The sequence below is a fragment of the Algimonas ampicilliniresistens genome, from assembly GCF_030159955.1.
In the GTDB taxonomy this organism is placed as follows: Bacteria; Pseudomonadota; Alphaproteobacteria; order Caulobacterales; family Maricaulaceae; genus Litorimonas; species Litorimonas ampicilliniresistens.
This window is the reverse complement of the sequence record NZ_BSNK01000002.1, coordinates 346030-807402: the sequence shown is the minus strand read 5'-3', so window position 1 is coordinate 807402 and position 461373 is coordinate 346030. Positions and strand designations below refer to the sequence as shown.

Annotated in this window: 420 protein-coding genes, 5 tRNA genes, 3 rRNA genes, 1 pseudogene and 1 riboswitch (2 of these 430 cut by a window edge); of the genes and pseudogenes, 184 read left to right on the top strand and 245 right to left on the bottom strand. The window is 55.4% G+C overall.

What is annotated here, in order from left to right:
- The 5 genes from QQL54_RS11730 to QQL54_RS15480 form a co-directional block, all read right to left on the bottom strand.
- Nucleotides 1-89, bottom strand: the 5' portion of a protein-coding gene (locus QQL54_RS11730; protein WP_284390881.1) for a DUF998 domain-containing protein. Its footprint begins 493 nt before the window's first position; only the first 89 of its 582 coding nucleotides appear in the window; the start codon lies at nucleotides 87-89; the stop codon falls past the left edge of the window.
- 93 nt (nucleotides 90-182) lie between these two features.
- Nucleotides 183-605 carry a Fur family transcriptional regulator gene (locus QQL54_RS11725; RefSeq protein ID WP_284390879.1) on the bottom strand — a complete coding sequence of 141 codons (423 nt, stop codon included), beginning with the start codon at nucleotides 603-605 and terminating at the stop codon, nucleotides 183-185.
- Between the two features lie 9 nt (nucleotides 606-614).
- Nucleotides 615-1061: a GNAT family N-acetyltransferase gene (locus QQL54_RS11720; RefSeq protein WP_284390877.1), complete on the bottom strand. Its 447-nt coding sequence runs from the start codon at nucleotides 1059-1061 to the stop codon at nucleotides 615-617.
- Between the two features lie 35 nt (nucleotides 1062-1096).
- Nucleotides 1097-1687: a tRNA (adenosine(37)-N6)-threonylcarbamoyltransferase complex dimerization subunit type 1 TsaB gene (gene tsaB, locus QQL54_RS11715; RefSeq protein WP_284390875.1), complete on the bottom strand. Its 591-nt coding sequence runs from the start codon at nucleotides 1685-1687 to the stop codon at nucleotides 1097-1099.
- A gap of 19 nt (nucleotides 1688-1706) precedes the next feature.
- The gene (locus QQL54_RS15480; RefSeq protein ID WP_348520734.1) at nucleotides 1707-2285 is read right to left on the bottom strand and encodes a NifU family protein; all 579 of its coding nucleotides are present in this window, start codon (nucleotides 2283-2285) and stop codon (nucleotides 1707-1709) included.
- Nucleotides 2286-2435: 150 nt separating this feature from the next.
- Here QQL54_RS15480 and QQL54_RS11700 point away from each other — a divergent pair, with 150 nt between their 5' ends.
- Together QQL54_RS11700 and QQL54_RS11695 are read left to right on the top strand one after the other, a co-directional pair.
- Complete coding sequence (locus QQL54_RS11700) at nucleotides 2436-3434, top strand: M48 family metallopeptidase (protein ID WP_284390873.1); 999 nt, start codon at nucleotides 2436-2438, stop codon at nucleotides 3432-3434.
- Complete coding sequence (locus QQL54_RS11695) at nucleotides 3427-4338, top strand: M48 family metalloprotease (protein ID WP_284390870.1); 912 nt, start codon at nucleotides 3427-3429, stop codon at nucleotides 4336-4338. The genes QQL54_RS11700 and QQL54_RS11695 overlap by 8 nt, the downstream gene beginning before the upstream one ends.
- A gap of 28 nt (nucleotides 4339-4366) precedes the next feature.
- Here QQL54_RS11695 and QQL54_RS11690 read toward each other — a convergent pair whose 3' ends face one another.
- The 8 genes from QQL54_RS11690 to QQL54_RS11655 form a co-directional block, all read right to left on the bottom strand.
- Nucleotides 4367-4828 (bottom strand): copper chaperone PCu(A)C, encoded by a 462-nt coding sequence (locus QQL54_RS11690; protein ID WP_284390867.1) that lies wholly within the window; start codon nucleotides 4826-4828, stop codon nucleotides 4367-4369.
- On the bottom strand, nucleotides 4825-5883 hold the full coding sequence (gene trpS, locus QQL54_RS11685) for a tryptophan--tRNA ligase (protein ID WP_284390865.1): 1059 nt from the start codon (nucleotides 5881-5883) through the stop codon (nucleotides 4825-4827). The genes QQL54_RS11690 and trpS overlap by 4 nt, the downstream gene beginning before the upstream one ends.
- Nucleotides 5880-7445, bottom strand: coding sequence for a murein biosynthesis integral membrane protein MurJ (gene murJ, locus QQL54_RS11680; protein WP_284390863.1), 1566 nt, complete (start codon nucleotides 7443-7445; stop codon nucleotides 5880-5882). Before murJ ends, trpS begins: the two co-directional genes overlap by 4 nt.
- A 7-nt stretch (nucleotides 7446-7452) precedes the next feature.
- The gene (gene glnD, locus QQL54_RS11675; RefSeq protein WP_284390861.1) at nucleotides 7453-10260 is read right to left on the bottom strand and encodes a [protein-PII] uridylyltransferase; all 2808 of its coding nucleotides are present in this window, start codon (nucleotides 10258-10260) and stop codon (nucleotides 7453-7455) included.
- Nucleotides 10260-12944, bottom strand: a complete 2685-nt coding sequence (mutS, locus tag QQL54_RS11670; protein ID WP_284390859.1) for a DNA mismatch repair protein MutS — start codon at nucleotides 12942-12944, stop codon at nucleotides 10260-10262. Before mutS ends, glnD begins: the two co-directional genes overlap by 1 nt.
- A complete protein-coding gene (locus tag QQL54_RS11665) occupies nucleotides 12925-14265 on the bottom strand; it encodes an AmpG family muropeptide MFS transporter (RefSeq protein WP_284390857.1) in 1341 nt (446 codons plus the stop codon). The genes mutS and QQL54_RS11665 overlap by 20 nt, the downstream gene beginning before the upstream one ends.
- A gap of 67 nt (nucleotides 14266-14332) precedes the next feature.
- Nucleotides 14333-15532, bottom strand: coding sequence for a response regulator (locus QQL54_RS11660; protein WP_284390855.1), 1200 nt, complete (start codon nucleotides 15530-15532; stop codon nucleotides 14333-14335).
- Between the two features lie 162 nt (nucleotides 15533-15694).
- Nucleotides 15695-17251 carry a YifB family Mg chelatase-like AAA ATPase gene (locus QQL54_RS11655; protein ID WP_348520756.1) on the bottom strand — a complete coding sequence of 519 codons (1557 nt, stop codon included), beginning with the start codon at nucleotides 17249-17251 and terminating at the stop codon, nucleotides 15695-15697.
- A gap of 199 nt (nucleotides 17252-17450) precedes the next feature.
- On the opposite strand from QQL54_RS11655, the gene QQL54_RS11650 reads away from it, so the two are divergent.
- Nucleotides 17451-18986, top strand: coding sequence for an AMP-binding protein (locus tag QQL54_RS11650; protein WP_284390851.1), 1536 nt, complete (start codon nucleotides 17451-17453; stop codon nucleotides 18984-18986).
- Here the strand turns inward: QQL54_RS11650 and QQL54_RS11645 are convergent.
- From QQL54_RS11645 to QQL54_RS11625, 5 genes are all read right to left on the bottom strand, one after another.
- Entirely contained in the window at nucleotides 18983-19627 is a 645-nt protein-coding gene (locus QQL54_RS11645; protein ID WP_284390850.1) for a cysteine peptidase family C39 domain-containing protein, read from the bottom strand. The genes QQL54_RS11650 and QQL54_RS11645 overlap by 4 nt on opposite strands.
- 23 nt (nucleotides 19628-19650) lie before the next feature.
- Nucleotides 19651-21150: a hypothetical protein gene (locus tag QQL54_RS11640; RefSeq protein WP_284390848.1), complete on the bottom strand. Its 1500-nt coding sequence runs from the start codon at nucleotides 21148-21150 to the stop codon at nucleotides 19651-19653.
- Nucleotides 21151-21225: 75 nt separating this feature from the next.
- Complete coding sequence (locus QQL54_RS11635; RefSeq protein WP_284390845.1) at nucleotides 21226-21438, bottom strand: helix-turn-helix transcriptional regulator; 213 nt, start codon at nucleotides 21436-21438, stop codon at nucleotides 21226-21228.
- Nucleotides 21431-21835, bottom strand: a complete 405-nt coding sequence (locus QQL54_RS11630) for a hypothetical protein (protein ID WP_284390843.1) — start codon at nucleotides 21833-21835, stop codon at nucleotides 21431-21433. Before QQL54_RS11630 ends, QQL54_RS11635 begins: the two co-directional genes overlap by 8 nt.
- A gap of 55 nt (nucleotides 21836-21890) precedes the next feature.
- Nucleotides 21891-23246, bottom strand: coding sequence for a T6SS phospholipase effector Tle1-like catalytic domain-containing protein (locus tag QQL54_RS11625; protein ID WP_284390841.1), 1356 nt, complete (start codon nucleotides 23244-23246; stop codon nucleotides 21891-21893).
- A gap of 104 nt (nucleotides 23247-23350) precedes the next feature.
- Between QQL54_RS11625 and QQL54_RS11620 the strand changes: the two genes are divergently transcribed.
- The 3 genes from QQL54_RS11620 to QQL54_RS11610 all read left to right on the top strand — a co-directional run bounded on the left by QQL54_RS11620 (nucleotide 23351) and on the right by QQL54_RS11610 (nucleotide 26483).
- Complete coding sequence (locus tag QQL54_RS11620) at nucleotides 23351-24433, top strand: V-type ATP synthase subunit I domain-containing protein (protein ID WP_284390838.1); 1083 nt, start codon at nucleotides 23351-23353, stop codon at nucleotides 24431-24433.
- Between the two features lie 39 nt (nucleotides 24434-24472).
- Nucleotides 24473-25786 (top strand): ATP-dependent protease ATPase subunit HslU, encoded by a 1314-nt coding sequence (gene hslU / locus QQL54_RS11615; RefSeq protein WP_284390836.1) that lies wholly within the window; start codon nucleotides 24473-24475, stop codon nucleotides 25784-25786.
- Between the two features lie 160 nt (nucleotides 25787-25946).
- Nucleotides 25947-26483 carry a dihydrofolate reductase family protein gene (locus QQL54_RS11610; RefSeq protein ID WP_284390834.1) on the top strand — a complete coding sequence of 179 codons (537 nt, stop codon included), beginning with the start codon at nucleotides 25947-25949 and terminating at the stop codon, nucleotides 26481-26483.
- Nucleotides 26484-26497: 14 nt separating this feature from the next.
- Here QQL54_RS11610 and QQL54_RS11605 read toward each other — a convergent pair whose 3' ends face one another.
- From QQL54_RS11605 to QQL54_RS11590, 4 genes are read right to left on the bottom strand one after another with little or no spacing between them, the layout of a single operon-like run.
- Nucleotides 26498-28114 (bottom strand): amidase, encoded by a 1617-nt coding sequence (locus QQL54_RS11605; RefSeq protein ID WP_284390832.1) that lies wholly within the window; start codon nucleotides 28112-28114, stop codon nucleotides 26498-26500.
- A 31-nt stretch (nucleotides 28115-28145) separates the two neighbouring features.
- Nucleotides 28146-28649 carry a Smr/MutS family protein gene (locus tag QQL54_RS11600; RefSeq protein WP_284390830.1) on the bottom strand — a complete coding sequence of 168 codons (504 nt, stop codon included), beginning with the start codon at nucleotides 28647-28649 and terminating at the stop codon, nucleotides 28146-28148.
- Nucleotides 28646-29887 (bottom strand): MltA domain-containing protein, encoded by a 1242-nt coding sequence (locus QQL54_RS11595; protein WP_284390827.1) that lies wholly within the window; start codon nucleotides 29885-29887, stop codon nucleotides 28646-28648. Before QQL54_RS11595 ends, QQL54_RS11600 begins: the two co-directional genes overlap by 4 nt.
- Nucleotides 29888-29889: 2 nt before the next feature.
- Complete coding sequence (locus QQL54_RS11590; RefSeq protein WP_284390825.1) at nucleotides 29890-30624, bottom strand: Tim44/TimA family putative adaptor protein; 735 nt, start codon at nucleotides 30622-30624, stop codon at nucleotides 29890-29892.
- Nucleotides 30625-30744: 120 nt separating this feature from the next.
- On the opposite strand from QQL54_RS11590, the gene secB reads away from it, so the two are divergent.
- Complete coding sequence (secB, locus tag QQL54_RS11585) at nucleotides 30745-31350, top strand: protein-export chaperone SecB (protein ID WP_284390823.1); 606 nt, start codon at nucleotides 30745-30747, stop codon at nucleotides 31348-31350.
- A 67-nt stretch (nucleotides 31351-31417) separates the two neighbouring features.
- Here the strand turns inward: secB and QQL54_RS11580 are convergent, their stop codons facing one another.
- The gene (locus QQL54_RS11580) at nucleotides 31418-32608 is read right to left on the bottom strand and encodes an aspartate aminotransferase family protein (RefSeq protein WP_284390820.1); all 1191 of its coding nucleotides are present in this window, start codon (nucleotides 32606-32608) and stop codon (nucleotides 31418-31420) included.
- Nucleotides 32609-32629: 21 nt separating this feature from the next.
- Complete coding sequence (locus QQL54_RS11575; RefSeq protein WP_284390819.1) at nucleotides 32630-33427, bottom strand: ABC transporter permease; 798 nt, start codon at nucleotides 33425-33427, stop codon at nucleotides 32630-32632.
- A 229-nt stretch (nucleotides 33428-33656) separates the two neighbouring features.
- On the opposite strand from QQL54_RS11575, the gene QQL54_RS11570 reads away from it, so the two are divergent.
- Both QQL54_RS11570 and QQL54_RS11565 read left to right on the top strand, forming a co-directional pair.
- Nucleotides 33657-34199 carry a GcrA family cell cycle regulator gene (locus QQL54_RS11570; protein WP_284390816.1) on the top strand — a complete coding sequence of 181 codons (543 nt, stop codon included), beginning with the start codon at nucleotides 33657-33659 and terminating at the stop codon, nucleotides 34197-34199.
- A 72-nt stretch (nucleotides 34200-34271) separates the two neighbouring features.
- The gene (locus tag QQL54_RS11565; RefSeq protein WP_284390814.1) at nucleotides 34272-35684 is read left to right on the top strand and encodes a sensor histidine kinase; all 1413 of its coding nucleotides are present in this window, start codon (nucleotides 34272-34274) and stop codon (nucleotides 35682-35684) included.
- Here QQL54_RS11565 and ggt read toward each other — a convergent pair.
- From ggt to QQL54_RS11490, 15 genes are all read right to left on the bottom strand, one after another.
- Nucleotides 35675-37465: a gamma-glutamyltransferase gene (gene ggt, locus QQL54_RS11560; protein ID WP_284390812.1), complete on the bottom strand. Its 1791-nt coding sequence runs from the start codon at nucleotides 37463-37465 to the stop codon at nucleotides 35675-35677. The genes QQL54_RS11565 and ggt overlap by 10 nt on opposite strands.
- 52 nt (nucleotides 37466-37517) lie before the next feature.
- A complete protein-coding gene (locus QQL54_RS11555; protein WP_431355932.1) occupies nucleotides 37518-39098 on the bottom strand; it encodes a PKD domain-containing protein in 1581 nt (526 codons plus the stop codon).
- A gap of 130 nt (nucleotides 39099-39228) precedes the next feature.
- Nucleotides 39229-39909 carry an aquaporin gene (locus QQL54_RS11550; RefSeq protein ID WP_284390807.1) on the bottom strand — a complete coding sequence of 227 codons (681 nt, stop codon included), beginning with the start codon at nucleotides 39907-39909 and terminating at the stop codon, nucleotides 39229-39231.
- Between the two features lie 19 nt (nucleotides 39910-39928).
- Nucleotides 39929-40666 (bottom strand): endonuclease III domain-containing protein, encoded by a 738-nt coding sequence (locus QQL54_RS11545; protein WP_284390806.1) that lies wholly within the window; start codon nucleotides 40664-40666, stop codon nucleotides 39929-39931.
- Nucleotides 40667-40872: 206 nt separating this feature from the next.
- Nucleotides 40873-40949, bottom strand: a tRNA-Met gene (locus tag QQL54_RS11540).
- Nucleotides 40950-41082: 133 nt separating this feature from the next.
- A complete protein-coding gene (locus QQL54_RS11535) occupies nucleotides 41083-42339 on the bottom strand; it encodes a hypothetical protein (protein WP_284390804.1) in 1257 nt (418 codons plus the stop codon).
- A 178-nt stretch (nucleotides 42340-42517) separates the two neighbouring features.
- Nucleotides 42518-42632: ribosomal RNA gene (rrf, locus tag QQL54_RS11530) — 5S ribosomal RNA — on the bottom strand.
- 105 nt (nucleotides 42633-42737) lie between these two features.
- A 23S ribosomal RNA gene (locus tag QQL54_RS11525) occupies nucleotides 42738-45528 on the bottom strand.
- A gap of 280 nt (nucleotides 45529-45808) precedes the next feature.
- Nucleotides 45809-45884, bottom strand: a tRNA-Ala gene (locus QQL54_RS11520).
- 40 nt (nucleotides 45885-45924) lie between these two features.
- A tRNA-Ile gene (locus QQL54_RS11515) sits at nucleotides 45925-46001 on the bottom strand.
- A gap of 215 nt (nucleotides 46002-46216) precedes the next feature.
- A 16S ribosomal RNA gene (locus QQL54_RS11510) occupies nucleotides 46217-47697 on the bottom strand.
- Together the 16S, 23S and 5S rRNA genes with 2 tRNA genes alongside form the textbook arrangement of a ribosomal RNA operon.
- A 711-nt stretch (nucleotides 47698-48408) precedes the next feature.
- Complete coding sequence (locus QQL54_RS11505; protein ID WP_284390802.1) at nucleotides 48409-49491, bottom strand: NAD(P)/FAD-dependent oxidoreductase; 1083 nt, start codon at nucleotides 49489-49491, stop codon at nucleotides 48409-48411.
- 62 nt (nucleotides 49492-49553) lie between these two features.
- Nucleotides 49554-50531: an alpha/beta fold hydrolase gene (locus tag QQL54_RS11500; RefSeq protein WP_284390800.1), complete on the bottom strand. Its 978-nt coding sequence runs from the start codon at nucleotides 50529-50531 to the stop codon at nucleotides 49554-49556.
- A 43-nt stretch (nucleotides 50532-50574) separates the two neighbouring features.
- The gene (locus tag QQL54_RS11495; protein ID WP_284390799.1) at nucleotides 50575-50871 is read right to left on the bottom strand and encodes an SCP2 sterol-binding domain-containing protein; all 297 of its coding nucleotides are present in this window, start codon (nucleotides 50869-50871) and stop codon (nucleotides 50575-50577) included.
- Nucleotides 50872-50980: 109 nt separating this feature from the next.
- Nucleotides 50981-51853, bottom strand: coding sequence for a class I SAM-dependent methyltransferase (locus QQL54_RS11490; protein ID WP_284390797.1), 873 nt, complete (start codon nucleotides 51851-51853; stop codon nucleotides 50981-50983).
- A gap of 169 nt (nucleotides 51854-52022) precedes the next feature.
- Between QQL54_RS11490 and QQL54_RS11485 the strand changes: the two genes are divergently transcribed.
- Nucleotides 52023-52523, top strand: a complete 501-nt coding sequence (locus QQL54_RS11485; protein ID WP_284390795.1) for an Hsp20 family protein — start codon at nucleotides 52023-52025, stop codon at nucleotides 52521-52523.
- A gap of 134 nt (nucleotides 52524-52657) precedes the next feature.
- On the opposite strand, the gene QQL54_RS11480 is transcribed toward QQL54_RS11485, so the two are convergent.
- Genes QQL54_RS11480 through QQL54_RS11470 form a run of 3 tightly spaced genes read right to left on the bottom strand, consistent with a single transcriptional unit; the run spans nucleotide 52658 to nucleotide 54993 of the window.
- Entirely contained in the window at nucleotides 52658-53662 is a 1005-nt protein-coding gene (locus QQL54_RS11480; protein ID WP_284390792.1) for a 2-dehydropantoate 2-reductase, read from the bottom strand.
- Nucleotides 53663-53668: 6 nt separating this feature from the next.
- Entirely contained in the window at nucleotides 53669-54262 is a 594-nt protein-coding gene (locus QQL54_RS11475; RefSeq protein ID WP_284390790.1) for a 2-hydroxychromene-2-carboxylate isomerase, read from the bottom strand.
- A complete protein-coding gene (locus tag QQL54_RS11470) occupies nucleotides 54262-54993 on the bottom strand; it encodes an SDR family oxidoreductase (RefSeq protein WP_284390788.1) in 732 nt (243 codons plus the stop codon). Before QQL54_RS11470 ends, QQL54_RS11475 begins: the two co-directional genes overlap by 1 nt.
- Nucleotides 54994-55110: 117 nt before the next feature.
- Between QQL54_RS11470 and QQL54_RS11465 the strand changes: the two genes are divergently transcribed.
- Nucleotides 55111-55890, top strand: a complete 780-nt coding sequence (locus QQL54_RS11465; RefSeq protein WP_284390786.1) for an acyl-CoA thioesterase — start codon at nucleotides 55111-55113, stop codon at nucleotides 55888-55890.
- Here QQL54_RS11465 and QQL54_RS11460 read toward each other — a convergent pair.
- Nucleotides 55887-56918, bottom strand: a complete 1032-nt coding sequence (locus QQL54_RS11460) for a lysylphosphatidylglycerol synthase transmembrane domain-containing protein (RefSeq protein WP_284392490.1) — start codon at nucleotides 56916-56918, stop codon at nucleotides 55887-55889. The two genes, QQL54_RS11465 and QQL54_RS11460, sit on opposite strands and share 4 nt — an antisense overlap.
- A 183-nt stretch (nucleotides 56919-57101) precedes the next feature.
- Complete coding sequence (locus tag QQL54_RS11455) at nucleotides 57102-58781, bottom strand: amino acid kinase family protein (protein WP_284390783.1); 1680 nt, start codon at nucleotides 58779-58781, stop codon at nucleotides 57102-57104.
- Nucleotides 58782-58897: 116 nt separating this feature from the next.
- Here QQL54_RS11455 and QQL54_RS11450 point away from each other — a divergent pair, with 116 nt between their 5' ends.
- Nucleotides 58898-59860 (top strand): polysaccharide deacetylase family protein, encoded by a 963-nt coding sequence (locus QQL54_RS11450; RefSeq protein ID WP_284390780.1) that lies wholly within the window; start codon nucleotides 58898-58900, stop codon nucleotides 59858-59860.
- Here QQL54_RS11450 and QQL54_RS11445 read toward each other — a convergent pair.
- Together QQL54_RS11445 and ykgO are read right to left on the bottom strand one after the other, a co-directional pair.
- Nucleotides 59857-60639, bottom strand: coding sequence for a tetratricopeptide repeat protein (locus QQL54_RS11445; protein ID WP_284390778.1), 783 nt, complete (start codon nucleotides 60637-60639; stop codon nucleotides 59857-59859). The two genes, QQL54_RS11450 and QQL54_RS11445, sit on opposite strands and share 4 nt — an antisense overlap.
- Nucleotides 60640-60681: 42 nt before the next feature.
- Nucleotides 60682-60807: a type B 50S ribosomal protein L36 gene (ykgO, locus tag QQL54_RS11440; protein WP_284373277.1), complete on the bottom strand. Its 126-nt coding sequence runs from the start codon at nucleotides 60805-60807 to the stop codon at nucleotides 60682-60684.
- Nucleotides 60808-60989: 182 nt separating this feature from the next.
- Here ykgO and QQL54_RS11435 point away from each other — a divergent pair, with 182 nt between their 5' ends.
- The gene (locus tag QQL54_RS11435) at nucleotides 60990-62312 is read left to right on the top strand and encodes a lytic murein transglycosylase (RefSeq protein ID WP_284390776.1); all 1323 of its coding nucleotides are present in this window, start codon (nucleotides 60990-60992) and stop codon (nucleotides 62310-62312) included.
- Between the two features lie 38 nt (nucleotides 62313-62350).
- Nucleotides 62351-64033 carry a tRNA (5-methylaminomethyl-2-thiouridine)(34)-methyltransferase MnmC2 gene (gene mnmC2, locus QQL54_RS11430; protein WP_284390774.1) on the top strand — a complete coding sequence of 561 codons (1683 nt, stop codon included), beginning with the start codon at nucleotides 62351-62353 and terminating at the stop codon, nucleotides 64031-64033.
- Here mnmC2 and QQL54_RS11425 read toward each other — a convergent pair.
- From QQL54_RS11425 to QQL54_RS11395, 7 genes are all read right to left on the bottom strand, one after another.
- Nucleotides 64014-64907, bottom strand: coding sequence for a GIN domain-containing protein (locus QQL54_RS11425; protein WP_284390772.1), 894 nt, complete (start codon nucleotides 64905-64907; stop codon nucleotides 64014-64016). The genes mnmC2 and QQL54_RS11425 overlap by 20 nt on opposite strands.
- Entirely contained in the window at nucleotides 64907-65122 is a 216-nt protein-coding gene (locus QQL54_RS11420; protein ID WP_284390770.1) for a hypothetical protein, read from the bottom strand. Before QQL54_RS11420 ends, QQL54_RS11425 begins: the two co-directional genes overlap by 1 nt.
- A 65-nt stretch (nucleotides 65123-65187) precedes the next feature.
- Nucleotides 65188-65682: a PspC domain-containing protein gene (locus QQL54_RS11415; RefSeq protein ID WP_284390768.1), complete on the bottom strand. Its 495-nt coding sequence runs from the start codon at nucleotides 65680-65682 to the stop codon at nucleotides 65188-65190.
- Complete coding sequence (gene pspB / locus QQL54_RS11410; RefSeq protein ID WP_284390767.1) at nucleotides 65679-65927, bottom strand: envelope stress response membrane protein PspB; 249 nt, start codon at nucleotides 65925-65927, stop codon at nucleotides 65679-65681. The genes QQL54_RS11415 and pspB overlap by 4 nt, the downstream gene beginning before the upstream one ends.
- Before the next feature lie 130 nt (nucleotides 65928-66057).
- Complete coding sequence (gene pspA / locus QQL54_RS11405; RefSeq protein WP_284390765.1) at nucleotides 66058-66762, bottom strand: phage shock protein PspA; 705 nt, start codon at nucleotides 66760-66762, stop codon at nucleotides 66058-66060.
- Nucleotides 66763-66825: 63 nt separating this feature from the next.
- Nucleotides 66826-66960 (bottom strand): hypothetical protein, encoded by a 135-nt coding sequence (locus QQL54_RS11400; RefSeq protein ID WP_284390759.1) that lies wholly within the window; start codon nucleotides 66958-66960, stop codon nucleotides 66826-66828.
- Nucleotides 66960-67142, bottom strand: a complete 183-nt coding sequence (locus QQL54_RS11395) for a hypothetical protein (RefSeq protein ID WP_284390757.1) — start codon at nucleotides 67140-67142, stop codon at nucleotides 66960-66962. Before QQL54_RS11395 ends, QQL54_RS11400 begins: the two co-directional genes overlap by 1 nt.
- A 244-nt stretch (nucleotides 67143-67386) precedes the next feature.
- Between QQL54_RS11395 and QQL54_RS11390 the strand changes: the two genes are divergently transcribed.
- From QQL54_RS11390 to QQL54_RS11380, 3 genes are all read left to right on the top strand, one after another.
- Complete coding sequence (locus tag QQL54_RS11390) at nucleotides 67387-68424, top strand: sigma 54-interacting transcriptional regulator (protein WP_284390755.1); 1038 nt, start codon at nucleotides 67387-67389, stop codon at nucleotides 68422-68424.
- A gap of 294 nt (nucleotides 68425-68718) precedes the next feature.
- Nucleotides 68719-70899, top strand: a complete 2181-nt coding sequence (gene katG, locus QQL54_RS11385) for a catalase/peroxidase HPI (RefSeq protein WP_284390752.1) — start codon at nucleotides 68719-68721, stop codon at nucleotides 70897-70899.
- A gap of 205 nt (nucleotides 70900-71104) precedes the next feature.
- Nucleotides 71105-72667, top strand: coding sequence for a calcium-binding protein (locus QQL54_RS11380; protein ID WP_284390748.1), 1563 nt, complete (start codon nucleotides 71105-71107; stop codon nucleotides 72665-72667).
- Between the two features lie 6 nt (nucleotides 72668-72673).
- Here QQL54_RS11380 and QQL54_RS11375 read toward each other — a convergent pair whose 3' ends face one another.
- Both QQL54_RS11375 and QQL54_RS11370 read right to left on the bottom strand, forming a co-directional pair.
- Complete coding sequence (locus QQL54_RS11375) at nucleotides 72674-73807, bottom strand: MBL fold metallo-hydrolase (protein WP_284390746.1); 1134 nt, start codon at nucleotides 73805-73807, stop codon at nucleotides 72674-72676.
- A gap of 134 nt (nucleotides 73808-73941) precedes the next feature.
- A complete protein-coding gene (locus QQL54_RS11370; protein WP_284390744.1) occupies nucleotides 73942-74610 on the bottom strand; it encodes a DUF2959 domain-containing protein in 669 nt (222 codons plus the stop codon).
- Between the two features lie 184 nt (nucleotides 74611-74794).
- Here QQL54_RS11370 and QQL54_RS11365 point away from each other — a divergent pair, with 184 nt between their 5' ends.
- From QQL54_RS11365 to QQL54_RS11335, 7 genes are all read left to right on the top strand, one after another.
- Complete coding sequence (locus QQL54_RS11365) at nucleotides 74795-75289, top strand: nuclear transport factor 2 family protein (protein ID WP_284390741.1); 495 nt, start codon at nucleotides 74795-74797, stop codon at nucleotides 75287-75289.
- 146 nt (nucleotides 75290-75435) lie between these two features.
- Complete coding sequence (locus QQL54_RS11360) at nucleotides 75436-77028, top strand: carboxyl transferase domain-containing protein (protein ID WP_284390739.1); 1593 nt, start codon at nucleotides 75436-75438, stop codon at nucleotides 77026-77028.
- A 16-nt stretch (nucleotides 77029-77044) separates the two neighbouring features.
- On the top strand, nucleotides 77045-78868 hold the full coding sequence (locus tag QQL54_RS11355) for an acetyl/propionyl/methylcrotonyl-CoA carboxylase subunit alpha (RefSeq protein ID WP_284390737.1): 1824 nt from the start codon (nucleotides 77045-77047) through the stop codon (nucleotides 78866-78868).
- A gap of 2 nt (nucleotides 78869-78870) precedes the next feature.
- Entirely contained in the window at nucleotides 78871-80043 is a 1173-nt protein-coding gene (locus QQL54_RS11350) for an isovaleryl-CoA dehydrogenase (RefSeq protein WP_284390735.1), read from the top strand.
- A gap of 97 nt (nucleotides 80044-80140) precedes the next feature.
- Nucleotides 80141-81037, top strand: a complete 897-nt coding sequence (locus tag QQL54_RS11345; RefSeq protein ID WP_284390734.1) for a hypothetical protein — start codon at nucleotides 80141-80143, stop codon at nucleotides 81035-81037.
- A gap of 81 nt (nucleotides 81038-81118) precedes the next feature.
- Entirely contained in the window at nucleotides 81119-81679 is a 561-nt protein-coding gene (locus tag QQL54_RS11340; RefSeq protein ID WP_284390732.1) for an RNA polymerase sigma factor, read from the top strand.
- Between the two features lie 3 nt (nucleotides 81680-81682).
- Nucleotides 81683-82033: a DUF6768 family protein gene (locus QQL54_RS11335; protein ID WP_284390730.1), complete on the top strand. Its 351-nt coding sequence runs from the start codon at nucleotides 81683-81685 to the stop codon at nucleotides 82031-82033.
- A gap of 11 nt (nucleotides 82034-82044) precedes the next feature.
- Here QQL54_RS11335 and QQL54_RS11330 read toward each other — a convergent pair whose 3' ends face one another.
- Together QQL54_RS11330 and QQL54_RS11325 are read right to left on the bottom strand one after the other, a co-directional pair.
- Nucleotides 82045-82668, bottom strand: coding sequence for a CIA30 family protein (locus QQL54_RS11330; protein WP_284390727.1), 624 nt, complete (start codon nucleotides 82666-82668; stop codon nucleotides 82045-82047).
- Between the two features lie 259 nt (nucleotides 82669-82927).
- Entirely contained in the window at nucleotides 82928-83524 is a 597-nt protein-coding gene (locus QQL54_RS11325) for a nitroreductase family protein (RefSeq protein ID WP_284390725.1), read from the bottom strand.
- 71 nt (nucleotides 83525-83595) lie between these two features.
- Between QQL54_RS11325 and QQL54_RS11320 the strand changes: the two genes are divergently transcribed.
- The 3 genes from QQL54_RS11320 to QQL54_RS11310 all read left to right on the top strand — a co-directional run bounded on the left by QQL54_RS11320 (nucleotide 83596) and on the right by QQL54_RS11310 (nucleotide 87071).
- A complete protein-coding gene (locus tag QQL54_RS11320) occupies nucleotides 83596-84066 on the top strand; it encodes a RidA family protein (RefSeq protein ID WP_284390723.1) in 471 nt (156 codons plus the stop codon).
- A 262-nt stretch (nucleotides 84067-84328) separates the two neighbouring features.
- Entirely contained in the window at nucleotides 84329-86599 is a 2271-nt protein-coding gene (locus QQL54_RS11315) for a TonB-dependent receptor family protein (RefSeq protein WP_284390720.1), read from the top strand.
- A gap of 127 nt (nucleotides 86600-86726) precedes the next feature.
- A complete protein-coding gene (locus tag QQL54_RS11310) occupies nucleotides 86727-87071 on the top strand; it encodes a DUF6481 family protein (protein ID WP_284390719.1) in 345 nt (114 codons plus the stop codon).
- Between the two features lie 68 nt (nucleotides 87072-87139).
- Here the strand turns inward: QQL54_RS11310 and QQL54_RS11305 are convergent, their stop codons facing one another.
- From QQL54_RS11305 to ygfZ, 5 genes are read right to left on the bottom strand one after another with little or no spacing between them, the layout of a single operon-like run.
- A complete protein-coding gene (locus QQL54_RS11305; protein ID WP_284390718.1) occupies nucleotides 87140-88294 on the bottom strand; it encodes a beta-ketoacyl-ACP synthase III in 1155 nt (384 codons plus the stop codon).
- Between the two features lie 60 nt (nucleotides 88295-88354).
- Nucleotides 88355-88963: a DNA-3-methyladenine glycosylase I gene (locus QQL54_RS11300; protein WP_284390716.1), complete on the bottom strand. Its 609-nt coding sequence runs from the start codon at nucleotides 88961-88963 to the stop codon at nucleotides 88355-88357.
- Complete coding sequence (locus QQL54_RS11295) at nucleotides 88956-89312, bottom strand: avidin-fold protein (protein ID WP_284390714.1); 357 nt, start codon at nucleotides 89310-89312, stop codon at nucleotides 88956-88958. Before QQL54_RS11295 ends, QQL54_RS11300 begins: the two co-directional genes overlap by 8 nt.
- Nucleotides 89309-89776, bottom strand: coding sequence for a GNAT family N-acetyltransferase (locus tag QQL54_RS11290; RefSeq protein ID WP_284390712.1), 468 nt, complete (start codon nucleotides 89774-89776; stop codon nucleotides 89309-89311). Before QQL54_RS11290 ends, QQL54_RS11295 begins: the two co-directional genes overlap by 4 nt.
- 42 nt (nucleotides 89777-89818) lie before the next feature.
- On the bottom strand, nucleotides 89819-90601 hold the full coding sequence (gene ygfZ / locus QQL54_RS11285; RefSeq protein WP_284390711.1) for a CAF17-like 4Fe-4S cluster assembly/insertion protein YgfZ: 783 nt from the start codon (nucleotides 90599-90601) through the stop codon (nucleotides 89819-89821).
- A gap of 167 nt (nucleotides 90602-90768) precedes the next feature.
- Between ygfZ and QQL54_RS11280 the strand changes: the two genes are divergently transcribed.
- Genes QQL54_RS11280 through QQL54_RS11250 form a run of 7 tightly spaced genes read left to right on the top strand, consistent with a single transcriptional unit; the run spans nucleotide 90769 to nucleotide 98034 of the window.
- Nucleotides 90769-91851, top strand: coding sequence for a coiled-coil domain-containing protein (locus tag QQL54_RS11280; RefSeq protein ID WP_284390709.1), 1083 nt, complete (start codon nucleotides 90769-90771; stop codon nucleotides 91849-91851).
- A gap of 26 nt (nucleotides 91852-91877) precedes the next feature.
- Nucleotides 91878-93002 (top strand): hypothetical protein, encoded by a 1125-nt coding sequence (locus QQL54_RS11275; RefSeq protein ID WP_284390708.1) that lies wholly within the window; start codon nucleotides 91878-91880, stop codon nucleotides 93000-93002.
- Between the two features lie 6 nt (nucleotides 93003-93008).
- Complete coding sequence (locus QQL54_RS11270) at nucleotides 93009-94952, top strand: ATP-binding protein (protein ID WP_284390706.1); 1944 nt, start codon at nucleotides 93009-93011, stop codon at nucleotides 94950-94952.
- On the top strand, nucleotides 94952-95569 hold the full coding sequence (locus tag QQL54_RS11265) for a hypothetical protein (protein ID WP_284390704.1): 618 nt from the start codon (nucleotides 94952-94954) through the stop codon (nucleotides 95567-95569). Before QQL54_RS11270 ends, QQL54_RS11265 begins: the two co-directional genes overlap by 1 nt.
- A complete protein-coding gene (locus QQL54_RS11260; RefSeq protein WP_284390702.1) occupies nucleotides 95566-97059 on the top strand; it encodes a DUF6638 family protein in 1494 nt (497 codons plus the stop codon). Before QQL54_RS11265 ends, QQL54_RS11260 begins: the two co-directional genes overlap by 4 nt.
- Entirely contained in the window at nucleotides 97060-97338 is a 279-nt protein-coding gene (locus tag QQL54_RS11255; protein WP_284390700.1) for a hypothetical protein, read from the top strand. It abuts the gene before it with no gap.
- Between the two features lie 24 nt (nucleotides 97339-97362).
- On the top strand, nucleotides 97363-98034 hold the full coding sequence (locus QQL54_RS11250; protein WP_284390697.1) for a DUF1523 family protein: 672 nt from the start codon (nucleotides 97363-97365) through the stop codon (nucleotides 98032-98034).
- Nucleotides 98035-98038: 4 nt separating this feature from the next.
- On the opposite strand, the gene QQL54_RS11245 is transcribed toward QQL54_RS11250, so the two are convergent.
- Genes QQL54_RS11245 through QQL54_RS11205 form a run of 9 tightly spaced genes read right to left on the bottom strand, consistent with a single transcriptional unit; the run spans nucleotide 98039 to nucleotide 104535 of the window.
- Nucleotides 98039-98767, bottom strand: a complete 729-nt coding sequence (locus QQL54_RS11245) for a M50 family metallopeptidase (protein WP_284390695.1) — start codon at nucleotides 98765-98767, stop codon at nucleotides 98039-98041.
- 53 nt (nucleotides 98768-98820) lie between these two features.
- Nucleotides 98821-99168, bottom strand: a complete 348-nt coding sequence (locus QQL54_RS11240; protein WP_284390693.1) for a hypothetical protein — start codon at nucleotides 99166-99168, stop codon at nucleotides 98821-98823.
- Between the two features lie 33 nt (nucleotides 99169-99201).
- Nucleotides 99202-100275, bottom strand: a complete 1074-nt coding sequence (gene flhB, locus QQL54_RS11235; protein ID WP_284390691.1) for a flagellar type III secretion system protein FlhB — start codon at nucleotides 100273-100275, stop codon at nucleotides 99202-99204.
- 4 nt (nucleotides 100276-100279) lie between these two features.
- Nucleotides 100280-101062, bottom strand: a complete 783-nt coding sequence (locus QQL54_RS11230; RefSeq protein ID WP_284390689.1) for a flagellar biosynthetic protein FliR — start codon at nucleotides 101060-101062, stop codon at nucleotides 100280-100282.
- Nucleotides 101063-101065: 3 nt separating this feature from the next.
- Nucleotides 101066-103129 carry a flagellar biosynthesis protein FlhA gene (locus tag QQL54_RS11225; protein ID WP_284390687.1) on the bottom strand — a complete coding sequence of 688 codons (2064 nt, stop codon included), beginning with the start codon at nucleotides 103127-103129 and terminating at the stop codon, nucleotides 101066-101068.
- Between the two features lie 15 nt (nucleotides 103130-103144).
- Complete coding sequence (locus QQL54_RS11220; RefSeq protein ID WP_431355940.1) at nucleotides 103145-103414, bottom strand: flagellar biosynthetic protein FliQ; 270 nt, start codon at nucleotides 103412-103414, stop codon at nucleotides 103145-103147.
- Nucleotides 103411-103725 carry a flagellar hook-basal body complex protein FliE gene (gene fliE / locus QQL54_RS11215; RefSeq protein ID WP_284390683.1) on the bottom strand — a complete coding sequence of 105 codons (315 nt, stop codon included), beginning with the start codon at nucleotides 103723-103725 and terminating at the stop codon, nucleotides 103411-103413. Before fliE ends, QQL54_RS11220 begins: the two co-directional genes overlap by 4 nt.
- Before the next feature lie 2 nt (nucleotides 103726-103727).
- Complete coding sequence (locus QQL54_RS11210) at nucleotides 103728-104123, bottom strand: flagellar basal body protein (RefSeq protein ID WP_284390681.1); 396 nt, start codon at nucleotides 104121-104123, stop codon at nucleotides 103728-103730.
- A gap of 43 nt (nucleotides 104124-104166) precedes the next feature.
- Nucleotides 104167-104535, bottom strand: a complete 369-nt coding sequence (locus QQL54_RS11205; RefSeq protein WP_284390679.1) for a flagellar basal body protein — start codon at nucleotides 104533-104535, stop codon at nucleotides 104167-104169.
- Nucleotides 104536-104662: 127 nt separating this feature from the next.
- On the opposite strand from QQL54_RS11205, the gene QQL54_RS11200 reads away from it, so the two are divergent.
- Nucleotides 104663-105967, top strand: coding sequence for a FliI/YscN family ATPase (locus tag QQL54_RS11200; RefSeq protein ID WP_284390677.1), 1305 nt, complete (start codon nucleotides 104663-104665; stop codon nucleotides 105965-105967).
- On the opposite strand, the gene QQL54_RS11195 is transcribed toward QQL54_RS11200, so the two are convergent.
- The 6 genes from QQL54_RS11195 to QQL54_RS11170 form a co-directional block, all read right to left on the bottom strand.
- Nucleotides 105964-106806: a DUF1217 domain-containing protein gene (locus QQL54_RS11195; RefSeq protein ID WP_284390675.1), complete on the bottom strand. Its 843-nt coding sequence runs from the start codon at nucleotides 106804-106806 to the stop codon at nucleotides 105964-105966. The two genes, QQL54_RS11200 and QQL54_RS11195, sit on opposite strands and share 4 nt — an antisense overlap.
- Nucleotides 106807-106809: 3 nt before the next feature.
- Nucleotides 106810-107253, bottom strand: a complete 444-nt coding sequence (locus QQL54_RS11190; RefSeq protein WP_284390673.1) for a flagellar biosynthesis repressor FlbT — start codon at nucleotides 107251-107253, stop codon at nucleotides 106810-106812.
- A gap of 9 nt (nucleotides 107254-107262) precedes the next feature.
- On the bottom strand, nucleotides 107263-107673 hold the full coding sequence (locus QQL54_RS11185; protein WP_284390672.1) for a flagellar biosynthesis regulator FlaF: 411 nt from the start codon (nucleotides 107671-107673) through the stop codon (nucleotides 107263-107265).
- A 119-nt stretch (nucleotides 107674-107792) separates the two neighbouring features.
- Nucleotides 107793-108989 (bottom strand): flagellin N-terminal helical domain-containing protein, encoded by a 1197-nt coding sequence (locus QQL54_RS11180; RefSeq protein WP_284390670.1) that lies wholly within the window; start codon nucleotides 108987-108989, stop codon nucleotides 107793-107795.
- Nucleotides 108990-109162: 173 nt separating this feature from the next.
- Nucleotides 109163-109549 (bottom strand): hypothetical protein, encoded by a 387-nt coding sequence (locus QQL54_RS11175; protein ID WP_284390667.1) that lies wholly within the window; start codon nucleotides 109547-109549, stop codon nucleotides 109163-109165.
- Nucleotides 109549-109869 carry a rod-binding protein gene (locus tag QQL54_RS11170; protein WP_284390665.1) on the bottom strand — a complete coding sequence of 107 codons (321 nt, stop codon included), beginning with the start codon at nucleotides 109867-109869 and terminating at the stop codon, nucleotides 109549-109551. The genes QQL54_RS11175 and QQL54_RS11170 overlap by 1 nt, the downstream gene beginning before the upstream one ends.
- A 62-nt stretch (nucleotides 109870-109931) precedes the next feature.
- On the opposite strand from QQL54_RS11170, the gene QQL54_RS11165 reads away from it, so the two are divergent.
- The gene (locus QQL54_RS11165) at nucleotides 109932-111431 is read left to right on the top strand and encodes a flagellar hook-length control protein FliK (protein ID WP_284390663.1); all 1500 of its coding nucleotides are present in this window, start codon (nucleotides 109932-109934) and stop codon (nucleotides 111429-111431) included.
- A 9-nt stretch (nucleotides 111432-111440) separates the two neighbouring features.
- A complete protein-coding gene (locus QQL54_RS11160; RefSeq protein WP_284390661.1) occupies nucleotides 111441-111770 on the top strand; it encodes a flagellar hook capping FlgD N-terminal domain-containing protein in 330 nt (109 codons plus the stop codon).
- 6 nt (nucleotides 111771-111776) lie between these two features.
- Here QQL54_RS11160 and QQL54_RS11155 read toward each other — a convergent pair whose 3' ends face one another.
- The 8 genes from QQL54_RS11155 to QQL54_RS11120 all read right to left on the bottom strand — a co-directional run bounded on the left by QQL54_RS11155 (nucleotide 111777) and on the right by QQL54_RS11120 (nucleotide 118245).
- A complete protein-coding gene (locus QQL54_RS11155) occupies nucleotides 111777-112331 on the bottom strand; it encodes a flagellar basal body-associated FliL family protein (RefSeq protein WP_284390659.1) in 555 nt (184 codons plus the stop codon).
- A gap of 10 nt (nucleotides 112332-112341) precedes the next feature.
- Entirely contained in the window at nucleotides 112342-113064 is a 723-nt protein-coding gene (locus QQL54_RS11150; protein ID WP_284390657.1) for a flagellar basal body L-ring protein FlgH, read from the bottom strand.
- A gap of 26 nt (nucleotides 113065-113090) precedes the next feature.
- Nucleotides 113091-113519 (bottom strand): flagellar basal body P-ring formation chaperone FlgA, encoded by a 429-nt coding sequence (flgA, locus tag QQL54_RS11145; protein ID WP_284390655.1) that lies wholly within the window; start codon nucleotides 113517-113519, stop codon nucleotides 113091-113093.
- Nucleotides 113520-113521: 2 nt separating this feature from the next.
- The gene (gene flgG, locus QQL54_RS11140) at nucleotides 113522-114307 is read right to left on the bottom strand and encodes a flagellar basal-body rod protein FlgG (RefSeq protein ID WP_284390653.1); all 786 of its coding nucleotides are present in this window, start codon (nucleotides 114305-114307) and stop codon (nucleotides 113522-113524) included.
- A gap of 51 nt (nucleotides 114308-114358) precedes the next feature.
- The gene (locus QQL54_RS11135; protein WP_284390651.1) at nucleotides 114359-115093 is read right to left on the bottom strand and encodes a flagellar hook-basal body complex protein; all 735 of its coding nucleotides are present in this window, start codon (nucleotides 115091-115093) and stop codon (nucleotides 114359-114361) included.
- Nucleotides 115086-116390 carry a hypothetical protein gene (locus QQL54_RS11130; protein ID WP_284390649.1) on the bottom strand — a complete coding sequence of 435 codons (1305 nt, stop codon included), beginning with the start codon at nucleotides 116388-116390 and terminating at the stop codon, nucleotides 115086-115088. The genes QQL54_RS11135 and QQL54_RS11130 overlap by 8 nt, the downstream gene beginning before the upstream one ends.
- Nucleotides 116387-117253, bottom strand: a complete 867-nt coding sequence (gene motA / locus QQL54_RS11125; protein WP_284390647.1) for a flagellar motor stator protein MotA — start codon at nucleotides 117251-117253, stop codon at nucleotides 116387-116389. Before motA ends, QQL54_RS11130 begins: the two co-directional genes overlap by 4 nt.
- A 62-nt stretch (nucleotides 117254-117315) precedes the next feature.
- Nucleotides 117316-118245 carry a FliM/FliN family flagellar motor switch protein gene (locus QQL54_RS11120; RefSeq protein WP_284390646.1) on the bottom strand — a complete coding sequence of 310 codons (930 nt, stop codon included), beginning with the start codon at nucleotides 118243-118245 and terminating at the stop codon, nucleotides 117316-117318.
- Between the two features lie 188 nt (nucleotides 118246-118433).
- Between QQL54_RS11120 and QQL54_RS11115 the strand changes: the two genes are divergently transcribed.
- The 5 genes from QQL54_RS11115 (at nucleotide 118434) to QQL54_RS11095 (ending at nucleotide 124167) form a co-directional block, all read left to right on the top strand.
- Nucleotides 118434-119210, top strand: coding sequence for a flagellar motor protein MotB (locus tag QQL54_RS11115; RefSeq protein WP_284390645.1), 777 nt, complete (start codon nucleotides 118434-118436; stop codon nucleotides 119208-119210).
- Between the two features lie 151 nt (nucleotides 119211-119361).
- Nucleotides 119362-120633 (top strand): flagellar hook protein FlgE, encoded by a 1272-nt coding sequence (locus QQL54_RS11110; protein WP_284390644.1) that lies wholly within the window; start codon nucleotides 119362-119364, stop codon nucleotides 120631-120633.
- A 23-nt stretch (nucleotides 120634-120656) separates the two neighbouring features.
- A complete protein-coding gene (gene flgK, locus QQL54_RS11105; protein ID WP_284390642.1) occupies nucleotides 120657-122039 on the top strand; it encodes a flagellar hook-associated protein FlgK in 1383 nt (460 codons plus the stop codon).
- 2 nt (nucleotides 122040-122041) lie between these two features.
- Nucleotides 122042-123043 (top strand): flagellin, encoded by a 1002-nt coding sequence (locus QQL54_RS11100; RefSeq protein ID WP_284390640.1) that lies wholly within the window; start codon nucleotides 122042-122044, stop codon nucleotides 123041-123043.
- Entirely contained in the window at nucleotides 123043-124167 is a 1125-nt protein-coding gene (locus QQL54_RS11095) for a flagellar basal body P-ring protein FlgI (RefSeq protein ID WP_284390638.1), read from the top strand. Before QQL54_RS11100 ends, QQL54_RS11095 begins: the two co-directional genes overlap by 1 nt.
- A gap of 4 nt (nucleotides 124168-124171) precedes the next feature.
- Here the strand turns inward: QQL54_RS11095 and QQL54_RS11090 are convergent, their stop codons facing one another.
- Genes QQL54_RS11090 through fliF form a run of 5 tightly spaced genes read right to left on the bottom strand, consistent with a single transcriptional unit; the run spans nucleotide 124172 to nucleotide 128607 of the window.
- Nucleotides 124172-125188, bottom strand: coding sequence for a FliG C-terminal domain-containing protein (locus QQL54_RS11090; RefSeq protein WP_284390635.1), 1017 nt, complete (start codon nucleotides 125186-125188; stop codon nucleotides 124172-124174).
- Nucleotides 125185-125967: a flagellar type III secretion system pore protein FliP gene (fliP, locus tag QQL54_RS11085; protein ID WP_284390633.1), complete on the bottom strand. Its 783-nt coding sequence runs from the start codon at nucleotides 125965-125967 to the stop codon at nucleotides 125185-125187. Before fliP ends, QQL54_RS11090 begins: the two co-directional genes overlap by 4 nt.
- Nucleotides 125964-126398, bottom strand: a complete 435-nt coding sequence (locus QQL54_RS11080) for a FliM/FliN family flagellar motor switch protein (RefSeq protein WP_284390631.1) — start codon at nucleotides 126396-126398, stop codon at nucleotides 125964-125966. The genes fliP and QQL54_RS11080 overlap by 4 nt, the downstream gene beginning before the upstream one ends.
- Nucleotides 126395-126970, bottom strand: a complete 576-nt coding sequence (locus QQL54_RS11075; RefSeq protein WP_284390629.1) for a hypothetical protein — start codon at nucleotides 126968-126970, stop codon at nucleotides 126395-126397. The genes QQL54_RS11080 and QQL54_RS11075 overlap by 4 nt, the downstream gene beginning before the upstream one ends.
- The gene (gene fliF, locus QQL54_RS11070) at nucleotides 126967-128607 is read right to left on the bottom strand and encodes a flagellar basal-body MS-ring/collar protein FliF (protein WP_284390627.1); all 1641 of its coding nucleotides are present in this window, start codon (nucleotides 128605-128607) and stop codon (nucleotides 126967-126969) included. The genes QQL54_RS11075 and fliF overlap by 4 nt, the downstream gene beginning before the upstream one ends.
- Before the next feature lie 140 nt (nucleotides 128608-128747).
- On the opposite strand from fliF, the gene QQL54_RS11065 reads away from it, so the two are divergent.
- From QQL54_RS11065 to QQL54_RS11035, 7 genes are all read left to right on the top strand, one after another.
- Complete coding sequence (locus tag QQL54_RS11065; protein ID WP_284390626.1) at nucleotides 128748-129278, top strand: flagellar basal body-associated FliL family protein; 531 nt, start codon at nucleotides 128748-128750, stop codon at nucleotides 129276-129278.
- Nucleotides 129279-129288: 10 nt separating this feature from the next.
- A complete protein-coding gene (locus QQL54_RS11060) occupies nucleotides 129289-129768 on the top strand; it encodes a hypothetical protein (protein ID WP_284390625.1) in 480 nt (159 codons plus the stop codon).
- Entirely contained in the window at nucleotides 129765-130382 is a 618-nt protein-coding gene (locus tag QQL54_RS11055; RefSeq protein ID WP_284390624.1) for a MotE family protein, read from the top strand. Before QQL54_RS11060 ends, QQL54_RS11055 begins: the two co-directional genes overlap by 4 nt.
- Before the next feature lie 69 nt (nucleotides 130383-130451).
- Nucleotides 130452-130784: an ArsR/SmtB family transcription factor gene (locus QQL54_RS11050; RefSeq protein ID WP_284390623.1), complete on the top strand. Its 333-nt coding sequence runs from the start codon at nucleotides 130452-130454 to the stop codon at nucleotides 130782-130784.
- On the top strand, nucleotides 130771-131328 hold the full coding sequence (locus QQL54_RS11045) for an SRPBCC family protein (protein ID WP_284390622.1): 558 nt from the start codon (nucleotides 130771-130773) through the stop codon (nucleotides 131326-131328). The genes QQL54_RS11050 and QQL54_RS11045 overlap by 14 nt, the downstream gene beginning before the upstream one ends.
- A 53-nt stretch (nucleotides 131329-131381) precedes the next feature.
- Entirely contained in the window at nucleotides 131382-131837 is a 456-nt protein-coding gene (locus QQL54_RS11040; protein ID WP_284390621.1) for a DUF6265 family protein, read from the top strand.
- Nucleotides 131837-132289: a hypothetical protein gene (locus tag QQL54_RS11035; RefSeq protein WP_284390620.1), complete on the top strand. Its 453-nt coding sequence runs from the start codon at nucleotides 131837-131839 to the stop codon at nucleotides 132287-132289. The genes QQL54_RS11040 and QQL54_RS11035 overlap by 1 nt, the downstream gene beginning before the upstream one ends.
- A 16-nt stretch (nucleotides 132290-132305) precedes the next feature.
- Here QQL54_RS11035 and QQL54_RS11030 read toward each other — a convergent pair whose 3' ends face one another.
- From QQL54_RS11030 to QQL54_RS11020, 3 genes are all read right to left on the bottom strand, one after another.
- Complete coding sequence (locus QQL54_RS11030) at nucleotides 132306-132806, bottom strand: hypothetical protein (RefSeq protein WP_284390618.1); 501 nt, start codon at nucleotides 132804-132806, stop codon at nucleotides 132306-132308.
- A 169-nt stretch (nucleotides 132807-132975) separates the two neighbouring features.
- Complete coding sequence (gene glnA / locus QQL54_RS11025) at nucleotides 132976-134397, bottom strand: type I glutamate--ammonia ligase (RefSeq protein WP_284390616.1); 1422 nt, start codon at nucleotides 134395-134397, stop codon at nucleotides 132976-132978.
- Between the two features lie 75 nt (nucleotides 134398-134472).
- Nucleotides 134473-134811 carry a P-II family nitrogen regulator gene (locus tag QQL54_RS11020; protein ID WP_284390614.1) on the bottom strand — a complete coding sequence of 113 codons (339 nt, stop codon included), beginning with the start codon at nucleotides 134809-134811 and terminating at the stop codon, nucleotides 134473-134475.
- A 445-nt stretch (nucleotides 134812-135256) separates the two neighbouring features.
- Here QQL54_RS11020 and QQL54_RS11015 point away from each other — a divergent pair, with 445 nt between their 5' ends.
- Nucleotides 135257-137545 carry an NADP-dependent malic enzyme gene (locus tag QQL54_RS11015; protein ID WP_284390612.1) on the top strand — a complete coding sequence of 763 codons (2289 nt, stop codon included), beginning with the start codon at nucleotides 135257-135259 and terminating at the stop codon, nucleotides 137543-137545.
- A gap of 14 nt (nucleotides 137546-137559) precedes the next feature.
- Here the strand turns inward: QQL54_RS11015 and QQL54_RS11010 are convergent, their stop codons facing one another.
- From QQL54_RS11010 to QQL54_RS11000, 3 genes are read right to left on the bottom strand one after another with little or no spacing between them, the layout of a single operon-like run.
- The gene (locus QQL54_RS11010; RefSeq protein ID WP_284390610.1) at nucleotides 137560-138426 is read right to left on the bottom strand and encodes a metallophosphoesterase; all 867 of its coding nucleotides are present in this window, start codon (nucleotides 138424-138426) and stop codon (nucleotides 137560-137562) included.
- 6 nt (nucleotides 138427-138432) lie between these two features.
- Nucleotides 138433-139128 carry a CDGSH iron-sulfur domain-containing protein gene (locus tag QQL54_RS11005; protein WP_284390608.1) on the bottom strand — a complete coding sequence of 232 codons (696 nt, stop codon included), beginning with the start codon at nucleotides 139126-139128 and terminating at the stop codon, nucleotides 138433-138435.
- Complete coding sequence (locus QQL54_RS11000; RefSeq protein WP_284390606.1) at nucleotides 139128-140471, bottom strand: ferritin-like domain-containing protein; 1344 nt, start codon at nucleotides 140469-140471, stop codon at nucleotides 139128-139130. The genes QQL54_RS11005 and QQL54_RS11000 overlap by 1 nt, the downstream gene beginning before the upstream one ends.
- A 171-nt stretch (nucleotides 140472-140642) precedes the next feature.
- Between QQL54_RS11000 and QQL54_RS10995 the strand changes: the two genes are divergently transcribed.
- Nucleotides 140643-142052 carry an MATE family efflux transporter gene (locus QQL54_RS10995; protein ID WP_284390604.1) on the top strand — a complete coding sequence of 470 codons (1410 nt, stop codon included), beginning with the start codon at nucleotides 140643-140645 and terminating at the stop codon, nucleotides 142050-142052.
- Nucleotides 142053-142118: 66 nt separating this feature from the next.
- Nucleotides 142119-142203, top strand: a tRNA-Leu gene (locus QQL54_RS10990).
- A gap of 428 nt (nucleotides 142204-142631) precedes the next feature.
- Here QQL54_RS10990 and QQL54_RS10985 read toward each other — a convergent pair.
- Nucleotides 142632-143708 (bottom strand): TIGR03032 family protein, encoded by a 1077-nt coding sequence (locus QQL54_RS10985; protein WP_284390602.1) that lies wholly within the window; start codon nucleotides 143706-143708, stop codon nucleotides 142632-142634.
- A 39-nt stretch (nucleotides 143709-143747) separates the two neighbouring features.
- Nucleotides 143748-148562 (bottom strand): beta strand repeat-containing protein, encoded by a 4815-nt coding sequence (locus QQL54_RS10980; RefSeq protein WP_284390600.1) that lies wholly within the window; start codon nucleotides 148560-148562, stop codon nucleotides 143748-143750.
- Nucleotides 148563-149296: 734 nt separating this feature from the next.
- Between QQL54_RS10980 and QQL54_RS10975 the strand changes: the two genes are divergently transcribed.
- Nucleotides 149297-150319 (top strand): S66 peptidase family protein, encoded by a 1023-nt coding sequence (locus QQL54_RS10975; protein WP_431355939.1) that lies wholly within the window; start codon nucleotides 149297-149299, stop codon nucleotides 150317-150319.
- Nucleotides 150320-150428: 109 nt separating this feature from the next.
- Here the strand turns inward: QQL54_RS10975 and ppk2 are convergent, their stop codons facing one another.
- From ppk2 to glgC, 5 genes are all read right to left on the bottom strand, one after another.
- The gene (ppk2, locus tag QQL54_RS10970) at nucleotides 150429-151367 is read right to left on the bottom strand and encodes a polyphosphate kinase 2 (protein WP_284390596.1); all 939 of its coding nucleotides are present in this window, start codon (nucleotides 151365-151367) and stop codon (nucleotides 150429-150431) included.
- A gap of 117 nt (nucleotides 151368-151484) precedes the next feature.
- Complete coding sequence (locus QQL54_RS10965) at nucleotides 151485-153107, bottom strand: alpha-D-glucose phosphate-specific phosphoglucomutase (RefSeq protein WP_284390593.1); 1623 nt, start codon at nucleotides 153105-153107, stop codon at nucleotides 151485-151487.
- Nucleotides 153104-156880 (bottom strand): glycogen debranching protein GlgX, encoded by a 3777-nt coding sequence (gene glgX, locus QQL54_RS10960; RefSeq protein ID WP_284390591.1) that lies wholly within the window; start codon nucleotides 156878-156880, stop codon nucleotides 153104-153106. The genes QQL54_RS10965 and glgX overlap by 4 nt, the downstream gene beginning before the upstream one ends.
- Nucleotides 156877-158328: a glycogen synthase GlgA gene (gene glgA, locus QQL54_RS10955; RefSeq protein ID WP_284390589.1), complete on the bottom strand. Its 1452-nt coding sequence runs from the start codon at nucleotides 158326-158328 to the stop codon at nucleotides 156877-156879. Before glgA ends, glgX begins: the two co-directional genes overlap by 4 nt.
- Nucleotides 158329-158348: 20 nt before the next feature.
- Complete coding sequence (glgC, locus tag QQL54_RS10950) at nucleotides 158349-159620, bottom strand: glucose-1-phosphate adenylyltransferase (RefSeq protein WP_284390587.1); 1272 nt, start codon at nucleotides 159618-159620, stop codon at nucleotides 158349-158351.
- Nucleotides 159621-159830: 210 nt separating this feature from the next.
- Here glgC and QQL54_RS10945 point away from each other — a divergent pair, with 210 nt between their 5' ends.
- Nucleotides 159831-162287: a glycogen/starch/alpha-glucan phosphorylase gene (locus QQL54_RS10945; RefSeq protein ID WP_284390586.1), complete on the top strand. Its 2457-nt coding sequence runs from the start codon at nucleotides 159831-159833 to the stop codon at nucleotides 162285-162287.
- 3 nt (nucleotides 162288-162290) lie between these two features.
- Nucleotides 162291-164474 carry a 1,4-alpha-glucan branching protein GlgB gene (gene glgB / locus QQL54_RS10940; protein ID WP_284390584.1) on the top strand — a complete coding sequence of 728 codons (2184 nt, stop codon included), beginning with the start codon at nucleotides 162291-162293 and terminating at the stop codon, nucleotides 164472-164474.
- Nucleotides 164475-164509: 35 nt separating this feature from the next.
- On the opposite strand, the gene QQL54_RS10935 is transcribed toward glgB, so the two are convergent.
- From QQL54_RS10935 to argH, 3 genes are all read right to left on the bottom strand, one after another.
- Nucleotides 164510-165601 (bottom strand): PepSY-associated TM helix domain-containing protein, encoded by a 1092-nt coding sequence (locus QQL54_RS10935; protein WP_284390582.1) that lies wholly within the window; start codon nucleotides 165599-165601, stop codon nucleotides 164510-164512.
- Entirely contained in the window at nucleotides 165583-167718 is a 2136-nt protein-coding gene (locus QQL54_RS10930; protein WP_284390580.1) for a TonB-dependent receptor, read from the bottom strand. Before QQL54_RS10930 ends, QQL54_RS10935 begins: the two co-directional genes overlap by 19 nt.
- Nucleotides 167719-167818: 100 nt before the next feature.
- The gene (argH, locus tag QQL54_RS10925; RefSeq protein ID WP_284390578.1) at nucleotides 167819-169228 is read right to left on the bottom strand and encodes an argininosuccinate lyase; all 1410 of its coding nucleotides are present in this window, start codon (nucleotides 169226-169228) and stop codon (nucleotides 167819-167821) included.
- Between argH and QQL54_RS10920 the strand changes: the two genes are divergently transcribed.
- Entirely contained in the window at nucleotides 169227-169796 is a 570-nt protein-coding gene (locus QQL54_RS10920) for a TlpA family protein disulfide reductase (RefSeq protein ID WP_284390576.1), read from the top strand. The genes argH and QQL54_RS10920 overlap by 2 nt on opposite strands.
- A 16-nt stretch (nucleotides 169797-169812) precedes the next feature.
- Nucleotides 169813-170085 (top strand): HNH endonuclease, encoded by a 273-nt coding sequence (locus QQL54_RS10915; RefSeq protein ID WP_284390572.1) that lies wholly within the window; start codon nucleotides 169813-169815, stop codon nucleotides 170083-170085.
- Between the two features lie 4 nt (nucleotides 170086-170089).
- Here QQL54_RS10915 and QQL54_RS10910 read toward each other — a convergent pair whose 3' ends face one another.
- Nucleotides 170090-171313 carry a methionine gamma-lyase gene (locus QQL54_RS10910; RefSeq protein WP_284390570.1) on the bottom strand — a complete coding sequence of 408 codons (1224 nt, stop codon included), beginning with the start codon at nucleotides 171311-171313 and terminating at the stop codon, nucleotides 170090-170092.
- Between the two features lie 108 nt (nucleotides 171314-171421).
- Here QQL54_RS10910 and QQL54_RS10905 point away from each other — a divergent pair, with 108 nt between their 5' ends.
- A complete protein-coding gene (locus QQL54_RS10905) occupies nucleotides 171422-171907 on the top strand; it encodes an Lrp/AsnC family transcriptional regulator (RefSeq protein ID WP_284390568.1) in 486 nt (161 codons plus the stop codon).
- Here the strand turns inward: QQL54_RS10905 and QQL54_RS10900 are convergent.
- Both QQL54_RS10900 and QQL54_RS10895 read right to left on the bottom strand, forming a co-directional pair.
- A complete protein-coding gene (locus QQL54_RS10900) occupies nucleotides 171904-172845 on the bottom strand; it encodes an MBL fold metallo-hydrolase (protein ID WP_284390567.1) in 942 nt (313 codons plus the stop codon). The genes QQL54_RS10905 and QQL54_RS10900 overlap by 4 nt on opposite strands.
- 29 nt (nucleotides 172846-172874) lie before the next feature.
- Nucleotides 172875-173909 carry a 2-hydroxyacid dehydrogenase gene (locus QQL54_RS10895; RefSeq protein ID WP_348520753.1) on the bottom strand — a complete coding sequence of 345 codons (1035 nt, stop codon included), beginning with the start codon at nucleotides 173907-173909 and terminating at the stop codon, nucleotides 172875-172877.
- Nucleotides 173910-174033: 124 nt separating this feature from the next.
- On the opposite strand from QQL54_RS10895, the gene QQL54_RS10890 reads away from it, so the two are divergent.
- Nucleotides 174034-174654 carry an SH3 domain-containing protein gene (locus tag QQL54_RS10890; protein WP_284390565.1) on the top strand — a complete coding sequence of 207 codons (621 nt, stop codon included), beginning with the start codon at nucleotides 174034-174036 and terminating at the stop codon, nucleotides 174652-174654.
- 20 nt (nucleotides 174655-174674) lie between these two features.
- Here the strand turns inward: QQL54_RS10890 and QQL54_RS10885 are convergent, their stop codons facing one another.
- From QQL54_RS10885 to lptM, 3 genes are all read right to left on the bottom strand, one after another.
- On the bottom strand, nucleotides 174675-177365 hold the full coding sequence (locus QQL54_RS10885) for a DUF4175 domain-containing protein (RefSeq protein ID WP_284390564.1): 2691 nt from the start codon (nucleotides 177363-177365) through the stop codon (nucleotides 174675-174677).
- Nucleotides 177366-178061: 696 nt separating this feature from the next.
- Entirely contained in the window at nucleotides 178062-179324 is a 1263-nt protein-coding gene (lysA, locus tag QQL54_RS10880; RefSeq protein ID WP_284390562.1) for a diaminopimelate decarboxylase, read from the bottom strand.
- 9 nt (nucleotides 179325-179333) lie between these two features.
- On the bottom strand, nucleotides 179334-179540 hold the full coding sequence (gene lptM, locus QQL54_RS10875) for an LPS translocon maturation chaperone LptM (protein ID WP_284390560.1): 207 nt from the start codon (nucleotides 179538-179540) through the stop codon (nucleotides 179334-179336).
- 130 nt (nucleotides 179541-179670) lie between these two features.
- Here lptM and QQL54_RS10870 point away from each other — a divergent pair, with 130 nt between their 5' ends.
- Nucleotides 179671-180438, top strand: a complete 768-nt coding sequence (locus tag QQL54_RS10870; RefSeq protein WP_284390558.1) for a hypothetical protein — start codon at nucleotides 179671-179673, stop codon at nucleotides 180436-180438.
- 49 nt (nucleotides 180439-180487) lie between these two features.
- On the opposite strand, the gene QQL54_RS10865 is transcribed toward QQL54_RS10870, so the two are convergent.
- The 4 genes from QQL54_RS10865 to QQL54_RS10850 form a co-directional block, all read right to left on the bottom strand.
- Nucleotides 180488-181651: a hypothetical protein gene (locus QQL54_RS10865; protein WP_284390556.1), complete on the bottom strand. Its 1164-nt coding sequence runs from the start codon at nucleotides 181649-181651 to the stop codon at nucleotides 180488-180490.
- Nucleotides 181652-181729: 78 nt separating this feature from the next.
- Nucleotides 181730-182188 carry an NfeD family protein gene (locus QQL54_RS10860; protein ID WP_284390551.1) on the bottom strand — a complete coding sequence of 153 codons (459 nt, stop codon included), beginning with the start codon at nucleotides 182186-182188 and terminating at the stop codon, nucleotides 181730-181732.
- Nucleotides 182185-183117: an SPFH domain-containing protein gene (locus QQL54_RS10855; RefSeq protein WP_284390549.1), complete on the bottom strand. Its 933-nt coding sequence runs from the start codon at nucleotides 183115-183117 to the stop codon at nucleotides 182185-182187. The genes QQL54_RS10860 and QQL54_RS10855 overlap by 4 nt, the downstream gene beginning before the upstream one ends.
- Nucleotides 183118-183171: 54 nt before the next feature.
- Nucleotides 183172-183651 (bottom strand): peroxiredoxin, encoded by a 480-nt coding sequence (locus tag QQL54_RS10850; protein WP_284390545.1) that lies wholly within the window; start codon nucleotides 183649-183651, stop codon nucleotides 183172-183174.
- 101 nt (nucleotides 183652-183752) lie between these two features.
- Here QQL54_RS10850 and QQL54_RS10845 point away from each other — a divergent pair, with 101 nt between their 5' ends.
- Nucleotides 183753-184349 (top strand): YqgE/AlgH family protein, encoded by a 597-nt coding sequence (locus QQL54_RS10845; RefSeq protein WP_284390544.1) that lies wholly within the window; start codon nucleotides 183753-183755, stop codon nucleotides 184347-184349.
- Nucleotides 184350-184402: 53 nt separating this feature from the next.
- Here the strand turns inward: QQL54_RS10845 and QQL54_RS10840 are convergent, their stop codons facing one another.
- Nucleotides 184403-184555, bottom strand: coding sequence for a hypothetical protein (locus tag QQL54_RS10840; RefSeq protein ID WP_284390541.1), 153 nt, complete (start codon nucleotides 184553-184555; stop codon nucleotides 184403-184405).
- Here QQL54_RS10840 and QQL54_RS15545 point away from each other — a divergent pair.
- From QQL54_RS15545 to QQL54_RS10820, 5 genes are all read left to right on the top strand, one after another.
- On the top strand, nucleotides 184508-184846 hold the full coding sequence (locus tag QQL54_RS15545; protein WP_431355938.1) for a response regulator: 339 nt from the start codon (nucleotides 184508-184510) through the stop codon (nucleotides 184844-184846). The two genes, QQL54_RS10840 and QQL54_RS15545, sit on opposite strands and share 48 nt — an antisense overlap.
- A 155-nt stretch (nucleotides 184847-185001) precedes the next feature.
- Entirely contained in the window at nucleotides 185002-185451 is a 450-nt protein-coding gene (locus QQL54_RS10835; protein ID WP_284390539.1) for a DNA-binding transcriptional response regulator, read from the top strand.
- Nucleotides 185452-185623: 172 nt separating this feature from the next.
- Nucleotides 185624-186853: an exo-beta-N-acetylmuramidase NamZ family protein gene (locus QQL54_RS10830; RefSeq protein ID WP_284390537.1), complete on the top strand. Its 1230-nt coding sequence runs from the start codon at nucleotides 185624-185626 to the stop codon at nucleotides 186851-186853.
- A 48-nt stretch (nucleotides 186854-186901) separates the two neighbouring features.
- Nucleotides 186902-187777, top strand: coding sequence for an N-acetylmuramic acid 6-phosphate etherase (locus tag QQL54_RS10825; protein WP_284390535.1), 876 nt, complete (start codon nucleotides 186902-186904; stop codon nucleotides 187775-187777).
- Nucleotides 187778-188132: 355 nt separating this feature from the next.
- Nucleotides 188133-188867 carry a GntR family transcriptional regulator gene (locus QQL54_RS10820; protein ID WP_284390533.1) on the top strand — a complete coding sequence of 245 codons (735 nt, stop codon included), beginning with the start codon at nucleotides 188133-188135 and terminating at the stop codon, nucleotides 188865-188867.
- 32 nt (nucleotides 188868-188899) lie between these two features.
- Here QQL54_RS10820 and nagA read toward each other — a convergent pair whose 3' ends face one another.
- Both nagA and QQL54_RS10810 read right to left on the bottom strand, forming a co-directional pair.
- On the bottom strand, nucleotides 188900-190039 hold the full coding sequence (gene nagA / locus QQL54_RS10815; protein ID WP_284390530.1) for an N-acetylglucosamine-6-phosphate deacetylase: 1140 nt from the start codon (nucleotides 190037-190039) through the stop codon (nucleotides 188900-188902).
- Complete coding sequence (locus QQL54_RS10810) at nucleotides 190039-191079, bottom strand: SIS domain-containing protein (protein ID WP_284390528.1); 1041 nt, start codon at nucleotides 191077-191079, stop codon at nucleotides 190039-190041. Before QQL54_RS10810 ends, nagA begins: the two co-directional genes overlap by 1 nt.
- Nucleotides 191080-191252: 173 nt before the next feature.
- Between QQL54_RS10810 and QQL54_RS10805 the strand changes: the two genes are divergently transcribed.
- Nucleotides 191253-192119, top strand: coding sequence for a glucosamine kinase nucleotide-binding domain-containing protein (locus QQL54_RS10805; RefSeq protein ID WP_284390526.1), 867 nt, complete (start codon nucleotides 191253-191255; stop codon nucleotides 192117-192119).
- An 86-nt stretch (nucleotides 192120-192205) separates the two neighbouring features.
- Here QQL54_RS10805 and QQL54_RS10800 read toward each other — a convergent pair whose 3' ends face one another.
- A complete protein-coding gene (locus QQL54_RS10800; RefSeq protein WP_284390525.1) occupies nucleotides 192206-195208 on the bottom strand; it encodes a TonB-dependent receptor in 3003 nt (1000 codons plus the stop codon).
- Nucleotides 195209-195567: 359 nt separating this feature from the next.
- Here QQL54_RS10800 and QQL54_RS10795 point away from each other — a divergent pair, with 359 nt between their 5' ends.
- The 4 genes from QQL54_RS10795 (at nucleotide 195568) to QQL54_RS10780 (ending at nucleotide 200636) form a co-directional block, all read left to right on the top strand.
- Nucleotides 195568-196440, top strand: coding sequence for an N-acetylmuramoyl-L-alanine amidase (locus QQL54_RS10795; protein ID WP_284390523.1), 873 nt, complete (start codon nucleotides 195568-195570; stop codon nucleotides 196438-196440).
- A gap of 61 nt (nucleotides 196441-196501) precedes the next feature.
- On the top strand, nucleotides 196502-197665 hold the full coding sequence (locus tag QQL54_RS10790; protein ID WP_284390520.1) for a DUF819 family protein: 1164 nt from the start codon (nucleotides 196502-196504) through the stop codon (nucleotides 197663-197665).
- Between the two features lie 8 nt (nucleotides 197666-197673).
- Complete coding sequence (locus QQL54_RS10785; protein ID WP_284390518.1) at nucleotides 197674-199086, top strand: SH3 domain-containing protein; 1413 nt, start codon at nucleotides 197674-197676, stop codon at nucleotides 199084-199086.
- A complete protein-coding gene (locus tag QQL54_RS10780) occupies nucleotides 199086-200636 on the top strand; it encodes an N-acyl-D-amino-acid deacylase family protein (protein ID WP_284390516.1) in 1551 nt (516 codons plus the stop codon). The genes QQL54_RS10785 and QQL54_RS10780 overlap by 1 nt, the downstream gene beginning before the upstream one ends.
- Here the strand turns inward: QQL54_RS10780 and QQL54_RS10775 are convergent.
- Entirely contained in the window at nucleotides 200633-202264 is a 1632-nt protein-coding gene (locus QQL54_RS10775) for a serine hydrolase (protein ID WP_284390514.1), read from the bottom strand. The two genes, QQL54_RS10780 and QQL54_RS10775, sit on opposite strands and share 4 nt — an antisense overlap.
- Complete coding sequence (locus QQL54_RS10770; RefSeq protein WP_284390513.1) at nucleotides 202261-203826, bottom strand: sodium:solute symporter; 1566 nt, start codon at nucleotides 203824-203826, stop codon at nucleotides 202261-202263. The genes QQL54_RS10775 and QQL54_RS10770 overlap by 4 nt, the downstream gene beginning before the upstream one ends.
- Before the next feature lie 183 nt (nucleotides 203827-204009).
- Here QQL54_RS10770 and QQL54_RS10765 point away from each other — a divergent pair, with 183 nt between their 5' ends.
- Nucleotides 204010-205563 carry a tetratricopeptide repeat-containing sulfotransferase family protein gene (locus QQL54_RS10765; protein WP_284390511.1) on the top strand — a complete coding sequence of 518 codons (1554 nt, stop codon included), beginning with the start codon at nucleotides 204010-204012 and terminating at the stop codon, nucleotides 205561-205563.
- 1 nt (nucleotide 205564) lies between these two features.
- On the opposite strand, the gene QQL54_RS10760 is transcribed toward QQL54_RS10765, so the two are convergent.
- Together QQL54_RS10760 and QQL54_RS10755 are read right to left on the bottom strand one after the other, a co-directional pair.
- On the bottom strand, nucleotides 205565-206782 hold the full coding sequence (locus tag QQL54_RS10760; RefSeq protein ID WP_284390509.1) for a serine hydrolase domain-containing protein: 1218 nt from the start codon (nucleotides 206780-206782) through the stop codon (nucleotides 205565-205567).
- Nucleotides 206783-206913: 131 nt separating this feature from the next.
- Entirely contained in the window at nucleotides 206914-208809 is a 1896-nt protein-coding gene (locus tag QQL54_RS10755) for a S9 family peptidase (RefSeq protein WP_284390507.1), read from the bottom strand.
- Between the two features lie 294 nt (nucleotides 208810-209103).
- On the opposite strand from QQL54_RS10755, the gene QQL54_RS10750 reads away from it, so the two are divergent.
- A complete protein-coding gene (locus tag QQL54_RS10750) occupies nucleotides 209104-210246 on the top strand; it encodes a winged helix-turn-helix domain-containing protein (RefSeq protein WP_284390505.1) in 1143 nt (380 codons plus the stop codon).
- A gap of 746 nt (nucleotides 210247-210992) precedes the next feature.
- Here QQL54_RS10750 and QQL54_RS10745 read toward each other — a convergent pair.
- Nucleotides 210993-217832, bottom strand: coding sequence for an Ig-like domain-containing protein (locus QQL54_RS10745; RefSeq protein ID WP_284390503.1), 6840 nt, complete (start codon nucleotides 217830-217832; stop codon nucleotides 210993-210995).
- A 616-nt stretch (nucleotides 217833-218448) separates the two neighbouring features.
- On the opposite strand from QQL54_RS10745, the gene QQL54_RS10740 reads away from it, so the two are divergent.
- The gene (locus QQL54_RS10740) at nucleotides 218449-219105 is read left to right on the top strand and encodes a response regulator transcription factor (protein WP_284390501.1); all 657 of its coding nucleotides are present in this window, start codon (nucleotides 218449-218451) and stop codon (nucleotides 219103-219105) included.
- On the opposite strand, the gene QQL54_RS10735 is transcribed toward QQL54_RS10740, so the two are convergent.
- The 4 genes from QQL54_RS10735 to QQL54_RS10720 form a co-directional block, all read right to left on the bottom strand.
- Nucleotides 219102-220766 (bottom strand): hybrid sensor histidine kinase/response regulator, encoded by a 1665-nt coding sequence (locus QQL54_RS10735; protein ID WP_284390499.1) that lies wholly within the window; start codon nucleotides 220764-220766, stop codon nucleotides 219102-219104. The two genes, QQL54_RS10740 and QQL54_RS10735, sit on opposite strands and share 4 nt — an antisense overlap.
- Nucleotides 220763-222070, bottom strand: a complete 1308-nt coding sequence (locus QQL54_RS10730; protein ID WP_284390498.1) for an MFS transporter — start codon at nucleotides 222068-222070, stop codon at nucleotides 220763-220765. Before QQL54_RS10730 ends, QQL54_RS10735 begins: the two co-directional genes overlap by 4 nt.
- A 314-nt stretch (nucleotides 222071-222384) precedes the next feature.
- Nucleotides 222385-223548, bottom strand: a complete 1164-nt coding sequence (gene rffA / locus QQL54_RS10725) for a dTDP-4-amino-4,6-dideoxygalactose transaminase (RefSeq protein WP_284390497.1) — start codon at nucleotides 223546-223548, stop codon at nucleotides 222385-222387.
- Between the two features lie 185 nt (nucleotides 223549-223733).
- Entirely contained in the window at nucleotides 223734-224489 is a 756-nt protein-coding gene (locus tag QQL54_RS10720) for an aspartyl/asparaginyl beta-hydroxylase domain-containing protein (RefSeq protein ID WP_284390494.1), read from the bottom strand.
- A gap of 321 nt (nucleotides 224490-224810) precedes the next feature.
- Between QQL54_RS10720 and QQL54_RS10715 the strand changes: the two genes are divergently transcribed.
- A complete protein-coding gene (locus QQL54_RS10715) occupies nucleotides 224811-225611 on the top strand; it encodes a class I SAM-dependent methyltransferase (protein ID WP_284390492.1) in 801 nt (266 codons plus the stop codon).
- 27 nt (nucleotides 225612-225638) lie between these two features.
- On the opposite strand, the gene QQL54_RS10710 is transcribed toward QQL54_RS10715, so the two are convergent.
- From QQL54_RS10710 to QQL54_RS10700, 3 genes are all read right to left on the bottom strand, one after another.
- Nucleotides 225639-226589 (bottom strand): glycosyltransferase family 2 protein, encoded by a 951-nt coding sequence (locus QQL54_RS10710; RefSeq protein WP_284390490.1) that lies wholly within the window; start codon nucleotides 226587-226589, stop codon nucleotides 225639-225641.
- Entirely contained in the window at nucleotides 226586-227905 is a 1320-nt protein-coding gene (locus QQL54_RS10705) for a hypothetical protein (protein ID WP_284390488.1), read from the bottom strand. The genes QQL54_RS10710 and QQL54_RS10705 overlap by 4 nt, the downstream gene beginning before the upstream one ends.
- Nucleotides 227906-228062: 157 nt before the next feature.
- Nucleotides 228063-228761 (bottom strand): hypothetical protein, encoded by a 699-nt coding sequence (locus tag QQL54_RS10700; RefSeq protein ID WP_284390486.1) that lies wholly within the window; start codon nucleotides 228759-228761, stop codon nucleotides 228063-228065.
- A 140-nt stretch (nucleotides 228762-228901) separates the two neighbouring features.
- Here QQL54_RS10700 and QQL54_RS10695 point away from each other — a divergent pair, with 140 nt between their 5' ends.
- A complete protein-coding gene (locus QQL54_RS10695) occupies nucleotides 228902-229948 on the top strand; it encodes a cupin-like domain-containing protein (RefSeq protein ID WP_284390484.1) in 1047 nt (348 codons plus the stop codon).
- A 522-nt stretch (nucleotides 229949-230470) separates the two neighbouring features.
- Here the strand turns inward: QQL54_RS10695 and QQL54_RS10690 are convergent.
- From QQL54_RS10690 to QQL54_RS10670, 5 genes are read right to left on the bottom strand one after another with little or no spacing between them, the layout of a single operon-like run.
- A complete protein-coding gene (locus QQL54_RS10690; RefSeq protein ID WP_284390482.1) occupies nucleotides 230471-230872 on the bottom strand; it encodes a GFA family protein in 402 nt (133 codons plus the stop codon).
- A gap of 5 nt (nucleotides 230873-230877) precedes the next feature.
- Nucleotides 230878-231855: an NAD(P)H-dependent flavin oxidoreductase gene (locus tag QQL54_RS10685; RefSeq protein ID WP_284390480.1), complete on the bottom strand. Its 978-nt coding sequence runs from the start codon at nucleotides 231853-231855 to the stop codon at nucleotides 230878-230880.
- Nucleotides 231852-232067, bottom strand: coding sequence for a tautomerase family protein (locus QQL54_RS10680; RefSeq protein WP_284390478.1), 216 nt, complete (start codon nucleotides 232065-232067; stop codon nucleotides 231852-231854). Before QQL54_RS10680 ends, QQL54_RS10685 begins: the two co-directional genes overlap by 4 nt.
- Nucleotides 232068-232078: 11 nt before the next feature.
- Nucleotides 232079-232453 carry a nuclear transport factor 2 family protein gene (locus QQL54_RS10675; RefSeq protein ID WP_284390476.1) on the bottom strand — a complete coding sequence of 125 codons (375 nt, stop codon included), beginning with the start codon at nucleotides 232451-232453 and terminating at the stop codon, nucleotides 232079-232081.
- Nucleotides 232450-233073 carry a glutathione binding-like protein gene (locus tag QQL54_RS10670; RefSeq protein WP_348520732.1) on the bottom strand — a complete coding sequence of 208 codons (624 nt, stop codon included), beginning with the start codon at nucleotides 233071-233073 and terminating at the stop codon, nucleotides 232450-232452. Before QQL54_RS10670 ends, QQL54_RS10675 begins: the two co-directional genes overlap by 4 nt.
- Nucleotides 233074-233207: 134 nt before the next feature.
- Between QQL54_RS10670 and QQL54_RS10665 the strand changes: the two genes are divergently transcribed.
- A complete protein-coding gene (locus QQL54_RS10665; RefSeq protein ID WP_284390472.1) occupies nucleotides 233208-234080 on the top strand; it encodes a LysR family transcriptional regulator in 873 nt (290 codons plus the stop codon).
- Nucleotides 234081-234173: 93 nt separating this feature from the next.
- Here the strand turns inward: QQL54_RS10665 and gloA are convergent, their stop codons facing one another.
- The 3 genes from gloA to QQL54_RS10650 form a co-directional block, all read right to left on the bottom strand.
- Nucleotides 234174-234602: a lactoylglutathione lyase gene (gene gloA / locus QQL54_RS10660; RefSeq protein ID WP_284390471.1), complete on the bottom strand. Its 429-nt coding sequence runs from the start codon at nucleotides 234600-234602 to the stop codon at nucleotides 234174-234176.
- A 77-nt stretch (nucleotides 234603-234679) separates the two neighbouring features.
- On the bottom strand, nucleotides 234680-235168 hold the full coding sequence (locus QQL54_RS10655) for a hypothetical protein (RefSeq protein ID WP_284390469.1): 489 nt from the start codon (nucleotides 235166-235168) through the stop codon (nucleotides 234680-234682).
- A gap of 124 nt (nucleotides 235169-235292) precedes the next feature.
- Nucleotides 235293-235661 carry a hypothetical protein gene (locus tag QQL54_RS10650; protein ID WP_284390467.1) on the bottom strand — a complete coding sequence of 123 codons (369 nt, stop codon included), beginning with the start codon at nucleotides 235659-235661 and terminating at the stop codon, nucleotides 235293-235295.
- 340 nt (nucleotides 235662-236001) lie between these two features.
- Here QQL54_RS10650 and QQL54_RS10645 point away from each other — a divergent pair, with 340 nt between their 5' ends.
- The gene (locus QQL54_RS10645) at nucleotides 236002-236586 is read left to right on the top strand and encodes a TetR/AcrR family transcriptional regulator (protein ID WP_284390465.1); all 585 of its coding nucleotides are present in this window, start codon (nucleotides 236002-236004) and stop codon (nucleotides 236584-236586) included.
- Nucleotides 236587-236590: 4 nt separating this feature from the next.
- On the opposite strand, the pseudogene QQL54_RS10640 reads toward QQL54_RS10645, so the two are convergent.
- The 3 genes and pseudogenes from QQL54_RS10640 to QQL54_RS10630 all read right to left on the bottom strand — a co-directional run bounded on the left by QQL54_RS10640 (nucleotide 236591) and on the right by QQL54_RS10630 (nucleotide 240414).
- Nucleotides 236591-237314 (bottom strand): annotated as a pseudogene (locus QQL54_RS10640) (IS6 family transposase).
- 728 nt (nucleotides 237315-238042) lie between these two features.
- Nucleotides 238043-239287: an ATP-binding protein gene (locus tag QQL54_RS10635; RefSeq protein ID WP_284390463.1), complete on the bottom strand. Its 1245-nt coding sequence runs from the start codon at nucleotides 239285-239287 to the stop codon at nucleotides 238043-238045.
- Nucleotides 239284-240414, bottom strand: a complete 1131-nt coding sequence (locus QQL54_RS10630; protein ID WP_284390459.1) for a GNAT family N-acetyltransferase — start codon at nucleotides 240412-240414, stop codon at nucleotides 239284-239286. Before QQL54_RS10630 ends, QQL54_RS10635 begins: the two co-directional genes overlap by 4 nt.
- 139 nt (nucleotides 240415-240553) lie before the next feature.
- On the opposite strand from QQL54_RS10630, the gene QQL54_RS10625 reads away from it, so the two are divergent.
- Entirely contained in the window at nucleotides 240554-241276 is a 723-nt protein-coding gene (locus QQL54_RS10625) for a DUF8692 domain-containing protein (protein ID WP_284390457.1), read from the top strand.
- Nucleotides 241273-242715, top strand: a complete 1443-nt coding sequence (locus QQL54_RS10620; RefSeq protein ID WP_284390455.1) for a lipopolysaccharide biosynthesis protein — start codon at nucleotides 241273-241275, stop codon at nucleotides 242713-242715. The genes QQL54_RS10625 and QQL54_RS10620 overlap by 4 nt, the downstream gene beginning before the upstream one ends.
- A gap of 545 nt (nucleotides 242716-243260) precedes the next feature.
- Here the strand turns inward: QQL54_RS10620 and QQL54_RS10615 are convergent.
- The 4 genes from QQL54_RS10615 to QQL54_RS10600 form a co-directional block, all read right to left on the bottom strand.
- Nucleotides 243261-243965 carry an IS6 family transposase gene (locus QQL54_RS10615; RefSeq protein ID WP_284390452.1) on the bottom strand — a complete coding sequence of 235 codons (705 nt, stop codon included), beginning with the start codon at nucleotides 243963-243965 and terminating at the stop codon, nucleotides 243261-243263.
- Between the two features lie 121 nt (nucleotides 243966-244086).
- A complete protein-coding gene (locus QQL54_RS10610) occupies nucleotides 244087-245430 on the bottom strand; it encodes a DUF1302 family protein (protein WP_284390450.1) in 1344 nt (447 codons plus the stop codon).
- Between the two features lie 15 nt (nucleotides 245431-245445).
- Complete coding sequence (locus QQL54_RS10605; protein WP_284390448.1) at nucleotides 245446-246246, bottom strand: outer membrane lipoprotein-sorting protein; 801 nt, start codon at nucleotides 246244-246246, stop codon at nucleotides 245446-245448.
- Entirely contained in the window at nucleotides 246221-248590 is a 2370-nt protein-coding gene (locus QQL54_RS10600; RefSeq protein ID WP_284390446.1) for an efflux RND transporter permease subunit, read from the bottom strand. The genes QQL54_RS10605 and QQL54_RS10600 overlap by 26 nt, the downstream gene beginning before the upstream one ends.
- Before the next feature lie 173 nt (nucleotides 248591-248763).
- On the opposite strand from QQL54_RS10600, the gene QQL54_RS10595 reads away from it, so the two are divergent.
- Nucleotides 248764-249084 (top strand): MarR family winged helix-turn-helix transcriptional regulator, encoded by a 321-nt coding sequence (locus tag QQL54_RS10595; protein WP_284390445.1) that lies wholly within the window; start codon nucleotides 248764-248766, stop codon nucleotides 249082-249084.
- A gap of 211 nt (nucleotides 249085-249295) precedes the next feature.
- On the opposite strand, the gene QQL54_RS10590 is transcribed toward QQL54_RS10595, so the two are convergent.
- Both QQL54_RS10590 and QQL54_RS10585 read right to left on the bottom strand, forming a co-directional pair.
- A complete protein-coding gene (locus QQL54_RS10590; RefSeq protein WP_284390443.1) occupies nucleotides 249296-250543 on the bottom strand; it encodes a serine hydrolase domain-containing protein in 1248 nt (415 codons plus the stop codon).
- A gap of 134 nt (nucleotides 250544-250677) precedes the next feature.
- Nucleotides 250678-251094: a hypothetical protein gene (locus QQL54_RS10585; protein WP_284390441.1), complete on the bottom strand. Its 417-nt coding sequence runs from the start codon at nucleotides 251092-251094 to the stop codon at nucleotides 250678-250680.
- Nucleotides 251095-251234: 140 nt separating this feature from the next.
- Here QQL54_RS10585 and QQL54_RS10580 point away from each other — a divergent pair, with 140 nt between their 5' ends.
- Nucleotides 251235-251852 (top strand): TetR/AcrR family transcriptional regulator, encoded by a 618-nt coding sequence (locus tag QQL54_RS10580; RefSeq protein ID WP_284390439.1) that lies wholly within the window; start codon nucleotides 251235-251237, stop codon nucleotides 251850-251852.
- A gap of 517 nt (nucleotides 251853-252369) precedes the next feature.
- Here QQL54_RS10580 and QQL54_RS10575 read toward each other — a convergent pair.
- Nucleotides 252370-253272 carry a LysR family transcriptional regulator gene (locus QQL54_RS10575; protein ID WP_284390437.1) on the bottom strand — a complete coding sequence of 301 codons (903 nt, stop codon included), beginning with the start codon at nucleotides 253270-253272 and terminating at the stop codon, nucleotides 252370-252372.
- Between the two features lie 87 nt (nucleotides 253273-253359).
- Between QQL54_RS10575 and QQL54_RS10570 the strand changes: the two genes are divergently transcribed.
- The 3 genes from QQL54_RS10570 to QQL54_RS10560 all read left to right on the top strand — a co-directional run bounded on the left by QQL54_RS10570 (nucleotide 253360) and on the right by QQL54_RS10560 (nucleotide 255835).
- On the top strand, nucleotides 253360-254121 hold the full coding sequence (locus QQL54_RS10570; protein WP_284390434.1) for a class I SAM-dependent methyltransferase: 762 nt from the start codon (nucleotides 253360-253362) through the stop codon (nucleotides 254119-254121).
- A 1-nt stretch (nucleotide 254122) separates the two neighbouring features.
- Nucleotides 254123-254746 (top strand): class I SAM-dependent methyltransferase, encoded by a 624-nt coding sequence (locus tag QQL54_RS10565; RefSeq protein WP_284390432.1) that lies wholly within the window; start codon nucleotides 254123-254125, stop codon nucleotides 254744-254746.
- A 261-nt stretch (nucleotides 254747-255007) separates the two neighbouring features.
- Nucleotides 255008-255835, top strand: coding sequence for a class I SAM-dependent methyltransferase (locus tag QQL54_RS10560; protein WP_284390430.1), 828 nt, complete (start codon nucleotides 255008-255010; stop codon nucleotides 255833-255835).
- Nucleotides 255836-256168: 333 nt separating this feature from the next.
- Here the strand turns inward: QQL54_RS10560 and QQL54_RS15475 are convergent, their stop codons facing one another.
- A complete protein-coding gene (locus QQL54_RS15475) occupies nucleotides 256169-256345 on the bottom strand; it encodes a DUF6429 family protein (RefSeq protein ID WP_348520731.1) in 177 nt (58 codons plus the stop codon).
- Between the two features lie 168 nt (nucleotides 256346-256513).
- Between QQL54_RS15475 and QQL54_RS10555 the strand changes: the two genes are divergently transcribed.
- Nucleotides 256514-256987: a GNAT family N-acetyltransferase gene (locus QQL54_RS10555; protein WP_284390428.1), complete on the top strand. Its 474-nt coding sequence runs from the start codon at nucleotides 256514-256516 to the stop codon at nucleotides 256985-256987.
- Between the two features lie 162 nt (nucleotides 256988-257149).
- Here QQL54_RS10555 and QQL54_RS10550 read toward each other — a convergent pair whose 3' ends face one another.
- The 6 genes from QQL54_RS10550 to QQL54_RS10525 form a co-directional block, all read right to left on the bottom strand.
- Entirely contained in the window at nucleotides 257150-257503 is a 354-nt protein-coding gene (locus tag QQL54_RS10550; RefSeq protein WP_284390426.1) for a hypothetical protein, read from the bottom strand.
- Nucleotides 257504-258096: 593 nt separating this feature from the next.
- A complete protein-coding gene (locus QQL54_RS10545; RefSeq protein ID WP_284390424.1) occupies nucleotides 258097-261153 on the bottom strand; it encodes a DUF6493 family protein in 3057 nt (1018 codons plus the stop codon).
- Nucleotides 261150-262481 (bottom strand): SWIM zinc finger family protein, encoded by a 1332-nt coding sequence (locus QQL54_RS10540; RefSeq protein WP_284390422.1) that lies wholly within the window; start codon nucleotides 262479-262481, stop codon nucleotides 261150-261152. The genes QQL54_RS10545 and QQL54_RS10540 overlap by 4 nt, the downstream gene beginning before the upstream one ends.
- A gap of 454 nt (nucleotides 262482-262935) precedes the next feature.
- On the bottom strand, nucleotides 262936-264546 hold the full coding sequence (locus QQL54_RS10535; RefSeq protein ID WP_284392485.1) for a M48 family metalloprotease: 1611 nt from the start codon (nucleotides 264544-264546) through the stop codon (nucleotides 262936-262938).
- A 186-nt stretch (nucleotides 264547-264732) separates the two neighbouring features.
- The gene (locus tag QQL54_RS10530; RefSeq protein WP_284390420.1) at nucleotides 264733-265119 is read right to left on the bottom strand and encodes a hypothetical protein; all 387 of its coding nucleotides are present in this window, start codon (nucleotides 265117-265119) and stop codon (nucleotides 264733-264735) included.
- 22 nt (nucleotides 265120-265141) lie between these two features.
- Nucleotides 265142-266980 carry a CHASE2 domain-containing protein gene (locus QQL54_RS10525; protein WP_284390418.1) on the bottom strand — a complete coding sequence of 613 codons (1839 nt, stop codon included), beginning with the start codon at nucleotides 266978-266980 and terminating at the stop codon, nucleotides 265142-265144.
- A 674-nt stretch (nucleotides 266981-267654) separates the two neighbouring features.
- Between QQL54_RS10525 and QQL54_RS10520 the strand changes: the two genes are divergently transcribed.
- From QQL54_RS10520 to QQL54_RS10505, 4 genes are all read left to right on the top strand, one after another.
- Nucleotides 267655-267924: a DUF3489 domain-containing protein gene (locus QQL54_RS10520; RefSeq protein ID WP_284390415.1), complete on the top strand. Its 270-nt coding sequence runs from the start codon at nucleotides 267655-267657 to the stop codon at nucleotides 267922-267924.
- Nucleotides 267921-268430 carry a DUF2924 domain-containing protein gene (locus QQL54_RS10515; protein WP_284390414.1) on the top strand — a complete coding sequence of 170 codons (510 nt, stop codon included), beginning with the start codon at nucleotides 267921-267923 and terminating at the stop codon, nucleotides 268428-268430. The genes QQL54_RS10520 and QQL54_RS10515 overlap by 4 nt, the downstream gene beginning before the upstream one ends.
- Before the next feature lie 14 nt (nucleotides 268431-268444).
- Nucleotides 268445-269248 (top strand): recombinase family protein, encoded by an 804-nt coding sequence (locus tag QQL54_RS10510; protein ID WP_284390413.1) that lies wholly within the window; start codon nucleotides 268445-268447, stop codon nucleotides 269246-269248.
- 525 nt (nucleotides 269249-269773) lie between these two features.
- A complete protein-coding gene (locus tag QQL54_RS10505) occupies nucleotides 269774-270142 on the top strand; it encodes a hypothetical protein (RefSeq protein WP_284390411.1) in 369 nt (122 codons plus the stop codon).
- 198 nt (nucleotides 270143-270340) lie between these two features.
- Here the strand turns inward: QQL54_RS10505 and QQL54_RS10500 are convergent.
- Nucleotides 270341-270417: transfer RNA gene (locus QQL54_RS10500), tRNA-Ile, on the bottom strand.
- Nucleotides 270418-270434: 17 nt separating this feature from the next.
- On the bottom strand, nucleotides 270435-271931 hold the full coding sequence (gene glpK, locus QQL54_RS10495; protein ID WP_284390409.1) for a glycerol kinase GlpK: 1497 nt from the start codon (nucleotides 271929-271931) through the stop codon (nucleotides 270435-270437).
- A gap of 81 nt (nucleotides 271932-272012) precedes the next feature.
- Here glpK and QQL54_RS10490 point away from each other — a divergent pair, with 81 nt between their 5' ends.
- On the top strand, nucleotides 272013-272858 hold the full coding sequence (locus QQL54_RS10490; protein ID WP_284390408.1) for a sterol desaturase family protein: 846 nt from the start codon (nucleotides 272013-272015) through the stop codon (nucleotides 272856-272858).
- Here the strand turns inward: QQL54_RS10490 and QQL54_RS10485 are convergent.
- The 3 genes from QQL54_RS10485 to bmt form a co-directional block, all read right to left on the bottom strand.
- Nucleotides 272836-273705, bottom strand: coding sequence for a DUF1295 domain-containing protein (locus QQL54_RS10485; protein ID WP_284390406.1), 870 nt, complete (start codon nucleotides 273703-273705; stop codon nucleotides 272836-272838). The genes QQL54_RS10490 and QQL54_RS10485 overlap by 23 nt on opposite strands.
- Before the next feature lie 98 nt (nucleotides 273706-273803).
- Nucleotides 273804-275303 (bottom strand): RNA polymerase factor sigma-54, encoded by a 1500-nt coding sequence (gene rpoN / locus QQL54_RS10480; RefSeq protein ID WP_284390404.1) that lies wholly within the window; start codon nucleotides 275301-275303, stop codon nucleotides 273804-273806.
- A 209-nt stretch (nucleotides 275304-275512) separates the two neighbouring features.
- Complete coding sequence (gene bmt, locus QQL54_RS10475; RefSeq protein ID WP_284390403.1) at nucleotides 275513-276529, bottom strand: betaine--homocysteine S-methyltransferase; 1017 nt, start codon at nucleotides 276527-276529, stop codon at nucleotides 275513-275515.
- A gap of 51 nt (nucleotides 276530-276580) precedes the next feature.
- Nucleotides 276581-276789: riboswitch (cobalamin riboswitch) on the top strand.
- A 124-nt stretch (nucleotides 276790-276913) separates the two neighbouring features.
- Here bmt and QQL54_RS10470 point away from each other — a divergent pair.
- Nucleotides 276914-278788 carry a TonB-dependent receptor plug domain-containing protein gene (locus QQL54_RS10470; protein WP_284390401.1) on the top strand — a complete coding sequence of 625 codons (1875 nt, stop codon included), beginning with the start codon at nucleotides 276914-276916 and terminating at the stop codon, nucleotides 278786-278788.
- On the opposite strand, the gene QQL54_RS10465 is transcribed toward QQL54_RS10470, so the two are convergent.
- Nucleotides 278785-279771, bottom strand: a complete 987-nt coding sequence (locus QQL54_RS10465; protein WP_284390399.1) for a TraB/GumN family protein — start codon at nucleotides 279769-279771, stop codon at nucleotides 278785-278787. The two genes, QQL54_RS10470 and QQL54_RS10465, sit on opposite strands and share 4 nt — an antisense overlap.
- 130 nt (nucleotides 279772-279901) lie before the next feature.
- On the opposite strand from QQL54_RS10465, the gene QQL54_RS10460 reads away from it, so the two are divergent.
- Nucleotides 279902-281041 (top strand): acyltransferase family protein, encoded by a 1140-nt coding sequence (locus tag QQL54_RS10460; protein WP_284390397.1) that lies wholly within the window; start codon nucleotides 279902-279904, stop codon nucleotides 281039-281041.
- A gap of 29 nt (nucleotides 281042-281070) precedes the next feature.
- On the opposite strand, the gene QQL54_RS10455 is transcribed toward QQL54_RS10460, so the two are convergent.
- The 5 genes from QQL54_RS10455 to QQL54_RS10435 all read right to left on the bottom strand — a co-directional run bounded on the left by QQL54_RS10455 (nucleotide 281071) and on the right by QQL54_RS10435 (nucleotide 297222).
- Nucleotides 281071-284184 (bottom strand): calcium-binding protein, encoded by a 3114-nt coding sequence (locus QQL54_RS10455; RefSeq protein ID WP_284390395.1) that lies wholly within the window; start codon nucleotides 284182-284184, stop codon nucleotides 281071-281073.
- 104 nt (nucleotides 284185-284288) lie between these two features.
- Entirely contained in the window at nucleotides 284289-287474 is a 3186-nt protein-coding gene (locus tag QQL54_RS10450; RefSeq protein WP_284390393.1) for a calcium-binding protein, read from the bottom strand.
- Nucleotides 287475-287589: 115 nt separating this feature from the next.
- Nucleotides 287590-290790, bottom strand: a complete 3201-nt coding sequence (locus QQL54_RS10445) for a calcium-binding protein (protein ID WP_284390391.1) — start codon at nucleotides 290788-290790, stop codon at nucleotides 287590-287592.
- A gap of 115 nt (nucleotides 290791-290905) precedes the next feature.
- Nucleotides 290906-293617 carry a calcium-binding protein gene (locus tag QQL54_RS10440; RefSeq protein WP_284390389.1) on the bottom strand — a complete coding sequence of 904 codons (2712 nt, stop codon included), beginning with the start codon at nucleotides 293615-293617 and terminating at the stop codon, nucleotides 290906-290908.
- A gap of 86 nt (nucleotides 293618-293703) precedes the next feature.
- A complete protein-coding gene (locus tag QQL54_RS10435; protein ID WP_284390387.1) occupies nucleotides 293704-297222 on the bottom strand; it encodes a M10 family metallopeptidase C-terminal domain-containing protein in 3519 nt (1172 codons plus the stop codon).
- Nucleotides 297223-297493: 271 nt separating this feature from the next.
- On the opposite strand from QQL54_RS10435, the gene QQL54_RS10430 reads away from it, so the two are divergent.
- Genes QQL54_RS10430 through QQL54_RS10415 form a run of 4 tightly spaced genes read left to right on the top strand, consistent with a single transcriptional unit; the run spans nucleotide 297494 to nucleotide 300928 of the window.
- Nucleotides 297494-298228, top strand: a complete 735-nt coding sequence (locus QQL54_RS10430) for a substrate-binding domain-containing protein (RefSeq protein ID WP_284390385.1) — start codon at nucleotides 297494-297496, stop codon at nucleotides 298226-298228.
- Nucleotides 298229-298240: 12 nt separating this feature from the next.
- On the top strand, nucleotides 298241-299218 hold the full coding sequence (locus QQL54_RS10425; RefSeq protein ID WP_284390383.1) for a FecCD family ABC transporter permease: 978 nt from the start codon (nucleotides 298241-298243) through the stop codon (nucleotides 299216-299218).
- Nucleotides 299215-299952, top strand: a complete 738-nt coding sequence (locus QQL54_RS10420) for an ABC transporter ATP-binding protein (protein ID WP_284390382.1) — start codon at nucleotides 299215-299217, stop codon at nucleotides 299950-299952. Before QQL54_RS10425 ends, QQL54_RS10420 begins: the two co-directional genes overlap by 4 nt.
- Nucleotides 299953-299998: 46 nt before the next feature.
- A complete protein-coding gene (locus QQL54_RS10415) occupies nucleotides 299999-300928 on the top strand; it encodes a radical SAM protein (protein WP_284390380.1) in 930 nt (309 codons plus the stop codon).
- A gap of 6 nt (nucleotides 300929-300934) precedes the next feature.
- Here the strand turns inward: QQL54_RS10415 and QQL54_RS10410 are convergent, their stop codons facing one another.
- Nucleotides 300935-302908 carry an alpha/beta hydrolase family protein gene (locus QQL54_RS10410; protein WP_284390377.1) on the bottom strand — a complete coding sequence of 658 codons (1974 nt, stop codon included), beginning with the start codon at nucleotides 302906-302908 and terminating at the stop codon, nucleotides 300935-300937.
- A 98-nt stretch (nucleotides 302909-303006) separates the two neighbouring features.
- Nucleotides 303007-304041: a 2'-deoxycytidine 5'-triphosphate deaminase domain-containing protein gene (locus QQL54_RS10405; RefSeq protein WP_284390376.1), complete on the bottom strand. Its 1035-nt coding sequence runs from the start codon at nucleotides 304039-304041 to the stop codon at nucleotides 303007-303009.
- A gap of 254 nt (nucleotides 304042-304295) precedes the next feature.
- On the opposite strand from QQL54_RS10405, the gene apaG reads away from it, so the two are divergent.
- From apaG to fghA, 5 genes are all read left to right on the top strand, one after another.
- Entirely contained in the window at nucleotides 304296-304760 is a 465-nt protein-coding gene (gene apaG / locus QQL54_RS10400; protein WP_284390374.1) for a Co2+/Mg2+ efflux protein ApaG, read from the top strand.
- 154 nt (nucleotides 304761-304914) lie between these two features.
- Nucleotides 304915-306081 (top strand): dual-specificity RNA methyltransferase RlmN, encoded by a 1167-nt coding sequence (gene rlmN, locus QQL54_RS10395; RefSeq protein ID WP_284390372.1) that lies wholly within the window; start codon nucleotides 304915-304917, stop codon nucleotides 306079-306081.
- A 77-nt stretch (nucleotides 306082-306158) separates the two neighbouring features.
- Nucleotides 306159-307268 (top strand): S-(hydroxymethyl)glutathione dehydrogenase/class III alcohol dehydrogenase, encoded by a 1110-nt coding sequence (locus tag QQL54_RS10390; RefSeq protein WP_284390369.1) that lies wholly within the window; start codon nucleotides 306159-306161, stop codon nucleotides 307266-307268.
- Nucleotides 307269-307280: 12 nt separating this feature from the next.
- On the top strand, nucleotides 307281-307655 hold the full coding sequence (locus QQL54_RS10385; RefSeq protein WP_284390367.1) for a VOC family protein: 375 nt from the start codon (nucleotides 307281-307283) through the stop codon (nucleotides 307653-307655).
- 3 nt (nucleotides 307656-307658) lie between these two features.
- On the top strand, nucleotides 307659-308486 hold the full coding sequence (fghA, locus tag QQL54_RS10380; RefSeq protein ID WP_284390364.1) for an S-formylglutathione hydrolase: 828 nt from the start codon (nucleotides 307659-307661) through the stop codon (nucleotides 308484-308486).
- Nucleotides 308487-308491: 5 nt separating this feature from the next.
- Here the strand turns inward: fghA and QQL54_RS10375 are convergent, their stop codons facing one another.
- From QQL54_RS10375 to QQL54_RS10360, 4 genes are all read right to left on the bottom strand, one after another.
- Nucleotides 308492-308923: a hypothetical protein gene (locus QQL54_RS10375; protein WP_284390362.1), complete on the bottom strand. Its 432-nt coding sequence runs from the start codon at nucleotides 308921-308923 to the stop codon at nucleotides 308492-308494.
- Between the two features lie 35 nt (nucleotides 308924-308958).
- Nucleotides 308959-309714 (bottom strand): hypothetical protein, encoded by a 756-nt coding sequence (locus QQL54_RS10370; protein WP_284390361.1) that lies wholly within the window; start codon nucleotides 309712-309714, stop codon nucleotides 308959-308961.
- Nucleotides 309715-309770: 56 nt separating this feature from the next.
- Entirely contained in the window at nucleotides 309771-311384 is a 1614-nt protein-coding gene (locus QQL54_RS10365; protein WP_284390359.1) for a lysine--tRNA ligase, read from the bottom strand.
- Between the two features lie 69 nt (nucleotides 311385-311453).
- Nucleotides 311454-312494 (bottom strand): bifunctional transcriptional activator/DNA repair enzyme AdaA, encoded by a 1041-nt coding sequence (locus QQL54_RS10360; protein ID WP_284390358.1) that lies wholly within the window; start codon nucleotides 312492-312494, stop codon nucleotides 311454-311456.
- A gap of 96 nt (nucleotides 312495-312590) precedes the next feature.
- On the opposite strand from QQL54_RS10360, the gene QQL54_RS10355 reads away from it, so the two are divergent.
- Nucleotides 312591-313220 (top strand): ribonuclease D, encoded by a 630-nt coding sequence (locus QQL54_RS10355; protein ID WP_284390357.1) that lies wholly within the window; start codon nucleotides 312591-312593, stop codon nucleotides 313218-313220.
- A gap of 5 nt (nucleotides 313221-313225) precedes the next feature.
- Here QQL54_RS10355 and QQL54_RS10350 read toward each other — a convergent pair whose 3' ends face one another.
- Together QQL54_RS10350 and QQL54_RS10345 are read right to left on the bottom strand one after the other, a co-directional pair.
- Entirely contained in the window at nucleotides 313226-313495 is a 270-nt protein-coding gene (locus QQL54_RS10350) for a hypothetical protein (RefSeq protein WP_284390356.1), read from the bottom strand.
- On the bottom strand, nucleotides 313492-314772 hold the full coding sequence (locus QQL54_RS10345) for a Y-family DNA polymerase (protein WP_284390355.1): 1281 nt from the start codon (nucleotides 314770-314772) through the stop codon (nucleotides 313492-313494). The genes QQL54_RS10350 and QQL54_RS10345 overlap by 4 nt, the downstream gene beginning before the upstream one ends.
- A gap of 246 nt (nucleotides 314773-315018) precedes the next feature.
- On the opposite strand from QQL54_RS10345, the gene lptC reads away from it, so the two are divergent.
- Genes lptC through lptB form a run of 3 tightly spaced genes read left to right on the top strand, consistent with a single transcriptional unit; the run spans nucleotide 315019 to nucleotide 317605 of the window.
- Complete coding sequence (gene lptC, locus QQL54_RS10340) at nucleotides 315019-316227, top strand: LPS export ABC transporter periplasmic protein LptC (RefSeq protein ID WP_284390354.1); 1209 nt, start codon at nucleotides 315019-315021, stop codon at nucleotides 316225-316227.
- A 2-nt stretch (nucleotides 316228-316229) separates the two neighbouring features.
- The gene (locus tag QQL54_RS10335; protein ID WP_284390353.1) at nucleotides 316230-316781 is read left to right on the top strand and encodes an LptA/OstA family protein; all 552 of its coding nucleotides are present in this window, start codon (nucleotides 316230-316232) and stop codon (nucleotides 316779-316781) included.
- 2 nt (nucleotides 316782-316783) lie between these two features.
- Nucleotides 316784-317605 carry an LPS export ABC transporter ATP-binding protein gene (gene lptB, locus QQL54_RS10330; RefSeq protein ID WP_284390352.1) on the top strand — a complete coding sequence of 274 codons (822 nt, stop codon included), beginning with the start codon at nucleotides 316784-316786 and terminating at the stop codon, nucleotides 317603-317605.
- 91 nt (nucleotides 317606-317696) lie between these two features.
- On the opposite strand, the gene gspM is transcribed toward lptB, so the two are convergent.
- The 12 genes from gspM to QQL54_RS10270 form a co-directional block, all read right to left on the bottom strand.
- Entirely contained in the window at nucleotides 317697-318158 is a 462-nt protein-coding gene (gspM, locus tag QQL54_RS10325) for a type II secretion system protein GspM (protein ID WP_284390351.1), read from the bottom strand.
- Nucleotides 318155-319207, bottom strand: coding sequence for a type II secretion system protein GspL (gene gspL, locus QQL54_RS10320; protein WP_284390350.1), 1053 nt, complete (start codon nucleotides 319205-319207; stop codon nucleotides 318155-318157). The genes gspM and gspL overlap by 4 nt, the downstream gene beginning before the upstream one ends.
- Nucleotides 319204-320232: a type II secretion system minor pseudopilin GspK gene (gspK, locus tag QQL54_RS10315; protein ID WP_284390349.1), complete on the bottom strand. Its 1029-nt coding sequence runs from the start codon at nucleotides 320230-320232 to the stop codon at nucleotides 319204-319206. The genes gspL and gspK overlap by 4 nt, the downstream gene beginning before the upstream one ends.
- Complete coding sequence (gspJ, locus tag QQL54_RS10310; RefSeq protein ID WP_284390348.1) at nucleotides 320225-320857, bottom strand: type II secretion system minor pseudopilin GspJ; 633 nt, start codon at nucleotides 320855-320857, stop codon at nucleotides 320225-320227. Before gspJ ends, gspK begins: the two co-directional genes overlap by 8 nt.
- A complete protein-coding gene (locus QQL54_RS10305) occupies nucleotides 320854-321270 on the bottom strand; it encodes a type II secretion system protein (RefSeq protein WP_284390347.1) in 417 nt (138 codons plus the stop codon). Before QQL54_RS10305 ends, gspJ begins: the two co-directional genes overlap by 4 nt.
- On the bottom strand, nucleotides 321267-321752 hold the full coding sequence (locus QQL54_RS10300) for a prepilin-type N-terminal cleavage/methylation domain-containing protein (RefSeq protein WP_284390346.1): 486 nt from the start codon (nucleotides 321750-321752) through the stop codon (nucleotides 321267-321269). Before QQL54_RS10300 ends, QQL54_RS10305 begins: the two co-directional genes overlap by 4 nt.
- A complete protein-coding gene (gspG, locus tag QQL54_RS10295) occupies nucleotides 321727-322188 on the bottom strand; it encodes a type II secretion system major pseudopilin GspG (protein ID WP_284390345.1) in 462 nt (153 codons plus the stop codon). The genes QQL54_RS10300 and gspG overlap by 26 nt, the downstream gene beginning before the upstream one ends.
- Nucleotides 322189-322213: 25 nt before the next feature.
- Entirely contained in the window at nucleotides 322214-323428 is a 1215-nt protein-coding gene (gene gspF, locus QQL54_RS10290) for a type II secretion system inner membrane protein GspF (protein WP_284390344.1), read from the bottom strand.
- A 3-nt stretch (nucleotides 323429-323431) separates the two neighbouring features.
- Nucleotides 323432-324916 carry a type II secretion system ATPase GspE gene (gene gspE, locus QQL54_RS10285; protein ID WP_284390343.1) on the bottom strand — a complete coding sequence of 495 codons (1485 nt, stop codon included), beginning with the start codon at nucleotides 324914-324916 and terminating at the stop codon, nucleotides 323432-323434.
- An 81-nt stretch (nucleotides 324917-324997) separates the two neighbouring features.
- Nucleotides 324998-326419, bottom strand: coding sequence for a dihydrolipoyl dehydrogenase family protein (locus tag QQL54_RS10280; protein ID WP_284390342.1), 1422 nt, complete (start codon nucleotides 326417-326419; stop codon nucleotides 324998-325000).
- Nucleotide 326420: 1 nt separating this feature from the next.
- The gene (locus QQL54_RS10275; RefSeq protein ID WP_284390338.1) at nucleotides 326421-327185 is read right to left on the bottom strand and encodes a TVP38/TMEM64 family protein; all 765 of its coding nucleotides are present in this window, start codon (nucleotides 327183-327185) and stop codon (nucleotides 326421-326423) included.
- A gap of 75 nt (nucleotides 327186-327260) precedes the next feature.
- The gene (locus QQL54_RS10270; RefSeq protein WP_284390336.1) at nucleotides 327261-328010 is read right to left on the bottom strand and encodes a DUF547 domain-containing protein; all 750 of its coding nucleotides are present in this window, start codon (nucleotides 328008-328010) and stop codon (nucleotides 327261-327263) included.
- Nucleotides 328011-328263: 253 nt separating this feature from the next.
- Between QQL54_RS10270 and QQL54_RS10265 the strand changes: the two genes are divergently transcribed.
- From QQL54_RS10265 to QQL54_RS10230, 8 genes are all read left to right on the top strand, one after another.
- The gene (locus tag QQL54_RS10265) at nucleotides 328264-330333 is read left to right on the top strand and encodes a S9 family peptidase (protein ID WP_284390334.1); all 2070 of its coding nucleotides are present in this window, start codon (nucleotides 328264-328266) and stop codon (nucleotides 330331-330333) included.
- A 149-nt stretch (nucleotides 330334-330482) separates the two neighbouring features.
- The gene (rpmH, locus tag QQL54_RS10260; protein ID WP_284390329.1) at nucleotides 330483-330617 is read left to right on the top strand and encodes a 50S ribosomal protein L34; all 135 of its coding nucleotides are present in this window, start codon (nucleotides 330483-330485) and stop codon (nucleotides 330615-330617) included.
- Between the two features lie 23 nt (nucleotides 330618-330640).
- Entirely contained in the window at nucleotides 330641-331036 is a 396-nt protein-coding gene (rnpA, locus tag QQL54_RS10255; protein WP_284390327.1) for a ribonuclease P protein component, read from the top strand.
- 60 nt (nucleotides 331037-331096) lie between these two features.
- Nucleotides 331097-332878, top strand: a complete 1782-nt coding sequence (gene yidC, locus QQL54_RS10250; protein WP_284390325.1) for a membrane protein insertase YidC — start codon at nucleotides 331097-331099, stop codon at nucleotides 332876-332878.
- Nucleotides 332878-333555: a ribosome biogenesis GTP-binding protein YihA/YsxC gene (gene yihA, locus QQL54_RS10245; RefSeq protein ID WP_284390323.1), complete on the top strand. Its 678-nt coding sequence runs from the start codon at nucleotides 332878-332880 to the stop codon at nucleotides 333553-333555. Before yidC ends, yihA begins: the two co-directional genes overlap by 1 nt.
- A gap of 40 nt (nucleotides 333556-333595) precedes the next feature.
- On the top strand, nucleotides 333596-334459 hold the full coding sequence (argB, locus tag QQL54_RS10240; RefSeq protein ID WP_348520752.1) for an acetylglutamate kinase: 864 nt from the start codon (nucleotides 333596-333598) through the stop codon (nucleotides 334457-334459).
- Nucleotides 334452-335552: a DUF1036 domain-containing protein gene (locus QQL54_RS10235; RefSeq protein ID WP_284390316.1), complete on the top strand. Its 1101-nt coding sequence runs from the start codon at nucleotides 334452-334454 to the stop codon at nucleotides 335550-335552. The genes argB and QQL54_RS10235 overlap by 8 nt, the downstream gene beginning before the upstream one ends.
- 10 nt (nucleotides 335553-335562) lie before the next feature.
- Nucleotides 335563-336246, top strand: coding sequence for a pyrimidine 5'-nucleotidase (locus QQL54_RS10230; protein ID WP_284390314.1), 684 nt, complete (start codon nucleotides 335563-335565; stop codon nucleotides 336244-336246).
- 35 nt (nucleotides 336247-336281) lie between these two features.
- On the opposite strand, the gene QQL54_RS10225 is transcribed toward QQL54_RS10230, so the two are convergent.
- The 4 genes from QQL54_RS10225 to QQL54_RS10210 form a co-directional block, all read right to left on the bottom strand.
- Nucleotides 336282-336908: a S24 family peptidase gene (locus tag QQL54_RS10225; protein WP_284390312.1), complete on the bottom strand. Its 627-nt coding sequence runs from the start codon at nucleotides 336906-336908 to the stop codon at nucleotides 336282-336284.
- A 73-nt stretch (nucleotides 336909-336981) separates the two neighbouring features.
- Entirely contained in the window at nucleotides 336982-337761 is a 780-nt protein-coding gene (locus tag QQL54_RS10220; protein WP_284390310.1) for an SDR family oxidoreductase, read from the bottom strand.
- Nucleotides 337762-337867: 106 nt separating this feature from the next.
- Nucleotides 337868-339151 (bottom strand): ammonium transporter, encoded by a 1284-nt coding sequence (locus QQL54_RS10215; RefSeq protein ID WP_431355937.1) that lies wholly within the window; start codon nucleotides 339149-339151, stop codon nucleotides 337868-337870.
- Nucleotides 339152-339415: 264 nt separating this feature from the next.
- Entirely contained in the window at nucleotides 339416-340768 is a 1353-nt protein-coding gene (locus tag QQL54_RS10210) for an ammonium transporter family protein (protein WP_284390306.1), read from the bottom strand.
- 160 nt (nucleotides 340769-340928) lie between these two features.
- Here QQL54_RS10210 and QQL54_RS10205 point away from each other — a divergent pair, with 160 nt between their 5' ends.
- Together QQL54_RS10205 and QQL54_RS10200 are read left to right on the top strand one after the other, a co-directional pair.
- Nucleotides 340929-341297, top strand: coding sequence for a DUF952 domain-containing protein (locus QQL54_RS10205; RefSeq protein WP_284390304.1), 369 nt, complete (start codon nucleotides 340929-340931; stop codon nucleotides 341295-341297).
- A 24-nt stretch (nucleotides 341298-341321) separates the two neighbouring features.
- The gene (locus QQL54_RS10200) at nucleotides 341322-342380 is read left to right on the top strand and encodes a quinone-dependent dihydroorotate dehydrogenase (RefSeq protein WP_284390302.1); all 1059 of its coding nucleotides are present in this window, start codon (nucleotides 341322-341324) and stop codon (nucleotides 342378-342380) included.
- A 15-nt stretch (nucleotides 342381-342395) separates the two neighbouring features.
- Here QQL54_RS10200 and QQL54_RS10195 read toward each other — a convergent pair whose 3' ends face one another.
- Together QQL54_RS10195 and QQL54_RS10190 are read right to left on the bottom strand one after the other, a co-directional pair.
- The gene (locus tag QQL54_RS10195) at nucleotides 342396-342821 is read right to left on the bottom strand and encodes a PaaI family thioesterase (RefSeq protein ID WP_284390300.1); all 426 of its coding nucleotides are present in this window, start codon (nucleotides 342819-342821) and stop codon (nucleotides 342396-342398) included.
- Nucleotides 342822-342829: 8 nt separating this feature from the next.
- Nucleotides 342830-343453, bottom strand: coding sequence for a DUF1134 domain-containing protein (locus QQL54_RS10190; protein WP_284390298.1), 624 nt, complete (start codon nucleotides 343451-343453; stop codon nucleotides 342830-342832).
- 143 nt (nucleotides 343454-343596) lie between these two features.
- Between QQL54_RS10190 and QQL54_RS10185 the strand changes: the two genes are divergently transcribed.
- Nucleotides 343597-344502, top strand: a complete 906-nt coding sequence (locus QQL54_RS10185; protein WP_284390296.1) for a LysR substrate-binding domain-containing protein — start codon at nucleotides 343597-343599, stop codon at nucleotides 344500-344502.
- Here the strand turns inward: QQL54_RS10185 and QQL54_RS10180 are convergent.
- Nucleotides 344499-345680: a saccharopine dehydrogenase family protein gene (locus QQL54_RS10180; protein ID WP_284390294.1), complete on the bottom strand. Its 1182-nt coding sequence runs from the start codon at nucleotides 345678-345680 to the stop codon at nucleotides 344499-344501. The two genes, QQL54_RS10185 and QQL54_RS10180, sit on opposite strands and share 4 nt — an antisense overlap.
- Nucleotides 345681-345704: 24 nt before the next feature.
- Nucleotides 345705-346778 carry an SMP-30/gluconolactonase/LRE family protein gene (locus QQL54_RS10175; protein WP_284390292.1) on the bottom strand — a complete coding sequence of 358 codons (1074 nt, stop codon included), beginning with the start codon at nucleotides 346776-346778 and terminating at the stop codon, nucleotides 345705-345707.
- 133 nt (nucleotides 346779-346911) lie between these two features.
- Here QQL54_RS10175 and QQL54_RS10170 point away from each other — a divergent pair, with 133 nt between their 5' ends.
- The 4 genes from QQL54_RS10170 to QQL54_RS10155 all read left to right on the top strand — a co-directional run bounded on the left by QQL54_RS10170 (nucleotide 346912) and on the right by QQL54_RS10155 (nucleotide 350161).
- A complete protein-coding gene (locus tag QQL54_RS10170; RefSeq protein ID WP_284390290.1) occupies nucleotides 346912-347736 on the top strand; it encodes a lysophospholipid acyltransferase family protein in 825 nt (274 codons plus the stop codon).
- Complete coding sequence (locus QQL54_RS10165; protein ID WP_284390288.1) at nucleotides 347733-349058, top strand: MFS transporter; 1326 nt, start codon at nucleotides 347733-347735, stop codon at nucleotides 349056-349058. Before QQL54_RS10170 ends, QQL54_RS10165 begins: the two co-directional genes overlap by 4 nt.
- Complete coding sequence (locus QQL54_RS10160) at nucleotides 349058-349579, top strand: RNA methyltransferase (protein WP_284390286.1); 522 nt, start codon at nucleotides 349058-349060, stop codon at nucleotides 349577-349579. The genes QQL54_RS10165 and QQL54_RS10160 overlap by 1 nt, the downstream gene beginning before the upstream one ends.
- Before the next feature lie 66 nt (nucleotides 349580-349645).
- Nucleotides 349646-350161, top strand: coding sequence for an invasion associated locus B family protein (locus tag QQL54_RS10155; protein WP_284390284.1), 516 nt, complete (start codon nucleotides 349646-349648; stop codon nucleotides 350159-350161).
- A gap of 22 nt (nucleotides 350162-350183) precedes the next feature.
- On the opposite strand, the gene QQL54_RS10150 is transcribed toward QQL54_RS10155, so the two are convergent.
- A complete protein-coding gene (locus tag QQL54_RS10150; RefSeq protein WP_284390283.1) occupies nucleotides 350184-350681 on the bottom strand; it encodes an ABA4-like family protein in 498 nt (165 codons plus the stop codon).
- Nucleotides 350682-350786: 105 nt separating this feature from the next.
- Here QQL54_RS10150 and QQL54_RS10145 point away from each other — a divergent pair, with 105 nt between their 5' ends.
- The 3 genes from QQL54_RS10145 to QQL54_RS10135 all read left to right on the top strand — a co-directional run bounded on the left by QQL54_RS10145 (nucleotide 350787) and on the right by QQL54_RS10135 (nucleotide 352169).
- Nucleotides 350787-351155: a YMGG-like glycine zipper-containing protein gene (locus QQL54_RS10145; RefSeq protein ID WP_284390281.1), complete on the top strand. Its 369-nt coding sequence runs from the start codon at nucleotides 350787-350789 to the stop codon at nucleotides 351153-351155.
- A gap of 87 nt (nucleotides 351156-351242) precedes the next feature.
- Complete coding sequence (locus QQL54_RS10140) at nucleotides 351243-351614, top strand: lecithin retinol acyltransferase family protein (RefSeq protein WP_284390279.1); 372 nt, start codon at nucleotides 351243-351245, stop codon at nucleotides 351612-351614.
- A 99-nt stretch (nucleotides 351615-351713) separates the two neighbouring features.
- Nucleotides 351714-352169: a BLUF domain-containing protein gene (locus QQL54_RS10135; protein ID WP_284390277.1), complete on the top strand. Its 456-nt coding sequence runs from the start codon at nucleotides 351714-351716 to the stop codon at nucleotides 352167-352169.
- A 91-nt stretch (nucleotides 352170-352260) separates the two neighbouring features.
- Here QQL54_RS10135 and acnA read toward each other — a convergent pair whose 3' ends face one another.
- The 6 genes from acnA to QQL54_RS10105 all read right to left on the bottom strand — a co-directional run bounded on the left by acnA (nucleotide 352261) and on the right by QQL54_RS10105 (nucleotide 358886).
- Nucleotides 352261-354951, bottom strand: coding sequence for an aconitate hydratase AcnA (acnA, locus tag QQL54_RS10130; protein ID WP_284390275.1), 2691 nt, complete (start codon nucleotides 354949-354951; stop codon nucleotides 352261-352263).
- Between the two features lie 83 nt (nucleotides 354952-355034).
- Nucleotides 355035-355334 carry a hypothetical protein gene (locus QQL54_RS10125; protein ID WP_284390273.1) on the bottom strand — a complete coding sequence of 100 codons (300 nt, stop codon included), beginning with the start codon at nucleotides 355332-355334 and terminating at the stop codon, nucleotides 355035-355037.
- Between the two features lie 138 nt (nucleotides 355335-355472).
- Nucleotides 355473-356126 carry an inner membrane-spanning protein YciB gene (locus tag QQL54_RS10120; RefSeq protein ID WP_284390271.1) on the bottom strand — a complete coding sequence of 218 codons (654 nt, stop codon included), beginning with the start codon at nucleotides 356124-356126 and terminating at the stop codon, nucleotides 355473-355475.
- The gene (ubiE, locus tag QQL54_RS10115; protein WP_284390270.1) at nucleotides 356123-356914 is read right to left on the bottom strand and encodes a bifunctional demethylmenaquinone methyltransferase/2-methoxy-6-polyprenyl-1,4-benzoquinol methylase UbiE; all 792 of its coding nucleotides are present in this window, start codon (nucleotides 356912-356914) and stop codon (nucleotides 356123-356125) included. Before ubiE ends, QQL54_RS10120 begins: the two co-directional genes overlap by 4 nt.
- 78 nt (nucleotides 356915-356992) lie before the next feature.
- Nucleotides 356993-357802, bottom strand: a complete 810-nt coding sequence (locus tag QQL54_RS10110; protein WP_284390268.1) for a class I SAM-dependent methyltransferase — start codon at nucleotides 357800-357802, stop codon at nucleotides 356993-356995.
- 58 nt (nucleotides 357803-357860) lie between these two features.
- Nucleotides 357861-358886 (bottom strand): LysR family transcriptional regulator, encoded by a 1026-nt coding sequence (locus QQL54_RS10105; protein ID WP_284390266.1) that lies wholly within the window; start codon nucleotides 358884-358886, stop codon nucleotides 357861-357863.
- Between the two features lie 69 nt (nucleotides 358887-358955).
- Between QQL54_RS10105 and QQL54_RS10100 the strand changes: the two genes are divergently transcribed.
- Nucleotides 358956-359420: a YaiI/YqxD family protein gene (locus QQL54_RS10100; protein ID WP_284390264.1), complete on the top strand. Its 465-nt coding sequence runs from the start codon at nucleotides 358956-358958 to the stop codon at nucleotides 359418-359420.
- On the opposite strand, the gene QQL54_RS10095 is transcribed toward QQL54_RS10100, so the two are convergent.
- A complete protein-coding gene (locus QQL54_RS10095; RefSeq protein WP_284390262.1) occupies nucleotides 359417-362281 on the bottom strand; it encodes a CHAT domain-containing protein in 2865 nt (954 codons plus the stop codon). The two genes, QQL54_RS10100 and QQL54_RS10095, sit on opposite strands and share 4 nt — an antisense overlap.
- Before the next feature lie 133 nt (nucleotides 362282-362414).
- Between QQL54_RS10095 and dapD the strand changes: the two genes are divergently transcribed.
- Nucleotides 362415-363242: a 2,3,4,5-tetrahydropyridine-2,6-dicarboxylate N-succinyltransferase gene (gene dapD / locus QQL54_RS10090; RefSeq protein ID WP_284390260.1), complete on the top strand. Its 828-nt coding sequence runs from the start codon at nucleotides 362415-362417 to the stop codon at nucleotides 363240-363242.
- A 2-nt stretch (nucleotides 363243-363244) separates the two neighbouring features.
- Here dapD and QQL54_RS10085 read toward each other — a convergent pair whose 3' ends face one another.
- From QQL54_RS10085 to QQL54_RS10070, 4 genes are all read right to left on the bottom strand, one after another.
- The gene (locus tag QQL54_RS10085) at nucleotides 363245-364069 is read right to left on the bottom strand and encodes a sterol desaturase family protein (RefSeq protein ID WP_284390258.1); all 825 of its coding nucleotides are present in this window, start codon (nucleotides 364067-364069) and stop codon (nucleotides 363245-363247) included.
- A gap of 78 nt (nucleotides 364070-364147) precedes the next feature.
- Nucleotides 364148-364816, bottom strand: coding sequence for a DUF2461 domain-containing protein (locus QQL54_RS10080; RefSeq protein ID WP_284390256.1), 669 nt, complete (start codon nucleotides 364814-364816; stop codon nucleotides 364148-364150).
- Nucleotides 364817-364849: 33 nt separating this feature from the next.
- Nucleotides 364850-365359, bottom strand: coding sequence for an isoprenylcysteine carboxyl methyltransferase family protein (locus tag QQL54_RS10075; protein WP_284390254.1), 510 nt, complete (start codon nucleotides 365357-365359; stop codon nucleotides 364850-364852).
- A 3-nt stretch (nucleotides 365360-365362) separates the two neighbouring features.
- Nucleotides 365363-366415: a type III polyketide synthase gene (locus QQL54_RS10070; protein WP_284390252.1), complete on the bottom strand. Its 1053-nt coding sequence runs from the start codon at nucleotides 366413-366415 to the stop codon at nucleotides 365363-365365.
- An 86-nt stretch (nucleotides 366416-366501) separates the two neighbouring features.
- Between QQL54_RS10070 and QQL54_RS10065 the strand changes: the two genes are divergently transcribed.
- On the top strand, nucleotides 366502-367479 hold the full coding sequence (locus tag QQL54_RS10065; protein ID WP_284390250.1) for an NAD(P)H-dependent flavin oxidoreductase: 978 nt from the start codon (nucleotides 366502-366504) through the stop codon (nucleotides 367477-367479).
- Nucleotides 367480-367961: 482 nt separating this feature from the next.
- Here QQL54_RS10065 and QQL54_RS10060 read toward each other — a convergent pair whose 3' ends face one another.
- A complete protein-coding gene (locus QQL54_RS10060) occupies nucleotides 367962-368687 on the bottom strand; it encodes a Bax inhibitor-1/YccA family protein (RefSeq protein WP_284390248.1) in 726 nt (241 codons plus the stop codon).
- 250 nt (nucleotides 368688-368937) lie between these two features.
- Between QQL54_RS10060 and QQL54_RS10055 the strand changes: the two genes are divergently transcribed.
- Genes QQL54_RS10055 through QQL54_RS10045 form a run of 3 tightly spaced genes read left to right on the top strand, consistent with a single transcriptional unit; the run spans nucleotide 368938 to nucleotide 372801 of the window.
- Complete coding sequence (locus QQL54_RS10055) at nucleotides 368938-369987, top strand: aldo/keto reductase (RefSeq protein ID WP_284390246.1); 1050 nt, start codon at nucleotides 368938-368940, stop codon at nucleotides 369985-369987.
- 13 nt (nucleotides 369988-370000) lie between these two features.
- On the top strand, nucleotides 370001-370552 hold the full coding sequence (thpR, locus tag QQL54_RS10050; protein WP_284390244.1) for an RNA 2',3'-cyclic phosphodiesterase: 552 nt from the start codon (nucleotides 370001-370003) through the stop codon (nucleotides 370550-370552).
- Nucleotides 370553-370608: 56 nt separating this feature from the next.
- Nucleotides 370609-372801, top strand: coding sequence for a patatin-like phospholipase family protein (locus QQL54_RS10045; protein WP_284390242.1), 2193 nt, complete (start codon nucleotides 370609-370611; stop codon nucleotides 372799-372801).
- A 20-nt stretch (nucleotides 372802-372821) separates the two neighbouring features.
- Here the strand turns inward: QQL54_RS10045 and QQL54_RS10040 are convergent, their stop codons facing one another.
- Both QQL54_RS10040 and QQL54_RS10035 read right to left on the bottom strand, forming a co-directional pair.
- Nucleotides 372822-373991, bottom strand: coding sequence for a PQQ-dependent sugar dehydrogenase (locus QQL54_RS10040; RefSeq protein ID WP_284390239.1), 1170 nt, complete (start codon nucleotides 373989-373991; stop codon nucleotides 372822-372824).
- A gap of 83 nt (nucleotides 373992-374074) precedes the next feature.
- Nucleotides 374075-374527 carry an Lrp/AsnC family transcriptional regulator gene (locus QQL54_RS10035; RefSeq protein ID WP_284390237.1) on the bottom strand — a complete coding sequence of 151 codons (453 nt, stop codon included), beginning with the start codon at nucleotides 374525-374527 and terminating at the stop codon, nucleotides 374075-374077.
- Between the two features lie 96 nt (nucleotides 374528-374623).
- Here QQL54_RS10035 and QQL54_RS10030 point away from each other — a divergent pair, with 96 nt between their 5' ends.
- A complete protein-coding gene (locus tag QQL54_RS10030; RefSeq protein ID WP_284390235.1) occupies nucleotides 374624-375802 on the top strand; it encodes a PrnB family protein in 1179 nt (392 codons plus the stop codon).
- 259 nt (nucleotides 375803-376061) lie between these two features.
- Nucleotides 376062-378185, top strand: a complete 2124-nt coding sequence (locus tag QQL54_RS10025; protein WP_284390233.1) for a sodium-translocating pyrophosphatase — start codon at nucleotides 376062-376064, stop codon at nucleotides 378183-378185.
- Nucleotides 378186-378360: 175 nt separating this feature from the next.
- On the opposite strand, the gene QQL54_RS10020 is transcribed toward QQL54_RS10025, so the two are convergent.
- Both QQL54_RS10020 and QQL54_RS10015 read right to left on the bottom strand, forming a co-directional pair.
- The gene (locus tag QQL54_RS10020; protein WP_284390231.1) at nucleotides 378361-378750 is read right to left on the bottom strand and encodes a TraB/GumN family protein; all 390 of its coding nucleotides are present in this window, start codon (nucleotides 378748-378750) and stop codon (nucleotides 378361-378363) included.
- 103 nt (nucleotides 378751-378853) lie between these two features.
- Complete coding sequence (locus QQL54_RS10015) at nucleotides 378854-380281, bottom strand: gluzincin family metallopeptidase (protein WP_284390229.1); 1428 nt, start codon at nucleotides 380279-380281, stop codon at nucleotides 378854-378856.
- Between QQL54_RS10015 and QQL54_RS10010 the strand changes: the two genes are divergently transcribed.
- Nucleotides 380280-380726 carry a hypothetical protein gene (locus QQL54_RS10010; RefSeq protein ID WP_284390227.1) on the top strand — a complete coding sequence of 149 codons (447 nt, stop codon included), beginning with the start codon at nucleotides 380280-380282 and terminating at the stop codon, nucleotides 380724-380726. The two genes, QQL54_RS10015 and QQL54_RS10010, sit on opposite strands and share 2 nt — an antisense overlap.
- Nucleotides 380727-380866: 140 nt before the next feature.
- Nucleotides 380867-381508: a CC0125/CC1285 family lipoprotein gene (locus tag QQL54_RS10005; RefSeq protein WP_284390225.1), complete on the top strand. Its 642-nt coding sequence runs from the start codon at nucleotides 380867-380869 to the stop codon at nucleotides 381506-381508.
- Between the two features lie 77 nt (nucleotides 381509-381585).
- Here QQL54_RS10005 and dapF read toward each other — a convergent pair whose 3' ends face one another.
- Nucleotides 381586-382452, bottom strand: coding sequence for a diaminopimelate epimerase (gene dapF, locus QQL54_RS10000; RefSeq protein WP_284390223.1), 867 nt, complete (start codon nucleotides 382450-382452; stop codon nucleotides 381586-381588).
- A gap of 115 nt (nucleotides 382453-382567) precedes the next feature.
- On the opposite strand from dapF, the gene QQL54_RS09995 reads away from it, so the two are divergent.
- The 6 genes from QQL54_RS09995 (at nucleotide 382568) to QQL54_RS09970 (ending at nucleotide 391442) form a co-directional block, all read left to right on the top strand.
- Nucleotides 382568-383890, top strand: coding sequence for a mechanosensitive ion channel family protein (locus QQL54_RS09995; RefSeq protein ID WP_284390221.1), 1323 nt, complete (start codon nucleotides 382568-382570; stop codon nucleotides 383888-383890).
- Nucleotides 383891-383988: 98 nt separating this feature from the next.
- Nucleotides 383989-386196 (top strand): prolyl oligopeptidase family serine peptidase, encoded by a 2208-nt coding sequence (locus QQL54_RS09990; RefSeq protein WP_284390219.1) that lies wholly within the window; start codon nucleotides 383989-383991, stop codon nucleotides 386194-386196.
- Between the two features lie 160 nt (nucleotides 386197-386356).
- Nucleotides 386357-388936, top strand: coding sequence for a leucine--tRNA ligase (leuS, locus tag QQL54_RS09985; protein WP_284390217.1), 2580 nt, complete (start codon nucleotides 386357-386359; stop codon nucleotides 388934-388936).
- Nucleotides 388933-389457 carry an LPS assembly lipoprotein LptE gene (locus QQL54_RS09980; RefSeq protein WP_284390215.1) on the top strand — a complete coding sequence of 175 codons (525 nt, stop codon included), beginning with the start codon at nucleotides 388933-388935 and terminating at the stop codon, nucleotides 389455-389457. The genes leuS and QQL54_RS09980 overlap by 4 nt, the downstream gene beginning before the upstream one ends.
- A 49-nt stretch (nucleotides 389458-389506) precedes the next feature.
- A complete protein-coding gene (holA, locus tag QQL54_RS09975) occupies nucleotides 389507-390568 on the top strand; it encodes a DNA polymerase III subunit delta (protein ID WP_284390213.1) in 1062 nt (353 codons plus the stop codon).
- A gap of 22 nt (nucleotides 390569-390590) precedes the next feature.
- A complete protein-coding gene (locus tag QQL54_RS09970) occupies nucleotides 390591-391442 on the top strand; it encodes a mechanosensitive ion channel family protein (RefSeq protein ID WP_284390210.1) in 852 nt (283 codons plus the stop codon).
- On the opposite strand, the gene QQL54_RS09965 is transcribed toward QQL54_RS09970, so the two are convergent.
- Complete coding sequence (locus QQL54_RS09965; protein WP_284390208.1) at nucleotides 391439-392329, bottom strand: glycerophosphodiester phosphodiesterase family protein; 891 nt, start codon at nucleotides 392327-392329, stop codon at nucleotides 391439-391441. The two genes, QQL54_RS09970 and QQL54_RS09965, sit on opposite strands and share 4 nt — an antisense overlap.
- A 25-nt stretch (nucleotides 392330-392354) precedes the next feature.
- Here QQL54_RS09965 and mnmE point away from each other — a divergent pair, with 25 nt between their 5' ends.
- From mnmE to QQL54_RS09940, 5 genes are all read left to right on the top strand, one after another.
- Nucleotides 392355-393656: a tRNA uridine-5-carboxymethylaminomethyl(34) synthesis GTPase MnmE gene (gene mnmE, locus QQL54_RS09960; protein ID WP_284390206.1), complete on the top strand. Its 1302-nt coding sequence runs from the start codon at nucleotides 392355-392357 to the stop codon at nucleotides 393654-393656.
- A gap of 63 nt (nucleotides 393657-393719) precedes the next feature.
- Nucleotides 393720-395585 (top strand): tRNA uridine-5-carboxymethylaminomethyl(34) synthesis enzyme MnmG, encoded by a 1866-nt coding sequence (gene mnmG, locus QQL54_RS09955; protein ID WP_348520750.1) that lies wholly within the window; start codon nucleotides 393720-393722, stop codon nucleotides 395583-395585.
- Between the two features lie 4 nt (nucleotides 395586-395589).
- Nucleotides 395590-396210 (top strand): 16S rRNA (guanine(527)-N(7))-methyltransferase RsmG, encoded by a 621-nt coding sequence (gene rsmG, locus QQL54_RS09950; RefSeq protein ID WP_284390202.1) that lies wholly within the window; start codon nucleotides 395590-395592, stop codon nucleotides 396208-396210.
- Nucleotides 396211-396476: 266 nt separating this feature from the next.
- Nucleotides 396477-397241 (top strand): ParA family protein, encoded by a 765-nt coding sequence (locus QQL54_RS09945; protein ID WP_348520749.1) that lies wholly within the window; start codon nucleotides 396477-396479, stop codon nucleotides 397239-397241.
- 21 nt (nucleotides 397242-397262) lie between these two features.
- On the top strand, nucleotides 397263-398249 hold the full coding sequence (locus tag QQL54_RS09940) for a ParB/RepB/Spo0J family partition protein (RefSeq protein ID WP_284390197.1): 987 nt from the start codon (nucleotides 397263-397265) through the stop codon (nucleotides 398247-398249).
- Nucleotides 398250-398262: 13 nt separating this feature from the next.
- On the opposite strand, the gene dnaQ is transcribed toward QQL54_RS09940, so the two are convergent.
- The 5 genes from dnaQ to QQL54_RS09915 form a co-directional block, all read right to left on the bottom strand.
- A complete protein-coding gene (gene dnaQ, locus QQL54_RS09935; protein WP_284390195.1) occupies nucleotides 398263-398976 on the bottom strand; it encodes a DNA polymerase III subunit epsilon in 714 nt (237 codons plus the stop codon).
- Nucleotides 398977-399039: 63 nt separating this feature from the next.
- Entirely contained in the window at nucleotides 399040-399633 is a 594-nt protein-coding gene (gene coaE, locus QQL54_RS09930) for a dephospho-CoA kinase (RefSeq protein WP_284390190.1), read from the bottom strand.
- A complete protein-coding gene (aroE, locus tag QQL54_RS09925; protein ID WP_284390188.1) occupies nucleotides 399633-400499 on the bottom strand; it encodes a shikimate dehydrogenase in 867 nt (288 codons plus the stop codon). The genes coaE and aroE overlap by 1 nt, the downstream gene beginning before the upstream one ends.
- Nucleotides 400496-401107 (bottom strand): Maf family protein, encoded by a 612-nt coding sequence (locus QQL54_RS09920; RefSeq protein ID WP_284390186.1) that lies wholly within the window; start codon nucleotides 401105-401107, stop codon nucleotides 400496-400498. Before QQL54_RS09920 ends, aroE begins: the two co-directional genes overlap by 4 nt.
- On the bottom strand, nucleotides 401104-401979 hold the full coding sequence (locus QQL54_RS09915; protein WP_284390185.1) for a pyruvate, water dikinase regulatory protein: 876 nt from the start codon (nucleotides 401977-401979) through the stop codon (nucleotides 401104-401106). The genes QQL54_RS09920 and QQL54_RS09915 overlap by 4 nt, the downstream gene beginning before the upstream one ends.
- Before the next feature lie 508 nt (nucleotides 401980-402487).
- On the opposite strand from QQL54_RS09915, the gene hemE reads away from it, so the two are divergent.
- Nucleotides 402488-403531, top strand: coding sequence for a uroporphyrinogen decarboxylase (gene hemE, locus QQL54_RS09910; RefSeq protein WP_284390183.1), 1044 nt, complete (start codon nucleotides 402488-402490; stop codon nucleotides 403529-403531).
- A complete protein-coding gene (hemJ, locus tag QQL54_RS09905; protein ID WP_284390180.1) occupies nucleotides 403524-403955 on the top strand; it encodes a protoporphyrinogen oxidase HemJ in 432 nt (143 codons plus the stop codon). Before hemE ends, hemJ begins: the two co-directional genes overlap by 8 nt.
- 35 nt (nucleotides 403956-403990) lie before the next feature.
- Here the strand turns inward: hemJ and QQL54_RS09900 are convergent, their stop codons facing one another.
- Nucleotides 403991-404452, bottom strand: a complete 462-nt coding sequence (locus tag QQL54_RS09900; RefSeq protein ID WP_284390178.1) for a DUF3576 domain-containing protein — start codon at nucleotides 404450-404452, stop codon at nucleotides 403991-403993.
- A 324-nt stretch (nucleotides 404453-404776) separates the two neighbouring features.
- Between QQL54_RS09900 and QQL54_RS09895 the strand changes: the two genes are divergently transcribed.
- Nucleotides 404777-407158: a porin gene (locus QQL54_RS09895; RefSeq protein WP_284390176.1), complete on the top strand. Its 2382-nt coding sequence runs from the start codon at nucleotides 404777-404779 to the stop codon at nucleotides 407156-407158.
- A 25-nt stretch (nucleotides 407159-407183) separates the two neighbouring features.
- On the opposite strand, the gene QQL54_RS09890 is transcribed toward QQL54_RS09895, so the two are convergent.
- Complete coding sequence (locus QQL54_RS09890) at nucleotides 407184-408146, bottom strand: N-acetyltransferase (RefSeq protein WP_284390174.1); 963 nt, start codon at nucleotides 408144-408146, stop codon at nucleotides 407184-407186.
- Between QQL54_RS09890 and QQL54_RS09885 the strand changes: the two genes are divergently transcribed.
- A complete protein-coding gene (locus tag QQL54_RS09885; RefSeq protein ID WP_284390172.1) occupies nucleotides 408145-408837 on the top strand; it encodes a YggS family pyridoxal phosphate-dependent enzyme in 693 nt (230 codons plus the stop codon). The two genes, QQL54_RS09890 and QQL54_RS09885, sit on opposite strands and share 2 nt — an antisense overlap.
- On the opposite strand, the gene QQL54_RS09880 is transcribed toward QQL54_RS09885, so the two are convergent.
- Nucleotides 408834-409343: a L,D-transpeptidase family protein gene (locus tag QQL54_RS09880; RefSeq protein WP_284390170.1), complete on the bottom strand. Its 510-nt coding sequence runs from the start codon at nucleotides 409341-409343 to the stop codon at nucleotides 408834-408836. The two genes, QQL54_RS09885 and QQL54_RS09880, sit on opposite strands and share 4 nt — an antisense overlap.
- Before the next feature lie 78 nt (nucleotides 409344-409421).
- On the opposite strand from QQL54_RS09880, the gene QQL54_RS09875 reads away from it, so the two are divergent.
- Nucleotides 409422-410129 (top strand): response regulator transcription factor, encoded by a 708-nt coding sequence (locus QQL54_RS09875; protein WP_284390168.1) that lies wholly within the window; start codon nucleotides 409422-409424, stop codon nucleotides 410127-410129.
- A 3-nt stretch (nucleotides 410130-410132) separates the two neighbouring features.
- Here the strand turns inward: QQL54_RS09875 and QQL54_RS09870 are convergent, their stop codons facing one another.
- Nucleotides 410133-411038 carry an ATP-grasp domain-containing protein gene (locus QQL54_RS09870; RefSeq protein ID WP_284390167.1) on the bottom strand — a complete coding sequence of 302 codons (906 nt, stop codon included), beginning with the start codon at nucleotides 411036-411038 and terminating at the stop codon, nucleotides 410133-410135.
- A gap of 139 nt (nucleotides 411039-411177) precedes the next feature.
- Here QQL54_RS09870 and QQL54_RS09865 point away from each other — a divergent pair, with 139 nt between their 5' ends.
- A complete protein-coding gene (locus QQL54_RS09865) occupies nucleotides 411178-412173 on the top strand; it encodes an adenosine kinase (RefSeq protein WP_284390165.1) in 996 nt (331 codons plus the stop codon).
- A gap of 146 nt (nucleotides 412174-412319) precedes the next feature.
- Nucleotides 412320-413561: a dicarboxylate/amino acid:cation symporter gene (locus QQL54_RS09860; protein ID WP_284390163.1), complete on the top strand. Its 1242-nt coding sequence runs from the start codon at nucleotides 412320-412322 to the stop codon at nucleotides 413559-413561.
- Between the two features lie 3 nt (nucleotides 413562-413564).
- On the opposite strand, the gene QQL54_RS09855 is transcribed toward QQL54_RS09860, so the two are convergent.
- Nucleotides 413565-414410 (bottom strand): exodeoxyribonuclease III, encoded by an 846-nt coding sequence (locus tag QQL54_RS09855; protein ID WP_284390161.1) that lies wholly within the window; start codon nucleotides 414408-414410, stop codon nucleotides 413565-413567.
- A 94-nt stretch (nucleotides 414411-414504) separates the two neighbouring features.
- Complete coding sequence (locus QQL54_RS09850) at nucleotides 414505-415191, bottom strand: LolA family protein (protein ID WP_284390159.1); 687 nt, start codon at nucleotides 415189-415191, stop codon at nucleotides 414505-414507.
- Between the two features lie 88 nt (nucleotides 415192-415279).
- Between QQL54_RS09850 and dapB the strand changes: the two genes are divergently transcribed.
- Nucleotides 415280-415993 carry a 4-hydroxy-tetrahydrodipicolinate reductase gene (dapB, locus tag QQL54_RS09845; protein ID WP_284390157.1) on the top strand — a complete coding sequence of 238 codons (714 nt, stop codon included), beginning with the start codon at nucleotides 415280-415282 and terminating at the stop codon, nucleotides 415991-415993.
- Here dapB and QQL54_RS09840 read toward each other — a convergent pair.
- Nucleotides 415968-416447: a hypothetical protein gene (locus QQL54_RS09840; RefSeq protein ID WP_284390154.1), complete on the bottom strand. Its 480-nt coding sequence runs from the start codon at nucleotides 416445-416447 to the stop codon at nucleotides 415968-415970. The two genes, dapB and QQL54_RS09840, sit on opposite strands and share 26 nt — an antisense overlap.
- Nucleotides 416448-416522: 75 nt before the next feature.
- On the opposite strand from QQL54_RS09840, the gene QQL54_RS09835 reads away from it, so the two are divergent.
- The 5 genes from QQL54_RS09835 to QQL54_RS09815 all read left to right on the top strand — a co-directional run bounded on the left by QQL54_RS09835 (nucleotide 416523) and on the right by QQL54_RS09815 (nucleotide 420305).
- Nucleotides 416523-417077, top strand: coding sequence for an NADPH-dependent FMN reductase (locus QQL54_RS09835; protein ID WP_284390152.1), 555 nt, complete (start codon nucleotides 416523-416525; stop codon nucleotides 417075-417077).
- An 8-nt stretch (nucleotides 417078-417085) separates the two neighbouring features.
- The gene (nth, locus tag QQL54_RS09830; protein ID WP_284390150.1) at nucleotides 417086-417766 is read left to right on the top strand and encodes an endonuclease III; all 681 of its coding nucleotides are present in this window, start codon (nucleotides 417086-417088) and stop codon (nucleotides 417764-417766) included.
- 41 nt (nucleotides 417767-417807) lie between these two features.
- Nucleotides 417808-418347, top strand: a complete 540-nt coding sequence (locus tag QQL54_RS09825) for a DsrE family protein (RefSeq protein ID WP_284390148.1) — start codon at nucleotides 417808-417810, stop codon at nucleotides 418345-418347.
- A 222-nt stretch (nucleotides 418348-418569) separates the two neighbouring features.
- The gene (miaB, locus tag QQL54_RS09820; RefSeq protein WP_348520748.1) at nucleotides 418570-419928 is read left to right on the top strand and encodes a tRNA (N6-isopentenyl adenosine(37)-C2)-methylthiotransferase MiaB; all 1359 of its coding nucleotides are present in this window, start codon (nucleotides 418570-418572) and stop codon (nucleotides 419926-419928) included.
- 131 nt (nucleotides 419929-420059) lie between these two features.
- Nucleotides 420060-420305, top strand: coding sequence for a GlsB/YeaQ/YmgE family stress response membrane protein (locus QQL54_RS09815; RefSeq protein WP_284390144.1), 246 nt, complete (start codon nucleotides 420060-420062; stop codon nucleotides 420303-420305).
- Nucleotides 420306-420587: 282 nt separating this feature from the next.
- On the opposite strand, the gene QQL54_RS09810 is transcribed toward QQL54_RS09815, so the two are convergent.
- The 3 genes from QQL54_RS09810 to QQL54_RS09800 form a co-directional block, all read right to left on the bottom strand.
- Nucleotides 420588-421505: an SMP-30/gluconolactonase/LRE family protein gene (locus tag QQL54_RS09810; RefSeq protein ID WP_284390142.1), complete on the bottom strand. Its 918-nt coding sequence runs from the start codon at nucleotides 421503-421505 to the stop codon at nucleotides 420588-420590.
- Nucleotides 421506-421595: 90 nt separating this feature from the next.
- On the bottom strand, nucleotides 421596-422216 hold the full coding sequence (locus QQL54_RS09805; RefSeq protein ID WP_284390140.1) for a GNAT family N-acetyltransferase: 621 nt from the start codon (nucleotides 422214-422216) through the stop codon (nucleotides 421596-421598).
- Nucleotides 422217-423809, bottom strand: coding sequence for an AbgT family transporter (locus QQL54_RS09800; RefSeq protein ID WP_284390138.1), 1593 nt, complete (start codon nucleotides 423807-423809; stop codon nucleotides 422217-422219).
- Nucleotides 423810-423926: 117 nt separating this feature from the next.
- On the opposite strand from QQL54_RS09800, the gene QQL54_RS09795 reads away from it, so the two are divergent.
- From QQL54_RS09795 to QQL54_RS09775, 5 genes are all read left to right on the top strand, one after another.
- Complete coding sequence (locus QQL54_RS09795; protein WP_284390136.1) at nucleotides 423927-424850, top strand: DUF3034 family protein; 924 nt, start codon at nucleotides 423927-423929, stop codon at nucleotides 424848-424850.
- A gap of 1 nt (nucleotide 424851) precedes the next feature.
- Nucleotides 424852-425400, top strand: a complete 549-nt coding sequence (locus QQL54_RS09790) for a group I truncated hemoglobin (RefSeq protein ID WP_284390132.1) — start codon at nucleotides 424852-424854, stop codon at nucleotides 425398-425400.
- Nucleotides 425397-427277: an ATP-binding protein gene (locus tag QQL54_RS09785; RefSeq protein WP_284390130.1), complete on the top strand. Its 1881-nt coding sequence runs from the start codon at nucleotides 425397-425399 to the stop codon at nucleotides 427275-427277. Before QQL54_RS09790 ends, QQL54_RS09785 begins: the two co-directional genes overlap by 4 nt.
- Nucleotides 427274-427648 carry a cupredoxin domain-containing protein gene (locus QQL54_RS09780; RefSeq protein ID WP_284390127.1) on the top strand — a complete coding sequence of 125 codons (375 nt, stop codon included), beginning with the start codon at nucleotides 427274-427276 and terminating at the stop codon, nucleotides 427646-427648. Before QQL54_RS09785 ends, QQL54_RS09780 begins: the two co-directional genes overlap by 4 nt.
- A 100-nt stretch (nucleotides 427649-427748) precedes the next feature.
- Nucleotides 427749-428777 (top strand): alpha/beta hydrolase, encoded by a 1029-nt coding sequence (locus tag QQL54_RS09775; RefSeq protein WP_284390125.1) that lies wholly within the window; start codon nucleotides 427749-427751, stop codon nucleotides 428775-428777.
- 28 nt (nucleotides 428778-428805) lie between these two features.
- Here the strand turns inward: QQL54_RS09775 and QQL54_RS09770 are convergent, their stop codons facing one another.
- Nucleotides 428806-429783, bottom strand: a complete 978-nt coding sequence (locus QQL54_RS09770) for an agmatine deiminase family protein (protein WP_284390122.1) — start codon at nucleotides 429781-429783, stop codon at nucleotides 428806-428808.
- Between the two features lie 290 nt (nucleotides 429784-430073).
- Here QQL54_RS09770 and QQL54_RS09765 point away from each other — a divergent pair, with 290 nt between their 5' ends.
- From QQL54_RS09765 to QQL54_RS09755, 3 genes are all read left to right on the top strand, one after another.
- Nucleotides 430074-431075 (top strand): PhoH family protein, encoded by a 1002-nt coding sequence (locus tag QQL54_RS09765; RefSeq protein ID WP_284390120.1) that lies wholly within the window; start codon nucleotides 430074-430076, stop codon nucleotides 431073-431075.
- An 8-nt stretch (nucleotides 431076-431083) separates the two neighbouring features.
- Nucleotides 431084-431893: a TIGR00282 family metallophosphoesterase gene (locus tag QQL54_RS09760; protein WP_284390117.1), complete on the top strand. Its 810-nt coding sequence runs from the start codon at nucleotides 431084-431086 to the stop codon at nucleotides 431891-431893.
- Between the two features lie 74 nt (nucleotides 431894-431967).
- Nucleotides 431968-432774 (top strand): hypothetical protein, encoded by an 807-nt coding sequence (locus QQL54_RS09755; RefSeq protein ID WP_284390115.1) that lies wholly within the window; start codon nucleotides 431968-431970, stop codon nucleotides 432772-432774.
- On the opposite strand, the gene QQL54_RS09750 is transcribed toward QQL54_RS09755, so the two are convergent.
- From QQL54_RS09750 to QQL54_RS09740, 3 genes are read right to left on the bottom strand one after another with little or no spacing between them, the layout of a single operon-like run.
- Nucleotides 432752-433237, bottom strand: a complete 486-nt coding sequence (locus tag QQL54_RS09750) for a hypothetical protein (protein WP_284390113.1) — start codon at nucleotides 433235-433237, stop codon at nucleotides 432752-432754. The genes QQL54_RS09755 and QQL54_RS09750 overlap by 23 nt on opposite strands.
- 3 nt (nucleotides 433238-433240) lie before the next feature.
- Complete coding sequence (locus QQL54_RS09745; RefSeq protein WP_284390111.1) at nucleotides 433241-433873, bottom strand: TetR/AcrR family transcriptional regulator; 633 nt, start codon at nucleotides 433871-433873, stop codon at nucleotides 433241-433243.
- Nucleotides 433870-434373 carry a DM13 domain-containing protein gene (locus QQL54_RS09740; protein ID WP_284390109.1) on the bottom strand — a complete coding sequence of 168 codons (504 nt, stop codon included), beginning with the start codon at nucleotides 434371-434373 and terminating at the stop codon, nucleotides 433870-433872. The genes QQL54_RS09745 and QQL54_RS09740 overlap by 4 nt, the downstream gene beginning before the upstream one ends.
- A gap of 425 nt (nucleotides 434374-434798) precedes the next feature.
- On the opposite strand from QQL54_RS09740, the gene QQL54_RS09735 reads away from it, so the two are divergent.
- Together QQL54_RS09735 and QQL54_RS09730 are read left to right on the top strand one after the other, a co-directional pair.
- Nucleotides 434799-435575 (top strand): YebC/PmpR family DNA-binding transcriptional regulator, encoded by a 777-nt coding sequence (locus QQL54_RS09735; RefSeq protein ID WP_284390107.1) that lies wholly within the window; start codon nucleotides 434799-434801, stop codon nucleotides 435573-435575.
- 37 nt (nucleotides 435576-435612) lie between these two features.
- Complete coding sequence (locus QQL54_RS09730) at nucleotides 435613-436968, top strand: MATE family efflux transporter (RefSeq protein ID WP_284390105.1); 1356 nt, start codon at nucleotides 435613-435615, stop codon at nucleotides 436966-436968.
- Nucleotides 436969-436975: 7 nt separating this feature from the next.
- On the opposite strand, the gene QQL54_RS09725 is transcribed toward QQL54_RS09730, so the two are convergent.
- Both QQL54_RS09725 and ppa read right to left on the bottom strand, forming a co-directional pair.
- Nucleotides 436976-437917: a chromophore lyase CpcT/CpeT gene (locus QQL54_RS09725; protein WP_284390103.1), complete on the bottom strand. Its 942-nt coding sequence runs from the start codon at nucleotides 437915-437917 to the stop codon at nucleotides 436976-436978.
- 58 nt (nucleotides 437918-437975) lie between these two features.
- Nucleotides 437976-438497 (bottom strand): inorganic diphosphatase, encoded by a 522-nt coding sequence (gene ppa, locus QQL54_RS09720; RefSeq protein WP_284390101.1) that lies wholly within the window; start codon nucleotides 438495-438497, stop codon nucleotides 437976-437978.
- Nucleotides 438498-438764: 267 nt separating this feature from the next.
- Between ppa and QQL54_RS09715 the strand changes: the two genes are divergently transcribed.
- Both QQL54_RS09715 and QQL54_RS09710 read left to right on the top strand, forming a co-directional pair.
- Nucleotides 438765-439328 carry a peroxiredoxin gene (locus QQL54_RS09715; RefSeq protein WP_284390099.1) on the top strand — a complete coding sequence of 188 codons (564 nt, stop codon included), beginning with the start codon at nucleotides 438765-438767 and terminating at the stop codon, nucleotides 439326-439328.
- Nucleotides 439329-439330: 2 nt separating this feature from the next.
- Nucleotides 439331-439861 (top strand): carboxymuconolactone decarboxylase family protein, encoded by a 531-nt coding sequence (locus tag QQL54_RS09710; RefSeq protein ID WP_284390095.1) that lies wholly within the window; start codon nucleotides 439331-439333, stop codon nucleotides 439859-439861.
- A 66-nt stretch (nucleotides 439862-439927) separates the two neighbouring features.
- On the opposite strand, the gene QQL54_RS09705 is transcribed toward QQL54_RS09710, so the two are convergent.
- The gene (locus QQL54_RS09705) at nucleotides 439928-440539 is read right to left on the bottom strand and encodes a LysE family translocator (protein ID WP_284390093.1); all 612 of its coding nucleotides are present in this window, start codon (nucleotides 440537-440539) and stop codon (nucleotides 439928-439930) included.
- 78 nt (nucleotides 440540-440617) lie between these two features.
- Between QQL54_RS09705 and QQL54_RS09700 the strand changes: the two genes are divergently transcribed.
- The 3 genes from QQL54_RS09700 (at nucleotide 440618) to QQL54_RS09690 (ending at nucleotide 443085) form a co-directional block, all read left to right on the top strand.
- The gene (locus tag QQL54_RS09700) at nucleotides 440618-441250 is read left to right on the top strand and encodes an exopolysaccharide biosynthesis protein (protein WP_284390090.1); all 633 of its coding nucleotides are present in this window, start codon (nucleotides 440618-440620) and stop codon (nucleotides 441248-441250) included.
- 37 nt (nucleotides 441251-441287) lie between these two features.
- Complete coding sequence (locus QQL54_RS09695) at nucleotides 441288-441752, top strand: DUF302 domain-containing protein (protein ID WP_284390088.1); 465 nt, start codon at nucleotides 441288-441290, stop codon at nucleotides 441750-441752.
- Nucleotides 441753-441819: 67 nt separating this feature from the next.
- Nucleotides 441820-443085 (top strand): hypothetical protein, encoded by a 1266-nt coding sequence (locus tag QQL54_RS09690; RefSeq protein WP_284390087.1) that lies wholly within the window; start codon nucleotides 441820-441822, stop codon nucleotides 443083-443085.
- 28 nt (nucleotides 443086-443113) lie between these two features.
- Here QQL54_RS09690 and cobS read toward each other — a convergent pair whose 3' ends face one another.
- Nucleotides 443114-444100: a cobaltochelatase subunit CobS gene (gene cobS / locus QQL54_RS09685; RefSeq protein ID WP_284390085.1), complete on the bottom strand. Its 987-nt coding sequence runs from the start codon at nucleotides 444098-444100 to the stop codon at nucleotides 443114-443116.
- Between the two features lie 182 nt (nucleotides 444101-444282).
- On the opposite strand from cobS, the gene QQL54_RS09680 reads away from it, so the two are divergent.
- On the top strand, nucleotides 444283-444624 hold the full coding sequence (locus QQL54_RS09680; RefSeq protein ID WP_284390083.1) for an ArsR/SmtB family transcription factor: 342 nt from the start codon (nucleotides 444283-444285) through the stop codon (nucleotides 444622-444624).
- A complete protein-coding gene (locus tag QQL54_RS09675) occupies nucleotides 444614-445096 on the top strand; it encodes an SRPBCC family protein (RefSeq protein ID WP_284390081.1) in 483 nt (160 codons plus the stop codon). The genes QQL54_RS09680 and QQL54_RS09675 overlap by 11 nt, the downstream gene beginning before the upstream one ends.
- A 57-nt stretch (nucleotides 445097-445153) precedes the next feature.
- Here the strand turns inward: QQL54_RS09675 and QQL54_RS09670 are convergent, their stop codons facing one another.
- A complete protein-coding gene (locus tag QQL54_RS09670; RefSeq protein WP_284390078.1) occupies nucleotides 445154-445768 on the bottom strand; it encodes a J domain-containing protein in 615 nt (204 codons plus the stop codon).
- 186 nt (nucleotides 445769-445954) lie between these two features.
- Here QQL54_RS09670 and QQL54_RS09665 point away from each other — a divergent pair, with 186 nt between their 5' ends.
- Nucleotides 445955-446230: a BolA family protein gene (locus QQL54_RS09665; protein WP_284390076.1), complete on the top strand. Its 276-nt coding sequence runs from the start codon at nucleotides 445955-445957 to the stop codon at nucleotides 446228-446230.
- 138 nt (nucleotides 446231-446368) lie between these two features.
- Nucleotides 446369-446827, top strand: a complete 459-nt coding sequence (locus tag QQL54_RS09660; protein ID WP_284390074.1) for a helix-turn-helix domain-containing protein — start codon at nucleotides 446369-446371, stop codon at nucleotides 446825-446827.
- On the opposite strand, the gene QQL54_RS09655 is transcribed toward QQL54_RS09660, so the two are convergent.
- From QQL54_RS09655 to QQL54_RS09640, 4 genes are read right to left on the bottom strand one after another with little or no spacing between them, the layout of a single operon-like run.
- Complete coding sequence (locus QQL54_RS09655) at nucleotides 446824-448515, bottom strand: amidohydrolase (protein WP_284390072.1); 1692 nt, start codon at nucleotides 448513-448515, stop codon at nucleotides 446824-446826. The genes QQL54_RS09660 and QQL54_RS09655 overlap by 4 nt on opposite strands.
- The gene (locus QQL54_RS09650; protein ID WP_284390069.1) at nucleotides 448512-449810 is read right to left on the bottom strand and encodes an HlyC/CorC family transporter; all 1299 of its coding nucleotides are present in this window, start codon (nucleotides 449808-449810) and stop codon (nucleotides 448512-448514) included. Before QQL54_RS09650 ends, QQL54_RS09655 begins: the two co-directional genes overlap by 4 nt.
- Nucleotides 449807-450940 (bottom strand): 3-dehydroquinate synthase, encoded by a 1134-nt coding sequence (gene aroB, locus QQL54_RS09645; protein WP_284390067.1) that lies wholly within the window; start codon nucleotides 450938-450940, stop codon nucleotides 449807-449809. The genes QQL54_RS09650 and aroB overlap by 4 nt, the downstream gene beginning before the upstream one ends.
- Nucleotides 450933-451520: a shikimate kinase gene (locus QQL54_RS09640; RefSeq protein WP_284390065.1), complete on the bottom strand. Its 588-nt coding sequence runs from the start codon at nucleotides 451518-451520 to the stop codon at nucleotides 450933-450935. Before QQL54_RS09640 ends, aroB begins: the two co-directional genes overlap by 8 nt.
- Before the next feature lie 93 nt (nucleotides 451521-451613).
- Here QQL54_RS09640 and QQL54_RS09635 point away from each other — a divergent pair, with 93 nt between their 5' ends.
- From QQL54_RS09635 to QQL54_RS09615, 5 genes are read left to right on the top strand one after another with little or no spacing between them, the layout of a single operon-like run.
- Entirely contained in the window at nucleotides 451614-451754 is a 141-nt protein-coding gene (locus QQL54_RS09635) for a hypothetical protein (RefSeq protein ID WP_284390063.1), read from the top strand.
- Nucleotides 451744-453351 (top strand): hypothetical protein, encoded by a 1608-nt coding sequence (locus tag QQL54_RS09630; RefSeq protein ID WP_284390060.1) that lies wholly within the window; start codon nucleotides 451744-451746, stop codon nucleotides 453349-453351. The genes QQL54_RS09635 and QQL54_RS09630 overlap by 11 nt, the downstream gene beginning before the upstream one ends.
- A 3-nt stretch (nucleotides 453352-453354) precedes the next feature.
- Entirely contained in the window at nucleotides 453355-454284 is a 930-nt protein-coding gene (locus QQL54_RS09625) for a site-specific tyrosine recombinase XerD (RefSeq protein WP_284390058.1), read from the top strand.
- Entirely contained in the window at nucleotides 454281-454553 is a 273-nt protein-coding gene (locus QQL54_RS09620; protein ID WP_284390056.1) for a hypothetical protein, read from the top strand. The genes QQL54_RS09625 and QQL54_RS09620 overlap by 4 nt, the downstream gene beginning before the upstream one ends.
- Before the next feature lie 60 nt (nucleotides 454554-454613).
- Entirely contained in the window at nucleotides 454614-455549 is a 936-nt protein-coding gene (locus QQL54_RS09615; protein WP_284390054.1) for an acetyl-CoA carboxylase carboxyltransferase subunit alpha, read from the top strand.
- Between the two features lie 107 nt (nucleotides 455550-455656).
- Here the strand turns inward: QQL54_RS09615 and QQL54_RS09610 are convergent, their stop codons facing one another.
- Together QQL54_RS09610 and secA are read right to left on the bottom strand one after the other, a co-directional pair.
- Entirely contained in the window at nucleotides 455657-456451 is a 795-nt protein-coding gene (locus QQL54_RS09610; protein WP_284390052.1) for a TorF family putative porin, read from the bottom strand.
- Between the two features lie 201 nt (nucleotides 456452-456652).
- Nucleotides 456653-459364: a preprotein translocase subunit SecA gene (secA, locus tag QQL54_RS09605; protein ID WP_284390050.1), complete on the bottom strand. Its 2712-nt coding sequence runs from the start codon at nucleotides 459362-459364 to the stop codon at nucleotides 456653-456655.
- Between the two features lie 208 nt (nucleotides 459365-459572).
- Here secA and QQL54_RS09600 point away from each other — a divergent pair, with 208 nt between their 5' ends.
- Both QQL54_RS09600 and argJ read left to right on the top strand, forming a co-directional pair.
- The gene (locus QQL54_RS09600) at nucleotides 459573-460442 is read left to right on the top strand and encodes a peptidylprolyl isomerase (RefSeq protein WP_284390048.1); all 870 of its coding nucleotides are present in this window, start codon (nucleotides 459573-459575) and stop codon (nucleotides 460440-460442) included.
- Nucleotides 460439-461373: the 5' portion of a bifunctional glutamate N-acetyltransferase/amino-acid acetyltransferase ArgJ gene (gene argJ, locus QQL54_RS09595; protein ID WP_284390047.1), read on the top strand. 304 nt of this gene lie beyond the right edge of the window; only the first 935 of its 1239 coding nucleotides appear in the window; the start codon lies at nucleotides 460439-460441; its stop codon lies beyond the right edge, outside the window. Before QQL54_RS09600 ends, argJ begins: the two co-directional genes overlap by 4 nt.

Sequence of the window (461373 nt, the reverse complement as noted above, 5' to 3'; positions counted from 1 at the left end):
GCTAGAAAACCAGCCACAGTCGTAATGCCAAGCCAAGCAGGCAAGGCCACAAAGCCCGCTTTCAGAAGATTGTTTGTTGTGTTTGTCACATGACCTCTCAAGGGGAAACTAATCACGCGGATAGCTTACTTGGCCAAATGGCAGTTGTCGTGAGGGAGGGAATAAAGCTTAGAGCGCCAGCCTTATGGGCTCTTCTTTTTACGTCCGTAGAGCTCTAGGCGGTGGTCGACCAGCTCATAACCGAGCTTCTCGGCGATCCGGTGTTGAAGCGCTTCGATCTCATCATCGACAAATTCGATGACGTCACCGGTCTGCACATCAATCAGATGGTCGTGATGTTCTGCGTCCGCCGTTTCATAGCGCGCCCGACCATCTCGAAAGTCATGCGTTTCAATGATGCCGGAATCTGAAAACAGCCGAACGGTACGATAGACTGTCGCCAGGCTAATATTGGGATCGATCCGGGACGCGCGGGCATAAAGCTCTTCCGCGTCGGGGTGATCCTCCGCGCGTGACAGCACTTTCGCGATCACGCGACGTTGCTCGGTCAAACGCAATCCGCGCTCAACGCATTTCTTTTCGATCCAAGTTTCTGTGTGCGGCATAGCTCTGCCTTAGCGGGCTGTCGTGGCCTCGTCCAGCGAAGCCGGAGGATGAGTTGAACGATTGCCGGAAAGATCGAGCGCGTAAGTTACCGCCGCGACGCGCCCGTCGGGGCGTGCATAATAGGCCGGACGACGACCGATAGGCTGATAGCCCAAACGTTCATAGAGCGCCCGCGCCGCCTCATTATCTTCGGCCACCTCTAGGAAGATGTGACGCAAGCTGTCGCGCTTTAACTGTTCGCGAGCAGCTTCCAATAAGGCCCCGGCGTGTCCCCGTCGACGGCAGGCCGGATCGGTCGCAACCGTGAGGATTTCTGCATCAATGTCGGACCGTCTGAGAATCGCAAAACCACTCAGTGGATCGCCCGTCCCAAGACATAGGTCGCGGGACACATGCACAGCCATATCGAGTGGAGACCACCCTTTATCAAAACTGGTCGCATGAATTCGCGCCATCGCATCGGCGTCACGCGCGTTTAACGCTCTGACAATCAAAGGGTCACACCGCCCGGTAATTTGGCATCTGGGCCGCGCGAATAGAGCGGTTCCGCCACATAACCCTCAGGGTTTGCGTCCATCGCCATACGCGCCATCACGCGAACATCAGCTGTTTCTGCGGGGTGGAGTGGATCACTCGACAATGCCTGAGCTTGGTCCAACGTCATTGCCTGCGGCAACGCAATTGGAACGCCGTCTTTGAAACGCGCGGCAAAGACTTCGCCGCGTTTCACATCGCGAAAAACGGTCACGTCAGCGCCACGCCCCTCTGCTATTAATTGATGGGCCATAATGTGCAGCGCATCAAATCCCAGCACAGGGGTTCGACGCGGCAAGGCGAAGCCTTTGGCAAAAGACAGCGCCACGCGAAGCCCGGTAAAACTGCCGGGCCCCGTGCAAACCGCGACGCGATCAATATCGGAAGGCGTAACACCCGCCTCGGCAAGAACATCCGCTACCATCGGCGCCAAACGTTCCGCGTGACCTCGTCCGATACGCTCAGTTTTGTAGGCTAGACTGTCTTCGCCTCTGATCAGACAGGCAGAACAGTCCGGCCCGGTCGTATCCAAGCCCAAAATGATCATGCCGGAGCGCTCATGAAACCTAAGCAGCAGCCTGTTCGACGCGGTTCACTTCCGGAACATAATGTTTCAGCAGATTTTCGATCCCGTGCTTCAGCGTCATGGTTGAAGATGGGCAGCCGGCGCACGCGCCGCGCATTTCCAGATAGACCGCGCCGTCACTCTCGTCGAAATGACGAAATACGATATCGCCGCCATCTTGTGCGACGGCAGGACGGACTCTCAGCTCGATCAATTCTTTGATCTGTTCGACGATCTCAGCCGTTTCACCTTCATAGACGCGCTCATCGACCTCGCCCGCCTGTAACTGCTCGTTCAGCGGCACGCCGCCAGCGACGAAAAAGTCCATGATCGCGCCCAATACAGCGGGGCGGAGATGTTTCCATTGCGCGTCTTCCGACTTGGTCACGGAGATAAAGTCGCTGCCAAACATGAGGCGCGATACATCCGGGATCATGAACAACATCTCGGCCAACGGCGCACCGGATATATCGGCGCCGCGCGTAAATTCGACGGGGGTAGAGCCAGGGCCTGTCACATCCCGGCCAGGCAGGAATTTCAGGGTCGCCGGATTCGGCGTGTCTTCGGTCTGGATAAACATAGGCTCTATGTGGCGCGCACGCCCTCTTGTCGCAAGGGGGTCAGCCAGGGCCTCACAGAGAGTTCATCCCCTCTGGCATTTTTTTTGCCTACCCTTTTCCGCCTGCCTTCAACGCATTGACCCGCCCGCACCATTCGGCATGGTGGTTTGATGGAAATACGTCATCCCATTCTAACGACCTTAGCTGCAGCGATGATGTTGGGCGGGTGTGCGAGCACGGCCACGCGTCTGCCAACAATCAGTGAGCCTGCTCTCCGCGCCGAATCAATTCTGCAAGAAAACAAAGCCTTGGCCACACAAGCGGCCCATTCCGAACGCTTGCTGCGCATCGGTCGCCGCGTGATGCTGGCCAATGCGACGCTCTGTCCAAAGTCACGCCGCGATCTCGGAGTGCTGATCCACTCCGAAGAGACTTATCCAAAGGAGCTACGGATCGCGGCGCGGCGCCAGTTGGGCGCGGGCGAAAAGCCCAGCATCTTTCGTGTCGCTCCGGATAGTCCGGCTGCGCGCGCCGGGCTTGAGCGTGGTGATGTGATCTTAATTGATGGGCTCCCCGTTGCCCCCGGCAGCAAAGCCCTGCGAGAGGCCATGGAAGCGGATCAGCTTGAGCTGACCGTAACCCGAAACGCCCAACAATTGACGGTGACAGTCGAGCCAGAGACGGTCTGCCACTCACGTCTGCGCTTACGGCCCAGCGCGGCCATCAATGCGTTTGCAAATGGCCGCAACATCACTGTCACGACCGGCATGATGGAGTTCACTGAGTCTGATGATGAGCTCGCCATGATTATCGGCCATGAACTGGCCCACAATACGATGGGCCATATTCGCAAAGTGGTTGGTAATCTGATCCTGTCGGGTTTCGCGACTCGGTATACCCGCCCGTTTGAATTGGAATCTGATTATGTCGGGCTCTATTACATGGTGCGCGCAGGCTTTGATCCTGACGGGGTAGAAGCCTTCTGGCGTCGACTAGCTGATGTTGATCCACGCTCAGTCAACCGCGCCAAGACGCACCCAACCTTCCCGGACCGGTATTTACGGATTGCCGCAGCGCGAGACGAGATTAACGACAAAATGGCGAACGGTGCGGCGCTCATCCCGAATTTTAAGGATCCAAACTTCAGGGATAAAGAGACCGATGGCTAGGCCGCTATTATTCACCCTCGCCGCCTTCGCACTTCTGGGCTGTTCGGATGCGATTGCCGAAACAGCGGTCAATGAAGACGAGCTGCCGCACGCCACGATAAACGTTGCCGCCCCAGCCCCTGAAATGGACAATTACACCGAGTTCGCCGCCATAGTAGCGCGTCATCAAGCGATGTCGGAAAGGGTGGCCCGGATCAGTCGGCGATTGCGGGTCGCTAACGCGCCACTCTGCGATGTCACGCGGCTGGACGCCGGTCTGTCTACACACCGGCTTGATGACTACCCGCCGGATATTCGTCCGCTCGCGCTGCATTTCATGACGCTAGGCGAGGATGGCCGGTTTATTCGCGCCATCGTGCCCGGATCGCCCGCTGATCAAGCCGACATACGGCCGGGTGAGGAGATCATCTCTGGCTGGCCGATCCAGCCCGACAGGCCTCTGGTCATTGATGATGGCTTCGGATCCGCCCCGATTGCGATTACGCCAGAACCAGCTTGTGTTGCCCCGGCCTTTGTCATCAACGCACCTCGCCCGAACGCCTCAACAGACGGACGCGAGATCGAATTATCGACCGCTTTGGTAGAACAGGTCGGAGACGACGCAGCTTTAGCGCTGATCATTGCGCATGAAATGAGCCATGTATTGCGCGGCCATCGTCAGGACGGTCCGCGCTGGGTCGCCGAATTGCAAGCAGACACCGATGCACTGACCCTGATGCGCAACGCCGGTTACGACATTGACGCGACAGTTGCCGGTTGGGAGGTCGGCATCGAAATCCACCGGGATAGTCAGTCTTTGAGCGCGACCCATCCGCCGGTTGAAATCCGGCTACACAATCTGGAACAGGCGCTGGCACGCCTGAACGCAGGGCCCGACGGCTTCGTCAGATTAGCCGTTCAGTGAAGGGCGTTTCGGCCCTGGCGTCTGACGCCTAACCGCGCCCCTCAATCGGCACGCTCAATGTCATTTCTTCGCCGCTCTCATAGGTCAGAGTTAGCGGCGCTTCTGTAACGTCGTCAGCCAGCTCGACGCCGAACATCATAAGGTGATAGCTGCCCGGCCTAAATTCGACGGCCACGCCATTTGGCAAATCAACACCGTCGACTTGACGCATCGCCATGACCCCATCAACCTCAGAATGAGTGTGTATCTCCACCGAATTCGCAATCGGACTTGCGGCAGACACTAGACGATCATCGGTCCCATTATTTGTCACCGTGAAGAACCCAGCCGCCACGTCGCGACCTTTGAAGGGCGGCGCGATATAGGCGTTAGTGATATCAAGACCACTTGCCACCGTTTCTGTGGCGTCGATCGTCTCGGCATCGCCGTCAGCACAGGCTGTCAGAGCAAAAGACACCGCCGTCAGGGCGGAGATCAGAACGTGTTTCATAATTGGCTCCCGTGAAATCCAATGATTTGGCGAACATCCGTCAGGATGGGTTCAGAAATCGTCCGAGCGGCGTCGGCTGAGCGCGCTAGAATACGGTCCAGCTCATCAGGATCCGCCAGATAACGGCGCATCAAATCTGAGACAGGGCGGAGCGCTTCAACCGCCACATCGGCGAGCGCACTTTTGAACGGTCCAAATTGCGAGCCGTCATGTTGCGCCAGAACGTCAGCATCGGAAATATCGGCTAAGGCCGCATAGATACCGACGAGATTGGCAATATCCGGGCGTCCGTCCAACTCTTCGACTGTGCCCGGCACATGACCTGTATCTGTCTTGGCCTTGCGGATTTTCTTAGCAATGACCGTCGCATCATCGGTCAGATTGATACGCGACGCGTCCGATGGATCAGACTTGGACATTTTCTTCGTGCCGTCGCGTAAGCTCATGACCCGCGCACCTGGTCCGTCGATCAAAGGCTCCGGCAGGGGGAAGAAATTAGGCTGCCCTTGCGGCGCGCCGAAGTCATGATTGAACTTAGCCGCTATATCGCGCGACAGTTCCAGATGTTGTTTCTGATCTTCGCCAACAGGCACATGGGTTGCCTTAAAGGCCAAAATATCAGCGGCTTGCAAGACAGGGTAGGTGAACAGGCCGACGCTCGCAGCTTCGGCATTTTTGCCGGATTTATCTTTGAATTGCGTCATGCGCTGAACCCAGCCCATACGGGCGACGCAGTTGAAATACCAAGCCAGCTCTGTGTGGGCCGGAACGGCGGACTGCGCATAAACTAGCGCCTTGTCCGGCTCGACACCCGCCGCCAAGAACGCCGCTGCGATGTGCCGCGTCTGATCGGCTAACTTGGACGGGTCTTGCGGCAGGGTAATCGCATGCAGGTCAACGATGCAGTACACGCATTCATGGTCGTGTTGGAGCCGCGCGAACTTTTTCAGCGCGCCCAAATAATTGCCCAGATGCAGCGAGCCTGTCGGCTGCACGCCTGAGAAAACCCGTTCGGGGCCTTTATAGTCTGAATTGGATGTATCGTTTGTGCTCATGACCGCTGGAATGCCTCTTTCACGTCGGCGAGGCCATAAGCGCGAAGAATTGCGGCGGCAAGAACGAAGACAGCGCCGCCCATTCCCGTAAGAGCAGCGAGCGCTAGCATATCTGTGATCAAGCCCGTCTCGCCAAGGTCTGGGACATAGCGGACGCCCCAGGCCAGTGCGCCGCCCATGATGGCCGCTGCCAAAGCAATCCTTGGCATGCGGATGATCAAGCGGCGATCCATAACGAGGTGACGGCTACGGGTCAGCAAGGTGGATAGCCCGGCCACATTGACCCAAGCCGCCATCGATGTAGCGAGCGCGAGGCCTTCAAAGCCGATCGTCCGGAACAATGTGTAGCCCACGCCGATATTGATAATAGCGGAGATTCCCGCCCACACCATCGGCGTCCGTGTGTCTTCACGCGCAAAGAAGGCCGGCGTCAGAACTTTGAGCAAAACGAAAGCCGGCAAGCCCAGCGCGAAAAATTTGAGCGCCTTGGCCACCTGCATCGTTGTGGTCGAGGTGAATTCACCGCGTTCAAACAAGCCGGCAATCAGCACATCCGGCACAACGAACAAAGCGACAGCGGCGGGCAAAGTGAAGAGCATAGACAGTTCGATCGCGCGATTCATCGAACTCATTGCCGATGCTTCGTCCCCGGCCCGCAAACTGCGAGATAAGGACGGCAGAAGCGCCACCCCCATGGCAATCCCGATCATGCCAAGCGGTAGTTGATAGAGACGATCCGCATAGGTAAGCCAGCTGGCCGCACTGCTTTGAAAGGTCGCGATCAGATGGCTGACCAACAAATTGATCTGGGTAATCCCGGCGCTGATGATGCCCGGAATACCAAGGATGACCAGTCGTTTTACCCCCGGCGTCAGACGGGGCCGCTTGAAATGCAGTGTCATGCCAGATCGTTTTGCGCCCCAGACTACTGCCCCAGCTTGAGCAATACCGGACAATGTAATCGCCACGGTCAAGGCGATCCCGGTCTCTCTCTGCCCCCATCCCAGCCGAGGCGTCAGCAGCAGAGCTGTGATCATAAACAGATTGAGCAAGATCGGTACGCCCGCCGCCAAGGCAAACTTATTGCGCGTATTCAACACACCCGAAAACAGTGCCGTCACGCACATAAAAAGCAGATAGGGCATGGTGACTGAGGCGTAGAGAACCGCCAAATAGTAAGGTGATATACCGTTCTCATTGACCGCGCGGTCGAGCCCAAAGCCGATTATGTTGAGCGAGATTGGCATCGTCAGCTCGAAAATAATGACGATCAAGGCCACCATCGCAACCAGCGCAGCCGCCGCCTCAGACGCAAAGGCATCCGCAGCAGGCTCTCCCTCTTGCTCGATCCGTTTAGCGTAAAGCGGCACGAAGGCCGCGTTGAAGGCACCTTCGGCAAACATACGACGAAAGACATTAGGCAGCTTGAACGCGGTGAAGAATGCGTCCGAAACGGCTCCAGCGCCGAGATATTTCGCGATTAGGACGTCACGAATCAAACCGAGAACCCGGCTCACCAAGGTGAGCGAGGCAATCACCGCGGTGGAGCGAAGTAAGCGCATGCCCGGGCTACGCCGCCATCTCAGTGGGATCAGATAAGGCCTCGACCAAATCAGCCCGAACTCGGCGTCTCAGACGCTCTGGCAAACGGGCATCTTCTCCCTGACGACGGACATAAAAGGCATCAATAGCCTTCTCCCCTAAGCCTTCAATATGCGCGGACAGAACCTCAAGATCATGATCCCGCAGCACAGCAGCGAGAGCAGATAGCAGGCCTGGTCTGTCGCGGCCTTCGACTTCAATAATCGTCGTCTCACCATAGGCTGAATCGGAGAATCGAACGCGCGGCGTAACCGGAATGGCTTCTGCGCGGCGTGACCCTAAGGCAGCCGGGATAGATAAGGTGTCTGTATCGCCTTCAATCGCGGCTTGAGCGCGAACCATGAGCGTCTTGCGGGCATTTTCATTCCTGGACCCAAACGCTTTGCAGTCTGCGTTTTGGAGATAAAAAACGTTGAGAACCTGAGCCTTACCATCATCGCCGACAGGGCCAGTATGAAGGCGCGCGCCCGCTACCGATGCGCCGCATGACCCGATCACGCGGGCAAGATCAGCAAATAAACCTTTGCGGTCAGCACACATCACCCAGAGTTCAGTCGCATCATGCGGGCGGTCGACGCGCGTATGAACGCCCTCAACGAGACCTCGCTCTGACATCTTCAGCTTATCGATAAACCGCGCATGGCGGGTCAAGTCAGCCATATCAAAGGAGAGCCAGTAATTCGGACCCAATCGATCCACAGTCGGCGCAATTTTGTTGGCAATATCGAGTGACAACCGCTCTAATAATTGTTCGCGCAAGGAGGCAGCCCGCGACGGACGATCAAGATCGGCCCGACCTTCAAGATAGTCGCGCGTTGTCAGATAGAGCGACTTCAGCAAAGTCCCCTTCCAGTCATTCCAGACACCCGGCCCGACCGCGCGAATATCGCAGACGGTGAGCACATAGAGCAGACGCAACCGCGATTGATTGCCGACGAGGGAGGCAAATTCGGCGATGGTTTCGGGGTCCGAAATATCGCGCCGTTGCGCGGTTTCACTCATATCCAAATGCGAGTGGACAATCCAAGCGACTGTGTCCGTGACCTCACGCGGCTGACCGAGGCGTCGGCAGGCCCGGCGAGCAAGCTGTGCGCCTTCGACACATTGGTCGCCTTGCCCTTTGCCTGTGTCGTGCAGCAGACAGGCGAGCATCAAAATCCGGCGCTCTTGCTTTGTCAGCGCCATGGCGACTTCGCTCGGCGTGGGTGTTTTTTCACTCATGCGCCCCGCTATGAGATTATCCGCTTCATCGACCAGTCGTAATGTATGCTCATCCACCGTGTAGGCGTGATGCATATTGAACTGGGTGCGCGCAACGATTCCGCCAAATTCCGGCAGATAACGACCCAGAACCCCGGCCTCATTCATGATGCGTAGGGTCGCAGCCGGAGCCTTAGCCGAGCCCAGCAAACGCAGGAACAAAGCCGCATTATCCGGATCCCGACGAAAATCGGAATCGATCAAATTGAGCCTAAAATTGATCGCGGACAACGCATCAGGGTGAATGTCGAGATTGCGCCGCCCAGCCGTTTCAAACAGTTGCAGAATGACGCTGGGATCCGTTTTGATTTCGAGCGGGTTCTTAAAGTTAAGCCGGCCCGTCGTGATCGTCAGATTGGGGTTTTTCAAATCACGCCGCGACCCCGGCAGTAGATTGTAAAGGCTAGGGATTTTAATCGCCCGGCGTTCTTCCAGCTTGGAACACGCGATCCGGGTCAACGCACCAACGTCCTTGGCGTTAGTAAAATATTCCCGCATGAAGCGTTCAACTGCGACTTCGACCGGGCCCGAGGCATGTCCCATCAGGCGACACATTTCGACTTGGCGGTCAAAGGACAAAACTTCCGACGCGCGGCCGCTCATCCAATGTAGATTATGCCGCGCCCGCCACAGAACATCCGCCGCGCGACGAAACCGGGTTGCCGCTTGCTCATCAAACAGCCCCATGCCGACATAGTCTTCGGCCCGCTGCGGATCGACGAGTTGACCTTCTTGGTCGAGGAAGCGCGCAATCCAATACAAGACATGCAGGTCGCGCAGCCCACCTTTGCCTTCTTTGATATTGGGCTCAATCACATAGCGCGAATTGCCCTCGCGTTCATGCCGATCATCGCGTTCGGCGAGCTTGCCGGCAATATAGGCGCGACCCGACCCTTTGGTGACTTCGCGTCGAAACCGGGTGTAAAGCTCAGCCGACAAGGCCTCATCGCCGCGCAAGAAACGCAGATCAAGAAGTGCCGTCAGAATGGTCAAATCATCTTTGGCCAGCTTGATTGATTGATCAACGGTGCGCACCGAATGCCCAACTTTCAGCCCCAAATCCCAAAGCATATAGAGCACGAATTCCGTCAGCCGTTCGACATAGGACGAGGTTTTCTTGTCGTTGGTCAGAAAGAGAAGATCGAGATCCGAAAACGGCGCCATCTCAGCGCGGCCATAACCGCCAACAGCGCAGAGCGCGACGCGCTCACTCTCGGTCGGATTGGACGCCCGAACTTCATGCTGGGTCGCATAATCCCAAATCGCCATCACGATCTCGTCGTGGATCGCTGAAATGAGACGCGCCGTTTCGAGCCCGTCCAATCGACCATGATTAAATCGTTTCTGGGCATGGGTCATCGCCAGCGCCAGCGCGGCTCCAAGAATAGAGAGCGCCTGCGTCCGGCCCCCACCCGTCTCTGCAGCTTCCGTGAGCTTTTCACGCAGAGCCTCAGAATCGATCCCCGTATGCGGGGCACTCACGCGGTCTGGGATAACAAGACTTTTACGGGGCATCAGGACATCGCCTGTAATTTTCGTTTTAACGCATAGAGTAAGTCCAGCGCGTCCCGTGGGGATAGCGTATCGGGATCAATGGCAGCAAGAGCATCCTCCACAGCACTCGGCTTGGGTTGGGACACGGGAGGCGCAGCATTAAATAAAGGCAGGTCGGCAATCCCAAGGTCGGTGCCTTCTGCTTCCAACCGGTCGAGCACGGCGCGGGCGCGGGCGACAGCGACAGGCGGCAGGCCCGCCAGCTTTGCTACTTGGATTCCATATGATCGATCCGCTGCGCCTTCCTTGACGTCATGCAAGAAAATCAGCTCACCCTCATGTTCGCGAGCGCGTAATGATAGGTTTTGCGCGCCATCAAGCGACGCCACTAATTCAGTCAGTTCATGATAATGTGTCGCGAATAAAGCGCGACAGCGATTGACGGCATGGAGATGTTCAACCGCCGCCCAAGCAATGGACAGACCGTCAAACGTCGCGGTGCCACGCCCGATTTCATCCAAGATGACAAAGCTGCGCTCTGTCGCTTGGTTGAGGATGGCCGCGGTTTCGATCATTTCAACCATGAATGTTGAGCGCCCCCGCGACAGATCATCCGATGCGCCGACGCGCGAAAATAATCGATCGACGAGACCGAGCTTCGCACGTTTCGCCGGCACGAAGGATCCCGCCTGTGCCAACAGAACAATCAAAGCGGTCTGGCGTAAATAGGTTGATTTACCGGCCATATTGGGGCCCGTAATCAGGGCTAACCGAGGCGCGTCATCGGCAGCGCCGTCAAGTCGTGTATCGTTCGGCGTGAACCGTGTGGCGGACTGGCGCGCCAGTGCCGCTTCTACCACGGGATGCCGCCCCGCATCAATATCGAGCGTGAGACCGTCATCAATGATCGGCTTGGTGGCCCCACTCTCCAAAGCCCAAAGCGCGAGCCCGGCATGAACATCCAGAGCAGCAAGTGCGTTCGACACGTCGCGGATCGGTTGAGCCAAATCGGCCACACGGGTCCGAAACTGTTCAAATGCATCCAGCTCCAACGCTTTTGCCTTATCGGCCGCCCCTGCGATCTCACGATCAAGCGCGGACAGATCTGTCGTCGTAAACCGCACGCCTGAAACTAGCGTCTGGCGGTGGATGAAATCGTCGCGGCCTAACATTGTGTCAGCATGTTTCGGGCTGACCTCGATATGATAGCCGAGGACATTATTATGTTTAACCTTAAGCGCGGTGATGCCGGTAGCCACGGCATATTTGCCCTGCAAGGCGGCGACAGAGCGACGCGTTTCGTCTCGAAGGGAGCGAAGCCGGTCAATTTCAGCGGACCAACCCGTCGCAATCAACCCGCCATCGCGGGCCTGCATCGGCGGATCTTCGACAATTGCCTTGGCCAAATCGCGGGCCAATTGCGCGAGTTGCGGTTTATCCGACAGAGACAGAGCTGATAGCTGCGCTTCCAACTCAGCGACCGGGCTCAGCGTAGGACGTTTCACCAATCCAGCATTAATCGCTTCACCTGCAGCGATGGCCGCGCCAATCGTGAGAAGATCACGCGGTCCGCCGCGACCCAGCTGCAACCTCGAACAGCCGCGCGCCGCATCGCCTGTCGTTTTTAACACTGCGAGCAAGTCTCCGCGCCACTCAGCCTCATCATGCAGTTGCGAGACAGCGTCGAGACGCGCCCGGATGCTTGTCGCGTCCATCAACGGGCGGGATAGCCGTGCAGCCAAGAGCCGGGCACCGGGGCCCGTCACCGTCCTGTCGATGACAGACAGCAGGCTACCTTTGCGCTTACCCTGCAAGGTCCGGTCGATTTCTAAAGAGGCGCGAGTCGCTGAATCAATCGACAACCAACCTGACCGAACCGTGCGCCGTGGGGGAGCCAGCGCAGCCCGGTCACCCGCTTGGGTTAGTTCAACATAATCAATCAACGCCCCAGCCGCGCGAATTTCTTCGGGTGAAAAGTCGCCAAATCCGTCTAGCGAAGCGACATCAAAGCGCTCACCGAGCAACCGTTCCGCCGCGCGTCTGTCGAACTTAGTCAGGGCCAGCGGTGTCAGGGTCAAACCTTGATCAGCCCAATCGGCGTAAAGCGTTTCTGGTATTAATAATTCGGACGGTCGTAAGGCGGTTACTTCAGCCAGAAGATCATCCGGTGATAGGGCGCATGTGTGGAAGCTACCATCGGAAACGTCCGCCCAAACCAAGGCCGCGTCACCCGAAAGTCCCGTTACGACGGCGGCCAGAATATTAGCATCGCGCGCATCGAGCAGCGTATCTTCTGACAGAGTGCCGGGTGTGACCAAGCGCACGACTTCGCGGCGAACGACGGATTTAGACCCGCGTTTCTTCGCCTCTGCCGGGTCTTCAGTCTGCTCGCAGACGGCAACGCGGAACCCCGCCTTGATCAGTCGAGCCAAATAGGCCTCGGCGGCATGGACAGGCACGCCACACATGGGAATGGGCTGCCCCGCATGTTTGCCCCGTTTTGTCAGCGCAATGTCGAGCGTCGCAGCGGCGCGCACGGCATCGTCAAAGAACATCTCGTAGAAATCGCCCATCCTGTAAAACAGCAGGGCTTCGGCCCCGACCTCATCCTTGATGGCCAAATATTGCACCATCATGGGTGTGGGTTTGTCGGTCGTTTTGGCGCTCACGATCAGGGTTGTGGCGCTAATCGGTGGACGGCTCAAGGGGCGGGTCGTTCCGAATTCCCTTTGCGCCATCCGGGCCGAAAAATAAGAGGATCAAAGCCAATATAATAGCCGGTACGCCCAACAGGGCAGAGAATATGAAAAACCCTTCAAAACCCATTTTTTCTGCAATCATGCCAGTGAAGCCCGACATGGTTTTCCCGATCAAGTTAAACATCGCGGACAGAAAGGCATATTGTGTTGCTGCGAACTTCAAATCGCAGAGCGACGATAGGTAGGCGATGAAGACCGTCGCCGCGAATCCAGCCGCAAGATTATCGGCCCCGACCGTCACAAACAAATAGATGGTCTTCGGCTCGCTGACTGTCGATAGCCAAGCAAAAGCGCCGTTGGTCACGACCATCAATGCAGATCCGATCAGCAAGCAGCGCATCAAACCCAGTTTAAGGCTGACGGCTCCGGCGACAAAGCCACCGATAATAACGGGCCAAGGACCAAACATTGACGAGACAAGCCCGACTTGGATCTCCGTATAGCCAACAGCTTGGTACATGGGTTTTGCCATCGGCCCCATTGTCTTGTCAGATATCAGATAGGTCGCGACCAGTAGGAAGACGACAGGCGTCCAGACACCGAGCCGTTCTACAAATCCGAAAAAGGGCCGGATAATATTTTCGACCAAGGCCTCTTTGGCATTCGCCGCACGCTTACGAAGCTCGCGCGACGGTTCCTGAATGAAGAAGACCACACAACCATTCAGGGCCATCACTGCGGCCATGAAGACATAGGCAATGTTCCAATTGAATAGCCCCGCGACAATATAGGATAGGCCAGAGCCCCAAATCGCCAGCCGGTAGCCAAGCACATAGCTGGCCGCCATATTGGTCTGTTCGTCAGTTGGAGCCGCCTCAATCCGCCAAGCATCAATGGAGATATCCAGTGTTGCGCCAGAGGTCGCCAAGATCACGGCGCCGATGACGAGTCGCATGACCGAGGTTGAGGGATCGGCCGACGCAATGACCAACATGCCGATTACCGTACCAGTGATGGCAAGCAACATCCACGAACGGCGATGTCCCATCCGGGCGGTCAACCATGGGATTTCCAGTCGGTCCACGACCGGTGCCCAGAGGACCTTCAATGTGTAGGCCATGCCGATCCACGCGAAGAAGCCGATGACCGATAGGTCGACACCCTCTTTCTTCATCCAGAAGGCCAGCTCTGAATAGATGAGCATGTAGGGTAGGCCCGATGCGAAGCCGAGCGACAACATGCCGAGCATGCGGGGACGCAGATAATTTCGGAAAATGTCTACCCAGCGATGCTTGGCAGTCGTCGCGAGAGTCGGAGTATCGCTCATTCAGCTCGCTTGCCTCGGCACGACGGCGCGAGCAAGCGCCCAGTCGGTTAATCGCAGTGCGAAAAACCTAGCTAGCCATTCGTTGCTCTTCTTCAGCGCCTGTCCAACGCACAACCATTTCGGATAGTTCTTCGGCGCTGACGGGTTTTGTCATGAAATCATTCATGCCGGAATCAAAGCAAGCGTTTCGGTCATCATCAAAAGCATTGGCCGTCAGTGCAACGATCGGAAGGTCCTTGGACACATTGGGCAGGCCACGGATTTTCCGGGTTGCCTCCAGCCCATCCATATTCGGCATGCGCATATCCATGAAGATCATGTCGTAATTCTGTGTCTTCATGGCTTCGACGGCCAGCAATCCATCTTCGACTGTTTCGACAGTATGCCCATCAGCTTCAAGCAGCGTGCGGGTCAGCAAAGCATTGATCGCGTTGTCTTCGGCCAGCAAAATGCGAATCGCCCCCGGTTTCTGCGCGTGAGAGGCCTTACCGCCCCGTTGCAGAGTCGGCGCATCAGCCTCTTCGCCGCCGCCAATGGCTTTTGCGATAACGGCATCACGCCAATTATTACCAAGGACAGCTTCATCATTTTCAATCGGAAGGGCGCGACGTTCAAAGTCGCGAACCGGCTCTTCAATTGACGCGTGCGGTGCAGGAGCTTGAGCTGCGGCAGGGGCAGCTTGAGGCGTAACGGTCTCGAGGGATGCATGGGGTGCAGCCAGAGGCGGAGCCGGCACGATTTCCACAGGGGCAGCTTGAGGGGCAACCTGAGGGGCTGGTTCGGGCGCGGCTGCGGCGAAACTAGTCGGGTCAAGCATTTCAGCCGGTGGCGGCGCGACGACTGGCGTGGGGTCAGGCGCCGCAGCGGCCATTGCAACAGGTTGGGCTGCCGCTTGGGTCGCATCATAGACCGGTGCGGCATCAATGGGTTGAGGTGTAACGGGCTGTGTTTCAGCAAAGGCCGTCACATTGCGGGCTAGCGCAAACGCGGTTCCGTCAGCTCCACAGGATTCGAGCCAATCATAGATTTGTTCGGGATAACCGTCGGCAGCGGGTGTTCGAATTTCAAAGCGTGACGGAGCGGGACCGGGTTGCGGGGCCGACCAACCTTGTACGACCTGTCCGCGCCATGCGTCGACGCTACCGCCGAATAAATGTAGGAAGGCGGCGTTGACGAACAAGACACGACCATGCGCATCCCGCTTGAGCGCGGGATCAGGCCAAGCCCAGAATTGGGCAGCGAAGATATCGTCCGGCGATCGGTTCATCTCAGTCCTCATTCAGACCGAGCACGTAAAAGCGTACGATCTGGAGTTGGAAACTGGCGATACAACCTTAATTTCATCTTACCCAAACGCGGAAAAACGCAGCCAAGGTTAAGAGAGTCGTTTGAGGCAACCTCCTCTCAGAGGGTGGTTTGCCCTTACGATTTATCGATAGAGTGGGTTCCGCGCGCCGCGATGGCTAGGCGCGGATTGAGGCATTGTTGGACGGCGGTCCCGACGGTGCGACAGAGCTTCGGCAATATGCAGGCGGTGGACCCGGTCTGACCCGGCGAGATCAGCCAGCGTACGCGCCACACGTAAAGTTCGGTGATAGCCGCGCGCGGTCAGCCCCAGAGTCTCCGCCGCCTGAATGAGCAACCGCCGCCCTTCCGCATCCGGTTCAGCCACCTGATCAAGCTGAGCTTGCGGTAATTCCGTATTGGTAAGCCCGTCATTGCGGTCCATCTGAACGGCGCGCGCCTTTGCTACACGAGCGGCGACCAGTTCCGTGCCCTCTGCGGATGGCGGTAAAGCTAGGTCTGCAGGCGTGACAGCAGGCACATCAATCTGGATATCGATCCTATCCATGAACGGTCCGGACACGCGCGCTTGATAATCCGCCGCACAACGCGCGCCACGTCGACACGCAATCCCGTCCGCCCCCGCCGTCCCGCAGCGGCACGGATTCATCGCCGCAACCAATTGAAAACGCGCCGGGTAGGTAATGTGAGCATTGGCCCGGGCGACAGCGATCTTGCCGGTTTCTAATGGCTGGCGCAGACTATCGAGGACTTGCGGCGCAAATTCCGGTAATTCGTCCAAAAACAACACACCACGATGCGCCAGTGACGCTTCGCCCGGTCGCGCTTTGGCGCCGCCACCAACTAGTGCCGCCATGGACGCTGAATGATGCGGGGCGCGAAATGGGCGAGCCCGGGTCAATTGACCCCGCTCCAACAGTCCGGCGACGGAGTGAACCATCGACACATCCAGCAATTCGCGCGCATCGAGCGGCGGTAGCAAGCCGGGGAGTCGTTCAGCCAACATGGATTTACCGGAACCGGGCGGGCCGACCATCAGCAAATTATGGCCGCCTGCTGCGCAGACTTCCAGCGCTCGCTTGGCAGATTCTTGTCCGCGCACATCACGTAGATTCGGAATATCGTCTCGACTATCGAGCAATTGGCCCGCCTCTGGACGGGCTAGAACTTGCGTGCCTTTGAAATGGTTGATCAACCCGATGAGCGTCTGCGGCGCGAGCAGAGGGAGGTCCCCTGCCCACGCCGCCTCTGCCCCATTGGGCTCAGGGCAGATCAGTCCGAGGCCATGACTATTCGCCATAACCGCCGCTGGCAGGGCGCCTGGCACCGCTGCCAAAGTTCCGTCGAGCGCCAGTTCGCCAATGGCGGCGTAATCACTGATTTCGTCCACCGGGACGACACCAAGAGCCCCCATCAAACCAAGCGCGATCGGTAAATCATAATGTGCGCCTTCTTTCGGCAGATTGGCAGGTGCCAAATTCACCGTCACGCGTTTGCCGTGAAGGGACAGACCCAGCGACGCGAACGCCGACACCACCCGTTCGCGGCTTTCCGCCACCGCCTTGTCGGCCAAACCGACAATGGCGAAATGCGGTCGTGAAGCCGTGCCGACCTGCACTTGTACATCGACCCGGCGCGCTTCCGCGCCTTCAAATGCAACCGTGCTGATCCGAGCGACCATAGACTGTTCCCGTGTACCGAGCGCGCTATCCACAACGCAGCTCTAAGCAAACAGAGTTGTGAGAACAAATCAAGAACTTTATGATAAGTATCAGCAATTCTTGTCCATATCTCTGATCAGGAGGCGTCGGTCTTGCGCGACTGTCTCGCTTCATCCCACACAGTGTCAAAGGGCCACACAGCCCTAAAGGGAGAGTGCTATGCATCCAAGACAGTTCGCGCGGACCACACCGGACGCCCCCGCCATATCACTGTTGGACGAAACCGCACACATAACGGCGAGCCTGACCTATGCTGAGCTAGAGGCGCGCGCCAATCGCTATGCCCACGCGCTGCGGTCATTAGGGCTTAACCGGGGGGATCGATTTGCGATCTGGAAGCGGAACAGCCTGTCCTTCCTGCCACTATATTGGGCGGCGCAACGCGCGGGACTGCTGATTTGTCCCGTCGCGACGCATCTGTCTTACGCCGAAACCGACTACATCATCCGTGATTCCGGTTCAAAGCTACTGATCACCGACGGTGCCGTTGGACAGGCGGCAGAAGTGGTCAGTCGGTTAAAAGATGAAGCTATGCTCGACGGCCGCATCTATTGGACAGATTACCCGCTTGATGGCGCCCCGGACTTTGACGCGCTGACAGCCGATTATCCAGATACACCGATCCACGACGAAAGCGCCGGGTCACAAATGCTCTACAGTTCCGGCACGACCGGCCGCCCCAAGGGGGTAAAGGTCGCCTTGCCGGATGAGGCCGTAGAGGCCCCGGCTCCTTTCGTCGCTTTGGTTGGCGCCTTATTTAAAGTCACGCCGCAAACCCGTTACCTCTCACCGGCGCCGCTCTACCATGCAGCGCCGCTCGCTTACTGCATCAGCGTGCAACGTCTCGGCGGGCATATTTTTGTCATGGATAAATTTCGCGAGGAAACGTGCCTCGCCGCAATTGAGCGTCACGCCATCACCTTCGTACAGATGGTCCCGACTATGTTTGTGCGCTTACTCAAACAGCCCGAAACGCTTCGAACGCGCTATAGTCTCAGCTCACTCGACTGCGTCGTCCACGCGGCTGCGCCCTGCCCCGTTCATACCAAGCACGCGATGATCGATTGGCTAGGCCCCATCGTGCAAGAATATTATGCGGGTAGTGAAGGAAACGGGCTGACCTTCATCAGTGCGCAGGAATGGCTACGGAAACCCGGATCCGTCGGCAAAGCCGTGTTTGGCACCGTGCATATTTGCGATCCTGAAACCGGCGAAGACTTACCGCCGGGTGAGACCGGAACGGTTTATTTCGAGGGCCAGAGCAATTTTGAATATCACGGCGATGCCAGCAAAACACAGCGCGCCTATCATGCCCACCACGCTAATCGCTCCACCTTGGGCGATGTCGGCCATATTGACGATGACGGCTATCTGTTCCTGACCGACCGCAAAGCCAATATGATTATCTCAGGTGGGGTGAACATCTATCCGCAAGAGACAGAGAATGTTCTGCTGGAGCACCCATCCGTGCTCGACGCCGCCGTACTGGGCGTGCCGTGCGAAGAGATGGGAGAACGCGTGAAAGCCTTTGTTCAACTCATGCCGGGGGCTAAATCAGACGGGCTGGATGGCGAGTTGATCGCGTTTACACGCGACCGGATCAGCCATGTGAAAGCCCCGCGCGAAGTCCAAATCGTAGCGAGCCTGCCGCGTACAGAAAGCGGAAAACTGCTAAAACGCGTCTTGCTGGACTAGCCATGACCAATACAGCGAAGCGATTTGAAGGCTGAGGAATCACGCGGGAAAATCAGAGGTTTGCGTGACACCCGCAGCGGGTCACGCATCATATAACCCTTATCTGTCCGTCCCAAAATCATCGCCCAATGCGCCCGTCCATTCGGCAGGAAAAAGCGTACCATCGGATAATCGCCTTTGGCGAGACAGGACTGAATCAAGGGTTCGCTGACCGTGTCGTAAAATTGCGCGCGGACCTTGCCACCACTGACTTCAGACACGCCGTTCCAGATTAGCCAACCGCGGGGCGTATAATTTCCCGTTTCCATAAGACGACGGTTAAGCTCGCCCGGGTCGATCTCGTAACCGAGATTGGTCATCGCCATGGCAACCGACGTCACCACACACCCCTCTTTGGCGAGACTGCCGTTGCTCGGACCCAGCTTGTCCTGACCCCAGCGTGGGTCTTTTTGGGAATAGATGGCCCTGTCGGTCAAAAACGGCGAACCCGAACTTTGTCGCGGTATTGGGGTCGATTGTCGAGTAATCGACGGACTGCTGATCGCCGGGCCGCCAATCGTTTGCGGTGGGGGGCCATAATAGGCCCCACCACAGGCTGACAAGATGATAGCAGAGAACAGAATGAAGCCAGATCGAAACATGACGGGGTCGTATCGGAAGCGGGTTAAATCCCGGTTAGCAAATTCTGGCCGCCCTTCGTTTCTGTCGCAAAGCGCTCACCCATTGGATCACCCTCTATGAAACGGCCCGTCAGTTCGGTCCCGCCACGCGCATAAAAGCGCGCGCCAGTATCCGTTTTGCCGATCAGAAGCACACCTGTCGGTTCTCCACGTCGATGTTCTACCGTGTAAGCGGCGATCGTGCCGGATGGGTTTTCGCCCTCTTCAACCGCAACACTCGGCTCTGGATCAGGGCTTTTGCGCAGCGTGACCTGTGAGGGAGGTTTGCCAGAATAGAAGCCGGCCGCATGTTTGGTCGACAAGCCGCCATTGGCATAGACAACAGCCGTTTTCTCGGTTCCACGAACACGTCGATGAGCTTCGGCGATCCCGTGCAGGGAGTAATTATTCCCCGGCCCGCCAAAGAAGGGCAACCCGCCTGTCAGAGTGCGTGGTTCGTCCGTGAGGCCCAGAATGCGACTTGCTTCGAGCGGGACGACCGGAAAACAGGAATAGAGGTCATACATGTCCGCACCACGCGCCGTGCTGTCCAGAACACGCCTTTGGGCCTCAGCCCGGTCGAGTCTTGCGCGTTGTAACAGGGGCGGTTCAGAACATTGGTCATGCGCGTGCAAAAAGGTCAGTTGATCTGTCGACACACCCATCCGCTTGGCCGCACCATAAGTCGATAAAATAACAGCCGCGCCAAGATTGACGCCATCACGAGCAACCATCGCCTTTGTGTAGGGAGAGGTGATCATCGGGTTAGCCGGGCTAGGCATAACAATCTCCGGACCCTGCACCGCTTGCCGGACGAAACTAAACGGATTGGCGATCGCCACGGCAGAGAATTCTTGCCAGATCGACGACATACGTTCGCGGTAGACAGCTTCACTCTCCCCCATCGCCCGACGGCGAGCGCTTTCCATCAACGCATAATAATAGATCGGTGCTGGGATACGGTGAGTTATAGCCTGCACGTGGACCATAAACCCACCAAAGCCTGATCGTCCATCATTGGTGAGTGGAACAGGACCGCGATCATCAAGCGGTTCATTCTGCACTTCGATCCAGGTCGGCTTAGCGCCAGATCGTCCTGCGGCCCGTATATTGGCAGCAGCTTCCGCCCCGACAATAGCCACGGTCTCGGCCTCACCTTCTATCAAAAGTTTTGCCGCTTCTGCCACCAATGTCTGTGGAGACTGACCGCCGACATGGTCATAGATATAACGGTTCGCGCTCGCACCGCTGCGCGTACAAACGCTGGCCGGAAAGTTGGACGATCCCCCAAACGGATTGGGGAAGACAGGGCCGCTATCACCAAACAGACGGACGCCGAAACAGACGTCGAGCGGTTGCGGCGCAATGCCCGCATCCTCGAAGGCCCTCGATAAAGCCTGTCCCGCCAGATCGACCGGGCCAAAGGCCTGATCCAGATCTTCAGGGACCGGACGGCTGTCTTGTCCCGCGCCGATGATAACCGGAAGTTGGTCGAGTATGCTCATGTGCGCGCCGTTAGATCGACGCGCACATGTGGTAAAGCCTTAGCCTTACTCAGCAGGAACGGGATAAAAACGAGACTATTCCGCGGCCTGACTTATTTCACCATCGTCAAAGATCGCTTCGATCGGTTCACCGAACAATCGGGCAATACGGAAGGCCAATGGCAGAGACGGGTCATAGCGTCCCGTCTCAATCGCGTTGACGCTTTGCCGGGAAATATCCAACTGATCGCCCAGCGCAGCTTGCGACCACCCGTGTTGAGCGCGCAGTTCCTTGAGCCGATTATGCACAGCCCATCTTCCGCGCTGGGCCAAAAGCCGTGAATACGCCGAACATCCCGATGATGATCGGGAAGACAAAGAAAACAGGTAGCTTCGGCAAGGCGTCGAGGAATAATTCTGCCAACCCCCATACGCCTGAGATAGACAGCGCCACGAATAACGCGCTCATCATGGCCTTGACCATAAAATGTCGTGCCGCCTCATCAACATCACGAAAATAAACCCACATGGAATAGACCATCAGCAGGATGAACAGTCCGGGCACAAGCGCCAAACCAACATTGATTGCGGTGAGCGGATCGCCATCATCGAGCTGTGTGGATACGCCGAAAACAGCGCCAATATATCCCGCCCCCGCGCCCAGACAGGTTCGCAGATAGCGTTTTCGAATGAGGGCTTGCGACATGATGAACTCCTAGAATTGTCAAGTTACCTTGACTTAGACAAGCACCCTTTACATGTCAAGCGCCCTTTCCAGTCTCAATATTGGATGGCCGATAGTCTGGGCGTTGTTTTATCCGTTCATAGACACTCTCATGCAGCGTAGCTTCGGGCGGTAGTTTACGACGAGACCCTAATCCGAGACGCAGCCAACGAGAGTGATTCCCTATCCGGATCACTTTCGGCCAGACAGTCGGCACAAGTTCAAAAAGATACCAGAACACCCCTTTCCACCCCGAGAAAGACGGGTGGAGCTTCGCCGCTGAGTCCGCCTCGGGATAGAGATATTCCGTGTGGGCATTATAGGGCTCTTCGCCAGTGACATAACGGAGCATCCGTCCGTTCAATTTCAGCTCTGCGACTATGTCGTTTTTCAATTCGGTCGGCTCTATCGCCGCTTTCATCATCCAATTGAGAGGAATTTGCGACAGACCGCTATCGTCTCGGATATTGCCGCCACCGACATCCCCATGCGCGCCAGAAAACCAGACCTCTTCCAGATCTTGTTCAGAGGCCTTTTCGTCTGGGACATACCGACTGGTTCGGTGTTTCTGATCAGCGGGCCACAGGCTGACGGGGAAGAATTGACGCCGTTCATCAATCGAGATCGCGTGACGTACCCGTCTCACCGACTCGTTCAGAAAAGTGTGAGGATAGGGATTGAGCGTGAGAGGAAAGGGAGACCCCAACCTGAAACCCGGTGCCATCACGGATGCCACCGTATCGAATAGTCCCAGAAAATGGACCGGAACGGTGTAGGCTTGGGTCACACGCCGAAAAGTGACCGCCTTAGCTGACTGGGTCTCCTCGGCAGGGGCAGCTTTGCCCTCGCTCTCCTCTTCCTCGCCGTCATCCTTATCGAGTAAATCCGGAACGTTTTCGCCAGAGTATGTGGGCCGTCGTCTTTTGGGTTTGGCCAGATAGGCCGCGTAGGCCGCACCGACGAGATTATCCTGATTGGGTTTCAGAACGCCAACCGCATGGATCATCCCAGCCAGTATTCGCGCCATATAGGCACCGCGACTATAGCCGAAAATGAAGATATGATCGCCGGGTTCATAATGACGGACGATAAATCGGTAGGCTTCTTGGACCCGACGATCCAAACCATAGCCGAACAGATTACCGAGCAGTTTGTCGCGAAACCAATCCAACATCCGCGACCAAGGACGAACTTCGACTAAGGTTCCGACCCCTTGCGAGTAATAGACAGGTTGCCCGCCAATGCTCCGGAGGGTCAGATAGATTTTCAGGACATTCGAGATGTTCTCTTCAATCTCATTACCCGTCCCATCGAGACAGATAATAATATTCTTAGGCCCAGGAGTGTCTTTTACCATGGTGGCACTTTTTGATTTGGCACTGTCTTTCGGCATGGTGGCTCCTCCGGCCCAATAGGCGAGAAGACGATAGCCTAATTTTAGTGCCACACCGAATCCGGGTATTTGCAGAACGGCGCCGTCTACGTCACAGTCCAACAATGAACCAAGCGACACGCATGAGCCGGGAGCAGATCGATCAGGCAGAAGACGCCGGGATACTGACACCCAAACAAGCCCGTGCCATGCGGGCGGAGTTGGCCGTCACCGAACCCCATGCACCGCCTGTGACCGCAACAGACGCGGTAATTGGGGACGAGGATGATCTACGGTTCCTGCGCAGCTTCGGCGATGTCTTTATCGGTGTCGGTCTGATCCTACTCGCGCTCGGCGTCAGCGCTATCATGGCCCTCGTCGGGGGCGGTCCGGTCTTTCTTCTCGCCGCAGTCGGTGCGTTCGTCATGGCCGAATATTTCGGGCGGCGAAAACGCGCCCATTTTCCAACCTTGATTACGGCCCTCGCTTTTCTCCTATTCGTGCAAACCGGGTTGGAGGGGCTCGCCAGCTTAAGCGGGATCGTGGCAGCGCTGATTACGGTTGCGGCGATGGCGTTATTCTATGCCCGTATCCGCCTGCCCTTTTGCATTGCGCTGATCGCCGTCTCGCTCATCTATTTATTATTCGCCGTTCTGGCCCAGATCGCGCCAGACTTGCTGCGTGACCGGATCGGTGTCGTGTTGATCCTGTCTGGGCTAGCCGTGTTTGCGGCGGCGCTCGCCTATGACACGCAAGACACCCATCGACGCACGCGCTTTGCCGACAATGCTTTCTGGCTACATTTCCTCGCCGCGCCGTTGCTTATCCACGGACTAGTCGGACAAGCCGTTATGTCGAAATCAGAGTTGCTGTTCGATCTCATTCCGGTCCTGGCCTTCACGGAACGCGATGCGATCATCATCCTGATCGGGATGGCTGTGATCACCGTGATTGGGCTTGCCATTAACCGCCGCGCACTGATCGTGTCTGCACTCGGCTATGCAGGCGTGGCCGTGGGTTTCCTTGTCAGTCAGACCAGTCTCAGCCTCGGCACAGCCCTATCCGTCACCTTAATCCTGCTTGGCGCGGCCATCGTGCTGCTGGGCGTGGCTTGGCATCCGGTGCGCAACCAACTGATCCGAGTGCTGCCGAACTGGCGTATCTTCCCGCCGCCTTATGAACCGCCTCAAACCGCAGTTGCGAGTTGATAGACTTGATAGATTGGGGGCAGACCCCACATCCGCAGCATGACTGACTACGCTTCTGCTTTTACACCCCGCGAAATTGTTTCTGAGCTCGACCGCCATATCGTCGCGCAAAGCGACGCAAAACGCGCCGTCGCCATTGCACTGCGTAACCGTTGGCGGCGGAAGCAGCTCGATCCGGGCTTACGCGCAGAGGTCACACCCAAGAATATTTTGATGATCGGCCCGACCGGCGTGGGTAAAACCGAGATCAGCCGTCGCCTTGCCAAATTGGCCAAAGCGCCCTTCCTCAAAGTCGAAGCGACCAAATTTACCGAAGTCGGCTATGTTGGCCGCGACGTCGAACAAATCATCCGGGATCTCGTCGAAGCGGCGATCACGCTCTTAAGAGATGAAAAACGCGGGCTCGTCACGGCTCAATCAGAAGCCGCCGCAGAAAATCGCATCATCGACGCCCTGGCGGGTGATAATGCACGCGAAGGCACGCGCGAATCCTTCCGTCGCAAACTGCGGGCAGGTGAACTCGACGCGACAGAGGTTGAGTTGGAACTGTCCGACACATCCTCCCCGTTCCAGTCGATGGATATTCCGGGGCAGCCTGGCGGTGGTATGGGGATGATCGATCTGTCCGCCATGTTCGGCAAGATGGGTAAGACCAAGACCGTGACGCTGAAAGTCAGCGACGCCTACACGCCGCTCCTCAGTGAGGAAGCCGACAAGCTGATCGATGAAGACGCGATCAAGCGCGAGGCGGTGGAACTGACACAAGAAGACGGCATCGTCTTTCTCGATGAAATTGACAAAATCACGGCCCGGTCTGACGCGCGCGGAGGAGATGTTTCCCGCGAAGGGGTGCAACGTGACTTGCTTCCCTTGATCGAAGGCACAACCGTCTCGACTAAATATGGTCCGGTCAAAACTGACCATATTCTGTTTATCAGCAGCGGGGCTTTCCACGTCGCCAAACCGTCCGACCTGCTCCCCGAACTCCAGGGTCGTCTCCCCATCCGCGTCGAGCTGCGCGCCCTAACAGAAGCCGACTTCGTGCGCATCCTCACCGAGCCCGAAGCCAGCCTGATCAAACAATATACCGCCCTGATGGCGACCGAAGGTGTGACCCTCAACTTTACCGAAGACGCCATCGCCGAGATCGCCAAAATTAGTGCGCAGGTAAATGGCAGTATCGAAAACATCGGTGCGCGACGCCTGCACACGGTGATGGAACGCCTGCTCGATGAGATCAGCTTCACCGCCACAGACCGCGACGGCGAAACCATCAAGATCGACGCGAACTATGTCAAAGAGACAGTCGGCAAGCTCGCCAAGGATCAGGATTTGAGCAAGTTTATTTTGTGAGCGCACTAGCGCCCCTCACCTCGTGACCCTATCTTCAAGCCCTTTTAAAGGAGTGCCCTGACAGTGATCCACTAACGGAAAGCCATACCGATACGGCCGCGTGAGCGTGGAGCCGTGCGCCTTTCCACTTGACCCCATGACCGCATGGGCAGGATTTTTCATGTCTAAACTTATTTACGATGTCTCCGTCTCTATCGACGGTTATATTTCTGGGCCAGACGGCGACGTCTCCCAATATCCGCATTCCAGTCCGATGGTGGACGATTACTTCGAGCGACTGTCTGGTTACACGATCGCAGTAATGGGTCGCGCGACCTATGAATTCGGCTATGCGTTCGGGTTAAAGGCCGGTGCAAACCCCTACCCGAACATGCGCTCTATCGTGCTGTCCCGGTCGATTACATTACCTGACGATACCGCCGTTGAGATTATCCGCACGGAGGCCTGTGAGTTTGTGCGCGACCTAAAAAAGAACGAGACAGGATCGATCTATCTTTGTGGTGGCGGGGCATTAGCGGGCAGTCTGGCGCGAGCTGGATTGATCAACGAGCTGCGCCTGAAGCGCCCGCATATTTTGCTGGGCGGCGGCACGCGATTGTTTGGCGAGGACGGCGCGTCGCTGCGGCTGTCCCAGATCGACCAAACGGATTATGGCGATGGCTCTCTCTATCAGGCCTTCACCGTCACCCGGTCATAGCCTGGACGGCTGCGTTAGCGCCCAGGCTCTAACGCAGCCTTTAATTCCGGCACATCATAAGCGTCGCGCAGATAGGTCGGCTCAACCCTCGCCTGCGTCGCCTGCTCAAGCGCATAACCATAGCTCAGGATCGCTTTGTCCTGACCCGCACTGCCCATGATGGAGAAGCCGAGCGGGACGCTGTGAACAGCCCCCATCGGCACCGTGACATGCGGATAACCTGCGACGGCAGCAAGATAGCCTGCGCCCGCCCAGGACGGCCATGTATCGCCATTAACGGGATCGACCCGCGAGGATAACGGGCCGGATGGGCTGACCAGCATGTCGACATTGTATTCAGCCATCATGGCGTCAATGCCGCGCTCACCAGTTGCGCGCAGAATATTGGCTTTGGCCGCTAGATAATCCGGGTCATCAAGACCCGATCGGTCATTGGAACTGTCCATGATGCTTTGGTCAAACACGGCCATCTCCCGCGGGTCGGCAAGGTTGAACGCAATCACGTCTTCGAGCGATCGCACCGGAATGTCAGCTGGGCTGTCGGCAAGATACTCATCGAGCGTCGCTTTGAATTCCCACTGCAGGACGCCAAACGAGTCCCGGCCATAATTCTCGCCCTCACGCTCAAACTCCTCAATCTCAACCAGCTCTGCGCCCGCAGCCTCCATCGCGGCTAGACCTGCATTGAAGCGGGACTGTATATCAGCACTGCCTTGCGAGAAGCGTAGCACGCCGACCCGTTTGCCTTGCAGGCTGCCCGCGTCCAGACTGGCGGCGTAGCCTGAGCTACCATCCGTCGCCATTGCATCCAACATCATAGCCGCACCGCGAACCGTACGAGTCATCGGCCCCGCCGTGTCTTGGGTCGAGCTGATCGGCACAATATATTGCTGGCTGACAACGCCGACGGTCGGCTTGAAACCCACGATGCCATTTACGTTTGACGGGCAGATAATTGAGCCATTCGTCTCTGTGCCAACCGCGCCAGCCGCCAAACCTGCTGCCATAGCAACCCCGGACCCGGACGAACTGCCACAAGGACTGCGGTCTAGCATATGCGGGTTGCGGACCTGTCCGCCCACAGCCGACCAACCGGAAACGGAATCGTTAGAGCGGAAATTAGCCCATTGCGACAGGTTGGTCTTGCCGAGAATGACGGCACCTTGCGCGCGCAGACCCGCGACCAACGGACTATCGCGTCCCGTGATGTTACCCTGCAGCGCAAATGCGCCCGCTGTCGTCGCGACAGGATCCAATGTTTCGATATTGTCTTTAAGCAAGATCGGTAGACCATCGAGCGGGCCGAGCGTTTCGCCCGCAGCGCGGCGCGCATCTGAGCTTTCCGCCTGTGCCATCGCGTCTGGGTTCAGCGCGAGCACAGACTGCAAGCGCGGACCATTCCGGTCGATCGCATCGATCCGGTCGAGATAGGCTTGTGTTAGCTCAGTGGCCGTCGCCTCACCCGTATCCAGCATAATCGCCAATTCTGGCAAACTTTGAGCCATGAGCCCGGTAGCCGCATAGTCGGCGGATGTCTGAACCACGGGCTGAGGGGATGGGTCCACTGTCGCAGTGGGGGAACAGGCCACAAGTGAGAGAGCGGCGGCGGAAGCGAAGTAAAGATTTTTCATACCCTATCCCTGCCGGGAACTGGGGACGGCATCAAGAGCGAAGGAAGACGTACCATGCGCCCGCGCCGCCATGTCGCGCATGGGCGGGCGCATAAGTCGCGATCATCGGGCGCAATTCGGCGCCGCTCAGCCAAGCCGGTAACTGGGTGCGCAGCACGCCCTCCAACCGGGGACCTTTGCCTGTGATGACAAGCAGGCAGCGCTCTCCACGTTTCGCCGCGCGAAAGATGGATGTCGATAGGACCTTATAAGCTTGAACTTGCGTCATGCCGTGGAGATCAAGCCTTGAGTCGATCTCGACCTTACCCCGACGCACGCCCCGATCTGTTGCAGATGGGACAGGGCCTGAGGGGGGTGTTGAGCGTTGTGGCTTGAGCAGCGGCAGACGCATCATGGCACTAAAGTCGTCTCGCGTCGGACCGGGAGCGAGCGTGGGACGCGCGGCGCCCTTACCATGCGGGCGGCGGCGTGGGCTGACCGTCCGTGCGACCCGGTTCCAGACCAGACGCTCAGACGGGTCGAGCGACCGGGTCAAGAGATCGAGTCAGGTTTCAAAGACGGTGTCGGGATGAGCGACTTGGGTACGAGTATGGTCCAGCGCACAGGATGTTTCATTACGCCAGCCAATGCGCCTGCATCAGCGCCCGCACCGAAGAATAAATCCCCGCGTAGCGCGCCCGTAATGGCACTGCCCGTATCCTGCGCCACGACCAGTAGCCCGGTCTGCTCCCCAATATAATCACGCGGGGCCTGCGGCAGTCGTGTCTCTAGCCAAGCCAGCGTCCCATAGGGATGAGAGCGGGAGTCAACAGCGATGGATCCCATTGCCGTCAAAGGCACTTGCATACCCCCACGTGGGCCCTCGCCCGGCGCGATGGCCTGTTCAGAGAAGAAGATATAGCGCGGATTTTCGTTCATCAGGTCTCGCGTTTTTTCTGGCCCGACATCGGCCATCCAAGCTTCGATATTGCGTTTCGCTGATTGGTCACGGCTCAAATCTCCACGTTGGATCAGAACTCGACCAATGGACCGGTAAGGCCGCCCATTGTTTCCTGCATAGGCTGCGCGCAAGACGCGACCATCAGCATAACGCAGACGACCTGAACCTTGGATTTGCAGAAAGAAGACATCAATCGGGCGACCATAGGCAATCACTCGCGAACTTTTCGGACCGAGTTTAGCGCGGGGCAGACGCTGCACTTTTTTGGACTTGGGCACCGCCAATATGGGTTCGGAGAAAATCGCGTCTGGTTCGATCTGTACGTCGACTTCTGGTTCATAATAGCCGGTCAGTAGGCCCTCATCCGACTCCTCTGTCGACAAAACCACGGGTGTGAATAGAGATTCGAAAAAAGGCCGCGCATTGGTCGCGTGCGGAACCGCCTCACAGGCTTCGGCCCAGTCACCATAGGATCCATAATGCGGCAGGTTCGCATTGAGCGGCGCGTCCGGATCCGCTTGCAACATGGACTCACAGCTGCGCTCAAAGGCGGCTAATGCGGGCTCGAGATCCGCCTCTGCCCATCCCGATAAGGATGAGAATGCATCTGGAGTCTCGACAATTGGCGCCTCAACGATGGGCTCTGGCGGCGGCTCGCTCGGCGCAGGTGGTGGGGCAGGAATTGGCGGTGCAGGCGGGGCAATCGGAACGGGCTCGGCAATCACGATCCCATCAGGATCAAGCTCAATCGGGCCCTTCGTCGTCGCACAGGCTGATAAGGTTAGCGCGACACATAGGCTTAACGCGGCGCGAGCACTCCGAAAGCGAAACATGCTTATGTCTCGGCGTCAGGTGTGGACGTATCGGGCGTCGGGTCAGCGGGCAGAGCATCCCCCTCTGACGGCTCGACATCCGAGAGTCGCCAAGCCGGATCGCTTGAGCCAATTACGCGCTCAAATGTCCAATATTCAGAAATCGAGGCGAGCGTGTCCGGATCCCCTTCGACCAACTCACCCTCAGCGTCACGCAGAGCGGATGCGATGTCGGCTTCATATAGAACTCGAATATAGGCCGTACCGTCTTCGATCCGTGCGCTTTTGATCTGACCCGTCCGCAACCGACCGAGGTCCGTCACCTGAGTCAAGGATTGCGCATCGCGATCTGTGATAGCGGCGTCATAGACGTCGTAAACATCGTCACTTAACAAGTCTCGCAGCGTATCGCGATCACCGGAAGCAAAAGCTTCCAAAATCATCGCATAGGCTGTCTTTGCGCCATCAATAAACCGGGCTGGTGAGAAATCGGGTTCGGCCCGCGCAATGGCGCCTAGGCCGATTTCATCCTCGATAGCCTCATCGGCAACCAAGCCAAGTTCGCCGTCTCGGACGGTCGGGGCGTCCGGCTTTCCAAAGGCTTCATCCGGTTTAAACGCATCGTCTGGGCCCCGGCCCACCGACTTACCCAGCACCGAATAGAAGGCCACACAGATCACAGCGGCGATTGCGGCGTAGAGAACGACTTCAAACATAAGCGGTATATAGGGACGCAGCGACCATTTGTAAGCCGACATTTCCATGCAATCATGCGCTCATTAAGCGCATCTTGGCGTTGCGCCGCACTTCCACGCCGTGATAGCGGGCGCGCGACAATTCGTTTCACCCGTCAACTTGATAGAAGCTGCGAGACCATCATGGCGAAAACGCCCAAAAAAACCAAAACCGACAAGTCCAAAGCCGAAGAGGCCAAGGCCGTTGACGAGAGCAGCCTAAACATCGCCCTTGAAGACGGTGCGCCCGCTCCGACTGAAGCGCCTACAGACGGCGCTGCAGGGGCCAAGCCGACACCCGACACTGTCGGTGAGCCGATGGTGAATGTGCTGGCTCAATACGTCAAAGATATGAGCTTCGAGAATCCAAACGCGCCGGACTCATTGCGCTCAAGCCATCCTCAGCCCGAAGTCTCCATCGATTTACGCATCGGCCGGCAAGTCAGCGAAAACAATACGCTTGAAGTCAGCATCCTGATCAAGGCCCACGCTACGCGCGGTGAGACAACTGTCTTTATCGCTGAACTAGATTATGCAGGTCTGTTCCAGATCCAGAATGTCGACATGGAGCAAATCCAGCCACTGATGATGATCGAATGCCCGCGCATTCTCTTCCCATTCGCGCGCAAGATCCTGGCCGACATGACTCAAGACGGTGGCCATATGCCGATCATGCTCGATATCCCTGACTTCGCCGGCATGTTCCGCGAAGAAATGATGCGCCGTGCCCAAGAGCAAGGCCTGAACTAAATCAGTTTGGTCCCAATAAAAAAGCCCGCCAATTTGGCGGGCTTTTTCTTTTCTATCGTAGGAAATCTTATTCGCTCATTTCTCGTAAAACGACCCTGAGAGTTTCCATCGCTTCGCGAACTTCGACCTCGCCGATCACAAGGGGCGGTGCCATGCGCAGCACATTATTGCCGGCTGTTCCCACCATGAGCTTGTGGTTCAGGGCAATGGTCTTGGCTTTCAAATTATCGCCGTCCACCCGCATCTTAAGACCAATGAGCAGGCCCTTACCGCGCACATCTTCGATCAGATCAGGAAACTCATCTTTCAGACCCGCAAGCGCCTGACGGAATTTGTTCGATATATCGCGGACATGTTCGAGAAACTCTGGCTGACTGATCCGGTCAAACACGGCCATACCGGCCGCCATAGCGAGCGGATTGCCGCCATAGGTCGTGCCGTGCGTGCCTGGCACCATATGTTTGGCCGCCTCTTCCGATGCGATCACAGCGCCGAGCGGGAAACCGCCGCCGACACCTTTGGCCACAGCCATGATGTCGGGTTCTCCACCCTCGACCCATTGATGCGCAAAAAGCTGCCCGGTTCGAGATGCGCCGCATTGGACTTCATCATAGATCAGCAAGGCATCGTTTTCGTCGCAAAGCTCTCGCAGACCGCGCAGACATTCCGGCGGCAGCGCACGAACGCCACCTTCGCCCTGAACAGGTTCGACAAGAATAGCCGCCGTGGTCGGGCCAACGGCCTCTTTCAGCGCATCATGATCACCAAACGGCAGGTTGATAAAGCCCGGCAAGCGCGGTCCAAACCCTTCGAGATATTTCGGATTACCGGCTGCATTGATCGCCGCAAAAGAGCGGCCATGAAACGCGCCACCAAAGCCGATAATATCAACGCGTTCAGGACGGCCTTCGCCATATTGATAACGCCGCGCCGTCTTCATCGCGAGCTCTAGGCTTTCTGTGCCTGAGTTCTGGAAGAAAACTTTGTCAGCCCACGGCAGCGCATCGCAATAACGTTTGGACAGCTCTATCTGACCTGGAACTTTGAACATGTTGGACAAATGCCAGACCCTGCCCATTTGTTCTGTGACCGCGTCAGTGACGTCCTTTGGCGCATGGCCGAGTGAATTGACCGCAATACCTGCGATGAAGTCGAGATAGCGCTCGCCCTTATCCGTATAGAGATAGGCCCCCTCGCCGCGCTCAAAAGTGATGTCGGGGGGATTGTAACAATCGAAAAGGTGGTTACCTTTGGCCATGATCATTGGCCTCCTGCTTAGTCAGGATTTGATCCGCCAGCCTGCGCGAAGCACCAACAAGACGGTAAGAAACAGAGCGATATTCAAGGCAGCGATAAAGACAACCCCTATGAGAAGATTTCCGTCCGCTTCGCCCGTAAATCCGTAGCGAAATCCATCGATCAGATAGAAGAGCGGGTTGCCTTTGATGAGGTCTTGGAAAATACCCGGCAAGACGTCAATCTTGTAAAACGTACCAGACAGGAAGGAGAGTGGCAGAATAATGAATTGATTGACGACGGCGAGCTGGTCGAATTTTTCTGCCCAAATACCCGATAGGACTCCAACCATTGCCATCATGACCGCCGCTGACAGACCGAAATAAAACACAGCCCAGACATGGGTAGGGATAAGCGGCGTAAATATAGAGAGCGCCAATGCGGTCGCGACTGCTACGAGTACGCCGCGTGTGGCCGCGCCGCCTATCCAACCCAAGGCCAGCTCAGTCGGGGAGAGCGGCGGCATCAACACATCGGTGATCGACCCCATCATCTTGCCCGTCATGATCGAGCTACTGGAATTGGCGGCCGCATTATTAAGAATGCCGAGCATCACAAGACCCGGCGCGAGAAAGGCCATAAAACTTTGTGGATCAGGCCGCAGCGCCGAGAAGGCGAGCACAAAGACCGTCATGTAAAGCAGATTGGAAATAATCGGCGCAAGCAGTGTTTGCGGCCCAACCCGCATAAAGCGCCTGACTTCCTTCATATATAAAGTCCTCAAACCCATCCAATTGATCGGGCCGAGATGACGAGCTGTTGGAGGCAATTGTTCGAGCATGGAACGCGCTTTAAACGGGGGGCGCCCCCCTGTCCAACCAACAGCCTAGTCGGAATTCGGTGCCATCAGCGGGTAAGCTGTGGATGAACCTGCCACAACATCTTGTTTCTTGTGGATAGGAGGCCGCTATATTTTGTGGTTCTGAAACGACTTGCTACAAGATTTACGAATTAGACAACTAGATATGGTGTGCGGGATAAACCCGCCCGCCGACCGAAGGAGATCGTCCATGGCTTGGACCGAAGACCGCGTCGCAACGTTAAGTAAACTCTGGGCCGATGGCCTTTCTGCGTCACAGATCGCTAAGCAATTAGGCGGCGTGACCCGCAATGCCGTAATCGGCAAGGTTCACCGTCTCGGCTTGTCAGGTCGAGCGAAACCGAGCCGGCCAAAGCCTGCCAAAGTTCAGTCCGCGCCACGGCCTACGCCGAAACCGAAGCCTGCGCGAACGACGGCCAAGTCATCCGCATCAACCAAAACAAAACCGGCCTCTACTTCGCTTCCGGCCTCGACCGAGCCGCCGTTGAAAGCCAAACCGCTAAAGGATGGCAGTTACGCGACGATCCTCACCCTGACGGATCATATGTGCAAATTTCCAATCGGCGATCCTACAGCCGATGAGTTTCGGTTCTGTGGTCGCGTTACGGATCCAGACGAACCTTATTGCACAGCCCATTCCATGGTCGCTTACCAACCCTCGCGTCGGCGCAATTCATCGGGCAAGATGATCAGCATTGGACCCGCTCCAACATCACGCAAACGCATCCGTTAGGGCGCGCCCTACAGACATCACGTTTTACAGGCGCGCCTTGCCGGGCGCGCCTTTTTCTTTACTGATTTTTTTGTGCGCCGCTTTTTCTCACGCTCTCTCTCAGCTCGACTGCTGTTGCTGACCTTCGGCTTTGTGCTGATGGCGGAAACGCTGCTGTTCGTTCCATCAATCGCCTTCTTTCGTCAGGAAGGGTTGGAGATGCGCGCCCGATCCGCCGGGTTGATCGCCGAAGCTTTGATGAACCAGACATCCGAAGACCCCTCCCGCGAAGCGTCAGAAATGCTGGCACAGCAATTCATGATGCAGACGGACGCTGATTTCCTCGCGGCATTTCAAGATGGTCAGACCCTCTTGATCTTGGGTGACCCTCCACAGGCCCGGATAATCGCGACGGCCGATTTGAGAAATCAGGGTCGGCTGCCCAATTTCTTTGCCACAGCCATGGACTTCTTTGCACGCGGTGATGGGTATCTACGTCTGATCGTCGCCTCCCCCATCGCCGGACAGGACCGGCTGGAAATGCTGGTGCCTTGTGCCGCCATCGGAGCAGACCTGCGCGCCTATGCGGGACGCATACTTCTGCTCAGTCTTTTGATCGCAGCCTTTGTCGGGGCCCTTATCTATCTATCGATGTTGCGCTTGATTGTGCGGCCCGTGCAACGTCTTGCCGACGATATGACAGCTTTTCGTGAAGCCCCGGAGCGCCGCCGCCGCGCTGGGCCGCCGTCAGACCGGGGCGACGAAATCGGTCAGTTGCAACGTGAGTTTCACGAGGTGAAACAATCGTTGCGATCGGCTTTTCGACAAAGAGAGCGTCTGGCCTCGCTCGGTCTATCCGTCACTAAGATCAATCACGATCTGCGCAACGTGCTCTCTACAGCGCTGCTTATGGCGGATCGACTGTCGATGCATGAAGATCCAAAACTCGCTGAGATGGGCGAACGGTTGACCCGGACTGTGGAGCGTGGCGTCGGTCTCACTGAAGAGGTTTTGGAGTATTCGTCAGCTCGAGAACCAGAACCGGTTCTTGAACCCGTTCAGCTGGGCCGCATCGTTGCTGAGGTTCAAGTCGATTTGCGCGTGGCCTTCCCGCGCGTCTGGATTGGCAACCGCATTGGTCGCGATGTCTGGATTTCCGCTGACCCCGAGCAGTTACATCGGATCTTATCCAATCTCACCCGCAATGCGGCTCAGGCGATGACGGGTCAGTCAAATGGCCGGGTAGAATTCTCTACCGAAATTATGGCCGATACCGTTATCACTAGAATCCAAGATAATGGTCCGGGCCTGCCGGACAGTGTTGAAGACCGGTTGTTCCTGCCGTTCACGCGCGGTCACAGCGAAGGCAGCACCGGCCTTGGCTTATCTATATCCAAAGAACTGGCGGAAAGAATGGGAGGGTCTTTAGAGTTACTAGAGACTGGCCCGGATGGGACCACCTTTATTCTCGGTCTCCCCCTAACGGAAGACCCGACTCAGTCTTGAGTGACTGCGACGGCCGTGCCTTCACGGCGCGGGTCGGCTGCGCCTTCCAAAGTTCCGTCTGGCAATACGCGAATGATGTGAAGACCGCTAATTTCACCGCGCGACCGCACCACATCATGGCCCATCGCTTCTAGCCCCTCAATCAGGTCCGAAGGCAGGCCGAATTCTTTGGCCGGGCCCGCGCGTTGAATTTCGTCCGTGTCCTCTTCGGGCAGATCTTTCGCTTCCAACCTGACCGTTCCGTTTCGCGCGATGACGTTCGGCAATTCTATGGCTTCTTGTGCCGACAGATCCCAGTCAATCAGACCGACAATTGTTTTGGCCGTATAGGCGAGGATAGAATTGCCACCGGGTGAACCCGTTGTGAAAGCGAGGGACCCGTCAGGCGCGAAGACAATATGCGGGGCCATGGAAGAACGCGGCCGTTTGCCAGGTTGCACCCGATTGGCGACGGGGCGACCTTCATCATCGGTTGGGCGGAAAGAAAAGTCCGTCAATTCATTATTGAGCATGAAGCCGCCGACCATGCGTTGCGAGCCAAATGGAGATTCAACCGTCGTCGTCATTGAGACGATAAGGCCGTCACGATCAACGATAGTGAAATGAGATGTGCCGGGCACTTCCGCCGTGGCGTCTTCTCCGGCTGGGCCGAGGTTGCCCGCTAGGTAAGTTGCGAGCGCTGCATTCGGTTTGATCAACCCTGACCGACCCGCGAGGTAACCTCGATCCAGCATGTCATCCACCGGAACGGTGACAAAATCAGGATCAGCGACATACCGATCTCGGTCCGCATAGGCGAGCTGGCTCGCTTCGATAAAATAGTGCCAACCCTCAACAGTTGGACCGACGCCCGCCATATCAAAGGGCTCCAGCAGGCCTAGAATAGCCTGAACCCCAACACCGCCGGATGAAGGCGGCGGGGCAGAGCAAAGACGATAATCGCGATAGGCTGAACACAGCGCGGGTTTCTTATTGGGCTGATAATTGGCCATATCCGCCAAGCTGAGTGTTCCGGGCAGTGGATTTTCACGGGTTTTATCGATGATACTTTGGGCGATCGGACCTTCGAGCAAGGCGCGAGGATTATCCTGAATAGCGCGAAGCGTCGCGGCATAGGCAGGATTATTCCGGGTAAACCCTTCGGGAATAGGCTTCGACGGATCACCATCAACAAAGAAATAGGCGCGAGCATTATCATCGCGCGGCAGGACATATTGCCCCATGCGAGCGACAAGGTTCGCCATACGCGGACTGACAACAAACCCGTCTTCAGCAAGCGTAATCGCAGAGTCCAACGTGTCGGCCCAAGCCAGCGTACCGTAATCCTCATGCGCCCGACCCAGCATGGCGACAACGCCAGGCACACCCGTTGAGCGACCCGATGCAATGCCGTCAAAATAGCGCAAAGGCTGACCGTCATCCCCAAGGAATAAGGCCGATGTAGCAGCCGACGGTGCCGTCTCGCGTCCGTCATAGGTCCAAGTCTCATTTGTCTTTGGATCGTGCACCACCATGAACGCGCCGCCGCCCAGTCCAGAACTTTGAGGTTCAACGAGACCAAGCACAGCCTGCACGGCAATCGCCGCATCAACGGCAGAACCGCCCGCGCGCAAAACCTCCGCCCCCGCATTTGTCGCATACGGGTTGGCAGCAGCAACCATGCCGCCGCCGAAATCGACCGATTTTAACTGATGGGCATCGGGTTTAACTTCTGGAGCAATACCCCCCTGACAGGCAGACAAGACAAGAGCGGTCGAGAACAGAAGAACACGAAGTATCATGTGAGCGCTTTGCCGTGCGGATCAAATTCGCGCAAGGGACTCGTAACGGTGGTCAGCGGGTGAAGGCTTGAACCGTATCATCATCTGGATTGGATACCATAATAGCCGAATTCAGCGCGGCAATATCAGCGACATCGAAGCCGACTTCGATATAGCTGCGGGTCGCTTCATCACAAACACCCCCATTACAATCGATATGTTCGATGTAGGGAACCGTATCAGAGATGATCGACACGCCAGTGGTTGTTAGCTCGACAGCTTTCGGAATTCCGCCAGACAACGCAATATCGGTAGTTATTGTGAAGCCCTGATAATCATCCGGTGTGATAAATGATCCGGCAATGTCGTTTTCGTAAATCAACAGACGGTGCACACCACGATGCTGGCCGTCCGATAAGATAACCGCCGCATAGACATTGCTTCGGATGCCCCGAAAAGAAAGTGGACTATAGAAATCAACAGCGACAATATTTGACGACGTCCCACTAGCATCAGGGAGTGTTATGCGCTCGATTTCTGTAAATTGGGTCAGCGTTTGTGTTTCCTGGCTCTGATACATGACAAGCTCTTTAGACGCCTTATCAACCGCAAAGAGATTCGTTCTAGCCACCGTTCCCGAACTGTAGCTTTGCCGACCCTCGGTCCAAAATTGGCAGAAGCCACCTGATGCCACGAGTGTTGTTGCCGCACCCAGTGTCAAAACACCGTTTGCATCGACAGTGACAGGGCGCGATTCGATACCACCTGCGGTTTTTGCCGTGAGATAGTGCAGAAATTGTCCATTTCTATCGTAAACACCACGCGCAGCGCACACATCGGTTTGATCATCAATCTTCTGATCGAGACCCTGCTGAAAAACGGTATCATCGTCCGGAAAGTGGATCGTAGCTACGCCGTTTTCTTGCGTAAATGTTGACCCTGCACCTCCAAGTGGATCCACGCACGATGTTATCACCGGGTAAGTTAGGCTAGTCAGAAAACCTGCGGTCGAGACAGGAGCTCCAGCAATTGAGGACACACTCAAAGCCGAGCTAGATCCATTCCACTCTCCAATAGCTCTTTGACCAGACCCATTCTGCCCAAGAATATCTATTCTGTAGACTGGTCGAAAACCCCCATCACAAAAGGACCCAGCTAGTATGTTATATCGGCGTACATTGAGATTGGTCGGCATTGTGACAGCTGATGCATCGTCAAGCATCACCGGCTGAAAGTCAGTATTCAATGGCGCCAGCACGATGTTGGCCAGAGTGATATCGACAGTTGTCGTGTCGGACAGGCTGCCGTCAGAGACTTGCAAAGTGAATTGCAACCTATCGTCTGCCTGTGTTTCAGGCATGGTCAGCGACAAATCTGCCTGCGTTGGGTTAGCGATCACGACCGCCGCGCCCGCCGTTTGGCTCCATTGATAGGTGATCGCGTCGCCGTCGGGGTCGGTTGAACCACTCGCCGTCAATGTGAAGGTTTGGCGTTCTTCTACCAATACAGCGCTTGCAGAAATATTTGCGGATGGAGCCTGATTAACCGGTGGTTCGGGCGTAAAATTTTGTGACGAAGAATCGGACGAGTTCCCGAAGCAACTCACCAAACCAAAAGATGCGAACGATGCCAGAAGGGCACGATTTGAAATCATGAACATCAGACCTTTCTACCTTTAATAGAAAATAGTTCTACCCCACATCACTGCAAATTAGCTTTGACCTTATGGATGCAGACTCAATTCTAAGGGATGAGGATGAGTTTTCATCGACTCAAATTATGGCCTAACTCTGTGGATCAGACTTAAAAAGAATTACGCCCGCCCCTGTCGCCAGCGCCGCACCGAGACATTGTCCAATGACAAACCCCGGAAGATCGGCAGGCTGAACGCCAGCAAACGTGTCTGACAATGATCGCGCAATAGAAATGGCCGGATTGGCGAAACTGGTCGACGCCGTCCACCAATAGCCCGCGACAATCGTCAGAGCGACAGCCGCTGGAACCGCGCGCGGCGCATGTCGAATAGCGCCAAATATTGCGAAGACGAGCGCGAAGGTCGCGACGCCTTCCGCCAGAATTTTGGCCAGTCCAGACCGGTCCGTCTGAGCAATTTGGATCACGGGCAGTTCAAACATCAAATGGGCCAGCCACGCGCCGAGAACACATCCGAAAACTTGCACCAGAACATAAAGTCCGGCCAGTCCCGGCGTGATCTCTTTTCGGAGCCAGAAAGCCAGAGTCACGGCTGGATTAAAATGCGCGCCCGAGATCGGCGCGAGCGTGGCAACGAGCACCCACAAAATGGCGCCCGTCGCCGCCGTATTGCCAATTAACGCGATCCCGTCATTGGACCCCGACACGGCGACGCCTAGAATACCGGACCCGACCACCACGCCCGCGAGCAAGAGGCTGCCCAGCCATTCAGCAAAGAGTTTCTGTGCCTTAGTATAGTTCGGGGTCGCCATAGAAAGACGCGCTAGCAAGTCAGTGTGACGTTATCATTGCAAGCGTTGCTTTGCCCTCGTCAGATTTATCGGGATAGGGGCAGAGTTGATTGAGCGGACAATCCTCACAATGGGCGATATGAACGCGGCAGATAACTTGCCCTAGTTTTTTGAACAGCATGTGATGCACGTCCATTATGTGAGCAGACCAATCACTTGGTAGTAACGGCATGACTTGGCTGTAGGCCTGCGCGATGCTCGTATTTGGCCTGACAATCTGCAACCGTTCAAGAATTCTAAGGTGATGCGTATCGATCACCAGGCTCCGCTTTTGCAAATAGCTCGTATTCAACACAGCGGCTGCTGTCTTAGGCCCCACACCGGGAAGTCGTTCTAGCCAGTCATGCGCAGCCTCAACAGACATTGCCGCCAAATGGTCGAGACTAGGATGTCCGCTCTCATCCGATATGAGCGCTAGCGCCCGCACCAGCCTGGATGCCTTGACCTCTGCATAGGTCACGTTTCGGATAATGTATTCGATGTCCCTAACAGGGGCAGCGCGCACATCGGACCAATTGCGATAATTCCTGACAAGATCGGCATGAGCCGCCTTGGAAACATGACTATAAGTATGCCCTCCCAACATACTCATGACCAGCTGACTGACCGGATCAAGGATGACGTAACGCGGCGGGAAGCCGACAAAATGATCCCTTAAACGCTTATGGATCATTCGAAGCGCTTCTGTTCGCCCATCCATATCCAGAAAAAACTGCATAACCTTAAACAAGCAGAATTAACGAACAAAACAAGAACATATTCCTATTTTATGCAGATCACAGGCTAACTTTCATCACAGCGAACGTTCTGATGAGGAATAACGAACGACCGGCCGCCCCAATGGGAGCGCGGTCGCATTTCGAAAGACGCCGAAATTGAGGGTCCTGAAACGACAAATCCCGCCTTGCGGCGGGATCATCGACTTGGTTGCGGGGGTAGGATTTGAACCTACGACCTTCAGGTTATGAGCCTGACGAGCTACCGGGCTGCTCCACCCCGCGCCAAGAGAACAGGCATATATGGAAGCGAAATCGGAGGTGCAAGAGGTAAGTACATTCGTAATGCGCCCAGCTTCTGTGATTTCGGAAATGTCTAATTTTCATGAACTTAAAATCTTCTAATTGGTAGAGCAGCTTACTCAGCAACCTTAAAAGTGTTTCCGTAACTCGCAGTTCCAGATGCAGGAATCGAATGATAGGCACCGGAAGTCAGACCAGAGGTAATCTGAATAACCTGTCTATCCCCGTAGTCTTCTAAAACCTTATTATATTGCAGACCGAGTATGCCTATTCCGCGATTTTCGATAAGTGCGAGTCGCTCCTTATTCTTCTCTGGAAGTGTCGGTAGAACCATTGGGGGTATAGTTGGGTCAATAAAATCCGCGACAATCATTTTCGCAATGAAGTCTTGGCCCTCGCTGAGGGCGGTTTCGAGCGGTGAACTCTGTTCACCCTTCCGCCATTGACCGATGATTAGGACAGCTTTTTCAGTCTTAGAAAGTTTGTCATCCTCAGCAGATTTGAGGCCTTTTTCATGATTTTTCTTTGCTAGTGACAGTTCTTTCTGGGATCCCTTTTTAACGCGAGCCAGCTTTCGATCAGACAAACCATCTTTCAACGCCTGCTTGTAATCATCCTTTATGTCGCGAATGCGAGCCTCTCGCTCTTCGCCCAAAGCAAAGACCAAAGCTTCCCGAACCTCATCTGTTAATTCTGGAGCTTCGAACTTATCAGAATGATATGTGAAGGTATTCCGGTAGTGCGGGCCTTTCATTTCCGAACGCGGTGGTTTCGATTCAAAAACGTAACGCGTTGAATACGGGACCGCAGAGTCATAATACTCAACAGTCGCTTGGACTTGAACGGCACTTGCATCCTCGGCCAATGCATAGCGTGTTTTTATTGAGAGTTGACCATCAATCGGATCGGCCCGCCGTTTAGTCTCAACGACATCAATAGATGAAAAATTAATCTCCGAAGCCGCAGCTGCGTTTATTAATCTCTCTGTCAAAGCTGCATCCAACGCAGCTTTGTCGATATCGGCGTTCAGAACCTCAACGGATCGACGCGCACGCGCAGATGGAACTGCATCCATAATAGCGACAGCAATAGACTGGCCGATGGCGCCACCAACTCCCGCAGCCAATGGACCGCTTCCCGCTGGTATCGCATAAGTCGGAACCGACGCATAAGATCCGTCTGGTGCGTAGGCCGCAGATGTCCAAGCCGCTACGACGCCATCATTCTTTGTAATCGCGACTGGTATATCGCTAATTGAGACTCTCATGTCATTATCAAGCTTGCGGGTAAGCGGCACAGGAGCAATGACTGTTGCACATCCGGACAGAACCATCGAAACCGCCAAGGCGATGGCGGCAAAATTTCTTTTCATCGGATCCCCTTGTACGTCCGTGGTCGGTTTATGTTCGGAAAATAGGTCTTATTCGCCTCATTTAAAATCTGTCACAAATATAGACCGTAAACAAACAAAAAAAAGCCGCCTCGATTGCTCGAAGCGGCTTTGATGTCGTTTGTAATTGGAGGATACACGCTCATCGTGGCCTGGATAAACCGGGCGGTGACCTACTCTCCCGTGCCTTAAGACAAAGTACCATCGGCGCTGAGAAGCTTAACGACCGAGTTCGGAATGGGATCGGGTGGGGACCTCTCGCAATAACCACCCGGTTAATGCAGGCCACGTCAAGCGTGTGTTGAATAGTAAAGATATCGTCTGACCGTGCTCCACACACGTAGCTGGCAAGCCACGCGCATGAGCGCCAACGAGATCGAGTAATCAAGCCAATCGAGTTATTAGTACTGGTAAGCTTCACATGTTGCCATGCTTCCACACCCAGCCTATCAACGTCCTAGTCTTGAACGACTCTCAAGGGAGCTCTCGTATTGAGGTTGGTTTCCCGCTTAGATGCTTTCAGCGGTTATCCGTTCCATTCATAGCTACACTGCAATGCCGCTGGCGCGACAACAGTTCCACCAGAGGAATGTCCACCCCGGTCCTCTCGTACTAAGGGCAGATCCTCTCAAAACTCCTACTCCCACGGTAGATAGGGACCGAACTGTCTCACGACGTTCTAAACCCAGCTCACGTACCGCTTTAAATGGCGAACAGCCATACCCTTGGGACCTTCTCCAGCCCCAGGATGCGATGAGCCGACATCGAGGTGCCAAACAACGCCGTCGATATGGACTCTTGGGCGTCATCAGCCTGTTATCCCCAGAGTACCTTTTATCCGTTGAGCGATGGCCCTTCCACGCGGGACCACCGGATCACTATGACCGACTTTCGTCTCTGCTCGAGTTGTCACTCTCGCAGTCAGGCTGGCTTATGCCATTGCACTCAACGACCGATTTCCGACCGGTCTGAGCCAACCATCGCGCGCCTCCGTTACTCTTTAGGAGGCGACCGCCCCAGTCAAACTACCCACCAGACAATGTTCCGGACCCGGATAACGGGCCGCGGTTAGACATTCATAAAAACAAGGGCGGTATTTCAAGGACAACTCCACGTGTGCTGGCGCCCACGCTTCAAAGTCTCCCGCCTATCCTACACAAATTGTTACAAATGTCACTGTCAAGCTGTAGTAAAGGTTCATGGGGTCTTTCCGTCTAGCCGCGGGTACCTCGCATCTTCACGAGGAATTCAATTTCACTGAGTCTATGCTGGAGACAGTGGGGAAGTCGTTACGCCATTCGTGCAGGTCGGAACTTACCCGACAAGGAATTTCGCTACCTTAGGACCGTTATAGTTACGGCCGCCGTTTACTGGGGCTTCAATTCGGAGCTTGCACCCCTCCTTTTAACCTTCCAGCACCGGGCAGGCGTCAGACCCTATACGTCGTTTTGCAACTTCGCAGAGCCCTATGTTTTTAATAAACAGTCGCCACCCCCTGGTCTGTGCCCCTCACCAATGGTTGCCCACTGGTGAGGCCTCCTTCTCCCGAAGTTACGGAGGTAATTTGCCGAGTTCCTTCAGCATAGTTCTCTCAAGCGCCTTGGTATTCTCTACCTGATCACCTGTGTCGGTTTGGGGTACGGTCATATATGGGGGCTATTTCCAGGAACTGCTTCACTGCCCATCCAATCCAATAAGGATGAACAATACACGCAATCCGTCACCACCCAATGGCCCAGGAATATTTACCTGGTTCCCATCGACTACGCATTTCTGCCTCGTCTTAGGGGCCGGCTAACCCTGCGCTGATTAGCATTGCGCAGGAAACCTTGATCTTTCGGCGAAGGGGTCTCTCACCCCTTTTATCGTTACTCATGTCAGCATTCTCACTTCCGATACCTCCAGCCGACCTCGCAGTCGACCTTCACAGGCTTACGGAACGCTCCGCTACCACGCACATAAATGTGCGTCCGTGTCTTCGGTAAATCACTTTAGCCCCGGTACATTTTCGACGCAGGAGCGCTTGACCAGTGAGCTGTTACGCTATCTTTAAATGATGGCTGCTTCTAAGCCAACATCCTGGTTGTCTAAGCACTCTCACATTCTTTACCACTTAGTGATTATTTAGGGACCTTAGACGACGGTCAGGGCTGTTTCCCTTTCCACTACGGACCTTAGCACCCGCAGTGTGTCTGCCTGATATTACTCCTAGGTATTCGGAGTTTGGTTAGGTTTGGTAAGACGGTGAGTCCCCCTAGCCCATCCAGTGCTCTACCCCCTAGGGTATTCATCAGACGCTCTACCTAAATAGATTTCGCGGAGAACCAGCTATCTCCAGGTTTGATTGGCCTTTCACCCCTAGCCACATGTCATCCCGTCATTTTTCAACATAAGTGGGTTCGGTCCTCCAGTGAGTGTTACCTCACCTTCAACCTGCACATGGCTAGATCACCTGGTTTCGGGTCTGATCCCACAAACTCATTCGCGCTATTAACACTCGCTTTCGCTACGCCTACACCTAACGGCTTAAGCTTGCTTGTGAGACCAAGTCGCTGACCCATTATACAAAAGGTACGCCGTCGCCCCGCAAGGAGGCTTCGACAGCTTGTAGATTTCCAGTTTCAGGGACTGTTTCACACCCCTCGTCGGGGTACTTTTCACCTTTCCCTCACGGTACTTGTTCACTATCGGTCGCACAGGAGTACTTAGGCTTGGAGGGTGGTCCCCCCACGTTCAGACAGGATTTCACGTGTCCCGCCCTACTCAAGGACCATCTGCAGCAATACACCTACGGGACTGTCACCCACTTTGGTCGCGCTTCCCAACGCATTCGGTTTAGATACAAATAGCCACTGGCCTGATCCGCGTTCGCTCGCCACTACTAACGGAGTCTCGGTTGATGTCCTTTCCTCCGGGTACTGAGATGTTTCAGTTCCCCGGGTTTGCTTCTTTAGTCCTATGTATTCAGACTAAGATAACTCTCTCAAATTCCGATACGATCCCGAACCTAAGCTCGGAAGAATATCAGAATCTGTAGAGTTGGGTTTCCCCATTCAGAGATCCTGGGGTCGAAGGTTGTTCGCACCTCGCCCAGGCTTTTCGCAGCGTACCACGTCTTTCATCGCCTCTGTGCGCCAAGGCATCCACTAGAAACCCTTGTAACGCTTGATTCTTCGATCTCGAGAGGGCCGCATCGCCAGAAGATGATGCGGCCTCAATGTTTGGCGCTCATGCGCGAGGATTGCCCAGTCGATGTAACTGAAACGCTCGCGTCTGAGCATATGCCAGACGATATCTTTACTATTCAAAGCCCATCCTAAGAGAATTGAGCCAGACAAATGTTGATGTCCGGTTCTCTGGGCGGATGAGCCCTCCATTTACGATGTCAAAAACCTACCAGCCTACAATGTAGGTGGTAATTCGTTTCCGTGTTGAGATGGTTTTAAGGTCCTGGTGGAGCCTATCGGATTCGAACCGATGACCCTCTGCTTGCAAAGCAGATGCTCTACCAACTGAGCTAAGGCCCCTCACAGACATAATGCTAAAGGGAACCAGGAACGCCGCAGTTGGTAGGCCGAAGAAGACTTGAACTTCCGACCTCACGCTTATCAGGCGTGCGCTCTAACCAGCTGAGCTACCGGCCTCCAGTTGCAACCGTCTCAACAGTTACCGTCTATTGTGAACCAAATTGTTCACGGGCGACAATAACCAAATGGGAAGAGAAACGAAGACGGCGTCTGACCGCTAATGATCCGATCCTCACTAAAGAGGTTGGGCGTGAGCCCTCGGACCTAAGTATATTCTAGGTTTTCGAAAGGATGCGTGGCCGAAGCCGAAGATCCTCAAGAAAAATCCTTAGAAAGGAGGTGATCCAGCCGCAGGTTCCCCTACGGCTACCTTGTTACGACTTCACCCCAGTCGCTGACCCTACCGTGGTCGCCTGCCTCCAGTAAACTGGTTAGCGCAGCGCCTTCGGGTAGAACCAACTCCCATGGTGTGACGGGCGGTGTGTACAAGGCCCGGGAACGTATTCACCGTGGCATGCTGATCCACGATTACTAGCGATTCCAACTTCATGTCTTCGAGTTGCAGAAGACAATCCGAACTGAGACGCCTTTTAGGGATTAACCCTCTGTCAGCGCCATTGTAGCACGTGTGTAGCCCTACCCGTAAGGGCCATGAGGACTTGACGTCATCCCCACCTTCCTCCGGCTTAGCACCGGCAGTTCTTCTAGAGTGCCCAACTAAATGCTGGCAACTAAAAGTGAGGGTTGCGCTCGTTGCGGGACTTAACCCAACATCTCACGACACGAGCTGACGACAGCCATGCAGCACCTGTGCACGGTCCAACCGAATTGACGAAATCCATCTCTGGAAATCTCGACCGGCATGTCAAGGGTAGGTAAGGTTCTGCGCGTTGCTTCGAATTAAACCACATGCTCCACCGCTTGTGCGGGCCCCCGTCAATTTCTTTGAGTTTTAATCTTGCGACCGTACTCCCCAGGCGGAGAGCTTAATGCGTTAGCTGCGTCACCTACAAGCATGCTTGCAGACAACTAGCTCTCATCGTTTACGGTGTGGACTACCAGGGTATCTAATCCTGTTTGCTCCCCACACTTTCGTGCCTCAGCGTCAGTATCTGTCCAGTAAGCCGCCTTCGCCTCTGGTGTTCCTCCTAATATCTACGAATTTCACCTCTACACTAGGAATTCCACTTACCTCTCCAGAACTCAAGACCAGAAGTTTATGAGGCAGTTCCAGGGTTGAGCCCTGGGATTTCACCCCATACTTTCTGATCCGCCTACGCACGCTTTACGCCCAGTAATTCCGAACAACGCTTGCCCCCTCCGTATTACCGCGGCTGCTGGCACGGAGTTAGCCGGGGCTTCTTTACTAGGTACAGTCATTATCTTCCCTAGCGAAAGAATTTTACAACCCTAAGGCCTTCATCATTCACGCGGCATGGCTGGATCAGGCTTTCGCCCATTGTCCAATATTCCCTACTGCTGCCTCCCGTAGGAGTCTGGGCCGTGTCTCAGTCCCAGTGTGGCGGATCATCCTCTCAGACCCGCTATAGATCGTCGCCATGGTAGGCCATTACCCCACCATCTAGCTAATCTAACGCGGCCCCATCCATCGGCGATGAATCTTTCTCCCGGAGGACGTATGGGGTATTAGCAGTCGTTTCCAACTGTTGTCCCCCACCGAAGGGTAGGTTGCCACGCGTTACTCACCCGTCTGCCACTGTCACCTGGAGCAAGCTCCAGGGTCTCGTTCGACTTGCATGTATTAAGCCTGCCGCCAGCGTTCGTTCTGAGCCAGAATCAAACTCTCAGGTTGAGAGTGTCTGACCGTCACATTCATTCACTGACGTCGTAGAGCCGAAGCTCTACAGCGTTTGTGCGTTTCAAAGAAATCACGAGTGCTCAAGTCGATCAAAAGACCGACCAAGCGATCGTAACTTCATGAAAAGAAACGTCATGTGACGTTTGACAATGTGTGCAGTCTGTTACCAGATCTGCGCGCCGCCAAACGCCGCCTGCGTCTCTCTTCCCAATATTCACGATGTCAAACAGCTCGGATAAAGAACGAGTTCTCTACCCAAAACAAAAGGCCTCTCGAAGGAGACCCCCTCACTTTGGCTTTCGCCGTGAAGAGTGTCTCTCTTCAGCGAGGCGCGCTACTTAGGAAAATGAATTTTCCTTTGCAACACTTTTTTTCGCCAATCTGCAGTTTTTGTCGCTTTCGCGTCAGTCCCTACAAATACCAGAGAAAAACAAACCGTTGCTTCACGGGGAAGCGCCTATGCCAGTTTTTCAAGGGCCCGGTCAACGCGTTTCCGCAGAAGAGTTCAGCGCGCCGAAGCGGCATCCGTCTAGAAGACTAGTGGTTGGCCACTCGGCGTTGCCAAGTGACGAGCGCTAAGTAGGGCCATCCGCTGTGAACGCAAGCGCTGTCTGCACTAAACTACATGTAGGACCCGCAAGAGGGTGTGGATAGAGTTGTGAGTAACGACCTTAAAGCCAATAATCATTAGGCTTTCGGATGATTTCAGTGCGCTGAATTTTGATGTGCGAAGCGGGTTTCCACGCGGCCTTCTAGGATCATTTCCGCCATTAAATCGCCAGATCCTGCACATAAGGTCCAACCCATATGGCCATGACCGGCATTGATCCATAAATTTGGAATCTGAGTCGGGCCAATAAAAGGTCGCCCTTCAGCAGAAACAGGGCGTTCGCCCGACCAAATCTGACGCACCTCTGTGCAGATCGACATCACATCAGGCATTATTTCTGACCAACGACTCAGCAAAAGGCCTTCAGATTCCTCTCCCCATGTTCCGGATAGGCGAAACCAATCCTCAAATGGGGTCAGCGCAGACCGTGTTGCTGCATCCATGACAGGTTGAATCGGCAGCTTGACCGATTCGGGCTTGTCAAAATCAACCGCCCAACCGCGAATCGATTGGATAGGCACATCCAATCCGACAGGTTTGAGTGCCTCCGCAGTCTGAGACCCGCAGGCCACGACCACGTGATCGGCCTCTATAGGCCTACCTTCGACCGCGACGGTGATCACACCATCTACGTCGCGCCCAAGAATCGGACGACTAACCCCGGTCCGAATCACACCGCCCTGACCTTCAATCACTCTCGCCAAGGCTTGCCCGTAGGCTAGAGCGTCACCGGATCGATCCTCTGGGAAGAATAGGCTCGGACGATTGAAGGTGTTTGACTCCGGCCCGCGACGCTCCGTCATTATGCCCCGTGCGATCAAGCGAGACTGAGCATGATCCGCCAAATCCTCAGTCTCAAAAATTTGAAAACAACCCGCTGGGCGCGATCGCATTGATTTGAGGCCCAGATCGCCCATTCGGCCGATCAGCAAGCCCCGTGATCGTATGGCCAACTCATGCACGGCAGCGTCGACCTCTGGATCATTCATTGCGCCGACCCAACGACAGGCTTGGGAGGGGTGGATCATGCCAGAATTCGCGAAGCTGGCCCCATGCAAGGGCCTTGCCTGTGTTTCCAGGACGGTGACCCGCGCACCGCCCCTTATAAGCGCATCAGCGCACGACAGGCCGATCAGGCCAGCACCGAGGATGACAATATGAGGGGCGCGGGTGGTCATTAAATTTTCAAGGGCTGGGTGAATTTTGCAAGGGTTGAGTCCTCGCCTAGCCTAAGTGGCGCTCAGAGCGCCTGCTCTTCAAGGAAGCGGTCGATAACACCTAGAAACTCGTTCCGCATCACGTCTCTCTCTAGGAACAGCTCATGTTTCGCGCCCGGGACAACGTGGAAGTCACAGCCCGACTTCATCGCGAACTGTTCAATCGACGCAGGGTCGACAATCTGGTCCCCGCCCGCAGCGACCATCAACCCCGGAATACCGAGTTGCGGCGCATTGCGATTGATAAAGGCCATCGAATTCAGCGCCGCCGCAATCCAGCCAAAGGTCGGCTCCCCGACCCGAAGACGCGGCGTGTCTTGGAAAAAAGACGCCCAGCGGCGGTAACGGTCTCGGTCAGAGGTCAGTTTGTTATCCGCAAAAGCGACGGGTAGACCGCCACGTTGCTTTTGAAATGGGAGATTGCTCTTAGACAAACCCAGAGCCGACAGAGCGCGAATTCCGCTCCGCATCAAACCGTTATCGACATCCACCAACCCCAACATGGGGGCCGAACAGATCACGGCTGACGGACTGAGCGTGGCTGATAGCACGGCGTGAAGAACAATGGTTCCACCCATGGAATGCCCCATCGCGATAAAGGGCTTCGGACAATGCGGGGCGAGCGTATCGCAAATCCAGCCAAGATCATCGGCATAGTCTTGGAAAGTCTCGACATAGGATCTGAGGCGGTCTTCGAGAATTCGCCCTGAGAGCCCTTGGCCACGCGGGTCCATTATAACGACCCAGAATCCACGCTGGGTCAGCGAGTCGACGGTTTCGAGATATTTCTCAATGAATTCGGTGCGACCCGGTGAAAAGAAGATCGTCCCACGGGGCTCGCCGTCTGTTCCATTTGTGGCCAGCATAACGCGCAGTCTCTGCGCCGGGCCGTGATCCCCGGCCGGTCGGTCGAGGAAATAGAGCGATAGTCGCGGGCCCAAACCATCCGGCACGGAATGACCGCCCGGCTGGACCAAATCCGCCCTGTCAAAATCTAGCATGGGAAACACCGCAGCTCCGAAACAACGAAGCCGCGATAGAGGCCTACATGTTCGAGAAGATGTTCTGCAGACCCATAGCAACGCTCATGTCGCCCGCAACTTTAAGCTTGCCAGACATGAAGGCCATCATGGGATCGAGGTTACCTTCGGCCAGCGCGATAAAGTCAGACTTGTCGACGCTGATCGTGCAATCGGCTTCTTTGTCTGAATCGACTTCAGCCGTCGTGCCGTGGGCAAAGACAGAGCCTTCACCACCAAAATCAAACTTAACAGATTTATCAAGGCCACCGGCCTTTGCCAGCGCCTCTGTCATGCGGGTGGCGATTGCGTCATTGTCCATGGGAAACTCCAGCAGGTTTGCGTGTTTGGGTTATATGGGGAAGGGCTGCGGGCACGCCAAGTCTTAAATTAGCGCGCTCGCCATTCACAAACGGATTAAATCCGACTCTCTATTCAGGTTTACGGAATTTGAGCGTTGCTCGATCAGACTCGCCGATGTTGCGATATAGCTCTGCATCAAAGGTCGCCGCCTCCTCTGATCCCTCTTTAGGCTGGGCTGAACGCGGCGGCAAAGTCCAGACACCCATTGGGTGATCGGCTGTGTCCAATGGGTTGGCGTTGACCTCAGAGCTTTCGACAAATTCAAACCCGGCGTCAGACGCCAGCGCTTTCATGTAGCTCTCTTGCACGTAACCCGTCCCGCCTTTCGGGTCCTGCAACTGAGTTTCCGGCAATCGGTGCTCGACAACACCAAGCATGCCGCCCGGCTTCAATGCCCGATAGAACTCGGCAAACGCTGTCTCAGCATAATCGCCGCCCATCCAGTTATGGACGTTACGGAACGTTAGAATAGTATCGACGGAATTATCGGCGATTGAGAGGCCCGTATCGCCACTGAAGCTATCAAATTGGATCGCACCATAGGTTTCCGTGTCGGCGTACCGGTCTTTGAATGCGGTGTTTCGGCTATCGAGCCGTTCGGACACACCATCAGGATACAGAACCGCGACATAAGTCCCGTCATTGTCTGCCATATAAGGCGCCAGAATCGGCGTGTACCAGCCCGGCCAAATCTCTGCGACGCTTTGACCTGGCCCAACTTCGAAGAAATCCAATGTCTCTTGCGGATTGCGGAACATATCACGAGCCGCGTCTTCCGCCCGGCGTGGATGCGCAATGGCGTCCGCAAGCGTCAAACGCGTTTCAACAGCTTGCACGTCTGCGACAGGCGCAACCTGCGCATCAGCCGTTGCTGCGGGTTCAGATGAACCACCCGAACAAGCCGTGATTAAGACGGCAGCACCGATCAGCAATCGTTTCATCAAGAGTATCTCCAATTTTTGTTCCGGTTTCCATAGCCGGGACGGGCTGGATTACAAGCCTCTCGCGACCTCTTGAACTCGCAGGAAGATATTCCCACCTACCCTGTCGCACAATGCCTAACGGGTTGTGCATTAACGTGAAACCGCATTGCTTGAAGAGGATGCACCCATGAGAACTACGACCACCGGGGCCTACGATCTATCGCCCCTTTATCGCTCTTTCGTTGGCTTGGACCGTATGGCCGGCCTTATCGACGCTGCCACGGCACAAGCGGGGAGCAACACCAGCTATCCGCCCTATAATGTTGTGCGACTATCAGACGACGCCTACCGTATCGAACTGGCTGTCGCAGGATTTTCTGACGCCGATCTATCGATCGAGAGTGAGCAAAACCGCCTGACCGTCACAGGCAACATTGACGATAAGAGCGCCAATGACGAGCTCGATTATCTGCATCGCGGCATTGCCGAACGCGGCTTTGAACGGCGCTTCCAATTGGCTGACCATGTGTTCGTCAAAGACGCGCAACTTGCCAATGGATTATTGACGATTTCCTTGGAACGTGAGCTGCCGGAAGCCCTTAAGCCGAGACGCATCGAAATTGGCTCAGCTGCACGTGGCGAAAAATTAATCACCTCGAAAACTGGCGGCAAGCGAAAGGCTGCCTAAATAGAGACTAGCGAACCGGCCCCCTTCCTCCCCCTTAGGTGTGCCGACCGCAAAAAGCGGCGCCGTGTGCTTACTCCCCTCCCAGTCACATGGCGCCGCACATTTTTCGCCTCGCGAACTCGGTTGAGACGACATCATCGCAGAAATAGCTCAACCATTTGCGCCCCGCTTAGGCGGGGCGATTTCTTTTGAGCGAAGGCCTGCTCCACAGCGGCCATAACCGCGCGGTTGACGGGTGCATCAACACCCATCCGATCCGAACGCCGGACGATCTCTCCTTGCAGATGATCCAATTCCGATGAACGGCCCAGTTCCAGATCATCGAGCATGGAGGACCGCGCTGTGCGGTCGATCTTCACGATGCGGTCCATGATAATCCGGTAAATCCAGTCCGGTCTCGACATGATCTTAAGGAGCGCCTGTGGGGCGCGCCCATTGAACGTCGCGACGGCAACGCCCTCGGCTTTAGCCACGGCCAGACCTTCTTCGATCATCGCAATCAGCACTCGCCGATAATCGCGTTGGATCAGCCCATCGCGCAATGGTCCGCCGGATAACGCATTCAAGGCATTATTGAGATTGACCAGAAGCTTAGCCCAAAGATGTCCATCAATATCATCCACGATTTGAACCCCGACGCCGGCCTGTCGCAGTGATCCGGTCAAAGCCTCTGGGGCCTCCGGCCCAATGATCAGATCACCCGCCGTGCCTTGATGGAACTGTCCAGACGTGGGGGAGGTGACGTTGAACGGAACCACCGCCCCACTAATCTTATTGTTGGGAAGCTCGTCGCAAAGCGCGGGCAAGTTGGACAGGCCGTTCTGAAACGACACAATCCAAGCCTTGGGCGCATAGTCGCGGATCATGCGCGCCGCGTCGCGTGTATCTCCGCTTTTGACGCATAGTGCGACGATCTCTGCGCCTTTCAATCCAGTAGGGTCCGTCTGGAAATCAATATCTGTTAAGCGCACAATTGGGTCGTCATAACGAGTCAGTGACAGCCCATTTTCGGCAATCGCCTGGGCGTAACGGTCCCGACCGATGAAACGCACCCGCCCGCCGCCTTGCAGGATCCGTCCGCCGAGATAGCAGCCGATCGATCCGGCCCCGAAAATAATGATGCGAGATTGCGCCATCATAAGCGCTTAGCGATTTGTCGGCTGAGCGCCGAACATCCAGCAATTATCCTTGCCGAAATACATATCGGCCTGATCAAACCAAGTCGGTAAACCGAACAGCCCACGATCAATGGCGGCTTGCGTGGCATCCATCAGCGCTTGCTTAATCTCCGGTCCCTGCGTGCGGGCCACCATATCGGTCCCTGGCAAACCCGCATCATTTAGGACGCCAGCCAACACATCCATTTGGGAGACGTCTTGTCCCGTTTCCCACATGGCGATCTGCACCGCCGGAAAAAAGCGATCCTCGACCCCGTCCGCATGCGCCACCATAGCGGTGCGCATCGCAAGCAACGTGTTGACCGGAAAATGTGGGTTCATCTTAAAGTCCGACAAACCGTACATCGTCGCAAAGCGCCGGATCTCAGCCATCATATAGTGCATTTTAGCCGGAACTCCGGCAAAGGCCTGCCATGGGGGTTGATTATTAGTCCCTTTAAAGATGCCGCCGATCAGCGCGGGTTTCAAATCCAGCGTCAGCCCGTCAACTTGCGATAGGGCCTTCCACGCCAGATAGACATTTGGACTGCCAAAATCGTAGTAGAACTCTATCGTTTTCATCACCAACTCTCTCCATAAGGCCTCAAGTCTAACTCGAAGGTCCAAGCATCGCGCGGCTGGCGGTGCAGATGGACATAATTGCACGCAATATGGTCAGGGTTCAGAATCCGGTCTTCGTCCCGCAGGGCATCGACGCCAGGAACATTGTCTCGGATGAAGGTCGAATCGATCATGCCGTCAATCAGGGTATGGGCGACATGGACGCCTTGCGGGCCATATTCGCGTGCCGCCGATTGCGCGAGGTTTCGCAGGCCCGCCTTGGCCGACGCGAAGGCTCCAAATCCAGAAGCCCCTCGGACGCTGGCCGTAGCTCCGGTGAAGATCATCGTCCCGCGTCCCCGCTCCGCCATGCGCGGCAGGACGTTATGCGCCGTCAGGAAGCCCGCAAAACACGCCATTTCCCAAACTTTTCGAAACACACGCGGCGTGGTTTCACCAATGCCAAAACGGACATTTGCACCAATGTTGAAAACACAGACCTCAATAGGCCCGACCTCCGCTTCAATGCGTGCCACCAATGCCGCCATTTCAGTCTCATTACGGGCATCAACGCCGAACGGTGTCGCCGTGCCCCCGGCGTCACGAATCGTATCGGCGAGTAAACCCAGTTGATTGAGGTTGCGAGGACGACGGGTCAGACAGGCATGATAGCCGTCTGCGGCGAAGGCCCGAGCAATAGCGCCGCCCGTATCGGCCCCGGCTCCAATAATGAGTGCTACGCCTTGGTTCATGAGCGGACTGTGCGGGCAAAGCCTAGGCGATACAAGTCGGAGCAGGCTTCACGCGTGAAGCTCTGCCAAACCGTGATGAGGGTAGAACGCAAATTGCTCAGTCGCTAAGCGCCCAGAATGAGCATGACATTTGCCGAACTGGCCCAGCAGGCTGAGACACAAGCCCCAGAGATTTCAGAGAATTGGAAACAAGGCCGAACCGCTTATGGCGGACTAAGCGCTGCCCTGCTTCTGGCCCACGCGCAATCGACCGGATCTGACTTGCCGCCTCTGAGGTCAGCCCTCGTCAACTTCACCGGACCCGTCACAGGGTCGCCTGATCTATCGAGCGACATCTTACGCCAAGGCCGGAACGTGACGACAATCGCGTCGCGTGCTGACAATGATGGCCAAGCCGTCTGCACGGCCACGTTTTCATTTGGTGCGGCCCGTGACAGCCATCTTCATGTTGACTGTCCCGCCCCCGACGCCCCTTCGCCGGACGCATGTGAGCCGTTCATTGATCAGGAATCGTCCTTTATCCCAGCCTTCACGCGCAATTTTGACACGCGCCTGATTGAGGGGACACGCCCCATGACGGGCGGAACGCGCGGCTATCTTCGCTGTTGGTCGCGACATAAAGATGAGGCGTCTCGCGAGGGAGAGGCCGCACTTCTATGTCTCGCCGATATTTTGCCACCCTCAACCCTGCCCATTATGCAGCAATTCGGGCCGGTCAGCTCCATGACATGGATATGTAATTTTCTGCGCGCGCCAGAAACAGACGAAGGTTGGTATCAGGTTGAAGCCGACCTCACGGCCGCTATGGACGGTTACTGTTCACAAGTGATGCGGGTCTGGAATTCGCGCGGTGAGATGGTCGTCGAAGGGATGCAATCCATCGCCGTGTTCGTCTAGCGCGCGACCTTTGGCGAAAACAATCGATAGGCCAGCGTCGCGACTATCAGTCCCAGACCAGCCCCCACCATCATGACTGCTCGGAACAGCAGCGCCCCAATCGTGGCAGGCGCGACCGCGACCCCCAGTCCGGCTAGAACACCGACAATGCCGCCTTCCCGCAGACCGACATTCCCTGCAGGGCTTGGGATCGAACTCGCGAGATTGCCCACCGCCAACGCAACCAATGCAGCGAAATAACTAACGTCCAAATCCAGAGCCAACAGACAGAACCAGACGATCACGGCGCGCACAGCATAAAGCGCCATCGTAAAGCCGAGCACGCCGACAATTTGCTTTCGGGTCAGGGCTGCGGCTTCGCGAAATACATGTCTTAACAGACGCGCTGCAACGGACAGAAATCTTCCGAACGCGCCGCGCCGCGTGTCATCCGCACGCTCAACCAAGCGCCCAAGAAAGCGGGGCGGGTTTTTGGACATTGCTAGAAGAAGCAGGATCAGCCCGCCAAGGATGGGACCGATGATTGGAAAGATACTACCCAGCACGAACATCCCGCCAATACCCGATATGGCCAATGTCGCCGCGAAGCCGATCAGTCGCATCAGAAACGTTGCGGCTGCGGCATCTTCTGCCGATGATCCGCACTCTTCCAAGCGCATGACACGGTAGACATCGCCGCCGACCGTTCCGACTGGAAGCTGAGCAACGCAGGACATGCCGTAAACGATCTTTGTGTGAAGGAGGCGCTGTGGTTTCACGCAGGGGATCAGCTGCTCCATCCGCAAAACTTTGAGGCCTTCGTGCGGGAGGACCAATAGGACAGCCGATAGCAACCAAGACGGCTCAGCCTGAGCGAAAGCCTCGCGCCATTCCGAATAGGGCGCGACAAGATGGAGGGCGACAAGCAGCCCGATGACCATCACGCCGATCAACCACGGGCTTTTCAATCCGTTCTGAACTTTTTTGAGTATCTGTCTTTGTTGGGCACGCGCCGCATCGCGAGTCTCTACCGCCAGTCCCTCCGGCACCTTCGTCAAGACCTAGCTCTCGGATTTCGCGCCGGCCATCTCGGACATGACGCGCAGAAAAACGTACGGTCATAGGTATTTCCGTACTGATCGCACTTAGTCATGACGTCTCTTCCGGTAGCAGCTCCGGTTAGTTGACGCTTAGGGTAAGGTTACGGTTCCGCGCGAGGCGAAAAAACCCAGTCAGTTAGATGCGTTTTCATTCGAATTTGACAGATCATATAGATCAGCCATCACGCTTTCTGTCGTCGGCCAGCGACCAGCGCCCTTGCCCCGGATCACGTAACGATCGCCATCTGTGAAATCGAACACGGCGTGCGCATCTTCGCCCTCAGCCTTAGCCAAGAAGTTATTCGGAGACAAAGCCCGGAGACGGAGATCCGCGACTAATTCGCCTGTATCCCCGGACACGCGGGCAACCCGTTTAAGAACCGTGCCGGGTTCGGGTTTATTGCCAACTTGCGCGAGCGTATCGCGAGCAATCTGCTCGGGCGTTAGCTCCTCGCCAAAACCGAGCAGGCTGACGAGGCGGATCTTGGCAGCCGCATCGTGACCATCCACATCCGATGTCGGATCAGCTTCAGCATAGCCCCGGTCTTGCGCCAATTTGAGTGCATTTTCATAAGACATGCCGCGATCCATCTCGCCCAGCATGAAGTTGGTCGTCCCGTTGAGTAACGCTTCGACGCGGGCGATCCGCCCCCTCTCGCGAATGCACATTTCCAAAACAGGCATGCCGCCCCCAGCGGCCGAGGAGAAGAGAAGCTGCGCGCCAGGCGATGCCTGATCGAGTAGAGATTGCCCGCCCGTCGCAATCGCTTGTTTATTGGCCGAAACGACATGAACGCCCTTTGCCAACATATCGCGAGTTAGCTGAAGCGCGGGGTCAATTGGACCAGAGACGTCGATAAAAATGTCCGGCTTTGCCGCAAATAGATCGGAAGAGTCCGTAGTCAGAACATCTTCCGGATAACCCTGATCGATATACTTGTCGGGACTGCGGACCATAACGCGAACAATTTCGAACCGATCAGGATGTTCGGCGACCCGTCGCCACACCCCACCACCAACGATTCCGAGTCCCATCATGACGATCCGCATTTTACGCGGCGTTTGGGCGTCTATGGGGCGCTCGGATACGTCGCCAACCTGAGTTGATCCGGCAACGCCGGGCGCACCGATGCGAAACCGCTGACCGACGCTTTCTGCATAATCGAGCGCCCGTGACGCGATCAGCGGTGCAGCCTTGCGGCGCACATCGGCGTAGGAGACGCGCGGATAACGCCGCGCGGGCGTATCTGAGCCCTGTTTTGGATCGCGATCATAAACGCCGTCGACATCCTTGAGCAGCAAAGCCGGAGCCCCGAGCTGATCCGCAACATAAAGAGCCGTCAGATCAGCGCCGCCCTGCCCGAGCAACACAGCCCGGTCTTTTTCGCCAATCGCGACGAAGCCTGGCATGACGACAATGTCGTGATCCTTGAGGTCTTGCATGAGCTGACCTGTATTCAGGCCCGTCAAAACAGCGTTCATTGGATCGCCAGTCGCTGTCAAACCCAGATCCCGGGCTTGCCGTACAAAAGCGGGCGCGCCGATCCGCTCTAGGGCCAAAGCCAGCAAAGCGGCTGAGCGGCGTTCGCCAAGCTGCAGAAGTTCCGGCAGATTTCTAGTGCCGCCCTCCGGACCGATCCGGCGGGCTTCCGCCATCAGCATGTCAGTCTGATCGCCTTGAGCCGAGGTGACAGCCACAATATTGTAGCCGCGGCGGTAATGACGATAAATCTCTGACGCGGCTTCCGTGTAATCGGACAGCGAACTCAAAACCGAATGGCCGAAATTTAGGACAAGAGTAGGGACGGGCATGGGGCGGGCGTGTAGCGGCGTATCTGTGTGGCGCAACCATATTAGCGCATGATTATGCCTTTCGGCCTTATTTTTCTGCATTGCTCAGCACGCTTTGCCCGGATTAGGGAGAGTTCATGATGCGACTTGTCCCAATTTTCTTCTGTCTGCTGATCTTAACGGGCTGCACAGCGTCCGCCGACCCAACATCCGTCATGCCCGGAAAACGCATTGCGTTGACCTATGACGATGCCCCGCGCGGCGATGGACTTATGTTCGATGGCATAGAGCGAACCCAGACCATGATTGAGGCTTGGGAAACAGCCAAGACAGGACCTGTCGCCATATTCGCAACAACCCAAGGCATGACTGACGATCAAGGGCGCGCGCGCATTCAATCCTACGCAGATGCTGGACATATGATTGCCAATCATAGCCACTCCCATAACTGGGCTAGCCGGACTGACACAGAGGCATACATTGCCGATATAGAGCAAGCCGAAGCCATTCTAGACGGGCTGCCCAATCGACGCTCTTGGTATCGTTTTCCCTATCTCGATGAGGGCGGATATGGAGATGAGGAGATCGCGCTGGCCAAACGCAACCGGTTGAGAGAGGCCTTGTCCGATCGAAATCTGATGAGCGGGTATGTTACCGTCGACACTTATGACTGGCATCTAGACAGTCTGTGGCAAAGGGCCGTGCGTGACGGAATGACGGTGGACAGGGCAGCGCTCGCCCAACTCTATGTCGACATGGTTGTCGATGCAGCGAACCATTATGACCGGATGGGTCAAGCCGTGCTGGGCCGCCGCCCGGCGCACGTGCTCTTGCTCCATGAGAATGATCTAGCCGCTTCGTTTACAGTCGAGATGGTCACGGCTCTGAGAGCCGATGGTTGGACGATCATTGATCCAGACGAAGCCTTTGCTGATCCGATTGCGAATCAGCTACCTGAAACACGCTTCTCGGGTGCAGGCCGAATTGCCGCGTTGGCGCGAGATGCCGGGCTGAGCGGCCCCGAAGCCTTCGATCATTGGTCAACTAGCGAAGCGGGTATAGAGGCGCGGTTGAGTGCCAACGGCGTGTTTACAAATTAAAGAACGCCGCCGCCGAGCTGGAGCTCTAGCGCTGCGACCCTGTCAGCGACAGTTTCCAGCGTCGGATGCAGACGGTTAGCCTCATTATAGGCATCGAGGGCTTCGTCAGGACGTCCGAGGCGTTCCAAAACATTGCCGAGTGTCCAAAGCGCGTAAAAATGGCGCGGCTCTATTGTCAGAGTGCGAACAGCTTCGCCGACTGCGCGCGCAAAATCACGTTCTTCTAAGGCCAGTCTTGAAGACCGCGCCCAGCCTTCTGCATAATTGGGTTGTAGCCGCGTGACATGGTCATACATGACGCGAGCCATTGCGTTGTCATTGCGCGCCTGAGCTTCTGCGCCGCGACGCAGCACCAGATTGACTGACCCGCTACCGCTGTCGAGCCAGACCGCCCAAATTTCTTCGGCAATCAAATCACCGGACTCTTCGGTTTCGGCCAAAGCGAGGCGTTCAAACATATCTTCTAGCCGAGCCTCACGTTCTTCATTTGAAGACAGACGTGAATAGTCGGGCGCGTCAATATCAGGGATCGGCGCTTCGGGTATGGATTCGTCAGGAGCAGGCAGATCGTCCGGGTCAGGAGTCGGCAAGGCTGGCGGCTCGAGTTGCAACTCTGGAATTATGATAAGCGGGGACTGACGGTCCGGGTCTGCTTCCTCGACCTGCGCCATAGCTGGCGACGCGACCCATAGAGCCAATGAAGCCAAAAGAAATATGAATGGACGTGTCACCCACGCAAAATGAAGCCCCTCGCCCGGTAAGGCAAGAGGCCGATACATTATTGAATTTTCAGGCTGGCGCGAAATACGCGCCAAACACACTTAGCCTTGGCGGGCCTTAAAGCGTGGGTCTGTTTTGTTAATCACGTAAAGACGGCCCTTGCGGCGAACGACTTGGCAGTCGCGGTGGCGGTTCTTCAGCGATTTTAGCGAGCTGCGGACTTTCATGGCTCAACGTCCTCTAAATCAAATTCTGGCGCATTTTCAGCGGAAGCGGGCCTATATGGACGGCGCGATACGAAGTCAATCCGGTGCCGCAGCCTAGATCGGTCTTAATCGATCATAAAGTCTGGCTGAACCGTCATAAACCGACCCTATCGGAATGGGTCAACCACTGGTAGTCTAGGATTATGCGTTATTATCTCCTCCCCCTCGCCATTCTATTAAGCGCTTGCGCAACCCCGCAAGTCGATATTCAGACATCAGAATCAGCGGTAAACTTGTCTGATGCGGCTCTGCTGACGGCGGAAGCTGTCACACCGCCCACAGCTGTCTTGAATACAGCCGCGACCGGCCAAGGCGATTCTGCGATGGCCCAAGCGCAACGGTTTGCTCATTGGAAAGATGATTTTACACGCCGCGCTATTGCGAAGGGATATTCGCCGCAATTACTGGCCATCACGGTTGGACGCGCGACGATGAACGAGCGGGCGCTAGAGCGCGATAGCTCACAACCTGAATTTACCCGGCCCGTCTGGTCCTACATCAAGTCAGCCGCCAGCCCAGAGCGGATCGAGCGCGGTCAGGCCGAACTGGCTGATCACACCGCCATCTTCGATGAATTGGAACAAACCTATGGCGTGCCGCGACAAATCTTGGCAGCGATCTGGGGTCTGGAATCCTCTTATGGGCGCATTCTTGGCAATCATGACATCATCAATAGTCTGGCCACCTTCGCCTTTGAGGGACGGCGCACCAAATTTGGGGAAGCGCAACTCTTTGCATCGCTTGATCTGATCCAGTCCGGTGCCGTACGGGTGGAACAGCTGACAGGATCTTGGGCCGGGGCGATGGGCATGACCCAGTTTATTCCCACGACCTTCCGTGACTATGCGGTCGATTTTGATCGCAATGGTAACACTGATCTTTGGACCTCAGAAGCGGATGCCCTCGCCAGCGCCGCAAACTATCTAACCCGGTCTGGATGGCGACCGAATGAGCCCGTTATGGCGGAGGTCGTCGTGCCCGTCGATTTTGACTACTCACAATCTGAGAGCACGAAAAAGACTGTCGCAGCTTGGACCGCGCTTGGCGCGCGTCCCGCGAACGGTCTGCAATTCAGTCCTGCGGCCAACCAGCTAGAAGCCAAATTACTGGCCCCAGCCGGGCAGCGTGGACCAAAGCTGCTCGTCTTCAAGAATTTCGACGTCATCAAAAAGTATAATAATTCGACCAGCTATGTGATGGGCATTGCGAGCCTTGGCGAGGCATTGGGCGGTCAAACCTCCATCCGTAACCCTTGGCCCGAAGACGACCAGCCGCTAACCTTTAAGGACAAAGAAAATATGCAAAAGGCCCTCACAGCCAAGGGCTTTGATACGGGCGGTGTTGACGGCCAAGTCGGCCCCGCCACACGCCGCGCCATCCGGGCTTGGCAAAGCGCAAATGGTCTTCCGGCCGATGGCTATGTCGAACAGCGCTTGCTGGCGCGGATCATGGCGCCGGGTCGATAGACGCAGTGCGCAAGATGATTGAGCGATAGGATACTCTGATGCCGCCCCCGGTGCCGCTCACCCGCACCCCTGCCCCATCGCTCGATTTTTCTCAGCCCGGCACGCCGGCGGCTGAAGATTTTGGCGATATCTATTTTTCTATCGATGGCGGTCTGGCAGAAAGCCGAGCCGTTTTCCTAGAAGGGTGTGGCTTACCGAACAATTGGATGGGCCGAGAGGTCTTCACCATTGCCGAGCTAGGCTTTGGGTCTGGCCTGAATTTCTTAGCCGCTTGGCAGGCTTGGCGCGACAGTGGAGCGACGGGCCGCTTGCATTTCATCTCAGTCGAGGCCTTCCCGTTCGAGCATCGCGACCTGAGCCGCGCTTTAGCTCATTTTCCAGAATTGGCAGAGCTGGCGACACCTCTGATCGAGAGCTGGCCTGGCCCTGTACGCGGTGTGCATCGACGCCATTTTGGCTCTATCACGCTGACCTTGATACATGACGCCGTTGCGCCTGCTCTCGCAGATCAGTCCTTTCAGGCCGACGCTTGGTTTCTCGATGGGTTTTCGCCCGCCAAAAACCCGGACATGTGGAGCCCCGCAATTATCTCGGACGTTGCCCGGCTGTCCGCCCCCGGCGCGCGAGTGGCCACCTTTACAGTCGCTGGCGCCGTTCGCCGCGCATTAAGCGATGCTGGCTTCGAGGTTGAGAAAAAGGAAGGATTCGGACGCAAACGCCAGAGACTGGAAGCGCGACTTCCGGAGCAAGCCACCGCGCCTACGAGACCTCAGGCTCCGACGATCATCGGGGCGGGCATCGCCGGAGCATCGATAGCGGCAGCTTTTCTGCGTCGTGGCATTAACCCCACCGTCCTGTTCGATCCGGATCACATTGCTGCGTCCGAGAATGGCGCAGCGCTGATTAAGCCCCGCCTTGATCTGCAGGATCGACCGGAGTCGCGTTTTTTCCTGTCGAGTTTCCTCTATGCACGCGAGATCTATCGCGGTGCCACACGCTATGAAGGGCTGGTCCACTGCCCGAAAACGGACTCGGAAGCCGTTCGCTTAGCTCGGATCGCCGCGCAAATGCCTTTGGGGGCTAACCATCTGCGTTGGACGGATGAAACGTTGGAGATGGACAGTTCTCTGGTGATCGACACAGAAGCGGCACGCACATCCCTATTGGCAGGGGCAGACGTGCAAGCGCGACGCGTGGATAGTCTGGACTCCCTGAAAGGACCGATTATTTTTGCCGGAGGGTATGGCGTTCGCACCCTACTGCCAGACGCCGCCTTTCGATTTTCACGCGGGCAGTTGAGCTGGGGCAGTGGCGGGATAGAGCGACCCGTGACCTATGGCGGCTATGCGATTCCTATCAGAGGTCAGATTCTATTGGGCGCAACCCATGACCGCATTGAGAATCATGACACAGCATTTGAACTGCGAGCAGAAGACGATGCCGCCAATCTGGCACAAGCCATAAGCCAAGGTTTAGATTTGGACCCTGACGTACAATCCTTTCGCGCCAGTGTCCGTGTCACGACAGCCGACACTCTGCCGCGATTGGTCCGGACCCAAACGACAAAGGCCGAGCAGGATTTGTGGATCCTGTCCGGCCTCGGGTCACGGGGGTTTGTCTTTGCGCCCCTTCTAGGCGAAGCGCTGGTCAGCGCCTATCTCGGAGAGCCATCGCCTTTAGCAGACTCGCTCTCGGATAAACTCAGTCGTCGCCCCGATTAAAATCGGCAGATCCTGAGACGGATGAGTCGACGGAACCCGAAATCGATTTAACATAGATGTCGCTAGATCCTGACGCCCTGATATAGGCATCGCCAACAGCGGCATGGACCTGGACATCGCCTGAACCCGAAATATGGACGGATAGCTCTGGAATTGTTCCACCGTCCACTTCGACATCACCGGAACCAGACTTATCGATTCTGAGTATCCCATCGATATATCCGATCTCAATATCACCAGAGCCCGACTTCTCAATTTCGACCGGTCCATCGACACGATCGATTTCCACTTCGCCTGAACCGGATTGATCCAGACTAAATCGATCCGCTTTTTCAATCTCCAGATCACCAGCCCCCGATTTTTCAATCTTCAGGGACCCAACGGTGCCAATGGTAATTTCGCCGGAACCGGACTTTTCCAGAATGATCTCGTCGGCATCGGCTAGGTTTGCATCAAAGCAACCGCTTAGATGAAGGTCTGCAACTCCCAGAGCAAGCTGACTATCCAGTCGCACAAAACTGTCTCGGATCGTCAAGTCCGATCCGCGCGGCACGCTGATCCGGATTTCTGGATAGTCTTGCAGCTTGGTGTTGCCTTTAGACTCGCGCCCATTGAAATCGAGGTCCCATGAGAGGCCCCCACCCTTGCAGGCTTTATCCCGCTGTTTGCGCGACAAACCACCATCAATGATGATTGTGTCACCATTTTCGCGATAGTCGGCCGACTGCTTACCATTTCGCACAACCTCAACACCGTCATTCCCATCGATGATCGTAATTTTTCCAACAAAATCTTCCACCGTAATATCGGTGGCAAAAGCTGGGGTCATCAGCGTGGCTGAAAGCAGCGCGCCAGTCAGGATCGAATATTTCATTAGAGTCTCACTCGGATAGGTGAGCCAGATTTCAGACGAAGTTCGATTTCGAAATCCGTTGTCTCGGCTGCGTGCGTTTCCATTCCGTCTTCGGATAGCTCCAAGGCAATCCCGGCGGCGCAGATGGATAAACCATCAATCGGGTTGGAGGGCAATGAGGGTAATGGCATGGCGGCAAAGGTGCCGGCGATGAATGCGGTGGCAATGATATTCATTTTCGTCTCTCCCTTTTGTGTGAACCGGAGGCGTTGGTCTCCGGCAGATTTAAGTTAGGTCCGGCCTAGCTCTCTAGGTCGCGGAAATCGCGGCGCAGTTTCCATTCGCGCGAGGTGACGGAGCGTTCTAGGTCTTGCATGCGCTCTTCGACTGAGCGGAATTTTGACCGGACGTCCGAATAGTTGACCGTATCGATCGGTGCAGCTTCACTGTAGCCGTGATGGCGGTCGCGACGACGCGCTTTGCGCTGGGCTCTATTCCGTTCGGTCCGTTCACGAACATAAGGCGCTCGCTTGTCTGACGGGATAAACAGCCACATCAGGAAATAGACCAAGATCGGTAAGCCGGTGAAGATAACCGCCAGCACGAAGAAGATACGCATCGGGCCGTGGTCAATACCGAGCCAGTCACCGAGGCCGGCGCAGACGCCGCCTAGGATACCGTCAATCTTGTTGCGACGGAGCTTTGGACGGCGACCGTGATCATATCCAGTCTCTACCGTTTCTTCCCAGGTGCCGTATTCATCTTCCCAGCGTTCTGTACGTTTCCGGCGGGTCATGATTTGTCTCTCCAGTTCGGGATTTCATCGTCAAGGATGCGTTCCAGCACTTTCACGCGCTGGTCGAGAATGTCAGCGATTCGCGACATCTGCTCGAGTTCGGCGCGGTGGGTTCCGTTTTCCGGTGTCCCGCCGCCGCCCATGCGTTCCTTGTGCTCATAGTGTGTCTTCAGCATCGAGGAGGCCACGCCCATGACGATGGCTACGATGGGAATCATGAAGACCAGAATTTCGGGCCTGAGCATTATAGGTCTCTCTTTTTGTTACGTTGATCGGTTTGAGTGCGCCCGGGAGGTGTGGCGAACGGAGAAGGGTATATCCGGTCAACCGGGGAGGTCTCCCCCGGGCGCGTTCTTTAGCCTTTCGGCAGTTAGATCAACTCGCCTTTTTGGCAGGCTTGTCAGATTTGTTCGCTGCTTTCGGCTTGCTCATGCGAGCTTTCAGTGCAGCAAGTTCGTCTTCGAGTTCTTCATCGGACTCTAAGGCGGCAAACTGGCTTTCTAGGCTCTCGCCTTCACCAAGGTCGAAAGCTTCGACATGGGCTTCCAATTCATCGACTTTGCGTTCCATGCGCTCATATCTAGACAGCGCGTCATCGACACGTGTGTCAACAAGCTTGGTCCGCATCTTGACTTGGCTCTTGGCGACCGTGCTGCGCATTGTCAGCGACTTATGCTTGGCCTTAGCTTCGTCGAGCTTGGTCTGCAATTTTGACAAATCCATATCGGCTTTCCCGATGGCTTCGTCCAGAACCGCGATTTCCTTACCGACAACGTCGGCCATGTCTTCAGCTTGGCGTTTAGCGGTTAGGGCGCCGCGGGCCAGGTCTTCACGATCTTTCGTGATTGCCAGCTCAGCTTTTGCAGCCCAATCGTCGGCCCGTTTGCGATAATCTTCTTCGCGACGCACCATCTCTTTGCGCTCAGCAATATGACGGGCAGCGTCAGTGCGGACATCGACCAGCGTATCTTCCATTTCCTGGATGATTAGCCGGGCGATCTTTTCCGGATCTTCGGCGGCCTCAATCATAGCATTTAGGTTGGAATTGATGATGTCGCCCATGCGGGAAAAAATACCCATGTTTCTCGTCTCCTTTGACAATGGTGTGGCCTCTTGGCTGAGGCCGGCGATTAAATCTGACCGCTAGGTCAGGATAGCTGCGATTAGAAAGCCTGCGGCGAAGAAGCCCCAGCATTCCTTGTCACGCGTGGTGAGGTATTGAACAAAGCGGGCGCCTTTAGTGCGCCAGCTATCTTCGTTGCGGTCGAAGTGATCCATTATAGAATCTCTTCGTAGGTATTCACAGAACCATGCATTGGCATGAAGCCGTAAGTATTGCCTGTGCGGACGCTCATCGCAGCGAAACCGCGGCGGCGGCGGGCCCGACGAACAGAGCGCGACGGAGCAGAATTTCCGTTCACAGCGTTCAAGTCATTATCGATGGTGCGATATGTCATCATCGTCTCCTTTCATCTCTCTCTAGTCTCGGCCCGGATATCGGGCTGTTTGGGGCGAAGCTTTGTGCTCCGCTTCTGTGAGATCAAATTGGCTGAAAGGGGGTCTCCTGTCACGGAAAACTAAACCATTGATTTTATTGATGTTTATGATTTTCATATCGTTGATCGGTAAATTGAGTGGCGAATTACACGATAATTTTGGCTAGATTTACTAAATTGAATTGGCTATAAACGCTAAATCATGCCCATGCGTACTCAACCCGTTGGCTCAGGCGAATCCTTCATGGGTCTTATGGACCGCGTGTCCGATGTGGCATCGACAGAACGCCCCGTTCTGATCGTGGGGGAACGCGGAACTGGCAAAGAACTGATCGCCTCGCGCTTGCATTTCCTCTCGCCGCGCTGGGAAAAGGTCAATGTCCGGGTCAATTGCGCAGCTTTTGATGATGTGGCTTTGGACCGCGAACTGTTTGGGCAAACCTTCATGGATGGGCGTTCAGACACAAATGGTCGGGTCTTCGGGGCCAATGAGGGCACATTATTCTTGGATAGTATTGAAGAGATGCCACTGCATTTGCAGGAAAAGCTCATGCATACGATCGAGCATGGTCAAGTTCAGGCTACGGGCGAGCTATATGAGGAAGATGTTGATGTTCGCGTCGTTGCCGCCACGTCCGTAGATCTACCGTCCGCCGTCGCGCGGGGTGCGTTTCGCGGTGACCTACTCGATCGTATCGCCTTTCACGTCATTACTTTGCCGCCACTGCGCGAGCGAGTTGAAGACATTCCAGCTCTTGTCGATCATTTCGGCCGACAAGTGGCGCGCTCACTTGAGGCTGAACAGTTTCCTGGCTTCACCGCAGAAGCCCAGGAGGCGATGCGCGCCCATCCTTTCCCCGGCAATGTAAGAGAACTGAAACTGATCGTCGAACGCAGCGCGGTGCAGGCCTTCCTCCAAGATGAAAGTCTATCTCAGCCGATCGACACGCTTGATATTGATCCGTTCGACAGTCCCTATCGAGTGCAGGACCGAATCATCGCGCCCATGACGCAAAACACCAATGCTATGCCCAGCTCAGCACAGGTTCAGCCACAAGCGCCGCAATCTATAGAGAGCGGTCCAATACCGGAGAGCTTTTCTGACCGCGTGATAGCTTTCGAACGTCGCCTCATCGACGAGGCGCTTCGGGCGACGAATGATCATCAGGGCAAGGCTGCTGAGCGACTGGACCTATCCTATCATCAATTCAGAGGGCTGCTGAGAAAGCACGGCCTTAAGAAGTAGAAAACCCGGCTTCCCGTAAAAACGGAAAGCCGGGTTCGGCAGATTATAACCGCCGCACCAATCACCCCCATGACCAGCACGATGACCGGGCAAGCCCACATGCGTCACCCAAACTGCCTGAGTTCGACTGACGAGCTTTGCGTGAATGCAAGGTGAACACATCACTTTTTCCATAGGCACTGCCGATGGTAGGCTTTGGAATGAACGATTGGACGAATGAAAAGCCACGCCATAGGGTAAGACTAAGCGCCAAAAGAGCGACTCACAAACAGACTTAGACAAAAGAGGACAGCCATGAACGAGATGTCAGTGAATTCCAAAGGCAAGTGCCCCGTCATGCACGGCAGCGCGACACGCTTTTCCGGACGCAGCAACAAGGATTGGTGGCCGGAAGCCCTGAATGTAGGAATCCTGCACCAACACGATGCCCGTTCAAACCCGATGGATCCTGACTTTGACTACCGCGAAGCCGTCAAGGCGCTGGACTTCGACGCGTTGAAAGCAGATCTCAACGCCCTGCTGACCGAAAGTCAGCCCTGGTGGCCAGCCGACTGGGGTCATTATGGTGGATTATTCATTCGCATGTCTTGGCACGCGGCCGGCACCTACCGCACCTCAGACGGTCGCGGGGGCGGATCGACAGGCAATCTGCGTTTTGCGCCGCTCAATAGCTGGCCGGACAATGGCAATCTTGACAAGGCGCGACGCCTGCTTTGGCCGATCAAGAAAAAGTATGGGAATTCGATCAGCTGGGCCGACCTTATGTTGCTCGCAGGCACGGTCGCTTACGAAAATATGGGTTTGAAGACATTCGGATTCGGCTTTGGTCGCGAAGATATTTGGGCGCCGGAGATCGACGTGAACTGGGGCGAGGAGAAGGAATGGCTTGCCCCGAGTGAGCAACGTTACGGAAACCTCGAGGAACCGGATACGCTTGGCCCTAATCTGGCGGCCGTCCATATGGGACTGATTTACGTCAACCCTGAAGGCGTAAACGGCAACCCAGACCCAGCCCGCACAGCGGAACATATCCGCGTCACCTTTGCCCGTATGGCGATGAATGACGAAGAGACTGCCGCTCTGACCGCCGGTGGCCATACTGTGGGTAAGGCCCACGGCAATGGCGATGCGGGCGCTTTAGGCGCAGAGCCCGAAGGCGGCGAACTCCACGATCAGGGCTTTGGCTGGATGAACCCGAATGCGGACGGCAAAGCCAGTAGTCACGTCACGTCCGGCGTCGAAGGCGCCTGGACGACGGAGCCGACCAAATTCGACATGGGCTATTTTGACATGCTCTTCGGTCACGAGTGGGAGCTGACAACCTCTCCTGCGGGCGCAAAGCAGTGGAAGCCTGTCAATATCGAAGACATCGACATGCCGATTGACCCGGATGACGGCAAAACGCGGACCATGCCGGTTATGACCGATGCCGATATGGCGATGAAGGTCGATCCGAAATATCGCGCGATTTGCGAAAAGTTCATGGCTGATGAGGCCTATTTCCGCGACACGTTCGCCCGGGCTTGGTTCAAGCTGACTCACCGCGACATGGGGCCGAAGGTCAACTATATCGGCCCGGACGTGCCCGATGAAGATTTGATTTGGCAGGACCCGATCCCGGCAGGCTCGGCATCATATGACGTGGACGCCCTCAAGGCGAAGATTGCTGCGACCGACCTGACACCAGTTGAAATGATTGCGACCGCTTGGGACAGCGCCCGCACTTTCCGCGGCTCAGACAAACGGGGCGGCGCGAATGGCGCGCGTATCCGCTTCGCCCCGCAGCGCAGCTGGGAGGCCAACGAGCCTGAACAGCTGAACCGCGTCCTGTCAGTGCTGGAACCCATCGCCAATGCGGCGGGTGCCTCCATTGCCGACGTCATTGTTCTGGCCGGCAATGTTGGCATTGAAGCCGTTGCTAAGGCTGGCGGTCTTAATGTGGATGTTCCGTTCGCGCCGGGCCGCGGCGATGCATCGGCCGAGATGACCGACGCTGAGAGTTTCGAACCGCTCGAACCGCTCGCCGACGGGTTCCGCAATTTTGCCAAGGCGCAATTTGCCGGATCAGCGGACGAGATGTTCTTGGACCGCGCACAGCTTATGGGTCTGACGGCATCAGAACTTGTTGTGCTGCTAGGCGGCCTACGTGTGATTGGTGCCAATCATGGCGGCAATAAGCACGGTGTATTCACGGACCGCGAGGGCACGCTTTCGACGGATTATTTTGTCAATCTGACCGATATGGGCAATACATGGCATCCAGTCGGCAACGATATGTATGAAATCCGCGACCGCGCTTCCGGTGACGTGAAATGGACGGCGACCCGTGCCGACCTCGTCTTCGGCTCTAACTCGATCCTGCGTGCCTACGCCGAAGTCTATGCGCAAGACGACAATAAGCAGAAGTTCGCAAACGACTTCGTCCAGGCCTGGGACAAAGTCATGATGGCCGACCGGTTTGATCTGGTAGGTTAGACAATAAACCCCCAGCCCGCTGTCCCCGGCGGGTCAAGACGCCGCGTCACCCCTCCCTTGGTGGCGCGGCTTTTTTGGTTGGAGCCGGAAGCCATGAAGAGCGAAAAACTCAAAGGCAAATCGGTTAGTATTGCGGGGTGAAATCGGGACGGTTATATGATATGTAATACACAAACATACAACCATAAGATTTAAAGAGATCCCTATGTCTTGCGTCAACGATATGATCATCGTCGTTCTAACCAGCCTTGGAGATTACCATCATGTTGATTGCGGCCCAGGGATAAATACGCTCGTAATCGAAGCCCCCGCACTCACAGCTGATCTGACCACATCGGGCAACTCAACTTACGAAATGACGCATTCGGATCCGCCCGTAGTTCTGGTCAAAGGTGAGGGTTTCACGAAATTCAAGATTCTCGGTGGGTCTGGAAATGACACATTGACCGGATACACATCTGATGACGAGTTAGATGGTGGCCTTGGAGACGATGAACTTGATGGCGATTCTGGCGAAGACACGCTCCTAGGTGGACCTGGGGATGACAGGCTCTTTGTCGGAGGTTTCGCTGGAGATACTGGACCGGACACAATCGATGGGGGTGATGGATTTGACCATCTGCTCAAGCTGCCGCGCTCTGGCCTGTCAGACGTGCAGGACATCACCCTGAATTTCCTTTTGGCAAATGGGGCAAACTTTACTCTGACGGATGGCACTGTTGTATCCAATATTGAACGGATCAGTAATCTTCAGCTTGGGGACGGTGATGATAAGGTCAAATTTGTTCCTAAATCGATCGATGACAGACATCAGACGCATGGCGGAAATGGCACAGATCATCTTAATGTGACCCTGAACCACATTACCGACGACCTTAAGACCGCTGTCGGGACGCAACTTTTTATTGTTTATCCAGACGGCCAATCTCCTTTTGCCGCCGCTATTGTCGCGGCAAACCTTTTTGAAACCTTCAGAATCATTTCTGGCTCCGGCGACGACTCCATTCGAGGGGCTGATGGGATCGACCGTTTGGAAGGAAATGCGGGGAACGATAAACTGACGGGTGCTGGCGGCAATGATACGCTGCTCGGCGGAGCTGGAGACGACATTCTCGATGGCGGAGACGGGAATGACCGCATGTTTGGTGGGCCAGGATCGGATACATTCTACGGAATGGCTGGCATTGACACCGTCAACTATTTCCACTCTTTCGCGGGCGTCACGATAGATATTAGCGCACAGACACCTGTCGCATCAGGCGGTGATGCGGATTTCGATACTTTGATATCCATCGAATCCATCGACGGATCGCTCTTTGACGATCAAATCTACGGATCCAGCGGCAATAATCTTCTACGTGGACAAGCCGGCGCGGATACAATTGTTGGCCGAGACGGCAATGACGCCCTGGGCGGCGGAGACGGCGCCGACAATCTTCAGGGCGACGCAGGCGCGGATCGTCTCTACGGCGATGCTGGCGCAGACACGCTCCATGGCGGGATTGATAATGACAAGATGTGGGGCGGCGCGGGGGACGACCTATTCGAAATGCGTCCAGGTGACGGCATCGACAAAATCATGGACTTTGAAGTCGCCTCATCTGACAAAGTTGATCTATCGACTTTTCAAATCGCAAGCTTCAGTGTCTTGCAGAGTCTGATGGCTCAAGACGCTGCACATGTTAGGATTACGCTTCCGGGAAATGACATTCTGATCATTGAAAATACCCTAGTCTCAGACCTGAAAGCTTATCATTTCCATCTTTAAAACGAGCTAAGCCACCCTAGGCACGCGAGATTTATAGGTAAACTGCCCGGCGTCATTCAGACGTCGCGACACCAGCCCACGCCCCTTCAAACAGTTCAAATGCGCGACGGCTTCACCCACCGCCATGATCCGGTTTCCGTCATCAATTGGACGGCGGAAGAGAACGGAATAAACTTCGGTCGCCATTTTCGGCTCGCGACAAAATTCATAGAGACGGTCGAGCGCCTTTTCGTGATGTTCGATCAGCTTGTTCAGGCGGCGATGCGCACCGCGAAACGGGATGCCATGCGCGGGACCAATCAACGTATCTTCAGGCAGCTCAGCGATCAGCTTATGGCAGGATGAGATCCAGTCATCGAGCGGGTTGCCTTCCGGTTCCGTGGGCCAGACGGAAACGTTAGAGCTGATATTCGGCAACAACTGATCCCCCGTCAAACACAGGCCCAATTCCTCACAATAGAGACACGCATGTTCCGGACTGTGACCGGAACCAATAATAATGCGCCAGGTCCGCCCGCCAATTTTGCCCCACTCTCCATCGGTCAACCGATCATAGGCATGAGGCAGTTCGCTGACAGCCTTGCCAAAGCCGCCAAAGCGTTTCTTGTAGAGCTCGATCTGATCCGTCGTGAAACCGACCTTGCGATAGAAATTAATGCCCGCTTGCGGGGCGGGATGGCCCGTGTCGGCAACCAGCAGACGACAGAGAAAATACTCGCCGCGCGTCATTAACAGCGGCGCGCCAAATTTTCGGCAGATCCACCCCGCCAGACCCGTATGATCAGGATGAAGGTGAGTGCAAATCACGCGATTGACGGGCCGGCCGCCCATCAGCTTACGGAAATGGCCCTCCCACTGCCGCTTGCTCTCCGCCATGGCGATGCCCGTATCGACTACCACCCAGCCATCCCCGTCGCGGATCGCATAGAGATTGATGTGATTGAGTCCTGTCATGGGCAGGGAAAAGCGTAGCCAGAACACGCCGTCCGCGATTTCGCGCACTTCACCCGGTTGTGGTTTTTCGTCCGTGATAAATTCCAGCATCTTCGAGCTTCGGTCTCGCCCCTGGCCTTCGGGGAGCAGCGAGGCGTCATGCGGAGTGGAGGGCCGTTTGGACTTTAAGATGGCGGGTTTTTTCATGCGGCTTGCATAGCGGCACGGTGCGGAGCCGTCCACGGCACTCCACGCTTATCGACCATGCAATGTATTCTACATCAGATGCGACCAGCACAGGGCGCGGCGTCAGCCATAGATGAGCCTGGGCTCAGAAGTTTTTAGCCCCGCATGGTCTGGATGAAGGCATCAGCGGCAGAGATGGATTGCTCCATTTCAGCGATCAGGCGCGCAACATCCCCTTCAAGGTCAGCCGCTTCCGCACTCAGCGCCGCAATCGACCGCGCATTGAGATTATGTTTGAGATAGAGAACGCGGTCGCTGAAGACGGACAATACCGGATCCATAGACGCAGTCGCGGCATCCATCTTGTCAGCTAGGACATCGTATCGCTGCCGCGTCTCACGCAGTTGGCGTTCGGACGTCCGGCGTAGCCCCGCATCCGAATATTGCGACAGTTCACCTTCCCATTCCTTGAATAGATCGCGCGAAACTCGTTTCACAGAGGCGACGCGTGACCGCGTTTCATCCGCTTGATTGTCAGCGCGTTCATAGGCCCGGTTCAACCTGTCATAGGTCGCTTCAAGCTCACCACCGTTTACATCGACAACCGCACGAAACGCTTCTAGTGCGTTCTCAAATTCCTCTTTGGCCTCACCTTGGGACTTTGCGACATCTTCAACACGGTCGACAAGAATATCGCGCTTCTCGATCCCGAACCGTTCCTGGATTTCATACGCAGCGGTCGCGCAGCCGGACAATATTGTCGGTGCAACCAAGGCCGCCATAATCCCGATTAGTGGCCGTCCCGCGCGCATCATTCCGTTCATTTTTGTCATCCTAATTGTCCCGTAACCTTATCACTAACCCTGAAGTCTTAGGTTGGTTCCTTTCAATGTCCATGGAGGGCGCATCGATCCTCTATCTAGTCCCTTGCGATTCCTAGGCCCTGCCTCCATTCGGTTGAGACGTGCGTCATCATTTGACGTCAAAAAGACCAACCGGAGCGCAACCATGAAAACCCTTCTGTCAATCCTGATGATCTCTACCTGCGGGTCTGCGGTAGTCGCATGCACACATACACCAACCGAAACGATCACCATGACGGCGAAACCCGCAACAAAAACGCTTATTCAGACGATCTATGATGGCTTTGCTGAGGGCGACATGGCCAAGGTCACGAGCGTCATGGCGGATGACATTGTTTGGAACGAAGCCCAAGGCAATCCCTACGCCGATCTGAATCCGTATATCGGCCCCGACAAAATTCTCAGCGGATTATTCTCTCGCCTCGGCGGGGAGTGGGACTATTTCCACGCGACCCCCGAAGAGTTCATTGTCGACGGAGAGCGTGTTGTCGCACTTGGACACTATAAGGCTCAGCACAAAACGACAGGCAAAGAGATGGATGCTCCGTTTGTCCACGTCTGGACCGTTCAGAACGGGAAACTCACAACGTTTCAGCAATATACCGACACCGCGGCGCATGTCGATGCGATGGGTGAATAGGCTCCCGACGAGACGTCTGGAGTATGCGCTTCAGCCATAGCTTTAGGCGACTTGCGTACTCTGCAGCGTGATTCCGGCTATTTCGGATCAAGACCATACGGATTCACGCATTGCCTTGCCCTTAAGTGCGCCGTAACCACGCGCTTATGCCTATCCTGCCCACAAAAATCGATACGACCTCGACGGAGTTTGCCGAAAACCGCGCCGCAATGGCTGCGCTGACGGAAGACTTGCAAAAATTGGTCACTCACTATGCGCAAGGCGGATCAAAGCGCGCAAAGGATAAACATGTCGCCCGCGGTAAGCTTCTGCCGCGTGAACGGGTTGAGCGCTTGCTGGATCCCGGCTCACCCTTTCTGGAATTGTCCCAGCTTGCGGGACACAATATGTATGAGTTCGAAGTGCCGGGCGCGGGTATCATCACCGGCATTGGTCGCGTGTCAGGCCGCGAATGCATTATCATCTGCAACGACCCGACAGTGAAGGGCGGCACCTATTTTTCGATGACCGGGAAAAAGCAGCAGCGCGCGCAAGACATCGCGCTGGAGAACCATCTACCGGTTATTTATCTCGTCGATAGTGGCGGCGGCTACCTACCACGTCAGGCCGAAATGTTTGCCGACAAGACCCATTTCGGGCGGAGCTTTTTCAATCAGGCGCAAATGTCGCGACTCGGCATCGCTCAGATCGCCTGCGTTATGGGCAGCTGCACAGCGGGCGGTGCCTATGTGCCCGCCATGGCCGACGAAGCCGTTATCGTCGCCAATCAAGGTACGATTTTCCTCGGCGGTCCGCCTTTAGTGAAGGCCGCGACGGGCGAAGATGTTGACGCGGAAACGCTGGGCGGCGGCATGCTGCATGCAAGCCAGTCCGGCGTGGTCGATCATCTGGCCGCCAATGACGATCATGCTTTGTCGATTGTGCGCGACATCGTTTCAACTTTGGAACCGAAGGACCCGCACTTTCTGCCAACGGGCACAGGCGATGATCCGCTCTATCCGGCGCACGAATTGGGCGGCGTCGTGCCTGCTGATATTCGCAAGCCCTATGACTGCCGGGAAATCATCGCGCGTATTGTGGATGGATCACGGTTCACCGAATTCAAGTCGCTTTACAGCCCGACCTTGGTCACAGGCTTTGCTGAAATCCACGGCTATCCCGTCGGCATCCTCGGCAATAATGGTGTGCTGTTCTCTGAGAGCGCCATGAAGGGCGCGCATTTCATTGAGCTATGCTGCCAGCGCAAAATTCCGCTACTCTTCCTACAGAATATCACAGGCTTCATGGTTGGCTCCAAAGCCGAAGCGGGCGGCATCGCTAAACATGGCGCGAAAATGGTCCATGCTGTCGCCAACGCCCAAGTGCCGAAATTCACGGTTGTCGTCGGCGGCTCTTACGGCGCCGGGAATTATGGCATGTGCGGTCGCGCCTATGAGCCGCGCTTAATGTTCATGTGGCCCAATTCGCGCATCTCCGTCATGGGCGGAGAGCAAGCAGCCAATGTGCTCGCCGATGTGGCCCGCGACAGTGACAGTTGGAGCGCAGAGCAGCGCGAAGCCTTCATGAAGCCGATCCGCGACAAATATGAAGAAGAAGGTCACCCTTATTACGCCTCAGCCCGTATCTGGGACGATGGCATCATCGCACCCGAAGACACACGCATGGTCCTCGGTCTTGGGCTTGCCATGAGCGCGAACGCAGAGATTCCAGAGATGGATTTCGGCGTTTTCCGGATGTGATCGAGAGAGTTTTTCAATGACCAAGATTACAAAAATCCTGATTGCCAATCGCGGCGAAATCGCCTGTCGCGTGATGCGAACAGCAAACGCGATGGGCATCAATACGGTAGCGGTCTATTCCGACGCCGACCGCGATGCGCTGCATGTGCGTATGGCTGATGAGGCTGTTCATATCGGCCCGGCTCCGGCTGGGGAAAGCTATCTGGTGATCGACAAAATCATTGCCGCAGCAAAAGAAACCGGCGCTGACGCCGTCCATCCGGGCTATGGCTTCCTCTCTGAAAACCCCGCTTTTGTTCGCGCCTGTCAGGCCGCGAATATTATCTTCATTGGCCCGTCGGCGGAGGCGATGGAAGCGATGGGTCTGAAGGATGCCGCCAAAGATCTGATGACGAAAGCCGGCGTGCCGGTCACACCCGGCTATCAAGGCGACAATCAGGATACGGATCATCTGGCGCAACAAGCGCAAGAGATCGGTTATCCGGTTCTGATCAAGGCCGTCGCTGGGGGCGGCGGAAAAGGGATGCGTAAGGTCGAAGCGCCCGCCGAATTTAAAGCCGCCCTAGCCTCCGCCCAGCGCGAAGCGGCGAGCAGTTTTGGTAATGATGTCGTTCTGATCGAGAAATTTATCCAGTCGCCGCGCCACATCGAAGTCCAAGTCTTCGGCGACGCGCTTGGTAATGTGGTCCATATGTTCGAACGCGACTGCTCGCTGCAACGCCGCCACCAGAAAGTCATCGAAGAAGCCCCGGCCCCCGGCATGACCGACGCGGTCCGAGACGCGATGACTGGCGCTGCCGTCCGCGCCGCGCAAGCCGTGAATTATCAAGGCGCAGGCACGGTCGAGTTCATTGTCGATGGGTCTGGCGCGCTGCGCACAGATGGGTTCTGGTTCATGGAAATGAACACGCGACTACAAGTCGAACATCCAGTAACGGAAGAGATCACGGGTCTGGATCTAGTCGAATGGCAGATTCGCGTCGCGCAAGGTGAAGCTCTGCCCGACCAGAATGATATTACGATGAGCGGCCATGCGATTGAAGGTCGCCTTTACGCCGAAGACCCGGACGCCGATTTCACACCAAGCGTGGGGCGCTTGCACCTGTTCAGCCTTCCAACATCAGCGCGGGTTGATACAGGGTTTGAGCGCGGGGACCTTGTCTCTCGCCATTACGACCCGATGATCGCCAAACTCATCATTCATGCAAAGAATCGAAAGTCCGCGATTAGGGCCCTCTCTACGGCCTGCGCTCAGACGGCGACGCTGCCCGTCAAGACCAACGCGGCGTTCCTGCAAGCCTGTCTAGATCATCAAGACTTCCGCGTCGGCAAGATTGATACGTCCTTTATTGCGACCCATGATCTCACCGTCCTATCCGACCGTGTCGACACTCTGGCGAAGTCTCTTGGGCCTAAGCCCGGTATCGGGCCTTTCGGTCAGATAGATGGTTGGCGGCTTAACTTACCGCCGCGAACCGTGCATCATGCCTATGTTGATGGTGAGGTGGTGGAACTGCCCTTGCGCCGGGGTCATGGAGTCAACCGCGGCCATCTACGCACTGGAAATCGGGGAGCCATTGTCGGCGCGCCGGCTGATTTACTTGCGGCGGCGCTCGGCGCGGACACAGTCATTGCGCCCATGCCGGGCAAGGTGATTTCCCTTCTTGTGAAAGTGGGCGACACGGTCACAGCCGACCAACCGCTGATCATTCTCGAAGCGATGAAAATGGAAATGACGCTAAAATCTCCTCGCAACGGTGTAGTGGCAGAGGTCAATGCAACGACCGGCGAACTGGTCACGGACGGCGATGCGCTCGTCAGTCTTGAGGAAGATAAATAACTATGTCCACCACCCCCTACCCGACACTGCAATTCGGTCATTCTGAAACGACAGAGGCCATTCGCGAGACGGTCTATCAATTCGCGCAGGACAAGATCGCGCCCATCGCGGCAGAGATCGATACAACCAACGTCTTTCCGCGCCATCTCTGGCCCGAAATGGGTGAGTTGGGCCTGCACGGGATTACCGTCTCAGAAGAACAGGGCGGACTTGGGCTCGGCTATCTAGAACATATGATCGCTATCGAAGAAGTGAGCCGCGCCTCAGCCTCAATCGGTCTGTCTTATGGGGCGCATTCCAACCTTTGCATTAATCAGATCGAGCGCTGGGGCAACGCCGAGCAGAAAGCGAAATATTTGCCCAAGCTGGTCACTGGCGAACATCTCGGCAGCCTTGCCATGAGTGAGCCCGGCGCGGGTTCAGACGTGATGAGCATGAAGCTCAAGGCAGAGAGTGCGCAGGGCGGCTATCTGCTTAATGGCAATAAAATGTGGATCACCAATGCGCCGACGGCTGACACATTGCTGGTCTACGCCAAGACCGACCCTAGCGCGGGCAGCAAATCCGTCTCCGCCTTTCTGATCGAGCCGGGCTTCGATGGCTTTTCCACGGCGCAGAAACTCGACAAACTTGGTATGCGTGGCTCAGACACATGCGAGCTGGTTTTCGAAGACTGTTTCGTACCGGAAGAGAATGTTGTCGGCGAACTGGGCCAAGGCGCAGCAATCCTGATGAGCGGCCTCGACTATGAACGCGTTGTGCTGTCTGCCGTGTCGATCGGCATCATGCAGGCCTGTCTCGATGTGGTCCTGCCCTATATTCACGAGCGCAAACAGTTCGGAAAATCCATCGGCGAGTTTCAGCTCATCCAAGGCAAGCTGGCGGATATGTATGTCAGTCTCTCGACAGCTCGCGCCTATAGCTATGCCGTCGCGGCAGCCTGTGATCGCGGCGAGACGACCCGCAAGGACTCCGCCGGCTGCATCCTCTACGCCGCCGAGAAAGCCACGCAAATGGCGCTCGATGCGATCCAACTTTTGGGCGGGAATGGTTATATCAATGACTATCCCACGGGCCGCCTGTTACGCGACGCTAAGTTGATGGAAATCGGCGCAGGCACGAGTGAAATTCGCCGCTGGCTGATCGGAAGAGAATTGTTTGCCGAAACGGCGTAAATCACTCTTTGTGAAATCCGCTCACTCTGTCGGTGCCACCGTCCTGGCGGTGTGTCTGCTGAGTTGCGCGACAAGTAACAAATCCTCATTAATTCCGATGCAGGACAGCACGGGCGAGTTGCGCGCCGCGCTAGACAAGCGGCTGGAGGATGTTCGGGACAAGGTCCTGTTCATCGGGGATGACAGTTTACGCTTCTCCCTCGACGCCGCCGAACACCGGGTCGCGGAAGCGGTGGTCCAGCTTATCCCCTATGACATCGAAAACCGACTCTCATACGGCAAGGGGGTCGGCCTTGCCCTGCTAAGTGAAGATGGCACGACCTATATTTTGACGGCAGCTCACACTTTGTACCGACCCCCATCAGGCCGGTTAAGAGCCCCTGACTTGATCGTATTTGGCACGGACCCCAACGCAAAACCTTTGGCCCTGTCTGGTAAAAATCTTGAGCGTAGGTTCGGTAACGGCCTCCCTTTCGTTACACATATCGATGACATCATTCTTATCCCTATCACGGTTGATCCGGGCGTTCGGCCGCTTCCCATCTCTGCGTTGAGGCCGCTTGATCTCGATGCTGAAGCGCTCACCGATAGCCAGTCTACACTTGCGGCAGTAAGTTGTGATTTTCTGTCCGAAGCCCATCCAATGACGTGTTTCGCACAATCCTTCACGCAACTCGAGGCGCGCTGGTTGGGACTTGTCTCAGCGGTCACGTCCGATCTCGACGCCTATCCCGGCCTGTCAGGCAGTCCGGTGATTACCGTCGATGGCGCGCAAATATCTGTTGTCGGAGTCATTGTTTCCGGCTCAACGGAAAAGGACTGTGTCGCCTATGCCCCCCCACAATGTTACACGGTGGTCGGTCCGGTGAGCAACGATGCGATGAGATCCGCCCGGCAGCGACGGCCTCTCATGCCCCACCCTGACGTCAATACAGATAGAGATGTAGGCCAATTTCAACCTGGACGCTCTCCCGCCTGGTGGCGCGATAACTGATCCGCCCATCATCCCGATATGCGACATAAGAATTTGGGACGATAGATTGAACCTTTCTCTCGCCCCTAACGACTAACGATCATGAAGCAGGCGAAAAGAACAGCACTGGAACGACAAACGGCCTATCTGGCCGTGATCGCATCCGACAAGACTAGTCCGGAAGCCCGCGACGCTTTTGCCCGGCTGATACGGCTCTGGCATCCCCGCATGATGCGGTTCGCACAGTCTCGCGTACCTGATATAGCAGAAGATGTGGTCCAAGACGCTGTCCTGACCATGGCCCGCAATATTGGGCGGTTGCGGACTCCGGAACGTTTCGGGTCTTGGGCCTTCACGATAGTCGCCCGCCGTGCAGCTGATGGCCAGCGCGCCGCAATTCGACGACGAAATCTGCAAGATCAGATCAAAGTCGACGATAGCAACTCGGCACCAAGCGAGACCATCATCGATTTGAAACAAGCGCTCTATGCACTGTCAGAGGCAGATCGGCGCTTGCTGACCCTGTTTCATGTTCAAGGACTGTCGCTGGTGGATCTCTCCGCCATGCTTGACGTGCCAACTGGCACCATAAAGTCGCGACTACACACGGCGCGGGCACGCCTGCGAGACCAACTCGACCCACCCACACATCTGAAGGAGTAGACCATGACCGATATAGACACACAGATAGACCAAGCCTTCCGTCAATTGGACGGTGATCCGATCGACCAGACTGGGTATTACAAAGAAGCGTTCGAGAGTTTCAAAGGACCGGGCAGCGTCTTGCGTATTGGCGCGATCATTGGCGCTATCTTTTTTTCGGCAGGGCTTATCATCTGCTTGTTCAAAATGTTTGGCACAAATGATTTGGCCGAATTGATCCGGCTAGGCGTCTTTGCCCTACTCTTCGGACAGGCGCAGATCGCCTTGAAACTCTGGTTCAACATGCAGTTAAATCGCCGAGCGATCACATCCGAAGTGCGCCGCTTGGGACTGTTGATGGACACGTCTCGGTAAGGGTCGTGCGGCTACGTTTCTTTGGTCGCGCACCCCAAGCTTCGGATCTCCAATCGGAACGGGCCGTCGCGGCCGTCGGCGAGGATGATACCCAGTTCACGCACGTCGGATTTGTCGAACGGGTCGACTCTTACGCGGCGTCCAAAGACGGTTGTGTCGAGTGCATCAAACGGCACGAGGACATGGGCCCACTCACCCGCAGGCGTGATTGGGATGGCAGCCTGGTAAGAGACAGAACGCCCCCGCCAGCGTTCTGATGTGCGGAATGTCATTTTATAGTCACGGCCGTCTGACCGGATCCGCAACCGGATCCCCTCTGCGTCGCTCAACTGTCCGGGCCGCATCGCTGTTCGGATTGACGAAAAACCACCGCCGTTTGTGTTGATAATACCGCGAAAAACCATGTAATTCTCTTCGGCGAACCTTGCGCCTTGGGACAGGCCGCCCATGACCCCATCATTGACGACTTGCCAAGCGTTGAGCGTGTCGGAGTCGGAGAGATCCATTTTCATGATACAGTCTTTCTGGGTGATGCGATCCCCTGACGTCCCCTGTGCAGACGCCGCGCATCCCACCACGCCTAAGGCCAGAAAGGTCAGGAGTGGCAGCAAGACTGTGATGGATCGATAGAGCATGCGATAAGGTATTTCTAAAACAGGAATGAACAATTGATACGCCCCGCAGGGACGATCCGTTTCATGTCGCAATGTCGCAGAGAGGCGTACTGGGCCAGAAGGTCCCCGGTCTCACGGGGCGCAATGGAGACCAGGGACGATAGGCCGGGCACAAGGCCCTTCCATGAAATCTAGATAATATCGCAGTCAGTCTCTGTCACCTCATATTGGTGTGATTGACTGTGAATGACCGGAGTTGAGCACACTCATATAACCTATGTTAAGCGAACCGCACGACGTCGCTGAGGTCCGGACGCATTCTTGGCGTTGCCGGCTGTGTTGGCGTTCCAATATAAATAAACCCGGCTACTTGTTCTCCCTCACTCATACCAAGTGCGGCGTTGATTCTCGCATCAAAGGCGTACCATTCCGTCAACCATTGCGCGCCAAACCCAGACGCTTGCGCAGCGAGACAAAGATTGAAACTAACAGCACCTGCCGACAGTTGCTGTTCCCAAGTTGGCGTCCCGCGCGGGCAGAGTTTCGGCGCACTAATAACAGCGATAATGATTGGAGCCCGCAAGAAACGGTCAGCTTCAAATTGATGCCGATCCTCTGGATAGTTCGGGTAATCGTCCCGGTGGACCGCTTTAAGCACCTCCCCGAAGGCTGCGCGGGCCTCGCCCTGAAAGACAACCAATCGCCACGGCGTTAGCTTGCGGTGATCTGGAACCCGAGTCCCGATTTCGAGAATCGTCTCAAGAGTCTCTGCATCCGGCCCTGGCTCACTCATCGACTTTGCCAGATTGCTTCGTCGGCTAGCAAGAAAATCCAGAACCCCCTCATTCCAAGCAGGAAGGGGAAAAGAATCAGGCATGAAAAACTCCTCGGGCTGGACGGCGGGTCGCGAACTTCATACGCAAATCGCACAGAAATGGAGCCGTAAAAATGTCAATTGAGTCCAAACTGACTGAGATGGGCCTGAGCTTGCCTGAGCCGATGGCTCCAGTGGCCAATTATGTGCCCTATGTGATCAGCGGCAATCAGGTATTTATCTCCGGTCAAATTAGTAAGATTGGCGAGATCATGATCCAAGGCCGACTGGGGAAAGACCTAAAAGTTGAAGACGGTCAGCACGCGGCGCGCTTATGTGGCCTCAACATTGTCGCTCAACTGAAAGCCGCTTGCGGAGGCGACCTGTCCCGGGTCCGGCGCATCGTAAAGCTAGGTGGGTTTGTTCAGGCCACTCCGGAGGCCACTGGCGCCGCCATTCCTCAAATTATCAATGGTTGCTCCGACCTCATGGTCGCCCTGTTCGGCGACGCTGGTCGACATGCTCGTTTCGCCGTCTCCGCACCCAGCCTGCCGCTGGATGTCGCTGTCGAAATCGACTGCATTGCCGAGATCGATCCGGCTTAGTTGAGCCTGAAAAGAGTCATTAAGAGACAGTTTCAAAATTAACTGCATTTTGCGAATGATTTGCAGTTGCCAAAATTATATGCGCCTCCTATAGCCGCCATAGAACTTGCGAATGGTTCGCAGGTGCAGGAGAGCGCGGGAATGATCCTGCAATTGCCCGGACCCCATCTTGCCCGGCTGCTGGCCCAAGCAGCGGACGCACATATGATGAGGCACGCGCCATTGCAGGATGACCGTGCAGACACAGAAATACGTCTAAGTCATGACCCCATCCCTATTCCTCGGCCATCAAGCCGCACGCAGACCTGTTCTTGCCGCGACACTGCTAATCGGTTCAAGCCTTCTCGCCGCCCCTAGTTTTGCTCAGCAGACCAATCCTGATCTGAACAATCTCGACATCATCACTGTCGTCGGCACGGTTGGAAACGCCAATGATATTCCGGGCGCGGTCACCTTCATTGGCGCTGATGCCCTCGCTGAGCAAACTTACGCCGACATCAACCGCGTGCTGCGTCGGGTACCCGGCGTCAATCTTCAAGAAGAAGATGGGTACGGCCTTCGTCCCAACATCGGATTACGTGGATCCGGGGCGGATCGATCATCCAAAATTGTCATCTTGGAAGATGGTGTTTTGGCTGCACCGGCCGCTTATTCTGCGCCCGCCGCCTATTATTTCCCGGTCACGGGCCGGATGAACGCGGTCGAGATTTCTAAGGGCCCTGCGACAATTAAATATGGCCCCAACACGACGGCTGGTGCGATCCAATTTTTCTCAACCCCCATTCCGCAAGAACCATCAGGACATATCGATCTACTCTTATCCGATCATAATCGCCTTATTACCCATGCCTGGGTTGGCGGCCGCAAAGCCTTCAACGGGTTTGACCTAGGCGCCTTGGTCGAAACCTTTCAAGACCGCACCGATGGATTCAAGGAGTTAGATACGGGCGACACTGGGTTTGTGCTGCAGGATTATGTCGTCAAACTTGGTGCCTATCTTCCCAATCAATCCTTCGAGTTGAAGCTGCAAAGCAAGGATGAGGACGGCGACGAGACTTATCTTGGTCTCAGCCAAGCTGACTTCGATGCCAACCCCCTGCGCCGCTACAATGCGTCCGCGCTGGACCGAATGGATAATGACCGCCAGACTTACCAACTGACCCACACCATTGGTCTCGGCAATGACTGGGACATGACGACCATTGCCTACCGGACCGATTTTTCGCGCAATTGGGTCAAGCTCGACCGGTTCGACAATTCACAACTCTCCGGCAACGGCGCCTGCAACAGCCTTGATGAAATCCTGCGCGATCCATTGACCTGTTCGCAAGAATTCCAAGTGCTAGAAGGCGCACCCGGCTATGTCTCTCCGGATGACGCCCTACAGCTACGGGCCAACAACCGTACCTATTACACGCAAGGCATCCAGTCCGCGGTTGCAGGGACCGTCCAGACAGGAACCCTGACACATAATCTGACCGCGTCACTGCGCTATCACGAGGATGAGGTCGACCGCTTTCAAGATCAGGACGGATACCGGATCGATAATACTGCACTAATTCTAACCACCGACAACGCGCCCGGCACACAGGCCAACCGTTTGTCATCCTCCAAAGCCCTATCCGCCTATCTAGAGAACCGAACCGAAATCGGGGCCTTATCGGTCACAGCCGGCCTGCGCGTGGAAGATGTCAGCACCGAGCAACGTCGCTGGAACACGCCAGATCGCAGCCTCACGCCAGATTCTGAGCGCGACAATGACTATACGGAGTGGCTACCGGCTCTGTCAGCGATTTATGATTTCGACCACGGCCTGTCGGTTCTGGGCGGCGTACACCGCGGCTTCTCCGCCCCGTCCGTCTCTTCGCGTCAAAGCACGGACGCCGAACAAAGCACGGTATGGGAAGCCGGTTTCCGATATGCGCCGCAGGGGAATTCGCGGCCCGGGAATTTACGGTTGGAAGCGATCGGCTTCTTTAATGATTATTCCAACTTGCTCGGCGAGTGCACGAATAGTGCGGGCGGCTCGGAATGTGAGATCGGCGATGCCTTCAATGCCGGCGAAGTCGATGTTTACGGACTGGAAGCCACGCTCGATTACGCTTTTACAGCGGGTCACATACGGATCCCCGTATCCGCCACCTACACATGGACTGAAACCGAGATCAAAAGTACATTCGCGGATAGTTTCTTCGGCAACGTTTCAGCAGGCGACAGCCTACCTTACGTTCCAACCCATCAATTTACCCTGACCGTTGGCCTGGAAGGCGACAGCTGGGGGTTGGACGCGCTGCTGAATACTGTTTCAGAAACCCGCAATATTGCGGGTCAGGGATCCGTTGCAGCAGATGAGCGGATCGACGCGCGCACGATCGTGGACCTGTCAGCCTATTATCAGCTGAGTGAGACTGTCCGGCTGCGGGTGAAAGCGGAGAACTTGTTTGACGAGACCTACATTGCGGCCCGTCGACCTTATGGTCTGCGCCCCGGAAAACCGCGCGAACTCTTCGCCGGGGTCAGTGTCGATTTCTAGGATGCGTATGAGGGTCGCCTCCTAAGTCGGCCTTTCACGGTAAATACAGCGCCTTTGGCTTGATTTATGGTGGAAGTGTCGCGATATAGCGCGCTTCTCACGAACAAGTCTAAGAGCACCCTAATTTATGAGCATACCCGGTCAGACATTTAACGACCGCCTTCAGGCGCAAAAAGAGGCCAAATTGGCCATGTTGAAACGTGCGCAGGAAAAGCAACTCGATCCAGCCGAAAAAGAACGGCTGATGGAAGAACGCGCGGCCCGAAACGCCGCCCGTGAAGAACGCGAAAAACAGCGTGCCGCAGAGAAGGCCGCTAATATCGAAAACGAGAAAGCCGAAAAAGCTGAACGCGAACGTAAGAAGAAGCTGGCCGAAGTCGCTAAAAAGAAAGCGAAAGAAGAAATGGTCCGCGCGCAGAAAGCTCGTCGTGACGCTAAATATGCGGCGCGTAAGGCCCGGACGAAACGCTAGTCTCGAATAAAAAACGAATTTAAAAACCCGGCTCAAGCCGGGTTTTTTATGGGCTAAGATCGTCCGCTCTACCCAACTTTGCGGACAAAGACTGCACCCGCTGAATAGCCCGCCCCAAATGAGCAGATCAGCCCTGTGTCTCCATCTTGAAAATCATCGCTATGTTTATGGAAGGCGATGATTGAGCCCGCGCTCGACGTATTAGCATATTCGTCCAGCACGACGGGCGCTTTCTCAATGTTCACGTCTTTGCCGAGCACCTTCTTCGCAATTAAAACATTCATGCTGAGGTTAGCCTGATGCAGCCACAGACGCTTGAGGTCATTGGGGTCGATGCCTAGGCCTTCGGCTTCATCCGTGATCAAGCGCGCGACCAAGGGCACGACCTCTTTAAAGACGCTGCGACCATTTTGAACAAACAGCTTATCTGTCAGCCCCTTGCGACCACGGTCGCCTTGCATCCCGTTATCCTCGGGCGCGGTGTGATTGAGGAAGCCGAAATTGTTGCGAATGTTATTGGAGAATTGGGTCACCAGTTTTGCACCAATGATTTCCCAATGGCTTGCCGGGGCCACATCCTCACGCTCCACTAAGATTGCGGTTGCCACATCACCAAAGATGAAGTGACTGTCCCGATCTTTAAAGTTCAGATGGGCCGTGCAAATTTCCGGATTGAGGACGAGTACGCTTTTCGCTTGGCCGCCATAAATGAGGCCGCGCGCGGCTTCGAGACCGAAGGTCGCGGAACTACAGGCCACGTTCATATCAAAGCCAAAGCCTTGAACACCGAGCAAGTCCTGCACTTCCACCGCGATAGCGGGGTAGCCGCGTTGAAGATTGGAACAGGCGACAATCACGGCGTCCACGTCAGCCGCCGTTTTACCCGCGCGTTCCAGCGCATTCTCGGCGGCCTTGACTGCCATTTCTGCCAGCACGGACGGTTCGTCATTTGGACGCGCTGGAATACGCGGCGCCATCGTGTCAGGATCTAAAATCGGATCTTTGCTGAGCACAAAACGGCTCTTAATTCCGGAGGCTTTCTCGATGAACTCAGCCGAGGAATGGGCCAGCGCATCACGCTCTCCTGCCGCTATTGCGTCAGCATTCTCACGATTCCACTTGTCGACATAAGCATTGAAGCTTTCGACCAGTTCCTCATTGGAAATCGACTGGTCCGGAGTCCACAAGCCAGTGGAGGAGATAACGGCTTTCACGAGTAACATCCTGCGCAGCTAAGCGGCCCGTTTAGCGATGCTGACACGCGCGTCAAAGGACAAAGCGTTTCATATCGCCCGGGTCTCCTTACAGGCTAAGCGCGCATGGCAGTCTAGGCTGTGATCATTCACCATTCCAACCGCCTGCATGAAAGCATAGGCAATGACAGGGCCGACAAACTTGAAGCCGCGTTTTTTGAGATCCTTGCTCATCGCTTCAGACTCAGAGGTTTTCACAGGCGCGTCAGAAAACTGCGCCCATTCATTGACGATAGGTTTCCCCCCTACGAAATCCCAGAGATAATCAGAGAAATCGATCCCGTCATCGCGCATGTCGAGATAGACTTTGGCATTGCCAATAGTGGCGTCAATCTTAGACTTTGAGCGGATAATGCCGGGGTCACTAAGAAGACGGGCGCGATCCGCATCCGTATAGTGCGCGACAACATCCGGATCGAACCCGTCATAGGCGGCCAATAGATTGTCGCGCTTGCGCAGGATTGTAATCCAAGCCAATCCGGCTTGCTGCCCGTCCTGGATAAGTTTTGAAAACAAGGCCTTCGGATCACGGATCGGACGCCCCCACTCCGCATCATGATAGTGGCAATAAAGTGCATCGGTCGGCGACACCCAACCGCAACGCGGCAGATCCGGGTCGTGATTAGGAAACTCACTCATTCACGATCTCTTGATATTGGGATGTGCCGAACGCCTTAGAGCCATTGAGCCAACGCCAGTCCATATCGATCAGGATTGATCCGTTTTTCACTTCTGAGAAGACCGCCGTGGCCTCTCCGGCTTCAAGCGAGCCATCTTCGGCCCGAGAATGATAGATCAGGACGGCCTGATCAGTACCCGTCATCTGGCCGATCAGATGTCCGTCAGTAAAGCCTGCACCTGAATATGTAGCGCTGAACGCCTCGCCCAATTGTGAAAATGTGAATAGGGCGTCGCTGGCAACCCGACCGCTTTTCGAATTAGACACGGGCCGGAACCGTTTCCCGTTCAGAACAAAGTCGTGGCTCACAGCCGCTTCTCCATTCCGATATTGCATCGCGCATAAATCGGATGTGTGCCCTCATGATTCACCGTCCAACCATTGCGTTCATAGAGCCGCAAAGCCGCTTCATTCTTTGTATTCGACAGCAAGAATATCGAGTCCAACTTTAAAATATCCCGCGCATAATCTTGCACAGCATCCATCAGTTTTTGACCAATGCCGTGACCGCGAAAGCGCTGATCGACGGCCATCTTTGTCAACTCCCACCGCCCGTCCGGGTGGGGTTTCAGCGCAACCGCGCCGGCAACTTCGCCGTCTATGTGAGCGGAAAAAACCTGACCGCCATTGTCGAGATAGATCTCCGGTGTGGCCACCATCGCCTTGTCGGACTCTTCCAACACATGCAGGTCTTCGATCCATTCCGCGTTTAGCGCAGCAAAGCGCGGCAGAGCGGAACGGTCATTGCGGTGGATTTCGACAGGACGGGTCATAAGTCGATAATGTCCTCCGGTTAGAAGTCGGTCAACGACTACCTAATCATCCGTGCCTAATACGCTATCCATCACAGCGACACGTTCACCGCGAACCTCTGGCGAGACGCTGGCTTCGCGTAGTCGGTCCAGGCGGACTAGCGCCATCGCTTGCGTACCGCTTACATGGAGCACCTGTCCCACACTGCGTTCACCAGCTTTGATCTTGTCGCCAGCCTCCGCAGGCCCGTTCAAAACAAGGCCGCGCATCCGTTTGCGCACGGTTGTCATCCGCCGCATGCGCGAGACCACTTCCTGACCGACGAAACAGCCGCCGTGGAAGTCCACGCCGTTCAGCTGATCCATACAGGCATCGGCCGGAAATGTGCTGGCCGTGCCGAAATCCCATTCACTGTCAGGCACACCGAGGGACAGGCGGTGCGCGTCCCAATCGCCCGTGCTGGCCTTTTTGTTGTTCGAGATTAACCGACGCCCAAGGGCAGGCAAGCGCGGGTCCGTATCACCGACCTCGCAGTCATCATCGCAATTCCAGAGGCAGTGGACATTGAAAGTGTCCGACACATCCTCAATCTCAATTAGAGCGCGAAGTCGGTACATCTTCAATCGCTTATGCAGCGCCTCACCCATGGTCTGAGGAGCATCAAGCAGCAAGTAATCGCCGCGATCCGTGATAAACATATCTGCGATAATCTTGCCCTGCGGTGTCAGCAGAGCCGCGAAGGTCACGGGCGCACTAAGCGAGTTGGTCACCAGACCGGACAGCCAGTCCCGCACGCCTTCACCTGACAGTTTTAGAACGGTCCGGTCGCGGCGTTGGATCAGCATAGCGAGGACATAGGCGGGCAGACAGCTTCAAACAAGACGCAGACCGCCTCAAACCAGACTCTGTCGATTTTCCGATAATCTGGAACGATTTTTATTGAATAACAATAAGAGCGTTCCTACCTCATTAGTATAGGACACTGACGTAGACATTGAGGAGAGGGACGTAGATGCCAACTTTTGAAGCCCAGATTGAGCAATCCAAAAAAGAAGTCGCCGAGGCACAGAGCAAGATTTCTGAGCTGTCGTCGCAGATCGACACGGCCCGGTCCAAGATGAGTGAAGGCACGGATATCAGCCTTGATATTGAGACGGCCTCGCTCGACGATGTCCACGCTCACACCGACCTGATGAACGCCAATATTGCCGAACTCATTATGGGTCTGGACGACGTCACGGCTGGATTTTCCAAAGATTTTGATGCCATGCGGTCCAAGACCGGGTGGGAAAAGTTTGTGGGCGTCTTTTCCAAACAGCGCTCGGAAAGCCTGCGGCAAGAGCGCATTCGCGCCGCCACGATCGAGGATAAGCTGCAAGACCTGATTGCCAAGTCCAATACGATCCAAGCGATGTTGCAGGAACAGCTCAATGAGCTGGGTCGCCATAAGGGCCAGGTCGAAGCCAATTTGCAGGTCACGCTGGCTGACCGCGAAGCGGCGGTCACGACACTTGAACAAATCAAAAGCGAAATTAAGGCGCTCGATCCGCAGATTATCGAGCTGGAGAACAAACTCTCTGTCTCCACAGAACCTAAAGAACGCGCGCAGTTGGAGTCCGAACTCGCGACCGTCAATTCACGTCATAATGAGTTGGCGCAGCTCGAGCAGGTCAAACTGTCCGAAAGCCAGACGTTGGAACGCTACATCGAGAAGGGTAAGACCTGGATGGACAGCCTTCAGAACCAGATCGCAACCCAGATGGTTCTGCTCAACAAGCTGACAACCGACACCAAACAACGGGTCGTGCTTTATGATGCGCTATCGAAATCACTGAAGACCGCGCAGCAGCAGGATGTCGCACATAAGATCAACGAAATCGGCGTGGCGACGGATAAGGAAGCGCAGGTCGCGATGGCTGCAATCGGGGCCGCCACAAACAATAAAATGGCCGAAATGATGGAAAGCCACGAAGAGCATATCGTCTTTGCGCGCAAAGTTCTGGAAGAAAAGGCCAAAGCAGACGAACGGTTCGCCCGACGGTTTGAGAAGATCGTCGAGAAGCATGATGCCAATGCTTATGGCGAAAGCTCTTAGGGACTGTCTCAGATTTGAGCACCTCCATGGATCTCGACCTCACCTATACGCACCGCGTGCTCGACAATGCGCGCGCGGCACGGCGTTATTTCGCCAAATTCGAGCGCATCATCGGCCATCTGCGCTCGGTCGCACAACTCTCCGTGGAAGAACGACAGCTCAGTAAGGGAGAAGGCGATATTCTTGGTCAGTATTTGGTCGATTTGAACAACAGCTTCACCGCTCTATCCTACAAATATCTGATGACTAACCGGGCCAAAAATTCCGGCAAAATCAGCATCGATAAAACGGAGTCTGGATTCCCGATATTTTCGGAAATTATCCAACTGGCATCTGACGCCACACAGGCCAAAAAACACCTAAAATCCCTGCCTGATCAGGAGCGTATGAAGAAGGATATGGTCAGCCATATCTTGACCGAACAGTCCGCGCCGACAGCGCTGCAATATGCGCTGGCTCAACGTATTTATTACGAAACGTTAGACAGCCAACCGCTCTTTTTGTCCCAGAACCATCCGCAAGCCGTCTGGGTCGGCAAGGATCTGAAAAAGCGCAAACGTCGCTATATCGTCCATTGGGCGGTCTATGATTCAAAGACTAATATTCCGGTCGTCTACCTGATGGAGCTGGATGATACAGGATCGCGTGCCCTACCCAATGATGAGCGCCGCTGGCCGCGTTTACAAGACGCGCTGATGGCGCAAGCTGTGTCGGAGCTGAAACTCCTCACTATTGCCAAAGGCTTCGATGAAGACTTTTCCAACATTCATCCCAAATCGCTACGCCGCTTCCATCTCGGCCCGATGCATAGCCACGCCTTCACCGAACAACACGGCCCAATCCGCGACGTATTGGCAGAGGCAAGCGGACAACCGGGGCTAGATTGGGCTTTGGCTTGGACTGTGGAAACACTGCTATCTGAAGGTCAGAAATGGGTCAAAACTGGCGTGTTCAACGCGGCCTGGCGACAGGTCTATAAGCTCGATGCTTACGGCCTCGACGGCAAGACCGATGGCTATACCGACATCAACCGCTCGCTCATCCTGCCGCACCGCGCCTATCAGGTGATGGAAGAAAAACATTCGGGCAGTTTCGACGGCATCCGCAAATATGTCGTCGGTCATAACGACAACATCCTCAGCTATACGTAAGGCCTCATGTCCAACCCATCTGACCTCATGGAAATCAAAGAGAGCGCGATCCGCGAAAAGATCGCGAGCGCACAATCCATGCTAGATGGGTTCGACCATACGCCGCGTCTGGCCAAAGCGCGCGACGTTGCGCCCTCATCCGGGCGATCGCCGGGTATTCCGGGGCGTCGCCGTTTCCGTTCCACGACGCCCGGCCTCGTCACCCAAAGCACGGCCCGCGCCGAAGGCGTCAACCTGATCGCACGCGTCGAAGCGACCAGCGACGATGATGATTTGATGAGCCCGGTTCAGGCGGGCGTGCTGCACGGCTTACGCCGCGCGCTAGCCACGGCCCTCACCGTTGTCGATCAATATGCCGATGCGACGGGCTTGTCCGCGTTGATGAAAGATAATCTAGAAGGCAAGTTGGCGAGCAGCCAATCGACCGCCTTCTCTGAAGGCCTTGCCGCCGCCTCCGTCATCGCCCTGCATGTCTTCGCCAATATGGCGAGCTTCCGGCTCTCAACCCTGCATGAAGCGGGCGAACTGTCCGTTGATGTTGGTGATGTCGAGGAAGTGCTGACTGATAATCCGCAGCTCGCCCTGACCGGGGCGCTGTGGGAACTCGACCAGACGTTAGCTCTGTTCGCCGATGATGACACCAAGCTGATCCCGACCGTCACGGCGTTTCTTGAGCAGCTGATGGACAAGGCCGCAACGCGCGCCGCCAACCTCCCCCGGCTCGACGCGTTCACGTCTGTCGCCTACCGCGTCGAGGAAGATGATTTTGAGATCCGGGGTTTTGAGGCGGCATCGCGCGCCCGCTCCACCACCCTGACCATGACGTTCAAAAAACCGAACGAGGTCGTTGGTAATCACATCGCCAAATATCAGTCTATGAAACTGTCCAAAATGCTGATGGCCTATGATTTTGAGCGCAAGCTCAATCCGTTTGCAGATTTGGGCGGGTTCATCTTCACCTTTATGGGCGACGGCCTGCCGGGCACGGGTAAGACGATCCTGATCCAGATGATGGCGGGTCTCATCAATGATTACTGCCAAAATGCGGGCTATCCGTTCCGCTACGCCAATCTGTCCACGGAAAGCATCGATAGCTATCAGGGCAAGTCGGCGCAGAATGCCAAGGCCTTCATTCGTGAGATTATTGATCCGAACGTGATCGGCTTCGGGACGATCGATGATATCGACCAGCTGGCCGGTATACGTGGAGACCGGCAAAGTTCTGCCGGGCAGTTAGAGATCACGGCGGTCCTCATGGAAAGTTTCGCCGGGGCCAATACGGTCGTGCGCGGCAATTGCACCTTCGGGATGTTTTCCAACTATCCAGAAAAAGTGGACGACGCGCTGCGCCAACGGGCGTCCGCTCGTTTCCTCGTCGATGGGCCACAAACGCGCGACGACTATATTGATATTCTGCACCTACTGATGGGTAAGAACCACGACATCCCTGTGGGCGACCATGATCTGTTCGAAGCGCAGGCCATTAAGAAGGCGGTCAAAGCCAGCTATGAGTCCTATGCTCGGCCCAAGGAAGAAGCGCTCGAAGCCGTCTTTGATGCCGTCAAAAAGAGCACAGGCAAGCTCGACACCATCGCCAAGCTCGGCACTTATCTGAAAGCCATTCAGGCCGCCGATCCGCGCTTCACCGGACGCGCGGTCAAGAATATCACCGATGCCGTCAAAGTCCGCGCCATGGACTTCGAACTCCCAGATGAATGGATGGAAGACACATCCCTGTTCCTCGACAAAGACTATGACACCAAACGCGCCATGATCGCCGACCTCGCCACCGAAATCACAGTCGATATGGTGATCCAAGAAATCAATCGCTACGCCGATAGCGAGTTCCGCTACGCCGATAAGAGCGATGAAGTCGCGATTGACAATATGGTCCGCGATTTCGGACGGCAGGAAGAGGCGAAGCGGCGTTATTTGGAGGGGAAGGGATAGTGGAGGATATATTTTTTAAAATATCCGCTAAAGATTGGGCCGAAATAATCCGGAATTACGTTCTTTCTGGAGCAGCGGTTTTTACATCGTGGGTTGCTTGGCAAGGTCTAACGTCTTGGAAACATCAGAAGGTTTGGGAAGAAAATACGAAACTTGCAAAAGAGCTTCTTCTTAAATTTGCCGAGCTAGACTCTGCAGTTGTAGACGTGATTGTTTGGAATCCGTTTTTTGAGAATGAGGGCACCAGCGACCTTAAGCATAAACACCCTATGCTTGCAGAGACATGGGCCCGTTTTCAAAACTTGAGAAAAGTAGATACTGTGCTCGATGAAATATCTGCTTTAAGCATTCATGCGGAGATACTTTGGGGTCGTGACTTACTTAATCGCGTTCGATCCGTTGAACGCATTATAAGCGAAATCAAAACCGTCTTGTATGAAAACCAAGATCAGATTGAAGACCATCTACACAGCAACCGAGACCCATTATTTACTGATGAGTATAAAAAGTCCTTCCAAGGTAACTACTTTGAGAACGGTGGTTTATTTCAAGTATATAAAGAGAAAAAGTCTAGCGCAGAAAAATATCTCCAAGAGAAGTTAGGCCGTTCCTCATGATGCGCCTCGTCAAAGCCGGGCTCATGTTTGGGAACCTTTATGAGGTGTCCTCGCCCGCTATGGTCGAGCGGTATAATCGGGCGCTGGATTATTTGATTGGTAAAAAATCTGAGCTGACCGAATTTCATATCGACATTGCTGGGTATTCGCCAGAAATCGCGCATGAGTTTGATGACGAGCTTTATCTGAACCCGCACGGGGCGAACCAAATGTTCATTCTGCTCTCGACGGACCAGAAGACAGCGCCGTTGCTCGGCTCACAATTTTCGACCTCACGGTCTATCCTGCGCCGCTATATTGATGAGAACGAAGATCAGCTGTTTGCCCTGACCGCGCGCGAAGCGGTGGCGGGCGAGCTGCTTGATTCCGTGTTTAAGATCAGTGAACCGGCTGACCTACTCGACATCAACCAGATCGAAGTCACGGCAGACACCGCCCAAGCCCATGTCAAAGAGGCCGAAACGCTCGGCAAGCAAATCGACCGCTTCATGACGGAAGAGGATGCGTGGTGGGACGATGTATTGATTGCGGAAATGATTGAGCTGGCCAAACGCACGGGCAATATTCAGCGCAACCCGGTCAAGCTCGACGGCAAGGTCTTCCAACAAGGCAATTATTACACCTCCCATTTCGGGGGCGTCTATGTGTTCCGCGATGCGGATACGCCCACCGTGATTGCGCGAACCAAAATTCCCGGATTGGACTCGCTGGATATTCCGCAAACCCTGACCCTTGATGATCGCGAAGCGATTTCCGATTGGCTCTACCAAGAAGGGCTGACCGAATTGATTGTGCAGCGCCCAAATCAAGATAGCGCGCTCGTGATCCGCCAGAAAATGGACTTCATCGTCGCCTCAACCGCAGGCGATAAGGGCCACGATCTATCCGATATGTCGCGCCAGAACATGCGTCAGCTTGAACGCCACTATGCCAATGATTTACCCCCTGAATTTACTGGGCTGATGGACGTCTGGCGCTGGGCATCGATGGGCGGTCGTGTGCCAAAAGTTGGCCCCAAGCATCCGGCCTTTTTCTACGCCCTGCGGGGGTCGCAACATCGCGACCGCGATCTGGTCAATATGTTGCTATCCGACCTGTCGCGGCTGGATTTCCGCCAGCTCTTTATCTGCCACAAATCCCTATTCTACGACGCCTATCGCGACTGGTCAGATACCAAAAAAGACTTTGTCGTCCGCTTCCTCGAAGAAGAATATGCGATCGACAAGGCGGGCGCACGCGAAACTCTGTTTGGCAAAGAACCGAGCATGAGGGAGCCGATCTCGCGCGGGAAACCCAAGCGACGATCTTCAAAACGCAATCCGTGGGACCCAGATAAATCATCAAACCGCCGAGACCAAGATGACGACGATGATATAGATTATGATGACGACTGGCGTCACCGCTCCGCCGAACGCCGCGCCTATGATAAACGCAAGCGGGAAGCTGAAAAATCCAAGAGCCAGACCAAAGGCAGGAAACGGAGGAAATAGATGTTCGGCCTTATCCGCAATATCGTGATTATTTTTCTACTGCTCAGTGTCGTTTATGCTGTGTTGAGTTTCACCGCGCGGTTCAAACATCGAAGGCTTCTTGAAGCTGAATATGAAACGCTATCAGACTTCGACAAAATGGCGGAAAGTGAAGATGATTTCGTCGCGCGCGGCATGAAAGCCTATACGCGCTCTTACCGCCCCAAACTTTTGCTCGGCGTTTTCATCATCCCATCCCTGATCGGCTTTGGCCTGATCTGGCTCGCCCAATATGGTTAGACCCGACCGCTAAGAGGACACGTCATGAAATATCTGCGACATATTCCAGCCTTCATCCTGTTCGTTGTTGGCGCTGTTCTGCTCAATTATTATTTGCCTGACCGCGATGTCGTTCAGATCGTCGGGACAGAAGTCAAACGGATCGACGTTGAAACGGGCGCACCCTTTTGGGACCGCGCCGATATCGGAACGGTCGAAGGCGCGACACGCGACGTTCGCTTCATCAATGCGCAAGACAAAAATGGCCGAACGCGGGTCTATCGCAATGAGGATACAGGCTGGGGGTTTCCGCCCTATTTCAAATTTGACAGTGGTGACGTCACAGCGCTGGCCCAAAGCCTCGCCAAAGGTGATGGTGATTGGGTTGCGGTGCGCCACTATGGCTGGCGGATCAAACTCTTCTCAATCTTCCCCAATGCAACCTCGATCAAGCGCGTGTCAGGACCTGACGCCCTGCTGATCCCTTGGTTCAATATCGTCTTCATCGGCCTTCTGCTCGGTCTGTGGTTCTGGATCTGGCGCACTATTCGGCGCTTCAAGGCCGCGCGGATCGATCCGACACTGGACAAGGTCGGCGATAGTGTCGGTGACGCCGCGCGCGAAGTCGGCGAAACAGTCGGCGAAGGGCGCACACAAGTCCAAGGGTTCTGGCGGAAACTGTTTGGGTCCCCGGCGCCAAAACCACCAAAAAAGTAACGCGCTATTGAGTTGAGCGCCCTCGCGCCCAGCGGTCTGATAGAAAGACACCAGCGAACAGGATGATGATAGAGAGCAGGGTCAGTAATCCGCCCCACAACCAGTGGGGGCCACCCCAAATATCGGCCAATATACCGGTATCGGACCGGTAATAATCGCCTGCCACTTCGGCATTGCCGATAAAGAAATAACTAAATCCGCTTAGCGCCGTCAGGCACATGGCGATCGCCACAATATAGGCGATATATTGGAGGGCGCGGCGCGGCAGCTTCCAACCGATTAATCCCATAATGACCGCGCCCGCGCCTAACGTCGTCATCGTAAATCCGTCTGCGGCCCAGATCAGCGACAAAGCGAGTAATCCGGCAAGGACTAGAATTGCAGATCGGTAAAAGCTGAAGGCCCGTGTCATCACGATCATCAAAACACCGAACAGGCTGGGGCCGAGTAGGCCGAACACTACGACCATAGCGCGCGAAAAACCGCTACTTGTTGCCGTTAGAGCGACGCCGGAAAAGTCTGGGAAAACGGTCAGTTCGATAAACTCTCCGCCCGTAATAATCGCGCCGAGCCCATGCCCGAATTCATGCGCCCAGGTCGATAGAAACAGCACGGGAAGACGCACCAGCGGAAACTGCATCACCATATAAACAATGAAGCATAGACCCCAAAACTGCATCGCCGGAAGACGCGGCGGAACGGATGGTGAGGGTGTAGGAGGCGAACCGGACATAGAGCTTGATAGGCCGCCGGCACTGATGCGCAAGCGTGGTTGATTGAGATCTATTAGACTTTGTCTTCGGCGCGGCTAGCCGTCAGTCGAGCCTCGGCGGTCTCTGCCGTTTCCAGACGCGTATCGGCAATATCGAGCGAGAGGCGTTCCCGCGCCAATAACTGCCTTTGTTCGCGCAACCCATCGCGTTCACGTTCGAGGTGAAGGCTGATAGATCGGGTAGTGGTCCCAGCGATGGCCGCAACCTGAAACCGTCCAATCTCCGAATCAGCCTCAAGCCCATCGCCCTGCGCGTGCAGCGCATCGATTCGGTGCGTCAGTTTGGTTTCCCGCATGCCAACCGCGTCGATGCGCGACTGGATAGCCGCCCGTTTGAGGGCCAGTATTTTACGAACCGACATGGTCTAACCTCCTGATCCTTGTCGTCTTTGCCATTAATAGACGCCCTTGCGTGAGAGTGTCTCGGCCAGATGAATTGCCGAAGCGACGGCGGCATAATGTTCGGGCCGAATTTGATCACCGACCGGCACCGTCGCATGGAGCGCCCGCGCGCAAGGCGGATCGGAATGGATCAGAATGTTATGCTTTTTGGCCTGTTCGCGAATGGCGAAGGCGAGACCATCGACACCCTTTGCAACACAAATCGGCGCACCGCCCGCCGCCCGGTCCCACTGCAGCGCGACAGAATAGTGGGTCGGGTTGACGATGATAACATTGGCTTTTGCAACATCGGCTAACATGGTCGAGTTCGCAATTTCACGCGCGCGCGCGCGGCGCTGACCCTTCATGAACGGGTCGCCTTCATTCTTCTTATTCTCGTCCTTTACCTCTTCAAAGGTCATGCGAAGTTTCAGAAGATGAGACCATTTAGCGAAGGGTAGATCGATTGCCGCAATCAAGCAGGTCGCAGCGATCATCCAGCCCAGCAGCAAAAGGCTTTCTTGCGCCATCTTGGCGAAGAGATAGCCTTCGGGGCGGCCGATCTCATGACTGACTTCACTGACGAGGCGGTAAAGATAGGCGCCGGACGCAATACAAACGATGATCAGCTTAGCGGCCCGTTTCGCGAATTCCGCCATTCCGTCCCGACCATATTTCTGCTTCGCATTGGAAATGAGACTGATTTTGGAGAGTTTGGGTTGTATTTTTTCAGGTGCGAAGATGATGCTGCGCTGCACGACCAGAGCGGCAAGCACCGCCGCCATCATCACAAGCAAAAGGGGTACAAACGCAAACACGACCGTTCCGAGTAGATCCGTTGCCGCGCCGCCCTTCAGAACTAGTTCGCCAGCCCGTTCCGGATATTCGAGCAACCCTGAGAGCTGGGACAGCATATTCATGCCGAGCGTCCCGCCCAGCGTCATGATTGCGATCGCGACCCCGATATAGAGCGCGACAGACGCCACTTCGGAGGATTTGGCAATATCGCCCTTCTTACGGGCATCGTCGATCTTGCCCTGGGTCGCCTCAAAACTCTTTTCTTGGCCTGTATCGTTACCCTCTGACATCGCGCTATCCCGCCTCCACCATCAGGGCCATGAAGGAGTCGACCCACGCCGTCATCATCGCGCCCGCGCAGATCACGAGCAGAAGCAGGCCCGCCATTGTCATGCCCGGAAGACCAACAAAAGAGACGAGTAGTTGCGGCATGGCACGGTTCAAAAAACCGAGAATGAGATTGTAGGTAAAGTTCAGAATGACGAAGGGTAGCGCCAGCGACAGGCACAGCCGCAACAATCCGACCATAATTTGCGTCACCCAATTGGCTGAGGCCTCAAGGTCCAGCATCGTTCCCACCGGCATATCGTTGAAACTGTCGGCCAACACACCGATTAGGGCAATATGGATGTTCATGGAGACAAGCAGCGTCACGCCTGCGAGCATAAGCAGGGTGCTGATCGTCGTGTTTGGTTCAGTTGCGATCCCCTCACCCAGGACCTGCGACAGAGACAAGGACTGGGACACAATCATGCCGAGAATTTGCAGCGCGTGGATCGCCATCCGTAAGGCAAACCCCAGCACGAACCCGGTCATGGCTTCGGAGACCAGAAGGGTGACGACGCCAGCGTCGCGCAGGGCCGCCAGATCGTCCTGCAAAACCGGATAAAGAAGAAAGGCCGTCATCGCGGCAATGCCAAGACGAAACCGGGCCGGAACTGCGCGTTCTCCGAATACAGGCACCAGCATGAAAAAGAGCGACAGACGCGCGAACAGACCGAAAATTGGCCAGATCATTTCAACTAACGGACCGAAAGCCTCCGCCAGTCCTGCCAGCAATTCTGCTGACCCGCCCACGGGCTAAGCCGTGCCAAGGATAAGCGGTTTTTCGTTCGCGGCAATCTCTGCATAGGAGAGGACTGGATTTTTTACGCCTTTTGTCTTGAGAACAGATCGAACAAACCGTCGCCAGTGACCGGGCGCAGCAATCACAGCATAGCTACCGCTCCGCGCTGCCGTATCAAGCTGGGCGCGGACATCGTGGGCGAACTGATTAAACTCATCCGGTGACAAAGCGATGTCAGACCGCCCGGCCTCGTCTCGCGTTTCGCGTTCGCCAATTTTAGTCGTCCACGTATCCCCGATCCGGATGATCGGTAATTGCCCGGTTTCGTTCCTATATTGACCGACAAACTGGCGCGACAAGCGCTGGCGCGCCACATCAGTAATCGCTTCAGCATTGAGGTTCGCCGATTTTCCGTCAGCGACCGTTTCCAGCAGCAAAGGCAGATTACGAACAGAAATCCGCTCTTCCAGCAGCAGGCGCATTACGGAGTGCAGTAATTCAATCGGCGCTTTGTCTGGGAAGAATTCGTCCATCAGCCGTTTATTACCATCGGCGCGATCAGACGCGGTAACCCCTTTAAACGCGTCCAGCGTTTCGCGCAGGGAACGGCGCGTTAGCAAAGCGGGCAAATTATCTTGAATGACTTCAAGCAGATGTGTTGCCAGCACTTCAACCGGCGCAACTGTGGTGACACCCAATAGAGTGAGTTCATTCTCGCTCTCTGGATCGACCCATCGCGCAGGCGCTTTGAAGACCGGTTCTTGCGTCGTGTCGCCTGGAATGTGGGCGTGTTCAGTCGCCTCAATCAGGGCCAGACGGCGGTCAGCCATTAAAGTCTGCGTTGCCATATCCGCACCGTGCAAGCGGATGCGGTAGCTATGACGCGGCAAGGAGGCGTCATCCGACAGGCGGATCGGCGGTAGGATGAACCCATATTGCGTCGCAATATATTTGCGAATCTTCTGCACCCTTTTATCGACGCCAAACTCCGTGCCCATAACCGTGCCAACAAGATCGCGCGATAATTCGACGGACAGTTCATCCAGGTCGAGCATGTCGCCAATCGTCGGTTCAGGCACAGCTTCCGGCACGGCGGCATCTTCTTCGACTTGCTTGGCCTCAGTGGATTGCTTCTGCCAGCTGACGAAGGCCATCGTACCCAGACCGGCCGCACCGATCAGAAACGGAATCATTGGCAGGCCGGGGAAGGCCGCGAAGACAATCATGATGCCGGCAACGGCGGCCAAGGCGGCCGGATGGCGACCGAACTGATCCAGCAGGGCCAAGTCGACCGCGCCGTCACCGCGTCCGCGTGACAATAACAGACCCGCAGCAATGGAAATGATCACAGCAGGGATCTGACTGACCAAGCCATCGCCGACAGTCAGGATCGCATAGTTGGACACCGCTTGGCCAAATGACAATCCGTGAACGCCCACACCAATTGCCATGCCGGCAAAGAGATTGAGCAAGGTGATCAGAATACCGGCGATCGCGTCGCCCTTCATAAATTTCGACACGCCGTCGAGTGAGCCGAGGAAGGCCGTTTCTTCCTGCTCACGTTCGCGGCGACGGCTAGCTTCTTCGTGACTGATCGCCCCGGCGGCGAGATCGGAATCGATCGCCATCTGTTTGCCCGGCATCGCATCAAGGGCGAAGCGGGCGCCAACTTCGGCCATCCGGCCTGCCCCTTTGGTGATGACCATGAAGTTCACGATAACGAGTACCGCGAAGACGATCAGACCAATCGCAATATTGCCGCCCATGACAAACATGGCAAAGCCTTCAATGATCGACCCGGCGGCGTCTGTGCCCGTATGGCCTTCGCCAATGATCAATTTGGTCGATGAGACGTTGAGCGACAGGCGTAGCAGGAGTGAGGCCAGCAGAACCGAGGCAAAGGCCGAGAAGTCGAGAGGCTTCTCGACAAACAGCGTCATGGTGAAAATCAGGATGGCAAAGGCAAAGGAAATCGCCACGCCCATATCCAGCACCCACGCTGGCATAGGCAAGATCATCATGACGATGACCGCCATAAGGCCGACGGCAAGCCCGACAGTGGCGCGGCGTGAACTCATTCCCCGATCCGGCCCCTATGCGCCGACAATGGCAGGCAGAACCTGATTATCGAATAGAGACAGGCAAATATTCGTCATAAAGCCCAAGGTCAGAAACATCACAACCAGCATGGCCGCGAGTTTCGGCACAAAGGTCAATGTCATTTCTTGGATCGAGGTCAACGCCTGAACTAGGCCCACGACCAGACCCACGACAAGCGCTGAGATCAGGAGTGGCATCGCCATCAAAGCGGTCGCCCAAAGGGCTTCACGCAACAGGTTGAGAACCTCGACTTGATCCATCAGATCGGCATCCGCAGTAGCTCTTGATAGGCTTCAACCACACGGTTTCGGACGGTCACGGCTGTTTCCAAGGCCATTTCTGCATTGGCGAGTGCCTCGACAACAGATTGGGCGTCCGTCGTGCCTGCCGCATATTGTGTAGCCGTGGTCTCGACAGATTGCATGACTTCAGAAAAGCTCTCCACCCCTTTGGCGAGCATCCCGCCATCATTGGGCTTCGGCGCATCGAGAGCCGTCGGGGCGGTGACGCGCTTGGCCGTTCCGTAATGGCGAGCCGCACCTGAAAGCGCGGCGGAACTTGAGGAAATATCCATAATCAGCGGCTCAGCAGACCGAGCAGGCCACGATACATTTCGCCCGCTTGTCGGAAGGTTGTTAGATTGGCTTCAAAACTACGGCCGGCCTCACGGGCATCCGCCATTTCAATAATCATGTCGACATTAGAGAGTTCAACAAAGCCCTCTGCATTTGCCAACGGGTGGTTGGGGTCATGCATCAGTTCTCCCTGAGACTGATCGAGCGAGGGCCGCGAAGCGCTCACGGTCGACGCGCCAGTTTCAAGGTCAACGCGCTGAGCAAAGCTCATCATCTTGCGTTTATATCCATGCGTATCGGCATTGGAGAGGTTTTCGGACGCCACGGAAAGACGCTGGGACTGAGCGCGCATGCCGGAAGAGGCGGCGCTCATTGTTTGGGAGAGTGGGTCGATCATCAGCGAGAAATCCTTTCTACGCAGGCGGTGATATTAGGGGGGATCAGAGGTTCTTTCCGACCGCCGTTTTCATGAGGCCAAGAGTGGAGCGGTACATGGAGATCGCCAATTGATGATCTTGTTTGGCGGCAGCGCCACGCATCAGCTCTTCCTCTAGACTGACGGAATTGCCATTTGGCGAGCCGACAGTCGGACGTTCAATGACGGCCATTGGATCCAAGCTCGCTTCGCCTTGACCCATCGCTTGCGCTTTCAGCACAGCGGAAAAGTCGGCAATATCCTTGGCTTTATAGCCCGGCGTGTCCGCATTCGCGATATTTTGAGAGATAAGAGCGTGTCGTGTGGCCGCATGTCGGGCCATAGAGGACGACAAGGCCAACATCGAAACAGGCTGTGAAACCGGGGGCGCCATGATCTGCAATCCTTGCAAGAGACGTTAATGCTGTGTTGAGATTTAGGACAGATGGTTAAACCAATGGTTAACAAGCCTGTAACGATTTAAAGCCCCAAATACTCCTGAGCCCTGGAAGGGCGCTTACATGTCCACCTTCTCACAACTCACAGCCGCTTTTGATGACCCGCTGCCCAGCCTGGTCACCTATTCAGGTCGAGTTTTGTCCTGCGCGGGACAGACTGTTCAAGTTGAAGGGCTGTGCGGGAAGGCTGGTATCGGCACGAGCGTTCTGATCAATGGTCGACAGCGCGGTGATGTTATCGCGGATGACGGACAAAGCATTACGGTGGCTCTTTACGGCTCAACTCAGGGCCTCACCTCTGGGATGCATGCGAAGCTTGTCCCTGAAAAACCGTTGAGCCCCGGTCCGGATTGGCTTGGCAAAGTCCTCGACTTTGATGGTCGCGATGCATCTGGTAACCGTCCGCGCCCCGGCAACATTCCCGCCAATATAAACGCATCCCCGCCGCCTGCTGGCCATCGCCGTACGCTCGGCCAACGCCTTTGCACGGGTTACTCAGCCATCGACACGTTCTTGCCGATTTGTCGCGGTCAGCGTGTCGGCCTGTTCGCTGGGTCCGGGGTCGGCAAAACTTCGCTCCTTGGTGGGCTAGCAAAGGGCAGTAATGCCGACATTACGGTCATTGCCTTGATCGGTGAACGCGGCCGCGAAGTCCGCGCCTTTGTCGATGAAATCGTCGGCTCAGAAGCGATGCGAAACACCGTCGTTTTTGCGGCTACATCCGATCAACCCCCGGCCGCCAAACTCCGGGCGGCGCGATTGGCCATGGCGACGGCAGAAAGCTTTCGTGATCAGGGAAAACACGTCCTGTTTCTGTTCGACTCCCTCACTCGCTTTGCTCAAGCCCACCGTGAAGTGGCCTTATCGGTCGGTGAAACCCCAGCCCTGCGCGCCTTTCCACCCTCAACCTTCCCTGCGTTGGCCCAGCTTTGCGAACGGGCGGGACCGGGTACAGAAGGCACACACGGCGATATTACCGCTGTCTTCTCTGTTCTGGTTCAAGGCTCAGATATGGAAGAGCCCATCTCAGATACGGTGCGCGGTATCCTCGACGGTCATGTTATTCTTGACCGGGCGATTGCGGAAGGCGGGCGTTATCCCGCCATCGATATTGGTCGGAGTATTTCGCGGTCTCTGCCGGCTGCTGCTAGTGATGAGCAGAATGCGGTTCTATCACGCGCGCGAAGTTTAATCCGTCGCTATGAGGATGGTCGATTGATGGTACAGTCGGGGCTCTATGCGGCGGGAACAGATCCATTGCTGGATCAAGCCGTCATGTGTCAGCCTAAACTGGATACATTTCTGCAGACACGATCAGAGGCAACAATTGAGGAGAGCTTTGACGCTCTAAAAGCCGTGGTCGCCTAAGTGGCGTTCGAGATTAGCAAGCTGAACAGGCCCGCAGACCCTAATCCACTATTCCCACTCAATAGGGTCAAAGCACTCGCCCCTGGGGTCAATGCATCAGGCCCGTTCTCAAGTTGCCGCTGCAAAATAAAATCACGGATCGTCGACTGAATACCATCGTCAGTGGCCAGGGCTGCGCGGGGGTTAGATCCCAATCGCTGCTCGCCACGTTTCTGAAGATAGTCAGCCTGCTTATCGACATCCAAATTGGAGAAACCGTCTGGCAGAATGAAGGCCGCACTAAACACTTCCATCAGAGGCGCGCTGCCGATGACCTTAAACCAGAAAGAGCGATCCGATGCGCTATCACGAGCGAGCGCGCCAATATCCTGCTCAAAATTAAGAGCCAAACGCAGATCGGGCTCTTGTTCACCCACGGCAACTTGGAACGCTTCATCCTGATAATTTTGGACAAGCTCATCGACTTTACTGCTGGTGAGGCGGATCAGGCCGTCACTGTCAGCTTCGAAAACACGAGCCAATTCAATAAAATCTGTATTGTTTAGACGGCGGGCGAACCCGCTTGGATCGTCTGGACCATCGGAGATGATACGACGAACAAAGGCGCCCTTATCGATCTCCCCTTCAAGGCCGAAGCTCTGCAAGACCGGCCGCAAGAGCTGCCGATCGCCCATGAGGTCATCTAGGGAAAAGGGCTCAGAGAGTTTTTCGCGCATGCCGGCGACATTTCGCTGAATGTCGCTTGAGGTTTCAAACGTCGCTTGTTGGCTCTCTTGCGTCGATTGCAAGAAGGCCCAACCCGGCAGGGAACCCCCGATAAGACTGGGCGCAATCGGCATGGTTTAACTCGCGACGGCCATGTCAGCCTGCACATTACTGTCTGATACGGAGGTCAGGCCCAGCAATTCGGCTTCAATCGGAACCAGCGGTTTTAGACGGCACAGCGACGAATAGGTGCGGCCATCCACCCAAGCTTTGTAGGATTTCAACAACATGTCCGAGAGCGGTGTGTTCTCAAAGACACTAGTCAAGGTTCGGAATTGTTGTTCGACCAAATCGCAAGCTTCATCACCCGCCGCGTCCCCGGACAGCAAAGTTTGGACGGCATAGTAAAGCCGGGTGACAGGCGTGCGAACATCATCCGGATGGATCACATCAGATAAGCGAAGTACATTGATGCCTTCGCCTTCAACGCAAATCTGGCCGCGTTTAGGGCCATTAGATAGAAGCGCACCATTGACGAGAAATTTCTCGTTCGGTTTTAGACTGATAAGCAGACCGGCCATGAAACGTCCCTATGCGGCTTCAGAATTGTCGACAGTCTCGCTCGGACGCCCAAGCAGTCCTTGAAGAATGGCGGTGTTGATTTCGACGAGAACGTCCACTGTGCCTGTCCCGCTATATAAACCATGTGTGTGGAAGCGAACGAAGCGACCCAGGCTGAGCAATTGCGCGGCCAATGCATCATCAAGCTGATTGTCGGCATGAACCAAATCAACGATCAGCATATCCCATAGTTTTAGATTTTCGGACAGGACGGTGGCGGCGTCGGGCGTGAGTTTGAAGTCGAGGCCGGTAAAAGGGCGAAGGCTGGCTATGGATTTCTGAAAAACCTGAACTTCGACTTCGCGATCTGATCCAGTTGCGCGGCCCGTTTTGTGGTATGCGCTGTGCGCATTGAAGGCGTGAGCGGTCATCAGAGCCATAGCGAAATCCTGTGCTACCGAGGCTATCGGTCCGGCATCGCCTTGGATGGTTTACCGGGAATTTAAAGGTCCCCCGGCCCGGAAGGCCGAGGGGAAATCTTATAGGCTTAGAGCTGGTCCTATCGGAACAGACCCAACAGAGCCTGTGGCGCTTGGTTGGCGATCGAGAGAGCCTGAACACCAAGCTGCTGCTGAACCTGCAGAGCCTGCAGACGCGCGGATGCTTCTTCGAGGTTGGCATCCGTCAGTGTTGAGACACCTGCTTTCAGGCTATCACCGAGCGAGGACACGAAATCGATCTGGTTGTCGATGCGTCCCTGCTTGGAACCGAACTGAGCGGCGGCGTCGATAGCGCTGTCGAGGATCGTGTTGATTGCGGTCAGAGCGCCAGCAGCGTCTGTCGTAACATCAATCGTATCCAGACCCGCCAAGGCACCAACAGCCTGCGTTTCAGTCGATGTGACACCTGTCCCGGTCAATGAATAGTCCGCGGTGCCTGAAGCTGCACTAAACTGTACGGCCCCACCAGCGGTCGCGGTTGCTGTTAGACCAGCCGTGATGTCGCCTGCTGTCACAGCAGCATTGATAACACCTGCAATACCCGTTGCGATCGCTTGAGCATCCTGACCTGCGGAAGTCTCGTAAGTCAGAGCTTCACCGTCGATTGTAAAGGCGTAGGTCTGATTGCCACCAGCGGCATCAACTTGGATCGCCGTACTGTTCGTCAATGCAGAACCACCCGAAGCATCCTGTGCCGCTGTAAACGTTGCGGCGCCAGTCACTGCACCGCCAGCAGTCACGCCAGTTGCGTTGGTTGTGAGGTTAGCACCCGTGACCGAAATCTGACCCGTTGTGACAGATCCGTCGCTGGCCCGGTTCAAAGAAGACAAGATGTTAATGGAACCGCCGTTATCAAGCAGGTTCAAGCCATTGAATTGTGCAGCAGCGACAGTGGACGTGATTTGCGCAATAGACTCGTTGATGTCGGTCTGGATCTTGGCCTGATCGACGTTGCTTTCCTGAGCGGCGATAATATTGTCGCGAATGCTTTGCAGCTCGCCAACCACCGCTTCTGATGAAACGCGGGCCACACCAACAGTTGCAGAACCGAGGTTCAGCGAGTTGCTGATCTGCTCGAAACCGGCAACATCAGTTTCCATGACAGTTGCGATCGACCAGATCGCAGCATTATCTTTAGCTGAGTTGATCGACTTACCTGTCGAGATTTCATTTTGAACCTGACCGAGGTTCTTGTTGATACCCTTAAGGGTGTCTAGAGCGACCATCGCTCCGATGTTTGTATTAATACTGGACATTGGATTTCACCTAATGAGCGGGCTTACTTGCCGCGTTGAAATGACTTCGGCCCGATCCATTCAGATCTGCGGGCGAAGGTGACCAAGTCGTCCTGACAATGTGGCCGGAATTCCGACCGCGCTCTCCTGAGCTATGATTTTTATAATCAAGAAGTTTCTAACAAGTGGTGAACTTAAATCGTTTTATTATAGGGCGAAGCCAGAGACTTCATCACAAGCTGTCCCCCCTGCCGGTCATAGGCCCCCACTTGGCCATCTGAGCGGCCCAAACCCTCAAGCCTGACCCGCGCGTCCCGCGCGCCATTCAATGCGGCAGCAACGAGTCCACGCGCCTGTTCTGCGCGTCGGTTAATAATCGTCATCGCCGTTTCGACTTTTGTCCGATCGACACCTGGCAGACGGATAGCGTTTCCAAGCGTGTCCAAACCTTTCATCGCATTCGCGGTTTCAATTTGGAGATCGCGGAGATCCTGAAAGCGACCGTCCTGCAACACTTCGACCTCGGCTAACAAAGCCCGATCAATCCGCGCCAGCATGTCTAAAATGCGAGTATCGTTCATCACGTCTCTCCCTGCTCGTAGCGGCTCAGCTGTTTATATATAGAGTCTGCCATACCGATCCCGCCCATTTCCGACATTTGCTCCGCCAACTGTTCGACGAAGAAACTGCCAAAGGCTGAGGCCATCTTTCCTTCACCCGATGTCAACGCATCCGCCAAACCAGAATGGGTCAGCATTTGCGCGATAAAAGCCGCTTCAAAATCGGCAGCGACCGCTTTCAGCGCGTCTTGGTTTTGAGGTTCGGTGGCGGACGACGCTGTCTGTGCGACGGGTCGTTGTGGTGAAACCAGAGACTGGGTTGGCGAAATAGGGACCATCATAAAGTCTCGATGACGCATGGCCGTAAACTATAGGTAAACCATATTCGCTTTAGTGAGAGGGTATGCCTGCCCTACCTCATGCGCTTGCGCCTCAGTCTTCGCCGCTTACGGCTCTAGCCCCTGCGAGTGGATCTGTAGAATCCCGTGACGCGCCTCGCAATGCGTCTGGCGATGCGCCGACTCAGAGTTTTGAAGACGCCGTGCAGCAGCAATCTGAACCGGAACAAGACAGACCGCAATCCGACGACGTTACGATTGATGCGAAAGGCGAAAAATCTGAACTTATCCCGATTGCAGAGACCGATGATATCGGATCGCAACGCCCGCCGACTGACGTCGACCCTGAGGTCTTTCCTATTTCGCAACACCGTCTGCATGTCGATGTTGCGCCTGACATGAGCGCAGCTGAACAGCTCGATGTCGAAATGAATACCCCCGAAGCCGAGGCCGTTCTGACACTTACCAATTCGGATTTCCGGCAAGCCACAGTCCCAACGGCCGGACTTGGCTCGGCTCCAGCCACGATAACGCCAGATTTACAGACAATTCAATATGGCTCTGGAACAAACCAGACCGCCGCCCCAATTGCCATAGCTATTCCAATTGAACCCGCCGCGGCGCTGGTGACAACTGATGCAGTCGCCACAGCGAACATTACGGCCCCTTCAGTAGTGACAGCAGATGCCCCTCTACCCACGGCGATACCTTTAATTGGCGATTCGGGCACAGCCAGTGGCGCGCCAGCCAGCACTCTAGCTGTAGCAGCGAATATTTCAGCGGCGGCAGCAGCACCCGATGACGTTCCCGTCGCCCCTCTCGTGAGTCGGCAGGCTCCGACAATTGATCCCGACCAACCTGTTCCAACACGCATAGCCGAACAGGCCGTAGACGCCTCTGATCGGGCTGCGCTCGTTAAAACGCCAATCGTTGGCAGCGATCCGTTCCGTACGGCCGACCTTGCGGCACTCCCAACCGCCACTACGATGGCTGGCGACAGCACAACCCCGCTAAAGAGCCTTCCCGCCATTCCTATCACACCCGCAGTCACACCACTTGCGGGAATGAGTGACCGATTGGCCGCCACCATTCTGCACTCAACGCAGATGAATGTGCCCGTTACATTGGACAAGATTCCGCAGGCTGTCGTTACGGTAGCTTTGACCGCACGCAGTGCGACCTTGCAGATCGATCCGCCGGAGCTTGGTCGAATCCAACTCGATTATCAGTTCGACGTTCAAGGCCGCACGGTGGTGACCTTGACCCCCGAGACTGATGCCGCGCGGGCCGCGCTTGCGGAACGCATGTCGTCCATCACGGCCAGCTTGCAAGCACAAGCAGGCGGCGAAATTGACGTCAAACTCGGATCATCACAGGATTTCGGGGCTGAACGCGGCGATGCTGCAAACTCCGATATGGGTGAAGGCGGGCAACAGTCTGCCGACACATCCGGAGGGGTGACCGAAGGCCATCAATCCACAAACGATCGCGCCCTTGTTGAGCTGCAACGTTTCGCACAGGCGGCTGCCAATGGCGACAGCACTCGCCTTCACATCCTTGTCTAGGACAGACTTATGGACCTTTCGATATTGACTCAGTCATCGAACGTAAATGCGGCCAAAGCCACAAATACGCTCCGGAATGAAGGCACGGAAACAACCGAGTCTGACACAACGACCAGCACAGAATCAGATACGTCGGAGCAGTTTGATACATTTCTGAACCTGCTGACGGCACAGATCCGTAATCAGGACCCGCTAGCCCCGCTGGATTCGACGCAATTTGTGGAACAGCTCGCCACCTTCTCCAATCTGGAGCTACAAGCGAAGAACAATCAGATTCTGGAGAGCATTGCATCCATGCTGGCGCAACAATTGGCGACGCCAACGACGCCTGACGTATAAGATCAATCAGCGATCTTGACGGGATAGATCGAGGATCAAGACGTCGCTGATCCCATCGTCACTAATTTCACGGGCAGCCCGGGCCAGCGTTTCACGCAACACTTCATAAGTGTCAGGCGACGTTAATTCTGAATCGAAGTAACCCGCATCTGAGAGCTGAAGCAGTTCGCGAATAAAGGCATCGCGAAAGCGCGGTTCTAGGCGGAACATGTCGTCGCGTTTGTCGCCCGGTACTTCCAGACCGATATTTAGCAAAATTAAGGCTTGAACGTTGTCATTGGCGAGCACCGGCACAACGAATTGACGTTTGAATTTGATGAATCCGATCTCGTCTCCATCACTTTCATAGCCCTTATCGTTATGGCCTTTGGAAGCTTTCGCCTTCTTACCTTTGTCGCTATGACCGCCCTTTTCATCGGCTGCGCCCTTCGCGTCGCCGTCGGCAGCATGGGAACCCGCTTCGGCAGAAGTAGGGGCCACCGTCCCGCGTACAAAATCAGCCGCGAGCACACCGCCTGCGGCGCTCACGGCCAAAATAACCGGAAAGAGAACGGCTTTCATCGCACTACTCCTAAAACGGAATCACAGTATCAAGCACACGTGTACCCACACGATCATTGATCGAGCGCGCAACTGCACCGCTGCCATCATACCCGACTTGGGCGTTAGCAATTTTATCGAGCGTGATCACATTCCGGCGACTAATATCTTCGCGCCGGACAATGCCGGATACAAACAGGGTCCGGGCTTCGCCTTCGACTTGGACATTCTGACGCCCGATAATCACAAGGTCGCCATTAGGCGTCACTTCGGCGACTTGGGCCGCAAGCGTAAGTGACAATGTTTCGCCTCGACGGAGTTGACCACTACCATCGACATTGGTTTGGCGTTGAATATCGACAGCCGGATCGAGCGTCGATCCGTTTGGAAGAATATCTTCAATCAAACTTGTCAGCCCAAAAAAGTTCGACAGAGACAGGTTTTGACCTGAAGACCGATCCGTCGCGACCGACCCCCGCATCTCAGCCTGATCATCAATCTCGATCTGCACGGTCAAAATGTCGCCTGGACCGCGCGCACGGCGGTCACCGAACAGCGAATTGGGACTGTGGCTCCAGAGCGACGCGGATTGATGGGTCGCCTGTATGACGGGCGCGGGTTGAGCGTAGGCCAATGGAGCCGTCTGTATCGGCGCAGCGCGTTTCGGTGCACCGCTTGTTGCACAGGCGCACAGGGCTGACCCTGCCAGCAGAACGATCGCGAAGCGGACAAAGCGACTCGCTTCTGGTTTCATTTTATTTGTCGTCGCTTGCATCCGGCTCACGGCGTGACCTCCACTTGTCCCGGGCCGACAATCCGGCCCATAACGCGCTTGCGCGACGTCGAATTCATAACCGAAATCCGGTCTCCAGTTGAGCCCTCACCCAGCGCGCGGCCCGTCGTTTCCATGGTCAAAGATCCGCGCCGAAAGATCAGTGAAACTGTCTCATTGCGTTTAACCTGTAGGGGCGTGCGCACATGGCGCGGCGTCATGACGGCGCCTGCGCGAACTGGGCGCGTGAGTTCTTGGCCGAGATAGTCTTCCATCGCGAATGGCCCGGTCAGATCGCCTTCGCGAATGACGGCACCGCGTTGCAAAGCGCGTGTTGCCGTCACTTGATCGGTTTGCGTCACGGTGGCGGCCATAGCCATAGTCGGGGCGGACACCATTGCGAGTAAGAGGCTGATAATAAAGAAAAACCGGCTCATCACTATCTGATCCGTGTCGTCGCTGCGAGCATCTCGTCAGCGGCTGTAATGATCTTGGAGTTCAACTCGTAACCCCGCTGAGCCTCAATCAGTTCAGAAATTTCCTCAACAACATCGACACCGCTATCTTCGAGATAGCCTTGGCGCATCGTCCCAATACCTTCGGTGCCTGCCGTTCCATTGATGGGCGCGCCCGACGCTTCAGTTTCACGGTAGAGATTACCGCCCATCGCTTCCAAACCTTTAGTGTTTGCGAATACGGTCAAGGTAATGCTGCCGATCGTTTGTCCGTTTGGCTGATTGTTGAAGTAAGCGACTACTTCACCGTCTGGCGAGATCGTGACGCGACGTGCATCATTGGGAATAGTGATCTGATCGGCCAGCGCATAACCATCTGAGTTGACCATCAGCCCATCTGCGTCGCGATAGAATTTGCCGTCCCTTGTGAACGCTGAATCACCGCTCGGTTGGATGATTTCGAAAAAGCCGCGGCCTTCGATAGCGAGGTCAAAATCGCCGCCCGTTTCGCTCAAGCCGCCTTGGACAATCTCCATGGAAACGGTTGTCGGGCGGACGCCCATGCCGATCTGAATACCTGCAGGAACAGTCGCGCCCGTCTGAGAGCTCAACGTACCGGGAGTCTGGTATTGTTGATACATGAGGTCTGCGAATTCGGCGACGCGCGGCTGATACGCCGTCGTGCTCATATTCGCGATATTGTTCGAAATAACGTCGACCCGCATTTGTTGTGCGGCCATGCCGGTTGCGGCGATTTTCAAGGCGTTCATCCTGAAGCCTCCTTTTCCCTGGTGAATCTTTCTGGGGTGAAATTTTCGTGGTTAACCCATTTGTTGGACAGCTTTTGCGACACTGCGGATACGTTCGTCTTCGAGATCCATCAGCGATTGGCCGGCATCATAATGACGTTGGACTTCAATCATCCGCGCCATTTCCAAGACCGGATTGACATTACTTTGTTCCAAAAACCCGGATGCAATCATTGGGTTTTCGAGCGGTTGCGCCCCGGGGGCGAGCCACAAGTTATTGCCTTCGCGAGACATGTTTCCGATCGGTGCGGTAAACACACCGATACGACCATATTCGATACCGTCCGAAGAGATTGTGCCGTCACGCGCGACCTGAATATTCGAAGCTTCCAGAGGAATGGCGATCTCGCCGCCGCCCACACCCAGAACAGAATTCCCCATTGGGTCAACCAAGATCCGTTCGGCATTGAGCATAAAGTGGCCCGCGCGAGTGAGCCGTTCGCCTGCAGCTGTTTGAACTTGAAAGAACCCTTCACCGTTAATCGCCATATCAAGTGCGCCGCCTGTCGCGCGCAAACTACCATCTGACAGATCAGTCGCATGCGCACCGAGGCGACCCATCGACAGGCTTGTCGCGTGGTCCGGTGCACCAGCACCGCCTTCAAGTTGACTGATATATTCTGAGAACACGCCGTGTTCAGCTTTGAAGCCAGTCGTGCCCATATTGGCGACATTGTTCGCCACTGTAGAAAATTCACGCATCAACCCGGATTGGCGGGTGATCATAGTGTAGATTGCATTATCCACGGCCTAGGACCTCCTGAAAGGTTTCAAGATCGGACGACAACTCGCCAAGATAGTCAGTGAGAGCGGGTCCGCTCATATGTTCAGGAGCGGTTGTTTTCGCCAGTGTGGACGCGAAGTCGGTCGCGCGCACAGGTATCGTTCCCACAGCCAAAGCCTTCAAGCGCTCTGCGGCTTTCGACTTCAACTCAGAGTCAAAAACAACGCCATTGGCATCCAAACGTTCGATCACATCAAGCGCCTGAACGACTTTTAGAGGGTCGTTAGACCCGACCGCCTCTTCCAGCCGTGTTGTTAGGCGAGCGAGACTGTCAGCGTCGTCAGTGAGATTATTTCTTGTGGTCACAAGTTCGGCGACCAATTCAATATCCGAGTCTTCTATGGCTCGGGCCAAGAGGCGTTGTTGTGCACTCAACCGTAACACCGGATCCGGGCTATTGGACAAGCGCGTCAATGCTGTCTTCGCAGCCGGGGCTGCATCTAACTTACTCATAAGGTCAATGGCGTATAATTGCTCCGGCCCATCCCGTTCGGCGACCCAAGCCAGTCGGGCGCGGGCACCGATAGGATCGCGCGCCGTTTTGAGAATGGCATCAAGGAGGACATGTTCAACGTCGTAATCGTGGCGGCTTTGTCCATGCAGTCCTGAATCAGACAGCGAGTCGGCGATCCGGCGCGCTAATCGAATATTGCCAGCCATGCCGGCTCGAATAGCAATCTGAACACCAAGCTGACGACGCAGCGGCGGACTCATTCTGCCCAGCCAGACCGCCAATGTCGCTTCATCCGCAGGCCCTAAGGCTCGGCCGGGATCCGCCAAAGCCTGCCAGGGTAAAAAGGATGGACCGCATTCAGCGGCATTTCGAAGATCGACCGGCAAACGCTGTCCAGAGTAAGAGAGATCGATCAAGTCAGCGAGCGCGCTAGCCAGCGCGGCTCTATCCGTTCCATCAGTCGCCAACTCAGTGAACAGCCCCAAGGCGAAATCACCTTGGCCGCCCCCAAACAAGGGCGTGAGCGTCTGACAATCAGCCGGATCAGCGGTCCATTCGGGAACGGAGGCAGGTTCAGTTGCGTCTGCAGCTGTTACTTCATTCTCACCCGGACGACCGCGCATATTAACGAGGCCGTTACGGCCCGCGACCTCGAACAGGTTTCGGAGGTTTTTGGCTTGCCCAGAAATTTCAGCGGGGTCTTCAGCCGCAAAAGCGGCATCGCCAAAGCTCCCGTCATCAAACGACGAAAGCCCGAGCGTGAAAACGCTCAGGCAGGTCGTGAGTATGAGGGCTCGCCTTATCATGCGGCCTGTTTGAGCGCCTTAAGGGCGTCCTCGACTTCAGAAAAACTCGGCCTAAATCCGTGGGGGGCGCTTCGACGACCCACCTCAATGCAAAGCGTGGTTTCGTTCTTATGTAGGCTACTCACAAGAACCTCGCGCATTAGCGAGTAGAAATAGGCTTCTTGATCGCGAATTTGTTTAATCCGGTTGGCCAGTGGGCCGACAAATGAATAGGCGAGAAAAACACCGAGGAAGGTCCCGACCAAAGCCCCCCCGATCATCTCGCCCAAGACTTCCGGCGGCTTATCGATAGAGGCCATCGTCTTGATGACGCCGAGAACGGCGGCAACGATGCCCAGGGCAGGCAATGCATCAGCGATGTTACTCAGCGCGTGACTACCGTGCAGACGCTCTTCTTTCATCGTTTCCAATTGTTTATCGAGCAGCTCTTCAACCTGATAAACATTGTCGAAATTCATCAGCATTGACCGCATCGTGTCGCAAATCAGCTCGACGAAATCTTTTGAAGACAGAATGCGCGGATATTTCTGAAACAGAGCGGAGTTTTCTGGATCTTCGATATGCGCTTCAAGCTCGACGGGGCTTTGCTCGGCCAAACGAACCAATTCATGCATCAAGCAAAGGAGATCAGAATAATCCTGACGTTTCCATTTTGGTCCTTTGAATGCGGAGATGACGTCTGAAAGCGTCGATTTGACCGTATGCATATCGTTGGCGCACAGAAACGCGCCAATCGCAGCGCCGCCAATGATCATCATCTCATAGGGCAGGGAATGTAGAATGATTTCGAGCTTACCGCCCGCCATCATATATCCGCCAAAGACGCAGAACACTGTGAGAACGATGCCGATAATGGAATTCATAACTTTGCGTTACACCGACAGGAGTTAATTCAACGCTAAACGTATCGCGGGAACAGGCCGCATCAGTTTGGCACGGGCGTAGATTGTGGCACGGCCGCCATATCGGACGGCGGAATTCGGAAGGATGGGTCTAGGCCTCGGTTGAGCCGAACCGCTTTCTGCCCCTTATCGGCGCCGAGCGCGGCATCCACGAATGGGACTTGGCCTTCACCCATCTCAATCGTCAATTCGAGCTGGTCAAAACGGAGCCCAGGCAAGGCGACGACATGCCCGATCTCTAACCGAGAGCAATCGGCCACACTCATACGGACCCGATCCGCAACTGCTCTGACATCAATCTGACAAGGTCCGAGCCGTGGTGACAGGCGTCGATCATTAGCGGCATCTAGATCATTGACCTTATCACCCTCCGGCCCTGCGGCGTTTAATAGATTCGGGGTTAGAAGGAAAACGGCCCGATGATCGTCTTGACCGTCTTCGCTGCAATCAATTTCTATCCGGAGAACTTCCGTTTCGCCAAACTGATCCGCCAGATTGTTGGCTGGCTCAAACGTCCACGATGTCTCCGTATCACTAAAACAAGCAAGGCTAGGTGTCCCGCCAAGCTGACGCCCGAGATCCAGCATGTTCTGTTCGACAAACGGCTTTAAGGATTCACGGCTCGCCGCATCACTCTGCTGATCTATCCCTAAAAGCCTGCAACTGGCGAGCGCTGCAAGGGGGCCAGAGAGCGCAACAGCCATCCGACTATCTTTTGCTGACCCTTTGGCTGTCATTATAATGTCAGGAAGTTTCGACGCATCAATTCGCGCCCAAACGACTGACACGTCGTGTCTGATCAGGTCGTCGACTGAGAGCCACTTTGCGAGCGTGTTGCCGATATCGACCAGCATAGGCTGAGCGACAGCTTCCGGTTCTGGACGAGACGGGCCTGAATTTACAGCGAATGCGATTTTTCTGGCAATGACGGTCAAGACGACTCTTTCGTTCACGATCCATCCTGGATCTTGCGCGTTTCGTCACTGCTCTCATCAAAAGGTTGCGCAAAGGTTGACCGATCAAAGAACCGTCTGATCGAAATTCATCATCTATCAACCATGTCCCGAACGATTTTGAGAACCCTTCTCGTTTATAGCTGGTTCAAATCAGTCCACCGAGACGTTAGCGAATTCAAAAAATCATGAGCGCAGAACAACCCATAATCATCATCAAGCGGCCGAAAATCGTAAAGGCCGACGGCCATCATGGTGGGGCCTGGAAAGTGGCTTATGCCGATTTCGTCACAGCGATGATGGCGTTCTTTCTTTTGATGTGGCTGCTCAACGCGACGACAGAAGATCAACGGCGCGGTCTGGCCGACTATTTTAGTCCCGCAATTCCGATCGCAGCGGTGTCCGGCGGCGGCGCTGACGCTCTGAATGGCGAATCCATGAAGGACGCCCCCGCTTTGTCCGTTCTAAGCCGGACCGAACAGACATCCGACCGTGAAGCGGGTCGTCCCCAAGATGATATGAGCAAAGCCCTGGAAGCGGCGCTCGTCGGTGAAGCTGCGGAACTGAGCGATCATATTAGCATCCGCATGAGCCCTGAAGGTTTGGTCATCGAATTGACCGATCGCGACAGCCGTCCGCTATTCGCCTCTGGCAGCGCGGACCCGTCACCTGTTCTGGGACGTTTGGCGATCGCCGTGGCTCAGGCTTTGGACGATGTCGAAAACTCCGTGAAGATTGTCGGGCATACGGATAGTAGCCGTTACTCCACCCCGCGCGGGTACAGTAATTGGGAGCTATCCAGTGACCGTGCCAATGTCGCGCGCCGCCTTATAAAGGATGCTGGACTACCAGAGGTCCGTATTACTGAAGTGTCTGGCCGCGCAGCCACCATGCCGCTGGTTGATAATCCTCTGGATGCGCGCAATCGACGGATATCCATCACTTTGTTGCGTTCAGATGGCTAGATCAGTCCCCTAAATAGGCTCGCGCCTACCGCTTTGGTAAGGCCTGATTCATCCTATACACTTTCTTAAGGCTGCGCGTTTAGCGTCATCATCGGTTCCAGAGAACCCCGAACTCGGCACGTGGCCGGGGTCGGTTTCAAGGATTGAAACGATGACAATTACTTCCTCGCTCAATGCGGGCGTTATGGGCCTGAACGTCAACGCGACTCGGCTCGCCGCAATTTCCAACAACATTGCGAATTCCGCGACATATGGCTATAAACGCGCCGATGTGAACTTCACATCGCTGGTCGTAAATCAGAGCGCCAGCGTCTATTCCGCTGGTGGCGTCCAAGCACAAGCCATCCGAAACGTGTCTGATGCAGGCAGTCTCATCTCAACGGGCCGCGCCACCGACATCGCCGTCAACGGCGGGGGAATGATACCCGTAACCAATGTGTCTGGACTGACACAACCTGGCGCCGAACGCGACTTTATGATGGTTCCAACGGGTGCCTTCAAACCCGATGCTGAAGGTTACTTACGAACTGAAAGCGGACTTTACCTATTAGGTTGGGAAATGGATGCTAACGGTGATCCCGTCACGGGTAGTCGCAGCAGCACCACTGGCCTGGTTCCTGTCAACACAACGGCCGGTCAATTCGCTGCGGAAGTCACCAACCGGATCAATCTCAGCCTCAACTTACCCGGAGATTTATCCCTAGCACCCGTCGGGGAAACGTTCGATCTCCCAATTGAATATTTTGATCAACTCGGTTTGCCGCAAACACTCAATGCCAACTTCACGCGTAATGCAGGGGACTGGTCAGTTGTCATTAATGATCGGTCGACAGGTGCGCCCGTTCAAGTCGCAGCATTCGACGTTCAATTTAATGCGAACGGAACACTCGACACGATTACGCCCGGCGCAGGCGCTGCCTACAATACGACCAGCGGCAATGTGTCTCTGACATTACCAAGCGGGCCTATTGAGATGTTTGTTGGGACGTCGGGCACGTCCGGTGGACTCAGCCAGATCGGGTCTGGGTTCCAGACTCAAAACGTCTCGGCTAACGGATCACCTGCAGGTGAACTTCAAAGCGTGGAATTCGCTCCTGATGGTTCGCTCGAGGCCATCTATAACACGGGCGCGCGCCGCGTAATCTTCCAAATCCCTGTTGCCGCTGTCAGTAATGCCGACGGTCTGACAGCAAGGGGAAATCAGGCTTACAGCGTGTCACGTGAAAGTGGCGATGTGTACTTATGGGACGCAGGCGATGGTCCGTCCGGCGAACTAGTCGGATACTCGCTAATGGAAAGTAATACTGACATCGCTGCGGAACTCACGAGTCTGATTGAAACCCAGCGGGCTTACTCCTCCAACGCCAAGATTGTGCAGACAGTCGATGAGATGTTGCAGGAAACGACCAACCTGAAACGATAAGTTAGCGGCGGGACCCACGCGCCATGTCACTCTTTGGTAGTCTCTCTGTTGCTCGGGCTGGAATGTCCGCAACGGGTGCGCGGGCTCAGACTGCGTCCTCCAATATCGCGAACGTCTCGACGCCGGGCTATGTCCGGCGCGAAACTGTGTTGTCCCAGAGCGGGGCAACCGGTGTTACCGTCACCGATGTATCTCGCTCACAAGATCGTATTTTGGTGCAATCGCGCCGCGATGCCCAATCCCAGAGTGCTCGGTCAGAAGTTATCAATTCAGTTCTATCGCGTGCGCTGTCCGCCTTTGGCGAACCCGGTAGCGAAGGCGGCGTATTTGGGGCCTTCACCCAGTTAGAAAGCGATCTACAGGCACTGCGAAGCACGCCAGAATCGGACGCCGCACAATTGATCACAGTGGACTCGCTCAAAGATCTAACGAGAGCACTGACGGACGCGTCCCAAGACCTTCAACTCGAACGCACCAATGCGGATGCCCGGCTGGCAACCGATATTTCCCAAGCGAACGATCTTGCGAGTGACATTTTCGAGCTGAATAGCGATATTCGCACGGCGGACGCCAATGCGCGCGACACCACGGCTTTGCTCGATCAACGCGACCAACTACTCGATCAACTTGCCGAAAAACTGCCCTTTGATGTAATCTACGAAAATACGGGCGCCGTTCAGGTTCGGACGGGATCCGGACTTATCCTTGTCGGAGCTACAGTCAATCAGATCGAGTTTACGCCCGCCAACAAGGTTGGGCCGCTTGATACAACAACAGATTTGGGTGGCCGTTTGTCGATCCCGACCATTGATGGTCAACCGATCGCGCCAGGATCTGGCGCACATGCCGTCACCGAAGGCCGGATTGCGGCCTATCTCGAACTGCGGGACACAACCCTTCCGAAACAATCAGAAGCGCTTGACGCCTATGCGCTTGAGCTGGCTTCGGCCTTCGACGCGTTGGGCGAGCCGTTGTTGCTCGACAATGGGGCCCCCGTTGATCCTCTTAATGTGCTCGGTCTGTCGCAACGATTGACCGTCAACCCGCTGGTCGATCCTAGCCGAGGTGGCGTTCCGTCGCGTCTACGTGATGGGCTTGCGGCCGCCATTCCGGGCGCACCGGGCAATGATACGCTCTTAACGCAGTTGGCCGACACGCTCGCGCCATTCTCTGATAAGCTCAGCATTGTCATCAGCGACGTCTCAACAACATCTTTGCGGGCTGAACGCATCCATTCAGGAAACTTGGCGCGGGAAATCACGCTCAGCGAAGCGGAAGCTGAACTTAGTGCGGTTGATTTAGATTATGAACTCCAGAGCCTGCTGGCAATTGAGCAAGCTTATAATGCCAATGCCCGGGTTATCCAAACTATCAGCGATATGCTCGATACATTGGCGAGGATCTGATCATGCGCTTTTCGCTCACGCCCGATACACTCTTCCAGACCCGCCAGGCCCGCCTGAACGCCGACCTACGCGCCCGTTTGCAGACCGTCGGCCAAGAAGCCATCACCGGACGACGCAGCGATCAAGTTCAAGCCACAAGTGGGCGGCTCGGAGATGCGTTTCTGCTCGAGAAAGCGGCGCTCGATATTACACGCCAGCGCGATACCGCAAACCTGGCCAGCGCACGCCTTGACGGTGCCGCGAGTTCTGTCAGCACGATCCGTACAATTTTGACTAGTTTCGCCCCGGAAAGCCGGAACACATTGGCACAAGGTCAACCGTCGGACATTGCCTTACTGGGCGAAAAAGCGTCCGATACCTTACAACAGGTCATGGGGGCGCTAAGCCGACGTCAAGGTACACGACATCTTTTCTCTGGCACTCACACGGTTGGCGGCCCCCTTGCCGTCCCGGCGGATTTGATGACGGCCGTGAATGCGCAGATTGCTGCGGCTCCAAATGCGACAGACGCTATCACAGCGGTTAACGACTATTTCAATATAGCTGGCGGTGGGTTCGAAACTGACATTTATCAGGGTAGTGTTGAAGAGGGGCCACGCCTTCATGTCACCGACACACGAAGTTATGACCCTTTACCTAAAGGCGATGACCCCATCTTTCGGGATATAATGCGCGGCTTTGCCATGATTGCCGGGGCAGAGAATGCCGTAACAACGACTGATCGGGACGCGTTGATGGAAGAAGGTCTGGCCGTACTCGACACAGCGTTGAGCGGTGTGTTGGCCATGGAAAGCAGATTGGGTTCAGCGCAAGAGAGTATAGAGCGCATTGACACTTCGCTCCAAACTGAGGCGGCTCTCGTCAGTTCTGCACTGGATAAAATGCTTGGCCGAGACGTGTTCGACGCCGCAGCTGAATTACAAGCCCTCGAGGGACAGCTCGAAGCGAGCTACACCGTCACGGGACGCCTTGGCTCCCTTTCACTTGCAAACTTTCTGAGGTAATGATGCCCCGTTCCTTCTTATCTCGCACCTTCTCTGCTCTCGTGCTCAGCCTTCTTGCTTTGGCTCCAGTCACGACCCTAGCCGCAGAGGTACGGATCAAAGATATCGCCGACGTCCAAGGCGTGCGCGGTAACGATTTGGTCGGCTACGGCTTGGTCATCGGTTTGAACGGTACCGGCGATACCATTCGCAACTCACCTTATACAGAAGAGGCGCTGACCAATATTCTCGAACGACTCGGCGTGAATGTTCAGGATAGCAATTTCCGGCCCGACAATATTGCCGCCGTACTCATTACAGCCACTTTGCCACCCTTCGCGCGAGAAGGCTCGCGCATTGACGTCAATGTCGCTTCAATCGGCGACGCGTCCAGCCTCGCCGGAGGCACACTCGTCATGACGCCCCTCTCCGCGCCGAACGGCGACATTTACGCCATCGCGCAGGGTAATCTTCTAATCAGCGGGTTCGAGGCCGAAGGCGATGGCGCGAGCGTAACACAAGGCGTTCCCACGGCAGGCGCAATCCCGAATGGTGCCCGTGTCGAGCGCGAAATCCCGTATGATTTCCGGGCGCAGACAACTGTTCGTCTTGCCTTGCGTATGCCAGACTTCACGACCGCTGGACGTGTCGAAGAAAGCATCAATAAAGCTGTCGGTCGCCCTGTCGCAACGCTGCTCGACTCCGGCACGATCGAAGTCGATCTGCGCGGCATGCCCGGCAACCCGGCCCACGCCATGGGTCGTCTTGAAAACCTGACACTCCGCTCTGCCGAAATTGCGCGTGTCGTTATTGATCAACGCTCTGGCACGATTGTCCTTGGCGAAGCTGTGAAGGTTTCATCGGTCGCAGTCGCTCAAGGTAACCTCACAATAAAAATTGCGGAAACCCCGGTCGCGTCGCAACCCAACCCGTTCGGCTTTGGCGATACGGTCGTTCTGCCGCGCACACAGGTTCAAGTGACAGACGGCGAACCGGGTCAGGTTGCGATTGTCGATGAGGCGGTGACTTTGCCGGATCTGGTCGCAGGGCTAAATGCGCTGGGCGTATCACCGCGCGAAATGATCGACATTCTAAAAGCGATTAAAAGCGCGGGCGCGCTCCACGCTGAACTGGTTTTGCAATAAACGTTTAAGCGTCTTCGGCCGTCACGGTCGACAGCGTTAAGCTGCCCCGACGAGAGAGACCCAGAATTTCGCGAACCAAAGCGCCGATGGCTCGGTCCTTGGCGGCGGTTTCCATCTCTGGCAGCGCTGCAATCTCCTCGCGAAATCCATCGGCCATGCGCTGTGCGATATTGCCCAACAAGAACTCTGAGACTTCCGGTGTCGTATCGGCAACCGCAGCCAAGCCCTTGATAAGAATATCGCGTTCCATTTCGCGAAATACAGTTTGTACCGAGCGGGTTGGGAGCCGAGCTGGAATATCTTCGATCCGCAACAATGTTGCACGGATGGCGGCCGCCCGGACTTCGTCTTCTTGCTCCAAACGCGCTAGCGCCGCTTCGCGTAGATCACGCGGCAAAGTGCCAAGCGTCTCCCCGATCATGATAATCTTCGGGTCATTCATCGGATCGGTCATTGAGCCGAGGAGGTTTTCCTCGATCATTCGTTCGGCCACTGCCAGCGCGGCCGGCGACGGGTCATTAGGTCGCGAGAGCAGACCAATCGCTTCAACAGCGCTGTCCTTTGGCATCAAGCCAAGTACTTCGGGAATTCGATCAGACGGAAGGCGGTGCAACATCAGCGCGGCCACAGCCCCATGTTGTTCACCGACGAAATCGGCGATCGCGTCTGAGGCCAAGCCGCCAAATTCGGCCCAGATATCGGACGGCGGTTCAACATAGACGACAGGGCCTTTGATTTGCTCCACAAGGGCATCGCCAAGGGCTTTTGTTAGTAGCTCGATCGCCTCGCGATCACCGCCTCGAATACCATTGCTCCAAGCGGTCAGCTGAGTGATAAATTCGGCAAAAGCCCCGAGCATCTCTTCTTGAGACACGTAAGGCAGATCAGACAAGGCGGCTTGGACGCGGCGCATGGCGGGTACGCCCAGTTGTTCAGCCAGGGGCTTCGCATGGTCTGGGCCAAGCGAGACCAGCACAACGGCGGCGCGTTGTTCAGGCGTCAATCTTGAGACGGCAGTCATAGGGCATACCCCTGTAGCAACGCTTCGGTAATTTTGAGCCATCCATCCGCTAGGACGAAAAAGCCGAGCTTAAAGGGCAACGAGACCACGGCAGGCGGAACCATCATCATACCCATAGCCATCAGCACAGAGGCAACAGCAAGATCGATCGCGAGGAAAGGAAGAAAGATAGCGAAACCAATCTGAAACGCGGTCTTAATCTCGGACAGCATGAAGGCGCTGGTTAGGAGGCCGAGGGACGGCTCCTCACCGGGCGTCCATTCCCGACCTGGCAGTGAATCTGCCAAACGCTGAATGGTCTCCGCATCGACTCGGCCCGTCATGAAAGCGCGGAAGGGCTCAATAGCGAGGTCGAACGCCATCGCCTCATCGAGAACACCGTCCATATAGGGCTGAACGCCCTGCGCCCAACTCTCAGCAAAGACGGGTTCCATAATGAAAAAAGTCAGGATCAAGGCCAAGCCCATGATCATCGAATTAGGGGGTGTCTGTTGCAGGCCAAGCGCTTGACGTAGAAATGACAGCACGATCACGATCAGTGGCAGACACGTCACCATCATGGCGATGCCCGGCGCAAGGCTGAGTACCGTGACTAAAAGAAATAGCTGAACAATGGAGACATCGAGTGCGACCGGCGCGTCCGCAGCGTCCCGCACGCCATTGGTTAGCGCATCGGAGACGGAGTCCGCGTCCGGAGCGACCTGAGCCAGAACATCCGGGGCAAACCAGAGCGCCAGCATGCCGAGAAGAACGGCATATGTCAGCCGCGATAGATTCACGCCAAAGCGTCTTCCGCAACATCAACCACCTGAGTGATGCGAACGCCAATGCCGCTGCCATCTTCCATTTCAACCAATTCACCGCGCGCAATCACGCGACCATCGACACAAAGGTCGACGGGATCCTCAATCCCGCGGTCAAGCGCGAGAAGGCTGCCTTCGTCCAGACCGAGCAATTCGGTTACTGTTGGTCGTGCGGATCCGACAACCACATCCACTGTTACGGGTAGCGCATAGATAGATCGTTTAAATTTGGCGCCGCCTGCCTCATCGCGCCGCTCAAGTATAGGGGCGTCTGGGGCCGCGGACGCGCCATCAGGGCCTTTTCCTGCCCCTGCTGAGGCGTTCGGATCTGGCAATCCTGCGTTGGGACTCGCGTCCATATCGGCTGAAGCCGCTTTGGGTTCAGTGTTCTGTGGGTCGGTCGTCATGAGCGAGTCTCCGGAGCGGGTTGGCCGAGGCGAGCCAAGCAAGCGGTGATCAAGCGATCGGGGTCAATTTGAGTCACTCCCTCGCCATCACGCAATTGTATTTGATGCAGCGCTAGCGATGCATCGTCCTCAATCTCCAACCTAGTGTCGTCCGCCAATGGACCAAGATCGAGCTCGGGATGTTTGCGTAAGCGGAGCGGTTCGGTCCGTAGAGGTTCGGCGGCGTCAGACAGTTCATCCGTCAGCGCACTTCTGAGTGCAGCGTCAGCCAGATGCGGCAGAACACCGTTCAAAACGAATGCGATCAGTTCAGCCTGTTGCGCCTCGATGCGGGCAATATGATGGGACAAGGCATCCTCAACCAATTGCGACACCCGCAGACCCAGGTCAGACGATAGCTTCATGGCCGTTTCAACTTCGGCGGCCTGTTTCGCAACACAAACAGGACAAGGCTGACATTGCGCTTCGCAATGCACTGTCTCGGCTTGGATCAGGGGGCGACGAAGCGCGGCCAGTGAAGTTGGCGCAGCAGGCTCAAACGGCGGAACGTGAAGGCGGACGACCGTACTCATGCGGCGAGTCCTGATGCCGTCGAACCAGATTGAGAGTTCCCTTTCGGGGCTGCTGGATCAACATCCAACCAAGTTGCTAGCAAGGCGGCTGCATCGTTGAGATTTTCGCCAACGACATCATTCAATTCGGCGCGTGGATCCGGGGCTGGCAGACCGATCGCCTGGCCGCCAGACGCGTTAAGCGCGGCCATTTCAAGTCCTTGCGCCGTCTCAGCGCCGGCCATCGGGCCATCCAAGCTCATCGGAGATAGAGCCCCGCCAGCGATGGCGGGCGGTGCACCGACCCCGCCGCGTGAGGCTCGCATCAGCGGACGCACAACAAAGAAACCGAGGCCAATCGCGAGCAGGCTGAGAATGGATAATTGCGCCAAACGGCCACCATTTTGATCAATAAATCGTTCGCCCACGCCAGGACCCTCGATCATCTCGCCAATATCCGGCCGGTTAAAGGCCAAAGTGTCGACCTGCAGCACGTCCCCGCGTTCTGTATTAAGACCCGCTGCAGCGCTAGCGAGCTCTGCTAACGCCGTCAGTTCATCCTCAGTGCGCGGCACATAGGTCACTGTGCCGTCTTCAGCGGTCTCAGGCTTATGATCGAGCAACACCGCGACGCTCATCCGCGTCACTTTGCCGGGCAGGCTTTCCGTCGTCGTTAGAATTTCCGAAATCTCATATCGAGTCGTTTCGCTTGTTTCTGTCCGTTCGCTACTTGAATTCCCGCCGCCCGCTGCACCTTCAGGCAGGTTGGATGCCACCGTCACATTTCCGGTCGTGCCGTCGCTTTGATCGCTCCGGTCGCTGACCGTGTTGGATCGCATCACCCGACTTTCCGGGTCGAAACGGCGTTCGGTCGTGTTGACTTTTTCAGTCTCGACATCGAGCGCAACATTAACGCGGACATTGCCGGGTCCGACCCGGGCCTCGAGCAGGCTCAGTAATTCAGATTTGATCGCAGCCGCCCGGCCCAGTTCGCCCGATGCGTCAACGGTGTTTGCATCTTCGAGGCCTGGACCCACGATAAGACCGGCCCGCGTGTCGATGACTGCCACGTCTTCAGGTTTGAGGTTCGGCACAGCCGACGCGACCAGATATTGAACCGCTTGCGCACGGCGCGCGTCGATAGAGGGATTTGACGTCAAGGTAACAGACGCTGTCGCGGGTTGGCGCCGCGCGGTCAGACCGCGCCCAGCGCCTTGGCCCACATGGACGCGGGCTGCGCGAACGTTTGGCATAGACAGAATGGTGCGGGCCAGCTCGCCTTCCTTGGCGCGCCAATAGGCCGTGTCGAACATATCGGACGACATGGCAAAACTGTTCATTCCGTCGAATAATTCATAACCCACGACGTCTTGGCGCGGCAGGTTTTCGCGGGCGAGTTCAAGTCGGAGCGAATCGCGACGCGAGGCATCCGCATAAATTGCTCCGCCCTCAACTCGGTAATTGACTCCCAATGTATCCAGACGCGCAATGACCTCGCCCGCAGTTTGCGGCTCTAGATCAGCATAGAGAAGAGACAGGGTCGGCTGAGACACTTGTCGCGCAATCATGGCCAACACTAAGAGTGTCGCAACGACAGCCCCTAGAGAAATGACCTTCTGTCGCATCGACATAGATCGTAGAACGGCAATCGGGTTCATCCTGAGCTCGCTAAACGTGCATCCTGCACACCACCTGCTGCTGGTCTAAAGCCCAATTCGTTAATCTAGTGTTTACCGTAACGCAGCAAGGCAGTTTCGAGTCCGTATAATTTCCACTTGAAGAAAGCTGCTCGCCCTGAATGGCCCTGCTGAAGAACAAAAAGAAAGGTTCACCCGCAACACCCGCACCTGCGGAGGGTGTCCCTGCGCCTAAAGGCGGCGGAAAGTTATTGGGTCTTTTGGCCCCTGTTCTCGTTTTCGGTGCAGCTTTTGGCGCAAGCTGGGTTGCCGGGGTCGGCGCGCCCGTCATTGTAGAAGCGCCTGAAGATCAGGAGGCTCACAAGACCGTGGCTGCGTTTTCAGCTGACTGGTCTCCACAGCGTGCAGCATCGACCGTTGCACTTGATCCGCTGACCATCACAGCAGGATCGCAAGGTCAGATTTTAAAGATTGGATTAGCCATCGAAGTTTGGGACGATCACGCTGAGATTGATATTCCCCGCTTAAAGGATGCCTTCACGACCTATTTGCGCGCCTTAGACCCGGCTCAACTTTCTGATCCGAGTTTTCATGTGCGCCTCAAACGCGCGCTGTTGCATCGCGCACGGGTCGTCATTGGGCAGGACCTAATTGCTGATGTCCTCATCACTGACTTTCTGTTGACGAGTTAGGACGGCCGCCATGGAAATCGAATTCATCAAAGACGTCTTGTTGATTGCACTTTGCGGTGCGTCTGCCTTTTACTGTTGGATGCTGTCCCATCGTCTGAAGAAGCTCAACGACCTCAAAAGCGGTGTCGGCGCGTCTATTGTGACCTTGACCGAAGCCATTGAGCGCACGCACGCCGCCGCGACAACTGCCCGTGGTGAGTTGTTCGAGTCGATCGATGAAATCAAAGGATTACTCTCCGACGCTGAAGCCAAGGCCTCACGTCTTGAGGCGGCTATGACAGACGCCGAAGCCAAAATTGTCGAAACTGAACGCGCAAATGCCGCGCTACAAAAAATTATTGAAACCGACGTTCCTAAAGCGCGACAAAAAGCGCTGAAAACGACCGAGAGTCTTTTGCGCGTGGTGGCCGACCTAAAGCGCCTGAATACGTCTTTACCCGCCAAATCTGCCGATACGCCGGACGCGGCTAATAATCAGGATGCCGCATGAAATCGTCGCTCCTCATAATTCTCGCGGTCGGATTTGCTGGTTTTGGCGCCCTCGAAGTCGCCGCACTAAACCCAGACGCCAAAAGCGGGAATGCAGCTGACACTCAGGCTATTGCGGATAAGGTAGCTGTTGCGAACAAACCCGAAAGTGCCGCAGGATTAAAACTCGCGGCCAATCGCGCCCACCTTGCGACTGACAAAACCTGTCTAACGCCTGCCCTTGCAGCCGCATTTGAACCCCGCCAGCTTCAACTTGATCAACGCAGCGCAAAACTTGATCTCCGCCAGGCCGAGCTTCAAGATCTTGAAACAACGATCCAAGCGCGCCTGGCCGACATGGAAGCCACGCGCGCGAGCTTGCAGGCCATGACCGAACGACTTGATGTTGTCGCCGACAAAGACATTGCGCATTTGGTTGAGATGTATTCGACCATGAAGCCAAAGAATGCGGCGGCTATTTTTGATCGGATGGATCCGGCCTTTGCCGCCGGGTTCCTGCGTGAAATCGATAGTGCTCGAGCGGGCGTTATCATGGCCGAGATGGGTGAGGAACAGTCCTACCGTGTCAGCCTTCTCATCGCTAATCGCCACGCAGAATGGCGAAACAAACGGTAGATTGACGTTTTCGATTCAGAAATTCAACTATTTGGTTGAATATTTCTTTGTGATCTGATACTCAACCTTATGGTTGAACAACAGTCCAGTCTTGATCCCATATTTAAAGCGCTGGCAGATCCCGCCCGGCGCACCATTCTTGCCCAATTATCTGATGGTCCCGCCAGCATTGGCGATCTCGCCGCCCCACTCGATATGAGTTTTGCGGGAACATCGAAACATGTCGGCATCCTCGTCAGCGCACAGCTCGTTCAAAAGGAGAAGGTCGGGCGTCGACAGGTCTGTTCACTCAATCCGAAACCCCTTGCCGAGATCCGTGATTGGCTTGATCGCTACGCCGTCTTCTGGACTGCTCGGCTGGATGAATTGGAGGCGGCGGTGAGCCGATATGATGATGAATAGTGAAACTCTATCTGAAGCCAAAGGGCGGTTGGTTTTTCGTCGCCACCTACCTAGCCCCCCTAAAACCGTCTGGCGCTTCCTAGTCGAAGACAAAAAGCGCGGCGAATGGCTTTGCCGGGGTTTGGTCGAACCGCACGCAGGCGGACGTATCGAGTTCAAGTTCGACCCGGAAGAGTTTGGGCAATTCCGCCCCCCGGATAAATCACCGACCGCATACACTGCAGAGTTTGAAGGACAGGTCGTCACCTACGATCCAGATCATAAACTCGCTTTTACATGGCCCAGTGCTGGCGATCTCGAAGACAGTCTCATTACAATAACACTCACTCCCAATGGCGACGGCACTAACCTTGAACTGATCCATGAACGCGTCGTTCGTGAGAGCGACTTGATTGGCTCTGCCGCCGGTTGGCACACTCATCTAGAACTGCTCGAATGTCGCCTGTCCCGGCAAATGGCGCCGAATTTCTTTACCCGGCATGATGAGCTTGAGGCGGAGTATGAAGCCCGCCTGAAAGCACTCCGGTCAGAAAGAGAAACATGATTGTTTCCGACCTGAATCTCTCCTCATCAAGAGCAACCAGATCAGCGGTCTACATGTCGGTCCTTCTCCTCACGGCTTGCACGACCACGACTTTACGGCCTGATGTGAAACCCGCACCTATTTCCGCCCCTGTTCCATGGATGGTTGGGTGTTGGGAAACGCAGGATGGAGGCGTTACTGAAACGTGGCAGTCTGCCGGGAAACAATTGATGTTCGGCCACAGCGTGACGACAAAAGACGGCAGGGCCGTTTTCTTTGAACAGCTCAGGATCGAAGCGCAAGATGATAGTATGGCCTTCTATGCCTACCCATTGGGTCGCGGACCGACCCAATTTAAACTGACATCGGAAGGCACAGGACGCGTAACTTTTGAAGCGCCAAACCATGATTATCCGCAGCGCGTCATCTATGAAACCTCCTCCAGCGGTCTGAATGCCATTGCCTCCCAGGTTGATGGTAGCCGCGAGAGCCGCTGGGCTTATCGCCCCTGCAGCCATGGAGCCGGATAATGAGCGACAACTGGAAGCCTGGACGAGGCAAGATGGGGTTCATGACCCCCCTAATCGGGCAATGGATCGCCATCGACCCTGACACGCCAATGGGCCGGGTCGAATGTGTTCGAATTTATGAAAAAATCCTCGACGGCAAGTTCATTCGCTTACAGGCGGATTGGGACATTGGCGGCGGGAAAAAGACCTATCGGGAAATCGCCCATTACGGTTTGAATGCCGACAAGGTGCCTGCCTTCTGGTCGTTTACCAGCGATGGCGGGCAATCCTATGGCGAACTCGCTGATGTGTCCGACATGGCAGACGGCGCGAAAGGATTTCACGCTGACATGCCGTCCGGTCTGGCTCGGTTCGGGTTCTGGCCGTCTGATGATGGCCTCATCTGGGCGGCAGAGGCACAGACCAAACAAGGTTGGAAGTCCATGATCCGGCATGATTGCCGAAAGGTGTAAGAAAGCTAGGCTTTTATCAGCGTATCAATCCCGATAGCGGCTTCGCATTGCCAATATTCGGCCCCGCAGATCCAGCAATGCCGACCGGCTCAGTGGAGTGACGCTTGCCCCGGCGGGGCCAATGACGACCATAAGGGAAAACCGGAACATAAAACTGATCACGGTAGCCCGTATCAGTCGGACCATAGACCGTGCGTAAACGGCGCAAGGATTGGCGAGCATTCAGAAATTCGCGCACATCGCCATCATCCGCCCCCTTGTTCCGTACTGTCGCCAAATCCAGCCGCGCCCGGGCCAAGCTCACTCGCGCCTCAGCATTTCGTATGTCGCGCAGCTGCGCCTGTTCTGCCGCATAAGTGTGACTGGCCTGATCCGCCGCAATCATGCCGAGTGTTGCACCCGGCGTAGCCGCTAAATCGCTGACCCTTTCATTGGGAAGAGACGCCTCAGACATCGGGATCGACGCGCAGCCGCTCATCAGCAAGGCCGAAAGACAGGACAGGATAACATAGCGCATGAGCAAACTCCTTCATCGCGGTTCTGCCCGAACACACGCCCAATAATCAAATCAACTCTCTGAAAGCGAAAAAAAAGCCGCCCCGGTTTCCCGGAACGGCGTCTAGACTTGATCTCAATTCGGAGGATCGAGCAACCGTGTCGCTGTCGACCCTACCGGGTGCACGATCCTAGCACTTATAGTACATATCGAATTCCACCGGGTGCGGATGCATCGCGAGACGGTGAACTTCTTCCATCTTCATTTCGATATAGGCATCGATCTGATCATCATCGAACACGCCGCCAGCTTTCAGGAAGTCACGGTTTCCATCGAGAGATTCGAGCGCTTCGCGCAAGCTGCCACAGACTTGTGGGATGTCCTTCGCTTCTTCAGCCGACAATTCATACAGATCCATATCCATTGGATCGCCCGGATGAATTTTGTTTTTGATCCCGTCCAGACCTGCCATCAGCAGAGCCGTATAGGTCAGGTAAGGATTACCTGCTGGATCTGGGAAACGCGCTTCTAGGCGCTTACCATTGCGCGAAGCCGTCCACGGAATACGGATCGAAGCCGAGCGGTTACGTGAGGAATAAGCCAGCATGACCGGCGCTTCAAACCCTGGAACCAGACGCTTATAGCTATTGGTTGAGGCATTGGCGAAGGCGTTGATGGCCTTGGCGTGTTTGATAACGCCGCCAATGTAATAGAGGCAAGCATCTGAGAGGCCCGCATAGCCATCACCCGCGAAGAGCGGTTGCTTATCCTTCCAGATCGACATGTGAACATGCATGCCTGTGCCATTATCGTTGTGAACGGGCTTGGGCATAAATGTCGCGCTCTTGCCATAGGCGTGAGCAACTTGATGCACGACATATTTATAGAGCTGCATGTTATCGCCCATCTTTAGGAGCGTATCAAACTGCATCCCCAACTCGTGTTGCGACGGGGCAACTTCGTGGTGATGCTTTTCAGGACGCAGGCCAAGCTCACCCATGATGGAGAGCATTTCCGAGCGCATATCCTGCTCATTGTCAATCGGCGGGACTGGGAAATAACCCCCCTTCGGGCCAGGACGGTGCCCCATATTGCCGCCCGCATATTCAGTGCCAGTATTGTACGGCCCTTCCGTGCTGTCGAACTGGTAGCCCGTTTTGTTCTGAGCCGTATCCCAACGGACATCGTCAAACACGAAAAATTCCGCTTCAGGGCCGAAATAGACGTCATCGCCAACATTGGCCGACCGCATATAAGCTTCAGCCGCCTTCGCCGTACCGCGTGGGTCACGATTATAAGCCGAGCCATCATCAGGTTCGAGAATGTCGCAGAAGATCGCCATTGTATCTTGTTGATAGAATGGGTCCATCTTGGCGGTGCTAGCGTCAGGCATCAGCACCATGTCGGACTCGTTAATATCCTTCCAGCCCGCGATAGACGAACCATCAAACATGGTGCCATCAGCGAATAAATCCTCATCCACCAAATCGGAATGGAACGTGACGTGCTGCATCTTCCCTTTCGGGTCGGTGAAGCGGAGGTCAACAAAGCTGATCTCCTCATCTTTAATTTTCTTGAGAACGTCTTTTGCGCTCGTTTCCTTATCGCCCATTGTGGTCGTCCTTTTCCCGAAAGGTTCTAGTTATTGAAAAATTGATTGCCGTGTCGTTGACGCACGACAAGTGCGTTAAAGCGCTGCGTCGCCTGTTTCACCGGTCCGGATACGGATCGCTTGCGCAACATCAGAAACGAAGATTTTACCGTCGCCGATCTTGCCGGTTTTGGCAGCCGTCTGGATCGCTTCTAGCGCGGGCTCGACTTGATCATCAGCCACAACCAGTTCGAGCTTCAATTTGGGCAGAAAATCCACGACATATTCTGCGCCACGATACAGCTCCGTGTGACCTTTCTGGCGTCCGAAACCCTTGGCTTCGAGCACAGTCATGCCTTGGAGGCCGATCGCCTGCAGGGCTTCCTTCACCTCGTCCAATTTGAACGGTTTGATGATGGCTTCGATCTTTTTCATGAGGGTCCCTTCCAGTCGATATGCATCCGATCACCTGACAGGCTAGGCGGAGCAGAAGTCAGACCTGACATGCGACCTGCATCAGCCTGAGTCGAGCCAGTCCCGATGTCTATAGGACAACCGCGGCGAAAAGGCTGAAAATCGCACATATTTTCAACATTACTAAAAGCACGTGATGAATTGTTAGGCGAAATTTTGAGCATTTCCGGCTGTGACCCATAAAGCACCAGGCCGATTTGGGGATTGCGCGGGGCTTTCAGTGGAGTAAAGCTCGACCATCGAGGCCGGGTCGGCGCACAGCACACGGATGTTCGCGACTGCAGTTCATCCGTGGCGCCAAACGGCCAAAATCTTGACCTGAAAGGTCACTCTCTCGTGCGAAAAAACACGCACATCTATCACAAACCGGCTGTTCGCGACTGCAGTTCACCCGGTGGAGATCATCATGAAAAAGCTGACACCCCGCCCGCCTAAAAAGCCCTACATCACAGATGAACAGGCGCTTCGTTTCCACTCTCATCCAACACCCGGCAAAATATCCATGCTGCCGACCAAACCCATGGCGACACAACGCGATTTGTCATTGGCGTATAGCCCGGGCGTTGCCGTACCAGTTGAAGCCATCGCCGCCGATGTTGATCTCGCTTACGATTATACCTCCAAAGGCAATACGGTCGCGGTGATCTCTAACGGCACGGCCATTCTTGGCCTCGGCAATCTGGGCGCAGCGGCATCCAAACCCGTCATGGAAGGCAAGAGCGTCCTATTCAAACGCTTCGCCGATATCGACAGTTTCGATATTGAGGTTGAGGAAGAAGACGCTCAAGCCTTCATCGAATGCGTCAAGCGCATCGGTAATAGTTTCGGCGGTATCAACCTCGAAGATATTGGCTCCCCTGAATGTTTCATCATTGAGCAAGAGTTGCGCGATCTCGTCGACATTCCAGTCTTTCATGATGACCAGCACGGCACCGCCATTATCGCCACAGCCGGCCTGATCAACGCGGCCGATCTGACAGGGCGCAAATTTGAAGACATGAAGGTCGTACTCTCCGGCGCGGGCGCAGCAGGCCTGTCTGTCCTTAACTTGATCAAATCACTCGGTGTGCGGGACGAGAACTGTCTCGTCTTGGATAGTAAAGGCGTCATCTATCAGGGCCGAACAGAATATATGGACCAATGGAAAGCGCCGCATGCGGTCGATACGGATAAGCGTACACTGGCAGAGGCCATGGTCGGCGCAGACGTTTTACTCGGCCTATCAGTTGCTGGCATTGTGACCAAAGACATGGTCGCCTCAATGGCGCCTAAGCCGATCATTTTCGCGATGGCCAATCCGGACCCAGAAATTACGCCAGAAGAGATTAAGGCTGTCCGTGATGACGCCATTATCGCGACAGGTCGCTCAGACTATCCAAATCAGGTCAATAATGTCCTCGGTTTTCCCTATATTTTCCGCGGCGCGTTGGATGTGCGGGCGCATAACGTCAATGAAGAGATGAAACTGGCCTGCGCCCATGCGCTGGCCGATTTGGCCCGTCAGGATGTGCCGGAAGAAGTCGCCGCCGCCTATCATGGCAATCGCCCCAAATATGGCCCAGATTATATTATTCCGGCCCCATTTGACCCGCGCTTAATCAGTGAAATCCCACCCTATGTGGCGCAAGCCGCCATGGATACAGGCGTTGCCCGACGCCCGATCGACGATATGGACGCCTACAAGCGCAGTCTTGCGCGGCGTCAGGATCCAACCGCCGCTATCCTTCAAGGCATCTCGGCCTCGGTCGTCGATGAGCCAAAGACCATCGTCTTTGCCGAAGGCGAAGAGCCTGCTGTCATTCGCGCCGCACAAGCTTTCCAACAACGCGGGCTCGGCAAAGCGATCCTGATCGGTCGCGAGAAGCCGATCTACGATAATATGAAACTGCTTGGCATCGAGAAACCGGACAGTCTGACTGTGCTCAATGCCCGCCTCTTTGATCGGAATGCGGAGTTTACGGAATATCTCTATTCGCGCTTGCAACGACGCGGTTTTCTGCGCCGGGATGCGCAGCGGCTCGTGAATAATGACCGGAACGTCTTCTCGGCTCTGCTAATGCATCACGGTCTGGCTGAGGGCATGGTTTCGGGCGTAACGCGGAGCTACGATGTTGTCCTACGCGATGTCCGGTTGGTGCTGAGCCACCGGAAAAGAGAGCGGACAATGGGCGTATCCGTCGTCGTCAATAAAGCGCGCACACTATTTATTTCGGACACGAACATTACCGAACTGCCGACCGCTGAAGACTTGGCGGATATCGCCGAAACTACAGCCCATTTCGCCCAGACCTTCGGGTTCGAACCTCGGGTCGCCATGTTGTCCTATTCAACGTTTGGCAATCCGGTTGGTGAGCGCATGCTAAAAGTACGCGAAGCGGTTTCCATTCTAGATCAACGCCAAGTCGACTTCGAATATGAAGGCGATCTGGCCGCCGACGTCGCGCTCGACCCGCTGCATACGTTGACCTACCCATTCTCACGCCTGACGGGTGCGGCGAATGTGCTGATCATGCCAGCCATCCATTCTGCTTCGATCTCGACCAAATTACTCGACGCAGTTGGCGGAGCGACGGTCCTTGGGCCGTTCCTGACAGGATTGGAAAAGCCGGTTCAAATCTGCTCGCTCGGCGCTGCAGCGTCTGAAATCCTGCAAATGGCGACCCTTGCGGCCTACGCACCCACACATGATGACTAGGTGAGCAGGCTTCTCTAACGCACCTGAATAAATGTCCCGTCGGTCCGCCACGCTGTGAGCGGGCCGCCTGCGCGACGGGTATGATCGACACAAATCACGTTCGGCGCACGCAACGCTTGGTCATCATCAAAACCATAATGCCCGAACACGACGGGCGGAGTATCCGCTGGGTATAAGCCATCGGGCATATGGGTCGGCGGATGGTCGAAGAATTGCATCCGGTGCGCTGTTGGACCGGCAATTTGATCAGATAATCGCGACCCGATACGCCCGTTCCACCAAGACAAACGAACAGAGCTGCGGTCTTGGCCAGACTTATCGAGCACTGTCTGCCCATCGGGGATCGGATGCTCCGCCCCATTCAGCAACGTGAACAGCGCGTCCCGAAACGCGGAGTCAAACTGCCAACGATCCGTCCAATTGCTAGGCAGCCCACCGCATTCATCCCCGGCTTGGCGGATACGGTCAATTGCGGCGGCGTCCCATTGAGCGTGGACGACGCGCAAATCAGGTCGGTCGATAAAAACTGGCAAGCTCGCGAACCACTCTATCACATCATAGGTTGCTAGATCACCGATGGGATAATCGCGCAGGAAGGCTTCATGTCGTGCGACACGCTTTTCTGTACGGTCCCGTAAAGGGACACCATCGGCATTTAGGGTGTGAAACAAGACAGCGTTCAGTTCGTGATTGCCCATCAGACAGATCGCACGTCCAGACTCGACCAAGGGCCGAACCGTTTCGATCACGCCGCGATTATCGTGACCCCGATCAATTAAATCGCCCACGAAGATTAATGCATCCGACGAATCGATACGGGACAAGAGATCGCGCAGCAGATCGGCTTCGCCGTGAATATCACCGATGACCGTTGTGGCCATGCGCGTCTAATCCGCTCGGAAGCCAATCCTGGCGTGGCTGCCATCGCAAAAGGGTTTCTTGTTCGACGCCCCACAGCGGCATAATCGGCAAGTCTGCGTCCGTTCAATACCGCGGCCCGTTCCGGCCATAATTTCAACGGGACCGGACACCATCAAAGGGCCATCCATCTGCGGATCGATCCGAAGCACCCCACCGCGTTCATCCATCATCGTCATGTCGCGCGTCTCTGGTTCACCAGAGGCTATGAAGGGATCGACGCCCTCTTCCTCACCCTTGTGACTGCCGTCGCAATAGGGTTTGGATGAGGACAGGCCGCAGCGGCACAGTACGCGCCGAGTACCGTCTGGCTTACCGTTTAGAATAATTTCGGCATGAACCGCATATGGGCCGTTTTCATAGACCCGGGCCGTATTGACTTGGGGCGGCGTCTCTTCAGGACCACCGTCTTTACGGTCGATCTGGATCGCGCCGGAAGGGCATTGTCTGGCAACGTGAAGCAGATGCGCTGTCTCAGTTTTATTCGGGTAGAGCCAGTCGCCTTCGACATTGGCCACGAACGTATCCGGTGCACCCGTCACACAGTAGCGCGCATGGATACAGCGCTTGCCATCAAAATAGAGCGTCACGTCGTCCCCTTCGACACGCTCCGTACCCTCACTCACAATATCTTGGATGGCTGGCATCTGATCATTCTTGCTCATCAATCACACTCGCTTTCAGGGTCAGAACAGATGCGCTCGACATGGCGTGCGAAAGTGGCCGCCACGCCAGCCAGCATATCCAATGAACGATCAACCTTATTATGTAGGCCGCGCAGGCGCGCCCCTTCTTCGACCAACTCGTTGAAGCGGCAGTTTAGAACCTGCCATTCCGTACCAATCGGGAGCGGGCTCATCCCACGCACCATGGCGAAGGTCATGCCCGCATTACAGGCCGATCCCGCGCCCATATCGTCCTGCGCAGGATAGGTGGTCAGCGCTTCGGCCGCGGGAGTCATAGCATACATAAGATCGGTCGCTGCATTGACCAAAACCTGCTTTTCATAGGCCTCACCCGGTCGACCGAAGGCTTGGCTGAGCAGGCGCAATTGCTGGACGTAAAGCGCATTCACATAATCAAGAACACGCACGCCGTCCGAATGGGTGATCCAGACTTTTCCATCGGGTGTCGGTGGGCGACGCATGACGGGATTGTCCGCAACCGGGCGTGCCGGGACGAAATCCGGATCGTCCGCTAACAACTCTTTCCATTCGTCGCGGATGGCCCGGAAGCGCGCAAAATGGCCCTGCCCATCACAGGCTGCTGCGCCTTCGCCTTGCTCGACAATTACATTAATCGCGCGGCGCGCATCTTGAACTGAGTCGATTGTCATCAGGCCCGGAAGGGGGGTGATCTCCGATCCGATCTGCCGCGATCGATCGCCAACGAAAAGGTGGCTGGCGCCATAACGCTCACAGAGCGTCTCCATGCTTTTATAGATGCTCTCATAGAGATCACCGACCGTTTCATAATCATATGTGGTTGGCATCAGCCGAGATTGTTCGAGCGGTCCACGCTCATAGTTCCGTGTCGAGATGAACATGTCCCCATCTGGTTCATCAGACTCGCGCGGACGCTCCAAAAAAATAAAGTGCTGCAACGTATCCATTGTAAATGGAGCCAAACGAACGCTCATATTGGCTGGCAGCGGTCCCGGTTCGATGGGGAAGTTCAAGCGATTAAAATGGGCTGGTCCGCCAATGGCGACAGATAAATTAGCAACAATGGCCAAATGGCCCATTTCTTCGACAGCAACGCGAATGATGGATGCGCGCCAACGACTGACTGCTTCGCGCTGCGGCTTAGTCAGTCCATCACTCTCTTCAGTTTTCAAACTGAAGGCGGCATAAAGATAAGTGCACATCAGCGTGTGCTCGACTTCGGCGGCTTCGCCCAACATTCCGATGAGTTGTTCGCGGGACGTAATATGGTCCGCACCCATTAGGGGCGTGCTGTCGATCACGTCAGCTGCTGAGTTCGGGCGCGTACCGCTGGCGTCGTCCATCCTGTCTACCTTTCGCCCCCCTCAACTCTACACCTACCAAAGCGAAGCGCTTAAGACCATTGCTCACGGAAATTTGTCACAGTTTGGGTGTCAACGGGCTAATATTCAGTGTTTCGGGCTTTCACCTGCGCCGCATTCGGGGCAATGCGAAGCGTGAGCTCTCCCTCAGAAATGGATACCCCCGACTGTACGCCCGAAGCTGAGCGATCAGGTGCGAAGGTTGATCTGACCGAAGGGTCTATCCAGCGTCATGTCTTTCGTATGCTCGGCCCGTTCGCCGTCGCCGTTATTGCGCTGATCAGCACGGGCTTGGTCGACACCTTTTATCTCGGCAATCTTGGCGGCAAGGAAAACCCCGAGGCCGGCACACTCGCTTTGGCTGCTCTAGGTTTCGCCTTTCCGCTAACCTTCCTCGGCAATTCCGCGAATATTGGCCTTGGTGCTGGCACGATGAGCGCCGTGTCCCGAGCTATTGGCCAACGCGATATGGACCGCGCTCACCGTCACGGCGCGGCCGCGATCCTGTTCGCACTCTTAGTCATGACCGTCCTCGTCCTGATTATGTACGCCCTCATGCCGTTCGCCATATCTTTGATGGGCGCAACGGGGGAGGCTCGAACTGAAGCTCTGTCTTTCCTCGCCATTTCATTGCCGGGGCTGGTCATCACGTCCGTGGCGATGATGTGCAACAATATCCTACGCGCCAATGGGGAAGCGCTGTTGCCCAGTTCGATTATGATTTTGGGCGCGATCCTCAACATCATCATCGACCCATTCTTGATTTTCGGCATTGGCCCCTTCCCGCGCATGGAGGTGGCCGGGGCGGCCTTGGCCACCGTATTAGGTAACTCGATTGCCGCCATCTACGGGCTCATCGTTGTCCGCTATATCCGCAATGCCGTCGATTTCCGACACATGACGGTATCCTCAATTCGCAGCGCATGGGCAACCGTAGCTGCCGTCGGCGTCCCCGCCATGTTGACCAATTGCGTCGTGCCGCTCGGCACCATTCTCGCCGTGACCGCCATTGCCTACACGACCAGCGAAGTCGGTGTCGCCGCCTTCACCTTAGCCAGTCGGGCCGAGCTCATCAGCGTTGGCCTGCTCTATGCGCTATCGGCCTGTATTGGGGCGATCACAGGACAAAATGGTGGGGCGGGGCGAACAGATCGAGTCGCGGAAGCCTTCCGCGTCTGTTACCGGATCTGTTTTGTCTGGGGCACAGGTATGGCCATCGTTCTGGCCCTCTTCGCACGACCCATTGTCAATGTGTTCTCAAACGATCCCGCGCTGATCGAAATGGCCGTGCCCTATTTCTATATCGTTCCCATCACCATCTTTGCCTATGGTTTCGTCTTTGTATCAGCCGCCGGGTTCAATGCGTTGGGTCGTCCGATCTATGGGCTGATTTTCACATTGCTGCGCAGCCTCGCCCTCTATGCGCCTCTGGTCGCGATTGGGGCTTGGCTTGGCGGCTTGACCGGCTCTTTCATCGGCGTTGCCGCTGCCAATATCATATCGGGCCTTGTCGCGCGCTACTGGTCGCTGAACAAAGCCCCGATGAGCGCCAAAAAAAGCTAATAAAAACTGAGCCCGCACATTGACCTATAGGGTCAACTTCGCCAAAGCCCGCGCTGCCTAAGCTGTGCGGCTGTGGCGAAATTGGTAGACGCGCCAGATTTAGGTTCTGGTTCCGAGAGGAGTGGAAGTTCGAGTCTTCTCAGCCGCACCACTAACCCTTGTCACCACTGACCATATGCTGTCAGAGGTGGATTTTTCTCAATGATACCAGTGATTTGACCGCGTTTAGCGGACAAGAGGTGTCAAGGCATGACAGGCGATAACATCGCTAAAGTATGACCATTTGTAGGCCCGAAAGTAGGCCTGCCAGTAGGCCCGGGAATTGGGCTAATCGCCCATCAGTCGCGAGCTCGGCGGGGACCACGTCATCATCCCCTCTTCACAGTGATCTCTCTGCGGACCTTATGCTCGCCTCATTTCTACGTTTCTGCTTCTGGTTCTCTCATGAGCCGCACTTTGAACAAGCTGACCGCAACCCGGGTCGAGGCTCCGCGCAATCTAGGATGACACAGTAGCGGCGGTGAGCTTTCCCTACGGATCCGTCCGTCATGCGCGTAGTGAGATAGTTCCTCGCAACGGTTAATCTAAACTGGGCACGGACAGTGTCCGCTTTAATTCGGTCGACGTTGGACCCAAAAGGGCTGGCTTCTTAATGCTTCTGAGCGCGACGATGTCGTACAGTTCCGTCACGACTCCGGAGATTTCCATTGAATGGATGATAGCGCCGGTCGTCAGGTCAACGAAATATAGGCCGCATTTCGGTAAGATGCCTTTATCCGCAAGGGCGGCGTCCAGGGCGAGACCCAAGAATGTTTTATTGTCGCGCGGCAAAGATAGGCCAACGACCGCTGTGTTGTCGTCGATGAAATCGAGGCCGCGAAGGTAGCCTGGACAAAAGGCAACGGGAACAAATACACCTGTTTCCATATTAACATATCCGAACTCACCCCGGCCACTATTGTGAAGCCAGAGACGACCCTGATGCCAACGCGGCGAGTGCGGCATGGAAAGGCCTGAGCAGATAATCTCGCCGCTTTTCGTATCCAGAACAATACCCCCGTCCTGACGGTGATCCCGCCATCCATCAAAGACATCGCTGCGGCTGACGGCCGTTGCGTATCGAAGGTGACCGTCGCGTTTCGCAATACCATTTAGGTGACATCGATCCTCAGCGACGAGTTTGGAGATAAAAGGCGGCATCCATTCGGCCTCAAAACTATGAGATCGGCTGGGCCGTGACACACAATTGAAGAGGGTATTGGCAAAGATCGGTTCTCCGTCCGCCTGGATAACCACATCATGCGCATCCAGATCACCCGTAAAATAGCTAAACCGGGGAGCATAGAGAGCGTCGACGTTATCGGGGCCTAGCTGGCCCGTCTGTAAAAGCGTCTCAAATCTGATCAATTGCGTATCGCTAGTGACCCAAAACCCAGTTTCATCAGCAGCCAAACCCATACAACGGCCAATGGTCCGGTTATAAGTCCACAACCCGCCATCTTCTTTGACGCCAAACAAGATCAATTTGCCGACCTGATAGGTCGTCAGGGCTAAACTCACATTCTTACTCGTGAGCCACTCTGTAAAGCCTCGAGACAGATCAACGCCAAAAACGACGTCAGACTTCGTAGGCTTTGCGGCGGTGGTATCTGCCATTATTTCTCTCCCAACCTGTACCCGACAGGCTGAATGGTCTTAAAGAAAGGCTCCGTCATCCACACCAAGTGTCAAGTCAACCTGAGCGGCACTGAAATCAGAGCCCGTAGATTCGGTCGAATAGGCAGAGTCAGGTTCTTGCCCTTCGCTAACGTAATCAACTGAAAGAAACTTGAATTCATCGAGACCATAGAGACTCTGATCAACGTCATTGAACGAAAGATCATTGATCATGTCATCTGCCTGGCCGGACACTTTTCTGAGATGGCCATCGCGGCCGACACTCAGTGATGTGAAGACATTTCCCCAAGACTGATGATCATCGAATAATAGGACGCTATCGACTGAGACATCATCCGCCCCATTGGTTTCCGCAATCACCAGAACGTCAACTTTATTCAACGCGATATCCTCGGCAATCGAAAGTCGAGTTACCTCTTCCATGCTTGTGTTCTCGGCAACCGGTGTCAGCGTCGCTTTCGCGTCGATAGCCTCAATAAAGAACTCCGGTTCTGAGACTGGGTCCGACGAAGCTTTGGTACCCGTCGTAAGCGCCTCAAAGTTAGCTTGCCCCAGCGCGTCCAACGTTAGAAAATCAGACCAGTCTGGGATTTCGTCAAACGCATAGGTCAACGTACTGCTATCAGGATCAGCAATTTGCTCAACCGATACAGTTCGTGTGCCCGTGGTAGGGTTCGCAGCAAGGACTTCGGTGTCCGCATTGTTCAACGGCTCGGCTGCAATCCCCACAGTCGTCACGGCCACACCATCCTGCACCCGTATCGTCGCATTACCATCTGCGTAGGTGTTGTAGGTTACACCATCTTCAATAACCTGTGCCCCAGCCGTAAAGCCTAGGATCGTCACTTGGTCACCCGCATTGCCCAGCACATCGAGGGTCGCCGTTCCGTCGGACCGTTCTTCGGTCAAATCGAACACTGCTTGTGCGTTCAGAGTCAGCGTATTGTCACCAGACCCCGTGATATCGAACACTTCGATCGAGCCGAGCGAGGCGTTGCCCGCTGTTGTCGCATCAAGGTTAAGTCCGGATGCGTTCAAAACCAACGTGTCGACGCCAGTCCCACCGCGAATGTCGGCAAAGTCGAGCGACGTGACTGTGATGCGATCATCCCCCGCGCCACCACGAACGACATCGCCCGTGGAAATAGCTGTGAATGTGTCATCTCCCGCATTTCCGGTGAAATTATCCACTGACACTGAACCAGCGGAAGTAACAGCAACCGTGCTTTCTGTGCCCGTCGCGCCGCCAAAGATAATGTAACTGGAGCCCGAAGTGTCGCGACTATTATTATCAGCGCCTCTTGCCCCAACGATCAGATCATCAAAGCCATCACCATTGACGTCGCCAGCCGAAGAAACGGAGAAGCCCGCATAGTCCCGCGCCGCCGCGCCATCAATCCGAAACCCGGTCAGGCCGAGATCCGCTGACAGATCGACATCCGCCTGGTGCGTGCCCGCACTGCCGAAGATGACATAGCTAGAACCTGATCGGACTCCATTGGGCTCAGCGGTACGCGCTGCGATGAGCAGGTCATCGAAACCATCACCATTGACATCTCCAGCCGAAGTGACGGAGCTACCTAAGCGGTCAAGTGCCCCTGCCGCATCAATACGAAAGCCGGCTGAACCCAGATTAACAGACAAATCAATATCCGCCTGTGCCGTCCCCTCACTGCCAAAGATAATATAGCTGGAACCTGACTGGACACCATTCGTGCCGGCACCGGTAGCTCCGACAATCAGATCATCGAACCCATCGCCATTAACATCGCCGGCAGAAGAGACAGAGACGCCCGATCGATCAAATGCCTCTGCCCCATCAATACGGAACCCGGCCATGCCAATGTCCGTTGACAGATCAATGTCAGCCTGTGCGGTCCCCACACTGCCAAAGATGACATAACTAGAACCTGAAGAAACGCCATTAGGAGCAGCATTCTCTGCCCCGATGATCAAATCATCGAAACCGTCGCCATTGACATCGCCTGCCAAAGAAACGGAGAAGCCAAACAAGTCACCCGCCGCTGCACCATCAATACGAAAGCCGGCTCCACCGAGATTGGACAAATCAAAAGCAACCTCTTCGATCCCCGCATCGCCAAAAAGAACATAGCTGGAGCCTGATGACAGTCCATTGGGGTCAGCGCCCCGCGCCCCAATGATCAAATCATCGAAACCATCCCCATTGACGTCGCCCGCCGCGGAAACGGAATAACCAAACACGTCATCCACTGCTGCCCCATCGATGCGAAAGCCGGCTGTACCGAGATTGGACAGATCAATATCCGCCTGAGCCGTTCCCGCACTACCAAAGATGACATAGGTGGAACCTGATTTGCTGCGACCATTATTATCGGCATAAGCCCCGCCGACGATCAGATCATCAAAACCGTCTCCATTGACATCACCAGCAGAAGAGACGGAGATACCAACAAGGTCAACTGCAACCGCCCCATCGATGCGGAAGCCGGTTGTGCCGAGATTAGACAAATCAATATCCGTTTGTGCGGTCCCCGCGCTGCCAAAGATGACATAGCTAGAACCTGAAAGGTTGCGGCTATTATTATCGGCATATGGTGCCCCAATGATGAAATCATCAAAGCCGTCGCCATTGATATCACCCGCAGAGGATACTGAGTAACCCAAAGTGTCGCGTGCCACCGCCCCGTCAATGCGGAAGCCGGATGATCCCAAAGCGCCGAGATTGATCGGGGCAATGGTCTCCGCCACATCCTCTACAGTTATGGCTACGGCTTGGTCGGTTTGGTTGACGCCATCATCGGCCGTCACGACAATATCATAGACATTGTCTGCACCTGCGTCGGCTGGTATCTCGAAGTCCGGAGCGGCGTTAAAAGTGACAACGCCTGTACTAACGTCAATGCTGAATAGCGCCGCGTCAGGGCCTGAAAGGCTATAGAAGATCTGATTGCCGTCCGCGTCGGACGCAGTGGCTGTATAAGCCGCCGTCTGGTTTTCCAGAACGGAGACAGCTGCGCCTGATGAGAAGACAGGTGCATTATCATTTTGGTTGGTCACCGTGATCGTAACTGCTTGATCGGTAGAGTTGAGTGTATCGTTAGCCGTAACAATCACGTCATACACATTATCGCCGTCCGCATCGCCTGGGGCATCAAAGTCTGGTGCGCGCTTGAACGTCACTGCGCCCGTCGCAGCGTCGATATTGAACAAAGCCGCATCCGTGCCGGACAGGCTGTAAGTCAGCATATCTTCATCGGCGTCACGGGCCTGCGCTATGAGGGCCTCTGTCTGACCTTCCGTTACAAACACCGTTTGATTGAAGGTGAATACTGGCGCGAGATCATTCTCATTAGTTACGGTGATTGCAACGCATTCACTCGTCCTGTTCGTGCCGTCACTCGCTGTAATAATGACGTCGTAAACATTATCTGCGTCCGCATCACCGGGCGCCTCAAAGTCAGGGGCGGATTTGAAGGTTACGACACCTGTAGCAGCCTCAATATCGAACAAGGCGGCATCCGCGCCAGACAGGCTGTAAGCCAACGTCGCACCTTCCGCGTCCGTCGCGCTCGCCGTGAAGGCTGTCGTCTGGTTCTCAACGACGGTCACAGTGGGGCCAGATGTGACCACAGGCGCGTCGTTCACATAGACAAAGTCACTGACCGATAGATTAGCAGCTAAAAGGTTGGAGAGAACAAAGAACCCACTTTCGCCATTGGAAATAATCACAGTCTGATTGCCATTGGCATCAATATTATCCTGCGCACCCGCAAGCAGGGCCGCTATGTCTGAGACAGATTTTGATATTTCGAGTTTATCAATGCCGAGTTGAAAATCCTGAATCCTGTCAATGCCCGTGCCCGCCTGATAAAAGACATCCGCGCCCGTGCCACCGAGAACAATATTGTCGCCCTCTCCGCCCGTGACTCGGTCATTGCCCGCTTGGCCGTGAACCACGTCATTGCCAGTACCGCCGTCTAGATCATCCTGACCGTCTTCACCGGACAGCAAGTCATCCCCTGCCCCGCCGAACAGTGTGTCATTGCCATCGCCGCCAAAGATTGTGTCCGTATCGGCTCCGCCGTCAATGAAGTCGTCGCCGGCCCCACTGTAGAGCGTATCATTCCCGTCGCCGCCAAAGAGACTGTCGTCGCCAGATTGACCGACCAACAAATCAAGCCCGGCTCCGCCAATCAGCGTGTCATTGCCCATGCCGCCATAGACTGTGTCATTGCCCCCGCCGCCATCAACCTGATCATCGCCCACCTGGCCATACACAACATCATCGCCCGACCCGGCCAGAACCATGTCATTCCCATCGCCAGCGATAATCACATCGATCCCAGCGCCGCCGTCAACCCGGTCAGCCCCTGCGCCACCAAAGATCGTATCACTGCCTGCGCCGCCAAAGATTAGGTCATCGCCGTCCTGACCATAAGCAGTATCATTCCCATCGCCGAGGACCAGTGTATCAGCCCCCGCTCCGCCAATAAGCACATCAGAGCTTGCTCCGCCGTCCAGAACATCATTCCCGTCGCCGCCGATCAGGCGGTCGATTCCGTCCTCACCGAAGATTTGATCATCGCCGCCTTGACCGTAAATCTCATCATTGCCGTCATCGCCAAAAACGATGTCGTCCGCGCCGCCCAGAACAACGCCATCATTACCGCTAGTCAGGGTGATTCCAACCCCGCCAGTGGGAGCTGTGGGGGCGGGTGGAAGCGTAATCGTGGGCTGCGTAGCAGGCGCAGAGAATAGCAACGAAGGAGTCTCACCGTGAACAGGGCTAAACTTAAGTTTAGCGAAATCTTCAGAGACTGGATCAGATCCGAAAATATCATCAAACATCATTGGAACCCTAAGTAATTTTACATCTCCCAGCCTTCCGGGCGCTGCATTTGCTTCTTTTTCGGGAAGTTCCAGCGCAAATTCGCTGGGAGAACAACATAGGGGCGCGTTGGACGCTTTCCCAAGAAAACACAATCGATTAAACAATAATCACGCCAATGGGGGGAACCCGCAACAAGCCGACAATGATGGCGACCCGTCACTAAGGCAAATTGAACTCGTCTTTCATAGCGATTCAAAAGTTGCCCGAGCTCCAACTGAATGTCTCTCGAACGTCATAGAGAATTCATGCAGCAGAGGGCGAACCATCTGGCAAATGAAACGCCTAAAGCGCTCATCGGCCCAACCTCAACTCGACCCAAGCTTCGAGTGAGGGATAACTCACCATCCCAATTCCATCGAACCCTTGTCCGAAAGTCTCAAATAGGCATATTGGTAAGGACTGAGAGATAACGCCATTGATTAAATGATACTATTCAGTAACTTACAAGTAGATTCGTAGTCGTCTCAACCGCACCATCGGCTTTCCCGATAGCGTTATCGGGGTCCATTGCCTTACAAACATCCTGAATAACTTGGAAGAAGTAGGGCCGTCCCGAAGTTTGATCTAACGTGTCGTGATAGACGTTTAAGGGCCGCCCAAAGGGCAGTTGATTTTTCACTTTACACCTCCGCGATCTCTGGCATTCATTTTGTCAAAGGGAGTGCGGAACATGGACATCGGCCGAAGACATTTAATGGCGTTATCCGGATCACTAGCTCTTGCAGGCCTGGTGGGAACCGCAACGCCAGCCTTTTCGCAATCAAGCAGCACAACCAAGATAAAACCGCCGCGTTTGAAAAAGGGCGACACGGTCGGCTTAGTCTCTCCAGCTAGCAAAAGCTTGGAGCGGTTTGAGTATCAAATTTCCGAAGAGGTCGTGACGGCGCTCGGCCTCGTGCCAAAACGGGGTCAATATGTCGGTAAGGATTTTGGCTATTTAGCAGCACAGGACAAAGAGCGCGCCGCCGATGTCAATGCGATGTTTGCCGATAAGTCCGTGAAGGCTATTATGGCTGTGCGCGGGGGCTGGGGCTGTGCGCGGATCCTGCCTTATCTTGATTATGATATGATCCGCGCTAACCCTAAGCCGCTGATCGGCTATAGCGATATCACCGCCCTTCATTTGGCGCTACAGGCCAAAACGGGCCTTGTTAGCTTTCACGGACCAAATGCAGCGAGCGCCTGGGGTGAAAGAACACTGGAATATTTTAAGCCCTTATTATTTGATGGCGCGCAGCCCACTTTCAAGAATCCCGTTTTGAAAGATGGCCGGCTTGTACAGCGCAAATGGCGCACACAAACGATTACAGGCGGCAAAGCAAGGGGTCATCTAATCGGTGGGAATCTGACCGTCATGACGGCTCTTGTGGGTACGCCCTATATGCCAAACACAGATGGCGGCATTTTGTTTTTGGAAGACATAGACGAGGCTGAATATCGTATTGACCGCATGCTGACGCAGTTGGGTCTAGCTGGCCTTTTAAGTGGCCTCAAAGGCGTTGTGTTCGGTCAATGTACGAGTTGTAAGAGCTCGGGCGGTAGCGGGTTTGAGTTGGCTGACGTTCTGGAACAGCACTTTAAGCCTTTGGGCGTCCCGGCCTTTCATGGTGCATTTTTCGGACATATGTCTGATCAGTTCACCATACCCGTTGGTATTGAAGCTGAGATCGACTCCGACACAGGAACCGTGCGCCTACTGGAAGCTGCGGTTATCTAGTCCGCCTGTTTTTATTACTGAGGCGTGAGTGGAACCGAATTATCGGAGCGCTGTAATGCGTTTTGGTAGGGGCGGGACACGACAGCCTTAGATTGCTCCTACTCTCACCTCACTTGCGGCGATGGTCGGGATGCATTGCCTTATCGATAAGCTGTTCATTGCCGTGAATGACGTGAGCGCTTTTGCCGACGATGAGAGGGTCCGGCTGACGGACAACCTCAAAATTCTTGTCCGGATAATCGAGGTTATGCAGGAAATGCATCATACAGTTTAGCCGGGCGCGTTTTTTGTCGTCCGACTTAATGATGGTCCAAGGCGCGTCGGCTGTGTCCGTGTAATAGAACATCGCCTCTTTCGCCTCAGTATAATCCTCCCACTTATCCAAGCTGGCTTTGTCTATCGGCGAAAGTTTCCAATGTTTGAGTGGGTCTTCATTGCGAGCCGTGAAACGTTTGCGTTGTTCCTCTTGCGTGACAGAGAACCAATATTTGAACATGTAGATTCCGGACCGGGTCAGCATCCGCTCTAACTTCGGCGTCTGGCGCATGAATTCTAGATATTCGGTCGGTGTGCAGAAATTCATCGCCCGCTCAACACCCGCCCGATTATACCAGGATCGGTCGAACAGAACGATTTCACCGCTCGTTGGTAAGTGCTGGATGTAACGTTGAAAATACCATTGCCCGCGCTCGGCTTCTGACGGTTTTTCCAAGGCCACCACGCGCGCGCCACGGGGGTTTAGATGTTCGGTAAAGCGCTTAATCGCGCCGCCTTTACCTGCCGCGTCACGACCTTCGAAGATTAAGACGAAACGCCGACCGGTTTCTTTCGCCCAACGCTGCACTTTGAGCAGCTCTGTCTGAAGCTCGACCTTTTTGGCCTCATAGACTTTTCGCGTCACTTTAGTGTCGTATGGGTACTCACCACTTTCAAAGGCATGGCGAATGGCGTCTTCGTCATAGTGGAGTTCAGGGAAGATATTAGGCTTACCGTCGATGGACCGACCTTCAATTGCAGCATCAGACAATGTGGGGTCAGTTGGTTTCATTTTTTACTCCAAATATCCCGACACCCTATTCATCTGATCGCCGCAAGGCGAGCTTCCATAGCCCAAGGCGTGCTGCAGATCACAAAATCTACATTTTTCACCCACAACGAGCAGGGTTTAAGAAACCAATGACGGCCCATCCCTCATCACAATCTGCTTCAGGTTCGTGATCTCATCAGCGATCGCCGCAATCGGCGCGAGACGCTCTGCCAAATCAGCATCATGCACCCCATCTTTTGGCTCATAAGCCTCTAGATACAGCCGCAATGTCGCGCCCGCCGTTCCAGTGCCCGACAAACGCATGACGAAACGCGATCCACTTTCAAACATGACGCGCAAACCTTGGTTTTCTGCGACCGAACCGTCAATCGGATCGTGATAGGTGAAACTATCAGCATCACTGATGACCTCTGATCCGAATTGACGGCCCGGTAGGTCCGCGAGCTGATCGCGCAACGTCGCCATGACGGCTTCCGCTTTGTCTTTGGCGACCTCTTCATAATCGTGACGACTATAATAATGGCGACCATATATCCCCCAGTGATCCCGCAGAATATCCATGACACTCTGCCGCCGCACGGTCAGAATATTGAGCCACATAAGCACGGCCCAAAGCCCGTCTTTTTCGCGCACGTGATCGGATGAAGTCCCTGCGCTTTCTTCACCGCAGATCGTAATTCGGCCTGCGTCCAACAGATTCCCGAAATATTTCCAGCCCGTTGGGGTCTCAAAACAGTCCACGTCCATGGCTTTGGCGACAACATCTGTGGCGCGACTGGTCGGCATAGACCGGGCAACACCGGAAATGCCGTTTTTATAAGCGGGAGCGAGATGGGCGTTCGCCGTGATCACTGCGAGGCTATCTGACGGGCTGACATAGATGCCTCGACCGAGCACGATATAACGGTCCCCATCCCCGTCCGAGGCCGCGCCAAAGTCCGGGGCATCGTCAGCGAACATACGGGCAAACAAGGTTTTGGCATAAACGGGGTTGGGATCAGGATGACCACCGCCAAAATCAGGCAAGGGTTGCACGTTCATCATGCCGTCCGGATCCACGCCAAGGCGATTGACAAAAACCTCTGTCGCATAAGGTCCGGTCACAGCATGCATGGCGTCGAAACATAGGCTCAGATCACTGGCGATCATCTCTCGGATTGCGTCGAAATCGAATAGACGCTCCATCAGATCAGCATGATCCGCGACAGGATCAAAGACTGTGACCTGCATATCGCCGATAGCGGAGTCGCCAATCACGTCTAGGTCAACCGATCCCTCTGCGGTCCGGTAGTGGTCGATCATTTTTGTGCGCTCGAAGATCGCATCAGTGACAGCCGTGGACGCTGGGCCGCCATTGGCGACATTAAATTTAATGCCGAAATCACCATCAGGCCCGGCCGGATTGTGGCTAGCCGAGAGGACAATACCGCCGACGGCTTCATACTGCCGGATCATGTTAGACGCGGCTGGAGTCGACAGAATACCGCCATGCCCGACCATCACACGCGCCACGCCATTGGCGGCTGCAATGCGCAGGATAGTCTGGATCGCAACATCATTATGGTAACGTCCATCACCGCCCAAAATAAGCAAGCCACCGTTCAAGTCCGGCACCGTGTCAAAAATCGCTTGAACGAAATTCTCCAGATAGTTTGCGGTCTGGAAAATACCGACTTTCTTGCGTAAGCCAGAGGTGCCTGGTTTTTGATCATCAAACGGCGTCGTCTTTATTTCGGTCATTCGGCTTTCTTTCCCCTAGGTCGGGCTGCGTCAATGGCATCAAGAATGATCAGAACGTCCGGATCACTGACAAGAGCCTCAATCGAGAGCCCCGCGCGCCGACGCCAATTGGGTTGCTCCGACGTCGTGCCGGGCACATTGGGTTGGTTTTCAGACAAGAGCAGGTCGTCCAGTTGAACGGCGTAGGCGAGTGATGGTCCCGCCGCTAAATAGGCTTGCAGTCGGGCCATATCGTTGACGCTGAGTGTGTTCGGCGCACCATTGAGCTCAGCGAGATTGGCCATCGCGTCCCGATCACGCGCCCGCTGCTCACGTTCCCAGTCCAAGTTTTCTATGCCGATACTTAAGGCCTCACGCCACTCCAGATCGCGTTCGGTCCAGAAGCCTGCCACTGTCGGAAAGTCATGATTAGACCATGCATTCATCGCGAGATGCCGAGATGTTTCACGTGGCAGTAGCTCACTGTGCTGACCCCGTTCGATCATCTGGACAGAACAGCCCATCAACTGATGCTCTTTCATGCGATCGCGAAAGCCGTCAGGCACCGTGCCAAGATCTTCGCCAAAAACAATACACTGCGCGGCGCCGGATTCCTCAGCAATGACCCGCATCAGCCGGTCGAACGGGTAAGTTACATAGCCGCCTGGCGCGTTGTCTGGGATCCAGAAACTGCGCGATAAGCCCAACACATGATCAATACGCACTGCTCCGGCGAGTTGCATCACAGCCTTCAACGCCGCGCGAAATAGCATTTCCGCCGCCTCGCCGTCTGCGAACCGATCCGGGCGGAGCGGTAGTAAATTCCAACGCTGTCCGGCTGGATTGGCCGCGTCCCCCGGTGCGCCAAGGCTTATGCCGTGGGCGAACGCCTCACGATTCCGCCAGACATCGGCTCCGCCTTCGGTCACACCCACAGCCAGATCGAGATAGAGCCCCACTGACATGCCAGCCGAACGCGCACGGGCCTGCGCGTCCTCTAGCTGGAGCGCCGCGTTCCATTGCAAATAAGTGTAGTAGTCGATCCGGTCTTCATAATCGTGGGCGAAGGCGCACAACGCGGGGTCATCGGGATCGCGAAATTCGGGCGCGAAATTTTTCCAGCCTTGATAAGTTTGACGCTCTCTCGGTAGCTGTTCGAACAAAACGTCATAGACCGCGTGCTGTCGCAAGGCATTACTGCCCTCTCGTTTGAACGTCGCAAAGGCCTCTCGACGGGGGTGATCATGAGGCAAGTTTTGAAAGGCTGAGAAAGCCGTCTCGAACGCGTCTGTCTTTGCCCTGTAAACAGCCTCGTAATCGACGAACTCGCTTAACTTGAAATCCGGGCGTTTTCCCGTCCATTCAGGCAGCCTGTGCGGCGCGATATGCATCACGTTCAAAAACTGGCGCGAGGAAACCGAATAGGGTGCAAACAGATGCGGCGCGCTGGGGAACAGCGCATGGACGGGATTGATACCGATAAAGTCGCACCCGGTCGGAGCGAGATGTTCTGCCAAGCGGGCCAGATCGTCGAAATCGCCGATGCCCCAGCTATCTTCGCTATGCAGCGCATAGAGCGCGGTCGTCACGCCCCACACACCATTTTGCTGTTCAAGCTGGTCCGCCCCGAAAACGGGTTTGATTGGAATTTTAACGGGTTCAGACGCACGGGCTGGAGCCGTAAGGTCCACGCCGAGCGCCCCTAGAATAGCGGCTCGAGTCTCGTCCGTTATGCCGTGCCAATGACCTGACACATCGCGAAACCCTGATAGCAATCCGTTCGCTTCAGACTGCACGTCTAATTGTTCCGCATACCGCCATTCGGGCAATTGCCCAGCGGGTAACTCGAAAACGACGACGCTATCACCCTGCAAAGACCGGCTTCCTAAGACAGGTTGCCATCCGTCCGATAAGCGGATGTCTGTCTTAGCCCCACGGTTCAAGAAAACGGCCAAGGTCGGTTCGCCCACCATAGCAAGCACGAGACCCAGGCAAGATTGGTCAGATCGCTCCCAATCTCCGACCGTCATCAATTCACCGTCAGGCGTAATCCATTGCACATTCGGGAGGACAGAGCCTTCAACCGACTGGCCATGTAGAAAATTGGACTGACGGAAATGAGGGTAGGTGCGACGCAAGGCTGTCAGCGCGCGAACCTGTTCCGTTAGAACCGTGTCTGCGGTCGACCAATCAAGCCAGCTCGTTTCATTGTCCTGACAATAGGCATTATTGTTCCCGCCCTGAGTCTGTCCAAACTCATCGCCTGCCAGCAACATCGGGGTGCCTTGTGAAAGCAATAAGGTGGCGAGCATGGCGACCTTGCGGTTACGTCGCGCCGCATCGATCAGCGGGTTGTCTGTCGCGCCCTCAACCCCAAGATTATCAGAGAGATTATGACCATGACCGTCGCGGTTCTGCTCACCGTTGGCTTCATTATGCTTGTCGTTGAAGCTGACCGTATCGTGCAGGGTGAAGCCATCATGCGCCGCGATGAGATTGACAGAACTCCATGTCTCACGATCCTCATGATCAAACCGCTCTGCTGAGCCGAGTAGCTTACCGGCGAGTGACTTTTGCGCATAATCATCGCCGCGCCAGTAACTCCGCACCGCATCACGATATTCATCGTTCCATTCCGCCCAACCCGATGGAAAGTTGCCGAGCTGATAGCCGTGCGGACCAATATCCCAAGGTTCGGCGATTACCTTAACCTCTGAGAGAAGCGGATCGCTAGCGATGGCCTCGAGCATCGGCGCAGAGGCGTCGAACCCCTGACCCATGCGGCCCAAGGTCGGCGCGAGATCGAAGCGAAAACCGTCAATGCCATATTCGCTGACCCAATGGCGTAGGCTGGTGAGGGTTAAATTTCGAACGGCGTCGCAGCGCATATCCAGCATGTTCCCCGTGCCCGTATGATTCACATAGAAACGACGATCTTCTTGCAGGGCATAATAGGACGCATTGTCGATGCCTTTGTAGGACAGGGTCGGGCCGAAATGCCAACTCTCAGCCGTGTGATTATAGACGACATCGAGAATAACTTCGATCCCTTCGGCGTGGAGCGCCCCGACACTGCGGCGCAGCCCCTCACTACCTTTCGGCCCAAGGTAAGCCGCGTGAGGGACGAAATAATTAATAGGATTATAGCCCCAATAATTGTTCAACCCCATCTCGGTAAGGCGCGGCTCAGAATGGAATTGCTGCATTGGCAGCAGTTCCAACGCGGTGACACCGAGCGCGGTCAAATGTTCAATCACAATTGGATCTGCGAGGGCGTCGACTGTGCCGCGCAAGTCCGGCTTCACGTCCGGGTGGCGGTTTGTCAGGCCTTTGACGTGGGCCTCATAAATGACTGTGTCCGACCAAGCTGTGGCGGGGCGTGACCATCGGGTGCGTTGTCCCGGCCCGGTTACGACACCTTTAGGCACATAGGGGGCGCTGTCTTGTTTATTAAAAGATAGATCGTCGTCCCCCACATGACCGTATAGCGACGGATGTTCGATAATTTCTCCTGATAGCGCTTTGGCATAGGGATCCATCAGTAGTTTATTGTTATTAAAACGGTGGCCCTCCTCGGGCGCATAGGGACCGTCGACGCGGTAGCCATAGAGCTGTCCGGCATAGACCTCGGGAACATGGACAGACCAAATATCGCCCTGTCGCGTCAATGCGATCCGGTCTGTCTCTGTCTCACCTTCAAACAGGCAAAGCGTGACGGCGGTCGCATTCGCTGAGAAGAGAGAAAACTGCGCACCGCTTTCAGTCAGGGTTGCCCCGAAAGACCAATCGTTCATGTTTGGTAGAGTTCCAAATAGTCGCGCGCTGGGGCAGTCCAGCCGAAATCCTGCGCAATGGCTGTAGCCACCATTTGTGACCATTCAAACTTGTTCGCGTATAGAGCGATTGACTTGTCGATGGCCGCCCAAAGCATGTGCGGATTGACCGGGTGGAAGGTCACGCCTGTCGCTGCGCCGACAGCTTGCGTCGCGGGCGTCGCACCGATCACCGTATCCATTAGCCCTCCCACGCGAGACGTGACCGGGATCGTTCCGTACCGCATGGCGCAAAGCTGGGTCAGGCCGCAGGGCTCAAACCGGGACGGAATCAGAATGACGTCTGCCCCTGCTTGCAGTCTGTGAGCGAAGGGTTCGTCATAACCAATTTTCACCGCGACGTGATCCGGGTGTCGCTTTTGCGCTGCCAGAAAGGCTTGCTCGATCACGCCGTCCCCGGACCCGAGCAGCGCCATCTGTCCACCGCGCGCCACAATACCGTCCAGCATATCAGGAACGAGATCGAGACCCTTCTGCCCAGTCAGGCGTGAAATCACGCAGAAGAGCGGCCCTTCGGCGGCGCGAGATAGGCCCAGCTCATCCTGCAAAGCGGCTTTATTCTTAGCTTTTCCAGACAAATCAGACGCAGAAAACGGCGCAAAAATTGTTGGGTCGGTCGCGGGATCCCAGACGGTTTGATCAACCCCATTCAAAATACCCCGAAGTCGATCAGACCGACTGCGCAGCAGACCGCCAAACCCCATTCCGTCCTCATCCATCTGGATTTCTAGCGCATAGGTCGGGCTGACCGTCGTCACCCAATCGCTATAGGTAACGCCGGATTTTAGGAAACTTAACTTACCCCAATATTCGAGCCCCTCTTCAGTGAAGACAGAATTGGGCAAACCTGTGCTGGCCAGTAATTCTTTCGGGAAGAGACCCTGAAAGGCGAGGTTATGGATCGTAAAAAGAGTTGTGACATCCGCGCCCTCTGTCTTCAAATAGGCCGCCGCCAAGCCCGCCTGCCAATCATGCGCATGCAGCACATCAAATCCGCGCTTTCGGTTGATACCCGTCGCAATCTGCGCCGCTAGTTTGGAGAAACTCGCAAAGGCGATGCCATTGCCCGGGCGATCCGAACCGTCCGCTAATTGATAAGGATTGCCGTCATAGCCAAACAGAGTGTCGCAATCCGCCGCGATCACCGACAAGCCTGTTTGTGTTGTTCCGCTGACTAACCGCACGGGCGATCCGTCGAGGGCCGTCAATTTAGCGTATGTTTTGATCCCGGTCAGTCCAGCCAATACAGCCGGAAACCCCGGTAGAAAGACCGTGCTTTCAACCGCGCCGGTCTCATCCAGCGCGATAGGCAGCGCGCCGACCACATCAGCCAGTCCGCCCGTTTTAATCAGCGGGTAGCATTCGGACGCGACATGCAGGACGCGACGCTTATGGGATGGGCGCGGCATGGGAACCTATCGTCGACGCTTTACAGCTTATCGATCATGGCTTGGGTGATCAGACAAACGCCATTTTCGGTGCGGAAGAAACGCTTCGCATCAAGCTTAGGGTTATTGCCGACTGCCAGGCCCTTCGGGATTTTAACCCCGCGATCAATCACAACATTGGTCAGCTGGGTCACCTCACCAATATCAACGCCGGGCAGGACAATGGCGCGTTTCAGCGTGGAATAGCTATGCACATAGACATTGGTGAAAAGCAGGGATTGATCCACGCGGGCGCCTGACACGATACATCCCGCCGAGACGACAGAATTAACCGCATGACCGCGGCGCCCAACCTCATCATGAATAAATTTAGCCGATGGGGCCAATTCTGAATAGGTCCAGATTGGCCAATCCCGATCATACATATTCAAAGCGGGTTCAAACGAGCACAGATCAAGGTTGGCTTCCATGTAAGCATCAACCGTCCCGACATCGCGCCAATAGGCTTCTTCCTCACCCTCAGATCGGACACAGGACTTTGTGAATCGATGAGCTTGGGCTTTCCCATTTTCAACAATGTAGGGGATCAGGTTCTTACCGAAATCTCGATCCGTATTAGGATCCGCCGCGTCGCGCTTAAGCTGATCAAACAAGAACTCCTTGTTGAAAACGTAAATACCCATTGAGGCCAAACACGTGTCTGTCGAACCGGGAATCGTCGGCGGATCTGCAGGTTTCTCAAGGAAATCCGTGATCACGTCATTATCGTCGACATGCATGACCCCAAAGGCCCGCGCCTCTTTCTTGCTGACTTCCAAACAGCCGACTGTCACGTCTGCACCTGAGTTCACATGCTCCTCGAGCATGATCTCATAGTCCATTTTGTAGATATGATCTCCGGCCAGAACGACGATATATTCGACATTCTCATAGGCTTCGATGATTGGGATATTTTGGAAAACAGCATCTGCCGTGCCTTCATACCAACGATCGTCAGACATGGTCTGAGACGCAGGCATGATGTCAAAACTCTCATTGCGTTCGGCGCGGTAAAAGTTCCACCCCCGTTGCAAATGCCGGATCAGGCTATGCTGTTTATATTGGGTTGCGACCGCGATCCGCTTGATGCCGGAGTTCATCGCGTTGGATAGGGCAAAGTCGATAATCCGGAATTTTCCGCCGAAATAGACGGCCGGCTTGGCGCGAATTTCAGTTAGGTCTTTAAGGCGTGAGCCGCGCCCGCCCGCCAATACCATGGCCAGCGTCTTAGCTGATAATCTTCGATGTCCCCCGAAAGCCTTTGTCTGAACCACACACCCTCACTTTCCCCAATATACGCTATTTAAGCATGGTCGCGGTTCATGATCCAAAGTTTTTTGGCTATCTGACCGATGACCAGACAATCGCCACCACGCACACTTTATCGACATTCTTATATTATCCTTGTGAAGATCATTGACAGCGCTGTCAATTTCTCTCTCTCTCTGCTACCAATCCCAAGAATTTATTCGTATGGAGCGGTCATGAACGCCATGCCTCACAAGATCGATGACACGAGAGAGCTGCATGAGGACTCGCTCGGCGAATCCGTGTTGCGCCATCTCATCTATTCTGTCGGTAAGGACAAAGCCCACGCTGATGCGCGCGACTGGAACGTCGCTCTGTCACTGGCGGTGCGGGACCGTATGGTCGAAGGCTGGATCGACACAACCCGGCGTATCTATAAGAACAAGCAAAAGCGCGTCTATTATCTATCCATGGAGTTTATGATCGGGCGAATGCTCGAAGATAATTTGACCAATCTTGGACTTTTGAGTGAAGCGAAAACCTTCCTGAAATCGCAAAACTTGGACGTCACTACCGTCATCAACGCCGAACAGGATGCGGCTCTCGGCAATGGCGGACTGGGGCGACTAGCCGCCTGTTTTATGGATTCGATGGCCACAACAGGCGTCGCCGGGATGGGCTATGGCATCCGTTACCAACACGGCATTTTCCGCCAAGCGGTCGAAGATGGCTGGCAGGTTGAAGAGCCTGAAGACTGGTTGTTTGCGGGCAATAGCTGGGAATTCCGCCGCCCTGAAGTTGTCTATGAAATCGGCTTTGGTGGCCATGTTACTCATGATGAGGACGGTAAGGCGACGTGGCACCCGTCCGAATCCGTTCAGGCGGTCGCCTTCGATATGCCAATTGCGGGCTGGGAAGGGGATCACGTCAACACGCTCCGCCTATGGAGCGCCCGCCAATCCGGAATGATGAACCTCGACACGTTCAATGATGGGGACTTCATGGCCGCCGCGCGGCAACAAGTTCTGGCTGAAACGATTTCCAAAGTTCTCTATCCGGGGGATCACACGCCGCAAGGGCGGGAGTTACGGCTCAAACAGGAAGTCTTCTTTACGTCGGCGTCCCTGCACGACCTGCTGCGTCGCTTCTTCGCCAATTACGACAATCTCGACACGCTCGGTGATCATGTCGCGGTTCAGCTCAACGACACACACCCCGCCATCGCTGTGCCGGAACTGATCCGGATCCTGATGGATGATCATGGTTATGACTTCGATCACGCGCTGAAGATCACGCGTGAGACGCTGCATTATACCAACCATACGCTTCTACCCGAAGCGCTTGAGAAGTGGCCGCGCGATCTCTTCGAGCAAATCCTGCCGCGTCACCTGCAGATCATCAATATGATCGATGGGGCCTTCTATCGTGAAGCCATTGAGAAGGGGCTCGACCATCATATCATCGCTGGCATTCAGGCAATCCACCCGCACCAGCAAGACTGGGTCCGCATGGGCAATCTGGCCTTCATCGGGTCTCGCAAAGTCAATGGAGTTTCGGCGCTACACACAGAGCTGATGAAGCAGACCGTGTTCCATGATCTCCACACCATGTATCCAGACAAGATTATCAATCAAACCAATGGCGTCACACCGCGGCGCTGGCTGCTGGAATGTAATCCGGGTCTCTCGGATTTGGTGACAGAGCAGATTGGTGACGGCTGGATTGATGATCTGGAACAACTCAAAGAAATTGAACCGCTTGCGACCGATGCCGACTTCCAACAGCGCTATATGGCGGTGAAGGCGGCCAACAAGCAGCGTCTGGCTGACATGGTCAAGACCCGTACGGGCGTCATCCTCAATTCAGACGCGATCTTCGACGTGCAGATCAAGCGCATCCACGAATATAAGCGTCAGCACATGAATATTCTGGAGACGATCGCGCTCTACAATGCGATCAAGGCCAACCCGGATGGCGACTGGCAGCCCCGCGTGAAGATTTTCGCCGGCAAAGCAGCGCCGAGTTATTTCTTCGCCAAGCTGATCATCAAACTGATTAATGATGTCGCGAAGGTCGTGAATAATGACCCCGATATTGGCGATAAGCTCAAGGTCGTGTTCCTACCGAACTATAACGTCTCCATGGCAGAAATTCTGATCCCCGGCGCGGACCTGTCAGAGCAGATTTCGACTGCAGGATTTGAAGCCTCCGGCACAGGCAATATGAAGTTTGCGCTCAACGGCGCACTGACGATCGGCACGCTTGACGGAGCCAATGTCGAAATGTTGGAGCATGTCGACGCAGAGAATATTTTCATCTTCGGCATGAATGCAGACGAGGTAGCCGAGCGCCAACATCGCCGCGCCCGGCCGAGCGAAATCATCAAGACCTCACCCGCCTTACAACAGGTCATGACCCAAATCGGAGATGGCACCTTCTCAGACGGCGATACGGATCGCTATCGGGACTTCCTATCCAACGTCACTGAGCATGACTATTTTCAGGTTGTGCCGGACTTCCAATCCTATTGGGACATGCAACGTCATCTTGATGCGCTTTACGGCCAATCCGAAAAATGGGCAGAGAAAACGATCCTGAACACAGCGCGCATGGGCTGGTTTAGTTCGGACCGAACAATCCGGAGCTATGCGGATCAGATCTGGCGCGCGCCGCACAAAACGTCAGGCCCTTAAAGCATGGACAGGACGCTTATCCATCAGCTCAACGCTGGAACTTTAAGCGACCCTTTTGCCTTGCTCGGCCGTCATGTGGACGGGGCGGAGACAATCATTCGCACGTTCAAACCCGGTGCAGACCGTGTCGAGCTGATTAGAGCCCGCGGAAAAAAAACGATCTTGGAGTTGACCCGTCTGAGCGATGACGGCCTGTTTGAAGGGCGGATCAAGACATCCAAACTCGGTCAGCAAAACGACTATATCGCCCATTACGGAACGCTGCGGCATCGTAGCGGGGACCCCTATGCCTATTCCCCGGACATTGGTGATCTCGATCTACATTTATTGACTGAAGGACGGCATCAACACCTCTACCGCGTGCTCGGCGCGCATGTGATGGAACGGGGCGGCGTCAGCGGGACGCGGTTCGCCGTTTGGGCGCCTAATGCCAGCGGCGTCGCGGTCGTCGCTGACTTCAATGCTTGGCACGGCACACAACATCCGATGCAGTCGCGCGGCGGTTCCGGCATATGGGAACTCTTCGTTCCTGGTGCAGGCGAAGGCACGACCTATAAATACGCCATTCGGGACGCAGCCGGTCATCAATTGCCTTACAAATCTGACCCAGTCGGCTTTGGTGCAGAACTCCGGCCGCATTCTGCCTCCGTCGTGCGCGACCTGTCCGGTCATCACTGGTCGGATAAAAAATGGATGGAGTCCCGGGCACCGAAACAACGCCGCGACGCGCCAATTTCAGTTTACGAAGTCCATCTCGGCAGTTGGCAGCGTGATGAACCACATCATTATCTTAGCTACGCTGAGATCGCCAAGCGGTTGATCCCCTACGTCAAAGAACATGGCTTCACTCACATCGAACTGATGCCCATCACGGAGCACCCGTTTGATGGCAGTTGGGGCTATCAGCCCATTGGTTTATTCGCGCCGACATCGCGCTTTGGGACGCCGTCTGAATTTCGGGCGTTCGTTGAGGCGTTTCATAAAGCCGATATCGGTGTGTTGCTCGACTGGGTTCCGGCCCACTTCCCGTCTGACGAGCACGGGCTGGGTCAATTTGACGGCACGTACATGTATGAGCATGCCGACCCAAAGCAGGGTTTCCATCCCGATTGGAACACACTGATTTTCAATTTCGGCCGCCAAGAAGTCGTCAATTATTTGATCAGTAATGCCCGCTTCTGGCTCGAAGAATATCATCTGGACGGGCTACGCGTTGATGCGGTCGCGAGCATGCTCTATCTCGATTATTCGCGTGAAGAGGGCGAGTGGATCCCCAACGCCGACGGCGGCAATCAGAATTGGGACGCCGTCCGTTTCTTACAGGCGATGAACCGGGACGCTTACCTGACGCTCGACGGCGTGATGACCGTGGCAGAGGAAAGCACGGCGTGGCCCGGTGTATCCCAACCAACCGATAATGACGGACTCGGCTTCGGCTATAAATGGAACATGGGGTGGATGAACGACACGCTGGAATATATGCATGAGGACCCGATCAATCGACGCTATCATCACCATAAAATGACCTTCGGGATCGATTACGCCTTTAGCGAAAATTACCTCTTGCCGCTCAGCCATGACGAGGTCGTGCATGGCAAGGGCAGTCTAATTTCTAAAATGCCGGGCGATGATTGGCAGAAATTCGCTAATTTGCGCGCCTATTATGGGTTCATGTGGGCCCATCCCGGTAAGAAATTGCTCTTTATGGGCTGTGAGTTTGCGCAATGGGGTGAGTGGAAAGCCGATGACCAGCTCAGCTGGGATCAAGCCCAATCTGAGCCGCATGAGCAGGTCTCAAAATTGGTCTCAGATATCAACCATCGCTACCGCGACATCGCCGCTCTGCACGAACTCGATTTTGATCCATCAGGCTTTGAGTGGGTTGAAGGCGGCGCACAAGCGGACAATGTGATGGCCTTCCTGCGCTGGGATGCAGCTCGGTCAAAACCGTTGCTGTGTGTCTGCAACTTCTCACCTGTGCCGCGCATGGATTACCGCATCGGTGTGCCCAATGCGGGTCGATGGGTTGAGGTTCTAAATACAGATGCCAACCACTATGGCGGCTCCGGCGTTGGCAATCTTGGCGCGCGAGACACGATGGCTGAGGATTGGCACGGCCACCCACAGCATTTGCAGATCAATCTGCCGCCGCTTTCGACCGTCTGGTTTACGCCCAAAGCAAGCTGACAAACGGCCTACGAGACCTGCCTCAAATAAATGGGCTAGTGGCGTATAAATCGTCGGGAGAAGGCAAGGAGGCCAAACAGCCCCAACACCATTAGCGCCAGACCTGTCAGAAATACAATCGTATCATAAATCCGTCCGCCAATATGGGCGGCATGGATTGGATAGACCGCGTTGTACGCTTCGCGGCCGACCCCGTTTTTAAGCGCATCATTGCGACCGAGCAGCGCGCCTGTGCCCGGATCGATTACCACGAGCGTGCGACCATTCGGGTGCCATTCTTGAGCCTGTTTCAAACGGATCGATGATGGCCGATCATTCCGACCCCACAATGCCATGCGGGGCGTCGCGTCGGGGAAGGCCGTTTCGGCCTGAGACAAAGCGTTTAGCCAATCTGTCTTTCCAGCCGTGAAGGTCGGGGCATCGACAGGCTCAGGGCTACCAAACTGATCAAACACAGCGCGAGTCTGATTAGGAAATGTCATCATCACGCCTGTCGCGATACTCACCATTAGCGGGGCTGCCACAAAGGTGCCGAGATTACGGTGAACCGACAGAAGCTGACCGCGCGAGATCGAGCGGATCTTCAAGCCCCGACGCCAGCCGCGGCGCATCGGCCAGACCGCAATCAGCCCCGTTACGATCAAAACAAGTCCGGCTATTCCGGCGAACCCAGCAACATACAAACCGACCGTTCCCGTCAGTAGACGGTGGTGCAAATCGAAGAGCCAATCTTCAAGCCGACCGTTCTGTTCCCATTCCGCGATGACAGTGCCGTCGGACGAAAGATAGGCCGCGTGGTGTTCTGTCAGATAGGCTTTGTGCAGACCGAAATCCTGCGTCCCATAGACGAGCGCTCGAAGCTGATCTGGCCCGAAGGTCTTTTCAGCAATCTCTGTCACCTGCGCCAGCGCTGAGAGAGATAAATCCACTGATTGCCGCGCCTCTGGCACCGTCATGCGAATATAATCGTCTTTGAAAACCAGCAGGCTGCCCGTGATTGCAATGACGACCAGGATCAGAGAAACGCCCGCACCCGCCCAGCCATGCAGGTTGCGCAAGGTTGCCTGACCCCGGCGCACACGGCGCGCTGCCGTGTGGTGCGTCTCTCTTAGTAGATTGTCGACCATCGTAATGTCAGCGTCCGGCCTCGGCCTTGGAAGAAGCGGTTGTCCCGATTGACGGCTGCCGGGGAGGATTGGCTGTAATAGGTGGTGTAATCCTCGTTCAAGGCGTTCTGCACACCTAAATCAAATCGACCGACCGGTGTGGTGTATCCGGCATTCAGATCAATCAATGTATAGCCGTCAAAGTCGGTGTTCGTCGCGGCGTCATTGAAGCTGCGGTCGAAATTATGTGAGAGCTGAGCGCGGACTGAAAGCTGAGGCATTGGGGACGCCGCCACAAACAAGGTCAGTCGGTCCGGACTGATATTTTCCGCGCTGAGATCTTCATCCACGGACCCATCACCGTCTTGATCCGACTGACCTTCCAGATTGGCATAGCCTGCGCCGATCGTAACAGCGTCGCTAAAATCATATTCGCCTGAGAGCTCGAAGCCTGAGATTTCCGTCGGCTCACGACGGACTTCAAAAATACCCTGTGCATTAGAGAACAGCCTTTGACCAAAGGCGGATTCGGATTCGAAATAGCTCGCATTGGCCCGGAAACCACCCCGTTCAAAGGCAACGCCCAGCTCTATATTATCGGCAATGATCGGTTCGACATTGAGGAGTGTCTCGACCGTCTGTCCCGACGCATTGACAGCCCGCAGCACGCGCCCAACATCTGGCATGGTGAAGCCTTCGGAATAGGCAACGTAAGGCGTCAGGCCTTCTGTGATTTCGAAACTACCGCCAATATTGACTAAAGTCTTCGTAAAGTCCGGTTCACCGCCACCGACAGCTGTCGATCCAGACGAGAAAATAGTGACATAGTCGTCCACTTTAAGGGTCGCATTTTCCTGACGAATGCCGCCAGAGATTAACAGGCGATCATCCAAGAACATCTGGTCGAGCTGCACGAATGGCGCGACTGACGTGAACTCGACTTGGGGCACCCAAAACCGTCCCGTCTGCACTAGGATTTGGGAACTATCATCTTTCAAGATGTCCAACCCACCCGTGACCGTCAGCCCATCAATACCCAGATCGCTATGACTATAAGTGAGCTTCGCGCCGGATTTATCGGAAATGTTGGAGGACTGATCGAACGTCTCAACACCTGCGGGCTCTGTGCCCGTATTGAAGAAACCGTTAAATGTTCCGCCGCCAAATACGGACTCAAACTCGCGATAAAAGCCCTGCAGTTCTAATTGCCCCCCTAGGAGGTCGTCATACGTAAGGCTGGCAGACAGCGTGTTGACCGTGTTGGTCGGTATCTGCCCCTCGGACTGCCCACGTACCGACGTTGCCGGCATGCCTGTTGCGCGGTCACCTGCAATTTGGACATAATCGCCATCACCTTCCAGCTCGAACAGATTGGCCATGACTTCCAGACGTATGTCCGGCTTGAGCTCGAAACCCACCTTAGCAAAGAGATTGAGCGATTGGCTGTCTTGAATTTCGCCCTGAGTTCCGTCCACGCCAATGCGACGGCCATCGCCGTCATAAAAAGCGCCACGAGTCTCAAACGCCGCACTGGCGACCAAATCGATGGCGCCGAGATCTTTCAATCCCGTCAGCACGCCGCGATAGCCAAAGCCATCGCCGTTAAAGTCTGTATCGGCCGTCACTGCGGCTTCGGCGCGAATTTCCCCAAGGCCGTTGGCAGCGGGCGAGAGCGTGACATAGTTCACAATCCCGCCTGTCGCGCCCACGCCTTGAATAGCGTTTGCGCCATAGAGAATTTCAACCCGCTCTACGACTGCGGCATCAATGGTGAAACCGTCGCGTGAGCCATTTCGCAACGGGTTTGATTGCGGCACGCCGTCAATTAGATAGAGCGGCTCGCGGCCACGGAAGCTCTCACCAGCGCCTGAGAGCTTCTGGCGGCTGGGCGAGAAACTCGGCACGCGCGACCCGATAACATCGACGAGGCTCGTCGAAATCAGAAGCTGGTCGCGGATGGCCTGCTCATCGATTAACCGGACCGTATTGGGCAACGCTTCGACTGGAATCGCCCGGCGTGCAGCTTGGACGATAATTTCGTCTTCTTGGGCAAATTGATAATCCGACGATTGGCTCTGCGCCACGGCGAAGCTTGGCACCGCGACAATTGTCGCGACGCAGACTGATTTGAAAAACACAAGAAACCCCTTCAAACTTGAGAACGACTCGCAATAGCATTCTCTAAAGGAATGTAAATGCGAATTATTCGCAAACTTGAGATCGCGGGCTTCCCTTAACTTATGTGAGTTGAGATCGCCACCTCTTCACCTGCTCGCGCACACGATCTGGCGCGGTTCCGCCATAACTCATCCGGCTGGTGGCGGAGGCAAGCGGGCTGAGCACGGAGAAAATTTCGTCCGTAATGCCCGGCTCCACCGCTTGCATGTCAGATAGCGCCAAACCGTCTAAGGTCAGGCCCTTTTCCTCCGCCAGTGCCACAATACGGCCGGTGACATGGTGGGCATCGCGAAACGGCTTATTCAAATGCATAACCAACCAGTCAGCAATATCGGTCGCAGTCGAGAACCCTGCGCCTGCGGCCTCTGCCAGCCTCGCTTCGTTAGGGGCCATATCTCGGACCATACCCGCCATGGCGCGCAGCGCCAGTTCGAGCGATTCGAACGCCTCAAAAACGGGCTCTTTGTCTTCCTGCATGTCTTTGGAATAAGCGAGTGGGAGGCCCTTCATCACAATCATCAGCGCAGTCAGACTGCCCATGATCCGACCGACTTTAGCCCGGACTAATTCGGCCGCATCTGGATTGCGCTTCTGCGGCATGATGGAGGAGCCAGTGGTAAACGCATCCGACAAAGCGATGAAACGGAATTGTGCGCTGGTCCAGATCACGATCTCTTCCGCCAAACGGGACAAATGGGTCGCGCAGATTGACGCGGCGGCGAGCGCTTCCAAGGCAAAGTCCCGCGCGCTCACCGCGTCGAGTGAATTGGCCATCGGTCGATCAAACCCCAGCGCCTCAGCCGTCATATCACGGTCGATTGGGTAAGGCGTGCCCGCCAAGGCTGCCGCGCCGAGCGGACTTTCGTTCATGCGAACGCGGCAATCGCGCATCCGGCTGCGATCCCGTGCAAACATTTCCAGATAGGCCAACATGTGATGGCCAAAGGTCACGGGCTGTGCGCTTTGCAAATGCGTGAAGCCCGGCATGATGGTGTCCGCATGAGCCTCAGCCTGATCGAGCAGGGCCGTCATGAGGTCCGTCAGAAGATGATCGAACAAGTCTAGTGATTTTCGCGTCCATAGGCGAAAGTCTGTCGCAACCTGATCATTGCGCGATCGACCGGTGTGCAGGCGACCCCCCGCTTCGCCAATGCGATCCTTGAGCCGCGCTTCGACATTCAGATGAATGTCTTCCAACTCTTCGGAGAATGGAAATTCGCCTGCTTCGATCTCAGCTAGAATAGCGTCCAATCCAGACAGGATCGCGTCGCGATCCGCGTCTGAGAGGATGCCCTGTTTCGCCAGCATTGTGGCATGCGCCTTGGATCCGGCAATGTCTTCCGCCGCAAGTTTTTGGTCAAACCCGATGGACGCATTGATGGCCTGCATGATGTCAGACGGTCGTGCGCTGAAACGCCCCCCCCACATGCTCTGGCCTTTACCGCTCGCGCGCTCTATTTCGCTGGCCATGTTTAGTCTTTCCAATGCAATCAAACTGATGATCTTTGGCGGCCTCCTAGCGCTTGGCATGGTCGTCGTGAAGGCCTGCCAAGCGCCAGAAGGCGCGCTTGATCGATTTGCGGTCGGATCGCTCTCAAAATTGACGTCGCTGGACGCCCCACCATTACAACCCACACTCAGCATGACCACGCCGGACGGCACGGTCACCTTGGCCGATTATCGAGGCAAGGTTATACTCGTGAATGCCTGGGCGACCTGGTGCGCGCCCTGTGTCGTCGAAATGCCAAGTCTAGATGAATTGGAGCGGCTGCGCGGCGGTGATGATTTTGCGGTCGTCCCGGTCAGCCTTGACCGAAGTCTGGAGGAAGCCGCAGCTTTCTACGACCGCACCGAGCTATCCAATCTGCCGCTGATCCACGACGGCACCTTCGCCATTAATGCGAACCTAGAATTGCCGGGCCTACCGACATCGATCTTCTATGACAGAAATGGTCGAGAACTCGCCCGATTACCGGGCGAAGCGGATTGGGCCAGTGAAGAAGCGCTAGCATTAGTCGACTATCTGCTGAGCCAGTGAGCCCATTTGCAGAACCATGAGCCAAGGCGCACTTTCGGATATTTGCCCTGTTTGCGATCGTCCTCTCGGACGAAAACGCGAACGTCATCACATCATCCCAAAATCCAAAGGTGGGCGTGAAGTGGTCGAGGTCCACCCGATCTGCCACCGCAAGATCCACCGCGTCTTTACGAACGCTGAACTGGCCGCGCTCGGCTCTATCGACATGCTGAAGGCCTATCCGGATATGGCCGCTTTCATCCGCTGGCTGGCGAACAAACCGCCAGACTTCCACGCGCCAACACGGTAAAGTCTTATTCCGCCGCGTCGAGCAGCTGGCCCCCCGAAAGGCGATCCAGCGAGGTGACGAGATCGGCGATGATATCGTCTGGCGCCTCGAGCCCCACTGACAATCGAACCAGCCCGTCGGAGATGCCGTGCCGGGCGCGTTCTTCTGGCGTATAGGGGCTGTGAGTCATGCTGGCTGGATGCTGGATCAGTGTTTCGGCATCGCCCAGTGACACCGCGCAATGAATCATGGACAGGCCGTCAATCAGAGCTTTCCCGGCATCCATGCCGCCGTGAAGCTCTAATGCGATCATGCCGCCCGGGGCGGCCATCTGGCGCTCGGCCAACGCCCGTTGCGTGAAGTTCGGCAGGCCGGGATACAGTACAGTAGCCACGGCTGGATGCGTATTGAGCACTTCAGCCACACGGGCCGCACTGGCGCAATGACGTTCCATCCGCAGCTCTAATGTCTTCAGCCCACGAAGAATCAACATCGCTGTCATTGGCGCCATTACGGCTCCGGTCATATCTTTCAGCCCATACAGGCGAATTCGGTCGACCAACTCTCGGTGGCCCACGACAATTCCGCCGACCAAGTCTCCGTGCCCACCCAGATATTTTGTCGCCGAATGCACAACCAGATCCGCACCATACTCCATCGGTCGGGTCAGAACGGGCGTCGCATACGTGTTGTCGACCATGACTAGCGCGCTTGTCATCTTTGCAATCTCAGACACGGCAGCAATATCCACCAGCCGCATATTGGGGTTCGCTGGCGTCTCAAAATAGACGACCTTTGTCCGCTCACTGATCGCAGCTTTAAGCGCGTCTGGATTCGTCAAATCGCAATGAGTCACGGTGACCCCGAATCGCTCCAGACCATGATGGAGAAAAGAGAAAGTGCAGCCATAAAGGGTCGTGTCGACGATGACCTCATCGCCGGGTGCAACCAAGGTCCAGAGCGTCGCCGTGATCGCGCCAATACCAGACCCCGTCGCAAGTCCGGCTTCCGCGCCCTCCAGGCTCGCCATGCGCTGCTCCAACAAATCCAACGTCGGATTTGAAATGCGCGAATAGACGTGGCCCGCCGCCTCACCTGCAAAAATCGCACCGCCAGTTTCCGCCGTTTCGAACACGAATGTCGACGTCATATGGACAGGCGGCACCAAAGACCCGCCGTGATCGAGTGGGTTATAGCCATGATGGATCGCCCGTGTGGCGAAGCCTGTTAGTGTGTTTGAATGACGCACAGATCTCTCTCCCGACCCATTTTCGTAAAATCAAACTATGCTATTTCGGTTAGAATTATCGTGTTATTGATCACATGAATCGCTCTCACTTAGCATTATGTGTCAAATATGGACCCAATTGATCGAAAAATAGTCAGAACTCTGCAACGTGATGGACGGCTAAGCAATCGTGAGCTGGCCGACCATGTCGGCCTATCCCCCTCACCCTGCCTGCGGCGGCTTAAGGCGCTGGAACAGTCCGGCGTCATTCGTGGCTATCATGCAGAGGTGGACCCTGATCTTTACGGTTTGCCAGTCACCGTTTTTATTCGGATCCGGCTAGAGCGCCATGGCGAGGAGACGGTCAACGCGTTCGAGGCCAAAGTTCAGGCGAATGATAGCATTGTCGAATGCCATGTCATGACAGGCCAATGGGACTATCTGTTGCGGGTCATGGTCGCAGATTTGCGCGACTATGAGCGCTTCGTTCGGAACGAGTTGCAGCGCATTGGCGGCATTGGCTCAATCGACACGAGCTTCGCCTATGGCATGGTCAAGAGCCGTGCGGCCTTTCCTATCGTCGAGGAAAGGCCCGAAGCAGCCAAACTTCGTTAGTCGATGTCACCGCCGAGTGAGCGCCAAACTGCCGTGATAATTCCGTCTTTCTGGATAAAATTGGCCATTTCAGACATGTCTGCCAGAGGATCTTCCTCAATAATCACCTGCAAACTTTTCCCAGCCTCTTTAAGTTCGCTTACGCGGTCGAGAATGATCTGTAAGTTGTCGCGCGTCTCTTGGAGACCGGCCTTATCCGTTATTGAGCCATGACCCGGGATGATGACGGTCTCATCATCGGCCAGCTCTAACGCAACATCATGCGCCGCAATCATGCCCTGCATTGAGCCACCAGAATCCACGTCCACAAAAGGGAACATGTCGAGGAAGAGATTGTCGCCCATATGAATGGCATTGGGTTCTTCAAAAACCACAATGGAATCGCCGTCCGTATGCGCCGATGGTGTGTGAACCGCACGCGCCGTGATACCATTGAAATGCAAGCTGGCTTGATCAGAGAAGGTCACAACTGGCCAGAAGGCTTCGTCTTTCGCCTCATTCATGCGCCCAAACGCTTTGTTCATATAGCTTGTGCCCATGCGAGCGCGTACATTATCATGCGCCATAACCAGCGCGCCAGCCTGTTTCATTTCCGGGTTAGAGCCCGTGTGGTCGCCGTGCAAATGGGTGTTGATGACAAAGAGTAGTTCGTCATTCTCACCAGCGATCTCGGAAACATGGTAGAGAATCTCCTCGGCATTGCGGGAGAACTTATCATCGATCAGGACCACACCGTCTGGACCGGAGCTGACACCGATATTGCCGCCAGGGCCAAACAGAACATGCAGATTGTCGGTGATCGTCTCAACGGTCAGTTTGGGATCGCTCGGTGCGGTGCGCTCAGTTTTGTGGGCGATCTGATCATGCGCATTCGCAGGGACATGCGCGAAACCAGACATCAGCAGGGCGGCACTCAGCAATAGGGTCGTCTTGGTCATGTCAGTCTTCCTGTAATATATCCGCCCCCTTATGAGGCCAGAGAAAGCCTCGTTCCGGGTGGCAAAACACGGTCGGGGCAAGCATGGTTATCCATATGCGCGCGGATATTGATCAGGACTTTCTCACCCATTTCCCGCCGGCTCTCATGTGTAGCCGATCCAATGTGTGGAGCGAGAATCACATTTTCGAGACCCAGCAGCGCAGAATGCGGCTTGGGCTCATTCTCGTAAACATCCAGCCCGGCCCCCGCGAGACGTCCATGCGCGAGTGCGTCAGCCAAGGCGACCTCATCAACGATTTCACCGCGCGACGTGTTCACCAGATAACTGTCCGGCTTCATCAACGCCAAGGTCCGTCCATCGATCAAATGGCGGGTCGACGGCGTTAGCGGAGCGTTGATTGACAGAATATCAATGTCAGTGAGCATATCTTCAAGCGTATCGTGCCAACGTGCATCTAGCGCCCGTTCCATCGTATCCGGAACGCGCTGTCGATTATGGTAATGAACGGATAGTCCAAACGCATGGGCGCGGCGGGCGACGGCGCTGCCAATCCGCCCCATCCCCAGAATACCAAGCCGTTTTCCGCGCACTCTGTGGCCTAGCATATGGGTTGGGCTCCATCCGGTAAATTCTCCGGCGCGCAAACGACGATCACCCTCAACCAGCCGACGCGGCACAGCGAGGATTAACCCCATCGCCAAGTCAGCCGTGTCTTCTGTCAATACGCCAGGCGTATTGGTGACCGTCATCCCGCGCGCATGGGCCGCCGCCACGTCGATATGATCGGTCCCGGCACCAAAATTGGCGATCAGTCGTAAACGTTGGGGAGCGGCAGCGATAATGTCAGCATCTATGATGTCCGTCACAGTCGGCACGAAGACGTCACAGTCCGCAATCGCTGCCTTAAGGTCCGTATGGCTCATCGGGGCATCGTCCGTCCGTAACACCACATCAAACAGTTCTGTCATGCGGGCTTCGACCTGATCTGGCAGCCTGCGCGTCACGACAACGCGTGGGCGGGTGGACTCTGTCTGTCCGGGATCGGTCTGGCTCTTCGGCATGGTCTCTTGTGGCGCGATCACAGGGTCTAACGCAAGGGTTCGCCTTGCCGAAAGAGCCTAGAAATTCGAGCAAATTCACCTCACTTAACGACGACTTAACGCTACCGGGCAATTGACTGTCCTTATGCCGCACAGTTTTACATCGACTTTGCCTCTTCGGTCCCGCCTCAGCGCTATGCTGGGCATGGGCCTGATTGTTAGCGGGTTTTCGCTCACAGCACCGACCGTTTACGCGAACGAGCCAACAGCCCCATCAGCGCAGATCGCCCAAACTGAGACCACGGGGACGGTCACGGCCCTACGAGATATTTACCGTGTCAGTGGCAACCAGACACCCTCTGGGTTCGACGTGCCCCGTTTCGTCAGCCTGAAATTCGGCAAGGTCAATGCCCGGACTGGCCCTTCGCGCAATCATCCAGTCGCTTATCAGTACCAACGCCGGGGCTTGCCACTGATCGTGGTAGCGGAGACCGAAATGTGGCGCAAAGTCCGCGACATTTACGGGGATGAAGCCTGGGTCCGCAAGCCCGCTCTGTCGGGCGATCGTTACGCGGTTTTGAGCACCGACAGTCGCCTTTACAGCAAAGCCGATAGCAATAGCCGCACCGTGGCACGCGTTGAGCGCGGCGCACTTGTGCATTTGGAAGACTGCCCATCCGAGGCATTCTGCCGTGTGCGCACGCAGAGCGGGGTGAAGGGGTTTGCTATGAAAACTGTGCTATGGGGCGCGCAGACATTCGACTAACACGATGCCTGTGTTGAGCGCTAGAAGCGCTTGAGCAACCGATCCAGATAATCTTGTTCCTGCTGTTCCCGTTCAGCTTCAGACGCGCGGCGACGCAGCTCTTCGAGAATTTCGCGTGAACGCTCCGCATTATCTCTCGGATCGATGTCGGTTTCAGCATTGTCGGACGCAAAACCGTCCTCACCACGTCCGAGCGGGTCCGCGTCACCATTTTGTTCAGCACCATCCCCAGCCCGCTCTGCGGCCAGCGCATCGCCAGCGTCTCGCAAAGCTTGGATCGCCTCTGACTGGGCCTGCCTTGATCGGCCAAGTTCACCCTGACCGAGAGCGGCTTGAGACTCCCGCATCGCATCACGCGCGCGGCTAAAGGCCTCACCCGACGTGCCGCCCCTAGCTTGACCGTCGCCGTCTCTGCTTTGGTTCAACAAGTCCTGAATACTATCAATACCGCCGCTACCATTCCCGCCCCCAGAGCGATCGCCGTCAGCCTGACCTTGGCCCTCGCCTGTGTCGCCAGCTTCACCGCCTCCAGACTCTTCGCCCTCGCCTTCACCCTCGCCGGGCATCACTTCCGTGCCCTGTTCGGATAATCGCCTTTGCAAGCCCTCGATGAGTTGCTCGATCTCTGCTTGGCGTTCTGACAGCTCTTGCGGAGATAGGCTCTCACCGCTGCCCTCTTCACCAAATTCACGCCGGATCGCGTCACGTTCCGCCTGTCGAGTCTGGTCGTCGAGTTCGCGTTGCTCACCCAACGATTCAGCCAGGTCCTCCAGCGATTCGCGCATCTCCTCACTCATCTCATCTTCGCCGGATGTATCACCGCCCCCGCCGCCCTGCGTGAGCTGCATTTGCATATTTTCGAGTAGCTCTGCGAGCTGAGCCAGTGCGCGCCGCGCGCCTTCCGTATCGCCAACCCGGTTCGCTTCCTCAATCGCGTCGAGCAAAGCTTGAATTTCATCAGCAGAGCCCATTGCCTGCATTCCGCCTTCGCCATTGCCTTCAACGATGGTCGCGTTTTTGCGCAACTCTTCCATATAGGCGTCTACCGCCTGATTATACCGCGCGAACAGCGTATCGATCTCGCGCTGCGGCGCGCGCCGCGCAATGCCTTCGCGGAGCGCTTCCTGCGCTTCTTGCATTTCTTGCAACGCGGTTCCCAACACGCCAAATTCTGCGCGGATTGCCAGCTTCCACATATGCTCTGGCAGGCCAATAATGGCGTCTGCCGATCGCGCATAACGCAAGGTCTTTCCGACATGGCGCAGACCCACATATACGACCGGGTCGTTAAACAAGCCCGGATCGGGATAATCTGTGACGGCTTCGATCAACTCTGTCGCCCGCTGCACCGGCGCAGGCGCGCGACCTAAGCGCCAAGCCGTCTGATAGGTATCGAACGTGCCATCCGATGCATCCATATCGGGGTGAGTTTTCGGGGGATCTGCGTAATCGCCATCGCCCGCTAAGAGCAGAGCGCGCTGTTCAACAATCGCTTTGGCCAGAGGTTCAACGAAAATCTTGTCCGGAACTGTGATGTAGAACGGCTCGGTCGTGCCGCGCTGCTCTGCCCCATCCACGGCGACAAGTCGCGCCACGACTTTCTTCCCGGCGAGCGGATGACGCGTCAAATCGAGCTTTAGCGAGCGCCGCTCAGCCTCAACAAATCCACCGCTCTCCGTATCAAACTCGGCCACATTGGCATCGAAGGCCGTCGCATCATTTAGACCGTCAGATAGCTCGACCATTTCCAGTAGGATCTGCTCGACGCCGTAATCATCGCTAGCGTCGAACACTAAAACGAGCCGATCGCGCTTATCAATCTCAGACGGCTCTTTGGTCGTGATAACGGGTTTTTGGTCGGGAGTGGCGTCGACAAAAAATTGCTGACGCCGCGGACCAATGCGCCAATCAAGTTGGCCGGAACTCTCAATGCGCGTGCGAACTTCGACACTATTTCGGCCTAATGTGGTAGGGTCCAGAAAACGCGATCCCCGCTCGCTAATATAGCGCGGTCGCGGCAGGTTTGACGCGCCCGATGCGCGCACGACGAGGGTCGAGCCTTCCGGCGCGCGAATGACCGCATCGCCTTGGGCATAGATAGGCGGGCGACCCGTATAGTCCGGCGGATCAACCCAAGCCTCAAACGTCACAGCATAAGGGTTGGTCGGGGCGAGCCAAGTCGGGCTCAACGACTGACGCATCCGCTCTAATGACACGCCAAACGCCATGAAGATCGCCAGACCCAGAGCAATCGGCATCAGGATGCGTAAGCCATATCGGTCGATTAGGGAGAGCGCTGGCCTACGCCCAACCCGGTGGATTGTGTTGGCTTGGGTCCGTGCTTCTGAGACATGAGCCGGCCACAGATCGGGCGCGAGCACGGCATGATCCTGCAGTGTGTCGAGCGGGCGATGCGCCAACCCAGCGGTTGTTTCCAACCGACGTAGCGCGTCTGATCGGGTCGGCATCCGCAAGCGTCTGGCAGCGAGTCCGCCCCGCACAATCACGCCGACTGTGGCAATCAGCGCGAGCAGACGTAGCGGATCGCCCACCACTTCCCACAACCCCAACACCGTCAAAATGAAATAGATGGCGAGCACAAGCGCGGGCAGCGCCAGCACAGGCGCATAGATTTCCCAGAACAAACGCAGACGCGCCAGCGTCGCAAGACGCGTCAGACGTGTGGGCAAAGCTGTCGTGGCAGTCGGCACGTTATCCGCCTAGCGCAGCCATGCGATATTTGTCGCTTAAAATATCAGTCACTCTTGGCCGGACCGCATCTCTAGAGGGGTTTTAAGGATTTCCTCCTTGCAGCCACACGCCCGCGTCCCACCGCCCATCACGGGGTCGGCCAATGTCTGCAAATCCCGTGAAGTGACACGAGCGCGGACGCCACCCATCGACGGATGACAAATGAAATACCGTTTTACGACAGACGAACGTCCGCGCGCTCGGTCGGCGCACCCGATCAAAAGCGTCGTGTCTACCGACGGCCCACCATGAGCACACGCCGGGAGGGGGTTAGACGAGGGTTGCGCTTTCGACGCACACCCGCCTGCCCCCTGCTTCGGAAGGGGCGCATCGGGCGGGTCTTACCGCTGCCGACTCGTTCGCGCTCCCGAACCATCATCAATCGCTTCGCCAGATGGAGCCATGCACGCCGCATAAGATCGCACACCGCCCAGCCCACCGAACCCCGCCAAACTCCCAAGGGAGTCTGTTCTTCCCGAAAGCTATGCACTCTCTCGTGTCCGGAGCGGGTGAGGATAAGAAACCATGGAAATGATAAGCGGGGATGGATTGGGGTGAGTTTCTTTGAACTCACCTGTATTATCCTGGACAAGGACGTGGGCCATCAGGGACAACCGTGCTTCGCTAAAGCTCAGAGCGGTGGATTCAATGATCCATCACCAATCCGGCAAGCGCTCAGTTTTCAATATGTCAGCGATGGTCGGGCGCTCCCGGATCACGCGGTAAGCTTCGCCGCGAACCATCACTTCAGGGACGAGTGGTCGCGTATTATATTGGCTGCTTTGCACCGCGCCATACGCACCCGTCGAATGGATAGCGAGCAGATCGCCCGAAGCGACGGTCGGCATCTCCCGACCCTTGGCAAATGTATCCCCTGTTTCACAAATCGGACCGACAATATCGTAAGTCGTGGATTGGAAATCCGGACCCGGCGCACGGACGGGTTCAATATCGTGAAACGCGTCATAGAGCGCCGGACGCAGCAAATCATTCATAGCCGCATCGATGATGAGAAACGCCCGGTCCTCGCCCTCTTTGACATAGAGAACTTCGGTTAGCAGCACGCCGGAATTCCCGGCGATCACCCGCCCAGGCTCAAAGATCATTTGCACATCGAGATCGCTAGTGAGCCGTTTGACGAGCGCACCATATTCAGACGGCGGCGGCGGCGTTCGGCTATTATCGCCATAAGGAATGCCAAGACCGCCGCCAATATCGAAGGCGTGAATCTTATGGCCTGCCGCCCGCAAGCGACCGATCAGCGACGCGACTTTGCGAATCGCCGCTTCAAACGGTGCGAGATCATCAATCTGAGAGCCAATATGCACATCTACGCCCACGACGCGAATGCCAGGCAGGCGCGCCGCTTCGGCATAGGCATCTTCGGCGCTGCTCCAGGCGATGCCGAACTTGTTTTCTTTCGCGCCGGTACTGATTTTTTCGTGCCCACCGGCCGTCACGTCCGGATTAACCCGGAAGGAAATCGGGGCTATCAAGCCTTTTTCCAGCGCCACTTCATTCAGAGCGCGAAGTTCTGGCAGGCTTTCCACATTGAAGACCTTGATGCCCGCATCGAGCGCGTCGGCCATTTCGGCCCGGGTCTTACCGACACCGGAAAAGACGATGCGGTCCCCCGGAATTCCAGCGATCAGAGCGCGGGCTAACTCACCGCCGGATACAACGTCAGCGCCCGCACCGAGTTTAGCGAGTGTCGCTAAAACAGCGATGTTCGAATTGGCTTTGACCGAATAGGCGACCAGCGCGTCAATGCCGGAGAAACTCTCAGCAAACACGCGGTAATGATGCTCGAACGTGGCGCTTGAATAGACATAGACGGGGGTGCCAACCTCTGCGACGATCCGTGAAAGGGCCACATCTTCGGCGTGCAGCTCACCGTTTTTAAAATCGAAATGACGCATTGTGGGGGTCTAAGGCTGGTCCGCGACATCGACGCCATAGCCGACACCTTCGTTTTCATCTTCATCCTCATCCCGCGCTTGCGCATCGGCAGGTGTGTCAGTGCTCACCTCTTCACCCCAGAGCGGCGGCGGCGTGTCGAGCCCACCCTTAATGCCGCAGCCTGACAGAGGCGCCGCGAAAGCGAGTAAAAGCACGATCAGCATAAGACGAGTCATGCCCTCGCATAGTCTGCACACACGCAGGCGTCGAGTCAGAATGGAGAGTGGATCAACCCGTCCTGTAACCTTTGTCCATGTGACACCTATTTCACTTTTCGTCAGGCGTCCGTCGCGTCAATAGTCGCGCATGAAACACACGCTCCTGCCCCTATCCGTCCTGATCTTGACCGCCGCGCCCACCGCAATGGCTGAAGACGCCCCGCAGCCGATTGGTGACGAGTTTTGTTTTTCAATCGATGGCATCGGTGAAACGCTGGGTAAGTTTGATAGTCTGAAACCTGAAAAGCGCGATGTCGTCGGGGCGGAGATTGCTATGCAGTTCGAGCTCGAAGACGGCGAGTTGATGCCGGAACGGGTTGAACTGCGCGAAGGCGACCAAGCACGCATGGTTATGTTTGACGACCAAGGCCGCAGCGTCGGACTAAGTGACCAATTACGGTCCATGGCGGCACCGGATAGCGTTTGCGTTATGGATCCTCCGCGCGCTGAGCGTTTTGGCAAAGACATTGGTTACAGTGTCGATTTCGGTGTCGGCGTCCGCTTCAAAGAAACCCCCGGCACGCATTCACTCACTGAGATTGAAGAAGGTCTGAAAGATGGCCGCTCACATTATAAAAAGATGGTGGGGGCCATGGGGTTCATGGTGCCTAAGTTCACTCATATCGCCGTGTCAGGCGAGGATGAAACCACCCCTCCCAAAGTCTTTGCGACGGCCAACGGTCAGGATATCGGCGAACCGGATTTCGAGCTTTATGACGGCGCGCGGATGATTGCCGTCGATACTTTAGAGGATATGGGCGCGGACGGCGTTCGGATCGAAGGCGACACATATCGGATGAGCCCAAGCCCCGACGCGAAAACCGTCGCTAAATTTGCTAGCGAGGATGACGACTGATCGGCCATCCACGCCCTGATCGCGGAGCGGACTAGATTCTAGCGAACGATCAAAGGCGACTAATATATTCCAACCAATCTAGGTCTAGCGCATCCATATTTTTCGGCAGACCGACTGTGTTGCTCGACAGCCAAGTCGTGAAACTCTTGCCCTCTGCCAAAGGCGCAGCAATTTGCGATAGAATTTTGTCGGTCCCTGAACGATCTTCCAGATAATCTGAAAAAACCAAGGCTTGCGCATAAAAATTGGGGGCGCGATCCCCGCCCGATTGCGCAATAAAGTCCTCGGCTTCTTGCCCACTCAGACGGATGACCCGACTCGTAGTCTTGCTGACTTCTGTGCGAGGTGATTGGGTCCGTTCAGTCGCATCAGGGAGCTCTGCAACATCACGGCGAATGAGCTTTCGCTTTGTCTCGCTGCCTTCAGTTTGCGGTAACTGGATCATTCTAAGGCGCTCAGCAAGATCGCGACCAGCTTGGGCCGCTGGGTGAACCATTGTGAGGAATTCAGCGAGCGGAATTCGTTTCTCGGGCTCTATTTCGCTGAATTTTACACGCCGTCGCTGCTTCCCGTCTTCTGACTCCATCGCGATAGCAGCCGATTCGTCCAACCAGTCGGGAGCCCAGCCACCATAAGCATGCTCGGTTTGCTCTGTGTCTTCGCTTGGATACCGGTCCACAAACCACTTGTGACCAAGCTCATGCGACAGAGCACTGAGGTCGGTGAAATCTTCTTTGGTGGCTGGTATTTTGGCGGCTGTTTGGGATTGAAGTTGCGCAAGCGCAGACGCAATCGCTGCATCTTTAACGACTTGGGGACGATCCCCTAACTGCTCTTCAACCTTCCTAATGACATCCCGATTTCGAAGCTCGACGCGTTCCGCAGGAGAAATCCAAGGCATGATCGTCATATACCCATTGGCCGTCAGACGTGACTGGACATCGGCATTAATGGTTCCAGTAGGCACGATAATCGTTGGAGACGGCATGGCACCGAACTTCATCTGAAAATCACGGGCCGCCGACTCCGTCACTTCGTGCAGTAGTTTAGATTCAAGTTCAGTTGCATTTTCAGATAGGACAGAAAATCGTTCAGTTGCGGCACAGGGAAGTTCGGCATGGACGCAAGCTGTATTGGGTGACGCTGAAACCGACTGACACACTGACAACAGAACAGCAGCTGGGAGAATGTAAAAAGGTCGAAGACAGATCATGCGTCATTCGATAATGACGACCACAATTGTAGTCAACAGAAAAACTACAACTGTAGTCGAAGCGCTTGGAAACTTCGGCTAGCGCTCAACAATCAGCGTGGCGCCCATCACAGACTCGACTCTGAGTAAGTCACCCGCGCGAACCGTCGACACAGCCGTCCCCACTTCCAGCCGCGCGGACCATTGCGTATCGCCCAGTTCAACCCGGCCCTCTGTGCCCGTGAAGTCCGCTACCGCTTTGACCTGACGCCCGATCAGCGCTTGGCCCGGATCGTTGAGATCAGACGGCTCGCCACCTTTTACGAGGCGCTGCAAATGGGTGCGACCCAACACTAAAGTTGTGATGGACAGCAGGAAGAACAGCATCATCTGCAACTCCCATCCCATTGGCGCGATGAAGAGCAGCACACCCACGATTAGCGCGGAGACGGCCGGCCAAAGAATATAGGTTGAACCCAAGACGAGCTCCAGACCCAGCAAGACGACCCCAAGAATGAGCCAATGCCAAGCGGTAAGTTGCGACAGAATTTCGATCATTTGCCGCCCTTCCCACTCGGTGTTGTTCCGCCTTCGATCAACGTCTTGATCCCTGCCAACGTCCCGGCCAGTGAGGACAATTCAGCGGGCACGATCAAGGTTTTCTGATTAGGCGATGTGGCGAGTTTTTCGAATGCCTTCACGTAATCTTGCGCCACAAAATAATTGATCGCGTTGACGTCGCCCTTGGCAATCGCCTGGGACACCATAGTGGTTGCCTTGGCTTCGGCTTCGGCTTCACGTTCGCGCGCTTCAGCGTCGAGGAAGGCAGCCTCTCGGCGACCTTCGGCTTCACGCACAGCGGATTGTTTCTCACCCTCCGCCTTGAGAATTTGAGACTGTTTATGTCCTTCGGCCATCAGAATGTCGGCGCGTTTTTCGCGTTCGGCTTTCATCTGCTTATTCATGGCCTGAGTGATGTCGGCAGGCGGTGACAGATCCTTGATCTCGATCCGCGTCACTTTAGTGCCCCATGAGTCGGTTGCCCGGTCAATCACGGTCAAAAGCCGCGCATTGATCTCATCACGACGGGACAGAACCTCATCCAAATCCATCGAGCCAACAACGGTCCGGACATTGGTCAGGCAGAGATTTTGGATCGCATGATCAAGATTATTGACCTCGTAAGCCGCTTTGCGCGGATCGATCACCTGAATGAAAACCACGGCATCCGCGGTCACCATGGCATTATCCTTAGTGATCACTTCTTGGCTCGGCACATCGATAACGCGCTCGCGCATGTTCACCTTGTGACCGATACGCTCATAAAAGGGGATCAGAAAAGTCAGGCCGGGCTTGAGGGTACGCGTATACCGACCAAAACTCTCAACCGTATATTCCCAACCTTGCCGCACGATTCTGACAGCTCGGAAAACGAAAAACAGAACTAGCGCGACCGCCAGCAAAACCAAAATTTGTCCAAACCCCATCTATCGTCTCCTTTTATATGTATTCAGCGGTCATATTCTTCAGCGTGTTTTCGCCTATAGATTGTCGAGCACATGCTCAGCCGAGCTGACTTTGAATTCGCCCGGACCTTCAACGAAGAGCTGCTCGACTGTGCCGTCATTCACGACCATAGCGTAACGCTGGCTACGCATGCCCATGCCGAAACCAGATGCATCCATTTCAAGCTCGACCGCTTTAGCAAACGCGCCATTGCCGTCAGCCAGCATGACAACATCGTCTGCGTCCTGCGATTTTCCCCACGCGTCCATAACGAACACATCATTGACTGATGTGCAGGCAATTGTGTCGACGCCTTTAGCTTTTAATGCAGCGGAATGTTCCTTGAAGCCAGGCAGATGCTTGGCTGAACAGGTCGGTGTGTAAGCACCAGGCACAGCGAACAGGACAACGCGCTTGCCAGCGAACAGATCAGATGCGCTCATCGGCGCCGGTCCGTCTTGTCCCATAGTCATGAAAGTCGCGTCTGGAACGCTTGCGCCGGGTTGGATAGTCATAGGGTCTCTCGTCAAAAAAGTTATCGTTGGTCGATAAGATGCCCGCGATAACCGCATTTGGCAATTCTTGAAATTCGCCGAATAATCCCCATGTGACCGGGATGCCGAGTGTTAAAATTGAAATTCAAGATGATGGCCCATACCAAACTTATGCGGGTCAATATTTGATCGCGACGCCCGCTATGGGCGATCCGCGTTTCCGCCAAACCGTGATCTTTCTCTGTTCGCATGATGCCTCCGGCGCGATGGGGATTGTCGTCAATCGGCCTAAACATGATCTCGTTATTTCCGATCTTCTCGATCATGTTGGTGTCGATGGAGACGTGCGCGTTGCCGACGCCCCTGTTCTCGAAGGCGGCCCTGTCGATATAGATCGAGGCTTTGTTCTGCATTCCGCCGATTGGTTCCGCGAAGAAAGCTCGCTCAAAGTGTCGGAGACGCTGGGGCTGACATCGACCAAGGACGCGTTAGAAGCCTTGGTCACGGAAACCGCGCCGGAACGCGCCGTGCTCGCGGTCGGCTATGCCGGCTGGGGAGCAGGACAACTTGAGGACGAAATTGCCGATAATGCATGGCTTATCGTCGGCGGCGACGATGCGCTTGTCTTTAGTGAGGATCTGGACGCAAAATGGTCACAAGCCTTGGCACGCATGGGCATTAGCCCCGAACAGCTCTCCGCATTTGGTGGCAGTGCCTAGAGTCTGCTTTTAATAAGCGATCACTCAACTTTAATCTTTTTTAAGAAAGCTATTTAGGGTAGTGAACCCTTATGGCCCCTAGCGACCCAAAACTCACCATTCTGCTCATCGATGACGATGACACCGAGAAGGTGACGGTCACGCGCATTCTGCGAGCGTTGACGAACACTACCTTCCATCTCGATCATGTAGAGCGGTGCAGCCAAGCTCTCGCCCTGCTAAAAAAGAAAACCTACGATCTCGTTCTGCTCGACAATCGGTTGTCAAAGCGAATTTCAGCCAAATTCTCAGTGCCTATTATAAAATCCGCCATAAAAAGTGCGCCCCTTACAATCATCTCGCATGATATCTCCCCTACCTACCTACAAAACCCAACCGAACTCGGCGTGGACTTCATCGTCGACAAGAAGGACATGATCGATTTCCTCAGATCACAGATAAATACGCTTTTGGGGAGGGGTGATGGGCGGTCACCTATAAGCTCAAAACCCGTTTGAGAGGGATAAACCCTAACCTCTGTACGGTTTCAAACCGGCCTCACACCAATTCGGCCGATTAGGGTCGAAGACCCCCTGCCCATTCTTGCTCCATGTTATGTAGTTGGGCTGCGTCAAAGGGTCGCCTTCATGACGTTCGGCGTTATCTGCTCTGAATGGACAACACCCCCTCAATCTTCAGCATACTCCTCATCGACGAGGATACGTCCGAAACGCAGACGATTCGGACTATTCTGAAAAGCTTGACGGATGCGCCCTTTTCCATCGATCACGTTTTAAAGTGTAGTCAGGCGCTCGGCTTACTCAGAGAGAGGCGTTACGAACTTGTCCTGCTTGAAAAGCAGCTGTCGCAGCGCATATCGGCTAGATTTTCAGTACCCATGATTAAGGCGGCCATCCAACTGGCTCCGATTGCGATCATGTCGAAATACGATACGTCATTCAGCCATGCCGACCCCGTCGAACATGGGGTCGATTATGTCATCGATAAAGCCAACATGGCCGACTTTCTGAGATCGCAATTGAACTACCTGTTGGGCATTGAGGCGCGTCCTTATACAGCGTCTCGTCCGATTAACGTGGGCGGAGCCCTGACCTCTAAATGATCCGAAGGCCCGGTTTCTAGCATCGCTTGAAGCGAAGTTTTCGCGTTGCTTCGCGAACTTCGGCCTACGTCATCTGATTTCACTTGATGGCGTCCTGATTAGGGCAACGCACCCCCATAAAACCTATAAGAAAATTGGACAGTTAGAGCGGTTTTGAGCATAGCTTAACGGCATGTATTTTTCGAAAATCATACCACTCTTCATACTCAGCTTTTGTCTTCTCGGCTGTCAGTCAGACATCAGACAGAACGCGCCATCAGCGACACCCGAAAGCGTCGGGGTTAATCTGACAACACAGAAAATTCTGGTCGGCGCTGAGCGGTCAGACATCTATCTGCCCTTACTATCTGGCCAATCCATTGCGGTTGTCGCCAATGCAACCTCCGTTGCGGGCGACCAACATTTAGTTGATGCGCTGCTAGAGGACGATGTCGTCATTCGCAAAATCTTCGTGCCTGAACATGGGTTTCGCGGGCTAAAAGATGCGGGTGAAACCATCGATAATGAAATCGATACCAAGACCGGCCTGCCGATCATCTCACTCTATGGCACCAACAAAAAACCGACGCCTGAGCTCTTAAGCGATGTGGACGTCATGGTCTTTGACCTCCAAGATGTTGGCGTGCGGTTTTATACCTATTTGAGCACGCTCCATTATGTGATGGAATCTTGCGCCGAGACTGACACGCCCCTGATCGTGTTCGACCGACCCAACCCTAATGCTCATTATGTCGACGGACCCGTTTTAAAGCCTGAATATTCGTCATTTATCGGGCTTCATCCAGTCCCATTAGTTTATGGCATGACGATTGGCGAGTATGCTCAGATGATCAATGGCGAAGGGTGGTTAGATAAAGGCGTCCAGTGCGATCTCACTATTATTGAACTCGAAAACTATTCGCACGACACGCCCTATAGTTTACCGATCAAACCTTCGCCCAACTTGCCCAACATGGACGCGGTCTATTTATACCCATCCTTGGCGCTGTTTGAGGGCACGACCGTTAGTATTGGCCGCGGTACAGACGTACCGTTTCAAATTGTCGGTCACCCTGATTATCCGAATGCAGAATTCTCTTTCACGCCCCGCCCCGTATCCGGTGCGATGTCGCCAAAACTGAACGGTCAGCTCTGCTATGGCCTCGATTTACGCAAGCATGATTCATCCAGCGCCCCGCTTGATGCGCAGCTCTCATTGGACTGGATCATTGATTTTTATGCCCAACTTCCAGACAAAGAGACTTTTTTTCTGGCCAATAATTTCTTTCATAAGCTCGCTGGCAATGATGTGTTGATGACACAGATTAAGGCCGGCCTGAGCGCCGATGATATTAAACTAAGCTGGCAAGCTGACCTCACGCAATTTCAGACCGTGAGAGAAAAATACCTCATCTATAAATAATAGCGCGTTTGATGCAGACGGCCTCATATCTAACGGGATAAGACCAACATGACAGAAGAGATCAACGAGAAATACTCGGGTCTGGATGTGTGGCCCGTTCGAGACGCGGTCGCGGCTATGTATGAAGGTCAAGTCGACGCCCTTAAAGCTGTTCAGCCCGCCGTAGATGATATTGCCAAAGCGGCCGAAATCGCAGCGCAACGGCTTGGTGAAACAGGGCGTCTTATTTATGTCGGCGCTGGGACATCCGGGCGTTTATCCGTGCTTGATGGGTCCGAGTTAGGACCCACCTATAGCTGGCCGTTTGAGCGGATCGTATTCTGTATGGCGGGCGGGATCGATGCCTTAATACAAAGCCAAGAGGGCGCAGAAGACGTTGCGCAAGATGGTCAGCGTTGGGTGCAAGAGGTAAATACCGGCCACCATGACGTTGTCATCTGTGTGGCCGCAAGTGGGCGCACGCCGTTCACACTCGGCGCTCTGAAAGCGGCTAAATCTCGGGGCGCGATGACCATCGGCATCGCTAATAATCCAAACACGCCATTACTCACCGAAGCAGAATTCCCAATATTGGCGGAAACGGGCAGTGAAATTATTGCCGGATCAACCCGAATGAAGGCTGGGACCGCGCAGAAAATCATCCTCAATATGCTCTCGACAGCCATTATGATCCGCTTGGGCCGCGTCTATGATGGGTTTATGGTCGATATGGTGGTGTCAAACGACAAGCTGGAATCGCGCGCCATCAAGATGGTGAGCGAGATCGCCAATTGCTCATCAGACGTCGCTAGGGCCGCCCTCCACGAGACCCAAAACAACATAAAGAAAGCTATCCTTGTCTGCTCTGGCGCCACCGTTGCCGATAGCGCATCCCTGTTGGATCAAGTTGGCGGAAATCTACGTCAGGCCTTGGCGAAACTGTAGATCTCTCACCATAGTCAGTCTTGAAGCTGCGTAAGATCATTACCGGAGTCAAAACCATGTCTGTTTGTCGGCCTTGATGTCGACCTATTTATCTTCTTAGCTTCACCTAGACTGGACACATGGCCATGATGTTTTCGTGTGTGGCTTTTGAGAGGGATTTTGTTTTCTAAGGCAATGGAATATCCGGAGCTTTATTCGAGAATTACAGGTCTGCCGCGGCAATATTAATCGACTTATGATCTTTGCAGCTGACTTTCCACACCGCCATATAAGTGATAGCGTTCACTGTCTTTAGAACCAATACGTTTGCTCTAAATACCGTATCGAACAACAAGGTAAGGCTAACAGACCAAACGTGATCAATATTAGCCCTGATAAATCTGTTGCGACTCCGCATTACCTGCAAATCGCAAAGAAAATTCGGGCCTTAATCACAAATGGCGATACGGAAGCCGGCGAGGCCCTCCCGTCTGAGCGAGAGCTGTGCCAGATTACCGGCGTGTCCCGCGTCACGATCCGTAAAGCGCTCGATGTTTTAGTCGCCAATAGGGTTGTTGAACGCAGACACGGATCTGGGACCTATGTTCTGCCACGCATTGAACATCTCGGATCGAGTCTCAATGGATTTACAAGCAACGCTCAGACCAAGGGGCATAACCCGCAAGCGATCTGGATCGTTAAAGCCTACGGGACGCCCACCACGGAAGAGGCAGCTATCTTACAAATAGCGGAAGATGATAAAGTCGTTCGGCTTGGCCGGGTTCGCCAAGTTGAGAACCAACCGGTCGCCATTGAACATGCGGTCGTTCCAGCCCGACTCTTACCTGACATCGACGACATTAAAGAGTCTCTCTATCAAGCGCTGGAAATGAAGGGCAACCGTCCCGTTAAAGGCACTCAGAAAGTCAGGGCGTCTCTGGCGAACCCGACAGAAGCAGGTTTGCTGGCCGTCGAAGAATTTAGCGAAGTCCTTCGCATTGAACGCCGGTCCTTTTTACAAGACGGAACCCCTGTTGAGCTAACACGGTCCGCTTATCATGGCGATAAATATGATATTGTCATGGACCTAGGCAATAAGCAGCTCAACTAAACCGCCCTCTCGTTCAAAATAGCTCAACCGTGTTAGGCTGAGACGCCGTTTATCCAAGTCTCTTCAACATCAAGATTTTTATTAATCAGGACAAGGTTCGCCTGCTGGCCAACTTTGATATCCCCCATCTGATCGCCAAGCCCCATAAACTTTGCCGGAATTCGGCTCGCCATACCCACGGCCCGCTCCAAGGATATATTTAGAAAGTTTTGCGCGTTACGAACCGCGCTAAGCATGTCTAAATCGGACCCGGCTAATGTCCCGGATGTCGTGACACATTTCCCGTCCACCACCTCGACGTTAAGATCGCCCAGTGAGAACTGTTTATCCTTGGAACCAACGCTCGGCATGGCATCTGTCACGAGAAAAATTTGTTCGCCAATCTTGGCTCTGAGCGCCAATCTTAACATAGCCGGATGCACATGATGTCCATCCGCAATAATCCCGCACCAAGCGCGATTATCTTCGAGCGCAGCGGCAATAATTCCCGGGTCTCGACTTTGCATCGGCTTCATGGCGTTGAATAAATGTGTAAACCCCGTCAACCCAGCGTCCAAAGCTTCTCGGGTTTGATCATAGCTGGCTTGTGTGTGGCCCGCTGCAACGATGACACCACGATCGGTCAGGGACTTGATGGCGTCTGGAGTCGTTTTTTCAGGGGCAAGAGTCACAAGCGTTTTGCCGCGCTTCAAGCTCGACATTAGATGGATATCACGCTCGCCAATCGATCCGAATTTTGACGAATCATGCACGCCTCGCCGCTCGGCGTTCAAAAAGGGACCCTCTAAATGAAGGCCAACCACGCCGGGAACGCCTTCGGCGATAGCGGCATCAACGGCACCAATAGCCGCCGCCATGACCGCATGATCATCACTGATAAGCGTTGGAAGGAAAGCCGTTGTACCAAAGGCGCGGTGCGCTTTGCCGATGGCGCGAATGCCCTCAACGGTTGGACTGTCGTTAAATAGGACGCCCCCACCGCCATTCACTTGTAAGTCAAGAAACCCAGGGAGCAGCATGTTGCCGCCCATATCTTGCGTTGTGTCGGCCCCCGTCGGACATGTTTCATCATCATAGATACCGACGATTTTCCCGGCATTGATCAATACGCTCTGTCGGTCTTTGAAACCGTCTGTCGTCAAGACATTGGCGTTGATCAGAGCGGTCTTCACTACAGAGTCTCTGTGATTTTTTTTAGATGGTCCGGCGCATCCGGGTTCAGACCACGGCTCAGGGACAGGGCGTTGATGAAACGGTAAAAGGATTGGATCGCCAGAATGGGCCTAAGCTCTGGAACTTCACTTGAAACCGTGGAAAGCAAGCGCGCACCTTTGTCGGCCCTCCCCGTTACAAAGATCTTCGTCGAGCGAGATGTGACGGATTGTGTGACAGCATCAATGCTCGCTTGTGTTTCATCCCCCGTCGAAAATATAATCACCGGAAAGTTGTCTTTGACCAGGGCGATCGGCCCATGCCGAACTTCGGCCGCGCTAAAAGCTTCAGCGTGCAGGCAGCAGGTTTCTTTAAATTTAAGAGCGGCTTCTTTGGCAATGCACAGACCTAGGCCCCGGCTGATCGTGAATAGGGACTGCGTTTCTTTTAGAGCTTCAACCGCCTCGTCCCATGTCATGTCAAACGCCCCCTCTAACTGGCCGGGTAAACTATGAAGACCCGTAGTGAGACTGTCGAGTTGCGCCCATTCAGCGACCATCTGCGCGATAGCAGACAGAGTACAAATGAAGGTTTTTGTGGCGGCCACACTGGTTTCCAGTTCAGCATGAAGCGGGACAACCATCTCCGCTAATTGGGCGAGGGGCGAATGTTCATCATTGACGATGGCGACAACAAAAGCACCGCCATTTTTTGCGGCCTGTGCGGCCGAAAGAATGTCCGGGCTTTGGCCAGATTGAGATATGGCTAAAAACAAGACGCCGTCTAAATCTTGCTTCACGGCAAAGATTGAACTCAGGGACGGCGCCACTGGCAGAACAGGAATTCCGAGTCGCGTTTCAATCATATAGCGCGCGTAAATGCCGGCATGGGACGAACTGCCTCTGGCACAGATCATTACAAATTTTGGGCAATTCTGGCGCAGTCTTTGGCCGAGACGGTGCAGGCTATTTTGATTGAGGTCGAGCTGAGTTTCAACTCTCGCTGGGGCGCTCCCAGCTTCCTTAAACATAGCGGTTTGGTCTTCAATTAAGTGAATCATATCACCTACCAGCATACCTCTTGAACACATCAATGCCAATGTAATACCACTCTTGGCAAGTCATTATGTTTCAGCCATTTATGCGTCTCTACAGTCGAGCATAACAATACCATTGTCGGCAAATGTCGTTTGCGTGATAAATGGTATATCTCGATAACCGTAAGGTCGTGTGAATGTACTTCTTAGGAATTGACGCTGGCGGCACGAAAACGAAAGCGCGGCTTACGGATAGAACAGGCGCGACCATTGGCGAGGGCGTTTCGGGTCCGGGCAATATTCGCATGGGAACCCCCAAGGTTTTTGCCTCAATCTCAGACGCTTACGCGCAAGCCATTGAAAGCGCTGGTCTGTCATCCGATCAAGTCGCGACCATTCGGGCCGGATTGGGCGTCGCCGGCCTAGGGCGTCCGGGTGGGTTGGAGAAATTAGAGGCTCAACCCTTCCCGTTCCAGAACACCATAATCGTCAATGATGCCCGGATCGCCAATATTGGTGCGCATGCCGGCGGCGATGGGGGGATCGTCATCATCGGCACCGGCAGCATTGGCATCGCTCGTGTGAAGGAAAAAGATATTCGCGTTGGCGGATATGGCTTCCCAATTTCAGATGAAGGAAGCGGGGCTTATATCGGCCTTCAGGCGATCCGCATTACACTGCGTGCATCGGACGGACGGTTAGAGCACTCGGACCTCACGCGTTCGGTCTTTGAGAAGTTCGATCGCGATACCCAAGCCATCGTCAATTGGATGGATAGCGCCACAGCGACTGAATATGCGACGATGGCACCCGAGGTCGTTAACGCGGCCGAGGCGGGTGATTATCATGGGCGACTGATTACGTCCCATGCCGCCTGGCATATTGAAATTATGGTCCGTGCCTTATTCGGGTTTGACGTGCCGCGCGTTACGCTCGTCGGAGGACTGGCCCAACGTGTCGAACCTTGGATGTCCCCGGATATTCGTTTGAAACTTAGTCCGGCAAAGGGGGATGCGTTGGACGGAGCCTTATGGGTAGCGCGTAACGTCACCAGCCACGGCTAACATCCGCGCCGATTTTAAGTCCAATTGCCGTATAAAAAAAGCCCGCCTCGGAAAGGCGGGCTTATAATATTCGCTAGCTTAGCCTCTTAGAATGAGGCTGTCGCTGAGAGCTGTAAACGGCGTGGATTGAAGTAACTACGCGGGTCACCGAATGTGCTGCTGCTCTCAAACGGGTTAATATTATACCCGGTTTGAGTGTTGAACACATTGAACAAATCCGCCCGAAGTTCGATATTCTTACCGTTCAGAATTTCAAAGTTCTGAGTGTAGCTGAGATCAAACTGGAAGTGGCTATCCGAACGATTGGACCCTGCAGGTTCCGAATAACGGATCGTACTGCTGCCGCCAAAGTAATAGCCGGGAGACCCTGGCAAGAGAGCAACACCGCCGCCTGCTGGTGGACGATAGGCCAAATTGCTCCAAGCTTCCCATGGTTGGCCTGACTGCCATGCCGTGTAGAAACCGGCGCGACCATTCCAAGGCAGGTCATAATAGCCGTAAACTTTCAACTGGTGCGGACGATCGCCGCGAAGCTTACCTTCTTTATTGTTCCATGGCTGGCGGCCAACGCCATCAGCAATACTGGATGAACCGATAAAGCGGTTGGCGTCATTCACACTGGACGTGTTGTCCTGGTCAAAGTTACCGCGATAGCTCGACCACACGTAAGAACCCTGCAAATACCAATTATCGGCACTGTACTGAGCCTCTAGGCCTGCTTCCCAATATTTGGTGTAGGCTGTGTCCAGTTGCGCAATGACATAGCTGGACCCACCGATTTCGGCGCGAACGTCGGCCAAGTTCGGAATATACAAGCCTAGCTGTTGAATTTCAGAAGGCGCAAATGGGCTCAGACGCGCATTGTTAGGCGTGTCTTCCCAGAAGTTGGATGAGTAACGGTGACGCGCGTGAAGGCGCATCGTCAGATCTTCATTGACCTGCTTGTCCCACCCAACCAAATATTCGTTGGTGTAACGAGGCTTAAGATCATCTTGGAAGAACTTACCGGATGATGACCGAACTGGGTCAATTTCGATGAAGTTACCATTCTGGTCATAGTTGATACGAATATCGCGGTTTAAGTTCCGGTCCCAAGACGCGGCCCGAGCGAGTGATGATGCTGGTGCATTATACTTAGCAAAGTTTGCATAGACCGTATCTCGGTCTGTCCAATCGTAACGGATGCCAAGGCGAGGTTGGATCATGTCTTCCCAATCCACCGTGTACATTTTGTACTCGTTACCGGGTGCCAATTCAAAGCCGGAGAGATTGCCAGATACTTCGCGTAAGCCTTGACCGTACAAAATATCTTTACTGATCATAACACCAACGTCGAACGTCCATTTATCATACTCGATCGTATCATTGATCTCGATGCTCTGAAGAATAGAACGGGAATCGATGGATGGCGGGGCCAATGTACCGCCGCCCCCTTGAATACTCGTTTGGCTAAGCCGTGCTTGGTAGAAGACGGGCGTCACGCCGTCCGATGCAAATGAGTCGCCCCCCAGCACCGAAATAGCCCCGTAACCATTAGAGGTACGCGCTAGGATCTCTTCAACTTCTTGATGTTGGTAGCCAATATGGATGTCATGAAACAATCCGCCAATTTCAAAAGTGCGGTCGTATGCAATTTCAAAATTCGTCCGGTAAAAGTCCTGACTGTTAATGGTTGTCGCACCACCGACGGCCCCGCCGCCCGTTGTTGGATCATAGCTAAACTGATTAACGATGGGCGTGATGAAGGTGTTAAAGGCAATATCTTCTGGCGTTAAGGTCCCCGTCCTGAAGCTCGGAACATTCAGACGTCCAATAGCGCCAAGGTTCCCAACAGGCAGTGGATCATTCGCACCAATTGTGAGATCAAATAGGGTATCAGGCCCACCTGCAGTTTCGAAGCTGAAATCTGTGAACTTGAAGCTCAAACTACTCTTATCATCGATGATCCATGAGCCTTCAGCAATGATGATGTCTTGGCTAGCGTCGCTACCTTCACCAAGCGTAGCGGCTTCAAACTCACCAATACCTTCATTTTCACCATTCCGTTCAGACGTCCGGTAACTGACATCAAATAGAAGGTTATCAGTGGGCGCCGCAGTCAGCTTGCCGAAGAACTCATCGCGCACACTTTTGAAATCACCAACAGGGCCATAAGCGTTACTTGAGTTCTCGCCTGTGACTGTCGGGCGGTAATAGGACCCGTAAAAGAATAATTTGTCTTTCAAGATAGGACCGCCGACATTCGCCGTAATCCATTCTCTATCAAGATCGACCTGAGCGCCCTGCTTCCTGTCAGCGGTCATGCCTGAGCTTTGAATTTGATACCCGACTTCGCCTTTGAACTCATTTGTACCCCGTTTAGACGAGGTATTGATCAAGAAACCAGCCGTCCGGTTAAAGCCAATCGCTTTGGCACCACCGCGAACGACAGACACTTGCTCAATATCATGCGTTGAAGGTTCAGCCGACAGTGTCCCGAACAATGGCAATGACACATCCACACCATCAAATTGGTAGCCATTGTCTTGACCACTTGCGCCAGCACTTGGACCGCGAATAGTCTCTTCCGAATATTGAACGCCGGGGATTAGCTTTTGTAGGTCACGATATTCTTGACCAACTGGGACGCTGTTAATGGCTTGAACGCCAATCGTATTCTTCAATGACCCAGAGCCTGTGTCGACGAGCAACTTCTGTCCGAGGACAATGATTTCGTCACCACTACTGAACTCGACATCAAAATTGATACGTTGCTGCAGCAAAACCATAACGGAGCGCGTTGTTACTGTGCCGTCTGGGTCGGTAAATGTAAGCTCATACTCTCCGGGTGGCAGAAGCGGTAATTGGTAGCGACCATTTTCATCGGTCGTCGCCGTGCGTACACCAGGAAGCACTGGGCTTCGGGCCTCAATCGTAACGCCGGGCGCCACCACACCGCTAGCTTCCGTGACCGTACCGATGACAGCCCCGGCCTGCTGGGCCAATGCCGTCGAACTCATTCCGCCTAATGTCGCCAGCAGAACAAACCCGGTAACGAGCCCCTTATACTTCAAATTGGACTTAATAGATGTAGACGAACGCTGAGCCATAATGCTTTTCCCCATTGGTTTCCGGTTATGCCGAAACATAACAAAGCCGTAACAAGGGTATGGGCAAATTTTAGCCCTTGTCAAATACCAATTTTGCGAAACTTATCGATAATAGGCGATAATTTGACGAAAACACGACGGTCGGGTAACACCACTTTAATATCACTTTGCGTTTTCTGGTTAGGTTTTCATTGCCTCAAACCATCCGGGAGCCTATCGCCAATTGTGTTTTAGAGACGTCTTGGTCCGTTTTTGCCCCATTAGGATGAAGTTTTATGCAACCGCAGCGCCGAAGAGACTATTTTAAGGCTTGTAAAAGCGCCGCTCAAACAGCTCTTGTTTGCCTCGCGCTCCCCTTGATGGCAGCGTGTAGTACGACAGCCGGAACGACGCAGACCATTCCTTCCGAGAATTATAATGGCCGCGTCAGCGTCCTTGTGATTCATCACACATCGGCAAACTTTGAAGACTCGGTCAACATCCTGACCAAGCCCTCATCTAACTCTGTCAGCTCCCATTACTTGGTCCCTGACCCGAGTGACACATCCTACAAGAAGGATACGCTGGAAGTTTATGAATTGGTTCCCGAGTCAGAGCGGGCTTGGCATGCCGGGCGCAGCTATTGGAACGGGAAGAGCGCTCTCAATGATGACTCCATTGGCATTGAAGTCGTCAACCAAACTTATTGCGTCAAAGCAGACGCACCAAGCGCCGAGAGCAGCTCAGCCCTGAACGTCCGGTCCGCCAAACGGTTTTGTTTTTACCCCGACTTTCCGGAGTCACAAATTGAGATATTGGTTCCCCTCATTGACGGGATTTTGAAGCGCCATCCACGCATTACGCCGACACAGATTGTTGGCCATTCGGACATCGCCCCGGATCGTAAAATCGATCCCGGTCCGCGCTTCCCATGGCACCGTCTTTATAAGCTCGGCTATGGTGCTTGGTTCGATGATGATGTGGCGATTAAATATTGGAATCGATTCTTGGCCGATCCCGTTCCTATTACAAACGTTCAAATGGCGCTGAGTGCGTATGGATACAAAATCGAAAAAACAGGCGTTTTAGACACGCAAACCCGCAATGTGATCCAAGCGTTTCAGCTTCACTTCCGACCCTCGGAAATCACGGGCGAGCCGTCGACGGAAACTGTAGCGATCCTCTATGCGTTGATCGAGAAATATCGCGCGAATGAACTGGACGACCTGCTTTCCTATGAGCAAGCGCCATAAACATGATCTGGGGCCGCAATTTACGTCGCGTTCTGGACACCGCTGAGAGCCACACAAGCCCATGATCACAACCGGCTTTAGCTACATTGCTATCTTGTTTCTGATCAGCGGCACGATTGCGGCTTTGGAGGGCCGTGAAAAATACCGGGTTTTCAAAATCATTCCGGGTATTGTGATCCTGTATTTTGCGATCATGCTGCTCTCTACCTTTGGTCTCTGGACGAAGACGGATAGCATCAATTCGACCTACAGCGCGGTGAAGGGCAATCTGCTCCCCTCAATGATTTTCCTGCTCTTGCTAAAGGGTGACATTCGCCAAATCGCCGCGCTTGGCCCTAAGATGATCCTGGCTTTTGTGACGGCCAGCGTCAGCATCGGCATTGGCTTCGTTGTGACTTTTTTGATTATGAAATCCTGGCTCCCAGACACGGCCTGGATGACCTTTGCCGCGCTAAGCGGTAGTTGGATGGGCGGCACAGGCAATATGGTTGCCGTGCAAGGGGCGCTCAGCATTCCCGACTCCAGTATGGGTTACACCCTATTGATGGACTCCATCGATTACGCCATCTGGGTGATGTTGCTGCTCGCCTTTGTGCCGCTCGCGCCGAAATTTAATGCGTGGACGAAGAGCAACACCGCGCTGATCGATGAAGTCAGCGCCAAGATCGAAGCCAATGCGAAAAACCCAGACGCCAAAATCGATACGGCCTCACTGACTTTCCTTATCGGTGCTGGCCTCGCTGCCGCCGCCTTGGCGCAATATCTGGCTGGATTCCTGCCTGTCTCAGACTTCTTCTCCGCAACGACGTGGACGGTTTTGATTGTGACAGTCATGGGCGTCATCGGCGCGATGACGCGCCTCGGCGGCGTGGCGGGATCGAGCGAGCTCGGCAACGTTCTGCTTTACGGCATCGTTGCGTTAATCGCATCGCGGGCCAATTTTGCCGAACTCACCCAAGCCCCTTTGTTCATCGCTGCCGGCTTTATCATTCTTGGTATTCACGGCCTGATCATGGTGATTGCGGCCAAACTCTTCCGCTTAGATTTGTTCTCATGCGGCGTCGCCTCGCTCGCCAATATTGGCGGTGTCGCCTCTGCGCCTATTTTGGCGGCCGCTTACTCTCGCGCGCTCATTCCGATTGGGGTTCTCATGGCCATGCTCGGTTATATTATCGGCACGGGCGGCGGTCTTTTGGTTGGTAAAATTCTGTCCTCCTTACTGTGAGCCCCTCAATGAAAACCTCACTCGGCCTCATTTATACTGTCGCAGCTCTGAGCTGCATTAGCTGCACCACCACCCCTTCAGCACCCGCAGAGAACGGGTTTAGTTTTGAGGATAGTTTTGTGTCGGACGTTATCGACGTGAAAGAAAAACATCTGTCACCCGCCTATTGGATCAAGCCGGACGCCGACCAAATTATCCTGACGGCGGCTCAGATTGAGACCTTCAACGCGCAGAACATTGCAGCCGATGATACGCTCAATGACGTTCGGGCGATGTCCGACACGCTCAACCGGGAAGACCTCCTCAGCCACATACGATCGATCAGCAAAATACCGGGCTACCCCCGCATCTACACAGACGGCACAACAGTCACAGAGTCCGATTTCGCTCGCTATGAGGCGTCGCTCAATTTGGACGGGATTACGGCCGACAACCCTGTGCGCTTTGCCTTAGCCGTCAAGCGCACATCCATTCGCACATACCCGACCGATGATCTTCTGTTTAGCCACGACGCAACAGACAGAGATATTGAGCGGTTTCAGGAATCCACGCTTTTCCCTGGCGATGCTGTCGCCGTTTTGCATGAGAGTGCGGACGGGAAATGGGCCCTAATTCAATCTTATAATTACACCGCTTGGGCACCCTTATCGGATCTCGCCATCGGCCCGCGTGAGAGTGTCTTTGACTATGTCGACGCTGACAACTTCCTGTTGATCACCGGGGACAAAGTGTCGACGGTTTTTAATCCCGAAGTCCCGGCGGTCTCAGAACTGTCTTTAGATATGGGGGTTCGCGTGCCGCTCTCTCGCCCGGACGCACTCAGCACCAATCTCTACGGCCAGAACCCATATCTGAACCACATGGTCCTATTGCCGGTTCGGGACGCCGCCGGAGCGCTCGATTTTAAACATGCGCTGATCCAGCGGAAGGCCGACGTCCACGTCGGATATTTGCCCTACACGCAGAGCAACATCATCAAGCAAGCCTTTAAGTTCCTCGGCGAACGTTATGGTTGGGGACACCGCTATCATGGTCGGGACTGCACGGGGTTTGTGTCTGAAGTCTACCGCACCTTTGGCATCGTCATGCCGAGAAATTCTGGCGACCAACGCGACGGAGATATCGGCATCAATGACCGCTATAAAAAGAATGAAGACCAAGCGGCCAAAATCGAACGGCTAAAACAAGCGTCGCCCGGTGATCTCGTCTATATTCCGGGGCATGTCTTAATGGTGCTGGGCCAGTCAGATGGACAGCCGTTTGCGATCCATGACGTCCACGGCATGCGCTATAAACTGCCTGATGGCACACTCTATTCCGGTACGCTGAACGGTGTCTCCATCACGCCGATCTTGCCGTTAGAATTCAATTCGACCGAATCTTACGTCGACCGTATTCTGTCGATCAAGACGGTCCGATAATGGCAATCCGTCATTCTGTGGCGGCAGGGTTTGCGACCTTACTCTGTGCCTGCTCGCAACAGAGTGCTGCACCTGAAGGACTGCCAATTTACGACCTCTATATTCACGGCGGAACAATTGTGGATGGTAGCGGCGAAGCGAGTTTTGTAGCGGACGTTTTGGTCGCGGGAGACACGATCGCTTACATCGGCGACACGGATCCGGACAGCATAGACGCCCGCCAAACTATCGACGCGTCTGGTAAAATCGTAACGCCCGGCTTCATTGATGCCCATGCGCACGGCAACCCATTGGCGGACAATAATGACGCACTGAAAAGCTTTCTTCGACAAGGCGTGACGACAGTCATTTTAGGGCAGGACGGCGTTAGTCCCGGAAACGGTCAAACAATCCAAGATTGGTTGGACGCGGTTGAGGCCAAAGGCTCTGGCCCCAATGTCGCAGCCCTCATCGGCCACGGGACCTTACGCGCGCAATCCGGTGGCGGGGAAAAAGACACGCTGACACCTGGCGAACAGGAGGCGATGGAAACGCTTTTATTGCAAGGTCTGCAACAGGGCGCATACGGCCTCAGCACCGGACTTGAATATTTGCCAGGACGATATGCAGACACAGCTGAGCTGAACGGTCTGGCGAAAATCGTCGGCGCTCAGGACGGTCTGATCTCGAGTCATATTCGCAATGAAGACGATGATAAGATCGAGCAATCCGTCGCTGAAGTCATTCAGCAAGGCCAATATGCGCGAGTCAACATCACGCATATCAAAGTGGTTTACGGCAAAACGCGCGCGCAGGGCGATGCGGTACTGGCACAAATCCAAGCCGCCCGCGATGATGGCATGACGGTGACCGCCGATGTTTATCCCTACCTGGCCAGCTATGGCAGCCTGATTTACCTCTACCCTGAATGGGCCAAGCGAAAAACTGAGTTTGATGACGCCGTCGTAAACCGCCGCAATGAACTGGAAGCGTTCTTGCAAGCCAAGATCGAACGCCGGAACGGCCCGGATGCCATCTTGATTTCAAAAGGCGAATATGCCGGAAAAACATTGGGAGAGATCGCCGCGATCAACGATGTAACCCCTGAACAGCAGATTATTAATTTTGGCCATAGCGGACCGTCGACGGCCCACTTCATCATGACCAAAGACACTCAAGACGCCTTTGTCACCGATCCCAACGTCTCCATTTCATCGGACGGCAGCCCGACCATGCGCCATCCGCGCTCCTTCGGATCTTTCCCCAAAATCATCGAAGACTATGTGGTTCGGGATGAGAGCTTATCGATTGAGCAAGCCATCCATAAAATGTCGGGCCTGACGGCGCAGACCTTTTCAATACAAACGCGCGGGCTCTTAAAGCCTGGCCTCGCCGCCGATATTCTCGTTTTTGATCCCACCAATATCAAAGCGAATACGGGATGGTCCGACATCATGGCGCAGCCCACAGGCTTTGACGCTGTCATCGTCAATGGCCAGCCGACCGATATTATGGCTGTGTCCGGCGCGCCTGTCTTTGGGAAAACTTTGCGGAAAACCGACGGCGACTAATTGTCGACGCGGATAAAGGCCAGATCCTGAAAATTGAAACTCCAATCGCCGTCTGGCTCGACATGGGCCACAGTCGCCCCTGATATTTCGCCGTCAAAACCCATGTCGAACCGCATATAGGCGTCCGCTCTGAACTCTGGGTCATCCCATTCGATGACGAAAGTGTTGAGATCAAACGGGGTCAGCGTCCCGACCATTTTGACCATCTTGTGCGACTGAAAACGAAGCATGTCGCCAACCTTCGCAATATCGACTTTGCCGAACCATGGGTCTTCATAAAGGCCCGCATAGTCTGCAATCGGCAGCGTCACTGTGCCTGAGCCTTGGTAATTATCATTACTCGCTTCGGGCGCATCATCCTGTCGCGCGGCCCATTCTGCCTGCGCATCCGCATAATACTGCACCCAATCCATGTCGGGCTGACCCATATGCGACTTCAGAACCGTCTGCATGATGGATGATCGAGCCCCAGAATTGGAGCCATTATTGAGGATCACGACCCCTAGGTCCAATTCAGGAACAAGACCGACAAAAGCCTGATAGCCGGACAACGTCCCGGTATGCGACACGACCTCATAGCCGTGCATGTCTTCCTTGCGCCACCCCAGCGCGTAGGTCTTGAAATGCGTGCCATCCATTTCCCGCTCGGATTGCCCGACGCGCAGGATGGTTTGGGACTTCCACATTTCATCGCGTTGTTTTTCACTGAAAACCTGCACGCCGTTCGGCCCCAAACCGCCGGAAAGCTGGGTCAGCATCCACTTGGTCATGCCGTCAGCATTGCAAACTAATCCCCCTGCCGCCGCAGATACATTGGATGCGTTCTCAATCCGGTTACGCGTAATTTCCGCGATCTCTTCGTCAATCAGCCCATAAGGAACGGCTGTTTGGTTTTGCTTAGATGCTGGAACCTCGCCTGCGTGACACTCCATATTCAGAGGGTCGAGAATGCGAGTTTGGACAAGGTTTTCCCAAGACGTTTCTGCCGCCGCAGCCGCGACTTCGCCGGCCACAATATAGAGCAAATTATCGTAAGCGTAGCGGCTGCGAAAACTGCTGACGGGTTTCAAATATCGTAAATTATGAATCAGTTCTTCGCGTGAAAATCCTGACGGTTCGGGCCATAGCATCAGATCCCCGGCCCCAAGCCCCAAGCCGCTGCGATGGGTTAGCAGATCACGGATGGTGAACTCCCGCGTCACCCAAGGGTCGGACATACGAAAATCTGGCAGATAATCGATGACCTTATCATCCCAATGCAGCACGCCGTCATCGACCAACACGGCGAGCGCCGCCGAGGTGAAAGCCTTCGTCGTCGAGGCAATCCGGAATAGCGTATCTTTCGTGACGGGTGCTTCCGTATCGATGTTACTATGTCCAAACCCGCCCGCAAATGTGACGTCGCCCTTATGTACGATGCCGATCGCCATGCCCGGCGTATCGAACTGATCTAAGGCTTTCGTCGCGAGCGCTTGAATGTCTGCTGATGTCAGTTGGGTTTCCGAGCCAGTCTCAATAGCGGCTGGAGCGACATCAGACTGGGTTTGCGCAGTCGCAGTCGCTAACATCCCGACAGACAGAACCGCCGACATCACGCCGCCAGTCATCAAATTGCGTATGGTCATCATGCCAGCGCCCTTTCGGCTAATGTGTTTTTATTGCCCGACACACAGACGAGGAAAGCGACCGCCGTCCCGATGCAAAGCTTCCATGTAAAGGCAAGCCCTTTCCAGGCTTCCGGCAAGCCAAGGCTGTCCACGATATAGGGCTGTTGCAACAGGGTAATCAGGAATCCCGCCGCCAGCGCCAAAATAACGGAGAGCGTGGAGCCGCGCCGAGTAAACAGCACGGTAAAGTAAACACCCAACAGACCCGAATAAGAAAACACCATCACAGAGAGCGCGAAATCCAAAAGCGGCATGTCTGAATATTGCTGCCAATAGAAACATAACACCGCCATCAAAAACAAAGCGATCCCGACCACACCCATAAAGACCTGCCCGGCCCGGACAAACTGCTTGTCCGTCGTTGCCCCTTTGGATTCTTTCCACGGTCGGTAGAAATCCTCGACAATCACGGAGGACATTGAGTTGAGGCCCGAATTGATCGTCGAGATCGCGGCGGCGACAACCCCTACAGTCACTAGACCGCGCATACCCGCCGGCAGTTCGTTCAAAATGTAATGCATGAAGATAGTGATCTTCTCACCGCTAAATTCCCGGTTTTCTGCCGACAGCACATCCGCGCCCATTAAGTCTGGGCGTTCATAAAAAACGTGCAGAAGTTGGCCGATGGAAATGAAGACCCAGATGACCGGAATGGCGACGACCGCCGAAATCAACAAGGCGCGCCCACCATCCTTTGCTGACTTACAGGTCAGGACCCGCTGGGTCATATCTTGATCCATCCCGAAGCTAGCAATGCCAAGCAAGGTCAGTCCTGTGACCACTGAAATCATGGCAAAGGGTCGAGAAAAATCGAAACTAAAGTCAAACAGGACCAGCTTATTTTGACCGTCCGGCGCATTTTTCAAACCTTCTAATATTTGCCCCATATCGGCCGGGATCGCGCTCCGCAAAATATAGAGCACGGCCACAGCGGCGGCTGTGTAGATCAGGAATTGGATCAGGTCGCTCCAAATGACCGAGTTGATCCCACCGAGGAAGGTGATGAGAAAACCCAACGCCATCATCAAAAATGCCGAGATGATGATGTTGTTCGCATCAATGTTGGAAAACAGGATCATCGACACGGCGATCGCCGCCAAGAACAAGCGCGACCCGCTCGCAAATATCCGACCGATTAGATACATGCCGCCCGCCGCGCGCATGGCTTGCGGGCTAAACCGGATCGCGAGCAGTTCATAAACGGTCGTGACTTTGTTTTCGTAGAATTTCGGGATCAAGATCCGGGCAACAAATAGCGCCGCAATGATCGTTCCGATATTCGTCGACAAATAGGTGAAGTCCCCGCGATACCCTTGGTCCGGACCGCCGAGAAATGTGGCGGCCGATTGAGACGTCGCCAAAACGGACACGGCCACGACCCAGAACGGCATCGTGTTCCCACCTAAGAAATAGTCGCGGGAGTTTGCGGATTTGCGGCGAGACAGGACCCACCCCATCGCACCTAAAAGGACGACATAGGCTGCGATGACAACCCAATCAAACAACATGAAACTCTCAGCCATAGACGGCCTCCCCTTGCGATTCGTTACGGTAATTCCAGAGGCTTGTGAATGGCTGTTTTACGACTGCGGATCGTTCCAAATCGGTCGAGTTCTCACGCGGCCACCTTTAGGCTTTACACGCTCGCCAGTCTGACCATGTTACAGACAATTCGGTCCGCAACCCTCTTATAGGCAAGCCCCACTATGGCTTTATTGACTTTCGAAACGGCGATGCGGCTCTTGACGCAGAAAAAGCATCAAGCCGTCTATGATCTTGCGATTGAGGCGTTGAGAAAAAATGAAAAAGACCCGCTGGCTTTTTTCTTCATAGGGATCATCGCCTCTGATCACGGACAGTTTGAAAAAGCGCTAGAGTTCCACGCCAAAGCGTCTGAGCACGCCCCAAAAAATGCACGCTATCAGGCCTTTCACGCTAAAGCGCTGATGGCACTCGGGCGAACATCCGAGGCAAAGCTGCGCGCTGACACAGCGGCAGCCTTCAAAACTGACGATGGCTTTGTCGCGGATATGATCGGGTCCGTTTACAGCCGCACTGGACATCACGCGCTGGCCTTGCCTCTGTTTAGGCGCGCCGTGCGTCTCAATCCCAAATGGTCGGTCTTCCACTTCAATCACGCAGCGTGCGCCCAGTTTACAGGCGATGTTAAAACGGCGAAGTCGGCCTATAAGAAAGCCGTCTCGCTAGAGCCTAATTTCTATCGGGCTTGGTTTTCACTGGCCTCACTCGAAACGCAAACCTCTGATAATAATTATCTGACTAAGCTGGAGTCTCTATTCGCAAAGGTCGGACAAGATCCGGACGGTCGGTTATTTCTCGGTCATGCGATCGCCAAGACACTCGAAGATTTAGGGCGCTTCCCTGAGAGCCTTGACTGGCTTGAAAAAGCGAAAGCGGCTCGCAAAAAACGAATTAATTATAATCGGCACAATATGACAGAAATGTTCGCCGCAGCCACTCACGCCGCCCAATCGCGACAGCGATCACAAGCACATGACGTGACGCCCATTTTCATTGTTGGCCTGCCGCGGACCGGAACCACGCTGGTGGACCGAATAGTGTCGTCTCATGCCAAGGTCGCTTCGGCGGGCGAACTGGATCTCTTCACTCAACTTGTTGAACGTGAAACCCAGATCAGCCGCTTAAACGCTGAGCCGTTCTTCTCATCAGCACAATCGACCGACCTTCAAGAGCTGGGTGATATTTATGCCCAGCAGATCGCGGGGCTAGCAGAAGACGCGACCTATCTTATCGACAAGACGCCGATGAATTTTCTCTATACGGGACTGATCCATCAAGCTTTGCCGAATGCCCGCATTATCGCTCTTCGCCGGAACGCGATGGATGCCTGTCTGTCAAATTATCGCCAATTATTTGCGCTTGAAGACCGCCGCTTTGATTACGCCTTCGACCTGGAGGACACCGCCGCCTATTACCGCGCATTTGATGGCTTGATGTCACATTGGCGGCAGACCCTTCCGGACGACCGGTTCATGGAAGTCGGCTATGAAGACATCATCCACGATCAGGAGGTGCAAACCCGACGCTTATTAGATTTTTGTGAGCTTGATTGGGATCCTGCCTGCTTGAACTTCCACGAAAATGCCGCCGCCGTTGACACGGCGAGTTCCGTGCAAGTTAGACAACCCCTCTATTCTGGCTCCATCGGACGTTGGCAGAAATATGACGGCAAGCTGGACGGTTTGAAGGCGGCGCTGGGCGCGCTCGCCGATCAATAATCTACGACAAGTTCAGCGCCGCCATCGCCATATCCAGTAATTCGCGACTTTCCGCCGCGATGGATGGAGGGCCCGCGTGATAGGGTTTGGGCGGCTCCGGCGTAGCGGTGACCACATGAACAATCTGCGCATTCATCTGTGGCAAGTGCCACATCCCGCCATACAGGCCATAAGCGGATCCGTGATGTCCGATCATTAACTGCCCCGGAATGGGGGACAACTCCGGCGGGTAGACATAGAGTCCCGGTCCGAAACTCACAAAGTGACTGTCTTCCGCCGCGCCGTTTTGCCCGTCAAAAATCCAGTCTGCTTCGTGCAAATCCGGATTATCTCCAAGCGCCTTAGCCAAAATAAGAAGGTCGTCGAGACTGGCCCGCAACCCGCCTTGTGGTGACAGCAATGTCCCATTCTTGCCGGGCTCATAGGTCTTAATATCAAAATCCGCATTATCCCCGTAAAAAACAGGGTTTGTCCCTTCGAGCATATCCGGGCCGTCAGTCTGGATTTTCATGTCGCCGTCCACTTGGCGATAAAGCGTCGCGCCGCTTCGGCGTTTGGCGTCGCTAACACCCGCCCAATTAAACCCAGCATCAAGCCCGAGTGGACCTAACACATAATTTTGGGTCAGCTGGTCAAGGCGTTCTCCAGACAAGGATTCCATGACGGTGGCAGCGATCCCATAATTGACATTGGCATATTCAAACCAGTCGCCCGGTCGTCCGCCCTTGAACATATCCGTCGATAAAAGCGCCCGGATATCGCCGTCCGGCATCGTCCAGTAAACGGCTGGGTCAGAAATACCTGAGCGGTGAGATAGAATATGTCGCAGCGTCACCGGGACATTTGGATAGTCGGGATGGCGCAAGCTCATGCCCATTGGCCCACTAATATCGACATCCATGTCAAGCTGGCCCGCCTTGGCCATGGCGCGCGCTGTCATCACCACGACGACCTTCGACATAGAGGCAGCCCGGAATGGCGTGCTCGACAAGAAAGGACGCTTGGCGCGATTTTCGGTCGCATCGAGACCGCTGGCAAAACCGCTCACATGGTCCAAAACTCTCTGCCCATCCTGAACAACGATAACCCCCAAACCACCCAGAGGCGCGGGTTTGTCCAGAACGATCTTTGAGTCGGCAGTCGAGGCGCAAGCCGACACTGCCACAGCCCCCATCGCAGCGGCTAAGAGGGATATGTTTTCACGTCGGGTCAGGGTCATAGGTTTAACTAAGCCCTGCCAGCAAAATTCGCAAATAATCGCTTAAAGCCAAAGTGCCTTCGCGTGACAAACCTTTCCAGTAGAGACCCTAAAGGATGATGGAAGCGAAGGCCGCGCCGAAGCCTGCCTCATCACTCTGATATCACGCCTGAGATTAAGTTTGCGCCTTCTTCGATTTGCGCGCTCGAACGTTCGAGAATGTCGCCCAAGGGTTCGGCTCGCCCCCCTAGACATACCGACAAAAATTGCTCGGTCAGGGCGTAGAAGCTTTCGAAGTTGGCGGGACGGCCGAAACCATGTCCCTCGTCCGGATAGACGATATAGGTCACTGGGGTCCCGATCCGCTTCAAGGTGGCGACAAAATTATCCGACTGGTTTTTGAGAACCCGCGGATCCGTCGCGCCTTGGAAGACAATGATAGGAATATTGACGGACGCCGCATGCGTAATGGGCGAACGCGACAACATGTGTGCTCGGTCAGCCTCAACCCTCGGGTCGCCGATATAGGCATACCATGTGTCCTCCAGGTACGCGCCCCAATAGGATGGAAAACTCTCAACCAAATCGATCAGATTGGTCGGTCCGACGAGGTCCACGGCACAGGCAAACCGATCGGGGGTCATCGAGGCTCCGACAAGGGCGGCGTAACCTCCATAAGACGCCCCCATTATCGCGACTGTGTCCGGGTCGGTGACGCCTTCAGATATGGCCCAATCGACAGCATCCAACAGGTCATCGTGCATCTTTCCGCCAAATTCGCCGACTGCGGCACGGCGGAAGCTTTTCCCCAGCCCTGTCGAGCCCCGGAAGTTGACTGTCAGCACACCATATCCGCGATTGGCCAGGTGCTGTACTGTACTGTTATAGCCGTAGCTATCCCGCTCCCACGGGCCGCCATGAACGAGTAAAACGAGCGGAACAGTTTCGTCCGGCACCCCATCGCGATTACTGTCAGAACCGACGGGAAGCGTCAGGTACGACACAAGCTCTAGCCCATCTCTGGACTCTATAACCCTAGGGTGCATGATCGCCAGATCATAGTCGGCAAGTGCTGGACGGGTCTTGAACAATTCGGTCAGTGTTAGCGCATCACGATCGAAGAGAAAGTATGTGCCGGGCTGATCAGATCGGTCGGAATATACAACCGCCTGCTGCCTGTCTTCGGTCCAATTCATGAGTTCAGCCGTCGACCCAAGTCGCTCCGACAACCATGCCAATTCATCCACCAAATCGTCGCCAGTAGATCGCCATTCCGGTTTTAAATAATCCGTCTTAACGATTAAGACCTCACCTGTATCTGGCGCGCGCTCTACGTCGATAATATCGACGCGAGGATTTTCTGCTATGACAGTGAGTACTTTCGTATCAAGATCGATGGCCGTGACAGCCGTGGTCTCGCGGTTCCGACTGTCCAGCATGAAGAAGGTCTGGCCGTCATTCGAAAATCCGATGCCATAGGTCGACAGGGAATCCTCGGCAGGGGCCGTCGTAATGATATCGCCGTTCATCGTCACGATCTCCGTACCGCCTTCATCAGCCGCACGCTGTCCCGCACGCGGGACTAAATCCTCATCCATAATCCAAGATTGGTACCCCGGGTTTTCAATGATCTCGACCGTTTCTCCCGTGACGGTATTGATCCTCACAAGGTCGAAATATTGGGGATCTCGGTCGTTGACACCGATGAGCAATTCATCAGGACGCCGGGACGTTACACCCTGAGGAATGGCGCGCGCATTACTTGCAACATCGTAGAGCGATCGTGTTTCGCCTGAATCAACACTGGCAGCATAGGGGCTGAATGCTTCATTGCCGTTTTCATCAGAAAAGAAATAGATGTCACGTTCGTTTGGTGCCCAGAAATAGCTCGTTATGTCCCGAACCGTTGATGTTGTTATGACTCTCGAGGACAAGAGGTCGTCAACAGGCGCAATATGTATGTTCATAATCGTGTCGACGGGCGCAAGCCAGCTGACATACTTGCCAGTCGGACTCACCCTCACCATTGATACTGCCGGGTTCCCCACCAGTATCTCCCTCGGTATCAAGTCGGGAAACTCTAAACTGCTTACTTCGTCTGCGGGACTGTAGGCACACGCGCTCATGAGACCGCAAAGGGTCACGGCGATTGCGGAACGGAAAATCATGGAATGCCTCGCATTTTTTTGAATAGGTCCGCACTTTTGCGATGCATGCTGCCTACAGACCATGCCTAAGCGCTCCAGAAATCCTCCAGAAATCCTCTCGCTCGCTAATCACATGCCTATGCGCCCGCTGAACTCATCCGTTGTCTCAGAATAGCAAGGTCGTTACCTCAACATATGATGACTGAGATTCCGCAATCACTCGGGAAACACGCGGCGTGCCTGACCCTAGGTGGGCTGACGGTCGATATGATCACCGGAGACGTCACGGGCCCAGAACACAATCATCGACTGGAACCTAAAGTTATCGAGCTGCTTGCGTTGCTATCTCGCAATTCTGATGTCGTTCTCAGCCGGGACGAGATCGAAACTCATATCTGGGATGGAAATGTCGTTGCCGAGGATTCCGTTGCACGATTGGTTTCCAAGCTCCGTAAGGGGTTAGGAGACCAGACAACGGCTCCGACTTTCATCGAAACGTTGCCGAAACGCGGATATAGACTGATTGCTGATGTCAACTTTCCGGTCGAGCGAGATATCCCTTCGGAACGAACATTTTCGATGCGCTATCTTGCGGTATTCATCGGCTTGGCGGCAGCAATCGCGACACTTGTCTGGTACGGGTCGTCAGACGATCCTGAACCGTCAGTACAGACAATAGACCTTGCGAATTTCTACTATGATCGTCTGACGCCTGACGACATTCAGCAATCCGTAGCCCTGTTCCGTCGGGCCGTCGACGAGTCTCCACAAAGCGCCGAGGCACACACCGGACTTGCCAATGCGCTGGCGCAGAGCGTCCTTAGAATAAAAGGACGGGAATCCTCAGGGATGCTGGCTAGCGTGGCCGAAACGAGACAGGAGGAACCTCAGAACATTTCCTTGCTAAATGAAGCGATTTATCACGCTGACGAAGCTCTGCGTATCGCCCCCGACAAGGCCGAAGCTTGGAAAGCCAAGGGGCTGGTACTGTCCACGAAGGGACAACTTGATGAAGCCGCAAATGCTTACGTTACCGCGCTTGAGTTAGATCCGGACTACTGGGCCGTCATGCTTAATCTCGCGGAAATTCGTATCGCGCAGGAACGCTATGGTGAATGGGAAAATCTGTTCGAACGTGCCTACGCAACCATACAAAGAACGAGCGGTGAAGACCTCGAGACACTGACGCGCTACGCTGTGCCGATTGCAAATTCACTAGGCTATCATAATGTTAAACGGAATGAGCTCCATTCTGCCCGCCTGTGGTTTCGTAGCGCGCTCAAATATAGCCCTCTTGACTCTGCAGCACGCGAAGGGATGAAGTTGGCGGGCGGGTAGTTTAGGCATATGTAAGCCGGGTTTTAAATCTAGCGTTTCTATCGCCTAAGATCGTTAGCGCCATTGTGACTGGAGATCATCCAACTGAGATGACAGTCCAATTCCTCACAATTCGACCCGGAACCTTCCTGCCGATTGGCAAGCTCAAGCGTATCTCTGGGGCATCTCCACTTAAGCCACGACCCTCCAAGTATCTCCCGCGAAACAGCCAAAATTTTGGCTATATTTGCGTCTCTCTAAGAGTCTCTCCAGAGCGGTCACTCGACTAACCTTCTGTCACCAGACGGCTTTCTTATAATCCATGAGTTGAGCGTCAAAGGCACTGAGTGCGTGGTAGTGGACGCAGTCTGGCGATAGCTAGCCTCACGTCCGAATCCCCTATTTTACAAGGAATTTACAGGGAAAACTGCTCGGAACTATCGTTCCTCCAGCGTTTTGACTTCCTCTAGGATCTCACAGAAGCCTGACTTTGTATGTACGAGCCAAGCACAATCGTTCAAATTTTCATCGTTAATGGTGAAGACCGCAAGGAGAGGTCAGCCTCTAACAAAACGTTCTCATTTAGGAGTGCGTCAATCGACGCCGCCATATAGCCCGCTTCAAACATCGAGCTCAGGCGTGCTTTTTCCGCCTCACCCAATACAAGCTGACCTTCCATCGTCTGAAGGAAAGTCTCCAGCGCACTGTCACACTTGCGCTTGAGTATCTTGTTCTGTCTTCCTTTTGAAAACACTGCTTTGTGCCTTTTATCTAGCAGTCATCATTGCGATGTTTGTATCGAGCAGGTTGGCCCTAGGTTCAGTACGGCAGGCTGCTGGGACAGCTCTGTTCATACTTTGAAGAAACCCATCTGTTTCGCAGGCGCGGTGGAAACCAGCCTGTTGCAGCGGGTTGGCCGCGAGCGTTGAAGTGTCGCCCCCTTTTCCCCCGAATGGGAAGACAAATTCTAAACGACCTGACCGGGCGGAGAAGTCTCCTTTGCCAATTCCGTCAAAACCTGCCGTCGCGCGAAGGCTAATGCCATTGGCCAAACGCGTTCCGATACTCACTTCGCCATCCGCTCTAACCGGATCACTGCCGCTAGAAATAAAGCCGGACTGATCCATCAGGCCCGCGCCATTATAGTTCCAGACCGCACGGACTGAGCCGCCAATCTCGAGCTGTGAGCCCTTCTCAGTCTTATGCGTCCAGACGACTTCCGGACCCGCCCGCAGACGCCCAATCGTCACAACCTGATCGGGAATGATAATACCAAGGCTATCGACATAGTCCGCTTGCTTGTCCTGGTAATGAGACAGGCTGACTTGGGGACGCAGACGCCAGGGTCCGGAAGCAAACTCGCCCGTCACATTGGCGCGGACCAAGAAACGATCTGTCTCGAACTGATCTGAATAATAACCAAGCGGATTGACAGTGTTTTCAGAGCTGCCCCAGAGACCCATCACATCAATGGTGAGCTGTTCTTTTGCCTGCCAGACAACATAAGGCCCAGCCATGAGGCCTTCACCCTCTACATCGGCACCGACGGATGTGCCCAGACCTGCGGCGGGTTCCTTGTCGAGTTCACTCATCCAGTCATATTGGACCATCGCACCGACGATCAGATTTTCCTTGAGAAGATAGTCAACCCCGAATTGGGCGGCAAAGAACTTACCGTCAATACCGCTATCAGCGCGCTCATCCTCATAGCGTGTATACTCTGCGCTCATCCAGAGATCCCACTTGTTCGCTTTCGGGTCTCGCAGATCATTCCATGCCCCGTCGTCTTTTTCAGATGCCTTGTTGCGGAGGCCCGACAAAGACGTTTCGAAATCCATATTGGTTCTGAACTCAGAACCCGATGCCATAAACTGACCCCCTTCCGTGCGGCGACGATTGGCAAACCGCTTGGACAAATCAGGCGTTGCTTCGAGGACGCGGTCACCACGGCGAGCCATGAAATTACGGATCGCACGCTGGGTCGCGATGCGGATGGCATCTTCATCTCGCGCATTTTCGAAGATACAGGAGATGGACTCAGATGCATCAAGATCCAGATCAACCTTAGCCGCCTCAATGTCGACAACCGTGCCGCCATCTCTATCGCCTGAGCAGGTGATGGTCTTCAAGAAATAACCATCGGGGACCGATTGCTGGAGCGTATAGGCGCCTTGCAATAGGTTAGCCAAAGAGGTTTGGCGCTGCCCTTCATTCGCCGCGACAGACAAGCCATTCAAGGCTGTTATGTCTGACGTGTACTGGAAGGAAGCACCGGCCGTGGGACCTGTGGGTGTCAGAACGATGAGTTCGAAGTTACCGAACCGTTCTTCGACTTCGACCGTAATCGGAACTTCCGCCAGAATGTTTCGGGTGATGGCATTCGAATTGGCAGACACACCGCCTGCAGAAGCAGTGGGGCCATCCACAATCTCAACTATGACTGTGGCGACATAGGTTCCAGGCGCCAAATCATCGATGAGATCATTGAGCTGGATATCGAATTCGATGTTCGAGAGAGAGTCAATCTTCCCTGATCCCGGGGTGACATCGACCCAGGGCTGATCTGATGAAGCTGAGAAGAAGATTGGCTGCGTGCCGGGGTTTGAGAGCGTGAACTCTGTACCAACGGTTGAGGCGTCCAGAACTGCCGTTGTCACTTCAAGTTCAACGACAGCATTTCCGCCGCCTGCGGTCACGCTCAACGTATCCCCGGTGGAAGCGTTTCCAGCCAGGTCACTCGCGGCACCATCTGCTATGGTCATGACGATCTCTCCAATCGTCACGGGCGTGACTGTCGCCGTGAAGACCGCGTCCGAGCCTGAGAAGTCAGACAGGCTGCCGTTCTCGATCACAATATCATCCGCTGTGAATCCTGTCACAGCTTCTAAGAATGTCGCTGTGACGGTAAACGGGCCTGTCACATCAGATGTCGCTGTCGACAGGACGAGCGACGGCGCGATGACATCGAAACTAACTTCGATCACGGCGTTAAACGCTTCATTGCCATTACCCGCCAGATCGAAGGCGACATTCGCGGGAAGATTGACAGACACATCGCCATTCCCGTCCGGCGTGATCGTCACTGTGAATTCACGCGGCCCGCCTGTGAGCGTGACCGTGCCGTTCTCGACGTTAAAGTCAGACGCGGTGAGCCCTGTCATGTCTTCCGTGAAGGTGAATATCAGATCAAACGGACCATTTGCTGACGGTGGAGGCGTTGAGACGCTCACGGTCGGAGGCGTACTATCAAACTCAACCTGGAAGGTCGCGTTGAACGCCTCATTACCGTTCCCGGCTGGATCCGTCGCCACATTGGCCGGCAGGCTAACAGAGACATCCCCATTCCCATCGGGCGTAATCGTGACTGTGAAGACACGAGGCCCGCCAGACAAGGTCACTGTGCCGTTGGTGACGTCGAAATCATCCGCCGTCAGGCCGCTCATGTCTTCAGTAAAGCTGAAAACAATATCAAACGGACCGTTCACCGAAGAAGGCGGTGTCGAGGCCGTGACCGTCGGCGCCGATGTGTCATTGGTGATCGAGAACCGTGTCGCCGCTATGTTGGTATTACCCGCACTATCCTGCGCCACGCCCGCCGCGACGTCGATGGTCACAGGGCCATCTGCACTCGGCGTGATTGTGGCCGTGTAGACAGTTGAGCTTATGGCCGCGAAATTGCTCGCCGCACCATTACCGACTGAAACATCACCAATCGTAAAACCCGTCACATCTTCGCTAAAGGTGAAAATCGCCGAGAACGCACCACTTACAGGATCAGAAACTCCAGATGTGATCGTCACAGACGGGGCGACTGTGTCGTTCGCCATGACAAATGTATTATCATTTGCCCCGGACGGCATGACAATACTCAGCGCATTCCCAGCCGTGTCTGCAATCGTTTGACCGCCCGCGAAATTCAGTGTCACAGTCCCGTTGACCGATGCAATATCACCCCCCGCCAATGAGATTTCATACTCGTCCGCACCCACTTGGCTGATCGTTACGGAAGAGGTTGTTCCGGTAACGGCAAAGTCGTTCGCCACAGGGCGTGCGATGTCTTCTGAGAACTTTACGAACCAAGAGACAATGTCCGCATCTGTTGTCGCGGGAATTTGACCTCCGCTTACAAGGAACCCTCTCGTGATGCTCACGACGGTCGGCGCAGCATTATCGAGTGTGTAGGTCAGCTCACCAACCCCGCTTGGCGTCTTATTCGTGAATGGATTACCAAACTCATCAGTCGGTGTTGTCGCGGAAAAACTGAGCGAGACATCGCCGTTTAGATTAGCCAAATCACCACCTGACGCGCGGACTATGAAGCCAATACTATAGCGGGAGATAGACGTGACTGTTGCGGATGTGCCGCTCAATGAAAAATCTGCCGGAGATAGCGAAAACTCGCCCGTAATACTGCTAAACTGAACGTTCCATGCGAGATTATCTGCATTTGTCAGTTGTGTAGCGGGGGCTTGCGTGCCGGAATCAACGCGTGTGATGGAGGCGATCGTCAAGGCCCCATTATTGACGATGTAACTTTCTGTCGCGCCCGTAGCGGGTAAACTCGTTAAAGCGTTTCCTGATGTATCTTGTATGTTTTGGCCCGCAACCAAAGCCAAAGATACGGTCGGCGGGGCGAATCCAGACCCCAGTCCAGCCAGATCGCCGCCAGACGCTGTGACATCATAGACTGCTCCGCTGCCTATGACGCCGACTGTCGCTGTGGTTCCTGACAGGCTAAAATCGGCCGCATCTAGATTCTGAACATCTTCGCTAAATGTCACAGTCCACGTCAGGCTATCAGCGTTCGTCTTTTCACCAAGAGGAGTTTTACGAACAATCGACGTCAATGTGGGCAGCGTGTTATCATTGGTCAATTGATAGGTTTGATTCAACCCCGTCGGCACCGTGTTCGTAAAGGCATTAAATCCGCTTTGATCAGCAATATTCTGGCCAGCGGCAAACGCGAGTCCGACCTGACCGTTATAAGTGGCGAGGTCACCCCCGCTGGCCGTCACTTGATAAACCGTAGGGCTTTGCATCGTGACGCTAGCGTTTGCTGTCGTGCCGGTGAACTCAAAATCTGAACTATCGACCGAAGACACGCTTTCATCGAAAGTCACGGTCCAGGTGAGTGTATTCGCGTCTGTATTCTCTGTCGCCGGCGTCGTTCTCACGACGGATGTGACGGTCGGGGCGGTCAAATCGAGGGCTGGACTTACGAAATTGACGCAATTGGACGGCGCGGATTCACCGAAATCATTGGTCGCGGTCAAATGCATACTACCCGTAGTGCCCTCGGGAAAATCACTTCGATTTAAAAGCGGCCCGATACTCGTCATCCCGAAATCGAAACCTGATGCGCTATACTGTGGGCTCGAGCAGGTTCCATTGCGAAATTGTTTCAATGAATAGGGCGCAAAAACCGTGCCCGCAGACCCATTCAGCGCGTTTTCGGTCCAGCGGACCCCGACTTCGACAAGAGTAGCCGCAGTTGGACCTGGAGAAAATGCTCGAGACGGACTCAAAACTTCTGTAATTTGAAGATTGGTCGGCGTTTCAGGAACGCGGCCAATCGTGACCGAACTCGAGTCTGTTACGGACGTGACAGTTGTTCCAGCGTTTCCGGATGCATCCTGAAAAGATGAAATATTGATAGCGGATACACCTAAGGCGGTCGATGGTAAAACCGTCACTGTTGCTGTCCAGCTCGTCCCACTTCCGCTCACCGTTGCGGCCTGCCCAGCGATTGTCACTGTCGGCGCGGCCGCAAGCGCTTCACCCGCTGTGATAGAAAGCGTTATGACATCGCCTGATTTCGCAAGATCAGAATTGCTATTGTTTGAAGCAATCGAAACATTGGTCAACGACGGCGCCGTATTGTCCGCCACAGGAATGGTTGTCGACACACAATTGGACGAGGCCGATGATCCAACCGAATTCACAGCCTGAATCGTAAAGCTGGGTTGTGCGCCAACCGAAAACGCGGTCAGACTCAGTCCAACATCCGCGGACGTAACAGCCGGAAGCCCGATAGCGCCCGTGAATACGTCTGTGGCACAAAACGGATCAGCATAAATGGTTAGGTCCTGCCGGGTGATCGCATCACCTCCGTCATCTGCCGAAACAGACCAACTCAGGCTCAAGAGACTCTCGGCCGCGTTCCCAGGATTTGGATTGATAATGCGTGTGACCATCAAGCCGGACGGGGCGGCAGGCACGGTATTATTCACCATAGTGAAGGAATTATCATTCGCCCCGGATGGCGTGACATTGGTCAGCGCATTGCCCGCTGTATCTGTGATGGTTTGACCGCCGGCGAAGTTCAGCGTCACTGCGCCATTGACCGTTGCAATATCCCCATCAGCGAGAGAGATTTCATATTGATCCGGACCCACTTCGCTAATCGTCACAGACGAGGTTGTCCCCGTCACAGAGAAGTCCGCCGCGACAGGCCGGGCGATGTTTTCTGAGAACAGAATAAACCAAGAGACAATGTCTGCATCTGTTGTCTCTGGAATTTGGGGGCCTCCCCCAAGAAACCCACGCGTGATGCTTGTGACAGTTGGCGCTGAATTATCGATCGTGATCGGCAAAGCCGGGGAATCTGATGACTCATATCCGCCGATGCTGACGGTTCTTGCCGTAATGTTTTGTAAACCACCGCTCAACGTCGAGGCCGTAATATCGACGGACGCGCCCGAGACTAAGGCTGTGCCAATTTCAGTGGACCCGGAAAAAAGTTTGACGCTCGAAACGCCGCTGACCCCGGAGACCGTAAAGGCCGGCGTCGTATCCTGCGTTATGTCATCTGTATCACTGGGACCAGTATCAGACCCAGCTTGCAAGTCGACCGATGAGGGTTCGGTCGGGAAAGCCGATTCGACCGTCACGACGGTCCCAGGCGAATCGGCGGCAACATTGCCCGCCCGGTCTGATACGCGAATTGCATAGGTCGCGACGCCCAACATGGGAGTATTCTGCGTAATGGAATATGCGCCCGTCGAAGCGTTTGCGTTTTTAGACTCGATCTGGACTCCATTCCGCAAAAGCGCGACAATAGTTCCTGCCTCTACAGTCCCCGTAAATGTGGGAGTTGCGTCAGTCGTGATATTATCCGTATCACTAACGCCGGTATCCGATGAAGCCGCGAGGTCAGGCGCACCCGCAGCGGCAGGCGTGCTTGTATCGATTACTGTGAGCCAAGGGCCCGAGGGAGCTGACACATTGCCCGCCGCATCCGTTGCGTTCAGTTGCGAGGAATATGAGCCGTCGCTCTGGGCAGGCAGTGCAATTGTATATTCGCCCGCCCCATTGGCCATAACGGGACCTATGGTTGCGCCCCCAAAAAATAATCTCACTGCCGCATTGGGTTCGACCGTGCCGGTAAAGGTCGGGGTTGTATCGGTTGTATTATAATCCGTGGCACTAAATCCCGTATCATCCGTCATTGTCGGGCGATCCGGGGCGGGCGGAGGCGTGCTGTCCGCGTTGAAGACGCCGCCGCTGATTATGTGAGGCAAGATCGTGGCCCCCCCGCCGCCATAAGCCGGGGCCGTGAACGATCCACTGACGGTATCCCCGTTCGCATCCGGAAAAGAATAACTCACATTACAGGGCTGAGTTGTTGAATCACAATTGATTGTTCCTCCGCTAGGAGCAGCAAAACACCCGCCCCCTGTACAGGTCGCTGTGACCGGCGCCGCAGCGCCCGTATTGGGTATGATCTGAGCATTAAACGAGAGTCCAATATTGTTCGCGATTTGCACGGATGGCGCGTCAGAGCTGGCGGTCGCGGAGCATGTCATGGAGGTTGCATTGGCCGTGACACTAGTCGAGATTAACGGACAGCTGACCTGCGCTTGGGCGACGTCTGTCGTAAAGACCAGACCCAAGATAATTAGCCCCAGCGATAGGAGGCTATGCCGCCCCTGCAGAGAGGTATGCTTCAGTTTCTGACTCAGATAATCGAAAACAATCACAGCGCACCCCGTCCATTCCTGCGCCGATCATGCGCAGAACTACGGGAAGTGACAGAAAGCCCAACCACCGACAATCACCCGAACGGGTGATTTTAGGCGCGATCCGGCTGTTTTTATTCGGAAAAATGGTTAAGGAAGGCAGAGAAACCAGGATACAGCCCGGTGGACTTCAATCAAAGAAACCGGGCGTAGATCTGTTTCGTAAGCAAGAGGTCCAAACACGTTAAATGAGAGTCCCATTTTCATGACTTCCCCGTCCCGCCCACGCAGAATTGGTCTGATTGATGACCACACTCTGATTTTGGACGGGCTAGAGAAGACGCTGGCCAGTATGTCCAGCACGTTTGAAGTCATTAGCGCGACTTCCCCCACCCACATTCTGGATCAAATAAACGCGGGCGAGACCTTTGATCTCATCCTATGTGATCTTATTATGGACGGCATGAACGGTTTGGCCTTTCTAGGGGCATTGCAATCTCGCCGTGACCCGACGCCCGTCCTTCTTATGTCCGGCATCGCCATGGATCCGCCCATTGCGCAGATGATATCGTTGGGCGCGAAAGGATTCCTGCATAAATCGGCAAACCCTGCGACTTTTGAAGGCATCATCAATACAATAATCGCAGGCGGAGACCATTTCCCTGACGAAGATGAAATTCTGACGGAAGTGGCAGAACAGCCCTATGATCAAGGCGAATTGGAGGCCATCAATAATCTGACCGGACGCCAGCTCGAAGTCTTACGCGCCTTAGCTAATGGGGCGTCTAATCAAGAAATATCAGATCGACTGTCCATTTCACCCAATACAGTAAAGACGCATATCAAGCATATCTATGAGGCGATGGGTGTTTCCCGTCGCACGGCCTGCGTTCAGAAAGCTCAGCTTTACGGCATTCTCTAGCGTTCGAAATATTGTCTGAAATCACGGGCATCGACGGGTTTGGGCAGAATGCTCACACCCTTCAAACTAGACAGCTTCGCCGGGGCGTAAACATCGCCACTAACCACAACCGCTGGCAGATCTTGCCGCGTTGCAGCACGAATAGTCGCAATTGCTTTTGGGGCATCCATGTCGTTGGCCAAACGATTATCGACAATCAAAAGGTCAATCGGCATTTGAGTGCTCGTTAATATCGACAGCCCATCCTCGACGCTATTGGCGCTTAACGTCAGCACACCCCATTGGGTGAACATCACCGTGATAGCGTCCAGAATATTATGATCATCATCGATGACTAGGACAGAGGACGCAGATAAGTCTTTCAGTTCAGTTCCGCCCGCCTCATGATCCAGCGGAACGATCAATGAAAAGATCGAGCCAGCCCCATCTGTTCTATTCGACAGGGACGGTTGGGCCGCAATCAATTTCGACATGTTTTCGATACTCGTCAGCCCAACGCCGTCCCGGCGAAGCTCGATCGGAGCTGTGAGCACATTCCCTTCGACATGGAAGCCCGGCCCGCGGTCTTTCACCGCGATGTAAACATTATCGCCCGCTCTTTCTAAATGTAATTCGATTTCGTGGCCGCCAGCCGCATGATTAATTGCATTGGTCATTGCGTTCGAAACGATCCGTCTCAGGAATATTGGATCAGAACACATCATCAATGACGCGGGTAAATATGAAATTATTTCGACGTCTTTGCGTTTTGCTTCCAGAGCAATCTGGTTCGCGAGCTCTTGCAATATAACGGCTATGTCGAAAGTCGAAAATCGAGGCTGGATCATTCCGCCATCTAGTCGCAACATGTCGACGAGATCACCGAGCATTTCTTTCTGGGCCCGCCAGGTCAGCGCAATTTTTTCAATCAGTTCATTCTGCTCGGGCGACTTCGCTGTTTGCCGCAAGGCTTCAATATAATGGCCTTGAGCGTGAAGGGGCTGAGACAGATCATGACTGGCCGTTGTCAGAAACCGTGTTTTTGAGTCAAAAACCTCTTTGACTTCAGCATTGTAGGCAACAACCGAGTCGGCCAGTTTCTGTTGTGTCTTAGAGATAATCCAATCCCGTGTGGCCAATTCTGCTTTCGCACTACTGAGCAAGGCAAACGCAAAATAGAGTAGCAAGCCCATCCCGAAATAGCGGATCGGAAGTGGTGCCGTGATAGTGATATAAGCTGCAAGAAGTAGGATTGTAGGGATTGCCAGCGCGATATAGGCTGGGCGATATGAATTGCCCGGAAACATCCCGCCGACCGTGATCGAGGTCGCAATCGTAACCGCAATAAAGATACTATAGAGCGACTCATAATCGGCCACGAGAAGTGAATTTATTCCCCACACGACGCCCGTGCAGAATGTGATGACCGTATGCCACTTTAGATAAGCTTGATAATTATTTGATGTGACCCCTTCCGGGGCTGCAAAGCGTGCATAAAGCAAGGTGACCACGATCATGCTCATCGCTGACACAATCCAAAGAGCCATCAATTCATATCTTTGCCCCGCCAGTAAAAGTACCGAGACATATAGGATGATCCCGCTAACCGTCAGCGCGGACTGACGGGCATCTCCTTTGAGATATTTTGCCTGCTCCAGACGGATTGCGGAAAGATCGATCACGATAGCCGATCAGACCGCTTTGCCGATGAAGCGGATTGCAGGGCCCACCATGCTGCTATTCTCAACAAGGCAGGAACAAAGCCATAAAGCATCAGTATAGCAATTGTCTGAACCTGGTTTAGCGTCTCGGCTTCTTCAACACCGAGTGCGCCGAGAATGGGAAAGGCAAAAAGCATGGGTATAACGAAGCCAAGTTTTGACACGGCATTCTTAAAACCAAGCATCGCCCCGGCCTGATTATGAACCCTCTCATCTGGTTTATCGGAGACGATGTCTGCCAGCATAGTCGTCGGGAGGATGACATCACCCGCGATCACAAATCCGTAAAGCGCGCAGAATGCGCCAAATAGAAAGATATTTCCTCCAACGAACAAAAATGACATCAACATCAAGCCGGAGCCAATCATGAGGCCCAACTTCCAGCTTTCTGCTTTCCCGATCCGCTTGGAAAGATAGGTCCAAAAAGGCAAAGCCAGCGCCGTGAAAATGAGAAGAATTCCAATGAAAGCGCCGGTTAGCTCAGGCGCCTCAATTTGTTTCAAGACGAGTAAAGCCGTTAGCCCAACTGACATTGCTGAGCCCGCCTGCGCCAGACCGAAGGCCAATAGCAACCGTTTATAATCTGTATTCCTGCCGATTTTCCTCAGCGACACTATAGGTGAAAAGCCGCTTGACAGTTTTAGAGTGAAACTAGCTTCCTGCTGATTTTTATAGGGCGTCAACCTCCAGAAACAGATCAATCCCACGGCGACGAAAATAATGACGATGATGGCCGTCATCTCAAGTGCAAGCGCCTGATCGCTAGCAAAAAATAAAATTAGCATTGAAGCCGTGAGTGCCCCGATGATTTGGAAAGCCGCCTTGACAGAAGCCAGCATTGTGCGCTCGTGGATGAACGGAGATATCTCAAGACCGACAGCGGAATAAGGCAAATCAATGAGGGTCAAGCCGGTGAAGAATATAGCTACGAGCGCGGCAAGCGCTATTAGAGACGGGTCTCCCGCTGGGACCATCACACAATATAGCGTTGGGCACAGAATAATGGCGCCAATTATCATCCATGGCAATCGCTTGCCTACTGGCGACCGCGTTTCATCACTCAAGTGACCAATGAGGGGATCGGTAACAACATCAATGACCCGACCGGCCGCGAATATTAGCCCTGTAGCTGTCAAGCCGATCCCTAAATCTATCGCATAGTAAGTCGGCGCAAAGGTGAGAACTGAGACGACTCCCAGCGAGATTGGGAAAGACAGAACCCCAAACCAAAGCTGTTGGAGAGGCGTCAATCGGCGATAAATCAAAACACATTACTCCCATGCATGCGCGCACTTTATCTATCCTTGCGAGGAATCCCACCGTTCAGTTTATAGATCTATGTATAGCCTGGGGTTGTCAGCTGAATTGCTTACAGCCTGATTTCGAACCGAGTATGGTTTCAGACGGCGACGAGTTGGCGCCACTTCATGAGTGATGCATCACGAATGGCTTTGAAACGAGCTCGGCTTTCGAAGTGCCTTTGATTGTTGAAATGATTGTAAATTGAGGCGTGAGTTGGTCTTGGCCTAAATTCGAGGGTCTCGTGAAGCCACAGACGCAGTTTATAATTCGGTGTTGGCTAATAACTTTCAACGATATTCGTCAGAGTTTCGGAAATATATTCAATTTGCTGGAGCGAGAGATCATGATGCATGGGCAGGCGGATGATGCGTGCTGCGACATCTGTGGTCACATTCATTCGGCTTCGCGTCTGCCCCACCTGTTTCCCGAACGGCGAGGTGTGGAGCGGAACGAAATGAAACGAGGCCTCAATGCCCTTCGCATTGAGCGCGGATAGAACTTGGTCCCGTTTGTGTGTGAGGTCGATCAGAACATGGTAGATGTGGCCATTGTGCACGCACTGGGGCGGGACGACGGGCCGCCTGATCCGACCTGTCTCGGAAAGCGCTTTTAGGGACTGATGATAATACTTCCATTTGGCAATTCTGTCGGTCGTCAGTGCGGCGGCGCGCTGGAGTTGCACCTTAAGACAGGCCGCTGCCAGCTCGCCCAGCAGAAAGGACGAGCCGGTGTTGCACCATGTATAATGATCGATCGAACCCCGTTCGAAATCGCGCTGGTTCGTTCCCTTTTCCAAAACCATTTGTGCCCTTTCGATATAGTCAGGGTCGTTCATCAGCAGGGCTCCGCCTTGACCACAGGATATGTTCTTAGTGGCATGGAAGCTGATCGTCCCGAACTGCCCCATTGTACCGAGCGGTCGTCCTTTATAGGTCGCGAGATAGCCCTGCGCGCTGTCTTCTATGACGATCAGATCGTGACGGTCTGCGATCGCCAAGATCGTATCCATTTCGCAGGAAACCCCTGCATAGTGAACGACGCAGATAGCGCGGGTCCGCGCCGTGATCAGGGCTTCGATCTTCGTTTCGTCGATGTTCAGCGTGTCAACTCGGATGTCGCAGAATACAGGCGTCGCACCCCGCAAGGCGACCGAATTGGCCGTCGATACGAAAGTATAGGACGGCATGATGACTTCATCGCCTGCACCGAGGTCAAGTAGGATGCCGACCATCTCCAATGCGCCGGAACAGGAATGCGTCAGCAAAGCCCGGGCGGTACCCATCCGATCCTGCAGCCAGCTCTCGCACACCTGTGTGTTGGGTCCCGACCCTGAAATGCGCCCGGATTCGATCGCCGACTGGATCGACGCCAGCTCCTCATGTCCGACCGAGGGACGGTTGAACGGTATCGGCGCATTCGGAATACGGGGGTGGTGTGACATGAATACTGATGAATCCTGCGCTATGCGATGCGATCATCGTCACCTTTGCAGGGTCGACTCTACGCCTGATTATCCCGGCGCACCTTTCGTATGTAAAGACGATTTATCGGGGTCTCTTGCCAGGTGGTTGGCACTGAAGAGGGACCTGTCCTAGCCTGAACCGAACATCTTTTTTTGAGGGTTTGTCAAAACACCCTGTCAAAGCCGCGTTTAACCCCGATGGCGGCTCGAATGCCGACGGATAGCAGGCGGTGGGTCGTCAACACGACCGGGTCCGGACAGTTTTTGAGCCAAGGCGCTTTCTGGGCGGCGTATTTCGTCAGCAAGGAGGCAAAAGTACGACTGGCCACCTGGGCGTCCGTGTCGGCGATATTGTTTCTGACAGTGTCGAAGATCACGACAATCCTGACCTCTTTCGTTCTGTTCCAGACGCAATGGCGATGGATGGCGTTGAAGGCGACCAGCTCCCCTTCCGTCCAGGAAAACCTGTCCCATCCAACCTTCATGCCCAGATCGTCCGAACCGGACGGGACTTTGATGGCAAAATGATGCCGGATGACACCGTCTGTATCGCCGTAATGTCCGGGAATGTCGCTATCGGGTTCCAGAACTGAAATCGTCGCCAAAACCAGGCGCGGTATCTTTTTCAGCACGGCGTACAGCACGGGGAAGTCGGCGATGTTCTTCCGGTTGTTCAGTCGAAACAGCACGAGCGTACGAGATTTCCATCCCGTAAACCCCTTCACGTCGTTACCATAGGCAAGGGTGAAGCTCTCATATTGGCTTGCATACTCGCGCAGGATTTCCTCGCGGATCGCGCCGAAATTGTCCTTGAGCAGCGCCTCAGTCCGAGAGCCCTTCATGTCGTAGAGCGTGGGTTCGGAACCCGCATATCGGCGGGGTGTCAGGTAGTAACTAACATTGTCACCCACTCGGTTCACAGCGGTTCTTTCTTCGTTGCAGGATCGCCCGCGTCTCAGAGCAGGCCAAGCCAGGTCGAATCAAGGCGGAAAACAGGTAAGCCCTTTCCGGCACGCTAGCATCCTTGCCCGACGAGTTGATTGCAATCGAGGGCTGAATTTATTAAGTTGAGCTACGAAGTTTCGCCTGGCCCGCAATGTTCTGGACTGACGCGCGCGACGCGGTAATCGAAAGGCCGTTATGTTCGCCCGTTCGTTGATGTCGTCACCCTGAGGTACACCATAGGCTCCGCTTTTCCTTCCGTCCTTTGTGACAGTCTTCCGGGTGCATTGCGTGACACATTGGATGCGTTGACGCGTACCGAAGCGGTCTCGACTTCCGTTCTCGATGTTCTAGAAGCCGAAGCGCGCTTCGGTTGGGACGAGGTTAGCCCGTATGTAAAGCCCAATGATCGCTGTCTGGAAATCGGGGCAGGGTCGTGCCTTTTGTCCGCCATGGCCGCGAGCAGGGTCGCGTCCATCACGGCTCTCGAACCCCTGTCCCAGACCTTTTCCCTCAGCGAACCCATTCTAGACGCTGTCGGCCGTCAGGGCCTTTCGAACATGTCGATCGAGCGCACGACCCTCTATGACTTCGAGCCGGAAGAGGGGTTCGATTTTATCTGGTCGCTGAATACATTCGAACATCTGGACGATTGGAGGTCGGGGGTGCTGAAGACGCTCTCACTGCTGAAGACGGGGGGCAGGGCCATCATTCTATGTCCGAATTACAACATCCCCTACGAATCCCATTTCGGCATTCCGATCTTGGGATCGACCACTGCAACCCGGCGGCTGTTCGGGCGGAGCATAGCTCGATACGAGGCGGAGCATCGGTGCGACGGTCTGTGGGACTCGCTGAACTTCATCAAGGCGTCCGAGGTCGGACGGTTCGCCCGCGTACAAGGGATCGACCTGACGTTCGACAGGAGCGCGACGATCCGCATGTTCGACCGTTTCGCAACCGACCGGCACTTGGCCGATCGACACGCTATCCTAGGTCCGCTTGTCGGGTTTGTTCAGGCCAAGGGACTGCACAGGATCTGGAGGGCACTTCCGGATCGGTTCCATCCCTACATGGCGATCCACATAGATAGACGGTGAAGGTCAGCCCGACTTCGCTTGTGCTCACTAGTCAGAATTCTTGCGGTACACAGACCGGATGATGGTATTGGGACGCGCCTTGATTTCGTCAAAGATACGTGACGTATAGAGCCCGACCAAGCCGATAGTGCTCGTCAGCAAACCCCCGATGGCCCAGATCGACAGAAGGATTGCCATGGACAGTGTGGGCAATTGTCTCTCCACCACGGCTGTGACCAACACGACCAGAGCGGCAATCAGGACGGCGAGCGACAGCAACAGCCCGATAGCAAGAACGAAATGCAGAGGTCGGCTAGAAAACGAGGTCAGCGCCTTCACAGCCAATGAGGTTCGGCGAAACAGTGTGTACGAGGTGGTGGCGCTATCGGGTTTCACAATTGGGACTGTGACCTGCGTAAAACCCGTATAGCTGAATAGGCCGGGCAGAAAGGCCGATCGTTCTTCCATCGTCAAAAAAGCATCGAGGAAGGGACGTGTCATGAGGCGAGCTGCCGTCATGTTTGGTTCCACCGGATGGGCGGACAGGAAATTGAACAGCTTGTAGAAGGCCGTGGACGGGATCTTCCGCAGGGCGGCCGTCCCGCTCATGTCGCGAACGCCGTATGCCAGATCGGCGTTATTCTGGGTTATGGCCGTGTGCAGGTCTTGAAAGCAATCCGGGTCTTCCTCGAGGTCGGAATCCAGAACGAACACCAGCTCGCCCGATGCATGTTCCAGACCCGTTCGAACGGCTTGATGTTGCCCGAAATTTCGTGACAGCACGATCAGAGTGATAGAATCGTGGATCTGAATATAGGACTTTACGATGTCGGCGGACCGATCCGGACTGCCGTCATCGACGAGAATGATCTCGAATGCTTCGCCAAAGGCTTTGCCCAGGCGCAGACATCGGTCCAGAAATTCCTGCAGTCCATGTTCCGATTTATATAGTGTCGAGACGATCGAGAGCCGGCAGAGGCGGGGCGCCGCGCGCGTCATGGATTGGGCTCTTGAGCCGGGCCTGACGCAGGTTCTTGCACAGGTTCTGGAGCCGGGTCTCCAAGCCACCAAAACGGATCACTGACGCTGCCCAATCCGACCGCTTCCAGTCCGGCACGCTCTACGGCGGGACGTGTGAACGCCGCCAAAACAACGAAGCACGGCAGAACTATGATGAAGGCCTTGCGGATGAATTCGGATTTGGCCCAGGCTGGCGCTGTGTAGAAAAGCCAAGCTATGAGAATAAGGAAACCGCTCGACGATATGATCGCTTTGTAGCCCAACATCGCCGTCAGATGCATGGGGCGCATCTTTATCGGAATATAAGTCACGAAGCCGGCAAGAACTATGATGACGAATACCAACGGGATGAGCGCATTCGCGGACCGCGACGAAAAAGCGGAGATCAGAATCCTATAGCTTAACATCAGAAATCCGACACAATAGGCGCCAGCCAGAAACCGCCACGATGTCAGGTGGCTGAAAATGACGAGATCGGTTTTTAGGCTGTGATACCCATTCTGACCCGCCAGGATCGTCTCCGGTCCGATATAGGTGTAGCTGGGAGAGAAGGACAGAAAACCAGGAAGGATCGATGTGATCACCATGTGAAGATAGGTCAGATAATTGATAAACATATCCTCCACCGCCAGGAGCAGATGATCATAGCTAAAGACCATTTCGTTTTCATGTCCATGCATGACATGCTGCCCGGCAAATTGGAGCCGCGCCGCGATATAGACAAGCAACACGCCAAACACGCTAAGCGCCACGATGGCCGACCGTTTTCTGAGGTCGGCATGATCCGTCCTGCGGGCCCAGACATGGATCAGGATTGCCGACAGAATGGTCGGGATTGCCAGATTGACCCAAAATTCGAAACACAAAGCCAGAAAGATCCAGCTGAGCACAAGCCCGGCAACCCATTTATAGGAGGTCGAGGCGTGTGTAAGATACCGGATCGAAACGAATGCCGTGATCGCTGCAAAAGCTAAAAACAAGTGGATGGTCGAGGCCATGCCGTAGACCATACCGTAATTCAGACTGGTCGACAGGCTGACCATGAAGCCCAGCACAGCTGTGAAAAGCAATGATCGAGTAAAAGTGTAGGCCACAGTCGCAAAGCTCGCAACATGCAGGCTTGTGAAGATGAAATAAACCGTCGCCGGAGAGAAGGTGTTCCATAGGAAGGTGGCTGTAATGATCATGATTGGCGACCAGCTATAGCGGTTTCCGCCCATATCGATCGGCAGAAAAAGTCGCCAGAAGTTGGTGTCCCAATAGGAGGAAATAGTGTCGACTGTTTCCGGATTCATGACAAATGAAAGGGGGCCCCACTCGTATTCCGGTGGCATTGCTAACCAACGATAGCCAATATTTGTCACGACGAGGATCGTGACTAAGGCGATGAATGTTCTCCATTCAAATTTCGTCCGCCACCGTCCTGCATCGTAAAATCCAAAGGGCCTCATTTCACCGGACTTTCTCAGGGTACGCCTCAAATTTAGCCGCACGAGTCTGTGGTCGGTCTAAGGGCCGCAACCAGATATGATAGCAGTAACGTTCCGACCTTAGCGTCCAGTTGAGCGACTCGTAGATAGCGCGCGCCACGTGATTGCGGCTTTGAGTCACCACCTGTCCATACGTGACGTCTCTTTCCAGAAACCAGTCACACGACGCCTTGCAGAATTGTTGTGTGAAGTTCCGGCCTCTCCATTCAGGGACAACGGAAAGCAACGCCGGATTGCCGACCGTTCTGCCATCTATATGAAGAACCCGCGAGATCAGCATTGCGACAATCCCATCCAGCGGGTCGCTCGCGACGTGAATCGTCTGATCCGGATTATTCAGCGCGCGATCCACCCACGTAACAAAGAGTCGGTCCGCGTCAGCCTTGGGAAATAGCGTGTCGAAATAATAACGCGAATGTTCCCCCGCCATCATGGCTAGCCTGTCCAGTTTCGCGCGGCTATCAAAGCCAGCATAGGCCCGGACAGGGCTGTCTATGTGACGTTTCCAGAAATGATTCTTTCGGTAATCGATTTCATAGGTGACGGGCTTGTCGGCTAGGAGCATGGAATAGGGCAGTTTTTCGCGGATCGCTTCGTCGGCATGGACGACCAGCAGGGACACATCATCACGCAGAGCAGACTGCAAGGCGTCATCCAGCAATCTTGCCGACCCTTTGGAAAGGTCGGCTTGCCCTACGCGGAATCCAAAAAAAACACTATCCCAATCTAGAAATTGGTAACATGCATTTACGACTCGCAAGTTTTATGCTCCGATCTTGGACAGTCTAAATCACTTAACTGGTGGGCTTGAATACAGTGGCGCAACAGGCCTTCATCAGATTTCCATTATCGCTCAGATTTATCTATCTTTGTCGTCATCTGGCTAACACGCAAAACCTATTTCTCAAGTGGGAAAAACGATGCCTTGATCGCCTCCACGCGAATGCGCGAGACTTGCCCAAAGGGCGGGTCTTACCCGTACGAGAATTCACACCCGACACATTCGATGCCGCGATCATCAAGTCGATGTCGAGGCGCGAAACCTTTCCGATCGTCATTCGCGGCTTCGCCGATCCTGACCTTTTGACACTCGAAAATTTAAGCTCGAACTACGGCAACGCCATGGTTCCTGTACACCCCAATGCCAATCTGAAGTCGGGGGCTATCTACCGTTCCCTGACACACCGACCGCTTGCGGACGTCATCGAAGATATTGAGTCGGGGAAAAGCATCTACACGGTAGCTGCAACGGAAATTTTCGGGGCCTATCCTGAGTTATCGGAACACACTCAGACCTCCCGAATCGAAAAGATCGCGCAGGTCGACATCATTAAGGATGAATTTTTTATCGGCGCGGCCAAGACTGGATCAAACTTCCACGCTGCCCCGGCGGACAATTATTTTCTCATGGTCCAGGGTCGAAAGCTCTGGCGTCTGATCGACCCACGCAACAGTCTTGCTATGTATCCGACATTTGGTCGTCAAAGAGAGTCGGCAGCCGTCATTTCGCCCATCACATCTAAGGATTACGACCCCGGTCAATACCCCTTGTTCGAAAAGATCGATATGTACGAAGTCGAACTTCAGCCCGGCGACCTCCTCTACAATCCGACCATGTGGTGGCATGAGGTGGAAAATCTCGACGCTACGATTGGGGCGCCGCACCGCGTCGTCCCGCGTTCGCGTTATGACTTTACAGGCCTGATTATCCTTTTGAGGATGGCCACATTCAAATATTACACAGCCGCATTCAGAGATTTGATAAGAGGCAAAAATTCAAAAGTCGCTGAACTTTCCGACACTCAGGTCATGACGACCTATGGTGGTCAGCCAAAGAAGACCCTATAAATGTCTGACGTCAGCGCCGTTGATCTTCACGAAGGGCATTGTCGGGCGGTGTCAGGGGAAAGTGTGTTCCTCCCACGTATCGATCGACAACCACTCAGCATCTACGTTCAAACGAGTTGATCTCAAATTTAGGGATGTGAGATGCCTCTCCAAAACAGCCTAGTATCGGGCTGCTTTTGATCTCTCTGAGCGTCTCTTCAGCCGCGATCTCAGGCCACCCCCCGTTACTACGAACTATTCTCACCGCCAGCGATCTAGTCACGAATCTGTTGTTCTTCGCCCCACAAACCGCTGAATTCATCGTGTTCTCATATAGTTTCCCTGATCCTCTTTATCAGGGAAATTGTGTTTCGACAGCAGGGAAGGAGAGCAAGTGGGCAGGCATTTTTGTTTACATGAACAGGCTACCAGTCTGAGCTGGCAATGCCATTCTCGGTCATCGACCGAGCCTGGAATATTGCTTCAAACGCACTTTTCCCTAACAATGCCCAAAGAGGCGTTCATGTGCTTTGCGTTCTCGGTTCACGGGAACCTAAGATGGGAAGAAACAAGCTCCAGCTCAGACGCCCATGCAGGTTGCTCCGACGCAAATATTCTGAGCCGTTCGGCCACATTTACTGATGCGCTTAGCGATCCGGCCGGGACGACAATCTTCGTGCCGTCTCCGTTCACCCAAGGGACACCGGATCCACATGTCTGGCAGAACGACTTGGAAATATCGCGCCCCGGAACCTGATAGCTGATAATATTGTCCGCGCCTTCTAGCCACTCGAACGCTTCAATTGCCACAAACAGGTTAGATGCAAACGCCGATCCCGTGATTTGGCGGCACTGGTCGCAGCTACACAGAAACAATTTCTCGAAAGCATTGACCACTTCGAATGATACGGCGCCGCATAGGCAGAACCCCTTGATCTTCTTCATCACCGCTATCCTTTGCTATCCCGCTCAACAAACCTGTTGATGCGCCGTAAATGATCTTCAGCCTGCGAAACTATTCTGTGAAGCGTGTCATGCGCTGGTTCGATAGCCTGAATGAGATCAGTAGCCTCGCCGACAATCACAGGAACAATATCTGTGTCATCCTCAGCTCCGGCGGCTTCAAAACGAGCTTGTTCCTCGGTAAGGTTTTGTCTGAGGCCCTGAATGTCTTCGCTCCATCGCTGGGTAAAGTTATTGCGCATAGCACGGATGTTCCAGTTGGTTGGCCAATCGAGACCACGCACTAGGTCGAATACGCAGCTGCGCTCGGTATCGTCACCGGTGCCACGTAGAGCGGCCTGCTTAGCATTCTCGCTAGCCAGTGATTCTTTGCTGGTGAAAAAGCCGGTTCCGCATAATGCGCCCGAGGCTCCGAGAGCCAGAACTGCAGCCAAACCACGCCCATCGGCGATCCCGCCTGCCGCTATGACTGGTATGCCCTTAGCGATATCGACGACCGCTGGAACAAAAGGCAATGTAGCTCTGCTACCCCCGTGTCCGCCCGCCTCGGTGCCCTGTGCCACAATGGCATCGACGCCAGCGTCCAAAGCTTCTCGTGCTTGGTCTAGCGTCTGCACTTGAAGTATAAGTTTCGTCGGTGTGTTCCTAAGTTTTGGGAGAAACGGTTGGACATCACCAAATGAGAGCATCAGGACGGCGGGCGCACGGTCGAGAACCAGATCCAGCAACTCCGGCTTGCGCGACAGAGACCAAGTTATAAAGCCCACTCCGATCCGTGCATCGCCCGCTTCGTCGAACTCACGAGCGAGCCAATCAGCGTCGCCATACCCTCCACCGATCAACCCCAGACCACCAGATCGACTCACTGCGGCGGCAAGAGCGCCGCCGCTAACGCCCGCCATGGGTGCAAGAAAAACAGGATGCTCGATGCCGAACAGGTCGCAGAGAGGCGTACGAAGGGTCATTTTTCTCGCTGCGCTACTTCGCGTCTGAACTGTGTGACCGGAAGTCCACCAACCCCCCAATCCTCAAGGTCCACTTCGTCGATGACGACGAAAGTCGTTGCCGGAGACTTGTCGAGAACCCTGACTAATAGGTCGGTAGCGCCGCTAATCAATGCAGCTTTCTGATCATTGGTGACACCCTCGCGGGTTACCTTGATATTTACATAGGGCATATCGGTTTCTTTCAGGTCTTGCGTTCAGTGATTTGGAAAATCTTGGCCATGATCGACCATGCGCCATCGGTTCGAACAAGGGTCAGCAAGTCGACAAAGTCTTTCGAGCCGATGGAACAGCGCACACGGGCAAAGGCAGTATTCTCGCCTGCGAACTCTATAGACTCGATAAGGTCGCGCCGCGTTTCATCACGTGAAGCCGGGGAAACGCGTTTCGCCACCACCGGAAAATACTCTTCCATTGTACGGTATAGCATCGGCGTTTCATCCGCCGTTGCATAGATGGCTTTTGGGTGAAACGCGTGTGCCAGCCTGTCAATGTCGGCATGGTAGAGACCATCGAAATAGATCTCTAACACACCGGCTACTGCAGCAAATGCAGTCATGTTGACTGCTCCATTAGGCCCTCTGCCACCATCGCCTTGATCGAGGCAGGACGTGCCGCGATATTCGCCATATAAGCCTGAATTTTGGGATATGCGGCAAGACTTATACCGACAAAACCTGCCCAGTTAAGCACTACAAAAGCATATGCGTCCACAACAGTGAATGTGTCCCCGAGGAGATAAGCGCGACCATCGTCAAGGCGCTGTTCGATATGCGCGGCGCGGCGGTTGACGCCAGCCTCGGCCTTCTGCCTTGCTTCGCCGTCAAGCTCCTTACCCGAAAAAAACGGACCAAAGGACGTATGGAGCTCAGACGATACAAAATTGAGGGCTTCCTGAAGACGAGTGCGCTCCATCGTACCGTTCGGCGGTGCAAGCCCGGCATGTGGTGACTGATCAGCCAGATACTGCAGCACGGCAGGATTTTCCGTGATAATCTCACCATCGTCGGTGATCAGAGCCGGAACATAGCCGTTCGGGCTGATTTTGCGGAAATCCTCGCCCGCTTCAGTCGTGCCCGCATCGGTGTCTGTTTTGTCGAGTTCGAACGAGCCGCCGAGTTCGTTCAGGATGATATGGGATGCCATTGAGCATGCTCCGGGTTTGTAATGAAGTTTCATATGCGGTTCCCTTTCAGAGACTCGTCGTGCGAATTCGGGAACGGTAACGATCAATATAAATCATAAATAGCATTGATTATTCACTATAACGATCTACAAAACTAATCATATTGAGCGACGGATCGACTTTTGTGATGACATATGAACAACTGGTCGTGCTGCACGCCATCGTTACGGAAGGGACCTTTCGTGGCGCGGCCGAGCGTCTCAACAAATCTCAATCAGCCATTAGTCATATGCTCAAGAAACTTGAGACCGAGATCGGTATCACTCTGCTATCGCGTGAAGAATACCGACCAAGCCTAACCCCATCAGGCGAAGTGTTTTACCGCCAATCGACGCGTGTCATGCAGCAGATGAAAGAACTGAGTATCGTTGCAGGAAATCTGAACGCTAGGCAGGAGCCAGAGGTATTTTTGGCCGTGACCGCCACGTTTCCATTGAAGCCGATTCTCGAAATCATAGGCGCCATCAAGGAAGAATACCCCGCCACTCATATACGTTTGTCACGGGAAAGCATGGGGGGGCCGATCGAACAGCTTCTACGAAATGACGCTGACATCATTATTGCGACGATGGACGGGGTTCCCGTTGAACAGGTGGAGGCATTGTCCTTTGCACAGGTGACAATCGCACCTGTGGCCCATCCAGACTTCGAACCCGCCCGAAGTTCACACATGAAAACTATAAATGAGATGCAAAGCTATACCCAAGTGGTCGTTGCGGACAGCGGTAGTGGCGAGTTTACACAAAGCAGAGATTTGCTGCCCGGTGGCTTTCGATGGACCGTTTCGGACTTCGCTGCCAAAAAAGAGATATTACAGGCCAAGCTGGGCTGGGGCGGAATTCCTACGCATATGATCGAGGGTGAGCTGGCTCGGGGCGAATTAGTAATTCTCAATGTTGAAGGTTATCAAAGACGCCAATCGCAGCTGTTTCAAATGCGCAAGCGCGACAAAGATGTTGGTATTGTGGCGCAAGCAATCTGGAAACAACTCCGCGGATAACGTAGAATATGACCTATCGCGTCGCAAATAGAGCGGCCAAATTATTAAGGCGGCATCAGGCGCGTCGAGATTTTGACATGCGATTTTCGCATACTACTTTACCGCTTCGATTAACTCGATGCTATATCCGTCGGGATCGTTCAAAAACGCGATAACTTCTTTCTCCCCGGTCTCAATGGGCGCAAATTTCATTGGGCCTGCTGGCCTTGTCACCTTAACGCCCATTTTTGTCAGACGCTCGCAGGCTGCGTATATATCCGATACTTCAAGCGCGATATGGCCATAACCGTTACCGTGCTGATAGCTCGTTTCGTCCCAATTCCATGTCAACTCAACCGTGGGAGCCAATGGGTCGTCGCCATATCCCATAAATACTAGAGTGAAGCGGCCTTCGGGGAAGGTCTCGCGCCGAATCTCGCGCATACCCAGAGCGTCCTGATAAAAAGCTATAGAGCGATCAAGATCGCCCACGCGTACCATCGTGTAAAGAATGCTTGTCGGAAGGTTGGTTTGTTCGATCATTCAAATTCTCTTTGCGAGAGGTAAAGTGCCGACAAGTCACGACGTGTGACTTGTCGGCTAAAGAAAGTAACTTTGGCTTATTTAGTACAAACTTCACCGCTGTAGCGGACCAAGCCCTCCATGTTAGTAGGGTCCCGCAAGTCGACCAGGCCATAGCTGTTGAAAGAGCCGTTGGCGCCTTCCATTGTTCCGCGTCCGGTACCCTCTTGGATGTCATAAGTGATCTCAATCATGAAACGTCCCGGTTTGCCGGACACAGACGTCAGAACTCCGAGGTCTTTGGTCTGGAACGCGCCGCCATCGGCACGACCAAAATAATGCTCCATATCCATTTCCAGACCTGTAGCTGTTTCGCGCTGACCTGTAATTTTTCCCGCTGCGTTTTGCACACTGCCCGTCAAGGTGGCGGAGATAATGATGGGATTACCTTCACCTTCGCCGAAGAAGTTCGGGATTGCGACTCCACCAATGGGGGAGCAGATACCGGTTCCGGCCGAAGCGTTTGTTGCGCCCGCAAGGGAGATCACGGAAGCAAGCGCCAGTGCAACTAGAGAGAGTTTAGACATAATTTTTCCTTTGAATGAATTGTGGTAAATCGTAGTAATTGTAGGCGGATGATCTCCGCCTGAGCTGGCCCCAGTTTTAAGGCCAACTGCTTGTTTTGGCGGCGAAGCTATTGTTTCTTGTGGCTCAGGCGGCCTTGATATCCATCGCCTGTTGAATGTCACCGAGACGGAAAACCTGCCCGGCCCCGGCCCAGCCACCGTCGTTGACTTCATAGAGCATGGCCCAGTGATTGAGCCTGTCCTCGTAAGGACCAACAACATCATCGACGATACGACCAATTTCAGCGACAAGGCTCGTTCTGGTTTCGTCGTTTAATGCGCCCTGCGGCGTTGTGACAGCGATCCGAAACGGGGGTTTCTCAAGCGGTGTTCCACCAACGTAAAACGCTCCCTCTGGCTTTTCATTGAAGTGAGCCCAAACCAGCGACTGTGCGCCTGCGCTGTCTAATGGGGCCCTTTCAGCCTTCAATACGGCATTCGAAAGCTGAGACATCAAAGCATCTTGTTGCGATTTATCCAGATCACCCCTTGGGGCGTCTACTTGAATGAGTGGCACAATAATTTCCGATCTTTGTTTGGGTTAAATGTAATAGCGTCAGTTGAGGGCGCGATTAGTGGTAGTCACCGCTGCGACCGTTCTAAATTTGCGGCGGCTGATCCGTGTTTCGTTTGACGACCTTGTCGGGTGCTTCATCTGGTTTCTCTTGTGACGATATCGCCCGTGTGAACGGTTGCGATTTGGCGGAACCTTCTATATAACGATCACTATATAACGATCACTATGTCGTCAACCTAAAAATAACGATCGCTATAAAATATCGAAAGGACATCCGATGACCCAGTCACCCACGAAGAAAGAACAGACACGCGCGCGCATTCTGGACGCTGCAAGCCAGAGCTTCAGAGGCAAGGGTTATTCAGGAACTGGAGTTGATGGGATTGCTAAGGCGGCCGGAGTCACATCAGGGGCGTTTTACGCTCACTTCGGTTCAAAAGACGGCGCGTTTGAAGCTGCTCTCGCAGTCGGAATGAACGAAGTGATGGAGAGCATTCCGACTTTTCAAAGAAAATTTGGATCTGATTGGATAGGTGCTTTTGTCGATTATTATCTAGGCGAGGCACATCGGAATGATCTTGCCTGCGGGTGTGCGATGACAACCCTGTCGCCCGAAGTGGCGCGGGCCGATCCCGAACTGCACATGGCGTATGAAGCGAAGATGAAAAAAATTGTATGTTTGATCGCTGATGGTTTGGACGGCGGCTCGGATGAGGACCGCCAAGACAGGGCATGGGCGATGTTGAGCACACTGATCGGTGGATTGACACTTTCACGCGCTGTCGCAAACTCAGAGGTCGCAAATAGGATTGCCTCGGCAGCTCGCACCACGGCATTGTCAGCGCAAACGACTGTGGCCTGACTTCCTACAAATCCGCTCGCCTCAATGCGACGATCAGCTTCCGCCACTCTGCGAGTGAGGCGTCACGCATGGATTTAAAGGAAGTCCTACTTTCGAGATGTCTCTGATGGTTGAAGTGGTTGTAGACTGAGGCGTGAGTGGAAACGAACTTTTGTAAGGTAGAGGTTCGCCTGAACCGGGTCATGCCTCGCTCTCGTCCCCGGATTGGTCGATGTGAGTTTCCCGCTCGGTTGTTCGCATATTGCTCTGTGTTCTGGCGGCTCTGATTGCCAATAGCGCGCATGGCAGCGCCGTAAGATCTGAGCTTATCCGTGACGACAATTCGCGGTGGACCATAGCGTTTCATCGCTTTCTTCAAAAACTGTAACGCTGCGATTTTGTCCAGATTTTTGGTCGCAAAACACTCTAGAACCTCGCCCTTATGGTCGACAGCTCGCCATAGATAATGCTGGACGCCGTTGATCCTGACAAAGACTTCGTCGAGATGCCATTTCTATTGCGTATGTTCACGCAGAAAGACTGATCGTTTCGACCGGGTTTGCTTTGCGAAAATTGGTCCGAACCGATCGACCCAAAATTCGGATACTCTCGTGGCATATGTCGACACCGCGCTCATGAAGCAGATCTTCTACGTTCCTAAGCGACAGAGGAAAACGCACATACATCATAACGGCCAGTTGGATGATCTCGCGGGATGTCTTGAAGTATCGGAAAGAGTTCTGCGTCATACGGTAGCCCTAGCAGATTACTGCAATCGCGCTTTCCCCTGACAACGCCCTTTTTTCATCTAACGATCCGCTCTTGGGCCATGGTTGATTGGAAAAACCAACGCGCATTCCTTGGGATGCAAAACTAACCAACCCCAACTTCCCCGCTGCAAACCGCATCTGCTCAGAAATATCTTGGAGCGGAATTCCTCGATCTGAGACGGGTCTTAAAATAGCCGGAAAGTTAGATCCTTTTGGGTCTTACGTAGAGTTTCTTGAGGGCCCTTTCCCGGCTAAGTCCCCGTTAGTAGGGGAAATTCTCACACGAGATATCTTGGAGGCCTTGAGCATGAGGTCGAGGAGCAGTTTCGCCAATTTTATATCGACGAGCTGGAGCAGTGCCGGAAGATCATCCCGATGCTGGAAGTGCTCAGCGGGGAAACAACAAAGCCTCAGTCCATGTTCCAAGCCCACAAAAGGGAGAAACGGCTGGAATGATATGCTTGCCTGCCGCGATTGACATGCAGCGCCTGAACATAATGGCTTAGGCCAGAGCCTAAACCGCCCAAAATAGGACGCTCGAACTGACGTCTTTTGGTTATTCAAAGCCTGTCTTCGACTGGCCATGTATAGAAGGTTCTCGGCCAGCACTATTCCAACCGAGATAGCCACACCGTGCGAGAGAGGACGAGGCTAGCCACACGACCATGGCTGATATCATTCGCGGCGCATATCTTTGTTAGGTTTGCTTACTCATAGCTAACAACGCCCTCCACGGGCATAAATCCTGATTGCTGACGATGGCGGTCAACCCAGGGGCGAATGAAACGGTTCGCATAGACACCGATTGCCGGGAGCGGGTCGGTTGGGTCGAAGATAGCGTGATGACACCGCAATGCATCCCACCCTGCCCTGACTAAACGACGCGTTAAACCGCGGGATCCTATCGCTCCATTCTTTCGCAGCGTAGCGATGAGACCCAACTCCCCCTTCGTCCATACATATTCGACGCCGGTTGGAAAACTCCATGGATCGTTACGACCTGCGACGGGGCGTCCGTGCGCCAGTTCCAGCCCCCACAGGCTGTGGAGCAGTCCTGCTGCTTCAGCCAACCTCGCAAGGCTAACGCGCGGATTGAGCTCCATGAAAGTGACGCGCCCGCTGTCAGGATCCACAATATATTGCAGGCATCCCGTGTAGCTATAATTGAGTTGGGCGACGAAGCGCTCTACATTCTCCTTGATGGTCGGGTTTGGCGAGACGGTCACGCCATATGTCGTATATCCCGTTCCATCATCCTCATGGGTCCGTCCCGCCTTGATCTCAAGGGCGCCTAGCAAACGACCGCGATCGGCAGAATAAATGACGCTATGTCGGGGGCCACTCACATAGGCCTGCATCAACAACTCAGGATGGCGCTTTGGCCAATAGGGGAATTGTCTGTGATAGTCCTCGCGATCACGGAGGATCAGAGCCTTTCTGTCGAACACATACGCATCAACTTTTGACGGCTTCAGGATGAATGGAAACCCGATCCTGTCGATCTGAGCATCGATGTCGGACAGGGACTTGACTGCACTGTAGGGGGCGACGGGTCCGTCGATTTCCTGGCACAGATCGAACATCGCTGTTTTGTCGAACGACAGGGCAATCGTCTGGCGATCTGGCAAGATCAGCGTTGCCCGGGATTCAAAAAAATCACGATGTCGAGTCACGAAACGGATTGAGGCTTCGTTGACCGGTTGAATTGTGTCGATTTGGGGATTTGCATTGAGCCAATCACGAATGACAGGCCAGGGTGCGTCCGTACCGGGTTCAAGGGGGTCATGCCAGAATGACCCTGTGAGATAGCGGGACCATTCCATATAGTTGCTGTAGACAGAGACGCCCGCAAAGACGGAATGCCCCGCCCGCGATATCGCCTTCATGACTGGAAAGGCCATGCGCGCATCGCCCAATAGCAGGATGTTATGATGCGGGCTGTTGGTCATCATATCTCCGTATTCAACGCCTGATAGAAACCCCGCATGCGCGACGGAAAATCGATTTCCGCAGCGAGGATCATGTTTGTGCGTCGTCGCCCACGCGACATAATTTGTGCGATTTTTTTAGGCGCATGGGCCTCGGCCATACTCCAAGTGCTTCTCACGGCTTGGCGAACGTCCAGCCGTTTTTGCGCTGCATGGATGGTGCCTTTCCATAAACGATCATGATGGTTGGTGACATATTTTTTGTAGTCGTCGCCACCAACGCCGCTGTCGTAGACGGACATGCCATGACTTGGCATCTCGCGAAGAATTCTCTCGGTCAGAAGGTGGCCGGGGGAATATCTTCCGAAGGCAGGGTTATAGGCCACAATCCACCCGTGTAATGTCTGACGATCTTCGAGATTGAGCTCTCCGGCTATGAGCACTCCATCCGCCCAGAGCGTGGATAGTCGGAGCTTCAAATTACTATGTTCCCTATGCCTTAAAATACTGATCAGTGACTGCACCCAGCTGGGTGCAAGAACGTCATGACGCCCCGTGGCCTCATACTGGGAGCGCTTCAGAGCAATGAGCTGTTCAAAAGATGTGTCTCGGTCATCCTGAAAGTAAAATTCAACCGATGCATCTCGTAGGAGCTTCCGGTTTAACCGACGCAGGCGTTTAAAGTGAGATGGGTAGGCCCTGATTTGCTGTTCGAAGAATGTATCAGCGCATGAGCCAATTTGCGTCACATTGGCTTTGACGTCGGTTAGTTTACCTTGGTTGTCGGGCGCCGGGGGCACATTGAGGCCGGATGTCAAGTAATGATGAATGCCAGCCTCTTGTAAAACCTTTTGAAAGTCTATCGTGACATCTTCGCGCAGAATAGGTCCATTGCGATCTGAAAAAGCCGCGCCGACTCCGCGACCGGACTTGAAGCGTGACACATGTAAGGGCCAAAACCCCGCGAGGCCGGACTGGTCCTGCAGCACAATCAACTTCACGTCAGGTCGTGAGGATGAGACAGCGCACGCAAAGTCAGGGTTAAAAAATGGGGTCGAATAGTCAGATTGCCCATCCCGAAGGTCATGCATGGCTTTCATGAGATCGACTGGGACCTCCTCGTTCCGCAGCGATATGATGTCGGTCCGCATAGCCCGTCATCATAGCAATGGACCCTCAAGATTCTCTTAAACCAAGGTTTTTCGGCTTTCTTACCTATTAAGACTTCTGAGCTAAGTCATTGCTGACCGGACTAGGGAGGCCCTTCTTATTTCAGACCCTTCATTGCAGATGACCCGAAAGGGTAACTTGTCTCTGTTTGATGAGATTTTCGCACTTGTGAAAACTGGCGCTTTACGTCTTCGCTCATGGACGCTTCGTTTGGCGCTGTTCACGTGTGTGCTCATCTTACCGGCTTCAATATTGCTCATTGTGATCGGGCAGCCCTGGGTCGCGCCCAAATGGATGTTTTTCGACAGTTTGACGGCGGCGGAATTTTCAGATGATTGTTGCCATATTTATTATGGCTTCGTCTCAAACCTCGGAATTTTCCTTTGGATCGGAACGGCGGCGATCGCACTTTTTAGCGCTGTACTCTTTGCAATGATTCCCCAATTGCGCCGATATTTCGGCTTTGCGCTTTCTGCGGGGATACTGTCGGGATGGCTAGGTCTAGATGACGCATTTCTGCTGCATGAAGTTGCGTTTCCAGAACTGGGCGTGCCGCAAATTGCGGTCTTGGGGTCTTATCTCATCCTCGCGTTGATCTACGGCTTAGTCTCTTGGCGCACTCTTTTGTCGAGCGAGTTCTGGCTTCTGGGCCTCGCCGCATTCGGTGTTGGGACAAGCTTGGCCGTTGATGTCATTCTGCACAGCATCGACGACACAGTCATTATTATTGAGGATAGCGCCAAATTCATGGGACTCTTCTCGTGGTTTGCGTTTCATGCGCTCACCTACCTTTTGATTCTGACCTCCTCCTGGACCACCCCGCGAACACCCAAAAGTTCGTGACTGTTTTACGTCATCTGGGGGGATATGCACCCGTCAAACTGACAGCAGCACTGACATCCTTTGGCGGCATCTTCGTCTTTACGCGCTTACTCTCGCCAAGCGAGTATGGGCGTTATGCTCTGATGTTTTCGGTCATGGCCCTGCTGCACCTTCTTACTCTGACATGGGTCGAGGCTGCGGCCTTTCGCTTCGGTGGAAAAATCAGGACTGAAGAGGACCGCCGCAACCATTTCCGAACGGCCATGACACTACTTGGCCTGTCCAGCCTGATGGCTCTAGTCCTAGCTGCGGCGCTTACGGTGATCGTCTGGGACCAACCGCAATACCGGGCCTTCCTGCCCTGGATCGCAGTCTTAATGCCAGCCAATACCCTGGTGAAGATCGCTATGGAGGCGCACCGCGCCGAACAACGAGTTAGGCGCTACGCATTTTCGGCGATCATCAAACTCCTTATGGGGTTTTTCGCCGGCATACTCCTAGCTTGGCTGAGCGGATTGGGCGCGGTGGCACCGATCGCCGGTCTGGTGTGCGGGGCAGTCGTGGGGCTTGCTCTTGAGGGTCGGTCCGTCATTACGAAAGGCCGCAAAGGCCGAACGGATAGGGAGACATTGCGTTGCTGGATGATCTTTGGAATTCCGGCTTCCTTCGCTTTTGGACTAGACCTCATCCTGTCTTCCGCCGACCGCTTCCTGATTGCCGTCTATCTGGATGAAGCGTCCGTTGGGGCCTATGCTGCGGGGTATGGCGTGGCTGACAAGACCGTCATGCTCGTCATGGGATGGGCCGCTCTGGCGATGACGCCACTTCTAATGAGGGCTTACGAGTCAGGTGATAATTCCGAGTTGCGACGTCGCTTGAGAGACTTCGCAAAAGTGCTTCTTGTCGTGGGATTGCCCGTGGCTACCGGAATTGCATTGGTTTCGGGACCCCTCTCTGAAGCGATGATTGGCGAACCGCTTCGCGATGCCGCCCGACAGATCATACCATGGATCGCGTTCAGCGGCCTTCTGAACGGGTTTGCAGCAATCTATTTTGCCGAAAGCTTCCAACTTACTCGCCGAACCTCGCTGCGGGCAGGATTGATGCTGTTTCCGATCGTCGTCAATATCGGGCTCAACATACTGCTTATTCCAACCTTCGGCCTAATGGGGGCTGTCTGGGCAACAGCCCTCTCATATGCGATCGCCTGTCTGCTGCTTGGAAGTGTCGCCCGATCAATCTTGCCCATGCCTGTTCCGATAAAGGACGTCATGCAGACTGTTTTGGCTTGTACGGCGATGCTCCCAATACTTTATGTCGATCTCGGTATGGGTGCCTGGGTGGATCTATTTTTCATGAGTGCCCTCGGAGCCATGATGTATAGCCTGGCTCAGGTGCTGATGAATTTCGAACTCGCACGACAATGGCTGAGTAAGAGGCCAAGTTCTGACAATTTCTAAGAATTATAGGGAAACGGACTTTCGGGCGATGAGCTAGGCTATCTCGGTGGGATGCAACCCGCTTGATGCTTGGAAACCTGTCGTGAGATTTTCCAGCTTGCTGTCATGATGCACGTCTACTGTCTGCCTGTTGGAAGAATTCAAATGGTCCACTAATAGACCATGTCCAATTCCTTCGCGGCAGGCGGGCCTTAGTACAGCGGCTTAAACTCGCCTCATTGCGGCCACTGAGGCAGTTTCCGCCCAAAATAAGCCGCTCGCTTATTTCCGAGTAAAGTTATGCAGGCGGAACGGCTCCGTATTTTCCTGCGATGACTAAGATGCCAATGATTTGCGTAATTATACTGATGCTGACATTAATGCCCACAATGATGAGCGCCAAGAGGGCCGCTCTCCATGTTTTCGAAAACCCTGTTACGTTACAAAAACCTCCGCGATAACCCGCTTGAAAGTCGATAGTAAAAGTAATGAGGGCTAGAAAAACCCCGTATAGGGCACTGTCAGCTTAAACGTCTCAATATTTAGACTAGACGAGTAGCGACAGCTTACGCCGCGATCAACTGCCGCCACTCGCCGAGTGATGCATCACGTATTGCTTTGAAACCAGATCTGCTTTCGAGATTTCTCTGATGGTTGAAGTGGTTGTATATTGAGGCGTGGGTTGAAACGAAATTCTGGAGCGTCGAAGTGTGCCTGAAGCGAGTCATGGCGCGCTCTCTGCGTCGGAACGGCCGATGGGAATTCTCAGCTCGATTATTGGCATACTGCGTGGTGTTCTGTCGGTTCTGATTGCCGATATCGCGCATAGCAGCGCTGTAGGATCGTAGCTGGTCGGTGACGACGGCACGAGGTGGGCCGTACCGTTTCATCGCTTTCCTCAGGAACCTTAAGGCGGCCAGTTTATCGCGTTTTTTGGTCACAAAACACTCTAGCACTTCGCCTTCATGATCCACGGCCCGCCATGGATAATGCTGAACCCCGTTGATCTTCACGAACACCTCGTCGAGGTGCCATTGCCATTGGGTGTGCTGGCGCAGATAAGATGAGCGTCGCGATCGGATGATCTTTGCGAAGACTGGGCCAAACCGGTCAACCCAGAGGCGGATGCTCTCGTGGCAGACGTCGAGGCCGCGTTCATGCAGTGGGTCTTTCACATTCCGGAGCGAGAGCGGGAAACGCACATACATCATCACGGCCAACTGGATCACTTCACGGGATGTTTTGAAATAGCGGAACGGGTTCTGGGTCATGGAGCGCTCCCAGCACATTACCTCAACAGAACTTTCCCCTGACAATGCCGGCCTAGGCTTATTTGTTAGAAATCTGACAATCGCCGTTTAAGCTGACGTTGCCCGTCATGTTACTATCACATCAAAAATTATAGGATAGGACAGCGCTGATACGGTCGGAGCTAGAGAACTGGCCGAACGTGGCGTCGAGCGTGCCGTAGAAGAGATCGACTCCTAGGCCGATCGACGTCGTGTCTGACAGTTCGTAGGAAGCATCAATCTGTACCAAGCCATCCCCTCGATTGAGGCCTTGAAGGATCAAGGCTTCAACCTCCACTGTGTCGTTTCGAAACTGACGTCTGTACAATCCGCTGAGTGTGGCCTCGGTTCGATCGCGCACAAGACCTGCAGGGGCCTCACCGATATGTCTGACAAAAAGCTGGGCGCTGAGAAACGTGTCTGCGTTCATTTGGTAGTCAAGACCGACAACGCCACTGATCTCGTCGGTATTGACCACGCCGCCCAAGTCCAGACGATTTTCGAGAAGAGAGAACACGTCGCTCTGCCAACCCAACTCAGCCCTCAAGGTCGCCTTGCCAAAAGTGTTGGACGCGGATCCACCGAATAGCCAGCTACGCTCGTAGGTTGGTGTTACGTCGATCCGGTCAGCCTCCTCCGTCTGCCGGAAGACCTGACCATCGCCATAGGCGTAAAGCGCGTTTAACGACCAATCCCATCCGGATGTGAAGCCTGTCAGGCGCACCCCGAAGTCGTCGTCTCGAACGAAACGGTCCGGTCGGTTGGCTTCACCTAAAAACACCTCCCCGTTGAATGTATCCGGAACCTGCGGAACGAAAAGGGGCGACATGACGGCAAAGGTGCCGAGGCGCGGAACTTCGTCATATGTGTGATCAAACATCCAGAGAAATTGTAGGGTTACATCGCCGACAGGGCGTTCCGCATTGACCATCCAAGTCGGGATGCGAAGATCCTCAAAATCACCGAGAATGAACTCCCGAAACGAAAGAGGGTTGATCCGGTCGAGAACATGAAGGCCGTCTGCTTGTCCCCAAACGACCTGTTGTTTTCCAGCGCGGATAAACCAGTTTCCTTTGACAATATCCGCGTAGGCTTCACGCAACTCTAGGTCCGTGTCGTCGCCTAGAAAAAGCCGACGGTTCATTGCACCTCGAAACGCACTTTGGCCTTCCTGCTCGCCAGGCTCCAATGTATCGGCAATATCCAGCCGCACGCGGCCGATAACCGTCCAGGCAATTTCACCAATCAGCCCCGAAGCCTCGGGTTCGACCAATAGTTCGCCAAGCTGGAGGTCCGCAGAGTCCAGTTCGACGGCCATTCTGACTATCGCCGTTCCGCGCAGGTCAACGGATTGGGAAAAGGCCTCGCCGGATACGCAAAGCACCGTGGCGAAGCTAGTCAGCCCTGCCAGCAGCAATGACTGGCGGGCGCGAGAAACAGAGGCCATCGCCGCGCCGCGGGATCAAAGGCCCCGGCGTAGCCGGGCCTGACTGAAGATTCTATCCGAGACATCTGTCTCATAATCCGAGTCGTCGAAGGTAAAGACGGAGCTATGGCCGGTCTTGTGGTTTTCTGCTCGAAGTTTCGTGGCGGTCAGGTAGCCGTCGATAGTATCGTAGCCCTCCAAGGTAATCGTGCGCGCAAGATTACCGTTCCGGTCGTAATATTCCGTTTTCCGGGTCATCCAGATTTCGGGATCGATCCGCCACACGACGTACGACACACCCAGCTCTCTGGCAGTGTCATCATTGGCGGGTATGCCTTTGACGATATAGACTTCCGAGCCGTCCAACATCCCTGTACCGACACTTTCGAAAACATAGTCTGTGTCTTGGACCTTCTGTTCCTTCTTGATTTCTTCGTAAGTGAAATCGGTACCAAGGAAATAATCACCACGGTCCGATGCCGATATGCGCCGAACCTTGCGTAAGGCCGGAAGATATAACCATTGATCGTCATCGGCCTTTGGGTCGGCGTAATCAAAGGTTAGAAAGCCTGTACCGCGTACGCGTGTTGGTTCCGTATAGAAGATGACAGTCCGCTTTTCGTCCCCGAAGTATCGGCGAAAGGCCACCATCTCCTCGGTCCGGGTCTTCCCTGAGCGGTTTGTTAGCTCAACCTTGAACTTGCGGGTTAGCTGCTGTCCGTCATCACGAGTGTTCACCGCTGCAATAATGGCTTCGGCATCCATCTCAGGCAGTTCGGCAGCATAGGCTGGAGAAGAAATGAAGAGAACGCTAAGCAGAGTGAGGATCGGTCGCATAAGAAGTCTCCGTAATAGGGCACGCCTGTAAGGCGCGGGGTTTGAGCCAAACTGCCAAGGTCGGCAAAAGAGTGATCGAAATAAGGAAAGCGACCGTCACGGCGACGGCAACAAGACTCCCAAACTTTACTAGTGGGGGGACGCTGGACGTGGCTAGTACGCCAAACCCGCCCGCCACGGCGATGAAATTGAAAAACAGTGCCCGACCCGTCTCAGGGTAGAAGGCCTGCAAGGTGTCTACCGTGAGCCCGAACATCCGACCAATCTCGCGCAGCCTATCCATAGTGTGTACAGCGAAGTCGACCGACAGGCCGATAGCAATGGCGGCGAACATGGACGTGCCCACGCCCAGAGGAATGCCCATGAAACCCATTATTGCGTAGACGAGCAGGACTGCGAAAAACACGGGAAGTGCGGCCAGACTGCCAACAACAGCCGAGCGGAAGATCAGCATCGCAACAAGTGTCACGGCAGCCAGTGACAATAGGACCGAGGCGAGGTTCGACCGCTCGATCCCATCGATCCAGTAGTAGTTGACACTTACCCGACCCGTCGCCGTACCGTATGCTGCATCGCTGTCGAATTTGTCCTGAAGGTAGGCTTCCAATGCAGGCACGATGACTTTGTTGTTGGTATGTCGCCCGTTGTCGACAGAAGCGCGAACTAGGGCGCGTTGGTAGTCATAATCGACCTCTTCCTCGAAGTCCGTCGGATCGGCGCTAGCCCCATAAAGGAAGAACAACTGCGCGATGAGGTCGGGGTCGTCAGGGATGGTGTAGAAGGCTGGGTCGCCCTCGTTCACGGCCCGATGGAGCTGCTTGACATAATCCACAACGGAACTCGTGCCGTTCACGCCTGGCAGCGTCTCCATATAGGACTGCAAAGCCTCTATGCGTCTTAGAAGCTCCGGTTGGTATAGCGCTTCGGCCTCTGCACCCTCGACCAGTACGTCCAATGCGTAAATGCCATCCATTTCCGCATTGATTGCCTTGTCAGCAACATAAACGGGCTCGGATCGCTGAAAATTATTGATCCTGTCCTCATCCACGACAAGCTGCGACGCGCCGATGACGCTGACAACGAAAACGAAAAGTGTTGTGCCGACCACAACGCACGGCGCGGATAGGATGCGGCGACCCACGCCTTGCATAATACGCTGGAACGTGTCGGCTTTTCTACTGGACCGAAATATGGCTGGAACGCGTTGGCTCGGCCAGACTGAAAGCAAAGCTGGCAAGAGCGTCATGGAGTATATCCACGCCAAGAATACTCCGATTGCACCGAACAAACCAAAGGCGCTGACGGGGGGCATGACCGAACTTACGGACAAGGCGAGGAAGCCGGCGATGGTGGTGCCAGACGTTAGCGTGATGGGTCGCCACATGCGCCGCATCGCCTCTGCTACGGCGTCGCGTTGCGGCATGTAGGGTGCGGTCCGGCGAACTGCGTAGAATGCGGATAACACGTGAATGGAGTCGGCAACGGCGATGCCGATCAGGTTCACGAGAAGGCCGTTTGTGATAACGAAAAAAGAAGTGCCGGAGAGGCCCATTAAGCCAAAACTTCCTAGCACGGTCGCCAGCACGATCAGGTTCGACACAATGGCAGCACGCATGCTTCGAAACGCAAGTATCAGGATCAATGTAATGATAGTGGCGGCAAGCGGATTCAGGCGAGACGCATCAGCATCGATGTAGGTCGAAAGATACCCGGCGACCGCACCTTCACCAGCCACGTGCAATTCAACGCCGTTAGGCAAGGCTGTCGCTTCGACCAAGGCCATAACGGCGTCGTAGGTTTCCTGCGCGCGGTCCTCATCGAGGATTTCGGCAACGATGAGTGAAGCAGATCCATTCTCCGCGACTAATGAACCGGAATATAGCGGGAAATCTGCAATAGCATTCCGTATTTCCTCCCCTCGAGCCATGGTGCCCACAGGAGAACGAAAGCCTTGCGTGTTAGCTTCCAGAAAGCCTTCCACGATCAGTCCATCATTGGTTCCGACAATATTATTCTCCGTTGCGAGACTGACCACTAGATCCGGATCAACATACGGAAGAGCGCCTACCTCATCCGTCAGCTTCCGAATGATTTTCAATGAGATCGGGTCGAAGACGCCGTTTGCATCGCGGTTGATCAGCGCAATCACGATCGGGTCGGTTATCCCGAACGCTTCCTCGACCTTGGCTTTGTAGACGAGTGCGGGACTGTCGGGGTCGATAAAGGCGTCTGCGGTCGTGTCTTTAGTGAGCCTCGGAAGGCCAATAACTGTCGCGCCTATGACGATAAAGGCCAGCCCGATCACCGGCCATCGCAAATGGATCAGTTTGTGGAAGAAGGACATGAAGAACCTTTAGTGCATATACACGTAGTGTAGATACACATTGAGGTTTTCTGTCAAGCATGTATATACACATGGTGACGGTAGAAGATTCCGCTATAAATGTTTCATCCCGCTGCTTGGGCTTTAAAACTTTGAGTGCTGCCCGGTCGATCGCGCGTCGTTATGACGACGCTATGCGACCATTCGGTCTGACGGGAGCGCAGTTCACTTTGTTGAACGCCGTGGCCGTCGCCAAGGGAGCGAGTGTGTCCAAACTCGCCGAGAGTCTTTCAATGGAACGTACGACTCTTTCACGAAACCTAAAACTATTGGGACAGCGGGGCTTTGTCGCGCGGTCCGAAGGTCGGTCTCAATACGAACTGACTTCCGAAGGGCGGAAGGCTTTGAAGTCTGCATTCCCAGCATGGAGTTCTGTTCAAGATAGCATCGAGGCATCTCTTGAAATCAATTTGGAAACTGTCGATCAAGTGTTGAAAGGTTTACGTTCAGCATAGACTTGGCTCATCGATCAGAATTTCTCTAACTGTCCGTTCTCGTATGAAATGAGATAAGTTTGAGCGTGAGCTAATCGAGGGTTAGCTCACCTTTGGTATTGTTACTTAGGCGACGGCTTTGTGATATTGCCCCGGGGGATTTTCTTCGCGGTACAACCGTCAATGCTCGATAGTTTTCTGTTGAACCCTTGCCAAAATAGGGGGCTAGCGCTTATCCTAAATCATCCTTGCGAATTACGTCATGTGCAATAGCCTGAACCAATTCGAAAAGCTCACCGACACCTTCCATTTGACGGTTAACGGTAATGGCGATCGACAAGTTGTGTTCAGGGTACATAATCAAAAATGCAGTGCCGCCCATGGCCACGCCACCATGATGTGAAATCATCACTTTACGGTCTTCGCTAAATGTCTCGCTCGATAAATGGCTACGCCAACCAAATGCATAGCTCTGCTCATTGACCTCACCACTCTCAAGTTTTTGCGGTTTGAAGAACAACATGTCGCGAGTTGCTGGATGAACGTAATCGTTGGATAAAATCGCCTGCGTCATTAGCACAAGGTCGGTTGGCGTGGAAACAAAACCGCCACCTGCTGTCTTGTTGGAATTGTCGACGGGAAATGCCTTCTTATACTGCCCATCTTTTATGGCGTATGGGACAGCAAAGTCCTGAGATGATAAACCTTCCCGAACTGTATTCTTCATGCCTAGCGGCATGGTCAATTTAGTTTCAACGAGGTGGTCGAAAGATTGACCGCTTGCGCCCTCCATGGCGGCAGAGGCTAAAACGAAGCCATATGAACTATAGGAAAATTCTGTTCCTGGCTCAAACAGAAGGGGTGATTTTGAGAAAACCCCCACGCTACTTTCCACAGTCTTATGATGTTTTTTGTTACTGTACTCATCAAAGGGGAAACAAAGGCAGGGGCCATAGTGGCGAATACCTGCCGTATGGCTCATTAATTGCCGCGTTGTGATATCGAAATCTTTCTGCGGATAGTAAGGCACAAGATCTTTGATTGGCGCGTCTATGTCTAATACACCTTCATCATATAGCTTAGCTGCCGTGGTCGCACTCACAGCCTTCGACACGCTGCCAATTCGAAATTTTGTATCAAGCATAGCTGGTACTTTATTGTCGATGTCACGATACCCCGCGGCTCGGGCCCAAACGAGCTCACCATCTTTACCAAGGGCTATAGAAACAGCTGGGAAGTTATTAGCGGTGATGGCTTGATCTAGCTTTTCATTGGCCATGGCAATGATAGCGGTATAATCCTCAGGGATAACGGTTTGTTCACCCGTACTCCGATCTAGATTTGATAGAGTTTGCCAGCCGCTATTCCAGACAAAAACTGGTTCAAATAACTTGAAGACGAAATACGCTAGACTGACCATTGCTGATAATATGGTGAGGAGGATTTTTATTCCTCGCCCATGATTGGTGGTATTTTTCATTAAATTTTCCATTTTTAGCGTTAAGGTTTTTAAAAAGAAGTTTCGTCGGCGCCATAATCAAAAGCACGGCCACTAATCTCGTTCAGCATTAGATTGAATGGTGAAGTCAGGCGGCCATGAATAGTTAGTCCATATTAGGTTGTTCCATGGGCTGCTTCTGGGCGCCCATGCCGCAAGCTAAACAGAAGAATCGTTATGACGACGATAACAATCAATACGGCCACATTTATGCCACCAACAGCCATTTGCGTGCCATCCGTATGTAACATCGAGCCACCATAACTCCTTGCCAAAACAAAGGCAGAGAGGAATGAAACATTTATGATGAGGGAAAGCACTATTGCGATCTTTGGCGCCTTACTCGTTGCGACTAGATATAGGGCAAATACGGAAATCGCGCCATTGGTGATAAGTTGCCACGCTTCATGGAGCCGCGCATGGGGCGGCCATCCGGGATTTAGAAGGTGGGTCGGATTAATTTCTAGCATTGGAATTAGGAGACCAAACACCAAGGACGAGAGCAGCACAGATATGACGGGAAGCTTTCTCATGGCGTGGCGATCTTACAGTTATTGACGCTGTCAATATCCGGTAACAAATTGACACTGTCAATAGGTCATGTCGATGTTCCACTTTTGCTCTCCCTACAGGCTAGCGTTGACACTGAGGCTCACAGCACGAGTATGATTTCATGACGAAGAACAAACAGTTTCATCATGGCGACCTAAAAACTGCCTTACTCAGGGCTGCGCGTGATCTTCTTGATGAAGGCGGTGAAACTGGCGTCGGAGTTCGCGCCGTGGCTCGCAAAGTCGGCGTGTCTCATGCTGCGCCTGTCAATCACTTCAAAGATCGACGCACTCTTCTCACAGCTTTAACTGCTGAACTGATCGATGATGTTCGCGCGGATATCGATTTGCGTTTGAAGGTTGCACCCAAAGACCCTTTTGTCAGGATTGAAGCGATTGCAACCGCCTTCATTGACTATGGTGTCCGTCACCCAAATCGCTACGCACTACTTTGGCGTTATGATGTGGTCGATCATGAAAGCGAAATGATGCGGTCCAGATCCGATGTAATTTATGAGCTCATCTGCAACGAAATCGACATCTTAGCCTCTGGACGAAACATTGACCGAGACACAATCGCCATTGGGCTGTGGTCAATGGTGCATGGCTATATTGATTTGAAAACCGTTGGTATGTTTGAAGACCGGAACGACAGCGTTACAGGCGATGAACGCCCGAAAGCTCTGATAAAAATGTTTCGCACAGTGTTGGACAATTACGGTTTAAACCTCTCCAAATAAGCTGTTCACCAAATGGCCCGAAGTCGGGTAGGTGTGGGAACGTTTAGGCTTTGCTGCTTGGTGCCTTTCAGGCGTAGGCGGCGGCTACAGCAGTGGTGCGAGCTGCCGAGGCAATCCTGTTCGCGACCTCTGAATTTGCGACAGCGCGTGAAAGTGTCAACCCACCATCAGCGTGCTCAATACCGCCCAAGCTCTAACTTAGCGGGTGGAGCACCTCACGGGGTCAGGCCAGCGCTTACGATCTTAGGCAATAAAAACGCTAGATTTAGGACTCGGCTAACATCCACCTTATCAAGACTATACTCAGCCGCAATCTGTAGCTGGGATGAATAACGACCGTCCTTTAATCGCCTTAAGTAAGACACTGAGCTAAGGTCCGGTTTGGGGGCTTAGCGGACGTTAATGAGTGTCTTAAAACGCCCAAAGAAGGACACTCAAGAAAAGTGTATTAGTCTCCACAACGGGTTTCAGGAGAGCTATTTTAGACGCTAATTAAAAATGGATTATGTGTTGAAAGCTAACCGTTTTTCAATAATGCTTTCAACTCTACAGATAGATGATCATAAACCAGACGGATGCGGCGGCTGGTATGGAGTTCGCGGTGGGTGACGAGCCAGATCGGGATAGGTATGGACGGAAAGTCCGGTAATAGTTTCTCCATACCCTTGACCTGTCCCAGCTCATTTTTAAACATCATGATTATGCCGAGCCCCTGTTCTGCGAGGGCGATAACCACCGTACCACTGGCTGAATAAATTTTGAAATTATCCCGGATCACATTTATGCCCATTTGTTTGTAATGGGGGATGAGCATGGTCGCGGTTTCAAATCCAATAAAGTCGTGGGTGCTGAGGTCCGCTGGCGAATCCGGTCTGCCCATCCGGTCGAGATATTCTGTCGATGCATAAAAATTGGCGCTGGTTTCCCCGATCAGCTTGGCGATCAAATCCGGCTGTTCCGGACGCCCGTGCCGGATCGCAATATCCGCCTCCCGCTTTTTCAGATCGTGCACATCATTGGATGTCACCAACTCGATTTCAATTTCCGGCGCTATTCCGCGCAACCGTTTCAGGATAGGTGGTAAATTAAAGGTTGCCATATTGTTGGTGCTGGTGATCTTTACATGGCCTTTGATGGTTTGTGACTGTCCGGACGCGGTCAGAGATATATCGGTGGCGGCGCTGAACATAGTACGGACATGATCGACCAGTTCCAACCCGGCAGCGGTAAGCTCTGACGAACGGTGGCCCCGTTCAAACAAGGTTACGCCTAGGCTTGCTTCCAAGGCCGAGATCTGCCGGCTCAATGTGGGCTGGGTCACGCCCAATACTCGTGCTCCTCCCGATAGAGAGCCTTCTTCCACGGTGGCGAGAAATCCGCGCACGTGATTCCAGTCAAAAAGTACAGAATTCCAGTTCATGGATTTTCGTATAGCTGATCTCAGTTTTTAGGCAATTCACTTATTGTTTTCGTATGGCATTTTAGCCCTCGAATTAGGGAAACTGACGTGACTGCACACACACAAACGCTTGGGAGGACCGACGAACCCGAATCAATTCCAGTTGTTGAGGGATGGGTTGGCAATTGGCGCATTTCCTTGCGCCGCCGCAATTATAGCAATGATGAGTTATGCGATTTATATGAGGTCCAAGCCAGAGATTGGGACGATGGTTTGTCCTCAATGCGAGTGCCAGAAGCCTATCACCGTATCCATACCGCGTTGGACACACAGGGCGAGCAATCACTCGATACTCCTAAACGGGTTTTGGATTGCGGAATCGGCACAGGAGCATTCTCGACTGCACTTATAAAATCGACGCCTTACCCGATTGAATTACACGGGGTGGATATCTCACCGGAAATGATCAGTTGTGCTCGAAAGCAGCTTGAACGCTATGGCGTGACGCCGCACCTATCCGTCGCCGATGCTCGCAGCCTACCCTATGGGGACAATCAATTTGATCTAGTTATGGCCGCCCATATGCTCGAGCATCTAGCAGAGCCACAGGCCACTCTTGCAGAAATGACACGAGTTTTAAAACCGGGTGGACGACTGCTGTTGTGCATCACGCGCAACTCGCTGCTTGGACGGCATATCCAACTTAAATGGCGTACCCATGCCATTAATCGCCAAACGGCCCGGCGTTGGTTGCAGGCAATAGGGCTATCGGACATCCAATTTCCCAAACCCCATCGCCAACCCGCATTTAACAATAGAACCCTGGTTTGTTCGGCCCGCAAACGCCCGTATAATCAACAGAAAGACTGACATGGCCAATATTGCGAAGTTCTGGGACAAAATGGCGGAAAAGTATTCTAAGAGCCCCGTCCCCAATGAAGAAGTCTATCAAATTAAAAAGGATCTTACTCGCGAATATTTCACTTCGGAAAGCACAATTTTTGAATTCGGATGCGGAACTGGCACGACAGCCATTGCCCACGCGCCCTATGTGAAACAGGTAACCGCCACGGACATATCGACCGAGATGCTTCGGATCGCTAAAGATAAGGCCGCAGCCGCAAAGGTAAACAATGTCACTTTTGAGCCATGGGATGTGTCCACGGGCCCGCTTCCCGGTACCGATTATGATGTCGTATTGGCGCTAAGTATTTTACATCTGGTCGACGATCTACCGGGGGCATTAGATAAATGCAGTGGCTTACTTAAAGACGGTGGAGTTTTGGTTTCAAGCACCGTTTGTCTATCAGACAAAAAGGCATTTCTTCGCCCCATACTTGGATTTCTCAAACCGCTTGGATTGGTTCCCTTTGTTGCCTTCTTAAAGAATGAGGAACTCGAAGAACAAATGCAGAGTGCAGGTTTCCAAACCGTTCACCGCTGGCATCCCATCGATAGCGATGCCGTATTTATAATTTCAAGAAAAGCCCAATGACCTATCTTATGGATAAATTTTTTATAGCAATTGGGTTGGATGAAACCGAAATTCGAGAAAGCGCTTATAGAGGGTGGCTTTATGTCGGGATGGTTTATCTTTTAGGCATAGGGTCAGCCTTCGGAGTCATGACATTAATTGGATGACCAAAAATAGGGGTAGTCGTATTTTATACGCGTAGGATACAAATTCCAACCGCTACAGGCGTTCAACCCCCCACGGTTGTGAGTCGCACGAGCAAAAAAAATAGGGAGTGTAAAAGTGAATAATCAGGAACAGTCAGACTTTTGGAATGGAGAGGTCGGTCAGCGTTGGGTTGCATTTGCAGATCAGTTAGACGCGATGCTTTTGCCTTTTGCTGAACTAGTTTTATCCGCAGCAGAGATATCTACAAATGATGATGTTCTCGATATTGGTTGCGGGGCAGGTGAACTTTCCCTGATGGCGGCCCCTCTGGGAAATTCTGTACTCGGCGTCGATATTTCCAAACCTTTGACGGATATAGCCTCGGAACGAGCCGCTTTAGAAGATAAAGTGCAATTCGCTCGGGCAGATGCGTCAGAAATTTCCTTAGAGAAAAAGAGGAGTGTCGTTATCTCTCGTTTTGGCGTCATGTTCTTTTCGGATCCGGTTGGAGCATTTGAGAATGTCCGGCGGCAGGTAAGACCTGACGGTCGTGTAGTGTTTGTTTGCTGGCAGTCTCCTTTGAACAATATATGGGCAAAAGCGCCATTAGAGGCTGCCATGTCTCTTTTCAAAGAAATGCCCAGCCAGCCCTTGCCTAAGACGCCAGGCCCCTTTGCCTTTTCAGAACCGTCATACGTGACAGAAGTTTTGACGGATGCCGGCTGGAAAAACATTGAGATTACAGGCTGGACAGGTGATATAAGATTGCCAGGAGAAGACGCGAGGGAGACCGCAGCCTTCATGATGGAAATGGGACTACTTTCAAAAATTATGAAAGAACAGGAGTTAGATTTTGGTCAAGTTCAAGAAGCTTTAGTCGAGAACCTCAGTCAATTATCCAATTCGGACGGAACCGTTGATATGCAGGCCTCTGTCTGGCTAGTGAAAGCGAGCAATCTCTAAATACTACCAGTCTGGGCGTTTGGAAGTTTTAAACAATCGAATCAAACACGATGGAATTGGATGCAGAAAATAAATTGAGTTCAGGAATTAAACCTTCGTGAGACTTGGTAATATTTTTGAGATTTTCAGAAGTAATACAAGAAGGCCGAAATGTTTCATAATTTGCTCTTGGCTCCTCTTGGATTACACAACGGGAAGTTATCCCTAATGAGTGCCTAAAATCGCGCAGCTAAATCCGCTTACGTACACCTAAGGTTAAAATTTTCAGAGATCTTTAGATTTAGCAAGTAATTCTTCAAACAACCGTTTGGACTTCTCTAACCCTTCATTTGATTACACCACAGACTTCGCTTTAGCAACGGGATCGGAAATGAACCCTTTAGCATGTAATCGCTCCATCACCATCCAATCGGACGCCTTCCAATTACGAATATGCTCTTCTCGATTTAAACTGTGTCGCCCTAAATATAATAGAGCTAAGACGGATTTATCAATATTCTCGTCATCCATGGGTAAACTCTAATGAATGTGTTTATACCGCGGGCGCGGAAGTATTTCAAATCTGAACTAGATCCCCATAGCGGATCCTAGCTGGTAACACACTGAGACGTGGATCATGGGCTATTATAATCTTTCATTCGGCAATAAAGCTCAACAAAATGGGAAGGTGAACACTAAATGCATGATGACATTACTTTCGTGAGATTAACTGAGATCGACGCGTCTCAAATTCTTGATCACATGACTGACCCACGGGTGGCGGAACACATGCCACTTCTCAATTCGAAGTGGACGATGGATATGGTTACTGATTTTGTCGCGTCGAAAGAGGAATGCTGGCATAAAGATGGGCTTGGATATTGGGCAATATTACTAAACGGTAAGTATGTTGGTTGGGGTGGCTTACAATCAGAAGAAGGTGAATGGGATTTTGGATTGGTTTTGCGGCCAGAAATTTTTGGGTTAGGCCCACGAATTACAAGAAGAGTGATTGAGTTTGCATTTGCGGATGATCGTATTCAACTCGTCAAATTTTTAGTGCCGCCTTCTCGAAAAAACTTGAGTGCGTTTGATCGTCTAGGAGCGAGATATGTCGGCGAGATTGATTGCAACAATACCTCATTTTTAAAGTATGAACTAAGAACCGTTTAGCGTCGCTTTTTCATTCGAGAGGCCATAAATGATTATCACATACACCAAAAAACTTTTGATGGATAGGCAATATCCCCTTAGCGGACATTAGCCCAGTGTCTTAGTTGAGGCGATTTAAGGACGCTCAGTTTCAGAGATATATCTGGGAATGCCTTCATAGGATTAGAAACTATCTCGATACATTAAGGCTGCAGCTTCTTTTACACTGATCGGTTTGAATTTCGGATAGTACTTCTTCTCAACTCTACTAAAAAACCTATCAAATAGTCCGATTTTATTTGGTAAAAATGGCATCACAGATTTTATTTGAATGACGGGAGGATGAGTGCCTTTTGTTTCCTTTATCAATCCGATTACATCCAGCATGATATATTCGAAGAGACCAGCATCCAGTTGAAGGTCATGGAGCAGCAAAGCTTCCTCATTTTTGAGCAATACTATGTCCTCTGCTGGTGTCTCATTATGAATGGCTGTCAGAAGAAGACCGCAAAATTCATCTTGCGTGATTTGCAACATTTTACTCTTCTACTCGAGAAAAGCGCTTTTGGGAAGATTTCGGACTCTGGATTGTATTTGAATGCTGGGTATTTGTAGACCTCTCCCTTGACGGCTTCAGGTCTGTTTCGGATGGGAAAGTACAAACGCGAGTTAGCCAGCGGGAGTTTCTGATGACGCCTCGAACCTATTATACTCTCAGGACCGTCCATGTTGTCATTTCACTTTGCGTTCTTGCTACAATATATCTGAGCGCCACGACAAACCTGCTTTGGTACTTGCTCGTAGTACTCCTTAGTCTGACAGTTTTGCGCCTTCTCGATCGGTCTTATAAAAAACAAAACCCTGAGGTGTGACAACGCTACTCGGTCAACGGCCTAATTTGGAATTGCTTTCTGCTCCGCCCCCCCATCGCCATCTTGCCATCGAGGTATTCAAGACAGCGAGAACGGACACTGCGTCAGCTTCCGGAATGATGCGAGTTTAAAACGCTCGATTTTAGACTGCTTTGGGCCAAAAGCTAAGCTTAGTTGGCATGCTGAGGCTTTGACGTCTAAACCCGCTTCTTTGCTTTCTGTGAACCGAGCCAAATAGGTGTCAAGAAATCCTCTTTATTACATGCTATAGACGTATCGCAGCCTAGATCTAATGGCCATGGAGCGAAGATCTGAACGGTCTTCGGTCGAAACATCTGGTAATTTCAAAATTGATTTCGCAACCTTGGCGGCTTTCGAACTTCCATTAAAACTCTCAAGATATACTCGAAATACGGGCCTGACCCCACTATTCGCCAACGCCATAGATTGCAGAGATACGTCAAGCAGATCGCCTAATGCACGACGTTTGGTTTCTAGTTTTGGTAGCCATTTCGAAAGGACATCCGCGATGATATAAGCATGTAATGGCGAAACTTGGGCGACCTGAAGCATGGCTGGTCCAGGACGATTCAACTTAACCCAATCGGTGCGAGACAAGCGCTCAAGTGTAGAAACAAACCTCTCTGGGTCGAGTTGCCCGCTATCAATTCCTTCAACCAACGCATCAATCGAAAGCCGTTGCGCATCCGCATCTCTACCGAAAAGGGCGAGGCACAAAACCAGATATGCCATTTCACTCCATGGCCTATTTTTTTGGAACAAGGCATTCATGGCTCCATGCACAGGTTCAAAACTATTCGACTTCGTATCAATACGTGAAATCATTCCCCTAATCGCTGAACGATAGGACATGGCTGGGTATAGTGGGAATAGTGTTGCGCGCCACTGCCGCTCTTCCGCTGTCACATCTTCGTAGTGATACCGCTTCCTTATGGGATGTTGGCCCAACATTCCGGTTGGAAGCCTCTTCTCATTCACTGAAACCACTCTTTTGAATAGTCTTTTCTTGGGTGGTTCTAAAATTGTGTTCTCAAAGACTATTCGATCTTCATAAATTTTTGCATTTTCAGTTTTCCAGCCAAGGCTTCTTGGGGAAATTGAGCCAGCTACATTGCTTGAAAGGTTCAGATGGGCAAACGCCTCAGACCAATCCTTTAAAGGGTTTCTTGCTCGGGCGGCGCTCATCCAAACTTCTATTTTCAAACTGCGAGAAATATTAGGCGTCTCATCCGCGCCCAACACAAAAGCAGCAAGGTCTCTAAAGCGGCCAGATAACATTAGAGTTTTTGCAGCAGCTTCTAGCCGGTTATCTGGTGCCAAACGCAGTAATGAAAAACTTAGATCAATATCATCTATGTCATGCCTGTTTTGGACGACGGATAGCCGATCGACCCATGTAAGCGGGCAAATCCAACCATTTTCATGCGTAGGTGCACAAAGCCTTCCTGGTGTGCTTCCCTTTGCGATTAAACTTGTCAGCAATCTGAAATGAGTCTGCATAGGCGCAACCTCTCTTAGCTTCCGCCTTTGACTCTCAGAATACCAGTCACTCGCGCTATCAACGATATTACTTTTAAATTTCAAACTGAGATAAGTTTTGACAAGATTTGCAAATTGCCGTCCACCAGGAGCGACTTCATATTCCGCATCTTCACTCATCCCTAAGCGATGCATTAAAGGGATAATTCGAGCCTGAAAATCAGCGTCTTCGATCCGCGGTATTCTCGCGATCCCATCCGCAATACGTTCGGCTTCAGTCTTATCTAGTGGCATTTCGATATATGTGGCAATCGCTGACAGTAATTCGTCTTGCGTTTGAATGGGTTCAATCGGAGCTACCGTATGAAGCACGCGCAACTGCATTATGTCCGAGGTGATAGGTCGATAAGTGAATGGTTTTTCAGACAAAAGATCTAAGCCCCAAGACACACGATCAGAGTCCGAGGTATTTTTAAGCACCTCCAAGCTATCGTTCAAATCTTCAACAAATGCTTCAGCTTCAGCATTATCCTTTCCAGAGAGGCTTGATAGTCTACTCGTCAAATGTGGTGAAATAAACTGACTATTCGAAGCTATATCCTCTCGGAGTTGGGGAGAGAGATTCTCGGAATGAAGTTCAAACATCTCAATGGCAATCGTTTGAACATCTACATTTTCATGATTCAGGGCTGGCAGTAATGCTCCAAATATATCTTCGATGAACTTAGGGTCAGATTTTGCCATTCGCCCCAACAGCTTAATCGCCGCCACTGGATGACTTTTTACGGGTAGTGAAAACAGCGTTGGAAGATCATTCAGAAATAGACCCATGTCCAAATTCTTGGCTTTGTAAAGCACCGCCAGCTGATCAAGTCCAAACCTTGCGACTGGTCCAAAAGGGCTTGCAAATAGCTCTCTATAGTTTTCCTCATTCGCCTTTAACTCTGCAGGGGAAGCTCTGAGCTGTTTGTGAAACTTCGTTATTCCTGAGAGTTGATTGGACTTTAAATCTGCCGTTAGAGCTGCAAGTGATTCCTCTAAGACTCGTTTTCGATCCAAAGTTCCGTCTTCGACCATTTTCAACAGAGCTTCCGTCCAAGTTTCATAGTCTAATTCAGCACCCTTTCTTAACCAACCGTTTGTATTGAACGCGTTACTTTCTACGGCAAACACACGATAAACATCCTCCATGAGTAAGGGTGATGATTTGAGTTGTTGACTGATTGGTGGAACACGGCGTTTATCATTTCTGCCGTTCGTCGTGCGCATAAGCCAATTTGCATAGCTAGAAATATAGTTGTCTGTTTCTGGCTTCGGGATCAGATCGTTTTCTATCAGTTTTACGACGAATGGGAATGACACACGCGGCCATTCTGCGGCAATAAGATGTTCTATCCATTCGCCCAGCCAATCAGGTTTCCTATCCTGTACTATTTGGAATACTTGATCTTCAATTGAACGAAACCAAACGGTATCCGACTTCAAAGCGGAAATCGGCGCAACCGCTACAAGCGCCAATGTTGCACGCTTTTGTAGAGAATCCACCCAATCGGGGCGAGTGAATATATGCCCGGTCGCCGTCTTTTTAACGCTTTCGTTATGAGCTTTCTTTAGCAGTTTATTCAGTCGATCCGAAGCCCCTTTAGCCGCTTCAAAATCCCAAGCATTCGACGATCGGTGAATATCTCGAAATAGCTTCTGCGCAGTCTTTGAGAGGTTCCGGCGCTCTGCATCTGAAAGATCAGAGAAAGCCTTCCGAAAGTGTTCGAAAGAGTCCTTTCCAACGACAAGCAGTTCTAGCTCCTCTGGAGTCACGCGTCAGTTTCTTGTGTAATTTGGGCGGCCAATATATGTTTGCAGGGCCCGCGATTGCCTTGATGTTTGGAATACCATGGACAGGTACATTGTCCCTTGCCGTCATCATCTAGCTTAACCTGATGGATTGTCCCTGTGCCGCGTACAAGAAAAACGCCACCACCATTGATCTGGACTCCTTTCTCATCAACCAGCCTTCGAGCACCTTTTAAACGAGGCTGCATCGCTTCAACCTTTGACAGATCGAATGGTAATTCCCGGTGAAAATAATTTTCGGAGATTGCGTCGTAGCCAGCCAAACCTCGAGTCGACAAAACAGCTATTACGTCTTCAACGACCCGCGTTTCCATTCCAAGTTTCTTTGAAACATCGTCAGTTGATATGTGCGCGCCCCACGCCAATTGCGCGCGAATTTGCGCAATCACCGATTCTTCCGGTGCACGAGCCAATTCTTCCAAAAGCTGACCTTCTCCGGAAAACCCGCGATGTACCTCCGGAGACAATACCAACAAGAAGGAGCCGCTAGACAGAACAACTTCCCAAGCGCTCGTTCCCTCATCCTTAGACGCCCAGACGCGTAGTTTTTGCGCTAGTGGTAAAAGCGACTCTATCGCTTTAACACGGTGAGTGCCTGTAAACTTCACGGCTCCTCTTTGAGGCCTCATAGAAAGGCGTAGGTTACGTCCTGTTTGAACAGCATAACTTACTTGTTTCGGGCCAGACGATTTCGGCAGACTTCTGGAGAACCTCAAAGCCTCTGCTGCCGGAACTTCGAATTTTAGTTTCAAACGTTTCTGATATGATTGGACCTCAGAAAAACTTTTGATCCAGCGAAGAGGCAATTTGACTTTTTTCTCAACGACGCGGTCTCCGCCCCTTGACAGAGCGACCTCGTCTTTGCCGACTGCGAAGTCGACATCTTCGCCATCTCGAAGACGGAGCAATGCGTTTCGCATAGGTTGATTGAAATCAACATTGGTCGTTCCACGCCCTTGTCGCGTGCTGTCAAAGCTTTCAGCTGGAAGATCAATTCGAGCATAAACCCCGCAACATCCGGAAAAACCCTCCAGGCGCAATAAATCTTCGTGACTGGTTAGAACCGGGTCTAGAAGAGTTGGCATTGGTTTGAAATAATGCGTGCGCACAACCTCGGATAATGTGTACATCATCATCCCCAGTTCACGGGGCGCTCTTGCGCGGCCATCAAAGAAATAAGGCTGTGTCGCGTCCGCACTAAACGTTGCCAAAGATAGACCGGGTCGACCATTCGAATTTGCCGCAACCTTGGAAAAAAATCCGTATTGATATGTAAAATCAATTGCAGCCATGACCTCCCCTTCTACCGAATGCTTTAGGTGACGATTTCGATTCAATCAAAGTGGATTTGGTATCATACTCAGATGTATTCAGAAACCGAGACAGTTCCAAATGTTACTGTTACGCAAACATTGCCAGCGTCCGTTTTTGGGCTCTTTAGGAAGTTCGCAAATCGTTGCTTCATCCCCAAAGCGGACGTTGGCTCAGTGTCCTACTTGAGGCGAATTTAGGACACTGACGCGTTCGCACTCAATCGGTCCAAGGTATCCTTGCAATCATATTTTGAATTGCAGTTTTGATGAACCTTATGACTGAAGGCATTACCTATGTTGGAAGTTATGTCTGCAACCACCCAATAACTTGAGTTCAAAATTGCCGAGCGCAAACACTAAGGCCATCATGATCTTGGATGAGCGAAATATGATGCAGCTCAGTTTAGCACGTCGCCGCATTTAGAAAGGATCTCTAGAGGTCAACAATTTTCCCAAGTCCAAGAGGGCCATTATCCTCTTTGGCAAGCAAATGTTCGATGCTTTTTTCGCATGCCTTCCGCACGGATTTATTCTCAGAGGCCTGACACTGACCATTCAACGCGAGAGCTTCATCTGGTTTGTCGAACCGTAGTAGCATCTGAATTTTCTCGATAATGAAAGCATCCTTCCCGAAGACTTCCATCCCTTTGTCGAGGGTCTGGAGTGCAGGCCCTTCCATATCTTGGAAGGCGTAGCTATGCGCGAGTTTTGAATAGACATCCATCGCGACATCGGCGTTACTAATGGCGCGACTATAGTGGCCTACCGCTTCTTCGAATTTCCCTTCCGCATAAGCAACATGTCCCGATGCGCTTATGAAATCGGTATTGGAATATTTGTTCCCACTGATCACACTTTCGAGCGCTTCTTTCGCACCTTTTAGGTCACCTTGCAGAAGAAAGGACATAGCTTGGTCTGCGGCCGCCGTGGGAGTATTCTCACGACTAAAGTTATCCATAAGGCTTGCAAAGCTCGCCATCAGGCCCGCATCGGCAGTTTCCTCTGCTTCCTTGTAGAAAATACTATAATATTCATCGATGGCATCCACACGTTTGCTGGAACGATGGTAGAGGTGCACTTTTTGTTTATTGAGACGCCCCATCAGCTGTTTCAGCCCGAAGTCCAGAAATGCAAGTTTGAGATTATCTTTAACAAGCCCTCCCATATTGCCGCCGTTAAAGAGGGTCGCAGGAGCAGCAGAGAGTATGCGCTCAGAGGCAGCCTCCATAGATTTCGACGCTTCTTTGCCTAAAGCTTTGACCTTGCCTTCAAGAGAGTCATCGTAATCCTTGTAGAGCCCTCTCAAAGGTTGGGCGCCTTTACGGGCTTGAAAAACGGCATCCGTATTTTTGACATCTGATAAGAGATCTATGGCCATATAATCAGCCAATTGCTCAGCTTCTTTTGTAAAGGGAGCATAAGCAAATCGGTAAAGCTCAGCCTCGACCCATGGGGACGCCACGGCGCCGACCATCAAGGCCTCATTCGCTTCCTGTATCTCGTCCGACAATCCGACATCGACGGTTGCATTCACTTGGTTTGCGATCTGCACAGCCGCAAATCCCGCCGCCACCATGTCAGTGAAGATTTTGGTGTCTTTCTGTTTCTTGGCGTAGACCTGAGGATGCCGATAGAGAAGGTGCGCATATTCGTGAGCAAGAATGTATGCCAGCGCGTTCGTCTGTTCTTCGGGGTCGAGATCAAATTTCAAATCTTCATATTCGTCGAGAATCTGACCATGAGGCGCTTCCCCTGCCAGAGCTTGCAGAAGGCCCACAGAGACAACGATAAGATCTTGATTGATCGCATAGGCAGACGCCTTGGGAATGTTACTAATTTTGATCTTCGGGTTCACTGAGAGGTCTGGACTGCGCCGTCGAATTTCCGAAAGAATTCGTTCCAGATCGCGAACAGTGCTGGGATAATTTCTGGTCGTAGCGTCAAGCCGTGCAAGGTCATCAATTGAGAATTGACGGCCAACACCCGAACCCGCTGCTAGGGCTTCACCGTTCTCATCAATGGTCGGAACTGTATAGGTCGTCATGACGCGGGCTTCTGGAATTTTCGGATTGGCTTCCGCTGTAACGGCGTATGACGACACCGCGAACAAGGCGAGGACCGTGTGACTGAACGTGCCTCGTATAGATAGATGTGACATGCGCCGCCCTTTCACAATCCCTAATCCCGATCCTGCCGACAGAATGTCATTCAGTCAGGCCCATGAGCGAGATTATCCGCAACTTGTATTGCCTGTCCCGGAACCGGGCACACCGCCAAGGCTCGGACCACCCGACCCGCTTCCAGAGGTGACACACGCAAACTTGGCTTTTTTAACGAGAACAGGCCCCTCTGGTCTTTGCCAGAAGTAATGCTGGCCATCTTCACAATCGAGAAGCCTGAGTGGAAAGGCAATTTCATCTCTTTTCAGGGTCGATTTACCAGGAGCCTTAACAACTTTACCGTCGACAATCGTGTAAAGTTCAAGGGTCTGCGATTTCAGACCGTTTTTTGATTTAATAATGACATCAGAACATTGTGGTGCGGCAAAAACCTGATGAGACGCGATTAGATTGGCCGCGACGGCAATCATCACGAGCCAGCGCAGTGTCGTCCTCATAGTTTAGCCCCTACTCAAACATCTACGCCACACGCTCAGCGTGTTCTTTGGCAAATATCTCTAAAATTAATATCATGCCCAAAAGACTTAACGCAACCTCAAAAATGTTGCCTAATGGCCAATTCCGCAAAATTGATATGAGCGTCATGCTGCCGATGGCAAAGACAAGAATAGTGGCCGCATAACTCGCCCATCGGATGTGGTAGGGCTGCGCCAGCTTCCACGGATGTTGAAGATTATGCTTTTTCTGCCAGATCAAAGCCATTACAGCAATTGCCATGATAAGGCCGCTGATAAGGTCATCCGCATCCATGGCGAAAAAGACATTGTCTGGTGGAACATCAGCTGACAGCCCCATCTCAATAAGATTGTCGAGCGCCATGGCATGAATGAAGATACCTGGTGCATTTCCATAAACGGGCGTATCAAAATTGTCCGCGAGGTAAGGAATGTCCGCCCCGACAAGAACAATCTTGTCCCTAAGAAGAGAATCCAACTGTGAAGCGGGAAGCCCTGAGAATAGATCCCCCGCCTCAATAAAGGTGTGGTATGCGCATTTTGCCGACGATCCTGCTCCCGGACGACTGACGCCATAAGTCAAATTCTGAACGGCAAATCGAAGCGCATGACCCATCCTGTCGCCGCCTCCATCCGTCTGACACTGTGTCATAAGGTAAGCCCAGCCCTTTTTCTTTTCTTCTTCATCATCTTTCTTTTTCTCGGCTTCATTATCTTCGTCAGTCGCGGGGAGAGGAAGAAGAGGGCTGCCATATCCCCACCGCAAGGCTATACCTGATGAACGCGCCATAATCTCTTCACGTTCACTGCAAGAAGCGGGCACATTTTTGGATCCCGCTCGGTCAGCACAGAAAACGTCAAAGAGGGCAAATGCGGCCTGATCTAACTCTGTGTTGGGGTCGAGTCCGCTTTGGTGGCGTATGCTTGAAGGATAGATAAACGCCGATTCTGTATCCACATTAATACCGACTGACATGGGTGGTCGCGTTGTTCGGATACGCGCATAGTCCCTTAAGGGCTGTAGCCCATCATCTGCAGGCAATATATCAGGACGTAGTGTTTGGCGTCCGATCGGCCCTATGAAAATAGGGATTTCGCCATCCTCGCTAAAGCGAATACGCGATAGGCCGTTTGCAAAAGCTTCGATGTCAGAACCGACGCTGACCGTGTCCCGAACTGACTGGAGACCTTGTGCTTCGGCCTGCAATGTTGCGAATGCATCTAAAAGGTTTTCTTCGCCTTCAAGGTCGAGCTCATTGGAGCCCGCTTCTTGCTGCGGTCGGAAATAATAGAAGTCGAGAAATATAGCTGTCGGAGAATAGGTCGCGATTTTCTCAAGGATAGCAAGCTGCGCATCATAGGATGGGGGCCAGAAGCCACCGCCAAACCGAGTCTCCATATTTTCAGGTGTTATAAGGATTACCAAGATTTCGGATTGAGCCACGCGGTCCCATCCGCCGTAAAGAGGGCTCGAGACCACATCAAAAAAATCTGAGACCTGCCGGTCACCATACGTATCAGTACGGAATGGATCAAATATCGCGGTGAGAAAGTGGAAGATAACAATCAGCGCGCCTACAATAGACGCCCTAGATAAGACTTTATCATCTAAAACGCGAAGCAAGATCGCCAGAGCGATAAAGGGGTAGAGGATAAGTGTGAAAAATCTTCGGACAATCCGTAACAGAGCGTCCTTTATTCGGGGCGGCAAAGATCTAAGGGTAAAGCTCTTCTTCCGGCTCGGTTGAGGGTCAGCATTCTCTATAACATCATTCGATGATGCAACCTCTGCACCTGATTTCTCAGGCGCTTCTGATGATGGCTGAGTCTCCTTATTCTTCAAAGCGTGACCTTACCTGTGCGTTTGACCATTGGGCAGCCTTCGAAGCGGATTAACGACCAAATCCCACGTCTCCATCTTTATTCAAGCGGGCTTCGTGAATTCCTCATCTATAGCAGCGATATACTTTTTCGGATATTGGGCAAGCCTGCACAATGAATTCAACGATCTAAAGGCCCACGACACCCTATATGTTCGAGAGGGTGAAAAATAGGATTTTTAATATATTATGGAAAATGGTGCAGTTAGAGGGTATTCTATTGAACACTTTTGATGCGTTTGATGAAACCCTTGCATATGAGTTTTGGGTGTAGGTAGAGGAGTACAACGAGTTGTTGGATTACAACTCTTCTGAGCCCTCTGATCTAAAGGCATCCTCCATATGCTCCCGAATGCCTCCTTATACTCGATAGTATCAGACTATGAGTGTTGAGCCGAAACATTGAACTTGCGTTCAACCGTGCGCTATCTTCACGCAGTTAATCTCTGACAAACAGCCAGCGAACGTTTTTGGGCGTTTTACGCCTCTGAAGTCTCACCAAATCATCTCACCTTTTCTTCCAAGAATGACTGGACTTCCGGCGCATAGGAAGCGGTAGTGTGTCCACGGCCCGGCGTAAGGGCCTTGTCTCGGTACGAGCGTCCGCAGGGTGTGGGCGCAATTGACGGAGACACTCATGATCACACAGACACTAAGCAAAACACCAACTGACACCTCGGACATCACCCCGCCTCGCGACGGCACAAAGCAAGCCAAGCTGGTCTCGCTGCTGTCCCGCAAGAGCGGCGTCACTTTGGCAAAAGCCAGCGAGAGCCTTGGCTGGCAGAAGCACACCATTTCTGCGGCGATGACGGGACTGCGCAAACGCGGCTACGAGATCATTCGAACAGAGCGCAAGACTGGCGATAGCGTCTATATGATCCAACCGGATCAGCACGCGTCATGAACGCGACCCGCAAGGTTGCACAGGGCCTCGCCGCGCTGGAAAGCTTGGACCATTCGGGCCTTAAGGCCCGGTGGAAAAAGGAGATTAGCCGCTCTGCGCCCAAGGCCGCAAGTCGGCTCTTCCTCCTGCGAGCGCTATCCTATGAGCTCCAGGCAAAACATGCACCGGGCCTGTCCAAGGCAGACCAGAAGGTTCTTTCACGATCGAGTGGTAATACCATCACACAAGATAGCCCGATCACCGATATCGCTGACGCTGACGCTGATGGGTCCGTTGCGAGTACGACCCGATCCTCTCCCTCAAAGCCCCGTATCGCCCTTGTGCCGGGGTCTCGTCTTGTCAGGGAATGGAATGGGAAGCCTTATACTGTCTCTGTGATTGAGGAAGGCTTTGTCTATAAGGACAAGGTCTGGTCTTCGCTCAGTGCCATCGCCAAGGACATCACGGGAGCGCATTGGTCCGGCCCGCGCTTCTTCGGCCTGAACACAAGCACAGTATCTCATTGAGAAAGGGCTAACTCATGTCTCAGACCAAGATGCGTTGCGCCGTCTATACACGCAAGTCGACGGAGGAGGGCTTGGACCAAGCGTTCAACTCGCTCGATGCACAAGCTGAAAGCTGTAGCGCCTATATTCTCTCTCAAGCGGGTGAAGGCTGGACCTCGACGGGTCAGGTTTATTCAGACGGCGGTATCTCCGGCGGGCATATGGAGAGGCCCGGCCTTCTTGCTATGATTGCGGATATAGAAGCGGGCCAGATCGATATTGTCGTCGTCTATAAGGTCGACAGGCTGACACGTTCACTGGCAGACTTTGCCAAGCTGGTCGACGTCTTCGATAAGCATGAAGTCTCGTTCGTCTCCATCACTCAGGCCTTCAATACGACCACCAGCATGGGACGGCTGACCCTCAACGTTCTGCTCTCCTTTGCTCAGTTCGAACGAGAGGTCACAGCGGAGCGTATCCGAGACAAAATCGCGGCGTCCAAAAAACGGGGCCAGTGGATGGGCGGGCTACCGCCTCTTGGGTATGACAACATCAACAAGCAGCTGGTCGTGAATGAGCTAGAAGCTAAAACCGTCCGTCACATCATGATCCGTTATGTTGACCTAGGCTCCGTCCGCAAGCTCAAGGGAGAACTGGATCGAGACGGCTACCTCACCAAACTCCGAACAACGAAGAAACAGTCTCAACTTGGCGGCAAGCCGTTTAGCCGGGGCCACCTCTACAAACTTCTCTCTAACCCGATCTATATCGGCAAGATCAGGCACAAGGGCGAGGTCTATGCGGGGCAACATGATCCCATCATCGCCACGTCTCTATGAGATAAAATTCAAGCGACCTTAGAAACCAATGCGCCCAAGCGGCGACGCTCCATCAACATCGCGTCCAACAGCCTGCTGACAGGCTTGCTCTATGATCAGAATGATCAACGACTGTCTCCGATTCATTCAAAAAAGCCGAATGGTCGGCGGTACCGCTATTATATCTCAGCCTCGCTTTCCAAGGGCGAGAGGGATGATGGGAGCGCCCTTCGACTTCCGGCCAAGCAAATCGAGGGGATTGTTTTGGACCGGATCACAAACCTACTCTGCGGTACCTCGCGTATTATGGAAGCTGCGGACCTTCAAAACCTGAACCCGTATCAAGTCTCGAAGTTAAAGGACCGTGCAACCGAACTGACGGTAGATCTCACATCGAAAAGTTCCGAAACCCAAAGGACAACACTTATTGATCTGGTTCAGCGAATCCATATTAGTCCAATTCAAATGAAGCTCATGCTCCGCCGAAGTGCTCTGCTGCCCGCGAACGTAGTTTCAAGAACAAAGATCAACGACGCTGCAAAAACGGTGATCACCCTACAGTATCCACTTCAGATGAAGCCGTGCGGGGTTGAAACGAAGCTCATCATTGGCGGTCAAGCGCTCGGCGAGCCAGATCCAGAACTCATCAATCTTATTGCGAAAGCGAGGGACTGGTATGAGGGATTAAAGGACGGTCGTTATTCATCCCAGCTACAGATTGCGGCTGAATATAGTCTGGATAAGGCGGATGTTAGCCGAGTCCTAAATCTAGCGTTTTTATCACCTAAGATCGTGAACACCATTGTAGCGGGCGATCATCCAGCAGAGATGACAGTCCAATCACTCAAAATGAGTGCCGGGAACCTACCCTCCGGTTGGCAAGATCAAGCGAATCTCTTGGGCGTTTGCGCTTAAGCCACGACCCTCCAAGCATCTCCAACCCAACGAGTTGATCTCAAAATCCGGCATCTGAGACGCCTCGTGAAATTGGCGAAAAAACGGCTGTATTTGGGTCTCTCCTAGCGTCTCACGAGAGGAGTGACTCGGCCAAACCCCCGTTAGTAGGCGGTTTTCTCACCATCCATGAGTTGAAGGCCAAAGGCGCTGGGTGCGTGGTAGGGGGAGAGGGACTTGAACCCCCAACCAACCCGTTATGAGCGGGTGGCTCTAACCAATTGAGCTATCCCCCCAGAGCACAGACGCGCCGCTAGGCGAGCAGGCGTCTAACGCAGTCCGCCCAGCCGTCCAAGAGGGACTTACGGGTCTTTGCATCCATATTCGGCTCGAACAGGCGTTCCCGGGTCCAGAGCGCGGTCAGACCGTCCAGATCATCCACCAGTCCGGCCCCAATCATCGCTAAATAGGCCGCGCCCATGGCGGTCGTTTCCAAAATCTCCGGTCGCTCGACAGGCAGGTCAAGCACATCGGCCAGATGGCCGACCATCCAATCATTGGCGACCATGCCGCCATCGACGCGCAAGCTCTTCGGATGCGCGCCGTCCTTCGCCATTGCGTCGAACAGATCATGCGTCTGATAGACCACGCTCTCGACGGTCGCGCGCACCACATGATCACGGCCCGTATCGCGGGTCAGGCCAAACAGGCCGCCGCGCACATCGGGCTCCCAATAGGGCGCGCCGAGCCCCGTAAAGGCAGGCACAAGATAGACGCCGTGATTGCTGTCGAGCCCCTCACAGATCGCCTGCGTCTGTGCGGCATGATCTATCAATTTCATTTCATCGCGCAGCCATTGCACACCCGCGCCAGCGATGAAGATTGAGCCTTCCAGCGCATACGCCGTTGTCCCGTTAATGCGGTAGGCAATGGTGGAGAGAAGCTTATTGCTCGAGGTTAGGCAGTCCTCACCCGTATTCAGGATCACGAAACAGCCTGTGCCATAGGTCGATTTGATATCGCCCGGCGTAAAACAAAGCTGACCGATCGCGGCCGCTTGTTGATCGCCCGCCACGCCGCAAATCGGAATATCGCCGAAAGGACTATCGGGGAAGACGGAACACATGCCGAAGTCCGATACGCAGTCGTGCACATCCGGCAGACCAGAAGCCGGGACATTGAACAGATCCAGCAGCTCCTCGTCCCAACGATTGTCGCGAATGTTATAGAGGTTGGTACGTGACGCATTGGTCGCATCCGTCGCATGAACCGCCGACTTTCCGGGTCCGCCCGTCAGTCGCCAAATCAGAAAACTATCCACCGTCCCGAAGCAAAGCTCACTCTTTTCGGCCCGATCACGCGCGCCCTCAACATGATCGAGAATCCAAGACATTTTCGTTGCGCTGAAATAAGGATCATGTAGCAGCCCCGTCTTGGCTTGCAGCGTGGCGACAGGCATTTGTTTTGCTAAGTCGCGACAGACCGCAGCGGTGCGGCGGTCTTGCCAGACGATCGCATTGTAGAGGCAGTCCCCTGTCGCGCGGTCCCAAACCAGAGTCGTCTCGCGCTGATTGGTGATACCGATGGCGACGGGTCGATACCCCTCCTGCACGCACCAATCATGACAGGCCATGAGTGTCGTTTTGACGGTCATCCAGATCGCTTCCGGATCATGTTCGACCCAACCATCATTTGGATAGAGCTGCGGGAACTCCTCTTGCGCAGAAAACAGGATCTCGCCTGCGGGACTGACAATGAGTGTTCGGGAACTGGTTGTGCCCTGATCAATGGTGAGGATGACATCTGACATGGTGTGACCTTAGCGCGCCAAAGCGGCGCGGCAAGCCGGACATCGTTGCGAAGGAGCATCCCAGCCGTTAGGCGAGCCCGTATGGAAGGATGGCCGATACCGCTCTGGGGATTTGTAGAGACGTTCGTGGGTCTCACCGCCATCATTATTGCGCGTTATTTTCTGATCGTTTGGCCGATCCATTGGGCGCTGTGGCAGCGCACGCCGTCCCTTAATCGAAAACGCGTGGCGCGCCGCCTGTCGAAACGCGAACCAACTCGCGCGACCATCCGCAATGAGATCCGCCTCTCCCTCATCAGTTCCGTCATCTATGCCCTGCCTGCGGCCATCGTGCTGGAAATGTGGAAAGCGGGCGGCACCGCCATTTACGACGGTGTGCCGGACGGCCTCGGTGCATGGCTGTGGGTCCCGGCCAGCGCAGCGCTCTATCTGTTCGCGCAGGATAGCTGGTTTTATGTCACTCATCGGATCATGCACCACCCGAAACTGTTCAAACACACCCATGCGGGCCATCACCGTAGCGTGCAGCCGACGCCGTGGGCGAGTTTTTCATTCGATCCGATTGAGGCGGCCAGCTCGGCCTGGTTACTGCCGGTCATGGCACTGTTTATCCCGATCCATTGGGTTACCGCGCTGGTGATTCTGATGTTGATGACGGTCAACGCCGTGTTCAATCATGCGGGGTGGGAGGTCTATCCCAAGCGCTGGGTCGAGGGCTGGTGGGGCCGCCATGTCATCACGGCCAGCCATCATAATTTGCACCACACCAAATTTACCGGGAATTACGGGCTCTATTTCCGCTTCTGGGACAAAGTCTGCGGCACGGATCGGGGGCTGGTGACGCAGCCCGTTCTTGCAAAATCCGCTAAGACGCCGTCTTTGAAGGCCTCTACTTCGGAGGCCCCTATTTCGGAGGCTTGGGAATAAAGCTCGACGTGCGTTCGACATAGTCACGATAGGCGGGGCGCTTCTTCAGCTTCCGTTCCAGCAAGTCCCGACCTGACACGCGAAGTAAAAGCAAAGTCATAATGATCGGACCGAAGATCGAAACCCAACCCCAAGGTACCTGACACGCAGCAACGAAAATTCCCCACCACAACAAGGCATTCCCGAAATAGTTGGGGTGGCGGGTCCAAGCCCATAGACCCGTGTCGAGCACAGGCTTGTCTTCATAGGGACCATCATAATCTGCATTTCGTTTGAGGAAGGCGGCGAGCTGCGCATCCCCGACCGCTTCGAACAACACGCCCACCAGCCACATCAGCGCGCCGATGATGGCTAGTAATCCAATTTGAGTCGGTAGCGCTTCAGTTAGCTGCGCACCGTCGCCCAGTGGAACATCTCTCTGCACCCGGCTCATCGCGATCGCGATCCAGACCGGCGCGGAGACGATCAGGATCAGCAGCCCCTGCCCCCAATAGATGGTCAGCAAGGCCCGCATCCGCCACGCCATTTCAGTCATGCCGGAGCGTTTGCGCATGGCGATATAACGCCCATCCTCACCGTGACCCAGATTACGCTTGGCCAAATAAAGGGTCAGGCGCAGGCCCCACAAGATTGGCATCAAGCCCATCAGCCAGACATAAGCAGACGGCGAAACTGTCGCTCGTTCACTGGCAAGATAAAGGCAAACAACCCCGACAAGCGCAAAACCGAAGCCCCAGAAAATATCGATGATGGAGGCATCGCGCATCAGCAGGCTGATCAGCCAGACAACAGAAATAGAGCCGAAAATAATGACGGCGATATGGGCTAGGTAAACAAGAGCAATCATACCCACGCGTTTGCACGGCTTTTGGGCGATCTGTCAAAGTCCGCATCGTCGCATCAGATCAGAACCAAGGCCCACGGTCGCCTTAGACATTTGTCCCGTTAGATCCGATTGCGGATAATCCGGCGCCGTTCGACCGAGCTGGGAATTCCCAACACGTCCCGATATTTCGCGACTGTGCGGCGCGCAATATCGACACCGTGTGACCGCAACAATTCGACAATACGGTCATCCGACTTGACGCTCTTCACGTCTGTCTCTTCTTCGACCAATGTCTGAATACGGTGGCGCACAGACTCCGCGCTATGCCCCTCACCGCCCGACGTAGACGGAATGGATGCCGTGAAAAAGAATTTCAGTTCGACCGTCCCGCGCGGCGTGGCCATGAATTTTCCTGACGTCACCCGGCTAACCGTACTCTCATGCATCTGGATCGCCTCTGAGACATCCTTAAGTTTGAGCGGACGCATATGATCGACGCCATAAGCGAAGAATGCATCCTGTTGCCGCACGATTTCAGACGCAACTTTAAGAATGGTTCGCGCGCGCTGGTCCAGACTTTTGACTAACCAGCTAGCACTCTGATGACATTCGGACAGGAATTCCCGTGCCGTTTCATCATCGGCAGAGGCCGCCTGAATTTCGCGGTAATAACGCTTATTGACCAGAACGCGGGGCAGCGTGTCCGAATTCAGTTCAACCGCCCAACCCCCATTCGGCGTTTCGCGCACAAACACGTCCGGCTCCAGACCTGAGACGGCCCCGCCGCCAAAAGCCTGACCTGGTTTCGGGCTCAGCGTGCGCAAATGCAGGACACGATCCTTCAGATCGTCTAACTCGACCCCGCACAATTTCGTTAGCTTGGTGAGATCGTGCCGAGCCAGAAGATCGAGATTAGCGAGAAGCGCCTGATTGGCGTCGTCCAAATCATCCGTTTCAGCCAGCTGCATCGCCAGACATTCTGAGAGCGTCCGCGCGAAGACACCCGTAGGCTCTAACGTCTGTAACTGAGTAATGACCGAGGCAATCCGCGACGGCGTCACTCCAAGAGAGAGCGCCAGCGCTTCGGTTTCCTCACGCAAATAGCCAGAATCGTCGATCACGCCGAGCAAGTAATCAGCGACCGGACGGTCCGCTTTTGACAAAGTCAGATGGGCAAATTGCTCGCGTAAATAATCCTGCAATGTAACTTCGGCCACTGCATTGGCGGCTGCATCATAGCCTTCCGACAAGGGTCGGCCTGATCCCGCGCCCTTAGAAAAATCAATCGTTCCACCGACATCGGACGCCGACGCGCCTATGTTGTCGCTGGCGCTATCATCGCTGACACTATGGGCCGGCACATCAAGATCGGCTTGGGCCGCAGCGGGGGCGTCCATCTGCATGGATGCATCTGGGGAGGCAGCTTCCGCAACATCTTCGTCACGGCGATTTTCCTCGCCTGTTCCACGTTCCAGCAGCGGGTTCTTTTCCAGCTGCTCATCAACGAAGGTTGCGAGTTCAATATTGGACAATTGCAACAGCTTAATCGCCTGCTGCAATTGCGGCGTCATGGCTAGACTTTGCGTCTGCCGCGCGACAATCTTTGGCGCTAACGCCATTGGCCCACCTCACCCTAAACCTACCATGCCAACCTCGTAAACGGGTCGACTTGGGACGGTGCATAGGGGGAGAAGGCTTAGGATGGCGCTAAGCGACAGGGTTAGCGAAGTGTTGAAAGGACCGACAACCGCTAGTCATGATATGAAAAAGGCCGCCCTGATTAAGCGGCCATCTTCAATGTTTTCACCTAGGACTAGACGGAATCCGCCTAGCGACGCCGACGAGACGCGCCGCGCCGTCCGACCGCACCCGCTTCCAAAGGCGGATTGACTAGGGCGCCGAGGGTGGCTTCGAGGCTTTCACGCGTGGGGCGCGGACCGGCCTCATTACGGGCGATATAGTCATCAATCGACTGACGCATCGCGGCCACATGTTCGGGCGCATTGCCGCAACACCCGCCAATAATGCGGACGCCCGCATCCGCCGCCAGTTGGGCATAGTCATACATCAGCTCCGGCGTGCCGGAATAGATGGTCTCTTTGCCGAGGACGGTGGGGATGCCGCAATTCGCTTTACCAACCACAACAGCGTTGGGATCCGCCGCCGTCATAGCCAATGTGCTAAGCAAGAGATCCGACGCGCCGACACCGCAATTTGATCCCAGGGCTAAAGGTTGTTCAGGCAAATCTTTAGTGATCCCGTGAATATCACCCGGCGCGATACCCATCATCGTTTTACCAGCTGTGTCGAAGCTGGCGGTAAAGACATAGGGCATGCCGCAATCAATCGCGGCCTGCGCCGCCGCCTGAATTTCCTCAGATGCCGACATCGTCTCAATCCAGACCACATCCGCACCGCCGTCCCGCAACCCTTCAATCTGAGTTTTAAACGCCGCGACCGCGCTCTCCATTGTCATCTCGCCCATGGGCTGAAACAATTCCCCCGTCGGTCCAACGGATCCAGCGACAACCACCGGACGGTCAGCCGCTTCGGCCACCTGCCCCGCAAGTTCCGCGCCCGCCTTATTGATGGCGTAAGTATCGTCCTGCGCTTTGTGCAGCTTTAGCCGCGGCGCGTTGGCGCCAAATGTGTTGGTCAGAATGATGTCGGATCCGGCATCGACAAATTGCTGGTGCAGGGTTTGCGGCTTTGACGGCTCAGTCAGATTCCAGATGTCTGGCGGAAAACCGGGCTCGAGGCCCATATTCATGAAATTCGTCCCCGTTGCGCCATCGGCGAGTAGGAGCGGCTTCTGCGTCAGAAGATCATATAAAGAAATTCGCATATCCTGCCCAATGACGGTCAGGTCTTGCCTTGTCAAAGCCTGTTTGCCGCTCTAGGGGCGGCGCGTTCTGGTGCTTCTTAACGAGGCCGAACAGGGAATGGGGTGGTCACATTTGTGAGAGTCCCCAACAGCGCCCGCTGCCGTAATTCGCGAGGCGCGCCGCAAAATGCCACTGGCCAACTCTTATAGAGACGGCCGGGAAGGCGCGGCGCACCGTTTGAGCGATCAGTCGGAAGACCTGCCAGAACACGTCGCCAGCGCGCGCGGGCGGGACCGACCGATGCGCATGGATGAGGTGGGAATGATCCCGTCCTTTCAATGACGACTCCAACCATGAACGACATGCGGATGCCTTCAGACCCGCATGCATATGAGGAGTGCGTGATGAAACGCTTTATATTGAGCACGGCGCTGGTCGCCGTGATAACTGGCCCCGCCCTTTTTCCAGGCCAAGTCTGGGCGCAAGTGCAGGCGGATGTCGACAATACCGACCTATTTGACAGTGACGAAATTATCGTCGCCGCGGCGCGCCTAGGCGCGCTCAGCACCGCCGAAGTCACGGTCGCAGCATCTGTCCTGACCGAAACTGAGATCCAGGCGCGCGGACAACAATATGTATCCGACCTACTGCGGTCCCTGCCGGGTATTGCCGTCAGCGCGTCAGGCTCGCGCGGAACGCTGACACAAATCCGGGTCCGGGGCTCCGAAGCCAATCATGTGCTGGTGATTATTGATGGTGTCGAAATGGCCAATCCAAGCGACGGCGGGTTCGACCTGTCTGGCTTGCGCACCCAGGATATCGTCAAGATCGAAGTCCTGCGCGGAGAACAATCCGCTCTGTACGGATCGGACGCCATTGCGGGGGTCATCAACATCGTGACGCGCGCGGGCGAGACCCGTGAGCAATGGCGCGCCAGTGTCGAGGGTGGATCACGCAGTACAGCACAGGGCCAAGCCAGCGCCGTCATTCCTCTCGGCCGCGCCGCGCTTTCGATCAACGGCACAGCTTTCAGGACGGACGGGTTCGATATCTCTGGCTTGAACGGTGAAAAGGACGGATCGACGTCCAAATCTCTCAATCTCGGGCTCAATGCTCTTCAGATTGGCGGCGTGCGTTTTGACGCCAAATTCGGCCAGTCTATTCTCGAAGCCGATTTTGATGGCGGCTCTCCGCTACGCAACACGTCTGACAACCTGCGGGTCGACACGACAACCGCCCGCGGCGATCTGCGCTTCGAAACAGGCGCCATCGACCATAAGGTCAGCCTCTCCCATCTTGAAACGGACACTGAGAATGATGGCGCATTTGGTCTGAGCCAATCCGTCGGGACACGCAGCCAAGCAAGCTGGGCCGCCGGCCTTTCACGCGACACGGATACAGTGACGCTAGTGGCTGAATATGAGCGCGAGACCTATACCAACACGCCGAACTTCACTGACCCTAATGGTAAGGCCGAGAATGAAACCGGGGCTCTGGCAGCTGAATATCGCCGGACATTCGGCGCCACCTCGCTCACCGCCTCGGGCCGCTACGATGCCAATGACCTCTTCAAGGATGCTGTCACCTGGCGTTTGGGGGCCGCTCACACATTTGCGTGGGACGGACGTTTGCGCGGCAGTATCGGTACGGGCGTGAAGAACCCGACTTTGATCGAGCTATTCGGCTTCTTCCCCGCCGATAATTTCATTGGCAATCCTGACCTTGAACCCGAAACATCCATCGGAGCGAATATTGGCTATGTGCAACAGATCGGAAACTTCGAAGGCTCCGTCGATTTTTTCTATTCTGAGCTTCAAAACGAGATCGATGGGTTCGTTTTCAATGGTGTCTCGACGGTGCGTAATTTGGAACGCGAGTCCATACGACAAGGGATCGAACTGGAAGCCAGCTACACACTCGACCGCATCCGTTTAACCGGGGCGGCGACATTCTTGGATACGGATCAGGCGGACACTGAAGAACAACGCCGACCGGAGTTTACCGGCAGCGCGACCCTGACGTGGGATGCGACGGATCAGCTCAGCCTGTCGGCCTATCTCGACCATACTGGCAGCCAGCTGGACACGGACTTTTCAACCTTCAAACTGGTTGAATTAGACAGCTTTACTCTAGTTGGAGCCCGCGCGGCCTATGCGCTCGGCGATCATGTGACCCTGTCGCTACGCGGTGAAAATCTGACCGACGCGGACTATCAAGAACTGGTCGGCTACGCCTCGCCGGGCCGCGCCGTCTTTGCTGGTTTGGCCCTCGACTTCTAGTCCGATCCCGCCGGGACATCCGGCAGATCGAGATCGGCGGGTTTAATTACATCCTCGCCCAGAAAAGCGAGATAGCGCGTGACCTCATGGCCACGCGCTTCCAAAGCATCGATCAAACTACCCTCCCCGAGCATATGGCCGGTCCCCACAGCGACAAAGCCCGTGCCAGAGCCGCTTAGGAACCGATCAAGCCGGTCCGCCCAACGCGCATTGCGGTCCAGCAAAACCACCTTGGCATAATTCTCTGGCGCGGCGGCGAGTGGATCGATCAACATTGTTTCCAATGTCGCCACATCGCCTACAGCCCAGTCCCGAGCAATCGCGGTCAATGTGGGTCCCATTTCGTCAAATCGTTCCATCGTGTCCGTCAGGAGTTCGAGTTGTGTGGCGTCAGGCAGATCAGCGATCTGGCGCACCTGATCTTCTGGCGTTTCAAAATAAACGACATTTTTTCGAGACCGCGCCGCGCGCGATTTCAGCGCCTCATCCGCAGACAGATCTGCACTCAGCCCGGCGGCACGCGCCGCCGATAGGGTCAAAAATTCGCTCGCCAACCAAGGCTGCATCGAATCCAGCGCTGCAAGATCGAGACCGCCATTATTGGCAACCGCTTCGAGCAATTTAGATTGGTAATTGTCGAGCGTATCGGTCAGGCGGCGGCCGTCTCGGCGCAGACCGCGTTGCGTCGCCAACGCCTGCGCCCGAAGTTCCGCCGCGCCGCTATTATCAGCTTCGAAAAAAACCGTTCCGGCTTCGGCAAAGGTATCGCGCATATCATCGCGCTGCCAGTTCAAGCCTTGGGGTAGAAGATGCACCGTCCCAAACAGATATAGCGTGCTGTCCTCATCCTGCACCCGCCAGATTGCAGGCGCATCGTTGCGTGCCCGCGCTTCTTCGACCTTACGCACCGCCCCGTCAGAGACGGGCACTTGATCACAGGCGATGAGGGAGAAGCCAAGCAGAGCGGCGAAGATAAGTCTCATGAGGCCGCCTAACAGATCGGGCGATAGGACGGCTAGTCGCTATCCTTCACATCGCGCTTAAGGATCGTTGATTGTGCGGCGCGCCAACACTGGCTAATGAAACGCACCCGCCCCTAAAAATGATCGGGTTTTGACCGGAGACATCACCCTGAGATCGTTCAGAAATAATTTCGACTCGATCCGTTTGTTTGGCGCCGTCTTGGTGATCTGGGGTCATGCCTTTGTGCTGCTGGGCCTACCCGCATCGACGTCTCTCTATATGTCCGTGCACACGCTCGGGGTGAAGATCTTCTTCGTCGTGTCCGGATATCTGATCGCGCAAAGCTGGAGCTACGACCCGAACCTGTTCCGGTTCGCCGCGCGGCGTTGTTTGCGCATTTTCCCAGCGCTCATTCTTTGCGTCATTTTCACGGCTCTGGTGATCGGTCCCGCCTTCACAACCATGGGACACCAAGAATATTTCGCGCACCTGCAATATGGCGATTATTTCTGGAATATTTTCCTCAAACCCCGCTATGTTCTCCCGCTCGTATTCGCCGACAATCCATATGCACACGCGGTGAACGGATCACTTTGGACACTACCAGTTGAATTTGTTGCCTATTTCGTGGCGCCAACCCTAGTCATTATAAGCCGGCTGCGCTGGATCGGGCTTCCACTGATAGTCGCCTTCATTGCCGCCTGGATGGGCTTGGATATCTGGGGTCGTGACGTTCCGATCGATATCCGCAATCAACATATTGTCTGGGGCTCGGAATGGTTGGCCGCGGCGCAGCTCATGACCTATTTTTGGATTGGGTCGGCTGTTGCGATCTACCGCTTGGAACGGTTTCTACGCATGGACGTGGCCATCGTTACATTCGTGCTGTTCGCCATGATCCCCTTTGACCGGGCCGGCCTCTCCTACTGGCCCGGAATCATTTTAATTCCTTATCTGACCCTAACCTTCGCGCTCATTGCGCCCGCCAATAATTGGTTTCGCGCCATCACGGATCGAGGCGATTACTCCTATGGCCTCTACCTCTATGCATTCCCAGTACAGCAAGGGATCATCGCTCTGTTTGGCGCCACATTCCTGCGCGAAAACTTTCTGCTTTTCGTCTTTATGAGTCTGATTCCGACAAGTCTGTTCGCTATCATCTCTTGGCATCTCGTTGAGAAGTCAGCCCTACAGCTCAAGCCAAGGCGTCCAAAGCCAGTAGAGACTGTCCAAGATAGCGATGATATCCAAGAGAGCGACCTTGACCGCACACAGACCGTAGGCGCTTAACCCCGCAATTTCGCCTGCATCGAAAAGTTCTAGAGAAGCACATCCTCGACGAAGGCGTGGCCCGCATCAAAGTCGAACAGATCACCCCGGAAGATCATGTCTGTGACATCGGTTAGGCCGGGTTCGAACAGATCTTGTCTGCCAAGCAGGGCCACGAAGTCCGCACTGAAATCGACATTTAAATCCAAACCCGTATCGGCCTGATCACTTTGGCCTATGCTTTCTGACACGGGCGCGGATAGATCGGACTTCGCCGCCTCCGCACTTTCTGCGCTGCTCGTGGCAGCAAAAATAAAATCGCTCTCAGACAGGTCTGCCGCCGACAGATTGGACAGCACGAACATCCCATTGTCGCCGTTGGACAGGATCACAAAGCTGTTGCCATTCATGTCCGTAATGTCTTGCGCGCCTGCGATCAGAGCCTGGAAGCTCGTCACGGAACTCGACAGCTCAATTTTATCGATACCGATCTGGAAATCCAGAATCCGGTCAATTCCGGTGCCTGCCTGATAGAAAGTATCCGCGCCCGTCCCGCCGAGAACGATATTATCGCCATTGCCGCCCGTTACCCGGTCATCCCCGGCCAAGCCGTTGACAACGTCATTGCCGTCGCCGCCGTCCAGATCATCGTCGCCGGAAATATCGGCGATCACGTCATCACCCGCGCCACCGCGTAGCGTGTCATTACCTTCGCCGCCAAAGATCGTATCGCTACCGTCGTCGCCATCGACAATGTCGTCACCACCAAACGCATAAATCACGTCATTATCCGCGCCGCCCAGAAGAATGTCGTCACCGTCTTCGGCAATCAGCACATCAATGCCGGCTCCGCCAAACAATCTATTATCGCCTCCGCCGCCAAAAATCGTATCGTTGCCTGAACCCCCATCAAGGGTGTCATTGCCCGTCTGGCCATAGATGACATCATCCCCAGCTCCGGCGAGGACGTTATCTCGGCCGTCGCCCATAATGAAGACGTCGATCCCCGCGTCGCCAAAAGCTCCATCATCCCCGGCCCCACCAAAGATGGTATCATTTCCATTGCCGCCATAAATGGCGTCGTTACCGTCTTCGGCATAGATGGTATCATCACCATCGTCGCCGAATATGCTATCATTGCCCGCGCCTCCGATAAGCACGTCGGCATCATCGCCACCGTGGAGACGATCGTCGCCACGCCCACCGAAGAGGCGGTCAACGCCCGCATCGCCGCTCAACGTATCATCGCCATCCTGACCATAAATAATATCATCGCCCTCACCACCGTAGGCGCGATCATTACCCGCACGCATGACAAGACCATCATCCCCACCAAGACCGTACACGTCATCCAGCCCATCAGTGAAAGCCTGCAGATCCGGCCCTTCCGTCAAATTCAGCGGGGTCACGACTGTGGACGGCGACCCATCCAATGGAAAATCATTAACGATATTGGCGTCAACCAGATCCGTGACATTCACATTCAATAGACGGGCAGCCTCTTGCCAATCATCTGGAGAGTTTGATGGAAATGAAGATATTTTATTGATTTCTATGATAGTATCTGCGCCGTCCTGAGTAAGACGGAGAAAGCCAGTCGCAAACGGGTTTGATTCACGGTCCCAATGTGTTCCAAAGAGTATGCCTTCGAGGCTAAGTCGATCTCCATTCGGGCCCACTTGGAAATCAGTAACAGTTATGGACCCCTCACGGTTGACGCCAGACAGTGCCAGCAGGTCTGAGCCAGAGCCCAGAGCAATCACATATGTCCCCCGACCATATTCGCTTATGAGGATATCATCGTTCCCTGCGCCCATATCCAGCATGAAGCTGCTCAGCACGCCTTCGTCATTAGATTCGTTAAAGATCTGCGCATAATCAGAGCCGTCTCCGCCCAGAAAAGTAACGTTCATGCTGTTAGGACTTCGGTGTAGGTAAGTGTCGTCTCCATCACCTGCGTCAATCATAATAGAGTGAACTATCGGGACGAGAGACCAATCTGTAATTTCGAAGCGATCATTTCCGTCTCCGCCAAACATTTGGTCACCACCGCCGTCCCTATATCTGAAAGTGTCGTTCCCATCGCCTCCACGCAAAATGTCCGATCCTGGACCGCCCTCCAGTAAGTCATCCCCAGCCCCTCCATCCAGAAAATCATTGCCTTGGAGGCCGTACAGTTGATCTTGTCCACCTAGGCCTAGAATAATATCGGGCAATAATGTCCCGCGAATTCCGTCACTGGACTCGGTACCAAAAATCTCGTTCGGGTCCGGCTCGGATCCATCAAGGGCGAACCCTTCTCCGACATTCGCGCTTGTCAAATCCCCAACTGAAACACCGTTGAGGCGGGCGGCCTCTTGCCAATCCGGACTGGACTCAGTCCCAAGATTGACCTCCAAAAGAGCATCTGTGCCGTCTTGGGTTAGACGGAGTATATTGCTGCCATAAGGATTGGAATTACCGTCCCAAGCCGTATCCGCCAATATTCCGCTGATCGATAGGAAATCACCGTCATCGCCAGCTTCAAAATCGGTGATCGTGATAGACCCGATGACATTAAAGCCGTTTATGACAACCCTGTCCGAGCCGGTGCCGAGGGTCATCAGAAAAATTCCTTGCGCGCCTATTCCACTATTGTCTTGGAAAACAATCGTGTCGTCGCCGGAACCCATATCAAAAGTGAAGCGTGAGTTTACGCTGTCACTGGAGATACTAATATAGTCTGACCCGGAGCCCCCTGAGAAAGTCATGTTTGCGGCCTGACCGGCGCTGTGAATATAACTATCATCCCCAGCGCCGCCGTCGATCAGAATTGTCGGTGGCGATTGCAGGCCGAAACTAATGGCGATAGAAAAAATGTCATTCCCAGCCCCGCCAAACATTTGGTCATCACCATCTTGGAAATAGCTAAAACGGTCGTTTCCGGTGCCCCCATGAAGAATGTCCGTACCGTTGCCGCCATCGAGAATATCATCGCCAGAGCCCCCTTCGAGCGTATCCTCACCGGCGCTGCCAAGAAGCCTATCGTCTCCGGCACCGCCCTCAATGACATCATCCCCTCCAAGACCGTCGAGGAAGTCATTTCCACCCAAGCCCTGAAGGGTATCGTCGCCATCAGTCCCCTCAAGTACGTCATCACCCTCTGTACCAATAATGTCCGGCATCAATCGTCTCCTGCCGCCTTAATCCGTGTAAGGGGGCGTTCTAGTATCGGCTTTGCGATGTTGTTCAGGATCAGCGGTCGACCCTGTAAAAATACGTTCGGCAGCTAGGCGAACAGGTCCGGCTCGACCCAACTGTCTGGGACGACGTCGAATGGGCTAGTTTCGAAGAAGACATCGGTCAGTGCTGCCGGAATAGATACGACGTCATTAGCAAAGGCTGATCGTCCCATCAGTGCTGCAAAGTCAGTCTCGAGATCGATCGCTAGGTCCTGCGTAAACAGATCATCATGTTCTGACACCAGCGCGGATAGATCGGACTTCGCCGCCTCGGCACTTTCTGCGCTGCTCGTGGCAGCAAAAATAAAATCGCTCTCAGACAGGTCTGCCGCAGACAGATTGGACAGCACGAACATCCCATTATCGCCGTTGGAGAGAACGACGAACTCCCCGCCATTGACCGTGACATTCTCAGCCCCATCGATCAGCGCTTGGAAGCTTGTCACTGAGGCTGACAATTCTATTTTGTCGACGCCGATCTCAAAGTCCCAGATCCGGTCAATCCCGGTGCCAGATTGGTAGAAAATGTCGGCACCCGTGCCGCCAAAGATGACATTGTCGCCATTCCCGCCCGTGAGATAATCATCGCCGGACATCCCATTAACGACATCATTTCCTTCATCGCCATCAAGACGGTCATTGCCCGCCTCACCAAAGAGAAGATCATCATCCGCGCCGCCATTCATCGTGTCGTGGCCGTCACCGCCAAACATCGAGTCGCCACCGTCACCGCCACTGAGGAAATCATTCGCGCCAAAACCATAGAGAGCGTCCCCGCCCGCGCCGCCATAAATGGCGTCGACACCGTCTCCGGCAATGAGCACATCAATGCCCGCACCACCGACCAGCGTGTTGTTCCCGTCCCCACCGAAAATCGTGTCGTTGCCCTCACCGCCATCGATCAGGTCGTTGCCACCCTGACCATAAACGGTGTCATCACCCAGCCCGGCGACCACTATGTCATTACCATCCCCGGCTATAACGACGTCAATTCCATCTCCGGCGTCGACGGTATCATTCCCGGCTCCGCCGAAAATTGTGTCATTGCCAGCCCCGCCATAGACGAAATCGTCACCGCCTTCAGCATAGGCTGTGTCGTCGCCATCGCCGAGCACGAGCGTGTCATTGCCCGTGCCGCCGAGCAGGACATCATCACCGCTCCCGCCGTCCAAAATGTCATTGCCATCGCCGCCGATCAGGCGATCTATACCCGCTTCGCCGTAGAGCTGGTCGTTGCCGAATTGGCCGTAGATGATGTCATTGCCGTCACCACCAAAGACGATGTCGTCACTATCAGTCATGACCAGACCATCATCGCCGCCAAGGCTATAGATAACCCCAGGGGCCTCAGAGAAGCCTTGGACGTCGTCCCCGTCCGTCAGATCTGTGCCCGCCAACCCTGTTGGAACGATGGGTGCTGCCGCAATTGTTGGTGTCGATGGCGTAGAGGGTCCCTGTAAGGGGAAATCATCTTCGATATTGGCATCAACGATATCGTTTACATTGACGCCTTCCAGGCGAGCCGCCTCTTGCCAATTTGCGTTGGCTAAGGATCCGATATTGACCTCTAAAACTGTATCCGCACCAAACTGAACGAAGCGGAGAAGATCGCTGGCAAACGGGTTCGAAACGAAATCCCATTCGGTCGCCGAAAGAAGGCCGCTGAGATTGATTGTATCACCACCGACCCCGGCTTCGAAATCTGTAACAATCACCGTCGAATCTGGATTGAACCCGCTCCCCAATCTAAGAGCATCCGAACCGGCACCAAGCGTGATCACATAGGTCGTCTGACCAAAGTCCACGACTCCCACATTGTCATCACCATCGCCCATATCAACCGTGACGACGCTGTCATTGAGGGCCCCCAAAAATCCACCGCGTAACGCCGCAAAATCTGAACCCTCTCCGCCCAAGAATGTGCTGAACACTGTGTTTAGGCCCCAATAGATGAAGCCATCGTCGCCCTCACCTCCATCCATTAGCACGGTGAAAACATCTTCAACGGCACTGGGGCTCGCGAGTGTAAATGTGTCGTCGCCGGCGCCGCCAAACATCTGGTCATTGCCACTGTAAGACTGGAAGCGGTCATCCCCGTCTCCGCCAATCAATATGTCATTGCCGAAATCGCCATCAAGGCTGTCGTCCCCGGCCCCGCCATCGACAATGTCGTTCCCACTCCCGCCAGACAATCTATCATCACCAACACCGCCATAAAGTTCGTCATTTCCCTGGAACCCGAACAACTGATCGTCATCGCCCAAGCCCCGGAGAATATCGGGCATTATTGTGCCGTTAATTATTTCGGGCCCGTCTGTGCCCATGATTTCATTCGGAGCCATTGCGGAGCCATCAAGCGCAAACCCGCTGCCGATAGAGGCACTTGTGAGATCGCCGACAGACACGCCATTCAAGCGTACAGCTTCCTGCCAATCCGGGGCAGATTCGGATCCAAGATTTACCTCGAGAACGCTGTCGGGTCCGTTTTGAACCAAGCGTAGTAGATTACTAAACGGGTTGGACGAACCATCCCAGGCCGTGTCGTCGAGTATTCCACCTATAGAAACAGTGTCCCCACCGGCCCCGACTTCGAAATCCGTGATCGTGATGGAGCCATCAACATCAAAGCTGTCGATTTCAATCCGGTCCGAGCCCGGTCCGAGCGTAATCTGAAAAACGCCGCCTCCACCCTCACCGAAAAAGTTCTGGAAAGTCACGATGTCGTCCCCAGCGCCCATATCAAGGGTTAGCTGTGGATCTGCACCCAAAGCAGACACTCGGGCGACGTCGGCCCCGTTGCCGCCTAGGAAAGTGACATTGGCTGCCACAGACCCTGAGAAGGAAAATGTATCGGCACCTTCACCGCCATCGGCCAGAATTGTCGGGGTCGATGATAAATATATTGGAGACACGCTGACCGAAAAAAAATCATCGCCAACTTCACCGAACATCTGATCGTCGCCGTCGCGATCATAAGTTAAGCGGTCGTTCCCCTCCCCGCCACGAAGAATATCCGTCCCTAAACCACCGTCGAGAAAATCGCTGCCGGAACCACCCTCCAGAGTGTCATTTCCGTCACGACCTTCGATTTGATCATCGCCGGAGCCGCCTTCAAGAAGGTCGTCACCCCCTAAGCCATTCAGAATGTCATTGCCCCCCAGACCACGAATAGTGTCATCACCCTCCGTGCCCGTCAGTGTGTCTGGATCTTCTGTGCCAATGATATCTGTCATCAATGATCTCCTACTACTTTAGATTGCGGTTCGCCACCTAGCTTATAAATATTCAGTCTGCACAATCCTCTGAACCGACGTGTATGACAGGCTTAATTCTGGGCTGAACAGAGTGCTAGGCGAACAGGTCCGGCTCGACCCAACTGTCTGGGACGACGTCGAATGGGCTAGTTTCGAAGAAGGCATCGGTCAGTGCCGCCGGAATAGATGCGACGTCATCAGCAAAGGCTGATCGTCCCATCAGTGCTGCAAAGTCAGTCTCGAGATCGGTCGCTAGGTCCTGCGTAAACAGATCATCATGTTCTGACACCGGCGCGGATAGATCGGACTTCGCCGCCTCCGCACTTTCTGCGCTGCTCGTGGTAGCAAAAATGAAATCGCTCTCAGACAGGTCTGCCGCCGACAGATTGGACAACACGAACATCCCACTATCGCCGTTGGAGAGAACGACGAAACTGTTACCGTTCGTATCTGTAATATCTTCCGCACCCGCAATTAGGGCTTGAAAGCTCGTCACGGAACTCGACAATTCGATCTTGTCGATGCCGATTTGGAAATCCAGAATCCGGTCAATGCCGGTGCCAGCCTGATAGAAAGTGTCAGCCCCGGTACCGCCGAGCACGATATTGTCGCCATTGCCGCCCGTAACTCGATCATCCCCAGCCAAGCCGTTGACAACGTCATTGCCGTCGCCGCCGTCCAGATCATCGTCGCCGGAAATATCGGCGATCACATCATCGCCCGCCCCGCCGCGTAGCGTGTCATTGCCGTCACCGCCAAAGATCGTGTCTCCGCCCTCGCCGCCATCGATAATATCGTCACCGCCAAAGCCGTAGAGAAAATCATTATCCGCGCCGCCAAGGAGTGTGTCATTGCCGTCTTCCGCGACAAGCACGTCAATGCCAGCCCCGCCTGCGAGTGAGTTATTGCCTGACCCGCCAAAAAGTGTGTCGTTGCCGTCACCACCCTCAATCACGTCATTGCCGGCCTGACCATAAACGACATCGTCGCCCGCCCCTGCGGAGACAGTGTCATTGCCATCGCCCATCACGAGCACGTCAATGCCAGCCTCGCCAAACCCTAAATCATCGCCGTCACCGCCAAAGATCGTGTCATTCCCACTCCCGCCATAAATGGCGTCGTCACCTGCATCGCCATAGGCAGCATTATCGCCGTTATCGAGTTGTAGTATGTCATTCCCATTGCCCCCAACGAGGAGATCATTGTCGATATCCCCGGTGAGAACATCGTCGCCATCACCGCCGAAAAGCCGATTGTTTCCAGCTTCGCCACGTATGCGATCATCACCGCCCTCACCGTAGATAATGTCATCTCCAGTGCCGCCATTCGCGCGGTCGTTGCCAGCCCCTAAGTAAAGCTCATCATCGCCAGCGCCGCCATCTACAAAGTCATCACCGCCTGTCATGTTGATCACATCGTCTCCGCCAAGAGCATAAACTCTATCCGCCCCATCGCCGAACGTCTCAACGTCATCGCCCTCCGTCAGGCTGAGGTTGACCGGGGGGGGAGGGGGGGGCGTTCCATCAATCGCAAAGTCGCCTTCATAATTAGCGTCAACCAGGTCCGTTACACTTACCTGTGATAGACGAACAACTTCCTGCCAATTATCTGAAGAACCCGAGGATTGGATATTGGCCTCTATGACCGTATCGGAGCCAATCTGTACGAAGCGGAGAAAACCTCCATCGGCAAAAGGGTTGGCTTCGCCATCCCAAGATGTGTCGGACAGAATATCATCGAGATTAATCCTGTCGCCACCCTCGCCTGCTTCGAAATCCGTCACAGTTACGGATCCCTCAGAGTTGAAACCATTCAAATCGAGACGATCCGCCCCGGAGCCGAGAGTGATAATATGTGTCCCACGACCGTACCCTCCAATATAAACATTATCATCACCGCTTCCCATATCGAGCGTGAAGTGGTTAGCGAGGCTCTCACCCATAAATGTGCTATTGACAGCCACGCCATCTCTATCTGCACCGCCTAAGAACGTGACATTCATTGGGCTGGCAGCATTGTGGGAATAAAAGTCAAGTCCGTCGCCCCCATCAATCAGAACCGTCTGAACGGATGGAAGGGTCGTGGACCCCTCGATTATGAATTTATCATTTCCGGCCTCGCCATAGAGTTGAGCCCCGCCAGCCCCGTCGTCAATAAGTGTGTCATCGCCATCACCGCCGCGCAGTATATCTGTGCCTGTTCCGCCGACCAGATAATCACGTCCAGCGCCACCATTGAGGATGTCATTCCCTGAATTTCCTTCGATCCGATCGTCGCCGTCTCCCCCGTCGATATCGTCATTGCCTTGGCGGCCCGTGATATAGTCGTTACCGCCTAACCCCCGAATGATGTCGGGCAATATGCTTCCCAACTCTTCATCGCGCTCTTCCGTGCCAATGATTTCATTCGGGGCGGGTGGCGATCCATCAATGTTAAATCCACCCCCAACATTGGCGCTGGTTAAATCACCGACTGAGACACCATTTAAGCGCACGGCCTGTTGCCAATTCGGGCTAGCGTCTGAGCCAGTATTGACTTCTAGAAGCGCGTCAGCACCGTCTTGGGTCAGGCGGAGTATATCAGTGCCATAGGGATTGGAATTACCGTCCCATTCCGTATCGTCCAAAATTCCGTCTATTGACAGAGAGTCCCCACTATCCCCGACTTCGAAGTCCGTGACCGTGATTGACCTGCGAACATCGAAGCTATCAAAGTGTATATGGTCCGACCCTGTACCCAGAGTGATCTGGAAAACGCCGCCGCCGCTGTCTTCTCCTGAAAACGTTCTTCGATCAAACGTGATGGTGTCATCACCCGAACCCATATCCAGGTTGAATTGGGAATTTAGAGCCGTTTGAAAGAAGTTTGCCTGATCCGCCCCATCACCGCCGAGGAAGGTGATGTTAGCGTCGTCCCCACCATAATCGTCATATAAATCGTCCCCGTCCCCACCATCTATTAAAATTGTTGGGATCGTGGATGGCGATGCGACAGTGACTGAAACGGTAAACCTGTCGTCTCCGGCCTCGCCAAACATTTGATCGTCGCCGTCAATGACATAATCGAGCCGATCATTACCGTCACCACCGCGAAGAATATCCGTCCCCCGTTCACCGCCGAGCCAGTCATCCCCGGCGCCGCCTTCAAGCAGGTCATCATCATCACCGCCGAGTAGAAAGTCATCGCCCAAACCGCCTTGCAGCGTGTCATTGCCGCCCTGCCCCCTAAGAACGTCATTTCCATCCGATCCAACATAAACGTCTGGACCGGGGGTTCCCCAAATATCGATGATCATAATCGTCTCCTACCACCTTAGCTTGCGCCGCGCCGCTTAGGTTGTAAATGTTCAGTCTGCACAATCCTCTTAAAAGACTTATATGACAGGCGTAATTCGGGACTGAATTGAACGATTAAGCGAACATGTCCTCCATGACCCAGCTATCTGGACCAACATCGAATGGGTTGGTTTCGAGAATCATGTCCGTCAACTCTGTTGGCATCGACCCAATGCGATCAGCCACTACGGATCGACCCACAAAATCAGAGGTCAGATCGACTCCTATATCCTGTGCGAATAGATCGTGATGCTCAGACACGACTGTCGAAAAGTCGGACTTCGCCGCCTCGGCACTGTCTGCGCCGCTGACTGTCGTGAAGATGAAGTCGCTTTCCGATAGGTCCGCAATCGACAGATTGGCCAGCACAAACTGCCCATTATCGCCGTTGGAGATAATAACGAAACTATCGCCATTCACATCTGTCACGTCCTGCGCCGCGGCAACCAAATCCGCAAAACTTGCGACCGAGGCCGATAGCTCGATTTTGTCGATGCCGATCTGGAAGTCCAAAATGCGGTCAATACCCCTACCCGCTTGGTAGAACACATCCGCGCCCGTCCCGCCGAGGACGATATTGTCACCATTCCCACCCGTAACGCGGTCATCGCCAGCCAGCGCGTTGACGACATCATTGCCGTCGCCACCATCCAGATCATCATTGCCAGAGATGTCGGCGATCACATCATCCCCTGCCCCGCCGCGCAGCGTGTCATTACCCGCGCCGCCAAAGATCGTGTCGCCGCCAGCGCCGCCATCAATAAAATCATCGCCGTCTTCACCATAGGCCGTGTCATTGCCGTCGCCGAGGATCAGCCGGTCATTACCTGTCCCGCCGAGAAGAACATCATTTCCAAGACCGCCATCGAGCAAGTCATTCCCGTCACCGCCAATCAGACGATCAACGCCGCCCTCGCCGTAGAGCTGATCATTGCCATCTTGACCGTAAATCGTGTCGTCGCCGTCGCCGCCAAAGACACTGTCATCACCGCCGCGCAGGACGAGACCATCATTACCGCCGAGGCCGTAAATAATATCTGCGGCGTCAGAGAAGGTCTGGATATCATCTCCCTCGGTCAGATTGGTCCCTGTCGGTCTGGGCATTGATCCGTCGAGCGGAAAGCCATTTCCGACGTTCGCGGCGGTCAGATTTGCCAACTCAACACCGTTCAAACGAACCGCATTTTGCCAATTTGGATTCAGGGCCGAGCCGAGATTGACTTCCAATACCGTGTCCGCCCCGTCTTGGGTCAATCGCAGGAAGCCGCTCCCATAAGGGTTGGACAGACCATCCCATTGCGTATCCGCCAAAACACCATCCAACCCGAGCGTGTCGCCGCCCGCGCCTGCCTCAAAATCGGTGACGGTGATGGACCCGCCGACATTAAAATCTTGGATGTCGATCCGGTCAGAGCCGGACCCTAGAGTAACGATGTATTGGCCCAGCCCGCCTTGCGCTGACCCCACTGTGCGGAACAAGACAACATCATCGCCTGCACCCATATCTAAGGTGAATTGGCTCTCGGCTGCGAGCGTATGGATTGACGCCATATCGACGCCGGAACCGCCATTAAATTCAACGATCATCGCCGCTGACAGGTTGTGGAAATAGGTGTCGTTGCCCGTGCCGCCATCGATCATAAGGGTCGGAGTGGAGGAGGCGTGGGTCAGGCCGGTCACACTGAAATAGTCATTGCCCGCCTCGCCGAACATCTGATCGTCGCCATTGTCAGAGTAGATGAACAGGTCATTCCCATCCCCGCCGCGCAGAATATCCGCGCCAAGGCCACCGTTCAGGATGTCATTGCCTAAGCCGCCATCTAGGTCATCATTGCCAGCAAACCCCGTCAGGCGGTCATTGCCCTCTAGGCCCTGAATGTTGTCGTCTCCGGCTCCGCCATCAAGAATATCATTCGTAATGCCGCCATTGATGGCCAAAGACGCTGGCGCTGTCCCATCTAGCGGAAATCCATTGCCAATATTATTGGCCGTCAAATCACTGGCCGTCACATTATTCAGACGCACAGCGCTCTGCCAATTCGGGCTCGATACTGAGCCGATATTCACCTCAAGGACAGTATCAGCGCCGTCTTGAACAAGGCGGAGAATGTCTGAGGCAAAGGGGTTGGACAGCCCATCCCACTGCGTGTCCTGTAAAACCCCATCAATCCGAATCGTATCGCCGCTCGTACCAACTTCGAAATCGGTGACGGTGATCGTGCTCTCGACCTCAAACCCCACTAAGTCGACCCGGTCAGACCCGGACCCTAAAGTCAGGGTAAAATTGCCGTCGCCGCCAATGTTTGGCGCCAAAGCGTCGATGACAATAATATCGTCGCCTGCGCCCATATCCAAGACGAAGCGACTCTCTTCATTGACGTTGAGGATGAGGGCCGTGTCATTATCGGCACCGCCGAGGAATGTGACGTTCATCGCCTCTGATTCATTGTGGTAATAAGTGTCTTCCCCATCACCGCCATCAATCAGGACATTCGGAGCGGATGACGCCCCGACCAGATCAATGATTTCGAAATAATCGTCGCCCTCGCCACCGAACATCTGATCATCGCCATTATGCGCATAGATGAAGCGGTCATTGCCGATGCCACCGAACAATATGTCCGTGTCGAAACCGCCATTCAGAACATCGTCGCCAAGGCCGCCATATAAGATGTCATCGCCGCCCGAACCTATGAGCGTATCGTTGCCGCCTAGCCCTCGAATAATGTCGGACTCTATCGTCCCTTCGAGATAGTTTGCGGTTTCCGTACCTACGATATCAGTCATGACGACCCCCCTTAGGGGATTGTCTTTATCGATTTTTCAATCTTGTAAATGGTGCAATTACAGCAAGTTAACTGAGGTTAACGCAGCTAAGCGAACATATCTGCGTCGACCCAGTCGTCTGAACCGAAGTCGAACAGGTTGGTTTGCTGCCATCCATTGGCCAGATCCGTGTGAGCAGACACGAAGTAATCCGCGAACGCTGAGCGGCTCATCAGAGCGGTGAAATCGGATTCAAGGTCAAGACCAAGATCATGCGAGACCACGTCTAAATCAGTCGTGTCCAGCCGTTCAGACACCGGCGCGGATAGGCCGGACTTGTCCGCCACCTCGCTTTCCGCATTGCCCACGGCGGTGAAGATGAAGTCGCTCTCAGACAGATCAGCAATTGTCAGATTAGACAACACGAACTGTCCATTATCGCCGTTAGACAGGACCACCAGATTATTGCCCTCTGCATCCGTTATGTCCTGCGCGCCCGCAATGAGCGCTTGGAAACTCGTGATCGAGGTCGACAGTTCAATCTTATCAATGCCGACTTGGAAATCCAGAATACGGTCCGTGCCCGTGCCCGCTTGGAAGAAGGTATCCGCGCCCGTACCGCCCAGCACGATGTTATCGCCATTCCCGCCTGTAAGCCGGTCGTTCCCGGCTAGGCCGTTGACGACATCATTACCGTCGCCGCCGTCAAGCGTGTCATTGCCGGACACATCGGCGATGACATCATTGCCCGCGCCGCCGCGTAGCGTGTCATTGCCTTCGCCGCCAAAGATCGTATCGCTGCCATCGCCGCCATCGACAATATCGTCACCACCGAACGCATAGATGACGTCATTATCGGCCCCGCCATAAATAGCGTCATTGCCGTCTTCCGTGATCAACACATCAATCCCAGCACCGCCAAACAGAGTGTTATTGCCCGCGCCGCCAAAGATCGTGTCATTGCCATCGCCGCCATCAATAATGTCGTTGCCCGCCTGACCATAAACAACATCATCGCCCAAACCGGCGATAACCGTGTCATTGCCGTCACCCATGATCAGTACGTCAACTCCGGCTCCGCCATCGGCTCTGTCATTCCCGGCGCCGCCAAAGATGGTGTCGCTGCCTTCTCCGCCATAGATGAGGTCATCCCCACCTTCACCATAGGCCGTGTCATTGCCATCGCCGAGGATGAGCGTATCATTGCCATCCCCACCGACGAGAATATCGACACTGGCACCGCCATCGAGAATATCATCGCCGTCGCCGCCAAACAGGCGATCGATACCGGCGTCACCGAAGAGCTGGTCATCTCCATCTTGGCCATAGATGGTATCATCGCCGGCACCGCCAAAGACGATGTCATTGCCGCCGCGCATCACAAGACCATCATTGCCGCCGAGTCCGTAAATGACTTCCGCAGCGTCGCTGAAACCAAGCGAGTCTGGGCCTTCCGTCAGATTGCTACCGGCCAATCCAGTCGGGGCTGTCGGGGCCGCCGGAATCGTTGGCGTGGGCGGTGTTGAGTCGGTGACTGGGGGCGTCGGCGGCTCTAGGCCAACCAATGCGCTCGCGCCGACTAATTGCGCGCCATTATTGAAACTCACATATTCGACGTTGGCCAGATTAATGCGGTCAACACCTTCGGTTGCACTCGTCACGACCAGAATATTCTGCCCGCCCGTTTGGTCGAGCGTGAACGTATAGCTGCTTTGACCCTGTGCGAAGGCAACCGTGTCGTCACCGCCGCCGCCTTCATAAGTGTCGTTGCCGCCATTGCCCGTGAAGACATTATTCGCGCCATTTCCAACAAAGCTATCATTGCCGGAGCCGCCAATCGCATTCTCAATCACGGTTCCAACCGCAATTGTGATATTGTTGATCAAAGGATCTGTGGTGGAGGCCGTATTGGTATTATCGCCGATTGAGGAGAATGACCCCTCGACCAAACTAATCACCTGATTGGCTGAATAACCTGAGAAATCGAGCGTATCTGTGCCGCCTGCATCATAGATCGCTAGAGACGGTGGCCGAATACCTTGATTGAAGAAGGTTCCTTCAAAATCAAGAACGCCCGTTTCTGTTGAGTTGAAACCATAGACGTTATCGCCGGAGCGTGTTTGCGCATTCGCGCCGTAAAAGTTTTGAATGGCGATAATGTCGACAACCTGAGGCGCCAAGACGAGACGGGGGGTTCCTGAATCGGCTTCGCCCTGATCGCGATAGCTCATCACTGTGTAGTTCCAGGCGTCCTGATTATAGACATGATAGCTGATGCCAGCATCATCCACGTTCTGACCATTATAAGGGCCGGCATGACCCAGGCCGATGGCGTGACCGACCTCGTGCAAATACGTTTGATACCGGTAAGAATTCAGAGAATAGTCGGCCGATCCGTCAGAATTCGTGTCCCAATTCGCTGATACGGTCACAGTGACCGATGTGATGAACCCATTAGAAGTTGTTGAGCTGGCAAAGGCCTGCGTAGCGTCATCTTCGCCATTATCTTCATTGAAATCGATATCGGGATCAGCGCCCGCGGCCGCGGCGGTAAAGGTGAGTCCCGAAACCTCGGCCCAAGCGTCCATTGCCATCAGCGCAAGCGTTTTTGCCCCATCGGACAGAGCCGAAATATCATAGGTCAGATCCGTCTTGTTCCACTTTTCTTCATTGTCGAATTGGCTCGTCAAGAAGAAGGCTGATTGCTCGAGGGTGAAATCAGGGCGATTGGTGCCCTCTTCGGCATAGAGCGTATAGTCGCCTGTCGTCGTCGACCAACCGCTCGCGCCGAGATAATAGGTTCCGGACTCGGTCGCTGTGAAGGTGATGAAAGAGTTGCGGTTCTCGCCGCTGGACGTATCGCCATCGATCTCAATGTCGTCATTCTCTTGGAGTTTATTCCCCGCCGCATCATACAGGATCAGCAACGGATCCTCATGCGGGTTATCGCCGTCTCGCAGCATGATGAACGTATAGGTTACACCGGCTTCAAGCTCGACCCCGTACCAATCCTCATCGGTCGCTGATCCGCGTGTTCCAGACGCAGACCCGCCAATGGTGATCGTACCGGTTGTTGTCGCATCAGCAGGCAGGTCGCCATCCGCAGGCTCATTGGCCGCATCGAGCATCGCTTTCGCGAATGCGTTCGCTGTCTCCACTAGGCTGCTGGCAAACAAATCCGCGTCGACGTCCCCAAGTTCTGAAATCGAAGCGATCAGCGTGCTAAAGTTAGAGATGTCCAAGCCGGCATCTAGACGCTGCTGAATCTGATCACTCAGATTCATAATCTGCGTTTTCGCGCTCACCCCGTGGTCGTGCCCACAACACGCACAGCCATTGGACTGCGATTCGAAAACATGGCCGTTATCGACCATGGCCGTGAACAGCGCTTGGGCAAAAATTGTTGCCGGATCAGATTCAAAGAGGGCCGCGATGGCCCCCAAATCCGGCGCAGAAGGTGCCGGCTGAAGTGATGGGGCTTGCGTCGAGAATACCGGATTAATCAGCTTCGATCCGCTGAAGGGCACGGACTGCATACTATCGGAAAAGCTTTCAAGCGAAGATGGTTCAAAGCCGTAGAGGCGGGCGGCTGATGTCAAAGATGACGTATCATAAGGCTTAAACATATAAACTTTCCTCGTCGCGCTGGGTGGTAGGTCTAGGATGCCCAGTATTGGCTTTCTAATAACTAAACGGACATGAACCGCGTCCAAAGATGGTGGCCCCGCGCCATTAAAACCCCTAGGAAGGCAATAATCCCGCACTGTTCATGCGCGGGCGTGCCCACTTTAGAGGTTTGCTATTGCTATTATGGGCTGCAACGCAACTCACATTGCCAGAACTATGCGGCGCTTCTTGGGCCAATTTTGCGTCTTTACGGCTTTTTTGACGGCTTGCATGCCTGACTCAGCGCACTCAACCAACAGAGCTGACGCTATCGGCAGCACCTCTCTTTGCGCCGATAGTTACCTCATCACGCTCGCCCCGGAACGGGCACAAGCCCTGTCCTGGCAAGCGGGTAGCCCCCTTTCGACGGCGAATCCCAAGATGAACGCCCTGCCGCGACTTTGGCCGAGCCGTGAAGTTTTGGCACAGACAAACCTGCCTCTGCTTACCGGGCCCGGTGATGCGACATTTGGGCGCGCCGAGGCTGTCTCATTGCAATGGGGTGAAGATTTCGAAGCGGTCGCTAACAATGCCGAGAAGATCGCCGAGCGCTTCCAAATCGATGTCTCTGACTTGATCCAACAGATCGAACGGCTCGACACGCTCCCCAAACCGACCCACCCCGTGCGTATTCTTTATTTGAGCCGATCTGGGGGCAGCGCCGGCCCCGGAACTTTCGTCGACGCCGCTATCCGGGCGGCAGGCGGGACCAATGTGAATGAGACGGTGGGCTGGCACACACCGGCCGTCGAACGCATCTTACAGTTTGAACCCGACCTGATTGTCACCAGTTTCTTCGGCTCAAATTATGCCGGCGTCAGCGACCGCGCTGTTCGGCATAGCGCTCTACGCCGCTACCTAGCCGCGCGCCCAACGCTCGAAATTCCCGGCAAGCTGTGGCCCTGTGCCGGACCCGGCCTGATCGACGCCACCCAGCGGATAAATGCCGCGATTTTGGCCCTGTGACGGACTAAGACAGTGATCCGTCGAATCTCCATTTCTTTTAGTCTCGTCGGCCTCGCACTGGTCTGCCTGATCGCGGCACTCATAGTTGGGCCTGCATCCATCAGTATGTCTGATGCAGTGGCGGGTCTGTTGGGGCAGGCCGATAGCGCCACCACCGCCATCATGCGCGAGGTCCGATTGCCGCGCGCGATTGGTGCGCTCATCGTTGGCGCTGGTCTTGGCGCGTCCGGGGCCGCGCTCCAAGGATTTACGCGCAATGACCTCGCCGCACCGGGCTTGCTTGGTTTTTCCGCCTGCGCGGCGCTCGGCGCAGTGGCGGCACTTTATTTCGGTTTGAACCGCTTCATCCTACCCGCCGCTATTATTGGCGCTTTAATCGGAGCGGGTGTCATTTCGGTCATGGCCCGACGACAGGTCGGCGCGGCGGGGTTGATCTTGGCCGGCATTGGCATTGGCGCTTTGGCGACGGCGTTGACAGGCTTGTTGATGAACCTCGCGCCCAATCCATGGGCCTTATCGGAACTCGTTTATTGGTTGATGGGCACATTGGAAAATGTCGACATGGCCGGCCTGAGCGTGGCTGTGCCCCTGACCTTGATCGGGCTTGTCGCGCTGATCCTGACCGGACCGGCTTTGCGCGCGCTGGCCTTGGGTGAGGATACGGCGGCCAGCCTGGGCGTCTCACTGACCCGCGTTCAAACCTCCATCGTCATCGGCACAGCCTTATGCATTGGATCAGGTGTCGCTTTGGCCGGCGCGATTGGATTTGTTGGGCTGTTCGTGCCGCATATTATGCGGCGCGTGACGGGCCCTGATCCATCCAAGCTGATTACCAGTTCGGCCTTGGCGGGCGGCGTCTTTCTGCTCGCCACCGACACGATTGCGCGGCTCAGCGCCGGACCCGGCACACCGCTCTATCTGGGCATCGTCACATCGTTGATCGGCGTGCCCTTCTTTCTTTATCTGGCCTTACGGCGGACCGGGTCATGACCGAGGCAGCCATCACAGGACTATCCGTCGACCGCATTGTGAAAGACTATCCGTCCGGCGGCGGCGTGGATGTTGGCGCGATTCAATTTGAAGCGGGCAAGTTGATTGCCCTCATCGGGCCAAACGGCGCGGGGAAATCAACGCTGATCAAGGCACTTGTCGGGGCTTTGGATGCGCAAATTAACGGGCTGAGCTATTCCGGCACGGCGATCACCGATCCGAGACAACGCGCCCGTTTGCTCGCCTATCTTTCACAGACTCGCACCGGGCCGGCGCTGGCCTCTGTGCGCGACGTTGTTGCGCTGGGACGCTTTCCCTTTGGCGGACAAGATCCTGAGGGGCGCGTGGCACGTGTCATTGAACAGCTTGGATTGACCGCTCTGACAGATCGCCGCTTCGGCACTCTATCTGGCGGCGAGCAAGCCCGCGTTCTTCTGGGTCGCGCCTTGGCCGTCGACGCGCCTGTCTTGCTCGTCGACGAGCCGACCGCGTCGCTAGATCCGCATTATGTCCTGCGTATTTTGGAAGCCCTGCGCCAAGAAGCCCAGCGCGGTCGAACCGTGATCGTTTCGCTGCACGATCTGGCTTTGGCGCAACGTTATTGCGACACAGCCATCGTGCTGAGCGGGGGCAAAATCGTCGCACAAGGCTCGTTCGAGACGGCCCTGACGCCTGACATTTTACGCGATGTCTTTCGCATTCGGCAGACCCCAAACGGGTACGAGCCTCAATAACACAAATGTGTGCGACGCGCGCGACATGCCCTGTTAGGACGCCGTAATGAATGCCCTGATTGATCCCGCAAAATTTACGGACCCACGCATCACCGCCAAGGGTGAAACCCGCGCGACCGTGTCGTTTGGGGGCTATGAAACCCTGTGGTTCAACACCGGATCACTGTGCAACATTGAATGCGCCAACTGTTACATTTTGAGTAGCCCAACCGCCGATCACTTCATCTATCTGACACCCGAAGACATGGCCCCGTTTTTGGACGAGCTAACCGACCCGATCGAAATCGGCTTTACAGGCGGAGAGCCCTTTCTGAACCCAGATGCGATCCGTCTGTGCGAAATGGCGTTGGAGCGTGGGCACCGCCTGCTGATCCTGACCAATGCGATGCGCCCCATGATGCGCCCGCGGGTCAAAGCAGGCTTACTGGACCTCAACCAACGTTTCCCCGAACAAATGACGCTTCGGGTCAGTCTCGATCATTTTACCGCGGCCGGACATGATACGGAACGGGGCGCCGGGGCTTTCGCAAAGGCACTGCCGGGGCTCGACTGGTTGTCGGAGCATGGCTTTGCCATGCATATTGCCGGGCGCGCTTTATTCTCAGATTCTGATGCGCAGGCGCGGGACGGCTACCGCGCCCTGATCGCCGCACATGGCTGGCCCATCGACGCGGATGATCCGGCGGCTGTGATGTTGTTTCCAGAAATGGATGAGCGAGTCGATGTGCCGGAGATCACGACCGCTTGCTGGGACATCCTCTCGGTCAACCCGAACAGCATGATGTGCGCCAGTTCTCGCATGGTCGTGCGACGCAAAGGGGAGGTCAAAGCACGCGTCCTCGCCTGCACACTCCTGTGGGACGATGTGCAGTTCGATATGGGCGGAACGCTAGAAGAGGCCGCAGGCGACGTCAGCCTCAACCATCCGCATTGTGCAAAATTCTGCGTCCTCGGCGGGGCCAGCTGCTCGGCTTAGATCGCGCTACTTTTTCTCAAACGGGCTTGGGCCGTTGACCCGGCGCAGAAACGCATCGATCCCAATTAGCATAGCCTGTCGATTGGCCTGATTGGACATGTAATGGTCTTCGTCATCAAACGCCATATAGGTGCCGTCGACATCCGCTTTTTCTAATTGGCGCTTCATCGTTTTGAACTGATCAAATTCAACGGCGGAATCGACTTCTCCGTGAGCCATGAAAACGGGAATAGTAATGCTGTCCGCATGGTCGACCGGATTATTCGCCCGCATGAGGGCTTTATCGGCCATCAACGTTCCAAACGTCCGTTCGGCCCTAGCTTCACCATTCCTATATTTTTTGGCGTCCTGAATAGCTTCGGGAATATCGCTGAGCGCAGCAATCGCAATCGAACATTTATAAAGGTCTGGCGTCTTTGCCGCGCCCATCAGAGCGGCGTACCCCCCATAGGACCAGCCCGCGATACAGGTTTTATCTGGGTCAGCATAACCCTTCTCCAACATCCAACGCATGCCGTCCTCGACATCCTCTTGCATCACAACCCAGCTGTCTCGGCCCGCATCGGCAAAGCTTTTCCCATAGCCTTCTGAGCCCCGGAAATTCATCTGCAAGACGGCGTAACCGCGTGTGGCGAAAAACTGCGCCAGATAGTCAAACCGCTTTGAATCGCGTGAATAGGGTCCGCCGTGCGGTAGAATGATGGTCGGCACATTCTTGAACTGGGGTGTATCGTTGATGGTTGGCGGGAGTGTGACAAACGCCGGAATTTTTGCGCCGTCGCGGGCCGTGTAGCGCATGGCGATAACAAGACCCATCTCATCCGAATCCAAGCCCGGTAAATTATTCAGAATGCGGGTGACCTTGCCGCCGCGTTCAAAGAGGAAAAGATTGCCTGGATCGGTGGGCGAGCTGACTCGCAGTAATATTTTGCTGGCATCCTCAGACTGATCCACGAAGGCGACATCAAACCCATCAAACAGGGCCAGCGCTTCCTCATAAGTGCTGTCATAAGCGTCAAAGAGAATCCGTTCGGTGGACTCCGCGACAAAGCTCGCGCCAACAATCTCATTACCATCCTTGGACAGGATCACATTGCCAACATCATACTCGTCATTCTGGTAAATCGTCTCAGCGAACGTCTTATTGACCAAGTCATAGCGGTGCAGCCCGCGCGTATCTTTTCCTCTATAGGCGGACAAGATGAGGCTTTTGCCGCCCTGTGTTACGGCCACTACAGACATGGAGTCTGGATCAATTCCAGGATAATGCTCCGCCCGTTCCCAATCGCCCGTGACCGGGTCTTGGATGGACATGAAGGCTTCTTCTCCTTCCTTGCGATATCCAACGCCAACCCGAGGAACGCCCTCAGCATCTGTTTTCCAGTCATTAACGCCGCGCAGGCGCTTCTTGACGAGCGTATTCTTGCCGGACTTCACATTGACCTTACGCACGTCGGGCCAAGTCTGATCGTCATTCTTGCCCGCAAATTCCATGAGGATGTGGTTCGGGTCATCCTCAAGCCAATCTAAGACGACATTATTAAACTGCCGGATGACGTCGCCGCCGCCTTCAATCAGAATCCTCGCCTTCATAGACCGCGTATCGATTGTGTGCAGAAAGCCGGAATTCAGCGGAATCCCCCGATATATTTGTGATTGCCAGACGGAAATCATGACGCGGTCATTACTGACCCATTTTACATATTGCGGCTTCACCCCGTCTCCGAAACTGACAATACGGGGCTCCAAAGCCTTGCCCGATGTGGCCGCATCCAGATCGACGACATTGAGAAGATATTGCCCCTGACTGTTTTGTAGAATGGCAATCTCTTTTCCATTCGGAGAGATCGCTGCGTCATAAACGGTCGGAAGTTGTCCAAAAAGACTGGGGGACGGCGCTGGCTTCGCGGTGGCGCTCGTCGTTAGGCAAAAGGTCGCGCCTAGAATCGCCCCGACGGCCGAGACCCAAAAAGATTTCATCAAAGACATTGAGGACCTCGGCTAATCGCTTGCGACTTAACGTAGCAATCAGCAAGGGGCTTTGCAATCTTAGAGGTCTTAACCTGGGCTATGCCCGGTCAGTCAGCAAAGTGCTTTGACAAGCGCAAGCCCTGCGCTTGATAGGAGCTGCCATTTGCACCGTAGAGCTCTGTCGGCTGCTCGGCGAGCGCTTCAAAGACCAGATGCGCGACCGGCTGACCATGTGAGAGCAGGAAGGGGACGTCGCGGCCCCGGACTTCAAGCACGGCACGACTACCCAATCCGCCAGCTTCGGCGACACCGAAACCGGGATCAAAAAAGCCTGCATAATGCGCGCGAAACTCACCAATTTCTGTGTCGATCGGCGCCATTTCCGCCGCTTCAGTGACAGGAATTTCGACCGCTTCGCGGCTGGCGAGGATGTAGAATTCTTCCGGCTCTAAGATGAGGCCGCCCCCCTGACCAGATATAGAGGTCAGACGAATGGGCTCCCAATAATCGAGCGCCGAATGTGCGCCGATCCCGCGCAGATCAACCAAACCCGAATGGCGGCGCGCCCGATAGCCGACCGTTTCCAAACCCGGTGACAGATCGACGGATACAGTCTGACGGCGCAGTGGTGCGGGCTTGCCGCGTTTAAACCGAATTTGTGAAACCCGGTCCCCCGTTCGGGCCAAAATCGGGAAGGTCCGTGGGGCAATTTCAAGCCAGAGCGGTCCGCTATAGCCTGCGGGCAACGCATCGAATCGATCTGACGCTTCGCCGATGACGCGGGCAAACACATCGAGCCGCCCCGTCGAACTTTTAGGGTTCGCCAGCGCCGACAGCACGTCCGGCAGGTCGAGGCTTTCCTGCAATTCAACCAGATAGATACAGCCCGTTTCCAGCACTGCGCCTGAATCCAAATCAATTTCGTGCAAGCACAGCGCCTTGATCCCGTCAGCCACGCGCGCTTGGGTTCCCGGCAGAAACGAGGCGCGCATCCGGTAGGCGCGGCGTCCCAAGGTCAGGTCCAATGACGCAGGTTGGAGGGTTTGCGGCAGTGCGTCATGCGCAACCTGACCCCCCTCATCGCCGAGACGGATATGGCCAGCGTCGATCAACGCGGCGATCTGCTGAGACGGCAGGATCATGGGGGGAGCCTATGCGCGCAAGCCGACCCCCTCAAGCGGCGGGACCATTGAAAAGGTGGACGAATTATCAAATTTGCTGCGATATTCGCGTCGCGCCCTCCGCAATGGCCGAGAAGAGCCCGACGGCGCTTACTGCGAAAAGATGGGTTTCAACTCCCTAAAATGGTTGCAAGCCTGTAATCATCGTGGAAGCTTGCAACTGTCTGGTGAGAGGGGATGGGGCGATCCCAACCAGACATGGGAGAGGGGATATTATGGACAAGCCTACAGATCACGGCTCATCCGAAACTGGCACGACGGCGGCCGTTCCGCCCACCATGCCCCCCCTATTCGAACAACGCACCAAAGACATTATTGTCCGGGTTGAACCGGAATATCTGGCCGAGCAAAGCAGCCCGTCTGATAGCCGCTTCATCTGGGCCTACACGGTCGAGATCGACAATCAGTCTGACGATGATCTGCGCGTCACGGGCCGTTACTGGCACATTGCCGATAGTCGCGGCCAAGTTCAGGAAGTACGCGGCCAAGGCGTCATCGGGGAAAAACCCGTCGTGAAGGCCGGCGAGCAGTTTCGCTATACATCCGGCGCGCCTTTATCTGCGCCATCCGGCATGATGAGCGGATCTTACCGCGTCGAGTCTGACAATGGCGACGCTTACGATATCGATATTCCCGTGTTCGTGCTGGACAGCCCTTATGAAGGCACGATGTTCAACTAGCCGCATCGGCCAATTGAAATTGAGCTGTCCCATTTGAGCTATCTCTGGGAGCGACTTTTTGGTGCCCCCGACGAGCGATGCCGCGGAGCCTTCTGCCATACAGTGAGGGAGCGGCTGGTCTTCACCTGCCCCCTCCCCTATATCGCGGCTCACCATGTCCACGACCCTTCTTGATACCACGCCAGCGACATCGCTCGTCGGACGCACAGCGGATGGTCGCGTGCGTCTGCCCGGCCTGTCGCGCGAGGAGATCGCCGCGCATCTGACCGAGATGGGTATAGAGCCGAAAAAAGTTCGCATGCGTGCGAACCAGATGTTCAATTGGATCTATCATTGGGGCGTGACCGAGTTCGATCAGATGACGAACATCGCCAAGGGCGTTCGCGCCGAGCTGGAAGAACGCTTCACGCTAGAGCGTCCCGAAATTGTCGAGCGCCTGATTAGTGAAGACGGAACCCGCAAATATCTAATCCGCATGGCGCCAGGCATCGAAGTTGAAAGCGTCTTCATTCCCGACGTCTCGCGCAGCGGTGCGCTTTGTGTCAGCTCTCAAGTCGGCTGCACACTGACCTGTACCTTCTGCCATACAGGCACGCAGCGTCTGGTCCGCAATCTGACGCCTGCCGAGATCGTGTTGCAGGTTATGATCTGCCGGGATGATCTGGGCGAATGGCCCTCTGCCTTTGAACCGCGAAGCCTCGTCAATATCGTCTTTATGGGTATGGGCGAGCCGCTGTATAATACGGATAATGTGATCAAGGCGATCGACACGATCAGCGATGATCAGGGCATTGCGATTGGCCGCCGCCGCATCACCGTCAGCACATCAGGCGTGGTCCCGGACATTAGCCGCGTCGGCGCGGAGAGTAACACCATGCTGGCGATCAGCCTGCATGCGGCGGATGACGAAACCCGCACAAAGATCATGCCGATCAACAAGAAATATCCGCTGGATGTGTTGCTGCAAGCCTGTCGCGATTATCCGGGGCTGTCCAATGCGCGCCGGATTACGTTTGAATATGTCATGCTCAAAGGCGTGAACGACACGCCGCAACATGCACGCAATTTGATCACCAAGTTGCAAGGCATTCCCGCCAAGGTCAACTTGATCCCGTTCAATCCTTGGCCTGGCAGCCCCTATGTCTGTTCCGATATGGACACGATTGAAGACTTTGCGACGCGGCTGAAAAAAGCCGGACTCGCCGCCCCCGTGCGTAAAACGCGCGGCGAGGATATTATGGCGGCCTGTGGCCAGTTGAAGAGCGAGAGCGAGAAAAAGCGAGCCAGCGCTATCCGGAAAGAGGCGAAGGCCGAAAGCTGAACCATCCTCTCACGAAGGTGAGAGGAAAAGCGTTTTCGGCAATGGCCATTCTCGCCATGCGCCTCTAAACTCACTGTATGAAAACTCGTGCCGCCGTCGCCTTTGCCCCCAAACAACCGCTCGAAATTGTCGAGCTTGACCTCCAGGGGCCGCAACCCGGCGAAGTGCTCGTTGAAATCATGGCGACGGGCGTTTGCCATACCGATGCTTACACGCTGGACGGGTTTGACAGTGAAGGCCTGTTCCCCAGCGTGCTCGGCCATGAAGGGGCGGGTATTGTACGCGAGATCGGCGCGGGCGTAACCAGCGTCGCGGTCGGCGATCATGTCATTCCGCTCTACACGCCCGAATGTCGCCAATGTAAAAGCTGCCTGTCGGGCAAGACCAATCTCTGCACCGCCATCCGCGCCACGCAGGGCAAAGGCTTGATGCCGGACGGCACGTCGCGCTTCTCCTACAAAGGCCAGGCCATCTATCATTATATGGGCTGCTCGACCTTTTCGAACTTCACCGTCCTGCCCGAAATCGCGCTTGCTAAAATTCGTACCGACGCCCCGTTCGACACAAGCTGCTATATTGGCTGTGGCGTCACAACTGGCGTCGGCGCCGTCACGAAAACAGCCAAAGTCCAAGCGGGCGATAGCGTGATTGTCTTCGGCCTCGGCGGGATCGGCCTCAATGTCATTCAGGCCGCGCGCTTGGTCGGGGCCGGACAGATCGTCGGTGTCGATCTCAACGACGACAAAAAAAGCTGGGGCGAGCGCTTCGGCATGACCGACTTCGTCAATCCCAAGACCGTTGACGGCAATCTGGTCGAACACCTCGTCGCGCTAACGGATGGCGGCGCGGATTTCACCTTTGACGCGACCGGCAATACGGACGTGATGCGCGACGCGCTGGAAGCCTGCCATCGCGGCTGGGGCGTGTCGGTCGTGATCGGCGTGGCCGAAGCGGGCAAGGAAATCAGCACGCGACCCTTCCAACTGGTCACAGGCCGGGTCTGGAAAGGCACCGCCTTTGGCGGCGCGAAAGGCCGCACCGATGTGCCGCAAATCGTCGATTGGTATATGAGCGGCAAGATCGAAATCGACCCGATGATCACCCACCGCCTTAAACTCGACGACATCAATAAAGCCTTCGATTTGATGCACGCCGGCGAAAGCATCCGCAGCGTTATCGTTTACTAAAGGAGAGAGACTATGTTCACTCACATTATGGTTGGGGCGAATGACCCCGCGCGATCAATTGCTTTTTATGATGCGGCGTTAGGGGCGCTGGGCATTACCGGGCGCAATATGGGCGACCGCGCTTTTTATAGTTCGCCCGATGGCGGCGCTTTTGGCGTTGGCCATCCAGCCAATGGTGAACCCGCCACCTATGCCAATGGCGGGACCATTGGCTTTAAGGCCGAGACACCGGAACAGGTCGATGCGTTTCACAAGGCTGGCTGTGCCAATGGCGGAGCCTGTGAAGGCGAGCCCGGCCCCCGCTCCGGCGCGCCCGGCAATCCTTACGGCGCTTACTTGCGCGATCCGGACGGTAACAAAATCTGCGCTTTCGTCTCTAGCAGCTAAACCTTGCAGACGATTTCCACCAACCACGTCCGTGGCGGCACCCAAGGCGTTTATTGCCATGACAGTGCCGCCACGGGAACGCCGATGACGTTTTCCGCCTTTGTACCAGATGGCGACGGCCCGTTCCCGGTGCTTTGGTATCTATCGGGTCTGACCTGCACCCATGCCAACGTCACGGAAAAGGGCGAATATCGCGCCACATGCGCCGAACAGGGAATCATCTTTATTGCGCCCGACACGTCGCCGCGCGGGGACGATGTGCCGGATGATGACGCCTATGATTTTGGTCAGGGGGCGGGCTTTTATGTCGATGCGACGGAAGCGCCCTTCGCCCAACATTATCAGATGCGCAGCTATATAGAGACCGAGTTGCCAGCGTTGATCGCAGCGCAATTTCCCGTCGACATGTCGCGGCAAGGTATCACCGGTCATTCCATGGGTGGTCACGGCGCGTTGACCATCGGGCTGCGCAACCCGGATCGGTTCAAATCGATCTCTGCCTTTGCGCCGATCTGTCATCCAATCGATTGCCCGTGGGGCGAGAAAGCGTTGGGCGGCTATCTCGGCAAGGACCGGAACGCATGGCGAGACTATGACGCGGTGGCCTTGATCCAAGATGGCGCGCGGGTTGACGCGCTGCGGGTCGATCAGGGCGAGGCGGATCAGTTTTTGGACGAACAGTTAAAGCCGGATGCCTTACGCGCCGCTTGCGCGGAGGCTGGAATTGATCTGAGCTTGGGTCTGCACCCCAGCTACGACCATAGCTATTATTTCATTTCGAGCTTCATGGCTGATCATGTGCGTTGGCACGCGGAACGGCTGAAATCATAGCGCGCTTAGTGGGTCGCGCTGGCCCGCCGCACACTTTCAATGATGGTTTCATGTTCCATCCGTTCGATCTCAGTCGGGAGCGTGCGCGGATAACCCTTGGCCGCGAGACTCAGTGAAAGGGTCAGCCCGTGCAGATAAAACCACCACTCAATCTGGGTGCGATCAAGATCATAAGCCCCGTAGCGCATGCCCGGAATGCCGTTGCGGTTGAACGGCTCCGCGCGAAGACCCGTCTTATCTGACGCCATCCGGCTGAGTTCCGACAGGTCTCGACTCGCGCTCAGATGCGCGGTCATTTCATAGCGCTCGAGCGACAACACCCACCGCGTTGTCACGCGGCTATTTGGAAAGAGCGGGTTGGGCGGAGAGGTGTAAGCCTCGACCGTGGCGTGATCAGGTAAATCAAGACAGAACCAGGCGAATTCGACGGTGTACATGCCAGCTCTATATCATAGATTCTGACGGTGTGGAGCTAGGCTGGCTCTTCGGTATTGAGCAGGCCTTTTGATCGGGCTTTCAGAGCGTCGGGGTCATCAATGACCGCTAACAAGCTGAGCATACGCGTCTGTGTTTCGGCTTCTGTCGCGCCGTCCGGCTCCGTCGCCTCAATCTGCAAAAGAAGCGCGCGCGCCCGTGGCAGGAGCGCCGGATCATCCATCACGATCAGCGAAAATGCGTAATTGCCCATGACCACTATGTCGTCGGGCCGGGCCAGAATGGCGGCGTCATAATGCGCCAGACCTTCACTAAGCGAGGCGCCAAATTTGCCGTCGCCCGCCCCCCGGACAATGCCGAGATGCCAAGCGCCATAAAGCGCGTCCGCACGCGGGTCACCCGGCGCGGCTGCCTCAAACTCTTCAATCGCCGTGCGCGTTTTCCCGACCAAACCCTTCATGACAATCGCGAACGGCGAACTGCTTCGCGTGCGAAAACCCGTATGCAGGGCGCGCATAAATTTAGCGTCGATATTGTCGGGATCACGGTCGAGTGCATCGTCCGCCAGTTTGATGGCGTCCTTGGCGTGGTCCTTAGCGTCATCGACCCGCATCAGCATGATCTCGGCGGCCATCACTTCGGCGGCAATATTGAGCCCGGCGACCGTATCCTCAGCCAGAGCTGATGCGCGCGCCTGCTCATACTGGCCATCATATAAGAGCGCCCGCGCCACGTCAGACGCGTGTGCGGGCCATGCGAGTAGTAGGAGTATGAGGGCGAAGAGGGCTTTCATCCCCACCGCCTTAGCACAAAACTATGAATGGCGTGTGAGAGTGCAGCTGTGATCGACTAGCTCAGCCGTGCCTCAATCATGTCGGCGGTTTCTTCCGGGCCATAGATCGCCACAAACGAACCAAAACGCGGGCCTTGGCTTTGACCCATCGTGACTTCGTAAATGCCTTTGAACCAGTCGCGCAGATTGTCGAAATCATGATCTTTGCCAACCGAGAAGGTGATCGTTTGCAAGGCTTCACCGTCTTTCGCTTCCGTTTCTGGAACCGCGCGTAACCGTCCGGCTAGGTCGGCGAGCGCGGCACGCTCCTGATCCGTCGGGTCGCGATAGTCTTTCGTCGGGGCGACGAAATCACGGTAGTAGCGCACGGCATAATCGCAGAGACGGTCCAGTTCTGGATTATCCTCTGGCGTGGCATCCGGCGCATAGCGCGTGATGAACCCCCACAGAATATCCTTGGACGACGCATTAGCCGCGCTCACCAGATTGAGCAGCAACTGATAGGTCAGCGGCGGAATATAGCTCGGCGGCTTGCCGGAATGAATGTGCCAGACCGGATTGTTAAGCTGGGCCTTTTCGTCCTGTCCCGCATAGGCGGCGAGATGCTGGTAATATTCGTCGACCATCTTCGGGATGACATCGAAATAGAGCTTCTTCGCAACCCGCGGACGGATGAATTGGAACAGTGAAAGCGACTCTGCCGGCGCGTAGGTGAGCCAGTCTTCGACCGAAATACCATTGCCCTTAGTCTTGGAAATCTTCTCGCCTTTCTCGTCGAGAAACAATTCATAGACATATTGGACGGGCGCTTCGCCGCCGAGAATTCGGCAGATTTTGGAATAGATCGGCGCATTGTCCTGATGGTCTTTGCCGAACATTTCGAAATCCACGCCAAGCGCGGCCCAGCGCATGCCGAAATCAGGCTTCCACTGCAGCTTAGCATTCCCGCCCGTGACCGGAATCGTAACCTCAGTCCCGCCTTCATCATCAAAGGTAATCGTTCCTGCTTTCGCATCCACGGATTTCATCGGCACATAGAGTACCCGGCCCGTGGTCGGGCTGATCGGTAGGAATGGTGAATAGGTCGCGCGGCGTTCTTCGCCCAGCGTTGGCAGCATCACAGCCTGAATGTCATCGAACTTTTCCAGCGCGCGCAGCAGATAGGCATCATAGGCGCCGCTTTTGTAAAGCGCGGTCGCGCTGCGGAAATCATAGTCAAAGCCAAACCCGTCCAAAAACGCCTTCAGCCTTGAATTCATATGCGCGCCATAGGACTCGTGCGTTCCGAACGGGTCCGGCACGTCGGTCAGCGGCTTCTGCATGTGGTCTTCAAGCATGGTCGCGTCTGGCACGGTCGACGGGATTTTGCGCATCCCGTCCATATCGTCTGACACGCAAAGAATGGTCGTCGGGATCTGTCCACCTGTGATGGTTTTGAACGCATGACGCACCATGCTGGTCCGCACCACTTCGCCAAAGGTGCCAATATGCGGCAGACCTGACGGGCCGTAGCCCGTTTCAAACACGACCGGGCCGTCACGCTTAATCCCGCGCTTCCCTTCAATGAACAGCCGTTTGAGGATGTTACGCGCTTCCTCGAACGGCCAAGCCTTGGCTTTGGCATGTTCGGGATCAAGATCTTTAAGGTCGATATTTTTCGGGTCGATCATGGCCGGGCAGATAGGGGCTGCGACAGCGAAAGTATAGCGGCGGGTTCGGTTCGTGTGTCTCTCAACTCATCAAATCAGATGTGCGCGTTCTAAAGCCAGCAAACGTGCCTTCCGGTCAATGCCGCCCGCATAACCGCCGAGCCCACCATCAGAGGCGATGACCCGGTGGCAGGGAATGACGATAGCAAGGCCATTTGCCCCATTAGCCGAGGCGACGGCGCGGACCGCTTTGTCATTACCAATGGCCACGGCGAGGTCAGCATAACTCCAGGTTTCGCCGTATGGGATAGTGCGCAACTGATCCCAGACGCCGCTTTGAAACTCTGTCCCAGCGGTTTCGATCACGACTGAGAAGTTCCGACGGACGCCTGCGAAATACTCCTCCATTTCGCGGCGGATCGTCTGCGTCACGGCCGTCTGTCCGGGCACGATGGCGCGACCATGAATGCGGCGCAGCCGCTCAAACTGACGCGGGAGTTTCACGCGGTCGACAAATTCAATCAAATAAAGCGCGCGCTCATCGGCCACGACAATCATGCGCCCGCCGCCATTTTCAACGGGCATATCGAGCCAATCGACAAAGAGCGGATCAGCCGTTCCTTTTGCGGGAGCTTGACCAAATGTCTTGGCATAGGCGCTGCGGAAACCTGACGGGCTGTCAAACCCAGCCTCCAACTGCGCCTCAATCACACTCGCGCCGTCGGCCATTGCTTTGGCCGCAAGCCCTAAGCGCCGGAGCCGCGCATAATCGGCCACACTCATGCCGAGCCGGTCCTTAAACCGCCGCCTTGCCGTGGAGGGATCAATGCCGGCTGCGCGCAATGCGGTTTCATCGACGCGCCCATCCTCACTGTCTTCGACTAATGCGATGACGGCGCGCACCAGCGCATGATCTTCGCCTGCCGGATGGCAGCGTTTGCAAGCCCGATAGCCCGCGCGGAGAGCCGCCTCCGCGCCATCGAAAAACTCGCAATTTTCGAACTTTGGCGCGCGGGCTGGGCAGCCCGTCCGGCAGAAAACGCCTGTTGTGCGCACGCCGATAATCGCACCCGGAACATCTGTTCGCGATAGGAAGGCCTGATAGATTTCTGGCTCGGACAGCATCAACATAAGGTTCTCTAACATGCCACCGGGCTGCGGACCGCCGAAAATCGGGCATTGCCAAAATTGGTTGTTAGAAAAGGTGCAAAACGATAGGCCGCGCGGATGACAATACACCTGCATAAACACGACCTCCCCAACGGCATTGATTTTGGACGCGCTGTCGCCATTGATACAGAGACCCAAGGGCTCTCGCTCGTGCGGGACAAGCTTTGCCTTGTGCAGCTTTCCGCTGGCGATGGCGACGCCCACATCGTGCAGATGGACCGCGATAAATATGACGCGCCGAACCTGAAGGCACTGATGCTAAATGAGGACGTCACCAAGCTGTTCCATTTTGCCCGCTTCGATGTGGCGATCATGCAGCGCGACCTCGGTGTCGATACAATGGGTATTTTCTGCACGAAAATCGCCTCGGGCCTGGTGCGGACCTATACAGATCGTCACGGCCTCAAGGATCTCACCCGCGAACTGCTCGGCGTGGATCTCTCCAAACAGCAGCAAAGCTCTGATTGGGCCGCCGATGAGCTAACCCAAGCACAGATGAATTATGCCGCGTCCGACGTGCTCTATTTGCACCAGCTTCGCACGATCCTCACGGCCCGCTTGGTTCGTGAAGACCGACTCGAGGTGGCACAAAGCTGCTTTGATTTCCTCAACACACGCTGCCGTCTGGATCGGATGGGTTGGGACGAAGTCGATATTTTCTCCCACCGTCTACGCCGCGCCGACTAACGACCCTACGCGATGCCCGCCTGAAAGGCGTGCGTCTCCTCATCGCTACACAGCAATAGGCGCATCGGCCCGCTGCACCCGCCTGTCTTTCCCTTCAGCGCGGTGCGGCGACAGCGGGCGCGGCGTTCCAGCTCATCCAGATAAAGATGACCATATTGGTCGATCAACGGATCACCCGGATAGACTTTCGTGACATGGCCGCAGCCACCGCAAATCATCTCGATCCGCTCTGGCGGACTGAGGTCTGACATTTGTAGCGTTGACTTCCAACTCACCAGAAATCCTCCGCTTGCGGGACTCGGGTAAAGGCGATCTTGCCGCCCGCATTGCCGCCCGGCGGCGGCGACCACGGCCCGACCGTGATCAGGGATCGATTGGCGGCGGCGTTCAACTGATCGATCGTACGGGTGACGTGCTCCCATCGCTGACGCTCCGGATCCTCCGTCGCCCAGAGATCAAGCTGACGGCCGCCGATCGGCACCAGCCCTGAAAAACTAATCATGACATGGGCGATATTGACGAAGGGCAACTGCTCCAACTTGGCCGCGAGCGGTTGCCAGATCCGGTCCAGCGCCTTCAGGCAAGTGCGGTCGTCATTGGCGCTATGCAGCTCCGTGGCATCCGCCCAGCGTCGCGGCTCTTCCCCCGGACGGGCGCGGATCTTGAGGCTGACATAGAGCGTGTTGGCGTAGAAATTCTCGCGCCGCAGCCGCCGCGCAGCTTTGGTCAGCAACATGCGCGCGCAGCCATAGGGTTCGCTTAAGCCTCGCCATTTGGCAGGCAAAACCCGGCCATGCCCAATCATGCCGCGCTTGGATTTCTGCGTAATGACCTCATGGCCCTGCATCGCGTACCAGAACCGTTCCCCGGCGACGCTGCCCCAGATTTTACGCAGCTGCTTCGGCCCGGTCGCCAGCAAGCCCGCCATGTCGGTGATGCCGTTTTGTTCAAGCCGCGCCGTCATGCCTTTGCCGATCCCCGGAACCCCGCCGAGCGGAATGTGGAGCAGGGCGTCCGGCAGATCTTCGGGCCGCCAGACGGTCGCCCCGTTCGGCTTATCTTCCTTACAGGCGATTTTGGCGAGGTGTCCGTTCGGCGCAAAACCGATTGAGGCGGTGACATAGGGCCCGATCCCCTCGGCCAAGGCCCGCTTAATCCGCACGGCGGTGCCAAGCGGGTCGTCAATGTTTTGTGGCCTAAGCTCACATGACAACTCATCAATCGACATGACCTTAGCAATCGGCAGCACCGTTTTGATCGACGCCTGCGCGCCGTGATGCACTTCGCGGTAAAAGGCCGGGTCTTGCGGGACGAACGCCATATCAGGGCAGATTTTCAGCGCGTCCCGACGGCTGACCACACTGCGTAGCCCCGCCTTCTTCGCTTCCCGAGACGCGGCAATCACCCCGCCACTGCCCATCCCGTCATTACCGGTCGTTGGCGTGATCCCAACAGGCCGGCCGCGCAGCTCCGGACGGCGCTGCTGTTCGCAGCTCGCAAAGAAGCTGTCGAAGTCGAGATAGAGATGTTCAATCGTATCGGGCTTGCGCACAGCAATAGAGTCCGTCTTTAGGGTCGGTCAGCCGCCCACGCGCCGGGCCCAATCCGGGCTGCGCAGACAAGTCAGTCCAGCGAGATCGGATTAGAACATAAAGTGAACAGAAAAGAAAAGGACTCTTTTCCTATTTATGTGCCCGTCCTTGTGGACGGGACTCGCAGGCCCGCCCCTTACAAACCCCTCATCCGCGCACACCAACACTACCCAAAGTGATCACAGGTCTTTATAGGCACGCGCGAGATGGCTGATCTGTCCTTACAACCTGCTTTGCCAATACGGTCCCATGCTGCGAGCGACGCGCTGGGCCTATGGGAGCCAAAGCGCACCCTGACTTTAGAAGCGGCGCGCAAGCACACGCAGAGGATCGCGCTGCTGCGTAAAACGCTGATCGGCATTTCTGTCGCCCTGATTGCGCTGCTGGTGTTTTACTTTGCGACCCAGAGCAGCGAAGTGGTGATCGCGGATGATCCAGACACATCCGTGCGCATGATCAATCCGCGCTATAGTGGCCGAACCTCAGACGGGCTGCCCTTCTACCTCACATCCGATACGGCGACGCGCCAGCTTGAAGACCGCAATGAGGTCGCACTGATCAAACCCGTTCTGGAATTCATCCGCGCGGACGGGGCGGCCAGTTCCTTCGTTGAGGCGGATGGCGGCAGCTATGACGACATCAACAAAATCCTCGATCTGAGAACCGATACGAGCTTGGCCGACGATATCCGGCAGAATGTTATTCTGGAAACGGATGATGGCTATCGTTGCGTCACGACCCATGCCCGCATCTTTGCGCGTGACAAACGCATTACCGGGGAAGAACCGATCCGTTGCGCGGGCAATTTCGGGACGGTCAATGGGACCACCTACGAAATCTTGGATAATTACCGCACCTACGTCTTTAAGGACGGCATGGACGGGATCATTAATCGCGACAGCGACAATCCCGCCGGATTGCGCGGATCACTAGAGACGGATGCGACCCAAGCGCGGCCGATTTTCGGCTTTGACGGCGACGGCCCGATCAATGTGAAGGCGCAGCAGGCGACCTATTATGGCGGCACCACGGATCTGGTTGGCGATGTCGTCGTGGTTCAAGACGGATCAACTATCTATTCCGACGAAATGAAAATTCTGCGCGACAGAGCCGTGAATGCGTCCCCTGGATCGCTTCGCCTCGGCGCGGTCCGCGAAATTATCGGCACGGGTAGCTTCCGCTATGTGTCCGAAGAGAACGATGTGCGCGGCGATCGCGGCGTTTATGAGCGGGATCAATCCCGCGTCACCGTCACAGGTGACGTCACGGTCGTGCAACCCGGCGGCAACACGGTCTCGACCGACCGCCTCGTCTATGACACAGTGACTGAGACAATCCGTTTTTCCGGCCAGTGCCAAGGCCGGGCCTGCGACAATAACGGGCGCGTCACGATAACTCTCGAAGGTCAGGACTGACTATGAAATCCGTCTTTTACTTTATAGCGGGCCTTTTCGCCGCATTGGCATTTGCCAGCTCAGCTTTGGCGCAGTTTGCGGGCTCCTCCGGCGGCAATATCGAACTTTACGCTGATGACGCTGTGTCGTCCAAAGGCGTCACGACGCTGACCGGACAAGTCGATGCCCGCCAAGGCGAGGTCCGAATTCTGGCGGATCAGATGGTGATTTACAGTAAGGCCGCCGACAATGCGGGGCCGACCGTCGGCACGGTCGCGGGCGATATTGAACGGATCGTCGCCACCGGGAATTTTTATTACATCACGCCCGAGCAGGAAGTGCGCGGCAATATGGGCGTCTATATGGCCTCAAGCGACACGTTTGAAGTCACAGGCGATGTTGTTTTGGTGCAAGATGACAGCATCGTTCGAGGCAAGCGGCTAATCTATGAGCTTAGTTCACAAAAAGCGCGCGTCGTTTCCGACTGTAAGGGTCGTCAATGTGGGCGTCAGGGCCGGGTCGCGATCCTGATCAAGAACACGCCGGATGCAAATGCTGCTGCGAGCAATAGCTAGGCATGGCTGAGACGCTTGATAGCCAAACGGTGGACGATCCTATTGCGGGCGAAGAGCAGCCTGCCGGTGGATCTGGCAACGCGCCCGAAATCATTACGCCGCCGGCCACAGGACTGGCCGCGAATAATATCGGCAAAGCTTATCGCGGGCGGGTTGTCGTCAAAGACATTACCCTGACGGTTCAACGCGGCGAAGTCGTCGCGCTGATGGGACCGAACGGCGCGGGTAAAACGACCAGTTTCTACATGATTATGGGCCTTATCGAAGCGGATCGCGGGTCAATCACGCTGGACGGTCAGGATATTACGGGTCTGCCCATGTATCAGCGCGCACGCCTCGGCGTAGGCTATTTGCCGCAAGAACAAAGTATCTTCCGCGGGCTGTCGGTCGAGGAAAATATCAAGGCAGTGGTTCAGCTCACAGAAAAAGATCGCAGTAAGTGGGACGATAATGTCGACGCGCTGCTCGATGAACTCAACATCGGTCACATCCGAAAATCGCCCGCTTTGGCGCTGTCAGGCGGGGAACGCCGCCGCGTCGAGATCGCGCGCGCGCTCGCCAGCCGTCCGTCTTTCATCCTGCTCGATGAACCCTTTACCGGGATCGACCCGATCGCCATTGCCGATATTTCCGAGCTGGTGCTCTATCTGAAACAGCGCGGCATTGGCATCCTGATCACCGATCACCGCGTCCGCGAAACGCTCGACATTGTCGACCGCGCCTCAATCCTGTTCCAGGGCGAGGCCTTATTTGAAGGCACGCCCGAAGAAATCCGCGCCAACAAAGATGTGCGCCGCGTTTATCTGGGTGAGAAATACGCGTAACGTGAGAATCAGTCTGGTGGACCGACTTGCCGTCACGCCGCGTTGAGCCGGATTTATCCGGAGCGCAGCGGGTACTTAAGCTTCCAACCCATCACCGAACGGTAAACTGCGCACTTAGCCGCCCGTTTGCATCTACGCTCACCACGGCGCGGTCCATCGTCACGGCATAGTCGCTCAGTAAATCGTCGAACACACCGTAGAGGCTGGCCGTCTGCGCATCATCGATCCAGACCGCAAACGACCCGTCATCGCCGGGCTGCACCCGTGTCAGCTTGACCCCGTGGGTGCCCGACACATTGATCAGAACGGAGCGGTCAAACGGCGCGCGAGCTCCGGTCCCCGCCGCCCCTAAAGTCGGCGCGATACGCGAGACGATGGCCAGTTCCGACTTAGCCCGATCCAGATCCGTTTGAGCGTTGGCCCGGACCGATTGCACCGGTAAGATTAAGGCAAAGACGAGCAGGAAAACCATCAAGATAAGGCCGAGCCCCATCAGCAAGAATCGCTCACGGGGTTCGCGTCCGTCCCACCAGCCGGTCAGCGCGGTGATCATTGGGCCCCTCCCAAGCTAATCGCCGCATCGCCGATGAAGCGTCCGCCTTGTTCACGCACGCCGCCAGTTGTGAAGACGGCGCCCGATGCGGCAACCGTCTGTTCGAGCGCGCTCGGCGCGCCAAATCCCGGATAGACCAGTCGCAAGCGTAAACTGTTCTCGCGCGCCTCAAAGGATAGCTGCTCGACCACAATATCCGGATGATTGGACAGGGCGGCAAACAGCGTGTTGGACAACGCTAAAAACGCCGCCGGGTCCGTGTCCGTGGGTCCGACGCTACGCGCGATCCGCGCGAGATTTTCCGGGGCGGGTTGTCCCGTCGCTTGAGTGTAAAGCGTGCGTGCCTGATTTCTCAGCGTGTCTGCCTGAGCGGCTGTGGCGCGCGCCTCCGCGAAGGAAAGGCCAAATCCCAAGAGCCCGCAGACCAGCGCGACAGCGGCCACGCGCGCCCAAGGCCCCGCCTGAATTTGGGTCCGGCGACGGTAGGTCCCACTGCGCAGATCAAGCGCATCCCCACTGTCGAGCCGGTTAAATATGGCGCGCGCAAGCGTATCGTCATCTAGAACAGTGACAGGCGCATCCGCCCAATCGGCATCTACGGTCATACCTTGCGGCCCGGGTGTCACGACGCGGCCCAGCACTCTCACATCGTCGCCCGCAAGATCGCTCAGCGCATCGAAATCTGCCAGAAGCGTATGCGGATTAAACCGTCCCAACACGGCATCCATCGTATCTGTGCTTACCATCAAGGTCGGCGCGGGATCGCCCGATCCAACCACGATGTGCAGAGCTGACAGATCGGTCGCGATCCGGTCTTCATGGGCAAAACGCGCAATATTGAGCCGCTCAGCGCCTTTGATATTGTCCGGTAGATCGGTGAGAAAGGATCGCACACGCTGGCCCGGCAGGACCATCGCATATGGGCTGGATAGCAATGGCGCGAGTGCATCAATATCGCCGCGCGACGCCTCGATTGAGCCGCGCGAGCGCCGCGCCAGCAAAGCCTCATGGCCGTCACTCTCTGGCAGGATCAGGACACTGTCGATCACTGTTCCGTCTCCTCCGCAATTAAACGTGCCCAGGCCAATGACGGAAATTCGCCGCTGCCCCACACCCGGTATGTGAGTTTCGGACGCCTACTGTCTAGCCCTTCATAGGCCAGAAGCTGCGCACGCTGCACCGGTCCAAACCGGATAATCGCTTCAACCACAATCCGCTGCGGACCAAAGACAATACCGTCAAATTGCGCCGCCGAATTGTCGAAATCCTGCAAGATCGGCGATGCCAGCAAAGTCTCGGATGAGCCGTAACCGCCCGAGGGTCGTTGCTCAATAAGCTCAAGCGCGACCCGCTCTGCGTCGAGCCCACCGCCAAGAATCGCAGCGAGGACGGGCGCATGACCCGAGTTGGCGGTCTCGATGTTGAATTGTGTGGGAGCGCCGGTCTCACCGATGCAAAGATGCGGCAAGAGACGCTGAAATAGCACCTCATCCATACCGTCAACGGCCCGTAACTCGCTGACAGACACCATCGGGACATTGGCGGTGCGGTGCGGTTGAGCTCTCGACATATAAATCCCGTCTTCCGCGCCACCGGGCAAAGCTTGCGAATCTGCATCAACCCAATCAACACTCGCCGCGGCTATTCTCCCCGCCGTTCCCGGATCAATGCCGAGCGCGCCCATCAGCGCTTCGAACCGCAGTCGCGCCGTGTCCGACCCCAGCCCGGATGTATCCGATAAGGCGCTGAGCCGGAAACAATGGGTGCCGTCGCTGACAACTAGGGTCATCGATCCATTTTCGAAGGGCAGGATAATGGGTTCTGGCTCAGCGAGACGGGCGTTGAGCGTCGCAGGTTCCTCACCCGCGACGCTTTCAATCTGTGAGGCGGTAAACTCTCGCGCTCCTTGAGCATAGAGGTCCACTTGCGCCTGAGCGTCCAATGTCCCGCTCCGAGTCACAGAGGTTCGCAGCGTTGTCAGCAAAGCCAATGCAACCGCACTCATCAAACTGAGTACAAGCAGTGTACTCAGTAGAACGGTTCCGTCCTCGCGCATATTGAGGGGTCTACGCATCGGGCGATCCGAAGACATGGCGCGTCGTCGTCCCGTCCGCGTGGATGAGTGTGATCGATACCGCCTTCACACCCAATGTTTGGTCTGCCGTATAATCGCGCCGCACCTGTTCGAGGAGGCTGGCAATGTTATTGATCGGTTGGCTAATCGCTTCCACCAGAATCGATTCAACACCGTCCAGAACAACCCTGTCGATAGGCGGTTCGACAAAAGCTGGGTTTTCGTGCGGTAAGAAGGCCCGGATGAGCTGACCACTCTCGACCCGCCACGACACGCGCAACAAATCACCGCGTGCAAAGACGCCATCAGGATTCGGGCGACCCCGGCGCGTGAGCGTAAACCCATCCGTCTGAGCCGCCTCGCGGGTTCGGTCGATAAACCCGCCCAACCCGTCGCGATTCTTGCGGTATATCATCTCCGCGAAATCTTCGGCCATGAGCCGGCGTGCCGCGGACAGTTGCTCAATCTCCTCCAATCGCGTTTCCGCCGCTTCGCGCGCATCCAATGTGGTCGACAAGGCGATCAGAGCGCCGACGCTAATTAGGGAGAAGATGAACATTGAGACGAGGACTTCAACCAAGGTGAAGCCGGCGGCGCAATCAGCGTTTGTCTTTACTCCGATCATTCTGACGTCTCGCCATTATCTTGATCGGGCGGGGGGGCGATTACGGACTGAACATAGCGAAAGGCCCGACGCTCGGACACAATGCGGTCCTGGTCACGCTCGGTCACGCGAACCGCGATTTCGTAAAACCCTGTCTGGTCCGTCGCGGAGGTTTCCACGACCACATCAAATGCCATGCCGCCGGAATCGACCTGGCTGCGCTCAGTTCCAAGATCTAATGGCGCGATCCGGGTCAGCACGACTGCATTGTCGGCGACGAACCCCGCATGCGTGCGAAGTTGCAACGTGGCCGTACCCGACACGGCCAAGGTCGCCGCGCGGTTAAGTCCGACAATAGCGAGGCTGAAAATGGCGAGGCTGACCAGCACCTCGACCAGCGTGAATCCGTCTTGTTTTCGAGTCTGTCGGATCATCGGTCAACCGTGCGAACGATTTGACCGCGTGCATCGGCGCTCAACTCATAGCGCGCATCACGCGCACTGAGCGTGAATGTGAAATCCGGCACTACGCCATAGGGCTCGAACAATAAAATTGGCTCTGATGTTTCAGGGATGTCTAGGCGCTGACCATCGCGCTCTAGGCTCAATCGGGCATCGTCGGGCCAAGACAGGTCCGCGCTGCGCACCCACTGCGTCCCGTCATGCCGGAACAGGCTCAGCGTCTCAGCATCAAGACCAAGGGCGCGCATTTCACCCGCCACCGCGCCGTCACCTAGAAACCGCGTTAGCTGCGCCGCCATGGCTTCCGTGGTGCGGTCAGTCTGAGAGCGCGGTTGCGGCAGATTCAGCACGACCGCGCCGACCATGAGAGATAGGATCGCGAGGACCGCCAGCAATTCGACGAGGCTGAAACCCTCATCGCGATAGGTTTTACTGCCAGTTGCCAATGTCAGCATCGGCGCCCTCGCCGCCTTCCTGTCCATCCGCGCCATAGCTCAGAATATCGAAGGCTCCGAATTCACCGGGGTTACGATAGACATAAGCATTGCCCCACGGGTCATCGCGCAACCGTTGCACATAGCCTTCTGCTGGATATTTCGCCGCGTTTAAACCAGCGGGCGCTTCAACGAGCGCTTGCAGCCCTTCCTGTTCCGTCGGGAAACGGAAATGATCTAATCGGAAGAACTCCATCGCCGTTTCATATGAAGCGATATCGGCGCGCGCCTTGGTAATTGATGCATCGCCCAGTCGCGGCAGCACCGCCAACACGACGCCTGTCGCCAGCAAACCGATAATGGCCATCGTGACCAACACTTCAGTTAGAGTAAATCCATCTTCTGCCGATCTATTTCGGGGCTGCCGGTTTCTTGAATGTTCGGTCGGTTGTTTCACGTGAAACACTCCTAAAAGTTAGACTTTAAAAACTCAGCGTATTGAGCTGCAAGATGGGCAAGAAAATAGCAGCCGCGATCAGCAAGACGATCCCGCCCAAAAGGATGATGATGAGCGGTTCTAACAGCGCCAGAAAAATCTGCGTCGCCGCTTCAAACTCGCCCTCCAGATAGTCAGCGGATTTAGCGAACATTTGTCCCGTCTTTCCAGATGCCTCACCGCCCAATACCATTTGCACGACGAGCGGCGGGAAAACCTGCGTTTGTTTAAGCGCCGCACTCACGGCGGTGCCTTCGCGCACGCGCAATACGGCGTCGCCGACGGCCTCAAACATGACCCGGTTGCGGAGCGTGTGGCGTGCCGTTTCCATCGCAGCGAGCGCTGGCGTTCCAGCTGAGATCAACCCGGCAATCGTGCGTGAAAACCGCGCCGCTTCGAGGTTACGGATAATCCGCCCGATCACGGGCAAACGCAACTTGAACGCGTCCCAAATCTTGCGACCCGACGGACGGCGCTTCCACAGCGAGAAGAGGAGGTAAGCCCCACCAATCCCGATCAGCAGCGCCCACCAATTCGCCTTCAGGAAATCGGACGCCGCAATCGTGCCGCGTGTCAAAGGCGGTAGGGTTTCGCCGAGCACGACAAATTGCTCCGCCACTTTCGGCACAACCAGCGTTAGCAAGATAATGGTCACAATCAAGGCGACAGCCATGAGCAGTAATGGATAGATGGTCGCGCCCAATATTTTGCGGCGGATAGCATCGGCGGCTTCCATATCGTCGGCGCGGCGCTCTAGCACGGGGCCCAGTTGCCCCGCCGTTTCCCCCGCCGCGACCATGGCGGTAAATAGCGGATCGAACACATTAGGATGACGCGACAGCGCTTCGCTGAGCCTTGCGCCTTCCATCACTTGCCCGCGCGCGTCGAGCAGAACTCCGCGCAGACGGGAGCGTTCAAATTGCAGTGCCGTGATGCGCAGCGCTTCCTCAACTGGGGTCGCCGCAGAAATGAGAATGGCGAGCTGGCGGGCGGCGCGGGTGATATGAGCGCGCTTGATGCGCGATCGTCCCGCCTCTGCCGTTTCATCCGACCGAGCACGTTTGCGGGACGGTTTAACCTCAACCGGAGTTAGCCGCCGCGCACGCAATTGATCCCGCGCCGCCCGCGCCGACCCGGCCATGAGCGTGCCTTTGCGCCGTGTCCCCGAGGCGTCGAGCGCGGCATAATCGAACGCATCCACGCGCTAGATCTCGTCCGAGCGGCAGACGCGCAAAACTTCGTCTGAACTGGTCAGGCCCGCCGCAACCTTATCGGCCCCGTCCGCCAGCAAAGTCTGACGGCTGGCAAAAGCATGTGTGGCCATCTCAGATTCGGTTGCACCCGCATGGATCATCCCGCGCATCGTTTCGTCCATCGGCACAATTTCGTAAATACCAAGTCGACCCGAAAACCCGACGCCCGAACATTTCGGACAACCGACCGGCTTATAAAATGTCAGGCCACGTCCCTTGATGCCAAGCTCAGCCCGTTCAGCCGCCGTTGGCGTATAAGGGTCCTTGCAGCCATCGCAGAGGCGGCGAACCAGACGCTGCGCGACCAATGCGGTCAGTGTTGACGATAACAAGAACGGCTCCACCCCCATGTCACGGAGACGCGCAACGGAGGCGATGGCAGAGTTGGTGTGCACCGTGGAGAGGACAAGATGGCCGGTCAGCGATGCTTGCACCGCAATTTCCGCCGTTTCCGGATCGCGGATTTCCCCCACCATGACCACGTCCGGGTCTTGGCGCAGGATCGCGCGTAGCCCGGCGGCGAAGCTCATCCCAACCGCATTATTGACCTGCGTCTGCCCGATCCCGTCGAGCGCATATTCGACCGGGTCTTCAACCGTAAGAATATTGCGCGACCCATCATTGAGCCGGGACAGCGCCGCATAGAGCGAGGTTGTCTTACCCGAGCCCGTCGGCCCGGTGACGAGGATGATGCCATTGGGTCGCGCCAATGCGCTGGCAAAAGCCTCTTGCACGGCCTCTGCCATGCCGAGTTCTTCGAGAGCCATGCGCTGATTATCTTTTTCCAAAATCCGCATCACTACCCGTTCACCATGGCGAGACGGCAAGGTCGAGACGCGCAGATCGATCGCGCGTTCGCCAAGATTAAGTGAAAAGCGACCATCCTGCGGAATGCGTTTCTGGGCAATATCCAGTCGGCTCATCACTTTGACACGCGAGGTCAGAGCGGGCGCGAGGCGGGCGGGAAGTGACAAAGCTTCCGACAAAGTGCCGTCAATCCGAAAGCGCACGGACAGGCGCTCCTCATACGGCTCAATATGGATGTCGGACGCGCGGGACCGAATGGCTTCCTGCAAAACTCCATTGATCAAGCGGATGATCGGCGCGTCATCTGAGCTGTCCAGTAAGTCCGACGTGCGCGGCAGACCATCGGCGAGTGCGGACAAATCCTGCGGTGCGCCGAGCGCATCTTCTGACGCACCCGCCAGATCGGCTTGCGCATAAATGCTGCTAAGCCGCTGCTCAAAGGCTTCCGGTGTCAGGGTTTCGCGTAAAACAGTGTGGCCGACGGCCCGGCGCGCTTCGATCAGCGCGTCACGCGACGCAGACGCTTTATGCGCCAGTGTGACCGATCCATCCACGCCCGGCACAGCGATAACGCCGTGCTGGCGCGCGAAGGTATAGCTCAGAGCAGGTCGTGACGCAGGGGCAGACATTCACCCATTATAGCGCTGATACGGCCCGCGGACATTAAAGTTTTGTGGCATTCCACAATGCGTTTACGGACCGCTTACGCGTTATTGGAATTTGGCCCAAAACCCGGCCAAGGCGCGGGCTTTGGGACCAAAGATTGCCTCAGTGAAGTTGGATGAGGCGGTGCGTTTCACCACTTCGGTCCGGGTTGGATAGGGCGAGATCATCCCGGATATTTGACTGAGTTTGAGCTTACCCGCCATGGCGAGGCTGACCGTATTGATGATCTCCCCGGCTTGGCTGCCCAGACAGGACGCGCCGATCACTTTGCCTTTGGCGTCGAGATAGAGCTTCAGCCCGCCCACCGTGTCGCGTTCGGCGATAGAGCGATCGTTTTCCTCGAAATCGAAATGTAAGGTTTTGGCCGCGTCGTTATGGCCTGCGCCGATATTTCCGAGTTCGGGCTGTGTATAAATCACGGCAGGCATGCGGTTGGTGGTCGCTTTGGCGAACATCCCACCCAATCCCGGCGGCATAAAATAGAGGTTCTTGATCAGCGCGCCAGCGTGAAAGCCCGCTGCATGGGTCAGCCCGCCCTTGCCCGCCGCAATGTCGCCCGCCGCATAGACGCGCGGGTTCGATGTACGCAGGGCTTCATCCGTCTGGATGCCGGAGCGGTCATATTTAACGCCGCCTTTTTCTAGATCGAGTCCGTCAACATTCGGTGCGCGGCCAGCGGCGACCAGCAAATGCGAGCCTGTGATCGCTTCGCCATCTTCAAACTCGATCTTGAACGTCCGGGCCGTCTTGGAGACTTTTTTAGTTTTAACGGGGGCGCGGAACTCGACGCCTTCGGATTTGAGGGCCTCGATTAAAGTCTTGGCGTGTTCAGGATCGGAGCGACCGAGCGGTTCAGCGATATCGACAATGGTCACTTTGGAGCCAAGACGGCGGAAGCTTTGCCCCATTTCCAGACCAATCGGGCCGGACCCGATGATCAGCAGATGTTTAGGCAGCGTCGAGACCTGAAAGATGCTCTCATTGGTGAGGTAAGGCACATCGGCGAGGCCCGGAATAGGCGGGGCAGAGGCGCGTGATCCAGCCGCTACGACAATCCGTTTGGCGCGAACAATATGGCTGTCGGAGACGATGGTTTTTTCATCTTCGAAACGTGCATCTTCGGTGATTACGGTGACGCCGAAGCCTTCATATCGTTCGACCGAATCGACTGGCGCGATTTGGTCGATCACGCCCTGAACATGGGCTTTCACGGCCTTGAAATCGATGTCGGGTTCCACTGGCGCAATACCATATTCCGAGCCATGGCGGCGATCATGCGCAACTTTGGCCGCCTTGATCAACGCCTTGGACGGCACGCAGCCTGTGTTGAGGCAATCACCGCCCATATCTTCGCGCTCAAACAAAACGACGGACCGTCCCAGATGCGACGCGCCGTAAGCGACCGAAAGTCCTGCAGAGCCTGCGCCGATAACGCAGAGATCGACCTCGTGAACCGTTTTAGACATATTAGCCTTCTGCAACGCCAGCGGGCGTGCCTTTGATTTTTTTATAAATGATGGGAATCAGGCTCAATGTGATCAGACCGAGGATCGGCAGGATTACTTTGGGCTGCAGCATCAAGCCGCCAAGTTTGGCTTCACCGCCCGCATCGAAAATTGCCCCAATGCCCGCACCGACGCTGGCGTAAACTAGCGCGCCGGGAATGATGCCGAAAAACGTGCTCAGCATATAATTGCGCAGCTTCACATCAAACAAAGCCGGGACGATATTGACGATAAAGAAGGGAAAGGCGGGGATCAGGCGCAGGATGAAAAGGTAGGAGAGTTCATTCTCTTTCAGGCCCTTTTCGAACTTCTTCATATAGGGCCCCGCCTTTTTCGACAGCGCATCGCCAAATGCATAACGCGCGGCTAGGAAAATCCCGGTCGCGCCCAGCGTGGCGCCGACCACGATGCCGAACCCACCGACCAACGCGCCAAACAGGAACCCTCCGAAAATGGACAGGAAGCTGGCGCCCGGAAAACTGATCGCGACCAGTATGGCATAAGTCGCAATAAAGCCGAGCAGAACGAGGACGAAATTATCCGCCACCAGCCCCGAAAGAAATTCGCGATTATCGCGTAAACTGTCCATCGACACATAGTCCGGCCCGCCTAAGGCGAAGAAAGCCGCTAACGCCGCCGCGATTATAGCCAGCGGCAGCAGGCGCTTCCAAAGCGGTTTGGAGGATGGTGTGTCTGTCGGTTCAGCTGTCATGATTAAGGTCGTCATCGCTTGTCTTGTGGGCTTTGTCATCCGCATAGACGAATGTTTTGGATCGATTGAAAGTCGGCATAGTCTTAGAGACTATTTCCGGTTCAGATCCCAACTATAGTGTGACCCCCGGAAGCGATCACCGCCCGTCAGCGCATCGAGCCGTTCGCCCGTCGCATAGGTTGCGAGGTGCGTTCGCAGATCATCCTTGCTGCCGAAATCAGCGGCATACCATTTGTAGATTTTCGAGATAGAGATCGTGCCGTTGCTCAGCGTTAGCCCCCTGTCGCTATTGATGTAGGCTGCGGCGGCCGCTTTTTGATCGACCTCCAACGTCTCGGCCTCCCACAAGCGGTCCATCAAGTTCGGGCAGCCAATGCTGGCGCAATTGACCATGTAATGGATGTAAGGCGACGGGTATTCCGCGCGCATGATGCCATGTTCGATATTGTTCAGGCTCAACGCCTCACCTTCGACCGTGACCAATTCCTTGTCCCATGGCCCTGTGTTGAACAGGCCGAATTGGCGGATGGAATTGAGCGGATAATTGTCCAGCACCACATCCAACGTCACGGCATTGTAGAGGTTAGCCCAATAGGCAAGCGCCTCGGCCTCATCCATTTCAGACGGCGCGCGCGCCGCTTGATCTTCAATAAAGGCTTCGATCACTGCATGATCGTCACCCTCATGCACAGCCGCGTAATCGAACAGCAATATCCCGTCAGGGCCAGGCGAAAGGTGCCGTTTAAGCACATCGGCATAATCGGATGTAGCGCTATTCATGGCAAAGGCCGGAACAGCGGCGCTCACAAGCGCGATAGAGAGCAATAAGCTGCGGATCATGGGTCATATTCCTGTGTAACACGGATGTGTCTAACGCGCTCAACATGAACAGGCTGCACACGACCGATCACATTGGCGAGAGCCAATAGACGATAAATTAGTCTACATCACGCTTCCGCAGAGATGAGCCGCCAGCCCGACCCCGATCTTTATTTGTTCAACTTTTCTTTATGTCGCTTGTGACCACTAGAGTTCGCATCTGTTTTCTGTGTAGGGGGTGCACAGACCATCAATGCTACCTTGAGGACATGTTATGAAAACGATCTCCACACTTGCTGGATTAGTCTCCGCTCTGGCTATCGCAACGGCCCCGGCTTTAGCCGCGCCAATGGAAATTCATGATATTGCAAAAATCCAGAATGCGGGAAATCTGACCGTTGCACCTGATGGGCAGACCATCGCCTATACGGTTTCAAAATATCCAGACCTGCATGCCGGCGAAGATGATGGCGGTTCCAATAGCCAGCTTTACATCATGCGCCCTGACGCAGCGCCTGTTCTGTTCACAACCGCAGAACGCAGTGTCAGCGGTTTGCAGTTTAGTCCGGACGGGCAAACCGTTTATTTCCGAACCCGGCGCGGTGACGATAAACACAATGCACTTTACGCTATTTCTCTGAGCGGCGGCGAAGCCACACAAGTTTTCCGGCATGAAACAAGCTTGGGCGATTATGCCATCGCGCCCGATGGCGACACGCTCTTCTTTGTAGCCACGGAAAAGGATGACGACAAATCCAAGCTGGCGAAAAAGGGCTTTGATGCCTACGCCTATGAAGAAGATCAGACCCTGAGAGCCGTTTGGACCGCTTCGTTAGGCGGTGACGAAAAGGCGTCAAAACTCTTTGACGATAAACATGTCACCAGTTTGGAACTATCCCCTAATGGCCAAACCTTAGTTGTCGCCGCCGCGCCGACAGCGTTGGTCGATGATGGGTTGATGAAAACCCGTCTCCATGTACTCGATCCGAAAACAGGTGATCTTCGGGTTGAAATTCCGACGCCTGGCAAACTGGGAACCTATGTCATTTCACCGGATAATCAGCGTATCGCTTTTAATGCCGGCACAGACATTCACGACACAGCAACCGGCGTTCTGATGGTCGCCAACATCAGTGATGGCAGCTTCCAGCAATTGACGCCAAACGCGCTTCAGCATGTGACTGACGTCGAATGGTTAGATAATGACTCCATCTTGGCCAATGCTCACCGCGGCGTCGAAAGCGCACTTGTGTCCTACAGCCTGACAGGCACGGCGGAGCGGACGTTCGCTACACCAAGCGACATCGTGGTTCGCAATGTGGAAGTCGGCAGCGGCGGCGCACTCTTCTTCACGGCTGATAGCCCCGCCCATCCGCGCGAAGTCTTTGCCGCTGAGCAGGGGCGCGTGGAAAAACTCACAAACATCAATAGCTGGCTGGAAGACATCACGCTCGCGCCGCAAACGACCTTCACCTTTGCCGCACGGGATGGTCGCCAGATCGAAGGCCTGCTGATCACGCCCAATGGCGACAAGCCTGCGGGGGGCTGGCCGCTCATCATGACCGTTCATGGCGGTCCAGAATCCCATGATTCCGATGGTTGGCTGACCGCCTATTCGCGTCCTGGCCAGTTCGGCGCGGGCGACGGTTACGCTGTTTTCTATCCCAACTATCGCGGCTCAACGGCCCGGGGCGTCGCCTTCGCCAAAGAGCATCAGAACGATTATGCGGGCGCTGAGTTTAATGATCTCACTGACGCCGTCGATGCACTGGTCGAGGCCGGGATCGTGGATAAGGACCGCGTCGGTATCACAGGCGGGTCCTATGGCGGCTACGCCTCAATGTGGGGCGCAACGGCGCAATCAGAGCACTTCGCGGCGGCCGTCCCGTTCGTCGGTATTTCCAACCAGGTCTCGAAATTCGGCACTAGCGACATTCCAAACGAAATGCATCTGGTGCATTCGCTGAAATGGCCATGGGAAGATAATTGGATGAACTTGCTGGAACGGTCTCCGATTTTCCATGCAGGGAAATCAACGACGCCGACCCTCATCATGCATGGCGAGAAAGATACGCGCGTCCATCCGAGCCAGTCGATGGAGCTCTACCGCTCCATGAAGGTGCGGGCCGACACACCGGTCCGGCTCGTCTTCTATCCGAATGAAGGACACGGCAATCGTAACGCGGCGTCACGGACGGATTACGCCTATCGTCTGATGCGCTGGATGGACACCTATCTGGCCGAGGACGCCAACCGCGACGATCCGATGCCAGAGTTTGACCTCAACCTGTCGGAAAAACTCGGTTGGGACAAAAAAGATGACGATATGACCGCTGAAGAGTAGCCTGCCGCTCAATAGTCTGAGCGTCAGTTGACGCTCAGACGTCTGAAAGCCTCGCTTGACTTCATCCGTGCGCGCCCATAATGGCCGCGTCTGTAATTTTGACCCGTCCTACGACCGCGTAAGGGCCGTCTTTTTCTTAGAGTAGCCAGATGAAACGTACTTTTCAGCCGTCCAACCTTGTCCGCGCTCGCCGTCACGGCTTCCGCTCGCGCATGGCAACTAAAAATGGCCGCGCCGTTCTGGCGCGCCGCCGCGCCAAGGGCCGTAAGGTCCTTTCTGCGTAGATTAAGTGTCCGGGCGCAAGCCCATGACCCAATCCGAGATTAAAAAACTCGGGACGCTGAAACAGCGTTCCGAGTTTTTGCATGTCCGAGAGGGCGACTATGCTGCGCGCGGAGCCATTGTCGTGCAATGCCGGGCCAATCCAGATCATCAAACGATCCGCTACGGCGTGACGGCAACCAAACGCATCGGCAATGCGGTCATTCGCAACCGCGCCAAACGCCGCCTGCGCGAAGTCGCGCGGCAGCTTCTCCCCAGCCTCGGACGTCCCGGTCACGACTATGTTTTAATCGCCCGCGACAAGACTCCGGTCCGCGATTGGGATCAACTACTGCAAGACGGACGCCGCGCCCTGCAATCAGTCTTGCAATCTGCCCCCAGTCCGGGGCAAAGCCCCGACCAACACCGCACACAAACGTAACCCTGTCGGGCGCACTCTCGCGCCGATTTCCGATTCACTTTTTCAGCCTGAGCACCCCTTATGGAAGACCAGCGCAGATTCATCCTGGCCATGGTCCTGTCGGGCCTTGTGTTCATGGCCTATTATTTCTTTTTCGTCCTGCCGACGCAGCAAGCGGCACGCGCCGATGCTGAGCTGGAAATGGAACGGCTTAACGCTGAGCAAGCCGTTGCGACGTCTCCTTCGGCATCAGCCGAAGTCGCTCTGGTTGATCAACCACGCGAAGTACTGGTCGCCACTGGCGCGCGCATTGAGATCGATGCTCCCGGCATTCGCGGCAGCTTGTTGACGACGGGCTCGCGCCTCGATGACATTACGCTCAACGATTATGATAAAACGCTGAACCCAGAGGATGGGCAGGTCGAATTGCTCTCACCGGTCGGCGGAGAACGCGCCTCGCTAGTCGCCGATAACTGGACCATGCCTGGTATGGCCGGGGACAATCTTGGCCTCGATACAGCTTGGGCTGTGGTGTCTGGCACCACGCTAACCCCGACGACCCCGGTCGTGCTGCAAACGAATATTGGCGGCGTCGACGTGACCCGCACTCTCTCAGTCGACGATCACTTCCTGATCACGACCGATGATGTTCTGACCAATACAGGCAGCCAACCCGTGACTTTGGCCCGCCGCGGCGTGGCCCGGCAGATCACCATGCCTCTGGGCCTGACCAACTTCTTTATCATTCAAGAAGGGCCGATCTCGGTTCTCGACGATAGCTATCACGACCAAACCTATAAAAAGACGGTCAAGAAAAGCTGGACGGAATCAGGCGAAGCTGGCTGGACCGGTCTGACCGATAAATACTGGCTGCATGCCGCGATCGCGCCGCAAGATGGCCGCACGACTGTCGATTACCGTCATTCCCTGATTGACGGGAAAGCTGTCTGGGACGCCATTTACACCGCGGATGCGATGACAATTACACCCGGCGCCTCCGTGACCTCGACGGGTTATCTCTATGCGGGAGCGAAAGAACGCGCCGTGCTGGAAGCCTATGAAGAGGATCTCGGCATCATCGGCATGAGCCGCGCCATCGATTGGGGTGCCATGGGCCTTCTGGTCCGCCCGATTATGTGGGCGCTGTCCAAACTCGGCCAGATGCTCGGCAATTATGGTCTCGGCATTCTAGCCCTGACCTTCTTCATCAAGCTGCTCATGTTCCCGCTGTTTAACAAGCAATATAAAAGCCAGGCCAAGATGAAAAAGGTCATGCCTGAAGTGAAGAAGATGCAGGAGCGTTACAAGGACGACCGCGTCAAGCTTCAGCAGGAGATGATGGGCCTATATAAGAAGGAAGGCGTCAACCCGGCTGCGGGTTGCCTCCCGATTATCCCGACCATGTTCGTGTTCTTCGCGCTTTATAAGGCCGTGTTTATCGACATTGATCTGCGCCACGAGCCGTTCATTGGCTATATTCAGGATTTGTCAGCGGCAGAGCCGATTTCGATTCTGAACGGCTTCGGCTTCCTGCCCTTTAATGGACGTCCGGAAGGCATACTCGCATTTATCGCGCTAGGTCCGCTCGCCATTCTCTACGGCGCATCAATGAGCTTGATGTATATGCTGACGCCGCCAACTGGTGATCCGACACAGGCGAAAATCTTCAAGCTGATGCCGTGGTTGTTCATGTTCATCTTGGCCAGCTTCCCCGCCGGCTTGCTGCTCTACTGGGTCTGGAACAACATTCTGTCCTTCCTGCAGCAATGGTACATCACCAAGAAGAACGATGTGGATACGCCGGTTGATGCGTTCTTCCGCAAGATCTTCGGTCGGCCCGATCCGGTCGATACGGCGGAGTAATGGACGATCCAAAAACATTTACGCCGATCGTAGCCGAGTATAATTCGGGGCAAATCGAGGATGGGCGACTGCTCTTCGCCCGTCCGGTGACCTTCATGAAATCGGCTGTGTCGCTTGAGACATTACCCCCAATGGGATTGACCGAGGTCTGTTTCGCCGGACGGTCCAATGTTGGCAAATCGACATTGATTAATGCGCTGACCAATCAAAGCGGGCTGGCGCGGGCGTCCAACACGCCGGGTCGGACTCAAGAACTCAACTATTTCTCAGCCCAAGACCGGCTATATCTGGTCGATCTGCCGGGCTATGGCTACGCGAAGGCGCCAAAGCATAAAATCGCTGCTTGGAATAAGCTAACCCGCGCCTTTCTGCGTGGGCGGGCGACCCTTCGCCGCGTGTTTGTGCTGGTCGATAGCCGACACGGACTGATGCCGGTCGATCAAGAATTAATGAACATGCTGGATGAAACGGCTGTGACCTATCAGGTCGTGCTGACCAAAGCGGATAAGCTGAAAAAAGGCCAACTCGCACGAGTCCATGCAGAAACGGCGAAAAAATTGGCTAAACGCCCCGCCGCTTTCCCGGTTGTGGCGCTGACCAGTGCCGATAAAGGGCTCGGTATGCCGGAGCTTCGCGCTGAAATTGCCAGTTTGGCCCTGCCGATCGAGGCCCTATAGACGGCCCATGATTGACGGGCCAATGACGCAGGAACAAGAGATGGCCGAAAATCGCCGTAAGAATGAAGGCGGCTGGACCTCGGCCGCCACCCTGTCACGCGCCCTGCCCTTTATCCAGCGCCACGCCGGCGCCATCATCGTCGTCAAGTTTGGCGGTCATGCCATGAGCACGCCGGAACTCACCGCCGACTTTGCGCGCGACATCGTCCTGTTACGCCAAGTCGGCGTTCAACCTGTCGTCGTCCATGGCGGCGGCCCGCAAATTGGTTCCATGCTGAGCCGTCTCGATATCAAAACTGAATTCAAGGACGGGTTACGCATCTCAGATATGGAAACGGTCGGCGTCGCGGAAATGGTTCTATCCGGTGCGATCAATAAGGCTATCGTCTCTGCCATTAATTGTGCGGGCGGACGGGCCGTTGGCTTATCCGGTCGCGATGCGCGCCTGATTACAGCTGCGCCCAAAGCCGAAGGGCTGGGCTTTACCGGCGTGCCGATCGCGACTGACACGCGCGTCCTTACCACATTGACGGATGATGGGTTCATTCCCGTTGTCTCGCCCATTTCTGCCGATGAAAATGGCGATGGGTTTAACATCAATGCTGACACAGCCGCTGGAACACTGGCTGCCGCTCTGGGCGCGTCACGGTTGATGCTGATGACCGATGTCGAAGGCGTGATGGATAAGGATAAGCGTCTACTGACCGACCTTTCGCGACAGGATGTCCAGACTCTGATCGATGACGGCACTGCGCAAGGCGGCATGATTCCGAAACTTACGACAGCGATGGACGCCGTCGCGGGTGGGGTCGAGGCGGTCGTCATTCTCGATGGACGCCGCGCGCACGGCCTGCTGGTTGAGCTCTTCACTGACGAAGGCGCGGGGACGCTCATCCATGCCTAATGGATCGCCACCAGCTCGGATCCTTACTCAGGCATTCCTCACGGTGGCGACCTGTCTGCTCGCCCTACCTGCTTTTGCCCAGAATGCGGATGATCGCCCTGCGTCTCAGATCATACCGCCCGATCCGACGCTGGTCGGCCAAACTCGTGAATGGCAGATTTGCAACGAAACTTCTTATGTTCTGCGTACGGCCAGCGCGTTTCTGCGCGGCGCGCGGATGGCGGCTAAAGGCTGGGATGAAGTGCTTCCCGGATCCTGCCTGATTGTCACCACGCCGATCACCGGACCACGCTTCCTGTTCGCCGAAAGTATCGATTTGCACCAAGGCGGCGTGCGCGAATGGAAGGGTACCACGCCGCTCTGCGTTGATGATGAGGCGGATTTCGTCTCTGATGCGACGGAGGATTGCCGCCTCGCTAACCGAACCTTTCGCAATTACTTTGCCGTCCGTCCGGGCGAGCCTGTGACCAAACTGGTCGAACCGTCGGATTATGGTCGGGATAAGGCCGTGGTCGCCGCGCAACAGCGTCTGCTTCGCGATGCAGGCTATGATATTTCTCGGATCGACGGGCTGACCGGACGCCGGACGTCGCGCCTGCTGCGAACCTTCCGGTCCGATAATGGTCTCAGCACGACGCTCACTGGGGAGCCATTGATGCGCGCATTGATCGAAGCCGCCCAGAAAGTCGGCGATACGGTTGGGCTTGAAGTCTGCAATCAGAGCAGCGCAACAGTTTGGGCTGCGGTCGCCACGCGTGATGATGGGCAATGGCGCTCCCGTGGTTGGTGGCGGGCGCTAGCGGGGGAATGTACTCGCCCGCTAGATATGTCATTGACTGGAACAGAGGCGCACGTCTTTGCCATCCAAGAAGCCGAAGACGGCTCAGACCTACGCCTGCGCACAGTCGCCGCTGCGCCAGCGCAATTCTGTATCGCGGAGTCCAAGTTTGACGCGCTCGGCAATGATATGTGCCTCGAGCAAGGCTATACGGTCGCACCGTTCCGCCCGGTCCCGACCGAAGAACCGGGCGCACGCATGCGATTAACGGATGCCGACTTCGCAGCCCCTCTGCCCGGCGGCTTACGGCGCTAGTTTACTTTCTATGGATCTCGCTAACATCCGCACCTGGATCTTCGATCTGGACAATACGCTCTACCGGGCTGACGTCAGTTTCTTTGCCGATATTGGCGAGAAAATGACGACCTTCATCTCTCGCCATTTGGCGCTCCAGCCCGACCATGCACGTGAGTTACAAGAAGAATATTTCCATGATTACGGCGCGACCCTGTCGGGCTTGATGGATATTCACGGCATGGATCCGGCGGAATTTCTCGATTACGTCCATGACGTCGATTTGTCAGTGCTGAGCCCGCAGCCTGCACTTCGCGCCGCCATCAAAGCTTTGCCGGGACGAAAGCTGATTTTTACCAATGGTTCGCGCGGGCATATCCGTAATGTCGCGGGTCATCTGAACTTGCTCGATCTGTTCGAGGGTGGCTTTGCGATTGAGGATGCCCATTACATCCCCAAGCCCAAACGGGCGGCCTATGAGACATTCAATTCCGTCTTCGATATCGATCCGACGACCTCGATCTTCTTCGAGGACACGGTCCGCAATTTAGAAATTCCAAAGCAGATGGGCATGACAACCGTACTGGTCGGCGACGAACCCGATTGGGGCCGTACACCAAAAGTCACGCGCGCATCCGGCACAACGCGCGAGGCCCATTGGGTCGATGCGAGAACGGATGATTTGACGGGATGGTTGGTCGAGAATAAGCCTTAGATCGGCCTCACAACCGATCGCACATCATCAGCGCCCTACTGCCCGATCCAGACGATTCGGGCGATCCAGACGATCTGTTGGCGTGGAATGATCCGGTCATCATAGTCCGGGTTCAGCGAGATGAGCTCAATCTGCGTTTCGGACAGGCGGTGTAATTCTTTCGCCATCACTTCGCCTTCAATCGTTTTGACCACGACCCGGTCGCCGCGCCGGACTGGCTCATTGGGCGACACCACGACCCGGTCACCTGCGCGCATGACAGGCGACATGCTGTCCCCCGCAATCTGTAGACAATATGTGCCAGGGTCACTGACGCCCGGTACCCGGACATCATCCCACCCGCCGCCGACGGGAAAACCACTATCATCGAAGAAACCACTATCACCCGCCTGCGCGTGGCCAATCAGCGGGACACTCGGCCCGCGCGCATGTGTCTGATCAGAAAAACGCGCGAAATCTTCGAATGTCATTTCCACCGTGGCGAGCACTTTGGACAGGCTTTCGGTCGACGGCCAGCGATCTTTGCCCGACGGGCTCTGGCGCTTGGACTTGTTGAAGGTGGTCGGATCTAAGCCCGCTTTTCGCGCCAAACCTGACGGCGATGTCGACAGCGCATTCGCCAAACGATCCAGCGCGTTCCAGATATCCGTGTGAGAAAACATAGGCTCAGAGAGCTAGGATTATATCCCTATGCGGTCAAGGGGCGCAGAGCAAACAAATGGGGTTGGGCTGACTTTATCCCGGTGTTGCGGCGGACCCGGCCAACAAGCCGCCATCAATCGTCATTTCTGCGCCCGTGATGTAGCGAGCCTCGTCAGAGGCCAGCAAGACACAGAGCGCGGCGACTTCATCGACTGTGCCGAAGCGCTGCATCGGCGTATCCTTCACCAGCGCCGCCATGGTCGCTTCGCGGGCCTCACCTTCCCCCAACATCGGTTCCCACATCGGCGTCAGGATCGCCGCTGGGTGAACCGAGTTGCAGCGAATATCGAGGCCTTGTTGCGCGCAATAAAGCGCCACAGACTTGGTGTGATTCCGGATCGCGGCTTTGGAGGCGGCGTAGGCGCTCGCGCCCGGAATGCCGACCAGACCAGAACGCGACGAGATATTGATGATCGCACCACCCCCAGACTCCCGCATCGCGCGGATCGCGTAGCGGCAACCGAGGAATGTGCCGTCCGTGTTCACAGCATGGACAGCGCGCCAATTGTCTAGCGACGCGTTTTCCGGATCATGCGGCCCGACACCATTTTCAAACCCCGTCACACCCGCATTATTGACGAGGATGTCGATCTGCGGGCGTGCCGTCGCCAGCGCGTCCCAATCCGCCTCAGACTGAACATCCAGTTTCATAAACTCAGCGCCGATCTCTTTCGCAAGGGATTGGCCGAGCGCAGTGTTGATATCCGTCAGTAAGACTTGTGCGCCTTCGGTGATAAAGGCGCGGGCAATCCCTTCACCAATCCCGCGGGCCGCCCCCGTGATGACGGCGTGTTTGTTTTTAAGTCGAGTCATAATGATCTGCTCATACAAAAAAGGACGCTTGCGCGCCCTCGCCCATCCGGGCCGACAAATCTACCTACCGCCTCTCGTTTTTAACGAGAAGCGGTAGATTTACCGATTAGTTATAGGCGCTTTCGCCGTGCAGACTGGTATCGAGCCCTTCATATTCTTGCTCTTCCGTGACGCGCAGACCGAGCGTGACCTTCAGCAGTAGCAGAATGATCGTGGTCGCAAATGCGGTCCAAGCGACAACGATGAGCAAGCTTAGAAGCTGATCGACAAACACGCCCTCGCCCGTCCCGCCTAAGACCGTCGCGGACAGGAAGGGTAGCAGCAAAATTCCGAGCATCCCGCCAACGCCGTGCACCGCAAAAACATCAAGACTATCGTCGATCTTCATACGGACGCGGAACAGATTGACCGCACCGTAACAGACGAGACCGCCCGCCAAACCCATCAGGATCGCGCCGCCAGGTCCGAGCACGCCCGCAGCTGGCGTCACTGTTGCCAGCCCCGCGATGGTCCCCGTCGCCGCCCCGACAAGGGTCGGTTTGCGGGACTGCATGGCTTCCAGCGCAATCCAAACGAGCGTCGCGACGGACGCGGCGACATGGGTCACCAGAAGCGCCATGCCTGCACCGCCGTCGGCCGCCAACTGGCTGCCGCCATTAAAGCCGAACCACCCCACCCAAAGCATGGCCGCGCCGACCATGACCAGGCCCGGCCGATGCGGAACAGATAGGTCCGTAGGAAAGCCCTTCCGAGGACCCAGCAGGAACACATAGATCAGGGCTGAGACACCCGCCGTTGCGTGGACGACGAGGCCGCCCGCAAAATCGACCGTACCAAACGTCTGAGCCAAATAGCCGCCGCCCCAAATCCAATGGGCGACGGGCGCATAGACGACTAGCAACCACACCGCCGTGAAGATCATGACGGGCAGAAACTTCACGCGTTCGACAAAAGCCCCGACAATCAAAGCGGGCGTAATGATCGCGAAGGTCATCTGGAAGGCAAGAAAGACATTTTCTGGAATGGTGCCCGAGACTGATTCTGTGCCAACATTGGAGAACGCCTTCGACAGACCCCCCCACCAGAGGCCGTCACCGCCAAACGCGATGGAGTAACCCGCCACGATCCAGACCAGACTGGCCAAGGCCGCGATGGCGAACACTTTCATGAGGACTGAGAGGTAATTCTTCGCCCGGACTAAGCCGCCATAGAAGAGCGCCAGCCCCGGCAACGTCATAAACAGAACCAGAGCCGTTGCCGTCAAAATCCAAGCTGTATCGCCAGAGTTGATGGTCGGCGCGGCCTCTTGCGCCAGAGCCGGTGTACCCACGGCACATAGCAGAGCGCCTAAAGACGCCGCTAGCCCAACAGATTTCATGTTTGATAACATCATCACATCCCCAAATTATTAGAGCCTCGTTCAGGGACTCGCTTGCGGGACGCCCTAACGATGTGCGGTCAGATGCGCTGATGAGAACGGGAACGCGTCGAGGATTGACGATCCGCGCACAAACTTTCGACGAAAAAACCCCGCCTCTGCTGAAAAGCAGGGCGGGGAAGGTGTGTGAAGCCGACCTGGCCTCACGAGGGGATTTGGAACGCTGCGCCTTGCGATCAAAGTTGAGGCGCAGCGTAAACTCTGTCTAGCCAGGACTTATCCCGGGACGAATTCCGGATAGGCGGGCACCCCGATCTCGGCTTGGTCGAGACCAACGATTTCATCTTCTTCTGACGGGCGCAGCCCGATGGTCACTTTGAGCAGGAACCAGACGACGGCAGAGATCGCACAGACGAAGACGGCTGTGGCGCCGACACCGATCGCTTGGACACCGTAGCTTGCATCGCTGTTCGATAGCGGCACGATCAGTGTGCCGAAAATACCAGCGACGAGGTGTACTGGGATCGCGCCGACGACATCATCAATCTTGAACTTGTCGAGCAATGGCACGGTCAAACAAGCCAGGATCGAACCGATCGCTCCGATGATAACCGACAGACCGACAGACGGGGCCAGAGGTTCTGCCGTGATGGCGACGAGGCCTGCGAGCGCGCCGTTAATAGCGAGCGTTACATCGATCTTCTTATAACGGAGCTGCGTGTAGATGATCGCTGCGATGACACCGCCCGCAGCGGCCATGTTGGTGTTGACGAAGATACGCGAGACATCCGCGACATCCGCAATCGTCCCGGCGGCCAGTTGCGACGCACCGTTAAAGCCGAACCAACCGAGCCACAGAATAAACATACCCAAAGTGGCGAGCGGAATATTGCTGGCCGGGATCGGATGCACTTTGCCGCCGACATATTTACCCAAACGCGGCCCGATGATGATGGCACCAACCAAGGCCGCCCAACCGCCCGTACTGTGCACAAGCGTCGACCCGGCAAAGTCAGAGAAACCCATATCATCAAGAAAGCCTGTGCCCCACTCCCAGCTAGCGACAACCGGATAGATGAAGCCGGTCAAGACCACGACGAAGAGAATGAAGGGCCAGAACTTGACGCGCTCAGCAATAGTGCCGGACACAATCGAGGCGGTCGTGGCGCAGAACACCATCTGGAAAAACCAATCCGAGGCTGTCGAGTAACCGGTCCCGACCAGATCACTGGCAAGTTGCGCGCTGGCTTCGACAGAACCCGCGTCAAGGCCAACCGGGTCCATTCCGTAGGGGCCGAATGCCCCGATGCCGATAAATTCCGACCCGCCGGAATAGAGGAAGTTGTAGCCCATCGCCCAGAACATCAGACCCGCAACGGAATAGAGGGCGATATTCTTGAGGCACTGCATGGAGACATTTTTGGTGCGGACGAAGCCCGCTTCCAGCATCGCAAAACCAGCCGCCATCCACATCACAAGGAAACCCCCGATCAGGAACAATAGCGTGTTGAAGATAAAGGCGGTCGAATTGGCCGCCTCAATCACTGTTGTGACGTCTTGCGCCATGGCGACAGCGGGCAATGCGGCCACGGCCGCCCCCAATCCTAATGTAAAGCCTAATCGGCGCATGGTGATCCCTCCATTGTTCAATCGAGGAGACCCAAAGGCAAAAGCGGCGGTCCTGCGAGCTTGAGGGCGGGCCAGAGCCGGGATTGCAGGGCGGAGAGCAATCTTTGTGCGCACGCCTTGCCGTCTTGCCCTCATCCTGTGCAGCCGCTAGCGCGCGCCCATGCAGCCATCGATCCCAACAGACCGGACTATCTATAAAATCCTGACCCCCGAAGAATGGGCCGTCTTGCGTCGGGATGAGCAATCGTCTGGCAGCGATCTGGATCAGACCGACGGGTTCATCCATTTCTCCACGACCGCGCAACTCCAAGGCACGCTCGACCGCCACTATAAAGACGCCGGGACATTAGTTTTGGCGGAAATTCCCCTATCCGCTTTGCAGCAGCGGGATCTACGGTGGGAGCCTGCGCGCGATGGCTCGCTCTTCCCGCACCTTTATGAGGCCCTCAGTCTGTCGGTGATTGCGCGGCACTGGACGTTGCATCCGAATGCGGACGGCGGCTATGCCCTGCCGAACCTATCCCGCTAAAACGTCATCCGTCAGAGCCCAATTATGAGCCTTATCTATAAGACTGGTACCAGTGTGTTGCGCCGCCTACCCGCTGAAACCGCCCATGTGACGACGGTGCGTTTGTTGCGCGCGGGTCTGGGTCCCAAAGACGGAATCATTGACCGGCCCGAGCTGCGCACACATGTCGGCGGGCTTTATTTGCCCAATCCTGTCGGGCTGGCCGCGGGCTTCGATAAAAATGCCGAGGTGCCGGACGCGATGTTGGGCGCGGGCTTTGGCTTTGTCGAATGCGGCACGGTCACGCCCCGACCTCAAGCGGGCAATCCCAAACCACGCCTGTTCCGCCTGCCGGAGCATGAGGCGGTTATCAATCGCATGGGGTTCAACAATGAAGGCCTTGATGCTTTCGCCCGTCGTCTTCGGGCGCGCCATGGCAGACCCGGACTGGTCGGCGCCAATCTGGGCGCCAATAAAGACAGCAAGGACCGGGTCGCGGATTATGTCGAAGGGTTGAGCCGCCTCTGGGGCTTATGCGATTACTTCACCATCAATGTCAGCTCCCCCAACACGCCCGGCTTGCGCAAACTGCAAGGCGCAGACGAAATGGACGAATTATTGGAACGGCTCGCCCAAGCCCGGGCCAAACTGTCAGCAAGCGGTCCGAATTACCCGCTCTTCCTCAAGGTCGCCCCAGATCTGGACGTGGCGGATGTTCCGCGCGTGGTGGAGCAAGTCCGGACTTATGCATTTGATGCTATTATTGTGTCTAATACGACCATCGACCGCCCGGACTCCATTGGCTCACGCTGGGCAGACGAAGCGGGGGGGCTGTCAGGGCAACCCTTGTTTGAAAAATCGACCCGGCTTCTATCGCACTTCTATGACGCGACCGAAGGCCGGATCGATCTGATCGGCGTTGGCGGGATTGGATCGGGTGAACAAGCCTACGCCAAGATCCGGGCTGGGGCGAAGGCCGTGCAACTTTACTCGGCGCTAGTGTTCCACGGGCCGCAGCTGGTGCGGGAAATTTGCGACGACCTCAGCGCGAGGCTCAAAGCGGACGGGTTCGCGTCCGTCGCGGATGCGGTTGGGGCCGATTAGCCAGTCTTGATTTTGTTAGGCTGTCTTGATCTTAAAGGTCGCGTTGGCGCGGGCCACAATGGTCGCGTCCGTTCGTAATGTCGTGCTGACAAAAACGAGCGAGCCGCCCAATTTTACGATCTCACTGTCCGTTTGCAGCCACTCGCCAATTTTCGCCTGTCCGACATAATCAATCGCCAAATTGACCGTAACCATGCCGAGAATTTTGCGACCATCTTTTTCTAACGCGTGACCGCAGGTCAGCCCCATCGCATTATCGGCTAGCGTGGCAATGAAGCCCCCATGCACTAATCCGCGCGAATTACAGTGAAGGTCCCGCACCACCGTGCCGAGGCTCATTTGCCCGTCATCCAGCCGCGCATAAAGCGGTTCGAACGGATCGGTGAACGGGGATCGCCGCTTGTGCGGCGCAAACCCGTCCGGAATAGATTTATTTGTCATGGGGTTGTCTAGAAGGGCAAGCCGCGTTTTTTTGTGTAGCGCGTATAGCCCACATTCGCGCCGAGGCGTACGCCAACACCCGTGCGGATGGGGGCCAGTGTAATGCCGTTGGTGCGCTGATAATTCACCGCCATGCCGCCAATCAGATAGGCCGATCCATCCACGCCGGGGAAACGCCGGTGAATGTCCTCCATATCTTTGAGGCCATAGACCAGTGTGAAAACCTTGCCCGCTTCTGCCCCAACATCGAACCCGATCGTCGGCCCCTGCCAATAGATCGGCATAGTGTCGCCGTTTTTCATCCACAGCGTGCCTTTGCCGAACCGTGCCCCAATGGTCAGTGCGCCGCCGCCTTCTTCGCCGGTAATGTAACCGACCGGTCTGCCGCGATCCTTGAACAGGCGCTCAATGGCCGTGGCCGCAGACTCGCTCGTCACGCCCAAATGGGTTGAGATAGCCGCGACCAGCTCATTTTCATTGTAGGTTTCCGCCTGGCCCTGCGAGCGCTCCTGTGCAGCGCGGATATCCGTCGCACTATTCGGATTGTCGGGCGGGGCCGTGGCACATCCTGCCAGAGTGACAAACGCGGTCAGAATAAGCGCGCAATTACGAAACAGGGGAACTGTGATCATGGCCGAAAACTCCGGGGCAGGGTGCGAACTTGTCCCGAATTAGGGTTAATAAAGGACGAAATTATGACGGAGAGGCCCTTCTATCCGCAGTCGCCGCCTTCGCCTCTTGCCTCTCCGCCCCGACAGGTTGATAGGCTGCGCGCATGAACCTGCGTGATCTTGATTATGTTCTGGCTGTTGCCGAATCCGGCCATTTCGGGCGAGCCGCCAAAGCTTGCAACGTGTCGCAACCGACCCTGTCGGGTCAGATCAAGAAGCTGGAAGATGAGCTGGGCGTGCAATTGTTTGAGCGCGGTCGCGGCGGCGCAAAGCCGACCGATGCCGGGCGGGCCGTCGCGGAACAGGCGCGGGTCGCCCTACGCGCCGCCACTGAAATTCGCCAAATTGCCCAAGCCGCGCAGGATCCATTCGCGGGGGAGTTCCGGCTCGGCCTGATCCCGACCGTGGCGCCCTATCTGATCCCGCGTTTCGTGGCCCGCATGCGCAATGCGCTGCCAGACCTGTCCGTGATTTACCGTGAAGATATCACGGAACGGCTGATCCGCGATCTAGAAGCCGGAACAATTGACGCGGCCATTTTGGCCACCCCGCCGGACTCAGACGCACTGCAGGCGATCCCACTTTATACCGAACCATTTCGGTTGGTCTTTCCGGACGGGCATGACCTGTCTTCGCTAGCGCATCTGCGCATGTCTGATGTGAACCGACAGGAGATGTTGCTGCTGACGGAAGGCCATTGTTTCCGCGATCAGGCGCTGGCCATTTGTGACGCGCAGTCAACACAGACATCGTTGCGCGCGACATCGCTAGAGACACTCATCAACTTGGTCGCGCAGGGTCAAGGCGTGACGCTGGTCCCGGCGCTGGCCATGGCGGGCTTGTCCGATGAGCTTGGTCTTGAAGACCGCACCCTTGAGGATGACGGCGCCGCCCGCGCCATCAATCTGACGATCAGGCGCAGCACGCCGCGCCGCGCGCTGACAGGGCGGGTTGCAGAGATCATCCGCAGCGGCCTGCCCGATACGGTGACCGTTGCTGAAATAGGCTAACCCTCTATTCTGAAAGTCAGTCCAGCATGCGCCTCTAAGCGTTCAATCAAGGCTGTCCCCATGGCCGGGGCCGAGGTGTAGACGCCGCCAGGCGTGGTCTTACGATCCACATCACGCGTTAGGCACAGCGCCGCCTCACTGATCATCTTGGATGTCGAACCATATCCCGGATCCTTATCACCCGTAACGACAGCAACCATTGTATCGGCACCCCCAGAGTCTTTAGTGCCTCCAATGAAGGCGAGATCGTAAAATCCGGCCTCGCGCTCTTCCGATGTCGGACCTTCACCGGGTTTCGGCGGGTTTTTGCCGAACGTGTCCTGCTTGGCGACAAAATTTGCGGCGGCCTCGCCTTTTTCGCCCGGCCCGGTCATCACCATCTCATCATAGGTGAAGTCTTCGCCATAAGCGTGACCCATCAGCGCATTGGAGCGGTGAACGTTTTTGGTGTTGATCGCCGCCATGACAAACGGCGCGGCCCAGCTGTTCAGATCCTCATCAAGGATCGGTTTATGTCCGGTCGGCTGCGCCGGACCCTGAAACCCTTCGGCGAGAGAGAAGGGATTTTTGAGCCATTCGAGAATGTGCGGCTCTTTTTGGGCGCGCTTCATCGTTTCCATAAAAGATGCGGCTGTGCCGCCCGAGAACGTGCCCTGCATTTTACGAACGCGACCCCGAACACGGGCATAGGGTTTGCCGTGTTTGGCCTTGGCTTCGCGCTGCAGCAGATAGACACCCATATCGAAGGGGATCGAATCAAAGCCGCAACTATGGACAATGCGCGCACCGCTTTTCGCCGCCGCTTCGCTGTAGCGGTCAATCATGTCGACCATCCAGGCGGGCTCTCCGCACAGGTCAACATAATCCGTACCCGTTTCCACGCAGGCTTTGACCAGCGGTTCGCCGTAAAGCTGATAGGGTCCAACCGTGGTGATCACGGCATCGGCACGCTCACACATCGCCTTTAACGTCGCCGGGTCAGACGAATCCGCGACGATTAGATCGACACTGTCGGGCAAGCCCATTTCGGACCGAACGGCTTTGAGCTTCTCCATTGAGCGACCCGCCATGGCCCAGTTCAAATCGTCGCCATATTCTTTGTGCAGATATTCCGCGACGAGCCGCCCGGTATAGCCTGTGCTGCCATAAACGACGATTTCATAGTCTCTGTCTGACATGGGGGTTTCCTTACAAGTTGGGGCTTATGGGTAGGCGCGGTAGCCGAGAGTCGGCGACAGCAATGAGGTTATGTATAAACGATCGCCCACCAGGACGGCCCCCGTCGGGGTGACATATCCACCCTGCGGATCATGCCACGTGCGCAGCACGTTTCCGTCGGCATCAATTTGCAGGATTAGGCCGTAGGCTTGCGCTTGGGGTCGCATGGAGGCGGGAAGACGCATGGCAATTTTTCGCGCCAACACATTTCCGGAGTTCTTGTCGAGCCATTCGGAACGCGGACTGACAATGCCGACGAAGAAACTGTCATCCGGGCCACGATTAATATTGTCCGGAAAGCCCGGAAGATTGTCGATCAGGACGCGGCTCTCGCCCGTATCGGGATTGATCTTCAAGACTTGATACCGACCTGTGACATTCATCAAAATATCGCCGTCCGGCGCGATGGCGATCCCGTTGGAGAACACAAATCCGTCGGCAACGATTCGGGTTTCACGCGTCGCTGGATCATAAGCCAGCAAACGGCCTGTGCCGTCGCTTTCCATCAGTTCCAGCAGACTAGCCGCCATGGTCGACCCATTCGCCTTAGCCCCGAATTTCGTAGACGCGTCCGAGAAATAGATGACGCCGTCATCGGCGATATCGAGATCATCGGCATAGAGGATCGGAGTGCCGTTCACGCTGTCTGTCAGCACCTCAACTGAGCCGTCGAGCCCGACAGACACTAACCCCTTATGCGCGTCCGCGACGATCAAGCGATTGGTGGCAGGGTCCATTTCTAACCCGAGCGGGACACCGCCCGTATCCGCAAGTATATCGACCGTACCGGTCGCGGGGTCGACCGTCAGTATATAACCCTCCTGCGTCGCGGTCAGCAGACGCCCATCGGGCAAGGCGACAATATCTTCGGGGCCGTGATGCGGTGCGAGATCAATCAAGCTCAACCCGGCGAGATCGGTATTGGCCGTATAATCTCCGACATAGCCTTGATCATCCGGGGCCTCCCAAGCCACGGGCGCGACCGGCACGGGCCAAAGCAGTAAATAGGCGAGCAACACGCCAACCACGCCGAATATCACGATCAATGCTGTCTTCATGCCAGTCCTCTTAGTTGTCCTGATGACCTAGCGAGACACAGTCAGACTGGCAATCACAGCTTAACGCCATCACCCCTATGTGGACGAGCCTGTGCGGGCTGGTCTTATTCTGATCGCCCGTTAAAGTGCACCTGTGCGATCTACCCTCTTCAACCTGTTCTTTTATAGCGTTACAGCCCTCTATGCGCTGATTGGCGTGCTGTTCAGCCTCGTGCCGGGCCGGGCTTTGCTGATGGGCAGTCTGCGCCGCTACACCAAGGTTATTCGTTGGGGCATGCGGGTAATCGCTGGGATTACGGTTGAGGTCACGGGCCATGAACGCGTCCCGGCCGATGGCCCCGTTATCCTCGCCGCCAAGCACCAATCCTATGGCGACGGCGTCATCATGTTTCACCAATTCGATGATCTATCTTTTGTCACAGGCGATCATTTAGAGAAATTCTGGTTGATCAAAGTGATTCTCGCCAAGATGAACGCGGTCGTGGTGGAGAGCTGCGGCGGGGCGGCGACCCGCGCGCGCATGGCAGAAACCTCCCGCGTCGTGCGCGAACAGGGTCGGCGCATTCTGATCTATCCGGAAGGCCACCTCTCCCAAGTCGGTACGCACCATCCTTATAAAAAAGGCATTTGGCATCTACAGGAAGATTTTGGCTGTCCCGTCGTGCCGGTCGCGACCAATCTCGGCCAGCGCTGGAACCAGACCGATTGGATCAAACATCCTGGTCGCGCCCATGTCGAATTTCTGGAGCCGATCCCGCCCGGGCTCGGCAAAGATGAGTTCATGGACTTATTGCAGGCGCGGATTGAAACCCGGTCGATCGAATTGCTTGACCTCGACAATCCCGGCGCGCTCAACCCGGCTGACATCGGCCAAGTCGCGCTGAATTCTGTGGCGCAAGCGCGCGAAGCTCGCAAAGCCTCCCAAACCGACGCGCATAATAAAGAGAACGCCGCATGAGCCGACATCCCGAAACGGGTCTGACCTTTACTCGGCGCTTTCTGCCACTCTTCACTCTCTTTCAGACTGGAACCTTCAACGATAACGGGTTGAAAAACGCGTTGATCGCCCTGATCACCTTTGGTGGTGTCGCCTTTCTGTCAGATCTTCCCAGCGGTATGCGTGTCCCCGTCGCTGCGCTGATCTTTACCGGACCCTTTACTATCCTCTGCGCGATCGCCGGACAGATTGCCGACAAGGTTGATCGGGGTGTCATTTTCCGCTGGGTCAAGCGCGCAGAAGTCGGGATCATGCTGCTGGCCGCGCTCGGTTTCTATCTCATGGATGTGCGCATTCTCGCCGTGGCGCTTGGTTTGATGGGGGCGCAATCAGCATTCTTCTCTCCGACCAAGAACGCGGTGCTGCCGCAATGGTTGACAGAACGCGAGCTGATTAAGGGCAACGCGTTGATGAGCGGGTTCCAGTTTGCGACGATTCTGGCCGCGACTATTTTCGGTCTCTTTGTCCTTGCGCTGGGCACAGTCGTGATTTCATCCGTCCTCATCGTTCTAGCTCTTGTCGGCTGGTTCGCAGCGGAAAAATGCCCCCCTGCCCCAGCGCCACAGCCAGAACTCAAGATCAACTATGAACCCGTCACAGCCACGATCAGCGTCCTGAAAAAGGCTTTCCAACATCCAGATGTTCTGCGGCCTCTGCTGGGTATTAGCTGGTTTTATGGCCTGTCGACGGTCTTCGTCACGACTTTGCCGGATTTCGTTGGCCAGACGATGGGCTATAATGAACAAGCCTTGCAGGTCTTACTGGCCTGTTCGACGATCAGCATTCTAGTAGGATCGCTGTTCGTGTTCTTTGTCGGTAATATGAAAATCTGGGGACCAGAAGCAGTGCGCCTCAGCACGCTTGGCATTATCGGCGCCGCTATATTCACTTTTGGCCTGATATCTGTCCCCGCACCGCAATATTCTGGGAGCGAGGCGTTTGGCCCGGTCACCGAATTTTTCGCCGATCCGGCCATGCCGCTCTTTCTGACCATGTTAATCGGCGCATCGGTCAGCAGCGGAATTTTCGTCGTCCCACTTCAAGCGATGGCACAGCGGCGGGCCGATCCGGAAATTCGCGCTCGGTTGATGAGTGCAGGCTCAGTCTTGCTCAATCTGTTCGTCAATCTGACGACTTTTGGCCTTATCGGGCTCGGCGCTCTGGCGCTCGGACCCTATCTGCCCTTCTGGCTTATCGTGATCGGCAGCAGCATTGTTGCCGCCTATGCGGTCTATCGATCCATCAAACTGGTCGAACGACCGCAGCCCGGAGTGACTGAATAATGCGCGGTTATTTCGGTATCGGTAGCGAGCGACTGTCCAAGCCGCATAATCTTGGCGTGATCTTGCGGACAGCGCATGCGTTCGGTGCCGGCTTCGCCTTCACCATCGGCTCTCCGATGGAAGAGGATGCGGTGCGACAGACCGATACGTCGGGGTCCTCCACACATCTGCCCTACTATCGTTGGCCTGATTTCGATCCGACGCGTTTTCCTGAAGGATGTGTCTTGGTCGGGGTAGAGCTGACGGATGATGCGGTTGATCTGCCCAGCTTCCGCCATCCGCTCAACGCGGCCTATATTCTGGGGCCGGAAAAAGGGTCACTCTCTCAACCCGTGCAAGATGCTTGCGCCCATATTGTCAAAATCCCGACGGCCTTTTGCATCAATGTCGGCCTAGCCACAGCATTGACGCTTTATGACCGATCTATCCTGTTCGGGGGCCACGCGCCGCGCCCACTCGTGCAACGAAGCCGCTCTCACCCTGGAAAAAAGAGAACGGGCATCGGCCTGAACGGCAACTAAAACCTGTCTGAAAAGATACTGAGCATTAAGCCAGAATTAAGCCTGTTCGCGTTCTATACGGACCTTATGAAACGCCTTTTTTTATCAGCCCTCATCGCTCTGAGCCTAAGCCCGGCTCTTCTGCCCCATTCAGCACAAGCGAATGCGCCCAGTGTTGAAGGCCAGCATGGGGATTGGATGGTCTATTCGCGCGGCGGCGGGGAGGCTAAAATGTGCTACGCCGTGTCCCGCGCCACGACACAATCGCCGCCTAATGTGAAACATGGCGACATTTTCTTCCTTGTGTCGAACTGGGCGAATGGCGACGCCTTTGAACAGCCCTCTCTCATGACTGGCTTTCCGCTCAAACCGGCGCGCGCGCCCAAAGCGCGAGTCGGGTCGACCTCGATCTCTATGTATGGCGCACAGAATGAAGCGTTCATTGCTGAAACAGCCGATGAACGTCGACTTGTGTCTAGGATGCGTAAAGGGGCCAATATGACGGTCGAAGCCGTGTCTGTCCGCGGCACCGAAGTCTCCTATAATTTCAGCCTTAAAGGGATCACGGCGGCCCTACGTCAGACCAAGGCGCTCTGCCGATAAAACGGACTTACGCCGCCGATGATCAAGCCGTTTCCGGATTGATCGACCATTTCCGACGCAACACGAAATAAAGCAACAAGCCGACCGGCCCGGCCATAAATGTCAGCAACAGGCACGGCACCAACGCCCAATGGCTCATGCCGCGGCGGCGCGCATCCCGCGCTTCCCACATACCAACGAATAGATCGAACACCAGATAATGGACCCAGGCGGTTAAAACCCCGAACGGGTGCGTGAAAATCGCTGCAATACCTTCGACCGTGCTGAAACTGACCGGCTCACTATTCGTACCCCAAAGCAGCGCCCCCGCCATAAAGCCGATATAGGCCAAGCCCAGAATGACGGGATAGAGCCCGCTATGGATCAGCCGATCCGTCCAGGTCCATCGCGGCGCAAAAATCAAGAGCGCCCAAGCCGGCATGACCGACAAGTTGATCAGATTGAGCAGGGTCTGGTGGATGGGCTCGACAATCATGGGCGTATCCTTCGTAATCGCACAAAAATGTAATGTTCGGCTCATCCTACAGTTAACATGCGTTGGCTAGGAACCTAGCACCCGTTGCGACGTTTATGGATCTAACGGGCCAAATGGGGGCCGCCCAATCTGGGCCTATGGAGATTTCTAATGACAACTCTTCTTAAGACAGGCGCTTTGTCGCTTGCCGCACTTTCTTTCGCAGCCTGTACAACAACGGGCAATGTCGAACGTAACGCCGCATATGGAGCCGCTGCAGGCGCTGTAGCCGGGGCGATCATCGGTAATAATACTGGCAACAGCAATGCCGGTGATGGCGCCCTGATTGGCGCCGGTGTTGGTGCAATTGCGGGCGGAATTTACGGTCACAGCAAGGACGGCAAGCAGGGTACGCCAACAACGCAAGCCCCGATGCTCGACAAGTCGACCCGCTATTTCGACGAAAACACACGCCGCTATTACTATTTCGAGCGTGGCACGAGCCGGACCTTCTATGAGAATGGCGAACGCCGCTCATAGAGCGAAACGCTGCATCGCATTTGACGCCCGGCTGCTTCCGCAGTCGGGCGTTTTGCGTTTGAGAACAGTTCAGACTATCAGCGTTCTATGAGCCGTTATCCTTATGAGCGCGCTGCGCGTATTTATCCCGCGGGAACGCTCTTAGCCGTCCGCGTCCGCGGCCTGTTCGATCATGTCGGGATCGCAACAGGCTATGGCACGGTGATCCATAGCTCCGCCAAGTTTGGCCGCGTGATGGAAACTGATATGGCGGATTTTTCCGGCGGGCGCTCGATCCGTATGATCGCCTATGCGTCCCCCATGTCTGGCTCTGAAGTGGTTGTTCGCGCGCGCGGACGCATGGGTCAACGCTACAATCCTCTGGTCCGAAATTGCGAGCATTTCGTCACCTGGTGCCTATCAGGCCAGGCCCGATCTTCGCAGCTCGGCCCACTCGATCTCGGCCGGCATCTAAGTTAAGGGGACTGACAAATTGTCACGGCTCTAAAACCTATCTGACCCCTGTTGCGTATGTGTTTTATGGTGAGGCTATAGGCCTCTCGCATTCGGAAGTAAGAATTGACCCAAGAACCGCTTCTCGAGATCGTCTATAGCAGCGAAACGACCGCGCCGATGAGTCCGGATGAGGTTCGGGCTCTGCTCGATCATGCCCGCCGTAAGAATGCCGAGAACGGCGTTACCGGTCTGCTTTGTTACGACAACCACCAATTTCTACAGATCATTGAAGGCGAGACCGACGTGATCTTGGATCTATTTCACGCCATCCAGTCCGACCCACGCCACACCAATATGCGAATCCTGCATGAAGGTGACATTGAGAAACGGGCTTTTGATGATTGGAAGATGGCTTATGAACCCGTCCCCTCTGGCATGTTACCGAGCTTGAGCCATGCCATTCATCGGCAATCTCTGGATCTGAGCGACGCGAGTGCCGGACGCCGTATTTTCACCCTGTTCATGGACGATATGTATCGGGGTGGTCGCGAAGCCGTGCGGGAGCCTGAAGAGGCATAGATCTGAACGTCTCCGCTCAGAAACTCGTAAACCCGCAATAAAAAAGCCCGCCATTCGGCGGGCTTTTCGCAATCTAGTGACAGCTTTTTCCTTAAGCCGCCGCGCGATCCTCACGCGCTAAGTTGCGCAGCACATAGTGCAAGATGCCGCCGTTTTTATAGTATTCCAGCTCATTTTCCGTATCAATCCGGATCTTAGCCGTGATCGTTTTGGTCGAACCGTCCGTCATAGTGATGTGGACGTCGATATCATCGAGCGGACGAATATTGTCGATGTCGCCAATACTGACCAACTCATCGCCGGTCAGGCCAAGTGCGCCCCAGCTATCGCCGTTCTGGAATTCCAGAGGCAGCACGCCCATACCGATCAAGTTAGAGCGGTGGATGCGTTCGAAACTCTCCGCGATCACAGCGCGCACACCCAGCAGGATCGTACCTTTGGCTGCCCAGTCACGGGATGAGCCGTTGCCGTAGAGTGAACCCGCAAAGACGACGAGATCACGCCCATCCGCCTTATAATGCTGAGCCGCGTCGAAAATGCTCATAACGTCGCCGGTTGGGACATGTTTGGTCACACCGCCTGTTGTGCCAGGGGCCATCAGGTTTTTCAGCCGGATATTGGCAAATGTGCCGCGCATCATGACTTCGTGGTTGCCGCGGCGTGAGCCGTAGCTGTTAAAGTCGGTGCGGGCGACTTGGCGTTCCTGCAGATAGCGGCCAGCGGGGCCGTCAAACTTGATCGATCCTGCCGGGCTAATGTGGTCCGTCGTGATCGAATCACCGAGCAGCGCCAGAATGCTGGCATTTTCCACATCGCGCACGGGTTCTGGATCGATACCCATGCCTTCGAAATAGGGCGGGTTGCGTACATAGGTTGAGGCCGGGTTCCAATTATAGACCTTGCCGCCTTCGACCGTGATGTCGGCCCAGCGTTCGTCGCCTTTGAACACATCCGCATATTCGGACACGAACAGATCGCGCGTCACCGAGCCGCGAACCGTTTCGGCAATTTCTGTCGAGGTCGGCCACAGATCGCGCAGGTAGACGTCTTTGCCGTCCTGATCCTGACCTAGCGGGTCATTATCGAAATCATGATGCATAGTCCCGGCCAACGCATAAGCGACGACAAGGGGCGGCGATGCCAAGAAGTTGGCTTTAATGTCCGGGCCGATCCGGCCTTCAAAGTTGCGATTGCCGGATAGGACTGAGCAAGAGACGAGATCGGCATCCGCGATCGCTTTAGCCAGTGGCGGGGCGAGCGGGCCGGAGTTCCCGATACAGGTTGTGCAGCCATAGCCCACGACATCGAAGCCGATCTTATCCAATTCGTCCTGAAGACCCGAGCGCTGCAAATATTCACCGACAACCTGCGATCCCGGAGCCGTAGATGTTTTGACCCACGGTTTCACCGTTAGGCCGCGTTCATTGGCTTTCTTGGCCACCAGACCCGCGGCCATCATGACAGAGGGGTTGGAAGTATTCGTGCAAGAGGTGATCGCCGCAATCATCACGTCGCCATGATCAATCGTGAAATCGTGGCCTTCAACGGCCGTTGGGCTCGACGCATCGCCAGCCTTTTCGAAATCCTTGGTCATGATCAGTTTGAACGTATCGGCTGAGCCCTTCAGATCGAACCGATCTTGCGGGCGTTTCGGGCCAGACAGGGACGGGTTAATCGTGCTCATGTCGAGATGCAAAGTGTCGGTAAAGGACGGCACATCGTCTGTGCGGAACAGGCCCTGCGCCTTACTATAGGCTTCGACCAATTCGACGCGCTCTTCCTTGCGCCCTGTCGCTGTTAGGTAGCGCAACGTATCCGTATCAACCGGGAAGAAGCCACAAGTCGCGCCATATTCAGGCGCCATGTTGGCGATGGTCGCACAATCTTCGAGCGCCAGATGGTCGAGGCCCTGGCCATAAAATTCGACAAATTTGCCGACCACGCCTTTTTCGCGCAGCATTTCTACGACGCGAAGAACCAGATCGGTCGCGGTCGCGCCTTCAGGTAATTTACCTGTCAGCTCAAACCCGATCACTTCTGGGATCAGCATAGAAACAGGTTGGCCGAGCATAGCCGCTTCGGCTTCAATCCCGCCAACACCCCAGCCCAAGACACCGAGGCCATTGACCATCGTTGTGTGCGAGTCTGTACCGACCAGCGTGTCAGGGAAAGCATAGGTCTTGCCGCCTTCGACTTTGGTCCAAACCGTCTGGGCCAGATATTCCAGATTGACCTGGTGGCAGATACCGGTGCCGGGCGGCACAACAGCGAAATTATCGAAGGCTGACTGACCCCATTTCAGGAAGTCATAGCGTTCGCCATTGCGTTCATATTCCCGGGCGACATTTTTTTCGTAACTGTCTTCTGTACCGAAATAATCGACCATGACTGAGTGATCGATGACCAAATCAACAGGGACTAGCGGATTGATCTTTTCCGGGTCGGCGCCAAACGCCGCCATCGCGTCGCGCATCGCGGCGAGGTCAACGACAGCTGGAACGCCGGTGAAATCCTGCATCAGCACGCGCGCAGGGCGGTAAGCGATTTCTTGGCTGGAGCGCCGGTTGGTCAACCAGGCGGCCATCGCTTCGATGTCAGCTTTGGTCACCGTTTTATTGTCTTCGAACCGTAGCAAGTTCTCCAAAAGGACTTTCAGCGAGCGCGGTAATTTTGAGATCCCGGTCAGCCCGTTGGCCTCGGCGACCGTCAGGTCGAAATAAGTGTAAGTTTTCGAGCCGACGGTGAGCTCGCGTTCACAGCTGAAACTGTCCAGGGATGCCATATCTTGTCCTAATTATAAGCGCGCGGGGGTGTTGGCGCGGCTTATAACAACCACGGGGCTTGGTTCAATGTCTAAGGCAGGGTCTAAGGCAGGCTGTTATGCTGTTGCGAGGCCTGATCAGAGGCTGAATCTGAGCTTTGATCCGAGTTTACCGCGATAAAACAATCCCAAGCCGCACGGCACAAGGTCCGGCCCGCCCGAACAGACTGCAACCAGTCATTCAATTCGCGCGCATCCGCATCGAAGGGCTGAAAAACACCGTGACGTTGCGCCGCGCCGAGCTGGTGCAGATAGACCGCATCTTTGGAGCTGGCTTTGGCATAACGCTGGCTCAGGTCGAGCTGTGCAAGGGCGCGTGCCACCCTGAGTGAGCTGATCTGCATGACCCCCGACTTTCCGCTCCCCCGAGCCTTAAAAATATGCGCAGTACGGACGAGCCGATTCGCGTATTAAAGTCGTGGTAGCGGAGCGGAGTCGGGGGTCCAGTTAACCCTTTTGGTAAGGTTAATATACCTTCAGCCTTAGTCAGATTTGGATTTCTCCAGGCCCTGAAGACCGCCGTGACGATTGATCAGCGGGATCATGGTCAGGGTAAAAATGATGGTCAGCGGCAGGAAGCCGAACACTTTGAAATTGACCCAGAAATCTTCAGACTGCGTGCGCCAGACGAATTCGTTGAGCGCCGCCATCGCAAAGAAAAACAAACCCCAACGGATCGCGAGCTTATCCCAAATCCGGTCAGGTAAGGTGAAGGCACTGCCGATCATCAGTCGGATGATATTACGACCGATCAGCACGCCGCCAATCGCCGCAATCCCGAACAGCGCGTTCACAATGGTCGGCTTCATATAGAAGATAACCTTGTTATCCGCGAGCAGCGCCAGCGCTGCTGTGACCACGATAATCGCGGTCGACAGGACCAACATGCCGGACACTTTTTTGTGCCGGAGCCAACCAATCGCCAATGCAATGACTGCCGCCACAGCGAAGATGCCGGCTGCAATAAGCATGGCATCGTCGGGATTGGACCGCTTGATCCAGTGGAAACTGACGAAGAAGACCAACAGTGGTCCGAAATCGAGCCAGAAACTATTATGAGCGCCGCGCCCTTCCGGGACGGATGATATATTCGCCGTTTCGATCGTGTCTAAAGAGACTTTGTTGTCATCGCTCATGCGATTTTCCATCCTGTATGAAAGGCCGTCACCCCGGCGCTATAATCGGCCCATTTGACCTGCGCGAACCCGGCATCGCGCATCATCTGCGCGAACTGATCCTGCTTCGGAAAGCGGCGGATGCTCTCAACCAGATATTGGTAACTGTCGCGGTCCCCCGCAATGGCCTGTCCAAGACGCGGAATAACCGTGAAGGAATAGGCGTCGTAGAATTTGCGGATCAAAGTTTCGGGCGGCGTTGAGAACTCCAGCACGCCGAGCCGGCCGCCGGGCTTAAGCACACGATGAAATTCGCGCAGCGCCGCCATCCGGTCAGTGACATTGCGAATACCATAAGCGATCGTGACGGCATCAAACTGCGCATCTTCAAACGGTAAGTCCTGCGCATTGGCGCAGACCCGAGTGAGATCAAGCCCCGCATCCTTATTCGGGTCGATCCCTGCCAGCAGCATCTCATCATTGATGTCTAAAATAACAGCGCTAGCAGGCCCTTTGTCCGGAAGACCTTGCCCCCCCCGACGATCCCGAACCGTCTCTGCCGCTTGAATAAACCGCCGCGCAATATCGCCCGTCCCGCCCGCTACGTCGAGCAATCGCTCGCCGGGTTGCGGGTTGAGTTTGGTGATCGCCATGTCTTTCCAGACCCGGTGCAGGCCCATGCTCATGGCGTCATTCATGCGGTCATAATCGCGCGCGACTGAATCAAAGACTTGCCGAACCCGGCCTTGCTTCTCTTCCGTCCGGACTTGCTCAAACCCGAAATCAATTGTGTCGTCTGTCGCGCTCATCACAAGGCGGCTATATGAGGGCCGGCGCGGTTCGCCAAGGTCACAATACCGCGCGGCTCTGCTTAGAGGTCATGGCTCTTAGAGATCACGGTTCAGGACCAGCTTATGGCCTGGCTTGGGGTTGAACTGGAAGCGCGGTGTAAATCCGTCGCATCCGAACAGGCGCAATAAATGTTCTTTCGCAAGCCAATGCAGATGTTCGGGGGGTTTAACCTGAACCCAGCTAACCAGTGGTTTGGGTGTGGCCCGATGCCCGTCTGCGGGCGTCGTTAGGAACAGCACGCCGCCCGGCGCAATCAGATCCATCAAGGCGTCGGCAAAGCCGCGAATATCAACCGCATGTTCGATCACTTCAGAACAATAGACAAAATCGAACTGTTCGCCGCGCTGTGCGAAGTCTTCAACCGTGGTGACGAAGAAGCGACCGCCCGGAAAGTCGGCTTGCGCTTGCAGGACCGCGTCGGCATCGATCTCAATGCCCGTGGCCTCAAACCCTTGCAGACGCGCGCCTTCGACCGCGTAACCAAGATTGGAGCCCACATCGAGAAAGCGCGTCCCGCCGCTTTTGATGCGTCGACGCACACGCTTCACCCGTTTGGCCGCCCGTTTGATCTTTTTATCACGTTTCGTGCCGTAACTCGCCGAGGCATAATAGGCGGAATAAAAGCGACCGAGCGCATCCGGCGTGGGGGGTGTCTGAACCGTAGCAAGACCGCAGTCTGCGCAGCGAACAATGCCGCCAAAGGCGAGGCTTTCATCGCCTTCCACAATCTTGCCAATTAAGGCGCGCTCATCATCCGCATTCGCCGCACGGGCGAGCCAATCGCCCTCAGGTTCCAGCATTCCAAACTGGGCGCAATCACAGAGCGGACAGGAAAAATCGGTCATAAGCCGCTTTAGCGCGAGGGCGCGGCGCGTCGACTGACAATTCGCGTTATTCTCGGCGTTATTCTGCTGCGACTGTCAGATGGGAATGTTCCCGTTCGACCCGACAGGCTGATGGCGGCGCAATATCGAAACGGCCCGGCGAGAACACGCTTTCGCCGCCACAACCAAAGAAATCATTATCCTGACGAAAGGCTTCGCCGAGGTAGTCGAACACGGCGCGGATACGGGCCGAGCGTTTCAAGTCCTGATGCGCAACAAGATAGAGCGCTTCCGTATGTTCCAATTCAGGCATAACCCGGACCAGATGGCGACCCTGCGCTGCGGTTCCGCACAGCGGTAGCATGCCGATCCCATAGCCCTGCTCCAATCCTTCATAAAAGGCCCAGATCGAATTGGTTTTGAAGGTGATTCGGCCCGGCATGTGGATCGGCTGATCCGTGTCAGGATCAGAAATCCAGAGAATTTTACCATCCATGATCGAGGCCACAACCCCGTCATGCTTGGGCATATCCTCAAGAGTTTGCGGTGCCCCAGCGAGGGCCAGATATTCTGGGCTAGCGAACATGCCAAATGACACATCCGCGACCTTGCGTCCGATCAGCGAATTTTGCTCACCCGGTGAGTTCCAACGCAGCGCAATGTCGGCTTCGCGTTGGGCAAGATTATAGCTTTGAAACGAAATGCCGATATCGACCAGAATGTCGGGATGCTCAGAGCGGAAGCGCTGCATCACGCCCGGCAACCAGGCCGTTCCGATCCCTTCCGTCGCGGATAATCGCACGACGCCTGAAAGACTATCTTCTAGCGTCGCGGATGAGCGGTCAATCGCGGCGGCTTCATCCTGCATTCGCCGAATGTGATCGAGCATGCTTTGGCCGAACACGGTCGGGATCAACTGTCCGTCCTTGCGCTTAAGCAGAGGCGTTTTGAAATGATCTTCGAGCGCACGGATTCGCCGCCCCACAGTCGGTTGGCTCATGCCGAGCGATTTGCCCGCTGCGGTCAGAGACCCCGCCTCTGCAACGGCTAGAAAAACAGGATAGTCGGACCAGTTCGTATTCATACGACCCCTATAAAGGCGCATGAAATCCTGTCAATCCATTCACGAATGAAAGGATTGTTGCTGAGCCGTGTCCCTTTTAGGGACCGACTGATGAGTTTACATATCTATATCGACGCGGATGCCTGCCCGGTGCGGGACGAAACCTACAAGGTCGCCCAACGTCACAACGTGCCTGTGACCGTCGTTGCCAATAGCTATATCCGTACGCCGAGAGAACCCGGCATCAGCTTTCAAATGGTCACAGATGGGTTTGACGCGGCCGATGACTGGATTGCAGAGCGCGCCGATGCAGACGCCATTGTGATCACCTCGGACATTCTGCTGGCTGAGCGCTGCCTCAAAGCTGGCGCGCGGGTGCTAGGGTCCAACGGCAAAGAAATGGATAACGCCACAATTGGATCACAGATTGCCGTCCGCGCGATTATGGCCGATCTACGAGACGGAGCGGATCAGCCCAATATTGGCGGGCCGCCGCCCTTTTCACACCGCGACCGATCGCGCTTTCTCGAAGCGCTACATCTGATGGTCGAAAGGATGAAGCGATCCAAAACCTAGGGCGTGTAAAGAACGAAGGGCGCCCAGATCGCTGGATTACCCGCGCCCGGCAAATTCCCTGCGCGGACTTCTGCCATCGCGGTTTGCAGCGCGACGTCCATATCGTGGTCCTGTGACAGCTCGACCAGTCGCGTCGTGATCGCAGCGGCGGCGTCATCGCGCACTGGCCAATGCGACACCAGCAGACCCTGCGCGCCGGCTTCCAGAAAGCCCGCCGCCAGACCCGAATAGCCATTGCCAGACCCATCCCCCGGTGCCGCCGTGTCGCAGGCTGACAAGATAACGAGACGTGCAGAAAGGTTGAGCGCGGCGATTTCATCCGTCTCCAGATAACCGTCCTCATTCAGCCCCGCCTCAACCAGCAACGCTGCCTGCGTGCCGTCACCGCGTTCTCCGGCTCTGAGTCCGTGCGTGGCGAAGGCTAGCACATCGGCGCTGGATAGCGCACCGCCCTTAAGGCGCGCTTCCACTGCGCGCCCCCCGCTCAGCACGTCCGCACGCTTGAACCGGCTCGCGATCGTTTCAAGCTCGGTCTTCGCATTAGGCAGACCGAGCTGCACATTGTCGCGATAGGCCAAAATACGCCCCGCATCCCCGTCTGCATCCAGCCCTTCAGGCGGTGCAACGCCAATGAACCGGGTCATCGCGCCGCGAGGAATATTGGTCGAGGTAGGCGTGGAGCCCGCTAAGCTCGCTTGATGACGCAGGGCGAAACGATCGCCGACCCAACCGTCGTCTGCCAATTTCAAGGCGGCGAGTGGGACGGTACTGGGCGCACCGGAGCTGACAATCCGTAGGCGAGACCGCCCCTCTAACCGAGCCAGAACTGTGTCTGGTAACAAGGCTTGGCCCGCCCGACGCAGCGCCGCATCGCGGGATGCCCCATCCTCTGACAGGATCGCGGCGCGCGCCGCCGTCACGGCCTCGGCGATCTCAGCGCGCGGCTGATCATGCTCGAACAACGCCTCTCCCGCCCGGTCAATCACAAGGGTAAAATGGCGAGATAGAGCCGGGATCATCGCTACCACCGCTTCATCATCCTTGAGGCCGTCGCGGACACTTTGAAACGAGCTGAACCCGGCGACAGTTGTGCGCTCGTCGTCCAAGCCATGCTTGGTGCGCAGGCTCGCCAGTTGGACCTCTACATCTTGCAGGGCCTCAGACATATCTTGTGACGGTTTGCCGGCGGCAATGGCCGCCAATCGGGACGAGTCCAAGCGCCGCATCTGCCTTTGCAGGGATTGCATCTGCAGCACGACCTCCGCATCGACGCCGTCCAGTTTCCGCATCTGGGCGCGCGTCGCCGCGACGCTCGCTTCTGTATTGAGCAGCAGCGACGCTGCCTCCAACAAGGCTAGATCATCGCCCGCCGCTTGCGCACTCCGCAATGCTTCTTCAGCCGCGAGACGGTGCGGGAAATCCAAACGCCCAGCATCAAGCAATGTTTGTGAGCGCATCAATCGGTCAAGCAAGATCGGCGCGTCCGCCCGGCCATCCAACCGCGCCCGCACCGCGCGGGCATGCGCACTGACCACACTGTCGTCTTCTGGCTGCGGCGTGTCAGGCACAGTGCCAGCAAGATCCGCTAGCAAGGTACTGGTCAGGCGCATCGTATCATCGTCGCGCGATAGGCGGGTGCGTGCATTTTCCAGATCGGCGCGTGCGCCGCTCATATCCCCCAGCGCATAGCGGACCGAGCCACGATAGGCGCGGGCCGTCGCCGCCATCGGACTGTTTTCGCCCTGATGGGTCGTGAAGCCGACCTCGGCTTCCTCCAGCAAGTTGAGCGCCGGGCCGTAATCGCCCAAATTTCGTTTAATTCCGCCCAAATTGTGCAAGCCATACGCAAAGTAGAGATTGTCCCGGCCTTCCGTTTCGCCTTTGAGACGGAGCGCCCGGTCCAACACCCGAACCGCTTCCGACGTCCGCCCACTGCGCGAAAGAACAATACCCAACATTTCCAGCGCTTTCGGGTACATAGTGCTGGAGTCGGACATATAAAGATCAGCGCGTTCGACCGCACCGCGTGCTTCCTGCAGCGCCGCGTCCATATCACCTGCTTTCATCAAGGTTTGCGCGAGGCCATACTGGCTCCCGACAATGCCGGGGTGTTCTGCTGGCAATCCGGCTGTGCGCGTCGCTAGGCTTTGTCGCTGGAGAACAATTGCGGTCTCAAAATCGCCATTGCGCATCAGCGCTTGAGACAGGCCAAATTCCAAATTGGACTTGGCCATGAACACGTCCTCAAGCGCATGCTGCTTATACGCCTCCGATGTGCCCGGACGAAACGTGAAGCGGTCCTTTTTTAATATTGTGTCCAGATCCGCCAAAGCCTCGCGCTGGCTGGTGATCGCCTCATCCGCCTGTCCCAATTGAGACAGGATCACACCGCGCATGGCCGTCATGGAAATATAGGTCGCTGCAACGTCCTGCGGACGCGTGGCGATAATGGTTTTGGCCGCCGTGATAGACCGTTCCGTATGCGCCAAGGCAGAGTCGAGATCGCCGACAGAAAAATCAATCTCTGCCAATTTCCCTGCAGCCGTCGTGATTTGTTCCGCGTCGCCCACCTCAGACGAGAGAGCTTCCATGGCAACCCATTCATCCCGTAGCGCGCGCGCATCCCCCACTGTCTCTGCGGCTGTTCGGCTGCGGGCCGTCAGATCGTTAAACTTGGCCTCAAATGCTAACGCTTCAGGTGACAGACGGGTTGGTGATGAGACGTCAGACGGCGGTTCAGCGTCAGCGACCGTTTGCGAATTTGGGGCTTCGGGCGATGACGGCGCACAGCTTGAAAATAGTGCTACCAGCCCGATTATACCGACCACCCGCAAGCGTACTTTACCCGTAAACTCGACCATCTGATTGCCCCCGATCTCGCCTCATTCTAATCCCACTCTTCGAAGTTACAAGCGCGGCGAAGTTACGAGCGCGGCCGATCCCGACCCGTGACAGGCTTGCCAGGTTAGGGCCCTCGCCTTATGCGCCTCGCCCATGAACACTGACCAACTCCAATCCATTATCGAAGCCGCTTGGGACGACCGCGCGGCTCTGTCGCCCGATACACAGGGCGAGCGGCGAGAGGCTGTGGACGCGGCGATCATGGGTCTGGATGACGGCAAGTTTCGCGTGGCTGAGAAAGTCGGGCGTGACTGGATTGTCCACCAGTGGCTGAAGAAGGCCGTGCTGCTCGGTTTCCGTCTTGAGGCCAATGTGATCATGCCCGGCGGCCCCGCGAGCGGCGCTTGGTTCGATAAAGTGCCGAGTAAATTTTCTGGCTGGACCGAGACCGATTTCGCCAAGGCGGGTATCCGCGCCGTGCCGCCCTGCGCCGTGCGTCGCGGGGCGTATATCGCATCGGGCGCTGTGTTGATGCCGTCTTATGTCAATCTCGGCGCGCGCGTTGGCGAAGGCACAATGATCGACACATGGGCCAGCGTCGGATCCTGCGCCCAAGTTGGCCAGAATTGTCACATCAGTGCGGGCGCAGGCATTGGCGGGGTCTTAGAGCCGCTGCAAGCCAATCCAACCATTATCGAAGATGGCTGTTTCATCGGCGCGCGCTCAGAAGTCGTCGAAGGCGTGATTGTGCGTGAGGGCGCGGTCCTCGCCATGGGCGTGTTCATTTCCAAAAGCACCAAAATTTATAATCGCCAGACCGGTGAAACTAGCTTTGGCGAAGTGCCCGCTTACTCTGTCGTCGTGCCCGGCGCGCTCCCCGCTAAGGACGGCAGTCACAGCCTCGCCTGCGCCGTCATCGTGAAAACGGTTGATGCGCGGACACGGGAGAAGACAGGCGTGAACGAATTGCTGCGCGACTAGAGCTACTCCGCCGCTGTCACTTCATCGCTTGGGCGCGTCCGCCAGAGCGGCCAGAGCAACTGTTCGCCCGCGCTCGTCTCCGGCAGATTTTCCACGCCTAGCTGTTCCGGATAACGACGCGTAATTTTGGCCGAGCCAAACAACACATCCCAGAAAAACAGTAGGTTGCCGTAATTGCCTTTATAATGGGTGACGCCGTCCGCCGCATGTTTGCCGTGATGGGCCCAGTGGGTTGCGGGTGTAGAGATCGTGCGCTCCACCAGCCACATGATCGGCGAGAGCCATTTGATCCGGTAGAGCGGCAAGTCCCAGCGAACATCAGAATGGGCGCCGTAAATCACCGTCATCTTGATCACGAGATAGACCGCATAGACCCAGCCGCCCCCCAGATAGAGCAACACGCCCGACAGCCACAGGCCCGGCATGAGAAAGTAATAGAAAATATTATTCCGGTAGACGATCCGGATCGACAAATATTCTGCCTGATGATGCGGGCGGTGCAGCTTATAGAGCCACGGCGTGGCGTGGGTAATCCTGTGCCACCAATATTGCGTCATATCATCGAAGATCAGGAAGAGCGCAAAGACGGCCAAGAACGGCCAGCTCTTCAGCATGTCCGCAGAACCCGGCGCTAGAAAGGCCCCCACTGCAAAGCCGCCGGCAACGACCAATGGCTGCGTGATCAGGGTGAGCATCAGCGTCGCGATCAATTCGACCAGGCCGTCTCCTTTGACTTGGCCCGGCTTGCGAAAGAAATTGGTGAAGATCATTTCCGCGGCGATAAACGTCATGAAAATGCACAGAACGACAATGATTTCCGGCTTCATAAAAGACCCCCCGCGCGGCAGCCGTCTGACGCGGCTATTCGCGCCCTTCATTCAGGGCTGCAGCGCAAGCTGTCAAATCTAAAGCGCCCTCTGTCCGAACTGCAGCAACGGCATGGCGCTCCGCGCAAAGGCCTCGACTTGATCTGTCACATCATCGGAAATCCAGACGGATTTCGGCAAGTCCTGCTCTACGATCAGAGATTTCAGTTGCAGCTTATCGGCGTGGCGATGGCCGTCTGCATCCTTGAAGCCGCGCGGCATGGACTTGAGCGGATCGGAGCGTGTCAGGCTCAGCCCGGCCTTATCTAGACTGGACAATACCGCATCAAACTCATCCGCTTTGTCGAGCATGCGGTGGCGGATCGGTTCCAGATCAGACGCTTTAAACTTGTAAAACCCCGCCGCAGCGAACCCACCGCCTGCGTCCATATGCAGATAGAGGATTGGCGCTTTTTCATTCTTGCGTCCATCCGGTGTCATCAGCGCGCCCGTATTCGTCTTATAAGGCCGCTTATCCTTTGAAAACCGAATGTCGCGATGCATCCGAAACATCGTTTTCTTCGAACCCTGCATCGGGATGTCGGCATCCGACAGGCGTTCGCTTAACGCTTCGAGAAGCCTCTCAAATGGTGCTTTAAGGCGCGTCTCAAAGCTCGGCTTATTTTCGTCGAACCACGCTTTGTTATTATTGTCCGAAAGACCCGCAAGAAAGTCGAAGGACTCTTTCGTAAAACCCAGATCAGACACAGGACACTCCCTTGAAGTTCATTACCCTATCAATCAGCGCGCCGCCCACGCCCGTTCTTCTGCGCTGATACGGATGACTAACACGGCGGCATTGAGCGCGCCAAATATGGCCGCCACCTCCCACAGGCCGAGCACAAGCGGGGCGACCATAATTTCGGCAATCACGAGGAGGTAATTGGGATGCGGGACCAGAGCGAATGGACCTTTGGTGACTTTCGCCTCGCCCGGCAGGACAATAATCCGCGTGGTCCAGCGCTTACCCAGCGTGCCGAGAATATAGACGCGCAGGATTTGCAGGGCCGCATAGACGCCCAACCAGATGTAATGGACCGGATGATCGTGGCCGAACCAGACCATGCTGAGAATCCAGCCCGTATGAACGGCAACAATCAGCGGGTAGTGGCGCGGTGAATGTTCCACGCCGCCTTGGGCGATCAGACGCTTCGTATTGCGCGTCGCAATCGGCAATTCGATCAGCCGCTCAGCAATCACATAGGTGAGGAAGAGAGCGGCCCAAAAGTTGATCGCAAGATTAATGTCCATGGGTCAGTCCACATAGAACGGGGTGAAGGCGGCGGAGAAACCGGGGCCGAGCGCGCTAGCCAGCAACGGCTTGCCCGAGCCCTTGGCATCGCCGCGCGCTAGCACTTTTTCCAACACAAAAATCACGGTCGGAGCACTCATATTACCATAGTCGCGCAGCACATCGCGTTCGATATCGAGCGTGCCTTCGCCGAGCTCTAACGACGCCTCCAAGGCCTCGACCACTTTCGCGCCGCCCGGATGGGACACGACGCGGCCCAATGTTTCACGTGAAACATTCATCTGCGCGCAGGCCGCATCCGTCGCGGCGCGCATTTCTGCGTTCACAAAGTCCGGGATCGATCGGTCGAACACGACGGCGAGCCCGTCCTCGTCGACCTCCCAGCCCATGATCGGCAAGGTGTCATCCCAAGTTCGCGACGCCCCGCGGTCTACCCGCACGCCGCTTTCCGATCCGCTGAGCGCAACCGCCGCCGCACCGTCGCCAAATAAGATCGTCGCAATAATGTCGGCCTTTTTCGGGCGGGCCTTGCGAAAAGAGAGCGTGCAGGTCTCTACAATCACGAGCAGCACTTTGGCGCTGGGGTTAGCCTGCGCCAATTCGCGCGAGACGTTCAGGCCTGAAATCCCGCCAGCACAACCCAGCCCGAACAAAGGCACCCGCAAACAATCATCGCGAAACCCCATCCGGCCTTTAGCTTGGGCTTCTAATGTCGGCGTGGCGATACCGGTCGAGGACACGGTGACGAGAATATCGATTTCGCCCGCCGTCCAACCTGCATCCGCCAGAGCTTTTGTCGCGGCCTCCACATAAAGGTCCGTCGCGCCGTCCATGTAGCGGCTATTGCGGTCGGTCCAACCGCCCGCCTGTTCGAACCAATCAAACGGGGCGACGGAATAGCGCATCCGCACGCCGGATGTATCAAAAACAGGGGCAAGCCGATCAAAGCCCTTAAAGCGCGGACCCAAAATCTCATGGGCACGATCGCGGACTTCGTCTTGCGGCAAAGCGTGGGGCGGCACGCAGGTTGAAAGCCCATGGATATAAACGCTCATTGCATGCTTGATACGCAGGAATGAGCATTGACGGATAGGCCCCTATTCTCACAACTTCGGCACTTCGAGATAGAAAAGAGACTTTCATGGCCATCAAGACGCGATTTACGGAAGAGTTCGGGATTGAAAAACCGATCGTCCAAGGTGGCATGCAATGGGTCGGTTATGCCGAAATGGTCGCGCCCGTGGCCGAGGCCGGATGCCTTGGCTTTCTGACCGCGCTCACTCAGCCCACGCCGGAGGCTCTGGCCAAGGAAATCGCGCGCACCCGCGACATGACGGACAAACCATTCGGCGTGAATATTACGATCCTGCCGACGATCACGCCGCCGCCCTACGCCGAATATCGCCAGGCCATTATCGAAGGCGGGATCAAGATTGTCGAAACGGCGGGTTATAAACCGCAAGAACATGTCGACCATTTCAAGCAGCACGGCATCAAAGTGATCCATAAATGCACGGCGGTTCGCCACGCTCTATCCGCCGAACGAATGGGCGTCGACGCCATTTCCATCGATGGGTTTGAGTGTGCGGGCCACCCCGGCGAAGACGATATTCCCGGTATGATCCTGATCCCGGCCGCCGCGAATAAGGTCAAAATTCCGATGCTGGCATCTGGCGGCATCGCGGATGGGCGCGGCCTCGTCGCGGCTTTGGCGCTCGGCGCGGATGGCATTAATATGGGCACACGCTTTTGCGTCACTAAGGAAGCGCCAATCCCGGAGGCCTTCAAACAGCAAATGGTTGAGAATGACGAGCGTCAGACTGACCTCATCTTCCGCACCCTGCACAATACGGCCCGCGTCATGCGCAACGCCGTCAGTCAGGAAGTCGTTGCGATTGAGCGAGAAGGCGGCGCTAAGTTCGAAGACGTGCAGCATCTCGTCAGCGGTAAACGCGGCCTCGCCGCAATGCGCGAGGGCGACACAGATGGCGGCATCTGGTCCGCCGGCATGGTGCAGGGCCTAATCAACGACATCCCCAGCGTCGCTGAGTTAATCGATCAGATTATGTCTGACGCCGAAGCGATCATTGATCAGCGGTTGGGTGGGATGAGGAGTTAGGCGCTTCGAGTGCTTTTACTCAGAAAAATTCTGTTCAATTCATTTGATACACTAGACGAAGAATCCAACTGTCATTAAGTGAAGTGACGCCCGATCCGACAATCTAGCTAGACACTATTTGCACGGCTTCGGCTTTGACCGTCTATGCGGTCGTACCGGGACCGTTTTCGGTCCCGGTTTCGGAGCAGTACGCGTACGGCGTACAACCTTCTTACAAGCCATCGACATCACCTCCTTTCCCCAACACCAGTTGGCGGTTGGTTCGAGCGACGAATCGGGCGTCTTAGTCAGGATAAGAACGGTAAGGTTCGAGTCGAGTCAGCCCCTTCAAATCTATGTGGACGACTCCTAACATAAAAAAAGCCCCGCAAACGCGGGGCTTTCGTGTTTCTTTGACATCGAGTTCCGCTCGCTTGAGCTCGCGGCGACGCGCTATATTCGATTATCAATCGAATATTTTGAGGGCAAAGCCCTCAAATCGCTTAGTCGCGACCAAACAGCGCCAGCAGGATCTGGAACATATTGATGAAAGCGAGCAGGAGCGAAGCGGCGCCATAAGCGCTATATTTCGCGAGCATCTCACCATCACCGGCCAAGCCGTAATAGACCCGCTTGAGCATTTGTGTTTCCCACGCCGTGATCATCGCGATCGCGCCAAGGGCGATGACGTTAATGATAACATCCATCGGGCCTGTTGGGGCCAGAGCCGGGAAAAACATGCCCAGAACGTTGATTGCGACATAGCCGAGGAAAGCCGCGAACGCGTATTTTACAAACGTGCTGAGGTTCCGCTGCGTCGAATAACCAAACAGGGACAGTGCCGCAAACATGGCCACAGTCATGAAGAAGATCTTCGCCACAATCATCGGATTGTAAGCCAGAGCAATCGCTGACGTGAACACGCCCATGAAGGCTGCGAAGGTGAACAGGAATGTCACCACGCCGCCCATCGACATGGTCGGCAGTTTTTTACCAACCGTTCCAAACATAACCGGAATAGCAATGATGAAGCCGATCAGGACAAAGGGACTGAACACGATTGCCGCGACCTGCGGATTACCCAGCAGGAATTGGCCGAAGAAATAGGCGACGCCTGCTGTGACCAGCATGGCCAGAGCCATCCACCGATAAGTGCCGAGCATAAAGCTCTTCAGGCCGACATCGGTGTCGGTATCAGCACCGATAACGCCTCTGTTAAATTCGTTCATTATGAACTCCGTTAGTGTGACAGCGTGCCGGCGCGCATGCGTCGGAGCTGGTTGTGACCAATATAGGCGCAATCTGCGCCAATTGCCAATGACAAGCGTGTCAGCCGGACCGATCCGCCAGAGATTTTTCCTATGGGCGTGATAGGCTAGCCCTTGGCCGGGTTCTCAAGTGTCCCAAACCTATGGTCCTACCCGTCCGTATCCTCTAGCAACGCTCAAACTTCCCTTTTTCAATCTACAGGACCCACCTATGGAACTGCGTAAACTCGGCACGACCGATATTGATGTGACCTCGGTCTGCCTCGGCACAATGACCTGGGGTCAGCAGAACAGCGAAGCGCAGGCGCATGAGCAGCTTGATTACGCGATTGAGGAACGCGGCATCAATTTCATCGATACCGCCGAAATGTATCCCGTCCCCGGCAAGCGTGAAACGCAAGGCCGAACCGAAAGCTATATTGGCACTTGGATCGAAAAACGCGGCAAGCGCGATGACATTATCTTAGCCAGCAAAGTTGTCGGTCGGTCCGGCATGGTTTGGACGCGCGACGATACGGTTGAGACAACGCGCCACACGCAGGCACAGATCGACTACGCGGTTGAGCATAGTCTGAAACGACTCAAAACCGATTACATTGATCTGTACCAGTTGCACTGGCCGGACCGGGGTCTGTCCCCCTTCGGCATGCATGATTATAAGGATTATAACGCCGCCGATATGGTGCCACTGGAAGATATTCTCGGCGCGCTTCAACGTCATGTCGAAAAGGGCAATATTCGCCATATCGGCATTTCCAATGAAACCGCGTGGGGCACGATGAAGTTTCTGGAGCTCGCCAAGACCCATGACCTTCCGCGGATTCAATCCAATCAGTGCGTTTACTCGCTGATCGCGCGACGCTTCGATTATGACCGGGCTGAGATTGCCATGCGAGAGAAGGTCGGTTTGCTCGCCTATTCGCCGCTCGCCATGGGCGTTCTGACCGGTAAATATGATGACGGCACGACGCCGAAGGGATCTCGCATGGCGCTGTTTGACGGCTTCATGGATAATTATCGAAAAGTCGATGAAACGTGGAAAGATGCCAATCGGACCGCGCATGAATTGGGCCTGACGCCGGTTCAGTTTGCATTGAAATTCGTTGAGTCGCGCGCGTTCGTCACGTCGAACATTATTGGCGCAACCAGTCTGGACCAATTGCGCGAAAATATCGACGCGCATGATGTTGAGTGGACGGACGAGATGGAAGCGGAGGCCAGCCGGCTCCACGAAGTCTATCGTTGCCCGCTCGGTCGCTAGTCAGGGCAACTGCATGAAGCTTTTTGCGGCCATTCGCCCGCCCTCTGGCGTTATCCGGGCCGTTCGGCGCATCCAAAAAGGTGTGCCGGGCGCCCGGTGGAGCGCGCCGGAAAAGCTTCACATCACTGCCGCCTATTTCGGCGAAGTGCATGATGCCTTGGCCGAAGAATTAGATGAAGAATTGGCGCGCAGGCCGCTCCCCGCTATGGAATTGACGCTCCGCGGGGCGGGCCATTTTGGCCGCGCCGAGCCGCATCAAATCCATTTGAAAGTCGAGCCCAATGCCGCGTTGACTAGGCTGCATAATCATTGTCGGCGCGTCGCACGAGAGCTGCGCATTCCGATGGAGGCGCGTGTGTTTAGCCCACACCTCACTCTTGCTTATCTCAAGCCCTTTCCAGATGTGGAACGGCTGGCAACCTATGAGCAGCGTCACGTCAATACGGAGATTGGCCCATTCCTGATCGATCAGTTCGGACTCTATTCCAGTTGGCAGCAAAAGCGCGGACCCAATCGATACGATCTTGAAGCGACCTATCCGTTGATCGGTCGCGCAGGGCATTGACCCAGTGTGTCGACCAATGAATTGACAGGCCCACGCACATTGATAGCACCCGATTCATGGCCCGACATTTACTTGCTTTGCTGTCACTGACAGTTCTGGCTGCCAGCCCAGCCCTCGCTTGCGATTTCGACGATGAAAACGGGCTCGACGTCGGGCTGGTCCTCAGCGGCGGCGGCGCAAAGTCCAGCACCCAAGTCGGCTTTATGCAAATTATGGACGCACTGGACATTCCCATCCACTGCGTTGCGGGGACCAGTATGGGGGCGGTCGTCGGCGCGTTTTACGCGAGCGGATATTCGGCAGACGAAATTGGCGAGATCTTTATTGATGAGGATTGGGGAGCGGCTTTTCGGGGCACAATTCCACGGACCGACAAATCCTTTATTCAGAAAGAGCGCGAGGAGACCTATTTTTCCGGTGACATTATTGGGTTGAGCCGTGACGGTCTGGAATTGCCGAGCGCCTTAAACTCGATGCAAGGTTTACAGACTCTATACCGTGACATTTTGAGAAATGTTCCTGTTGAGATCGATTTCGACGATCTGTCGATCCCATTCCGCGCCGTGGCAACGGATCTCGAAACCGGACGGGCTGTCGCTTTTGAAGAGGGCGATCTGGTCTCGGCGGTCTTGGCCAGTATGGCCGTGCCCGGTGTGTTCGCGCCCCGCATTATTGACGGAGTACCCTATGTTGATGGCGGAATTTCTTCTAATCTTCCGGTTCAGACCGCATTAGATATGGGCGCCGATATTATCATCGCCCTAGATACAACAGCCGCGCCGAGACCGTCAGACGGACGTTATTCTATTGGTGAGACGTTGCAGCAAGTCTCAACCATTATGGTCTATAGAAATGCCCAGCTTGAAAAGCAGGCCCTGTCCAAGCGCGACCTTTACGTCGAGCCCAATCGGATCGACATCGGCACATCAGCCTACACTGAGTCCGCCGCAGGCCTGAAGGTTGGCCGTGATGTTGGGCATGAGCATAAAGACGCACTCCTTCGGATTCGCGATCTGGCGGCCCCTTCAAAGCGCAAACCGCGCCTCAAACCCAATCCTGATCAGCCTGAAACCCTCACGCTGGTCAACAACTCGCTTATTGCTGATGATGTGATCAAGAGACGCGTCAACGACATCCTGTCTCTCGACCAAGATTCTGGAGATCGGGACCGCCGTTTGCGCGAACTGGCGTCCTTTGGCAGTTTCGGCGAAGTTGATCTGGGCTATAGTAGTGGCGAAGCGGTTCTTACGGTGAGCCCCAATTCGATTGGACGGACCCGTTTGAAAATAGGGGCCAATGTTGCCAGTAATTTCGATGGGGCGGCATCGTTTTCCCTATTAGCACAACTCACCCGACAACCCATTGGCCCAAGAGGAGGTGATGTCAGCCTATCGGCTGAATTGGGGACCAATACGGGGCTGAGTCTGGAATTATATCAGCCACTCGGGGTCGATTCTCACTACTTCATTCAACCGGAACTGTTCATCCGCAGTGAAAAACGCGAACTAGACCTGATTGATATTCGCGTTGGCGACTTCTTGGTTGAAACCCAAGGGATTAGAGCCCGTTTGGGCCGCGAACTATCGTCATGGGGGCTGATTGCGCTGGAAGGGGAAATCCAGGATGGTCGGTTTGAACCAATTGTCACCATAGACCCTACCATCACAGCTGAACATTATAGTTTCGGGTCCGTCGGGGCTTATTTCGGCATTGATACGTTGGACCGGACCGATTGGCCCACAGGAGGGCGAAGAGTACAATTACGCGCGCAGCAATTCTTCGACATTTCTGAAGATGGCGCGCTGGATGCAAATCGATATGAAGCGTCTTGGCTACAAGCGTTCAGCGCCGGATCTTACGGAGCCCTGCTCAACCTTCGGCACGGTAAGCTCAATACAGATGGGGTCACTGTTGGCTTTGATTCAACATTTGAACTGGGCGGGTTTCGCCAGTTGAGCGGGTTTCGAGAACGATCGCTGCCCGTCGAAAGGCTGAACTATGCGTCATTGGAGGTGTTCAAGCGCCTATCCAATGACGGATTCTTGGTTGATATTCCTGTTTATATCGGCGGCCTTGCTGAATATGCTCGCATTCCGTTTTCGGCCCTCGGCTTGGACGACGTAGAGGATGCCTTATCCTTGGCCGCCTATATGGGCGCAGAAACGCCGCTTGGCCCAGCCTTCATCGGCACGGCCTTTGGCAATAATAATGATTTGAGGTTTTTCTTCCGGTTCGGGCGCACATTTTAAATGAAAATGCGCCCAAAACCTTATCCCGGCGTTAGCTTGAGCAACCGACCTTCATTGTCTTCCAGCACATAAAGCGCGCCATCCGGGCCTTGTTCGACTTCGCGAATACGTTTGCCCCATTCGAACCGCTCGGCTTCCGCCGCAATCGTTTCGCGACGATCCGACTTGGACGGCGAGTCGCTCGCCGCCTCGATCTTGTCACTGTCGAAGACGACGCGGATTAGCGCTTGGCTTGAAAGACCACCGATAAACCCGTCGCTTTTGAAATCTTCGAACAGATCGCCATCATAGATGGTGAAACCCGCCGGGCTGATTGCTGGAACCCAATAGGCGGCTGGATTTTCATAAATGGGGTTGGTTGAATGGTCCGGAATTTCCTTGCCGGAGTAGTGGTCACCATTGCTGACTACCGGATAGCCGTAATTTTCCGAGCGCAGGACGCGGTTGAGCTCGTCACCATGTTTCGGGCCCATTTCGTGCAGCCAGAGGTCTCCTTCGGCATCGAAATCAATGCCAAGCGGATTACGGTGGCCGAGCGACCAGATCTGATTGGTCACACCACCTTGGCCAAAGAAGGGATTATCTTCGGGGACAGAACCATCCCGGTTCAGTCGGATCACCTTGCCCAAATTCATGTCCATATTCTGCGCCGGCGTAAATTTCTGCCGATCGCCAGAGGTGATGAATAAATAGCCATCAGGAGAGATCACCATCCGGTGCCCGTAATGACCATTGCCCGTGACTTTCGGGAATTGACGCCAAATCACGTCACCATCGGACAGCGTACCGCCATTCGATGTCAGAGTCAGAGTTGCCCGCGTGACTGCCGCGCCGGAGAGGCGATTATTCTCAGCGTCGCGTTCGACGTAAGAGATATAGACGATGTTGTTGGTCGCGAAGTCCGGGTCGATAATGATGTCGCCTAAGCCGCCCTGCCCGCGGTCTTGAACGTCTGGCACATTGCCAATCCGCGCGATCTTGGCGCCCGATTGATTGAGCAGCCAGATTGAGCCCGCTTGTTCTGTCACCAGCGCGCGACCATCTGGCAAGAACGTCATGGCCCATGCGCCGTCAAAGGTCGCCAGCTCGGTCATCTGCAGGGTCGTTCCGGCTGTGCCTGTGACCGTCGTCTGAGCGAAAACTGGGGCGGCGAGAGCGAAGGTCAGGGAAAGAGCGAGAGGCAAGCGCATAGAAGTCTCCAAATAAGTCTGGTCTATCTACGCATATACGCGAATTGCAGACGGGTTCCATAACAAGAGCGTGAGGATCGACCCTAAGCCCGCATATCTTTGGCCGAGCCTAGCGATATATAAGACGTGATGCTCGCCACCTGCGGGACACGGCCCAGCGTGTCCGCGTGGAAGGCTTTGTAAGCAACTAGGTCTGCGACCTCGACCCGTAACAAATATTCGACGGACCCAGTGACATTGTGACATTCACGCACTTCCGGCGCCGCCATCATCGCGGCTTCAAACGCGGCGGCGTCGCGGCGTAAATGGGCGGATAGACCGACCATGACAAAGACCGTGACCGCCCCGCCAAGCCGCGACCGATCTAGCACCGCACGGTAGCCTTGGATAACCCCCGTCCGCTCAAGCTCCTGCACGCGGCGCAGGCAGGCTGAAGCGGAGAGCCCAACCCGATCGGCCAGTTCAGCATTGCTGATCCGCCCATCCGTTTCTAGCTCTTGCAATATTTGCGCGTTAATCAGGTCTAATTTCGTCATTCCTTGCAGATAATTACGCCATAAAACCCATAAAGCAAGCTCATGCGAAATCATACGCGTTATTCTTGCGTGAATAATAGCGGTTAGCGAGACCCCATGACCCATTTGACCCTGAGCGATTACGATATTTCCGCCGAGCGCGGCTTTCTTTGCCGTTACGACGCGCCCGATGTCGAACTACACGGCAAAATGGCCGCCGTTCGCAATGTGGCTATGGCCCTGCCCAAGACCTTGGTCACGGGTCGGTTACGGGATCTCATGCTGCGTGACCTGCCTAATAATGTCGAGGCGGACGATATTGCCGACCTGACAGACGAGCAGGCCCGCATGGCGATGGTACATTATAGCTTCCTGATCCAAGCCTATGTCTGGGGAGAGGCGGACGCGCCGGCCCTGCTGCCGCGCGCTTTGGCCGTCCCGATGCATGCTCTGGCCGAACGGCTTGGTCAGCAACCACTGCTGCCCTATTCCGGCTATGTGCTGGATAACTGGGGCCTATTTGATGCCGACCGTCCGATTGACCTCGACAATATTTTCATGATCCAACCCTTCCTCGGTGGGCAGGACGAGGCCTGGTTCGTACTGGTCCATGTCGCGATTGAAGCGCGCGCCGGGAAAGTTCTGGCCGCGATCCCGACAATTCTGAACGCCATCGCAACGGGTGACACTGACACAGTCCGGGTTGAGTTAGAAGGCATGGCCACGCACTGGGCCGCGATCAACGCACTGTTTGACCGTATGCCGGAACGCTGCGACCCGCATACCTATTTCACCCGCGTGCGGCCTTACATTCACGGCTGGAAAGACAATCCTGCCCTGCCTGGCGGTTTGATTTATGAAGGCGTCGAGGCCTTTGGCGGCAAGCCGCAGGCCTTTCGCGGCCAGACTGGATCGCAATCCTCCATCGTGCCGACCATGGACGCGCTAATGCAGGTTGGTCACGCGGATGATCCGCTCAAAGCCTATCTGGACCAGCTGCACATCTACCGTCCGCCGGGCCACCGTAAGTTTATCGATGATGTGCGGACACAGTCCTCTTTGCGCCACTTTGTCGAAGGCGCGGGTGACCGTGACCTGACGCTAGCTTACAACGCCATCATCCAAGCCGTTGCCGACTTCCGCTCGCGCCATCTGCAATATGCCGCCAGCTATATTCAGAAGCAGGGTAAGACCAGCGCCGGCAATGATCCCGATGTCGGCACGGGCGGTACACCATTCATGAAATATCTCAAAAAACACCGCGACGAGACCAAGGCCCGCCTGATCGACGCTTGACCGGCAGACGAAGCTGTCATGGCGCCGTCATTGCCATGTCTTGAAACTGCGATGAAATTGGGCCAAGGACGCCCCATCGCGAAGGGAAGCGCTACTCCACCACTCAATAAGGGGGAGGAGGAGCGGCCAACTTCATATATCGCGAGGGGAAGCGACGGATGTTGAGCCTGGGTCTACTGGGACGGCTTATCCATCGGCCAACTTCAGGACTCAAAAACTGAGGGAGACCCGACCGCCAAGGGTTGGGGCCAGATCAATCATGACACTCTATCTTATCATCGGCGCAGCGTTGATCGCTGTGCTTTACGGGATCGTGACCCGTGCCAGCCTGATGAAGGCCAGCACTGGCAATGAACGTATGAACGAGATCGCAGGCGCGATCCAAGAAGGCGCAAAAGCCTATTTGAACAAGCAGTATAAAACGATCGCCATCGTCGGCGTCGTCGTGACTATCCTGCTGGCTTTACTGTTCCAAAACCTCATCGCTCCAGTCGGCTTTGTCATCGGTGCGGTCTTGTCGGGTATCGCCGGTTATGTCGGCATGCTGGTTTCCGTCCAAGCGAACGTCCGCACGACCGAAGCGTCACGCGGCTCACTTGGCGCAGGCCTGAACATCGCCTTCAAAGCAGGCGCGATCACGGGCATGCTCGTGGCGGGCCTCGCTCTGCTAGGCTTGGCCGTTTATTATATGGTTCTAACAGGCCCCATGGCGGCAGATGCACGCGGCGTGATTGATGGCTTGGTTAGCCTGTCGCTCGGCGCGTCCCTGATTTCGGTCTTTGCGCGTCTCGGCGGCGGTATCTTCACCAAGGGTGCAGATGTTGGCGGCGATCTCGTCGGTAAAATCGAAGCCGGTATTCCGGAAGATGATCCTCGCAACCCTGCGACCATCGCGGATAATGTTGGCGACAATGTCGGTGACTGTGCCGGTATGGCTGCGGATTTGTTCGAGACCTATGTTGTGACCATCGCGGCCACTATGATCCTCGGCTCAATTCTGTTCCCAAGCGCATTGGACCTCGTTCTCTACCCAATGGCGATCGGCGGCGCGTGTATCATCACCTCCATCTTCGGCACCTTCTTCGTGCGCCTGTCTAAGGGCTCAGTGAATGTTATGGGCGCGCTTTACAAAGGTCTGATCGCTACCGGCGTTTTATCCGTTGGCGCGATCTATCTCGTCACGAGCTATGTGCTTGATAACGGCATGGGCACGGTCAATGAAGTCGGTCGCGTTCTTGCGGACGGCTCGGCGGCCTCATTCAGCGGCATGGATCTATTCCTTTGCAGCATCGTCGGTCTGGTCATCACGGGCCTGATCGTGATGATCACCGAATATTATACGGGTACGAAATACCGCCCGGTGAAGTCGGTCGCTGAAGCGTCTGAATCCGGTCACGGTACCAATGTGATTGCAGGTCTCGCTGTCTCAATGGAAGCGACCGCTATTCCGGCCCTGATCATTGTGGCGGGTATCATCATCACCTTCAGCCTGGCTGGCCTTTACGGCATCGCTATCGCTGTGACCGCTATGCTCGGCGTGGCTGGGATGATCGTCGCGCTCGACGCCTTCGGTCCTGTCACGGATAATGCGGGCGGCATTGCTGAAATGGCTGAGCTGGATCCAGAAGTGCGCAACACGACTGATACGCTCGACGCCGTTGGCAACACGACCAAAGCTGTTACCAAAGGCTATGCGATTGGCTCTGCCGGTCTCGGTGCTCTGGTGCTGTTCGCGGCTTATTATCAGGACATTCTGTATTTCTCGGCTCAGCCGGGTAATCCATTGTCCGGTGTCACCGTCGATTTCAGCCTAACCAATCCCTATGTGATTGTCGGTTTGTTTATCGGGGGCTTGCTGCCTTACCTGTTCGGTGCATGGGCGATGCAGTCCGTTGGCCGCGCGGCCAGTGCGATTGTCGAAGAAGTCCGTCGTCAGTTTAAAGCGGATCCGGGCATCTTGAAGGGCACGTCTCGCCCGGACTATGCCAAGGCTGTGGACCTCCTTACGGGCGCTGCGATCAAAGAGATGATCAAACCGTCCTTGCTGCCGATCCTGTCGCCAATTGTGCTTTTCTTCGCGATCCAGTTTATCGCTGGTACAAGCCAGGCGCTCGCCTCACTCGGCGCCATGCTGATGGGCGTGATCGTGACCGGTCTCTTCCTGGCCCTCTCCATGACAGCCGGTGGCGGCGCATGGGATAATGCCAAGAAGTATATTGAGGACGGCCATCACGGTGGCAAAGGCTCAGAAGCCCACAAAGCGTCCATCACGGGCGATACAGTCGGCGATCCCTACAAGGATACCGCTGGTCCAGCGGTGAACCCGATGATCAAAATCACCAACATCATCGCTCTGCTTCTATTGGCGGTTGTTGCTCACTAGAGCTGACACGCTTTTACCCGAGTTTGAGGTCGCCCCGTCCGGGCGGCCTTTTTGTTAGGGCTGGGGTGCGCTCGACAGATCGCACGTAACCGGGCTCGCGTTATCGTCAATCGGACGTTGGGCCACGGCTCTATCCACCCGGTCGGAACTCAAAGTGCCGCGTGCGTGCGCTGTGTCAATCACTACGACGCCGTCGTACTGATCTGGCAATATCTGGATAAGCGGCGTTTGCACATCGAACCGCGCGCTGATCGGTGTTTGCGTCCGCGGATTGCTGACGAATATAGGCGGCCATACTGCGCAACGTCATGCGCGCTACAATCTGGTCCCGATCCGGTTCCGCCATTTGAGCCAGATGAAGGTCGCTTTCGTCGCACTGATAGACCGCGCTTTCAAAGGCGATGACATCAAACCCCATCTGGGCATGCAGATAGCGGATCGCGCCTGTCTTCAACGCTGTGTCGTCTTTCACGCCGTGCGTATTCTCACCGAGCTGCACGATCCGCGCATCACTGACAGCGTCGTCCAAAAAGCCGAACTGCCCAACCCCTCGATCAAGGTCCAAAGCGAGGCAGAGGGTACATGCGGAGCGGTCAATGGCATATGCGATCTCCTGCAGATGGATTTCATCACACGTCAAAGCCCAGAATAATCAGAATAACCTGCCTCTAATCCGCCAATCGCGTCTCGAACCATGTCCGGATCTCCGCGCCTGCCATCTCTTCTAACAAGGCCAGCAAGGCGGGTGTGGTTCGAACACGGTCGGTCATGATGCGCTGCATAAAGGCTGTAAAGGTCGCGCGACCCATACGCTCTTCAAGATGCTGCAGCGCGACCGGCGCGGCGCGGTACATGATTAGGTAAGGCGGTCGCTCGGTTAGCTCCGCTGCCCAGATCGGTGGCAGGTCATGCCCTTCGATTTGTTCGGCGTAGCGCGCCATACGGGCGTCGAACACGGTTTCGCCGAGCGCGTTACGCACGCCCATATTGGCCAGATAGTCGGCAAGTCCTTCATTGATCCAGTTTTCCGGACCGCCAGCATTGGCCTTGCTCCAATAATGCGCCAACTCATGACAAATGAATTGAAGCAGATATTCTTCATCATCATCTTCAATGTCGGTCAACGCGATCAACGTCCCGCGAGAATAACCGCCTTCAGGACGATCCGTCACAATGATCGAGGCCTGCGGCAGTGGCCCTGCCGGACCCGCCAAACCGTTCAAATATGCAGTGCAAAATTCTAGCGCGCCTGTGAGTTCTTCGAGCTTTGTGCCGGGTTCTGAGCGTGCATCATGAATGACATAATCATCCGCCTTAACAACCTCTGAGTTTGAGAGCAGCGAGAAAGCGATATCGAGCGCCGGTTCGGCTTGGACAAAATGAAATCCCTTTGGGGTCGATACAACCGACCCGACTCCGACCGCGGACCATTCGCCTGCAAGGCGCACCTGCACCCGAGCCGTCAGATCGGAATCAAAGCGAGCGTCAAAGGGAAACCAGAAACTATCGACCGTCAGTTCGATCTTGTCAGAATCCAGCGTATTAATCGGAAGCGGGAGCTCTTCTGGAAAGAGCGGGCCACCATAGGCGAATTTGACGATCCGGTCCGCGCCATTGACCGAGGGCGCGAGATCAATCCGGTAGGTCCGAACCGCACCGCCAAAACGTTCATCCAGCTCAGTCGTGACATCGACCACATCGGCCCCGGCCACAGACGCCGTGCCAAAAGCTGAACTCAGCGCAAAGGAGATTTCATCAAGATCATCTTCCGCAATGCGCACGGTCCAACCCGCTGACAAAGCCCCTGCTTCAGGAAAGAATTCTACACTCCCGATATAATCGAGCGGCCCCTTAACCGCTTCAAAGGCATCCATGGCATAAGCGGGCGCTGTCACGGCAGCCCCCAACATTAGGCCGGACAGGACCAACCGCCGGGTCAATACGTGCCTCAGGCGCGGCATATTCAGGGCCTCCAAATCGTCATGTCCTATCCCCTCTTCACCAATAGCGGCCTCAGAGCAATCACAGAAGGGCAATCGCTGAACGTGGTAGAAAATCAATGACGGGAGCGCATGGCTCAGATAGCGCCGTGCCATGACTGCGCGTGAGCCAATTATCAAACGACCGCCCGCTCAAGGACGGCCCGTGGACCGGATCGTGGCGGGACTGGCCGCTATCTGGCTGTTCTGCGCGGTCGCAGCGACGCTTTGGTTCTTTCTCGGCTTTTACGAAACTGATCCCGGCTTCTCAGCGGCCAGTTCGGCGGCGCTATTGTCGCTAGGGCTTGGCGCCTTTGCCATTATTCCGGGGGCCGTGATCTTGCGTTTGGCATGGACCGCGTGGCGGTATGGTTTTCGGCCCGTGCATGGTCTCTGGACCTTAGTTCTGGCTCTGCCATGGATCGGGTTGAGCCTGATGGCTCGACCGTCTGAGTGGATGCCAATTTGGCTGACAATTTTCCCGCTTCTGCTGGCGACGCCAATCAGTCTTTGGGCGATCGTGTCCATAATTTTGGAGCGGCGCGCGCGAGCCAAACCGTGATCGCTCACAATCGGGTCGCATAGACTTGATTAGCGTAAATGTGACGCAGGCCTTATATAATCATACGAAACGCTTATGTTTCATACAGGGGACGTTCAGGTTTGTCGCGCTATCGCAGCGGGCGAGATTAGGAGATTTATATGTCTATTCCCCTAAAAATGGCGACTTCTAATAAACTTCGCCACGCCCTTTTATGTGTGAGCGCTATTGTGCTTACCGCCTGTGCAACGGCTACACCTTATCAACCCGCCAGTGAGCCCGGCGCTTATGACGGGTTTTCCCAGCAAATGATCGAAGCGGATCGTGCCCGGATCGCCTTTGCTGGTAATTCGCTGACCAAGCGCGACACAGTTGAAAATTACATGCTGTTCCGCGCCGCTGAGACAGCGGTGGAACGCGGCTTTGACTGGTTCGAATTGCAAGAACGCGATCTTGAAGCGAAGACGCGCACACGGGTCAACTCAGGTTTTACCTCTGCCTATGATCCTTATTTCGGCTATAGCTTCTTCCGGCCCCGTTACGGTTGGTCGCGCGGCTATCACTATTCTCGCTTTCGTGGATTCCGCCATCGTCGCGGCTTTGGCTATCGCGGGTTTTATGATCCGTTTTATGACCCGTTCTTCGACGATTTTAATGTCCGCGAGATCACTAAATATCGTGCCACAGCCGAAGTCCGTTTTGGCAATGGCCCGAAACCTACCAAGGCCGAAAATGTCTTTGACGCCCATCAGGTGATCGAGAACCTGGGACCGTTGATCGAATTTCCAGAGGCTGACAGCTAAGCTCACATCAACAACATATTTTGAGCGACCCGGATCAGGGCGGAAACCCCATTGTTTACGTCACAATCAAGGGATTGTTAGAGCGTCCCGCGCCCTTCTAATTCGACCGGGCCGCTCAGGATGACGTGATTGTCGCTTTCGCGCCAATGGATGTGTAGCGTCCCACCATCGACGTCCACTTGCACATCGCGATCGGCGCGTTTTTGGCGGTGGGCCGCGACCACGGCGGCACAGGCACCCGTGCCGCAGGCTTGGGTCAAACCGGCATCCCGTTCCCAAACTTTGAGCCGAATATTTTTTGGGCCGTCAATACGGGCAAAGCCAACATTGGTCTGTTCTGGAAAGAGCGGGTGAAACTCGACCATCGGCCCCGCCAGATGTGGCTTCACTGTCTCAAAATCTTCGACAAAAAACACGACGTGCGGATTGCCCATACTGACCGCGCCGGGATTGGACAGGACGGGATTATCGATGGGACCGAGCTTCACATCGACATGATGGGTGTGCATCGGTTCTTTGAGCGGGATTTGCGACCAGTCGAGTCTGGGTTCACCCATATCCACGGCAATGGATAGTGGCCCCGTACGCGTCGCGGCCAGTAGCGCGGCATTGGTCTGCACAGTTGCTGCTGCTTCGCCCGTCTCTTCCATCACCAGCCACGCCACACAGCGCGTCGCATTCCCGCACGCATCGACCTCAGAGCCTGACTGGTTTCGGATTTCCATGAAAATATCCGCCTCTGGTGATTTCGGCGGTCGCAGGACAAGCAACTGATCGGCACCGAGCGGGCCCATGGCGGCGGAGCCGGGCGCGCAGATAGCCTTTACCTGTTCATCAGACAGAGCAAAATCGAGCGCCTTACGCGCATCGAACACCGCAAACCGGTTGCCCGCCCCATTCATGATGAGAAAATCCATAGAGCCCATATAGAGGAGAGAAGGCATTCCGCCCAGTCGTTGAAATAGATGTTGGGAAATAGAGCACGTGAAAGCCTGTCGTCTCATCACGAACTCATGTTTATAAGGTGGAACTCGTTCTCGCCCCATTCATTGAGATCCTATGCGCACTCTGATCCTTCTTCTCACGCTCTTGCTACCACTCTCCGCTTTTGCGCAGGATGCAGCCATTACAGTCGGGAATGGTCCGTCCGATGCCCAGATCGCCGAGCGACTGACCGGGATTTACAGCCAGCTTGGAGACACGGAAGAGGTCTCGGTTACAGTACAAAATAGCGTCGTCACCTTGGCTGGTGAAGCCGCGAATACGGAAGCGGCCGAACGCGCTGTGCGCATTGCGCAGCGTGTCGATGGGGTGGTCGCGGTTCAGGACGAGATTATTCGCACGCTGGGCGTGACCGATAATGTCACGCCCCTCGTCGACCGGACTACGGAATTGAGTACGCAATTTGTTCGGGCTCTACCGTTAATCGCGGCCGCCTTGATCGCTTTGGTCGCGATTTTCCTGCTCGGACGTTTGCTCGCCAGCCGGACCGGACTGATCCGACGTATGGCGGGCAACCCGTTTCTCGCCGAATTGATCGCAACGGCTATTCGTCTCGCTTTCGTGATGATCGGGATTGTCGTGGCGCTGAATATCCTTGGGGCGACCGCTTTGGTCGGGACGGTTTTAGGCGGCGCAGGGATCATCGGGATCGCGCTCGGTTTTGGCGTGCGCGACACGGTCGAGAATTATATCGCGTCGCTGCTGCTATCGATCCGTCAACCGTTTCGCGCGGGCGACCATGTCATCATTGACGGCAATGAGGGTCTGGTCGTCCGGCTCAACACACGGGCCACCATTCTGATGACGCTGGATGGCAATCATCTGCGTATTCCCAATGCCAAAGTCTTCAAGGCCGACATCTTGAATTATAGCACCAATTCGGAACGACGTTTTTCCTTTCGCGTGGGTGTCGACAGCGCCGATGATCCTGTGTCGGCCATCGCCGTCGGGGTCAAAGCCATGTCAGAGCTGCCCTTTGTCCTGACAGACCCCGCCCCCAGTGGGATGATTGTCGAAGTGGGTGACAGTTCAATTTTGATCGATTTCTTTGGTTGGATCGACCAGCGCGAGACAGGATTTGGAACAGCCCGAAGCCAAGCCATTCGTGACGTCAAAGATGTGTTAGAGGCAGACGGCTTCTCCCTGCCTGAACCGCTCTACCGCTTGCGGGTCGATGGCGGCGTTGAACTCCCTAAAACGACGGGCTCGAAGCCAGAAAACCGCATGACGAAGAAGGCCCCTACCAAGCCCACCGTGCGCGAAGTGCTGGATACGGATGCCGAAACGACCATTGTTGAACGGGTCGCCGAAGAACGGGCCCAATTAAGCCAAGACGAAAACGGAACCGATCTTCTAGACGACAGCGCAAAAACCGAGTGATTGTTGTTCTGCTAGCCCGAGGGTCAACCTTTAGCCGCCCACTTGCCTTGCGCCGCTAGAGCGCTAAACCGTCTCCAAACCCATTTGCGGAGACTTTCATGACCACCAAAACACTTTTGGCGACCAGCGCCATGGCGCTGATATTGGCCGCCTGTTCCGACACGAAAGAGACAGCTGTGAACGATACGCCCGACACCGTCACAAGCGAAACCGTCACGACTGAAGTGGCCGACAGCTATGTGCCCGTCGTCTATGATGCAGACGGTATGCGTGATGAGGACCATCTTTGGCTCGAAGAGGTCGAAGGCGAAGCGGCGCTGGATCAAGTCCGCGAATGGAACAAAGGGTCGCTCGACCGGCTGATGGCCGACCCGCGCTATGAAACTCTGTATCAAGACGCGCTCGGCATCCTGCAGAGCCAAGACAAAATTCCTTATGTGTCTTATCGGGCGGGTGCTGCGCATAATTTCTGGCAGGACGAGACCCATGTGCGCGGTGTTTGGCGCAAAACCAGCCTTGATAGCTATTTGTCGGATAGCACTGAATGGGAAACCGTGCTCGATTTCGACAAGCTGGCGGCGGACGAAGACAAGAACTGGGTTTATAAAGGCAATAACTGCCTCGCGCCCGACTACGCGCTCTGTATCGTCAACCTCTCAGACGGTGGCAAGGACGCCGTGGTTCGTCGTGAGTTTAATAGTGAGACGGGTGAATTCGTCGAAGGTGGTTTCGTCACCCCCGAATCCAAAGGTACGATGGATTGGGTTGATGCGGATACGATGGTGGTCGCCGTCGACTTTGGCGAAGGCACAATGACCGATTCCGGTTATCCGAGCACGGCGCGGATCTGGACCCGAGGGCAGGCGCTCGAAGACTCAGTAGAAATTGGGCGCGGTAATCAGACGGATGTTGGCTATTGGCCGGGCGTTCTCGAACTGTCCGATGGTCGCCGCGAGATCATGACCTCGCAATCGACGTCGTTCTACGACACTGACACATTCTGGTTCCCGCGCAACGAAGACGGTACGGTAGGCGAGGCTGTGAAGTTCCCCGTCCCGACAAAATCCAATCTCGGCTCTGTCTTTAAAGGACAAATGCTACTGTCCCTCAATGAAGATTGGCGCGACTTTAAATCCGGCGATCTGGTTAGCTTTGCTTGGGATGATTTCGCCGATGATGGCCAGATTGCCGACTTGCATCTTGTCTATAGCCCGGACGAGAAAAGCTCGATGGGTGGTTACGGCGCGACCAAGGATAAAGTCCTGCTGTCGACCACGACCGACGTTAAAGGCTCTGTTCATGCGTTTGATTGGGACGGTGAAAACTGGACATCCACGCGGATTGCTCTTCCCGAAAACGGCGCGGCTGGTGTCGGCAGAACCAATAATAAGGAGTCGATTGCCTTCTTATCAGCCGAGGATTTCCTCACCCCTGATACGCTTTACACGATCGACACATCCAAGGCCGACCTGACCCCGATCGCGGCCAAGTCTCTGCCGGATTGGTTCGACGCGACCAATATGGTCAGCGAACAGAAATTCGCGACGTCAGCAGACGGAACCAAAGTCCCTTACTTCATCGTCCGCGCCAAAGATGCGGAGATGAACGGCCAGAACCCAACGCTGCTCTATGGCTATGGCGGGTTCGAAATTTCGCTCAACCCAGCTTACTCCGCCACGCGCGGTAAGCTCTGGCTTGAAAATGGCGGCGTTTATGTGCTCGCCAATATTCGGGGTGGTGGTGAATATGGTCCGAACTGGCACCAAGCGGGTCTGAAGACCGAACGTCAGCGCATCTATGACGACTTCATCGCAGTCGCCGAAGATCTGATCGATGCCGGCGTAACCTCACCTGACCATTTGGGCGTCGAAGGCGGGTCGAATGGCGGTCTGCTGACGGGCGTGATGACAACGCAACGGCCTGATTTATTCAATGCCGCCATCATTGCTGTGCCCCTGCTCGACATGCAGCGCTTCCATAAATTATTGGCTGGCGCATCGTGGATGGGCGAGTATGGCAATCCGGATGACGCGGTCGAAGGCGAATTTCTCCGCCGGATCAGCCCCTATCATAATCTACGTGAAGGCGTCGATTATCCGGAAGTCTTCCTGATCACCTCGACCAAGGATGACCGCGTTCATCCTGGCCACGCGCGGAAGTTTGCGCAGCGAATGGACGATCAAGGTCACGACTTCCTCTATTATGAGAATATTGATGGCGGCCACAGCGCAGCCGCCAATTTGAAAGAGACTGCCAAACGTCTGGCGCTGCAGCATGTCTATCTGCTGCAGAAGTTGGCTGACTAACGCGATAATTCTCCGAGCGGTCTCAAGCCGCTCGGACCAACTCTACAATGAGCGCCCTCTGGGGCGCTTTTTCTATTTCAAGCCAGCCGAGAAAACCCCTTAACCCCGCGCCTTCACCCGGCTAGAGCGCGGTTTCCAGTTTTCTAACGAACCGCCCGCCATGCCTGCCTATAATCCATCCGAAACCGAACCCAAGTGGCAGTCCCATTGGGACGATGCCGACGTTTTTACGGCGGACGACCACTCGCCCAAGCCGAAATTCTACGCGCTGGAAATGTTCCCCTACCCAAGCGGGCGCATCCATATGGGCCATGTGCGCAACTACGCCATGGGCGATGTCGTCGCGCGCTATAAACGGGCGCAAGGATTTGAGGTGCTGCACCCGATGGGCTGGGACGCGTTTGGGATGCCCGCGGAAAACGCAGCGATCGAGACCGGCGGCCATCCCAAGGATTGGACCTACGCCAATATCGAACAGATGCGCGCCCCAATGAAACGGCTCGGCTTTGCGCTGGACTGGACGCGCGAATTCGCAACCTGCGACGTCAGCTATTACACCGAGCAGCAGCGCATTTTCCTGAAATTCTGGGAAAAAGGTCTGGTCTATTCCAAGACCGCCAAGGTCAATTGGGACCCCGTCGACAATACGGTGCTGGCCAATGAGCAAGTCATTGACGGTAAAGGCTGGCGCTCAGGCGCGACGGTCGAACAGCGCGACATGCAGCAATGGTTCTTCAAAATTACCGACTATGCCGAAGAGCTGCTCGAAGGTTTGGAAACGCTCGACCGCTGGCCAGAGAAAGTCCGGACGATGCAAAGCAACTGGATCGGGAAGTCAGAAGGCTTGCAGATGCGGTTCGAAGCCGCCACCGATTCCGATGCGGATATTGAAGTCTTTACGACCCGACCCGACACACTGTTTGGCGCGAGCTTTGTTGCCCTGTCTCCTGATCATCCTCTGACCAAGCAATTGGCCGAGACACGGCCCGAGCTGGATGCGTTTCGCGCAGACTGCGCCAAGATCGGCACGTCCGAGGAAGCCATCGCCCAAGCGCCGAAACTCGGCATCGATACGGGGCTGCGCGTAACGCATCCGTTTACAGGCGAGACGCTTCCGGTCTGGGTCGCGAATTTCGTCCTGATGGGCTACGGCACGGGCGCGATCTTTGCTTGTCCCGCCCATGATCAGCGTGATCTGGATTTTGCGCGCAAATATGGTCTACCCGTTTTGCCTGTGGTCACGCCGGAGGGCGATGATTTCACAGTCGAAGACGAGGCCTATACGGGTCCGGGCACGATCTTTAATTCGACGGCCCCCATTCCAGTGGCTGGGCGGGACACATTCTCGCTTGATGGTTTGGAAATCGATCAGGCCAAAGCCGCGGCCATCGCGATGATCGAAGAGCTTGGCCTGGGCGAAGGCACGATCCAGTACCGCCTGCGCGATTGGGGCGTGTCCCGTCAGCGCTATTGGGGTTGCCCGATCCCGGTTATTCACTGCGACAGTTGCGGGGCCGTCCCGGTTCCGGAAGATCAGCTACCCGTCGAATTGCCCTATGATCATATTGACCTGACCATCCCCGGTAATCCGCTGGATCGCCACCCGACCTTTAAACAGGTCGCCTGCCCTAAATGCGGCGGTGAGGCTGAACGCGAGACCGATACGCTCGACACATTCGGGGACTCATCTTGGTATTATGCCCGTTTCGCCGGACCGAACGGATCGCCCTTTGATAAGGCGGCGGCCTCCGCTTGGCTGCCCGTCGACCAATATGTCGGCGGTGTGGAACATGCTGTGCTGCACCTGCTCTATTCGCGTTTCTTCACGCGCGGTTTGCGCGATTGTGGACTGCTTGACCTGCCGGCGGGCGAGCCGTTTGCGGGTCTGTTCACACAAGGCATGGTCACGCATGCGACTTACGACATTGGCGATCAAGAGTGGGTCGTTCCGGCCGAAGTGACGGAAAAAGACGGCGCGTTGATCCATATGCCGACCGGCAAGATCGTGACGAAGGGCGACGTCATCAAAATGTCCAAGTCCAAAAAGAACGTCGTGGACCCGAACGACATTATCGAAACCTATGGTGCGGACGTGGCGCGCTGGTTCGTGCTGTCAGACAGCCCGCCCGAACGCGATGTCGAATGGAGTGAGGACGGCGTGCGCGGCGCGTGGAATTTCCAGAAAAAAGTCTGGCGCATTGTCGAACAGACCGATGTGCCGGATCATTCACCAACGGCGTCCGACCCGAAGGCAACTGGCGACGCCCTCGCCTTGCGCCGCAGCGCGCATAAGGCACTTGAGAAAATCACAGCGGGTATCGAAGCCTTCCGCTTCAATACGTCCGTCGCGCAGATTTATGAACTGACCAACGCGCTGTCTAAATATGACGGGCAGGACGCCGTGCGGATGGAAGCGCTCGGCATTCTGATCCGCTCTATCGCGCCCTTCATGCCGCATCTGTCTGAAGAATGCTGGAGCGCGTTAGGCGGCGAGGGTTTGGTCGCGACAGCCCCGTGGCCACAGCTCGATAATGCTATGCTGGTCGAGGATGAAGTGACCTTGCCAATCCAAGTCAATGGTAAGCGACGCGGCGAAATAACCGTGCCAGCGGGTTTGTCAAAAGACGACATTGAGGCGGCTGCTTTGTCTGAGCCGAATATTGTTCGCACATTGGACGGGCAAACCGTTCGAAAGGTGATTGTTGTTCCGGGCCGGATCGTGAATATAGTCGCACAATGAAACATCTTCTCGTCACTGCCGCTCTCGCCTTGTCAACCACGCTCACAGCCTGTGCTGGGTTCACGCCGCTCAATGCCACCCCGGGCGGCAAGGCGGCGTTTAATCAGCTTGATGTTGTGATTGATGATGGCGAGGATGAGGGCGACCGGGCCGCTGGTTTTTTGATCCAACAAAGACTGGCTGACCGGATCAGCACCAGCGCGACGCCACAATATCGCGTCTTAGTGCGCCCAGGAGCTCTACGCGTCGGTCTCGGCCTAACCGCACAAGATTTCGCCAGTCGCTTCGATAGTATTGTGATAGCGGAGTGGTCTTTGGTCCGGATCAAGGACGGAACCGTCATCAAAACAGGCACTGCCCAGCGCACAGCCAGTTATTCGGCTGATGAGGACCCTTACAGCCTGCTCACCACGTCGGACGAAGCGGTTGAACGCGCCTCTCGCGAAGTCGCCGACGAACTGCTCAGCGAAATCGCGCTCGCCTTGATCGATCAGGCCGACGCCGACCCCTCTCAGCCTTGATCAGCGTAGCCTTGATCAAGGTAAAACGGACGCTCTTAAGGGGGCCGACATGGTAAAGATTACCGGCGCGCGTCAAGCCCGATTTCTATCGGCCCCGCCGCAAGATATTATCGGCGCGCTGCTGTTCGGTCCTGATCGGGGCTTGGTCAAAACCCGCGCAGCCGCGCTAATCCAAACACTTGCGCCGGATGTTGATCCGGCCTTTGGCGCGACTGTCCTCACATCCGATGACCTCATCAGTGATCCCGCCCGCCTGATGGATGAAATGAGCGCGATGAGCTTGCTTGGCGGAACGCGTCTGGTCCGACTCCGCCTTGATCACGAACGATCCGGCGCCGCCATCGCCAAAATCATCAAGCAGATCGACGCAGACCCAAGCCGCGTCGAGGCCAAACTCGTCATAGAAGCGGGCGATCTTTCAACACGCTCTGCTGTGCGCAAATCCGCCGAAGCCGCGCGTCACATTGGGGCGCTGGGGTGCTACCCGCTTGGGGCGCGAGCGCGCCGCGATCAAGTTCGCGACCAGCTTGATGGGATCGGGATTGCAATTACCCCGGACGCGCTCGATCTTTGGGTGCCGCTGCTGGAGGGTGATCATGCGCTCGCCGCTGGTGAGGTTGAAAAAATGGCGCTGTATAAAGGTTACGGGACAGAAGACGGTGCGACCGTCACGCCTGAAGATGTTCGCGCGGTTGCCGCTGGCGCGCAGGGCTCTGCCATCGACCCGATCATTCAGGACGCGCTGTTTGGACGAATCGACAGTCTGGATGCGCGCTATCGACGCGCCGTCGAAGCCAAAACCAGCCCCATCGCCATTCATTTTGCCCTACAGCGCCATGTCTTACGGTTGTGCGAAGCCTCGGCCCGCATGGATCGGGGGGATAGCGCGTTATCGGCGACGCGAAGCCTGCGTCCGCCCGTCTTTGGCATGGCAGAAGACGGGTTCGTCAATACACTCAACCGCTGGAATGGGCGTGCACTCCGATCTGCCCTTTCACAATGCCAAATGGTAGAGCGCCAGCTCAAAAGCACAGGCGCGCCTGCCGAAGCCCTGACTGAGCGCCTTTTATTCGGCCTCGCTAATTTCGCCGCCCGTCGCCGGGCCGCCTGATCCTCATAGGATAAAGTCTCTCATGGATATGATCGCTGAATATTGGGCACTCGCTCAGGACCAATTTCCAATTCTGCTGACGCTGGGCGGGAATGTTGTCTCCGCCATATTGATCTTCATCGCGGGCCTGATTGTCGGGCGCGGGCTCAGCAAGCGCTTACGTCGATCAAAATTTGGCGGTAGTCATCTGGATGCGACTTTGCGGCCTGTACTGGCCAGCGTGCTGTTCTACATCATCCTGTCGATGACGCTCTACGCCGTGCTGATCAAGCTCGGCGTTCCGCCATCGGCTCTGATCGCGATCTTCGGGGCCGCTGGTCTCGCAATTGGTCTCGCTCTGCGTGATACACTGGCCAATATCGCCGCCGGCGTCATGCTGTTGGTGCTTCGACCGCTCAAAGTCGGTGAGTTCGTCGACTTAGCGGGCGTGCTGGGCACGGTCGAAGAAATTGGCCTGTTCAACACAACCCTTCGTAACCCTGAAAACGTCGCCATCTTCCTGCCGAACAGTCAGATCTGGGGCAATCGGGTGCAAAATTTCGGCCGTCATATGAACCGAAAGGCGATCATCGATATTGGTGTGGGTTACAGCACGGATCTTGAGGCCGTGCGTGAATTACTCCTCGGTCTGATGAATGACTATGCCGACGCATCGAACTCGGCACCGACCCCGCCCGAGCTTTATGTGATGGGTTTCGGGGATAGCGCGATCAATCTGTCCTGCCGCTGCTGGTTACCGGGCGATGACTGGCTTCGCCGCGCGACGGACCTCCGCATCGCGATCAAAAGCACGCTCGATAATGCGGGTGTCGAAATTCCCTTCCCGCAGCGCGTCATTCACATGGCAAAAGCTGACTCAGCGATTAGCGATTAACCTGCGTCGGTGCCTGCTTTGAGGCAGGCCCGGAAGGCCCCCGTGGTCTTCAGACCCGCAATTGGTTTATAGCGAAGGGCCTGATCAGTCACGAGAATATCAAGGGCCTGGGCCGCTTTCGCCAACTGCGCCGGGTTTTTCTTCCATTGCGCCCCGATCACATAATGGCGGTTTTGGATCCGCTTTTCGTCGCCGTCGCGCCAGCCCCCGCCAATCCAAACCCCCTGTTTGGCGTTGGCGACAATCCGTTTCCGCGCACGTGGAAGTGACATTAGAAACTCGCCCGCATAAGGCGCTAAAGCCTCGGCTTCCATATCGTCGGTCGCAATCAGGACCACCTGGTCAGCCATATCGCGCGCGCGTATCATATTGATCGCGGTCTCCATGTCAGCGGATGTCTTGAAATCGATTTCGAGATAGATTCGGTCTTTAGCGGCGTCGAGCATGGCGGCCAAAGTCGGCACAGGCTCACCACCGACCGATCCTTTTGCATCCTTGAGCCGCAACCGTGCGAACGCTTCGGCTGACGTTGCGACCACTGGACCAGTACTCGACGCATGATCATCCCAGACACCGTCATGGAAGATAATCGGCGTACCGTCTTTGATCGCAGCAATATCGATTTCCGCCATCAACGTCCCGTGAGCGATCAGTTTTTCAAGGGCACTGATTGAGTTTTCCGGTTCGTTCATCCCTATATCCGTCCCGCGGTGGGCCGCGACCAAGGCTGCTTCACTCGGCAAGCACTCCAACATTGTGCGGAGCGGCGGTAACGACGTCTCCGCATCCAGCAGCGTCGCGGCTGTGGACGCATTATTCGTGCAGGCGGTCATCAACATCACTGTCAGAAGCAGGGCATGTTTGAACAATGTGGGCTTGGCGGTCATGGGAGCGGCCTATATGGGCGCGACCATGGCTGTCACTCCCTCCAATGCCGCAACACAGACTATTTTTGCGCTCTCCACCGCGCCGGGACGGGCCGGAGTCGCCGTCATCCGGCTATCAGGGCCAGACGCTGAGCCCATCGCGCTGACCTTATCGGGCGGCGCAGCGCTTCCAGCGCGCCGTGCCGTTCTGCGAAAACTCTCGCGCGAGAATGAGGTGATTGACGAAGCCCTCGTGCTCTATTTTCCCGCACCGAACAGTTTCACGGGCGAAGATGTGGTCGAGCTACAATGCCACGGCTCTCATGCCGTGATCGAAGCGCTGTCCGAAGCCTTGCTGGCGCTGGGGTTACGGCAGGCTCAAGCCGGGGAATTCACGCGCCGCGCCGTCGAAAATGGTCGCATGGACCTGACCGAAGCCGAAGGTCTGATGGATCTGATTGATGCGCAAACGACGGGACAAAGGCGTCAGGCGCTGCAGCAAATGGACGGCCATTTGCGGGAGACTTACGAAAATTGGCGCGAAGGGCTGCTCGATGCGCTGGCGCAAGTGGAAGGTGAGATCGACTTTGCCGATGAAGCGGACGTCCCGGACGCTTTATCCCATGCCGCTTGGCCGTATTTGAACCAGGTTGCCGCTGACATTGAAGCGGCCCTGAAACGCGCCGACCGCGGCCGCGCTGTGCGGACTGGGATTGATATCGCCATTATCGGTGCGCCCAATGCTGGCAAATCGACCCTGCTCAATCAACTCGTTGGGCGGGACGTCGCAATCACCTCACCGCAAGCCGGAACAACGCGCGACATTGTCGAAGCGCATATGATCATTGCGGGCATGCCTGTGACGCTGTCCGACACGGCAGGTCTGCGCGACGCAATAGATGCGATTGAAGCGGAGGGCGTCAGACGCGCGCTAGCCCGCGCCGAAGACGCGCATTTGCGCATCCTATTGCAACGCGGGGAAACGGTTAAAGCACCTATTGAGGACGGAGATATTGTTGTTTTCAACGTCAAAACTCCCAGTAATGAAAATGAAATCAATGCTTTAGAGGGTTACGGCGTTGATGGCCTATTAACCCGACTGGAGGCCGTTATCCGCGATCGCTTCACGGGCGGAGAGCCAGCGGGCCTGACCCGGGCGCGCCATGCCGATTGCGCGCGGCGCGCGCTCAGCGCCACTCAGTCCGCACAAACCCATCTCGGTATCGCGCCAGAGTTGGTTAGCGAAGATATTCGCGCCGCCCTCCGCGCCATTGATGAACTCGCCGGACGCGCCGACATTGAAGAAGTCTTCGATCGGATATTCAGCCAATTCTGCGTCGGGAAATAAGCTCGACAAAGCGGCTGAGTCGCGGGCCGTGACGTGCGCCGTCCCCTCCTCTATATTGCGGGCATGAAGTCCTATGATGTTATCATAATTGGCGGCGGTCATGCGGGCTGCGATGCAGCCAGCGCGTCTGCACGTTTGGGCGCGAATACGCTGCTGCTAACGCACCGCGCCGACACAATAGGCGAGATGAGCTGCAACCCGGCGATTGGCGGTTTGGGCAAAGGCCATCTGGTGCGGGAGGTCGATGCGTTGGGCGGCGTAATGGGGCGTGTTGCGGATAAGTCTGGCATTCAGTTTCGCCTGCTCAACCGGTCCAAAGGCCCGGCCGTGCGTGGACCGAGGACACAGAGCGACCGCTGGCTCTACCGTAATGCGATGCAAGCCGAGATGGCCGGGCAAGATAATTTGACCATCGAAGAAGGGGCCGCCCACGATCTTATGGTTGAGAATGGAAAGCTTATCGGTGTCAGTACCGAAGATGGGCGCGAATTTCTGACGACGCGAGTCGTGCTGACCACAGGAACGTTCCTGAAAGGCGTCATCCATGTCGGCGATCAGCGAACACCTGCCGGGCGGTGGGGTGAAGCTCCCGCGATTGGTTTGTCGGAGCGACTCTACGGTATGGGCCTGCGGATGGGTCGTCTTAAGACCGGGACACCTGCACGGCTGAGGAAATCCTCCATCGATTGGAGCGAGCTCGAAATGCAAGAGGCAGATGATGAGCCCGTCCCATTCTCATTTCTCACAGATAAAATCACGGTTCCGCAGATCGCTTGCGCGATTACGCATACCAATGAGCGCACACACGCCGTGATATCAAAAAATATAAATAAATCAGCAGTTTACGGAGGGTCAATCGCCGGTCGCGGCCCTCGCTATTGCCCCTCTATCGAAGACAAAGTGGTTCGATTCGCTGATCGCGATCGCCACCAGATTTTCCTCGAACCCGAAGGCCTGCCTGGCAATCCGGATGGCGATACAATCTATCCCAACGGCATTAGCTCATCCCTGCCCGACGATGTGCAGGACGCTTTCCTGCGGACGATTCCGGGTCTCGAGCAAGTTGAGGTCCAGCGTTATGGCTATGCGATTGAGTATGATTATGTCGATCCGCGCGAGCTTCGCCCAACACTGGAGACTAAGTCTCTGCCAGGACTTTACCTGGCCGGACAGATCAACGGTACAACCGGTTATGAAGAAGCGGCGGCTCAGGGTCTGATTGCCGGCGCGAATGCCGCGCTCGCCGCGCAAGCGCGTGAGCCACTCATTCTGGATCGAAGCCAAGCCTATATCGGCGTGATGATTGACGATCTGATCACTAAAGGCGTGACCGAGCCCTACCGCATGTTTACCAGCCGCGCGGAATACCGCCTACATTTGCGGGCGGATAATGCGGATATGCGCCTCACCCCGCTAGCAGTTGATCTCGGCATGGTCACAAATGAGCGCGAAAAAATGTTTCACGTGAAACAATCTGAGTTCGAACGCACAAAAACGCTGATCTCAACGCTCTCGCAAACCCCCTATCAGCTGCAAACGGCGGGTCTGTCGATCAATCAGGATGGCCAACCGCGCAGCGTGAAAGACCTACTAGCCTATCCAAACATTTCGATGGCCGACCTCTTGCCAGTCTTTCCGGAGCTGTCAGATCTTTCCCCACGCGCGCAAGAGTTTGCCGAAATCCACGCTATCTATGCTGGGTATTTGGAGCGGCAACAGGCTGACATTGACGCCTTCCGCCGCGATGAAGGCCTGCGAATCCCGGATGATCTCGATTTCTCCAAGATTGGCGGTCTCTCGAATGAGGTACGGGAAAAACTGCAAGCCGCGCGGCCGGATACATTGGGTCAAGCGTCCCGACTCGAAGGCGTGACGCCGGGCGCCCTGATGGCTGTGCTCGCCTATATGCGAAAACGACAGGCTGCCTAACATTATGAATGCTGAGCAATTTGCCGAGCGCGCTCCGATTCATCCGGGGAGCTTGGCCGACTACCAAAAGTGGGAAACCCTGCTGCGCAAATGGAATGCGCGCATCAACCTTGTCGCACCCAACTCGCTTCCAGAGTTCTGGGAACGACACGCATTGGATTCCGCCCAGATAGTGCCGATGATCCCGAAAGAAGCCCAAACGATTGTGGATTTTGGATCTGGCGCCGGATTTCCTGGACTTGCCGTCGCTATCCAAGCGAAACACGCCGATCTCGACCAAACCGTGCATTTGATTGAATCCGCCGGGAAGAAGGCAAGTTTTCTCAAGAGTGTTTCACGTGAAACATCGCTCAGAACGGTGGTTCACTCTGCACGCATCGAATCACTGCCGACGCTGAAAGCTGATATTGTGACGGCCCGCGCCTTTGCGCCACTACACCGTCTGTTTCCGCTCGCTTGGCAACATTTGAGAGAGGGTGGTCAACTTGTCTTGTTGAAAGGCGAAGCCGTCGATGACGAACTCAACGAAGTGTCAAAAGACTGGACCTTTACAAGCCAACGCACAGCCAGCCTGTCTAATGATGGCGGATGCGTCCTGCAGATCGGCGGCCTTGCACCAGCATAAGTGTTTCACGTGAAACATTTTATGACGGCCTGATTGTTTCACGTGAAACAATTCACCTTCTGAATCCCACTCAAACGGCCCCTTTGTCCTAAAAAAGATAGAAAGTGTTTCACGTGAAACACTTTACGCGCAGACAAACACGGTCCGGTCCGTGGACATTTGCCCGCTCTCGTCGCATTGAGCCTGCAGCCAAGCGGGATTCCCGCTTTTTGATCCCCGCCGACTGGCGAGAGTGTAGGATAGTTGCTGTGACACCCAAACGCATCATGGCCATCGTCAATCAGAAAGGCGGGGTCGGTAAAACGACCACGGCGATCAACCTCGCCGCGGCGCTCGCCGAACATGAACAGCGCGTTTTGCTGATCGACATGGATCCGCAAGGCAATGCGTCGACCGGTCTGGGTGTTCCGCGCGATGATCGATCACGATCCACCTATCACGTCATGACTGAGAATTTGCCGTTCGACGACGCTGTCCGGCCAACGCGCGTTCGCGGTCTCTATATTTTACCAAGCCATTCCGACCTAGCCGCCGCTGAAATGGAAATCGGGCATACGGAAGGGCGAACCCGTGTTCTCACACAAGCGATTGAGGCCGCGAACGGGGGCTTCGATTATGTTCTGATTGATTGCCCACCCGCTTTGAACTTGCTCACCTTGAACGCCCTTGCGGTTGCACGGTCGATCATCGTTCCGTTGCAATGCGAGTTCTTTGCGCTTGAGGGCCTGTCGCAACTGCTGAAGACCGTCGAAATGGCAAAAGCCGGGATCAACCCAAAGCTTGCCATCGATGGGGTGGTGCTAACCATGTATGACAAGCGAAACCGTCTTTCGGCCCAGGTTGCCGACGATGTTCGCAGCCATTTGGGCCGCGCTGTGTTCGACACAGTGATCCCGCGCAATGTTCGGATCGCCGAAGCGCCCAGTTTCGCTGAACCCGTCACGACTTATGACCCGTCTAGCCAAGGCTCGAAAGCCTATCGGCGGCTGGCGCGGGAAATCCTTCGCAAGCACGCTGAACGTAAAAAATAGTTAAAATACAAGGACTTAATCATGAGCGCAGGACGTAAAACTGGCCTTGGCCGTGGATTATCCGCCTTGATGAGCGATGCTGGCCTGTCTGAGCCCGACATCACGCCAAGCGAAGATGATGTGACCGAAATCGAGACGAAGTCAGCCACGGCGGAACAGATCGCTGATCTGGTTGATGATCCACGCCCCGCCAGCGCGCCGAAGCAACAGCCCAATGTGCTTAATGTCGCCATTTCCCGGCTGCGTCGGAACGTCAATCAGCCTCGCAAAGTGTTCGATCGCGACAAGCTCGACGATCTGGTGGCTTCGATTCAGCAAAAAGGTGTTCTGCAACCGATCCTAGTTCGTACGATTCCGGAATCCTCCGTCCCGAATAGCCCGCTTGTCTATCAGATCGTCGCGGGCGAACGGCGTTGGCAGGCCGCGCTCAAAGCAGGGCTGACCTCAATCCCGATCATGGTCCGCAATCTGTCAGACCGGGATGTGCTCGAAATTGGCGTGATCGAAAATGTTCAACGCGCCGACCTTAACCCGCTTGAAGAGGCCATGGCCTATGAGCGACTCATCACTGAATTTGGCCGAACCCAAGCGGATATTGCGACCAGCATCGGCAAAAGCCGGGTTCACGTCGCCAATACGGTACGTCTCACGGGTCTAACCGAGCGCGCGAGAGGGCTATTGCTTGAAGGACGCATCACGGCGGGTCATGCGCGGGCGCTCTTGGCCGCCGCCGATCCGGATGCGTTGGCCGAAGCGATCGTCAAAAATGATTGGAGCGTTCGCGAGGCCGAAACATGGGTCAAAGAGGATAAGACAGCCTTGCGCCCGCCCAAAGCAAAGGCAGAGAAGTCCTCTGACATCAAAGCGCTAGAACAACGGATCCGCGACATGACCGGCTATGCGGCAGACATTCGGCACGGCTCTCGAGGTGGTGAAATAAGATTAAAATACAAAGACTTAGATGATATGGAAGCGCTTTTAGGGAAGCTCGGCCTAATGGGCTCCTAAGACCGAAAACCGCTTAGCGACGACCGTCCATTCGGCGCAAAACGCGGTCCCAAAGCTCAGACCCACCAGACTCAGCCATAAATGCCTCATGAGCGGACTTTTCGGCCGCACTCAATAAAGAGGGCAGGGGTGATGGACGACCATGCGCCGATTGCGGGGCCACACGCTCAACCTGCTCGGCGTTCGGCTCCAATCCCAATGACCGTTCCCGCCCGCCGCGTAATTCAAGATAGACCCGCGCTAAAAGCTCCGAGTCAATGATGGCGCCGTGTTTGTCCCGGTCTGACAGGCTGATATCGAAACGCTTACACAGCGCGTCGAGCGAGGCGGGGCTCCCAGGATACTTCTTATTGGCCATCGCCAACGTATCAATAAAGCGGTGTTCTGGAATTTCGTCCTTCCGGACACGCCGTAGTTCCGCATTGATAAAGCCCATATCGAACTTGGCGTTATGCGCGACCAAGGGCGAATCGCCGATGAACTCCAAAAAGTCGTCCGCGCGTTCACCAAATTTCGGTTTCCCGCGCAAAAATGCCGTGGTCAGACCCGTAATCTGCACGACTTTATCGGGCACATCGCGTTCGGGGTCGATATAGGCGTGGAATTGTTCGCCCGTCGGCAACCAATCGATCAGCTCGATACAACCGAGTTCCGTGATCCGGTCAGCACCCTGGCTATCAAAGCCAGTCGTCTCAGTGTCGAAGACGATTTCGCGTAATCCCGCCATAACGTCACCCTAGTGGAACCGTGTGGAAATTCTACCGCAGCGACGGGCTCATTTGTGGACGAGCTAGTCTGCGAGGATCTCGGCCAGAACGCGCTCAACATCGGCTTTCGCTGAGTCCAAACCATCCCCCGTCGAAATCACATAATCCGCCAGGGCACGCTTTTCACGATCGGGCATCTGTCGCGCAAGTAGGTTTTTAAACAAGGCTTCCGTCATCCCCGGTCGTGATAAAACGCGCTCACGTTGGACTGAAGCGGGCGCTGTCACAACAATCGTCGCATCGACCTGAGAATTCCCGCCCGTTTCAAATAGAAGCGGAATATCGAATAAAACAGCCTTCGCCCCAGTCGCTTCAGCCTGTTCTAGAAAGTCAGCGCGCATTTCGCCGACCCAAGGATGAATGAAGCTGGTTAGAACATCCAGATTGAGTGGATCAGAGCGCATATGCTGGCCTAGAATCTGGCGGTCCACGCCACCGTCAGAACCAATCGCGTCCGGAAAAACCGCGCGGATCAGCGGCACAGCCCGCCCACCCGGCGCATAAAGCGTGTGAACGGCGGCGTCGGCATCAAAAACAGGCACACCGAGCGCGTCGAACATGCCCGCCGTCGTCGACTTGCCCATGCCAATAGACCCGGTTAGCCCGATAATCTTCATCAGCGACGACCAGAGGCCAATGCCGAACGCAAAACATCGCTTGGATCGCTATCAGGTGCCGAAACCCCGAAGAAAAGTTGAAACGATGGCCGCGCCTGTCCGATCAGCATGTCGAGCCCGCCAATTGTCTCAAGCCCATTGGCCTTTGCATCACCTAATAAAGGCGTCACTTCAGGCGTATAAACCAGATCATAGATGAGCGCGGTTTTTGGAGCTTTAGCCAGATTGATGTCAAGCGCAGGATAGCCCGCCATGCCCGCCGAACTCGCATTGATAATCAAGTCCGCACGCTGGACAGCAATCTGTCGACTGGACCAGGGCAGGGCATAGAAAGACGGCAGTCCAGCTTGAGCAACAAGGTCTTCCGCCTTCGAATCCGTGCGATTGACCATCATGATTTCAGGCACACCTAGGCTTAAAAGCGCACCGACAACCGCCTTGGCCGCACCCCCAGCCCCAATAACCAACGCACTCATCGCCGCTAAGTCATCGACCGATCGACGCGCCCGCAGCGGATCTGAAAATCCTTGCAGATCGGTATTATGCGCAATCAACTTACCGCGACGAACATACAAACAATTCGCGGCCCCAATTCGTTGCGCATCCTCGGTCCGCTCATCGGCGGCAAGGAATGCTTCCATCTTCAACGGCAAGGTCACATTCAGCCCGGCAATGGTGGTTTTTTTCAGCGTTTCAAATGCCGTCCGCGCCTCCCACGGTTTGACCATAAAAGGCACATAAGCGCCGCGAACGCCAACCTCACGCAACCAATGCGAATGCAAAATCGGCGACAGCGAATGATGGATTGGCCAACCGCAAACACCGGCAAGTTTCGGAATGGGCGGTTTTCCAGCTGCAGACGTCACGCGGCAATTGCTCCGCAATCCCGCAGATATTGTAGCAAGGGTAGTAGGCTCAACCCAAGGATCGAGAAGAAGTCTCCCTCAACCCGAGAAAAGAGTTGCGCGCCTGGGCCTTCAAAGCGGTAAGCGCCGACGCTCTTCGTCACGAGATCGCCTTCGCGAACCAGATAGTCTTCCAAAAATTCATCCGAGAAATCACGCATCCAAAGCTTTGTCTCCGACACATAGCGCCAAACCGGCGCACCGTCTTTGGCGACCACCACAGATCCAACTAATTCATGCCTCTGACCACGCATCGCGATAAGCCGATCGCGCGCCGCCCCTATGGACGCAGGCTTATCGAACAGCGCGCCATCCATGACCATGACTTGGTCCGCGCCAATCACCAGACCAAGTTCATTACGAGAAACCCGCAACGCTTTGGCTTCTGCCAATGCATCCGCGACCTCACGCGGGCGCGCGCCATCGCTTAACATGGCGTCTTTGATCGCGGCTTCATCGATAGGTTTAACAATCACCTCGAAATCTAGTCCAGCCCCTATCATGATGTCACGCCGGATCGCGGAGCCGGAGGCAAGGATCAATCGGTTTTGTTCTAATTGCGCGCTCATCGATGCTTCCGCGCCGCTTGTTCCGGCCGATGTACTTTAAACAGGTTCATAATCTGCGCGGCCGTTTCCTCAATCGAACGCCGCGATACGTCGATAACCGGGAAGCCACGCCGCGAAAATAGGCGTTTGGCGTCGCGCAGTTCATTTCGAACCAAATCCTGATCCGTATATCCAGACCGACCTGTCGCACTCAGACCCTTCAGGCGATTTTCGCGGATTTCCACGATCCGGTCTGGCGATGCAACCAAGCCGATCACGAGCGGCTCTTTAAGCTCGTCGATAATCGGGGGCAGCACAATGCCTTCGATTCCCACCGGCACAAGCGGAATATTGCCTGTTTTGTAACCGCGATTGGCCAGATAAATTGAGGTCGGCGTCTTGGATGTGCGCGATACGCCTAACAGCACGATTTCCGCATCAACCAGCCCGTCCATTTGCTGCCCATCATCATGGGCCATCGCGAAATCGAGCGCTGCAATGCGGTTATAATACGCATCATCCAGTGTGCGTTGTGCCCCAACTTCGGCTGTGGTCGTCACGCCCAAATATCGTCCCATCATAGCTAGGGTTGTATCAAGGATCGACACGCAAGGTATGTGACGGGCCGAGCAAAATGTCTCCAAACTCTTGCGCTTCTCCGGATCGACAAGCGTATAGAGAACCACGCCCGGCTTATTCTCAATTGCTTGGAGTGTTCGCTCCATCTGGCTGTCTGAGCGAACCAAAGTGTGAAGATGCTCTAACGCCGTGGCATTGCGGAATTGTGCCGTCGAAGCTTTCATCATTCCGACCAAGGTTTCACCCGTCGAATCGCTGACCAAGTGGACATGGAAACAGGTTGAAATATTGGGATTGCGCTCTGGAATGCTCATTCAGGCAGAGACCATAAACCTTGCGACGGGCCTTGCGAGAGTTTGGACACGCTTTGAGCCGTCATAATCGCGCGCCTTTCATTCAGAAGCTGGCCATCTTCTAGCGGCACTTATCCGTCTCTGTCCACAACAGCCATCGTTCTAACCCGGCCTGAGGACTCGAATCGGGCACGGAATCCTCATCCGCCCCGATTCCACACACGCTGAGCATACGTTAACCCATAATCCCAAGCAAAATGGGGACGAATCACCTTGGTCTTAATCTGTCCCACAATTATCCCCAGCCTATAAACCCTCGTTTTAGTATGATTATGGAATTATACGCCCAGCGTGTGATCAGGATAAGCCGTAACATCTCAATTCACAGGCAAAGACCCGCTTGTTAAGACCTCTTACCAAAGCCTTAAGGTCATCCCCAAACTCACAGGCTCTACTACTTCCACTCTTTTAAAAAATAAGTTTGAAGGGAGGGGGCGCGTCCGGGAAAATTCAGCGTATAAGCAGCGCAATGAAAACCGATCCGAACAATCCCATTCTCCGCGTCCTTAAAGGCGAGCGTGTCACACCCGTTCCAGTTTGGTTTATGCGCCAAGCTGGTCGGCATTTGCCCGAATATATGAAGATTCGGGCCACAGCCCAAGACTTCATCGATTTCTGCTTTTCACCCGACAAAGCGGCTGAGGTAACGCTACAACCTGTTCGTCGCTATGACATGGATGCCGCCATCCTGTTTGCTGACATTTTACTGATCCCAATCGGGCTTGGGCGACGCGTAGAATTTGTCAAAGGTGTGGGCCCAACTTTGGATCCGATCGATGCAGCCGGGATTGATGCCCTGACCGTAGACGGCGCAGCGGATCGGGTAAGCAACGTCTATGAAACAGTGCGCAAAGTTCGCGCTGAGCTCGATCCTTCCAAAGCTCTGATCGGATTTTGCGGCGGTCCGTGGACCGTTGCGACCTATATGTTGGAAGGGCGAGGCACGCCGAATAAAGAAGCGGCGAAGCGGTTTGCCTATGAACAGCCCGACGCCATGGCGGCTTTATTAGATGCCCTTGTTATTAGCTCAGCAGATTATTTAATTGCCCAAGCTAAGGCGGGCGCTGACGTGCTGAAGATTTTTGAGAGTTGGGCAGAAGGCTTGTCGCCTGATCTGTTTGACCGTCTCGTTTTACGGCCAACAAGCGATATCATTTCGCGTGTGCGGGCCGCAGGCATTGATGTGCCGATCATGGGTTTCCCTCGTGGCGCCGGATTGAATGCCGTCCGATATGCGCACGACACGGGGATCAATGCAATTGCGGCTGGGACAGACGCACCATTGGGTGATTTCCGAGCGACTTTGCCGGAAGGGATGCCCGTCCAAGGTAATCTTGATCCATTGGCCCTTCGAACCGGGGGAGCGCCTTTAATGCGCGCGGTTGATCAGGTCTTACGTGATGGATCCGAAGGCCCCCATATCTTCAATCTGGGTCACGGTGTGACGCCGGATGTGGCGATTGAGGATGTTCATGCTGTGATCCGTCGGATCAGGGAGTTTAACTATGACTGAAGCTTATCTCTGGATTAAAGCGGCTCACCTGATTGCGGTTATCTTCTGGATGGCCGGACTGCTCTATTTACCGCGGCTCTTTGTCTACCATTCGGTGGCAAAACCGGGCGGTGAGTTGGAAGCCAAGATGGAAGAGGCCGAAGTCAAATTGCTTCGGACCATCATGAACCCTGCTATGATTGCAGCCTTCCTGCTCGGCCTGATCTTGCTAGGTTATAATATGCCGCCACCCCTGTGGCTGCTGATTAAAGTGGCGCTAGCGTTTACCCTGATCGGCTATCACGGATTTCTATCTAAAACGCGCAAGCAGTTTTTAGAGAGCGGTCGCCCGCGCTCGGAAAAATTCTTCCGGCGGATCAATGAAGTTCCAGCGTTCTTTACAATCGCGATTGTTCTGCTCGCGATTGTAAAGCCTGGTTTCTAGGACAGAATAACGGCGGATGACGCCGTAGGGTCGACTTAGCTATTATCGACCGTAGAGATGTAAAGCTGACGGGCGCGGGTCAGGATCGCATTTTCGATTTGGCGAGCCGTATCAGCGTCGACAGAGGCATCGTTCCAACCTGTTGCAGACCGAACCTGCTTAAAGACGCTGACTTTTAACGCGTCGGCGCGAAGATTTTGGTCAAGAATATAGGCGGTCGCACGGAGGCGTTCATCCGGCGCAGCGGGATCCGCATACCAATCTGTGATGATGACGCCGCCATAGGGGTCAACCTGCTCAAGCGGCAGAAAGTTGAGAGTCTCCAAAGTGGCGCGCCAGAGATAGCTGTTTACGCCATTGGTTGGAGCAATCGTCTGAGTGCGACGGGATTCCGACGTGTCAGATTTACCGCCAATGCCCAACGTCCCGCAGCCAGTTAAGGCGATCAGGGCGGTGGCGCAGAGAGCAGCGCTGGAAATACGGCGAAGAGTGGCCATCAGGCGGGACCTTTATCATACACGGTTTCCGGCATTAGGCTGAAAACCGTCATTCTCGAATGTGCGAAAGCTCGCACTGAATATTGCGCGCTTATGCCAAAGGGAAAGCCGCGGTGAAAGGGCCGGTTTCATAAACTTCCCGTAAGCGCAAGGGCCGGTTTCACGCCATCAGTTTGGGACAGGCTCCTCTCTATCACACTGACTCGGAAGTAAACGACGCGTTAACTCTATTTTAGGGCCGCTCATGGCACTTCCATCCTACCTTTTGTCCCTCTTCGCGCCTGGAGCCCGGCTATGGCCAGCACCCATCACGGATTCAGCCAAATGTCCGGTCGCCCTATGGGTCGTCGTGAGGCTGTTCGCGGGAATGATTTTCAGGGTGATTTTCAGAGTAATTTTCAGGCCCAAAACCGGGTTTATCGGGAAGAGACGCCGCGCACACGTCTGCGGCACCGGCTCGCTTTTGCGGTAGGCCCCACTTTATTGCTCGCCATGGGCGTAACCGTTGTCGCATCGGCTCAATCCTCAAGCCCATTCGCGAATAAGAAAAAAGTCCAAGCGTGGGAGGTTCCGGAAGAACAAGCGACAACGCAAACACAGACGACAACGAGCTCCACCCAAACGACAGGCGCTCCGGCGCTCCGTGGTCTGCGGACAATGACACCTTCGACAGCGCCAGCGCCCGTGCGGTCATCCAATCCCGCGCCGGCACCCTCGCAAAGTGTGACGGCAAGGCGGACGGCGCCTGCAGTGCCTGTTCAAAACCAAGTGCGAAGCCAAACCCAAACGCAATCTCAGGCTCAGGCTCAGGCTCAGGCCCAAGTTCAATCACAGACCCAAACGCAAACACGCGTGCAAACCCAAACAACACAGCAGGCATCAACCGCTGTGCCGTCACCAACATATACGTATGGTGCGCAAGGCTCCGCTCAACCGGCCCCAACAACATCGCCCACCTATCAAAGTTCAAGTCGGTGGACTCTGGGGTCAAATAACGGCCGGACTCAGGCCGGGGTTCAGCCCGGGACATCACGCTCTATGCAGCAACGTTCGGTCAATGCCCCACCAAGCCATCAATCGCTCAATAATCCTGATGCGGATTACCGGGTTCATGAATTACCGGGACGGCCCCGCGCAAATCCAACCCAACAGGGCGGGTATGGGTCAGGTTTAGCAGGCGGACAGACATATGCTGGAAACGCTGCAGCGGGCGGTGCCTATGGCAATAATCCCCAAGGCCGATCTGTTCAGCGTCAACCAAATCAAGGTCAAGCAAGTCAGGGGCAGCGTGCGCCCAATGCGTCAGCACAGGCCAGAGCCGGTTGGGGTCAGTACGGGCCTCAGTCGGGCGGATCGCAAAATCCAACAGCCTATGATTACGGCTATGGTCAACAAGCGCCCAATCAACAGGGTGGATATGATCAGGGCGGATATAATCAAGGGGGTTACAATCAGGGCCCCAACACCCAAGGCGGCTATCAACAAGGCGGTTACGATCAAAACGGTCCCTATGCCAATCAGCCTCGCCGGGGTTTCTTTGACCGAATGGGCCTAGGTGCGCTTACGACTTTAATCCGCGGTGGATTACGCGCTGGTGTGGCCGCGCGCGAAAGCAATAGCTGGAAAGAAGCCTTTATTGGCGATGCCGACCTTGAAGTCGAAGTCAGTGCCATCACCCAAGGCGGTTTAGAGTGGGGCATCCATACTCAAGCCCGCGCGCAATATGATGAAGACCGGATCGGCTTCACGCGGCGTCTGCCGGATTGCCCGCCAACGACCCTCGGCTGTCCGTCCATCATCGTTGTCGCCACTCCGACCGGGTTACGGGGTCACACAACACAATTTTATACGTCCGGGCCGGATGTGGCGAAAGATTCGCAGATTGCGCTGGAATCCGCTCACCTCTTCCTGCGCTCAGCCTATGGCGATGTCACCATCGGTCGGGATGATGGGGCCGCCTATCTATTTAGCTTGGGCGCGCCGTCGCTTATGAATGTCGGGGCCAGCAATTCCCCCGTTGATTATACGGGTCTGGACTCGGTCAAAACGCTCAATGACGCGTCAGGTTTCTCTGAGAAAATCACCTATACTTCGCCCCGCCTACTTGGCGATCAGGTCGGCCTGGGCGTGCAGCTTGGCGTCTCTTATTCACTCGATTCAAGCGCTTGCGGCGTTGATTATTGTGTCGACCTGAATAGCGTTACAGATGTCGTCGCGCCGGATATTCAGGACGTGATGGAAGCGGGCATCGCGCTTGACCGGACATTAGCGCCGGGTGTCAGTGTCGAAGGGACGCTGACTTATGCACGCGGTAGCGAAAAGTCGGGACTGGTCGGGCTCGATAATCTGCAATCTTACGGCGCTGGACTCGAATTTAAGATGAACCAATGGACGCTCGGAGGCTCATGGCTCAGCTCGAACCAAGGCCTAGTGGATGGCGACTACCAAGCCTATGATGTCGGCCTGACATGGCAGCCCTCCAGACTCGGTTTCTCGCTCGGCTACGGCCATGCAACCGATGATCTCGTCGGTCTGAGCAGCAATCAAATTCTCGGCGGCGTCAGCTTTGATGTGAATGATAAGGTTCGCTTGGGCCTTGGCGTGCAGCATGCTGACCGTGAGACCTTGCGCGATGTTGCGGGCACGGCGCAACTCGGATCGGAAAAAGCGACCGCCCTGTTCTTAGAGGGCGGGATTACGTTCTAGACGAGTTTGGCTAGGTGAATTTGGGCTAGGCGGCGACGCCGTCTGCCCAGTCGGGTTTGCGCTCAAACAGTTTAGCGACGAACGGGCAGCCCGGCACGACCCGGTAACCTTGTAGGCGCGCATCTTCGACCATGGCTTTGACCAGCGCTTTGCCGACCCCGCGACCGCCAATCTCTTTGGGGACGCCCGTATGATTGGCGTTCCACACCCCGTCTGCGACGCGGCGCATGGTCAGCTCTCCCGTTGCGCTTGACCCGGCAACATCAGCGGTGAAGACAATCCTATCACCATTTTCTGTTTTGCTGATCGTGACGTGGCCGTCCGCTTTGGTGGAACTGCTCATCATAAATGTCCTTATCTCTTCAGCGAGGCCGCTGATCGCAGCGATGCCCGCAATGCCAGTGCCGTGCAACTGACTGACGGTTGTGCCTGTTATGCCGCCCAGCGCAAAAACCGGGCAGGGAGAGGCCGTTGTGAGCGATTGTAACGCCTCGACTCCGATCGGCGTTCCAGCGGATGGGCTGGCGGACGGAAAGATTGAAGAAACAAACAGGGCGTCGAGCGTATCGAGCGGTCGTAGATCTGGACCCTCCTTAGCGGCCGCTGTGCTAATGATCCAATCGGGTTTTACGTCTCGCCAATGTTCCAGCACTCGGCCCGGTGTCGTTCGGGGGAAGTGAACGCCGTCTGCACCGCAGGTGATTGCCAATTCCGGGTCATTGCCGATCAGAAGCTGAACGCCACGTCCTTCTGTGATCGCGCGCAGGCGCCGTTCCAGCCCGGGCTGGCCGAAGTGGCGGTAAATAATGGCCGACCCGCTGGGCATATAGGCGGCGAGTTCCAACAGATCTGGCGTGCGCGCCGGATCACTCATCAGAACAAGCGAGCCCAACCGAGATCCGCTTAACTGGTGCGCAAATCTCACCATCGGGCCTTGCGACAGGATTGGGCCTTGCGGCGGGGTGGGGCTTTCGTATGACGCGCACATGAGCACGCCTCCTATCATAGACCTCCAGACGATAGCCAATGCCCGCGCGGACATTCTCGACCGGATCAAAACCACCGCGATGCGAGCGGGCGTCACGCCGCCGACTTTGGTCGCCGTCTCCAAGGTGCAGCCAGATGACCGGATCGCGGCAGCGCTGGCTGCAGGCCAGACAATCTTCGGCGAAAACCGGGTTCAGGAAGCGCAAACCCGCTGGGGCGAGACGTTTGCGACGCATCGCTCAGACCTTGAATTACATCTGATCGGCCCGCTGCAAACGAATAAGGCGAAAGACGCTGTGGCCCTGTTTGATGTCATCCAAACACTAGACCGGGAAAAACTAGTGCGCGCCTTGCTCAAGGCCGCTGACGCGGTTGGGCGTATGCCCAGACTGTTCGTCCAAGTGAATATTGGCGAAGAAGAGCAGAAAGCGGGCATATTGCCAGACGAGCTCGGTCCCTTTCTGGATCGGATTCGCAGTGAGTATGGCCTAGAGCCGGAGGGGCTGATGTGCCTCCCGCCCGTCGGGGAGCCCTCAGCGCCGCATTTCTGGCGGCTCGAACGGATGGCGAAAACCTATGGTTTGTCTGGCCTGTCGATGGGGATGAGCGCCGATTTTGAAACGGCCATTCCGTTTCGCGCGACCCATGTTCGGGTCGGCAGCGCTTTATTTGGCGCGCGCGAGGCGCGCTAGACGACCTCGATTTCGGTCCCGTGCCGTAACTTTGGTAACAGCGCCCACATGTCCGGCGCGCTGAGTCCCAGGCAACCCAATGTTGGGCGGTGATCGGGCTGTCGACAGTGAATGAAGACGGCGGAACCGAGCCCCGCAACGGGCGGGCTATCATTATGACTTATGACTAGGACCACATCATAGACCCCGTCATCGCGCCAAAGCGGTTCATGACTGGCGGCGAAGGGACGCTGAACAAACCGATTATAGGCCGGGTGATCTGGCGCATCGCACCAGCCATCATCTTCTTGCATGGGATGCAGCGTCAGGGAGGTTATGGGGCGGGGCATACGGTCAGCGCGGTAAAGCCCGGAGCGCAGACGGTATCGACCCAGAGGCGTTTTGCCGTCGCCTTCCCGGCCCTTGGCCACAGGAACGGCTCCGTCCCGTCCAAAACTGAACGGGGCTGACCAGGGGCCAAAGCTTGCCCACCCGGCCTTTGTATCAAATCGCAATGCTGTGCTCACGCTTCGCTCACCTTCCTTTGATCACGTCGTGTCCATCGAAGATTGGCGCAAACGGATCGGCTGGTCTAGATAGCGCATATGTCAGTTAAAAAACGTATTCTTATTGTCGATGATGACGACGCGCTCCGTGAGGAGTTGACCTCCCAATTCGCCTTTTTCGACGAGTTCGAGACAACGGCGGTTGCCACGGCGACTGACGGGATCAATGCGGCTCAGGACGGTGATTTTGACGCGATCGTGCTCGATATTGATCTGCCCGATATGCAAGGCACAGACGCTTGCGCGGTGATGCGCAAACAGGGCGTTGCGGCCCCGATCATTATGCTGACCGGCAATACGGGCGAAGCGTCCGAAATTCTGGGACTCAATAGCGGCGCGAATGACTATGTCACCAAGCCGTTCCGGCTCTCCGTGCTGGTCGCCCGTATCCGGGCGCATCTACGCAGTTTCGAGCAAAGTGAAGACGCCACCTTCCGCATTGGTCCTTATACATTCAAACCGTCGGCCAAACGCCTAACCCCGCCGCAACCCGAAGACGGCAAGGTCGTGCGCGATATTCGCCTGACCGAAAAAGAGACCAATATTCTGAAATATCTCTACCGGGCGGGCGGTAAGCCGGTGGGTCGGGATGAGCTGCTAGAAGAAGTTTGGGGCTATAATTCCGGCGTGACGACACACACGCTGGAGACCCATGTCTACCGGCTGCGCCAGAAGATCGAACCAGTCAGAGGCCAAGCCAGCATTCTGTTGACGGAAGCCGGCGGCTATTCCCTCGCAAGAGAGTAAAGCTTAGCGCGGTAACCGCGCTAACAAAGCTTCGCCCAATCGTAATGCCCCCTGATTGACCCCGTTTATGACCTCCGCGTGCGGCAGGTAGAGGTAGGGTTCGATCATTTCGAGTTCGATCAAGGCAAGGTCGCCGTCGAGGCCGCGCAAGAGGTCAACGCGGGCATAGAGGGGCGGCTCATCAAGCGTCGCAAGGATCGCGTTCGCAATAGCGACCTCTTTTGCGCTCGGCTGATAGGTCGTTTCCTGACCCCCAAACGAACTTTGAATGCGGTAATCTCCCGGCTTCGCTGTCTTGATCAGCGCATGGCTGAACTGATCGCCAAAATAGAGAAAACTATATTCGCCTTCTTCGGTCACGCTCGGCAGGAAGGGCTGGATCAAGGCATGACCGGGCGGCAGCAGCTCGGCGTCTGGCCACGGCTCACCCTTGGTATGCAGCGCTTGCCGCCACGCCCCGCCGCCGACTTGTGGCTTAATAACGATGCGGTCCGTGCCGAATTGTTCGAAGGCTGCGCTCGCGCCAGCTTCCGTAACGGCCTCAACGCTCAGGGTCGGGATCACCTTGGCCCCATCGGCGGCCATTTCTTGCAGATAGCGCTTATCTGAGTTCCAGTGCAGCAGAGCGGGCGGGTTAAAAACGGGCGTGATCGTATTCGCGCGGCGCATTGTGTCGAGGAAGCGCGCCTCATTGCCTTCAAAATAATCCCATACCATCAGCGGCAATAACGCATCGAAGTCGCTGGCCCGTTCGGCCGCATTATCCCAGAGCAGCGGATCGAGTGTCAGCCCAAGCTCTGCAAAAGCGGGGCGGAGTGACCCCAATTCTTCGTCAAATTCGAAGACATCCACCCGGTGGTGATCTGATCCAGGCAAGAGGTTGGATGAGGTGAGCAAACCGATGCGCATTGTTAGCTCCATGAAAAATAGGTGTGACGCGAGGGAAGACCCGCGCTAAGAGGACCGCGCTGCGGCGTCAATAGACGTCCTAAAGGCGCAATGAAAGTTCGTCAGGGCAACCACCCCACCATTCTTCTCAGGACAGATCATGTCATCCCGTTACCACGTCGTCGGCCTCGGCAACGCTATCATGGACGTTATCGCACCGGTCGAGGACAGCTTCCTGTCTGACTACGATATGAGCAAGGGCACAATGGCCCTGATCGATCAGGATCGGGCCTTGGTGCTCGACGGCGCCTTGCGCGCAACGGGCAAGGCGCAAACGATTGCAGGCGGATCCGCCGCTAACACCATGGTCGGTCTTGCGGCGATGGGATTTCATGCCGCCTATATTGGTAAGACAGGGCGCGACGATACGGGTCAGGCTCTGGCCGATGGGTTTGAGGCGGCTGGCCTAGATTTCGCGACGCGACCGTCGGACAGCGGATCGGCTTCGGCTCGCAGTATGATCCTCGTCACGCCAGATGGGGAGCGGACAATGAACACCTTCCTTGGCGCGTCTGTTGAATTTGAAAAAGCCGATGTGCGGGACACGATGATCCGCGCCGCCGACGTGCTTTATCTCGAAGGCTATCTGTTTGATGCCGAACCGGCCAAGGCCGCCTTTGTCCATGCCGCAGAAGTGGCGCATGCAGCGGGCGGAAAAGTGGCCGTGACCTTGTCGGATCCGTTCTGCGTAGAGCGTCACCGCGCCAGCTTCCGCCATTTGGTCGACCATCAATGCGACATTGTTTTCGCCAATCAGGATGAGCTGTTGACCCTGATGCAATCAGATAGTCTCGACGCGGCGATGGATGAGATCGAACGTGAAGATTTGGTGCTGTGCGTGACGCGCGGCTCCAAGGGCTCTGTCATTAGTGACGGGTCGCGCCGCTATCATGTTCCTGCCGTCTGGGCGGACACGCTGGTCGATACGACAGGCGCGGGCGATCAATATGCGGCGGGCGTGCTCGCAGGCCGTGCGCTGGGTCTGGATTGGGCCGATGCGGGTTATTTCGGCTCCGTTGCGGCGGCTGAGGTCATTGGCCATTATGGGGCGAGACCGGAAATGCCAGTTCACGAGATGGCGCTCGGGCTGAAATAAGCCTTCGGTCCGATCAATCGGGCCTGATCAATCATCCTGATCAACCGGGCTTAACCTCTTTGTGCGCGGGTCGTGACAGGATCGCTGCTTGCTCAAGTCCCGATAGGCGCTAAGGCTATCCCTCATAATAAGGGGATTTGTCACTCATGCGTTCTATTCACGAAATTCCGCTGCTTCTGCTGGTCGTTGTCGCGGCGCTCGCCGCCTTCGGCTTTTGGTCCATGGGAGCGTCAGAATTAGCGGCTCCGATTATGCTCGGCGATGTCTTTGTTCTGAAATCGGTCGCAGGTCTGGCCAAGGACGCTTTGTTCGTTCCGCTCAAGCCGCTCATGTATGCGCTGATCATCCTGTCGATTGGCAGCTCCATCGCGATCTCTACTGGCGGTCTCGGTGCGAAATTCGTGCGCGTGCTAAGTTTTTTTGTCGCTTTCTCGCTGATCGGTATGGCGCTCGGTATTGCCGCCTATTTCCTATTTTCGGGCCTAGATATTCTGCCTGACCCAGAGACGATCGGTGCGGGGTCCGGTGATTTGTCGCAGTCCCCCTTCGCGCAGAAGATTTACGGCGTTCTCACCAGCCCGCTAATGATCTGTATCTATACGGGCTTGATCTTCGGACGCGCTTTGACGGTTTTAGGCCTGGGCCGTGAAGCGGATGCGATTTCCGACTTGTTCATCCGGGGTTTCCGGAAGTTTCTGCAATATACGATCCCACTCGCCGTGTTCGGGTCGATTACGCTGGCGCTGAACCGTCCGGGTGGGGTCGACACATTGACGAACCTTGTCCCACTGCTCGCGCCATATCTGATGGCGATGCTATTGGTCTGGGTGATCATGATCGCCGTGACGGCCAAAATCCAAGGTCATGGGGTTGGTTTCATCCTGCGTGCCGTATTGCCGCAGGCGCTGGTCGCCTTTTCGACATCGTCTTCCATGGCGACGCTGACCGCAACCAAACGCGCCTGTGACGATATGGGTGCGAGCGGTGATGAAAGCACGCCCTTCTTTAACATCGGCGCGACCATCAACATGGTCGGCACCGTGATCGGCCTACTCTTGATGAGCCTCTACGCGATGAAAGCCTTCGGGCTGGCTCCAACGATGGGCGATGCGCTCGTTGTGGGTTTCCAATCACTCGTCTTTGCGACTGCCGCCGCCGGGACACCCTCAGCCTCCGTCGTACTGTTGCAGGACATTCTGGTCAGCCAAGGCGTGTCCGCCGAATATGCGACCTATGTCACCGGGCTAATTATCACTATCGATACGCTGATCCTTGATCGCCTCCGCACCGTGATGAATACACAGTCGGACTCGATGAGCACGGTCAACGGCCTGAAGCTCTACTACCGCAAGCCGCGTGTCCTAGGTGACAATGAAATCGCCGAGTAAGGTCTAAAGTGCCCCTAAATCCAGCACTTGAACGACCGGGACATGGTCTGATGGCTTTTCCCACACGCGCATATCGGTGTGGATGGTAAAGCCATCGCGGCCTGTGGCTTCGGCCGCGGGACGCAGGGCTGGGCTGACCCAGATATGGTCAAGGCGGCGACCACGATTGGACGCCATGACGTCCTTCGCGCGGTAGCTCCACCAGCTATAGAGCTTTTCATCATCGTCCCGAAATAAGCGGGCCGTGTCGGTGAAGTCGTGGCTCTGACGCAGATCTTCAAGAATGCCGACCTCGAGCGGCGTATGGCTGACGACTTTGAGCAACTGTTTATGGCTCCACACATCATGTTCGTGCGGGGCGATGTTGAAGTCTCCGACCAACACCTGATGTTGATCGCCGAGCGCAAAGCGTTCCGCGAAATAGGCGCGCATGGTCTCAATAAAATCGAGCTTATGGCCGAACTTATCGTTGACCTCCCGGTCTGCCACATCACCGCCCGCCGGAATGTAGAAATTATGTAGCTCGAAATCACCCGCATCGCCGCGCGAAGCATCCGCCACGACACGCGTGCTGACATGCCGCGCGTGATCGAGCGGGCAGAAAGAGGTGGGAAGGCGTTCCAGCGGCAATTTCGAAATGGTTGCGGCGCCGTGATAGGCCTTCATCCCGGCCACTTCGATATGCTCATAGCCGAGCGCTTTGAAGTTCTTCATCGGGAATTGGTCATTCTGACATTTGATTTCCTGCAGGCAGAGAATGTCAGGCTGTCGTTCTTCTAAAAACCGCAATACGGTCGGTTCCCGCAGGCGGACCGAATTGATGTTCCAAGTGGCGATGGAGATTTTCATAGAACCGCGTTAGCGCAGCCGCGCAGCGGCGTCAGTTAAAACCTGTCGTCAATTCTATAAGGCTGCCTTCGGAGACAGTCCGAGGTGAGCAGACCTAGCGACGGCGGCGGTCGCGGCGATCTTCCCGCTCATCGCGCAAGATGAACAGACGCGGATCGACGCGCTGATTATATTGCAGGTCAGAGAGTTGTACGGTCGTCTGACCGCCAAATTCGTCCGTAATGACCCACTGGCGTAAGGCGAGAGTACCAGGATCGAACACTAAAGTGATTTCCCCGGCCATTTCGCCGGACCCATCGCGCGATGTCACGCGCCACTGGTCAGGCAGTTTTTGCAGGCTGATCACTTCCGTATCATCCTGTAGTCGGACATTTTCTTTCAGGAAATAATTGAGGGGCGTCGCAGCGAGCGGCACGCGGTCAAATGTTTCGAGGGCGCGGTCCTGTTGCACCAGCGTAACGCCGTCAGAGACGATAAGTAGCGGATTAGGCGCATCATATTCGAACCGAACCCGGCCCGGTCGTTGAATGGTCACGCGGCCCGACGCAACCGATCCATCCGCGCCATATTGGGTAAAGCGTCCCTGAAAACTGCCCGTATTGTTCAGTGAGGCGTTAATCTGGTTAAGATCCTGCGGCACAGTCTGTCGATGGGTGAAGGCCGGTAAGGCCGCAGCAGGCTGCAGCACTGGATTGGGCGCTACGCCGATTTGGGCCGATACGGCGAAGGGGGCTGTGCTGACCAATAAGAGGGCGGCAAGGGCTTTGGTAATCCTAGTCATGGGGTCCCTATAGCGACCAACGAATAAACGGCGACTGAACGGATGCATCATCTTCCTTAAACTTCCGCAAGGCTGTAAGCGCGGAATTATGAAAAGGTTGGGCATTATTGGCGCTGATGGGCGTATGGGTCGCGCCGTTGAGGCGCTCGCAGAGGGTCGATATGCCGTGGCGGCTCGGATTACGCTCGCGAATCCCGACTATGAAACACTCGCTGATTGTGACGCGGTTATCGACTTCTCCGCGGGGCCTGCCTTGATCCAATCTCTGCCCCATCTTCGTGGTGGTGTGCCGCTCGTGTCAGGAACAACAGGGTTGAGCGATGCAGAAGAGGCGGCGATTACGGTCGCATCTCAGCACGTGCCGATCCTAAAGTCCGGTAATTTCTCGCTCGGCATTGCGGTGCTAAGCCAGCTAGCCCAGCAGACGGCCCGCATATTGGGTGCGGGCTGGGATGTCGAAATTCTAGAGATGCACCACCGTCACAAAGTTGATGCGCCGTCGGGCACCGCGCTGATGCTGGGTGAGGCCGTGGCCAAAGGTCGAGCCGTGTCACTGTCGGACAAAGCGGTCCATGAGCGCGGCGGTCAGCGTGAAGAGGGCGAAATCGGCTATGCCGTGCTGCGCGGCGGCGGAGTTTACGGGATGCATGAGGTGCGGATCGTCAGCGAATCAGAGATGATCACACTCGGCCATCAGGCGCTCAACCGGGATGTCTTTGCTGATGGGGCCCTAGCGGCGGCGGATTGGTTGGGCGGGAAGACGCCCGGCCTCTATTCTATGAGGGATTTGATAGAGATTTGAGTTCGTCTTCAAATCTAGCGGGCGTGCGGGCGTGATAGCGCCGCGCGACAAGAAAGCCGATTAGCGCCCACGACCCCATTAAGCCGAAAAAGATGAAAAACGCCCAGACCAGATAACCAGGCTCGAACACGCGTGAGCGCCCCGACAGCTGCCATAAGAGCTCCAACAACACTTCCATGATTTTCGCGATCAGCGGCGTTGCCAAGAGTGCGCCCCACAATGCGGCGGCGGCATAGGTCGAAGTCCGCGGGCCATTCACCCGGCGATAGGTGGCGACGAACTCAGCCTTCTCGACCCCCGCCGGGATCATGCTGTGTTGGCTGCGATAGTCGAAATCCTCTTCTGCGTCGCGCCGCAGACCGGTCCAACCGATCAGGGCGCGGATCGTGAAACCGATCGCCACGAGGGCCACAGGACCGAACACGGCCCAGAGAACAATATCGCCATATACCATGCCTCCCGATATGGCGCGATTTTGCCTCACTGCAAGCGACTTGCAGCCAAGCGATGGCTCGCTTAGGGCCGCGTCATGTCAAAGACTCCGAAAATTGCCTTCATCTGTGCCTCCCTCCGTCACGGCTCGATCAACCAGCAGTTGGAAACAGCGCTCATGATCAAAGCTGCCAGTTTGGAGGTCGAGGCGCTAAAGCTCGATCTGAACGATTATGAGATGCCGCTTTATCACGGTGATCTGAAAACGCCCGAGGCCGCCCACGATCTGATTGAGCGGTTAAAGACGTTTGACGCAGTGATTATCGTCACGCCGGAATATAATGGCTCGCTACCGCCGCTGCTGAAAAATGTCATCGATTGGACGTCAACGGTTGAGACGGGCCATTTTACCGGACCGGTCTACGGCATCGCGTCCTGCACACCCGGTCCGATGAGCGGCATCATGTGCCTGCGCCAGCTACATTACATCCTGACGCGGGTAGGCGCCGAAGTTGTGCCAACGCAAGTGGGCTGCGGCAAAGCGCAAGCTGCCTTTGACGGGGAGGGTCGCTTGATTGCTGAACCGAGTAACGGCCTCGCCGATAAGATGCTGGGACAGATCATCGACCGTGTTCGCCAAAAACGCGGCTAACGGGCAACGTGGCTAAAGAGCGCCTTTATAAAAACTTGCCGCGGCCCAAGCTGACGCGGGCCGAGATTGCCGAGATTTATGAACGGCTGTGCCGGGAAAACCCTAACCCGCGTACGGAACTCAACTATTCTAATCCCTACACGCTGGTCGTCGCCGTGGCGCTGTCCGCGCAAGCGACCGATGTCGGCGTGAACCGGGCGACGCGCGCGCTGTTTGAAAAAGCCGACACGCCGCAGGCGATGGTCGATTTGGGTGAGGACATAGTCCGTGATCACATCAAAACGATCGGACTCTATCGCAACAAAGCCAGCAACGTCATCAAACTATCCCGCATGATCTTGGATGATTTTGGTGGCGACGTTCCCACGAGTCGCGAAGACCTGATCAAACTGCCCGGCGTCGGGCGAAAGACCGCCAATGTCGTGATGAACGAAGCGTTTGGTCAGCCAACCATGGCGGTGGATACGCATATTTTCCGCGTCTCCAACCGTACCGGCATGGCCCCCGGCAAAGACCCGGTTGAGGTGGAGCTCAACCTTCTGCGGGTGACGCCAGACCAATATATGATGGGCGCACATCACTGGATCTTGCTGCATGGCCGCTACACCTGCGTGGCGCGAACGCCGAAATGCTATGATTGCAGGATTGCGGATTTGTGCCGATATAAGCCCAAGACTGCGCCGCCTTAATTAAAGACTGCCGCCATAATATTGCTCCGAAGGATCAACTCATGCGTCAACCTCTCGCTTTCCTTGCCATCTGCCTCCTGCCCAGTGTCGCTTTCGCGGGCCCGGATAATTTCAAGACCGGCCCTGTGTTTGAAGCTTTTGGTCCCGTCGCCACCGTAGCGGGCGCGCAGCCCTTGTCCGCCTCAAGCGAATTCAAAATCAGTTTCGATGCGGCCAAAGCGTCTGAGAGTGAGGCCCTCAACCGTACCCTGAAAAGCGCCGCCCGTTTCATCAACATGCATGCCGCTGCAGGCGTGGACCCGGACAATATCGACGTAGCCGTCGTGGTGCATGGCGGTGCGGCGTTTGATTTGTTGACGGCGGAGCCGTTTGCGGCGCGTCGCGACGGAGCCGCCAATCCTAATGCCGCTCTGATCAATGCCCTCACCGATCACGGGGTCCGGATTATCCTCTGCGGACAGACCGCCGCCTATCGTGACATTAGGGCCGATGACCTCCTGCCCGGCGTTGAGATGGCCCTCTCCGCTATGACCGCCCACGCGCAACTGCAACAGGCGGGCTATACGCTTAATCCGTTTTAGGCGGACAGTGCGCGCGGCTTGCACGGCTGCGCCTTGCCGCCTAAAGCGCGCACCACAACTCAATCGGAGCCTATGCCCATGTCACCGCGCGATAAAACCGCGTCCCGTGACGGTCAGTCTGCCAGCGGTCGCAACAGCACCGTCTTGGATATTGGACGTCCCGTTACGCCGACTTCTTCCACTAACGTTCCAAAACCGCGCGATATAGACACGCCGACCGTGATGGCTCCGCGCCCTGTTCCTAATGGCAAAAACACCAAGTCGGTCTTCATCAAGACCTATGGCTGTCAGATGAATGTCTATGACAGTGAGCGTATGGCCGATGTGCTGGCGCCGATTGGATATGCCGCCGTGGACACGCCGGACCATGCCGATCTGGTGATCCTGAACACGTGCCACATTCGCGAGAAGGCGGCGGAGAAAGTCTATTCCGAGCTCGGCCGCATTCGCAAACATCAGAAATCAAATAATCCCGATATGAAAGTCGCCGTCGCGGGCTGTGTCGCGCAGGCCGAAGGGGCGGAAATTAAACGCCGCGCCCCCGTCGTGGACATGGTGCTCGGCCCGCAAACCTATCACCGCCTGCCGGAAATGATCGCTAAGGTCACCCGCGAAACGGGCGACGTGCTGGAAACCGATTTTGATACGGTCGAAAAATTCGATGCCTTGCCCGCAGGCCGCAATGCCAAAGGCTATTCGGCGTTTCTGACGGTCCAAGAAGGCTGTGACAAATTCTGCACCTTCTGTGTCGTGCCTTACACGCGTGGCGCAGAAGTCAGCCGTCCGGTTGATCAGATCGTGGCGGAAGCGCGCTCACTGGCCTCGCAAGGTGTGCGCGAAATCACGCTGATAGGGCAGAATGTAGACGCTTACCACGCGGACGGCCCGGACGGGTCACAATGGGGTCTTGGCAATCTGATCCGCCATCTGGCGAAAATTGGCGGCATTGACCGGATGCGCTTCACTACCTCGCACCCGCGCGACATGGATGCGGATCTGATCGAGACGCTCGCGACGGAACCCAAGCTCATGCCCTATCTGCACCTGCCCGTTCAGGCGGGCAGTGACCGGGTGCTCGACGCGATGAACCGGGGTCACACTTACGCCCATTACCGCGACCTGATCGCGCGCATCCGCGCGGCCCGGCCTGACATCGCTTTGTCAGGGGATTTTATCGTCGGCTTCCCCGGCGAGACGGATCAGGATTTCGAAGACACGATGAATTGCGTGCGCGAAATCGGCTATGCCAGCTCATTCAGTTTCAAATATTCCGTCCGCCCCGGTACACCGGGCGCAAGCTTGCCGCGCCAAGTGCCGGAAGACGTCAAATCAGAGCGCCTCAAACGGCTGCAAGAGCTGCTCTACATGCAACAGCGCGAATGGAATGAAAGCCTGATTGGCAAAACCCTCGACGTGCTCGTCGAAGGCACCGCCCGCGGCGACGGCCAATTATTCGGTCGCAGCCCCTATTTAACGGGCACGCATTTCGATGGGCCAGAAGAGCTGATCGGGCAGATTGTTCCGGTGACGATTACGAGTGCGGGGGTGAATAGTTTGGTGGGGTCCATCGCGAAAACGTAAGGTGGCGGGGTTTCTGCCCCGTTCTCAACCGCAATTTGTTCATCTGGCATTCATCTTCTATACTTGAGGCTCTCATCCAAAGTGTGTTCAGCGACTCCGCTAGAAACACACAGGATCTAAAGGAGAGTATTATGGCTTTGATTATTTGGCTTATCATTGGCGGCCTTGCTGGCTGGGCGGCCGGAAGTGTGATGAAGGCCGCGCGCCCCTATGGCCTGATCGGCGACGTTATTTTGGGTATTCTCGGTGCGATTGCGGGCGGTTGGCTGTTTGGTCTGCTTGGCCTGAGCGCGAGCGGCCTGATCGGCTCATTCGTCACAGCCTTCATCGGCGCGATGATCCTGATCTGGCTCGTCCGGGCTATTAAAAAATCCTAAACCGAATTGGCGTCCGCGATGCGGGCGTCAGCTGCATTTGCGCGATGGGCTGAAAGTCGCGTCGCTGCTCGACATATTGAAGTCAGAAAACCAACATTAAGCACACACCAAGTTTAGACCACTGCCCTCAATTGCAGTACCACTATCGTTTTTTAGATGGGGATCTTCGTAAGGATCAGGAGCTTTCTTCCGCGACTGAATAAAAGAGCCTGATCAAAAAGGCCTGATCGCCGTAACACGGCCCTGACACGACTGGGCGCGCCTGTTTTATCGCTGGCGCGTTCACTCTACCCCATATCCGCGCACCGTCCCCGGCATCCAGTTCGGCGTGACCAGCGTGTCGCCGCTGAGTAGAATATCATTCATCAGGATCGGTGTGTCGCCGCTTGTGTCCTGAAGCAAGGTTGGCGCTTCGCCGTCTTGCACGTGCCAAAGCTGGCCGGGCCAAGAGCTGATGATATAGCTGCCGTCTGATCGCAGGCCGATGCCGTCCGCATTCTCCATGCCGCTCGCCAGTCCCGTAATCGCTTTCGTGTCCCAATCGACGCTCAGTAATTCGCCGCCATCCATCGTGGTGACGAGCAGGCGGTCGCCATCATTGTGCAGTCCGTTGACGCCGCCGAGGCGTTCATCTTCGAGCCAGATCGTCGCAACGTCATCCTGGACGCTATAGATACGGGCATTGGCGGAGTCGGAGATGAGCGCTGTGCCGTCAGGCCCCGCGACGGCATCATTGAGAAAGCCCGCACCTTCCGCTGGAATGCGTTTGATGATGTTGCTTGCTTCGGTGTCGATCAGAACAACATGGTCAATGTCCGTCACGACGAGCGTACCATTGACCAGCGCCATACCTTTGGGTCCGTGCAGCGGCAAAGCCTCCGTCCCGGCGACCCAGTTGCGATTGATCATCGCGCCGTCCATCCCGATTTTCGAGATCACGCCATTATTATCCTGCGCCGAGCCGTCGCCGCCAACATTGGAGACATAGAGCGTGGTGCCGTCGTCCGCTTCAATCACGCTTTCCGGCGCCTCGAACCCGTCTAGCTGCCAAAGCGGCTGCAGGATAACGCTCTGTGGGGCTGGGGCCGTCTCAACGGAGGTGGTTTGCGCGTCCGGTGTCGGGGCTTGGGCCTCCGGCTCTGACGGAGAGCAGGCGGCAAGGGCGGAGGATAGAAGCAACGCGGTGAGCAGACGGGTCATGGGAGCCTCAGAAGAAATGTATTCAAACGGTGCTATTATATTACGACAATTGTCTGTTTGCTCAAGTGAAATCGTTCTGCGACTCCGCTATCATTGGGGATACCGCCACATAGTTTCTAGGGGTGGCGCGTCTGGTCGAGCGTAGACGATCTTGTGAGTTTCGAAGCCATGCCCGGCATAGAAGTCATGATTAGCCGGATTGGAGCTTTCCAAATAGATTGGCAGTCCCGCTCGATCGGCGGCGCGTAGCAGCGGCGACAAAAGTTGATGGCCAAATCCTTGGCCTTGTGCATCTGGGGTCACGCCAATGGTGAAGAGGTAGAGGTGCGGTTCAGTCGGTTTATTGGCTTTCATAGCCCTGTCAGCAGCCGCAGCCCGGCGCACAGCTCCAATGCCCCCATAACGCAATAAGATCATGATCAGGCCTGGCATTGCGCGCATCGGAATATCGGTTGAGCGACCGCCCAGTGTTTTGGGTAGCATCCACATGGCAGCTGCCTGCTCTCCAATCCGGTGACAAAGACCATGCGGTAGGTAGGTGTGAGCCGCCTCAACATGAAAAGTCGGTCGCATCGCGTTCGGCTTGCCAAAGACCCATAGGTTGAAAGGGTCTTTGGCAAAAGCTTTGGCCGTGATCTCAGCGAAGAGGCGAGCCTCTCCGCGCTGTCCGGTTGAGATCTTCGCGGGTAGGGTGGGAAGATCGAAAACCATTTAACCTGGCAGCGTATAACCAATCGGCGCGCCCGGTCCCAAATCGATGCCAAGGAATATCCAGAGCATCATCAAGATAACGCCCGTGACCATCAGCCAGATCGAATAGGGGATCATCATCGCGGTCAGGCTGCCAATGCCGAAACCCTTCTGCCAACGCTGGGCGAAGATCAGGATGAGCGGGAAATAGACCATCAGCGGCGTGATGATATTGGTCGCGCCGTCGCCAACGCGGTAAGCGGCGGTTGCGCCTTCGGGCGAAATCCCCAGCAGCATCAACATTGGCACCAAAACGGGGGCAAGCAGCGCCCATTTGGCGCTGGCTGAGCCGACAAACAGGTTGAGGAAGCCAGCAAAGATCACGATCAGGCCAAGCGCCAGTGGCAGCGGCAGGCCGCTAGCTTTGATGCCGTTCGCGCCGTGTACGGCGGTAATCAGCCCCAGATTGGACCAGTTAAACATGGCGACGAAATGGGCGGCGGCGAAAGCCAGCACCAGATAATAGCCCATATCCTTCATCGCTTCGGCCATCATATCGACCAGATCGCGGTGATTTTTGATCGACCCGGCAGCGCTACCATAAGCCCAACCTGCGGCGAGGAAGAGGATCATGAACCCGGCGACGAGGGAGCGGAAAAACGGGGTCGCGGTGACATACCACGCTTGACCCGGTGTCGCCGTTTCATCCGCTAGGAGCGGCGTGCCCGGTGCGAAGGTCATAACAGCCCAGAGCGCACAGACGGCCAAGATGGCAAGACCCGCGCGGCGCAAGCCTTTGCGTTGTGCGTCTGTAAGCGGCTTGTCTTCTTCGCCATATTCGGCGGCTTGGCGCTCATCCGGCACCCATTTACCAAGACGGGGCTCAATAATTTTGTCGGTCACAAACCAGATGACAGGGAGATAGATCACCATCAGTGCGGCGATGAACCACCAATTGCCCGCAATGTTCATGGTCCAGTTGGGATCAAGGCCCGACCCGTCAACCGCGGCTTCGGTAATGCCAAACAGCAACGCATCGAGTTGTCCCGGTGAGATATTGGCGGAGAACCCGCCCGACACACCGGCAAAGGCGGCGGCAATCCCAGCCAACGGATGACGTCCGGCCGACGCAAACAAAATGGCGGCCAGTGGGATCATCACCACATAACCCGCATCCGCCGCATGGTTGGACAACATGGCGACCAGCGCCACGACCGGGGTGAGCAGGAACAGCGGCGCGCCGCGTACGGCTTGGCGAATACCTGCGGCAAATAGTCCGGATCGTTCCGCCACGCCCGCACCCAACATCACGACCAACACATAGCCGAGCGGATGGAAGTGGGTGAAGGTCTTGGGCATCTCGACCCAGAGACGTTGAATGTTCTCAGCCGAAAGCAGCGAAGCCGATTTGATAATAACGGGCGATCCATCCGCTGTGACTTGCGTCGGATGATCCGCGGTCAGGCCCAATAGGGCAACCACGACTGAAATCGCGACCAACACTAAGATCAAATAGAAGAAGATAAAAACGGGATCAGGCAGCTTATTGCCGGACCGTTCGACCCAGGCGAGAAACCCTTTAGCGTCGGATGTGTCAGCGGTTGTGTCAGTCATGGATCGCTCGGAATAGTTATCGGAGTTCACCGCGCTCTTAATCGCGTCGATCCGCCAGAGACAAGACATTCTTAAGGTCAGCTATTTATTCCAGCCCTCGTCATTGAGGAGAGCTGGGTGACCATCAGATCGATTTCATTGGACCGGACTCGCTATCGAGTGGTCCGACCGATTGCCATCGCCATTAACCTGCTGGCGTGTGTAAGCCTGTCTGCCTGCGCGAACAGCTCTCTGCCAAGTCCGGATAAGGGTCGCTTGCTCGCCACAGGTGGGGTTAGTCAGGTTGAAGGGGCGGGCGGTAGTGGGCTGTCCAATTGGGCTACGATTACCGGTTACGGATCGAGCGATAGTTACGGCGCGACGGCGTTCCACACACGCGCGAAACTGAACGATTTCGATCTTGAAGTGACTGGCGCGGCCATTGGGGCGGGCAATCGGGTCGAGATTTCTTATGCGCGGCAGACGTTTGATACGGGCGATACGGGGCCAAAACTCGGCCTGCGTCAGGGGTATAAATTTCATCAGGACATTGTCGGCGCCAAGGTACGCGTCGCGGGCGATCTGGTCTTTGATCAAGATAGCCTCATGCCACAGATCGCGGTCGGCGCGCAGTTCAAGAAATCGGCCAATGGCGATCTGGTCAAAGCGCTCGGCGCGAGCAGTCATTCCGGCGTCGATTTTTACGCAACCGCGACCAAATTGATGCTCGATAAAAACTTGTTGCTCAGTGCGTCACTGCGCGGGACCAAAGCCAATCAACTGGGCCTACTCGGTTTTGGCGGTCCCAATCAGGATGGCTATTCGGCGCAGTTCGAAGGCTCAGCCGCCTATATGCTGTCGCGCGATCTGGTCGTCGGCGCAGATTACCGAACCAAACCGGACAATCTGGCCTTCGCAGCAGAGGGTGATGCCAAGGTCGCTTTTGTGGCTTGGTTTCCGAACAAGTCACTCTCCTTAACGGCGGCGGCCGTCGATATGGGCGAGATCGCCCTTCAAGGTCGACAGACGGGGTTTTACGGCTCCGTCCAACTAGGATTCTGATATGATGAAACCCGCTATTCAGGCTTTGCTTCTAGGCGCGTCCCTAACTCTGTCTCTAACGCTACCCCTGCAGGCGTCGGACAAGACTAAGTCCACACTCTATGATGATCTTGGCGGCAAGCCGGTCATGGATAAGGTCATTGCGGATATGCTCGATCTGGCGCTCGCCGACCCGCGCATGGCTCCGATCTTTGTGGACTCGGATATGGAACGGCTGGAAAAACTGATCATCATCCATACCTGCCATATTGCCGATGGTCCCTGCGATTATGATGGGCAGGATATGCGCCGCGCCCATGATGGGCTCGGCATTCGCACCCTCCATTTCAACACGCTGGTGGAAAACCTTCAGCAAGCGATGGATGATCAGGATATTCCGTTTCGAACTCAGAACCGCTTTTTGGCACGGCTCGCCCCAATGCATGATGACGTCACTGAACGCTCACCTGTTCCGCCGCGCACGACAAAAGCGGACAGTTATTCAGTCGCTCCGATCACCCGGATGGGCCCCGATCAAGACCCTGAAACCCCATCAGAAGCGAGTCCGTGATCCGGAGCCCGTTCAAATTTCTGGTTTCGGTCAAGGCGAAGCTCTTCGCTGGGTTTTTGGCGATGACTCTGCTGATCGCCGGACTCGGCGGTTATGCGCTATTGTCGATTGATAATGCCGGTCAGGTGGTAACGGATACGTTTGACCGCCCCCTGATGGCCGTCAACTTTGCGCGCTCTGCGGGCCAGACTTTCGCGGCGCTTGAAATTGAAACTCTGCGACCCTCAGATGTGGATAATCCGCAAGCTGAATTTGATCGGCTTGTCACGCAGTTTCGTGAAGACCTTGAGGTTGCGCGCGCCCGGTCCATAGCCCCGCGCGCCGAGAGTTTTTTTGATGATATCGTGAGTGATTTCTCGTCTTGGGAAATAAGCGAACGCGCGCGTCTCGGTCAAACAGGAACGGCACAGCTCAATGCCGCGCTTTCAAACGATATCGAAGAAAATCTCGATATCGTCATCGAGCTGCAAACCAATCAGAGCTTTCGCAATCGCGAACAGGCTATCTCCACCATGGCGCGGGTTCGGCGATTCAGCCTAATCGCCGTCGCCACGGCGCTCATCTTGACCCTCGGCCTGACGGCTTGGATCGCGATGACCATTGTTCGCCCGCTGAAGGCGGCGGCGGGTGCGGCGGCCCAAATTAGCGCGGGTCGATTGGACGTGATGATCCCCAAAGGGGGTGAGGATGAAACTGGGCAGCTGCTAAAATCGATGCGGTCCATGCAGACCAATATCCGTGACCGCATGGCGCAAGAACAGGATTTGCGGACTTTGGCGCAACATCGTTTGGCGGACTCGCTAGAAAACTCCAAAGACGGCGTGCTTTTGACCGATATTGATGGCCGCATCATAGTGGCCAACCCCGGCGTCGGTCAGCTGTTTCAAAACCTGTCTGAGCAGCCCTTAGTCGGACAAATGTGCGGCACGCTGTTCGCCGCAGATGGCGTCCCGGTTGCCCTCAATCAAGACGGACCGCAACAAAGCGGCGAGTTCCAACTGGATGATGGGCGCTGGTTACGCGTCAACGCGTCCGCCACACGCGAAGGTGGGCGATTATTTATCTGGAGCGATATTACGGAGTCCAAACAACGGACCGAGCATTTACGCCAAGCCCGTGATGCTGCCGAAGCGGCCAGCCGCGCGAAAACGATGTTTATGGCGGCGATGAGCCATGAGCTTAACACACCGCTCAATGCGATTGTCGGTCTGTCTGATATGTTGCAGCTGGAATATCGCAAGCCGGGCCGCGATCCGAGCCATGCTGATATGGCCGGACTGATTTCACAAAGTGGTAGCCATATTGCACAAATTGTACGGGATGTGTTGGAGATCGCCAATGATGATACAGAGGTGATCGACCCTGCGACCTTGTCGACTGTCGACCTTGGCAAGGCTGTCGATCAGGCTGTCTCTGGCGTTCGCGACCTCGCGGCGCAAACTGGGGTTCGTCTCATTTGGACCAAACCTAGCCGCGTGCAGTGTGTGCAAGGCGACGCGTTGGATTTGAAGCAGCTTGCCGCCAAGCTGCTTGACAATGCGGTGAAGTTCAATCGCTCTGGCGGCGCGGTGAAAGCTCAACTCTCTGAAACACAGACAGGCCAGATCCGGCTCGACATCATTGATACCGGCATTGGAATTGATCCGAAGAATTTTGATCACATTCTGCAACCGTTCCAGCAGGTCGACGAAGGTTATAGTCGAGCTGTGGATGGGACCGGTCTTGGCCTCAGTATCGTTGACCGTATCGCCAAACGTCACGGCGCAGAGCTCAAAATCCAATCTGCGCTCGATAAGGGTAGCGTGTTCAGTGTGATTTTCCCTCGATCCAGTTCCATGACTGAAACTCCTCACCAGACTGAAAGCCATGCCGCATGACCCGTTTTCCGACCCATCATTTCAGACTTGGTAATTTTGGACTTGGCTCGACCGGCGCCAAGGCGCTTCTGATTTCTCTGATCGCTTTTCCCGCGGGCGTTTTGGCCCAGTCTCAGGACGTCATCACCATCTCTCAGAAAAAGCGGAAATATGCGCCGGGGGCCGTCACAATTAAGACAGGCGATAAGCTGCGGATCGTCAATGATGACATCTTCCTGCATCACGCCTTCATTGATGAGGAAACGATGACATTCGATTCCGGCTCTATGGAGGAAGGTGAAACGCGGGACATCGAATTTACCGCCGCAGGTAGTTTTCAAGTGCGTTGCGCCATCCACCCGAAAATGCGACTTGATGTAACGGTTGAATAAGTCGCCTAAGTCGCCACGGCTCATCACAATTCACAGATTGGATAGTCAGCCCGTCTCGGATATGACTGCCCGCTGATCTTACCGAAGCCGGAGTCGCCCCATGTCTAAATTCCTTCACTGTCACAAACCCGTAAAGTCTATTTCAGGCTTGTTGATAGGGGCGATGTTGGCGGCCTGTAGTGCGGAGACTTCAGTCTCTGCGAGCAACGATACGGATGCAGCGGATCCTGTTCAGGCAGAGGCTGCGACACCAATAGCAAAGGCCGAACGCGACCTGTTCGTTAACGGCTTGGCGGGGACTTTCTTGGGTGCGGGGGATAATGCGCCTGTTGTGCTGATTGTCCCGGGCTCGGGTCCAACGGACCGAGACGGCAATAGCGCCCAAGGCATCCGCACAAATGCCTATCGGCAGTTGGCAGAGGGGCTGAATGCCGAGGGTATTTCGTCCCTGCGGGTCGATAAGCGCGGCATGTATGCCAGCTTTGAAGCGGGCGATCCGAACGCCGTGACGGTCGATCTATATGCGCAGGATTATCGGGATTGGGTCGCACTATTGCGAGAAGAGACGGGTCGCGACTGTGTTTATCTACTGGGCCATTCGGAGGGCGGCACGATGGTGTCGGCCACGGCGGCACAATATTCAGACGGTATTTGCGGCTTGATCCTGCTCGCGGCGCCCGGACGACCCTATGCTGATCTGCTGAGGGAACAGTTGCAGGCCAATCCGGCCAACGCACCGATCTTGGCTCAAGCTTTGCCAGCAATAGCCAGTCTTGAGGCCGGCGAAACGGTCGATCCGAGCGGGTTTCACCCAGGCTTGCAGGGCCTGTTCAATCCGGCGGTACAGGGCTTTCTGATCTCCGTCTTTGCTATTGATCCGGCGGAATTAGTTCGCGAGGCGGGACTGCCGACCTTGGTGGTACAAGGTGTGAATGACATTCAGGTGTCTGTCGCGGATGCGGAGCGTCTGGCCGATGCAGGCGGGACGCTGACGCTGCTACCCGGCGTCAATCACGTGCTCAAAACCTCGCCCGAAGATCGGGCCGGAAACCTGGCGACCTATGGCAATCCAGACCTGCCTTTGGCGGACACTGTAATCCCGTCCATCGTCGATTTCATTGAGAACTGAGCTAGACTCTGAACTAAACTATGCGCGCTCAGCGATCTGAGAGATAGGTTTTTAAGCGCGCGGCGGGCTCGCCGCGAAGCTGCCAACTCATACAGCGGACCCCGCCGCCCATGCGGCAAACTTGGGAGGACTGCACCGGGATGACTTCCCGGTCGGTCCACCGTCGCAACTGTTCCAGCGCCTCGTGATCCTCAGCAATGCCGAATTGCGGAAAATAGATCCGCTGCGGTGTGACCAGCATATTAGTGTAGAGGCCACAGGCCGACCCAAACCGCACGTCATAGATGTCGCTGCCATCATAGGGGGTGACGATTTCGTGGATGGCTACACCGGGCAGGCCAGCCCGTAAGTCAGCCTTCAGCGTGTCCGCATAGGCCGCGTCCTCAGGATAACGATTAATGACGAGTTGGTTCGGGCCGATAAAAGCGACCACCCCGTCCGCATGTTCCAACCCGCCTTGCTCATCGGCTTCGATGAATGCGATATGGTTGGCTCCTGTCGTCTCGCGAACGGCGACCCGGCCTTCATTCTCGGACAGTTGGTTGTCGCGCAGAAATTTGCGGCTCAGCACGACGCGTCCCGCATAGTCATCGACGAAATTCCCGCCATCATTGATGAGCGTGCTTTCGGGAAGCTTGAGGCTTGCCGCCTGCAACATATCCTCAAGTTCAGACTGAACAAACTTGGCTTCCCGACGACCTGTGCGCCCGCCACCTTGTCCGGCGGGGGAATAGCGCATGGTTACAGGGTTTACGGCGTTGAGCGGTGTGAAGTCCCGCATCCAAATGTCAGCCATCGGAATAAGAGCCACGCGGTCGTCCCCCAAGGCGTCGACATAACGGGCATGAAGATTGGGTCCGCTTAGAACGATAACATCGTCATGCGCACTGATCGCTTCGGCATAGCGAATATGGAACGCGACAATGTCCTCCTGAACGGCGTCATAATATCCATCCGGTCCCGGCGCGGCGAGAATGATAAGTTCGCGGTCGGTGTCTGTGCTCACTGCGGCGCTGTCATGGGTTTGCCTATCATGGGCCTGCATTAAGTCGTCCTTTCCGGGGGCCGCGTCTACGGGACTGCACCCGATCAGACAGAGCCCGAATGCAGCCCCGGCACATATTTGAACGGGTTGCTGAAGCCAGCAACCCAATCGTGAGTGTGTTCGCCGCATGTGCCCCTCCGTCATGCCGATCCCGTAACATAATCTATTGCTGCCTCGGGCCGCAAAGATCGATTCACCGCTTTCTGATCAACGGCCTCGCAATTTCTGGCGGTCGTGACTAAGGCTCAACTGTGAGCAAACAGACAGATATTCTCGAATTTTCCGATGCCGAGCTGGTGCGCAAACTATGTGGGCCGAACCATACGAATTTGGCGCTGATTGAAAGCGCCTTTGACGTCTATATCGAAGCGCCGGGCAGTGCGGTCCATATTAATGGCGACACGCCGAGCCGTGCGCGCGCCGGTGAACTGGTCAAGGAAATCTACCAGCGGCTGGAACGTGGCTGGCCGTGCGGCCCGTCCGATATTCGCGCGCTGATCCGCGCGATGGGTCAAGGCAAGGTCAAAGCGGCCAGCGCCGAAGCGATCATCCCGTTTCCGCGTCGCTCGCCTATCGTGCCAAAAACGCCGCGCCAGGAAAAATTCATCCATGCCATGCGTGATGACACAATCACCTTTGGCGTGGGGCCCGCCGGCACAGGCAAGACTTTTCTGGCCACGGCTTACGGTGCCTCTCTGCTGGCGCGCGGTGAGGTCAATAAATTCATCGCCTGCCGGCCCGCAGTCGAAGCCGGGGAACGACTTGGCTTTCTGCCCGGCGATTTGAACGAAAAGGTTGACCCCTATATGCAGCCGATCTGGGATGCGCTGCATATGGTGTTGGGCCGCGATGAGGTCGATCGTCGTCGCGCTGCAGGCGATATCGAAGTGGCGCCGCTGGCTTTCATGCGTGGCCGGACTTTATCGGACGCATTTGTTGTGATTGACGAAGCACAGAATGCAACGGTGCCGCAGATGAAAATGGTTCTGACGCGCCTTGGCGAGCGCGCCAAATATGCCGTCACGGGCGATCCGACGCAGACCGACTTGCCCAATGGACAGCCGTCCGGCTTGGCTCACGCGCTGCATATTCTCGACGGGATCAAAGGTATCAGCCAAATCCATTTCAAGGCGGCGGATGTGGTTCGTCACCCGCTGGTCGGGAAAATCGTCGACGCCTATGAGGCCGAGTTTTCGCGCCCGACTGACGGTCTGGACAAGACGCTGGCTCGTAGCGCCAACTCAGACGGTTAGTCCGGGTCATGCGGCTCGCTTTTTTTGGGGATGTTGTCGGACGGGCGGGACGCAAAGTTGTGTCCGATCATCTGCCGCGCCTGCGCAAACAACTCAGCTTGGACGCCGTTATCATTAACGCCGAGAACGCAGCGGGTGGTTTTGGCATAACGGCGGGAACGGCAGAACAATTATATGAGGCCGGGGCGGACGTCCTGACGCTTGGCAATCACAGTTTCGATCAGCCGCAGGGAATGGGCCTCATTGAACGCGATGGACGCATTCTACGTCCTGCCAACTATCCGGCCGGGACGCCGGGACGCGGCGCTAATCTCTATGACGTGAATGGCTATCAGATGCTGGTCGTCAGCCTGCATGGCCGGGTCTTTATGGATAGTCTGGATGATCCATTCCAAGCGGCGGAACGCGAATTGGCCGCCGCCCCGCTGGGTGAAGTCGCGGATATTGTCGTTGTTGACATGCACGCCGAAGCCACGAGCGAGAAAAATGCGATGGGCTATTTCTGCGATGGTCGCGCGTCACTGGTGATCGGCACGCACCAACATGTCCCGACAGCAGACACGCGCATTCTACCGCAAGGCACGGCCTATCAGACCGATGCGGGTATGTGCGGCGATTATAACTCCATCATCGGCATGGAATTGGATGAACCCATGCGCCGCTTTACCACCCGGATGCGCTCTGCCCGGTTCGAACCCGCCACCGGTCCTGCGACCTTGTGCGGCATTTTCGTCGAGACCAATGCCAAGGGTCTAGCCGTCCGCGCCGAGCCGATCCGCGTTGGTGGACAGTTGGCCGAGCAGGTGCCGGACGTCTAAGGTGAGCGCCAAGTGAACCACATCTGGCCGTATCTTCACTTGCAGATCTGGCCAGCGTTGGCGAAGATCATGACATGAGCTTCAAACTGACATGCGCGGCACTTCTAGTTGCCAGTTCGGCGATCGCGGCCCCGGCTCAAGCCGAAGATATTTTCGACATTCTGGCGCGCGAAGCGGCCATGGACCAAGCCGAGCCCCCCGCCTTTGTGCCCTATCGCCACACGGTTGATGTGATCGTATCTGGATCCAAGGGCGACACAATACATGCCCCGCTCGCAGCTAAGCTCCGCATCGATCCCTCACAGCCCCCCGGTGAACGGGTCGTTATTCTAGAACAGACCGAAGATGCGCGCGGGGAGATGGAAAAAGCGCTGCGCGAAATGATCGAGGAGATTGAAGGTGAGGACCGCACGCCAGCAGCGCAGGCGCAAAGCTTCTGGTGTAACCCAGGCGGGGCCTTGCCGACGCCCGAAGATTTTGCGGTCGTCGCAGAGACGGACACGATCGCGCGTTTGCGCCCAACGCCTGAACGGATGGTGTCGCTATTTATGCAGACCGGAGACAGGGAGCTGGACAGCAAAGAACGCAGCATGGCTAAGAAGCTCGTCGACCGGCTAGAGGGTGAGCTGGTTTATGACAAGCCGTCCGGGAAAATAGCGTCAGCGTCTTTTCACATTACCCGCCCTATGACGGTGCTGCTGATCGCAAAGATCAAGCAGATGAAACTGGAACAGGGCTGCACGATCGCCCCGAACGGGCACCCCTATGTTTCCAACTTCTCAATGAATGTCGACGTGAAGGCGCTGGGCAAAGAGATCACTAATAATATGGCGATCACGGTGAGCGAGTTAGAGCCGATCAGTCAGCCTGCACCGGGCTAAACAGACTAAACGGTCGACGGATCAGACCGATCAATGTGTCGCGGCGTAGCCACAGCATGATAATCTGAGACGCCCAAACAGCAACCGCTGCCATAAACAGTCCGCCCCCATCATTATTGGGATCGATGCCGAGCGGCGTGAAGAGATGGAAGCCGACAGCCCCCGTCATTACGCCCAACGCGACTAAATTGCCCAGCACGCCAAATTTGATGAAGCGTGAGAACAGGCCGATCAGGAGCAGGGCGGCGGCAACCAGCTCTGCCGAGCCGATGACATATTGCGAGAATATGCCGGTCTTGTCGAAAATGCCGTCCGCGCCGAGCCCCGTCGCCCACCCATCGAGACGCCCGAAGATTTCTTGCGTGTTGGGGTGGTCAGTAAACTTGTAGCGCAGACTGTCGAGAAAGATCGCGGCGGAGAACAGGGTCAGCCCGATCGGCAGATATTTTTTGATGAGGGACATGGGTCAGTCACTTTCGAGCAAACGTCGAACGGCGTCGACGAGCATGATGCGCACGGAATCGAATTCGGCGCGTGTGGGTTTCATGCGGCTGCGAATGCGCAGACCAACATAAGTTGTAAGCGAGAGCCGGGCGGCATCGCGAATGATTGTGTCCGGCGCGGTGGGCGCATGACGTCGGAATAGAGCGGTCATCCCGGCTTCGAGTTTGGCAAAGCCGTCACCAACCAGCGTGTCGATATCCGGGGCTCGGCCTAACCCATCCGCGGATGTATTGCAGAGAAAGCATCCGCGCGTGTCATCCCGGCCATGCACATCGTCGGCGGGTCCACGGAGTAGCTGATCCAGTTTTTCCATCGGATCGGCTTCATCGTCTGCAGCGAGCCAGTCGGCCCCCGCTTGCACGGTTGACTTATGGTAGCGGGTGAGCGCCTTGCGGAAGAGGTCATCCTTGCCGCCAAAACTATTATAAAGCGACGATTTCGACAGGCCGGTGGCCGACGTGATGTCAGAGATTGATACCCCGTCATAGCCCCGCGCCCAGAACAAGTCGGCCACCTGCTCTTCGACTCGGTCTGAGTCGAAGAGGGCGGGGCGACCTTTAAGTCTGGATGCCTGTGGTGTCGTCACTGAGTTCATGAAACGTCTGCGCCGCCCCAAAGTTTAGAGAAAGCCTCACAATGGACGAGGACAGAGTTGAAGTCGGTCAAGTTCACACCTTCGGGTAGGATATACTCTTGAGCGCCCTTATTGGATTGTAGCGCGCCCAAACGGACGGCGTCCGTAGTGGCGTTGTCACCCGTGGCGTTCGCGATGTCATGTTTCGATAGGAAGACTTTCAGGTCCGGACCTTTTTTAGTTTTGAAGTCGTCCGAGAACACAATCACGGTGCGGTTGCCACGTTGCTCGACAGTGACGGAGCCTTTCAGCGCGTAAGTTTTCTTTTGAAAGCTGACGGGTTGGGCGTCGGCTTTAGCCATTTGAACCACGGCGGCTGGCGCTTCTGCGGCATAAGCCGAGCCAGAAAACATGGTCGTGGCGCAGAGCGCTGCGCCAAGCGCGGCGACAGGGTAGATAACGCCGATAGCCGCCAGAGTGGCGAGGCGGGCTTTTGCGGGGGGTGAGGCTTTAAGAGTCATTGTCTGGGTCCTTGTGACGGGGATGAGTGAAAAGGTCTAGGCTAGGCGTAGAGCCCGCCGCCGGAGTGCAGCAGCAGGCAGGCGAGAGTGATCGTGATCCCGCCCAACAGGGCAAAGGTGATCAAATGAGACAGTGTGTGGCTCTCCGACATGATGCGCTCTCTTTTCATTTCGATTGAACCCCAGCCGACTTTTGTTCGGTCTGGGCGCCGGGCGATGTCGCCTGACAAAGCCCTAAGACACGATATGGACCGATCATTCCAGTAACGTCTTTTCACAGCGCATCACAGGCGTGTGAGCGTAAGGAGAGATAATCTCGAGATTGGGAGAGGCGAGATCGGGCGGTTCGCTTGTCTTGCCGCCGCGTCGTCATCCCGCTAGAGGGACGCAACTCCGAACAAGACTGATTAAGAACGAGGTTCCCCATGGCCGGCCATTCCAAATGGGCCAATATCCAGCACCGCAAAGGTCGCCAGGATAAGTTGCGCTCCAAGCTGTTTTCTAAACTTGCCAAAGATATCGCTGTGGCCGCTAAAATGGGCGGTCCGGACCCAGACATGAATCCGCGTCTGCGTTTGGCGATCAATAACGCCAAGGGCCAATCCATGCCCAAGGACAATATCCAACGCGCTGTCGATAAAGGCGCAGGCGGTGAAGGCGCGGATTATGAAGAGCTTCGCTATGAAGGCTTTGGCCCGGGCGGCATTGGCTTCATCATTGAAGCCTCCACGGACAATACGAACCGTACAGCGATGGAAGTGCGCACGGCCTTTTCCAAAAATGGCGGCAATCTGGGGGAGACGGGTTCTGTCGCCTACATGTTCGATCAGATCGGTAAAATTGAATATCCGCTCGACATCGCGGACGAAGACACGGTGATGGAAGTGGCTATCGAAGTTGGCGCAGATGATGTCGAACATGACGAAGCGTCTGATGATCAATGGGACGAATATGAGCCCGTACACACCATCTATACCCAACGTGATGATCTGGGCGAAGTGGCGTCAAACCTCGAAGCAAAATTTGGCGAAGCGAAATCGGTCAACCTCGTCTGGAAAGCCCAGAACGACATTGATAACCCGGATCTTGCCGCGCAAGTGATGCGGATTAACGATGCGCTCGAAGATCTCGATGATGTGTCATCCGTCTTCCATAATTTCGACATGACAGAGGAAGCGGCGGCGAAGCTGGACGCGGAATAGGTGACGACCTGCTCATGATCTGGGGCGGTAAATAATCATGACCGCCACATCTCAGCCTGTGACGGCTCAGCCGCTCACGGCGAGGGCCGTGTTTAATCAGAGCTGGCCGATAATGTTGGCCAATGCGGCTGCGCCGGTCGTCGGCTTGGTAGATACGTTGGTAATTGGCCGCTTTGTCGGCACGCAGGCGCTGGCCGGAATTGGGCTTGGTGCGGTGATTTACGGCATCGTCTATTGGGGCTTCGGCTTTCTTCGCATGAGCACGGCGGGTCTCGCCGCTCAGGATGACGGCGCCGGGAACGTGGCGGGCGTGCAGGGCCATATTTTGCGCGCTATTCCGCTCGGCCTGCTCATCGGGTCACTCGTTTTCGTGCTGCAGCTCTTGCTGTTGCCCGCTGCTTTCGCCGTCTTTACGGCGTCGCCTGAATTGGAAAGCTCTGCCGCGACCTATATTCAAGCGCGTCTATGGGGGCTGCCCGCCACGCTCGGTACCATTGCCTTAATGGGCTGGTTTGTCGGGATTAGCCGGGCGGGTTTGGCACTACAGCTTCAGATCGTCCTCAATCTGGTCAATATCATCCTGTCGCCACTCTTCGTCATCGTCTTTGGGGCGGGACTTTACGGCGTCGGTCTGGCCTCCGCCGTGGCCGAATGGGCGGGTTTCCTGATGGGCCTGATGTTAATGCGACGCGAGTTCGTCCGGCGCGGCGGTTTGCAGCCTGGAGTTATCACGCGCGCCAACTTGCTGGACCCGACCCAGTTAAAGCGACTTGGGATTGCCAATTCGAATATATTCGTGCGCACTCTGACCTTGACGCTGGGCTTCAATTTCTTCGGTAATGCAGCCGCCAGCGAAGGCTCGCTGTTCATGGCGGCCAACCACATCCATATGCAGCTCATCACCATGAGCGCGCTTGTCCTCGATGCTTTTGCTCATACGGCAGAAGCGGTGACGGGGGCCGCGTATGGGGCGCGAGACCGCAAACGGTTTAACCGGGCGGTGCAACTCACGACGAAATTTTCGGCGCTATTTGCCATTCTCATCGGCGCAGTCATCTGGCTCGGCGGACCCTTGCTGATCGATCTGCTGACGGTGGATCCGGCTGTGCGCGACATGGCGCGGACCTATTTGCCTTACGCCGCGCTTGCGCCCGTGATCGGTTTTGCCGCCTATCAAATTGACGGCATCTTTATCGGCACGACCCGCACGGCGGAAATGCGCAATGCGGGGTTGGTGGCGGTCGCGCTCTATATTGGTGCGCATTTCCTGATCGTGCCTCGCTTTGGCGCCGCCGGGATTTGGCTTGCCTTCCTATTCTACTATGCCGTTCGCGCGCTAACGCTGGCGATCTATTACCCACGCATCACCGCGCATTTGAACCAAGACGTTTGAACGCGGCTTAGCTATTTTCTGAATAGAGCGTATCGGGCGCGTGACGACAGCTTAGCCGATCTGGGCCGACATCAATCGCCAGAGTCTCAGCGTCATGATCAGCCAGAACGGTTAAATCACGGCGGCCGATCATCGAGACCGTCAGACGTAACCCGACAGCTTCCCCAGCTTCATCGGCCTGATTGAGCCGCTCCAATTTTATGTGGTAACCTAGCGCTTTGGACATGCCGCCTTGGTCGTGAAGCCAAGCCGCGCCCTTGCCGTCTTCGCATATAAAGGGCCGAGCCTTGAGCGACATGTTCGGCGTCGTCCCGCGCATCCCGAACAGATAATCGCCCGACAGGCTCAAGCCTCGATCTGCGAACCAGATTTGATCCTCCATCAGGGTCAATGTCTCGTCGAGAACAATCTCTTGGCCGAAGGCTTTGGAATTGAACCGGCATGCGCCAGGTTTCAACCGCCCGACAAAACGGCCGTCTTCAAGCTGCCAGAAGAGGTCACAACCCTCCCAGACAGTGAAATCCTCGAGTGTTAATCCGGCTAAGCGAGATGGGTTGCGATAGGCCCCTTTCAGCGCGTCGGCATCTTTGGGGACATGCACGCGTAGTCGAAACGCATTTTCAGCCTCATCGAGGGTGAAGGTATAGAGGCGTTGGCGATAAACTTTGGCTGGATCGCCGTCGCGATATTGATGCGCTAGGAAAACCGTCTCACCAAACGCTGGCAGTTCGACCTGACGGAAGATCGAATGGCGACGATAATTCCGCTCTGCCTCAGCGGTGCCCTCCCGCGTGTCGCGGAGGACTTGCGCGGCGCTGTCATAGCGGCCCGGAAACCAGTCTAGAAATAGAGCAAGTTGATCCTCGAGCGGCGTCCGCTCGACGGGGTTCGATGTGGCACAGCCTGCAAAGACAAGCGCGCTGGCAATGAAACTAACCCAATGGCGCATTGACGGCCTCCTAAGGCCGAGATGTCACGAATAGGGTCGTTTCGGCAAGCGAAGGCGTTTAGGCCGCCGCAATTCCGCTGGCGATCAACTCGCGCGCCTTGTCGAGATCACCCCAGCCCAGCACTTTGACCCATTTGTCGGGCTCAAGGTCTTTATAATGAGCGAAGAAATGCGGGATCCGATCCTGCAGGACTTGTGGTAGATCGCGATAGGTCTCGATCTGGTCGTAATAGCGTGTCAGTTTGGGATGCGGCACGGCAACGATCTTTTCGTCCAGCCCGGCTTCATCTTCCATCATCAACACGCCGACAGGCCGCGCCCGGACAATGCAACCCGGCATCAATGCGCGCTGGCCGACAACCAACACATCTGTCGGGTCGCCATCATCGGACAATGTGTGCGGGATAAAGCCATAATTACAAGGGTAACGCATGGATGTGTAAAGGAAGCGGTCCACGAACATGGCGCCGCTGGCTTTATCGAGTTCATATTTGATCGGCTCGCCGCCGAGCGGGACTTCGATCACGACGTTGATGTCATTGGGCGGATTTTCACCGGCAGGAATGGCGGATAGGTTCATGATGCGGCGCTCTATTTTATAAGTCTCGGCGGGCGGGCCATAAAAGGCGTCAGCCGCTACGGCAAGCCTTCGCAACTGTCCATAATCAGGGCAGAACGGCCCAGATTTTCATCCCCTCCATACCCTTCGGCCACACCTATCGACCTGATTGGAACAAACGATTGGGCGAGCCGTAAGTGTGGGTCTAGGGGCGCAGCCCCGACGATCCAATATGTGGTCGTCTTAAACGAATCACACTCACTTATTCCCAAAAGGAAACTGACTGCCATGATCAAAATCGGCGATACACTCCCTGAATTTTCTCTGACCGCCGTTGACGGAAAGCCGTTTGACGAGATCACGATCGACAATGTTTTCAAGACTGTTTCGAATGACGATCTGAAAGGTAAATGGACCGTCCTGTTCTTCTATCCAAAAGACTTTACCTTCGTTTGCCCAACCGAGATTGCGGCCTTTGGCGCGCTGAACGAAGAGTTTGAAGACCGCGATACGGTTCTGTTGACCGCCTCGACGGATTCAGAGTTCACCCACTGGAACTGGCGCAAGCACCAAGACGAGCTGCGCGATCTGCCAATCCCAATGCTGGCGGACATTAAGCGTGAGCTGACGACGGCGCTCGGTATTCTCGATGAAGCTGAAGGTGTAGCACAACGCGCGACCTTTATTGCGGACCCAGACGGCGTTGTACGCTTCATCTATGTGACCGACTTGAATGTCGGCCGGAACCCGCAGGAAGTTCTGCGCGTGCTCGACGCTCTGCAAACAGATGAGCTGTGCCCATGTAACTGGTCCAAAGGTGACGAGGTTATCGACCTGCAGAAGGCCGCCTAACTATGGCGCTTGCTGAGCTAAAATCGGCCCTGCCGAGCTATGCTAAGGACATTAAGCTCAACCTCGGCCGCGTTCTCGCGGCTGACGGGATGGACGGGCTGTCCAGAGACGCGGTGGCGGGCATTGCGCTCGCCTCCGCCTATGCGACGAAGCATAAAGACGTGATCACTGCGATCACGGAAGAGGTGGATGCATCGTCCGAAATCGTGGACGCCGCCAAGGCCGCCGCGACCGTGATGGCGATGAACAATGTCTATTACCGCTTCGTCCATCTGGTGAGTGACGGCGAATATGCCAAAATGCCCGCCAATCTACGCATGAATGTGATCGGCAATCCGGGCATCGACAAGATCGACTTCGAATTGATGAGCCTTGCTGTCTCGGCCATCAATGGCTGCGGCATGTGTATGGACGCGCATGTCGCCGAAGTGATCAAGGGCGGCGTAACGCGACAAGGCGTGCAAACCGCGATCCGAATTGGCGCTGTGCTGAGCGCTGCGGCGCAGGCACTTGAGATCGAGGCTGCTACATAGAATAGTCAGATTTCTAATCTGAGTTTTGAAGGCGTGCCCCTGTGGCGCGTCTTTTTTATTGTAGGGCTATGCGAAGATCGCCCAAACTCCAGACGCAATCATGACCACGCCAATCATGGCGTTGAATATCTTTGCCGCTTTGGGGCTTTGTAGCTTCGCGCGGATCCAGCGGGCAAATGCCGCGTAAACCGCGAGACCCTGCAACTCCAACCAAGTGACCGTCGCCAGCATGATCCCGAATTGTGGCAAGATCGGTTTGTCCGCGTCGAAATAAAGCGGCAGCAACATACCGAAATAGACCAGCGGTAGCGGTGAGCTGATCTGCAATGCCACACCGCGTGCATAAAGCCCGGTCCGTTTCGGCGCGTCGCCGGAACTCACGCTCATATCCGGCGGCGGCCCGAAAATAGTCGACAGGCCAAGATAGAGAATAACGAGCAGACCCAAGACTTTGAGGCCAAGCGTCACGCTGGGGAAAGCCGTCAACAAGGCCGCCGTGCCGGACGCCGCTAGGATTAACCATAAGACGTTGGCCGAGGCGATACCCAGGGCGGGCAGCATGGCGGGCCGGAATCCATAGCGAAAAGAACTCGCCATGACGAGCATCACCGCCGGGCCGGGCGTTAGCCCGCCAACAGTAAAGAGCACGACCAGACTGAGCCAGACATCGAATTCCAAATCTGTGTTCCGCCCACCTGACTCTGTGCCTGCATTAGCGGTAGCGCCCTAACAGCGCCCGCCCTATCTGTCACCGTTATGACTGGCCCGTCCAACAATAATGAACCTCCGCCAGACCCGCACCCAAAGCCGCCTATGGAGGAGGCTCCGTTACAGGGCGTGCTCGCCCATGTTTTGTCCGAAATGGACGGTGAAGACAGTAATCTGCAGGATATTGTTATCTCGCTCGGCCACCGTGCGTTTGGCCCAGTTATGGTATTGTGCGGCCTGTTTCTGATGACGCCGCTTGGCGCGATCCCGGGGCTGCCCGCAGCGTTTGGTCTAATCAATATTGCTTTCGCCGTGCAGCTTCTCGCGCGGCGACCTTATCCATGGGTGCCGGATATTTTGGCTAAGGTCCGTGTGCCTCACACCCGCGTCGCCAAGGTTCATGGTCGCGTGTCCCCGTGGTTGGCTAAGGTGGATAACGTCATCCAGCCGCGTTTAGCTTGGGCCACGGACGGGGCGATGTTGGTTCTTGCGGCCCTCGTCGCGGTCCTGTTGTCAGCGGCCATGGTACCGCTTGGCCTAATCCCGTTTGGCGTCGTTCCGGCGGCGGCCATTCTTGGCCTGATCGGGTTGGCGCTGATCGCCCGCGACGGCATTCTCATGCTCATCGCGCTCAGTATTTCGCTCGGCCTGTTTGGCTGGCTAGCGTCATTTTTGATTTAAGCTGGAACCGCGCTCGACTTTGAGCCATTTGTTTCACGTGAAACATTTACTGATTGCCTCCACCCTGATCCTCTCCGCCCTAACGGTCTCCGCATGCGCCAGCACTGCGCCTGAACCGGATCATAAATCGATCTCTGTATCGGATAGTTTCGTTGCGACCGAAGCGCGGCTGCGCGCCGCGATCGGCGCGCGTGACCTGACGCTGTTCACTGTGATCGATCATGGCGCGGGCGCCACTTATGTTGGGCGCGATATCGGCCAGTCTAAACTGTTCGTCTTCGGCAATCCTGAAGGCGGCACACCGCTCCTGCAGGCTAGCCCGGAAATGGGTCTCGACCTGCCGCTCAAAATGCTAATCTTCACAGATAAAAGCGGCAAAACGCGGATCAGCTATACCGACATCAAAACTCTCGCCGCTCGCCACAACATCGAAGATCAGGACGAGCGGTTGAAGACGATCGCACGGATGCTGAAGGATGTCGCGAAAGAGGCGGCGGGTTAACGCACGACCCTTGACTTTGCGTTGCTAAACCCAAGAATGCTCGCAAACGATGTTTGCGGAGGGGATTATGGCTGAGCCGTTCAAGGGGGGTCAGGAACCGACTCTTTTTCCGATGATGAAAGCAGGATCTGAAGACGCTGCGACATCAATCTTTTTCGCTGTTATCGGCTTGGTTCACCCTTATCGAGACAGACTGCTAAGGTCAGTTGGAAAGTCTGCCTATAAAAACGGCAATGACTACACTTGTGTCCTTCGACCTTCGATTGGAGGGCGGCTCAGCGACAAAGACATCCCTGACGCCAAAATAATTCTGGATCAAAAAACCCGATGGGAAGCATTGGTCGAAGTGAAGATCGGTTCGGCTGACCTAGATCAGCCTCAGCTTGGTCGTTATCTCAACCGGGCTATCGAACAAAAAGTTGATGCGTTGATCACCGTATCTAACGAGATGTGCGCTGATCCGGCCATGCCACCTTTGCGGCTAAAGCCTGCTGAAAAAAGACTTCGCAAAATTGATCACTTCCATTGGTCTTGGCGTTATCTGACTCATCAAGCTCAGGAAGTGCTACAAGATGAAACGCTGGATCCTGTCGAGTCCGCGATCCTAATCCAATTCATCGATTTTCTTCAACATGGCGCGTCAAAGGTCAATGGGTATCATGCCATGCCGACCTGCTGGCCGCAATTCGTCGATACGGTTCGTGACAAAGGAACGCCATCAAACGATGACATCGACGATGTCATTGCAGGTTGGTTTCAAGAGTCCGCTGATCTTTCTATGATTTTGACCGAAGCGTTGGATGTAAATGTCTCCCAAGTCATAGAATCGCCGAGCGCGGAACTTCGAAAAGAAGAGGCGGAAAACCGTTTTGAAAAAGATCGGGACTTGAGCGCTCGCTTTGCTCTTCCCAACAAGTCTTACTTACAAGTCGATCTCGACATTGATGGACGTTGTTTCCGGTTTGAAACGGCTCACAAACCTACAGATAGAGTTAAGACCTCATCCAAGCAGGTCGAGCATTTCCTGAAAATGTTTGTGAGTTCCGATAACCCCGATGAATGGGGCGATCATTCCGATGTACGCCTATTCGCTAGGTGGGCGAGGAAGCGGACACTGACTGATATTCCAATGTCCGATGCTTTACTGAATTTGCACGACGGAACATTGAAGGACATTGAGTTCGTTGACTCAGATCGCGATCTGCGCGAGCTTATCATTCGATACACGCCCACTGGCGCATCGTCCGCGATCAAAAGTCGGAAGAAGTCGATTGAGTTCCTTGAATCTCAAGCGCTGTATTTTGCCGAAACTTATGTCGACATGTCCGATTGATTATCGAGCTTTTTGGCTTTTCAGATCGCTACGCGACCATTACGCTTGCGGCGCTTTCCGGTAAATCCTCACCAAAGGCGCGCTGGTAAAACTCGCTGATGACGGGGCGTTCCAGTTCGTCGCATTTGTTCAGGAAAGTCAGGCGGAAAGCTTGGGCCAGATCGCCGTCGAAGATGCGGGCGTTTTCGGCCCAGTTCATGACGGTACGCGGACTCATCACGGTCGAGATGTCGCCATTGATAAAGGCGTTGCGGGTCATATCGGCGACGCGAACCATAGAGGCGATGACATCGCGGCCTTCGGCATTGTCATAAGTCGGGCTCTTGGCGAGCACGATCTTCTCTTCCTCATCATGCGGCAGATAGTTGAGTTGGCAGACGATCGACCAGCGGTCCATCTGACCTTGGTTGATTTGCTGTGTGCCGTGATACAGCCCGGATGTATCGCCAAGGCCGACCGTATTGGTCGTGGCGAACAGGCGGAACGCTGGATGCGGGGTGATAACCTTGTTCTGGTCGAGCAAGGTCAGGCGACCTTGGGCTTCCAGTACGCGCTGGATCACAAACATGACGTCGGGGCGACCCGCATCATATTCATCAAAAGTCAGCGCGACCGGATTTTGCAGCGCCCAAGGCAGCAGGCCTTCGCGGAATTCGGTGATTTGCTTGCCGTCTTTCAGCACAATTGCGTCTTTACCGACCAGGTCGATCCGGCTGACATGGCTATCCAGATTGATCCGTACCATCGGCCAGTTCAGCCGTGCTGCGACCTGTTCGATATGGGTCGATTTCCCGGTCCCGTGATAACCTTGGATCATCACTCGCCGGTTAAAAGCGAAGCCCGCGCAGATCGCCTGCGTCGTGGGTGTGTCGAAACGGTAGGCGTCGTCGATCGGCGGAACGAACTCACTCGCTTTTGAGAAAGCCGGAACCTGCATGTCGAAATCGACGCCGAATGTTTCGCGCGCGGACACGGTGGTGTCGGGCTGAAACAGAGGAAACTGGTCGGTGCTCATGGGAATCTTCTTATGGGAAAAAGGGTCAGCCAAAATGTCTGTGGAGCGGCTCTAGCTCTTGCATACGCAAAATCCAAGCACGGCGATCTAAGATAAACTGCACAGCAGCCAAACATTTACAGATCATTCGGCTATTTGTAATTAACGCTTGTGTTAATTAACATAGTTGTTAAGTTAAAATTATGGATAGAACCGATCCCTTAAGCGCAACCTTCTCTGCGCTCGCCCACCCAGCTAGACGGGCTATTTTGGCGCGATTGGCCGAAGGTGGGACGACGGTAAACGTTTTAGCCGAACCCTTTGATATGAGCCTGCCCGCCGTGTCTCGGCACATAAAGGTGCTCGAACGGGCCGGGCTGATCCAACAGGAAAAAAACGCGCAATATCGTCGCTGCACGGTGAATGCCGCCCCTTTGCGGGCGGTCGCGTCATGGACTGAGCAATATAGGCCGATCTGGGAAACCCGATTGGACGCAATGGAACGCTGCTTAATGGCGCTGACGGAGAATTTGGATGACCGCTGATATGGAATGGCTGCGAATTGAACGCACGGTCGATGCCTCGATCGAACAGGTCTGGGCTATGTGGACGGATCCTGCGCTGTTTTCACAATGGTATGGACCCAACGGCATGACAATCCCCGTTGCGGAAATGGATGTTCGGCCTGGTGGGCGGCGGAAGATTTGCATGGAGATGCAGCGGCCGGATCGCGTCATGACGATGTGGTTTACGGGAGAATATAAAGAGGTGAGCGTCCCGACCCAACTGATCTACACGGAAAGTATGTGCGATGCTGACGGCAATGTAATCAATCCGCAAAGCATGGGCATGCCTGAAGGCCACCCTGAGGTCACCGAAGTCATCATTGAGCTAGATGAAATCGATGGGCAGACGCATCTGAAGTTGACGCATGTCGGCGTGCCAGCAGGATCATCCAGTGCAGGCGGCTGGGCGCAAGCGCTCGATAAGTTGGCCGCGCTCGTAAAAACGGGCTGAGGCCGCCCGAACCACTCTGATAATTGGGCTGTCGGACAAACCGACAGCCCGAAAGGCTTAGCCTAAATTGGCGTTTTTAAGAATTTTCCAAGCTTTCAGGACGCGTTGGAAGCTTTCTTCCGCGTCGCGCTTGCCCTGATTGGCGTCGGGGTGGAATTGTTTGACCAGCTTGGTGTAGCGTTTGCGCACTTCGTCCGGCGTTGCGCCTTCGTCGAGGCCGAGATCATGCAGCGCCTTGAGCGCCATCTTTGACACGCTGTGGCGAGGTTTCGCATCGCTGCTGCCCGGATCAACGCCGTCGCCGAAGATCGTGTAACCTTCAGCCGTGGAGGCCGTGGCGCCCGCTTTGCGGCGCTTATTGGCCTGAGCCCGTTCGGCTGTATTCTTACGCACATCCCAGGTCGGACGATGGCCATGACGTACGCCCACCTGCCATTCCGTGATGTCAGCATCGCTCATGCCTTGGAAGAAATTCCAGTTCTTATTATATTCGCGCGCATGGGCCTGACAGAAATTATGATATTCACGTAGCCGGTCCGGTGATTTCGGCGCTTTGCAGCCCCCCATCTTGTCACATCCAGCCCATTCGCAAGGCTCTTCGGTCGGCTTCTTCTTTTTCTTCGCTTTGGCAGCGCTAATGTCGATGCCTTTGGATTTCCAGTCGTAGGCCAAGTGGCACTCCGGGGTAGTTAAAAGGAGGAATTTCGGACTGCGCAACATGGCGGGAGAGGCGTCTCAAATCAAGGGAAGATGGCGGCTGGGCCCTGTTTGAGCGGCAGCGCCCAGATGTAACCCGGATACAGACAAGATAGAGCCCAACCCATCGACGTGGTTCCTTGGGTCAGCTAGGGCGCACCTATGTCCGATATTCTTGCATCTATCGAAACGAAACTCCGTGCGGCTTTTGCGCCGGATGTGCTGAGGGTCGAAAATGAATCCCACCTCCATGCGGGACATGGCGGCGCGGCAGAGCATCAAGCCGAGTTCGGTGACACGCCCAGCCATGTTCATATTGCCATCACGTCAGAGGCGTTTCGGGATCTGTCGCGTCTGGCCCGTCACCGCGCCGTGATGGACGCCATCGCCGATGAGGTTAAAAAACTGCACGCGCTGAGGCTAACGATTGAGGCGTAATTAAAGGTGGCGGCGTAAGCGTGGCGGGCTCGTGACGGGTGGCTGGCGCCCCGGTGGCGTTGGGATTAAACGATCTACAGCCTAACCCATCCTCACAGCAGCCACCTTCGCGCTGCTATGAAATACGAGGAGCGTAACATGCAATTTCACCCAGACGCCGCGAAAATCAAACGCTGGCGCGAAGAACGTCACTGGTCACAGGATCACCTCGCCGACCTAGCGGGCATTGGATCCAGAACGGTGCAACGCATTGAGAACGGCGAGAAGGCCTCATACGAATCTGTCATGGCTCTGGCGGCCGCCTTTAATGTCGATGTCGTGGCGCTGACAGTGGATCCAACCCATCAAGCCGCAGCCCATGAGAAAGCTGAGGCGGTTAAGGCTGTGGCTGCGGTCCGGCTGTCTTTCTGGATCCATTTGGGCAGCTATATATTAGGGATGATAATCTTTCTGGCGATCAGCGCGAGCTCTGGCGGCAATGGTTTCGTCATGCTTGTCCCCGCCCTGTGGTGGACGGTCGGCCTCGCCGGTCATGCTCTGACGGTTTTCATCGTAACGATTGTCGTTCGCTTCAATCATAGCGATGAGACTGTTTAGTCGGGCGTATCGGTCGTCGGCGCGACAATGAGTTCGCCGGCGACATAGACCGCGTCTACGTGGATGTCAGGAATGTTCGCGGCGGTCAGCGGATTGTCGGACAGCACAACAAAGTCTGCCCATTTACCTTCGGCCAGGCTTCCCAGCGTGTTGTCTTGAAACGCGGCGTGCGCGCCGGACATGGTCATAGCGCGCAGACTGTCTCGGCGGTCCAAAGCTTCGGTCGCATACCAGCCACCCTCTGGTGATCCATCGAGTTTGGTCCGCGTCACAGCGAAGTGAAGCGTCTGCATCGGCTCCCAAGGCTCGCCCGGCAAATCCGAATTGAAAATGATCGGAACGCCTGCGTCTTGAAACGTTTTCCAGCTATAGGCGCGTTGAATACGGCGCCGTCCGACCCGGTCTTCGGCCCAATCGGAATCGCCCATAGCGTGGCTGGGCTGCATCGAGGCGATGACGCCCAGCGCGGCCGCGCGCTCAGCAAAATCTGGTCGGACGACTTGTGCATGTTCGATGCGCCAGCGGTGATCGGGAACTTCGCCTGCCGCATCGGGGGCGAGACGCCGCTCATAGCTCGTCATGATAAAATCATTGCCGGCGTCGCCAATCGCGTGAACGGCCATTTGAAACCCATGCTCGCGGGCATTTTCGCCCAGCCGCTCTACATCTTCCAAAGCGATGCGCGCGGTTGGCCGGGCGGCGTCAGGTTGGTCTGAATAAGGGTCGCGCATCAGCGCCGTGCGAGAGCCGAGACTGCCATCATAAAAGACTTTGATCCCGCCAATATCGAGCCAGTCTTCAGGATCGTCCAGCGGGCCACTGTCGAACCATTGCGCCATCAATTCAGCATCATTGCCGTTGAGCATCCCAAAAACGCGGATTGGTAGTTCGCCGCGTTCAGCGAGAGCCTTGAATGCCGCGACATCTTCGGCTTCCATCCCGGCTTCATGGACGGATGTCACGCCCGCCGCCGCCATTTGGGTCAATCCCGCCTTGATGGCCGCTTCAATCTGATCCTGATCTAAGTCCGGCACGACATCAAACAGAAGCGCTTGTGCAAGCGTCAAAAGAACGCCCGTCGCTTCACCGTCCTCGCCGCGCAGGATGGTTCCGCCTTCGGGGTCCGGCGTGTCGGCGTTGATTCCCGCCCGCGCCAGCGCAGCCGCGTTGGCCATCGCGCCAAAGCCGTGCAGGCTTTCTAATGCGACGGGATTGTCAGGAAAGGCGACCGTTATAGCCTCTGTGGTTGGGTAACCGCCGGGACCGCCTGCATCGGCAAACGCACCCTCGTCCCAGCCTTGCCCAATGATCCAATCACCCGCCGGCACATCTGGACGTTGGTCGCGAAGCCGAGCGACAATGTCGTCGACCGTTTTTACGCCGACCAGATCGACCTTGATCGCGTCCATGCCGAGCTCGCGCACATGAACATGGCTGTCCACCACACCCGGAATAACGGTCTTTCCTGTCAGGTCAGTCAAGATCACGCCCGGATTACGGGCGCGGAGTTCGTCTTCTGTGCCAAGGCTTACGATCTTTCCGTCCTCAATCAGCATCGCTGTTGGCGCGGGTCCGTCCTCCATCGTGATCAGGGTCGCGCCGATAATCAGTCGCGAGTCAGGCACAACAGTGTCGCCACAGCCCGTCAGGAGAGCGCTGATAGACGCGGCAATCAGGAGAGATCTCATGCGTTTTTCCTCTGGTCTGGCTCGAAGGTTTTGCGCACGCGCAGGGATTGGATTTGATTGCGTTCGCGCGTCAGAATTTCGAAGCGATAGCCATGATAGGCAAATGTCTGACCCGGTGTCGGGATGGTTTGACTTTCATGGATAACAAGGCCCGCAATAGTGACGGCTTCATCATCGGGCAGTTTCCAGTCCATGGCCCGATTGAGATCCCGGATCGCGACATCGCCGCGCACGACGGCGCCGCCCTCTTTCATCCGCTTCACACCGGCCAGTTCTTCGTCATATTCATCTTGAATATCGCCGACGATTTCTTCCAGAATATCTTCCAGCGTGATAACGCCCATCAATGCGCCATACTCATCGACAACGAGGGCGAAATGTTCGCGTTTGCTCTGAAACGCGCGCAGTTGTTTGACGACCGATGTGGTCTCTGGAACGAACCAAGGCTGCCGCAGCAACTTCTTCACATCAACAGAGGCGGCATCGCCCGCTTTGGTGAGCGCGGCGAGCAAATCTTTGACGTGAATAACGCCGACGACATTGTCAGAATCGTTGGAGTAAACGGGCAGTCGCGAATGTCCTGAGGCCAAGACTTCCTTGAACAAATCCTCCGGGGGGCTTTCGAGAGCCACCATAGATAGGTTGGAGCGGTGGATCATAACGTCTTCGATGGCCAGCTCACCAATCTCTAGCACACCGTAAATCTGATCACGGGCGCGCTTGGCCACGCCGCCTTCTTGCAGATGAAGGTCGACGGCGCCTTTGATTTCATCAGCAGCGGTCCAAGCGCTGGCATTGGTATCAATCCCGAAAACATGCAGCACCCCATTGACGATCCATTGGACCATCGAAACGATCGGGCTGAGGACTGTCACGATCAGGCTGATCGGGCGCGCCACGATGAGCGCCAGCTTATCGGGTTGCGAAATGGCGTAAGTTTTCGGCAGGACTTCCGCAAAGATCAGAATCAACGCCGTCATCACACCGGTTGCGGCGGCCAACGCTAAGGCACTATCTCCGAACAGATTGGTGAACAGCACGGTGGTCAGAACCGACGCCAGAATATTGACAAGATTATTGCCCAGCAAAATGCCGCCCAGCAGACGCTCACGCACATTCATCAGCCGCGCTACGATGGTGGCCCGGCGGTCGCCGTCTTTCTCCGCTGCATGCATCCGCACGCGAGAGGCGGCGGTCAGCGCGGTCTCAGAAGAAGAAAAGAAGCCCGAAAAGATCAGGAGCATCAAGATGATGCCGACCAAGATTAGATTTTGCGGCTCTAAGAGAGCGGTCATGTCGCGATATCCTTCAGATAGGCTTTAAGCTCGGCCTCTGAGGCCGATTTTTCGATGAAGCTCTGGCCGATACCGCGCGCTAAAATGAGCGTGATATTGCCGCCTTCATTCTTTTTGTCCTGCCGCATGTGGCTCAACAATGTGTCGGGGTCTGTCAGAAACGGGGCCATATCCGCGCGTATCGGCATGGATAGATGTGACAAATGATCCTGCACACGTTTTGCTGTCGGCACGGGACAAAGACCAAGCCGGGCTGAAAACTCAAACGCCATATCCATGCCAGCGCTGACCGCCTCGCCGTGCAGCAAGGCCCCGCCATAGCCTGCCGTCAATTCCAGAGCGTGAGCAAATGTATGGCCAAGATTTAGCAGGGCGCGCACGCCGCCTTCACGCTCATCTTGGGCGACAACATCAGCTTTGGCCGCGCAAGAGACGGAAATGGCTTCGCGCAAGGCATTCGGCTCCAAGCTCAGCACGTCAGCGCCAATTCCGTCATCTAACGCCTCAAAAAATTCGGGCCGATCAATCAACCCATATTTGACGATTTCTGCATAGCCCGCCTTGATCTGCCGGACAGGCAGCGTGGCTAGAAGGTTCGTATCGATTAAGACGAGTCGTGGTTGATAGAAGGCCCCGACCAGATTCTTGCCATACGCATTATTGATCGCGGTCTTGCCACCGACCGAACTATCGACTTGGGCCAAGAGGGTTGTGGGAACTTGCACAAAGGTTGCGCCGCGCTTGAACACGCTGGCGGCAAATCCGGTCAGGTCGCCGATCACACCGCCGCCAAAGGCCAGAATCGTATCAGAGCGATCAAATCCGGCACGAAAGAGCGAATCCAGCACCGCGTCGAGACCCGCCATGCTTTTTTGATCTTCACCGGCTGGGCGGATAATCATATGGGTGCGGAAATCGGACAGAGCCTCTGCAATCGCTCCGCCGTGCAAGGCATGAATGGTCTCATCCGTGACGACGGCGACCCGATCCGATGCGGTGATGGATTTAAGGCGATCGCCCAGTCGCGATAGCTCACCCTGACCGATGACAATATCATAGCCCCGAGACCCGAGATCGACTCGGACGACTTCGCTGTTAATTTGAGAGTTTGTGGGGGTCACATCATCCATTTTTGGGGACCTCATAGGCGTCTAACGCGCGTTCGATCCGTCCGACCGTTCGTGTGTGCGGGCCTTTAGCAACCGTGACAGTGATATGGGCGCGTGCATAGATCGGTTCGCGCTCTTCCATCAGTTCACGCATCCGGGCGCGGGGGTCAGGCACTTGCAGCAAGGGTCGCGTATTCTTCCGCGAGACCCGCTCCATCAGGGTTTCAAAATCTCCCTTTAGCCAGATGACAAGCGCACGCGACTTCAACAATTCATGCGTTTCCGGATGGATGAAGGCCCCCCCGCCCGTTGCCATGACAATATTGGGCTCCATCAGCAGGCGCTCGACCACGCGGCGTTCCCCGTCGCGAAAGGCCGCTTCACCATGATCGCGAAAATAGCCCGCAACAGTGCGTCCAGACGCACGTTCAATCTCTTCATCTGAGTCGAAAAAGTCGCGTTCGAGGGATTTAGCCAGACGCCGCCCGACGGTTGTTTTGCCCACACCCATCAAGCCGACGAGCGCGATAGGGCGTGAACGGACTGATTCAATTGTATTTTCTGGCGTTAAAGCCCTTGTGTCTGCCAACGTGTCTCTCATAGCTGCGGCGCAGGCCGCAGAGTGTCATAAGTCAGGCTAGAGTATGGGGTCTTATCAACGCCTGCTCAACATTTAAACGCGATAAGGGTCATCATGAAGAAAATGCTATTCATCGTCGGGGGGCTATTGCTGCTGCTGATCGCTATTTTGGTCTGGCTGGCGGGTTCAGTCGGCCCAGAGACCGCGCCGCAAGATGTCCGCACAATCGAACTGCCCGATACCTATGGCAATTAGAGCGCTCTTTCTGTCCGCTAGCGCCCTGGTTGCGCTGGCTGGTTCCGCCTCGGCTCAATCGATTGCGGTTGAAGGGCTGGAGGCTGCAAAAGCTTTCACGCCCGGTATTGAGGTTGCGCGCGGTTTGAATGCAGAGGCTTGGGCGGGCACGTCCGCCGATCGGGCGACCCGATTATTGCAAGAAATTCCGGCTGAGACGTCGCATCCGATTGTGCGAGATATGCTGCGCCGCGTCGTGCTGGCTGGACTCGCCTCGCCGTCTGGATCTGATCCGGCCTTTGAACGCGCGCGCATTCAAGCGGCGCAAATACTGGCGACCCCGGATGAATATGCACGGTTCACGGCCCGTAATCCCGTCGCGCAAGACCCGGCGCTGCGCGTCGACGCCTATATTGCACGCGGCAACCTTGATGCGGCCTGCGAAATTTCAGACGCGATCACACAAGGTCGCGGCGAGTCGGGTTGGGTGCGTCTGCGCGCAGCCTGTCACATGGCGCGCGGTGAAACCGCTGCGGCTGACCTCGCGCAGGAACTGTTGCGCAGTCGCGGCGAAGAGCCCGTTTTGGTTGTGCCTGACCCGCCGGAAGGCTTCTGGATCGAGGCGATGGAACTTGATGCGGCCGCGCTGGATCGTTTCATGACCGATTTGGCCAGCGACCTCGACATGCCCGCCCCGCCCGCCTCGCTGGTGGGGCCGTCACCGTTTGAAATCAGCTCGGATACAATTTCACAGACGGATCCTGCCGGAGGCACGTCTGCCGATATTCCAGAAGATGTTCTGGACGACATTGAAGTCGGTGTGCCGTTTTCAACCGATACCATCGTTTCAGATGATGTGACGGACGTTGATACTGACAACGGGGCTGAGGCTGGATCAGAGTTGACAGCATTGTTGACCGACATGTCACCGGAAGCGACGGCGAAACTCTATCTGCTCGGGCGTGACGGTGATGCGCGGGCTGTGTCAGAATTTGTTGCTCGCGCTGAGGCCAATGGTCTGGATACTGCGCGTGTTTTGTCCCGCATTCCCGCCATTCTAGATCCGGCTGATATGGCGGTCGCCAATCTGCCACTCTTTGCGCGCTATGCTGTCGTCACGCGGGACATCGCCATGATGCAAGCCTTGTTTGACGCCACAACGGATGAATTGACCCGTGAACGATTGGCGCTCGCCTCCGATGCGATGGGCAACGGGTTTATTGGTAGACCATTGGGTGCTGGGCTGGAGCTCGCTCTGGCTGAGACGGCACCAAATGCCAGTCGTGATGTCTTAATGGCGCTTGCTCTAGGGGCTGACCTCACAGAACCGGTTGAAGCCATGCTGGCAGAGGCTGTGCTGCCGGGGACGGTGGACGCGGATTGGATTGGCATCGATCACGCGATCGACCGGGGCGCGCGGGCAGAGAGCCTGCTGCGTCTGGCCGAGCAAGTCGCCAGTGATGACATCGCCATTAATCAGGTCGCGAATGACCAGATCGCAAATGACAAGGTCGCGGACAGCTGGACGATCTACCGAACGATCCGACGCCTAAGAGATGCAGGCTTTTCTGACACTGCCGGACAGCTCGCGGCCTATGAATATTTGCGCGGACTCTAGCCGGTGAGCGTCGACGCTTTTCTCGAGATGATGAGCGCTGAACGCGGCGCAGCGGCCAACACGTTGGCCGCCTATGGCCGGGACTTGCGCGATTGGTCGGCGGCCTTGGCCCCGCAGACCTTACTGAGCGCGTCGACCGGTCATTTGGAAGGTGTGCTGGCGGTTTGGGCGCAAGGCTTGAACGGAGAGCCCGCCCTCGGCGCATCAACGGCGGCGCGCAAACTCTCAGCGATGAAGCAATATTGCCTGTTCGCTCAGACCGAAGGCTTACGCGCCGATAATCCCGCCCACCGTCTCCGTGCGCCGAAAGCGGCCAAACCCTTACCGAAGGGGATGAGCCAAGATGAGGTGGATCGATTACTCGACCATGCCGCAACGGATCAGACGCCCAAAGGTCTACGGATGATGGCTTTGCTGGAAATCCTCTATGCAGGTGGCTTGCGAGTATCCGAATTGGTCAGTCTGAGAACCGCGCAAATGCGGCGTCGCGATGGGTGTTTGATGATCAAGGGTAAGGGCGGTCGCGAGCGGCTCGTGCCATTGACGGAGCCAGCGTTGGACGCATTGGCGCGATGGATGACCGTGCGCGACAAAACCCTGCCCGGCGGAGTGGATGCGGCGGCGCGCGCGAAACCGTTCCTGTTTCCATCCAACGGCAAGCTTGGTCACCTGACGCGTGAACGCTTCTCCCAACTCCTAAAGGACCTCGCCCGCGATGCCGGGCTGCAGCCGTCACGAATTAGCCCGCATGTCCTGCGCCACGCCTTCGCCACCCATTTGCTCGAAGGCGGCGCCGATTTGCGCGCCGTGCAGACGCTGCTCGGCCATGCTGACATTTCGACAACTCAGATTTATACGCATGTGCTGGACGCCCGCCTCAAGGCGTTGGTCGAAAGTGCGCACCCTATGGCTAAGAATGAGACCATCCGATGAGTATCCCAAAAGACCGCGACACGGACCTGATCCGCGATCTCGACTTGTTGCTTGATGCGCTCTGTGCGGACTGGGACTTTTGCGCCGGTGTGCGCGGGGCTGATCTGGTGCAGGGGGCCAAACCGTTGACCTCTAAACATTTCACCGATTCCGTCTTGAACGCGGAAAGCGAACTACACGGCCCCCGCGCCAGCTGGGAACGTCGCATCAAACGCCGGTTCGTGCAGCGCTATGGTCATGAGATCACGCGTCGGGACTATCGTCTGTAAGGGAGCGTCGGCTCACAGCTACAGGCTGGACAGATACGTTCCGGACGTTATCAGGCGCGAATGGTTCAGACCTATCTCGATTTTGAACGGGCCGTCGCGGAGCTCGATAAGCAAGCGGACGCGCTTCAGGGCGCCGAGGCTAAAGCGGTTATGGCGAAGGCCTCTGCGGAGCTTAAACGCCTCTATGGCAAGCTCGGCCCATGGGAAAAGACGCAGGTCGCCCGCCATCCGGCGCGCCCACATTATTCCGACTATGTTGACGCTCTCGTGACGGATTACACTCCGTTGGCTGGCGACCGCACCTTCGGGGACGATCATGCTTTGCTCGGCGGTCCGGGGAAAATCAACGGACGGTCCGTGATCGTCATGGGCCATGAAAAAGGCACGGATTTAGAGACGCGGCTCAAGCATAATTTCGGCATGGCGCGGCCTGAAGGTTACCGCAAAGCGGTGCGGTTGATGAATTTGGCGGAACGGTTCAACCTGCCCGTCATCAGTTTTGTCGATACGGCAGGGGCCTATCCCGGTCGCGGTGCAGAAGAGCGTGGCCAAGCAGAAGCAATTGCTCGATCGATTGATCGGGGTCTGTCACTCAAAGTTCCGTTTATCTCGATCATTACGGGCGAAGGTGGATCGGGCGGCGCGGTCGCGATTGCGGCAGCAGATGCGGTGCTGATGCTCGAACATTCCATTTATTCGGTGATTTCACCAGAAGGCTGCGCGTCGATCCTGTGGCGCGATGGGACCAAAGCGCAGGATGCGGCCAAGGCGATGAAAATAACCGCGCAAGACCTCAAAAAGCTCGGTGTCATTGACGGCATCATTAAAGAGCCAGCCGGCGGCGCGCATCGCCGGCCTGACGAGACGATGAAACGGGTTGGAGCCATGATTGCAACCCGGCTCGACACACTGTCTGCGCTCAAGCCGATGGATTTGCTGGAACGCCGACGTGAAAAATTCCTCAATATCGGACGGACATTACCGGGCGCGAAATAGTCCCTGGGCGAGCTCACGGCACGGCTATGAGGATACGACCATGAAAATAGCCCGGACAGCGAACTGTCCGGGCCCTCTTCCTTCCGTCCTCCCAGAGAGGAAGAAACCTAGAAGCTGGTCGAAATACCTGTGCCGAACCACAGCAGTGTATCGTCGGTCGCAGACAAAAAGGCTGTGCCGCTGACCGGGTCCGCAAACTTCTCGAGATCAAGTGTGTTGTCGTCAGAGTTGAGCGTGAAGTTCGCCCCAATATAGATTGACGCATCATCTGTGATCGAATGGGTGAGAGCCGCAGACGCCGTCGCCCATTGATAAGAGAACCCATCTCCATCAACGAGGCCAACGGTCAGACCCAAATCCGCGCCTTGTTTTTCGCCAAACCCGACAGAATGTCCGACGGCCCCTTCAAGCGTGAAAGCTTCCAGTGTCACATCATAATAGGCAGCGACGGAGGGGGATAGCGGGGTATCTTCCGACAGGCCGAGGCCAATCGAAAATTCATATGTGCCAGCAGCCCCGTCATCCGTGGCGAACAAAGCGCCTGTCTGTGGGTAGTGGTAATAGGTTGCACCGAGATCGACCGTGATCGGCCCATCCAGCGGCACGCTATAGCCAGCATAAAGATCAACTTCGTCAGCCGATAGCTCTGAGCTGGAGCCGACTTGTGTCGAGAACCAAGCCCCGGCGGTGAAGTTACCAGTCGAGACTTCGACAAAAGGTTGGACGGATTCGGTGCCGAGGCTGGCCCCGCGAAAGACATATTCGCTCACCAGATCAGTCCCGAGCGACCAATTCACGTCGCCCGCATAGGCGGGTGTTGTCACCGTAAGGCTGGTAAGGGCGAGACTGGTAAGGGCGATGTTGGCACAGGATGCGCCAAGGATAGTTTTCTTGATGTTCATGACAGGCTCCCTGCGTTTGTCGCCTCAGTGCGTAAAGCAGGGGGCCGGGCCGCCGCGAGCCGCACGGGGCCAATTGCAGGAGTCTGTCTGTCAGCGCCTCGAAACTGTGCGCGATTGAACCCGGTTTCGCACCCGAATCGGGCTTCCAAGCGTTAGATCGAGATCAAACAGGCCCAATTTCGGGCCTGAAATCCCGTCTGATTAAGCCACTTTCCCGTGGCACTGCTTGACTTTTTTACCTGACCCACAGGGACACGGCGCATTGCGCGGCAGTTCGGCCAGCTGTTGCGCATCTGGCGCGGGTGCTAGCGTTTCGCCAGGGCCAGGGGCTGCGCCCATAAGCTCCATCGGTGACCGCGCTCCGCTCAGCGCTTGCGGCGCGGGCTGTGGGGTCGCTTGGCTCTCAGCCTGCTGACGCATTTGCTGACGTTGGATTTGCGTGTTCAGCAACAGCCGGAAGATCGCCGCCGTCACATCTTCGCGCAAGCTGATCAGCAGCTTGTCGAACAGAGTGAACGCTTCAGATTTATATTCGTTGAGTGGATCGCGTTGGCCATAGGCCCGCATGCCGATCACGGATTTCAACGCATCGAGTTGCTGCAAATGTTCGCGCCAATTGCGGTCGATGACCTGCAACAGCACTTGTTTCTCAACGCGCTGCATTTCGTCTTCAGGAATCCCGTCTGCTAATTCCGTCGCGACACGGTCCGACGCATCCTTGAAACGGTTCGACATTTCTTCGTCGGCAATGCCTTCTTCCTCAGCCCAAGCGGCGAAGGGGAATTCGATATTCATCGCTTCCTTGGCGGCTTCGCTAAGGCCCTTAATGTCCCACTGTTCGGCGTAGGCCTTCTTAGGCACGTGTTTGAGGATCAGGTCTTCGCATAGCTGATGGCGGAAATCCTGGATGACGTCCGACACATCGTCGTCGGTCATGAACTCCATACGCTGTTCAAAAATGGTCTTACGCTGATCGTTCATGACATCATCGAACTTCAGCAGATTTTTGCGAATATCGAAGTTGCGTGCCTCGACCTTGCCTTGCGCGCGCTCGACGGCCTTGGTCATGAAACGGTTGGTCAGCTCTTCGCCTTCTTCCCAGCCCATCTTGCCCATCATATTCTTAAGGCGGTCGCCGCCAAAGATGCGCATCAGATCATCTTCGGTCGAGAGATAGAATTTGGATGTGCCCGGATCACCTTGGCGGCCTGTCCGACCGCGAAGCTGATTATCAATACGGCGGCTTTCATGCCGTTCTGTGCCTAGCACATAAAGACCACCGGCTTTGAGCGCCTGTTCCTTAAGCGCCGCGACTTCGCTACGAATATTCTCAGCGATCCGTTCGCGGGTTTTTTCATCCGCGTCTTCGGGCGTTTCCGCCTCAATGCGCATATCGACATTGCCGCCGAGTTGAATATCAGTCCCGCGACCCGCCATATTGGTGGCGATGGTCACTGCCGACGGAACACCGGCCATGGCGACGATTTCAGCTTCTTGTTCGTGGTAGCGGGCATTGAGCACTTTATGCTCGACGTCCCGTGCGGTCAGGAACTCGGACAGCTTTTCGGATTTCTCGATTGAAACCGTACCGACCAGCATAGGCTGGCCCTTTTTCTTACACTCTGCGATTTCGTCGACAATGGCGGCAAATTTCTCGTCTTCAGTGCGGTAGATTACGTCTTCAATATCGATCCGCTGGATCGGACGATTGGTTGGGATCACCAGGACTTCGAGCTTATAGATTTCGTGAAATTCGCCCGCTTCCGTCTCGGCTGTGCCGGTCATGCCGGACAGTTTCTTATACAGGCGGAAATAGTTTTGTAGCGTAACCGACGCCATCGTCTGGTTTTCGGCTTGAATATCGACTTCTTCTTTGGCCTCAATGGCTTGGTGCAGACCTTCGGACAGACGCCGACCTTGCATCATACGACCGGTAAATTCATCGATCAGAACGACTTCGCCGTCTTTGACGATATAGTCTTTATTGGCTGTGTAGAGGCGGTGCGCCTTCAGCGCTTGGTTGGCGTGGTGAACAATGGTGACATTCTCAATGTCATAAAGGCTCTCGCCTTCCAGCAGGTCGCGATCGCGCAAAATCTGCTCAAGCTGTTCATTGCCTTCTTCATTGAAGGTTGCACTGCGGGCCTTTTCATCGACTTCATAGCCGCTTTCGTCGATCAGAGGGACGATCGCGTCCAGTGTGCGGTAAAGCTCAGCCCGGTCTTCTGTCGGACCTGAGATGATCAGCGGTGTGCGCGCCTCATCGATCAGGATCGAGTCAATTTCATCGATGATCGCGTAAACATGGCCGCGCTGGCTCATCTCTGCGACGGAGAGCTTCATATTATCGCGCAGATAATCGAAGCCGTACTCATTATTGGTGCCGTAAGTAATATCGGCATCATAGGCGGCTTTGCGGCCGGGGCCATATGCGTCGTGATTATTGATGCAATCGACGGTGAGGCCGAGGAAATTATAAACGCGGCCCATCCACTCCGCGTCACGGCTGGCCAGATAGTCGTTGACGGTGACGATGTGAACGCCGCGTCCAGATAGCGCATTAAGGTAAGCCGCAAGGGTCGAGACAAGCGTTTTGCCCTCACCCGTGCGCATTTCCGCAATTTCGCCGCGGTGCAGCGTAATGCCGCCGATCAGCTGCACATCATAATGACGCTGGCCGAGGCTTCGTTTGGCGGCTTCCCGCACAGTCGCAAAGGCTTCGACGAGCAGATCATCCAATGTCTCGCCTTTTTCGAGGCGCGCCTTGAACAGATCTGTCTGGGCTTTGAGCTGATCGTCGCTCATCGCCTCCATCTGCGGCTCAAGCGCATTAATACGCTCAACTATGGGGCGGAGTTTCTTGAGCTTACGGTCATTTTCCGTGCCGAAAAGCTTCTTGGCGATGCCGAGCATGGGTGGTCCTTGCCGAATACGGGGAAGAGGTCTGCGGCTCGCATGAAACCCCCATCAAATAGTAAAGGGTTTCGCAAGTCGTCTTCGCTTAGGCGTGACTTAAGAACGGCCCTCCCTTAAGTCAACGGAAGGGGGCATGGTTGATGATGGGGCGACTGCAATGAATAGGGCGATGATGAGATTAGAAACTACGATTTCTAGAGGCATAGTGGCGATTCTTCTCATGGCGGGCATCGCAGGGTGCGCAGAAAATTCTTCGACGATTCCGGACGAAGATCGACCTGTAATAATCTCGCGCATGACGGATCCAGTTGTGGCGCGCGTTGAAGGCACGCTCATTTATGCGTCCGACGTGCAGCGCGCTGCCGCCGCGCAGGGACTCATTGGCGCGGATAGCGAAGTTGAGGTCAGCGATCCGGTTTTTCGCGTGACCGTCGAAGAATTGATCGATCAGCGCTTACTGGCGCTCGACGCACGGCGCGCGGGCGTGGCCCAGCAAGAAGAAGCGCAACGGCGTCTGGCGGCGGCGCGTGAACGCATTCTCGGTAATCTCCGGGTTGAAACCTATTTGGCCGAAACTGTGAATGATGAGACGATCCGCGAACTCTATGAGGCACAGAAAAGCCTGTCAGGACCCGGCGAAGAGCGCCGCGCGCGTCAGATTGTTGTGGCGGATGAAGAGACAGCCAAAGCGGTCGTTGGCCGCCTTAACGATGAAGAAGATTTTGCCGCGCTTGTGACAGAACTCTCAATAGACTCTGTCACGCGCGACCGCGGTGGAGAGCTGGGTTGGCTCAGCCGTGATGTATTGCCAGCCCCATTACGGAGTCCCGTCTTTACCACCGATGTCGGCGCGCGTGCGGAGCCAGTTCAGACTGACGCAGGCTGGCATATTATCGAAGTGCTGGATCGCCGCGTCCCGAACCAACGCAGTTTTGAGGATACGCGGGAAGATATCGTCCGCTTCATGACCTTTGACGCGATTGAAGCCCTGATGACGGATCTGCGCGATCAGGCCGAAGTCGAGCGGCTTTATCAAGAGGACGCGCCCGAATCCGATACGGATGCTGAAGAATGAACGACATGATCAGCCCGTTCGCACCGGACGGCTTTCCTAAACTGCCCCCGTTGCGCGGTTTCACTATGGCGACGGCAGAAGCGGGCGTGAAATATCGGGGTCGAACCGATCTTTGGGTGCTGCGCGGCGAGCCCGGCACAGAGGTCGCGGGTGTTTACACGCAAAATCGCTGTCCCGGTGCACCTGTTGATTGGTCGCGCGCCGCGCTGACGGTCGCCTCCAATGGGCCGCGCTTGGTTGTCGTGAATAGTGGGACGGCGAATGTTTTTTCGGGTCAGGCCGGGCGTGATGCGGTGGTCGCCACCGCGCAAGGTGCGGCCGCTGCATTTGGCGGCAATGCGGAGGCTATTCAGATCGCCTCAACGGGTGTCATTGGTGTGGCGCTGGAGGCTGAAAAACTTGTCGATCAGTTCGGGGGCATGGCGACCCGGATGACGCCGGATGGCTGGGAAGCCGCCGCCCGCGCCATCATGACGACGGACACTTACCCGAAGGGGGCGACAGCTCAGGCCAAGATCGACGGCGTTCCCGTTACGATCAACGGGATTGCCAAAGGCTCCGGTATGATCGCGCCCGATATGGCAACTATGCTGGCCTATGTGGCGACCGACGCGACATTGGATCAACCGGTGCTGCAGCACCTGCTGAATGATCTGGTTGGTCCGACCTTCAATTCGGTGACGGTGGACAGCGATACGTCGACGTCTGACACGCTGCTCTTTCTGGCGAGCGGTGCAGCCGACCATGCGCCCGTCTCACAAGCCGATGATCCGCGTCTGGCGGATTTCTGCCGTGCGTTGCGCGCCGTCATGTTCGATTTATCGCAGCAGATTGTGCGCGATGGGGAAGGTATTTCCAAACTCGTCACCATCCGCGTCTCCGGCGCGGTCAGTGATGGGAGCGCTTACAGAGTCGCCAAATCTGTTGCGGA

Coding starts and splice junctions, on each gene's coding strand:
- QQL54_RS11250 (WP_284390697.1), top strand. CDS start 97,363: ATGAAATATCTGCGACATATTCCAGCCTTCATCCTGTTCGTTGTTGGC.
- QQL54_RS11545 (WP_284390806.1), bottom strand. CDS start 40,666: ATGCAGTTTTTTCTGGATATGGATGGGCGAACAGAAGCGCTTCGAATG.
- QQL54_RS11015 (WP_284390612.1), top strand. CDS start 135,257: ATGAAAAAGCTGACACCCCGCCCGCCTAAAAAGCCCTACATCACAGAT.
- QQL54_RS10070 (WP_284390252.1), bottom strand. CDS start 366,415: ATGAGCGTTTATATCCATGGGCTTTCAACCTGCGTGCCGCCCCACGCT.
- QQL54_RS10740 (WP_284390501.1), top strand. CDS start 218,449: ATGACTTCCCCGTCCCGCCCACGCAGAATTGGTCTGATTGATGACCAC.
- QQL54_RS10705 (WP_284390488.1), bottom strand. CDS start 227,905: ATGAATCCGGAAACAGTCGACACTATTTCCTCCTATTGGGACACCAAC.
- QQL54_RS11355 (WP_284390737.1), top strand. CDS start 77,045: ATGACCAAGATTACAAAAATCCTGATTGCCAATCGCGGCGAAATCGCC.
- QQL54_RS09760 (WP_284390117.1), top strand. CDS start 431,084: ATGCGGCTCGCTTTTTTTGGGGATGTTGTCGGACGGGCGGGACGCAAA.
- QQL54_RS11505 (WP_284390802.1), bottom strand. CDS start 49,491: ATGACCACCCGCGCCCCTCATATTGTCATCCTCGGTGCTGGCCTGATC.
- QQL54_RS11045 (WP_284390622.1), top strand. CDS start 130,771: ATGATGATGAATAGTGAAACTCTATCTGAAGCCAAAGGGCGGTTGGTT.
- QQL54_RS11665 (WP_284390857.1), bottom strand. CDS start 14,265: ATGAGCGATACTCCGACTCTCGCGACGACTGCCAAGCATCGCTGGGTA.
- QQL54_RS11725 (WP_284390879.1), bottom strand. CDS start 605: ATGCCGCACACAGAAACTTGGATCGAAAAGAAATGCGTTGAGCGCGGA.
- QQL54_RS11160 (WP_284390661.1), top strand. CDS start 111,441: ATGGACCTTTCGATATTGACTCAGTCATCGAACGTAAATGCGGCCAAA.
- QQL54_RS09610 (WP_284390052.1), bottom strand. CDS start 456,451: ATGAACATCAAGAAAACTATCCTTGGCGCATCCTGTGCCAACATCGCC.
- QQL54_RS10370 (WP_284390361.1), bottom strand. CDS start 309,714: ATGAAAGCCCTCTTCGCCCTCATACTCCTACTACTCGCATGGCCCGCA.
- QQL54_RS10185 (WP_284390296.1), top strand. CDS start 343,597: ATGAACCTGCGTGATCTTGATTATGTTCTGGCTGTTGCCGAATCCGGC.
- rnpA (WP_284390327.1), top strand. CDS start 330,641: ATGACCCAATCCGAGATTAAAAAACTCGGGACGCTGAAACAGCGTTCC.
- mnmC2 (WP_284390774.1), top strand. CDS start 62,351: ATGCCGCCCCCGGTGCCGCTCACCCGCACCCCTGCCCCATCGCTCGAT.
- QQL54_RS11360 (WP_284390739.1), top strand. CDS start 75,436: ATGCCTATCCTGCCCACAAAAATCGATACGACCTCGACGGAGTTTGCC.
- QQL54_RS11655 (WP_348520756.1), bottom strand. CDS start 17,251: ATGGTCGCTCGGATCAGCACGGTTGCATTTGAAGGCGCGGAAGCGCGC.
- QQL54_RS11165 (WP_284390663.1), top strand. CDS start 109,932: ATGCCTGCCCTACCTCATGCGCTTGCGCCTCAGTCTTCGCCGCTTACG.
- rpmH (WP_284390329.1), top strand. CDS start 330,483: ATGAAACGTACTTTTCAGCCGTCCAACCTTGTCCGCGCTCGCCGTCAC.
- QQL54_RS11090 (WP_284390635.1), bottom strand. CDS start 125,188: ATGACTGCCGTCTCAAGATTGACGCCTGAACAACGCGCCGCCGTTGTG.
- QQL54_RS11390 (WP_284390755.1), top strand. CDS start 67,387: ATGCGTACTCAACCCGTTGGCTCAGGCGAATCCTTCATGGGTCTTATG.
- QQL54_RS10800 (WP_284390525.1), bottom strand. CDS start 195,208: ATGGCTCAGCGTTCGTCTACATCTATTAAGTCCAATTTGAAGTATAAG.
- QQL54_RS11150 (WP_284390657.1), bottom strand. CDS start 113,064: ATGAAACCAGAAGCGAGTCGCTTTGTCCGCTTCGCGATCGTTCTGCTG.
- ppa (WP_284390101.1), bottom strand. CDS start 438,497: ATGAACCTATCCGCCATTCCTGCCGGTGAAAATCCGCCCAATGACATC.
- QQL54_RS11445 (WP_284390778.1), bottom strand. CDS start 60,639: ATGTATCGGCCTCTTGCCTTACCGGGCGAGGGGCTTCATTTTGCGTGG.
- QQL54_RS09940 (WP_284390197.1), top strand. CDS start 397,263: ATGAGCGCAGGACGTAAAACTGGCCTTGGCCGTGGATTATCCGCCTTG.
- QQL54_RS11365 (WP_284390741.1), top strand. CDS start 74,795: ATGAAAACCCTTCTGTCAATCCTGATGATCTCTACCTGCGGGTCTGCG.
- QQL54_RS10275 (WP_284390338.1), bottom strand. CDS start 327,185: ATGACGACCTTAATCATGACAGCTGAACCGACAGACACACCATCCTCC.
- QQL54_RS11305 (WP_284390718.1), bottom strand. CDS start 88,294: ATGTTACTCGTGAAAGCCGTTATCTCCTCCACTGGCTTGTGGACTCCG.
- QQL54_RS11210 (WP_284390681.1), bottom strand. CDS start 104,123: ATGATCGACCCACTCTCCCAAACAATGAGCGCCGCCTCTTCCGGCATG.
- QQL54_RS10530 (WP_284390420.1), bottom strand. CDS start 265,119: ATGAGGACGACACTGCGCTGGCTCGTGATGATTGCCGTCGCGGCCAAT.
- QQL54_RS11660 (WP_284390855.1), bottom strand. CDS start 15,532: ATGAACCGATCGCCGGACGATATCTTCGCTGCCCAATTCTGGGCTTGG.
- QQL54_RS10095 (WP_284390262.1), bottom strand. CDS start 362,281: ATGGTCGAGTTTACGGGTAAAGTACGCTTGCGGGTGGTCGGTATAATC.
- QQL54_RS10535 (WP_284392485.1), bottom strand. CDS start 264,546: ATGACGACCTATACAGTTCCGACCATTGATGAGAACGGTGAAGCCCTA.
- QQL54_RS09635 (WP_284390063.1), top strand. CDS start 451,614: ATGAAGAAAATGCTATTCATCGTCGGGGGGCTATTGCTGCTGCTGATC.
- QQL54_RS10030 (WP_284390235.1), top strand. CDS start 374,624: ATGACCCATTTGACCCTGAGCGATTACGATATTTCCGCCGAGCGCGGC.
- QQL54_RS11400 (WP_284390759.1), bottom strand. CDS start 66,960: ATGGATCACTTCGACCGCAACGAAGATAGCTGGCGCACTAAAGGCGCC.
- aroB (WP_284390067.1), bottom strand. CDS start 450,940: ATGGATGATGTGACCCCCACAAACTCTCAAATTAACAGCGAAGTCGTC.
- QQL54_RS11060 (WP_284390625.1), top strand. CDS start 129,289: ATGGAAATCGAATTCATCAAAGACGTCTTGTTGATTGCACTTTGCGGT.
- miaB (WP_348520748.1), top strand. CDS start 418,570: ATGGCTCCGCGCCCTGTTCCTAATGGCAAAAACACCAAGTCGGTCTTC.
- QQL54_RS11010 (WP_284390610.1), bottom strand. CDS start 138,426: ATGGCCACAACGGTCATCGGTGATATTCACGGCGAAGCCGATCTGCTG.
- QQL54_RS09745 (WP_284390111.1), bottom strand. CDS start 433,873: ATGAACTCAGTGACGACACCACAGGCATCCAGACTTAAAGGTCGCCCC.
- QQL54_RS09615 (WP_284390054.1), top strand. CDS start 454,614: ATGGTTCAGACCTATCTCGATTTTGAACGGGCCGTCGCGGAGCTCGAT.
- QQL54_RS10630 (WP_284390459.1), bottom strand. CDS start 240,414: ATGCGGACCGACATCATATCGCTGCGGAACGAGGAGGTCCCAGTCGAT.
- QQL54_RS11200 (WP_284390677.1), top strand. CDS start 104,663: ATGTCCACCTTCTCACAACTCACAGCCGCTTTTGATGACCCGCTGCCC.
- QQL54_RS11720 (WP_284390877.1), bottom strand. CDS start 1,061: ATGGCGCGAATTCATGCGACCAGTTTTGATAAAGGGTGGTCTCCACTC.
- QQL54_RS10110 (WP_284390268.1), bottom strand. CDS start 357,802: ATGACCGATTTTTCCTGTCCGCTCTGTGATTGCGCCCAGTTTGGAATG.
- QQL54_RS10225 (WP_284390312.1), bottom strand. CDS start 336,908: ATGTTTTCTCACACGGATATCTGGAACGCGCTGGATCGTTTGGCGAAT.
- QQL54_RS10165 (WP_284390288.1), top strand. CDS start 347,733: ATGAGCCGACATCCCGAAACGGGTCTGACCTTTACTCGGCGCTTTCTG.
- QQL54_RS10160 (WP_284390286.1), top strand. CDS start 349,058: ATGCGCGGTTATTTCGGTATCGGTAGCGAGCGACTGTCCAAGCCGCAT.
- QQL54_RS10125 (WP_284390273.1), bottom strand. CDS start 355,334: ATGCAGATCAGCTCACTCAGGGTGGCACGCGCCCTTGCACAGCTCGAC.
- QQL54_RS10625 (WP_284390457.1), top strand. CDS start 240,554: ATGACCCGAAAGGGTAACTTGTCTCTGTTTGATGAGATTTTCGCACTT.
- QQL54_RS10710 (WP_284390490.1), bottom strand. CDS start 226,589: ATGACGCGCGCGGCGCCCCGCCTCTGCCGGCTCTCGATCGTCTCGACA.
- QQL54_RS11475 (WP_284390790.1), bottom strand. CDS start 54,262: ATGAAAACGATAGAGTTCTACTACGATTTTGGCAGTCCAAATGTCTAT.
- QQL54_RS10200 (WP_284390302.1), top strand. CDS start 341,322: ATGAGCCTTATCTATAAGACTGGTACCAGTGTGTTGCGCCGCCTACCC.
- QQL54_RS10450 (WP_284390393.1), bottom strand. CDS start 287,474: ATGACAGATATCATTGGCACAGAAGATCCAGACACACTGACGGGCACG.
- QQL54_RS09865 (WP_284390165.1), top strand. CDS start 411,178: ATGTCATCCCGTTACCACGTCGTCGGCCTCGGCAACGCTATCATGGAC.
- QQL54_RS09835 (WP_284390152.1), top strand. CDS start 416,523: ATGTCAAAGACTCCGAAAATTGCCTTCATCTGTGCCTCCCTCCGTCAC.
- QQL54_RS09915 (WP_284390185.1), bottom strand. CDS start 401,979: ATGAGCATTCCAGAGCGCAATCCCAATATTTCAACCTGTTTCCATGTC.
- QQL54_RS11255 (WP_284390700.1), top strand. CDS start 97,060: ATGTTCGGCCTTATCCGCAATATCGTGATTATTTTTCTACTGCTCAGT.
- QQL54_RS09840 (WP_284390154.1), bottom strand. CDS start 416,447: ATGGTATATGGCGATATTGTTCTCTGGGCCGTGTTCGGTCCTGTGGCC.
- QQL54_RS11260 (WP_284390702.1), top strand. CDS start 95,566: ATGATGCGCCTCGTCAAAGCCGGGCTCATGTTTGGGAACCTTTATGAG.
- ggt (WP_284390812.1), bottom strand. CDS start 37,465: ATGATACTTCGTGTTCTTCTGTTCTCGACCGCTCTTGTCTTGTCTGCC.
- gspE (WP_284390343.1), bottom strand. CDS start 324,916: ATGTCTGCCCCTGCGTCACGACCTGCTCTGAGCTATACCTTCGCGCGC.
- ppk2 (WP_284390596.1), bottom strand. CDS start 151,367: ATGAAACCAACTGACCCCACATTGTCTGATGCTGCAATTGAAGGTCGG.
- QQL54_RS11350 (WP_284390735.1), top strand. CDS start 78,871: ATGTCCACCACCCCCTACCCGACACTGCAATTCGGTCATTCTGAAACG.
- QQL54_RS11625 (WP_284390841.1), bottom strand. CDS start 23,246: ATGCCGAAAGACAGTGCCAAATCAAAAAGTGCCACCATGGTAAAAGAC.
- flgG (WP_284390653.1), bottom strand. CDS start 114,307: ATGAACGCCTTGAAAATCGCCGCAACCGGCATGGCCGCACAACAAATG.
- QQL54_RS10045 (WP_284390242.1), top strand. CDS start 370,609: ATGGCCCGACATTTACTTGCTTTGCTGTCACTGACAGTTCTGGCTGCC.
- QQL54_RS09725 (WP_284390103.1), bottom strand. CDS start 437,917: ATGCGCCATTGGGTTAGTTTCATTGCCAGCGCGCTTGTCTTTGCAGGC.
- QQL54_RS10435 (WP_284390387.1), bottom strand. CDS start 297,222: ATGTTTAAGCCTTATGATACGTCATCTTTGACATCAGCCGCCCGCCTC.
- QQL54_RS10550 (WP_284390426.1), bottom strand. CDS start 257,503: ATGTTGCAAATCACGCAAGATGAATTTTGCGGTCTTCTTCTGACAGCC.
- gloA (WP_284390471.1), bottom strand. CDS start 234,602: ATGATCGAACAAACCAACCTTCCGACAAGCATTCTTTACACGATGGTA.
- QQL54_RS10580 (WP_284390439.1), top strand. CDS start 251,235: ATGACGAAGAACAAACAGTTTCATCATGGCGACCTAAAAACTGCCTTA.
- QQL54_RS11320 (WP_284390723.1), top strand. CDS start 83,596: ATGTCAATTGAGTCCAAACTGACTGAGATGGGCCTGAGCTTGCCTGAG.
- QQL54_RS09850 (WP_284390159.1), bottom strand. CDS start 415,191: ATGACTAGGATTACCAAAGCCCTTGCCGCCCTCTTATTGGTCAGCACA.
- QQL54_RS11500 (WP_284390800.1), bottom strand. CDS start 50,531: ATGCTAGATTTTGACAGGGCGGATTTGGTCCAGCCGGGCGGTCATTCC.
- QQL54_RS10440 (WP_284390389.1), bottom strand. CDS start 293,617: ATGACTGATATCGTAGGTACGGAAACCGCAAACTATCTCGAAGGGACG.
- mnmE (WP_284390206.1), top strand. CDS start 392,355: ATGGCTGTCACTCCCTCCAATGCCGCAACACAGACTATTTTTGCGCTC.
- QQL54_RS11000 (WP_284390606.1), bottom strand. CDS start 140,471: ATGGACGACGCCAGCGGTACGCGCCCGAACTCAGCAGCTGACGTGATC.
- QQL54_RS09660 (WP_284390074.1), top strand. CDS start 446,369: ATGCAATTTCACCCAGACGCCGCGAAAATCAAACGCTGGCGCGAAGAA.
- gspJ (WP_284390348.1), bottom strand. CDS start 320,857: ATGATCGGAGTAAAGACAAACGCTGATTGCGCCGCCGGCTTCACCTTG.
- QQL54_RS09630 (WP_284390060.1), top strand. CDS start 451,744: ATGGCAATTAGAGCGCTCTTTCTGTCCGCTAGCGCCCTGGTTGCGCTG.
- QQL54_RS11650 (WP_284390851.1), top strand. CDS start 17,451: ATGCATCCAAGACAGTTCGCGCGGACCACACCGGACGCCCCCGCCATA.
- QQL54_RS10650 (WP_284390467.1), bottom strand. CDS start 235,661: ATGTCTCAGCTTTCGAATGCCGTATTGAAGGCTGAAAGGGCCCCATTA.
- QQL54_RS10265 (WP_284390334.1), top strand. CDS start 328,264: ATGAAAACGATCTCCACACTTGCTGGATTAGTCTCCGCTCTGGCTATC.
- rpoN (WP_284390404.1), bottom strand. CDS start 275,303: ATGGCGTTAGCGCCAAAGATTGTCGCGCGGCAGACGCAAAGTCTAGCC.
- QQL54_RS15475 (WP_348520731.1), bottom strand. CDS start 256,345: ATGGATGACGAGAATATTGATAAATCCGTCTTAGCTCTATTATATTTA.
- glgA (WP_284390589.1), bottom strand. CDS start 158,328: ATGCCGCGCCCATCCCATAAGCGTCGCGTCCTGCATGTCGCGTCCGAA.
- QQL54_RS11080 (WP_284390631.1), bottom strand. CDS start 126,398: ATGACGACCGACCCACAGAACACTGAACCCAAAGCGGCTTCAGCCGAT.
- QQL54_RS11345 (WP_284390734.1), top strand. CDS start 80,141: ATGCAGGACAGCACGGGCGAGTTGCGCGCCGCGCTAGACAAGCGGCTG.
- QQL54_RS11075 (WP_284390629.1), bottom strand. CDS start 126,970: ATGAGTACGGTCGTCCGCCTTCACGTTCCGCCGTTTGAGCCTGCTGCG.
- QQL54_RS09815 (WP_284390144.1), top strand. CDS start 420,060: ATGGCTTTGATTATTTGGCTTATCATTGGCGGCCTTGCTGGCTGGGCG.
- QQL54_RS10305 (WP_284390347.1), bottom strand. CDS start 321,270: ATGATCCGACAGACTCGAAAACAAGACGGATTCACGCTGGTCGAGGTG.
- rffA (WP_284390497.1), bottom strand. CDS start 223,548: ATGTCACACCACCCCCGTATTCCGAATGCGCCGATACCGTTCAACCGT.
- QQL54_RS11180 (WP_284390670.1), bottom strand. CDS start 108,989: ATGTCCAGTATTAATACAAACATCGGAGCGATGGTCGCTCTAGACACC.
- QQL54_RS09895 (WP_284390176.1), top strand. CDS start 404,777: ATGTCCGGTCGCCCTATGGGTCGTCGTGAGGCTGTTCGCGGGAATGAT.
- QQL54_RS10810 (WP_284390528.1), bottom strand. CDS start 191,079: ATGATTCACTTAATTGAAGACCAAACCGCTATGTTTAAGGAAGCTGGG.
- yihA (WP_284390323.1), top strand. CDS start 332,878: ATGGACGATCCAAAAACATTTACGCCGATCGTAGCCGAGTATAATTCG.
- QQL54_RS11450 (WP_284390780.1), top strand. CDS start 58,898: ATGATGCGACTTGTCCCAATTTTCTTCTGTCTGCTGATCTTAACGGGC.
- hemJ (WP_284390180.1), top strand. CDS start 403,524: ATGACTGAAGCTTATCTCTGGATTAAAGCGGCTCACCTGATTGCGGTT.
- flhB (WP_284390691.1), bottom strand. CDS start 100,275: ATGTCAGAGGGTAACGATACAGGCCAAGAAAAGAGTTTTGAGGCGACC.
- QQL54_RS09775 (WP_284390125.1), top strand. CDS start 427,749: ATGTCTAAATTCCTTCACTGTCACAAACCCGTAAAGTCTATTTCAGGC.
- QQL54_RS09755 (WP_284390115.1), top strand. CDS start 431,968: ATGAGCTTCAAACTGACATGCGCGGCACTTCTAGTTGCCAGTTCGGCG.
- QQL54_RS09945 (WP_348520749.1), top strand. CDS start 396,477: ATGGCCATCGTCAATCAGAAAGGCGGGGTCGGTAAAACGACCACGGCG.
- katG (WP_284390752.1), top strand. CDS start 68,719: ATGAACGAGATGTCAGTGAATTCCAAAGGCAAGTGCCCCGTCATGCAC.
- QQL54_RS11395 (WP_284390757.1), bottom strand. CDS start 67,142: ATGATGACATATCGCACCATCGATAATGACTTGAACGCTGTGAACGGA.
- QQL54_RS11640 (WP_284390848.1), bottom strand. CDS start 21,150: ATGAGCATACTCGACCAACTTCCGGTTATCATCGGCGCGGGACAAGAC.
- QQL54_RS11480 (WP_284390792.1), bottom strand. CDS start 53,662: ATGATGGCGCAATCTCGCATCATTATTTTCGGGGCCGGATCGATCGGC.
- QQL54_RS11095 (WP_284390638.1), top strand. CDS start 123,043: ATGATGCCCCGTTCCTTCTTATCTCGCACCTTCTCTGCTCTCGTGCTC.
- QQL54_RS11035 (WP_284390620.1), top strand. CDS start 131,837: ATGAGCGACAACTGGAAGCCTGGACGAGGCAAGATGGGGTTCATGACC.
- murJ (WP_284390863.1), bottom strand. CDS start 7,445: ATGCGCTTACTTCGCTCCACCGCGGTGATTGCCTCGCTCACCTTGGTG.
- QQL54_RS09980 (WP_284390215.1), top strand. CDS start 388,933: ATGAAACATCTTCTCGTCACTGCCGCTCTCGCCTTGTCAACCACGCTC.
- ykgO (WP_284373277.1), bottom strand. CDS start 60,807: ATGAAAGTCCGCAGCTCGCTAAAATCGCTGAAGAACCGCCACCGCGAC.
- QQL54_RS10010 (WP_284390227.1), top strand. CDS start 380,280: ATGACTGCGCGTGAGCCAATTATCAAACGACCGCCCGCTCAAGGACGG.
- QQL54_RS10645 (WP_284390465.1), top strand. CDS start 236,002: ATGACCCAGTCACCCACGAAGAAAGAACAGACACGCGCGCGCATTCTG.
- QQL54_RS11195 (WP_284390675.1), bottom strand. CDS start 106,806: ATGCCGATTGCGCCCAGTCTTATCGGGGGTTCCCTGCCGGGTTGGGCC.
- QQL54_RS09800 (WP_284390138.1), bottom strand. CDS start 423,809: ATGACTGACACAACCGCTGACACATCCGACGCTAAAGGGTTTCTCGCC.
- QQL54_RS11245 (WP_284390695.1), bottom strand. CDS start 98,767: ATGTCCGGTTCGCCTCCTACACCCTCACCATCCGTTCCGCCGCGTCTT.
- motA (WP_284390647.1), bottom strand. CDS start 117,253: ATGAATTCCATTATCGGCATCGTTCTCACAGTGTTCTGCGTCTTTGGC.
- yidC (WP_284390325.1), top strand. CDS start 331,097: ATGGAAGACCAGCGCAGATTCATCCTGGCCATGGTCCTGTCGGGCCTT.
- QQL54_RS11695 (WP_284390870.1), top strand. CDS start 3,427: ATGGCTAGGCCGCTATTATTCACCCTCGCCGCCTTCGCACTTCTGGGC.
- thpR (WP_284390244.1), top strand. CDS start 370,001: ATGAAGCTTTTTGCGGCCATTCGCCCGCCCTCTGGCGTTATCCGGGCC.
- QQL54_RS10040 (WP_284390239.1), bottom strand. CDS start 373,991: ATGCGCTTGCCTCTCGCTCTTTCCCTGACCTTCGCTCTCGCCGCCCCA.
- QQL54_RS11590 (WP_284390825.1), bottom strand. CDS start 30,624: ATGTCGGCTTACAAATGGTCGCTGCGTCCCTATATACCGCTTATGTTT.
- QQL54_RS10105 (WP_284390266.1), bottom strand. CDS start 358,886: ATGCGCCTTTATAGGGGTCGTATGAATACGAACTGGTCCGACTATCCT.
- QQL54_RS10870 (WP_284390558.1), top strand. CDS start 179,671: ATGAAACACACGCTCCTGCCCCTATCCGTCCTGATCTTGACCGCCGCG.
- QQL54_RS10155 (WP_284390284.1), top strand. CDS start 349,646: ATGAAACGCCTTTTTTTATCAGCCCTCATCGCTCTGAGCCTAAGCCCG.
- QQL54_RS10855 (WP_284390549.1), bottom strand. CDS start 183,117: ATGGGGTTTGGACAAATTTTGGTTTTGCTGGCGGTCGCGCTAGTTCTG.
- QQL54_RS11275 (WP_284390708.1), top strand. CDS start 91,878: ATGGATCTCGACCTCACCTATACGCACCGCGTGCTCGACAATGCGCGC.
- QQL54_RS09825 (WP_284390148.1), top strand. CDS start 417,808: ATGCGTCAACCTCTCGCTTTCCTTGCCATCTGCCTCCTGCCCAGTGTC.
- QQL54_RS10600 (WP_284390446.1), bottom strand. CDS start 248,590: ATGTCCTTCTTCCACAAACTGATCCATTTGCGATGGCCGGTGATCGGG.
- QQL54_RS10610 (WP_284390450.1), bottom strand. CDS start 245,430: ATGGCCTCTGTTTCTCGCGCCCGCCAGTCATTGCTGCTGGCAGGGCTG.
- QQL54_RS10680 (WP_284390478.1), bottom strand. CDS start 232,067: ATGCCCTATGTAAATATCAAGGTAACCCGCGAGGGTGTCACCAATGAT.
- QQL54_RS10220 (WP_284390310.1), bottom strand. CDS start 337,761: ATGACTCGACTTAAAAACAAACACGCCGTCATCACGGGGGCGGCCCGC.
- QQL54_RS10945 (WP_284390586.1), top strand. CDS start 159,831: ATGAACGCCATGCCTCACAAGATCGATGACACGAGAGAGCTGCATGAG.
- QQL54_RS10065 (WP_284390250.1), top strand. CDS start 366,502: ATGGCCATCAAGACGCGATTTACGGAAGAGTTCGGGATTGAAAAACCG.
- QQL54_RS11270 (WP_284390706.1), top strand. CDS start 93,009: ATGTCCAACCCATCTGACCTCATGGAAATCAAAGAGAGCGCGATCCGC.
- QQL54_RS10915 (WP_284390572.1), top strand. CDS start 169,813: ATGAGCCAAGGCGCACTTTCGGATATTTGCCCTGTTTGCGATCGTCCT.
- QQL54_RS11315 (WP_284390720.1), top strand. CDS start 84,329: ATGACCCCATCCCTATTCCTCGGCCATCAAGCCGCACGCAGACCTGTT.
- QQL54_RS09885 (WP_284390172.1), top strand. CDS start 408,145: ATGAGCACGCCTCCTATCATAGACCTCCAGACGATAGCCAATGCCCGC.
- QQL54_RS10490 (WP_284390408.1), top strand. CDS start 272,013: ATGGAAGGATGGCCGATACCGCTCTGGGGATTTGTAGAGACGTTCGTG.
- QQL54_RS09680 (WP_284390083.1), top strand. CDS start 444,283: ATGGATAGAACCGATCCCTTAAGCGCAACCTTCTCTGCGCTCGCCCAC.
- QQL54_RS11155 (WP_284390659.1), bottom strand. CDS start 112,331: ATGAAAGCCGTTCTCTTTCCGGTTATTTTGGCCGTGAGCGCCGCAGGC.
- QQL54_RS09965 (WP_284390208.1), bottom strand. CDS start 392,329: ATGACCGCCAAGCCCACATTGTTCAAACATGCCCTGCTTCTGACAGTG.
- QQL54_RS11020 (WP_284390614.1), bottom strand. CDS start 134,811: ATGAAAAAGATCGAAGCCATCATCAAACCGTTCAAATTGGACGAGGTG.
- QQL54_RS11495 (WP_284390799.1), bottom strand. CDS start 50,871: ATGGACAATGACGCAATCGCCACCCGCATGACAGAGGCGCTGGCAAAG.
- QQL54_RS11380 (WP_284390748.1), top strand. CDS start 71,105: ATGTCTTGCGTCAACGATATGATCATCGTCGTTCTAACCAGCCTTGGA.
- QQL54_RS10795 (WP_284390523.1), top strand. CDS start 195,568: ATGGCAGCGTGTAGTACGACAGCCGGAACGACGCAGACCATTCCTTCC.
- QQL54_RS10865 (WP_284390556.1), bottom strand. CDS start 181,651: ATGATCTGTCTTCGACCTTTTTACATTCTCCCAGCTGCTGTTCTGTTG.
- QQL54_RS09750 (WP_284390113.1), bottom strand. CDS start 433,237: ATGTCCCTCATCAAAAAATATCTGCCGATCGGGCTGACCCTGTTCTCC.
- QQL54_RS09715 (WP_284390099.1), top strand. CDS start 438,765: ATGATCAAAATCGGCGATACACTCCCTGAATTTTCTCTGACCGCCGTT.
- dapB (WP_284390157.1), top strand. CDS start 415,280: ATGAAAAGGTTGGGCATTATTGGCGCTGATGGGCGTATGGGTCGCGCC.
- QQL54_RS11330 (WP_284390727.1), bottom strand. CDS start 82,668: ATGCTCTATCGATCCATCACAGTCTTGCTGCCACTCCTGACCTTTCTG.
- QQL54_RS10375 (WP_284390362.1), bottom strand. CDS start 308,923: ATGTACACCGTCGAATTCGCCTGGTTCTGTCTTGATTTACCTGATCAC.
- QQL54_RS11630 (WP_284390843.1), bottom strand. CDS start 21,835: ATGTCGCAAGCCCTCATTCGAAAACGCTATCTGCGAACCTGTCTGGGC.
- QQL54_RS10390 (WP_284390369.1), top strand. CDS start 306,159: ATGAAAACTCGTGCCGCCGTCGCCTTTGCCCCCAAACAACCGCTCGAA.
- QQL54_RS10565 (WP_284390432.1), top strand. CDS start 254,123: ATGGCCAATATTGCGAAGTTCTGGGACAAAATGGCGGAAAAGTATTCT.
- QQL54_RS11290 (WP_284390712.1), bottom strand. CDS start 89,776: ATGACCCGTCCTGTCGAAATCCACCGCAATGACCGTTCCGCTCTGCCG.
- QQL54_RS11455 (WP_284390783.1), bottom strand. CDS start 58,781: ATGCCCGTCCCTACTCTTGTCCTAAATTTCGGCCATTCGGTTTTGAGT.
- QQL54_RS11610 (WP_284390834.1), top strand. CDS start 25,947: ATGTCTAAACTTATTTACGATGTCTCCGTCTCTATCGACGGTTATATT.
- QQL54_RS15480 (WP_348520734.1), bottom strand. CDS start 2,285: ATGTTTATCCAGACCGAAGACACGCCGAATCCGGCGACCCTGAAATTC.
- glnA (WP_284390616.1), bottom strand. CDS start 134,397: ATGGGCGATAAGGAAACGAGCGCAAAAGACGTTCTCAAGAAAATTAAA.
- QQL54_RS10085 (WP_284390258.1), bottom strand. CDS start 364,069: ATGAAGCCGGAAATCATTGTCGTTCTGTGCATTTTCATGACGTTTATC.
- QQL54_RS10145 (WP_284390281.1), top strand. CDS start 350,787: ATGACAACTCTTCTTAAGACAGGCGCTTTGTCGCTTGCCGCACTTTCT.
- QQL54_RS10760 (WP_284390509.1), bottom strand. CDS start 206,782: ATGACCCTGACCCGACGTGAAAACATATCCCTCTTAGCCGCTGCGATG.
- QQL54_RS10420 (WP_284390382.1), top strand. CDS start 299,215: ATGACCGAGGCAGCCATCACAGGACTATCCGTCGACCGCATTGTGAAA.
- QQL54_RS10575 (WP_284390437.1), bottom strand. CDS start 253,272: ATGAACTGGAATTCTGTACTTTTTGACTGGAATCACGTGCGCGGATTT.
- QQL54_RS11465 (WP_284390786.1), top strand. CDS start 55,111: ATGAGCATGACATTTGCCGAACTGGCCCAGCAGGCTGAGACACAAGCC.
- QQL54_RS10035 (WP_284390237.1), bottom strand. CDS start 374,527: ATGACGAAATTAGACCTGATTAACGCGCAAATATTGCAAGAGCTAGAA.
- QQL54_RS10780 (WP_284390516.1), top strand. CDS start 199,086: ATGGCAATCCGTCATTCTGTGGCGGCAGGGTTTGCGACCTTACTCTGT.
- QQL54_RS09735 (WP_284390107.1), top strand. CDS start 434,799: ATGGCCGGCCATTCCAAATGGGCCAATATCCAGCACCGCAAAGGTCGC.
- QQL54_RS11690 (WP_284390867.1), bottom strand. CDS start 4,828: ATGAAACACGTTCTGATCTCCGCCCTGACGGCGGTGTCTTTTGCTCTG.
- coaE (WP_284390190.1), bottom strand. CDS start 399,633: ATGAAGATTATCGGGCTAACCGGGTCTATTGGCATGGGCAAGTCGACG.
- QQL54_RS10790 (WP_284390520.1), top strand. CDS start 196,502: ATGATCACAACCGGCTTTAGCTACATTGCTATCTTGTTTCTGATCAGC.
- QQL54_RS11280 (WP_284390709.1), top strand. CDS start 90,769: ATGCCAACTTTTGAAGCCCAGATTGAGCAATCCAAAAAAGAAGTCGCC.
- gspK (WP_284390349.1), bottom strand. CDS start 320,232: ATGCGTAGACCCCTCAATATGCGCGAGGACGGAACCGTTCTACTGAGT.
- QQL54_RS10210 (WP_284390306.1), bottom strand. CDS start 340,768: ATGCGCCGATTAGGCTTTACATTAGGATTGGGGGCGGCCGTGGCCGCA.
- QQL54_RS10120 (WP_284390271.1), bottom strand. CDS start 356,126: ATGAGCGATGACAACAAAGTCTCTTTAGACACGATCGAAACGGCGAAT.
- QQL54_RS11555 (WP_431355932.1), bottom strand. CDS start 39,098: ATGATTTCAAATCGTGCCCTTCTGGCATCGTTCGCATCTTTTGGTTTG.
- QQL54_RS10850 (WP_284390545.1), bottom strand. CDS start 183,651: ATGACTATCCAACCCGGCGCAAGCGTTCCAGACGCGACTTTCATGACT.
- QQL54_RS10765 (WP_284390511.1), top strand. CDS start 204,010: ATGGCTTTATTGACTTTCGAAACGGCGATGCGGCTCTTGACGCAGAAA.
- QQL54_RS11415 (WP_284390768.1), bottom strand. CDS start 65,682: ATGACCCGCCGGAAACGTACAGAACGCTGGGAAGATGAATACGGCACC.
- QQL54_RS09640 (WP_284390065.1), bottom strand. CDS start 451,520: ATGAGAGACACGTTGGCAGACACAAGGGCTTTAACGCCAGAAAATACA.
- QQL54_RS11175 (WP_284390667.1), bottom strand. CDS start 109,549: ATGAACGATACTCGCATTTTAGACATGCTGGCGCGGATTGATCGGGCT.
- QQL54_RS09675 (WP_284390081.1), top strand. CDS start 444,614: ATGACCGCTGATATGGAATGGCTGCGAATTGAACGCACGGTCGATGCC.
- QQL54_RS10895 (WP_348520753.1), bottom strand. CDS start 173,909: ATGCCGAAGAGCCAGACCGATCCCGGACAGACAGAGTCCACCCGCCCA.
- rsmG (WP_284390202.1), top strand. CDS start 395,590: ATGAATGCTGAGCAATTTGCCGAGCGCGCTCCGATTCATCCGGGGAGC.
- glnD (WP_284390861.1), bottom strand. CDS start 10,260: ATGCCCCGTAAAAGTCTTGTTATCCCAGACCGCGTGAGTGCCCCGCAT.
- QQL54_RS09900 (WP_284390178.1), bottom strand. CDS start 404,452: ATGGCCACTCTTCGCCGTATTTCCAGCGCTGCTCTCTGCGCCACCGCC.
- apaG (WP_284390374.1), top strand. CDS start 304,296: ATGGACAAGCCTACAGATCACGGCTCATCCGAAACTGGCACGACGGCG.
- QQL54_RS10335 (WP_284390353.1), top strand. CDS start 316,230: ATGAAATCCGTCTTTTACTTTATAGCGGGCCTTTTCGCCGCATTGGCA.
- QQL54_RS10455 (WP_284390395.1), bottom strand. CDS start 284,184: ATGCCGGACATTATTGGTACAGAGGGTGATGACGTACTTGAGGGGACT.
- QQL54_RS11130 (WP_284390649.1), bottom strand. CDS start 116,390: ATGATAAGGCGAGCCCTCATACTCACGACCTGCCTGAGCGTTTTCACG.
- lptM (WP_284390560.1), bottom strand. CDS start 179,540: ATGACTCGTCTTATGCTGATCGTGCTTTTACTCGCTTTCGCGGCGCCT.
- QQL54_RS11595 (WP_284390827.1), bottom strand. CDS start 29,887: ATGTTTCGCTTTCGGAGTGCTCGCGCCGCGTTAAGCCTATGTGTCGCG.
- QQL54_RS10685 (WP_284390480.1), bottom strand. CDS start 231,855: ATGACCCTTCGTACGCCTCTCTGCGACCTGTTCGGCATCGAGCATCCT.
- holA (WP_284390213.1), top strand. CDS start 389,507: ATGGTAAAGATTACCGGCGCGCGTCAAGCCCGATTTCTATCGGCCCCG.
- QQL54_RS10935 (WP_284390582.1), bottom strand. CDS start 165,601: ATGGTCGACAATCTACTAAGAGAGACGCACCACACGGCAGCGCGCCGT.
- QQL54_RS11240 (WP_284390693.1), bottom strand. CDS start 99,168: ATGTCGGTTCGTAAAATACTGGCCCTCAAACGGGCGGCTATCCAGTCG.
- QQL54_RS10415 (WP_284390380.1), top strand. CDS start 299,999: ATGAATGCCCTGATTGATCCCGCAAAATTTACGGACCCACGCATCACC.
- secA (WP_284390050.1), bottom strand. CDS start 459,364: ATGCTCGGCATCGCCAAGAAGCTTTTCGGCACGGAAAATGACCGTAAG.
- QQL54_RS11040 (WP_284390621.1), top strand. CDS start 131,382: ATGTCGGTCCTTCTCCTCACGGCTTGCACGACCACGACTTTACGGCCT.
- QQL54_RS09710 (WP_284390095.1), top strand. CDS start 439,331: ATGGCGCTTGCTGAGCTAAAATCGGCCCTGCCGAGCTATGCTAAGGAC.
- QQL54_RS11535 (WP_284390804.1), bottom strand. CDS start 42,339: ATGAAAAGAAATTTTGCCGCCATCGCCTTGGCGGTTTCGATGGTTCTG.
- lptC (WP_284390354.1), top strand. CDS start 315,019: ATGGCTGATCTGTCCTTACAACCTGCTTTGCCAATACGGTCCCATGCT.
- QQL54_RS11190 (WP_284390673.1), bottom strand. CDS start 107,253: ATGGCCGGTCTGCTTATCAGTCTAAAACCGAACGAGAAATTTCTCGTC.
- QQL54_RS11420 (WP_284390770.1), bottom strand. CDS start 65,122: ATGAATATCATTGCCACCGCATTCATCGCCGGCACCTTTGCCGCCATG.
- QQL54_RS09700 (WP_284390090.1), top strand. CDS start 440,618: ATGACTGGCCCGTCCAACAATAATGAACCTCCGCCAGACCCGCACCCA.
- ubiE (WP_284390270.1), bottom strand. CDS start 356,914: ATGAGCGCGACAGACGACACAATTGATTTCGGGTTTGAGCAAGTCCGG.
- QQL54_RS10445 (WP_284390391.1), bottom strand. CDS start 290,790: ATGATCATCGATATTTGGGGAACCCCCGGTCCAGACGTTTATGTTGGA.
- argH (WP_284390578.1), bottom strand. CDS start 169,228: ATGGCCAGCGAAATAGAGCGCGCGAGCGGTAAAGGCCAGAGCATGTGG.
- QQL54_RS10470 (WP_284390401.1), top strand. CDS start 276,914: ATGAAACGCTTTATATTGAGCACGGCGCTGGTCGCCGTGATAACTGGC.
- QQL54_RS11605 (WP_284390832.1), bottom strand. CDS start 28,114: ATGAAAAATCTTTACTTCGCTTCCGCCGCCGCTCTCTCACTTGTGGCC.
- QQL54_RS11370 (WP_284390744.1), bottom strand. CDS start 74,610: ATGAACGGAATGATGCGCGCGGGACGGCCACTAATCGGGATTATGGCG.
- QQL54_RS10365 (WP_284390359.1), bottom strand. CDS start 311,384: ATGATCGACCCGAAAAATATCGACCTTAAAGATCTTGATCCCGAACAT.
- QQL54_RS10230 (WP_284390314.1), top strand. CDS start 335,563: ATGGATCTCGCTAACATCCGCACCTGGATCTTCGATCTGGACAATACG.
- QQL54_RS10300 (WP_284390346.1), bottom strand. CDS start 321,752: ATGCTGACATTGGCAACTGGCAGTAAAACCTATCGCGATGAGGGTTTC.
- dapD (WP_284390260.1), top strand. CDS start 362,415: ATGAACACTGACCAACTCCAATCCATTATCGAAGCCGCTTGGGACGAC.
- QQL54_RS10805 (WP_284390526.1), top strand. CDS start 191,253: ATGTACTTCTTAGGAATTGACGCTGGCGGCACGAAAACGAAAGCGCGG.
- QQL54_RS11620 (WP_284390838.1), top strand. CDS start 23,351: ATGAACCAAGCGACACGCATGAGCCGGGAGCAGATCGATCAGGCAGAA.
- QQL54_RS10355 (WP_284390357.1), top strand. CDS start 312,591: ATGACAATACACCTGCATAAACACGACCTCCCCAACGGCATTGATTTT.
- QQL54_RS11570 (WP_284390816.1), top strand. CDS start 33,657: ATGGCTTGGACCGAAGACCGCGTCGCAACGTTAAGTAAACTCTGGGCC.
- lptB (WP_284390352.1), top strand. CDS start 316,784: ATGGCTGAGACGCTTGATAGCCAAACGGTGGACGATCCTATTGCGGGC.
- QQL54_RS10605 (WP_284390448.1), bottom strand. CDS start 246,246: ATGCGACCGATCCTCACTCTGCTTAGCGTTCTCTTCATTTCTTCTCCA.
- QQL54_RS10995 (WP_284390604.1), top strand. CDS start 140,643: ATGGATACCCCCGACTGTACGCCCGAAGCTGAGCGATCAGGTGCGAAG.
- QQL54_RS10190 (WP_284390298.1), bottom strand. CDS start 343,453: ATGATCACAGTTCCCCTGTTTCGTAATTGCGCGCTTATTCTGACCGCG.
- QQL54_RS11110 (WP_284390644.1), top strand. CDS start 119,362: ATGACAATTACTTCCTCGCTCAATGCGGGCGTTATGGGCCTGAACGTC.
- acnA (WP_284390275.1), bottom strand. CDS start 354,951: ATGGCATCCCTGGACAGTTTCAGCTGTGAACGCGAGCTCACCGTCGGC.
- QQL54_RS11435 (WP_284390776.1), top strand. CDS start 60,990: ATGCGTTATTATCTCCTCCCCCTCGCCATTCTATTAAGCGCTTGCGCA.
- cobS (WP_284390085.1), bottom strand. CDS start 444,100: ATGAGCACCGACCAGTTTCCTCTGTTTCAGCCCGACACCACCGTGTCC.
- gspM (WP_284390351.1), bottom strand. CDS start 318,158: ATGATCACCGCGCTGACCGGCTGGTGGGACGGACGCGAACCCCGTGAG.
- QQL54_RS11055 (WP_284390624.1), top strand. CDS start 129,765: ATGAAATCGTCGCTCCTCATAATTCTCGCGGTCGGATTTGCTGGTTTT.
- QQL54_RS10675 (WP_284390476.1), bottom strand. CDS start 232,453: ATGACTGCATTTGCTGCAGTAGCCGGTGTGTTAGAGATCTATTTCGAT.
- QQL54_RS10750 (WP_284390505.1), top strand. CDS start 209,104: ATGATGACTGAGATTCCGCAATCACTCGGGAAACACGCGGCGTGCCTG.
- QQL54_RS09920 (WP_284390186.1), bottom strand. CDS start 401,107: ATGAGCGCGCAATTAGAACAAAACCGATTGATCCTTGCCTCCGGCTCC.
- QQL54_RS11005 (WP_284390608.1), bottom strand. CDS start 139,128: ATGAGCAAGAATGATCAGATGCCAGCCATCCAAGATATTGTGAGTGAG.
- QQL54_RS09650 (WP_284390069.1), bottom strand. CDS start 449,810: ATGACCGCTCTCTTAGAGCCGCAAAATCTAATCTTGGTCGGCATCATC.
- QQL54_RS09970 (WP_284390210.1), top strand. CDS start 390,591: ATGGATATGATCGCTGAATATTGGGCACTCGCTCAGGACCAATTTCCA.
- QQL54_RS10180 (WP_284390294.1), bottom strand. CDS start 345,680: ATGTCAGACAGAGACTATGAAATCGTCGTTTATGGCAGCACAGGCTAT.
- QQL54_RS10150 (WP_284390283.1), bottom strand. CDS start 350,681: ATGAGCCGAACATTACATTTTTGTGCGATTACGAAGGATACGCCCATG.
- QQL54_RS11300 (WP_284390716.1), bottom strand. CDS start 88,963: ATGAGTGAGTTTCCTAATCACGACCCGGATCTGCCGCGTTGCGGTTGG.
- QQL54_RS10075 (WP_284390254.1), bottom strand. CDS start 365,359: ATGGACATTAATCTTGCGATCAACTTTTGGGCCGCTCTCTTCCTCACC.
- QQL54_RS10430 (WP_284390385.1), top strand. CDS start 297,494: ATGCCTGACTCAGCGCACTCAACCAACAGAGCTGACGCTATCGGCAGC.
- QQL54_RS11470 (WP_284390788.1), bottom strand. CDS start 54,993: ATGAACCAAGGCGTAGCACTCATTATTGGAGCCGGGGCCGATACGGGC.
- tsaB (WP_284390875.1), bottom strand. CDS start 1,687: ATGATCATTTTGGGCTTGGATACGACCGGGCCGGACTGTTCTGCCTGT.
- QQL54_RS10825 (WP_284390535.1), top strand. CDS start 186,902: ATGACAGAAGAGATCAACGAGAAATACTCGGGTCTGGATGTGTGGCCC.
- QQL54_RS10025 (WP_284390233.1), top strand. CDS start 376,062: ATGACACTCTATCTTATCATCGGCGCAGCGTTGATCGCTGTGCTTTAC.
- QQL54_RS10215 (WP_431355937.1), bottom strand. CDS start 339,151: ATGTTATCAAACATGAAATCTGTTGGGCTAGCGGCGTCTTTAGGCGCT.
- QQL54_RS10005 (WP_284390225.1), top strand. CDS start 380,867: ATGTCTATTCCCCTAAAAATGGCGACTTCTAATAAACTTCGCCACGCC.
- pspA (WP_284390765.1), bottom strand. CDS start 66,762: ATGGGTATTTTTTCCCGCATGGGCGACATCATCAATTCCAACCTAAAT.
- glgX (WP_284390591.1), bottom strand. CDS start 156,880: ATGAACGATTGGTCTTTCGGGGCAACCCTGACTGAAAGCGGTGCGCAG.
- QQL54_RS09620 (WP_284390056.1), top strand. CDS start 454,281: ATGAGTATCCCAAAAGACCGCGACACGGACCTGATCCGCGATCTCGAC.
- leuS (WP_284390217.1), top strand. CDS start 386,357: ATGCCTGCCTATAATCCATCCGAAACCGAACCCAAGTGGCAGTCCCAT.
- QQL54_RS10555 (WP_284390428.1), top strand. CDS start 256,514: ATGCATGATGACATTACTTTCGTGAGATTAACTGAGATCGACGCGTCT.
- dapF (WP_284390223.1), bottom strand. CDS start 382,452: ATGCCTTCTCTCCTCTATATGGGCTCTATGGATTTTCTCATCATGAAT.
- dnaQ (WP_284390195.1), bottom strand. CDS start 398,976: ATGGCGGGATTACGCGAAATCGTCTTCGACACTGAGACGACTGGCTTT.
- QQL54_RS11310 (WP_284390719.1), top strand. CDS start 86,727: ATGAGCATACCCGGTCAGACATTTAACGACCGCCTTCAGGCGCAAAAA.
- QQL54_RS10860 (WP_284390551.1), bottom strand. CDS start 182,188: ATGATCGAAATTCTGTCGCAACTTACCGCTTGGCATTGGCTCATTCTT.
- QQL54_RS10175 (WP_284390292.1), bottom strand. CDS start 346,778: ATGAAGACAGCATTGATCGTGATATTCGGCGTGGTTGGCGTGTTGCTC.
- QQL54_RS11645 (WP_284390850.1), bottom strand. CDS start 19,627: ATGTTTCGATCTGGCTTCATTCTGTTCTCTGCTATCATCTTGTCAGCC.
- QQL54_RS10965 (WP_284390593.1), bottom strand. CDS start 153,107: ATGACCGAAATAAAGACGACGCCGTTTGATGATCAAAAACCAGGCACC.
- QQL54_RS11100 (WP_284390640.1), top strand. CDS start 122,042: ATGCGCTTTTCGCTCACGCCCGATACACTCTTCCAGACCCGCCAGGCC.
- QQL54_RS09870 (WP_284390167.1), bottom strand. CDS start 411,038: ATGCGCATCGGTTTGCTCACCTCATCCAACCTCTTGCCTGGATCAGAT.
- QQL54_RS09860 (WP_284390163.1), top strand. CDS start 412,320: ATGCGTTCTATTCACGAAATTCCGCTGCTTCTGCTGGTCGTTGTCGCG.
- QQL54_RS09890 (WP_284390174.1), bottom strand. CDS start 408,146: ATGTGCGCGTCATACGAAAGCCCCACCCCGCCGCAAGGCCCAATCCTG.
- QQL54_RS11580 (WP_284390820.1), bottom strand. CDS start 32,608: ATGGCCAAAGGTAACCACCTTTTCGATTGTTACAATCCCCCCGACATC.
- QQL54_RS10195 (WP_284390300.1), bottom strand. CDS start 342,821: ATGACAAATAAATCTATTCCGGACGGGTTTGCGCCGCACAAGCGGCGA.
- QQL54_RS11185 (WP_284390672.1), bottom strand. CDS start 107,673: ATGGCTCTGATGACCGCTCACGCCTTCAATGCGCACAGCGCATACCAC.
- pspB (WP_284390767.1), bottom strand. CDS start 65,927: ATGCTCAGGCCCGAAATTCTGGTCTTCATGATTCCCATCGTAGCCATC.
- QQL54_RS09780 (WP_284390127.1), top strand. CDS start 427,274: ATGACCCGTTTTCCGACCCATCATTTCAGACTTGGTAATTTTGGACTT.
- QQL54_RS10405 (WP_284390376.1), bottom strand. CDS start 304,041: ATGATCCTGCCGTCTCAGCAGATCGCCGCGTTGATCGACGCTGGCCAT.
- QQL54_RS10055 (WP_284390246.1), top strand. CDS start 368,938: ATGGAACTGCGTAAACTCGGCACGACCGATATTGATGTGACCTCGGTC.
- QQL54_RS09730 (WP_284390105.1), top strand. CDS start 435,613: ATGACCGCCACATCTCAGCCTGTGACGGCTCAGCCGCTCACGGCGAGG.
- trpS (WP_284390865.1), bottom strand. CDS start 5,883: ATGAGCACAAACGATACATCCAATTCAGACTATAAAGGCCCCGAACGG.
- QQL54_RS11050 (WP_284390623.1), top strand. CDS start 130,452: ATGGTTGAACAACAGTCCAGTCTTGATCCCATATTTAAAGCGCTGGCA.
- QQL54_RS11575 (WP_284390819.1), bottom strand. CDS start 33,427: ATGCTCGAACAATTGCCTCCAACAGCTCGTCATCTCGGCCCGATCAAT.
- QQL54_RS10785 (WP_284390518.1), top strand. CDS start 197,674: ATGAAAACCTCACTCGGCCTCATTTATACTGTCGCAGCTCTGAGCTGC.
- QQL54_RS10665 (WP_284390472.1), top strand. CDS start 233,208: ATGACATATGAACAACTGGTCGTGCTGCACGCCATCGTTACGGAAGGG.
- rlmN (WP_284390372.1), top strand. CDS start 304,915: ATGTCCACGACCCTTCTTGATACCACGCCAGCGACATCGCTCGTCGGA.
- QQL54_RS10890 (WP_284390565.1), top strand. CDS start 174,034: ATGCCGCACAGTTTTACATCGACTTTGCCTCTTCGGTCCCGCCTCAGC.
- QQL54_RS10635 (WP_284390463.1), bottom strand. CDS start 239,287: ATGATGACCAACAGCCCGCATCATAACATCCTGCTATTGGGCGATGCG.
- QQL54_RS10775 (WP_284390514.1), bottom strand. CDS start 202,264: ATGATGACCATACGCAATTTGATGACTGGCGGCGTGATGTCGGCGGTT.
- QQL54_RS10975 (WP_431355939.1), top strand. CDS start 149,297: ATGGCGTTATCCGGATCACTAGCTCTTGCAGGCCTGGTGGGAACCGCA.
- QQL54_RS10270 (WP_284390336.1), bottom strand. CDS start 328,010: ATGATCCGCAGCTTATTGCTCTCTATCGCGCTTGTGAGCGCCGCTGTT.
- QQL54_RS10690 (WP_284390482.1), bottom strand. CDS start 230,872: ATGAAGAAGATCAAGGGGTTCTGCCTATGCGGCGCCGTATCATTCGAA.
- QQL54_RS10615 (WP_284390452.1), bottom strand. CDS start 243,965: ATGACCCAGAACCCGTTCCGCTATTTCAAAACATCCCGTGAAGTGATC.
- QQL54_RS11490 (WP_284390797.1), bottom strand. CDS start 51,853: ATGAAACGATTGCTGATCGGTGCTGCCGTCTTAATCACGGCTTGTTCG.
- QQL54_RS10540 (WP_284390422.1), bottom strand. CDS start 262,481: ATGGCTGCAATTGATTTTACATATCAATACGGATTTTTTTCCAAGGTT.
- QQL54_RS11170 (WP_284390665.1), bottom strand. CDS start 109,869: ATGATGGTCCCTATTTCGCCAACCCAGTCTCTGGTTTCACCACAACGA.
- fliF (WP_284390627.1), bottom strand. CDS start 128,607: ATGAACCCGATTGCCGTTCTACGATCTATGTCGATGCGACAGAAGGTC.
- QQL54_RS10360 (WP_284390358.1), bottom strand. CDS start 312,494: ATGTTGATGCTGTCCGAGCCAGAAATCTATCAGGCCTTCCTATCGCGA.
- QQL54_RS10830 (WP_284390537.1), top strand. CDS start 185,624: ATGTATTTTTCGAAAATCATACCACTCTTCATACTCAGCTTTTGTCTT.
- QQL54_RS09995 (WP_284390221.1), top strand. CDS start 382,568: ATGCGCACTCTGATCCTTCTTCTCACGCTCTTGCTACCACTCTCCGCT.
- QQL54_RS09875 (WP_284390168.1), top strand. CDS start 409,422: ATGTCAGTTAAAAAACGTATTCTTATTGTCGATGATGACGACGCGCTC.
- argB (WP_348520752.1), top strand. CDS start 333,596: ATGGCCGAAAATCGCCGTAAGAATGAAGGCGGCTGGACCTCGGCCGCC.
- QQL54_RS11340 (WP_284390732.1), top strand. CDS start 81,119: ATGAAGCAGGCGAAAAGAACAGCACTGGAACGACAAACGGCCTATCTG.
- QQL54_RS09990 (WP_284390219.1), top strand. CDS start 383,989: ATGACCACCAAAACACTTTTGGCGACCAGCGCCATGGCGCTGATATTG.
- QQL54_RS11700 (WP_284390873.1), top strand. CDS start 2,436: ATGGAAATACGTCATCCCATTCTAACGACCTTAGCTGCAGCGATGATG.
- QQL54_RS11425 (WP_284390772.1), bottom strand. CDS start 64,907: ATGAAATATTCGATCCTGACTGGCGCGCTGCTTTCAGCCACGCTGATG.
- QQL54_RS10510 (WP_284390413.1), top strand. CDS start 268,445: ATGTCTCAGACCAAGATGCGTTGCGCCGTCTATACACGCAAGTCGACG.
- QQL54_RS09855 (WP_284390161.1), bottom strand. CDS start 414,410: ATGAAAATCTCCATCGCCACTTGGAACATCAATTCGGTCCGCCTGCGG.
- QQL54_RS10980 (WP_284390600.1), bottom strand. CDS start 148,562: ATGATGTTTGATGATATTTTCGGATCTGATCCAGTCTCTGAAGATTTC.
- QQL54_RS11225 (WP_284390687.1), bottom strand. CDS start 103,129: ATGAGTTCACGCCGCGCCACTGTCGGGCTTGCCGTCGGCCTTATGGCG.
- QQL54_RS11550 (WP_284390807.1), bottom strand. CDS start 39,909: ATGGCGACCCCGAACTATACTAAGGCACAGAAACTCTTTGCTGAATGG.
- QQL54_RS11115 (WP_284390645.1), top strand. CDS start 118,434: ATGAGCGCAGAACAACCCATAATCATCATCAAGCGGCCGAAAATCGTA.
- hslU (WP_284390836.1), top strand. CDS start 24,473: ATGACTGACTACGCTTCTGCTTTTACACCCCGCGAAATTGTTTCTGAG.
- QQL54_RS10835 (WP_284390539.1), top strand. CDS start 185,002: ATGGACAACACCCCCTCAATCTTCAGCATACTCCTCATCGACGAGGAT.
- QQL54_RS09655 (WP_284390072.1), bottom strand. CDS start 448,515: ATGAGATCTCTCCTGATTGCCGCGTCTATCAGCGCTCTCCTGACGGGC.
- glpK (WP_284390409.1), bottom strand. CDS start 271,931: ATGTCAGATGTCATCCTCACCATTGATCAGGGCACAACCAGTTCCCGA.
- QQL54_RS10235 (WP_284390316.1), top strand. CDS start 334,452: ATGCCTAATGGATCGCCACCAGCTCGGATCCTTACTCAGGCATTCCTC.
- QQL54_RS10920 (WP_284390576.1), top strand. CDS start 169,227: ATGTTTAGTCTTTCCAATGCAATCAAACTGATGATCTTTGGCGGCCTC.
- QQL54_RS10485 (WP_284390406.1), bottom strand. CDS start 273,705: ATGATTGCTCTTGTTTACCTAGCCCATATCGCCGTCATTATTTTCGGC.
- flgA (WP_284390655.1), bottom strand. CDS start 113,519: ATGAGCCGGTTTTTCTTTATTATCAGCCTCTTACTCGCAATGGTGTCC.
- QQL54_RS11065 (WP_284390626.1), top strand. CDS start 128,748: ATGGCCCTGCTGAAGAACAAAAAGAAAGGTTCACCCGCAACACCCGCA.
- QQL54_RS10985 (WP_284390602.1), bottom strand. CDS start 143,708: ATGGCAGATACCACCGCCGCAAAGCCTACGAAGTCTGACGTCGTTTTT.
- QQL54_RS11030 (WP_284390618.1), bottom strand. CDS start 132,806: ATGCGCTATGTTATCCTGTCCTGTCTTTCGGCCTTGCTGATGAGCGGC.
- QQL54_RS10410 (WP_284390377.1), bottom strand. CDS start 302,908: ATGAAATCTTTTTGGGTCTCGGCCGTCGGGGCGATTCTAGGCGCGACC.
- QQL54_RS09810 (WP_284390142.1), bottom strand. CDS start 421,505: ATGACCCGTCTGCTCACCGCGTTGCTTCTATCCTCCGCCCTTGCCGCC.
- fliE (WP_284390683.1), bottom strand. CDS start 103,725: ATGGATATTTCCTCAAGTTCCGCCGCGCTTTCAGGTGCGGCTCGCCAT.
- ygfZ (WP_284390711.1), bottom strand. CDS start 90,601: ATGCTGATCCAACGCCGCGACCGGACCGTTCTAAAACTGTCAGGTGAA.
- secB (WP_284390823.1), top strand. CDS start 30,745: ATGGCGAAAACGCCCAAAAAAACCAAAACCGACAAGTCCAAAGCCGAA.
- QQL54_RS09740 (WP_284390109.1), bottom strand. CDS start 434,373: ATGACTCTTAAAGCCTCACCCCCCGCAAAAGCCCGCCTCGCCACTCTG.
- QQL54_RS10585 (WP_284390441.1), bottom strand. CDS start 251,094: ATGAGAAAGCTTCCCGTCATATCTGTGCTGCTCTCGTCCTTGGTGTTT.
- QQL54_RS10770 (WP_284390513.1), bottom strand. CDS start 203,826: ATGGCTGAGAGTTTCATGTTGTTTGATTGGGTTGTCATCGCAGCCTAT.
- QQL54_RS10140 (WP_284390279.1), top strand. CDS start 351,243: ATGAGCCGTTATCCTTATGAGCGCGCTGCGCGTATTTATCCCGCGGGA.
- QQL54_RS10465 (WP_284390399.1), bottom strand. CDS start 279,771: ATGAGACTTATCTTCGCCGCTCTGCTTGGCTTCTCCCTCATCGCCTGT.
- QQL54_RS10280 (WP_284390342.1), bottom strand. CDS start 326,419: ATGTCTAAAACGGTTCACGAGGTCGATCTCTGCGTTATCGGCGCAGGC.
- QQL54_RS10845 (WP_284390544.1), top strand. CDS start 183,753: ATGCCGAGTGTTAAAATTGAAATTCAAGATGATGGCCCATACCAAACT.
- bmt (WP_284390403.1), bottom strand. CDS start 276,529: ATGCGAATTTCTTTATATGATCTTCTGACGCAGAAGCCGCTCCTACTC.
- QQL54_RS10385 (WP_284390367.1), top strand. CDS start 307,281: ATGTTCACTCACATTATGGTTGGGGCGAATGACCCCGCGCGATCAATT.
- QQL54_RS10015 (WP_284390229.1), bottom strand. CDS start 380,281: ATGGCACGGCGCTATCTGAGCCATGCGCTCCCGTCATTGATTTTCTAC.
- QQL54_RS11335 (WP_284390730.1), top strand. CDS start 81,683: ATGACCGATATAGACACACAGATAGACCAAGCCTTCCGTCAATTGGAC.
- QQL54_RS10655 (WP_284390469.1), bottom strand. CDS start 235,168: ATGTCTAAACTCTCTCTAGTTGCACTGGCGCTTGCTTCCGTGATCTCC.
- QQL54_RS11205 (WP_284390679.1), bottom strand. CDS start 104,535: ATGGCGCCCCCGGTTTCACAGCCTGTTTCGATGTTGGCCTTGTCGTCC.
- hemE (WP_284390183.1), top strand. CDS start 402,488: ATGAAAACCGATCCGAACAATCCCATTCTCCGCGTCCTTAAAGGCGAG.
- QQL54_RS10670 (WP_348520732.1), bottom strand. CDS start 233,073: ATGAAACTTCATTACAAACCCGGAGCATGCTCAATGGCATCCCATATC.
- QQL54_RS10520 (WP_284390415.1), top strand. CDS start 267,655: ATGATCACACAGACACTAAGCAAAACACCAACTGACACCTCGGACATC.
- QQL54_RS09690 (WP_284390087.1), top strand. CDS start 441,820: ATGGCTGAGCCGTTCAAGGGGGGTCAGGAACCGACTCTTTTTCCGATG.
- QQL54_RS10590 (WP_284390443.1), bottom strand. CDS start 250,543: ATGAAAAATACCACCAATCATGGGCGAGGAATAAAAATCCTCCTCACC.
- QQL54_RS11325 (WP_284390725.1), bottom strand. CDS start 83,524: ATGCCTGATTCTTTTCCCCTTCCTGCTTGGAATGAGGGGGTTCTGGAT.
- QQL54_RS10900 (WP_284390567.1), bottom strand. CDS start 172,845: ATGACCAAGACGACCCTATTGCTGAGTGCCGCCCTGCTGATGTCTGGT.
- QQL54_RS11485 (WP_284390795.1), top strand. CDS start 52,023: ATGAGAACTACGACCACCGGGGCCTACGATCTATCGCCCCTTTATCGC.
- QQL54_RS10205 (WP_284390304.1), top strand. CDS start 340,929: ATGCAGCCATCGATCCCAACAGACCGGACTATCTATAAAATCCTGACC.
- QQL54_RS09665 (WP_284390076.1), top strand. CDS start 445,955: ATGTCCGATATTCTTGCATCTATCGAAACGAAACTCCGTGCGGCTTTT.
- QQL54_RS10905 (WP_284390568.1), top strand. CDS start 171,422: ATGGACCCAATTGATCGAAAAATAGTCAGAACTCTGCAACGTGATGGA.
- QQL54_RS10100 (WP_284390264.1), top strand. CDS start 358,956: ATGAGTTTACATATCTATATCGACGCGGATGCCTGCCCGGTGCGGGAC.
- mnmG (WP_348520750.1), top strand. CDS start 393,720: ATGAAGTCCTATGATGTTATCATAATTGGCGGCGGTCATGCGGGCTGC.
- QQL54_RS09805 (WP_284390140.1), bottom strand. CDS start 422,216: ATGGTTTTCGATCTTCCCACCCTACCCGCGAAGATCTCAACCGGACAG.
- QQL54_RS09790 (WP_284390132.1), top strand. CDS start 424,852: ATGATGAAACCCGCTATTCAGGCTTTGCTTCTAGGCGCGTCCCTAACT.
- QQL54_RS10515 (WP_284390414.1), top strand. CDS start 267,921: ATGAACGCGACCCGCAAGGTTGCACAGGGCCTCGCCGCGCTGGAAAGC.
- lysA (WP_284390562.1), bottom strand. CDS start 179,324: ATGCGTCATTTCGATTTTAAAAACGGTGAGCTGCACGCCGAAGATGTG.
- QQL54_RS10060 (WP_284390248.1), bottom strand. CDS start 368,687: ATGAACGAATTTAACAGAGGCGTTATCGGTGCTGATACCGACACCGAT.
- glgB (WP_284390584.1), top strand. CDS start 162,291: ATGGACAGGACGCTTATCCATCAGCTCAACGCTGGAACTTTAAGCGAC.
- flgK (WP_284390642.1), top strand. CDS start 120,657: ATGTCACTCTTTGGTAGTCTCTCTGTTGCTCGGGCTGGAATGTCCGCA.
- QQL54_RS11375 (WP_284390746.1), bottom strand. CDS start 73,807: ATGAAAAAACCCGCCATCTTAAAGTCCAAACGGCCCTCCACTCCGCAT.
- QQL54_RS10595 (WP_284390445.1), top strand. CDS start 248,764: ATGCGACCATTCGGTCTGACGGGAGCGCAGTTCACTTTGTTGAACGCC.